Source organism: Pseudomonas sp. Root569 (assembly GCF_001427465.1).
Lineage (GTDB): Bacteria > Pseudomonadota > Gammaproteobacteria > Pseudomonadales > Pseudomonadaceae > Aquipseudomonas > Aquipseudomonas synxantha.
In genome coordinates, this window is the sequence record NZ_LMGQ01000023.1 from 57,672 (window position 1) to 449,926 (window position 392,255).

A 392,255-nucleotide genomic window follows, 5' to 3' on the forward strand; every position below is an offset into this window, starting at 1 on the left:
CGTGAATATGCCGCAGTGCTGACCACTTGCCAAAGCTGGCTGCTGACCACCCAGATCGAATGCGACGAAACCCTGTTCTCGCAAAAAATGTGGATGGCCCTGGACCGCACGCGATACATGCAGTCATCGAAAACCTTTGTGATGGTCGACCGCCCATTCTGGAAAGACAAAGATCCGCAGACCGGTCGCGACCTGATGAGCATGACCCTCACCGACCGCCTGACCCGCGGTACCTATCTGTTCGATAACGGTGACGACAAGCCGGGCGTGATCTGCCTGTCCTACTCGTGGATGAGCGATGCGCTGAAAATGCTGCCCCAGCCTATCGATAAGCGCGTCAAGCTGGCCCTCGACGCGCTGAATAAGATCTACCCGAAAGTCGATATCAAGGCGCGCATCATCGGCGACCCGATTACCGTATCCTGGGAAGCCGACCCGCATTTCCTCGGCGCGTTCAAAGGCGCCCTGCCCGGTCACTATCGCTACAACCAGCGCATGTATGCGCACTTCATGCAGAAGGACATGCCCGCCGAACAACGTGGGATCTTCATCGCCGGCGATGATGTTTCCTGGACCCCGGCCTGGGTGGAAGGCGCGGTGCAGACCTCGCTCAATGCGGTCTGGGGCATCATGACCCACTTCGGTGGCAGCACCCACCCAGAGAACCCGGGGCCAGGTGATGTGTTCGATGAAATCGGGCCAATCGCCCTCGCCGAGTAAGGAGTTGACCATGCGTGTCGCCCTGTACCAATGCCCGCCGCTGCCGCTGGATGTGGCCGCCAACCTCCAGCGTCTGCACCAGTTGGCCCATGAAGCGTGCGACGCCGATGTGCTGGTGCTGCCGGAGATGTTTCTCAGCGGCTATAACATCGGCACCGAAGCCGTTGGCGCGCTGGCTGAGGCTCAGGATGGACCGTCGGCACAGGCAATTGCCGAACTGGCGCAGAGTGCCGGGCTGGCGATTCTGTACGGCTACCCGGAGCGGGCCGAAGATGGCCAGGTCTACAACGCCGTGCAGTTGATCGACGCCCAGGGCAAGCGCTTGTGCAACTACCGCAAGACGCACTTGTTTGGCGACCTGGATCACTCGATGTTCAGTGCCGGTCCGGATGATTTCCCAGTGGTGGAATTGAACGGGTGGAAGGTAGGCATGCTGATCTGCTATGACCTTGAGTTTCCGGAAAACACCCGGCGCCTAGCCATGGCCGGTGCCGAACTGATCCTGGTGCCCACCGCCAACATGGTGCCGTTCGACTTTGTCGCCGACGTCACTGTGCGCGCACGAGCCTTCGAGAACCAATGTTTCGTTGCCTACGCCAATTACTGCGGGCATGAAGGCGATATTCAGTACTGCGGGCAAAGCAGCATTGCCGCGCCGGATGGCCAGCGACTCGCCCAGGCCGGCCTGGATGAAGCATTGATTGTCGGCACGCTGGATCGTCAATCGATCCTCGACGCCCGCGCCGCCAATCACTACCTGCACGACCGTCGCCCCGAACTCTACGGCGCACTGCACAAGCCCTGACCCGGTGGGTTTGCTAGCATAGGCACTTCCCATGCCTCGGAAGTGCCCATGCCTGCGCCGGTTCACCCTCACCCTATTCACCTGACCCTGGCCAATGGCCTGCGGGTTGCCCTGCGCCATGCACCGCGCCTGAAACGTTGCGCCGCGGTTTTACGGGTGGCTGCCGGCAGTCATGACGTGCCATTGGCCTGGCCGGGGCTGGCGCATTTTCTTGAGCACCTGCTGTTTCTGGGTACTGAGCGTTTTCCTGCGGGCGAGGGGCTGATGGCCTACGTGCAGCGCCACGGTGGGCACGTCAACGCCAGCACCCGTGAGCGCACCACCGATTTCTTCTTTGAACTGCCGGTGTCGACCTTTGCAGATGGGCTGGCACGCTTGGCGGACATGTTGACCCATCCACGCTTGGCACTTGATGATCAACGGCGCGAACGCGAAGTGCTGGACGCGGAGTTTATGGCCTGGTCCCAGGATGCCAAGGCTCAACTGCAAATGGCGTTGATGAAGGGACTGGCGGCGGATCATCCGCTGCGAGGTTTTCATGCCGGCAACCGCGACAGCCTGGCGGTAGAAAGCGACGCCTTCCAGCAAGCCCTGCGCGACTTCCACGGGCATTTCTATCAAAGTGGGCAGATGACCTTGAGCCTTGCCGGCCCACAATCGCTGGCAGACCTGCAAGCCTTGGCCCAGCAGTTCAGTGACGAACTGACCCCAGGCCCCCTGCATCCGCAAGCCGCTCCCCCCGCCTTGATGCAGGGCCCAGCACACAGCTATCAACACGTTGCCAATCAGCACCTGCACCAGATCATCACCTGTAACGCCCCACGCGAAGCGCTGGAGTTCCTCTGCACCTGGCTCAACGCTTCGGCACCAGGCGGGTTGCTCGCACTGCTGAAAGCACGACAATTGGCCACCGCGCTGCACGCGTCCGTGCTGTATCACTACGCGGGCCAAGCGGTGCTGGATATCCACTTCACCCTTCATACCAAGAGTGAATCGGCCACGCAGGTTGAAGCGTTGCTGTACGACTGGCTGAGTTTTTTCGCACGCAGCGATTGGACAGCCTTACGCGAAGAGTTCGCCTTGCTCAACGCTCGTCAACAACAGGTCCAAGGCGCCCTGGCATTGGCTCGCAACGATAGCGAAGACCTTTCGGAGCAAGGCGTCACAGTCCTCAAGGCCATGCTCGACGGGCTGCACCTGCCCGCCGCTGAGCACAACTGGCAGCTGCCACCGAACAACCCTCTGCTGCGTCCTCCGGCCAAGGAAGAACGCGCCGGCCTGATCCGTGGCCAAATCAGCGCCCACCGTGGCTTGCGTAGCTTTGCCCAGGATCGCTCAAGGGGTCGAAAGGAATTATCGGCGTTGATATTCAGCCAGGCGTTGGCGGATGACACCGACGAAGGCGCGTTGTACCTGCACTGGCGGTTTGACGCTGGCGTCCCCACCGGGCTCGAACCCGCGCTGCAGCCGTTGCGCGAACATGCTCGCCAGGCAGGCATTGAGTTGTCTTGTGAAACCATTGCCAATGATTGGCTGGTGAAAATGCACGGTCTTCACGAACCGATGCCAGCGGTGCTCGAAGAGCTGGCACGTTGCCTGAACAGGTGCGATGAACCTCTATCACCGCCCGAAGCAGCGCCGTCGATCGCCATTCGGGAGCTGCTCAAGGCGTTGCCTGCTTGCTGCGCCGAGGTGCAACCCAAGTCCTTGGAAGCACAAGCGTCGTGGTCTGGCGCACGCTGGCAGGGGCTGGGCTCTGGCCTGTCCACCGCAAGTCAAGCAGCGATCAAACTCGCAGCCGCCCACTTACCAGGGCAGCCGGCGAACATCCCGTTCACACCTCAGCCAATCGAAGGCCAACACCTCTGGCACGAGATCAACACCGACTCCAGCGAAGCCGCCTTATTGCTATTTTGCCCAACGCCGAGTCTATCCCTGGCCGATGAAGCCACATGGCGGTTACTCGGGCATGTGCTCCAGGCGCCGTTCTATCAGCGTTTGCGAGTCGAGCTGCAAATCGGCTACGCCGTGTTCAGTGGCATCCGACAAATCAATGGGCAAACCGGCCTGTTGTTTGGCGTGCAATCGCCCAGCATGTCCCTGGACGGGATTGTCGAGCAGCTGCAAACCTTCCTGGGGCAACTGCCGTCCTTGCTCGAACGCAGTCCAGACTTGGGCAACCAGGCCCTGGCGCAGCAGTTCACAGCCCAGGCGCTGCCCATCAGCCAAGCCGCCGACTTGCTTTGGCACGCGCACCGGGCGGGTCATTCGTCGGGATACCTGGATCAACTTCGTCAGCTGATTCAAAGCCGCACACGCGAGGACTTGCAACACGCAGCCCAACAACTCAATAACGCTGCAGGCGGCTGGCGCTGCGTGGCGAACGGGCCGCGCAACAACGATGGCTGGCAAGCGGCGCGGTGATCATTGCCAACCCTGCAACAGGCTTTTTCCACCCAGACAGCGCTAACTTGAAAAGAATTGCGTAATATTCCCTGGCAATATCTGAACATCTCCAATGGGAGGTGGACTATATGTATTACTTGGTAGTGAACGTCCCATCCCTTGATAGGAGTAAGAATATGACTTGGTCCAAACCTGCTTACACTGATCTGCGTATCGGTTTCGAAGTCACCATGTACTTCGCCAGCCGTTGATTGGCTGAGTAAGACAACGCCTCGGTTTGCCCGGGGCGTTTTTGTTTTGAGCTTTGCCTGATGGAGCGAACATGTTTGTCCAGATTCTAGGTTCCGCCGCCGGCGGTGGCTTCCCGCAGTGGAACTGCAACTGCGTGAACTGCGCAGGTTTTCGCGATGGCAGCCTGCGGGCCCATGCGCGCACCCAGTCGTCCATCGCGATCTCCGACGATGGCGTGAATTGGGTGCTGTGCAATGCGTCGCCGGACATCCGTGCGCAACTCCAGGGTTTTGCGCCCATGCAACCCGGCCGCGCCCTGCGCGACACCGGCATCAGCGCGATCATCCTGATGGACAGCCAGATCGACCACACCACCGGCCTGTTGAGCCTGCGCGAAGGCTGCCCACACCAAGTGTGGTGCACCGATATGGTTCATGAAGACCTGAGCACCGGTTTCCCGTTGTTCACCATGCTGACCCACTGGAACGGCGGCCTGGCCTGGAACCGCATCGAGCTGGACGCCAGCTTCACCATCCCGGCCTGCCCCAACCTGCGCTTTACCCCGCTGCCGTTGCGCAGCGCTGCACCGCCCTACTCGCCGCACCGCTTCGACCCACACCCAGGCGACAATATCGGCCTGATCGTCGAAGACCTGCGCACCGGTGGCAAGCTCTTCTACGCCCCGGGTTTGGGCAAGGTCGACGCGCCGCTGTTGGAAATCATGGCCAGCAGCGATTGCCTGCTGGTGGACGGCACAATGTGGGATGACGACGAAATGCAGCGCCGCGGCGTCGGCACCCGCACCGGCCGCGAGATGGGCCACCTGGCCCAGAACGGCCCCGGCGGCATGCTGGAAGTGCTGGAGCAGTTGCCCAAGCAGCGCAAGGTGCTTGTTCACATCAACAATACCAACCCGATCCTCGATGAAGACTCCCCCGAACGAGCCGAGCTGGTGCGGCGCAATGTCGAAGTGGCTTACGACGGCATGAGCATTGAATTGTAGGAGCGACCGAAATGACTGATACAGCGTTGACCACGGCTGAATTCGAAGCAGCCCTGCGGGCCAAGGGCGCCTTCTACCATATCCATCACCCCTATCATGTGGCGATGTACGAAGGCCGTGCCACCCGCGAACAGATCCAGGGCTGGGTTGCCAACCGCTTCTACTATCAGGTGAATATCCCGCTGAAGGACGCCGCGATCCTGGCCAACTGCCCGGACCGGGAGATCCGCCGCGAGTGGATCCAGCGCCTGCTCGACCACGACGGCGCCCCGGGTGAAGACGGCGGTATCGAAGCCTGGCTGCGCCTGGGCCAGGCCGTGGGCCTCGACCCGGACCAACTGCGCTCCCAGGAACTGGTGCTGCCCGGCGTACGCTTCGCAGTGGACGCCTACGTCAACTTCGCCCGCCGCGCCAGCTGGCAGGAAGCCGCCAGCAGTTCACTGACTGAGCTGTTTGCACCGCAGATCCACCAGTCACGCCTCGACAGCTGGCCGCAGCATTACCCGTGGATCGACCCGGCCGGCTACGAATACTTCCGCACCCGCCTGGGCCAGGCCCGTCGCGACGTGGAACACGGCCTGGCGATTACCCTGCAGCACTACACTACCCGTGAAGGCCAGGAGCGCATGCTGGAAATCCTGCAGTTCAAACTGGACATCCTGTGGAGCATGCTCGATGCCATGAGCATGGCCTACGAACTCAAACGCCCGCCCTATCACAGCGTGACCGAGCAGCGGGTCTGGCATAAAGGGATCACCCTATGAGCTTTGATCGCAGCAAGAAACCGACCTGGCGCCAGGGCTATCGCTACCAGTACGAACCCGCGCAGAAAGGCCATGTATTGCTCTACCCTGAAGGCATGATCAAGCTCAACGACAGCGCCGCATTGATCGGTGGCCTGATCGATGGCGAGCGCGACGTGGCAGCGATCATCGCCGAACTGGACAAGCAATTCCCCGGTGTGCCTGAGCTCGGTGAAGATATCGAGCAATTCATGGAGGTCGCCCGTGCAGAGCACTGGATTACCCTTGCCTGAAAAACCAGAGATCGGCTTACCGCTGTGGTTGCTGGCCGAGCTGACTTACCGCTGCCCATTGCAGTGCCCCTATTGCTCCAACCCGCTGGATTTTGCCGAGCAGGGCAAGGAGCTGAGCACCGAGCAATGGATCAAGGTGTTTCGCGAAGCCCGCGAGATGGGCGCCGCGCAGTTGGGTTTCTCCGGCGGTGAGCCGCTGGTGCGACAGGACTTGGCCGAGCTGATCGCTGAAGCTCGCAAGCTGGGCTTCTACACCAACTTGATCACCTCCGGCATCGGCTTGACCGAGCAAAAGATCAGCGACTTCAAGAAAGCTGGCCTGGACCACATCCAGATCAGCTTCCAGGCCAGCGACGAACAGGTGAACAACCTGCTGGCCGGTTCGAAAAAAGCCTTCGCGCAAAAGCTGGAAATGGCCCGCGCAGTGAAAGCACATGGCTACCCCATGGTGCTGAACTTCGTTACCCACCGGCACAATATCGACAAGATCGACCGCATCATCGAGCTGTGTATTGCGCTGGAGGCAGATTTTGTCGAGCTCGCCACTTGCCAGTTCTATGGCTGGGCGCAGCTCAATCGCGTGGGCTTGTTGCCGACCCGGGAACAACTGGTGCGCGCCGAACGCATCACCAACGAATATCGCGCCAAACTGGAAGCCGAAGGGCACCCGTGCAAGCTGATCTTCGTGACGCCGGACTATTACGAGGAACGCCCGAAAGCCTGCATGAACGGCTGGGGCAGCATCTTTCTGACCGTGACACCGGACGGCACTGCCCTACCCTGTCACGGTGCTCGACAGATGCCGGTGCAATTTCCCAATGTGCGCGACCACAGCATGCAGCACATCTGGTACGAATCGTTTGGCTTCAATCGCTTTCGTGGCTACGACTGGATGCCCGAGCCGTGCCGTTCATGCGATGAAAAGGAAAAGGACTTCGGCGGCTGCCGTTGCCAGGCGTTCATGCTTACCGGTGATGCCAGCAATGCCGACCCGGTGTGCAGCAAGTCCGAGCAGCACAGCATCATCCTTCAGGCGCGGGAAGAAGCCGAACACGCCACCCTGACCATCGAGCAACTGGCCTTTCGCAATGAGCGCAACTCACGGCTCATTGCAAAAGGCTGAGGGCCTCAACGCTTGGCGATGATGTACACCGCGTGAATGATGCCAGGGAAGTAACCGCACAGGGTCAGCAGGATATTCAGCCAGAAGGCGCCGCCGAAACCTACTTGCAGGAACACACCCAGTGGCGGCAGCAGAATGGCGATGATGATACGAATGATGTCCATGAGTCAGCTCCATAAAAATCGGCTCCTGTGAGCCGTGTAGCTAATCGACCTTGGGGGTTCGTGAGGGTTCAGTGGGATCTGGCACTGCGCCATCCTTTATTGAGCAGACAAAAAAACGCCCCCAACCAAAAGAATCAGGCTGGAGGCGCCGCGTATGCCGCGAGACGGTTCTGAAATACAGGGTTAAACGGCAATGCCCTTGCGACATTGCACTTGGGCAGTACGCACCCGTGAAAAGGCGCGGGCCAGGCGCTGGAGCATTTCGTCGATGTTGCCTTTGCTTATCGTCAGTGCCGGGGTGAAGCGCAAACAGTCGGGTTGCGGCGCGTTGAGGATCAGTCCCTCCTGCAAGGCGGCCTTTACCACCGCATCCGCAGAATCATCCGATAACGTCAGCCCCCACATCAGGCCATTTCCGCGCAATGGGCCGTGGTCGTAGCGATAGGCCAGGCGGGCGAGACCTTCGCCCAGGTAACAGCCCGACTCACGTACGTGCTCTAAAAAGCCGTGTCCCAGCACCGTATCGGTCACAGCCAACCCAGCCGCGGCCATCAGCGCATTACCATGGTGGGAGCCGCCCAATTCCCCCACATCAAAGCAACAGGCTTGGCCCCGCGCCAGCAACGCCGCCAATGGCATACCGCCGCCCAGGCCTTTGCCCAGGGCGATGATGTCGGCGCGTACACCGTACTGTTGTTCGGCGAGCAAGGTGCCGCAACGACCGATACCGGTTTGCACTTCGTCGAGGATCAGCAGGATCCCCAGTTCGCGACACAGCCGCTCGACGCCCTTGAGGTAGTGCTCGGTTGCAGGGATCACGCCGGCTTCGCTCTGGATCGGTTCCAGCAGGATAGCCACCGTCTGGGCATCCACCGCGGCATGCAGGGCGGGAAGATCGTTGAAAGGGACGTGGCTGAAGCCTGGCAGTTGTGGTTCGAAGCGGTTATCCGATAGACCTGCCGAAGCCGCCAGGGCAGCGAAGCTATGGCCATGGCAACCGTTGCTCGCGCTGATAATGCGATAGGCTCCCCCGCGATGCAGCTGCCCCCATTTGCGCGCCAGCTTGATCGCCGCCTCGCAGGCTTCCGCGCCGCTGTTGAGCAAGTAAGCCTGGTCGCTGCCGGTGTGCCGGCAAAGACGCTCGACGAGATTGAGTTGGACGCTATTGTGCAGGCCATTGCCGGGGTTGATCAGCGCATGGGTTTGCTCGCCCAGCGCCTTGATCAGCACCTGTGGGCTATGGCCGAGACTATTGGCAGCATTGCCTTGGCTGAAATCCAGGTAGGCACTCTCTTCGCTGTCCCACAGCCACGAGCCCTGGCCACGCACAAACACCTGAGGTGGGCGCGCCACGGTGGGCATCAGAGATTCAGTGGAACGGTTGTCGTGCGGTGGATCCAGGATCAGATCGTCAAGGCTCGGCACCGGCCGGCGTATGTTGAACAGGCTCACAAGTCAGCTCCGATGGCAACCAGACCTTGGTCGGAATAGCCTGGCCAATCCACATGGAGGTTTTTTGCCTTGCCTATGCAAACGCTATCAATACAAACGCTGTTCATTGTCCGATCCGGCCCTGTAAGCCCTGCGAATAGGCGCTAGACTAGGCGTCTGCGGGGCCAACGGCCATTTCGATTTTCCAGCTTTTTTGATAAGTAAATCTTATGGATTTCAAGCAACTGCGTTATTTCGTCGCGGTGTATGAAGAGGGCCACGTAGGCCGCGCCGCGGAGCGCCTGTCGATATCCCAGCCAGCCTTGTCGCAACAGATTCGCCAACTGGAGCAGAACCTCGACGTGAGTCTGTTCGAACGCAGCAGTAAGCGCCTGTTACCGACGCTGGCGGCGCATACCCTTTACAACCATGCACTGCCGCTCATTGATGGCATGCAGCAAGCCGTCGAGGCGCTGCGCAACTTCAAGGGCCAGGCCATGCGCACCCTGGCCATCGGCGTGCTGCAAACCGTGCACACCAGCCTGGTGCCGCAGATGCTCGAGCGCGTGCGTAAGGCCCAGCCCCATCTGGTGGTGCAGATCTACGAATTGACTGGGCTTGAGATCGAGCGCCGGTTGCTCAACGGTGCCCTCGACATTGGCATCAGCTACCTGCCGCCACGTCAGCCGGGCCTGCACGGCGTGTTGCTGTACGAAGATGAGTTGAAGGTGGTGATTCCCGAGGACCATCCGCTGCGCGAATTCAAGAAAGTCTCGTTGAAACAGGCAGCCGAGTTGCCGATGTTGCTGCTGGGGGAAGAGTTTCAAGTCAGGCAGATCTGGCAGGGCCAGTTGGCTAACCTGGGGCGGCGTCCGCAGGTGCAGGCCGAACTCAATACCATGGTGGGCATTCTCGACAGCCTGCCCCACACTCGGCTGGCGACGGTACTGCCGGGCCGCTCCCAGGACGAACACAACAGCAAGGCGCTGCTATGGAAACCCTTGAGTGAACCCAGGGTGGCGCTGAAAGTAGGCTTGGTGTGCCGCGATGTGCAGCGCCAGCAGGCGACGGTGGCGTTGCTGCGCACCTTGCTCGAAGACGTGATGAATGCCCCTCGGGCAAGCGCCTGACTTTTTCGCGGGCAAAAGAAAACCCCGCCGAAGCGGGGCTTTGCAGACTGTTTCCCTGACATCCATTTCACTCCGCCGTCCTGGCAGAATCCTACGTGTCCGTGTTGTTGCTTTGCGCTTCCTGCGCGACGTCCATGTGAAGTAGATTAGCCATGGATCCAATTTGGCGATAGAGGACGAATAGCAGTACGTCATGTAAGAGAATGCTTACACGGCCTCCCTGCCCTTAGAACAGGGCCTCATCCATCAGGAACAGCGATTCGCTACCGGCTTTTACCGACGCACTCAATGAGTGGATACGCGGCAACAAGCGGGCAAAGTAGAAACGTGCGGTACCCAGTTTGCTGGCGTAGAACGCTTCCTCTGTCTCCTTGCCCAACGCGGCCTTGGCCATGCGCGCCCACATGTAGGCGTAGGCCATGTAGCCGAACGCATGCAGGTACTCCACCGACGCCGCACCGATTTCATTCGGATTGTGCTTAGCGCGATCCAGCACCCACGCCGTCAATTCATCCAGGTTATCCACCGCAGCGCTGAGCGGCTTGGTGAACTCGGCCAACTCTGGACCCGACTCAGTGACGAATTGGCGGATCTCATCGGCGAACAGGGTGTAGAAAGCACCGCCGCTGCCAACGATCTTACGGCCCATCAAATCCAGAGCCTGAATGCCGTTGGTGCCTTCGTAGATCTGGGTGATGCGCACGTCACGCACCAACTGCTCCTGGCCCCACTCGCGGATGTAGCCATGGCCGCCGAATACTTGCTGTCCGAGCACGGTGGTTTCCAGGCCCAGGTCCGTAAGGAAGGCCTTGGCAACGGGGGTCAGCAACGCCACCAGATTATCCGCGCGCTCCCGAGCAGCTGCATCGTCACTGAACTTGGCGATGTCCAGCTGCGTCGCCACGTAGGTGGAGAACGCCCGGCCGCCTTCGTTCGCCGCCTTCATGGTCAGCAGCATGCGGCGCACATCCGGATGCACGATGATCGGATCTGCCACTTTGTCCTTGGCCTGTGCCCCCAGCGGGGAGCGGCTCTGCAGGCGATCACGGGCATATTCAATCGCGTTCTGATAAGAGCGCTCGCCGGAAGCCAAGCCCTGGATCCCCACCCCCAGGCGCTCATAGTTCATCATGGTGAACATCGCCGCCAGGCCACGGTTAGGCTCGCCCACCAGGTAACCCACGGCCTCGTCGAAATTCATCACGCAGGTCGCGGACGCCTGAATGCCCATCTTGTGTTCAATCGAACCGCAGGTCACCGGGTTACGCGCACCCAGGCTGCCGTCGGCATTGACCAGGAACTTCGGCACCAGGAACAGCGAGATGCCCTTGGGCCCGGCCGGTGCATCCGGCAGCTTGGCCAGCACCAGATGGATGATGTTTTCGGTCAGATCGTGTTCGCCACCGGTGATGAAGATCTTGGTGCCGCTGACTTTGTAGGAACCGTCTACCTGAGGCTCGGCCTTGGTGCGGATCATCCCCAGGTCAGTGCCGGCATGGGCTTCGGTCAAGCACATGGAACCGGCCCACTCACCGGAATACATCTTCGGCAGGTAGGCCGCCTTGAGCGCTTCACTGGCGTGAGTGTTGATCGATACACAGGCGCCGGAAGTCAGCATGGGGTACAGGCCGAATGCCAGGCTCGACGAGTTGATCATTTCTTCGACCTGCGCCGACACCGCCTTGGGCATGCCCATGCCGCCATAGGTCGGGTCGCCGCCCACGCCCACCCAACCGCCTTCGGCATAAGTGCTGTAGGCCTGGGGGAAGCCGTCCGGGGTACTGACTGCGCTGTCCTTCCACTGGCAGCCTTGCTCATCGCCGCCGCGGCTGAGGGGGGCGATGGATTTGGCGGTGACTTTGCCGGCTTCTTCGAGGATCGCCTCAACGGTTTCGGCATCAACGCTGTCTGCCAACGCCGGCAACTGGGCCCAAGTCTTGGCGACCTCAAAAACTTCGTTGAGGACGAAGCGCATATCACGCAACGGCGCTTTGTAATCAGCCATGGCAAACCTCGTGAGAACGTGAAAAGTGATTCGATAGGATCGGTTTTACAAGCTCCGAGTGTACCCGAACAACTTTTAAGACACATAGGGTCCACTTGTGACCGACAGGTATTTTTAAGTCACTCCAGCTGGAATGCCGACCCGGACAGACTCATCAGGCATTCACTGCCCGCTTCCACGGCGGCGCGGTGGGTGGTGGTACGCGGCAGCAGACGCTTGAAGTAGAAATCGCAGGTGGCCAGCTTGGCCTGGGTGAACGCGGCATCGTCCTGGGACTGGGCGGCAATCGCCATGCGCAACCACAGGTAAGCCAGGATGATATAGCCGCTGTACATCAGGTAATCCATTGCTGCCGCACCCACTTCGTCAGGATTCTTCATCGCCGCCATCCCGACTTTGGTTGTCAACTCACCCCACTCCTGATTGAGCTGATTGAGCTGCGTCACATGAGCCCTGAATTGCGGATGCTCGGCCTGCGCGCCACAGAACTTATGCACGATCTTGGTAAACCCGCGCAGCAATTTGCCTTGGCTACCCAGCACTTTGCGCCCCAGCAAATCGAGGGCCTGGATACCGTTGGTGCCTTCATAGATCGGCGCAATCCGCGCATCGCGCGCCAGTTGCTCCATGCCCCACTCACGAATATAGCCATGGCCGCCAAATACCTGCATGCCATGGTTGGTCACCTCCAGACCGGTTTCGGTCATGAAGGCCTTGCAGATCGGCGTAAGGAAGGCCAACAAGTCTTCGGCCTCCTGGCGTTGGCCGGCGTCGCTGCCCAGATGAGCAGTATCGAGCAGTTGCGCGGTGAAGTAGGTCAGTGCGCGGTTGCCCTCGTTAAAGGCTTTCATGGTCAGCAGCATGCGGCGTACATCGGCATGCACGATGATCGGGTCAGCAGCCTTCTCCGGGGCCTTGGCGCCGGTCAGCGAGCGCATTTGCAGGCGTTCACTGGCGTATTTGATCGCGCCCTGGAAGCTTGCTTCGCCATTGCACAGGCCCTGCATGCCGGTGCCCAGGCGGGCGTGGTTCATCATGGTGAACATGCAGTTGAGGCCCTTGTTCGCCTCGCCGATCAAAAAACCCTTGGCGCCATCGAAATTCAGCACGCACGTGGCCGAAGCCTTGATGCCCATCTTGTGTTCGATGGAGCCGCAGTGCACTGCGTTGCGCTCACCCGAGTCGGCATGGAACTTGGGCACGATAAACAGCGAAATCCCCTTGGTACCCGCAGGCGCGTCCGGCAACTTGGCCAACACCAGGTGGATGATATTGGCGCTCATGTCATGCTCACCGGCCGAGATGAAGATCTTGCTGCCGGTGATTGCATAACTGCCATCGGCCTGGGGCACGGCACGGGTCTTGATCAGGCCCAGGTCGGTGCCGCAGTGGGCTTCGGTCAAGCACATGGTGCCGGTCCATTCGCCAGCGGTGAGCTTGGTCAGGTAGGTGGCTTTCTGTTCGTCGGTACCGTGGGCCTGGATGGCCGACATTGCGCCATGGGTCAGGCCCGGGTACATGCCCCAAGAGGTATTGCTGGAACCGATCATCTCGCTCAGCACCAGGCCCAGGGAATGGGGCAAGCCCTGGCCACCGTAGGCCGGGTCCGCCGCCACGCCGTGCCAGCCGCCTGCCACGTATTGGGCGAAGGCTTCCTTGAAGCCCTTGGGTGTGGTCACCACGCCATTGTCGAAATGGCAGCCCTCTTCATCGCCACTGCGGTTGAGTGGCGCGAGCACGTTTTCGCAAAACTTCGCGCCCTCCTCAAGGATCGCACTTACCATGTCCGGGCTGGCGTCCGTTGCGCCCAGGGCCGCGTAATGGCCGTGGAAATCGAACACGTTGTCGATCAGAAAGCGCATGTCGCGCAAGGGAGCTTTGTACTCAGGCATGGCAATGTCTCCGGCAGCAGATGCTTTCAAGCTACTGCCGGCACCGCCTGTGGACAATCACTGTAGCGCTGCTGAATACAGCGCCATTACTCAACCGGCAGCGCTTTCCATACGTACCGCGCCACGTCGGGTTTGGCCGGCCGCGACCACACAGTTACGCCCCGCGCCCTTGGCGGCGTACAACGCCTGGTCGGCGGACTTGAGCACTTCCTCGGGGCTGCGCTGATCGGCCTGGCGCTCAGCCACACCGATGCTGACCGTCACCGACACACTGGATGCACCGCTGCCAGCACGCCGCTGGCGGCCTTGATGGTCGTCATGGGGGCGGTCCGCGTTGCGCAACTTGATAGCGTAGCCGGCGATGATCTCGCGGATCTCCTCCAGATGCGGCATGCATTCATCCAGGGTCTTGCCGGCAAACACCACGGCAAACTCTTCACCGCCATACCGGTAGGCTCGCCCGCCGCCGCTGACCTTGGACAACTTGCTCGCCACCAGGCGCAACACCTGGTCTCCCACGTCATGACCATGGGTGTCGTTGAAACGCTTGAAGTGATCCACGTCGCTCATCGCCAGCACATAGCTGCGCCCCAGCCGCTGCATGCGCTCGTTGAGAGCCCGTCGCCCGGGCAAGCCGGTCAGCTCGTCGCGAAATGCCATTTGATAGGCCTCGTGAGCCACACCGGCGGCGATCATCAGCATCACCTGGCTGCACATGATGTTAAGGGTGAACGGCAGGATGAAGGTTTGCGGCAACATCCAGAACATCCCCAGCAATCCCACCAGTTGCGCCGCGTGCAGCGGGCGCGGCTGGTACCAGTACTGTGCGGCCAGGGTGAGAAAGCCGATCAGGAACATGGGGTATGAGAGTTGGATCAGGCTCATCCAGGTGCCATGCAGCGCCGGCCAGCGAATCTCCGCCAGCCAGTTAAGTAGCGCCTGGGGGAAACTTTGCTCCAGAGCCAATGCCACGCTGCCTACCGCCAGTAACACCGCGGCGCGTGCGATGAAGTCACTGAACAAATGGGTCTTCTCCTGCCACAGCGCGTAAATGCTGAACAGCAACGGCAACAACAAGCAACACAGGTGAAACACCACCGCAGCGTCTTCGCGCACGCGGCCATTGTCGCGATAGAAATCGGTCTGAGTATCCAGCAGGTAATAGGCAACGTACACCGTGATCATCAGGAACAGTTCACGCTGGCGTCGATACACCGCACAGTAGGCACCGCCCAGCAGCAAGACCAGGGTGGGCAGCACGTTGAACAACGAGGTGAAGAAGACACTGAGGTCCTTGACGTACGCAGCCGAAAGCCCAGCCAGCAATAACAGCAGCGAGGGTAGGAAGTGGCTTAAACGTAGCGCAGACACGCGTGACAAGGGTAAAACTCCGACCCGCAAAAAATAATAGCACTGTGCCTCTATGCGATCAGTTAAGCACAACCGACCGACCATGTATCACATTGCCATCACTTTAACGGCAGGCGCTCCCAATCCCTGAGTGCTGTACGCGGTTTTTTTAACCGGCCATAAAAAACCGCCGACTCCCAAGGGAGGCGGCGGTTTTCAGAAGGCTGCCGGAAGGCTTAGTAAGCCAGGCCGAAGTCTTCTTCTTTCATGTCCATCAGGTTGCTGGCGCCCGACAGCATGGTTGCTACGTGGGTGCGGGTACGCGGCAGGATGCGCTGGAAGTAGAAGCGCGCGGTCTGCAACTTGGCAGTGTAGAACGCTTCTTCGGTGGTGCCGGCAGCCAGCTTCTCGGCAGCCAGGCGTGCCATGTCGGCCCAGAAGTAAGCCAGGCACGCATACCCGGAATACATCAGGTAGTCCACCGACGCGGCACCGACTTCTTCACGGTCTTTCATCGCAGCCATGCCGACCTTCATGGTCAACTCGCCCCATTCTTTGTTCAATGCCGCCAGCGGTGCAACGAACTCTTTGACAGCCTCGTTACCTTCGTTGGCCTGGCAGAACTTGTGCACGATCTTGGTGAAACCCTTGAGCGCTTCGCCCTGAGTCATGAGCACTTTACGGCCGAGCAAGTCCAGTGCCTGGATGCCGGTGGTGCCTTCGTACAGCATCGAAATGCGGCTGTCGCGAACGTTCTGCTCCATGCCCCACTCGGCGATGAAGCCGTGGCCGCCGTAGATCTGCACGCCGTGGTTGGCCGATTCAAAACCGACTTCGGTCATGAACGCCTTGGCGATCGGAGTCATGAAAGCCAGCAAGCCGTCGGCCTGTTTCTTGGCTTCGTCGTCGGTGCCGTACTTGACGATGTCTACTTGCTTGGCAGTGAAGTACACCATCGCACGGTTGCCTTCGGCGAAGGCTTTCATGGTCAGCAGCATGCGGCGCACGTCAGGGTGCACGATGATCGGGTCGGCGGCTTTGTCCGGTGCTTTCGGGCCAGTCAGGGAGCGCATCTGCAAGCGATCACGTGCATATTTCAAGCCGCCCTGGAAGCCGATCTCGGCGTGGGACAGGCCCTGCAGCGCAGTCCCCAGGCGAGCGGTGTTCATGAAGGTGAACATGCAGTTCAGGCCTTTGTTCGCCGGGCCGATCAGGAAACCGGTGGCCGCGTCGAAATTCATCACGCAGGTGGCGTTGCCGTGGATACCCATCTTGTGTTCCAGGGAGCCACAGGTCACCGCATTGCGCTCGCCCACCGAACCATCGGCGTTGGGCAGGAACTTGGGCACGATAAACAGCGAGATGCCCTTGGTGCCGGCCGGTGCATCCGGCAGGCGGGCCAGTACGATATGGACGATGTTGTCGGCCATGTCGTGTTCACCGGCCGAGATGAAGATCTTGGTACCGGAGACTTTGTAGGAACCGTCGGCCTGAGGCTCGGCCTTGGTGCGCAACATGCCAAGGTCGGTGCCGCAGTGCGGCTCGGTCAGGCACATGGTGCCGGTCCACTCGCCCGACACCAGCTTGGTCAGGTAAGCCTCTTGCTGCTCTGGGGTGCCGTGCTCGGAAATTGTGTTCATCGCACCATGGGACAGGCCCGGGTACATGCCCCACGACCAGTTTGCGGCCCCCACCATTTCGCTCACCGCCAGGCCCAGGGACTCCGGCAGGCCTTGGCCGCCGTGCTCCACATCGTGGGCCAGGCTTGGCCAGCCGCCTTCGACGAATTGCTTGTAGGCTTCTTTGAAGCCGGTAGGGGTTTTAACGCCTGACTCACTCCAGGTACACCCTTCGATGTCGCCCACGCGGTTCAACGGTGCCAGTACTTGCTCACAGAACTTGGCGCCTTCTTCGAGGATGGCGTCAACCATGTCCGGGGTAGCGTCCTGGCACGCCGGCAGGCTCTGATAGTGCGCTTCATAACCGAGCAGTTCGTCACGAACGAAGCGAATATCACGCAAGGGGGCCTTGTAGTCAGGCATAGCGATAAACCTCTGCTGATGTATCTGGGATGAACAACCGCGTGGATTTGTTATGGCGGTCAAACAGGTGTTTGAAACATACGTTTACGACCAAGGGTTGTCAAGCATCGGCCGGATGCCGTTTGTCTTGATGCAGGTCATCGCCAGGCACGGCAAGGCCCGCGGCAAGACGCCACGCTAAATTGAGTGCAGAGAGTGATCAGGGCTAGGCAAGAGAAAAAGGTGGGAGGGGGCTTGCTCCCGATAGCGGAATGTCAGTCAGTACTTTTGTAACTGACACAGCCCTATCGGGGGCAAGCCCCCTCCCACATTTTGAACTACGTACATGAAAGAGGATCAGGCGTAGGTGTCGATCAAGGTACCGAGCATTTCATTCGAAGCCTTCGCGACTTTCGCCCCCAGCTCCACTTGAAACTTGCCCTGGGCCATTTCCACCATATTGCTCGCCGAATTGGATGGCTGGGCGCGGTCGCTGGCTTGCAGACGATCACTTTGTGCACCCGATGGCTGGGTCGTCGCGGCGCTGGCAATCTTGCCGGCCGCCTGGTCGACACGGTTCTGCCCGGCCTGAATGCTGTTCAGGCCGGAATAAAACGCGCTGCTGCCAGAGATTTCCATGGCGTAAACCTGCCTTTAGAGAATCGTGAAGTTGGATTGAAGCAGACATCCTGTCAAAAGGCCCGTCAAAAACACTAATGGCACATTGCCTTAGTGATAGCCAAAATCAGTCAAGCAGGTCCAATTCAAGGTATTCGGCCACTGCAGCCGCCCCGGCGTGCTTGAGTTTCGGCACTCTTCCCAAGCAAGGCGCCGGCAAGCGCTCAGCCAGGGTGGCGAGGTTTTCTTCCAGACGAGAGGTCTTAGGGTCGATGATATTCGCCACCCAACCGGCCAGCGGCAAGCCGTCCCGTGCGATGGCTTCGGCGGTGAGCAATGCATGGCTGATACAACCCAGGCGCACCCCAACCACCAGGATCACTGGCAGCTTGAGCGCCATGGCCAGGTCCGACAGGTTGGCCTGGTCAGCCAAGGGGACGCGCCACCCGCCCGCGCCCTCGATCAAGGTGAAATCCGCCCCACGGGCCAGGACTTGGTGCATCGGCTTGAGCAACGATTGCACCGTCAACGCGACACCCGCCTCGCGTGCGGCCAGATGAGGCGCGATAGCCGGCTCGAATGCTACCGGGTTGACCTCGGCATAGCTCAGCGGCACTGAACATTCGGCCAACAGCGCCAAGGCATCGGTGTTGCGCAACCCTTGGGCAGTCTGTTGGCAGCCCGACGCCACCGGCTTTCCGGCTGCGGTACTTTTACCTGCCAGCCTGGCGGCATGCAGCAGTCCAGCCGCGATAGTGGTCTTGCCCACATCGGTGTCGGTGCCGGTGACGAAATAAGCGGCGCTCATGCAGGTTTCTCCAATACGGCATACACCACTTGGTAGGTGGCAGGCAGGCCATGGGCCTGGCGCAACTGCTCGTAAGCCTCGACCAGTGCCACCATTCGTGCGCGACCCGTCAACCCTCCCGGGCGGCCCGGGTTGAGGTTATGGGCGCCCAACGCCTTGAGCTCGTGGGTCAGGCTGCGCACATCCGGGTAATGCAGCACATGGGGCTGTCGCTCCAGGCTCATCACCCGCAAGCCACTGGTCGCACACAGTTGTTGATAAGCCTCGAAGGTGCGGAAGCGGTTGACGTGGACCAGGCCATCCGCCGCCCGCCAGCTTTCGCGCAGTTCATCCAGCGTGCCTGTGCACAGGCTCGCGAAGGCCAGCACACCGCCCGGTCGCAGTACGCGATGAGCTTCACTGAGTACTGCATCGAAATTTGCGCACCATTGCACCGCAAGGCTGGAAAAGAGCAATTCGATGCTGTCAGCCTTAAGCGGCAAGCGTTCCGCATCACCGGCAATAAAGTGCTGCGCACCGCCCAAAGGCCGCGCATGGTTGAGCATGCCTTCGGCGATATCCAGCGCGATGCCTTCGCTTGCAGGCAAACGCTCACCCAGTACCCGGCTGAAGTAGCCCGTGCCGCAGCCCATATCCAGCCAGCATTGTGGCGAAAGGTTGGGCGGCAAACGGCTGAGCAATTCATGCCCCACCGCCCGCTGCAACTCGGCCACGCTGTCGTAGCTGGCCGCTGCACGGGAAAACGAGGCCGCGACCTGACGCTTGTCCGGCAAGGCGCCCGGCAGGCAAGGATGGGATAAATCAGTCATCAACACACTCATGCAAAAAAGCCTGGATGGCCCCTGCTACACCGTGGGGGTCTTCCAGGAGAAACGCGTGACCGGCCTGTTCAATCAGGCCGACTTCTACATCGGGGAGCAATGCCAGCAGGGCACTGGCGGCTTCGGCAGGCACCAGCCCATCCAAGCCGGCAAACAAATGCAACTGCGGCCCGCGAAATGCCTGCAAGGCGGCTCGGGTATCCAGTTGGGCCAGCAATTCCAGGCCAGGCATCAAGACACTGGGGGGTGTATTCGGCGCACCGCTGACCAGCAGCCGCGACAGTCCGCGGGGGTCTGCGGCGCCCTTGGCGCACAGCAGGCCGAAGCGCTTGAGGGTGACCTGGGAGTCGGCATGGCAGCCCGCCAGGAATGCATCAAAGGTCTCGGCCGGCATCCCGTGGGGCCAGCTGTCATGGGCGACGAAACACGGATTGCTCGCCAGGGTCAGCAAACCGCAGCAACGCTCGCCGCGCCGCGCCGCCAGCTCTGAAGCGAGCATGCCGCCGAGGGACCAACCACCGAGCCAGACGTTGTCCGGCAGCGTCGCATCGAGCTCGTCGAGCCATTCACCCACATCACTGGAATCCAGCACCGGCAAAGGCTCGATCTGTACCCGCAGATGCTCATTCAGGCCGTGCAGTGCAGTGGCCAGCGGCTCCAGCGGTGACACACCAAGCCCCCAGCCGGGCAGCAATATCAGTCGATTACGCATGGTCGGGCTCCGAGGCGCCTAACAAGCGGAAACACTCTTCCAACCCGTTTAACAATAGCTGCACCTGCGCCTCGCTGTGGGCCGCCGTTAATGTCACCCGTAAACGGGCGGTACCGGCGGGCACCGTAGGCGGGCGGATCGCAGTTACCATCAGGCCACGCTCGCGCAGCATTTGCGACAGGCGCAACGCCCGGGCGCTGTCGCCAATCAGGATCGGCTGGATCGGCGTAAAGCTGTCCATCAACGCCAGGCCCATCTGCTCGGCGCCCTGGCGGAACTGGCGGATCAACCCGTTGAGGTGCTCGCGGCGCCAATGTTCATGGCGCAACAGCTCCAGGCTTTTCAGGGTGGCGCAGGCCAGTGCCGGGGGTTGGCTGGTGGTGTAGATATACGGGCGGGCAAACTGGATCAGGCTTTCGATCAACTCCTCGCTGCCGGCCACAAATGCCCCGGCGGTGCCGAAGGCTTTGCCCAAGGTGCCAACCAGCACCGGCACGTCCTCCTGGCTCAAGCCGAAATGCTCGACGATGCCACCGCCCTGGGCGCCCAACGGACCGAAGCCATGGGCGTCATCCACCATCAGCCAGGCACCTCTGGCCTTGGCTTCACGGGCCAGTGCGGGGAGGTTGGCCAGGTCGCCGTCCATGCTGAACACGCCATCAGTGACCACCAGCGTATTGCCGCTGGCCTTCTCCAGGCGCTTGGCCAGGCTGTCGGCGTCGTTATGCAGGTAGCGATTGAAACGCGCCCCGGACAGCAAGCCGGCATCCAGCAATGACGCGTGGTTGAGGCGATCTTGCAGCACCGTATCGCCCTGCCCCACCAATGCCGTGACCGCGCCGAGGTTGGCCATATAGCCAGTAGTGAACAGCAGTGCACGCGGGCGCCCGGTCAAATCAGCCAGGGCTTCTTCCAACTCATGGTGCGGCGTGGCGTGGCCCACCACCAGATGCGAAGCGCCACCGCCCACGCCCCAACGGGCCGCTCCGGCGCGCCAGGCCTCGATCACCTGCGGGTGATTGGCCAGGCCCAGGTAATCGTTATTGCAGAACGCCAACAATGGCTGGCCATCCACCACCACTTCTGGCCCTTGAGGGCTCTGCAGCAGCGGGCGTTGACGGTATAGATGTTCGGCACGGCGGGCAGCGAGGCGTGCGGCGAGATCAAAAGACATGCTGGCCTCGATTTGGCGGGTTCAACTGGATCAAATAATGTGGGAGCAAGCCCCCCACATTGGGATCCCATTTCAATCAGACGACAGCGTTGTAGAACTGCTCGCTGCTCTTTTGCTCCACCAGCGCCTGCTCGATCGCCGCCTGGTGCACTTCATCGGCGTGCTCTTCGCGAGCTTCAGGCAGGATGCCCAGGCGTGCAAACAGTTGCATGTCCTTGTCGGCCTGCGGGTTGGCGGTGGTCAGCAGTTTGTCGCCGTAGAAGATCGAGTTGGCGCCGGCAAAGAACGCCAGGGCCTGCATCTGCTCGTTCATGGCCTCGCGGCCGGCGGACAGGCGCACGTGGGATTTCGGCATGAGGATGCGTGCCACCGCCAGCATGCGGATGAAATCAAAGGGGTCGATGTCGTCGGCGTTCTCCAACGGCGTGCCGGCAACCTTCACCAGCATGTTGATCGGCACCGACTCCGGGTGCTCGGGCAGATTGGCCAACTGGATCAGCAGATTGGCGCGGTCGTCAAGGGACTCACCCATGCCGAGGATGCCGCCCGAGCAGATCTTCATCCCCGAATCACGCACATAGGCCAGGGTTTGCAGGCGCTCGCCGTAGGTGCGGGTGGTGATGATCGAGCCGTAGAACTCCGGCGAGGTATCGAGGTTGTGGTTGTAGTAATCCAGGCCGGCCTGGGCCAGGGCTTCTGTCTGGTCCTGGTCGAGGCGCCCGAGGGTCATGCAGGTTTCCAGGCCCATGGCCTTCACGCCTTTGACCATCTCCAACACGTAGGGCATGTCCTTGGCCGACGGGTGTTTCCACGCCGCGCCCATGCAGAAACGCGTCGAGCCGATGGCCTTGGCGCGGGCAGCCTCTTCGAGGACCTTCTGCACTTCCATCAGCTTTTCTTTTTCCAGGCCGGTGTTGTAGTGGCCCGACTGCGGACAATATTTGCAATCTTCCGGGCAGGCGCCGGTCTTGATCGACAGCAAGGTCGATACCTGCACGCGGTTGGCGTCGAAATGCGCGCGGTGCACGGTCTGCGCCTGGAACAACAGGTCATTGAATGGCTGCACGAACAGGGCTTTGACTTCGGCTAAGGACCAATCGTGACGCAGGGTGGCAGAGGTGCTGGCGCTCATGGGCGATTCCTTGATTATGCTTTGGCAAGCGCTGCGGGAAGGGCAATACCCACAGGCACGACACGGATGCCGGCATATTTAAGGAAGAATCATGCACTGTCAACCTGATCACAAACGCCAAGTTTACATCTGGTCAAAAAACATACAGCCCTGCCTGATTTGCGATGAAAGCACTCAGTCAGCCGAACATATATGCAACGTCTGCGAAACAGACTTACCTTGGCTAATGGAGCAGTGTGAACGCTGCGCCCTACCCTTGCCGATGGATGGCTTGATCTGCGGGCAGTGCCAGAGGCATTCACCCGCTTTCAATCAGGTCGTCGCGCCATGGACCTATAGCTTTCCCATCGACACCCTCATCAGCCGCTTCAAGCACCAGGGCCGTTGGCCGCTGGGGCACATGCTGGCACGCCTGCTGGGGCAACACCTGCAACACCGCTTCGACAACGCTGAACTCGACCGACCCGACGGCCTGCTGCCGGTGCCCATGGCCCGCAAACGCCTGCGCGAGCGCGGCTTTAACCAAGCGTTGATGGTGGCCCGCTGGCTCAGTAAAGCCCTCGAGATTCCCTATCATGAACATGCGTTATTACGCCCTTATGAAACCGTCGCGCAGCAAGACCTGGATGCCAAGGCCCGCAAACGCAACCTGCTCAACGCTTTTGCCCTGGCACCCGACGCCCACGTAGCAGGGCAACATCTGGCGTTGGTAGACGACGTACTCACCACGGGCGCCACGGCCCACAGCCTGGCGCGGCTGTTGATAGGTGCCGGCGCACGCCAAGTCGACGTCTATTGCCTGGCACGTACACCAAGGTCCAGCGTCTGACTTGACTCCCCTGCGCCAGGACGGCAACGTCCGCTCATCTCATCCAGACGTATGCCCATGTCCCTGCCCAACCCCCTCAACCAGCACATCATCCGTCGCCCCCAGCGCATTGCCTTGCTGGGGCATATCGCCGAGCAGGGTTCCATCACCCGTGCGGCCAAAAGCGCCGGGTTGAGTTACAAGGCTGCTTGGGACGCCATCGACGAACTGAACAACCTGGCGCAAAAACCGCTGGTTGAACGCAGCGTCGGCGGCAAGGGTGGCGGCGGCGCCAAGCTGACGCAAGAAGGTGAACGGGTGTTGCGCCTCTATCAGCGCCTGCAAGTGTTGCAGGCCGAAGTACTCGGCTCGGACGAAGCGGCCAGCGACTTCAACCTGCTGGGCCGCTTGATGCTGCGCACCAGTGCGCGCAACCAATTGCACGGCCAGGTCAGCGCCATCGACAGCCATGGGCGCAATGACATGATTGGCCTGCAGTTGGCCGGCGGCCTGCATCTGGACGCACAGATCACCCACGACAGCACCCAACGACTGGAACTGCAGATCGGCGTGGAGGTGGTCGCCCTGATCAAGGCCGGGTGGCTCGAGTTGCTGGCGATCGGGCAACCTGAAACACCTGGACACAATTGCATGGTCGGTGTGATCGAGACGATTCTCGACGCCGAAGATGGCCCCAGTGAGGTGCGTGTCGCCCTGCCTAACGGCCAGGTGCTATGCGCGCTGGCACCGCCCGCTGCACTCCAGGCCCTTGACGCTGCCGAGGGCCAACCGATCCGCGTGCAATTCGCCCCCAGCAATGTGTTGCTTGGCACGCCGGTATAGCGGGCCAAAGTCTTCGAACTGCAACAATTTGGTCACAAGCGCTGCTTAAGGTGTCTGCAAAAACCGCAGGGAGCCTGAGATGAGCCTATTAGAAGAAAACCAAGCCACCGACCTTGAACAGATGGTCGGCCTCACCCGTCGTCGCTTTATCGGCGCAGGCGCCCTGTGCGGCGCGGCGATGTTCCTGGGTGGCAACCTGTTGAGCCGCAGCGCCCTGGCTGTGAACGCCGCCTCTGCCAGCCCGTTGCTGGGCTTCACCAGCATCGCCGCCGCCACCAGCGACACCATCACCCTGCCCCCTGGCTACAGCGCTTCGGTGCTGATCAGTTGGGGCCAGCCATTGCGCAAGAACGCGCCGGCTTTCGACCCGTCCGGCAATGGTACGGCCAAGGCGCAGGAACAACAGTTCGGCGACCACAACGACGGCATGAGCCTGTTTCCCTTCCCGGGCGACAACAACCGCGCGCTGATGGCGATCAACAACGAGTACACCAACTACCGCTACCTCTTCGCCCACGGCGGTGCACCGCAGTCGGCTGAAGACGTACGCAAGGCCCTGGCCAGCGAAGGCGTGTCGGTCATCGAAGTGCGGCGCAAGGGCGACACCTGGCAGTTCGTTCAGGACTCTCGCTACAACCGGCGCATCCACGGCAATTCACCGATCCGCTTGAGCGGCCCCGCCGCCGGCCATGATTGGCTGAAAACCCGCGCCGACAAAAGCGGCAAAAAAGTCCTCGGCACGTTCCAGAACTGCGCCAACGGCAAGACCCCATGGGGCACCTACCTGACCTGCGAAGAAAACTTCACCGACTGTTTCGGCAGCAACAACCCGCAGCAGGCTTTCGACGCCGGGCAGAAGCGCTACGGTGTGGTAGCCGCCAGCAAAGACATCAACTGGCACCCGCACGACCCACGTTTCGACATGGCCAAGAACCCCAATGAACTCAATCGTCATGGCTGGGTGGTGGAAATCGACCCATTCGATCCGCAATCCACTCCGGTCAAGCGCACGGCGCTGGGTCGCTTCAAGCACGAAAACGCCGCCCTCGCCGAGACCCGCGACGGCCGCGCCGTGGTGTACATGGGCGACGATGAGCGCGGTGAGTTCATCTACAAATTCGTCAGCCGCGATCAGATCAACCACGACAATCCGAAAGCCAATAAAGACCTGCTCGACCACGGCACCTTGTACGTGGCCATCTTCGACGCGGGCGACGGCGATGCCGATCATCCCAAAGGCAAAGGTCAATGGGTTGAACTCACCCATGGCAAAAACGGCATCGACGCCAGCAGCGGTTTCGCCAACCAGGCCGAGGTGCTGATCCATGCGCGCCTGGCCGCCAGCGTAGTGAAAGCCACGCGCATGGACCGCCCGGAATGGATCGTGGTCAGCCCCACCGACGGCCAGGTCTATTGCACCCTGACCAACAACGCCAAACGCGGCGAAGACGGCCAGCCGGTGGGCGGGCCCAACCCACGGGAGAAGAACGTCTACGGCCAGATCCTGCGCTGGAAGGCCAACGCCGATAACCACGGTGCCACGGACTTCACCTGGGACTTGTTCGTGGTAGCCGGCAACCCGGGCGTGCACGCCGGTACGCCGAAGGGCGGTTCATCCAATATCAGCCCTCAGAACATGTTCAATAGCCCCGACGGCCTGGGTTTCGACAAAGCGGGGCGCCTGTGGATCCTGACCGATGGCGACTACAGCAACGCCGGCGACTTTGCCGGCATGGGCAATAACCAAATGCTGTGTGCCGACCCGAGCACCGGTGAAATCCGCCGTTTCATGGTTGGGCCGGTGGCGTGTGAGGTGACAGGAATCAGCTTTGCGCCGGATCAGAAAACCTTGTTTGTGGGGATTCAGCATCCGGGGGAAACCGGTGGTTCGACCTGGCCGGAGCATTTGCCCAATGGCAAGCCGCGTTCGTCGGTAGTGGCGATTCGGCGGGATGATGGTGGGGTTGTCGGCGCCTGACAGAGCCTCATCGTGGGCAAGCCCCCTCCCACAATTGCGAATTGCGAATACATTCAAGTGTGGGAGGGGGCTTGCCTCCGATTGCAATAGCACAGCCACCACCTATCCCAGCCCCGGTGCGTTACCATACCCGGCCCGACGCGGCGCCCTGCTGCGCGCAGGAGTTCGCATGGCCCACCCGTTTGAAACCCTCACCCCTGACCTGGTCCTCGACGCCGTTGAAAGCATCGGTTTCCTCAGCGACGCACGCGTATTGGCACTCAACAGCTACGAAAACCGCGTGTACCAAGTGGGTATCGAAGACGCCGAGCCGCTGATCGCCAAATTCTACCGGCCCCAGCGCTGGACCAACGAGGCGATCCTCGAAGAACACCGCTTTACCTTCGAACTGGCCGAATGCGAAGTACCGGTAGTAGCGCCGCTGATTCACAACGGCGAAAGCCTGTTCGAACACGCAGGTTTCCGCTTCACCCTGTTCCCGCGCCGTGGCGGCCGGGCGCCTGAGCCAGGCAATCTTGATCAGCTCTATCGCCTCGGGCAATTGCTGGGCCGTTTGCACGCAGTGGGTTCCACCCGCCCGTTCGAACACCGTGAAGCTCTGGGTGTGAAGAACTTCGGTCACGACTCCCTCAACACCTTGCTTGAAGGCAACTTCATTCCCAAGAGCCTGCTGCCGGCCTACGAGTCCGTGGCCCGTGACCTGCTCAAGCGCGTGGAAGAGGTGTACAAGACCACGCCGCACAAGAACATCCGCATGCACGGCGATTGCCACCCGGGCAACATGATGTGCCGCGACGAGATGTTCCATATCGTCGACCTCGACGACTGCCGCATGGGCCCGGCGGTGCAAGACCTGTGGATGATGCTCGCCGGCGACCGCCAGGAATGCCTGGGCCAGCTGTCGGAACTGATGGATGGCTACCAGGAATTCCACGACTTCGACCCGCGCGAGCTGGCCCTGATCGAACCTCTGCGCGCCCTGCGCCTGATGCACTACAGCGCCTGGCTGGCACGCCGCTGGGATGACCCGGCGTTCCCCCACAGCTTCCCGTGGTTCGGCAGCGAGCGGTATTGGGGCGACCAGGTGCTGGCGTTGCGTGAGCAGTTGTCGGCGCTCAACGAAGAACCGCTGAAACTCTTCTAACCGCTTTTGCTTTTAATGTGGGAGGGGGCTTGCTCCCTCCCACATAAAGCGAAGCGGGTCCCACTGCTGCACAAATATCCTTACAATCGCGCTTTGTTAGCTGCCTAAGCAAGGATTCTGCAATGCAAGCCGCCAACCCTCGCAAAGGGTACATCCTGGGCCTGAGCGCCTACGTCATCTGGGGCCTGTTCCCGCTTTACTTCAAAGCCATCGCCAGCGTCCCCGCTGCCGAGATCATCGTGCACCGCGTGTTGTGGTCGGCGCTGTTCGGCGGTTTGCTGCTGATGGTGTGGAAACATCCCGGCTGGTTCCGCGAGTTGCGCGACAACCCCAAGCGCCTGGCGATCCTGGCCCTCAGCGGTTCGTTGATTGCGGCTAACTGGCTGACCTACGTATGGTCGGTGAACAGCGGGCGTATGCTCGAGGCCAGCCTGGGTTACTACATCAACCCGCTGGTGAATGTACTGCTGGGCATGCTGATCCTTGGTGAACGCCTTCGGCGCCTGCAATGGATAGCGGTGGGCCTGGCAGCGGTGGGCGTGGCGCAGCAGGTCTGGCAGGTCGGCAGCTTGCCGTGGGTGTCGCTGGTGCTGGCGTTGACCTTCGGTTTCTATGGCCTGATTCGAAAGCAAGCGCCGGTCAAGGCACTGCCGGGGCTGGTGGTGGAGACCTGGATGCTGGTGCCAATTGCCGTGGCCTGGCTGCTGTTCAACCCGTCGGCCCACAGTGCGCAACTGGAATTCTGGAGTACCTCCGAAGCCTGGTGGCTGGTGGCCGCAGGCCCGGTCACGTTGATCCCACTGGTGTGCTTCAACGCCGCCGCTCGGCATTTGCCCTACACCGCACTGGGCTTTTTACAATACGTCGCGCCGACCCTGGTGCTGCTGGAAGCCGTATTGCTGTTCGGCGAACACTTGGCGCCGGCCACACTGATGGCATTCGCCTTTATCTGGGCCGGCCTGGTGGTGTACAGCCTGGATGCCTGGCTGAGCGTGCGCAAACGCTGATCAAATAACGTACAAATCTCTGCAAGCCACGGTTTTCGTGGCTTGCAGCGTTCCACCCCAAGGTTATCCACAACCTGATCCCCGCCATGTGTGCACAAGTCATTGAAACTGCTCGTTTTTTGCTCAACTGACGGAGAAGCAAGGCCGGCGTGGGCTGGCGCCGGGTCTCTACAGGTTATCCACAGGCCCATGCAAGATTTCCATGCATAACCCTGTGGGTCGTTACTCCTCTTGACGCAACTCCACCATCAAGTCATCGGCCAAGGTTTCCAGCGACGCTTGCAAGGACTCCAACGACAGGCTCGCTGGCACCTGCAACAACGCCTCGGCGTTAAACAGCGGATCACCGCTCATGGGTGCCGGGCGCACATCGGTACTCAGGCGTTCCAGATTGACGCCCTGCTGGCTCAACAGCGCGGTGATCTCGCGCACGATGCCCGAGCGGTCATTGCCCACCAGCGTCATCACAATCGACTTGGACATCGACGCTTGCCCGGTGCTGCCCTCGCCCACCAGCGCACGTATGCCATGCGTGGATAAATCCTCCAACGCGCCCACCAACGCTTGACGCTGCTCGGCCGGCACGCTGACCCGCAGGATCCCGGCAAACTGCCCCGCCATATGAGCCATGCGGCTTTCCAGCCAGTTACCGCCGTGGGCGGCAATGGTCTGGGCGATGCGTTCCACCAGTCCGGGTTTGTCGGCAGCGATAATTGTGAGTACAAGATGGTCCATGGCAACGCCCTCTGGAATTCAATCTACAAGGTGGACCCGGGAGCCCTCGAAAACAAATCGTGTACCATTTTTATATTTATCTGGAACAATCCAATAGTTTTTTGAGAACATCTGGTTCTCCGCTGTGACCGTACGACCAAAGTGGGTCGCTAAACGACGTATTTAGTCTAATTTTCACAACCGCAAGTCATCATGTAGTATGCGCAACCGTGCACTACATAATGAAAATCTGAAAAAGCGCATAAGCTCCGCAGAGTGAGGCAAGCAATGACTGAACACGTTCAAGTCGGTGGCCTGCAGGTCGCCAAAGTCCTGTTCGACTTCGTGAACAACGAAGCCATTCCCGGTACCGGCATCACTGCCGACCAGTTCTGGGCCGGTGCCGACAAGGTTATCCACGACCTGGCACCGAAGAACAAAGCCCTACTCGCCAAACGCGACGATTTCCAGGCGCGGATCGATACCTGGCACCAGACCCACGCGGGCCAGGCGCATGACCCGGTGGCCTACAAAGCCTTCCTGCAAGACATCGGATACCTGCTGCCAGAAGCCGCAGACTTCCAGGCCTCGACCCAAAACGTCGACGACGAAATCGCGCACATGGCCGGCCCCCAGCTGGTAGTGCCGGTGATGAATGCCCGCTTCGCCCTGAACGCTTCGAATGCGCGCTGGGGTTCGCTGTACGACGCCTTGTATGGCACCGACGCCATCAGCGAAGCCGATGGCGCAGAGAAGGGCAAGAGCTACAACAAAGTGCGTGGCGACAAGGTCATCGCCTTCGCCCGTGCGTTCCTCGACGAAGCCGCGCCGCTCAGCGCCGGCAGCCACGTTGACTCCACCGGCTACAAGATCGTCGATGGCAAGCTGATCGTCAGCCTCAAGGGCGGCAGTAACAGCGGCCTGCGCGACGATGCGCAATTGATCGGCTTCCAGGGCCCGGCGGCCGAGCCGATTGCGATCCTGCTCAAGCACAACGGCCTGCACTTCGAGATCCAGATCGACGCCAGCACCCCAGTCGGCCAGACCGACGCGGCCGGCGTCAAAGACGTGCTGATGGAAGCCGCGCTGACCACCATCATGGACTGCGAAGACTCCGTCGCCGCCGTGGATGCCGATGACAAGGTGGTGATCTACCGCAACTGGCTCGGCCTGATGAAGGGCGACCTGGCCGAAGAAGTCGCCAAGGGCGGCAAGACCTTCACCCGCACCATGAACCCTGATCGCGTGTACACCGGGGTGGATGGCCAGGACGTGACCCTGCACGGCCGTTCGCTGCTGTTCGTGCGCAACGTTGGCCACTTGATGACCATCGACGCGATCCTCGACAAAGACGGCCACGAAGTGCCGGAAGGCATTCTCGACGGCCTGCTCACCAGCCTGGCGGCGATCCACAGCCTCAATGGCAACAACACGCGCAAGAACAGCCGTACCGGCTCGGTGTACATCGTCAAGCCGAAGATGCACGGCCCGGAAGAAGCCGCGTTCACCAACGAGCTGTTCGGTCGCATCGAAGACGTGCTGAACCTGCCACGCAACACCCTCAAAGTCGGGATCATGGACGAGGAGCGCCGCACCACGGTCAACCTCAAGGCCTGCATCAAGGCGGCCAGCGAGCGCGTGGTGTTTATCAACACCGGCTTCCTCGACCGCACTGGCGATGAAATCCACACCTCCATGGAAGCCGGCGCGATGGTGCGCAAGGCAGCCATGAAGGCAGAGAAGTGGATCGGCGCCTATGAGAACTGGAACGTCGATATCGGCTTGAGCACTGGCCTGCAAGGTCGTGCACAGATCGGTAAAGGCATGTGGGCGATGCCAGACCTGATGGCCGCGATGCTCGAGCAGAAAATCGCCCACCCACTGGCCGGCGCCAACACCGCCTGGGTGCCGTCGCCAACCGCCGCGGCGCTGCATGCGCTGCACTATCACAAGGTCGATGTGTTCGCCCGTCAGGCCGAACTGGCCAAGCGCGAGCGCGCCTCGGTGGACGACATCCTCACCATTCCCCTGGCCAGCAACACCGATTGGTCTGACGACGAGATCCGCAACGAACTGGACAACAATGCCCAGGGCATCCTTGGTTATGTGGTCCGTTGGATCGACCAGGGCGTCGGCTGTTCGAAAGTGCCGGACATCAACGACATCGGCCTGATGGAAGACCGTGCCACCCTGCGTATCTCCAGCCAGCACATCGCCAACTGGTTGCGTCACGGCATTGTCAATGAAGCCCAGGTGATGGAAAGCCTCAAGCGCATGGCGCCGGTGGTGGACCGCCAGAATGCCGGGGACGCGTTGTACCGCCCACTGGCTCCGGATTTCGACAGCAACATCGCGTTCCAGGCGGCGGTGGAGTTGGTGATTGAAGGGACCAAGCAGCCTAATGGCTATACCGAGCCGGTGTTGCACCGCAGGCGTCGGGAGTTCAAGGCTAAAAACGGCCTGTAAATGAAAAAGCCCTGATCGAGAGATCGGGGCTTTTTAGTTGGGTTGAGGGTGACCGAACTGGCGCTATCGGGGGCAAGCCCCCTCCCACATTTTGAACTGCGCAGACTTTTAGACTGTGGGAGGAGGCTTGCTCCCGGTGACGCCATCACAGCATCACCAAAATCAGGAAGCCATCCCCAACTCCCGCTTGACCAACTTCGCCAACTTCACGCTATCAATCGGCTTGAGCAAGAAATCCACCACGCTCAAATGCATCGCATCGATCACATCCGGCGCCTCCGCGTCCCCTGACATGATGATGATCGGCAGCGCCGCACGCGTCGACTCACGCACCTGGCGAATCAACTCCAGGCCATTGCTGGGCTGCATGCGCAGGTCAGTGATCAGCAAACCGATGGAGCTGCTGGACTTCAACAAATCCCACGCCTTCTCACCACTGTCGGCGGTCATGCAGCGAATACCGTCCAGGCCCAGGATCTCCGCCAGCAGTTCACGCGCATCCTTGTCGTCGTCCACGATCAACACGCGTTGTGGCGGTAAATCAGGCTCCAGCATCACGGCGCTCAGCGCCTCGCGCTCGGCATCACTCAAAATATCGTGGTCGGTCATACGTTTCTCAGCGGTTCTAATCAATCTCCCAGCACTCGTCAGACATCTGCGGAGGGGCGAACAATGTGCACTTCGTCGGAAAGTTTGCCTAGTGGGCGTTCTACGGGGTTCGGACGATAGTCATGTAAGGTTTTTCCCTAGTTTTGCGCGGTTCTCATCAACCTAGACTTACGTCCAATGGGCACCTGCCGTGCAGGAGTCGACCATGCAGCACGATAACGACAAAAAACTGCGATCACTGTTATGAGTAAAGCTGATGCATTCGCACAGGCAGGAAAAACTGCCGTTTTGCAGAACATCCACGGCACCCTGCAATTCCTGCAACGCTTCCCGCCATTCAACCAGATGGAGCAGGCGCACCTGGCGTTTCTGGTGGAGCAGTGCCAACTGCGCTTCTACGGACCCGGCGACAGCATCCTCAAGCCCTCTAGTGGCCCGGTCGAGCACTTTTATATCGTCAAGCAGGGCCGCGTCGTCGGCGAACGACCGGACTGCGCCGATACCACCTTCGAAATCACCACCGGCGAGTGCTTCCCCCTCGCCGCGCTGCTGGGCGAACGTGCTACTCGCACTGAACATAAAGCCGCCGAAGACACCTTTTGCCTGCAACTGAACAAGCCCGCGTTTATCAAGCTGTTCGCCCTTTCCAGCGCGTTTCGAGATTTCGCCTTGCGTGGGGTCAGCAGCCTGCTCGACCAGGTCAACCAGCAGGTAAAACAAAAAGCCGTGGAAACCCTCGGCACCCAATACTCGCTGAACACTCGATTGGGCGAATTGGCCATGCGCCACCCGGTCACCTGCAGCCCGCACACGCCGCTGTGTGAAGCGGTGACCTTGATGCACGAACAGCAGGTCGGCAGCATTGTGATCGTCGACCCGCACAAGGCGCCCCTGGGCATTTTTACCCTGCGTGATCTGCGCCAGGTGGTGGCCGATGGCACCAGCGATTTCAGCCAGGGCATTGAAGCTCATATGACCCAGGGGCCGTTTTCCTTGAGCCCGGACCACAGCGCTTTCGACGCGGCCATCGCCATGACCGAACGGCATATCGCCCACGTGTGCCTGGTCAAAGACCAGCGCCTATGTGGCGTGGTATCCGAGCGTGACCTGTTCTCCTTGCAACGTGTGGACCTTGTGCACCTGGCCCGCACCATCCGCAACGCGCCCAGGGTGGAAAACCTGGTGGCGATTCGCGGTGAAATCGGCCAGTTGGTGGAGCGCATGCTCGCCCATGGCGCGTCGTCCACCCAGATCACTCACATCATTACGCTGCTCAACGACCATACCGTGTGCCGCGTGATCGAATTGACCCTCGCGGAAAAAGGCGACCCGGGTGTGCCGTTCAGTTGGTTGTGTTTCGGCAGCGAAGGTCGCCGCGAGCAAACGCTGTATACCGACCAGGACAACGGCATCCTGTTCGAGGCCAAGGACGCTGTCGAAGCTGCCGAAATCCGTGGCCGCTTGCTGCCCCTGGCGCAGCACATCAACCAGAGCCTGGCGCTGTGCGGCTTCAGCCTGTGCAAGGGCAATATCATGGCCGGCAACCCCGAGCTGTGTTTGTCGCGAGTGGAGTGGGCGCGGCGCTTCGGCGCGTTTATCCGTGAGGCAACACCGGAAAACCTGCTGGGCTCGAGCATCTATTTTGATTTGCGCGCGGTGTGGGGCGATGAGCGCGGCTGCGAGCAACTGCGCCAGGGCATTCTCGATCAGGTGGCGGATAACCGCTTGTTCCAGCGCATGTTGGCCGAAAACGCGCTGCGCCAGCGCCCGCCGGTAGGGCGTTTGCGCGAGTTCGTGCTGACGCGCAAAGGCGGCGAGAAGGCTACCCTGGATCTCAAGGTGCAGGGCCTTACCCCCTTCGTAGACGGTGCGCGCTTGCTGGCCCTGGCCAATGGCATCCATGCCAACAACACCCTGGAACGCCTGCGCCAGTTGGTGGCCAAGCAAGTGATCGAACCGCTGGATGGTGCCGCCTATGAAGAGGCCTATCACTTTATCCAGCAGACCCGTATGCAGCAGCACCAATTGCAGACCCGTGAAAACCTGCCCTATTCCAACCGCGTCGACCCCGACAGCCTCAACCATCTGGACCGGCGCATCCTGCGTGAAGCCCTGCGCCAGGCCCAGCGCCTGCAAAGCAGCCTGACCTTGCGGTATCAACTGTGAGCCTGTTCAGTTGGTGGCATAAGAAAAAACCTGGCCTGGATGCGACGCAGCAGCAGCGCCTGGCGCAATTGCCCAAGCCTCGCGCCTTGGGCGACGGCTCGTTGCGCAGCCAGCGCTGGGTGGTGGTGGACCTGGAGACCAGCGGCCTGAACCTTAACCGTGACCAGGTACTGTCCATCGGCGCCGTGGTCATCGAGGATGGTGCAGTGGATTTTTCCCAACTGTTTGAACGCACCCTGCAACGCACCGACACCAAACTCAGCCCCAGCGTGTTGATCCACGGGCTCGGCCCCAGCGCGATCGCTGCCGGCAGCGACCCGGCCGAAGCGCTGCTGGATTTCATGACGTTTGTTGGCGACAGCCCGCTACTGGCCTTCCACGCGCCCTTCGATCAACACATGCTGGGCCGGGCGCTCAAGGACAGCCTGGATTATCGACTGGCCCATCCCGTTCTGGATGTAGCCGACCTGGCTCCTCTGTTGTGCCCGGACGTCACGCTGCGCGAAGCCGGCCTGGACGACTGGCTCAACCACTTCAAGCTTCAGGCAGGCGAACGCCATCACGCCAGCGCCGACGCACTGGCTACAGCGGAGCTGATGCTGATCCTGTTCAGCCGTGCCCGGCAGCAGCAGATCGACACGCCCCATGCCCTGCAAGAGCGTTTGGCCCAATGGAAACGCCGTCAACAAGCGCCATCCTTTTAATGGCATCCCGACAGACGCCAATTGCACCCACCTCACGCCTCTGACACAATCGCGAATAATTCTCGTTAGTTAAAGCCCCTTATTTATTCGGTGATGCCGTGTCGTCGGTTCAGACCCCACACAGTGAGCTTGTTGGCGCGTTGTATCGCGACCATCGCGGCTGGCTGCTGGCCTGGCTGCGGCGCAATGTGGCATGTCCAAGCCGCGCCGAAGACCTGAGCCAGGACACCTTCATGCGCCTGCTGGGCCGGGATGAGCTGCGCGAACCCCGCGAACCCCGCGCGTTCCTGGTGGCGATTGCCAAGGGCTTGCTGTTCGACTACTTCCGCCGCGCCGCCCTGGAACAGGCCTACCTCACCGAATTGATGCTGATCCCGGAAAGCGAACACCCTTCGCCGCAAGAGCAGCACCTGATCCTCGAAGACCTCAAGGCCATCGACCGTCTGCTCGGCAGGCTGTCGAGCAAGGCTCGCGCCGCTTTCCTCTATAACCGCCTCGACGGCCTGGGCCATGCAGAAATCGCCCGGCGTCTCGGTGTGTCGGTGCCCCGCGTGCGCCAGTACATTGCCCAGGGCATTCGGCAGTGCTACATCGCGCTGTACGGCGAGCCGTCGTGACCGCCGTCAGTGCCAAACCGGTGTCAGCGCGGGTGCTGGATGCCGCGATTGCCTGGCAACTGTCCCTCGACTCGGGCGACGGCAGCGCGGTGGAACAGGAAGAATTCGCCAAATGGCTGGCCAGCGATGAAGAGCATGCCCGCGCCTGGCGCCAACTGGGCATGCTCGACCAACGTTTCAGCGTGGCCTCGGGCCCGGCGCGGGCGGCGTTGCTGCAATCGCGCCAAGGCATTCGCCAACGCGTGCGCAAGCTGGGCCGTGGCCTGGCGAGCATCGTGCTGGTGTGCGGCCTGGCGCTGTTTGCCGGCGAGCGGTACGTGCCGATCCACTATTGGCTGGCCGACCAGCGCACCGCCACCGGCGAGCAACGCACACTGAAACTGGCAGACGGCACGCAGATCAACCTCAACACCCATAGCGCCATTGATGTGCGCTTCGATGAAAAACGCCGGTTGATTGTGTTGCAGGAAGGCGAAATCCTCGTCGAAACCGGCCACGACGATGCACGGCCTTTCTATGTGCAAACCCGCGACGGCAGTCTGCGAGCGTTGGGCACGCGGTTTATCGTCAAGCGCGAAGACGAGGCCACGCGCCTGAGCGTATTGCAGTCTGCGGTGGCTGCCCAACCTGAGGCGCTGCATCAGGAACAGGTGTTCAAGGCCGGTCAGCAGGTGTTGATGCGCAGCGACGGCCTGGGGCCGACACTGGCTGTCACCCCGGCCTCCGATGCCTGGACCCGTGGCATGCTGGTGGTCGACAACGCCCGCCTGGGGGATGTGGTCAATGAACTGAGTCGCTACCGCGCCGGCTACCTGGGTGTGGATAACGACGTGGCCGAGCTGCGTATCACCGGCAGCTTCCCATTGCACGACACCACCCTGGCGTTGAACGCGCTGCTGCCGACCTTGCCCGTGCAGATCGAGCAGCACACGCCGTGGTGGGTGACCGTAGCTGCCAAGCCTTAGATTCTGTGGTGACCGGGCAATCGCCATCGGGAGCAAGCCCCCTCCCACATTGGACGGTATTCACATATCCAAAATGTGGGAGGGGCTTGCTCCCGATGAGGCCCTGAAACACACCGCCAAAAAAATAGTTTCACCCGGCCCTATCACTTTCCGCTTCTCGTTCGGCACCTAGGCAATTGAGAAATATTTCCATTCAGGAGCCGCCTTATGTCCCGCACGCTAGACACCCTGTTGCGCCCCAGCCTGTTAGCCCTGGCCATCGCCCTCGGCACCCCGCTGACCAGCACCGCACTGGCCGCTGCTGAACAAGCCTCCAGCACGCGTGCCTACAACCTGCCGGCCGCGCCATTGGCCGCCACCCTGAACCAGATCGCCAGCCAGGCCGGCCTGGCACTGACCCTCAGCCCGACACTCGCCGCCGGCAAGACCTCGGCCCCGGTCAAGGGCCAGTTCGATGCGCAGAGCGCGTTGCGTGAAGCGTTGCGCGGTACTGGCTTGCAGTTGGAACAAAGCAGTGCGGGCACTTACACCTTGGTGCCGGTTCCGGAAGGCGTCGTCGCCTTGCCGACTACCAATATCACCGGCCAGGGCAGCTATGAGAGCGCTTGGGGGCCGGTGGAAGGTTATGTCGCTACTCGCACAGCAGCGGGCACAAAGACTGATACCCCTATCGCCGAGCTGCCCCGTTCCGTCACGGTCATTACCCGCCAGCAAATGGAAGACCGCTCCGTTCTCAACCTCAACGACGCCCTTCGCTACACCGCAGGCGTACAGAGCAGTGGCTATGGCTCCGACTCGCGCAGTGACTGGTTGTTGGTACGCGGTTTTGTCCCGACCCAATTCCTCGATGGCCTGCCATTGCCCAAAGGTAACTACGCAACGCCAAAAATCGACACTTGGAATCTGGAACGCATCGCGGTGCTGCGAGGCCCGGCGTCGTCGGTCTACGGGCAAACGCCACCCGGCGGCCTGCTGGATATGGTCAGCCGCCGCCCCCAGGCCGAAAGCTCAAACGAAATTGAAGTGCAGGCCGGCAGCAATAACCACAAGCAGTTCAACTTCGATAGCACCGGCAAAATCGACGACGAAGGCCAGTTCCTCTACCGAATCAGCGGCGTGGTGCGCGACAGTAATACCGCGGTGGACCACATCCCCGATAAGCGATACAACGTTGCCCCCAGCCTCACGTGGAATATCAACGACGACACCAAGCTGACGTTACTCACCCAGTTCACCCGCGATGATACCGGTATCACCGGTCAGTTCCTGCCATTGCAGGGCACCAAATTGAGTTCGCCAGCCGGCAAGATTTCCCATCATAAGAACCTGGGCGATCCAGACTGGGAATTCTATGACCGCACTTACTACGCACTGGGCTATGCATTTGAAACGCGCCTGAACGACACTTGGCAGTTCCACCAAAACCTGCGCTATACCAAGAACGACTTGTCGTTCCAGGGCCTGACCGCCGGTGGTGCGTTCTTCCCCAATGGCCCGGAAACCGCAGTTGACGCTGACGGCAACGTGCGTCGTTCAGCCGGCAAGGTCGATGAGGACATCAGTCAGTTCGCGGTCGACAATAACTTGCAGGCCGACTTCAACACTGGCGCCGTGAACCACACACTGCTGCTAGGCCTGGACCATCAGCGCTCCACCAGCAATGCGCGCTGGGACTGGGGTTCGACCGGCGTGCCAACCATCAATTTCAACCGCCCGGTGTATGGACAGGACTTCTCCAATGTCCAGTACTTCACCATGTATGACTACACCCAGAAGACCCAACAGACCGGCCTATATGTCCAAGACCAGATGGCACTGAACAACTGGCGACTGACGCTTGGCGGACGGGAAGACTGGGTACACACCGGCACGACTTTCCATAACCTGAGCGACGTCACCAACACACAACGCGACAAGCATTTCAGCGCAAATGCCGCGCTGAGCTATGTGTTCGATAACGGCATCACACCGTACCTGTCCTATGCCGAATCGTTCCAAGCGGGTACCGGTACACAGGTGGCCAGCACCGGGGCTTTCAAGCCGACTGAAGGCAAACAGTACGAAGCAGGGATCAAGTACCAGCCACCGGGCACAAAGGCTTTGTTTACAGCGGCGGTATTTGACCTGACCCAAAAGAACTCCACGGTGACTGAGGGCAGCATCACGCGCCAGATCGGTGAAGTGCGCAATCGCGGTCTGGAATTGGAAGCCAGCGCCGACGTCACCGACAGCCTCAAACTGGTAGGCTCCTACACCTATAACGATAGCGAGATCACCAAGGGCGCGACCGGGGAAGAAGGCAATCGCATGAACCAGTTACCACGCAACCAGGCGACAGGATGGGCCGATTATACGTGGCGCAGTGGGTTACTGGACGGCTTCGGCGTAGGTGCAGGCGTGCGCTACGTTGGCGATACCTACGGCAACGCCGCCAACACCGAACTCGGCCATGTAGGTTCCTACACTGTCTACGACGCCTCGGTGCACTACGACCTAGGCCGTGTGAACAGCGCCATGAAGGGTGTCACAGTGGCCGTGGACGCTAAGAACATCTTCAACAAGGACTACCTGTCCACCTGCGACGGTTTCTATTGCTACTACGGTGACCAGCGCAACGTGGTTGCCAGCGTGAACTACAAATTCTAAGACGGTGAAAAACCGCTTATGAAGGGCCGCCTGAACTGCGGCCCTTTTGCCTTGGAGCCGTGATGAAAAGCAAAACCATCCGCCGCTGGTCCTTCATCCACACCTGGACCAGCCTGATCTGCACCGTATTCCTGCTGCTGCTCGCCCTCACTGGCCTGCCGCTGGTGTTCCACCATGAGATCGACCATCTGCTGGGCAACGAGCCTGAGCTGGCGCAGATGCCCGCCAATACACCGCAGCTCAACCTTGAGCAGTTGGTGACTAAAGCCCAGGCCCATCGCCCCGGCGAGGCTTTGCAATACCTGGCTTGGGATGAGGACGACAAGAACGGTGTGATCGCAATCATGGCCGCCACAGCGGGCACTGAGCCGAACGCATCCCATACTTTCATGCTCGACGCCCGCACCGGCGAGGCAATGGAAACACCATCGGCGAACGGCGGGCTGACCCTGTTCCTGCTGCGCCTGCATGTGGATATGTTCGCCGGCCTGCCGGGCAAGTTGCTGCTGGCATTCATGGGTATTCTGTTTGTGCTGGCGATTATTTCGGGCACGGTGTTGTACCTGCCGTTCATGCGCCGCTTGAAATTCACCACCGTGCGCCAGAACAAGTCCACCCGCCTGCGCTGGCTCGACCTGCACAACCTGATCGGCGTAGTCACCCTGACCTGGGCGCTGGTCGTGGGCGTGACAGGCGTGATCAGCGCCTGCGCCGACCTGCTCATCGCCGCCTGGCGCCAGGACAGCCTCAGCGCCCTGATCGAACCGTACAAAAACGCCGCGCCGCTGACCCATCGCGCACCAGCCACTGAGCTGCTGAGCATTGCTGCCAGGGCCGCGCCCGGAATGGAGCCCGACTTTATCGCCTTCCCCGGCACGCGTTTTTCCAGTGAACACCACTACGCCGTGTTCATGAAAGGCAGCACCCACCTAACTTCCCATCTGCTGACACCAGTGCTGATAGACGCCAGCACCCTGGCCGTTACCGCCATCGCCGAACGACCGTGGTACATGGACGCCATGGGCCTGTCCCAACCGTTGCACTTCGGTGATTACGGCGGCATGCCGATGAAGATCCTGTGGGCGGTCCTGGATGTGCTGACCATCGTCGTACTGGTGAGCGGGATTTACTTATGGATCGTGCGGCGCAAGGCGGCCAAGGTATGAAGCCGCGGCAGTCGAATTTCTGGAAGGTGTTTGGCATACCAATGGGGATTGGCCTGCTCAGCGCCGCGGGGTTGTTTGCGGCGCTGCTGGGGGATGGGATGTGGGATTCGTTGAGTTGGGTGGGGTTGGGCGTACCTGCTGCCATTGGCGCTTGGGCGTTGGGCAAGCGGCGCGGCTGAGGGCGCTATCGGGGGCAAGCCCCCTCCCACATTTGATTTGTGAACGCCGTCCACTGTGGGAGGGGGCTTGCTCCCGATTGCGGCGTGTCATTGGGCACATCTGTTTCTGAACCATCGCTATCGGGGGCAAGCCCCCTCCCACACTGAAAGGCGGCGTGATTGAGGAAGTTGACCATCCTGTTCTTCAGTTGCTGATCTTCGCGCAATCCGATCATTGCTACATCTCCACCTTGCGCTTGCCCACCCCATACCAATCCAGTTTGCGCGTCAGCACCATCACCGTACCCAGCAGGCCAAACAGCAACAGCGAGCCCATCAGCAGCGCGTAATCCTCGGCACTCAGCAGCCCGTACAGCAAGCCATACAATGCCGCTAGCCCCGCCGAGAACCCCAAGCCATGAGCAACGCTGCGCAGCACATGGCACACGTAGAAACCAATCAGCAATACGCAGGCACTGGCGGATATCAGGTACGCCAGGGCAAAGCCCACATGCTCGGACAACGACAACAGCAGCAGATAGAAGAACGCCAGCGCGACACCCACCAGCGCATACTGGACCGGGTGCACGGCCAGGCTCTTGAGCACTTCGAACAGGAAAAAGCCGGCAAAGGTCAGGGCGATAAACAGCAGCGCATACTTGATCGCGCGGTCGCTCTTGAGGTACTGGTCCACCGGGTCGATGAAGTTCACGCCAAAGCTGCGGTTGGTGAAGTCTTCACAGCCTTGCCCGTCCAGGCAGTTTTGCAGGGCCTGCTCAAGGTTGGTGGAGAAGAATGAAGTCTGCCAGTTGGCGCTGAAGCCCTGGTCGGTGACTGCCCGTTGAGCCGGCAGGAAGTTGCCGATAAAACTCGGGTGCGGCCAGTTGGACGCCAGCGAAACCTGGCTGGTCTTGCCCACCGGCACCACTTGCAGTTGTTCGGTGCCTTGCAGGCGCAGGTCGAAGGCGAACTCCAGTACCGCAGGTTGCTTGCCGTCCTGCTCCGGCAACGTCACATGCACGCCCTCGCCCAGCCAGTCCACTTGGGAGCCCGGCGAAAATTCCAGGTGCTGGTCACCCAGTTCCAGCTTCAGGGCGTTTTCAATCCCGCGAATATCGCTGATACCCACCGCCAGGAACGCCGGTTCAAAACGGTAATCGGCAAAGTTTTCGGTGATGCCCAACTGCGCAGGCAACTCGAAACGCCCGCTGATACGGTTGTCGGCGTGGAACAGCCGCGCCTGGTAAATGCCCCGTGCCCGCAGTTCGGTTTGCACCTTGCCGTCAAGTTCAAAGCGGTCCGGCAGGAAATACAAACGCCCGCGCTCTTCACGGGTTTCTTCATAGCGCTTGTTGAGCTTTTCATTGAGCTTCCATTCGCGCACGGTCTTGCGATACGGCACCACCATGACCGGCCCGGCCAGGCGCTGGGCGTAGCTGGAACTGCGGGCAATGTCCATCAAGACGCCGTCGCGCAGTTGCTGGCGGTCGCTGATGATGCCGTTGATCATCAGTAGTGGAATCAACAACAGCAGAATCAGCAGCGCAATCGCGCCAAGTTTGAAAAGCAGGCTGCGGTTCATGGGTCTCTCCCTGTTTGAATGGGAGAGAGTCTGGGGAATACGTGTGGGGGATTTATGTGGGTAATGTGGAGACTGTATGGAGATGCAGCACCGCTTGCACACCGCCAGGCACATTGCCGATCTGCAACGAGCCGCCGTGCAGCTTCATCACTTCTTCGACAAAGTTGAGGCCCAGCCCAGTGCTTTTGCGCCCACTGGCCGGGCGTGGCAGCGAGTAGAAGCGCTCGCTCAAACGCGGCAAGGCGTAGTCGGGAATGGCGTCGGCCTGATTGAACAGGCTGACTTGCACATCGTTATGCCGCACCTGCGCACTGAACCGCAGCGCACCACCGGGCGGGGTGAAATCCAGAGCGTTGTCCAGCAGATTGCCCAAGGCCTGGCGCAGCAGGAAGGGTTCGCCAAACACCTTCACGTCGGCGGCAATCGCCTGCTCGACGTGCAAGCCGGCGCCTTCGATCCGCGCACACTGGGCCTTGAGTACGTCCTCGACCAAGGCCGCCAGCGGGATGTTCGACTGTTCTTCCAGCCCCTGGCGTTGCTCCACCTGGGCCAGGTTGAGCAAGCGCTCGATCAACTGCTGCAGGCGTGCACTTTCGCTGTCGATGTTGCCGACAAAACGCTGCTGCTGTTCACGGCTCATATCGCCCTGCAACAGCTCCGCCGCGCCACGAATCGCCGCCAACGGGCTTTTCAGTTCATGGGTCAGGGTGTGCACGTACCGCTCGACGTAAGCCTTGCCCTCCAGCTGCGTGCGCATGTGCTCCACGGCGGTGGACAACTGCTTCAACTCGCCGCCTCGGTAATGGGGCAACTCGGCGCGCCGTCCTTCGCTGACCGCCTCGGCATAAGCCGTCAACCGCCGCAGCGCCACGCTCAACCACCATGACAACAAAGCCCCCAGCAGCAAGCCGAGCACCACCAGCCCGGCGCCGTACCACAGCAGGCGGCGTTCGGTGCGGTCGACATAGGGTTGCAATGAACTGTTGGGCTTGGCCACGGTGACCACGCCGATAATCTGGCCGTTATCGCGAATCGGCGCGCCCACGTGCATCACCGATGAGGCAGCGTCCTCCGCCGCACTGCGGGTGGAACGCGCACCGTATTCGCCGCGCAGAGTCAGGTACACGTCGTTCCATCTCGAATAGTCCTGGCCCACCGCTTCACCCGAGGAGTCGAGCAGCACCGTGCCCTTGGCATCGGTGACGTAGATGCGATGGTTGACCTGGTTTTTCGGCAGGCCCCAAATGGTCGCACCCGGCTGGCGACTGCCATAGGCCTTGAGCAGCGCCGGCCAATGACTCTGGCCGAGAGTGCCGTTCTTCACATCCTCGCGCAGGATTTCAGCCAGCAGGTTGGCGGTATCCACCAGGGTTTCTTCGGTGGACTGGCGCACGCCGGGGCGGATTTCCTTCATCACCGTATTGAGCACAAAGTAACCAGTCAGCCCGATAAACAGCGCATACACCAGGAAGATCCGCAGCCCCAGGCGCATCAGCCGTTGCTCGGGCTGTAGCTGTAGCCGAGGCCGCGGTGAGTCTGGATCGGCTCGGCGTCCGCCGCCACGCTGCGCAGTTTGCTGCGCAGGCTTTTGATGTGGCTGTCGATATTGCGTTCGTAACCCGCATCGGCCGGCACCCCCACCGCGTCCAGCAATTGTTCGCGGCTGAACACGCGCTCGGGTTGTTCCAGCAGGCTTTGCAGCAGGCGGAATTCATGGCGTGTGAGGCTCAAGGGGTGCCCGCGATAGTTGATCTGCATGCGCTCCAGGTCGACCTGGAACAGCGTCGGCGCCACGCCCGGGCCGACCCGCTTGAGGATCGCCCGGACCCGCGCCGCCACTTCCCGTGGGCTGAAGGGCTTGACCACATAATCGTCAGCACCGATTTCCAGCCCTACCACTCGATCGATCTCGGCATCGCGCGCGCTGAGGAACATCACCGGCACTTCGCTGAAGCGGCGCAATTGCTTGCAGGTTTCAAAGCCGGTTATGTCCGGCAGGCCGATGTCGAGGATGATCAGGTCGGCAGGGCTCTGGCGCTGATGCTCCAGCGCCGCCTGGCCGAGAGTCAGCCAGGTGGTGGTGAAGCCTTCGCCTTGCAGGGCAAAGATCAGCGTGTCGGCAATCGCCGCTTCGTCTTCGACAATCAGGATGTGCGGCATGGGTTCAATCAGCAGTCCGGTTTGTCGGCAGTGTAGCGACGTGCCGGGTTCACCGCCGCGCCAAATTCACGCAGGGCCTTGGCGCCGATCAGCAGCGGGTAATTGAAGCTGCTGCGGTCGGTGAGGTTGACCTCGACGGTGCGCTTGACGTTGCCCAGGCACATTTCCAGATCGACCACCGGGCGCTTGGCCACCGAGGGCTCGTCCTTGTCGTCGTCTTCGTCGGCACGGCTCTTGATCTTGCTGATACGCGACACCTTGTGCTCGTAGACCTTGTTGCCGGCGTCCTTGCCGCCAAGGCGGAAGCGCACCCAATCATCGCCGTCGCGGGTGAAGGTCTCGATGTCACGAGCCGACAGCGAAGCGGTCAACGCGCCGGTGTCCATCTTGGACTTGAAGGTTTCGCCGATCTCCGGCAACTGGATGTATTCGTAGCGACCGTAAAGGGTCGGTTCGGCGGCCATGACAGGCAGGGTGACAAGAGCGAGGGAGGCAAATAACAGTTTCACGAAGTGATTTCCTCGGAAAGAAGTAGGCGGATTCTAGACCGCAAAAGCGGCACTTAGTTAGTGACGGCCACCCTACACGGCACATTGTGAAACATTCGTCCGTTGATTTGCGATTTGGCCTCTAGACTCACCTTGCTTATCATGGCCCGCCCACAAGATCCCAAGAGTTATTTATGCGCCGCCTGCTCACCGGCTGTTTTGTCACACTGCTGCTGTTGCTTAACACCCTGGTGCTGTTCGGGCCGCTGATGGTGTTTGCCTTGCTCAAGCTGGTGGCCCCGGGTCGCTTTCGCGACTATATGTCCTGGGCGGTGATGTGGATCGCCGAGACCTGGGCCGAGATCGACAAGCTGATCTTTTCGCTGTGCATTCCGACCCAATGGGACATCCGCGGTGGCGATGACCTGCGCGGTGACACCTCCTACCTCGTCATCAGTAACCACCAGTCCTGGGTCGATATCCCGGCGCTGATCCAGGCACTGAACCGGCGCACGCCGTTCTTCAAGTTCTTCCTGAAAAAAGAGCTGATCTGGGTGCCCTTCCTCGGCCTGGCCTGGTGGGCGCTGGATTATCCGTTCATGAAGCGCTACACCAAGGCCTTCCTGGCCAAGCACCCGGAACTGGCGGGCCAGGACTTGAAGATCACCAAGCAGGCCTGCGAGCTGTTCAAGCGCCAGCCGGTGACGGTGGTCAATTACCTGGAAGGTACGCGCTTCAACGCGACCAAGCACAAGCAGCAGAATTCACCTTTTACGCGCCTGCTAAAACCCAAGGCGGGCGGCGTGGCGTTTGTACTGGCGGCGATGGGTGAACAGCTGGACGCGGTACTTGATGTGACCGTGGTCTATCCACAGCAAAAGATTCCGGGGTTCTGGGACTTGATCAGCGGAGCGGTGCCGAAGGTGATCATTGACATCCGCACTCGCGATCTGGACCCGGCGTTATGGCAGGGGGACTATGAGAATGATCCGGCGTTCCGCCAGACCGTCCAGAACTGGGTGAACCAGCTCTGGATGGAGAAAGATGCGCGCATCGACCAACTGCGCGCGGGGCGGGCCTAGCTGCCAGTACCCCAGGCTTGGGCGAGTTTGCTAAGCACTGAATTGCTGGCGCCCTGGCCGCCCAGGTATTGCAGGATCACCGGGGCAAACTGGCTGACCATCCCGCTATCCATGCCCAGCGCACTGAACGCGGTATTCAGGTCATTGGTGTTCTTCACGTCACCCAGCAAACCATCAAGGCCGCTGGTCTTGCTGCCACCCTTCTGGCCGAGCAGGCCGCTCAAGGCGCCAAGGCTGCCCAATGCGTTGTTGCCCGACAACTGATCGAGACCCGGCACGCTGTTGCCCAGTTGCGAATAGTCGTTGCCACTCAGTTTGTTCTTGGCCAGGCCCAGCATCGCGCCGGTACCACCGACAGCCTGTTCGGGGGTGATGTTGAGTTGCGAAGTCAGGGCGCTGAGCAAGCCGGCCGTCTCGGACGACGGTGCAGCGGCTGCGGCCTTGTTGTTACCGCCTTGCATGCCCGAGATGGCATTGGCCGCGTCGCCAAGGCTGAAGCCTGCGGCGAACACCGGGCCTGCTGCCAGGGTCATCACACAGGAAAGGGCGAAACCGCGTGAAATCTTCATCAAGACAACCTCTGAATGTGGGAGCAAAAGCAGGCGTTGGACTGGGTATCTCGTCGGTTGTTCCAAGGCCACCCTGGAACCCATCGAGGATAAGGGGGTCCATGCACTGACTACAAAATTTGTCAGGAAGAGACTTATGACTGCGATCCAACCCCAAGTGATTGAGCAAAAGCCTCCGTTCTGGAGCCGCCCGCGCCTGTTCATCGGCGCCTGTGTGGTAGTGGTTGCCGGCATCGGCGGCGCCCTTTACACCCAGGACAGCGTCAAGTCCGCCGCTACGCTGGTGACCACTACCCAGCAGCCAGCGGCACAGATCATGGCCCACAAGGATTACCTGGAAGTGCAGCCGATTGCCTCCACGGCGCCAGCACCGGACCAGAGCCTGGAGCTGTGGGCCATTCCTGAAGGTGGCACGCCGGTTTCGTTAGGGCTGCTGCCGGAAGACGGCAAGGGCATCATTGGCCTCAACCCGCGCCAGCAGGAATCGATCAGCAAGCCGGTGGAGTTGATGGTGAGCTCGGAGAGCAAGGGCGGCTCGGTGAGCAAACAGCCGACAGGCCCGACCATTTACCAGGGTGCGCTGGCCACACGCTGATCCCCCTCCCACATTTGATCTTCAGTGCAGCCTTAAGCGGCAGACGCAAAAAAGGGCGACCCACGGGTCGCCCTTTTTCATTTGCCCAACGCTTTACGCTGCACTGAACAACTTATGCGGATCAATCACAAACTTCTTCGGCACACCCGCATCGAACTCGCCATACCCACGTGGCGCATCGTCCAGGCTGATCACCTGTACGCCAACGATCTCGGCAATGTTGATCCGGTCCCACATGATCGCCTGCATCAGCTGGCGGTTGTACTTCATCACCGGCGTCTGCCCGGTGTGGAAGCTGTGGGATTTGGCCCAGCCCAGGCCAAAGCGAATGCTCAGGCTGCCCATTTTCGCGGCGGCATCCACCGCGCCTGGATCTTCAGTGACATACAGGCCGGGAATACCGATTTTGCCTGCCACACGTACCACGCCCATCAGTGAGTTGAGCACGGTGGCCGGAGCTTCGGCCTTGACGCCGTCGTGACCATGGCCGCGTGCCTCAAAGCCCACGCAGTCGACAGCGCAGTCCACTTCCGGCTCGCCCAGCAGTGCGGCGATTTGTTCGTGCAACGGTGTATCGGTGGACAGGTCGACAATCTCAAAGCCCTGGGCCTTGGCGTGTGCCAGGCGGATCGAGTTGACGTCGCCGATGATCACCACCGCCGCACCGAGCAGGCGAGCAGAGGCGGCAGCCGCCAGGCCGACCGGGCCGGCACCGGCAATGTAGACGGTGCTGCCTGGGCCAACGCCGGCAGTGACAGCGCCGTGATAACCGGTGGGCAGGATGTCGGAGAGGCAGGTCAGGTCGCGGATTTTCTCCATGGCCTTGTCGCGGTCGGGCAGTTTGAGCAGGTTGAAGTCGGCATACGGCACCAGCACGTATTCGGCCTGGCCGCCGGTCCAATCACCCATGTCCACATAACCGTAGGCACCACCGGCACGGGCCGGGTTGACGGTCAGGCATACGCCGGTGTGTTGTTCCTTGCAGGAGCGGCAGCGCCCGCACGCCACGTTGAACGGTACGGAAACCAGGTCACCGATTTTCAGGTTTTCGACGTCGCTGCCCTTCTCGATCACTTCGCCAGTGATCTCGTGACCGAGCACCAGGCCGGTCTGGGCAGTGGTGCGGCCGCGCACCATGTGCTGGTCGGAGCCACAGATGTTGGTGGAGACCACGCGCAGGATGACGCCGTGCTCGATCTTCCTGCCACGGGGGTCCTGCATTTTGGGATAGTCGATTTTCTGTACTTCGACCTTGCCGTTGCCGAGATACACGACACCACGATTACCAGACATGCTTTCACCTCGCTGTTGTTTTTGTGGAACTGCGTTGCCGCTTGGGTGGGCAGCGCGTTTAAGTGCTCGGGTACAGATGCTGTTTTTGCGTTGTTTGTGAGGGCCTCATCGGGGGCAAGCCCCCTCCCACATTGGGAATGCAATCTCCTGTGGGAGGGGGCTTGCCCCCGATGGCGCCAGTCAGAGCACCACCGTCCGATTGGCGTTCAAAAACACCCGTCGCTCAATGTGATACCCAACGGCCCGCGCCAAGGTCAGCCCTTCGATATCCCGCCCCTTGGCAATCAAGTCCTCGGGGTAGTGGCTATGGTCTACCACCTCCACACCCTGGGCGATGATCGGCCCCTCATCCAAATCGTTATTGATGTAATGCGCCGTCGCGCCCACCAGTTTCACACCCTTGTTGTACGCCTGGTGATAGGGCTTGGCGCCCTTGAAACCCGGCAGCAACGAGTGATGGATATTGATGGCCTTGCCATCCAGCTTGCGGCACAGTTCCGGCGACAGCACCTGCATGTAACGCGCAAGGATGACCAGCTCGGCGCCAGTGTCTTCCACCACCTGCCACACCTGACGCTCCTGGGACGGTTTGTCGTTGGGGTCGAGCGGGAAATGGTAGTAGGGAATCTGGTGCCAGTCGGCCAACGGCTTGAGATCGGGATGGTTGGAGACCACCGCAACCACGTCCATCGACAGCTGACCGATGCGCTGGCGATAGAGCAGGTCATTGAGGCAGTGATCGGCCTTGGAGACCATGATCACCACTTTCGGCCGGTAGTTCGGCGCGGTCAGCTCGAAAATCATGCCAAAGGCTTCACCGCGTGTTGCCAGGCCATCGCGAAACGCCTGCTCATCGAAACCGTCCGGCTGGCGGAATTCGACGCGAATAAAAAACCGGCCCGAGAGACGATCATCGAACGAATGGTGTTCAGTGACATAGCAGCCCTGCTCGAACAGATAGCGGGTGACCGCGTCCACCGTGCCGAGCACGCTGGGGCAGTCGGCGGTCAAAATCCATGTATCGGGTGCGCGGCTCATGGGTCACTCCTCAGGCTTGGACACTCAGGCCAAACTCGGCCGAGGCATCCTGCAACCACAACCACCAGTAATCAGAGAAGCTGCGAAGGATCACCAGCTCCCAGGTGTCTTCAGCGGTATGGCGGATCACCAGTTGCGACTTGGCGAACACTGTGCCCACTGCCTTGCCCACCGGGAAGTTGTTGGGGTGCACGTCGTAGCTGGTGGACTTCATCAGCACATCGCGCACATTAGGGCCGCTGAGTTCGAGAACCTGCTGGCCGCCGCTGACGTTGACGATCTGGATGTGCAAATCACCCAAGGCGGCACGCAGGTTCTGTTCGGCGGCGAATTCTTCACCGCTTGGCACGATCAGCAACCACTCATCCGGGCCGAGCCACTGCAGGCTGGTTTCGCCTTTGACGACCACGCTCAGTGGGCCGGGAAGCTCAATGCCGACGGCCTTGTGTACGCCAGCGGCGAAGGCGGCATCATGGCCATCACCGCGGATAGTCAGGTGGCCGAGGAGTTTCTTTTCGCGCACGGTCACGCCGGCGTTCTTGCGGCCCTTGCCGACCAGGCTGGCGAGGTCGGCATGGTGCAGCGACGACTCGGCCTTGGCACCGGTGGTGGGGCGTTGTTGGTAAACGTTGGCTGCTGTCATAAAGCACCTTTCCTGAATTCTGTTGTGAGGCTGATGGCCTCATCGGGAGCAAGCCCCCTCCCACATTTTGATTTGTGAATACCTTCAAATGTGGGAGGGGGCTTGCTCCCGATGGCCGCGACGCGGTCTATCAGATGTTCTGGCGATCTCCTTTCGGATCGAAGAACACCGAAGGCACAATTTCCGCCTCGATCACGCTGCCATCGGCCTGCGGTGAGAACACCCGCTCGCCGATGCGCTTCAAGCCGCCCTTCACCACTGCCATCGCAAACGAATAGCCGAGGGAGTTGTGCGCATAGCTTGAAGTGACATGACCGACCATCTTCATCGGGATCGTCTGCTTCGGATCGAACACCAGCTGCGCGCCTTCCGGCAGCCACACGTTCGGATCAATCGGCTTCAAGCCCACCAGTTGCTTGCGCTCTTCACGCACGCAGTCTTCGCGGTTCATGCCACGCCAGCCGATCCACGAGAACGGTTTGGTGCGGCCCACACACCAGCCCATGTTCAGGTCGTCCGGGGTCATCGAGCCGTCGGTGTCTTGCCCAACGATGATGAAGCCCTTCTCGGCGCGCAATACGTGCATGGTCTCGGTGCCGTACGGAGTCAGGTTGTACTTCTTGCCCGCCTCGACGATCTGTTCCAGCACGCCCATGGCGTAGTCGGCCTGCACGTTGACTTCGTACGACAGCTCACCGGTAAACGAGATGCGGAACACCCGCGCCGGTACGCCGCCGACCTGGCCTTCCTTCCAGGTCATGAACGGGAAACCGTCCTTGTCCAGGTCGATGTCGGTCACTTCACTCAGCAGCTTGCGGCTGTTGGGGCCGGACAGGGTCATGGTCGCCCAGTGGTCGGTGACCGAGGTGAAGTACACCTTGAGGTCCGGCCATTCGGTCTGTTGGTAAATTTCCAGCCACTGGAGAACGCGCGCCGCGCCGCCGGTGGTGGTGGTCATCAGGAAGTGGTTGTCGGCCAGGCAGGCGGTGACACCGTCGTCGAAGACCATGCCGTCTTCCTTGCACATCAGGCCATAACGCGCCTTGCCCACGTCGAGCTTGGTCCAGGCATTGCTGTAGATGCGGTTGAGGAACTCGCGGGCGTCCGGGCCCTGGATATCGATCTTGCCGAGGGTGGAGGCATCCAGCAGGCCGACGCTGTCACGCACCGCCAGGCATTCGCGCTTCACCGCGGCATGCAGGTCTTCACCGTTGCGCGGGAAATACCAGGGGCGCTTCCACTGGCCGACGTCTTCAAATTCGGCGCCATTCTTCACGTGCCAGGCGTGCAAGGCGGTGTAGCGTACCGGTTCGAAGATGTGCCCACAGTGACGCCCTGCTATCGCACCGAAGGTCACGGGCGTGTAGTTGGGACGGAACATGGTGGTGCCCATCTGCGGGATGGTCACGTTCAGCGAGCGCGCGGCAATCGCCAGGCCGTTGACGTTACCCAGCTTGCCCTGGTCGGTGCCGAAGCCGAGTGCGGTGTAGCGCTTGACGTGTTCCACCGACTCGAAACCTTCGCGGGTGGCCAGTTCGATGGCAGCAGCGGTGACGTCATTTTGCAGGTCGACAAATTGCTTTGGCGCCCGTGCGGTAGCTTTCTCGTGGGGCACCTGGAACAGCGCCAGGGTCGGTTCTTCCAGACGGCTCAAGGCCTTTGGCAGCGTACCTTCCACCGGCGCAAAACCGGCTTCGCTGGCGGCGCGCACGCCGCCTTCAAAACCATCGGCCAGGGAATCGCCAAGCCCATAGACGCCGTTGATGCCGCCGACGCATACGCGTTTCTGTGGTGCTTCACCCGGTACGAAACCGAGGATGTCTTCGCGCCAGGTCGGCTTGCCACCCAAGTGCGAGGCCAAGTGAACCACCGGGCTGTAGCCGCCGGAACTGGCCACCAGGTCGCAGTCCAGCCATTCGCCGGGGCTGGTGACTTTATGCGCTTTGACATCGATGGCGGCGACGCGCACACCGGTCACATGCTTGCTGCCACGGGCTTCGATCACGGCGCTGCCGGTGAGGATGCGAATGCCTTTGGCGCGGGCCTCCTCAACCAGGGCGCCGCGGGGGTTGTGGCGTGCATCGGCTACGGCGACGACTTGGAGACCGGCATCGAACCAGTCCAGTGCTACGCGGTAGGCGTGGTCGTTGTTGGTCGACAGCACCAGCTTTTTACCCGGTGCCACGCCGTAACGACGCACGTAGGTTGAAACCGCACCGGCGAGCATATTGCCCGGCACGTCGTTATTGCCGTACACCAATGGACGCTCGCACGCACCCGTCGCCAGTACCACGCGCTTGGCACGTACGCGGTGGATACGCTGGCGTACCACACCAATCGGCGCACGGTCGCCGAGATGATCGGTAAGGCGCTCGTGGATAGTCAGGAAGTTATGGTCGTGGTAACCGTTGACGGTGGCGCGGGGCAGCAGCACCACGTCCGGCAGGGCTTTGAGTTCAGCGATCACGCTGGCAACCCATTCGGTGGCCGGCTTGCCGTCGAGGCTTTCGCGGGAGTCGAGCAAAGACCCGCCGAACTCTTCCTGCTCATCGGCGATGATCACGCGCGCACCGCTGCGGGCGGCAGCCAGTGCAGCGGCGAGGCCAGCAGGGCCTGCGCCGACGATCAGCACGTCGCAGTGACGGTTGAAGTTGTCGTAGGTGTCCGGATCATTCTCGGTCGGCGAGCGGCCAAGACCGGCGGCTTTACGAATGTACTTCTCGTAGGTCATCCAGAACGATTGCGGGTACATGAAGGTTTTGTAGTAGAAACCCGGCGGCATCAGCTTGCCGCCGACCTTGCCGAGAATCCCCATCATGTCGTTGTTGACGCTCGGCCAGCCGTTGGTGCTGGTGGCGACCAAACCCTGGTACAGCGCCTGCTGGGTAGCACGCACGTTGGGAATCTGGGTAGCTTCGGTGGCGCCGATCTGCAGCACTGCGTTCGGCTCTTCGGCGCCGGCGGCGAAAATGCCCCGTGGGCGCGAGTACTTGAAGCTGCGACCGATGATGTCGACGCCGTTGGCCAGCAACGCGGCGGCCAGGGTATCGCCTTCAAAGCCTTTGTAAGTCTGGCCGTTGAAACTGAAAGTCAGGACTTTATTGCGGTCGATGCGGCCACCGTTGGACAGGCGATTGATCTGGCTCATACCTTCTCTCCAGAAGCCTTGGCGGTGAACTGGGGTTTTTCGCCAATCTTGTAGGTTTCAAGAATTTCGTAGGTGACGGTGTCGCGGGTAGCGTTGAAGTACTGGCGGCAACCGGCGGCATGGATCCACAGCTCGTGGTGCAGGCCGCGAGGGTTGTCGCGGAAGAACATGTAGTCGCCCCACTCTTCATCGGTGCAGGCATTCGGATCCAGTGGGCGCGGGATATGCGCTTGGCCGGACGCATGGAATTCCTCTTCGGAGCGCAGTTCGCCACAGTGAGGACAGAAGATATGCAACATAGGGAATTTCTCCTGTTAGTGGGCGACGGCCGCAGCGCCGTGTTCGTCGATCAGCGCACCGTTGTGGAAACGGTCGATGGAGAAAGGCGCAGCCAATGGGTGCATTTCACCTTTGGCCAGGCTGGCAGCAAAGACGTTGCCTGAACCCGGGGTGGCCTTGAAGCCACCGGTGCCCCAACCGCAGTTGAAGAACATGTTCGGTACCGGGGTCTTGGAGATGATCGGGCAGGCGTCCGGCGTGGTGTCGACGATACCGCCCCACTGGCGGTTCATGCGCACCCGCGACAGCACCGGGAACATCTCGACGATGGCCTGGATGGTGTGTTCGATTACCGGGTACGAGCCGCGCTGGCCGTAGCCGTTGTAGCCGTCGATACCGGCGCCGATCACCAGGTCGCCCTTGTCGGACTGGCTGATGTAGCCGTGCACGGCGTTGGACATGATCACGCTGTCGATAATCGGCTTGATCGGCTCCGACACCAGGGCTTGCAACGGGTGGGATTCGATCGGCAGGCGGAACCCGGCAAGCGAGGCCATGTGCCCGGAATTACCGGCGGTGACTACGCCGACGCGCTTGGCGCCGATAAAGCCCTTGTTGGTTTCCACACCGATGCACACGCCGTTTTCCTTGCGGAAGCCAATCACTTCAGTCTGCTGGATCAAGTCCACGCCCAAAGCATCGGCGGCACGGGCGAAGCCCCAGGCCACGGCATCGTGACGGGCCACACCGCCGCGCCGTTGCACGGTGGCGCCCAGGACGGGGTAGCGGGTGTTTTTCGAGCAGTCCAGGTACGGAATCTCGTCGGCCACTTGCTTGGCATTGAGCAATTCGCCGTCCACGCCGTTGAGGCGGTTGGCGCTGACGCGGCGTTCGGAATCACGGATGTCCTGCAGGGTGTGGCACAGGTTGTAGACGCCGCGCTGGGAGAACATCACGTTGTAGTTCAAGTCCTGAGACAAACCTTCCCAGAGCTTCATCGCGTGTTCATACAAATGCGCCGACTCGTCCCACAGGTAGTTGGACCGCACGATGGTGGTGTTGCGCGCCGTGTTACCACCGCCCAGCCAGCCCTTCTCGACCACGGCCACGTTGGTGATGCCGTGCTCCTTGGCCAGGTAGTAGGCGGTCGCCAGACCATGCCCGCCGCCGCCGACGATGACCACGTCGTAGACTTTTTTCGGCGTCGGCGTGCGCCACATTTTCTGCCAGTTTTCGTGATGGCTGAGGGAGTGCTTGAAGAGGCCGAAGCCTGAGTAGCGTTGCATAGTCATTACTCCAAAACCGCGCTCAGCGATAAACCGGGAAATCAGCGCACAGGGCAGACACGTGCTTGGCCACGTTGGCCTCCACATCGGCATCGCCGAGGTTGTCGAGGATGTCGCAGATCCAGCCAGCCAGTTCGATGCATTGCGGCACCTTGAAACCACGCGTGGTCACCGCCGGAGTGCCGATGCGCAGGCCCGAGGTCACGAACGGCGATTGCGGGTCGTTCGGCACTGCGTTCTTGTTGACGGTGATGTGGGCGCGACCGAGGGCGGCGTCCGCCTCTTTGCCGGTGAGGCCCTGGCGGATCAGGCTGACCAGGAACAGGTGGTTGTCGGTACCACCGGAGACCACGTCATACCCGCGCTTGATAAACACGCCGGCCATGGCCTGGGCATTGTCGATCACTTGTTGCTGGTAGGCCTTGAAGCCTGGCTCCTGGGCTTCCTTGAAGCACACTGCCTTGCCGGCGATCACATGCATCAGCGGGCCGCCCTGGGCACCGGGGAATACCGCGGCGTTGAGTTTCTTTTCGATCTCTTCGTTGGCCTTGGCCAGGATCAGGCCGCCACGCGGACCGCGCAGGGTCTTGTGAGTGGTGGTGGTGACCACATCGGCGTAGGGCAGCGGGTTCGGGTACAGGCCAGCGGCGACCAGACCAGCGACGTGGGCCATGTCGACAAACAGCAGAGCGCCAACTTTGTCGGCGATGGCGCGAAAGCGTGGGAAATCCAGGGTCTTGGAGTAGGCAGAAAAACCGGCCACCACCATCTTCGGCTTGTGCTCCACCGCCAGGCGCTCGACTTCGTCGTAGTCGATCAGGCCAGTGTCGGTGTTAATGCCGTACTGCACCGCGTTATACAGCTTGCCCGAGGACGACACCTTGGCGCCGTGGGTCAGGTGACCGCCGTGGGCCAGGCTCATCCCAAGGATGGTATCACCGGCGTTCAGCAGCGCCAGGTACACCGCACTGTTGGCCGAGGAGCCTGAGTGCGGCTGCACGTTGGCGTAATCGGCACCGAACAGCTGCTTGGCGCGTTCAATGGCCAGGGCCTCGACCTTGTCCACATGTTCGCAGCCGCCGTAGTAGCGCTTGCCCGGGTAGCCCTCGGCGTATTTGTTGGTCAGGCCGCTGCCCTGGGCTTGCATGACGCGCTTGCTGGTGTAGTTCTCCGACGCGATCAGCTCGATATGGTCTTCCTGACGCTGCTCTTCGGCATTCATCGCCGCCAACAGTGCGTCGTCATATCCCTGGATCTGGTCTTGTTTGCTGAACATCGCGTCTCTCCCAGCCTTTCGTATTGTTGAGGCCCGTGCAGGGCCCTTTGATGCGATGGTAGGGCTGGCGCAGACAGGCCAAATGCCTGCGCACGCCACGCAAAGGTGCGTTTACGACATTGACCAAACAACACCGAACAAATGTGGAACAGGGCTTGTGTGGGAGGGGGCTTGCTCCCTCCCACAGGGGTTAGGCGATGATCTGACGGACGAATAGCAGCAGGAGGAAGTGCAGCGGATAGAGGGTGTAGGCCCAGCGGCGCATTGCGGGCGGTGAGGCGCTACGGGCGTGTCGCAATAAAACCATCCCCGCCAATGGCGCAATCAGACAGATCGCCAACCCGGAAAGCGCCACAGGCGTGCCGCTATTGAGCAAAATCTGCCATTGATTCGCGGCGACGCAGACCAAACCCGGCAGCACGCTGAAATACCAGGGCCTGCGAAACACCAGCAACATCGCCAGCGGCAGCAACCCACCAAAGAAACCGAACATCAACTGAGTTGAAAATACTGCCGCCATTGTCACGGCGATCAGCGCCAATCCTCGATCAAGCAACGCCTTCTGCTGCCAACCTCGGACAACCAGCAGGCCCAGCGCCAGGGTCGGCAACACATTCAATGTATCGGCATCATCGATAAACATCCGATACGGCACTTCGCTGATCACGCTAAACAGTAGCAACCAACCCAGGTAGCGCCAATGACCGGTCACCGGCGCGTTCCGGAGCCGATCCACATTGGCTGCAATCGCCAGGCAAAACCACGGGAACGCCAGGCGCCCCGGCACATACAGGCCATCCAGGCTTAACCCGACGTAGCGCAGGTGGTCCAGCACCATGCTCAGCAACGCCAGCCACTTGAGCAAGTCCAATGCGCCATCACGGACACGTCCTACAGGAGCCGTTACAGTACTGTGCATAATTCCCCAGTGACTTTGCATTTACAGTGCGTGCGCCTCCTCGACAATCTTGGTTAAAGTGCGCACCAACATCGACCACAGGAATGGGCCATGACCGACAAGAGCCAACAATTCGCCAGCGACAACTATTCCGGCATCTGCCCGGAAGCCTGGGCCGCCATGGAACAAGCCAACCACGGCCATCAACGCGCCTACGGCGATGATGAATGGACCCACCGTGCCGCTGACGGTTTCCGCAATCTGTTCGAGACCGACTGCGAGGTATTCTTTGCCTTCAACGGTACGGCAGCCAACTCCCTGGCGCTCTCCTCGCTGTGCCAGAGCTACCATAGCGTGATTTGCTCGGAAACCGCCCACGTCGAAACCGACGAATGCGGCGCGCCAGAGTTCTTCTCCAACGGTTCCAAGCTGCTCACCGCCCGCACCGAAAACGGCAAGCTGACTCCAGAATCGATCCGCGAAATCGCGCTCAAGCGCCAGGACATCCACTACCCCAAGCCGCGCGTGGTCACCCTGACCCAGGCCACCGAAGTCGGCAGCGTCTACACCCCGGAAGAAATCCGCGCCATCAGCGCCACCTGCAAGGAACTGGGCCTGAACCTGCACATGGACGGCGCGCGGTTCTCCAACGCCTGTGCTTTCCTCGGTTGCTCACCGGCTGACCTGACCTGGAAAGCCGGCGTGGACGTGCTGTGCTTTGGCGGTACCAAGAACGGCATGGCGGTAGGTGAAGCGATCCTGTTCTTCAACCATAAGCTGGCCGAAGACTTCGACTACCGCTGCAAGCAGGCCGGCCAGTTGGCGTCGAAAATGCGCTTTCTGTCGGCCCCCTGGGTGGGCCTGCTGGAAAACGACGCCTGGCTCAAGCATGCACGCCATGCCAATCACTGTGCGCAACTGCTGAGCAGCCTGGTATCAGACATCCCCGGTGTGGAGCTGATGTTCCCGGTACAGGCCAACGGCGTGTTCCTGCAGCTCTCGGAACCGGCCATTGCGGCGTTGACGGCCAAGGGCTGGCGCTTCTACACCTTCATCGGCAAAGGTGGCGCGCGGTTCATGTGTGCGTGGGATACCGAGGAAGAACGTGTAAGGGAATTGGCTGCGGATATTCGGACAGTGATGGGGGCCTGAAGCTAACGAATACTGGCGGAGTGCCGAGACTGTTTTTTGATATTTCTGACAGGCACGAACTTGGATTTTATTGTCTAGCCTCTTGTTACCCGCAAGGAAAAGCCGCTGCAGAGGCCGCCTTGCGGGGACAACTGCCTGCCGAACAATCGGCCGGAAACGGAAATCCAGCAGAGAGCCAAACCATGGAATATCAAAGCAACAGCAACACTCTTCAGAGCGATGGCACTATCAGCACCACGGTGATTGATTGGGATGAGTTCAGGAAGTGCGCCAAAGTCGGGGATACCATCCGTGAACCCTCAAGGACGCTGAGGATCTACGACAAAGCCTATGAATTGACAGCATCAGGCCAACACTTCGTGGTTCATATCTACGCTCAATAATCATTGACCCTGATTGTTCCCACGCTCAGCGTGGGAACAATCAACTGCTTTAAAACTCGATGCGCACATCCCCCTTCGGCACACTGCAGCACGACAGGATATAGCCCTCGGCTTCGTCTTCCTCGGTAATGCCGCCGTTGTGCTCCATCTCCACCTCGCCGCCCAGCTTCATCACCTTGCATGTCCCGCAGATGCCCATGCCGCAGGCCTTGGGAATCAGCAGGCCGAGCTTGGCGGCCGCGGCGTGCACCGTTTCACCCGGTGCTACACGAATGCTCTTGCCGGAGGCAATGAACTCCACCTGGTGCAGATCCGCCAAGTCGATCTCCGGCGCATCCGCCGCTTGCTCGGCTTGCTCCACTGCATCGGCCCGCGCTTCTGGCGGCGTCGCGCCAAAGGACTCTTCGTGATAGCGCGCCATATCGAAACCAGCGGCTTCGAGCAGGCGCTTCACCGCGCTCATGTAGGGCGTCGGGCCGCAGCAGAACACTTCGCGCTCGAGGAAGTCCGGCACCATCAGTTCCAGCATCTTGTGGTTCAGGTAACCACGGTACCCGGCCCAAGGCTCTCCCAAACCATGCTTTTCGCAGATCAGGTGCAGACTGAAGTTGTCGATTCGCGACGCCATGTGCTCCAGCTCGCGGTGGTAGATGATGTCCTTGGGCGAGCGGGCGCTGTGAACAAAGGTCATGTCGACATTCGCGTTGGTGTCGTAGAACCAACGGGCCATGGACATGACTGGGGTGATACCGACGCCGCCGCTGAGGTACAGCACTTTCGGGCTGGGAAAGTCGATGGCATTGAACAGCCCCACCGGGCCGTGCACCGCCAGCTCCTGCCCTTCATGCAGCGTGTCGTGCAGCCAGTTGGAGACCTTGCCGCCCGGTACGCGCTTGATGGTTACCGAAAAGCTGTAGGGCACCGAGGGCGAACTGGAAATCGTATACGAGCGCATGATCGGCTGGCCTTCGATTTCCAGCTCCAGGGTGACGAATTGCCCGGGCTTGAAAAAGAACAGGATCGGCTGGTCAGCCATGAAGCAGAAGGTGCGCACGTCCCAGGTTTCCTGGATGACTTTGACGCAACGGACGATGTGTCGACCATTGGCCCAGGTCTGGGTGGTTACCGGATTCAGGAAATTGCTAGACATGTTGTTCTCCACCGCCGACGTCGGCCTTATGGTGGCGATTCTGCGTAACGCCGGGGCCACCCATTTACCTATCTGCGACATTCACATACTTACGGCGACCAGCCCCCAACTACCGGGGGTTGCGCGTCGGGATCAGATTGCGCCATGTCGCCCATGGATAAGGTTCGACGCAACGCCGGGCCCACACTCGCTCCCAACAAAGACGCTTTCTTTACGCCTTGCAACGCAACAACCGTAGCCACTTATCCCGGCCACACAGAATGGCCACGAGGACACATACGATGGACGTCACCGCAACCTTAAGCTTGGGCGATCCGCTGGAACCCGCACGCAAGGCCACCGCGCAAATGCTGCACGAGCGCGAGCGCACCTTTTCACTGCCGCAGCCGTTTTACTCTGATGAGCGGTTGTTTGATATCGACATGCAGGAGATCTTCCAGAAAGAGTGGTTGATCGCCGGCATGACCTGCGAAATCCCTACCAAGGGCAACTACCTGACCCTGCAAGTGGGCAAGAACCCGATCATCGTGATCCGTGGCGCCGAAGGCGTGGTGCATGCATTCCACAACGTGTGCCGCCATCGTGGCTCACGCTTGTGCACCAGCGACAAGGGCAAGGTCGCCAAGCTGGTCTGCCACTACCACCAGTGGACCTACGAGCTGGACGGTCGCCTGTTGTTCGCCGGCACCGAGATGGGCGCTGATTTCGACATGAAGCAGTACGGCCTCAAGCCGGTGAACGTGAAGACCGCCGGCGGCTACATCTTTATCAGCCTGGCCGAGAACCCGCCGGCCATCGATGACTTCCTGTCGACCCTGAATCACTACATGGAACCCTACGACATGGAAAACACCAAGGTGGCGATCCAGACCACCTTGTTCGAAAAGGCCAACTGGAAACTGGTGCTGGAAAACAACCGCGAGTGCTACCACTGCAACGCGTCGCACCCCGAACTGCTCAAAACCCTGCTGGAGTGGGACGACGTCACCGACCCTCGCGCCGACCAAGCTTTCAAGGACCATGTGGCCGCTTCCGCCGCCGCCTGGGATGCCGAGAAGATTCCTTACGCCCACGCCAGTTTCGGCCTGCGCAACCGTATCGTGCGCATGCCGTTGCTCAAGGGCACCGTGTCCATGACCCTCGACGGTAAACAGGGCTGCGCCAAGCTCATGGGCCGTATCAAGAACCCGGACCTGGGTTCGATGCGCATCCTGCACCTGCCCCACTCCTGGAACCACTGCATGGGCGATCACATCATTGTGTTCACCGTGTGGCCGATCAGCGCCCAGGAAACCATGGTCACTACCAAGTGGATCGTGCACAAGGATGCCGTGGAAGGCGTGGACTACGACGTGGAGCGCATGCGCCAGGTGTGGGACGCCACCAACGACCAGGACCGCCGCCTGGCGGAAGAGAACCAACGCGGCATCAACTCCACCGCTTACCAGCCTGGCCCATACTCCAAGACCTATGAGTTTGGCGTGGTGAATTTTGTGGATTGGTACAGCGAGCGCATGTTGAACAACCTGGGCGCCGCACCAGCGCCGTACCTCAAAGGTGTGGCAGCACACGAATAACTGACACCCTATGGATCAAAATGTTGGAGGGGGCTTTTTGTAGGAGCGAGCTTGCTCGCGAAAAACTCACAGGCATCGCGTTTATTCAGGAAGCACGCGTTATCGTTGACGTTTTTCGCGAGCAAGCTCGCTCCTACTGGTATTAGGGCTGGCCCCTTCCCACATTTGAAGCAGGCACTGCTTACTATTTGATCAGTTCTCCCGCAGGCCGCTAACACCCTGCCCTCCAGCCTTCGCCCAACAACTTATCCACAAAGTCACCCACCGCAATTGTGGGCAAGTGCGCGCGCATGCAAATTAAATCAAGAAAATCCGTGACTTATTCAAACTCCCGAGTGCTACGCCGATCTGATCATTTTTTAATCAACCTTCCAGAAGCTTTGATTTACGTGGCTTGCAGCGGTAAGCGAACACCTTATCCACAGATACACCAACAGACTTTGGGGGCAACTTCGTCAGGGCTGTGGAAAAGCGCTTCAACTCTACACAAGCCGGGCCATACAGCAGTCTAAGGCAAAAAAAATCCGAATTTGTTCAAAATTCAACCAGAACCCTGAAAGCCACGTTTTACAAGGGGTGTGGCTGATAGCGAACATCTTATCCACAGAAGCGCCAACAGACTTTGGGGGCAAGTTTCACATTCACCTGTACCGAAAGCATCTAAAAACCTCCGCAAAAACGCAGACTTAGGCTGGCTACTTTTCATACAGGCATCTGCGAGCCTTGCTTTACGTGGCCTGTGGACAACAACAAACACCTTATCCACAGCCACGCGCACAGGGATTGTGGGTAACTGGACGTTTATCCGACTTCGGCCCCCCAATCACTCGTTTTCCAAGGTCGACTAACCTCTTTTATGCAGTTATATCCAACGACCCGGAATTTGAAGCGACATCACGTGCCGCCAGCAACCTGACTTTCCGGGACGACGCAGTTAACGCTCCCATAGGAGAACGGCTGATCCATTGAGTGCCGTTGCATAACACACATTGGTCGTTCCAGCAGTTCGGAACTTGTCTATCTGAATTGAAGGTGAGCTAGTTCATGAAAAATCTACAGCGACATAGAGGGGATCTGATTAAGTGGGCGCTGGCAGTGGCATTTCTACTGCCCGCTCTGGGATGGACGCACGGCGCTGTTGACACCCCCATTGCACGGCAAGTGAAGTGCCAAAAAGATGGAGGTTATTGGAGTTCACAAGACGGCTCCTCCATAAAAGATAAAGGCTGCAGGGGCGCTGCACTGGTATTTGAGACACCTGACAAATGGGCGTATCAATTTCAACAATGGAACGAAGTTGCCCACTTGATCAAGGCACCGGGTTATAACGATCCCGAGACGGTCAAGCGGGAAGTTCCGGATGGCAAGCTGTGTTCGGCAGGTGACGATAAGAAAGACGGCCTGAACCGTGTTTCGGCGGATTGGTATCGGACAGATGTCATTCCTGAAAACGGAAAAATGGACGTTCGGATCATCGGTACCGCACCGCACGTCCCCAGCTTTGCCAAAGTGTTTCTCACAAAACCGGGCTTCGATCCGACCACCGCCCCCTTGACCTGGGATAAGTTGACACTGATACACACTGAGCAACTGACTGTCGCCAGGCAGGATTGGGGCAGCAGCCCACCGGCCATTTCCGGCGCCTCTGGGTATTTCCAGTTCGAAGTTCCCGTGCCTTCGGAACAATCGGGCAAAGCCACCTTGTTTGTGCAGTGGCAACGTATCGATCCGGCGGGGGAAGGGTTTTATAACTGTAGCGATATCAATATCGTCGGGGCCTCGATTCCGGAGGAGTGGTATGAACTGGGTCAGTTCATCGATCCCGTCATGGGCGATCTCAAAGCCGGAGACAAGGTCCATTTCCGAATTCTGGACAATTCGCCGCAAGCCAAGGAAGTGATTGATCTGACCCTGCCAATCACCGCAAGCAATCTGGATGCGAATATTTGGGGCAAGCAACTCAGTGACCGGATCAATCCCGCCGTTGCCAAAGTGGGAGAGAAAAACGGCGGCCGCATCGAGTTCAACCTGACTCGACCTGGTGCCAACGCTGTTTACACGCTGGAAAAAGGCTACAGCCAAGCGATGGCAATTGTTCGAGGAGAGGACCCTGGCCCTGTGGACCCGGCACCGCCAGTAGCGCGAATATCTGGCCCGGCAACACTCAAATCAGGGCAAGCCTTCACATTCTCCGGTGTCTCCTCATCGGGCAGCAACGGCCCCCTGGAGTATGAATGGGCTGTTCCGGGGATGAGACAACCGAAAAACGAACCGACCGTCAGCGGGAATGCCGAATCCGTGAGTCAGACGACTACCTTCACAGCACGCTTGAGCGTTACCGACCAGCAAAACGGCAAAACCGGTGAAGCGACATTCGACTTTACCGTCACGCCAGGAAGCGGTGGGGACTACCCGGCGTACGTTGAGGGCACCGACTATAAGGCAGGAGATATTGTGACCAACGAGGGCAAGAACTTTAAGTGCAAGCCTCACCCCTACACCGGCTGGTGTGCGGGGCCTGCCAGGGCATATGCCCCAGGCACTGGGTCGGATTGGACCCAAGCATGGGACCTGGTTCAATGAGCCGCCCGTGAAGCCGTTCAAATCAGCGCCCGGACAGCCAGCTGCCAAGCCCTGACTTAATGGCCTGAAGAGGACCCGATGTGGGAGCAAGCCCTCTCCCACATTTGGGATGTGCGCTGGTTTTAATTCAGCGCACCACACCCTCCTCCACCAACAACTTGAGAATCGCCTGAGCGCCCTCTTCAGCGCTCAGGCCCTTGAGCACCTGCCCGCCACCTCCGCTGGCCTTGGCCGTCGCTGCTTTCATACGGTCGGCGCCACTCTTGGCCTTGATCACCTTGAGCCGCTTGGGTCGCGGCTTAGCCGGAAGCAGCTGCGCTCCCGTGAATAACTCATCCTGTTCGATCTCGACTTCATGGGCTGCCAGCTCACCCCGCTGCGCCGGGCCATAGGCGCTTTGGCGAGCCTTGGGCGCCGCGTTATCCACAGTGGCGAGAAACGGCAGGCGCACCTTCAAGCGCCGCCGCTGGCCACGGGGCAACGCTTGCAGCACATGCGCCACGCCAGCCTCGATGGATTCCACCTGGGCCAACCCTACAATCAGCGGCCAGCCCAATTGTTCGGCCAACAGGAACGGCAGCATGCCCGAGCCTTCACCGGTTTCGGCCTGGCTGCCGGTGAGTACCACTTGGGCACTGGCATCGCGCAGATACTCAGTGAGTACCGGCAAGGCATCCGAGCCTGGCGGTTGCTCCAGTACCTGCAGTTGCGCCAGGCCCATGCCCAGGTAGCTGCGCAGGGTCGGTTCAGCGATGTTGCCGGCGTGCAGCACCTGCAACTTATCCCCAGCCATTTGCAGGCCCAGCTCGACGGCACGCGCATCCTGCTCCGCACGGCGTGGACGCCCGGAAGTGGGGTGGGCGCCGATGGATACCAGGCTGATTACATTGCTTGTCATGGTCATGTCCCTAAGCTGCATCGCGCTTGGCGCCGTTGCGGTAGGCCTCGACCGCATCGATCAAGGCTTGCAGTATCGCGGCGCTCTCGCCGATTACCGACAGGTCGGCACGCTTGATCATGTCGCACCCCGGGTCGAGGTTGATCGCCACCACCTTGTCACAGGCACCGATGCCTTGCAGGTGCTGGATGGCCCCGGAGATGCCCACGGCCACGTAGACCCTTGCAGTGACCCAGGTGCCGCTGGCACCGACTTGGCGATCACGCGCCATAAAGCCATCGTCCACCGCCACCCGTGAGGCGCCTTCGGTGGCGCCCAGGGCCGCGGCGGTCTGGTGGAACAGCGCCCAGTCCTTCACGCCGTTACCGCCGGAGAAAATGAACTCGGCCTCGGCCATGGGAATCGCTGCCGGGTCCACCGCCACCGCGCCGAGATCTTCGATGCGTGGCAGGCTGCGCGCCAGGCCTGTGGATAACTCTACGGGCAACACTTCATGGCGTGTATCACTGACCGGGTCGGCACATTCGGCAGCAGCCAGAATCAAGCGTGGCAGTGGTCGGGCCAAGTCTTCCTGACCTGCGCCGGCACGGCCGATGCAGGTCTGATCCTTGATTTGCCACACCCGCGTGGCCGGGCGCTCCCCGAGGCTGGCGGCAAAGCGCCGGCCCAATTCGCCACCGCCACTCCGACTGTCCGGCAGCAACCAGTGACGGGGGTTGAACTGGTTATCCACAGCACGCAGACCCTGCACACGTTGCTCGGGTGAATAACCGTCGAATTCATGGCCCTCCAGCACCAGCAGGCGGTCGACACCGGCGGTGGAAAACCCGGCCTCCTTATGTTCGCCGAACACTACCGCCAGCACTGCGCCGTCGCTGCCGGCCAATTGCCGCGCCAGACCGAGCAAGTCACGGTCGTGACTGCTCAGGCGGCCACCGACCATGTCCGGCACCACGTTGATGTAAAACGCAGGCGCTGGCACCTGATGCAGCGGCAATTGCACTTCCACTGCTGCCGTGCGCTTGGCTGCGCCGCCCTGCTGGGCGCCGCTGCGATCGATACGCTTGATGCCGTTGGGGCCGATAAAACCGACGCCATGCACATTCTTGCGGATGATCCCGTTAGGGCCCATCCAACTGTGTTGTACCGGCTGCATGGCCGCATGCAGCGGGTGCAGGCGGTTACGGGCGATCCATTCGGCCCGTGGGTCGCGGCGGATAATGTCGCTCATCAGTGCACCTCCGCAGGTTCACGTTTGATCGGGGTCTTGACCGGTGCCGGGTCCTCAAGCAAAGCGTCGGCCACCAGCTCAGCGATGTCTTTGATCAATGGCCGTGGTTCGACCACGCCCTCAAGCATCGCCGTACATTGCGGGCAACCTACAGCCACCAGCTCGGCGCCGGTTTCACGGATGTCATCCATGCGCATATCCGGGATACGTTGCTTGCCGGGAATATCGGTGATCGGCGCGCCGCCACCGCCACCGCAGCAGCGCGAACGGAAGCCCGAACGTTGCATTTCCTTGACCTCGATCCCGAGCGCCCGCAGCACTTGGCGCGGTGCCTCGTATTCGCCGTTGTAGCGGCCCAGGTAACATGGGTCGTGGTAGGTCACGCTGTTGCCTTTGTGCTGGCCCAGGTTCAGCGCACCATCGCCGATCAGCTCGGCCATGAAGGTGCTGTGGTGCTGCACGAGGTAATTGCCGTTGAACGCACCGTACTCGTTTTTCAGCACATGGAAACTGTGGGGGTCACAGGTGACGATGCGCTTGAAGCTGTACTTGGCCAGGGTCTGGATATTGCGCGTAGCCAACAGCTGGAACGTGGCTTCATCGCCCAGGCGCCGCGCAACGTCCCCGCTGTCGCGCTCCTCCAGGCCGAGTACCGCGAAGTCGACCTTGGCGGCTTTCAGCACTTTGACGAATGCGCGCAGGGTTCGTTGGTTGCGCATGTCGAAGGCACCGTCACCGACCCAGAACAGCACTTCGCAGCTGCCGTTATCGCTGAGCAGCGGCAGGTTCAAGTCCGCGGCCCAGTTCAGACGGCCGCCAGGTGCGAAGCCGCCTGGGTTATCGGTGGCGATCAGGTTTTCCAGGACTTCGGCGCCCTTGTTCGGCGTGGCGCCTTTTTCCAGGGTCAGGTGACGGCGCATGTCGACGATGGCATCCACGTGCTCGATCATCATCGGGCATTCTTCCACGCAGGCGCGGCAGGTGGTGCACGACCACAACGTCTCAGCGTCCACCAGGCCGTTGACGATCGGTTGATGAGGATTGCCGCCATGCTCGCCTATGGGTTTGCCCGGATACGGGCTGCCGGCGAACTTGGCATCGGTGCCACCGGCCAGGCCGACCACCATGTCCTGGATCAGCTTTTTCGGGTTCAGCGGCTGGCCGGCAGCAAAGGCCGGGCACGCCGCTTCGCATTTGCCGCACTGTACACAGGCGTCGAAACCAAGCAGTTGGTTCCAGGTGAAATCCTTGGGTTTTTCCACGCCCAGCGGTGCAGATTTATCGCTGAGGTCCAGGGGTTTCAACCCCGTGGAGCGGCCACCGCCAAAGCGCTCGGCGCGACGGTGCCAGGCCAGGTGCAGGGCACCGGCGAAGGCGTGCTTCATTGGCCCGCCCCAGGTCATGCCAAAAAACATCTCGGACACACCCCACAGCACGCCCACGCTCAATAGCGCAGCGAGCAGCCAACCGCCGAAGTCCGCTGGCAGGATTCCGGCCACCGGCAAGGTCACCAGAAAGAAGCTCACCGAGAAAGCCATCAGGCTTTTCGGCAGGCGCATCCACGGGCCCTTGGATAGGCGCGCCGGAGGATTGCGACGACGCAGGTAGACGAAGGTAGCGCCAACGAACATCAGTACCGAGGCCAGCAGCAGGGCATAGCCGAGGATACGGTTATGCAGGCCAAAGCCATGTACGAGAATGGCCAGCAGGGCCGACAGCACAAAGCCCAGCGCCGTGGCGACGTGGGTGTTGGCGATGTATTTGTCGCGGGCGACCACGTGGTGCAAGTCGACCATGTAGCGCTTGGGCATGGCCAGCAGGCCGCCGAGCAAGTCGACTTTGGATGCACGGCCACGACGCCACATGTTCATGCGGCGCAGGGCGCCAAGGACCGCAAGGCCCAGGGCAGCAAACAAGAGGATTGGCAGCAAGGTGTTCAACATGATGAAGCTCCCACAGACCACACAGGACTACTGTGAAACTGGCCTTGAATGTGGGAGGGGGCTTGCTCCCGATGGCTGAGTGTCAGTTGATACTGTTGTAGCTGACCCATCGCTATCGGGAGCAAGCCCCCTCCCACATTTGGACCCAGTCCCACATTGGTTCGGTGTCGGGTCAGAAATCCTTGCACAGGCGCAGGGCGTCATAGATCGCAGCGTGGGTATTACGCTGCGCCACACAGTCACCGATGCGGAACAGCAAGTACCCCTCGCCCGCCTCGCTCAGGCACGGTTGCGGCTTGATCGCGAACAGGGCTTCGACGTCGATCTGGCCCTTGTTGCGCGACCCTTCCTTGAGCCCGTAGTAGATGGCTTCGTCCGGACGTACGCCGTTTTCCACCACCACCTGGTCGACCACCCGTTCCTCTTTGGCGCCGGTGTATTCGTTCTCCAGCACAGCCACCAGCTTGTCGCCCTCGCGATAGACCTTTTCCAACATCATGTCGCCGGTCATGATCACTTCCTTGGGGTACATGCTGCGGTAGTAAGTCGGGAACGACGTACCGCCAACTGCCACGCCGGGTTTGATGTCATCGGTGACGATTTCCACCTGGCAACCTTTATCGGCCAGGAAGTCGGCCACCGACATGCCGGTGAATTCACAAATGGTGTCGTACACCAGCACGTTCTTGCCTGGCGCGACTTTGCCGTCGAGTACATCCCAACTGCTCACCACCAAACCTTCGGCGGCGCCCCAGTGTTCGTTCTGCTCGATGAACGGATGCCCGCCGACAGCCAGCACTACTACATCCGGACGCAGGTCCAGGATGGTCTCGGCATCCGCCGCCACGCCCAGGCGCAGGTCGACTTTCAAACGCGCCAGCTCCAGTTGGTACCAACGAGTGATACCGGCGATCTGGTCGCGTTGCGGGGCTTTCGAGGCAGTGGTGATCTGCCCGCCGATAAATTCCTTCTTCTCCAACAGGGTCACATCGTGGCCACGTTCGGCGGCGACCCGCGCAGCTTCCATCCCCGCCGGGCCGGCACCGACCACCACGACTTTGCGTTTGGGTCCGGTGGATTTTTCGATGATGTGCGGCACGCCCATGTATTCACGGGAGGTCGCGGCGTTCTGGATGCACAGCACATCCAGGCCCTGGTACTGGCGATCGATGCAATAGTTGGCGCCGACGCACTGCTTGATCTGGTCGATCTGGCCCATCTTGATCTTGGCGATCAGGTGCGGGTCGGCGATGTGCGCACGGGTCATACCGACCATGTCCACATAGCCGCCTTCCAGAATGCGCGTGGCCTGGTTTGGGTCCTTGATGTTCTGCGCGTGCAGCACCGGAACCTTGACCACTTCCTTGATACCGGCGGCCAGGTGCAGGAATGGCTCCGGTGGATAACTCATGTTGGGGATCACGTTGGCCAAGGTGTTGTGGGTGTCGCAACCCGAGCCCACTACGCCGATGAAATCGAGCATGCCGGTGTCGTCGTAATACTTGGCGATCTGCTTCATGTCCTCATGGGAAAGGCCGTCCGGATGGAACTCGTCACCGCACAGACGCATGCCCACGCAGAAGTCATCACCGACTTCTGCACGCACGGCTTTCAAGACTTCCAGGCCGAACTTCATGCGCCCTTCGAAGCTACCGCCCCATTCATCGGTACGCTTGTTGACCCGCGGGCTCCAGAATTGGTCGATCATGTGCTGGTGCACCGCAGACAATTCCACACCGTCCAGGCCACCGGCCTTGGCACGCCGCGCAGCCTGGGCGTAGTTGCCGATCACGCGCCAGATTTCTTCCGGTTCGATGGTCTTGCAGGTGGCACGGTGCACCGGCTCACGTACGCCGGATGGCGACATCAGGGTCGGCCAGTTGAAGCCGTCCCAACGCGAGCGACGGCCCATGTGGGTAATCTGGATCATGATCTTGGCGCCATGCTTGTGCATGGCGTCGGCCAGGTTCTGAAAGTGCGGGATGATGCGGTCGGTGGACAGGTTCACCGAGCTCCACCACTCCTGGGGGCTGTCGATGGCCACCACCGAGGAACCGCCGCAGATCGCCAGGCCGATACCGCCCTTGGCTTTTTCCTCGTAGTACTTCACATAGCGGTCGGTGGTCATGCCACCGTCGGTGGCATACACCTCGGCGTGGGCGGTACTGAGCACGCGGTTGCGGATGGTCAGTTTGCCGATCTGGATCGGCGCGAACATTGCTTCGAAAGCCATGGCAGGGTTCCTCGACTTACAACGGCTTGACGGTGAACAGCCCGTCGTCATGGCCCTCTTCGGAGCCTCCATAGACTTGTTCGGCCACAGTGCGGATGTTGCTGCCGCGCGCTTGCAGAATCTGGTCCATGGCGCCGGCAAACCAGCCGGTGAACATGTAGTCCACTTTGCGCCCGACCTTGCCGTACACATAGACAAACGCCGAGTGCTCCAGCTTGACGCTGGCGGTGCCTTTATCCAGGTCGATGTCCTGGATCTTGAACAATCCCCAGCCGCGCTGCGACAGGCGCTTCATGTAGTGCTCGAACACCGCGACACCTTCCAGGCCGTGGCATTCGGCTTCTTTTTCACACCAGTGCCAGGCGGATTTGTAGCCGGCCTTATAAAGGATTTCGGCATAGGCGTCGGCGCCCAGTACTTCTTCGATACCCATGTGGTTATTGACGAAGAAATGCCGCGGCACGTACAGCATTGGCAGGGCGTCGGAGGTCCAGACACCGGTTTCGCTGTCGACTTCAATAGGTAATTGCGGGGCGATCTTGGCCATGGAAACTTAACTCCAGAAAATTTGTTTTGATGCCCCCGCCGTCGGATGGCCGAGGGAAAAGAAGTGTCAGCGGTGGCTTATTCGCCCCAGACGTCCTTGAGCACGTTGACCCAGTTCTCGCCCATGATCTTGCGCACTACGCGCTCGCTGTGGCCGCGCTTGAGCAGGGTTTCGGTGAGATTGGGGAACTCGCCCACGGTGCGGATGCCCAGCGGGTTGATGATCTTGCCGAAGCTGGTCAGGCGGCGGGCGTAGCCCTTGTCATGGGTGAGCATTTCGAAGAAATCCTGGCCATGGCCCTGGGTGAAGTCGGTGCCGATGCCGATAGCGTCTTCGCCGACGATATTCATGGTGTATTCAATGGCTTCGGCGTAGTCGTCGATGGTCGAATCGATGCCCTTGGCCAGGAACGGCGCGAACATGGTCACACCAACGAAACCGCCATGATCAGCGATGAACTTGAGCTCTTCATCGGATTTGTTGCGCGGGTGCTCTTTAAGACCCGACGGCAGGCAGTGGGAGTAGCACACCGGTTTTTTCGATTCGAGGATCACCTCTTCTGAGGTTTTGGACCCGACGTGTGAGAGGTCGCACATGATGCCTACGCGGTTCATCTCGCCGACGATTTCGCGACCGAAACCCGACAAGCCGCCATCGCGCTCATAGCAGCCGGTGCCCACCAGGTTCTGGGTGTTGTAGCACATCTGCACCACCCCCACGCCGAGCTGCTTGAAGATCTCCACGTAGCCGAGCTGGTCTTCAAACGCATGGGCATTCTGGAAGCCGAAGATGATGCCGGTCTTGCCTTGTTCCTTGGCGCGGCGGATGTCGGCGGTGGTTTTTACCGGGATCACCAGGTCGCTGTTCTCACGGATCAGGGTCTGGCTGGCAACAATGTTATTAATCGTGGCCTGGAACCCTTCCCACACCGACACGGTGCAGTTGGCGGCGGTCAGGCCCCCCTTGCGCATGTCCTCGAACAGGTCGCGATTCCACTTGGCAATGATCAGCCCGTCGATAACGATGCTGTCGGCGTGCAATTCGGCTGGGCTCATCAGGCGTCCCCTTATTGGCGATTCATGCGCCGAATCGTGTGCCGGCGCTTTGGGGCCAGCATATGCCCAGGGATCGACGGAGCCGGGTGCAAAAACGACAGGGGAATTGCCGAAAGCGTCAATCCGCGACAAAGGCTATGTAGACATGCCTGCTGGGCGGCTGTTCTTTGTCTTACGCTTGAGCCAGAATTGCGCATCACCTGATATGAGACGGCGCAATGAAATCGATTTTCCTGGCTTTGGCACTCATCGCAACCACCGCCCACGCAGCCGAAGACACCGACAGCACACCGTGCGACGGCATCGAAAACGACAAACAGACCCTGGCCTGCGCCGCCTACAACAAAACCACTGCCGAGCAACTGCTCAAGGATAACTACCAGGGCCTGCTGGAACGCATGGGTTCGATCTATGGCAGCGACAAGACCAAGCTGGCCGACATTACCGCACGTCTGAAGGACGCCCAGCAGAAATGGGAAAAATTGCGTGACGCCGATTGCGCGGTAGATACCTTCCCGGCGGTGAACGGCAGCAAGGAATACGCGATTGCGCAGAATGATTGCCTGGCACGGATGAGTGATGAGCGGTCGGAGTTTTTGGAGTCGATTGGGCAGGAGTAAACGCTATTTGCGCGGCAAGGCCGCGCAAATAGCGTCGTTACATTCAAGCCATGAAGGGTGACTTGAACGGGCGCTTGCTCAGGGGTGGGGATGGCTCGTAGGCATAATCCAAACTATTGATTTCCATCACCTGCGAAATACTGCGCGTCCAAGGCACGATCACGTCGTGGTAATTATGCCCTGACGGCCCACCTTGCATTGGACAGTAGTGAGGTGCCAAGCTGGGCTTATCCAGCCTCATCTGCGCTTGCCAATCGGCCCAGATCTTGTCGACGAAGCAGTGATGCAGAAAAAACACCGGGTCTTCGGGTGAAGTCATCGCCAACATGTTGCCGCCAATCCACAGGTGGACTCGGTTGTGCAATTGCGAGCCAGGCGTGGTGACTTGGGGGTCGCCCCTCTGGGTAATCCACCCTTCGAGACGGTTTCTGAAACCCCGATTGAACGGGCTTGCCGTATAATTCGGCTCGTCATACAGCCCTTCGTTCATCGCCATTTTCAAGTCGGCGACCGTGGGCAGCGAATCGACCAGTTGCGAAAACTGTCGCTTCAGGCCCGGGCCCGGCAGACCGTCTTCCGGATACTCAGGAACGTCCCAATTCCCGGTTTCGTATGCAAATGGCCCATCCTGCACCCTGAACTGATCGGCAGGGTCACCATCACCGCCCATATGTTTCCATACCGGCGCATTCCAGGGATCTGCCGCGTCCAATGTCCAATCCCAGTAAGGAATCGTTACTTCGGAGCTGATACCCCTTAGCTCGGTTTCCAACTGCATCAACATCTCACGGTGCCAAGGCAAAAAGGCCGGGCCCAAGTGGGCGCCATTGCGATAGTCGGGGTCCTGGGGCTCATTGGGGTAAACCGTAGGCACCATGACCGCGTGGTGCCAATGCACGTACTTGTCATATTTGCCCTGCTTCCTGAGAGCCAACATCGCCTTGATAAAGTCGTCTAATTCATCCTCGTTCAATGTTCGAATTTCCTTGCGAATCCTCATGGTGCAACTCCTTTGTCGGAAAGATCTGGAGCCACGTAAGGCCCCGTCCCAAATCTAGGTGAGGCGCCAAACGGGATCTACTGTCAAACATGACAGTGCAGCCACTATTTCAGACAAACGGCCAACGCCTCTCCATCACGTCGACCCTGTTAAGATTCACGCTCTCTTTACCTGCTCAAGGCAACGTCCATGACCCTCTGCGGCATCGAAATCAAAGGCAGCGAAGCCATCATCGCCCTCGCCGCCCTGGACAACCAGGCGCTGACCCACGTCGCCCTGGCCACCAAGAAAATCGCCCTGGATGACGACGACGAGGCAGCTAACGTCAAAGCCTTCGCCACCCAGGTAAAGGCTTTCGTACTGGACAACGGCATCCAGCGCATCGCGATCAAGAAGCGCAGCAAGAAGGGTGAATTCGCCGGCGGCCCGACGACGTTCAAGATTGAAGGGGTGTTTCAATTGCTGGAAGGGGTTGAGGTAACGCTGCTGTCGCCGCAGACCATCAATGCGCAAAACAAGAAGCACACCTTTGACCTGCCGGCGACGCTCAACAAGTATCAGCACGAGGCGTATAAGACCGCGTGCTCATGCCTGATGAAGAAATAAACGCGATCAGCTTTTGACGCAGTGCTCCAGGCCGTACCCGCCGCCTTCGTATTCAGGACCGTAATAGTATTTAACGAAGGAGACTTTGCCTTCCGGGGTCGGTGTCACTTGTGCCACGCCCACCCCAAAGTCTTTCAAGGCCGGGTCGGTGTGGGCAAAGTAGATGCCCAGCGTATCCGAGGTGCCGGCGGCCATGCCTTCATAGCGGGACTTGTCCTCCAGGGTCAGGGTGAAGGTGTAGGCGGCGTACTTGCCAGTGCTTTGCTTGGCATCGAGCTTCATCTCGACCACGCCCTTGAAGTTGCCGATATGTTTATCCTGGCCGTTACATTCATAACGCCCGCTGTAATCGGCGCCGGTAAAAGGTGCGGGCGCCTGGGCAGCCCACAGCGGGGTGGAAACGAGGGCCATCACAGCAACGAGTTTTTTCAGCATGCCAACCTCTTGGGGTTACGTAGTGGCGCTCCTGACGTAGGCGCTTTGATTTTCAAAGCACTTGGCCAGAAGCAACATGGAGACCCTTGGACGTTAGCAGGCTCTTTCTATAGATCGTAGTTAACGGCAAAAAACAAGAAACTTCCGACAGCTTTTGTGACGACCCTTACAAGATACGTCTGACGCTGTCTTAGTGTGATGTACGACTTTTATGCCGTAGCCAATCACCGAACGACTTGTCCTCCAAGGCATAGCCCCCCCGGCTCGACTTCCACACCAGCTCCTTGTCGCGCAAGGCATCGATACACGCCTGGATGGTCTGGGTGCCCGGCACCACGTCACTGCCCATACCCTCTAGTTTCTTGCTGACCGCCGTAAGGGTGCTGTCAGTGAATGGCGCAAATGGCTCATTGGCGTGTGAACGCTCTACCATCACTTCCAACACGGCACGTTGCGGGACGGTCAGGGCGTTCCAGGCGCTTTCGAATTCGGTCCACACCCCGGCGCGTAGCAGTTCGGCGCGACTGTGCAACAGTTGGCCCAGGTTGCTCGCCTCCCCCAGTTCCAGCGCCACTTCACCAATGATGGTGCGCAGCATCTCGGGACGACGGCCTACCAACTCAAACGCTTCGTCGATATCCGCCGCTTTGAACTGGTTGGTCTTGGCCAGATGGGCGTTGAGGTGAGTCGTGTAAGCCTGGGTGAATTCCTTGCCCAGCAAGGGGAACGGCGTGATGCTGGAGCCGAAAAACGGTTGGCTTTTACCCAGCACCAAATGCGCGAGCTTGTCGCGATTAGAGCCGGTGAACACCAGGTGCAAGCCACTGCCCTCGCCTTCACGGCCCTGATTGAGCTGATCCCGCGCGGCCTTGAGCGCGAACATGGAGTTAAGGCCAGCCTCAGTGGTCAGCGCGTGTTGCGCCTCATCGATCACCAGCACCACGGTTTTTTCGGCGGCGCTGTGGAGTAATTCCAGCGCTTGCGTAAGCGTCGCCCCGGCCGGTAATTGCGGCGTGGTGAAATCCCAGGACAACGTGCGTAGAAAACTGAGTTTTTCGATACCGATATTTTTCGCCAGCTTGCGTACACCCTTTTCAAAGGGCACCAAGGCACCGGCGATAGCACTGGCGATCAGGTCTGCAGGATCTTTTTCCTTGTCGGCCCACAGGTCGACATACACAACCAACCAGCCACGGGCCTGGCATTGCGGGACGAGATCTTCACGCAGAAACGTACTTTTGCCCGTACGGCGCGGAGCCGCGAGAAACAGGCCAGAAGTGAAATCCTGAATACCGGCCCCCACCAGGCCATCGGCAATGCTGCTTGCCAAGGTGGGGCGGCGGAACACAAAGCCGCTGTGCTTGGACATGGTTTTATACTCAATTATGAAACGGACTATAAATTATAGCCGAGAGTATAATTAACTATAATTGCCCGTCAAACCGCCTCCCGTCGCCGATCCTCTCTCGGGCACTTGGCAAACCTGGCTCGATAGCTACGGGTGAAATACGACGGCGACTCAAACCCGCACGCAATGCTCACCTCCAGCACACTCATGCCGCTCTGGCGCAGCAGTTTCCGGGCTTTCTCCAGGCGCAGGCCGAGGTAGAAGTTGCTCGGCGTATCGTTCAGGTGCAGACGAAACAGCCGTTCCAGCTGGCGCCGGGTAACCTTGATCGCCTCGGCCAGGGCCAGGGTGCTCAGGGGCGGCTCAGTGTGTTGCTCCATCTCGCCAATCACCTGCACCAACTTCTTGTTGTTGATGCCATAGCGCGTGGCGATCTGCATGCGCTGGTGGTCTTTGCGTGGGCGGATGCGCCCCAGTACGAATTGCTCCGAGACCTGGATCGCCAACTCCGGGCCGTGTGCCTGGGCGATCAGGTCGAGCATCAGGTCGATGGACGCGGTACCACCGGCGCAGGTGATGCGGCGGCGGTCGATTTCGAAGAGTTCCTGGGTCACGCTCAGGTGTGGATAGGACTCCTTGAAGGCGTCGATGGCTTCCCAGTGCAAGGTCAGGCGGTGACCATCGAGCAGGCCGGCCTCGGCCAGCACGCAGGCACCGGTGTCGATGGCGCCGAGGGTCACGCCGTCATGATCGAGACGGCGTAGCCAGTGTTCCAGCATGGGAGTGGCGAACTGAAGAGGTTCGAAGCCGGCCACCACCAATAACGTCGCGCCTTTTTTCAGCGGCTCCAGCGCGGCGTCAGCGTTGACCGACATGCCATTGCTCGCCAGCACCGCGCCGCCATCGGCGCTCAATATATGCCAACGGTACAGCTCGCCGCGAAAGCGGTTGGCAACCCGCAACGGTTCCAGTGCGGAGATAAAGCCGATGGCCGAAAAACCCGGCATCAGCAGGAAGTAGAAATCCTGGGACATGGTGGCGCTCTCGTAGTACGGGCAGCGTGGTCACTGTGATACGCCAGTTCAACCGGCCATTCAAGAGCACAGGTCGCTGCAGTGCAAGAGTCGGTCGCCGCCGTGCGTTTTGTTGGCACTCAAGCTGCGTAACTTGATGCCACGGCGCACAAAGACGCCGGACCCCACAATAACGACCTGCCGAGGGATCCACCATGAACCGACTGATCAGCCGCTGTGCGCTTGCACTCAGCGCAAGCGCTATTTTGAGTACCCACGTCATGGCAGCGGACGCCGCTTCTTGCCAGAACGTGCGCATGGGCGTGGTGAACTGGACCGACGTAATCGCCACCAGCGCCATGACTCAAGTGCTGCTCGACGGCCTCGGCTACAAGACCAAGCAAACCAGCGCCTCCCAGCAAATCATCTTCGCCGGGATCCGCGACCAGCGCCTGGACCTGTTCCTCGGCTACTGGAACCCGCTGATGACCCAGACCATCACGCCGTTCGTCGATGCCAAGCAGGTCAAGGTCCTCGACAAGCCCAGCCTGGAAGACGCCCGCGCCACCCTGGCGGTGCCCACCTACCTGGCGGACAAGGGGCTGAAAACCTTTGCCGACATCGCCAGGTTCGAAAAAGAGCTGGGCGGCAAGATCTACGGCATCGAGCCAGGCTCAGGCGCCAACACCCAGATCAAGGCGATGATCGCCAAGAACCAGTTCGGCCTGGGCAAGTTCCAGTTGGTGGAGTCCAGCGAGGCCGGCATGCTCGCCGCCGTGGACCGCGCCGTGCGGCGCAAGGAAGCCGTGGTGTTCTTCGGTTGGGCGCCGCACCCGATGAACATCAACGTGGCGATGACCTACCTCAGCGGCAGCGAAGATGCCCTGGGCCCGAACGAAGGCAAGGCCACCGTCTGGACCGTAACCGCGCCGACCTATGCCCAGCAGTGCCCCAACGTGCACAGACTGCTGACCAACCTGACCTTCACCGCCGCCGACGAGAGCCGGATGATGCAGCCGCTGCTGGAACACAAGGACGCCATTGAATCCGCCCGGCAGTGGCTCAAGGATCACCCGCAGGACCAGACGCGCTGGCTGGAAGGCGTGACCACCTTCGACGGCAAGCCGGCTGCGACCAACCTGCAATTGACCAGCAAATAACCCATTTCTTCTCACCGCTTCGCAGCCCGTAACGGCTGCGAACGGCACCACCACGCCCGTAAGGAACCACCCCATGAACCACGACGTCATCATCACCTGCGCACTCACCGGTGCTGGCGACACGACCGCCAGAAGCCCCCACGTGCCGGTCACGCCCAAACAAATCGCCGCTGCTGCAGTAGAAGCCGCCAAGGCCGGCGCCACCGTGGTGCATTGCCATGTACGCGATCCGCAAACCGGCAAGTTCAGCCGCGACGTGGCGCTGTACCGCGAAGTGATGCAGCGCATCCGTGAGGCCGACATCGACATCATCGTCAACCTCACCGCCGGCATGGGTGGCGACCTGGAAATTGGTAGCGACGAGAACCCGATGGAATTCGGCCCCAACACCGACCTGGTCGGCCCGTTGACCCGCCTGGCCCATGTGGAGGAACTGCTGCCGGAGATCTGCACCCTGGACTGCGGCACGCTCAATTTCGGCGACGGCGACACCATTTACGTGTCCACCCCGGCGCAATTGCGGGCCGGTGCCAAGCGTATCCAGGCGCTGGGCGTAAAGGCCGAACTGGAAATCTTCGACACCGGCCACCTGTGGTTTGCCAAGCAGATGATCAAGGAAGGCCTGCTCGATAACCCGCTGTTCCAACTGTGCCTGGGCATCCCCTGGGGCGCGCCGGCCGACACCACCACCATGAAAGCCATGGTCGACAACCTGCCCGCCGACGCGGTGTGGGCCGGCTTCGGGATTGGCCGCATGCAGATGCCGATGGCCGCTCAAGCGGTGCTGCTGGGCGGCAACGTACGGGTCGGCCTGGAAGACAACCTGTGGCTGGACAAAGGCGTACTCGCCACCAATGGTCAACTGGTGGAACGCGCCAGCGAAATCCTCAGCAAGCTGGGGGCACAGGTCATGACCCCGGCCGAGGGCCGAATCAAGATGGGCCTGACCAAACGCGGTTAAAAAATGTGGGAGGGGGCTTACCCCTTCCACATTGAGCTGATTCCAAAACAGAACCTTGAATACTTCAGGAAATTCGCCAATGAGCTTTATTACTGAAATCAAAACCTTCGCTGCCCTGGGCAGCGGTGTAATCGGCAGCGGCTGGGTATCCCGCGCCCTGGCCCACGGCCTGGACGTAGTGGCCTGGGACCCGGCGCCCGGAGCCGAGATTGCCTTGCGCAAACGCGTCGCCAACGCCTGGGGAGCCCTTGAGCAACAAGGATTGGCGCCTGGTGCATCTCAAGACCGTCTGCGCTTTGTGAGCACCATCGAAGAATGCGTCAAAGACGCCGATTTCATCCAGGAAAGCGCTCCGGAACGCCTGGAGCTGAAGCTGCAGTTACACAGCCAGATCAGCGCGGCGGCCAAGCCTGATGCACTGATCGGTTCGAGCACGTCCGGGCTGTTGCCGAGTGAGTTCTACGAAGATTCCACACACCCGGAACGCTGCGTCGTCGGCCACCCGTTCAACCCGGTCTACCTGCTGCCACTGGTGGAAGTGGTCGGCGGCAAAAACACCGCCCCCGAAGCGATCCAGGCTGCAATCAAGGTGTATGAAGCCCTCGGCATGCGCCCGCTGCATGTGCGCAAGGAGGTGCCCGGGTTTATTGCTGACCGCCTGCTCGAAGCGCTGTGGCGCGAGGCGCTGCATCTGGTCAATGACGGCGTGGCGACCACCGGCGAAATCGATGACGCGATTCGCTTTGGTGCCGGCTTGCGCTGGTCGTTCATGGGCACCTTCCTCACCTACACCCTGGCGGGCGGCGATGCCGGCATGCGCCACTTCATGGCGCAGTTCGGGCCGGCGTTGCAGTTGCCGTGGACTTATCTACCAGCACCTGAACTGACCGACAAATTGATCGATGATGTGGTCGATGGCACCCGTGACCAATTGGGCAGCCACAGCATTTCGGCGCTGGAGCGCTATCGTGATGATTGCCTGCTGGCGGTGCTGGAGGCGGTGAGAACCACCAAGGCCAAGCACGGCATGACCTTCGCCGAATAACAGGACCCTAATAAATGCCCGCATTGACCACCTATACCACCCAAGTCCTTGCAGATTGGGTCGACTACAACGGCCACCTGCGCGACGCGTTCTACCTGCTGATTTTCAGCTACGCCACCGACGCGCTGATGGACACCCTGGGCCTGGACAGCGACAACCGGGACGCCAGCGGCCACTCGCTGTTCACCCTGGAGCTGCACCTGAACTACCTGCACGAAGTGAAACTCGACGCCGAGGTGGAGGTGCGCACCCAACTGATCGCCCACGACGCCAAGCGCCTGCACCTCTACCACAGCCTGTATCGAGTGGGCGAAGACCGCGAGCTGGCAGGTAACGAACAGATGTTGCTGCACGTTGACCTCGCCGGCCCGCAGGCGACGCCGTTCACTGCGGCCACGCTGGAAAAACTCGCCGCCATCAGCACCGAACAGGCCGAGCTGCCAAAACCTGCACTCCTCGGCCGCGTCATCGGTTTGCCGGTCAGGAATTGAGCAAAAAAAAGCCCCGGTCCAGCCGTGACTGGATCGGGGCAGAGTGCCTTGTGTGAGCCGTGCATCCCGAGGGTGACCAAACCGTCAAGCTGCGTGCCTGGGATTGAGTGTGCCGAATCCTTCTAAAGGTGAGTGACCCGAAAACGACCTGTTCATAGCCATCCGAGCCATTCGTTGATTCTGCCCTTGCCGACCGGCCGGGGCCCTACCAGAATCCAAGTCAGTTCCCGCTCCCTACACCAGGATGAACGTCATGATGCACGCGGATTTGATTGACCAGGATGACCTGCTGAGCCAACTACGCTCGCTGGGTTTTGAAGTGTCCAGCGGTACCACCGCCGAGCAGGCTTGCGAGTGTGCGGTGCGCGGTTTGAGCGAGGCGCGAGCCAAGGCGCTCAAGGGCATGGTTGAAAAGATGTACAGCGGCAGTGCGACGATTTTGCCGGCGGTAAGGCAGGCGATCGACAAGCAGTTGTTGCCGGCTTTGATGCAGTTCAAACAGAACTCAGGCGTCTGACAGATCGCTATCGGGGGCAAGCCCCCTCCCACCTTTGGAATGCATTCCCCTGTGGGAGGGGGCTTGCCCCCGATGCAGGCGACCCGGTTTAAAGCCTTACACTGGCAAACGTCGATTCATTCCTGGCCTGGCTCAACGCCGACATCGGCCCCGACAACGGTGATAGCACCAACGCCTGGGGAATCGGCATCATCGCCACCTGCTGGGTGGTATTGGAGCCGACGCGCTCATCCCGCGGCGGTATGCCGAAGTATTCGCGGTAGCACTTGGAGAAGTGCGGCGTGGAGACAAACCCGCACACCGACGCCACTTCGATGATCGACATCGGCGTTTGCTTGAGCAATTGCCGCGCGCGGATCAGGCGCAGCTTGAGGTAGTAGCGCGATGGCGAACAATGCAGGTATTTCTGGAACAGCCGCTCCAACTGTCGACGCGACACGGCGACATATACCGCCAGTTCATCCAGGTCGATCGGCTCTTCCAGGTTGGCTTCCATCAGCGCGACGATTTCCTGCAGCTTCGGCTGGTTGGTGCCGAGCATGTGCTTGAGTGGCACGCGCTGGTGATCCTGTTCGTTGCGGATGCGCTCGTACACAAACATCTCGGAGATAGCCGCCGACAATTCACGCCCGTGGTCGCGGCTGATCAGGTGCAGCATCATGTCCAGCGGCGCGGTGCCACCGGAGCTGGTGAAGCGGTTGCGGTCGAGAGTGAACAGGCGTGTGCTCATGGACACCCGCGGGAAGGCTTCCTGCATCGACGCCAGGCATTCCCAGTGCACACTGCAATCAAAACCGTCGAGCAAACCCGCGCAAGCCAGCGCCCAGCTGCCGGTACACACCGCGCCGAGACGTCGGGACTGGCGCGCCTGGCTTTGCAGCCACGACACATGTTCACGAGTGACGGTGCGTTGGATACCCACGCCGCCGCACACGATGACAATGTCCAGGGCCGGCGCTTTATGCATGGAGGCATCGGGGGTGATCTGCAGGCCATCGCTGGCCCATACCTGGTTGCCGTCGACGCTCAGGGTCGTCCAGCGATACAGCTCGCGCCCGGACAACTGGTTGGCCATGCGCAGCGGTTCCACTGCCGAAGCCAGGGAAATCAGCGTGAAATTGTCCAGCAGCAAAAAGCCGATGGATTGAGGCGCACGGTTCTGGGGTTGGGCCCCGGAGTTGAACGACGTCATCGCGGTATCTCCTCACACAAAGCGGGTGTTGGCCTCAGGCGAGGCTCTTGTTATGGCGGTCATCCTCAGGAAGGCGACGCTTTGAATTGATAGAGCAAATGCCATGCCTAAATTGGATGGCTATTCAATAACTCCTGAAAACGACCTGTTGACGCGTCTATATAAGCCCGCACCTGGAGTGCCCGGCAGGTCGCATAACGAGTGATGTTCAAGGGGTGTGAGCAGATCGGTAGCACTTGTGGGAAGGCGCTTTGCGAGCGTAGGAGAAGTCTGTCACCCAAAGCACATTGCTCCGGTGATCGTGTAGGAATAGTTCGGAAGCTACTTATCTATTTGCGACGCGCTAAAAGGTGGCGTTTTTGGCTCGGGTGTTCACTTTATGAGCAGTGTTGACCGGACCACCGCTATCGGGAGCAAGCCCCCTCCCACACTTGACCGAGTTCCAACATGAGAATGTGGTCAAAAATGTGGGAGGGGGCTTGCCCCCGATGCAGGCGACTCGGTCTCAGCACTCAACAGCACTCACCGCCAACCCACCCCGCGAAGTCTCTTTGTACTTGTCATGCATATCCGCGCCGGTATCGCGCATGGTGCGGATCACCCGGTCCAGCGAGATGAAGTGCTGGCCGTCGCCACGCAGGGCCATTTGCGCCGCGTTGATTGCCTTGACCGCCGCAATTGCATTGCGCTCGATGCACGGCACCTGCACCAGCCCACCCACCGGGTCGCAGGTCAGGCCGAGGTTGTGTTCCAGGCCAATTTCAGCAGCGTTGCACACCTGCTCCGGCGTGGCGCCAAGAATCTCGGCCAAGCCGGCCGCGGCCATGGCGCAGGCTGAACCGACCTCGCCCTGGCAGCCAACTTCAGCCCCGGAGATCGAGGCGTTCTTCTTGCACAGAATGCCCACCGCTGCGGCGCCGAGCATATAGTCGACCACGTTGGCTTCGGTGACTTCCTCACTGAATTTCATGAAGTAATGCAGCACCGCCGGAATGATCCCCGCCGCACCATTGGTCGGTGCCGTGACCATGCGCCCGCCGGCAGCGTTCTCTTCGTTGACCGCCAAGGCGAACAGGTTCACCCATTCCATGGCGCTCAAAGTCGAGCCGATCACATTGGGTTTGCCCAGTTCCTGCAAGCTGCGGTGCAACTTGGCCGCGCGGCGGCGCACGTTCAAGCCGCCGGGCAGGATGCCTTCGTGCTTGAGGCCCTGCTCCACGCAATCCTGCATGGCGCGCCAGAGCTTCATCAGGCCACTGCGGATTTCCTCTTCGGAGCGCCAGGTTTTTTCATTTGCCAGCATCAGCTCGGCGACGCGCAGGTTATGGGTCTTGCACAGCTGCAACAGCTCCACTGCGCTGGAGAAATCGTAGGGCAGCTCGGTGCGATCCATGTCCGCCACTCCGCTCTGGGCCTGGGCCTCATCCACCACAAACCCACCGCCGACCGAATAGTAGGTATCACGGTGCAGTTCGCCATCATCGCCCCATACCACCAGGGTCATGGCATTGGGATGAAACGGCAGGTTTTCGTCGAGCAGGCGCATGTCCCGCGCCCATACGAAAGGCACCGGCAGGCGACCGTCGAGCAGCAGAGTGTCGGTTTCGCGCAGGGTGTGGATGCGCACGCCGATCTGTGATGGGTCGATTGCGTCGGGCCACTCGCCCATCAGGCCCATGATGGTTGCGGTGTCGCTGCCATGGCCGATGCCGGTGGCCGACAGCGAGCCGTAGAGCTGAACTTCGACGCGCCGCACCTGTTCCAACACGTCACGTTCACGCAACGCCTGGACGAACAACGCCGCGGCGCGCATGGGGCCGACGGTGTGAGAACTCGAAGGCCCGATGCCGATCTTGAACAGGTCGAAAACACTGATAGCCATTGCGGTAGAACTCCTCGATAAGCACGGCCAGGCTTGAACGAGGTGCTACGCTCAGATCGCCCAGATGGCGGCATCATCAAGCTTTTGTCGCCGCTCACGGCGTCTCACACCGACGCATCCATGCTCACCAGCGTCGCTCGCGTGCGAACGCCTGTTTCGGCCGTTTTTTGCGGTGCAGAGGGGTAAAAACAGCGGTTTCACCTTCGGAAAAATCTGTAAGCGACGTCATCGGTACTGGATGCGACCCTCCCTGTACTGGATACGACGCCCCCTGTAGGCGTCAGATTTTCACTGGTACATGATCAGTTCCGACTCGTTTGCAAGGCACCGTGCCAGAGCTGTTGTCGCACGCTCCAACCGCAACACTTATAAAGCGCGGCAAATGCCGCCAGAAAAAACACAGGAGTCTAGCCTTATGAAAGCTTCACCCTCGTTGTTGTTGGCCGCCATGTTGAGTCTGCCAGCCCTGGCAAACGCTGCAGAACCGGAACAGTGCAAGACCGTCAACTTCTCCGATGTCGGCTGGACCGACATCACCGTCACTACCGCGACCACCAGCGAAATCCTCAAGGGCCTGGGCTACAAGCCGCGCACCACGATGATTTCGGTACCAGTGACCTACAAGTCCCTGGCCGACGGCAAGAACATGGACATCTTCCTCGGCAACTGGATGCCGACCATGGAAAACGACATCAAGCAGTACCGTGATGCCGGCACCGTGGAAACCGTACGCGCCAACCTGGAGAACGCCAAGTACACCCTGGCGGTGCCCGAGGCGCTTTACGACAAAGGCCTGAAAGACTTCGCCGATATTGCCAAGTTCAAGGACGAGCTGGGCGGCAAGATCTACGGGATCGAGCCGGGTAACGACGGCAACCGCACTATCCAGACCCTTATCGACAAAGACGCCTTCGGTCTCAAGACCGCAGGGTTCAAAGTAGTCGAGTCCAGCGAAGCCGGCATGCTCTCCCAGGTCGAACGCGCCTCCAAGCGCAACCAGGCCATCGTGTTCCTCGGCTGGGAACCGCACCCGATGAACACCCGCTTCAAGATGAAGTACCTGACCGGAGGGGACGACTCGTTCGGCCCCAACTACGGCCAGGCCACCATCTACACCAATACCCGCAAGGGCTACACCCAGGAATGCAGCAACGTCGGCCAGTTGCTGAAGAACCTGGTGTTCACCCTGAACATGGAAAGCACGCTGATGGGCAATGTGCTGGACGACAAAATGAAGCCCGACGCCGCCGCCAAGGCGTGGCTGAAAAAGAACCCCCAAGTGCTCGACACCTGGCTTGCAGGCGTCAACACCGTCGATGGCAAACCAGGGCTGGAGGCCGTCAAAGCCTACCTGGACAAGTAACCACTATCCCGGGCCGTTAAGCCGGTCCGGGATGTTTCCCCCCTTCGCATGTGGACATTCACTACCATGCTGACTGAACAGAAAATCCCACTAGGCCAGTACATCGCTGCCTTCGTCGAATGGTTGACCCAGAACGGTGCCAACTACTTCGATGCAATCGCATCGACACTGGAAACGATGATCCACGGCGTGACGTTTGCGCTGACCTGGTTCAATCCGCTGGCATTGATCGGTCTGATTGCGCTGCTGGCTCACTTTATCCAACGTAAATGGGGCCTGACGGTCTTCGTCATCGCCTCCTTCCTGCTGATCCTGAACCTTGGGTACTGGCAGGAAACCATGGAAACCCTCGCCCAGGTGCTGTTCGCCACCCTGGTCTGCGTGGTCATCGGTGTGCCGCTGGGCATTGTTGCCGCGCACAAGCCGATGTTCTACACCATGATGCGGCCGGTACTCGATCTGATGCAGACTGTACCGACCTTCGTCTACCTCATCCCTACCCTGACCCTCTTCGGGCTGGGTGTGGTGCCTGGGCTGATTTCCACGGTGGTGTTCGCGATTGCCGCGCCGATCCGCCTGACCTACCTGGGTATCCGCGATGTACCGCAAGAGCTGATGGACGCCGGCAAGGCCTTTGGCTGCTCGCGCCGCCAGCTGCTCTCGCGTATTGAACTGCCCCACGCCATGCCGAGCATCGCCGCCGGCATTACCCAATGCATCATGCTGTCGTTGTCGATGGTGGTGATTGCCGCACTGGTGGGTGCCGACGGCCTCGGCAAGCCGGTGGTCAATGCACTCAACACGGCCGATATCGCCCTGGGCTTTGAAGCGGGCCTGGCCATCGTGCTGCTCGCCATCATGCTCGACCGTATCTGCAAACAACCCGACGCTAAAGTAGGGGGTGATGCATGAGCATTATCCGATTCGACAAAGTCGATGTGATCTTCTCCAAAGACCCACGCGAGGCGCTCAAGCTGCTGGACCAGGGCATGAGCCGTAACGAAATCCTGAAAAAGACCGGGCAGATTGTCGGCGTCGAAAACGCCAGCCTGGATATCGAGAAAGGCGAGATCTGTGTGCTGATGGGCCTGTCGGGCTCCGGCAAGTCGAGCCTGCTGCGCTGCATCAACGGCCTCAACATCGTGAGCCGTGGCCAGCTGTTTGTGGAGCATGAAGGACGCCAGATCGACATCGCCTCCTGCACCCCGGCCGAGCTGAAAATGATGCGCACCAAGCGCATCGCCATGGTGTTCCAGAAGTTTGCCCTGATGCCCTGGCTGACGGTGCGCGAAAACATCAGCTTCGGCCTGGAAATGCAGGGTCGCCCGGAAAAAGAACGACGCACCCTGGTGGATGAAAAGCTCGAACTGGTGGGCTTGAGCCAATGGCGCAACAAGAAACCCGATGAGCTGTCCGGCGGCATGCAGCAGCGTGTCGGCCTGGCCCGCGCGTTGGCGATGGACGCCGATATCCTGCTGATGGACGAACCCTTCTCGGCCCTCGACCCACTGATTCGCCAGGGTCTGCAAGATGAACTGCTGGAACTGCAACGCAAGCTGAGCAAGACCATTGTGTTCGTCAGCCACGACCTCGATGAAGCGCTCAAGCTCGGCAGCCGGATCGCGATCATGAAAGACGGCAAGATCATCCAGTACAGCGTGCCGGAAGAAATCGTGCTGAACCCGGCGGACGACTATGTGCGCACCTTCGTCGCCCACACCAACCCGCTGAACGTACTGTGCGGGCGCAGCCTGATGCGCACGCTGGATAACTGCACGCGGGTCAATGGTTCGGTGTGCCTGGATCCGGGCGGCGATTCATGGCTGGACCTGGCTGAAGGCAACACCATCCAGGGCGCACGCCAGAACGGCGTGGTGATGAATTTGCAGAACTGGGCACCGGGGCAAGCGGTGGAAGATTTGGGTCGGGTACCGACGCTGGTGGATTCGAATATCGGCATGCGCGATGCGTTGCAGATACGGTATCAGACGGGGAACAAGCTGGTGCTGCATGACAACAACAAGGTGGTAGGGATCCTGGGCGACAGTGAGCTCTATCACGCCCTCCTGGGCAAAAACCTGGGCTGACAAACACTGCAAAACAACTGAAGAAACTGGGTCAATGTAGGAGGGGGCTTGCCCCCGATAGCGGTGTATCAGTAACAGATGTACTGACTGACACACTGCAATCGGGGGCAAGCCCCCTCCCACATTTGGACCCAGTGGTGTCAGCAAGGACACCACTGGCTTTCAACTATCAGCTATAGACCCGGCCAAGGAGCTGCCGATGGCTTTCGAACTGATCGAGCACATCCCGGGTAATCTGTTCCTGGGTGAAGCCCATCAGGTCATATTCCTGCGGCCCATTATGCAGGTACACCTCGGCACGGTAGTAACGGGTGCGTTCTTCTTCAGGCAGGTCAGCCGGCGCCGCCGAGTAACCATCCAGGCTCACCTCGTAGACAAACGGGTTGCCCTCTTGCATCTCGATACGCACGCCGATGCAGCGCTTGGATTTGCCCAGCAAGGTCTGCACCTCCAAGCCTTGCTCACGCAGCGCAACCGCCGCTTCTTCCAGCGCCGGCGTTACGTGCTTGTCCATAAAGCGCTGCACGGTGGCCTGGCTCGGTTGCAGGTCCAGGGCGGTCAAGCGCTCGCTGAAACCACGGCGGCCACGCTCAGCCAGTTGCGCCTGTTCCAGTTCTGTCGCCACATCCTGGCGCATGGCCTTGTGCAAACCGAACATAAACAGGATCAGCACCACCGAAAACGGCAGCCCCGCCAGCACGACCATGGTTTGCATGGCTTCGAAGTTACCGGCAAACAGCAGGCCGATGGTCACCAGGGTGATCACCACCGACCAGAAGATCCGCAACCAGTGCGGCGCATCTTCATCCACATTGCCGCCTTTGCAGGACAGGTTGGCCATCATCACCGCGCCGGAATCCGCCGGGGTCAGGAACAGTACAAAGCCTACGAAGATCGACACGCCGATGACGACTTTCGACGCTGGGTAATGCTCAAGCAGTTGGTAGATGGCCATGGACGGTTGCTCCAGCGCCGTCTTGCCCAACTCCACGGCACCATGGTTCAACACCAGGTCCAGCGCCGAGTTACCGAAGATCGACAGCCATGCCAGGGTAAAGCCCAGCGGGATCAGCAAGACGCCGGCCACCAGCTCACGCACGGTACGACCACGGGAAATACGTGCGATGAACATGCCCACGAATGGCGCCCAGGAAATCCACCAGGCCCAGTAGAACAGGGTCCACAGGCCCATCCAGCGTTCGGTCTTGGCACCGTCGCCTTCATACACATAGAGGTCGAAGGTTTTCAGGATGATGCCGTTGAGGTAATCGCCGGTGTTCTGCACCAAGCCGTTGAGCAGGTGCAGGGTCGGGCCGAACAGCAGCACGAAGATCAGCAAGCCGCTGAACAGCACGATGTTCAGGTTGGACAGACGGCGAATGCCGTTTTCCACACCCGACACAGCGGCGATGGTCGCCACGGTGCTCATCACGATGATCACGATCAACAGGTTGGTATTGCTGTGCTCCATGCCGAACAGGTTTTCCAGCCCCGAGGACACCTGCATCGAGCCGATCCCCAGGTTGGTCACCAGGCCCAGCAGGGTCACGAACATACCAAAACCGTCTACCGCGTGGCCCGCCGCGCCCTTCACCCAACGCTCACCCACCAGTGGGTACAGCGCCGAACGCAAGGCCAGCGGCTGATTGTGACGGTAGGCAAAGTACGCTACGGCCAGGCCGACCAGTGCATAGATCGCCCAGCCGTGCAGGCCCCAGTGCAGGAAGGTCAGTTGCAGCGCCTGGCGGGCCGCACCATTACTGGCCGCAGCGCCCTCGGGCGGGTTGAAGTAATGATCCAACGGCTCGGACGCACCGAAATACAACAGCGAAATACCGATGCCCGACGAGAACAACATGCCCGCCCAGGCGCCGTAACTGAAGTCCGGGGTGTCGTCTTTACTACCCAGTTTCAATTTTCCGTAGGACGAAAACGCCAGGCCGACCACAAACACCAGGTAGGCGGCGATGACCACCATGTAGTACCAGCCAAAGCTTTTGGAAAGCCAGGCCTGGGCGACGCCGAGCATGCGCCCGGCCTCCTGCGGGGCGATGATCAGGATGGCGGTCAATAACAGAATCAGCGCGGTGGAGGTGTAGAACACCCAACCGTTGACCCGGACCTTTTCCGGCGGGGTCTTTATAAGAGAGGCAGAACTCATGGCGCAGATGCTCCAGGCAGTGCGAGAGAGAAACACAAGGCAGCGGTTATCCCGGGACATCGATTTTTCGGCAGTCGACGGACGGGTGTTATAAAGACACCCCGAAAATTCTTGAGCCGCCGAGGCGGTGATCAGGCTCTGATATGGCCTGTTTCAAGGGTTTTGCAGGTGTCAGCGGTTGCGGCCAGCAGGTAGGAAACATCTGTAGGTAGCGACCATTTGTCGCAGATCTTATTCTTTGTTGATTGAACGTTCAATCAAAACAAAATAGACTGGCCCTCAAGCCGACGGACGTTCTTCGCCCATCGGCAGGCCTAAGGAGAGGTGCTACATGCCCAAGGTCGGTATGCAACCCATACGCCGCCAGCAGTTGATCGAAGCCACATTGACGGCCATCGATCAGGTCGGGATGGGAGATGCCAGCATTGCGCTGATTGCGCGTCTGGCCGGCGTCTCGAACGGCATCATCAGTCACTACTTTCAGGACAAGAACGGCCTGATCGCAGCGACCATGCGTTATCTGATGAATGCGCTGATCGAGAACGTCCAGGAACGCCGGCGCGCCTTGAAGGATGACAGCCCACGGGCCCACCTTCAGGTGATCATCGAAGGCAACTTCGACGCCAGCCAGGTCAACGGCCCGGCAATGAAAACCTGGCTGGCCTTCTGGGCCACCAGCATGCATCACCCGTCATTGCACAGGTTGCAGCGGATCAACGATCACCGCCTGTATTCCAACCTGTGCTGCCAGTTCCGCCGTGCGATGCCGTTGTCCGAGGCTCGCAGCGCAGCCCGCGGCCTGGCGGCGTTGATCGACGGTTTATGGTTGCGCGGCGCTCTGTCGGGAGACGCTTTCGACACGGAGCAGGCGCAACGGATCGCTTACGAATACATGGATTTCCAATTGGCCAAGCAGGTGAGTTAGAGCCCTTATAAACGCTCAACCCCTGAACGTCCGCCGCTCAGTGTTGCCACAACCCCATGGCCCACTGTTCGGCGGGTAACGCCAACCACTTATGCACTTGCGAGGACTTTATGGCCCGTTTCGACCTGCAAAAACTCTACATTGACGGCGGCTACAGCGACGCTGGCAGCGATGCCACCTTCGAAGCCATCAACCCGGCTAACGGTGAAGTTCTCGCCCAAGTGCAACGCGCCACGAAAGAAGACGTCGAGCGTGCCGTAGTCAGCGCTGAAAAAGGCCAGAAGGTCTGGGCTGCCATGACCGCCATGGAGCGTTCGCGCATCCTGCGTCGTGCTGTCGACATCCTGCGCGAGCGCAACGATGAGCTGGCCGCCCTGGAAACCCTGGACACCGGTAAAGCCTTCTCCGAAACCAAGTATGTCGACATCGTCACCGGCGCCGACGTGCTGGAATACTACGCCGGCCTGGTGCCCGCCATCGAAGGCGAGCAGATCCCGCTGCGCGATACCTCGTTCGTCTACACCCGCCGCGAGCCCCTGGGCGTGGTCGCCGGTATCGGCGCATGGAACTACCCGATCCAGATCGCCCTGTGGAAATCCGCCCCGGCCCTGGCCGCCGGTAACGCGATGATCTTCAAGCCAAGCGAAGTCACTTCGCTGACCACCCTGAAACTGGCCGAGATCTACACCGAAGCTGGCGTTCCAGCAGGCGTGTTCAACGTCTTGACCGGCAGCGGTCGTGAAGTCGGCACCTGGCTGACCGAGCACCCGCGCATCGAGAAAGTCTCGTTCACCGGCGGCACCGACACGGGCAAGAAGGTCATGGCCAGCGCTTCGAGCTCCTCGCTCAAGGAAGTGACCATGGAACTGGGCGGCAAGTCGCCGCTGATCGTGTTCGAAGATGCCGACCTGGATCGCGCCGCCGACATCGCGATGATGGCCAACTTCTACAGCTCCGGCCAGGTCTGCACCAACGGCACCCGTGTGTTCGTGCCTAAGCACCTGCAGGCTGCGTTTGAAGCCAAGATCCTTGAACGCGTTGCGCGCATCCGTGTGGGTGACCCGCAGGACGACAACACCAACTTCGGCCCGCTGGTCAGCTTCGCCCACATGGAAAGCGTGCTGGGCTATATCGCCAAAGGTAAGGAAGAAGGCGCCCGCCTGCTGTGCGGCGGCGATCGCCTGACCGACGGCGACTTCGCCAAGGGCGCCTTCGTGGCCCCGACCGTGTTCACCGACTGCACCGACGAGATGACCATCGTCCGTGAAGAAATCTTCGGCCCGGTGATGAGCATCCTCACCTATGAAACTGAAGAAGAAGTGATCCGCCGCGCCAACGACACCGACTTCGGCCTGGCTGCGGGCCTTGTGACCAAGGACCTGAACCGCGCCCACCGCGTGATTCATCAACTGGAAGCGGGTATCTGCTGGATCAACGCCTGGGGCGAGTCCGACGCCAAGATGCCGGTCGGTGGCTACAAGCAATCCGGTGTGGGCCGTGAGAACGGCATCAGCTCGCTGAACAACTTCACCCGCATCAAATCGGTACAGGTTGAGCTGGGCGACTACGCCTCGGTGTTCTAACACCCGAGCCTTGTATTGCCTATAAGGCCGCCATCGGGGGCAAGCCCCCTCCCACCTTTGACTGTGTGAACCCGATCAAATGTGGGAGGGGGCTCGCCCCCGATGAGGCCTGACCTGACTAGACTTCAAAGAGGGTGCATCCAATGTCCCAAGAATACGATTACATCATTGTGGGTGCCGGCTCCGCCGGTAACACCCTGGCGACCCGTCTGACCGAAGACGAAGGCGTCACCGTTTTGCTGCTGGAGGCCGGTGGCCCCGACTACCGCCTCGACTTCCGGACCCAGATGCCAGCTGCCCTGGCCTTCCCGCTGCAGGGCCGCCGCTACAACTGGGCCTACGAAACCGATCCAGAGCCACACATGGACGGTCGTCGGATGGAATGCGGCCGCGGCAAGGGCCTGGGTGGTTCGTCGCTGATCAACGGCATGTGCTACATCCGTGGCAACGCCATGGACTACGACAACTGGGCGAAGCTGCCGGGCCTGGAAGACTGGACCTACCTCGACTGCCTGCCGTATTTCCGCAAGGCCGAAACCCGTGACATCGGGCCCAACGATTACCACGGTGGCGAAGGCCCGGTCAGCGTGACCACGCCGAAAGCGGGCAACAACCCGCTGTTCCACGCCATGGTCGAAGCCGGCGTACAAGCCGGCTACCCGCGTACCGAAGACTTGAACGGTTACCAGCAAGAAGGCTTCGGCCCGATGGACCGTACCGTCACGCCGAACGGCCGTCGCGCCAGCACCGCACGCGGTTACCTGGACACGGCTAAAAAGCGTTCGACCCTGACCATCGTCACCCACGCCCTCACCGACAAAGTGTTGTTCGAAGGCAAGCGAGCCGTAGGCGTGCGCTACCTGATCGGTGCCGCCGAAGAGCGCGTCGAAGCTCGTGCGCGTAAAGAAGTGCTGGTGTGCAGCGGCGCAATCGCTTCGCCACAACTGCTGCAACGCTCCGGCGTCGGCCCGGCCAAACTGCTGGAAAGCCTCGACATCCCGGTGGTCCACGACCTGCCAGGCGTCGGCGAAAACCTGCAGGACCACCTTGAGCTGTACCTGCAATATGCGTGCACCCAGCCGGTGTCGCTGTACCCATCATTGCTCTGGTACAACCAGCCTGCGATTGGTGCCGAATGGCTGTTCAACGGCACCGGCATCGGCGCCAGCAACCAGTTCGAAGCCGGCGGCTTTATCCGTTCGCGTCCGGAATTCGAATGGCCGAACATCCAGTACCACTTCCTGCCGGTGGCGATTAACTACAACGGCAGCAACGGTGTGAAAGAGCACGGTTTCCAGGCACACATGGGCTCCATGCGTTCGCCAAGCCGTGGCCGCGTGCAACTGAAGTCGAAGAACCCACGGGACTACCCGAGCATCCTCTTCAACTACATGGCCACCGAGCAGGACTGGCAGGAGTTTCGCGATGGCATCCGCCTGACCCGTGAAATCATGCAGCAGCCGGCACTGGATCAATACCGTGGCCGCGAAATCAGCCCGGGTATTGAAGTGCAAACCGATGAGCAGCTCGACAAGTTCATCCGCGAGCACGCCGAAACCGCGTTCCACCCGTCCTGCTCGTGCAAGATGGGCACCGACGAGATGGCCGTAGTGGATGGCGAAGGCCGCGTGCATGGCATGCAGGGTCTGCGTGTAGTCGATGCGTCGATCATGCCGATCATCACCACTGGCAACCTGAACGCGCCGACGATCATGATCGCCGAGAAAATCGCCGACAAGATCCGTGGCCGCAAGCCGCTGCCGCGCAGCAGCGCCGACTACTACGTGGCAGGCGATGCGCCGGTGCGTGGCAAGCCGATGCGTGAAGTAGGCCCTACTGCGCAGTAACTGATACACCGCGGCGCCTGATATCGCAGGCAAGCCAGCTCCCACATTTGACTGTGTTCACAAATCAAAATGTGGGAGCGGGCTTGCCCGCGATGAGGCCCGACCCGACACCGCAAGCCCCCCGCCTACACTTTCCTTGATCAGCTCTGCGCCCCGGCCTACTCTGTTGGCCTGCCGCGCGCCGAGCCGCCCACAAGGAAGGTCCCATGTTCGAACACCACGCCCCCCTCAAACAGCACTTCAGTGCCCTGCGCACCCGTGCCGAATTCTTCTCCCTGCGCTACGTACGCGAATCCGGTCAGTACCTGTCGGTACGCAAGAACGTCGCCGAACCACCACATCTGAGCCACGATGAAGGCGCCATGCTTACCGTGCGTCTCAATGGTGTGGAAGCCTATGCCGCGACCTACGACATTTCCCTTGCCGGCCTGCAAGCGGCCCTTGAGCGCGCCGAACAGCAAGCCCGGCTGATCCAGCCCCACGCCCTGCTCGACCTGCACCAGCAGCCGGTTTCCAATGAAGTCGCCGACTACCTGTCTCCGGACCTTGATCAGCCCTTCCCGTCCCTGAGCGACTGCTACCAATTGCTCGGCGATGAATCTGCCGCCGTGCCCAAGGATGAACGCCTGGTGACTTGGGAAGTCAGCCTGGGCACCACCCATGTTGAGCAGATCTACCTCAACAGCGCCGGCGCGCAATTGCGCCAGGCTCAGCGCTTCGTCTTTCCTGGCCTGAGTGTCACCGCCTTCGACGGCAACGACAGTCAGACCCGAACCCTGGGCGGTACCAACTTCGGCCAGCAAGGCAGTGCCGGCGTGATCCAGCGTTTTGGCCTGGTTGGCGCTGCCAGCCAGGTGGCCGACGAAGCCCTGCAATTGCTGCTCGCACCGAACACGCCCCACGGCCCACGTGATCTGCTGTTGATGCCTGACCAGATGATCCTGCAGATCCACGAATCCATCGGCCACCCGCTGGAGCTGGACCGTATCCTCGGGGACGAGCGCAATTACGCCGGCACCAGCTTTGTGAAGGCCAGCGACTTCGGCCATCTGCAATACGGCTCACCTTTGCTCAACGTGACCTTCGACCCGGACATCCCCGAACAACTGGCCAGCTACAGCCACGACGACGACGGCAGCCGCGCCAGCAAGCAATTCCTGATCCGCGACGGCCTGCTGCTCAAGCCCTTGGGCGGTGCGCTGTCGCAATTTCGCGCCAACCTGCCAGGCGTCGCCAACAGCCGCGCCTGCAGCTGGAACCGCCCACCCATCGACCGCATGGCCAACCTGAATATCGAGGCCGGCGATAAAAGCCTCGCGCAACTGGTGGGCGGCATCGAACACGGCATCCTCATGTCGACCAACCGTTCGTGGTCCATCGACGATGCGCGCAACAAGTTCCAGTTCGGCTGCGAGTGGGGCCAGTTGATCGAAAACGGCGAACTCAAGGGCGTGGTGAAGAACCCCAACTACCGGGCGATTTCCGCACAATTCTGGCGCAAGCTCAGCGCCGTCGGCGATGCCAGCACTTTCAAGGTATTGGGCACGCCGAACTGTGGCAAAGGCGAGCCCAACCAGGTGATCCGCGTTGGCCATGCATCGCCGGCCTGCGTGTTCAGTAACGTCGACGTATTTGGGGGAGATGCCTGATGGATAACTTCAAGGCATTGGTGGACTGGCTCAAGCAAGCCATCACCGACAAGGAACAATTTCACCTCGGCTACGCGGATGAGTCGTCCGAATTCGTGCGCTTCAATCACGCCAAGGTACGCCAGGCCGGACAGGTGCAACAGGCCAGCCTCAACCTCAAGCTGATCGACGATGGTCGCCATGCGGACCTTGGCATCACCTTGTCCGGCGAGGCTGAACTGGACCGCCAGCGGCTCGCCGATGGCCTGGAACAACTACGCCAGACCCTGCCGCTGCTGCCCCAGGATCCGTACCTGCTGCTCAACCACAACGCCTGGCAAAGCCACAACGAACAATTGCGACCGCTGCCGGACATGGCGCAAGTGCTGCAAGACATCAGCCTGGCTGCCGAAGGCGTAGACCTGGTCGGCTTCTACGCAGCCGGGCCCATCAGCCGTGGGTTCGCCAGCTCCGAGGGTGCATTCGGCTGGCATCGGGCCAATAGCTTCAACTTCGATTTCAGCCTGTTCCACGCCAATGGTGAAGCGGTAAAAGCCAGCTACGCCGGGCACACCTGGAACAGCGCCGAATTCACCGCCCGCTTGCAGCAAGCGCGCGAGCAGCTGGCGTTTCTCGGTCGCCCGCTGCACAACCTGGCGCCCGGCCAGTACCGGGCCTACCTCGCCCCGGCAGCGCTGGAAGAAATCATCAGTATCATCACCTGGGGAGGGTTTTCCGCCCAGGCCATCGCCAGCAAGAGCAGTTCATTGCAGCGCCTGTATGCCGCTGAGCAGTCGCTGAGCCCGCTGGTGACAATCGATGAGCAGATCAGCGGCTCCCTGAGCCAGGCGTTTTCCACAGAGGGCTACCCGCGCGAGGACGTCACCCTGATCGGCGCCGGCAAGGCGCTAGGCCAACTGGTGAATTCGCGCAGCGCCGCCGAATACGGCTTGAGCGCCAACGGCGCGAGCAGCGATGAATCGCCCAGCGCCCTGCAGATGGCGCCAGGCAGCCTGGCCCAGGCCGATATCCTCAAGCAGTTGGGCACCGGCCTGTATATCAGCAACCTGTGGTACCTGAATTATTCCGACCTGCCGGCGGCACGCCTGACCGGCATGACGCGCTTCGCCACGTTCTGGGTGGAAGACGGCGAGATCAAGGCGCCGGTCAGCACCATGCGTTTTGATGACAGCGTCTTCCAGTTGCTCGGTTCGCAATTGGAAGCGCTGACCGCTGATCGGGAGCTGCTGCTGTCGGCCAGTACCTACAGCCAGCGCAATACGGCCTCCAGCCTTCTGCCTGGCGCCTTGGTAAAACGCCTGACGCTGACCTTGTAAGCACCGGCTCCCTATGGGAGCGGGCTTGCTCGCTCCCACATTGGACTGCATCTCTCCTGTGCGGCCTGTTGTCGCCTGCAAAAAACCTCGATATAACGGTTAGTGGCCACCCGCCACCCCACCCACGAGAGCACGACCTTGCCTGGGAAAGGGCAAGCTGGAGCGTTGACATGAACCATGGAAGTTTTGTCATTGAAAAGCTGGTCAAGCACTACAACGTTCATGTTGAGCAACTAGGAAACAATCCTGAAAAGAAAACCGTACTGATGGTCAACGGCGCGCTCTCCACCACCCGCTCCTTTGCCCGTACCAGCAAATGCCTTGCCGAGCATTTCAATGTGCTGCTGTTCGACCTGCCCTTCTCAGGCTATTCACGCGAACACAACACCGACCTCGACCTGGTCAACAAGGATGACGAAGTACAAATCCTGCGCGCCCTGGTGGAACGCTTCCAGGTCAACCATCTGGTGTCGGCCTCGTGGGGCGGCATCTCCACGCTGCTGACCTTGGCGCACAACCCGCCCTCCATCGAAAGCTCGGTGGTGATGGCCATGGCGCCCAACCTCAACCAGGCCATGCTCGAATACGTGGAGCGCGTGCGCGTGTTGATCGAGGCCGATGACAAGTCTGCGGTCGGTCACCTGCTCAACGAAACGGTCGGCAAATATCTGTCTCCCCGCCTCAAGCGCAACAATCACCGGCACCTGTCGAGCATGGCCACCACTGAGTACCGCCAGGCGCGCTTTCATATCCACCAGGTACTGGACTTGGGCGATGGCAACTACTTGCCCACACTCCAGCAGATTAAAACCCCAGTGCACTTTCTCAACGGCACACTGGATGAATACACTCCGGCCACGGACGCCCAATTGTTCAAACAGTATGTAGGCCGCAGCAGCTTCGCCGTCGCCGCACACACTGGCCATCTACTGGACCTGGAGTCCTGCGAGGCGGCATTGGCAGTGCACCGCGCGTTGTTGGATTTTCTAGTGGGCGAGCATGCAGCGTTATCGGACTTAGATGAACCACCAGTGGGAAAAAACTTAAGGGTTAGCGCATAATCGCCAACACATAGCCTGCTAATCAAAGGGTCTCCATGCCGAATCGCGCCCCTCTCGATGCCAAGACCGCCCGCTGGCTACCCTGGGTGGTAGCGATTGCCTTCTTCATGCAGTCGCTGGATGGGACGATCCTCAACACTGCGCTGCCGGCCATGGCCCGGGACCTGGCGGAAAACCCGTTGCGCATGCAGGGGGTGGTGATCGCCTACATGCTTACCGTCGCCTTGCTGATTCCTGCGTCGGGCTGGATCGCCGACCGCTTCGGCACCAAGAAAATCTTCTTTGGCGCGATCATGCTGTTCAGCATCGGCTCGCTGCTGTGTGCATTGTCCAGCAGCCTGACCATGCTGGTGGGCGCACGGGTGATCCAAGGCTTGGGCGGTGCGCTGATGCTGCCGGTAGGGCGCTTGGTAGTACTGCGGGCTTATCCGCGCTCCGAGCTGGTACGCATCATGGGCTTCATTACCATCCCCGGCCTGCTCGGCCCATTGCTGGGCCCGACCATGGGCGGCTGGATGGTGCAATACCTGACCTGGCACTGGATCTTCCTGATCAACCTGCCGGTGGGCATGATCGGTTGCTACGCCGTGTGGAAGTTCATCCCCGACCTGCGCGGCAGCGAACGCACGCGCTTCGACGGCCTGGGTTTCCTGCTGTTCGGCGCAGCCATGGTGTTGATCACCATCGCCATGGAGGGCCTGGGCGAACTGCACCTGCCGCACCTGCGGGTGATGTTGCTGCTGTTCGGTGGGCTGGCGTGCCTGGCGGCGTACTGGTTGCGCGCCGGGCATATCGATAGCCCGTTGTTCTCCCCGATACTGTTCAAGACCCGCACCTTTGCCGTGGGCATTCTCGGTAACCTGTTTGCGCGGCTGGGCAGCGGCGCATTGCCGTTCCTGGTGCCGCTGCTATTGCAGGTGGCGCTGGGCTATTCGCCGTCGGAAGCCGGGATGAGCATGCTGCCGCTGGCGGCGGCGGCGATGTTTGCCAAGTCCGTGGCCAGGCCGCTGATCGAGCGCCTCGGCTACCGCATCGTGCTGACCGGCAACACCTTGGCCCTGGGCCTCATGCTGGCGAGCATGGGCCTGGTCGGCGAGCACACGCCCTACCCGCTGCTGTTGGCCATGCTGGCGGTCCTGGGGGCGATCAACTCCCTGCAATTCACGGCAATGAACACCGTGACCTTGATCGACCTCGACGACGCCCAGGCCAGCAGTGGCAACAGCTTGCTGTCGGTGGTGGCGCAATTGTCCCTGAGCCTGGGCGTGGCCTGCGCCGGTGCATTGCTCGGCGGCTTTACCGCCGAGGCGGGCAACGACGGGGTGGAAAGCGTGCTCGGGGCCTTCCAGCTGACCTTCCTCACCGTGGGTATCATGGCGATGCTGGCGGCGGCGATCTTCCTGCAATTGTCGCCAAAAGACGGCAAACGAGTGGTCAGCCGCGAGCACGATATCGAGCACTGACGGGCTTCTCGTCTAGAACTTGCAGGGAAAATCCCACGGGGCTGGTACACTACGCGACATTTTGTTTTGCAGAGCCAGTCCCGTGACTACCATCGCCACCGCTTTTAATACTTTGCCCCTGTCCGCCGCCATGCTGGCTAACCTCGACTCGCTGGGGTATGTCGAGATGACGCAGATCCAGGCGCAAAGCTTGCCGGTGATCCTCAAGGGGCTGGACCTGATTGCCCAGGCCAAGACCGGCAGCGGCAAGACCGCCGCCTTCGGCATCGGCCTGTTGAACCCGATCAACCCACGCTACTTCGGTTGCCAGGCACTGGTGATGTGCCCGACCCGTGAGCTGGCCGACCAGGTCGCCAAGGAAATCCGTCGCCTGGCCCGTGCCGAAGACAATATCAAGGTGCTGACCCTGTGCGGCGGCGTGTCCCTCGGCCCGCAGATCGCTTCCCTGGAGCACGGTGCCCACGTGATCGTCGGCACCCCGGGCCGTATCCAGCAGCACCTGCGCAAAGGTTCGCTGGTACTGGATGGCTTGAACACCCTGATCCTCGACGAAGCCGACCGCATGCTCGACATGGGTTTCTACGACGCCATCGAAGACATCATCAGCAAGACCCCGCCACGCCGCCAGACCCTGTTGTTCTCGGCCACCTACCCGGTGAGCATCAAGCAACTGGCGTCCAAGTTCATGCGCGCGCCCCAGCAAGTGAAAGCCGAAGCGTTCCACTCCGATGACCAGATCGAGCAGCGCTTCTACGAGATCTCCCCGGAAGAACGCATGGATGCGGTGACCAAGGTCCTGGCGCACTTCCGCCCGGCTTCCTGCGTGGCGTTCTGCTTCACCAAGCAGCAAGTGCAGGAAACTGTCGACCACCTGACAGCCAAAGGCATTTCCGCCGTCGGCCTGCACGGCGACCTGGAACAACGCGACCGTGACCAGGTACTGGCGATGTTCGCCAACCGCAGCACCTCGGTGCTGGTGGCTACCGACGTGGCTGCCCGTGGCCTGGACATCGACTCGCTGGACATGGTGATCAACGTCGAACTGGCCCGCGACTCGGAAATTCACATCCACCGCGTCGGCCGCACCGGTCGTGCCGGAGAGACCGGTATCGCCATCAGCTTGGTGGCGCCGTCCGAAGCGCACCGCGCCCAGGCCATCGAGCAACTGCAGAAGTCGCCACTGAACTGGGACCAACTGGACAACCTCAAGCCGCAAAGCGGGGGCCCGCTGCTGCCGCAGATGAGCACCCTGTGCATCGCCGCCGGGCGCAAGGACAAGGTCCGCCCAGGCGACATTCTGGGTGCATTGACCGGTGAAGCCGGCATTCCGGGCGCCCAGGTCGGCAAGATCGCAATCTTTGATTTCCAGGCATTCGTGGCCGTGGAACGCGGGATCGCCAAGCAGGCGTTGCAGCGTTTGAATAATGGCAAGATCAAGGGCCGATCGTTGCGCGTGCGGATCTTGTAAATATCTCGCACACCAATGGAGATTCAAATGTGGGAGGGGGCTTGCTCCCGATAGCGGAGTCTCAGTCAATATAGATGTGACTGAACCACCGCCATCGGGAACAAGCCCCCTCCCACATTTGACTGTATTTCAATTCAGAATTTGTATGAGGACACCGTCTTGCGCTCGACCGAAGTTGTGATCATTGGCGCCGGCGCCGCAGGCTTGATGTGCGCACTGACCGCCGCCGGGCGCGGGCGCAAGGTGATGCTAATCGACCACGCCAACAAAGCCGGCAAGAAGATCCTGATGTCCGGTGGTGGCCGCTGCAATTTCACCAATATGTACACCGAGCCGGCCAACTTCCTTTCGCACAATGCACACTTCTGCAAGTCGGCCCTGGCGCGCTATACCCAGTGGGATTTTATCGCGCTGGTCGCCAAGCACGGCGTGCCCTACCACGAGAAGAAACTCGGCCAGCTGTTCTGCGACAACAAGTCCAGCGACATCCTCGGCATGTTGCTCGATGAGTGCATCCAGACCGGCGTGAGCCTGCACCTGGACACCTCCATCGAGGCAATCGCCAAACTCGAAAGCGGTTATCAGTTGCAGACGACTCTGGGCGAGTTGCGCTGCGAGTCGTTGGTCATTGCTACCGGCGGCTTGTCGATCCCGACACTGGGCGCCACCGGTTTCGGTTACCAAGTGGCCAGGCAATTCGGCCATGAACTGTTGCCGACCCGCGCCGGGCTGGTGCCGTTCACCATCACCGACCAGCTCAAGGAGTTGTGCAGCGAGTTGTCCGGCACCTCGGTGGATTGCCTGGTCAGCTGCAACGGCCAGAGCTTTCGCGAGAACATGCTGTTCACCCATCGCGGCCTGAGCGGGCCGGCGATTTTGCAGATCTCGTCTTACTGGGAATCCGGCGACACACTGGAGATCAACCTGTTGCCCGATCATGACGCCCATGACTGGCTGCAACAGCAACAGGCCGAGCATCCCAACAGCGAGCTAAAGACCCTGCTGGGGGAAATTTTCACCAAGAAGATGGCCAACCTGCTGGCCCAGAGCTGGTTCGAATCCAAACCGATGAAGCAGTACACCCATGCTGAAATTGCCGATATCGCGCAAAAGCTTGGGAGCTGGCAACTCGTACCGGCCGGTACCGAGGGCTATCGCACTGCCGAGGTAACCTTAGGTGGAGTGGATACGCGGGAAGTGTCGTCCAAGACCATGGAATCACTGAAAAGCCCTGGCCTGTACTTCATCGGCGAAGTGCTGGATGTGACCGGTCACTTGGGCGGGTTCAACTTCCAGTGGGCCTGGGCTTCGGGCTACGCAGCCGCGCAATATGCCTAACGCAACACAGTAAAATGTGGGAGGGGGCTTGCCCCCGATGGCGGTGTATCAGTCACCTGATGAGCTGGCTGACACAATGCTATCGGGGGCAAGTCGAATCGTCGCACCGCCCCTCCCACATTGGTTTTGTAGTGATCTTGAAAAATTTGCTGTTGGATGTGATCACCACCCTTGCCGTGGCGTCCTTGATAGCTCAATTTAGCGACACTGTCCCGGAAGACTCCAGACTTCATGTCATCGACCTCGTTCAAGCAGTCCATGCGGCGCCTGTGGGCGCTGGATAAATTCAGCTACAGCGTACGGGTGTTCATCGCCCTCACCGGCAGCATGGCGCTGTGTTGGTACCAGGATGAAATGACGCTGCTGATCCCGCTGTTCCTGGGGATTATCGCCAGCGCCCTGGCCGAGACCGATGACAGTTGGCAAGGCCGTCTCAACGCCCTGGCGGTGACGCTGGTGTGTTTCAGCATCGCTGCGCTGTCGGTGGAGTTGCTGTTCCCCTACCCGTGGATCTTTGCCCTGGCCCTGGCCCTGGCCAGTTTCTGCCTGACCATGCTCGGCGCGTTGGGTGAGCGCTATGGCGCGATTGCCTCGGCCACCTTGATCCTGTCGGTCTACACCATGATCGGCGTTGACCAGCGTGGCGGCGCCGTCACCGACTTCTGGCATGAACCGTTGCTGCTGGTGGCCGGCGCCGCCTGGTACGGGGTGCTGTCGGTGCTGTGGCAGGTACTGTTTTCCAACCAACCGGTGCAGCAAAGCCTGGCGCGATTGTTCCGTGAGCTGGGGCGTTACCTCAAGCTCAAGTCATCCTTATTCGAACCGATACGCCAGCTGGATGTGGAAGCACGCCGCCTCGAACTGGCCCAGCAAAATGGCCGGGTGGTCGCGGCATTGAATGCGGCCAAGGAAATCATCCTGCACCGCGTCGGCAACGGTCGGCCGGGCTCGAAGGTCAGCCGCTACCTGAAACTCTACTTCCTGGCCCAGGACATCCACGAGCGCGCCAGTTCCTCCCACTACCCCTACAACGCCCTCACCGAAGCCTTCTTCCACAGCGATGTGCTGTTCCGCTGCCAGCGCCTGCTGCGCCAGCAAGGCAAGGCGTGCCAGACCCTGGCCGAGTCGATCCAACTGCGCCAGCCATTCATCTATGACGACAGCTTCGCCGAAGCCCTGGGCGACCTCAACGCCTCCCTGGAACACCTGCGCATCCAGAGCAACCCGGCCTGGCGTGGCCTGTTGCGCTCGTTGCGCGCCTTGGCGGCCAACCTGTCCACCCTCGACCGCCTGCTGGGCGATGCCAGCAACCCCGACGCCCTGGCCGACGCCACCGACAGCAACCTGCTGGACCGCGCCCCGCGCAACCTCAAGGAAATGTGGACGCGCCTGCGCACCCAACTGACCCCCACCTCGCTGCTGTTTCGCCATGCCCTGCGCCTGTCCCTGGCGCTGACCATCGGCTACGGCACCCTACATGCGATCCACGCGTCCCAGGGTTACTGGATCATCCTCACCACCCTGTTTGTCTGCCAGCCCAGCTACGGTGCTACGCGGCGCAAGCTCGGCCAGCGCATCATCGGTACCGCCATCGGCCTCACCGTGGCCTGGGCGCTATTCGACCTGTTTCCCAACCCCGTGGTGCAATCAATGTTCGCCATCGCCGCGGGCCTGGTGTTCTTTATCAACCGCACCACGCGCTACACCCTGGCCACGGCGGCGATCACCCTGATGGTGCTGTTCTGCTTCAACCAGGTGGGCGATGGCTACGGGCTGTTCCTGCCGCGGCTGTTCGATACCTTGCTCGGCAGCCTGATCGCGGGGCTGGCGGTATTCCTGTTCCTGCCGGACTGGCAAGGCCGGCGCCTGAACAAAGTGCTGGCCAATACCCTGACCTGCAACAGCATCTACCTGCGCCAGATCATGCAGCAATACGCCGCCGGCAAACGCGACGACCTGGCCTACCGCCTGGCCCGCCGCAACGCCCACAACGCCGATGCCGCACTGTCCACCACCCTGGCGAATATGCTGATGGAGCCGGGACACTTCCGTAAGGAAGCCGATGTGGGCTTTCGCTTCCTGGTGCTGTCCCACACCCTGCTCAGCTATTTGTCAGGGCTGGGTGCGCACCGCGAAACCCAACTGCCGGCCGATGTGCGCGAGCATTTGATCGACGGCGCCGGGCACGCCCTGGCATTGAGCATCGATGAAATCGCCAGTGGGCTGGCGAATAAACAACCGATTGCGATTCAGAGTGATGCCGAAGAAGCGTTGGCGGCAGAGCTGGAGCAAATGCCCGATGAGATCGACGAAGGGCAACGGTTGGTGCAGACGCAGTTGGCGTTGATTTGCCGGCAGTTGGGGCCGTTGCGTACCTTGGCTGCGCATTTGATCAAAGATACCAGCGCGGCTTAGGCCGCTAACGGGAGCAAGAACGCTACATCCCATGCGCCTTCATCAACCGCGCATAACTGCCATCAGCCTTCATCCTGGCAATCTCCCGGTCAAAACCGGCGACGATCTGCGCATGCTCGGGGTTCTTCAGGCTGACCAGGATGTGCAGGCTGTTCTCGCTCAATGGCTTGCCCACAAACACCACGGCATCGCGCACCCGCGGCGACTCCCGCGCCAGGTAATAGCGCGCTACGTATTCATCCTCCAGCGTCAGTCGCACACGCTGCGCCGCCAGCATGCGCACGGCCATGGCGAAGTTGTGCACTGGCACTTTCTGCAACTGGGTGTCTTGATCGAATGCCGCCGAGTAGGCATAACCGCGCACCACGGCGATGGCCTCGTCGTGCAGTGCGTCCAGGCTGTGATATTCGATGGCATCGTCGCTACGCTTGAGAAAGCGCACACGGTTAAGCAAGTACTCGCCGGAAAACTGCCCCAGGTGCGTGCGGTCCTCGTTATACCAGGCGTTGATCAGCACGTCGTAGCGCCCATCCCCCACGCCCTTCAATGCGCGCGCCCAGGGCACCTGTTCAAAATCACTGGCGTACCCTGCGCGGGCCAGGGCCGTACGGACGATATCAGTAGCCAGGCCGCCATTGACCAAGGTGGCATCAGTAAACGGTGGCCAACCATCCGCCACCAGGCGCAAACGTTGTGCCAGCGCCGGTTGCGCCAGCAGCAGCACTGCGATCAAAGCAACGGCACGAGTCAATCGCGGCATGCTTAAAGTCCTTGGCGGGCAGGCGATGGCCTGATAACAGTAGCTCATCAATGAGCTTGCATTGCAGATTACACAAAGAAGCCCGCGGCGCATGCACAGAATGATGGCAAATTGACGCCATTCACAAAATGGCCGATTTTAGACAGCAGCGCCCGTCGCGCTTACTATCCCTGGCAGGTCTTTATAAGAGCGCACATCATGACGGTTGATTGGGTCTGCAAACATCACGACGACTTGGGCAAGGAACAGCTGTACGCCATCTTGCGCCTGCGCAGCGAGGTCTTCGTCGTCGAACAAAAATGCGTCTACCAGGACATAGATAGCCAGGACCTGGCAGGGGATACTCATCACCTCATGGCCTGGCAAAATGATGAGCTGGTGGCCTACCTGCGGTTACTCGACCCGGAGTCCCAGGGCGGCGATGTGGTGATTGGCCGCGTTATCGTAGCAAAGGTGGCACGGGGCAGCGGGCTGGGGCATCAAATGATGGAAGAGGCGCTCAAGCGCGTTGAGGATATCTGGCCGCAAACACCGGTTTACCTGTCGGCGCAGGCACATTTGCAGAGCTATTACGGACGGTATGGGTTTGTGGTGGCGGGCGAGGAATACCTGGAAGACGATATTCCACATATCGGTATGCGGCGGGCTTGAGGGCCTCATCGGGGGCAAGCCCCCCCTGCCTCAGGGATAACCCAGCACTTGCTTGATCGCCGCAAGATTGGCCTCGATCCACCGCCGATCAATCGCGCCCCACTCACGAATTCGATAATTCCCCGCGTGGTTGCGCGCTCCCTCTTGCTGCTCAAACTCGCAGACGATATCCAGGTCCGCCAATGCCGCAATCGTGTCCTGGGCCGTACGCCGGGGCATGCCGGTGGCTTCGGTAAGCGCCGGCACACTGCTGGCCGACTGGCTGTCGATCAGGTACGCCACGTAAAGGCGGCGGTAGAAGCTGCTTTTGGTCTTGCTCACATCCATGGTCAGTCGCCTTATGGTTAGGGCTTACCCTGCAAATCGCGCCAGGTGAGGTACACACGCAGGTCGAATTCCACCTGATGGTAGCCCGGCAGCATGTATTCGCAGAGTTTGTAGAACGCCTTGTTGTGGTCCGACTCCTTGAAGTGGGCCAGCTCATGCACCACGATCATGCGCAGAAACTGCGGCGCCGCCTCCTTGAACAGCGAAGCGATGCGAATCTCCTTCTTGGATTTGAGATTACCGCCCTGCACCCGCGAAATCGTAGTGTGCAAACCCAGGGCGCGATGAGTCAGGTCCAGCCGGTTGTCGAACAGCACTTTATCAATAGCGGGTGCGTTGCGCAGGTGCTCCTGCTTCAAGGCCAGGGCATAGGCGTACAGGGCCTTGTCGCTCTGCACGGCGTGGCGTTCGGGGTAACGCTGTTCCAGGTAGGCGCCCAACTGGTCTTTGGCAATCAGTTGGCGCACCTGCTCCTGGAGCGCAGCGGGATAGGCCTGGAGGTATTTCAACGCGGTCATGGGGTCTGCAACGCAATTCGGACGGGCGCCAGTGTAGCCAATTCAAGGCAAATGAGGGTACGACCAACCGGCAACGTCCTCGGCCATCAATGGCGCCGCCGCCCACGGCCCCTGGATATGCGTGCAACCATTGGCTCTGAGCCACTGGATTTGCTCAAGGGTCTGCACCCCCTCGGCAATCACCAGCACATCAAAATGCCCACACAACTGGATGATGCTGCGTGCCATCGCCGCATCCCGTGTCGAACCGGGCAGGCGCGCCACCAGTTGCGGGTCAAGCTTGAGCGTGTCGAACTGCAAGTCCCGCAAATGGGCCAATGAACAGTGACCTGAACCAAAGTCATCCAGGGCAATACGCACCCCAATCCGGCGCAGTAGTTGCAGCTGTTTGGTAGACTCCTCCAGGTTACTCATCAGGCAGTTCTCGCCGATTTCCACCTCCAGTTGCCGCCCCTGCAGCCCATATCGCTCCAGGATCTGCTGCAGTTGGCTGGCCAGGTTGGGCATATTGAACTGGCTGCTGCTCAGGCTCACGCTCAGCACCAGCTCAGGGTCGAAGACGCCCTGCCAGGCCTGGCGCTGGGCAGCGACTTGCTGGTAGATCCAGGCGCTCAACTGGCTGATCAACCGCGCCTCTTCCAGCAGCGGCAAGAACAAACCCGGCGGTACATCGCCGACGCTCGGATGCTGCCAGCGCAACAACGCCTCGACGCCGCGCAAACGTCCATCCACGATACAAACCTGCGGCTGGTACACCAGGGTGAAATCCTTGTTTTGAATGGCGGTGCGCACGCTGTCTTCAAGCATCAGCCGCGAACGGGCACGGCCGTTCATTTCCTGGTCGTAGTAACGATACTGCTGACGGCCGGCCCGCTTGGCTTCGTACATCGCAATGTCCGCCGCTCGCAACAGGCCGTTCAGGTCCGAGCCACAATCCGGGAACGTCGCAATCCCGATACTGACCCCGAGCATTACCTCCAAACCGTCGACCTGCTGGCACACAGACACCCGCTCGATGAGCTTTTCCGCGATCTTCGCCGCCTGTTCGGGAAATTCCAGCTCAAGCAACGCGGTGAACTCGTCCCCGCCCATGCGCCCGAGAATGTCGTAGGAGCGCAGACAGGCCTGCATCTGTTCCGACACCCAGCGCAGCACTCGGTCGCCAGCGTCGTGGCCCAGCGTATCGTTGACCCGCTTGAAGCCATCCAGGTCCAGGTACAACAACACCAGCGCCTGCTCGTTGCGTTCGTTGCGCAACAAGGTGTTCTCTACCGCCTGATGGAATCCACGACGATTGAGCAGCCCGGTCAACGGATCGGTCACGGCCTGGAATTCCAGTTGCTGATGAAGATGGCGCACTTCGGACATGTCCAGCACCGTTACGACCATAGCCTTCTGCTCGGCAGGCAATGGCGCACAGGACAATGCCACCGGCACCTGCTGGCCACGCCCGGTGCGCAAAATGGCGTCATGCTGGCGCCACGTCTCGCCCCTGCGATACGCCTCGTACATTGGGAAGCCCAACCAGGCGGGCACATGGGGTTTTTGCAGGAAACTCAGGAAACTTTCGCCCTGCAGCTCAGCCATCGTGGCGTTCAGCAAACGCGAGATAGCCGGGTTGGCGTACTCGATCACACTGCCTTCGCCCACCACCAGGATGCCCTCGGCAGCGTTATCCAGTATCGAGGCATTAAAGGCCCGGGCCAGCTCCAGGTCATGGCTCAGGCACTGCAAGGCACGGCGGTTGCGCTGATGCTCAAGCAACGCCTGCACCTTGGGCTTGAGGATATGCGGGTCAAACGGTTTGAACAGATAGTCGATCGCCCCGCTGGCATAGCCTTCAAGCACTGACGCGGGGGACTGGGCGGTGGCTGTCAGAAAGATAATCGGCGTCATGCGCGTACGTTGGCTGCCACGCATCAGGCGCGCCACCTCGAAGCCGTCCATACCGGGCATGCGTACGTCCAGCAGCACCAGGTCGACATCGTGGGCCAGCAGCAACTCCAAGGCTTCCAGGCCGGACGTGGCGGTAATCACCTGCCAGTCTTCACGTTGCAACAGCGCACGCATGCTGACGAGGTTTTCCGGGTAGTCATCGACCACCAGGAGAACCGAACTTGCATCGCCGGGTTGTGGAGCGCCATCCATGCTACGTCTCTTCCTTAGGGAGCTGCACCGGTCACTTCTGATACAAAGGCCGGATAAACACTGAGGGCTCACTCTAGCCCCGGTTCCAAAAAAGCAGAAGTGACGCCGATGCCCTCATTGCACCAAAGCCAAGGAAGCCGACTAACGGTAAGGCCCTGTAGCCCGCGATTCATGGGCAACATGGCTTTTTGGCATTCCTCTGACGCCAATAAATTGCCAGCTATTGTTTAACAATCGTACGAGCAGCGCCTATAAAGAACCGGTAAGGCCTGCGGGCCAACGCTTTCACCCTCTGTAAAAGGCCAACACCATGATCGACCTTTCCACCTGGAACCTGAGCATTCCGGTCGGCTCCCCGCCCACGACCATCGACACCCCGAGGCTACTGAGCGGCTTCAACGATCAATACTTCCAGGCCGAAGGCAGCGACGTGCAGTTCTGGACCCCCGTTACCGGCACCCGCTCCGAAAACGCCATCTACCCGCGCAGCGAACTGCGCGAAACCTACGCCGACGGCCGCCTGCGCAACTGGACCTACCCCGAGGCCGACAACTTTCTGCGCGCCACCCTGGCGGTCAACCAGGTGCCCTCCTCCGGCAAAATCGTGATCGGCCAGATCCACGCCTATGACAGCCAAAAGCCGCTGATCAAGCTGGAGTACCAGTTCAAGGAAAAAACCCAGACCGGCAACATCGTCGCCAAGGTGCGCATGCGCCCGGATGAAGCAGAAAGCCGGGTGATCATCGTCGCCTCCAATGTGCCCCTGGAAAAGAGCTTCACCTACGTGATCAACCTCAACAAAGCCGGGCTGCTCAGCGTGTTTGCCGCCGACAGCGAGTGGAATGAACGCATAGGCGCGGCCTGGGGCGACAAGCCGCTGTACTTCAAGGCGGGGGTGTATGTGCAGGACAACAGCGGGGACAGTAAGGAAGGCGCGAGGGTGACGTTTGCGAAGTTGGATATTGATCATGAGTAAGCGGATTGCCCTATTTCGAGTAGGTAATGTCCGATAAGCACAAGGATCATTCCCCGATAGATCCAGACGATTAAATCCCCTGTGGGAGGGGGCTTGCTCCCGATAGCGGTGTATCAGTTCCAATAGCTGTGACTGACCCACCGCAATCGGGAGCAAGCCCCCTCCCACACTTGCCGCGCTTGGCCTGAGAGTCCGGTGCTAGTCCTACAGCACCGTTGCGGCCAGTCAATTCGCCGCTTATAGTTCGCCCCGTCGCTGGCTGAACAGCGATAGGGTTTCGCAGCCCTACAGAGTTAAACCGCACCCGTCAAAACAGTCCCGGTATTCTTGCCGATGGCCGTCTTTGTTATGGCGGCTGTGCGTGGGAGACCTTCGGGTCTGCCGGGTCTTAACTCCTCGGTCTGCGAACCCGCGTACAGCTGCCACCTAATTTGTTTCGCAGCAAACGGTGGTCAATCTTCTTTCGAGTTAAGGATTCACCATGACCCAACAACTACCACCCCGCCGCTTCACCCCCTGCACCGAAACCGCCACAGACTACCCCGTGCTCCTGATCGACAGCGACGCCCCACTGCTCGACCTCCACGCCTGCCTGCGCGAACGCCTCAACGCGGCCCTTGAACATCTCAACCTGATGGCCTGTTCCAGCCTGCCGGACTTCGCTGAGCGCGACCTGAACAACATCGCCAACACTGCACGCATACTGGTTCAGGACGTGAGCGATGTGTTTCGAGTGATTGAGCATCGAGGGTTCGATACGCCCAGCGCCGTCTAATCAAACTACGGCAAAAAACCCGCATGTCTGCGGGTTTTTCATAGATCAGATTTAAATAATCCTCTCGCGGGCCCGTCCTTATCCCGCGATAGCTTCGCCTAGCTACTGAGAAGGCAATGTAAATTTCGCCGGACCTTTTGAATTCACCAGCTCAAAAGTACAGTTTGTGACATTGCCATTTTTACATTCCTTTTCCTCACTCCAAGCGTTGCCTTTAGCCACTGGAGGTAAGGTAAATCGCTTGGACAGCCTTAAATAGTCATCCTTGCCTTTGCCTCCGTAATTGCAGATCACATAGCTATAAGGCAACTTCGTTTCGCTGTCTGCGCCCTGCTTGATCGCCGCGCCTAAAAACTCAAATTCCGCAGCCATCGAGCTATCTTCAATGAGCTGCTCGCCATTCCATTCCTGCTCGCCATCTGAAAATTGAATGCTCACCGCCTTGATAGTTGAGACATCCGGGCACGTTAGGGGCGCGGCATAGGCATTCCCCGTCAGCGCCAATGCGCTGACCACAGTGATGCTTGGAAGGCACTTCAAAAGATGCGAATAGTTCATAGCGTATTCTTCCCTGGTTGATTTACTGCCCCAGTGTGCGGAAATTAACGGCGAACGATACTGTCAACTTTGACAGTTTTAAATTGAAATTCGAAATAAGCGATGGAATATTAATAACTTCAAAAAGGCGTAGCTTAGGAGAACCTGTCCCTTGGCTAAATAAGTCCGCTGCCCTTAATCAGTTCAAGCCATATAGCTAATAGCCAAACGTTATAGAAAACTGTCATCTGTGACAGGTCACGCCCCTCAGCAAATCTCTTAGTATTTCTCACGTCTCACTGAAGAGACAAAACACAAACTAAACTTTAATCGAATGAAAAGGAATGTCATCATGGGTCGACTCGTTGGAAACTACTATGGCGCTTACGGCGGCGCCAACATTTACCTACACGTTACCGAAAGTGACGACATCGGCGGTGCAGTGAAAGCCACTGCTGACGTGAGCGGACAGAGCGGCAAACTCACGGGCCATCAAACCATCGGAGCAACCACCACGACTATTATGTTGACAGGTATAATCGGAAAAAGCTCTGAAAGCTGGACCTTCAATACTTCAGACTTTATAACGTTAAATGGTGGACGTAACTTTACAGGCCCAGATGGAGTTTGGACATATCAGGGCTTCGGACTAGGCCGACAGTAACAATTGATTAAACAGTCGTTATTAGACTTTCCTCATGCACACGACATGATTCTTTCCAGGCAAACCAGCGTAATAAGTTAAAAGGCTATAGCTTTTTAACGAAACCAAAAAAAGAACCCACACACTGTGGGTTCTTTTATTAACGTCGAAGGCTCAGTTCACCTTAGCGTTCAACTCACCCTTCAAATAACGCTGGTACATCGCTTCCAACGAGATCGGCTTGATCTTCGAAGCATTGCCGGCAGTACCGAAAGCTTCGTAACGCGCGATACACACATCACGCATCGCCGTCACAGTCGCACCGAAGAACTTACGTGGGTCGAACTCGCTCGGGTTGGTGGCCATCAGGCGACGCATCGCACCCGTGGACGCCAGACGCAGGTCAGTATCGATGTTGACCTTGCGCACGCCGTACTTGATGCCTTCAACGATTTCTTCAACCGGTACGCCGTAGGTTTCTTTGATGTCGCCGCCGTACTGGTTGATGATCGCCAGCCACTCTTGCGGTACCGAGGAAGAACCGTGCATCACCAGGTGGGTGTTGGGGATGCGCTTGTGGATTTCCTTGATGCGGTCGATGGCCAGTACGTCGCCGGTGGGTGGCTTGGTGAACTTGTAGGCGCCGTGGCTGGTGCCGATGGCGATGGCCAGGGCGTCAACTTGGGTCTTCTTGACGAAGTCCGCGGCTTCTTCCGGGTCGGTCAGCATCTGGCTGTGATCCAGCACGCCCTCGGCGCCGATGCCGTCTTCTTCACCGGCCATGCCGGTTTCCAACGAACCCAGGCAACCCAGTTCGCCTTCAACCGATACGCCGCAGGCGTGGGCCATGGCGACGGTTTGCTGGGTGACGCGTACGTTGTATTCGTAGTCGGTTGGGGTCTTGCCGTCTTCGCCGAGGGAGCCGTCCATCATTACCGAGCTGAAGCCCAGCTGGATGGAGCGCTGGCACACGTCAGGGCTGGTGCCGTGGTCCTGGTGCATGCACACCGGGATGTGCGGGAATTCTTCGATGGCGGCGAGGATCAGGTGGCGCAGGAATGGGGCGCCGGCGTATTTGCGCGCACCGGCCGAAGCCTGGACGATCACTGGGGAGTCGGTCTTGTCAGCGGCTTCCATGATGGCGCGCATCTGCTCAAGGTTGTTGACGTTAAAGGCTGGGACGCCGTAGCCAAACTCGGCTGCGTGGTCCAGCATTTGACGCATGCTGATAAGTGCCATTGTGTTGTCTCTCCCGGTCGAGGGTCGTTAATCGTGCAAGCCTGCCGTAGCGGCGGCTGCTATTCAAGTTATTGCAGATCAAGGGGTTAAGCTTGAGCTGCTGAATCGTTATTGCAGTAACCGGCTCTCACTTTGGAACCGGATTTACTGTGGGAGGGGGCTTGCTCCCGATTGCAGTGTGTCAGCCAGCACATGGGTGTCCGGCAGACCGCTATCGGGGGCAAGCCCCCTCCCACATTTGGATCTCATTACAGTCAAAATTTCACTGAGCTTTGCAGCCGCGCCCGATCAAATCATCGGTGGCCACCCAGTAAACCAGGCCTTCCTCACCTTTGGTGTGAAACGCCAACTGGCCGTCGCTGTACAACACGCCCGAAGCGGCAATCTCTTGCTTGAGACGGTAAACCTGGTCCGAACCACCCAGGCGTACATCCACCTGGCTGCGGTCCTGATTGGCAAAGCGCCAATTGACCTCGGCCTTGCTGTCGCAGGTCCAGGTGGTCCACTTATCGGCAGGCTCTGCCTTGTTAAACATGTTCATGCTGCTGCAGCCAGCCAACAGGGCCACGGCTGCCAGGGCGAAAACGCCTTTCATTGCCAATCCTCGAACGGCGACCCCGGAAGGCCGCCTTTGCTGTCGGTTAGTGGATCAGACCCGTCATGGGCAACCCTGTTCCTGACCGTTGGGCGCGGAGTCGTATTTCTCCAGCCGTTCGTTGCCGATGCGCTTGTTGATCACCGGCATGGTCTCGGCTTGCCAGTCAGCCTGGTAACAGCTTTTTTTCAGCGGTGCCTTGGCGTTATCCGCCTCGGGCGCCGCACTTGGCGTGCTGCCGCAGCCGGCCAGCAGGCCCGCTGCGATTACCAGTGCCAACGACTTGATCATGGGAACACTCCTTTTCCTGATCACGCGAGCCTTAGCCCTTGGCTCGGGTTTCCAGCACTTCTACGGCTGGCAGTACTTTGCCCTCGACGAACTCGAGGAAGGCGCCGCCACCGGTAGAAATGTAGGAGATCTGATCAGCAACGCCATATTTATCAATGGCCGCCAGGGTGTCGCCACCGCCGGCAATGGAGAAAGCCGAGCTTTCAGCGATCGCCTTGGCCAGCACTTTGGTGCCGTTGCCGAACTGGTCGAACTCGAACACGCCCACCGGGCCATTCCACAGGATAGTCTGGGATGCCTTGAGCAGTTCGGCGAAGTTGGCCGCAGTTTGCGGGCCGATATCCAGGATCATGTCGTCAGCGGCCACGTCAGCGATGAGCTTGACGGTGGCTTCGGCGCTTTCAGCGAACTCTTTGGCAACGACCACGTCCACCGGCAATGGCACGCTGACTTTGGCGGCAATGGCGCGGGCGGTATCCAGCAGGTCCGGCTCGTACAGGGACTTGCCCACCGGATGGCCGGCTGCGGCCAGGAAGGTGTTGGCGATGCCGCCGCCGACGATCAACTGGTTGCAGATCTGGCTGAGGCTATTAAGTACATCCAGCTTGGTGGAAACCTTGGAGCCGGCGACGATGGCGGCCATCGGCTGGGCCGGAGCGCCCAGGGCCTTGCCCAATGCATCCAATTCAGCGGCCAGCAATGGGCCGGCAGCGGCAACCTTGGCGAACTTGGCCACACCGTGGGTCGAACCTTCGGCGCGGTGCGCAGTGCCGAAAGCGTCCATCACAAACACGTCGCACAGCGCCGCGTATTGCTGGGCCAGTTCGTCGCTGTTCTTTTTCTCGCCCTTGTTGAAGCGCACGTTTTCGAACAGCACGATGTCGCCAGGCTTAACGTCAACACCGCCCAGGTAGTCAGCCACCAACGGCACGTCACGGCCCAGGGCCTTGCTCAGGTATTCAGCTACCGGCTTGAGGCTGTTTTCGGCAGAAAACTCACCTTCGGTCGGGCGACCCAAGTGGGAGCAGACCATCACGGCCGCGCCTTTTTCCAGGGCCAGCTTGATGGTCGGCAGCGAGGCCAGGATTCGCGCATCGCTGGTGACAACACCGTCCTTGACTGGGACGTTGAGGTCTTCGCGGATCAGTACGCGTTTACCTTGCAGATCGAGGTCGGTCATCTTCAACACGGTCATGGGTCGCAGTTCCTGAATTACTGTTGAGGTTGTTTAGAGGCGATGTGCAGATAATGTTCCGCAACATCCAGCATTCGGTTGGCAAAACCCCATTCGTTGTCGAACCAGGCCAGGATATTCACCAACCTCGGGCCGGAAACGCGGGTCTGGCTGGCATCGACAATCGCCGAATGCGGGTCATGGTTGAAATCGCAACTGGCATGGGGCAACTCGGTGTAGGCCAGCAGGCCTTTGAGCGGGCCGCTGGTGGCGGCGTCGCGCAGGATCCGGTTGACCTCCGCCGCATCGGTGTCGCTGACGGTTTGCATGGTGATATCCAGGCAAGACACATTCACCGTCGGCACCCGTACGGCTTTGGCCTGGATTCGCCCGGCAAGTTCCGGCAACAGTCGCTCGATGCCGCGAGCTAAGCCTGTGGACACCGGAATCACTGACTGGAACGCCGAGCGCGTGCGGCGCAGGTCTTCGTGGTGATAGGCGTCAATCACCGGCTGGTCGTTCATCGCCGAGTGAATCGTGGTGATCGACACGTAATCCAGGCCGATCGCCTGATCCAGCAAGCGCAACAGCGGCACGCTGCAGTTGGTGGTGCACGAGGCGTTGGACACCAGCAGCTCATCGCCAGTCAGGCAATCCTGGTTGATGCCGTAGACGATGGTGGCGTCCACATCCGCCTCGCTGGCCATCGGCTGGGAAAACAGCACACGCGGCGCGCCGGCGTCGAGAAAACGCTGACCATCGGCACGGGTGTGATAGGCACCGGAGCATTCCAACACCAGGTCGACGCCCAGCGCCGCCCAGTCGATGCCCTCGGGGGTGGCACTGCGCAACACTTTCACGCAGTCGCCATTGATATGCAGACAATCGCCGTCGACCCGCACTTCGCCGGGAAAGCGGCCGTGGGTGGAGTCAAAGCGTGTCAGGTATTCGATGCTGGCCATGTCGGCCAGGTCGTTGATCGCGACAATTTCAAACCCGGCCGCCGCTCCTCGCTCGAACAGCGCACGCAAGACGCAACGACCAATGCGGCCGTAGCCGTTGAGTGCAACTTTGTAAGGACGCGGTTGAGGCATGGGGTTCTCGCATTGTGGGCGACACAAACCACTGCAGGAGCGAGCTTTCTCGCGAAGAACTTGAGAGCGCCGCGTTAAACCAGAAACACTGCGTTATCGTTAACGATCTTCGCGAGCAAGCTCGCTCCTACAGTAGAGGCGGTGACCAGTGGGCCACCGCGTTAGCGCCTTAGTCTTCCAGCAGCTCTTCAGCCTGACCCAGGATATTTTCCAGGGTAAAACCAAACTCTTCGAACAACGCTGGTGCCGGCGCCGACTCACCGTAGGTGGTCATGCCGATTACGCGGCCTTCCAGGCCCACGTACTTGTACCAGTAGTCGGCGTGGGCCGCTTCGATGGCGATACGCGCGCTGACCTGCAAAGGCAACACCGACTGCTTGTAGCCGGCGTCCTGGGCTTCGAACACGCTGGTGCACGGCATGGACACGACGCGTACGTTGCGGCCCTGGGCGGTCAGCTTGTCGTAGGCCTGGACGGTCAGGCCCACTTCGGAACCGGTGGAGATCAGGATCAGCTCCGGCTCGCCGATGCAGTCCTTGAGCACATAACCACCACGACTGATGTCGGCGATCTGCGCGTCGGTACGCACCTGGTGTTGCAGGTTCTGGCGCGAGAAGATCAGCGCCGATGGGCCGTCCTTGCGCTCGATGGCGTGCTTCCAGGCCACGGCGGATTCGACCGCGTCGGCCGGGCGCCAGCAATCCAGGTTCGGCGTGGTACGCAGGCTGGTCAGTTGCTCGACCGGCTGGTGCGTCGGGCCATCTTCGCCCAGGCCGATGGAGTCGTGGGTGTACACATGGATCACGCGCTTCTTCATCAGTGCGGCCATGCGCACGGCGTTACGGGCGTATTCCATGAACATCAGGAACGTCGCGCCGTATGGCACCAGGCCGCCGTGCAGGGACACGCCGTTCATGATGGCGCTCATGCCGAACTCGCGCACGCCGTAGTACATGTAGTTGCCGCTGGCATCTTCTGCCGAGACACCTTTGCAGCCTTTCCACAGGGTCAGGTTGGAACCGGCCAGGTCGGCCGAGCCGCCGAGAATCTCAGGCAGCAGCGGGCCAAACGCGTTCAGGGTGTTCTGGCTGGCTTTACGGCTGGCGATGGTCTCGCCCTTGGCCGCGACTTCGGCGATGTAGGCCGAGGCTTTTGCCGAGAAGTCGGCAGGCAGGTCACCGGCCAGACGGCGTACCAGTTCATTGGCAAGCTCAGGGAATTCGGCGGAGTAGGCCGCGAAACGTTGGTCCCATTCGGCTTCGGTGGCCAGGCCTTTTTCCTTGGCATCCCATTCGGCGTAGATGTCGGCCGGGATTTCAAACGGGCCGTGGTTCCACTTCAGCGCTTCGCGGGTCAGGGCGATTTCCGCGTCACCCAGAGGGGCGCCGTGGCAGTCTTCTTTACCTTGCTTGTTCGGCGAGCCGAAGCCGATGGTGGTTTTGCAGCAGATCAGGGTCGGCTGTGCACTCTTGCGCGCGGTGTCGATGGCGATCTTGATCTCTTCAGGATCGTGGCCATCAACATTGCGGATCACCTGCCAGTTGTAGGCCTCGAAACGCTTGGGGGTGTCGTCGGTAAACCAGCCTTCGACTTCGCCGTCGATGGAGATGCCGTTGTCATCGTAGAAGGCAATCAGCTTGCCCAGGCCGAGAGTGCCAGCCAGGGAAGCGACTTCATGGGAAATGCCTTCCATCATGCAGCCATCACCCAGGAACACGTAGGTGTGGTGGTCGACAATGTCGTGGCCAGGGCGGTTGAACTGCGCGCCCAGGACTTTTTCCGCCAGCGCAAAGCCTACGGCGTTGGCCAGGCCTTGGCCCAGGGGACCGGTGGTGGTCTCCACGCCTGGGGTATAGCCGAACTCCGGGTGGCCCGGGGTGCGGCTGTGCAGTTGGCGGAAGCTCTTGAGGTCGTCGATGGTGACGTCGTAGCCAGTCAGGTGCAGCAGCGAGTAGATCAGCATCGAGCCGTGGCCGTTGGACAGCACGAAGCGGTCACGGTCGGCAAACGAAGGGTTGCTCGGGTTGTGTTTCAGGTAGTCACGCCAAAGTACCTCGGCGATATCCGCCATGCCCATCGGGGCACCGGGATGGCCGCTGTTGGCTTTTTGCACGGCATCCATGCTGAGGGCACGAATGGCGTTGGCACGCTCACGACGGCTGGGCATCGCTGATCTCCTGGAGTTTGCTTAAAAGAAACGGAAAAAAGGACCGGCATTTTCCCTCAGCCACCGCCTGCGGGCAATGACAGATAGTCACTTGAAGGGCTTTTTCCCAAGGTTTCTACAGTTATCCCTTGCAGAACCCTGCCACAGGTTCGTCTAGGGGTTATAGCGGTGGCTTATAACCGCCACTTATCGATCAATATCAAAACTTTTTGATATTGACCTTGCGAGGATCCCAACCCGTCACTAGACTGCTGGCCTTATGAACCTACCCGTGCCCTCCCTGCGTCCTGACGATGGCGATGGCGATGAGCTTGCAGCCTTGTGCAAGGCCGCTGGCGATCCGTTGCGCTTGAACGTATTGCGTGCACTGGCCAACGATTCTTTCGGGGTATTGGAACTGGCACAGATCTTCGCCATCGGCCAGTCCGGCATGAGCCACCATTTGAAGGTGCTGGCCCAGGCCGACCTGGTAGCCACCCGCCGTGAAGGCAATGCGATTTTTTACCGACGCGCCCTGCCCCACACCGAACAACTGGGCGGCAAACTGCACGCGGCCTTGCTTGAGGAAGTGGACAACCTGGGGCTGCCAAGCGACGTGCAATCGCGGATCGGCCAGGTGCACGGGCAACGCGCCGCCGCCAGCCAGGACTTTTTTTCCCGGGTTGCCGACAAGTTTCGCGCCCAGCAGGACCTGATCGCCGGGCTGGCCCAGTACCGCGAAAGCGTGCTGGCGCTATTGGACAAGCTGAGCTTCAGTGATAAGGCCACGGCCCTGGAAGTCGGCCCTGGCGACGGCGGTTTCCTGCCGGAATTGGCGCGCCGCTTCGTGCAGGTCACGGCGCTGGACAACAGCCCGGCGATGCTGGATCTGGCGCGCCAGCTCTGTGAGCGCGAAGCCTTGGGCAATGTGCGCCTGCAGTTGGCCGACGCCCTGGGTGACACCGGCCTGCGGGCCGATTGCGTGGTGCTGAACATGGTCTTGCACCATTTCGCCGCACCGGCCGATGCCCTCAAGCAAATGGCCGGGTTGCTGCACCCCGGCGGTAGCCTGCTGGTAACGGATTTATGCAGCCACAACCAGAATTGGGCCAAGGAGGCCTGCGGTGATCTCTGGCTGGGTTTTGAACAGGACGATCTGGCCCGTTGGGCCACCGCTGCGGGACTCGTTCCCGGGGAAAGCCTCTATGTAGGTTTACGTAATGGTTTCCAGATTCAGGTCCGCCATTTTCAGCGGCCGGCTGGCGACACTCACCATCGGTAAATATCAGGAAAACATCGAGATGAGCGAATACTCCCTTTTCACCTCCGAGTCCGTGTCTGAAGGGCATCCGGACAAAATCGCCGACCAGATCTCTGACGCGGTGCTGGACGCTATCATCGCTGAAGACAAGTTCGCCCGCGTGGCGTGCGAGACGCTGGTGAAAACGGGCGTGGCGATCATCGCCGGTGAAGTCACCACTACGGCCTGGGTCGACCTCGAGCAGATCGTTCGTGATGTGATCACCGATATTGGCTACAACAGCTCCGACGTCGGCTTCGATGGCGCCACCTGCGGCGTGATGAACATCATCGGCAAGCAGTCGCCCGACATCAACCAGGGCGTTGACCGGGCCAAGCCTGAAGACCAGGGCGCCGGCGACCAGGGCCTGATGTTCGGCTACGCCAGCAACGAGACCGACGTGCTGATGCCGGCACCGATCACCTTCTCGCACCAGTTGGTGCAACGCCAGGCCGAGGCGCGTAAATCCGGGGTATTGCCATGGCTGCGCCCGGACGCCAAGTCCCAGGTGACCTGCCGCTACGAAGGCGGCAAGGTCGTGGGGATCGACGCCGTTGTGTTGTCGACCCAGCACAACCCGGACGTGTCCTATGCCGACCTGCGCGAAGGCGTGATGGAGCTGATCGTCAAGCACGTGTTGCCTGCCGAGTTGCTGACCAAGGACACCCAGTTCCACATCAACCCGACCGGACAGTTCATCATCGGCGGCCCGGTGGGCGACTGCGGCCTGACCGGTCGCAAGATCATCGTCGACAGCTACGGCGGCATGGCCCGTCACGGCGGTGGCGCGTTCTCCGGCAAGGATCCCTCCAAGGTTGACCGTTCCGCGGCTTACGCCGGTCGCTATGTGGCCAAGAACATCGTGGCTGCCGGCCTGGCCGAGCGCTGCGAAATCCAGGTGTCCTATGCCATTGGCGTGGCCCAGCCCACGTCGATCTCGCTGAATACGTTCGGCACCGGCAAGATCAGCGATGACAAGATCGTCAAGCTGGTGCGTGAGATCTTCGACCTGCGCCCCTACGCGATCACCACCATGCTTGACCTGCTGCACCCGATGTACCAGGAAACCGCAGCCTACGGCCACTTCGGTCGTACCCCGGCGCAGAAGACTGTTGGCGACGACACCTTCAGCACCTTCACCTGGGAAAAAACCGACCGCGCCAACGACCTGCGCACTGCCGCCGGCCTGTAAGCGTTCGCGCTGCACACAGAAACACCTGGTAAAAAGCCCCGAGCAGTCGGGGCTTTTTTGTGGGCACTTGGATGACTTAGGCTGGGCACCCTTCCTCGAGCAAGGATGCTCATGATGCATAGGTTCATGGCTTTTTTTCTCAGTGTTCTACCCGGCTGGGCGTGGGCAGAGGCCTGCCCCGATGACGCTCACGCGCAACTCGACACCTTGACCAGGCAGGTCAGCCAGTGGGACGACAGCTACCACCGCCTGGGTCAGTCCCCCATCAGTGACGAACTCTACGACCAGGCCCGCCAGCGCCTGGCGCACTGGCACGAATGCGCTCATCAGCCCCTCCCGAAGGCTGATAATCCGCTGACCAGTTCACGTGGCACATTACGCCATCCGGTCGCGCACACTGGCCTGGGCAAGCTGCTGGACGAGTCGGCAGTCAGTGACTGGCTCAGCACCCGTCACGATGTATGGGTCCAGCCCAAGGTAGACGGCGTCGCGGTGACGCTGGTGTATCGACAAGGTCGCTTGCACCAGCTCATCAGCCGGGGCGACGGCCTGCTGGGGCACGACTGGTCAGCCTCCGGGCGCAGGATCCCGGGCATCGTGCAACAGTTGCCAGACGCGGTGGATGTAGTGTTGCAAGGCGAACTTTACTGGCGCCTGAACCACCACGTGCAATCGATGAAGGGTGGGCTCAGTGCACGCAGCAAAGTGGCTGGCCTGATGAACCGTCGACAGTTGAGCGATGCCGAGGCAGCAGGGATCGGCTTATTCGTCTGGGCCTGGCCCGATGGTCCGAGCGATTTCAACGAACGCCTGGCCACCTTGGCGAACTGGGGCTTTACCGACAGCCAGCGTTACAGCCACCCTATCGAGAACATCAGCAAAGCTGCGCATTGGCGCACGCATTGGTACAACGCGCCACTGCCCTTCGCCAGCGATGGCGTGGTACTGCACCAGGCCGCGCGGGCGCCCGCCGAACGCTGGGAGGCCAGCGCCCCCTATTGGGCGGTGGCCTGGAAGTTTCCGGCAGTAAAGGCCCTGGCGCTGGTGCGCAACGTAGAGTTCCAGGTCGGGCGTACCGGGCGCATTACCCCCATCCTCGAGCTGGAACCCGTGCGCCTGGATGATCGGCAGATCAGCCGAGTCAGTGCCAGCTCACTGAAACGTTGGGAAACTCTGGATATCCGCCCTGGTGACCAGGTGTCCATCAGCCTGGCGGGCCAGGTGATTCCCCGGTTGGATGAGGTGGTCCTGCGTAACGCCACAAGGGTGGATGTCCAGGTTCCCGATACCCGGGCCTTTCACGCCCTGAGCTGCTGGCAACTGGAGCCGGGTTGCGAAGATCAATTGCTTGCCCGCCTGACCTGGCTGAGCGGCAAACAGGGTTTGGCCTTGCCGCATATGGGCCGTGAAACCTGGAACATATTGATCCAGGCGGGTCTAATCGCAGGCTTTCTCGATTGGTTAACCCTGGATGCGGCCCAGCTTGCTACCATTGAGGGCTTCGGTGACCGCACCCGTGCGCGGGTGCTCGACAATATTCAACGCGCCCGGCAACGCCCTTTTTCACAATGGCTCAAGGCCTTGGGCGTACCACCTGCGGCGCGCAACAACCTGGAAGGCGACTGGCAGACACTGGTCGCCAAAGACACCCAAGCCTGGCTGGCCTCGGACGGCATCGGCCCGGGACGTGCGGCGCAACTCAGCGCTTTTTTTCGCGACCCGCAGGTACAAGCCTTGGCTGAAACATTACGCGGGGCCGGGATAGATGGGTTTTGAACGCCGCCCGGCCACCTGATTGCGACCTTGGAGCTTTATATGAAATTTCTCGCCCCCCTTGCCTTGCTGACCCTCGCAAGTTTCACAGCCACGCCACTACTGGCCGCCGAAGACGCGCAGCCGCTTACCGGCTGCGCCGCCAAGCGCCAGGCTATCAGCGCCCAGATTGACCAGGCCAAGGCCCATGGCAACAGCGCCCAGCAAGCCGGCCTGGAAAAAGCCCTGGCCGAAGTCACCGCCCACTGCACCGATGCGTCCTTGCGTAAAGAGCGTGAAAACAAGGTGCTGGACGCCAAGCATGAAGTCAGCCGGCGTCAGGCCGACCTCGACAAGGCCATGAAAAAAGGCGACCCGGACAAGATCGACAAACGTAAGGACAAGCTGGCCGAGTCGCGCAAAGAGTTGCAGGACGCGGTGGAAGAACTCGACCAGTAAACCCGGTCAGTGGTCGCGGAACTGCTTATGACAGGCGCTGCAGGCATCTTCGACTTTTTGTACCGCAGGCTGGAGGTTGCTGGCCTTGTAGGGCTGCAGTTGGCTGGCGATCACCAATTCACCGGTGGCAGCCTCAAGGTCGCGGGCCAGTTGCTGGAATTGCGCCTGTTTTTGCCAGACATCGTCCTTGGCACTGGTGTGGTCTTCTTCGCGCACACTCGGGAAATGCTTCCATGGTTCATGGGACAAGGCATCCAGCTTGACCGCGCCCTCGGCGAACCTGGCACCGTCGAACGGAATACGTCCGCGCAGCATGCCGCCCAGGTCTTCGCCGGTCTTGAGCATCTGCTTGAAGATCGCCTTGCGCTGGCCCAGAGGGGAGTTGGGGTCGACACCGCCACAGGCGGACAAGGCCAGGCAGGCCAGCAGTACAACGGTCAGTTTTTTTAACATCATGATGGCTTCAAGGTCACGGAAAACGGCGGCCAGTATCCTCGCACCGCCCACAAAGACCAATAGCCCTATTAATAATAAGGGTTGCCCGCCTGCAGCGACGCACGGGCAATCGTTTCAGGAATTGCCTAGATGAATGTCACCTTGAAACCCTGGAGCCGCCGCCTGGCGTGGGCTCTGCCAATGATCGCGCTGCTGGCCGGCTGTGATGCAGGTAAAGACACCGACAAAGAAGTCGCCAAAGAAGAAGCCAAGCCTCACGCCGTCGCCACCTATGTGAGTGCGCCTTGGGAAGCCTTGCCGGTTGTCGCCGATAGCGACTTGCTGGCCGGGTTTGAATCCTGGCGCAGCGCCTGCCAGCGCCTCAAGGCCGACCCGGTGTGGGGCACGACCTGCGCAGCCGCGGCCAGCGTACCGGGCGATGCCGTGGCGGTCCGTGGCTTCCTCAAAGAGCACCTGGATGTATTCGGCCTGCGTTCGGCTGACAACACCCCACATGGCTTGATCACCGGCTATTACGAGCCGGTCTACCCTGGCAGCCTGACCAAAACCGCCAGCGCCCACGTGCCGGTATACGGTGTGCCGGATGACCTGATCATCGTCAACCTGGAAAGCATCTACCCGGAACTCAAGGGCAAGCGCCTACGCGGACGCCTGGAAGGCCGCGTCCTCAAGCCCTACGACGACGCCAGCACCCTCAACAGTCAAGGTTCGACCGCCAAGCCGATTGCCTGGCTGACTGACCCGATGGACCTGCAATTCCTGCAGATCCAGGGTTCGGGGCGCATTCAACTGGCGGGCGGGCGCCAACTGCGTGTCGGTTATGGCGACCAGAACGGCTACCCCTATCGCCCTATCGGCCGTTGGCTGGTAGAGCAAGGCGAGCTGAAAAAAGAAGAGGTGACCATGGGCGCCATCAGTGCCTGGGCCAAGGCACATCCGCAGCGTATTCCAGAGCTGCTGGCGAGCAACCCCAGCTACGTTTTCTTCAGCGCCCGCCCCGACAGCAACGAAGGCCCGCGCGGCTCACTGAACGTGCCATTGACCGCTGGCTATAGCGTGGCGGTGGATCGCAAGGTGATCCCACTGGGTAGCCTGCTGTGGCTGTCGACCACCAAACCCGACGGCTCACCGATCATCCGCCCCGTCGCAGCCCAGGACACCGGCGGCGCAATCACCGGCGAAGTGCGGGCAGACCTGTTCTGGGGCACGGGTGATGCGGCAGGCGAGCTGGCAGGGAATATGAAACAGCAGGGGCAGATCTGGATGCTGTGGCCAAAGGGTGCGCCACTCCCCCAGCTACCAGAGGCGCCAGCTGGTACCTGATAATGCTGAAGATCAAATGTGGGAGGGGGCTTGCCCCCTCCCGCAAGCTTTCTGCGTCAAGGGTTAGATCGAGACGAAGAAGAAACTCGCAATCAACACCATCCCCACAAACCACACCAGCGAACGCAAGATCGCCCAGTCCGCCAGGTAGCAGATGATGTACAGCAGGCGGCTGGTGATAAATAGCACCGCCAGCACGTTGATCGTCACCAGTTCTGCCGTACCGGCCAGGTGCGCGATGATCACCGCCGCGGCAAACGCCGGGGTCACTTCAAAGCTGTTGAGTTGCGCACTGTGGGCGCGCTTGGCAAAGCCTTCGAGGGTATCGAGGAAGGCCCGCGGGTCGTGGTTCTGCCGAGCCCCGAACTTGCCGCCGCTGAACTTGGCCACTCCCGTGCACAGGTACGGCAGAAAAATTGCAATCAACACACACCAGAAAGCCACTGTCATAACCCATTCCTTTTTAGTTTTATCCGATAGTCAAAGTTTTATCACCAGCATGCCGAACAATACCACCAGGCCCTGCTCAATTGATTCGTGATGTAACTGCACCTGTTTATACTAAACCCTGCTTCGGCGCACCTCGTGTGCCTACATTTCCCCGCTCCAAGGACCCCGGATGCTTGAACTTGTCGCCGCCTTCATTTGCCTTACCACCCTGCTCACCTATGTGAACTTCCGTTTCATCGGCCTGCCACCGACCATCGGCGTGATGGTCACCGCGCTGATCTTTTCGCTGATCCTGCAAGGCCTGAGCGTGCTCGGCTACCCGGGCCTGGAGGAACGCGTCCAGCAACTGATCGGCCAGATCGATTTCGGCGATCTGTTGATGAACTGGATGCTCTCGTTCCTGCTGTTCGCCGGCGCCTTGCACGTCAACTTGAACGACCTGCGCAGCTATCGCTGGCCCATCGGCTTGCTGGCAACCTTTGGCGTGCTGATCGCCACCGTCGTGATCGGCAGCCTGGCGTACTACATTTTCGCCTTGTTTGGCTGGCACGTAAGTTTCCTCTATTGCCTACTGTTCGGCGCACTGATTTCCCCCACTGACCCGATTGCGGTGCTTGGCGTACTGCGTACCGCCAATGCGTCGAAACCGTTGAAAACCACCATCGTCGGCGAGTCGCTGTTCAACGACGGCACCGCCGTGGTGGTGTTTACCGTGTTGCTGGGCATCGCGCAGTTGGGCGAGACGCCCACCGTGAGCGCCACTGCGATGTTGTTTGCCCACGAGGCCATTGGCGGCGTGGTCTTTGGCGGGCTGATCGGCTACCTCGTGTACCTGATGATCAAGAGCATCGAACAGCATCAGATCGAGGTCATGCTAACCCTCGCCCTGGTGATCGGCGGCTCGGCCATGGCTTCGGAACTGCACGTCTCGGCACCGATTGCGATGGTGGTCGCGGGGCTGATCATCGGCAACCTGGGTCGCAAGCTGGCCATGAACGATATGACCCGTCGTTACCTGGATGGCTTCTGGGAACTGCTTGACGACATGCTCAACGCCCTGTTGTTTGCGCTGATCGGCATGGAACTGCTGCTGTTGCCGTTCAATTGGCTGCATGTGTTCGCAGCCAGCCTGCTGGCGCTGGCGATCCTGCTCTCGCGCCTGTTGACCGTGGCCCCGGCAATCCTGCTGCTACGACGCTGGCGCACGGTGCCACGCGGCACTATCCGCATCCTCACCTGGGGTGGCTTGCGTGGCGGTGTCTCGGTGGCACTGGCCTTGGCCCTGCCGCTCGGCCCGGAGCGTGACTTGCTGCTCAGCATCACCTATATCGTGGTGCTGTCATCGATCCTGTTGCAGGGCTTGAGCATCGGCAAGCTGGTCAAGCACGTGACCCGGGATGAGCAACAGGTCACGTCCAGCCCTCACTGATCCTTGTCGATCTGCTGCGGATGCCTTGGGTCCGCAGCCGCTTTACCCGGCAGGCTGCTTTCACTGCGGATCTGCGCGTGACTGATCAGGGCGAAGATGAAGCTGCCCCCGATGATGTTGCCGGCCAGCGTCGGCCCGGCGAAGACCAGCCAGAAGTCCTTCCACGGCAGTTCGCCGGCAAACACCAGGTACGACACTTCCGCCGAGCCGACGACGATATGGGTGAAATCTCCCAACGCCATCAGGTAAGTGATCAGTACGATGATCCACATCTTCGCGCTTTCCATCGAAGGGATCATCCAGACCATAGTGGCGATCATCCAGCCGGACACGATGCCCTTGGCAAACATCTGCGCGGGATCGTTCTCCATGATCTTGCGCCCGATATCGAGGAAGGCCAGGTCGGTCTTGGTGTCAAAGATCGGCAGGTGCAACATCACGTAGGCCACCAGCAAAGTGCCGCACAGGTTGCCCACCAGTACCACTGACCATAACCGCAACAGGCGACCGGCATTGCCCAGGGTAGGCTTGCTCATCACCGGCAGCACTGCGGTCAGGGTGTTTTCGGTGAACAGTTGCTGGCGCGCCAGGATCACTGCGAGAAACCCCGCGCAATAGCCGAAGCTGGCGATCACCTTGAAGCCTTCGCCGTCCGGCAGCCGCGAATTGAGCAACCCCATCGCCATCAATGAAAGCCCCATGGTGAGCCCGGCCGCGAGTGCCGACCACCACAAGGCGGCGACACTGCGTTCCAGTTCCTGGTCGCCCTGGGTGCGGATGATTTCGTGCAAAACAGCCGCGCGCGGCGGCTGGTTCTTGTCGACGTCCTGTTGCTCTTCCTGCGACAGGTTGGGGGTCTTGCCGTCTGCTTGAGTGGCCATGATGTACCAGAGTCCGAGAGGTGCCTGAAACTACGACCTGCCGCAACGATGGCTGTTCAATGGCTCGGCAGCTAAACCGGAATAAGCCAGGCCTTTGCCTGTTCTACCGCAGGGGAACTGACCAGTGTGCTCCAGGGCTTATCGTGGGGTTGATAGTATTTGATGATGCCGTTGAGCACGCTGTTGAAGTCAGCCGGTGTGGTTGCGTCGCGCAGGTCTCGCGCCGCGCGCTGCAACAACTCAACATTGGCGGGCGGCTGGCCGGGAAGGTACAACGACGGGTAAATGACCTCCCTGGTAAAATTCTCGCCCTTCACTCCGACATCCCGTCTTTGCATTTCAGTAACGGCGCTGCTCAACACCTTGGACAGGCTCGAAGAATTGCTCGACGCCAGTTTGGCGCCCACCTGCAACAACTGCTGGAAATTACGATGACCCGGCGCATTCAAGCGCTTGCCCAGCCAATCGATATGCTCGGGCCTGCTGGCCAGGGCATCCAAGTTGCGTAGCGCCGAGGCCAACTTCGGCGTAATCACCAGCGATGTGCTGGTTTGATTAGCTTCGCTGATCGCAGCGTCCAGCGCTTGCAAAGCCTGTTGTGCCTGCTGGCGAAACCGAAGCGCATCTGCGCCGGCCGGATCCTTCTGCAGCTCATCCTGCACGCCGGCGAGCATTTGATCATCCATCGCCATCACAGCATCGTCCAGGGAGGCGAACTCATGACGTTCACGCACCAGCTCTCGCTTTTCCAGGTGCCCCGACACCGCCTGGTGAGCTTTGGCCTGCAAATGCAGTTTCTGCTCAGGGGTCATGGTGAAGTTGACAGTGCCATTAAGCAGGCCGCGAAAATCACCTTTTTCCGAATTCAGCGGCAAGGTTATCGATTGATCTTCGAACGCTTTGAGCCGGTCGTCCTGGTAGGCTTCTGCAGCGGTATGCGGTGCCCCCGTGAAGGTGTCGCCCAGAAAACTGAAAAAGCTGCCGCTGTTGGACGAATCAGCGGTTTTTTCAGACTCGAATTTTACGATCAGCGTTTCGTCCTTGCTTAGGGGACTCTCCGGGAAAGAACGTTCGATAACCCCGGAAGCCGGCGTATTGAGCAACAGTCCACCATCCTGAAAAGCCGTGATTTCAGCTTCGGCCTGGAACCCATGGCCTTGTTCGGATGGGCTGCTGAACAGACCCGGCAGTGCACCCGAAATATGCGCAGCACGGGCAATATCCATATCCGGCGTCAAGCTGGCATTGAACACCACCAATTGCGGGCGGCCATCGAACATGCCAGTACCCGTAATGTTGAGCTGCTTGATCGCCGGGATATGGCGACTCAACACCTCCAGATCGCGAAAGGTAGGCCCTGCTCCCGCACTGAGCCGGTTGGCGATTTCCGTGACTTCAGTCGGTCGTTTGGCCTCGGGTATGTCCGCGATATGGGCGAGTATTGATTGACGCGACTGATCGCGGATCAATTCCTCCAGTGGCTGTGCCTCGCTTTGCAGGCGCGGCAACATGGTCAGCAACAGTTGAGAAATATTACCCACCGGGCCAGGCAGCTTGCTGGCGAGTTTGCCAAGCTGGGAACTGACACCCTGCAACCAGGCCAGGACGGGGTTTTTGCTGTTGAGCAAGCTGGGCAGATCGAGGTTGTTCGACAACTCGGTGAATGCCTTGGCGTCCATGCCACTGGCGAGCACCGCTGCAGAGATAGCACCGGCAGATGAGCCGGAAACCACCTTGATGTCTTTCAGTTTGTCGGCCTCTTCAAGGGCCTGCACCATCCCCGGGAAGGCGATGCCCTTGGCACCACCACCACTGAGCACCAGATGTGCCGGGGGCGGCGGTGACAGTGCGACCTCCACACGCCCGCCGCCGTGGCGAAAAACGCTTACCTTGCTTTCGCCCACGCCTTTGACCAACGGCGTCTTCACCTCTTGATCGAGGTTTTGAGGTAATAGTGGCTGATTCTGTACAACGGAATTGGAGACATTCATACACGAGGCTCTCTCTACAGGGTGTAGGCCTGAGTGATGAGAGAGTCTCGGGAAGATCCATGCGGAAGAATCCGGTAACGCAAATCATGCCGTGCAGTTGTTACTCAGAGAGACCGTCGTCCTTGAACTGGTCCTTCACGTACTTGATTTCGGTACGGCCGTGAGGCGCTGGCAAGCCGTCTTCGCCCAGGTTGACGAAGACCAATTTTTCCACGGTCAGGATGCTTTTGCGGGTGATCTTGTTGCGCACCTCACAAGTCAGGGTGATCGAGGTGCGGCCAAACTCGGTAGCGGTGATGCCCAGCTCGATAATGTCGCCCTGGCGCGAGGCGCTGACAAAGTTGATTTCGGAGATGTACTTGGTCACCACGCGCTGGTTGCCGAGCTGGACAATCGCGTAGATGGCCGCCTCCTCATCGATCCAGCGCAGCAGGCTGCCGCCGAACAGGGTGCCGTTGGGGTTGAGGTCTTCGGGTTTTACCCATTTGCGGGTGTGGAAGTTCATGGTCACTCCAAAGCGTCTTGCGAAATGATGGGCAACATCATGGCAGAGCGCGGACCCAAGCTCTATGAACCATTGCCTATCACCCCCATGAGCGATCTTCATGCCGCCGACGGAAAGGCTTGGGAAGTGTGTCGTACACGGCTATAATCGCTCCCGCTTCAAAACGGTCATCTTCGATTGATACCGTTCTCCCGCCACCTGTCCGAGGGGCGCTGCAGCAGGTTCAACCTGTCAGGCTCGGATGGGGCGTTGTCCGGCCTGGTTGCCCTGGCCTGATACTAAACGCACAACGGCGCCCATTCGCACACTACGAATGGAGGCTCTTCATGAGCGCTGTCATCACGCCTGCAGATTTCACCGACTACAAAGTCGCCGATATGTCCCTCGCTGCCTGGGGCCGTCGCGAAACCTTTATCGCCGAATCCGAAATGCCTGCCCTGATGGGCCTGCGTCGCAAGTACGCCGCCGAGCAACCGCTCAAGGGCGCGAAGATCCTCGGCTGCATCCACATGACCATCCAGACCGCCGTACTGATCGAGACCCTGGTTGCCCTGGGCGCCGAAGTGCGTTGGTCGTCCTGCAACATCTTCTCGACTCAAGACCAGGCCGCTGCCGCTATCGCTGCCGCCGGTATCCCGGTATTTGCCTGGAAGGGCGAGACCGAAGAAGAGTACGAATGGTGCCTGGAGCAAACCATCCTCAAGGATGGCGCGCCATGGGATGCCAACATGATCCTCGACGACGGCGGTGACTTGACCGAGCTGTTGCACAAGAAGTACCCGCAGATCCTCGACCGCGTCCACGGCGTGACCGAAGAAACCACCACCGGCGTACACCGCCTGCTGGACATGCTGGCCAAGGGCGAGCTGAAAATCCCGGCCATCAACGTCAACGACTCGGTGACCAAGAGCAAGAACGACAACAAGTACGGTTGCCGTCACAGCCTGAACGATGCGATCAAGCGCGGCACCGACCACCTGCTGTCGGGCAAGCAAGCCCTGGTGATCGGCTACGGTGACGTGGGCAAGGGTTCGTCCCAGTCCCTGCGCCAGGAAGGCATGATCGTCAAGGTTTCCGAAGTCGACCCGATCTGCGCCATGCAAGCCTGCATGGATGGTTTCGAAGTGGTTTCACCGTTCATCGACGGTATCAACGACGGCACTGAAGCAAGCATCGACAAAGCCCTGCTGGGCAAGATCGACCTGATCGTCACCACCACCGGTAACGTGAACGTGTGCGATGCGAACATGCTCAAGGCCCTGAAAAAGCGCGCCGTAGTGTGCAACATCGGTCACTTCGACAACGAGATCGACACCGCCTTCATGCGCAAGAACTGGGCATGGGAAGAAGTGAAGCCGCAGGTTCACAAGGTTCACCGTACCGGTGCCGGTCAGTTCGACCCGCAGAACGATGACTACCTGATCCTGCTGGCCGAAGGCCGCCTGGTTAACCTGGGCAACGCCACTGGTCACCCAAGCCGCATCATGGACGGCTCGTTCGCCAACCAGGTACTGGCGCAGATCTTCCTATTCCAACAGAAATACGCCGACCTGTCGCCAGCCCAGAAAGCCGAGCGCCTGACCGTGGAAGTACTGCCGAAGAAACTCGACGAAGAAGTGGCCCTGGAAATGGTCCGCGGCTTCGGTGGCGTGGTGACTCAACTGACCAAGACCCAGGCCGACTACATCGGCGTGACGGTTGAAGGCCCGTTCAAGCCGCACGCTTACCGCTACTGATACACCTGCTGCCCACTCTCCCTTTGGGGGAGCGGGCTTTAATGTGGGAGGGGGCTTGCTCCCGATGGCGGTGGGCCAGTCAATATATTTATTAACTGACACTCCGCCATCGGGAGCAAGCCCCCTCCCACATCGACGGTGTACACACTCTGCAATTCTGGGTTTCAAAGGGTATGACCATGTCCCAAGACCGTCGCTACAGCTTCGAGTTCTTCCCGACCAAGACCGATGCTGGGCATGAAAAGCTGATGGCCACTGCCAAGGTGCTGGCCAGCTACAACCCCGACTTCTTCTCCTGCACCTACGGCGCCGGCGGTTCGACCCGCGACCGCACGATCAACACCGTGCTGCAGCTGGAAAGCCAAGTCAAAGTTCCCGCCGCTCCGCACTTGTCGTGCGTGGGCGACAGCAAGGACGACTTGCGCGGCCTGCTGACCCATTACCAGCAAGCCGGCATCCAGCGTATCGTCGCCCTGCGTGGCGACCTGCCTTCCGGTATGGGCATGGCCAGTGGCGAGCTGCGCTACGCCAACGAGCTGGTGAGCTTCATCCGCGAAGAAAGCGGCGATCACTTCCATATCGAAGTGGCCGCTTATCCGGAAATGCATCCCCAGGCGCGCAATTTCGAAGACGATTTGCAGAATTTCGTGCGCAAAGCCAATGCCGGCGCCAACAGTGCGATTACCCAGTACTTCTTCAACGCCGACAGTTATTTTTACTTCGTCGAGCGCGTGCAGGCGATGGGCGTGAATATTCCGATCGTGCCGGGCATCATGCCAATCACCAACTACAGCAAGCTGGCGCGCTTTTCCGACGCCTGCGGCGCCGAGATCCCACGCTGGGTGCGCAAACAACTGGAAGCTTATGGCGACGATGTCAAAAGCATCCAGGCGTTCGGCGAGCAGGTCATCACCGAGATGTGTGAGCAATTGTTGCAAGGTGGCGCGCCAGGGTTGCATTTCTATACCCTGAACCAGGCTGAACCCAGCCTTGCCATTTGGAACAACCTCAAGCTGCCACGCTAAGGCTTGTGCAGTTGTGCCAAGGCCCTCGTCCAGACGAGGGCCTTTGTCGTTTTACGTTACCCACGGAACCCCGTAGTCCATGAATACAGTGTCCTCGCCTTCCCGTCCGCAGCTGGTCTACCTGGTCTTCGGTGCCGAGACCTACCACCAGGAGGCGGTATTCAGCATCGCCAGCGCACTTGCGTTCCTGCAGGAGACTACGGACGCGAACAACATAGACATTCAGGTATTCAGCGACAACCCCGAGCCTTATCGCCTGCTGCCGGTGCGCGTGCGCCCTCTCGACGAGGCCACCCGCAAACGCTGGAGCGAGCCCCACGGCTATCACTTCCGCACCAAACACGTGGTGCTGCGCCAAGTGTTGCAAGAGTCACCGGTGGCGCTGCTGATCGACACCGACACCTTCTTCCACCATTCGCCAATGACGCTGTTCGAACGCGTCCAGCCCGGCACCCTGCTGTGCAATGCCTTCTACACCAAGTACGGCGATAATCACGAAAGCATCCTCTACACTGCTCTGCGCCAGCGCCTGCTGGATATGGGCGTGGCCGACGATGACATGATGACCCTCAATTCCGGCGTCATGGGCCTGACCCAGCAGGATGCGCACATCCTTGATCGCTCTATCGAATTGATGGATGAGCTGTTCCCCCATGCCCAGGGCGCGTACACCCTGGAAGAGTTCTGCCTGTCCATCGCCGCCTATCGCACCGTCAACGTGCGCGAGTGCCCGGACCTGATCCATCATTACTGGAGCCGCAAGCAGTTGTTCCGGGCCAAGGTCAAGGCGTGGATCGCCAAGCACGCCAGCGCCCCTACCAGTGCACAAGCCCTGGCCGACACGCGGCAGGTGTCCTCGCACCTGCCGCGCCCGCCACGCTTGCAGCGCTTGATGTACAAGCTCATCACCCTGTTGCTGCCCAAGCACCAGCAACAGTTCATCCGCGAAATTCTTTACGGTTGCTACGAACACGAAAACGAGTTCGACCAGGCCTGCGGTCCGGTGTGGTGGGATAAGGCCCGACAAAACCAGGAGGAACGCCAGAAGCGCCCGATCGATGCCCACCAGCTGGAACACTGGTTCGCCAACCCCGTGGTGCGCCTGATTCTGGGTGAGCGCCGCGCCGCGATCCACGAACACCTGCTGGACGCTCCGGCGAAATAGGACCGTCCGCCAATACGCGTGCCAGAGCTTCTCTTTCGCCCATGAGCGTCGTAACCTGAGGGCATGCCCGTCATTTTCAAGCTGTTGATCGCTGCGCTTTTTGCTTGCCTGAGCCTGGCCGCTAATGGCGAGAAATTGCGCATTGTCACCGAGCCCTGGGCCCCCTACGTCTACGACGACCACGGCCGCATGGCTGGCCTGGACTATGAAACTACCGTGATCGTGTTCCAGCGCCTGGGCGTCGAGGTGCAATGGCAGTTCCTGCCCTGGAAGCGCTGCCTGGCGATGCTCGATCAGGGCCACGCCGACGGCGCGCTGGATATTTTCCACAGCCACGACCGTGACGCCCTGCTGCTCTACCCCGGCGAGCCATTGTCGGACGTTGAATTCGTACTGTTCTACGCCAACGAACGCGCGCATCCTGCCGAAACCCTCGATGACCTGCGTGGCCTGACCGTCGGTGTTTCCCCCGGCTACCTCTATGGCGATGCATTCAGCGAGTCCAACGCCTTTGAGCGTGAGCCCGCACCCAGCCATGAAGCCAATTTCGGCAAGCTCATGCTCGGGCGCATCGATATGGTGGTTACTGACCGACGGGTGGGGCAACACGTGATCAAGGCACTGGGCCTTGAGGGCAAGGTCAGCCAGGCGTCGGTGTTGGTCAGCCGCCAGCCGCAATTTCTCGCGGTGCGGCGCGGCGCGGGCATGGACCTGCTGGTACAACGCTTTGCCGCCGAGCTCAAGCGCTTCAAGCAAGAGCCGGCCTATGCCGCCTTGAGCGCCAAATATGGTGGAATGCACCCACAAACGGCGCCTATATCAGCGTCAAGACGTGCCGTTGAGCAGCAGGAAAGCAGCGCGCCGTGATTGCTCTGTTATACTCCGGCCTTTCCGCCAGGCTTACGCCCGGCCGCTCGGGTCTTGAAAAAGGCACCCAACCCAGCTACTGCGCAGCTTTGCAGCCCGCGCGAGCCGGTGGCGTGCCCGCCAGACGCAGCAGGACCGGACGGGATTGCGCTCCCCTAAGCGCCATTCACGCCCGGCAAGATTATCCCTTTGGGCCAAGCCCTAACTAAAACAGGATTACTCATGTCCTTTGCTTCCCTCGGTCTCTCCGAGGCTTTAGTCCGCGCCATCGAGGCAGCGGGCTATACCGAGCCTACTCCGGTGCAACAGCGGGCTATTCCCGCCGTGTTGCAAGGTCGCGACCTGATGGTCGCGGCTCAGACAGGTACTGGTAAAACCGGCGGTTTCGCCCTCCCGATCCTGGAGCGGTTGTTTCCCAACGGTCACCCGGACAAATCCCAGCGTCATGGCCCGCGCCAACCGCGCGTACTGGTCCTGACCCCAACCCGCGAACTCGCCGCCCAAGTGCATGACAGCTTCAAGCTGTATGCCCGCGACTTGAAGTTCGTCAGCGCCTGCATCTTCGGCGGCGTCGGCATGAACCCCCAGGTTCAGGCCATGTCCCGTGGCGTCGACGTGCTGGTGGCCTGCCCCGGTCGTTTGCTCGACCTTTGCGGCCAAGGCAGCGTCGATTTGTCCCACGTGGAAATCCTCGTGCTGGACGAAGCCGACCGCATGCTCGACATGGGCTTTGTCCATGACGTGAAGAAGGTCCTCGCCCGCCTGCCAGCCAAACGTCAAAACCTGCTGTTCTCGGCGACGTTCTCCCAGGACATCACCGCCCTGGCCGGCAAGCTGCTGCATAACCCGGAACGCATCGAGGTCACGCCGCCGAACACCACGGTCGAGCGTATCGAGCAACGCGTATTCCGCCTGGCCGCCAGCCACAAGCGCTCGCTGTTGGCACACCTGATCACCCACGGCGCGTGGGAACAGGTGCTGGTCTTCACCCGCACCAAGCACGGCGCCAACCGCCTGGCCGAGTACCTGGACAAACACGGGCTCACTGCCGTAGCCATCCACGGTAACAAGAGCCAGAACGCACGCACCAAGGCCCTGGCAGATTTCAAGGCCGGCTCAGTACGTATCCTGGTCGCCACCGATATCGCCGCCCGCGGCCTGGATATCGACCAGTTGCCACACGTGGTCAACTTCGAGTTGCCCAACGTCGATGAAGACTATGTGCACCGTATCGGCCGTACTGGCCGCGCCGGTCGTTCGGGCGAGGCTATTTCCCTGGTCGCGCCGGACGAAGAAAAACTGCTTAAAAGCATCGAGCGCATGACCAAGCAGAAAATCGCCGACGGCGACCTGATGGGCTTCGATGCCAGCGCCGTGGAGGCCGAGAAACCTGAAGCCCGCGAGCGTCCAGATGTGCGTAACCCGCGCAACCCACGCGGTCCGAAGGGCGATGGCCCGAACGGCGGCGGTGGTGGCGGTGGTCGTCGCGACAAAGGCAAGGACAAGGGCAAGGAAAAGTCCGCCACCAGCAGCCGAGGTGAACGCCCGGCCCGTGAGCAAAAGCCACGTGAAGGCACCCCGGCCCGCGAACAGCGCCAGCCGAGCCAGCCGCCACGCGCCGCCGCTGACCGTGCCCCGGACGAGTTCCTCGACGACGATGTGGATAACTTTGGTAACCGCGTCGACTACGTGCCCCAGGCCAAGCCGGCCCAGGGCCGTGGCCGTCGTCCAGGTGCCCCGGCACAAGGCGCCGGTGCGGGTGCTCCCCGTGGCGGCCAGCCTCAGGGCGGTCGCCAGAACGGCCCGCGCAACAGCAGCGGCGGCAGCACCGGTACTCCGCCTGCCAAGCGCAGCGGCCCGCGTAATGGTGCACCGCGTGACGGCCAGGCGCGTCGCGAAGATTCGCGCAGCAACAACCGCCGCCCGGCCCGTGACGACCAGCCACGCCTGTCCGAGCCAGCGGTGCAAAACCCGCGTGGTGGCCCGGCGCCGAAGATCATCCATAAGGAGTCGAAAGCTGATCGCTTCCCGACACCCGAGCAGTTGGACCAACTGCCCGGCCGTCCTCGTGGTGAAAAACCGGCACTGCTGACTCGCAACCGCGAGGCATAAAAAAAACCCGTATCGCGAGATACGGGTTTTTTTTGCCTATAGGAACGTGCTTGCTCGCGAAGGTCGTCAACGATAAAGCTGGCAGCCTGAAAAAACGCGGTATCTCTACGTTTTTCGCGAGCAAGCTCGCTCCTACATACGGAGCATTACTTCGCTTTCACACCTTCAAAGGTGATGTACAGCTGAACCACGTCGGACTGTGGACCTACGTCCATGCCCTTCGGAACGAACTCTTTACGGCTGATCGAGGTGGTGCCTTCAAAGCCGGCACGGTAGCCGCCCCATGGATCCTTGCCTTCGCCCAGGAACGTAGCCTTGACCACGATAGGCTTGGTTACGCCATGGAAGGTCAGGTCGCCCGTTACATCAGCAGTCTGCTTGCCATCCGCGTTCTTGCCGGTTGGCTTGACACTGGTGGAGACGAACTTGGCGTCAGGGAATTTGCCCGAATCCAGGAAGTCTGCGCTGTTGACATGCTTGTCGCGCTCGGCGTGGTTAGAGAACACGCTGGCGGTGCGGACATTCATTTCAATCTTGGCATCTTCTGGCTTGGCAGCGTCGAAGCTGAACTTGCCGTCCAGGTCCTTGAAGGTACCGGTGATGTAGCTGTAGCCCAGGTGGCTGATCTTGAAATCGACGAAGGCGTGCTGGCCTTCCTTGTCGATCACGTAGTCAGCGGCCATCGCCGAACCAGCGGACAACAGAGCAGAACCGATTGCCAGAGCAGCGAGTGTTTTTTTCAACATGCTTTCTATTCCTTGTGAGTCGAGGTTGAACATCAGGCTTTGCGCCCCAGCATTCGTGTCAGGGTCGCATCACGATCGATAAAGTGGTGTTTCAACGCAGCCACGCCATGCAAGCCGGCGAAGACCACCAACACCCAGGCCAGGTACAGGTGCACCCAACCGGCGGTATCTGCCTGGTCCGGTAGACCGGAAACCACGGCAGGAATTTCAAACAGACCAAACACCGGAATACCGACGCCGTCGGCGGTGGAAATCAGGTAACCGGCAATCATCACGGCAAACAGCCCCAGATACAGGAACGCATGGCCAAATGCAGCACCGATCCGCGTCATACGGCTATAGCTGGCCAGCGGCGGTGGCGGCGGGCTGACCAGACGCCAGACGATACGCACCAGCATGATGGCAAACAGCGTGATGCCAATGCTCTTGTGCAAGTCAGGTGCATCTTTGCGCCAGGCGCTGTAGTAGTCGAGGCCGACCATCCACAGGCCCAATGCGAATAAACCAAACACCACCAAGGCGACGCCCCAGTGTAGAACCATGCTGACCCAGCCGTACCGGGCGGGAGAATTGCGTAGCTGCATGTACTTAATCCCGTAAGAACTGTGCCCAAGACTAGCGTTTTACCTATCGAATTAAAGCGGAAAATTTCGCTTTGAAATATCGAGAAATACGATGAAGAGGCTAGGTATCATAAATTAACAAGGGATTAAGACTATTCCCAAGAAACGCGACAGACCGTCCTGCATTTACCGCCAATTGCCCCACAATGGCTTGTGACAGGCGCCACCATTGCATAGGCTTGCGCGATTGTTTCGCCTGCGCCGGCCGCAGGACCGCTTCGAGGAGATCACCGATGGGCTTGAATAACCAGTGGATGCAACGCGACCTCGCGGTGCTGTGGCATCCCTGCACCCAGATGAAAGACCACCAGCAACTGCCGCTGATCCCGATCAAGCGCGGTGAAGGCGTATGGCTGGAAGATTTCGAAGGCAAGCGCTACCTCGATGCCGTCAGTTCCTGGTGGGTCAATGTGTTTGGCCACGCCAACCCGCGCATCAACCAGCGCATCAAGGACCAGGTCGATCAGCTGGAGCACGTGATCCTCGCCGGTTTCAGCCACCAGCCGGTGATCGAGCTGTCCGAGCGCCTGGTGCAGATGACACCTGAGGGCCTGACGCGCTGCTTCTATGCTGATAACGGCTCATCCTGCATCGAAGTCGCCTTGAAGATGAGCTTTCACTACTGGCTCAACCGTGGCCTGCCGAACAAGAAGCGCTTCGTCACCCTGACCAACAGCTACCATGGCGAAACCATCGCCGCGATGTCGGTGGGCGACGTGCCGCTGTTTACCGAAACCTACAAGGCGCTGCTGCTCGACACCATCAAGGTGCCGAGCCCGGACTGCTACCTGCGCCCCGACGGCATGAGCTGGGAAGAACATTCGCGCAACATGTTCCTGGCCATGGAACAGACCCTGGCCGACCACCACGAGACCGTCGCCGCCGTGATCGTCGAGCCGTTGATTCAGGGTGCAGGCGGCATGCGCATGTATCACCCGGTGTATCTCAAGCTGTTGCGCGAAGCCTGCGACCGCTACGGCGTGCACCTGATCCACGACGAAATCGCCGTGGGCTTCGGTCGCACAGGCAGCATGTTCGCCTGTGAACAGGCCGGCATCCGCCCTGACTTCCTTTGCCTGTCCAAGGCCCTCACTGGCGGTTACCTGCCATTGGCCGCCGTGGTCACCACCGACGATGTCTACGAAGCGTTCTACGACGACTACCCTACCCTGCGCGCCTTCCTGCACTCCCACAGCTACACCGGCAACCCGCTGGCGTGCGCGGCGGCCTTGGCGACGCTGGATATCTTTGAAGAAGACAACGTCATCGAAAACAACAAGGCCCTGGCCCAGCGCATGGCGACCGCCACCGCGCACCTGGTCGACCATCCCCATGTCGCGGAAGTCCGCCAGACCGGCATGGTGCTGGCCATCGAGATGGTGCAGGACAAAGCCACCAAGACTGCCTACCCATGGCAGGAACGCCGTGGCCTGAAGGTTTTCGAGCATGCCCTGGAACGCGGCGCGCTGTTGCGGCCGTTGGGCAGCGTGGTGTACTTCCTGCCGCCCTATGTGATTACACCTGAGCAGATCGACTTCCTGGCCGAGGTGGCCAGCGAGGGGATTGATATCGCCACTAACAGCAAAGTCAGTGTGGCAGTGCCGAAAGATTTTCACCCAGGCTTCCGTGATCCGGGTTGATTGCCTACATACACCTTTTCAGAGAACAGAAATGAGACTGTCCCGCTTTTTCACCGACGCCCCGCTGAGCCTCGGCGACCATGAACTGCCCGAAGCCCAGGCGCATTACATCAGCCGTGTGTTGCGCATGGGTGAAGGCGATGCCGTGCAATTGTTCGACGGTTCTGGCCAGGAGTTCCGGGGCACCTTGCTGGAAGTCGGTAAAAAGCGCGTCACCGTACAACTGACGGAGTGCTTTGCCGGCCAGGCCGAATCACCGCTGCACGTCCACCTCGGCCAGGGCCTATCCCGGGGCGAGCGTATGGATTGGGCGATCCAGAAAGCCACTGAACTGGGCGTCAACGCGATCACGCCGATCTTCACCGAGCGCTGCGAAGTGCGCCTCAAGGACGAGCGCGCCGACAAGCGTCTGCTGCACTGGCGCCAAGTGGCAATCAGCGCCTGCGAGCAATGTGGGCGTTCGACGGTGCCGGTGATTCATGCGCCGGTGCTGTTGGCAGACTGGCTCAAGCAGGTCGAGGCCGACCTGAAGCTGGTGCTGCACCCGGTGGCCGAGCCGATGATCAGCCATGCCAAGCCATCGCGGCTGGCTTTCCTGATCGGGCCGGAAGGTGGCTTGACGGATGGAGAAGTCGAAACCGCCCAGGGCGCGGGCTTCCATGCCGCGCGATTGGGGCCGCGAGTATTACGTACCGAAACCGCGCCGGTGGTGGCGCTGGGCGTTGCGCAGCAACTCTGGGGCGACTTCTAAAGGTGGATGAGGTGATCACTCCACCGGGTCGCTGACCGGGCTGGCAATGATCGCCTTCAACTCACTGGTCATCGGAAACTCCAGGTTCAAGCCATTCGGTGGAATCGGCTGCTCGAACCAGCGCTGGTAAATCCCGTTGATCGCCCCCGAGTGGTAAAGGTCGCCCAGGGCCTGGTTAACCACCGCGAGAAACTGTGGGTCATCCTTGCGCACCATGCAGCTGTAGATCTCCCGCGATTGCTCCTTGCCCACGACCACCCAATGGTGTGGGTCCCTGGCCTTGGCGCGTTCGCCGTAGAGCAGCGCATCGTCCATATAGAACGCCACCGCACGGCCGGTCTCCAGCATCTTGAACGCTTCGCCGTGGTCCTTGGCGCTGATCACGAACATATTGCTCTGATGCTCGGCGTTGTAGCGTTTGAGGAAGCGTTCGTTGGTGGTGCCGGCGGTGGTCACCACGTTCTTGCCCTTGAGGTCGGAGAGTCCGTGGATGCCGCTGGTCCTGGCCGTCAGTAACTGCCCCTTCACATAGATAAACCCATAGGAAAATGCCACCTGCTTCTGCCGTTCGGCGGTCACTCCGGTGGAGCCACACTCCAGGTCAACGGTGCCGTTCTGTACCAATGGGATCCGGGTCTGGGACGTCACCAGGCGATAATTCACACGCAAGTTTTTCAGGCCGGCCTGTTCCCGGACGCGCTCGACGATCCTGTGGGTGAGGTCCACCGAATACCCCATCGGCTTGCCGCTCTGATCGCCTATATACGAGAACGGCACTGACGCATCACGATAGCCAACGGAAATTTGCTGGCTGGCAGTGATTTTCTTCAAGGTTGCGCTGGATTCGCTCGCTGACGCCAGGGGTAGTCCCAGCGTCAGCGAAGCGAAAATGCAGACCTTGAAAATGCAACGGTTTACCGCTGTTTTTTGCATAGGGTAGTCTCGCTGGCTATAGCTATAGGTCGAGCCGGCAGCCGGCCTATCCAGGCATCGCTATTCATCTCTTTACACTCCAACAACCAAAGGTCAGGCCGCCTTGGGAAGAAACACATGTGCGTCAATCGAAGTCGACCGCTCTGCAATCATTTCGGCCAGCAACTGGCCGCTGGCACACGCGAGCGTGAAGCCAAGAGCGCCATGCCCAAGGTTGAGCCATAGATTGCGATAGGAACTGGCGCCAATCAGTGGCAGGCCGGTGGGCGTCGCTGGCCGCATCCCTGCCCATTCAACCGCAGCGTCATAGTTGCCGCCCATCGGAAACGTCTGGCGGGCCAAGCGTTTTATCACCGCCAGGCGCTTGGGCTCCGGGGCGCTGTTGAAACCCACCATGTCGACCATGGCGGCGACACGTAACTGATCGCCGATCCGGGCATAAACAGCCCTGCGGTCGTAATCGGTCACATTGACCTTCGGGGCATTGTGCTGCTCGCCGATGGGCACGCTGAGGCTGTAGCCCTTGAGGGGGTAAAGCGGTAGACGCATACCTGGCAGACCCAGGCTTGAACTGTTGTGACCGGCTGCCAGGATCAGGTTCTCCACAGGGATGACTTCGTCCTCAAGCTCTACGGCTACAGCCGTATTAAACGCCTCATGGACACGCAATACTTTGCGCCCGTAGACAATGCGGCAGCGTCCCGATGCCTCCAAATGCCCGCCAAGCTGCTGGCAAAATGCATGGCAATCGGCAACCTCTTCATTGGGGTTGTAAATACCGCCGACAAAGGTCCCCTCCATCAGGGACGGTTCAAGCTTGCGGCAGTCTTCGGCCGATAGCACTTGTTGCTGGAGGGGGTCAGTCAATCTGCGCCGCCCCTGCGCGAAGCTGTCATCGGAACGGAAGGTCAGCAGTTTTCCATTGCGCTTCCAGTTGAACCCTTCCAGATGGTCCTCTACTCGCCAGCGGTTCAGGACGTCCTGGCTCATCGCTGCCAGGCGAAGCAAATGTGCGGAGTTTGTACGGTTGACCGAGGAGCGGCAGGCGCCGAGGAAAGAGGCGAGCCAGCGCCATTGTGAAAGGTCCAGCCGGGGCCTGAGCTTCAGGGGAGACTCCGAGCGCAGCAGAAAGCCAAGCGCCTTGAGTGGTACACCAGCATCAGCAAGGGGGGTGACATAGCGGTAGGACAGTTGGCCACCATTCGCAAAACTGGTGACATTACCCAGTTTTTTTTGCGCTTCGACCAAGGTGACTTCCATGCCTGCACGCACACATGCATAGGCACTCGCCAACCCGATGACACCGCCGCCGATGATACATACTCGCCTTGCCATATTGACACCTCACATGGATTGAAACGAATTCCAGAGTAGGTTCAAGTGACAAAAGTTGAACAATGAATAAAGGTAAGCCACCTATAAGTTAAGGTTATGAAAACCCATGCGTCTGCGACATATCGAAATCTTCCAGGCCATCCGCCAGACCGGCTCCGTCAGCGCCGCCGCGCAGTTGCTGCACGTCTCGCAACCAGCGGTGACCAAGGTGCTGCAGCACGCCGAATTGCAGCTCGGCTTTCCGTTGTTTCTAAGGGTGCGTGGCAAGTTACAGCCCACACCGGAAGCCCTGGCCTTGGAAAGCGAAGTAGAGAAAGTCACAACGAGTCTGCAAGGAGTGCAACGGCTGGCCAAGAGCTTGCGCCATACGTCTGAACAAAGCGTGCGCATCGGCGCCATCCCGGCGCTGGCACAGTCGCTGCTGCCACCGTCAATCCTTGAGTGGAAGCGCAGCTACCCGGACATGGTCTGTGAGCTGTCCAGCGACCATAGCCGCGAGCTGGTGCAGCAGTTGTTGATGCGCGAAATCGACCTGGCACTGACCCTCAATTTCTCCGGCCACCCGGGGCTCACCAGCCAGATACTGGCAAACGGGGCGCTGGTAGCGTTGGCCTCCAAGGCTTACTGGCCTGAGGCTGAATCAAGCAAGCCATTGCCTTTGGCCGAACTGGCGAACACGTCGCTGATTGGTCTTTCCAGCGCTGATCCGTTGGCGGCAAAGCTCGACAGTTACCTGGAAAATATTGACCCACCGCCACAAATAAGCATTTCCGTACAAACCTATTCCCTGGCCCGGGCCATGGTTGAATCCGGTGCGGGAATAACGGTGATTGATCCCTTCACGGCCCTCGGTGCGTCCACGACGACGATGTGCATCCGCACGCTTGTCCCGCAGTTGCCGATCACCCTGTACGCCCTGACCCGCGCCAACGAACCGCCTCCGCATATGTTGGCCGACCTGTTGCATATCTTCGGCAACCGGGCACGTGAGTTGCTCGAGCGCCTTCAGAATGCCCCCTTCATTCAGAGCACGTAATGCATGATCGCCACGAAATGCAGCAGGCTGCCGCCGATGACAAACAGATGCCAGATCCCATGGGAATGGCGCAGGCGATCCTCCAGGGCAAAAAAGATAATACCGACGGTATACAACACCCCGCCCGACGCCAACCAGATGAATCCCGCCGTACCCAGCGCCGCCATCAGCGGCTTGACTGCCACGAGTACGATCCAGCCCATCACGGCATAAATCACAATGGACAGAATCCGCGCCTCCGAGCGCGGCTTGATCTCTTGCAGGATGCCGATCACCGCCAGCCCCCACACGATGCCGAACAGCGTCCAGCCCCATGGCCCGCGCAGGGTCACCAGGCAAAACGGCGTATAGCTGCCGGCGATCAACAGGTAGATGGAAAAATGATCGACCTTCTGCATGATCGCTTTTCGCCGCCCCTGCACGCTGTGGTACACCGTCGACGCGCTGTACAGCACCATCAGGGTAAAGCCGTAGATCGCCACGCTGACGATCTTCCAGGGGCTGCCGTCCAGGCTCGCCACCACCAACATCCACACGGCGCCAATACATGCAGCGACTGCACCGAGCAAATGGCTCCAGGCGTTGAATCGTTCCCCGTGGTACATCTATCACCGACCTCCCCATAACCTTCAAGAACAGGCTGGCAAGCGTCCAGCCTTGCGCATAAGAGTGCAAGCGGCTTGTGACGTTCCGAGGACGGCGCACGCGTTTGCGGGCACAATTGTAGGTAATCGAACAAGAGCCCACGGCCATGCTGATCGACGAAGAGTTCACCCTCAAGAAGCTGGAAATCTTCCTGGCGTTCATGCGCACCGGCAACCTGGCCCGCGCCGCCGCCGAGTTGCAAACCAGCAACGTCAGCGTTCATCGCGCCATCCACTCCTTGGAAAATGCCCTGCGCTGCCCGCTGTTCAAACACGAAGGTCGCAACCTCACCCCGCTGGAAAGCGCCTATGTGCTTGAAGAACGCGCACAAAAACTGGTGGCCGATGTGGTCGACAGCGTACGCCTGACCCGCGAAGCCGCCGGCTTCTCCGCTGAGCGTTTCAAGCTCGGCTCGCTGTATTCGCTGACGGTAAAAACCGTACCGCAACTGATCATGGGCCTGAAGATCCGCCGCAGCGAACTCAACATCGACCTGATCCTCGGCTCCAATTTCGACCTGCTCTACAAACTCAAGAACATGGAAGTCGACGCGATCCTCATCTCCCTCGACGAACACGCCAACGACCCCGACTGTGAGCAGATCGCCCTGTTCAGCGATGACATCTTCCTCGCCACCCCGGCCGATTCGCCTCTGGATCGCAATCTGGAAATCGACCTGGCCGACGTGCGCGACGCCACCTTCATCACCCTCACCCAGGGTTTTGCCACGCACCAGGACGGCAATCGGGTGTTCAAGCAGGCGGGGTTCGAGCCGAAGGTGGCGATGCAGGTGAACGACATCTTCACTCTGCTGAGCATGGTCAGTTCAGGGGTGGGTTATGCCCTGCTGCCGGGGCGGATTGCAGCAGTGTATGAAAACCGCGTGAAGCTGATACCGCTGCAACCCCGGTATCGGTTGCAGCAGCATATCGGCGTGGTGTTCCTGAAGGCCAAGGAGCGCGACCCGAACCTGCTGGCGCTGCTGGCGGAGTGTCGGATGTATGCTAATCGCCAGGCTTGAGAATGCCATCGGGGGCTTGCCCCCGATTGCGCCCGACCAAACACCACAGTCCGCAAACCTAACCAACCAACCCACGCACAATGAAGTACAGCAGCGAAGGGCCAAGCAAACACCCAAGCCCGGTATGGAACGTCGCCGTCAGCGCGCCATACGGTACCAGCCGCCGATCCGTCGCCGCCAGGCCCGCCGTCACGCCACTCACGGTGCCGGCCAACCCACCAAACACCATCGCCGAACGCGGGTTATCCAGGCCCATCCAGCGCGCCGCCACTGGCGTGCCAACCATCACCAGTATCGCCTTGATCAACCCCGTTGCGATCGACAGCGCCATCACATCCGAGGTCGCGCCAATCGCCGCGCCGGTCACCGGGCCGACGATGTAGGTTACAGCGCCAGCTCCGATAGTGGTCATGCTGATCGCATCGCGATAACCAAAGGCCCAGGCCATGCTCGCGCCAACAATAAACGGCAGGATCGTGCCCAGCAGCAGTGCAATCACGCCGATCATCCCGGCCTTGCGCGCCTCGGTGGCTTGCACTTCGAACGCCGTAGCGACGATGGCGAAGTCACGCAACATCGCACCGCCCATCAGGCCGATCCCGGAAAACAGCGCAAGGTCCGCCAGGCCCTTTTGCCCACCCGTGAGAGTGCCGCCGACCCAAGCCACGACCAGGCCGATAACAATGGCAATCGCCGAGCCATGAATGCGCCCGAACGTCAGGCGCTTGGACAGCACCACGGAAATCCACATCACCACGCCAACGAACGCAAAAGCGGTAATCAGGCCGTTATGTTCCAAGCCTTTTTCAATGAGGTCCCACATATCAGCGACCTCCCGCGACGAGAATCAGCGGCTCTTCGGGCGGCAAGGGCTCGCCCTTGTGGGTGCGGCTGATCAAGGCGATGGTGCAACCACACACCACGACCGAACCAATGGCCGCGAGCACTGCAACCGGGCCGCCATGCAGCGCCGTTACTACGTTTTGCTGCGCCGCCATCGCCACCACCACCGGGATGTACATGGCGCCCCAGAAGCCCACGCCCATCTCGCAGTCCTTAGTCATGCCACCGCGCTTTTGCATCCACAACCGCGCGCAGATCAGCAGGATCATCGCGATCCCCACGCCGCCTACGTTGGATTTGACGCCCAGCAACACGCCAAGCATGTCGCCCATGATCACGCCTGCAAGCGTGCAGATCGCCAGCAATGCCACACCGTAGATAATCATTATCGTTGTCCTCAAAGTGCTCGTTCGAAATTGTTGTTTTTGTGCTTCGAAAGCCTTGGGTGCTGCTTTATCGGTGGCGGCGTTCCTCCTCTTGCAGCAGGGCCTGCAAGGTATCCAGGCGTGCGCCTTCGCAGGCGATCACCGTGCCTTGGTCGAAGACCCGCCGTGACAGGCCGGTGAGCACCGCGCCCGGAGGCAATTCGATCTGCAGGCGCACGCCGCGCTCATAGGCGCTTTGCACGGTGCCGCGCCAGTCGACGACGCGGCACATATTGAAAGCCAGGTCATCGCGCAGTTGCTCGGGGTTGTGGATTGGTCGTGCGCGGGTGCTGCTCAGGTAGGTGATGCGCGGCGCCTTGAGCGGCACGAAGGCTTGGGCCAGGACCTGGGCCGGCTGTTCCAGCAACGCGCAATGGGACGGCACGCTGACGGCCAGGCGCTTGGCGATGCCGCTGCCTTTGATGCGTTCGGCGACGAGCTTCATGGCTTCATCACTGCCGGCGATGACGGTCTGGTTATCGGCGTTGATATTGGCCAGGTACACCGGGGTCAGTGGGCTGTGGATATCCGCCAGCAGCGCCTCGACGCGGGATAATTCAGGGCCAATCAGGGCGGTCATGCCATAGCCCTGTGGATAAGCCTGCTGCATCAGCTCGCCCCGCAAGCTCACCAGCTTTACCGCGTCAGCGAAGTTCAGGGCACCGGCGATGACGGCGGCTGGGTAGGCGCCGATGGACAGGCCCGCCACGTAATCAGGCGTATGTTGCAACTGACGGGCATGGGCGACGCCGACGATCAGCAGGCACAGTTGCACCGCACGCGTGCTCGCCAAGGTTTGCGCCGAATCGAGCTGACGCACATCTTCACCCAAGGCATCACTGGCTTCTTCCAGAACCTCGGCCGATAGCGCCTGGAGCATACCCGCCCGCTGAGCGCCCTGCCCCGGAAACACCAGGAGGCTGCTCATGCCACAGCCTGCCAAGGGTCGAGCACAAGGTGTGCGCCGCTGCTGGTTTTGAGCAGCACACGACGAGATACGCCGGCCCATTCGCGCAAGGCGACAGCGCCAAACGGGGTTTGCAGTTGCAGGTCCACGGCGCACGGCGCGGTGTCGAGTTTCGCCAGTAACGCCCGCGCCTCAAAGCGATCAAGCGGTTCGGGGGTGCGCAAAATCAAATCCAGGTCACTCATGACATGCAACGCTTCGACGCCGCTCGCCAATTCAAATCCGGCGCTACCGCTGACGCCCCAGTGATACTGCGCCAACACTGGCCGCAGTTGATCGAGCGCCCGCAGCGCCGGTAAATCCCGTGGCGAGATCACCTGGCGCAAGTCTTCGGGCACCACGCACCGTTGCACCCCTGCAATGGGCATCACCGCCGCAAACCGCTGCTCACGCAAACGCCCACGCACACCAACCGCCACTTGGCCCGGATCGGTGACGGCGCGCCGCACCACTACTGGATGGCCGGCGCTCAGCGCGTCCCGCGCCCAGGCCGGAGCGTCAGCGGGCAGATGCGCGGGGGTCATGCCCCAGAGCAAGTCATGGGCGTTCACCATTGTTCCCGCAGCAGTTGGCGTACATGGCTTGACGCGGCGCGATTAGTCGCACCGAGACGTCCTTTTAAATCAGGCTGCGCGACATCTTTGATCGCCTGCACCAGGCAATCGCTGACCCGCACCACATCGTCCGTTGTCGGCTGTTCAATCTGGCTCACCGACAAGGTCTCCCAGAGCAGACCCAGGCTGGCATAGCTGTCGATGTCATAGGCCATCGGCGGCACGCTGGCGGCCAGGGCTTCCAATTCTTCGACGCTGCGCAGGGTCACCCGTGCGGCCGAAGCCTTGCCCATGGCGTGCACCATCACGCCGGGATCACGCAGGGCAATCAAGCGATTGGCCTGGTAACCGTGGGCCAGAAACGCACCGGACATGGCCTTGCCCACCAGCAGTGCAATCACCGGGTGGCCGGCCAGGCGTGCGCGAGCGTAGCTGTCGGCGGCGGCGGCCAGGGCCTGGTGAATGCCGAGCGCCTCTTCACGACGGCCGTAGGCTTGGCTGGGCACATCGACAACGGCGATCAGCGGGCGTTTGTCACCCCTCTCGATGGCTTCATCGACGGCCTTGGCTAGCCCCCAACCTTCCAGCAACCCGACTTCGCCATTGCGCGCACGCGGGAAGCGGTTATTCGGGTCGGTGACCACCGCGATAAAGCGCACCGCCTGTTCACCCAAGACGCCGTCTGCGACTTTCAATGAGTCCGGCAAGCCCTCTACGAGTGTCGCGCCGACGCTCAATGCGTTGAACCATTGCAGCCCTCTCATGAACCTTCTCCCTGATACAGAGCGCGAACCGTTGCGGGTTCGATTTGCGCGGTTGCGTCGAGTTCGGCCAGCCGCGCCAGGTAGAAATCAGCGCGCCGGCTGCGGGGTTGTTCGGGCGCCCCGTGTTGCAACAGCGCACTCACGGTCTGCTGGATCTGCGCCACATCGTCCGCCACGTAACGGTCGGCTAAGCCACTGTTAAAACGTTGTTCGCCGCCCGTAAGGCTCCAGATGAAAGGCCGGTCGCGGGAGTCGTATTCTTCCAGGCCGGCCTCCTGCTCGATCACTTGCGGGCCATTCAAACCCAGGCGCGCTTCGCGGGTGACCACCAGGTAACTGCACAGTCCGGCCGCGATGGACATACCACCAAAACAACCGACACTGCCCGCCACCACACCGACCACCGGCTGGTACTGGCGCAGGTCGACAATCGCAGCATGGATATCAGCAATCGCGGCCAGCCCCAGATTGGCTTCCTGCAAGCGCACCCCACCGGTCTCCAGCAGCAGCACGGCACGGGTCGGTATGGCGTTGCGGTTGTCTTCGGCGGCCAGTTCCAGTGCCCCCGCGATTTTTGCGCCACCGACTTCACCGAGGCTGCCGCCTTGGAAATTGCCCTCGATAGCGGCGACCACTACCGGCAAACCGCCGATGCTGCCCTTGGCAATCACCACACCGTCATCGGCCTGGGGCACCACGCCCTGGCGGCTGAGCCACGGCGACATGACCCGTTGGAACGGGTCGATCAGTTCACGATAAGTGCCAGCATCCAACAGCGCCTTGGCGCGCTGCCGCGCACCGAGTTCGACGAAGCTGTGTTTGTTGAGCAAATCAGTCATGGCCGACCTCCTCGAAACCTTGCTCCAGGCGCAAACGCACCACGCCGGGGGTGGCGCCGAAATCGTGGATATCGATGTTCAAGGCAGGTGGCGTCTGCTCCTGGAAGATGCGTTCGAACAGGTGCTGCCAACGTTGCTCGGCGCCGTTGACCGAGGTCTGCACTTGGATGGTCAGCGTGCCGGGAGTGCCCGGCTCCAGCAGCACTTCGAGGTCGCCCGAACCGACGCAACCCACCAGCGCGCGGCCTTTTGGCGGCTGGCCCGCGGGGAATTCAAAGGATAAGGTTTCCATCACAACGCTCCGTCGAGGCGGTCGATAAACAGGCAGGCGGCGAGCAAGTCGGCAGCGCCGCCAGGGGAGGCATTCAGGGCCAGGAGTTGCTGGTCCAGTGCGTGCAGTTGGCGACGGCCCGCGAGGGTTGCGCTACCGCCAGCGTCGAGCACGGCCTGGGCGCCTTGCTGCATGGCTTGGAGGCCTTCAGTGCCGGCGCGGTAGAGCACGCAGGTGTCGGCCAGCTCGGTCATGATCGCGAGCAATGCATCCAGGCGGGCATTTTGCTCACCGGCGTTTTGCCCGCGGCTTTTATGCAGTTGCGGCAGGCCGCGTTGCATCACAGCGGGGAAGCCCAGTTGCGCTTCTTCACGGGCACCGCGTGCGCCGTAGCGCTGGGCGACCTGTGCGCCGTGGCTCAGCGGTTGCGGCGCGAAGCGGTCTTCGAGCAGAGCTAGTTTGGCCGCGGTCAGGGTTACGGCGCGTGGTTGCAGGGCCGCTGCTGCGGTGAGCAAACCAAGAGCCCAGATTGCGCCGCGATGGGTATTTACGCCGTTGGTAGTGATGAGCATCGCTTGCTCGCCTTCGCGGCCAAGACGGCCGAGTGCTTCACGCAAGGGCACACCGACTTCACCGAATACAAGGGCAGCCTCGGCCATTTCCTTGAACATCGGCCACAGCGACAGCGCTGAGGCGTGCATCAGGCCCAGGTGCAAATCACTGTGGGCGCCGTTGCCGCGCCGGTCTACCAAGGCGGGTTTGGGCGACAAATCCGCTTCATCAATCAGCGCGTCGACGGCCATATCCGCCAGGCGATCAGCCAGGCTCAGTTCATGCTGTTTGAGAGCGTGCATTTACCAGCTCCTGAATTTGGCAGGCGGGTTGTACAAGCCGCCGGACCATTCCACCAGGTCGGCTACGCTCTTGGCAGCCAGCAACTCGCGGGTGGCGTCGGTGCGGCGGATACCCAGGTCTTCGGGCAAGGCAATCAAGCCTTCGCGGCGCATACGGACGGTGTCCTTGGGGTTATGCCGCATACCGATGGCCGTCACCCCGGCGACGGCAGCGATCATTGCCTGGCGTTCTTCCAGGGAGCGCGCCTTGTAGAGGTAAGCGATGCCCTCTTCGGTGAGCAAGTGGGTAACGTCGTCGCCGTAGATCATGATCGGCGCCAGGGGCATGCCACTTTTGCGGGCCACTTCTACTGCGTCGAGGGTGTCGACAAAGGTCGGTTTGCCGCCTTCCTGGAAGGTCTCGACCATTTGCACCACGAGTTTTTTGCCGCGCTCAAGCAGCGCTTCCGGCGCATCGTCATGGCGCATATCCAGCCAGGCCGGTGTGCCGTGCCGACGACCACGTGGGTCGTGGCCCATGTTCGGCGCACCACCGAAACCGGCAAGGCGGCCACGGGTCACGGTGCTGGAATGCCCGTCGCCATCCACCTGCAGGGTGGCGCCGATAAACAGGTCCACCGCGTACTGGCCGGCCAGTTGGCAGAACATGCGATTGGAGCGCATCGAGCCATCGCGACCGGTGAAGAACACATCCGGGCGAGCGGCGATGTAGTTTTCCATGCCCAGCTCGGTGCCGAAGCAATGCACGCTCTCGACCCAACCGCTTTCAATCGCCGGGATCAGCGTGGGGTGCGGGTTGAGTGTCCAGTTACGGCAGATCTTGCCCTTGAGCCCCAGGGATTCGCCGTAGGTGGGCAGGATCAATTCGATGGCGGCAGTGTTGAAGCCGATGCCATGGTTGAGGGACTGCACATTGTGTTTTTCATAGATGCCACGGATCGCCATCATCGCCATCAACACATGCACCGGCTTGATATGGCGCGGGTCGCGGGTGAACAGCGGTTCGATGTAGAACGGCTTGTCGGCCACCACCACGAAATCCACCCAGCTTGCGGGGATGTCCACACGGGGCAAATCGGTGACATCGTCCACCAACTGGTTGACCTGCACAATGACAATGCCATCGCTGAACGCGGCGGGTTCGATCAGCGCCGGGGTGTCTTCGGTGCTGGCGCCGGTGTAGATATTGCCGGCGCGGTCGGCCATGAAACCGGCGGAAAGCACCACGTTGGGGATCAGGTCCACCACCAGACGCGCATAGAGTTCGATGTAGGTATGGATCGCGCCGATTTCCAGCAGGCCATCTTCCAGCAGCTGGCTGATGCGCAAGGATTGAGTGCCGGCGAAGGAAAAGTCGAGCTTGCGGGCGATGCCCTTTTCAAACAGGTCCAGGTGCTCGGCGCGCCCGACACTGGGCATGATCATGTGCAAATCGTGGAGCTTGGCCGGGTTGGCCTTGGCCAGGGAGCGCGAGAGGAAGTCGGCCTGCTTCTGGTTGTTGCCTTCCAGTACCACGCGGTCGCCGGGGAGGATCAGCGCTTCAAGCGCCTCGACGATCTTGTCACTGGGCAGCACCGCCCCGTCTGCAATTTTTTTGACCAGCCCGAGCCGCCGCTGCTTCTCGTCGCGCCGCCGCGTCCAGCGCGAGTCGGGGGTGATGGTTGTTGTCATGGTCGCTCCACGGGGTTTGCTGTCGTGGGGCTGTACCTTAGGAGTGAATTTGGGGGCTATCAATCAAGCTCAGCGGCAGACTGTTACGCCTGGAGTAATGAAGATCAAAATGAGGGAGGGGCTTGCTCCCGATTCCGCTGGGTCAGCTATTAAATTTTGGCTGATACACCGCTATCGGCGGCAAGTCGAATCGTCGCACCGCCCCTCCCACATTTGCTCAGTAGCGCCTGTCAGATAGCAGTCCCTGTGTGGGACCGAACTAACCGCGCTATCTCTGATCAAGGCCAGCCAACAAATCTTCCACTTTGACCAGCAATACCGTCGCGCTATCGATCAACTGGCTTAGCAGGGCCTCATCCTCATCCATATACCCTTCGTATTCCGCCAGGTTGCGACGCTCATGACACAACGCCAACAACCGCACCTGCACCTTGCTCGCGTCGAGGGTGTGAACCAGACATTGAAAGACCAGATAGCGTTTGTCAGAACGATAGCCTTGCAAGCGCAAAGCCGTGAGGGCGATAGCATGGGCGGCGTTGTAAGCCAGATCGAAACGGCTGGCGAATGATAGCTGTGGGGTTGCGGCGTCCTTCAATCGATCACGAGCTGAACGCATCAGCCCGTCACACTCCCTGCGATCCGGCGGCTCAGCCTTCAAGCCACCACTACGTTGCAGATTCTCCAGGTTTGCCTTGCTGTCCATCCGTGGATTCCAGAGGGTTGCCCCCTAACAGATTGATCTTGTCCTGCTGCACTACCCGCTGCACGAAACTGTTCCCGGCATTCCATTTACCGATCCAGTCTTCAGGGGTGTACAGCGTCGGGTTGATGGTGCGACCCAGTTGCTCTTCCAGCGGCATGAGTTGCTCCATGACTTCACTGTAGTTGAGGCTTTGACCGATCAGCATCAGATCTATGTCACTGGATGAGTGCGCCTCACCCTTGGCGATGGAACCGTAGATAAACGCCCAGGTGATCTGCTCGGCAAACGGTGCCAGTGCATTGCGCAATGGCTCGTCCAGGCTCAGCGTCTTGCGCACGATAGCCAACAGTTCCGAGTAAATCGGGCACTGAGGGTTGGCTTGGTAGTGAGTCTGGTTGCCTTGGCGCGTCATGTTCAAGATGCCCGCCAACTGCAAACGCTCCAACTCTCGGGTGAGGCTACCCTTACCCACCTGGGCCCACCGGGCAATTTCATTGGTGAAAAAGCTTTGGTCGGGCTTGCCGAAAAGCAGGCCCAGCACTTTTTGCTGGGTGACCGTGAAGAGCGCAGTACTGAGCGGCAAGGTGTGCATGGCAGCGGCCAATGAGTCCCAAAAAGGGAACGATAGGTCCCTTTTTGGGAACGATCAAGTTTTAAGCCGCTGAGGAGGGGGATATCTGTTCCAGTGCTTGATCCACCAATAGCTGTCCTATCTCTGCCATTTGCTGAATCCCGAGCATGACGGCGCGCTGGGAAGTGTCCAAGTCGAAAGCCAGGTTGCAGGTGAGTGCGTTGAGGGAGGACAGGGTTTCGCTGGCGTTGACCAGCAGGGTTTCGGTGTTTTGGTGGGGGTTTACGGTGAAGAGGGGTGGATTGGGGGTAGGTTTGATCATGATGAAACTCCTAAACAGTCAGTAAGGAGCGCCACCGTTCGCTTGCACGCGAATGAGGGTGGCGACCGTGCGCAGGTGTGCAAGACCGGGCCTGTTTAGGACACCCAGCAGGTCCGAAGACCTCCTGCGCGCAGCCGCCATAAAGCAGCGAGCACAAAAAACGCCCGTTGGATGGCTGGGCGTTCATACGCCTAAACAGTTTCGTCGGACTTGCACGTCCGTGTCACCGTTTTTTGCGATGACGGGACGAAGACTAGGCGTGCGGACCTCTCACCACAAGTTCATGCACGGCTCAAAATCTTGCAGGAAAAATCCGAAGCCTTTTATGTCGAAGTGCGTGCAGGAAGTTTCATACAGCGTTTTGGGGTTGTTGCTTGGAACTGGTCCTTCTAGCCTTCGCGGTTGAATGCCCATAGTCGAAGGACGTACCAACATGCCGATGCACAACCCACCTCACCCAGGTGAAATCTTGCTCGAAGATGTGATCCCTGCCCTGGGTATCACCATTACCGAAATGGCGCGACGTCTTGGCTTCGCCCGCGAGACTTTTTCAAGGATCCTGCATGGCCACGCCCCGGTCAGCCCGGACCGTGCCGTCCGGTTAGAGCGGGCCGGTGTAAGTACTGCACAGCTGTGGTTGTCGATGCAAAGTGCCTACGACCTGTGGCAGGCCGAGCATCGGGAGCAGCCGGTAATTGAACGCTTGGCGCGGATTGATTGAGGAATGGAAAAAGTGGGAGGCGCAAGTCGAATCGTCGCACCGCCCCTCCCACATTTGCTCAGTAGCGCCTGTTAGATAGCAGTCCACGAGAAGTTCATGCACGGCCCAAATCTGCCCCAATCAATCTTCGCCACTCCCCACCTCTCGCTCTTCAAATGCCGATCGCACGGCTTCCACAACACGCTCTGCACGGCCCGTATCGTCCAACTGCGGATAGGCTTTCTTCAGTTTCCCTGATACCTGCCAGCCATTTTCCTTGAGCGAGCGAATGATGCGGTTCGCGTCGTGATCCGGCATTTCCAGCACTTCCTTGAGCCGCTCCTGGGCAAGCTGGAAAATGATGAGTACCCGCGCTTCATCAGCCATCTCGGTACGGACGGTATGCGCCACGACCTGCGCCGTGTACAGCACGTGCTCGGTCAGATCGGGATAGCGCCATGCAAAGTGCGCGTCGTCGTAGTCATCGAAGACCAGGTTGCTTGAGGTGCCGTCTTCGTAGACGGCGCCTTTTCCAAAACGATAGGACGCTGCATAGCGTTGCATAAATGGCCGCGAAAACACTTCCAACGTACGGTCATAACGCGCCCGAAAATCAATCGAACGGGTGATGGTGGCCGATACAGGCAGGATCACGCCCTCCGGCACCGCCTTATCACGAATCAAGATATCGTTGATCAAGAAACGATGAATCCGACCATTACCATCGCGCATCGGATGGATATACACAAAGGCAAAGGCAATTGCCGCCGCCCGGGCCAACGGCTCGGCGCCGCGTGTGGCTAGTTCGAATGCCTTTAGGCCACCGAGCAAGTGTGGCAGCCCCTCAAAGGCCGGCGCGATGTAGTGCACGATATCCTCGCGCATCGTCGCCTGCCCCACGAAGACCGGTGAGCGTCGCAAGCCCAGCCCGAACGCGTCGTGCCCCAAAATTCCGGCTTGCAACGTGTGCAGGCTGTCGTTGCTCAACGGATCCTCGATACGGCCGCAATACTTGGCAATCACGTGGGCAAACCGCTGAATCCTGTCGGCTTTGTCTGACTCTTGCTCGATCAGAAAGCTGGCCCGCGACTCCTTGAGCGTCAACCAGCTGGCCGTGCGCATCAGGATGTCAGTGCCAAAGGTTTGGTTCAGCTCGCGAAGGGCTTCGCCCAGGTCAAATTGCAGCACTTCTTGAACCGATTCGGTACGGCGGACCAAGGGGCAGAACGCTGGCACACCGGGAAGATTATTGTTTATCCGCCAGCGTCGTACCCGCAGAAGCTCAACACGCGTCAGGTAATGCTGCGCTGATACGGCGTCGACATAACCGCCATTGGTGACATCCGGCACATCAAGGTGCTGTCCCGTCAGCCACTCGTACAAGAATCCAGCGCGGCGAGCATATTGACCAAAGGGCGCTTGCCGGCACCAGTCTTCGATTGGTTTCGGGCCAACTGTGGCAAACAGACGGGCAAAAAACTCAAGGTGAATCTCTTCGTACTTGAGCCCAAATTCGAAATGCCCCGCGAAATCGTCCGACGGTTGGTAGCTGGCGGGATACTTGCGCTCGACATGTCCATCGCTCTCGCGGCTCATCCGTGTCTTACCGATTACCGATTCGACGCGTAGGGGTTGTGCAAGTGCGATACCGTATTGCTCGGCGAGTGCCTTGAAACCTACTTGCATCATCAAATCCCCTAACGAGCCATTAAAAATACTAACTATGGGGGGATAGTAGGCGAAAACAATAATCTCGCGCTCATGAAAATGCTAACGCTCACTTTAATTGATAACAAATCAGCTTTTCTCGTCTAAAACGATAATTTCAGCTGCAACGGCTCGACACGCGTGTTTACGCCAACCCGGACTCGACCAACAGCGCCTCCAACCCCATCAAATCCGGCACCTTCGCCACCTGTTCCCCCACTTGCACCGCCGCCAGTTCCAACGGGCACAACGGCACATCCACGTAGCTCAACTCGCTGTCGAGTTTGTACGAGCGGGGAATGCCCTGGATCACCAGCGCAATAAACTTCAAGGTCGGCCGCCCGCCCAGTGCGTTCAACACCACGATCCGCGAACGTTCGCCGGTCACGCTGGCTTCACCGCACACGGCTTCAAAGCTGATCAAGGGGATTTGCCGATCACGCCAGGTCACTTGCCGCAGGTACCACGGCGGTGCATCGCTGGCCGGTTCGCCGCGCTGGAAGTCGATCAGCTCGGCGATGGCGACGTTGGGCAGTACCAGGTGGCGGTCGGCCAGGGGCAGCAGCAGGCCGGTGAGTTGGCTGGCGCGGTAGTCAAGCATGGGACTTGCTCCAGTAGGCGATGCTTTCCAGCAGCACCGACTCCTGGTACGGCTTGCCGAGGTAGTCGTTGACGCCGATGGCCATGGCGCGGTCGCGGTGTTTCTGGCCGGTGCGCGAGGTGATCATGATGATCGGCAGGCGCATCAGGCGGGGGTCGTTGCGCACCTGGATGGCCACTTCGAAGCCGTCCATGCGCGGCATTTCGATGTCGAGCAGCATCAGGTCCGGGGTGTGTTCTTCGAGCACGGCGATGGCGTCGATGCCGTCCTTGGCGGTGAGCACGTTCATGCCGTTGCGCTCCAGCAGGCGGCTGGTGACTTTGCGCACGGTGACCGAGTCGTCCACCACCAGCACCAGCAGCGGGCGCTTTTTCAGCGGGTCGTTGAGGATCAGCGGGGCGTCGACCGACTGGGCCGGCAAGGCCGGTTGGCGAGCACGGATATGCGCAAGCAGGTCGATGATCAAGACCACGCGGCCATCGCCGAGAATGGTCGCCCCGGACAAGCCCTGCACCCCGGCAAACTGCGGGCCCAGCCCCTTGACCACGATCTCCCGAGTTCCGGCCATGGCGTCCACATGCACCGCCACGCGCCGTTCATTGCAGTGCACCAGCAGCACCGGCACCGGCTGATACTGGCCCAGCAGTTTCGGGCGGCTGACGGTGTGCAGCAGGTCGCCCAGGTAGAACAACTCGTAGCGCTGGCCGGCATATTCATAGTGCGGCGGGTCTTGCTGGTAGTGCCCCGCCAGCTCGTGGGGCAGCACGCGCACCAAACCTTCGATGGTGTTGAGGGGAATCGCGTATTGGTCGTCTGCGCATTGCACCATCAGCGCCCGATTGACCGACACCGTAAACGGTAAGCGAATGCGAAAATGCACGCCCGCCCCCGGCGTCGAATCGATCACCATCGAACCGCCGAGTTGGCGCACTTCTTCATGCACCACGTCCATGCCGACGCCGCGGCCGGAAATCTGCGTGATTTTTTCCGCGGTGGAGAAGCCCGGTTGCAGGATGAATTGCAGCACGTCGCGATCGCTGATCTCTTGATCAGGGCCAAGCAGGCCGCGCTTGATCGCCTTGCGCCGCACGGCTTCAAGGGGCACGCCGGCACCGTCGTCGCGCATGTCGAAGACGATATCGCCGCCTTCGTGGGTCAGGTCCAGGGTGATGCGGCCTTTCTCCGGCTTGCCCGCCTGCAACCGTACCTCGCGGGATTCCAAGCCGTGGTCCACAGCGTTGCGCAGCATATGTTCCAGCGGCGCCGCCATGCGTTCGAGTACGTTACGGTCCATCTCGCCTTCGGCGTTGCCGACGATGAACTCCACGTCCTTGCCCAGCTCCTGCGCCACTTGGCGCACGATACGCTTGAGGCGCGGCAGCATGCGTTCGAAAGGCACCATGCGCGTGCGCATCAGGCCCTCCTGCAACTCGGTGTTGATGCGCGCTTGTTGCTGCAACAGGTCGTGGGCGTCCTGGTTGCGGCGCTCGAGGGTGTCCTTGAGATCGAGCAGGTCGGAGGCCGATTCAGACAGCGCACGGGCCAACTGCTGCAGTTGCGAATGGCGGTCCATTTCCAGCGGGTCGAACTCTTCGTAGCCCAGGCGTTCGGCTTCGGCCTGCTGGCGGCTGAGGAGGCGGCCCTGGGTTTCGCTGTCGAGTCGGCGCAATTGGTCGCGCATGCGCTCGATGGTAGTTTGCACCTCATTCAAGGCGATGCGCGCATCGTTGACTTGCTGTTCGATGCGACCACGGAAGATCGAGGTTTCCCCAGCCAGGTTGACCAGGTCGTCGAGCAGGTCGGCAGAGATTTTCACCATGTCGGCAGCAGGATCTATCACTGCCTCACCCTTGCCCGCCGGCAACGCCACCGGCATGACTGGCTCATCACTGGGGTGCACCAGACTCTTGATGCGTTCGATCAGCTTGTCCACCGAGCCGACGGGCAATCCATCCGCTACGGCGTCGATCATCTGCGCCAGGCGGTCATGGCAACCTTGCAGCAGCGCAAACAGCTCAGGGGTCGGCGCGAGCAAGCCGGCGGACAGGCCTTCGTAGAGAAATTCGAGCTCATGGGCCAAATCGCCAATCGGCCCGATCTCGACCATACGTGCGCCGCCCTTGAGGGTATGCAGGTCACGCAGCAGGGTTTCGACTTCCTGGCGATTGCCCGGCTCGGCCTGCCAGCGCAGCAGCGCGCTACCTGAACTGTCGAGGATATCGGCGGCTTCTTCGAGGAAGATATCCAGCAGCTCAGGGTCGGCACCCGAGGCCGGCTCCGCCGCAACCGGAGTTGTTGGTGTGCTGCTCTGGCGCAGCTCCCGCAGTTTGGCGACCAGCTCGGCGCCATCGCTCAAGGGCTGCTGGTGTTGCAGCTCTTCGAGTTGCAAGGCCAACCGTTCGTGGCTGGCCATCAATACCAGGGACAGCTCGGTGGAGTAACTGTAGCGGCGGTCCACCAGGCCCTCATACAGGCACTCCAGCTCATGGGCCAGGTCGCCTACCGGGTCGATTTCGGCCATGCGCGCACCGCCCTTGAGGGTGTGCAGGTCGCGTTGCAACGAGGACAACGGCGTCCCATTGTCGGGCTCCAGCAGCCAGCGCTTGAGGGACTGCCCGGCGCTGTCGAGGATATCCACGGCTTCTTCAAGGAAGATGTCGACAATCTCGTCGTCCATCGCCGTCTGCTGGCCCAGCTGCGCAGTGGCGGCGCCCAGCTCGGAAATACTCAGCGCACGGCTGCCGTCGCTTTTGACCAGGCCGGTAGCCGAGGGGTCCAGCGCGTCATCCAGTAACTCGCGCAGGGCCTGCACCCGTGCCGGCACCGGGCTGATTTCCTGGCCGGCGGCCAACTGGTCGAGCATGTTGATCAAGGCTTCATGGGCCTGCTCGGCTTCCAGGAAAAACCGCTCGCTGACCGCCAGGCTGCTTTCTTCCACGGCGCCATACAGGTCGAGCAAGGCTTCGCACAGCGCATCGATGGGGTGCAGGTCGGCGATGTGCGCGCCCTCCCCCAAGGTCGTCAGTTCATCCAGCAGTGCGGTGAGCTCCTGGCGCTCGCCGGGGTGTTGCTGCCAGCGACGCAGCAGGCTTTCAGCATCGAGCAGGATGTCCATGCCCTGGGCCAGGAAATTGGTGATCAGCTGCGGGTCGCGCTTGATGCGCAGGCCAGTGCCTGGGCCGTCGAGCAGTGCTGCAAGCTGCTGGTCCAGCAGGCTTTGGGTACGGTTGATCAGGTCTGCCGCCCCTTTGATCGGTGCCAGGGGATCGCTGCCCAGGTCGCGCAGCCCGCGCTGAAAAAGCCCTTGGGCCTCGAGCAGCAACTCCACTTCATCCAGGTCCAGCGGCAGGCGGTGGGCCTTGTATTCGCGGGTCAGGTGATCGAGCGGCCGCGCCAGTTCGGCGATGGGTAGCACCCCGGCCATGTAGGCACTGCCCTTGAGGGTGTGCAGGGCGCGTTGCAGTTCATCACTGACCTGCAGCGGCACATGCTCTGCAGCCTGTTGCAGGAAGTGGTCGAGGCTGTCCAGATGGCTCTGGGCTTCGTTGCGGAAGATCTCCAGCAGCATCGGGTCATGGGGTTCGGCAATCGACACGGGTGCGCTGCTGGCCAAGGCGTGGGCACGGGCGGCCAGGGCGTCGACTTCGTCGCGCTGACGCTGGGCATCGGTAGCAAAATCGGCGATCAATTCCGGCAGCAGGGCCACCGCTTCATCCAGCACCTGCTGCACCTCAGGGCCGAGGGTGACGCTGCGCTCCAGTACACGATTGAGCAGGTTTTCCACAGCCCAGGCCAACTCGGCCAGCACCAGGGCGCGCACCATGCGGCCGCTGCCTTTGAGGGTGTGGAAGGCCCGGCGCATTTCACCCTGGGCGAGTTTGTCCGTGGTGTTGGGCAGGTTGCGATGCAGCACCTCAAGGACTTCCTCGGTTTCCTCAAGGAAGACTTCGCGCAACTCATCGTCAATCGGCGCTTCATCAGCCGGCGGCGGTAACAGGCTGCCCGGACGCCGCAAGGCTGGAGGATTGAGGCGTGAGGTGGGGCTGGCCAACGCATCGAATTGGGACTGGCTCGGTGCGGTCTCGGTAGACAATGCGCCGTCGGGCGCGGCCAGGGCCTGGCGCCAGGGTTTTTCTGTTGGCAGGTAACCCAGTGCGCTCAAGCCCTGAGTCGCCAGTTCCAGCACTTTTTCGCCGGCCGCGTCAGGATCTTGGAGCATGCGTTCGAGGTAATACTCCAGGCTGCTGATCACCTCGGCGAAATGCGCCAGTTGCGCCTCGCAAGGCGCAGCGTCACTGACCATCAACTGCTCATCGACGTAGTCGGTGCAACCGCGCATCAGGCTCGCCGCCCGCGGCAAGGGAATCATCGACAGGGCGCCGCGCACTTGGCTCAACAGCTGCGGCAGAGATTCCAGGCGCTGGCGGTCCCAGTGGGCCTCGATGCAGTCGATCACCAGTTCCTTGGCCTGCTTCAAGCACTGGCAGGACTCACGAATCACCAATTGATGAATCTGAGTCAGGTCGGTGGTGGGCAGCCGATTCTCTTCGCGGCTTTCCGGCTCGACGGTGCCGATCATCCCGGCCAACGTCGCTTCGACGTAGAGCAAGGCGCCGGCCACATCCATCAATACCGCATCACTGGGTTCGCGCTGGCCCTGGACCAGGCTCAACACCACGGCGAGTTGGTCAATGATCACTTTGCGCGGCTGACCGAACCCCAGTACGGCAAGGGTATCGGCGATCTGCCGCAGCGGCGCCAGCAGCGCGTCGAGGTCGTTGGTGTGTTGTCGGTCACTGCGTACGAACAGGTCGAGGCGCTCCTTGACCCGCACCAGTTCCTCGCACAAGGCGCCAAGCACCGAGCCCATGGCATTGCGATCCGGCCCGGCCAACCGCGCACGCTCGGCATCCACCACGGCACTGTCGGGCAAGGCTTCGTCCAGGCCATAGCGTTCTTTCAGGCTTTGCATGCGCGGCGTCGGACGGGTGACTTTGGCGACGTAGAACAACAGGCTCTTGAGCAACTCATCCGGCGCCGGCTGGTTGATACCGCCGATGCCCTGGGCCAGCAGGCGCTTGAGTTGTTTGTCACTGGCCTTGAGCAGGCTGCGCAGCGCCGGGCTGTTGGCGATCACGCCAGTGAGCATGCCTTCGACCAACGCCGAGGCGACCTGCCACAACGGCAACAACGGCGCGCCCTGGCACAGCGCTTCAAGGCGCGCGAACACCCGTGCCATATCTTCCAGGTTGCTCGGGCCGTGGTCTTCGCGCAGCAACCCGGCGAGGGCTTGTTGCAGCAGTTGGTGCCACTGGTGCAATTGCTCATGCAAATCCGGTGTTGTACGCGAGGCCAGTGTTTCGTCAGGCAGCGGCGTGATCGACAGCAGTTGCGGGCTGAACAGGCTGGTTTCCGACAACAGGCTTTCACCCCGGGCGCTGCGCAGGTCGTTGAGCAACGGCAGCACCACCAGTGGCAAATCGCGGCGGGCGCTGTGCACGCGGTCGAGGTACAGCGGCAATTGGCCGAGGGCTTGTTGCAGCAGGCGGATGCTTTCATCGCGCTGGCCGACACGACCGGCCTGGAGGGCCAGGGCCAGCGCCTCGATCTCTTCGGCCAGCAACGCCGCGCCATAGAACTCGACCATTTGCAGCGCGCCATGTACCTGGTGAACACCGGCCAGGCACTCGTCGATGGCGTCGCCGGTTTCAACGTACAGGTCCAGCGCCGAACGGGCCTGCTTCAGGGTTTCGGCAATGTCGCCCTTGACCCATTCGAGGGCCACGTAGTCGTGCCGATCAACCATAACTGCTCCGCTTTGAATTCGTGGGTTGCTGGTGTTCTTGAAACCAATGGAGATCAAATGTGGGAGGGGGCTTACCCCCGATAGCGGTGTATCAGCCAGCAGGTGTATTTACTGACCCGCCGCAATCGGGGGCAAGCCCCCTCCCACATATGGAGCGCATTTCAATCATCAGTCTGCTTGGGCGGTGGGAGCGTGAAACCCGACACCGACCTGCGCAACTGACTGGCCATCTTCGCCAGGTTACCAATGCTTTCGGCGGTGGCGGTGGAACCCGAAGACGTCTGGGTGGTGATCTGCTGGATCACATTCATGGTCAGGGAGATCTGCCCCGCCGACGAAGTCTGCTGCTGCGCCGCGTTGGAGATGCTCTGGATCAGCGCCGCCAGGGTTTTCGACACGCCTTCGATCTCTTCCAGCGCCACCCCCGCGTCCTGGGCCAGACGGGCGCCACGCACCACTTCGGTGGTGGTCTGCTCCATGGAAATCACCGCTTCGTTGGTGTCGGCCTGGATCGCCCGCACCAGGGTTTCGATCTGCCGCGTGGCCGCCGACGAGCGCTCGGCCAACCGTTGCACTTCATCGGCCACCACAGCAAAACCGCGTCCGGCGTCCCCGGCCATGCTCGCCTGGATCGCCGCGTTAAGGGCGAGGATATTGGTCTGGTCGGCGATGTCGTCGATCAGGCTGACGATGTCACCGATTTCCTGGGAGGACTCGCCCAGGCGCTTGATGCGCTTGGCGGTGTCCTGGATCTGTTCGCGAATGTTGTCCATGCCGTGGATGGTGTTGTGCACCACCTCGTTGCCTTTGTTGGCGATTTCCACCGAACGCTCTGCCACCGCCGAGGATTCGGCGGCGTTGGCCGATACCTGGTCGATGGACTGGGCCATCTGCTCAATCGCCGTCGAAGCCTCGGCAATCTGCTGGGCCTGGTGCTCCGACGCCTGGGCCAGGTGCATGGCGGTGGCCTGGGTGTCCTGCACCGCCCCGGCGACTTGCCCGGCGGTGAGGTTGATGGTGGCGACCAGGTCGCGCAGCTGGTCTACGGAGTAGTTGATGGAGTCAGCGATGGTGCCGGTGAAATCTTCGGTGACCGAGGCCGTGACGGTGAGGTCGCCGTCGGCCAGGTCTTCGATTTCATCCAGCAGGCGCATGATCGCGTTCTGGTTGCGCTCGTTCTTCTCGGCGGTTTCATGCAATTGGCGGTTGGTCTCGCGCACCATGACCAGGCCGATCAGGATGATCGAGGCCAGCGCCAGCAGGCCCAGTACGTAACCACCGATGGTGTCGAAACTGCGCCCACTGGCAAGGTTTTCAAAACCGGTGGCCAGGTGCGAGGCTTCATCGAGCAGGGTTTGCGACAGATTGAAAATATGGCTCGCCGATGCCCGCACCTGGAACAGCTGCGGCGAAGTCTCGAGGATTTCATCCACGGAGCCGGAGACGAACTCGAACAGCTCGGCGATTTCCGTCAGTCGCGCACGGGCGTCCTGGTCTTCGACCTGGGTGATGCGCAGCCCCGGGTTGCCGTTGAGCATACCGTTGAGCACCACGCCGAAACGGTTGGCGTCACGACCAAAGGCATCGGCGGCCTGCACCGCGGTTTCGTCCCCTGCGAGCACAGTGTTGACCGCCCCCAGGATACGTTCGGCCAGCAGTGATTGGCGCTGCGCCAAAGCCACCTGACTGGCCGGGGCGCCGCGTTGCAGGAGGATATCGACGACTTTTTCCGACTCCATCTGCAATTGCGGGACGGTTTCGGCCAGGGTCGCGGCCACTTGATGCAGGGACAGTACGGTCTGCTCGCTGGCAAGGATCGCGTCGGTGTTTTTCAGCAACGCCTCCCAATCGGTCTGCACCGCACGCATTTCGGCGCGTACCGCACTGGGCGCAGCCGGCAAGCCGGTTTGCGGGTCGCCTTTTTTCAGATAGCCCCAGCGCTGGGCAAAATCATTGCGCGCATCGCCCAGCAGTTTGAACGCGGCGGCCTTGCCGGCGGCCGCTTCGGTAGCGTTCTTGGCGATGCGCTGGGACAGCACGCGCAGCTCACCGGCATGGCCGATGTACTGTTTATCGTAGGTGGACTGGGTGTTGAGGTACGCGAAGTTGGCGAACAACAGCATGATGAACACGATCAAGGCGATAAACAGCACGATGATCTGTGAACGGCTGCGCGAAGCGGCCTGGGGTTTGGGCGTGGTAGCGGTACTCATGCGGCGACATCCATGAAGCCTGGGGCCTGGGCCAGGGCGAAGGGACTAATGACTTGCCACTGCGTGTCGCCGTCGAAGTGGCCCTGGATAAACGGCGCACCAGAGGCGGTGCTGGCCATCCAGGCATCCAATGGGAAATGCTGCATACCCGCCACCTCGTCTACCAGCAGCCCGACAAACAGGTCGTTGAACTCCACCACCAATACGCGCCGTTGCTTGCGCGCCTTGGACAACTCAAGACCAAGGAAACCACCCAGGTCCATTACCGGCAACAAGCGCCCGCGCAGGTTGGCCACGCCCTTGACCCAGGGCTTGACCCCGGGTATCAGGGTGCAACGCGGCTCATGCAACACTTCGGCGACTTCGCCCATGGGCGCCACGTACCCGTTTGCCCCTACACGAAAAGCAATCCCGCTCCAGCGTTGCAGGCGGCTTTCCTGGGACGGCAGGTCGGCGGCCAGCAGGCGGCAGCGGCGGTCGATGTCCAGCAGCAGTTCGAAGGCGGTTTGCGACTCGGTCATGATCGCGAGCCTTAGCCGGCCAGTACCTTGTTCAGGGTGGCGATCAGGGTTTCTTCGTCCACCGGTTTGGTCAGGTAGTCCTTGGCGCCCTGGCGTGCGCCCCAGATCTTGTCGGTTTCCTGGTCCTTGGTGGTGATGATGATGATCGGGATGCCGTTGGTTTCCGGCTCCTTGGACAATTGGCGCGTGGCCTGGAAGCCGTTGAGACCCGGCATCACGATGTCCATCAGCACCGCGTCGGGTTTTTCCTGGCGGGCCAGGGCCACGCCGTCTGCGCCGTTTTCGGCTTTCAGGACCTGGTGGCCGTGCTTTTCCAGCATGCCGGTAAGTTTGTACATTTCGGTCGGCGAATCGTCGACGATCAGAACACGTGCCATGGTTTTCCCCACTACATTGGTCGGCGCCGGCCCTTGTGGGGTGGCGTCAGTGTGCTTGTTCTACTGCGGCGAAGGCAGGCACATAGGCCTTTATCACGCCCAGCAGTTCTTCCTTGCTGAAAGGTTTGGTCAAAAACTGATCGACACCCACGATGCGCCCCTTGGCCTTGTCGAACAGGCCATCCTTGGAGGACAGCATGATCACCGGGATCGCTTTGAATGCCGGGTTGTTCTTCACCAGGGCGCAGGTCTGGTAGCCATCCAGGCGCGGCATCATGATGTCGACAAAGATAATGTGCGGGTGATGATCCACAATCCGCGCCAGGGCATCAAAACCGTCGATGGCCGTGATGACCTCGCACCCCATGTTCTTCAACAGGGTCTCGGCGGTGCGGCGGATCGTTTTCGAATCGTCGATCACCATCACCCTCAAGGCGTTGGAATGCTGTTCCATATCTGCTCTACCATCGCCACAGCGAATCGGTTTTCGGTGTGTACTGCCTGATGTTGCACAGGATGAGCGCCGCAAGCCTTGGAATTCAAGGGCCGCTGCGCCGTGGCAGTCTTTTTAGCACAGTCTCGGGGAGCAATCTATCGAGGCACCCGCCCAGTGGTTTTTCCTTGACCCACAACAGCCGCAGCGCCACTCTGACGCCACTTTTATGCGCCCTAATTTGCTAGAGGAAATCCCCCATGAGCGTTCGCGTCGGCATTGTCATGGACCCTATCGCCAGCATCTCCTATAAAAAGGACAGTTCGCTGGCCATGCTCCTGGCCGCCCAGGCCCGCGGCTGGACGTTGTTCTATATGGAACAGCGCGACCTGTACCAGGGTGACGGCCAGGCCCGCGCGCGCATGCGGCCGTTGCAGGTGTTCGCCAACCCTGAGAAGTGGTTCGAGCTTTCAGACGAAATCGACAGCCCCCTGAGCGATCTGGATGTGATCCTGATGCGCAAGGACCCGCCGTTCGACATGGAATTCGTATATTCCACCTACCTGCTGGAGCAGGCCGAACGCGCCGGCGTGTTGATCGTCAACAAGCCGCAGAGCCTGCGCGACTGCAATGAAAAGCTGTTCGCCACGCTGTTCCCACAGTGCACGCCACCGACCGTGGTCAGCCGCCGCGCCGACGTACTACGTGAATTCGCCGCCAAGCATGGCGATGTGATTCTCAAACCACTGGACGGCATGGGCGGCACCTCGATCTTCCGCCACCGCGCCGGCGACCCGAACCTGTCGGTGATCCTCGAGACCCTGACTGTGCTGGGCACCCAGCAGATCATGGGCCAGGCCTACCTGCCGGCGATCAAGGACGGCGACAAGCGCATCCTGATGATCGACGGCGAGCCGGTGGATTACTGCCTGGCGCGTATCCCGGCAGCAGGCGAGACCCGTGGCAACCTGGCTGCCGGTGGTCGCGGTGAAGCGCGACCGTTGTCGGACAAGGACCGCTGGATCGCCGCCCAAGTCGGCCCGACCCTGCGGGAAAAAGGTCTGCTGTTTGTCGGACTCGACGTAATTGGAGAGCACCTGACTGAAATCAACGTCACCAGCCCTACCTGTATTCGCGAGATCGACAATGCATTTGGCACGAACATCGGCGAAATGCTGATGGCCGCCATTGAGCGCAAGCTACAAGCCAAGTGACATAGAACAGCCGGACACACACCAACATTGCGTTATCATGCGCCACCTGTGAAACGCGCGATGTTGGTTTTCTTGTCATGACACTCCCGTCCGATCTGCCCCCAGAACTCACCCACAGAGGCGTGCGCCCGGCTGATCGGCTCGGATTTACCCTGTTTCTCGCCGCCTTGATTCACCTCGCCTTGCTGCTGGGCGTGGGCTTCACCATGGTCGAGCCCAAGCAGATCACCAAGACCCTGGAAATCACCCTCGCCACGTTCAAGAGCGAAAAGAAGCCCGAAAAAGCCGATTTTCTCGCCCAGGACAACCAGCAAGGCAGCGGCACCCTCGACAAGAAAGCGGTGCCCAAGACCACCGAAGTCGCGCCCTTCCACGACAACAAAGTCAATAAGGTCACCCCACCGCCGGCGCCCAAGCCCGAGGTCAAGCAGGCTGCGCCCAAGGCCGCCGTAACGACCGTCGCACCCAAGCCGCAAAAAGCCCCGACCCAGCGCGAAAAGACCAAGACCGAACCCAAGCCCGAACCGGTGAAACCCGCGCCAACCTTCGACAGTTCGACGCTGTCCGACGAAATTTCCAGCCTGGAAGCCGAACTGGCCCATGAACAACAGCTGTACGCCAAGCGTCCGCGCATCTATCGCCTGAACGCCGCCTCGACCATGCGCGACAAAGGCGCCTGGTATAAGGACGAGTGGCGCAAGAAGGTCGAGCGCATCGGTAACCTCAACTATCCGGAAGAAGCCCGGCGCCAACAGATCTATGGCAATTTGCGCTTGCTGGTGTCGATCAACCGTGACGGTTCGCTCTATGAGGTGCAGGTACTGGAATCCTCCGGCCAACCGTTGCTGGACCAGGCCGCCCAGCGCATCGTGCGCCTGGCCGCGCCCTTTGCGCCGTTCAGCGGCGACCTGAACGACGTGGATCGCCTGGAAATCATCCGCACCTGGAAATTTGCCAAGGGCGACCGACTATCCAGTAACTGATGCGCCCCGCCTACTGTAGGAGCGAGCTTGCTCGCGAAAAACCCCAGGACGACACGTTCATTCAGGCAGCACGCATAATCGTTGACGAGCTTCGCGAGCAAGCTCGCTCCTACACTTGTCAGTTCGCCCCTCCAACGCCACACTAGCGGACATGAAAAACGTCAGCCCGACCTACCTCAAGCACCAATTCCTGATCGCCATGCCCCATATGGCCGACCCGAACTTTGCGCAGACCTTGACCTACATTGTCGAGCACACGGCCAATGGTGCCATGGGGCTGGTGGTCAATCGCCCGCAGGAGCTGAACCTGGCCGATATCCTTGAACAATTGCGCCCGGAGATCGACCCGCCGGCCCGTTGCCAGGGCGTGCCGATCTACATCGGCGGGCCGGTGCAGACTGATCGCGGCTTTGTGCTGCACCCCACCGGGCCGAAGTTCCAGGCCACGGTCGACCTTGAAGGCGTGTCACTGTCCACTTCCCAGGATGTGCTGTTCGCCATCGCCGATGGCGTTGGCCCTGAGCAAAGCGTGATTACCCTAGGCTACGCCGGTTGGGAAGCCGGGCAACTGGAGGCCGAACTGGCCAGCAATGCCTGGCTGACCTGCCCGTTCGACGCCGACATCCTGTTCAACACCGCCAGCGAACTGCGCCTGGAAGCGGCCGCCGCCAAGCTGCGGGTCAACCTCAACCTGTTGACCAGCCAGGCGGGACACGCCTGATGGCCTTGCGTCTGATCCTCGGTTTTGACTACGGCACCAAGCAGATCGGCGTAGCGGTCGGCCAGGTCATCACCGGCCAGGCCCGTGAACTGTGCACCCTCAAGGCCCAGAACGGCGTGCCGGACTGGAACCAGGTTGAAGCCCTCATTAAAGAGTGGAAGCCAGATGCGGTGGTGGTCGGCCTACCCTTGAACATGGACGGCACCCCCAGCGACATGTGCCTGCGCGCCGAGAAGTTCGCCCGCCGCCTCAATGGCCGCTACAACCTGCCCTTCTATACCCACGACGAGCGCCTGACCACCTTTGAAGCCAAAGGCGAGCGCCGCGACCGTGGCGGGCAGAAGGGCAGCTACCGCGACAACCCCGTGGACGCCATCGCCGCCGCTTTGCTGTTGCAGGGTTGGCTGGATGAAAACACCGCTTTATTTGAATCCTGACCCGCCGCGATCCTGTGGGAGCGGGCTTGCCCGCGAAGAACGTTAACGATACCGCGTGAAGGCTGGATGAACGCGGTGCCCATGAGTTTTTCGCGAGCAAGCTCGCCCCTACACACTTAATAAGGAGCCCCCCGTGAGCCTGCCCAACCCCGCCGAACTGATCAGCCAGATGGCAATACGCCTCAAGGCGCACCTGGAACACCGCGCCATCAGCGAACCGCGTTTTATCGGCATTCGTACTGGTGGTGTGTGGGTGGCCCAGGCGCTGCTGGAAGAGCTGGGCAGCGACTCGCCCCTGGGCACCCTGGATGTGTCCTTCTACCGTGATGACTTCAGCCAGAATGGCCTGCACCCGCAAGTGCGCCCTTCGGCCCTGCCGTTCGAGATTGAAGGCCAGCACTTGGTATTGATCGACGATGTACTGATGAGCGGCCGCACCATCCGCGCCGCCCTGAACGAGCTATTCGACTACGGCCGCCCGGCCAGCGTGACCCTGGTGTGCCTGCTGGACCTGGACGCCGGCGAATTGCCGATCAGCCCGGACGTGGTCGGCGCTACCCTGTCGCTTTCCGCACAGCAGCGGGTAAAATTGTCCGGTCCCACGCCGCTCGAACTCGAACTGCAAGACCTTGCCCTTTAAACCGCCTTGTACAGAGTCCCCGCGATGACGCCTCTAGATGCCAAGCGCCCGCTGCAGCTCAATGCTCAGGGCCAGTTGCAACATTTCTTGTCCCTTGACGGTTTGCCCCGCGAACTGCTCACCGAAATCCTCGATACCGCTGACTCGTTCCTCGAGGTCGGTGGCCGGGCGGTGAAGAAGGTCCCGCTGCTGCGCGGCAAAACCATCTGCAACGTGTTCTTCGAGAACTCTACCCGTACCCGCACCACCTTTGAACTGGCGGCCCAGCGGCTGTCGGCCGACGTGATCACGCTGAACGTGTCGACCTCGTCGGCGAGCAAGGGCGAGACCCTGCTCGACACCCTGCGCAACCTGGAAGCCATGGCCGCCGACATGTTCGTGGTACGCCATGGTGACTCCGGCGCCGCACACTTCATTGCCGAGCACGTGTGCCCGAACGTCGCGATCATCAACGGCGGCGACGGCCGCCACGCCCACCCGACCCAGGGCATGCTCGACATGCTCACCATCCGTCGGCACAAGGGCAGCTTTGAAAACCTCTCGGTGGCCATCGTCGGCGACATCCTGCATTCGCGGGTGGCGCGCTCGAACATGCTGGCCCTGAAGGCCCTGGGTTGCCCGGATATCCGCGTGATCGCACCCAAGACCCTGTTGCCCATCGGTATCGAGCAATACGGCGTGACGGTCTACTCCGACATGACCACAGGCCTCAAGGATGTGGACGTGGTGATCATGCTGCGCCTGCAACGCGAGCGCATGGCTGGTGGCCTGTTGCCGAGCGAAGGCGAGTTCTACCGTCTGTTCGGCCTGACCACTGCACGCCTGGCGGGCGCCAAGCCGGACGCCATCGTGATGCACCCGGGGCCGATCAACCGCGGTGTGGAAATCGAGTCGGCGGTGGCCGACGGCCCGCAGTCGGTGATCTTGAACCAAGTGACCTACGGTATCGCCGTGCGCATGGCCGTGCTGTCCATGGCCATGAGCGGGCAAACCGCGCAACGTCAATTCGAGCAGGAGCAGGCCCAGTGAAGCTCAGCATTCTCGGTGCCCGAGTCATCGATCCAGCCAGTGGCCTGGATCAAGTTACCGATCTACATCTGGATGCCGGCAAGATCATCGCCATCGGCGCAGCGCCCGCTGGCTTCGGCGCCGTCGAGAGCATCGACGCCAAAGGCCTGGTGGCCGCGCCAGGGCTGGTGGACCTGAACGTCGCCCTGCGCGAGCCGGGCTACAGCCGCAAAGGCAATATCAACAGCGAAACCCAGGCCGCGGCGGCCGGTGGCGTGACCAGCCTGTGCTGCCCGCCCAATACCAAGCCGGTGCTGGATACTTCGGCGGTGACCGAACTGATCCTCGACCGCGCCCGCGAAGCCGGCAATTGCAAGGTGTTCCCTATCGGCGCCCTGAGTAAAGGCCTGGATGGTGAACAACTGGCCGAACTGATCGCCCTGCGCGATGCCGGATGCGTGGCTTTCGGCAATGGCCTGGACAATTTCCGCAGCACGCGCACCCTGTGCCGCGCTCTGGAATACGCGGCCACTTTCGACTTGACGGTGATATTCCACTCCCAAGACCGCGACCTGGCCGAAGGCGGCCTGGCCCATGAAGGCGCTGTCGCCAGCTTCCTCGGCTTGCCGGGCATTCCGGAGACCGCCGAAACCGTGGCCCTGGCCCGTGACCTGCTGCTGGTGGAGCAAAGCGGTGTGCGTGCGCATTTCAGCCAGCTGACCAGCGCCCGGGGCGCGGCCCTGATTGCCCAGGCCCAGGCCCGAGGTTTGCCGGTGACGGCAGATGTCGCCTTGTACCAGCTGATCCTGACGGATGAAGCGCTGATCGACTTTTCCAGCCTGTATCACGTGCAGCCGCCCTTGCGCACCAAGGCCGACCGTGATGGTTTGCGGGCGGCGGTGAAGTCGGGCGTGATATCGGCGATCTCCAGCCATCACCAGCCCCATGAGCGCGACGCCAAGCTGGCACCGTTTGGCGCGACCGAGCCGGGCATCAGCAGCGTGGAGTTGTTGCTGCCGTTGGCGATGACGTTGGTGGAGGACGGCTTGCTCGACCTGCCAACACTGCTGGCACGCTTGAGCGCCGGCCCGGCTCAGGCCCTGCGCCTGCCGGCGGGCAAGCTTGAAGTCGGTTCGCCAGCGGACCTGGTGCTGTTTGACCTGGGCAGCTCGACGGTGGCAGGGGAGCATTGGTTGTCCAAGGGTGAAAACTGCCCGTTCATTGGCCACAGCCTGCCGGCGACGGTGCGGTACACCTTGATGGATGGGCGGATCAGCTACCAGGCCTGATGCTGGCAAAACTGTAGGAGCGAGCTTGCTCGCGAAAAACGTATAGGCGACGAGGGCAGCCTGTCAGCACTGCGTCATCGTTGACGTTCTTCGCGAGCAAGCTCGCTCCTACAGGTTATTCAGCGGCCGTTATTGCGCTCGGCATTGCGGATCGAAATCTGCGTATTCAACGTCCAGAAGTCATACAGCACCCCCAGCAGGAACAAACCGCCGGTCAGCAGGTAGATCAGGCCGGTGATCCATTTGCCTTGGTACATACGGTGCACACCGAACACACCCAGGAATGCCAACAGAATCCACGCGACGTTGTATTCGATCGGCCCGGCGGTAAAACGCAGGTCGGCTTCACGGTCCATGGCCGGGATCAGAAACAAGTCGATCAGCCAGCCAATACCCAGCAGGCCGAAGGTGAAAAACCAGATCGTACCGGTCACGGGTTTGCCGTAGTAAAAGCGATGCGCCCCGGTAAAACCGAAAATCCACAGCAGGTAACCGATCACCTTGCTGTGGGTGTCTTGCTGCTGAGCAACCTGTTGATAGGTGTTCATGAAGTACCTCTTTTGCTTCGATAGATAAATTTTTTCATTTTCTTTGTGACTTTTTTACGAGCGCCCGACGTACGGCAAATGGTATCTTCCTGCCCTCAAAGCCTTATGCCACCTGACTTGTGTAGGACAATTGCGGCAATTCGTCGCGTTTTTCCTGAATTTGACCCCAAGGTTCAGTCGACAAACGGCCTGAGGACGACACAAAAAGCTGTTATAAAGTTGCGCGCAAACCCATAAGAGCCACGCCTAATGCGACCATTTTTCAAGACATGGCTGACCATCTGCCTATTAATGCCACTGGCCGCCCACGCCACCAATCGTGAGCAACGACTTCCGAACGTCAATGGTTTCACTCCTAAAGTCCACAGCACAACCAGTACGGCCAAATCGGCAAAGCTGACCGTCAACCGCCCAACTCAACTGAGCAAGGCCCACGGTAAAGCAACTCCCGGCCTGATGGCGGTGAACACCAAGCAAAGCAGCAACGTGCTCAGCCGCGCCGTCAACGTGCTCGGTACTCCTTATCGTTGGGGCGGCAGCAGCCCAAGTAAAGGGTTCGACTGCAGCGGCTTGGTGAAATATGCCTTTAACGATGTAAAAGCGGTGGATTTGCCACGCACTTCCAACGCCATGGCGGCCGGTCACGGCTTGAAGGTTGATCGCAAAGACCTTAAGCCAGGCGATCTGTTGTTCTTCAAGTTGAAGAGCCGCCAGGTCAACCACGTTGCCATCTACCTGGGCAACGACCGCTTTATCCACGCGCCACGCCGTGGCAAGTCGGTAAGCATCGACACGCTGAAAAAGCCGTTCTGGGACAAGAACTACGTGATTGCCAAGCGGGTGCTGCCGAAAGAGCAGAACAGCAACCTGCGGATCGTGCAGCGCTGATATTCAGCTGGAATACAGTAAACAATGCGGGAGGGGGCAAGCCTCCTCCCACATGTGGTTTCATTGTTTGAAAAATTTCATATGTCTGCAGGCACCCTCGCCTTCTCTCGCGCATCGTCTCGACTGACCACGCCTCGCGCAACCAACGCCTTCAAACTCATATCCAGCGTCTTCATCCCCAACGCCCCACCGGTCTGAATCGCCGAGACCACCTGCGCCACCTTGTCCTCGCGGATCAGGTTCCGGATCGCCGGCGTGCCCAGCATGAGTTCATGAGCCGCCACGCGCCCGCCGCCGACCTTCTTCACCAGCACTTGGGACACCACCGCCTGCAACGACTCCGACAGCATTGAGCGAACCATGACCTTTTCCCCGGCAGGGAAGACGTCTATCAGCCTGTCCACGGTCTTTGCTGCCGATGAAGTGTGGAGGGTGCCAAATACCAGGTGCCCGGTCTCAGCGGCCGTCAGCGCCAGGCGAATGGTTTCCAGGTCGCGTAGCTCACCCACCAGTATCACATCCGGGTCTTCCCGCAGGGCCGAGCGCAGGGCGACCGAAAAGCTGTGGGTATCGCGGTGCACTTGGCGCTGGGTGATCAGGGACTTTTTCGGCCTGTGGATAAATTCAATAGGATCTTCCAGGGTGAGGATATGCTGGCGTCGATGCTGGTTAAGGTGGTCGATCATCGCGGCCAAGGTGGTGGACTTACCCGAGCCGGTGGGCCCAGTGACCAATACCAGGCCGCGTGGAAGCTGGGCGATACGCTGGAAAACCTCGCCCAGCCCCAGGTCTTCCAGGCTCTGGACCTCGGTCGGGATAGTGCGAAATACCGCACCCACGCCGCGGTCCTGGCGGAACACGTTGGCTCGAAAACGCGCCACCCCGGGCAACTCGAAGGCAAAATCCGTTTCAAGAGATGTTTCGAAATCCTTTTGTTGGTGTTTATTCAGCAACGGGCACACCAGGTCGACCATTTGCGATGCCTCAAGCACCGGCCAATCCATGGGCCAGACCTCGCCATCGATGCGCAGCATCGGCACCAGGCCGGCCGACAGATGCAGGTCGGAGGCGCCTCGGCTTACGCTGGCCGTCAGCAATTGCGTGATATCCATAGGGCTTTCCATTTCCAGTAGAATGCCGCGGACTCCATATCCACGGGTGCAACTTGAATGTCGACGATAGCAGACAACATCGGCCTGGTTAGCCAGCGCATCCGCGCCGCAGCCGAGGCCGCGCAACGTGACGCAAGCAGCATCCACCTGCTGGCCGTGAGCAAGACCAAACCTGCCCAGGCGGTGCGCGAAGCCTATGCCGGTGGCATGCACGACTTTGGCGAGAACTACCTGCAGGAGGCCCTGGGCAAACAGGCCGAATTGACCGACCTGCCCTTGAGTTGGCACTTCATCGGCCCCATTCAATCGAACAAGACTCGCGCCATCGCCGAGAACTTCGCCTGGGTGCATTCCGTGGACCGCCTGAAAATCGCACAACGCCTGTCCGAACAACGCCCGGCCGACCTGCCGCCGCTGAATATCTGCATCCAGGTCAATGTTAGCGGTGAAGCCAGCAAGTCCGGCTGCACGCCTGCCGACCTGCCGGCCCTGGCCAATGCCATCAGCGCGTTACCGCGCCTGAAGCTGCGTGGCCTGATGGCGATCCCCGAGCCAACTGAAGACAGGGCCGCGCAGGATGCAGCGTTCGCCAGGGTGCGCGACCTGCAAGCCAGCCTGGACCTGGCGCTCGACACACTTTCCATGGGCATGAGCCATGACCTTGAGTCGGCCATCGCCCAAGGCGCCACTTGGGTGCGCATCGGTACCGCCCTGTTTGGCGCCCGCGATTACGGCCAGGCGTGAAATGGCTGACTTCCCTCGAAAATAAGGACCTGTCATGAGCAACACGCGTATTGCCTTTATCGGCGCCGGTAACATGGCGGCCAGCCTGATCGGCGGCCTGCGGGCCAAGGGCCTGGACGCCGAGCAGATCCGCGCCAGCGACCCGGGCGCCGAAACCCGCGAGCGCGTCAGCGCCGAGCACGGTATCGAAACGTTTGCCGACAACGCCGAGGCCATCCATGGCGTCGACGTGATCGTACTGGCGGTCAAGCCCCAGGCCATGAAGGCCGTGTGCGAGAGCCTGCGCCCGAGCCTGCAACCTCATCAGCTGGTAGTGTCCATTGCCGCCGGTATCACCTGCGCCAGTATGAACAGCTGGCTCGGTGCCCAGCCCATCGTGCGCTGCATGCCTAACACCCCGGCGCTGCTGCGCCAAGGCGTCAGCGGCTTGTATGCCACCCACGAAGTCACAGCGCAGCAACGCGACCAGGCCGAGGAGCTGCTGTCTGCCGTGGGCATCGCCGTGTGGCTGGAGCAGGAGCAGCAGCTGGATGCGGTTACCGCTGTTTCCGGCAGCGGCCCGGCCTACTTCTTCCTGTTGATCGAGGCCATGACCGCAGCCGGCGTCAAGCTGGGCCTGCCCCATGATGTCGCCGAGCGACTGGCCGAACAAACAGCCCTGGGCGCCGCGAAAATGGCCGTCGGCAGCGATGTGGATGCCGCCGAGCTGCGCCGTCGTGTAACGTCTCCGGGCGGCACTACGCAAGCCGCCATCGAATCGTTTCAAGCCGGGGGCTTTGAGGCCCTGGTGGAAACAGCACTGGGTGCCGCGGCACATCGTTCAGCCGAGATGGCTGAGCAACTGGGCAAATAGTCGTCCCTTACCAAGGTAATCAAACATGCTCGGAATCAATGACGCTGCCATTTTTATCATCCAGACCCTGGGCAGCCTGTACCTGCTGATCGTGCTGATGCGCTTTATCCTGCAACTGGTGCGGGCCAACTTCTACAACCCCCTGTGCCAGTTCGTGGTCAAGGCCACGCAGCCACTGCTCAAGCCGCTGCGCCGGGTGATCCCGAGCCTGTTCGGCCTGGACATGTCCTCGCTGGTGCTGGCGTTGCTGCTGCAAATCCTGCTGTTCGTGGTGATCCTGATGCTCAACGGCTACCAGGCGTTCACCGTGCTGTTGTTGCCATGGGGGCTGATCGGTATTTTCTCGCTGTTCCTGAAGATCATCTTCTGGTCGATGATCATCAGCGTGATCCTTTCGTGGGTCGCACCGGGCAGCCGTAGCCCGGGCGCCGAATTGGTGGCCCAGATCACCGAACCGGTGCTGGCGCCGTTCCGTCGCCTGATCCCGAACCTGGGTGGCCTGGATATCTCGCCGATCTTCGCGTTTATCGTGATTCAGTTGATTCAGAGCTGGGTGATTCCACGCCTGGCGTACTTTGCGTACATGCCCAAAGAGCTGTTCGGCCTGATCTGAAATATGCAAAAAATTGTGGGAGGGGGCTTGCCCCCTCCCACATTTGTATCTTTGTATTGAATTGAATCCGTGCAGGCCTTTGCTTGCCGCTGGGGGCCCCGCTCTTTAGACTTACGCCTCATTTAAACGAGAGCAGGGTCGATGCCAGCTGCCTTCCCCCCCGATTCCGTTGGACTGGTCGTGCCCCAAGTGGCGCACTTCAGCGAACCGCTGGCCCTGGCCTGCGGCCGTTCGTTGCCCGCCTACGACCTGATCTATGAAACCTACGGCGAACTGAACGCCACGGCGAGCAACGCCGTGCTGATCTGCCACGCCTTGTCCGGCCATCATCACGCTGCCGGCTTCCACTCTGTGGACGAGCGCAAACCCGGCTGGTGGGACAGCTGCATCGGCCCCGGCAAACCCATCGACACTAACAAGTTCTTCGTGGTCAGCCTCAACAACCTCGGCGGTTGCAACGGTTCCACCGGCCCCAGCAGCCTCAACCCGGAAACCGGCAAGCCGTTCGGCGCGGACTTCCCGGTGCTGACCGTGGAAGACTGGGTGCACAGCCAGGCACGCCTGGCCGACCTGCTGGGCATCGGCCAGTGGGCCGCAGTAATTGGCGGCAGCCTGGGCGGCATGCAGGCGCTGCAATGGACCATCAGCTACCCGGACCGCGTCCGCCATTGCCTGGCCATCGCCTCAGCGCCCAAGCTGTCGGCGCAGAACATCGCCTTCAACGAAGTGGCGCGCCAGGCCATCCTCACCGACCCCGAGTTCCACGGCGGTTCGTTCCAGGAAGCCGGCGTGATCCCCAAGCGTGGCCTGATGCTGGCGCGGATGGTGGGGCATATCACCTACCTTTCCGACGATTCCATGGGCGAAAAATTCGGCCGTGGCCTCAAGAGCGAGAAGCTCAACTACGACTTCCACAGCGTCGAGTTCCAGGTAGAAAGCTACCTGCGTTATCAGGGCGAAGAGTTTTCCGGGCGTTTCGACGCCAACACCTACCTGCTGATGACCAAGGCCTTGGACTATTTCGACCCGGCCGCCAACCACGGCGACGACCTGGCGAAAACCTTCGAGAACGTCACGGCCAAGTTCTGTGTGATGTCATTCACCACTGACTGGCGTTTCTCGCCGGCCCGCTCCCGTGAGCTGGTGGACGCCCTGATGGCCGCCAAGAAAGACGTTTGCTACCTGGAAATCGATGCTCCACAAGGCCACGATGCCTTCCTGATCCCGATCCCGCGTTACCTGCAGGCGTTTCGCAACTACATGAACCGAATCACGCTTATATGAATTGCTTACGCTTTGGGAGAACGCCATGAGAGCCGACCTGGAAATCATCCAAGACTGGATCCCCGCCGGCAGCCGCGTGCTCGACCTGGGCTGCGGCGATGGCGAACTGCTGAGCTGGCTGCGCGACAACAAGCAAGTCACCGGCTACGGCCTGGAAAACGACCCGGACAACATCGCCCAGTGCGTGGCCAAGGGCATCAACGTGATCGAGCAGGACCTGGACAAGGGCCTGGGCAACTTTGCCAGCAACAGCTTCGACATCGTGGTGATGACCCAGGCCCTGCAAGCGGTGCACTATCCGGACCGCATCCTTGACGAAATGCTGCGCGTCGGCCGCCAATGCATCATCACCTTCCCCAATTTCGGTCACTGGCGCTGCCGCTGGTACCTGGCCACCAAGGGCCGCATGCCGGTCTCGGATTTCCTCCCGTATACCTGGTACAACACGCCGAACATCCACTTCTGCACCTTCGAAGACTTCGAAGCCCTGTGTGGCGAGCGTGAAGCCAAGGTGATCAACCGCCTTGCCGTCGATCAACAGCACCGCCACGGCTGGGCGAGTAAGCTATGGCCCAATCTGTTGGGCGAAATCGGTATTTACCGGGTCAGCAGCCCTGGCCTGTCCGACCACAAAGTTGCCGTCTAATCATCTTCAAGAGGAACGTTCATGAGTCGTTTGGCTATTTTTCTATTGACCGCATGCCTGGGCGCCAGCGCCATGGCCGCCGACGCTATCGACGCTAATCGCAAGAAGGATTTTGGCGATATCACCGTCCACTACAACACCTTCACCTCCAGCTTCCTGCCACCCGAGACCGCTCAGAAAGTCGGCGTGGTGCGCAGCAAGGAGAAGGGGCTGATCAATGTGACTGTGATCAAGGGCGTGGCCCCGGTCGCGGCGCAGGTGACCGGCACCATCAAGGATCTGGGTGGCAAGAGCGAGATCCTGACGTTCAAGCAAATCGAAGAAAAAGGCGGGATCAGCTATCTCGCGCCCTATTCGGTGACCCAGCGCGAATACAAGACGTTTACCATCAACGTTGAAACCGGCGGCAAAGCCCATGGTTTCCAATTCAATCAAGAACTGTTTCCGGCCGACCGATGAATCTCTCCCAACTGGTATTGGCCAGCCATAACGCTGGCAAACTCAAAGAACTGCAGGCCATGCTCGGCGAATCAGTGCAACTACGCTCGATTGGCGAGTTCAGCCAGATCGAGCCGGAAGAGACCGGCCTGTCGTTCGTTGAAAACGCCATCCTCAAGGCACGCAATGCCGCGCGCATCTCCGGCCTGCCGGCGTTGGCGGACGACTCGGGCCTGGCAGTGGACTTTCTCGGCGGCGCCCCCGGCATCTATTCGGCCCGTTATGCCGATGGCAAGGGCGATGCGGCCAACAATGCCAAACTGCTCGACGCCCTCAAGGACGTGCCGGATGCCGAACGCGGCGCACAGTTCGTCTGCGTTCTGGCCCTGGTGCGGCACGCCGATGACCCTTTGCCGATCCTGTGCGAAGGCTTGTGGCAGGGGCGCATCCTGCACGCCGCCAGCGGCGAACATGGCTTTGGCTACGACCCATTGTTCTGGGTGCCGGAGCGCAATGTTTCCAGCGCCGAACTGAGCCCGGCCGACAAGAACCAGATCAGCCACCGCGCCCGCGCCATGGCCTTGCTGCGCCAGCGCCTGGGCTTGAAATGACCCAGAACACCTCTGCGCAGCCGCTGATCCATGGTGGCGCGCAAACACCACGGGCGGCCCTGCCCCACCTGCCGCCCTTGGCGCTGTACATCCACATCCCTTGGTGCGTGCGCAAATGCCCGTATTGCGACTTCAACTCCCACACCGCCAGCAAGGTGCTGCCGGAAGAAGAGTATGTAGATGCATTGCTGGCGGATCTGGATCAAGACCTGCACGCCGCTTATGGCCGGGAACTGAGCTCGATTTTCTTCGGTGGCGGCACCCCTAGCCTGTTCAGCGCCGCCGCGTTGGGGCGCTTGCTCAGGGGTGTGCAAGCGCGCATCCCGTTTGCCACGGATATCGAGATCACCCTGGAAGCCAATCCCGGGACCTTCGAGCAAGAGAAGTTCGTGGCCTACCGCAAGTTGGGGATCAATCGCCTGTCCATCGGCATCCAGAGTTTCCAGCAGGAAAAACTTGAGGCCCTGGGTCGCATCCACAATGGCGATGAAGCCGTGCGCGCTGCCGGTATGGCCCGCCAGGCAGGGTTCGATAACTTCAACCTGGACTTGATGCATGGCCTGCCCAACCAGTCCCTGGACGACGCCCTCGGCGACCTGCGCCAGGCCATTGCGCTTAATCCGACGCACCTGTCTTGGTACCAACTGACCCTGGAACCCAACACCGTCTTCTGGAACCAGCCGCCCGCGCTGCCGGAAGACGACACATTGTGGGATATTCAGGAAGCCGGCCAGGCCCTGCTCGCCGAGCACGGTTACGCGCAATACGAGGTGTCGGCCTACGCCCAACCGGGGCGGCCGGCGCGACATAACCTGAATTACTGGAGCTTTGGCGACTTTATCGGCATTGGCGCTGGCGCCCACGGCAAGCTCAGCCACCCGGACGGGCGCATCGTGCGCACCTGGAAAACCCGTGCGCCCAAGGACTACCTCAATCCGGCCAAAAGCTTCCAGGCCGGGGCGAAAGAACTGACCAACGACGAGCTGCCGTTCGAGTTCCTGATGAACGCTTTGCGCCTGACCGAGGGCGTCGATGCCAGGCTCTACGCCGAACGCACCGGGCTCGAGCTGGCCAGCCTCGACGAAGGCCGCCGCGAGGCAGAACAAAGTGGCTTGATGCAGGTCGAACCGTCACGCCTGGCGGCAACCGACCGCGGGCAACTCTTTCTCAATGACCTGTTGCAGAAGTTTTTGAGCTGATAGCTCTTTTAAGGAAATCGAATGGATCTGGTACTCGACCTGCTCGCCACCGTATCCCGCTGGAGCCGTAGCAACCTGTCGGAAATCTCCCTGGCACTCGTGGGCTGCTTGCTGGTGCTGTTCGGCGCCGATATCAAGGGCTGGGTCGAAGCGCGCCTGGGCAGCATCGCTGGCGCCTTGCGCGTGCCCTTGATGGCCCTGCTGTGCATGATCGGCAGCGGTGCGGCGTTGATCTACGCAACGCCGTGGATTGTGCGGGGGTTGAGCCAGTTCAATAATTACAGCCTGGCGCCGGTGTTGGTGGTGGTGCTGGTGTTGATTGGGGTGGTGGCAGACCGCCGCTGATCTCGAACCCAACACAAAACAAAATGTGGGAGGGGGCTTGCTCCCGATTGCGGTGTATCAGCCAAAGATTTGGTGGCTGACACCCTGCTATCGGGAGCAAGCCCCCTCCCACATTTGATTGCATTTCAAGCTGATGACTGTTTAAGCCAACTTCTCAAACTTCAAATCCCACACCCCATGCCCCAACCGCTCACCACGGCGCTCAAACTTGGTGATCGGCCGCTCGGCCGGGCGCGGCACGCACTTGCCATCTTCCGCCAGGTTGCGGTAGCCAGGGGCGACGTTCATCACCTCCAGCATGTATTCCGCGTACGGTTCCCAGTCGGTGGCCATGTGCAGGATACCGCCCACTTTCAGCTTGCTGCGCACCAACTCCGCAAAGGACGCCTGGACGATACGACGCTTGTGGTGACGGGCTTTGTGCCATGGATCGGGGAAGAACAGCATCAGGCGGTCGAGGCTGTTGTCGGCGATGCAGCGGTTGAGCACTTCAATCGCATCGCAGTCGTAGACTCGCAGGTTGGTCAGGCCCTGGGTGAGCACGCCGTTAAGTAACGCACCAACGCCTGGACGGTGCACTTCCACACCGATGAAATCCTGCTCCGGTGCGGCCGCGGCCATTTCCAGCAGGGAGTGGCCCATGCCGAAGCCGATTTCCAGGGAACGTGGGGCCGAACGGCCAAAGACCTGGTCGTAATCAACCGGCGCATCGGCCAGAGGCAACACGAACAGCGGCGTACCTTGTTCCAGGCCCTTCTGCTGGCCTTCGGTCATGCGACCGGCGCGCATCACAAAACTCTTGATGCGGCGGTGCTTGGACTCGTCGCCTGCTTCCACGGTGTTCGGCGTTTCGTTTGATTCAGTCATCAATAGCTCTTACTTGATCAGACCATCCAGCGGCGAAGAGGCGCTGGCATAGAGTTTTTTCGGCATGCGCCCGGCGAGGTAGGCCAGGCGGCCCGCGACGATCGCGTGTTTCATGGCTTCGGCCATCATGATCGGTTGCTGGGCGTGGGCGATGGCCGAGTTCATCAGCACCGCATCGCAGCCCAGTTCCATGGCGATGGTTGCATCGGAGGCTGTGCCCACGCCCGCATCCACCAGCACCGGGATCTTGGCTTCTTCAAGGATGATCTGCAGGTTGTACGGGTTGCAGATGCCCAGGCCGGAACCGATCAACCCAGCCAGCGGCATAACGGCGATACAGCCGATTTCGGCCAGTTGGCGGGCAATGATCGGGTCATCGCTGGTGTAGACCATCACGTCGAAGCCTTCCTTGACCAGGGTTTCAGCGGCCTTGAGGGTTTCGATCACGTTGGGGAACAGGGTTTTCTGGTCGGCCAGCACTTCCAGCTTCACCAGGTTGTGGCCGTCGAGCAGCTCACGAGCCAGGCGACAGGTGCGCACGGCTTCGATGGCGTCATAGCAGCCAGCGGTGTTCGGCAAGAAGGTGTAGCGATCCGGCGACAGCACTTCGAGCAGGTTCGGTTCGCCTTCGATCTGGCCAAGGTTGGTGCGGCGCACGGCGAAGGTGACGATCTCGGCACCCGAGGCTTCGATGGCCAGACGGGTTTCTTCCATGTCGCGGTACTTGCCGGTGCCGACCAGCAGGCGGGACTGGTAGGTACGACCGGCCAGGACGAAAGGCTTGTCGCTACGAACGATGCTCATGGGAAATCCTCTGTTTGGATGAGGTTCTGCAGAATGCGGGTTGACGCACTTGGGCGCCGGGCGGCTAGCCGCCGCCGATGGCGTGGACCACTTCGACCTGGTCACCTTCGACGAGCGCGGTCTCGGCGTGCTGGCTACGCGGAACGATATCCAGGTTGAGCTCCACTGCGACGCGTCGCCCGGTCAGGTCCAGGCGGGTCAGCAGGGCCGCGACGGTTTCGCCATCGGGCAGTTCAAAGGATTCGCCGTTCAACTGAATGCGCATGCCACGGGCCGCCATCGTTTTTAGGGGCCAGTATTCTAGCTCGATTGGAACCTAAAGGTCAGCTCCAAGCGTCAAGCGGTCAGCTGCAAGCGCCAGGCCGCAAGGCCGAGGAAGAACCAGCCGAGCAGGAATGCCAGCCCGCCGAAGGGCGTGATGATCCCCAGTTTGCTGATGCCGGTCAGGGTCAGCGCATACAGGCTGCCGGAAAACAGCAGAATACCGACGGTAAACGAGATGCCCGCCCAGCTGACCAACCGCCCAGGAATATGTGCCGCCAGTAAGGCCACGCCGAACAGCGCCAGGGCGTGCACCAACTGGTAGGTCACACCGGTGTGAAAGATCGCCAGGTACTCGGCGCTCAGGCGGTTTTTCAGGCCGTGGGCGGCAAACGCCCCCAGGGCGACACCGGTAAAGCTGAAAAAGGCAGCCAGCATCAGAAAGCTACGCAGCATGGGGAACTCCAGTCAGACTCATCGGGCAGGGTCTGTATAATGGCCCGCTCAACGGGTTCGGCCAAGCCATCTCTATGCTGCGTGTCCTCTTCAAACGCTTTCTCAACGTCGTGAAATGGTTTGCCATCGGCAGTGTGTTGCTGGTGCTGCTGTTCAGGGTTGTCCCGCCACCGTTCACTGCATTGATGGTGGAGCGCAAGGTCGAATCCTGGATCGACGGTGAGCCCATTGACCTGCAACGCACCTGGGTGCCGTGGGATGAGATTTCCAACGACCTGAAAGTGGCAGTGATGGCCGGTGAAGACCAGCGCTTCCCGCAACATTGGGGTTTTGATTTCGGTGCGATCCAGGCGGCGATCCAGCACAACGAGCGCGGCGGTTCGATACGCGGCGCCAGCACGTTGAGTCAGCAGGTGTCGAAGAACCTGTTCCTGTGGGCCGGTCGCAGTTATCTGCGCAAGGGCCTGGAGGCGTGGTTTACCGGGTTGATCGAGGTGCTGTGGCCCAAGGAGCGGATTCTTGAGGTGTACCTCAACAGCGTGGAGTGGGATGAAGGTGTGTTTGGTGCAGAGGCGGCGGCGCGGCACCATTTTGGCGTGAGTGCCAAAGGCCTTTCACGGCAACAGGCCAGTTACCTGGCGGCTGTATTGCCTAATCCGCGGGTGTGGAGTGCCAGCCACCCGACAGCTTACGTGGCGCGACGGGCGGCGTGGATTCGTCAGCAGATGAGTCAGTTGGGTGGGGATGGCTACCTGACTGAGCTGAACAACTCTCGAAAAGCCCCCTGGTCCAACTGACACAATACAAAATAACTGTGGGAGGGGGCTTGCTCCCGATAGCAGAGTGTCAGTCAACATCAAAGTGACTGATCTATCGCTATCGGGAGCAAGCCCCCTCCCACATTTTCAAACCAGCATTGCCAGCAGGATTAAGCAGCGATCGACAGCTTCAACTTGTTCATCGCGCTTTTCTCAAGCTGACGAATCCGCTCGGCCGACACGTTGTACTTCTGCGCCAGGTCGTGCAGCGTGGCTTTCTCTTCTGCCAGCCAGCGTTGGTAGAGGATGTCGCGGCTGCGGTCGTCCAGTACTTCCAGCGCTTCGTGCAGGTTGTGGTTGGAGTTGTCGCTCCAGTCGGCGTCTTCCAATTGACGCGCCGGGTCGTACCGGTGGTCTTCCAGGTAGTTGGCCGGCGATTGGAAGGCGCTGTCGTCATCCGCTTCGGCGGCTGGGTCGAAGGCCATGTCATGGCCGGTCAGGCGGCTTTCCATCTCGCGCACTTCACGAGGCTCCACACCGAGGCTTTCGGCCACGCGGTGGACTTCCTCATTGTTCAGCCATGCCAGGCGTTTCTTCTGGCTACGCAGGTTGAAGAACAGCTTGCGCTGGGCCTTGGTGGTCGCCACTTTCACGATGCGCCAGTTGCGCAGGATGAACTCGTGGATTTCCGCCTTGATCCAGTGCACGGCAAACGACACCAGGCGCACACCCATTTCAGGGTTGAAGCGCTTTACAGCCTTCATCAGACCGACGTTGCCTTCCTGGATCAGGTCAGCCTGGGCCAGGCCGTAGCCGCTATAGCTACGGGCGATATGTACGACAAAACGCAGGTGGGCGAGCACCATCTGCCGAGCCGCCCCCAAATCCTGCTCATAGTAGAGACTCTCGGCCAGTTCACGCTCCTGCTCGGGCGTCAGCAATGGAATGCTGTTGACCGTGTGCACATAGGCCTCCAGGTTCGCACCCGGGACCAAGGCATAAGCAGGTTGCAAAGAAGTGGTCATACGAAAAAACCTCCGACTCACATAACTCGTGCAGTTCAGCACTGCGAAAATTGACCGGGAACCGTAGGACAAGTTCCCTAAACCACTGATACGGTCAATACAAACGAAACCACATTACCCTGGCATTAACTACTTCGGCGCCAGCTCACGTAAATGCCGTGCTACCGCAATCCAGGCACCGATATACCCCAACAGGACCGCGCCAAGCAAGAGACTCAGACCATCGGCAACCGGCACCCCGGTCAAGGCAAAATCACTGCCATACAAACCGGCCAGCCCAACCACCGCGTCGTTCAGCCAATCAAGGCCAAACGCCAGCACGCCCCAGGACAAAACCCCGGCACCCAAGCCATAAAGCGCGCCCATGTATAGAAAAGGACGACGCACATAGCTGTCCGTGCCGCCGACCAGTTTAATCACTTCTATCTCGGTGCGACGGTTTTCAATATGAAGACGAATGGTATTACCTATCACCAAAAGTAATGCAGACACCAACAACACCGTCAAACCGAACACAAAGCGGTCGCCCAGCTTGAGGATCGCGGCCAGACGCTCTACCCAGACTAGATCAAGTTGCGCCTGTTGCACCTTCGGCATCTCTGCGAGTTTTTGTCGCAGGGCCTCCAGGGCCGGCTTATCGACTTCGTTCGGCGTCACCAGCACCACGCCAGGCAATGGGTTCTGCGGCAGCTCCTTGAGCGCCTCGCCCAGGCCGGATTGCTGTTGGAACTCTTCAAGGGCCTGGTCGCGGCTGATGTACTCGGCCTCGGCAACGCCCGGGATGTTCTTGATGTCGTCGCGCAGCGCTTCGCCGTCCTTGCTGCTGGCGTCCAGGTTCAGATACAGCGAAATCTGCGCCGCACGCTGCCAGGAGCCACCCAGGCGCTCGACATTATTAAGCAGCAGCGACAAGCCCATCGGCAGGCTCAACGCCACGGCCATCACCAGGCAGGTGAAGAAGCTGCCTATCGGCTGCTTGCCCAGGCGGCGCAGGCTGTCGACCAGGCTGGCCCGATGGCTTTCGATCCAGGCATGCAGCAAGGTGCCGAAGTCAGGACCGTCGTCTTCGTCGCGCTTTTTCTTCGGTGGTTGCGGGTCGGCCGGTTTCGGCGCCACGCGTTCGGACACTTTAGGACTGCGAGTGGCACTCATACGCCGGCCTCCCCATCACCAATCAGGCGACCGCGTTGCAGGGTCAGCATGCGATGACGCATGCGGGCGATCAGGGCCAGGTCGTGGCTGGCGATCAGTACGCTGGTGCCCAGGCGGTTGATGTCTTCGAACACGCCCATAATCTCGGCCGCCAGGCGCGGGTCGAGGTTACCGGTAGGTTCGTCCGCCAGCAACAAGGCCGGACGGTGGACGATGGCGCGAGCAATACCGACGCGTTGTTGCTGGCCGGTGGACAGGTCACCAGGGAAGAGATCGGTCTTGTCCGACAAGGCTACGCGTTCCAGGGCCGAGTCCACGCGCTTGACGATCTCGGCCTTGGACAACCCGAGGATCTGCAACGGCAAGGCCACATTGTTGAAGACCGTGCGGTCGAACAGCAACTGGTGGTTCTGGAACACCACGCCGATCTGACGGCGTAGGAACGGAATCTGTGCATTGCTGATGGTCGCCAGGTCCTGGCCTGCCAGCAGCAACTTACCGGTGGTCGGGCGTTCCATGGCCAGCAACAGACGCAACAGCGTACTTTTGCCCGCACCCGAATGCCCGGTAACAAACAGGAATTCGCCGCGCCGCACCCGAAAGCTCAGCTCATGCAAGCCCACATGCCCGTTGGCATAGCGTTTACCGACCTGTTCGAATCGAATCATGAACGCTCCCGCTCGGCAAACAGCGCCTGTACAAAGGGTTCGGCTTCAAAAGTGCGTAAGTCATCGATGCCTTCACCGACACCGATATAACGAATCGGCAACCCGAACTGTTTAGCCAGGGCGAAAATCACACCGCCCTTGGCCGTGCCGTCAAGCTTAGTCAATGCCAGGCCGGTCAGTTGCACCGTCTGGTTGAATTGCTTGGCCTGGCTGATGGCGTTCTGGCCAGTGCCGGCGTCGAGCACCAGCAAGACTTCGTGCGGCGCGTCGGCATCGAGCTTGCTGATGACACGGCGGACTTTTTTCAGCTCTTCCATCAGGTTGTCTTTGGTGTGCAGGCGCCCGGCGGTATCGGCGATCAACACGTCGATATTACGAGCCTTGGCCGCTTGCACGGCATCGAAGATCACCGAAGCGGAATCGGCACCGGTGTGCTGGGCGATCACCGGAATCTTGTTGCGCTCACCCCACACCTGCAATTGCTCGACCGCGGCGGCACGGAAGGTGTCACCGGCGGCGAGCATGACTTTCTTGCCCTCACCCTGCAGCTTCTTGGCCAGCTTGCCGATGGTGGTGGTCTTGCCGGCGCCGTTAACGCCGACCACCAGGATCACGAACGGCTTGTTCGGCGTGATCACCAGCGGCGCCTCCACCGGCTTGAGCATCGCCGCCAGTTCGGCCTGCAAGGATTTGTACAGGGCATCGGCGTCGGTCAACTGCTTGCGTGCGACCTTCTGGGTCAGGCTCTGGATGATCACGGCGGTGGCTTCGACGCCCACGTCGGCAGTGAGCAGGCGGGTCTCGATGTCTTCCAGCAGCTCATCATCAATGACCTTCTTGCCCAGGAACAGGCTGGCCATGCCTTCACCAATGCTGGCGCTGGTCTTGCTCAAGCCCTGCTTGAGACGGGCGAAGAACCCGGTCTTGCTGGTTTCGGCAGGGACGGTTGGCTCTTCGATCACAGCGGGAGCGGCAATCTGCACGGGCGCAGGCTCGACCGGTGCTTCGACAACCACCGGCTGCGGCTCTATAACCACCGGGATCGGCGGAGCCACATGCTCGGCCTGCACATCTTCAACCAGTGCTACAGGCTCTTCGGCCACCGGCAATTGCGGCCACGGTTTGTGCTCGGGTTCAGGCTCGGGCTCTGCCTCGACCACGGGCTGCAATACCGGCTCGGCCATCGGCAACACCACCGGCGCCGGGGTATCGGCAACCGGTTCGGCTTCTACTAAAGGCTCAGGAACGGGCTCGGGTTGAACCTGCGGCTGTTCGACGACGGTTTCCTGCGGCTTTTTGCGCAGCCATCCGAACAGGCCTTTTTTCTCGCCAGCCGCAGCTGGGCTCTTCTTGTCGTCGTTGGAACCAAACATGGAGGACGGCTATCTCAAAGTAGCGATGCGCCAGGGCGCCTCGGTAAATAAATTCGATGCAGAACAGACTGCTTTAACGCCCGCTTGTTCATGCGCAACATTTTGTAAGGCGTAAATAAAGGCCTTGGCAAATCGTTTCAATATAGGACTGAAGCGATAAAATCGGCGAAAAGTTGAAGATCGTCGGGGAAAAACACCCTCAATTCCAACATTCCTACGACTGGATCCAGGACTAGATGACAACCGCAGTGGCCGTCTCTAAATCGGATCAGTATCCTAGCACCTCCTCGCCCGCCGACGCTAAGACCAAGCGGGCAGCCCAACAGGTTTAAAAACGAATGAATGCTCTAGCCCGCCGCGCCGCAGGCCTGCTGCTCAGCACAGTTTGTCTGCCCCTCTCAGCCTTGGCTGCCGACCCACAACCCACCCATGAATTCACCCTGGATAACGGCCTTAAAGTGGTCGTGCGCGAAGATCATCGTGCGCCCGTGGTGGTTTCCCAGGTCTGGTACAAGGTTGGCTCAAGCTACGAAACCCCGGGCCAGACCGGTTTGTCCCACGCCCTGGAACACATGATGTTCAAGGGCAGCGCCAAGGTTGGCCCAGGCGAAGCCTCGCTGATCCTGCGTGACCTGGGCGCCGAAGAAAACGCGTTCACCAGCGATGACTACACCGCCTATTACCAGGTGCTGGCCCGCGACCGCCTGGGCGTGGCCTTCGAACTGGAAGCCGACCGCATGGCCAGCCTGCGCCTGCCTGCCGACGAGTTCAGCCGCGAAATCGAGGTCATCAAGGAAGAACGCCGCCTGCGCACCGACGATAACCCGATGTCCAAGGCCTACGAGCGTTTCAAGGCCATGGCCTTCCCCGCCAGCGGCTACCACACGCCGACCATCGGCTGGATGGCTGACCTGGACCGCATGAAGGTCGAGGAGCTGCGCCACTGGTACCAATCCTGGTATGTGCCGAACAACGCCACCCTGGTGGTGGTCGGCGACGTGACCCCGGACGAGGTGAAAAACCTGGCCCAGCGTTACTTCGGCCCGATCCCCAAGCGTGACGTGCCACCGGCGAAGATCCCAATGGAGCTGCCCGAGCCTGGCGAGCGCCTGCTAACCCTGCACGTGCAGACCCAACTGCCGAGCGTATTCCTGGGCTTCAACGTCCCTGGCCTTGCCACTGCCGAAGACAAGCGCTCGGTACAAGCCCTGCGCCTGATCTCGGCCCTGCTGGACGGCGGCTACAGCGCACGTATCTCCGAACAACTGGAGCGTGGCGAGGAGCTGGTGTCTGCCGCTTCCACCAACTACGACGCCTATACCCGTGGCGATACGCTGTTCATGCTGTCGGCCACACCCAACCAGCAGAAGAAAAAGACCGTAGCCCAAGCCGAAGCCGGCCTGTGGCGCCTGCTTGATGAGTTGAAAGCCAAGCCGCCGACTGCCGAAGAACTGGAACGGATCCGTGCCCAGGTGATTGCCGGCCTGGTGTACCAGCGTGACTCCATTACCAGCCAGGCCACGGCCATCGGCTCCCTGGAAACCGTCGGCCTTTCCTGGAAACTGATGGACAGCGAGTTGGCCGATCTGCAAAGCGTCACGCCGGAAGATATCCAGAAAGCTGCCCGCACCTATTTCACCCGCGAACGTCTGAGCGTCGCCCGTGTTTTGCCTGAGGAGAGCGCTCATGAATAATCGTAAAAGCAGCCGCCTGATCCTGCCCGGCCTGATCGCTGTCACCCTGGTCGCGGCCAGTGCCGTGTATTTCCTGCGCCCGAGCGAGTCGGTCGCCAGCCAGGCCCTGGACAAGGCCCAATCGGCCAGCACCCTGCAATCCCTGGCAGAACTGGACGGCAAGGCACCGACCAACCGCAAGCTCGATGTGCAGACCTGGACCACAGCCGAAGGCGCCAAGGTGCTGTTCGTCGAAGCCCATGAACTGCCGATGTTCGATATGCGCATCCTGTTCGCTGCCGGCAGCAGCCAGGATGGCGATACGCCGGGCCTGGCACTGATGACCAATGCCATGCTCAACGAAGGCGTGCCGGGCAAGAATGTCAGCCAGATCGCCAGTGGTTTTGAGGGCCTGGGTGCCGACTTCGGCAATGGTGCCTACCGCGACATGGCGCTGGTCTCCCTGCGCAGCCTGAGCGACAGCGATAAGCGCGAAGCAGCCCTGACACTGTTTGACCAAGTGATCGGCCAGCCGACGTTCCCGGCGGACTCCCTGGCACGGATCAAGAATCAGATCCTGGCCGGTTTCGAGTACCAGAAGCAGAACCCCGGCAAGCTGGCGAGCATTGAGCTGTTCAAGCGCCTGTACGGCGACCACCCTTATGCGCACCCAAGCGAAGGCACCTCCGAGAGCGTGCCGAAGATCACCTTGGCGCAGTTGCAGGCGTTTCACGCCAAAGCCTATGCGGCCGGTAATGCGGTGATTGCGGTGGTGGGCGATCTGACCCGCGCCGAAGCCGAGGCCATGACGGCCAAGGTCTCTGCGTCGCTGCCCAAAGGCCCGGCCATGGCCAAGATTGCCCAGCCGACCGAGCCAAAACCCGGCCTGAGCCGCATCGAGTTCCCATCCAAGCAAACCCACTTGCTGTTCGCGCAACTGGGGATCGACCGCGCTGATCCGGACTACGCCGCTTTATCCCTGGGCAACCAGATCCTCGGCGGCGGCGGCTTCGGCACCCGCTTGATGAGTGAAGTGCGTGAGAAGCGCGGCCTGACCTACGGTGTGTACTCCGGTTTCTCACCGATGCAGGTGCGTGGCCCGTTCATGATCAACCTGCAGACCCGCGCCGAAATGAGCGGTGGCACCCTGCGCCTGGTTGAAGACGTGCTGGCTGAGTATCTCAAGACCGGCCCGACGCAAAAAGAACTGGATGACGCCAAGCGCGAACTGGCTGGCAGCTTCCCGCTGTCCACCGCGAGCAATGCCGATATCGTCGGGCAGTTGGGCGCCATGGGTTTCTACAACCTGCCGCTGAACTATCTGGAAGATTTCATGAAACAATCCCAGGCCCTGACCGTAGAGCAGGTCAAGGCAGCCATGAACAAACACTTGAGCGCCGACAAGATGGTCATCGTGACCGCCGGCCCGACGATTGCGCAAAAGCCACTACCGCCCCCCACTGATAAACCTGCCGAGCAGCCGCTCGGGGTTCCGGAGCATTAATGGCCAGTTCATCTCGCCCGAAAAAACCTGTCCACAACGTACATAACGGTGTGGGCCAACTGCGCATCATTGGCGGTGAATGGGGCAGCCGCAAGCTGAGCTTCCCCGACGTCGTCGGCCTGCGCCCGACGCCGGACCGCGTGCGTGAAACCCTGTTCAACTGGCTCGCGCCGTATATCGGCGGGGCCAAGGTGCTTGATCCGTTCGCCGGCAGTGGCGCGTTATTCCTGGAGGCGCTGTCCCGTGGTGCCGCCCAGGGCCAGGCGCTGGATGCCAGTAATGTGGCAGTGTCCAGCCTCAAGGAGCACCTGGGCACGCTGCGCTGCACTACCGGCCAGGTGCAGACGGCTGACGCGCTGCGCTATCTGGAAACCCAGGCGGCCACGGAATATGACGTGGTGTTTCTCGACCCGCCGTTCAACCAGAACCTGCTGCCGACCGTGTGCGCATTGCTGGAAGAACGTCAGTGGTTGGCACCGGATGCCTGGGTCTACACTGAAAGCGAGACCGCGCCGTCCACACTCGGCCTGCCGGGCAGCTGGCGCCTGCACCGGGAGCAGAAATCCGGGCGGGTGTATTACGCACTGTGGCACCGGTTGGTCGAAAACGCCGCTTAACCTGTGGCGAGGGAGCTTGCCACGGCGAGCTCACTGGCTACCGAGAGTTTCATGACCCCCTCTTCCGACTTGTTCAAACCCGCCTTCGGCCTCGGCAACCCCCACCTGCAAACATTGTGGGGGCCGCTGTGGCGCCCGACGACCCACATCGAGCGCCAGCGCGAACGCCTGTGGCTGGAAGACGGCGACTTCCTCGACCTCGACTGGCACGGCCCCCACGATGCACAGGTACCATTGGTGCTGGTGTTGCATGGCCTCACCGGTTCGTCCAACTCACCTTACGTGGCCGGCCTGCAAAAAGCCCTTGCCGCCCAAGGCTGGGCCAGCGTCGCATTGAACTGGCGGGGCTGCTCCGGCGAGCCGAACCTGCTTGCCCGCAGCTATCACTCCGGCGCCAGCGACGACTTGGCGGCGGCGATTGCCCATCTGCGCACCAAGCGGCCTCTGGCTCCCTTATATGCCGTAGGGTATTCACTGGGCGGCAATGTGTTGCTCAAGCACCTGGGGGAAACCGGCATGGCTTCGCAGCTGCAAGGCGCGGCGGCGGTGTCGGTGCCGTTTCGCCTGGACCAGTGTGCTGACCGCATCGGCTTGGGGTTTTCGCGGATCTATCAGAAACATTTCATGCGCGAGATGCTGGCGTATATCCGCGTCAAACAGCGCCAGTTTTTGCAGGATGGCAGTGAGGAAGGGCTCAAAACCCTGAACGCATTGGGCTCCCTGGAAAAGATGCGAACGTTCTGGGACTTCGACGGGCGGGTGACGGCGCCGCTGCATGGTTTTATGAGTGCTGAGGATTACTATCGCCGCGCTTCCAGTCGCTACTACCTGGGCGATATCCGCACGCCAACGCTGATCATCCAGGCGGCCGATGATCCGTTTGTGTTTGCTCATAGCCTGCCCGAGGCGAGTGAACTCTCGGAGTGCACCGAGTTTGAATTGCTGGCAAAGGGTGGGCACGTGGGGTTCGTGGAGGGCTCGCTGAAACGCCCAGGCTATTACCTGGAACGCCGCATCCCCCAATGGCTACTGGCACAACATGGATAAAAATGTGGGAGGGGGCTTGCTCCCGATTGCAGTGGGTCAGCTAAACATAAGCTGACTGTTACACCGCTATCGGGAGCAAGCCCCCTCCCACATTTTGATTGGGTTTACAGGGCCAATTGCTCAGTCGCCTGTTGCAATTTCCCGCGCCGGATCCGTAATCCACTCACTCCACGACCCCGCATACAACTTGCCCAACGGATATCCTGCCAACGCCAGCGCAAACAGGTTATGGCACGCCGTCACCCCCGAACCGCAGTACGCCACCAACTCCTCCGGCGGACGCCCCTTTAACTGCGCAGCAAAGCGCTGCTTGAGCTGCTCGGCCGGCAGAAAGCGCCCGTCACTGCCCAGGTTTTCAGTGAATGCTGCGCACTGCGCGCCTGGGATGTGCCCGGCAATCGGATCAATGGGCTCAACCTCTCCACGAAAGCGCGGCTGGGCGCGGGCATCGATCAGGGTCAAGCCAGGTCGGCCCAGGCGTTTGTGCAAGTGTTCGGCATCCAGCACCAACCGGTGATCCGGCGCTCCGGCAAAGGTGCCCGGTTCGATCACTGGTGCATCCAGGCTCAAGGGGAAACCAGCGACATGCCAGGCCTTGAGGCCACCGTCGAGAATAAACACGCCCTCCCGCTTGCCCAGCCAGGCCAGCAGCCACCAGGCACGGGCGGCATAGGCGCCTGGGCCATCGTCATATAGCACCACATCGGTGTCGGCACTGATGCCCCAGGCCCGTAGCTGCTTGGCGAACGTGTCTGCTGCTGGCAAAGGATGACGACCCGTCACGCCCTTGGTTACCGGGCCGCTGAGGTGGCGCTCCAGGTCGGCGTATTGAGCCCCCTCGATATGCCCTTCGGCGTAACTGCACAGCCCGTAGTCCGGGTCTTCCAGGGCAAAGCGGCAATCCAGGATCACCAGCCCGGCTGACTTCTGGCGCTCGGCCAATTGTTGGGGGCTGATCAGTTGGGCAAGCGGCATGATGGACTCCTGTGAATACAAAGGGGGAAAGGTCCTACTTCACTTCTTCCAGTGCCTGGTTCAACGGCACGTAAAACTCTTTGAACAAGGCGTCCACCGCCTCTTTGGCCTGGGGCGTGACAAAACCCGCCTCCAGTACCAGCACCTGATACACCCCGCGCTTGATCGCCTCGGCGCTCAGGTGGGTGGATTTCTCATTGGTGGTGCACAGGAATCGCACCCACGAGGTCAGGATTATCCAGGCGTTCAGGGTCAGGGCTTCGGTTTGCACCGGGTCCATATTGAGAATGCCTGCGTCGACAAACCCCTGGTAGATGGCACCACCCTGGATCAGGCAACGCTGGGAAAACCGCCGGTAGCCGGTGGCCAGTTCCGGGTCGCTTTCGAGTAAATGTTCAAGGTCGCGGTGCAGGAAACGGTAACGCCACATGCCCGCCAGCACGGCCTGCAGATAAAAGCGCTTGTCTTCCACCACCATCGTGCGCCCCTGGGGCGGGCGCAGGAAACTGTCCACCAACGCTTCATATTCGCGAAACAGCACGGCGATGATCGCCTGCTTGTTGGGGAAGTGGTAGTACAGGTTACCCGGGGAAATTTCCATGTGGGCGGCAATGTGGTTGGTGCTGACACTGCGCTCGCCCTGCTGGTTAAAAAGCTCCAGGCTGGTTTGCACAATGCGCTCGCTGGTCTTTACTCGTGGTGCCATGGGGGATCAGCTTCTATACACGGGATGGGCCATCTTACGGCCTATGCCGGCCAGGATAAATCCGGATGTTACTGCAATGTTATTTGACAATTTAGAGCAATGACTCTAAAAATCCAGGCAGACCAATAACAACCGGGACCGCGCCATGTCTGCCAACGTTGCCTACCTGCAAGATTCCCAGGCGCTGGATCACCTCCAGGACCTGTTTGACGCCCAACGTCGCGCCTACGCCGCCAACCCGATGCCACCGGCGGCGCAACGCCAGCAATGGCTCAAGGCCTTGCGGGACATGCTCAGCGATGAACGCCAAGCGCTGATCACGGCGATCAGCCAGGACTTCAGCCATCGCAGCGCGGACGAAACCCTGTTCGCCGAACTGATGCCCAGCCTGCACGGCATTCACTATGCCAGCAAACACCTCAAGGGCTGGATGAAACCCTCCCGCCGCGCTGTAGGCATTGCCTTCCAGCCCGCCTCGGCCAAGGTTATTTACCAACCCTTGGGCGTGGTCGGCGTCATCGTGCCGTGGAACTACCCGTTGTACCTGGCCATCGGTCCGCTGGTCGGGGCGTTGGCAGCCGGCAACCGGGTGATGCTCAAGCTCAGCGAATCCACGCCCGCCACCGGCGAACTGCTCAAGACGCTGCTCGCCAGGATCTTCCCCGAGGACCTGGTTTGCGTGGTACTGGGCGAAGCCGAAGTGGGCATGGCGTTTTCCAAATTGCGCTTCGATCACTTGCTGTTCACCGGCGCCACCAGCATTGGCAAGCACGTGATGCGCGCAGCCGCCGAACACCTCACGCCGGTCACCCTGGAGCTGGGCGGCAAGTCGCCGGCCATTGTCTCGGCCGATGTACCGCTCAAAGACGCCGCCGAGCGTATCGCCTTCGGCAAAGCCTTGAACGCCGGGCAAACCTGCGTGGCGCCGGACTATGTGTTGGTTCCGGAAGACCGCGTGGAGGGGTTTGTCGAGGCTTACTCCAAGGCCATTCGCGGGTTCTATCCGACCCTGGCTGACAACCCGGACTACACCGCCATCATCAACGAGCGACAACTGGCCCGGCTCAATGCCTACGCCAAGGACGCCACCGACAAGGGCGCCACCCTGATCCCGCTGTACGAGCAAGGCCAGGCGCGACGGATGGCCCACAGCCTGCTATTGAATGTCAGCGACGACATGACCGTGATGCAGGACGAAATCTTCGGCCCGCTTTTGCCCATCGTGCCTTATCGCGGCCTTGACCAAGCCTTTGCCTACATCAACCAGCGTCCGCGCCCACTGGCCCTGTATTACTTCGGCTACAACAAGGGCGAGCAGGAGCGCGTGCTCCACGAAACCCACTCCGGTGGCGTATGCCTGAATGACACCTTGCTGCACGTCGCCCAGGATGACATGCCGTTCGGTGGCATCGGCCCGTCGGGCATGGGCCATTACCACGGCCATGAGGGTTTCCTGACGTTCAGCAAGGCCAAGGGCGTGCTGGTCAAACAACGCCTCAACGCAGCGAAGCTGATCTACCCGCCCTATGGCAAATCGATCCAGAAACTGATCCAGAAGCTGTTTATCCGCTGATAACCGCCACCTTCGGGACGATAAAAATAATGAACCCCAGCCTGACTGACTCACCCGCGCTGTCGCGGCGCGGTGTCTTGAAAATCGGCCTGTGCGCCAGCGCGTTTCTCGCCACTGCCGGGCTTGGCGCCAGCCTCAGCGGCTGTTCCAGCAGTACACCTGCCAGTGGCTTTGCCATGCTGCGCGCCAGTGACTTGCCGTTCTTGCGTGCGGTGATCCCGGTGCTGCTGGAAGGCGCGGCCAGCGCCGAGGCGGTGGTCGCTGGCATTGACGACACTCTGAAAAAGCTCGACTACAGCCTGCAGCACTTGTCGCCAGAAATGTTCAAGCTCACCCAGCAGTTATTTGACGTGCTGAGCATGGGTATCACCCGCGGCCCGTTGACCGGTATCTGGGGCAGTTGGGAAAACGCCAGTAGCGAGCAAATCCGCAACTTCCTGCACCGTTGGGAGAACAGCTACCTGAACCTGCTGCGCATGGGCCAGGGCTCGTTGCTCAAGCTGGTAATCATGGCCTGGTACTTCCGGCCCGCGTCCTGGGTCCATTGCGGCTACCCCGGCCCGCCGAAGATCTGATTCGCATCCCTCACAATAAAAACCAGAGACGAACCTGATGCCCGTACCCGATCTGTTCCGCGACGGCCTGGCCCGAGGCTGGAAAACCCACAACGGCGCCGCCCTCGACAACGACCTGACCCTGGAAGCCGATGTAGCCATTATCGGCAGCGGTGCCGGAGGCGGCACCACCGCCGAAATCCTCAGCGCCGCCGGCTACAAAGTGTTGTTGATCGAAGAAGGCCCGCTCAAGACCAGCAGTGACTTCAAGCTGCTGGAGGACGAAGCCTATGCCAGCCTTTACCAGGAAGGCATCGGGCGTATGAGCAAGGACGGCGCCATTACTATCCTGCAAGGCCGGGCGGTGGGTGGCACCACCTTGATCAACTGGACCTCCAGTTTTCGCACACCCGACGCCACCCTCGCCCACTGGGCCAGCGAATACGCGGTGAAAGGCCACAGCAGCGCCGAGATGGCACCCTGGTTCGAAAAAATGGAGCAGCGCCTGGGCATCGCGCCGTGGGCGTTGCCACCGAATGCCAACAACGATGTGATCCGCAAAGGCTGCGAAAAACTCGGCTACAGCTGGCATGTGATCCCACGCAATGTGCGCGGCTGCTTCAACCTGGGTTATTGCGGCATGGGCTGCCCGGTCAATGCCAAGCAGTCGATGCTGGTGACGACTATCCCCTCCACCCTGGAAAACGGCGGCGAGCTGCTGTATCTGGCCCGCGCCGAGCAGCTCAAATACAGTGGCGACACTATCAGCAGCCTGGAGTGCGTGGCCATGGACGAACGCTGCGTGGCCCCCACCGGACGCAAGATCAGCGTGAAGGCCAGGCACTACGTGCTGTCGGGCGGAGGCATCAACAGCCCGGCCCTGCTGATGCGCTCGGACGCACCCGACCCGCATTCGCGGCTGGGCAAGCGCACTTTCCTGCATCTGGTCAATTTCTCCGCCGGGTTGTTCGACGAAGTGATCAACCCGTTCTACGGTGCACCGCAGTCGATCTATTCCGACCATTTCCAATGGCAGGACGGCACCACCGGTAAAATGTCCTACAAGCTTGAAGCACCGCCTTTGCATCCAGGGTTGGCCAGCACCCTGTTCGGCGGCTATGGCACGCAGAACGCACTGGACATGAATCGACTGCCCCACACCCACGCCATGCTCGCACTGCTGCGCGACGGTTTTCACCCCGACAGCCTGGGCGGCACTGTGGGTCTGCGGGGTGACGGCACGCCGGTGCTCGACTATCAGGTCTCGCCCTACGCCTGGGATGGCCTGCGCCGGGCCTTCCACAGCATGGCCGAGATCCAGTTCGCCGCAGGAGCCAAATCGGTCAAGCCCCTGCATCACGATGCAAGGTTCGTGAACACCTTGGCCGAAGCACGCAACGTGATTGACGGCTTGAGCCTGGAACTACACCGCACAACTCTGGGCAGCGCCCATGTGATGGGCGGTTGTGCCATGGGCGAAGATCCGAAAAACGCCGTGGCCGACAGCCTTGGCCGACATCATCAGTTGCGCAACCTGTCGATTCACGATGGCTCGTTGTTCCCCACCAGCATTGGCGCCAACCCACAATTGTCGGTGTACGGATTGACCGCGCAACTGGCGACAGCGTTGGCCGAACGTCTGAAAACGGCATGAAAAAGCCTGGGATTGACGACCTCTATCTACATAAGTCGACTTGGCCGACCGGGATGGCTGCGATACCATCCGGTTCCCCAACGGACTCCGCCAGGACGACGCGATGAACCGAGTGTTGTACCCAGGTACCTTCGACCCGATTACCAAAGGCCATGGCGATCTGGTCGAACGCGCCTCTCGCCTGTTCGACCATGTGATCATCGCGGTCGCGGCCAGCCCCAAGAAAAACCCGCTGTTTCCCCTGGAACAGCGCGTGGAGCTGGCGCGCGAGGTCACCAAGCACCTGCCTAATGTGGAAGTAGTGGGCTTTTCGACGCTGCTGGCGCATTTCGCCAAGGAGCAGAACGCCAATGTGTTCCTGCGTGGCCTGCGCGCGGTGTCGGACTTCGAATACGAATTCCAGCTGGCCAACATGAACCGCCAGCTGGCGCCGGATGTGGAAAGTCTGTTCCTCACGCCGTCGGAACGTTATTCATTCATTTCCTCGACGTTAGTCCGTGAAATCGCGGCTTTGGGCGGAGATATCACCAAGTTCGTCCATCCTGCGGTGGCAGATGCACTGACCCTGCGCTTCAAGAAGTAAGACCGCTCAAGCGGCGCCTGCTCGCACTGCGGGCGCCAATGCGGCACAATTGCGCGCATTAGTTTTCAGATGCCTTGGCCGCGTGCCCTGGCAGGAGTTTCCATGTCCCTGATCATCACCGACGATTGCATCAACTGCGACGTCTGCGAACCCGAGTGCCCGAACGCTGCGATCTCCCAAGGCGAAGAGATCTATGTGATCGACCCTAACCTGTGCACCCAGTGCGTTGGCCATTACGACGAACCTCAGTGCCAGCAGGTTTGCCCGGTGGATTGCATTCCGCTGGATGAGGCACACCCTGAGACTGAAGAGCAGTTGATGGAGAAGTACCGCAAGATTACCGGTAAGGCTTAAGTTTTTTAGTGCCTGTGACGGCCTCATCGGGGCGGTGCGACGGTTCGACTTGCCCCCGATGACAATCTCAGCCATCACAAAGCTATCAGCTCTGGCACTTGGGGCAAAACACACTCGCCCGCTGCCCCAGCACCACATTGCGCAACTCGGTCCCACAGACCTTGCACGCCTCGCCGCCACGGCCATAAACGAACAGTTCCTGCTGGAAATACCCCGGCTGCCCATCGCCGCCGATAAAGTCCCGCAGCGTAGTACCGCCCCGCTCGATAGCAGCGGCCAGCACCCGCTTGATCTCAATCGCCAGCTTCAAATAGCGCCCGCGTGAAATGCCACCGGCGGCACGCCGCGGGTCAATACCCGCCGCAAACAGTGCTTCCGTCGCATAGATATTGCCCACCCCCACCACTACCGCGTTATCCATGATGAACGGCTTCACCGCCATCGATTTGCCGCGCGACAGCTGGAACAAACGTTCGCCGTCAAACAGCTCGGTCAACGGCTCCGGCCCCAGGCGAATCAGCAGTTCGTGGTTGTGCGGGTCCTGGCTCCAGAGCATTGCACCGAAACGTCGAGGATCGGTGTAGCGCAAGGCCAGGCCGGATTCGAGTTCGATGTCGACATGCTCATGCTTGAGCGCAGGCATGCCGACCTCCACCAGGCGCAGGTTGCCCGACATGCCCAAGTGACTGATCAAGGTGCCCACTTCGGCATTGATCAACAGGTACTTGGCCCGCCGTTCCACCAGCACGATGCGCTGCCCGGACAGGCGCACATCCAGGTCTTCCGGGATCGGCCAGCGCAGGCGCCGCTCACGCACCACCACGCGGCTGACACGCTGGCCTTCCAGGTGCGGGGCGATCCCGCGCCGGGTGGTTTCGACTTCTGGTAACTCGGGCATGTGTACCTCTTGAATAACGGGTCAGTGCGCGCCCAGTTCGCGGATCGACAACTTCAGGCTCTCGAAGTCGTAGTCCGACAGGCCCACGTAATCCAGCACCAGATGGCCAATCGCGTTCCACTCATGGTCCACGGCCTGGTTACCCAGCACGCGACAGGACGAACAGATATGCTCGGCCATCTTCAAAATCGCCAGCAGGTTCTTGAGTTGCGGATTGCGCGACGTCTCATCGCTGAAAATCGCCAGGGCGTTGTGGTGATTGGCGATGGCATCGGTCACATGTTCCGGCAGGCGCCAGGACTTGGCGGTGTAGTAGCCGACCACCGCATGGTTGGTGTTGAACGCGTTGTTCTCGGTGTCGACCACGCGGCGCTCGGGGCCGGCGCTGGCATAAGCCTGCTCCAGCACTGCCATGTAGTTGGGGAAACGCTTGAGCATCAGCGGCACGCCGCAATCGTGGAACAGGCCCAATGCATACGCTTCATCGACGGCCTGGGAACCGGTGCGCTTGGCCAGGGTGAGGCAGGTCATGGCCACATCCTGGGCGGTGTCCCAGAAGCGGTTGAGGGTGACGATGGTGTCGTCGCTCATCTCGCCCTTGATCGACAAGGCATTGATCAGGTTGATGACCGACCGGCTGCCCAGCAGGTTAACTGCACGCTGGATCGAGGCGATCTTGTTGCTCAAGCCGTAATACGACGAGTTGACGATCTTGAGCAACGCGCCAGACAAGCCCGGGTCCTGGGCGATCAACCGTGCGATCACTTCCAGGTCCGGGTCGGGCATGTACTGCTCCATCTGCAAATCCACCATGATCTGCGGTTGGGGCGGCACGCTGATGCCTTGCAGGACCTGTTGGATCTGCTCGGCGGAAAGCTCTTGGGACATAAGTACACACTCTGGGCTAGACGCGAATTCTAACCCTTATGAAGACGTGACCGACACCCACAACCCAAACTGAAACCCTCCCACATGTCCGGTGCCGCCGCCAAATAATGCGCAACACGCTATACTCCCGCTCTTTTTTCCGGAGCGACGTCATGTCCCTGCCAAGCCTGCGTCTCAAAGCCAACGCTGATCGTCGTTTGCGCAACGGCCACCTGTGGGTCTACAGCAACGAAATCGACGTGGCCGCCACACCTCTTCACGGCTTCCAGGCAGGCGACCAGGCGATCCTGGAAGCGGCCGGCGGCAAGACCCTGGGCATCGTGGCCATGAGCCCCAACAACCTGATCTGCGCCCGCCTGCTGTCGCGCGACATCAAGTTGCCGCTGGACAAGTCACTGCTGGTGCACCGCCTCAACGTCGCGCTGTCCCTGCGTGATCGCCTGTTCGACAAGCCGTTCTACCGTCTGGTCTACGGTGATTCCGACCTGCTGCCGGGCCTGGTGGTCGACCGTTTCGGCGACATCCTGGTGGTACAGATCGCCTCGGCGACCATGGAAACCCATAAAGAAGACGTGATCGCCGCGCTGACCCAAGTGCTCAAGCCGAGCGGCATCCTGTTCAAGAACGATTCCGCCGCACGTGACGCCGAGGGCCTCAACCGCTACGTCGAAACCGTTTTCGGCCTGGTGCCGGAGTGGGTGGCGCTGGAAGAGAACGGCGTGAAATTCGAAGCCCCGGTGATCCAGGGCCAAAAGACCGGCTGGTTCTACGACCACCGCATGAACCGCGCCCGCCTGGCCCCGTACGCCAAAGGCAAGCGCGTGCTCGACCTGTACAGTTACATCGGCGGCTGGGGCGTGCAGGCCGCCGCCTTTGGCGCCAGTGAAGTGTTCTGCGTCGATGCGTCGGCCTTCGCCCTCGACGGCGTCGAGCGCAACGCCGCGCTGAACGGTGTTGCCGAGAAGATGACCTGCATCGAAGGCGACGTATTCGAAGCCCTGAAAGAACTGAAAGCCAGCGAAGAACGCTTCGACGTGATCGTCGCCGACCCGCCAGCCTTCATCAAGCGCAAGAAAGACATGAAAAACGGCGAAGGCGCCTACCGCCGCCTTAACGAGCAAGCCATGCGCCTGCTCAGCAAGGACGGCATCCTCGTCAGCGCCTCGTGTTCCATGCACCTGCCGGAAGATGATCTGCAGAACATCCTGCTGACCAGCGCCCGCCACCTGGATCGCAATATCCAGATGCTCGAACGCGGCGGCCAGGGCCCGGATCATCCGGTGCACCCGGCGATTGTCGAAACGCGCTACATCAAGAGCATTACGTGCCGGTTGTTGCCCAATAGTTAAAAAATGTGGGAGGGGGCTTGCCCCCGATTGCTGTGGGTCAGCTAAAGACAAACTGACTGTTCCACCGCTATCGGGAGCAAGCCCCCTCCCACATTTGTTATGTGTTTCTCCCAATAGTTTTGATTGAATTCCATTTTTCGCAGACTAGTATCGGTTTCTGGTTTTACTCCGGAAAACAAAAACAATGTCTGGGCCCACTCTCTCCCGCTTTATCCTTATCACCTGCATTTCCCTGATCAGCTTTTTCCCGATCAATATCCTGCTCCCTTCATTTCCCGCGCTGTCCAACCAGTTCCACACGCCCAGCGCAGACATCGCGCTGTCCATCAGCCTGTTCACCCTAATGTTTTCGATCTCACAACTGGTCGCAGGCCCGCTGTCGGATAAATGGGGGCGCAAGGAAGTGCTGCTTGGCTGCATCACGCTGTCAATCATTGGCGCAATAGGCTGCGCGATGGCGTCGGACTACCTGACCTTCCTACTGTTTCGCACGGTCCAGGCCATGGGCTGCGGCTTCTTCGTATTGGGCCATGCACTGGTGGAAGACCTGTTCGACGAACAGGACCGAGCCCGCGTGCGCCTCTATTACATGACCTTGAGCGGCTCGTTTGTCGCACTGTCGCCGCTGATCGGTTCCTGGCTGCAAACTACGTTCGACTGGCAAGGCAGCTTCTATGGTTTTGCGTTGATGGCGCTGGGCATGTTGATCCATGCGTTCTGTATCCTGCCGTCGAAGTCCTCCGGCCCACACCGCGAGCCGGTATCCATCATCGGTACACTCAAGGCTGTGGCGCGCAATCGCGACTTCCTGCGCTACTGGTGGATCGCCGCGCTGGTGTTCGCCTGCTACTTCGCCTTGATCAGCGTGACACCGTTGATTTTCATGGACTCGCTGAAACTCACCGAGTACCAGTACGCGCTGGTGCTGATGGTGTACGGCCTGGCCTATCTGCTCGGCGGTGTGGTGGCCTCCTATCTGCAAAAATACATATCGCTGTCCAGGCAGATCAATATCGGCCTCGGGTTGTTACTCGTCGCCGGTGTATCGCTGGCGCTGATCGTCAGCCTTGAGGTGATCACCACCGCAACCCTGCTGATCCCGATGCTGGTCAGCGCGCTGGCCGTCACCCTGGTGCGCCCGGCCGCCATTTCTGCGGCGATGTTGCTGTTCTCAAGCAGCGCGGGCACGGCGGCATCAGCAGGTAACAGCATCATGTTCCTGACGGCCGCCGTCAGCAGTGCCGCTCTGGCGCAAACCGGAACCCATTTGCTGATGACCATTGCCGTCAGCTTCATTGCTTTCAGCCTGTGGGGTTGGCTGACGAATGCCAGGATCAATCGCTGACGCACCTACAGGAAGTCGGTGTAGAATCGGCCCTATTCATCGCCAGTCATCCCCCGGCGGGTTTATGAGCTCGAGGCCCAAGCACGCGGCGATCCCGCGACGCGAGTGGCAACTTCCGGACACACGGCCATTTTTCGGGTGTTCCAGTCGTCAATTAGAAGCTCACTCCCCTTTAGTACTTGATTAGCCGCCCGGAGTGCTCCAATGCCTGATTACCGCTCGAAAACATCCACCCACGGCCGCAACATGGCCGGCGCGCGCGCACTGTGGCGTGCCACGGGGATGAAAGATGACGACTTCAAGAAGCCGATCATCGCGATTGCCAACTCCTTCACCCAGTTTGTACCCGGCCACGTCCACCTCAAGGACCTGGGCCAGTTGGTCGCCCGTGAAATCGAACGCGCTGGCGGTGTAGCGAAAGAATTCAACACCATCGCCGTGGATGACGGCATCGCCATGGGCCATGACGGCATGCTGTACTCGCTGCCGAGCCGCGAGATCATCGCCGACTCCGTGGAGTACATGGTCAACGCCCACTGCGCCGACGCCATCGTATGCATTTCCAATTGCGACAAGATCACCCCTGGCATGCTGATGGCTGCCTTGCGCCTGAACATCCCGGTAATCTTCGTCTCCGGCGGGCCGATGGAAGCAGGCAAGACCAAACTCGCCTCCCACGGCCTCGACCTGGTCGACGCCATGGTGATCGCCGCCGATTCCAGCGCTTCTGACGAGAAGGTCGCGGAATACGAGCGCAGCGCCTGCCCGACTTGTGGTTCGTGCTCCGGCATGTTCACCGCCAACTCGATGAACTGCCTGGTCGAAGCCCTGGGCCTGGCCTTGCCAGGCAACGGTTCCACGCTGGCCACCCACAGCGACCGCGAGCAGCTGTTCCTGCAGGCCGGCCGCACCATCGTCGAGCTGTGCAAGCGTTACTACGGCGAGAACGATGAGTCGGTGTTGCCGCGCAATATCGCCAACTTCAAGGCGTTCGAAAACGCCATGACCCTGGACATCGCCATGGGCGGTTCCACCAACACCATCCTGCATTTGCTGGCCGCCGCTCAGGAAGCCGAGATCGATTTCGACCTGCGCGACATCGACCGCCTGTCCCGTCACGTGCCGCAACTGTGCAAGGTCGCGCCAAACATCCAGAAGTACCATATGGAAGACGTGCACCGCGCCGGCGGGATCTTCTCGATCCTCGGCTCCCTGGCCCGCGGCGGCCTGCTGCACACCGACCTGCCGACCGTGCACAGCAAGTCCATCGCCGAAGGCATCGCCAAATGGGACATCACCCAGACCGACGACGAAGCCGTGCACACCTTCTTCAAGGCCGGCCCCGCGGGCATCCCGACCCAGACCGCGTTCAGCCAGTCGACCCGCTGGGACAGCCTGGACACCGACCGTGAAAACGGCTGCATCCGCAGTGTCGAGCACGCCTACTCGCAAGAGGGCGGCTTGGCCGTGCTGTACGGCAACATCGCCCTCGATGGCTGCGTGGTGAAAACCGCGGGTGTGGATGAGTCCATCCATGTCTTCGAAGGCCGCGCCAAGATCTACGAAAGCCAGGACAGCTCGGTTCGCGGCATCCTCGCTGACGAGGTCAAGGAAGGCGACATCGTGATCATCCGCTACGAAGGCCCGAAAGGCGGCCCGGGTATGCAGGAGATGCTCTACCCCACCTCGTACCTGAAATCCAAGGGCCTGGGCAAAGCCTGTGCGCTGCTGACCGACGGGCGCTTCTCCGGCGGCACCTCGGGCCTGTCCATCGGCCACGCTTCGCCGGAAGCCGCTGCCGGGGGCGCGATTGGCCTGGTGCAGGATGGTGACAAGGTGCTGATCGACATTCCGAACCGCTCGATCAACCTGTTGATCAGCGATGAAGAACTGGCTGCACGCCGGGTTGAGCAGGACAAGAAAGGCTGGAAGCCGGTGGAGAAGCGTCCGCGTAAAGTCACCACTGCGTTGAAGGCCTACGCCCTGCTGGCCACCAGCGCCGACAAGGGTGCTGTGCGTAACAAAGCGATGCTCGACGGTCTGTAAGACTCGCGCAAAAAAATGCCCCGCCAAGTGCGGGGCATTTTTTTGCCTGGAGATAACCCCAAGCACAATGATGATCAAAATGTGGGAGGGGGCTTAAGCTAATGCCAGTGTAGGAGCGAGCTTGCTCGCGAAAAACTCAAAGGCACCGCGTTTATTCAGGAAACACGCGTTATCGTTGACGTTTTTCGCGAGCAAGCTCGCTCCTACAGAAGTGATGCGTCAGGCTTTAGAACTGTGGGGTGTAGGTCATGCTGAACATCACATTACGCGGGTCGCCATAGTAGTTGCTGCCCCACGTCGCGTTATACGCAGGGATGTAGTACTTCTTGTCGAACATATTGTTCAAGTTCGCCGCCACGGTGAATTCCTGGTTGATCTTATAGGCCAACCGCGAATCCCACAGTGCATTGCCGGGTACGCTGAAGTTGCGGTCGTAGGCTTCGGTGCTGCTTTGTGCGGTTACGCCGGCTCCGACACTGAACTGCTGCCAATCGCCCGGCAACTGGTAGTCACCCCAGACCTTGAGCAGGTGCTTGGGCGTCCAGGTGCTGAAGATCTTGCCTTCGTAAGTGTCGTCTTTGAGGAATTTGGTGGTGTTGTAGGTGTAGCTGGAGACCAGTTGCAAACCCGGCAGCACTTCGCCGCTCAAAGTGGCTTCGAAGCCTTGGCTGCGAACCTTGCCCGAGGCGAGCGAGCAGTACCAGCCGCCGCAGACTTTGCCGCCTTGCAGGTCTTGAGCCGCACGGTTTTCCTGGTCATAACGGAAGATGGCGAACGAAGTATTCAGACGACCGTCCGCCAGTTCACCCTTCAGGCCCAGTTCGTAGTTCTGGCCTTCGATGGGCTTGAGCACGGTCAAAGAAGTGGTCAGGTTGGTCTGCGGTTCGAACGCGTCCGCGTAGCTGGCGTAGGCCGACCATTGGTCATTGAGGGCGTAGACCAGGCCAGCATACGGGGTAACGTGACCATTGCTCTGCGTGGTGCTGCGGGTTGGGTCGCCATACACACCCCGGGAACCGCTCTCGTCGGTGTAGCCATAGTCATACCAACTGGTACGTGCACCGACAATCAAGGTCAGTGGGTCCACAACCTTAACGCGCCAAGTGCCATAAACCCCTTTCTGGCGAATGTCATACCAACTTTTCGTAGCATTGCCCGCCTGGAACAGCTGGTTTTTATCGCGCTGTGGACGGTTGTGATCAATGTTGAAAATGTCCGCGCCGGCCGTCGCTGCTCGCGCCCACTGGTCGTTGGTGGTGAGTTTGGAATAGTTGGCGCCCAGTACCATCTCCTGTTGCAAGCCCAAACCTTCAAACTTGCCGTTCACATACACATCTACGCCGCGGCTCTTGGTATTGAAGTCGGTGACCCAATCCACATAACGCACATTGCCGGCGGTGCCGGGGTTGGGAATCTCATCCCAGGTCGCCTGGTAGGTCGCGTCGTTGTGTTCATCCATGGCCACAAGGGCGGCTTTCACCTTCCAGTCATCGTTGAAGCGATGCTCGATATCGGCGAACACCTGGGTCTGGTTATTGACGTTGCGGTTCCAGCTGGCGCCGACAAAAGTCGAGCGCGGCAGGCCGATATCGCTGCCATTGGCGTAACGGGGCAGTGACATGAAGTTGGGGCGCGAGTGGCCTTTTTGGTTGCTGACCCCCACACCGACGGTGGTGTCTGGCGTGAAGTCGTAGTCCACGGCGGCATACACCGTCTGATTCCAGCCACCGGCATAGTCAACGAACGAGTCCGTCGTGTCGTAATCCGCCACAAACCGGCCGCGCAGAGTGCCTTCGTCATTAAGCGGGCCACCAGCATCGACCTGGGTGCCGTAGTGGTCCCAGGAGCCGGCTTTTGCGGTGATCGTCACGGTCGGGTCCTGCTGGCCACGCTTGCGCACCAGGTTCATGGTGCCGCCCGGGCTGTTGGCGCCCTGCAACAAGGCGGCCGGGCCGCGCAGGGTTTCTACACGGTCATAGATCGCCATGTTTTCAGTGAGGTAGCTGCCCAACGCATAGGTGTTACGCGGGATGCCCACGCCATCGTATTGCAGGGTGCCGATTTCGAAACCACGAGAGAAGATGAACATACCCGGCCCGGGGGATTTGGTCGCCGTCAGACCTGGGGTACGCTTGACCACCTCGGAAAGCTTGGTGGTGTTCTGGTCATCCATCTGTTTACGGGTCATGACGCTGACCGATTGCGGGATGTCCTTGAGCTTCTGCTCGCCCTTGCCCAGGGTCACCGCACCGGTGGTGTAGGAGCCACTGCCTTCGGTCGTGGCGCCCAGTCGTTCAGCGCTGATGGTAGTGGCGCCGACTTCGATAGCGCCGCCGGTGGCTACGCGCTTCTCCAGGGTCACGGTGTCGGCGTTGATAAACGCCGCACTCAAGCCCGTACCGCCAAGCAATTGCGCCAAGGCTTCGCGCTGGCCGAGATGGCCACTCACACCGGGCGACACCACCCCTTGGGTCAACTCACCGGACACCAGCACCTGCACGCGCGTCACCGCTGAAAATGCCGCCAGCGCGCCATCGAGGCCTTGCCCGGGAATATCGAAACGGTAAGCCTGGGCCTGGGTGACCTCGGCAGCTTGCAGGGATAGCGACGCAGTGCCGGTCAAGCAAATGACCAGCGCGAGCAAGGGCGATGCGGCGAAACGGTGTGCCATGGATGGAGCTCCCCGGTGCAAAAAGTCTGTGATCGGCGCGGCACTACTTGAGAGTGCTTACTATTTACGCCTCAGTGATCAAGGACGAATGCTCACCGGGAAACCCTGAAAGTATTTTCAAAAAGTTGCGACTACGACGCCTTGCCCTCGCGCAGCACCAGCAAATACGGGGTGTAATGCTCGGCACGCAGGTTGAGGGTGTATTCCAGCGCCTTGATCACCGCGTCGGGTTTATCGATTTCAAACACGCCGGAGACCACGCGATTGCGCAATGCGTCGCCCAGTATCAGGGTCTTGCCCGGCCAATAACGGTTCAGCTCGCTGACCACGTCCGACAGCGGTTGCTGGCGAAACACCAGTTGCCGCTGGCGCCAGGCAAACCCGCTTGCCGCGTCGAAGCCATGGACTTCAGCCAGGCGTTGGTCCTGGTACTCCACCGCCCTTCCCGGCTCCAGATACACCGGTGCGCCACTGCCGGAACTGACCTGCACCTTGCCCTGCGCCACCTGCACGAGGGTTTGCGCATCGCGTCGCGCCACACTGAACCGGGTGCCGACCACCTTCACCCAGCCGTCGCCGGACTGCACTACAAACGGTCGCGCCGGATCCTTGGCCACCTCGAAGAAACCTTCGCCACGCAACAAGCGCACCTGGCGCTCGCCCGCATTCATACGCACCTGTATGGCACTGTCGGTATTGAGCTGCAGGCGGGAGCCATCGGCCAGTTCGATGCTGCGTGACTCGCCGGTGCCGGTGGCATAGTCCGCACGCATACGGTCAAGCCAAGGTGTGTTTTGCACAGTCAGGCCTACCGCCAGCAGCAAGGCCGCAGCGCAGGCCCAGCGCCGTGCGGGCTTGCGCCAGGCGGCCTGTTCGGCGCGGCGAACCACCCGCGCCGGTTCATGCAAACCACCGAGCATCGCCTGCACTTCCTGCCAGGCGGCATCCTGGGCATCGCCCTGCTCCAGCCAGAGGGCAAAAGCCTGCAGTTCGCCAGGTGTGACATCCTCGGCCTGCAGGCGGAAATACCAGGCGGATGCTTCGTCGAACAGTTCGTCGGCTGTGGGGGTAGCGGTCATGACCGACGTCCTTGTTCATCGCAGGCAAGCCGCTTCTTGATAAAGCCACGGCATTCAATCAAGGCGCGACGCAATTGGTATTCCACACTGCGCGGGCTGATCGACAGGCGTTCGCCGATCTCGCGATAGGAGAGTTCGTCGACATGATAGAGCAGGAAGATCTGTCGAGTCGCTTCAGGCAACGCCAAAATCGCGTCCTGCATCAACTGTTGCTGTTGATAGGCAGCCAATTGCTCATCGATACCCGGGTTGCTGCACGGCAATTCTTCGCTGGGCTCGCCGGCATCCAGGCGTTCGCGGCGAATGGCCTGGCGCTGGTGATCGCGCACCAGGTTGCTGGCGATGGTGAAGAGGAACGCCGGGAGATTGTCGATTTTATCGCCACAGTCCATGCGAGCCAGGCGCAGGAACGACTCTTGGGTCAGATCGGCAGCCACTTGGGCACTGCCGGTGCGGCGAGTGACGAAGGCTTCGAGGGCTTTCTTCTGCTCCGCGAACAGGCGCGCGATCTGCGAATTCCAGGAGAGCACGGCACTACCTTGAGAAGAACATGGGGTTCAGGAGGTGTGCACGCTAGCAGAGGATGAGATTGGTTCGCAATTGATATCTATTTTTGCATAGATACTGCTGTGTACTTGAGGCTGCCTTCGCGAGCAAGCCCGCTCCCACATTTGACCGTATTCTCAGGTTGAAACTCGGTCGAATGTGGGAGGGGGCTTGCCCCCGATGGCAGGCGACGCAGTCCTACTGAATCTCCTCCGGCTTGACGATCACCCAGTTCTTGTCCGCCGTCACTGGCAGTCCTTCTTTGGCTTGCGCCGCCGCGTGCTTGGCGATCATGCCGTTAAGCTGGGTCATATATTTGTCCTTGCGGTTGATCCATAAATGGATGCCTCCCTTGGCCACGTCCACATCGTGGAACAGCATATAGCCATCGCTGGTCGGGGTATCCCCGCCAACGATCACCGGCTTTTTCCATTCGTCGATGTAGGTGAGGATCGCCGCGTGCTTGCCGGCCATCCAGGTTGCCGGGGTCCACAGGTAGGGGGTCAGTTCCAGGCCGAGGTTGGCGTTCTGGTCATACTTGCCGGCGGCGATCTGCTTGCGTGCGGTGGTCAGCTCGCCGGTCTTGCGATCCTTGAGCAGGGTGCTCACGCCGATGACATTCTCGGGCTTGACGTTGTAGCCGTACTTCGGATCGGCGGCGACCATGCGCACCAGCTCCTCGGAAGCGGCGGTCATCACGTACACCTCGATGCCGTTTTCCATCAGTTTGTTGTATAGCTCGGCCTGGCCAGTGAAGACTTTCGGCGGCTGCACTTCGGACTGCTTCACCGCGTCGCCTTCGAAGTAACTGACCGGCACCGGCTTGCCGGATGCCATCAGCTCATCGACCTGGACCTTGAGCTCCTTGAGGGTGAAGCCGGAAAACACCTGGGCAACCCACGGATAGCAGACCATGTCATCGACTTCACAAAGACGATAGTAGTAACTGAACAGGCTTTCCTTATGTTCGGCGGTGTCCTTGAACGGCATCAGCTTGAGCGAAGGATCGAGGCTGTCGCGGGTGATCAGGCCTTTGTTTTCCATGTACGGCAGCAGCGACTCTTCAAGATCGTAGCGGTAGCTGGTGTTGTCCATGTCGAACACCGCGTAGTTACCCTTGTTGGCGTTGGCGGCGATCATTTCGTTCAACTGCTTGGCAGCCGGCACCGGCCAGTGTTTCAACTCGGTGGCGGCGAACGCCTGGCTGGCGAGCCCGAGGAGGAAAGCGGCGGATACCAGTAGTTTCGGCGCAAGCTTCATAGGCGTTGTCTCCCTGAGTGAAAGACATCGACGCTAACAAATCCGTATGACAGTTATCGCCCGGGCGCGACCGCTTGCGTCTTGATCACGCCAAGGCCATATGCATGCGCGCCAGCGCCTTATTCCAAAAACGACAGTCACCATTCCATATCGGTATTAAATCATTATATTTCAAGCTGTTAGGCTTCCCGGTTCGCAATCGCAGGCTCACGCGATTGGCTGCCCTCTCAACGGAGCTTCAATGAATCTGCCCCTGATTCTCAATTTATTGGTGTTCGCGGCCCTTTTGCTGGGCCTGGCACAAACCCGTCGGACTAACTGGAGCCTGGCCAAGAAGGTTCTGTTTGCCCTGGTTCTTGGCGTGCTGTTCGGTGCGGCCTTGCACACGATCTACGGCGACGGCAACCCGGTGCTCAAAGCCTCCATCGGCTGGTTTGACCTGGTCGGCAACGGCTATGTGCAACTGCTGCAAATGATCGTGATCCCACTGGTGTTCGCCTCGATCCTCAGTGCCGTGGCGCGTCTGCATAACGCTTCGTCCCTGGGTAAGATCAGCTTCCTGACCATCGGCACGCTGCTGTTCACTACCGCCATCGCGGCGTTGATCGGCATCGGTCTGACCAATCTGTTCGGTCTCACTGCCGAAGGTTTGGTGGCCGGCACTCAGGAAATGGCGCGCCTGCAAGTGATCCAGAGTGATTACGCCGGCAAGGTTGCCGACCTGAATATCCCACAATTGCTGCTGTCATTCGTGCCGGCCAACCCGTTCGCCGACCTGGCCCGGGCCAAGCCGACGTCGATCATCAGCGTAGTGATTTTCGCCGCCTTCCTGGGGGTGGCCGCACTGCAACTGCTCAAGGATGACGTGGAGAAAGGCCAGAAGGTTGTCAACGCCATCGACACTCTGCAAGCCTGGGTGATGCGCCTGGTGCGCCTGGTGATGAAGCTGACCCCGTACGGTGTATTGGCGCTGATGACCAAGGTGGTCGCCGGTTCCAACTTGCAAGACATCATCAAGCTCGGCAGTTTCGTGGTGGTGTCGTACCTGGCCTTGGGGCTGATGTTCGTGGTGCACGGCCTGCTGCTGTCGTTGGCCGGGATCAACCCGCTGCGCTTCTTCCGCAAGGTCTGGCCGGTGCTGACCTTTGCCTTTACCAGCCGCTCCAGCGCAGCGAGCATTCCGCTGAGCATCGAGGCACAAACCCGTCGCCTGGGTATCCCGCAATCCATCGCCGGTTTCGCCGCCTCGTTTGGCGCGACCATCGGCCAGAACGGTTGCGCCGGTCTTTACCCGGCGATGTTGGCGGTGATGGTCGCGCCGACCGTGGGCATCAACCCCCTGGACCCGCTGTGGATCGCGACCCTGGTAGCGATTGTGACCTTGAGTTCGGCGGGCGTCGCCGGTGTGGGCGGTGGTGCGACCTTTGCCGCGCTGATCGTACTGCCGGCCATGGGCTTGCCGGTGTCACTGGTGGCGCTGCTGATTTCCGTAGAGCCGCTGATCGACATGGGCCGCACGGCGTTGAACGTCAATGGTTCGATGACGGCGGGTGCTATTACCAGCCAGATCATGGCGCAGACGGATAAAGCGCTGTTAAATGCCGATGAGCATGCCGAGTTAGCGCAGGCCTGATAGACCGCTATCGGGGGCAAGCCCCCTCCCACATTGGACGCATTTCAAATGTGGGAGGGGGCTTGCCCCCGATGCTTTTAGGCTTTTTCCCAGACTTCGAAGTTGTAAGCCGGCTTATCGCCTTCAGCTGGATTCTCCAGATTCGACACCAGCTTCCACTGGTTCGCATCAAACTCTGGAAACCACGCATCCCCTTCCGGGCTCAACGCCACCCGCGTCAGATACAGGCGATCGGCCTGTTCCAGCCCCTGCGCGTAAAGCTGCGCGCCGCCGATCAGCATCAGCTCGTCCGCGCCCTGCGCCTTGGCCCATTCCTCAGCCCGTTCTACCGCCGCTTCCAGTGACGGAAAAACTTGCGCACCTTCAAGCGCCAGATCGGTCTGACGACTGACCACCAGGTTCAAGCGCCCCGGCAGCGGCCGGCCCAGGGAGTCCCAGGTCTTGCGCCCCATGATGATCGGCTTGCCGAGCGTGGTGGCCTTGAAATATTTGAAATCCCCCGGCAAATGCCAGGGCATGCTGTTGTCGACGCCGATCACGCGGTTTTCACCGAGGGCTGCGATCAGGCTTAAAGGGAGAGTTTTTTTCATGGCGACGAGAATACCAGAGGCGCGAGCCAGCGGTTATGCTCCAACCTCACTGAAACAACAGGATGGCGCGTGACTGCACTGAACCCCCTGCACACACTCTGGCTGACAGAAACCGTGCGCCTGCGTGAAGAACACGCTGGCCCCCTGGAAGATTTGGAAGCCAACCGCCTGGCTCGCACAGCCGGGGGCGACCTGCCGACGCGGATTACCCTGCGTGCCTTGCACCTGGCCGAACGCGATGGCCTGACCGGCGCCCTCACGCGCTGGCTGCAAGGCGCACGCCTGGCGCTGGTGTTGCTGGCAGTGGTGGCCGTGATCAGCGGCGCCGGCTTGGCGTTTGCCGCACTGGGTAACGGTTTGACCTCAGTAAACGTGTTCTGGGCCTTGGGCAGCCTGCTCGGTTTGAACCTGATCTTGCTGATCAGCTGGGCCCTGGGCCTGCTGTTTGCCGGCGAGCACAGCGCCAGCCTCGGGCGACTATGGTTGTGGCTCAGCGAAAAGCTCGCCCGCGATGCCAAGAGCGCGCAATTGGCACCGGCGTTGTTGCTGTTGCTGCAACGGCAAAAACTCAATCGCTGGGCGGTGGGTGTGCTGGTCAACGGCCTGTGGCTGCTGGCATTGCTCAGCGCCCTGGTGATTTTGTTGATCCTGTTGGCCACACGGCGCTACGGCTTTGTATGGGAAACCACCATTCTCGGTGCCGACACCTTTGTCGCCGTAACCCAAGCCCTCGGCACCCTGCCCGCGCTGCTGGGCTTCAACGTGCCGAGCGTCGACATGATTCGCGCCAGCGGCGATTCCGCGCTGAATATCGAAAGCGCCCGCCAAGCCTGGGCCGCCTGGCTGGTGGGCGTGTTACTGGTCTACGGCCTGCTGCCCCGGCTGATCCTCGCGCTGCTCTGCCTGTGGCGCTGGAAGGTCGGGCGTGCCGCATTGCGCCTGGACCTCAACCTGCCCGGCTACAGCCAGTTGCGCGAACGCCTGATGCCCAGCAGCGAACGCCTGGGGGTCAACGATGTGGCGCCCGAGCAACTGCACCACGTCAGCGGTGGCGTCAGCGATCTGGACAGCGACGGCGCTTTGCTGGTCGCCATCGAGCTGGACGATCAACACCCTTGGCCACCCAAGCTCCCGGCCAGCGTAAAGAACGCAGGCATTCTCGACAGCCGCGAATCGCGTAACAAACTGCTGGAGCAACTCAGCCGGTTCCCGCCCGCGCGCCTGGCCATCGCCTGCGACCCGCGCCGCTCGCCCGACCGAGGCAGCCTGGCGTTGATCGCCGAACTGGCACGCAGCGCCACCGCTACCCGCGTATGGCTGCTGCAAGCGCCGCCGGGACAGGCCCTGGACGCCGAGCGCCTGGGTGATTGGCACTCCGCGCTGCAACAGCTTGATCTTAAGTTTGCCGATTGCGCGCCGCTGAACTGGCTGGAGACCGGTCATGACTAAACCGCTGAAACTCGCCGTGGTCGGCCACACCAACGTCGGCAAGACCTCGCTGCTGCGCACCCTCACCCGTGACGTGGGCTTCGGTGAAGTCTCCCATCGGCCCAGCACCACGCGGCATGTCGAAGGCGCACGCTTGTCGGTAGATGGTGAAGCCTTGCTGGAACTGTACGACACGCCCGGACTGGAAGACGCCATCGCCCTGCTCGACTACCTGGAGCGCTTGGATCGCCCGGGCGAACGCCTGGACGGCCCGGCCCGCCTTGCGCGCTTCCTGGAAGGCAGCGAAGCCCGCCAGCGTTTCGAACAGGAAGCCAAGGTGTTGCGCCAACTGCTGGCCTCGGACGCCGGCCTGTATGTAATCGACGCCCGCGAACCGGTGCTGGCCAAGTACCGTGACGAGCTGCAGGTGCTGGCCAGTTGCGGCAAGCCGTTGCTGCCGGTGCTCAACTTCGTCAGCAGCAGCGAGCATCGCGAGCCGGACTGGCGCGAAGCCCTGGCCCGCCTCGGCCTGCATGCGCTGGTGCGTTTCGACAGCGTGGCGCCGCCGGAAGACGGCGAGCGCCGCCTGTATGAAAGCCTGGCCCTGCTGCTGGAAACCTCACGGCCGCAGTTGCAGCGCCTGATCCTCGATCAAGAAGCTCAGCGCCAGGCCCGCCAGCAAAGCGCTGCGCGGTTGATCGCCGAGCTGCTGATCGACTGCGCCGCCTGCCGTCGCAGCGTGGTGACCGAAGATGAACAGCAAGCCATCGGTGATCTGCGCAAAGCCGTGCGCCAACGCGAACAGAAGTGCGTCGAAGCCTTGCTCAAATTGTTCGGCTTCCGCCCCCAGGATGCCGCCGCCAGTGACCTGCCGCTGCTCGATGGACGCTGGGGCGATGACTTGTTCAACCCGGAGACCCTCAAACACCTTGGTGTGCGGGTCGGTGGTGGAATTGCCGCCGGCGCTGCGGCTGGCGCGGGCGTGGACCTCTTAGTCGGCGGCCTGACGCTTGGCGCCGCAGCCCTGGCCGGCGCTATCGCCGGGGGCGCCCTGCAAACCGCACGCAGCTACGGCAGTCGCCTGCTCGGCAAAATCAAGGGCCAACGCGAGCTGACCGTCGACGACAGCGTGCTGCGCCTGCTCGCCCTGCGTCAGCGCCAGTTGCTCAAGGCCCTCAACCTGCGCGGCCATGCAGCGGTGCACAGCATCAAGGTCGACACGCCCCAGGACAAAACCTGGCGTGAGGGCAAGCTGCCCGACGCCTTGGGCAAGGCCCGTGCCTACCCGCAATGGTCGAGCCTCAACCCCCACGCCAAGCTGAGCCAGGCTGAGCGCCAGGAGCAGATCCTGGCCCTGGCGCAGCAACTCACTGCGAATTGACCACTAGTGCCAGTTGAACTTGAGGAACAGTTGGCTCAAGGCGTGAATGGTTTGATGGTCCAAGGTATCGAACAGCTCGAAAGAAGCATCCTGACCGGAAGGCTCCAAACTGCCATTGCCGTCCTGATCACAGGCAGTGGTGCTATACATCAGCTTGTCCCTGCCCCCGGTGCTGCTGCGCTGGTAAAAGTCGGATCGAACTTCCACTGCCTGGCCGTTTTTATCGTAACGACTCACATACAAGTCAATTGAGCGCCCCGCAGTCTCACCGGCATTGAACCAACTCAGTTTCAACGCTTGGTTGGCGAACGCTTGTAGCAGCCGACGGTCATGGAGCGACGATGCCCCGCTGAAATCAACATCCCCGGTTTTCTGATAGTCCACCGCGCCATCGGCAGTGGCATCGAACGCCAAGGCTTCATGCACCAACTCATCGGGCAGCCCCGGGTCTCTTTGAAAAAAGTACAGCTTCGCCGTGTCTGCCAGTTCGTTGTCACTGCGATCTTGCACGATCACCTTCAAGTAACGCATTGGTATTGCCTCAGTAAAGAACCAGGCGCCAACATAGTTTCGCCTCAGGTTCATGCCTAGGTAACACCGGCGCCACGACCAGTCAGAAACCACGACGCTCGTGTATTCGCGCTTCACTCTTCCAGGCGAGGCTTCTCATACCACTTGAAGGCGAGAAAGCTATTGCACAGATGACGAACCAGTTCCTGATCACTCTGGTTGACCACGCCATTTCGGTCGACATCGATACGGGAAAAGGCCTCCACCACACCATTGCCGTCGACATCGTAACCGGCAGCCTGATAAATCAGCGAGGGTTTGCGCAGAGGGCTACGTCGATTCAGGAAGTTCAGCTGCACACGATTGGGCGGGCCCTGGGGGTAGTCGTATAACCCCACCATTACGAGAGTGCGCTGCCAACTCTCGCCCGGGTTAAACCAATTCAACTTCAGAAAGGTATTGGCAAATGCCTTGAGCAATAAGCTATCGACGGTATCGCAGGTACCGTCTTGGTTGATATCACCGGCGAACTTGAAGTCTACCTTTCTATCGGCATCGATATCCACGGCGACGGTCTCATGGATCAACTCGTCGATGCCTTCGGAACAGCGTTGATAGAAATGCAGAATGACCGTATCGGCCTGCCCGTTGCCGCTGCGATCCTGGGCGGTAACTTTTAAATAGCGCATGGAATGTCTCACATAAAGAACAGCTCCATACGCTAGTTCATACCTGCTTTACCCACTAGAGTGTGGCGTCCGCCATGGCCGTAGGAAACAGCAACTTGGCGACGCATCAATCAATGCGCCGGAACATCAACGACCTTGACGTCGAAAGCTTCGGGCGCATGCCAATTGAACTTCAAGTAAAGTTCAGCCAGTTGCTGGACCAGATGCTTGTCCACCTCATCGATAACACCATCCCGATTGATATCGGAATGAATGTTCCACTCAAGCTCACCGTTGTTATCAAAATCATAGGCGGCACTCCATGACACCTGCGTATCCGGGCTTAGGAACCCTGGCCCTTTATGCAAATGCAGGCGCACGGTGTCGGGTGTGCCGTCTTTATAAAAGTCTTCGGAAAAAATCTTCATATAGCGCTTTGTACCAGCCCCGCGATTAACCCAATTGATTTTCAGATAGATATTGGCAAACCTGTCCAGCAGCACCCTGTCCAAGCTGTTTTCCTGACCGTTATTTGTAACGTCGCCCCGGCTGTAGTCCACTTTCCCATCTGAGGTGAAATCATAGGCAACGACCTCATTGACCAAGCGGTTCTGATCGCATTGCGTACGTTGGTAGAATTGGAGTCGCACCGTATTTGCCCGGCCATCCCCAGTCTGATCCTGTGCAATAACCTTTAAATAACGCACTTTTTTACTCCTTGTGTGCATACCACTTGAACTCGAGAAAGAACTTGCATAACACTCTGATCAACGCCTTATCCAGCTCATCCACTTTGCCACTTCGATTGACATCGGTGTTGGTAAACGAGTCCATCACGGCATCCCCATCACCGTCATAAGCGCTGGCTTTATAAACAAGGGTTTCCTGCTCTCCCGAGCGCTCAATAAAATTCAATTCAATCGCATTGGGCTTGCCGTTGGCACTGTAGTGTTTCACATGCATGGTTAAACAATGTGAATGACCAGCGCAAAAATCAAACCAACCGAGCAACATGAATACATTCACGAACGAATTGAAAATACGTTGATCAAGGAAGTCTTCCTTGCCATCTCCGTTAATATCCCCACTGAGATGCAAATCATAAAGACCATGTTCATATTCCCCCTCGCGATCCAAGTTGAAGGCAATCTCTTCGTGCATCAACTGATCAGCACCGCAATTATCCCTCTGATAAAACCTGGCAACAATTTTATCTGTGTGGTCGCGCCCTCCACGCCCCTGAGCAAAAACTTTCAAATAACGCATCAATTAAATCCTATGATGAATGATTGATTACGCTATCAGTCTCTTCAAACTTCAAACTAGTCGACATGGCAGCTTCGGCCGCGAGAGGCAACTTCAGGCTACGTAGGAAGAACCCGCCAACAGCACGATAGTCGGCCATGCCATGTTGCTCGTACAGCCAAATACCTAGGCAATCGCCGGCTCCGGTTTCATCGCGCCTCTCCCCACACCGTGCTGATATTTCGCTCGGCCAGCGCCGGGCCCACACTCATGCCCACGCCGGTGTGCATCAATGCGGCGCTGACACCGGGTGCCGCCTGCACAAACGAAAACCGCCCCGGCCCGCGAGCACCGTAGACACCTTGCCAGCGCTCGACCACCTGGATCTTGCCCCCAAGGGTCTGCTCGGCCAGCTCGATCATCCAGTCGTCCACCTGTTCGGCGTTGAAGGGTGACGGATCGCTGTCGTAGTGGTGGGAGTCACCGATGATCAATTCGCCATGGGGTGTGGGGCTAATCAGCAAGTGGATACCGTGCTCATGCAGGTGCGGCGTTTCGCGCAGGATCTGCGCCTGCACCGCGCAGGCTTCCGGCAGGTCGGCGAAGGCGCCATAGTGCACGCAGCTCAGGCCGGTGAGCAGGGCGTGTTGCAGCTCCAGGTTAAACATCGGTCGGGCGCGCAGCATTTGCAGGCGACAGGTTTGCGGGTTGAGCTGGGCGATGGATTCGGCCAACAGGGTCTGATAGTCATGGCCGGAGCAGACAATGATCTGCTCGCCGCGAAAGCTGCCTGCGGTGCTGTGCAACTGGCCGGGCTCAACGTCGCGCACCAGGGTGGAGAAATGAAACTCCACGTTTAGCGCCTGGCTGAGGTACTGGACCAGCGCCGGGATCGCTTCACGGGAATACAGTTGCTGGTCGTCCTTGCCGTGCAGCGCAGCGCGATGATGGCGGAACTGGCCGGCGTAGAGACCCTTCATCGCAGCGCCTTGCAGCAGCTCCACGTTATAGCCGTGCTCCCGGGCACGCCCGGCGCAAAAGGCTTCGAGCAACTGTTCTTCGGCCTCGGTGCGGGCGAACAGGTAGGAGCCATTGCGCTTGAGTGCAAGGCCCGCTGTTTGTGCCCATTGGCCCCAGATTTCGCGGCTTTCCCGCGCCAGGTCGAGCATCGGCCCCGGTGGCTGGCCGGTGACCAGCGCTTGGCCGAAGTTGCGTACCGAGGCGCCCAGAGGCGTGGCGCTGCGCTCGAACACCTTGACCTTGAGGCCGCGTTTGGCGGCGGCATAGGCGTGTGAGAGGCCAAGGATGCCGGCGCCGACAATCAGTAAATCTGCCATGGAATATGCAGCCCTCTGTAGGAGCGAGCTTGCTCGCGAAAATCGCCAACGATGACGCAATGCGTCTGATGACCCGCGTCGTCTGTCCGTTTTTCGCGAGCAAGCTCGCTCCTACAGGTTGAAGTAAAAGTTATTGTTTTTCCGACTTGCCGTCATAGCGCTTGCGCCATTCGGCCAAAATGCTGTCACGGTTCTTCGACGCCCAGGCAAAATCGTTCTTGATCAGGCGCTGCTCGTAATCGGCCGGCAACTCGGTCTGCGGCTTGGCGATACCTGGTTGGGCAAGGATGGCGAAGTTGGCCTTGTACAGCTCCATCGCCGCTGGGCTGGCGGAGAAGTCAGCGAGTTTTTTCGCGGCGTCGCCGTGGGCGCTGCCTTTGATCACAGCGGTAGCTTCAATCTCCCAGCCCAGGCCCTCTTTCGGCAGGATGATGTCCAACGGGGCACCCTGGCGTTTGAGTTGAATCGCCGGGTACTCGAAGGAAATCCCAATCGGGAACTCACCGGACGCCGCCAGCTTGCATGGCTTGGAGCCGGAGTGAACGTACTGGCCGATGTTCTGGTGCAGGTCGTCCATGTATTGCCAGCCTTGCTTCTCGCCGAAGGTCTGCAACCAGGCGCTGACGTCCAGGAAGCCGGTGCCGGAGGACGCCGGGTTAGGCATCACGATTTTGCCCTTGTACTCAGGCTTGGTCAGGTCCTGCCAGCTCACCGGTTTGGCCAGGCCCTGCTTTTGGGCTTCGATGGTGTTGAAGCAGATGGTCGCGGCCCACACATCCATGCCGACCCAGGATGGCGGGTTGGCAGCGTCGCGGTAGTTTTTGCCGATTTTGTCCAGATCTTTGGGCGCGTAGTTGTCGAGCATGCCTTGCTGGTCGAGGATCGCCAGGCTGGAGGCAGCCAGGCCCCATACCACGTCAGCCTGCGGGCGGTCTTTCTCGGCCAGAAGCTTAGCGGTGATGATGCCGGTGGAGTCGCGTACCCACTTGATCTCGATGTCGGGGTTGGCCTGCTCGAAGGCTTTTTTGTAGGTCTTCAATTGCTCGGCTTCGAGGGCCGTGTACACGGTCAGCTCGGTCTTGGCCAAAGCATTCAGGCTGAATGCCGTGAGGACCGCAGCGACCAGCGCCAGGGGCTTGAACATGGAGCACCTCCTTCAGTTTGTTATTGGCCAGGCGCGGTCTGGCGCCAGGCTTGAGAGCGACGCAGCGCGCCACGTGAAGCCCACGCCAGCAGCAGCGAGACGCCGGCCGAAGTGAACAGGATCAAGGTCGACATGGCCGCGGCGCCGCCCACATTGCCGGCGTCGTCCATGTTCAACACGGCGACGGCGGCGAGGATGGTGTCGGGGCTGTAGAGGAAAATGGCGGCGGACACGGTGGTCATCGCCGACACAAACAGGTAGCGCAGGATATCCAGCAGCGCCGGCAGGCAAATCGGCACCGTGACACGCAGGTAGTGACGATACAGCGGCGCCTTGAGGGACAACGCCGCGGCTTCGAACTCGGCGTCCAACTGGCGCAGGGCGGTGGTGGCGGTCATCTGCGCAGTGGTCAGGTAATGCGCAATGGTGCACACCACCAGCAATGCCATGCTGCCGTAGAACACATGCAGCGGGTTGCCGTTGAGGTTGAAAAAGAACACGTAGCCCAGGCCCAGCACCAGACCTGGTACGGCCATCGGCACGAAGCTGAGCATGCGCAGCGCCAGGTTCAGGCCCTTCTGGCCCTTGGTCTTTTCCATCAGGTAGGCGCCAGTGAAGATCAGTACGCTGCCGATCAACGCCGTGCACAGCGCCATGGTCAGGCTGTTGCGATAGGCCAGCCAGCCGCCGCCGGCGGTGTCTTCGAACTGGTAGTGGTTGAGCGATAGCGACAGGTTGTACGGCCAGAACTTCACCAGCGACGAATACACCGCCATGCCGAACACCAACAGCAACAGCGCACAAATCAGCAGCACGATGGCCAGGTAGCAGCCATCGCGCAGCCGCGACGGCGCAGGCAGGAACACCTGGGCGCGACCACTCATGGCCTCGCCATGCCGACGGCGCAACCAGGCATCCACGCCGAAGCTGAACAGTGCCGGCAGCAGCAACACCATGCCGATCAACGCGCCGCGCCCGAACTGTTGCTGACCGACCACCGCCTTGTAGGCTTCCAGCGCCAGCACCTGGTAATCACCGCCCACCACCACCGGCACACCGAAGTCGGTGATGGTCAGGGTAAACACCAGGCAGAACGCGGCGAACACCGCCTGGCGCGTGGCTGGCCAGGTAATGCTGCGAAATGCCCGGGCCGGGCTGGCGCCCATGCTCGAAGCGGCGTCGAACAAACGCGCGTCTGCCAGGGACAAGGCCGACAGCAGGATCATCAATGCATGGGGAAAGGTGTAGATCACTTCGCCGAGCACAATGCCCCAGAAGCCGTAGATATTCTCCGAGAGCAAGCCACGCAACAGGCCCTGGTTGCCGAACAGGTAGACCAGCGCAATACCCGGCAGCATCGATGGCGCCATCAACGGCAGCAACGACAAGCCACGCCAGACAGATTTGCAGGGAATCAAAGTGCGTTGCAGGGCGTAGGCAAACAGATAGGCCAGCGGTACGACGATGGCTGCCACGCTGAGGGACACTTTCAGGCTATTGCCCAGCAACCAGTGGAAGTTGGCGCTGGTCAGCAGTTCGCCCGCGGCCACCAGACCACCGCCCTGCCCGGATTCGCTGCTGAAGCCGCGCCAGAAGATAGCCAATAGTGGCAGCAACACCGCCACCACCAAAAGGCCCAGCCAGAGCCATTTGCCGCCGACCACGAAGATACGGTCGCCCCACTCGGCGCGGGACACCTGACGCGCTACCGGCAGTGTCATGACAGCAGCCATCTCAGGAAAACACCTGCAGGCTGCGCGGCGGCAAGGCCACCCAGATATCCTGGGCGCCCAGGCGCGGCATGGCTTCGGGCGCCAGCTCGGCCAGCAACGGATGGCCCGGCAACTGCTCCAGTTCAAAGCTCATGCGGCAGCGGTTGCCGAGGAAAGTGATCTCGCGGACCTTGGCCGGGAACAGGTTTTCCTCATGCACCGGCGGGTTGACGCTGATGGCTTCCGGGCGGCAGAACAGACGGCCGGACTTGGCCACGCCCGCATCGTCGGCCAGGCGCATCTTCATGCCGCCAACCTGGGCATGGCTGGCGCTGTTGCGGCTGAACGGCAGCCAATTGCCCTGCCCCACAAACTCGGCCACGAACGGCGTGGCCGGACGGTCGTAGATTTCCTGCGGCGTGGCGTACTGCTCGACCTTGCCGTTGTTCATCACGGCAATGCGGTCGGCCATCAACATGGCTTCATCCTGGTTGTGGGTCACCATCAAGGTGGTGATGCCCAGGCGCCGTTGCAGTTGGCGCAGCTCAGTGCACAGATGCTCGCGCACACGGGCATCGAGGGCTGACATCGGTTCATCCAGCAGCAATAGCGACGGGGCCGGCGCCAGTGCACGGGCCAGGGCCACCCGCTGTTGTTGGCCGCCGGAGAGTTGACCGGGGTATTTCTTTTCGCTGCCGAGCAGGCCGACCAGCTCGAGCATCTGCCCGACGCGCTTGCGTACTTCATCACGGCCGCTGCCGGTGAGGCCATAGCCGATGTTCGCTTCCACGCTGAGATTGGGGAACAGCGCATAGGACTGAAACAGGATGCCGTAATCCCGCGCCTGGGGTGGCAGCAGGGAAACGTCACGCTCGCCCAGGTAAAGCTCGCCGCTGTCCTGGCGTTCCAGGCCGGCGATGCAGCGCAGCAGCGTGGTCTTGCCGCAGCCGGAGGGGCCTAGCAGGCACACCAGCTCGCCGGCGGCGACGTCCAGGGACACGTTGTCCAACGCGGTGAAGGCGCCAAAGCGTTTCTGGATCCCGCGCACCTTCATGGGCGTGCCGGGTTGGGTCAGGGCTGTGTTCATTAGGGGCACCTCATCAACTGATGAAGGCCATGCTAGGTGGGCAATGCGTAGCTGGTGTGGCAGAAAGGCAAAAGGAGGTGATAGTGGTATTGGTGGATTTGTGTAGGACTCATGGAGATGAGTTGCCTGTCCTACCGCTATCGGGAGCAAGCCCCCTCCCACAGTTGACCGGGTTCCAACATGAGAATGCGGTCAAAATGTGGGAGGGGGCTTGCTCCCGATTGGCCCTCAAGCCAGCCACAGAACTTAAATTGGCGACATTTCCTGAGCCAGGCCAAGGAATGCCGCAGGCAACCGCGCACCTTTGCGCTCCTTGAGGCAATACAGATACTCCGGAATCTGCGGCGCATTCTCGATGGTCAGCACCCGCAACTGCGGGTCATGGGGCACTTCCTGGCGGGCAATGATGCTGATGCCGATATTGCGCAGCACCGCCTCACGGATCGACTCACGGCTGCCAATCTCCAGCAAAGGCCCATAACCCACGCCGGAGCCCTGCAACATCTCTTCGGTCAGCCGACGGGTGGTGGAGCCTGCCTCGCGCATCAGCAGCGTATGCCCAGCCAGCGCGCTCAACGGCACATGATCGAGCTTGGCCAGCGGGTGATTGCGATGCACCGCCAGCACCAGCGGGTCAGTGCCCAGCACGCGGCGGATCAGGCGCGGGTCTTCCAGCAATTGCGAAGACGCGGCGACATCGACGCGGTAATCATCCAACGCTTCAAGCACTTGCTGGGAGTTGCCGATTTCTACCGACACGTCCACTTGGGGCAGGCGCTCGCGGAAGGCTTTGACCAGATCGAGGATGTAATACGGCGCCGTCGCGGCAATCCGCAGCGCGCCCTGGACCTGGCCGTTGTTGCGCAGGAAAAACTCGATATCCGCTTCCTGCTGCAACAGCGTCTTGACCATTGGCAGCAGCCGCGCACCTTCGTCACTGACGGTGAGGCGACGGCCCCCGCGATAGAACAGCTCAACGCCATACTGGCTTTCCAGGTTGCGAATCTGGGTAGTTACCGTGGGCTGGCTCAGGCCGAGTTTTTTCGCCGCCTGGGTGATGCTGCCCAGGCGGGCGACCATGAAAAACGCCTTTAACTCAGCACTCAGCACACCACCCTCTCATCCTCTATTTGCGCAACAGGCGCAGGCCGTTGAATACCACCAGCAGGCTTACGCCCATATCGGCGAAGACCGCCATCCACATGGTCGCCATGCCCATGAATGTGACCGCCAGGAAGATCGCCTTGATAACCAGCGCAAGGGCGATGTTCTGCTTGAGGATACTCGACGTTTGCCGCGACAATCGAATGAAAGCCGGAATCTTGCGCAAATCGTCGTCCATCAGCGCTACGTCAGCGGTCTCGATGGCTGTGTCAGTGCCTGCCGCGGCCATGGCAAAGCCGATCTCGGCGCGCGCCAGGGCCGGGGCGTCGTTGATACCATCGCCGACCATGCCCACCCGATGGCCTTGACCGTAAAGGGTTTCGATAGCTTGCAGCTTGTCGGTGGGCAGCAAGTCGCCCTGGGCCTGGTCGATGCCGACCTGACTGGCAATCGCCTGAGCGGTGTGAGTGTTGTCCCCGGTGAGCATCAGGGTCTTGATGCCCAGGTCGTGTAATTGCTCAATAGCTTCGCGGCTGCTGTCCTTGACGGTGTCGGCCACGGCAAACAGCGCCAGCGGGCCGGATTTGTCCAGCAGCAGCACCACGGACTTGCCTTGTTTTTCCAGGGCGAAGAGCTTTTCTTCCAGCGCCGGGGAGCACAGGCCGAGGTCTTCCACCAGACGGTGGTTACCCAGGTGATAGGTCTGGCCGTTGATATCTCCGCGCACGCCGCGCCCGGCCAGGGCCTCGAAGTTATCCACAGCATGAATCGTCAGGTTTTTATCCACCGCCGCATTGGCTATCGCCAGGGACACCGGGTGGTCGGAACGCCCGGCCAAGCTGGCGGCCAGGGCCGGGGCGCTGCCTTCGAGATTGGGGAACAGCGGCAGGTAATCGGTTTGCACCGGTTTGCCGTGGGTGATGGTGCCGGTCTTGTCGAGGGCCAGGTAGTCGAGCTTGTAACCCCCCTCCAGGTACACACCGCCCTTGATCAGGATGCCTTTACGCGCCGCTGCGGCCAGGCCACTGACGATGGTCACCGGGGTGGAAATCACTAAGGCGCAGGGGCAAGCCACCACCAGCAGCACCAGGGCGCGATAAATCCAGTCGAACCACACGCCAGCCATGAACAACGGCGGAATCACCGCCACGCCCAGGGCAAACAGGAAGACTGCCGGGGTGTAGACCTTCGAGAAACTATCAACAAACCGCTGGGTTGGCGCCCGTGCGCCTTGGGCCTGCTCCACGGCGTGGATGATCCGCGCCAGGGTCGAGTTGTTGGCCGCCGCAGTGACTTTGTATTCCAGGGACCCGGCCTGGTTGATGGTGCCGGCGAAGACTTTATCGCCGATGGTCTTTTCAATCGGCAGGCTTTCCCCGGTGATCGGTGCCTGATCGATGGTGGATTGACCGGCAGTGACCTCACCGTCCAAGCCGATACGCTCGCCGGGCTTTACCCGAACGATCGCACCAAGCTCAATACTTTTAACCTCTTGTTCCATCCACGAGCCGTCGGCCTGTTTTACCGTGGCCTGTTCCGGCGTCATTTGCATCAGGCCGCTGATGGCATTGCGCGCCCGGTCCAGGGACTTGGCCTCGATCAACTCGGCCACGGTGAACAGGAACATCACCATCGCCGCTTCCGGCCACTGGCCAATCAAAATGGCGCCGGTCACCGCGATGCTCATCAGCGCGTTGATGTTCAGGTTGAGGTTTTTCAGGGCAATCCAGCCCTTTTTGTAGGTGGTGAGGCCGCCGCTGAGGATCGACACCAGCGCTACCAGCGCGATCACCCAGGTCGGTGCCACGCCGGTAAAATGCAGCACTTCCGCGCCCAGGGCACCCACGCCAGATACCGCCAATGGCCACCAATGTTTCTTGGCGGGCGGTGCGGCGGCAGGGCTGCCTTCTTCGATAGGGTCGGCCTGCATGCCGATGGACTTGATCGCATCAATGATCGGCGCTGTGCTCGGCAGGTCATGGGTGACGCCGAGGATGCGGTTGATCAGGTTGAATTCCAGCTGCTGCACACCGGCGAGCTTGCCCAGTTTGTTCTGGATCAGCGTCTGCTCGGTGGGGCAGTCCATGGCTTCGATGCGGAAGGTGCTCAGCCGCGAGCCGGCGGTGGGCGCTTCGCTCAGGGTCACCACGGCAGGCCCGGCAGCGCCGGAACAGCATGAGCCCGCGTGGCCGTGGTTATCCACAGGCGTCAGCTTTGCGGGGCCATGATCATGGTTGTGATCGTGGTCGTGCTTATGGTCATGAGCATGGTCGTGATCGTGCTTGTGCGGGGTGTGAATGGAGTGGCTCATCAGGTTGCGTCCGTAAAGGTGCCTGTTGCCAAGTAAAGACCCTGTAGCCACTATAGGGTCAAGCACCCATGTGGAGATTGCTGCGATGAAGATCGGCGAACTGGCCAAACTTACCGACTGCCCGGTGGAAACCATCCGTTATTACGAGAAGGAAAACCTGCTGCCACCGCCTGCGCGCACCGATGGCAACTACCGGGTCTATACCCAGGCACACACCGAGCGGCTGACCTTTATCCGCAATTGCCGCAGCCTCGACATGACCCTCGAGGAAATCCGCAGCCTGCTGGGGCTGCGCGACAGCCCCCAGGACCAGTGCGAAAGCGTGAATGCGCTGATCGACGAGCATATCCACCACGTGAAAGCGCGGATCGATGGGTTGCTGGCCTTGCAGGAGCAATTGCTGGACCTGCGCCAACGTTGCGGCGGTGGGGAACAGTGCGGGATTTTGCAGCGATTGGAAGTCAGCGGAGGGATTGCGGCCAGCGAGGCCGAGCCTTCGCACGTGGGCAGAAGCCACGGCCATTGAACCTAAGTGAACACGATTAAAATGTGGGAGGGGGCTTGCTCCCGATAGCAGTGGATCAGTCATAACCTCTGTAACTGATACACCGCCATCGGGAGCAAGCCCCCTCCCACAGTTCTGACCGAGGCAGGCTTTAAATAGCCACGTCTGCCTTGATGCTTGGGTCCGCGTCATAGCCCACGATCTCAAAGTCTTCGAACTTGTAGTCGTAGATCGAGGCAGGTTTACGCTTGATCACCAGTTCCGGCAGTTTTTTCGGCGTGCGTGCCAACTGGGTGCGGATCTGTTCCATGTGGTTGCTGTAGGCGTGGGTGTCGCCGGTGGTGACGATGATCTCGTGGGGGATCAGGTCGCACTGCTGGGCCAGCATGTGGGTCAGCAACGCCAGCGCGGCGGTGTTGTACGGCAGGCCCAGGAACACGTCGGAGCTGCGGATATACAGCTGCATCGACAGATGACCGTCATGCACGAACGCCTGGTACAGCAGGTGGCACGGCGGCAGGGCTTGCTTGCCGTTGCGCGCGTTTTCCTGGGGGCTCTTGGTTTCGTCCGGCAGGTATTCGACGTTCCAGCCGTGGAACAGGATGCGGCGGCTGTTGGGGTTGGTCTTGAGCGTGTGCACCATGTAGTCGATCTGGTTGATCGTGCCGCCATCCTTGGTCGGCCACGCGGTCCACTGCTCGCCATACACCGGGCCCAAATCACCGTCTTCGGTGGCCCACTCGTCCCAGATTTTCACACCGTTTTCGTTGAGCCACTTGATGTTGGTGTTGCCGCTCAACATCCAGATCAGTTCATTGGCGATGCTTTTGAAGTGCAGCTTCTTGGTGGTCAGCAGCGGGAAGCCGTCGGCCAGGTTATGCCGATACTGACGGGCAAACACGGCCCTGGTGCCGGTGCCGGTGCGGTCGCCCTTGGTCAGACCATTGGTCACGACGTCGTGCAGCAGTTCGAGATATTGCTTCATGTGGTTACCCGTAGCGTTGAAGCCGCGGCCCTTCAAGCAAGGGCCACGGCATTCGAATTTAAAGCGCGGCGTTCTTCAGCGGCTGCGGGCGATTGTACGCCCACCAGAGCATGCCCAGGCCCGCGAGGATCATCGGCAGGCTGAGAACCTGGCCCATGGTCAGCCAGCCCCACGCCAGGTAGCCCAGCTGCGCGTCCGGCACCCTTACAAATTCGACGATAAAGCGGAAGATCCCATAGAACAGCGCGAACATGCCCGACACAGCCATGGTCGGGCGTGGCTTGCGCGAGAAAATGTAAAGGATAAGGAACAGTGCAACACCTTCCAACGCGAACTGGTAGAGCTGCGACGGGTGGCGCGGCAGTTGCGCCGGGTCGCTGAACGGCGGGAACACCATGGCCCACGGCACATCGGTCGGCTTGCCCCACAACTCGGCGTTGATGAAGTTACCGATGCGCCCGGCACCCAGGCCGATCGGCACGAATGGCGCGACGAAGTCCATCAGTTGGAAGAACGACTTGCCGTTGCGCCTGCCGAACCACCAGGCGGCGATCATCACGCCGATAAACCCGCCGTGGAAGGCCATGCCACCTTTCCACACTTCGAAGATCAGCGTCGGATTGGCGATATAGGCCGACAAGTCGTAGAACAGCACATACCCCAGGCGTCCGCCGACGATCACCCCCATCGACATCCAGAACACCATGTCGGAGAGCTTCTCCTTGGTCCAGGTCGGGTCGAACCGGTTCAGGCGCCGGGAAGCCAGCAGCCAGGCACCGCCGATGCCGATCAGGTACATCAGCCCGTACCAGTGGATTTTCAGCGGACCGATGGCCAGGGCCACCGGGTCGATCTGCGGGTAAGGCAGCATTGCGACTCCTCGTTAAAACATTTAGTCATGACGCACCGGACCATGCCGAGGTGCGATTAAGCCTGCGTTACAGCGCCGATATCAAATTAAGAAGTTCACATACACACCAAACAGCCCGGCATGTTAACGGATGGAAGGCGCGCGGCCCAACTTCGTTGCGATGGAACGCCTGCGCGTCTGTGGGTAGAGTGGCAAAAACACAAAAGGGGTCGCCCGATGTGCCTGATTGTTTTCGCCTGGCGGCCGGGCCATGCCCGACCGCTGATCGTTGCGGCCAACCGCGATGAGTTCTACGCCCGCCCCAGCCTGCCGCTGGCCCAGTGGTCGGATGCGCCACAGGTCTATGCCGGCCGAGATCAGGAGGCCGGCGGTACCTGGCTGGGCGTCAGCGCCGAAGGGCGTTTTGCCGCCCTGACCAATATCCGCGACCCGCACCAACCACCAGCACGCAAGTCCCGGGGGGAACTGGTTGCGCGGTTTCTCAGTGGTTCGCTGCCGATTGAAGACTATTTAGCCGACGTTAACGGACGCTCGATTGAATATGCCGGGTTTAACCTACTGGTGGGCACGCGGGATGAGCTGTGGCATTACAACGCCAATGATACCGAGCCGACGCGGTTGAAGGCTGGGGTGTACGGGTTATCCAATGCTGGGCTGGATACACCATGGCCGAAGCTGGTGAAGGCCAAGGCAGCGTTCAGTGCGGTGCTGGAGAACCCCGAGCCTGAGGTACTGCTGGGGGTTCTGAGCGACCCGCAGACTGCCCCGTTTGCTGAACTGCCGGACACCGGCGTAGGCCTGGCGACCGAAAGCCTGCTGTCGAGTGTGTTTATCGCCAGCCCCAGTTACGGGACACGGGCGAGCACGGCGCTGATTGTGAATGCCGATGGGACGCGGCGGATGGTGGAGCGTAGCTTTGGACCCCACGGCGGGCGACTAGGTGAGGTCGAACTCAATTTTTAACCACACCCCAAAACCAATGTGGGAGGGGGCTTGCTCCCGATAGCGGTGGGTCAGTACCAGATATTCTGGCTGACACCCTGCAATCGGGAGCAAGCCCCCTCCCACATTTTGTTCAGTGCCAGCCTTTAGAGGGTTTTCGCCGAAGCCGGGTTGATCATCCGGGTCAGCCCAAGGTTTTTCAGCGCCAACTGCAGCGAGCTGTGGATAACTTGCGGGTTGTCGATGGTCATCAACTCGGCCAGCAAATCCTTGGCCATGCCCAATTCAACTTGGCGCAGCATCCACTTCACCTTCGGCAGGTTGGTGGCGTTCATCGACAGGCTGTCAAATCCCATTGCCATCAACAACACCGCGGCTGCCGGGTCGCCGGCCATCTCGCCGCAGATGCTCACCGGCTTGCCCTCGGCATGGGCGTCGCGCACCACGTGTTGCAGGGCTTGCAGCACCGCCGGGTGCAGGTAGTCGTAGAGGTCGGCCACCCGTGGGTTGTTACGGTCTACGGCCAGCAGGTACTGGGTCAGGTCGTTGGACCCCACCGAGAGGAAGTCCACCTGCCGCGCCAGTTCCTTGGCCTGGTACACCGCCGCGGGGATCTCGATCATCACGCCAATCGGCGGCATCGGCACGTCGGCACCTTCATCGCGCACTTCGCCCCAGGCCCGGTGGATCAGGTGCAGGGCTTCTTCCAGCTCATGGGTGCCGGAGATCATCGGCAGCAGGATGCGCAGGTTGTTCAACCCCTCGCTGGCCTTGAGCATGGCGCGGGTCTGGACGAGGAAGATTTCAGGATGGTCGAGGGTAACGCGAATGCCACGCCAGCCAAGGAAGGGGTTGTCTTCCTTGATCGGGAAATACGACAGTGACTTGTCGCCGCCAATGTCCAGGCTGCGCATCGTCACCGGTAGCGGGTGGAAGGCCTGAAGTTGCTCGCGATAAATCGCCAGCTGCTCCTTCTCACTCGGGAAACGCTGGTTGATCATGAACGGCACTTCGGTGCGGTACAGCCCCACCCCTTCGGCGCCACGTTGCTGGGCGCGTGCTACATCGGCCAGCAGGCCGGTGTTGACCAGCAGCGGTACCCGGTGGCCGTCGAGGGTGACGCACGGCAGCTCGCGCAACGAGTCGAGGCCCTGTGCCAGTTGCTTCTCTTCTTCCACCACTTCGGCGTATTGCTTGCGCAGCACGTCGCTGGGGTTGGTAAACACCTCACCGCGATGCCCGTCGACGATCATGTCGATGCCGTCGACCTTGGAATACGGCAGGTCCACCAGGCCCATCACCGTCGGGATGCCCATGGCCCGGGCCAGGATCGCGACGTGGGAGTTACCCGAGCCCAGTACCGAGACCAGGCCCACCAGCTTGCCCTCAGGCACTTCACCGAGCTGGGTGGCCGTCAATTCTTCACTGACCAGGATGGTGTTGTCGGGGAAGACCATGTTGGTGCTGCGGTCTTCCTGCAGGTACGCCAGCAGGCGGCGGCCGAGGTCGCGCACATCAGAGGCCCGCTCGCGCAGGTAGGCGTCGTCCATCATTTCGAAGCGGTTGACGTGATCGGTGACCACCTGGCGCAACGCGCCCTGGGCCCACTGGCCGGTCTTGATCACGGTCTTGACTTCGTTACCCAGGGACGCGTCGTCGAGCATCATCTGGTACACGTCGAACAGCGCACGCTCTTCGGGGCGCAGCTGGGTGGCCAGCTTGTTCGACAGGTTGCGCATGTCGGCGCGCACGCCTTCGAGGGCGGTCTTGAACAGTTTGATTTCAGCGTCGATGTCATCGACGCTCTTGTCCGGCACCACGTCCAGGTCGGCCGGCGGCAGCATGACCACCGCCTTGCCCACCGCAGCCCCAGGCGAGCCCGGTACGCCGACGAACTTGGCTTCCTGGATGCCCTTGCCCTGGCGCCCCAGGCCGCGAATCGAACCGGTGGCCTCGGCGTGAGCGATAACCCCGGCGAGTTGCGCGCTCATGGTCACGAGGAAGGCTTCTTCACCTTCGTCGAACTGGCGGCGTTCTTTTTGCTGAATGACCAACACGCCGACTACGCGGCGGTGGTGGATGATCGGCGCGCCGAGGAACGAGGCGTAGCGCTCTTCGCCGGTTTCGGCAAAGTAGCGATAACGCGGGTGGTCGGCCGCATGTTCGAGGTTCAGGGGTTCTTCACGCGTCCCCACCAGGCCCACCAGACCTTCATTGGGCGCCATGCTGACCTTGCCGATGGAGCGCTTGTTCAAGCCCTCCGTGGCCATCAGCACAAAACGGTTGGTCTCTGGGTCCAGCAGGTAAACCGAGCAGACCTGGCTGCCCATGGCTTCCTTGACGCGCAACACAATAATCCCCAACGCCGCCTTGAGATCCTTGGCGGAGTTAACTTCCTGGACGATCTTGCGCAGCGTATTGAGCATGGCTCGGGGTCGAACTCCGTCGTCAGTCGCGCGCTAAAAGGCGCGGGGCAAGCTCTTTGAGAGCGCGACGATAAACCTCGCGCTTGAATGTCACCACCTGGCCCAACGGGTACCAATAACTGACCCAGCGCCAGCCATCGAACTCCGGTTTACCGGTCAAATCCATCCGCACCCGCTGCTCATTGGAGATCAGGCGCAGAAGAAACCATTTCTGCTTCTGGCCGATGCACAGCGGTTGGCTGTGGGTACGCACCAGGCGTTGCGGCAAACGATAACGCAACCAGCCACGGGTACAGGCCAGAATCTGCACATCTTCACGCTCAAGGCCGACTTCTTCGTTCAACTCACGGTACAAGGCGTCTTCAGGGGTTTCGTCGGGGTTGATTCCACCTTGAGGAAACTGCCAGGCATCTTGGTTGATTCGGCGAGCCCATAGCACCTGTCCGGCATCATTCGTAAGAATAATCCCGACATTAGGACGGAAACCATCGGGGTCGATCACGGCAACAACCTCGCAAACGCATGTCGCCGCATTGTTCCACAAAGGTTGTTCCAGCGGCAACGAGGCTTCTTACCTTATGTGCACTCTTGTGAAAAGACCGTATTCTGGACGCCTTTTTACAGACTTTTCAGCGAGTAATTGCAATGCGCCTGGCTTTATTCGACTTGGACAACACGCTCCTGGGTGGTGACAGCGATCACGCCTGGGGTGATTACCTGTGTGAGCGCGGGTTTCTCGACCCCATCGCCTACAAGGCCCGCAACGATGCGTTCTACCAGGATTACCTGGCCGGCACGCTGGATAATGCCGCCTACCTGAACTTTTGCCTGGAAATCCTCGGCCGCACCGAAATGGCCCAGTTGGACGAGTGGCACAACGACTATATGCGCGACTGCATCGAGCCGATCATGCTGCCCAAGGCGGTGGAACTGCTGGCCAAACACCGCGCCGCGGGCGACAAGCTGGTAATCATCACCGCCACCAACCGTTTCGTCACTGCGCCAATTGCCGCACGGCTGGGCGTCGAGACCCTGATCGCCACAGAATGCGAAATGCTGGACGGCCGCTATACCGGGCGCAGCACCGATGTGCCGTGCTTTCGCGAAGGCAAGGTGACGCGCCTGAACCGTTGGCTGGAGGAGACCGGGTATAGCCTGGAAGACAGCTATTTCTATAGCGACTCGATGAATGACTTACCGTTGCTGGAGCAGGTGACGCATCCGGTGGCGGTGGATCCGGATCCCAATCTTCACGCTGAGGCTGAACGGCGCGGTTGGCCGGTGATTACGCTGCGTAGCTGATGGCCCTATCGGGGGCAAGCCCCCTCCCACACTTGACCGAGTTCGAACATGAGAATGTGGTCGAAAATGTGGGAGGGGGATTGCCCCCGATGCAGTCGACGCGATCTGAAGCCCTAAACCGGCTTGGCGCCCATGAGCCCGGCAATCGCCACAAACCCCACCAGACTGACCACCGCCAGCACCAGGGTGAAATTCAGGCTACCGCCCTCGCCTTTGCGCAGGCGATTAAGCCGCGCCACCAGCCAGAACCAGGCCAGCGCCGCCACGGTGTAGAGGATGCTGGAACCCAGGATCCAGGTTTGCCCCAATGGCCAGCCGAGCAGGTGTACCAGCCACCAGCCGGTGAACGGCATGCTGACCAGGCAAATGCCCATCAGCAACCAGACAAACGCCCACGGGCGTTGCACAGTTACAGCAGGGCCTGCGCTGCGCTTACGCCAGGCCAGTACGGCCAGGCCAAGGCCACTGAGCAGCAGCAACACGGTGGCGGTGATGTGGATAACCTTGAGGGTGGTCAGCGTTTCCATGGTCTCGATTCCTTTAAAGGCCGCTCAGTCAGCGTAGTCGCTCAACCGAGGAACAACTGGTAGGCCGGGTTTTCGCTCTCATCCCAGTACGGGTAACCGATTTCAGCCAGGGCCGCCGGCACCAGGTGACGCTCATCCGCCGGCACTTGCAGCCCGGCAACCACACGGCCGTCGGCCGCGCCGTGGTTGCGGTAATGGAACATCGAGATGTTCCAGCGCCCGCCCAACTTGTTGAGAAAGTTGAACAATGCCCCCGGCCGCTCCGGAAATTCGAAGCGAAACACCAACTCGTCGCTGACTTTGGCCGCGTGCCCGCCGACCATATGGCGAATGTGCAGCTTGGCCAGTTCGTTCTCGGTCAGGTCCAGCACCGGGAAGCCCTGGCTGGTCAGGCTGGCGATCAGCGCACTGCGTGGATCGTTTTCCGGGTGGGTCTGCACGCCGACGAAGATGTGCGCCTCGCTGCCGGTGTGGTAACGGTAGTTGAATTCGGTGATCTGGCGCTTGCCCACAGCCTCGCAGAACGCCTTGAAGCTGCCCGGCTGCTCGGGGATGGTCACGGCGATAATCGCTTCGCGGCCTTCACCCAGTTCGGCGCGCTCGGCCACGTGGCGCAGGCGGTCGAAGTTGACGTTGGCGCCAGAATCGATGGCAACAAAGGTCTGGCCGCTGACGCCTCGGGTCTCGACGTACTTTTTGATTCCGGCCACGCCCAACGCGCCTGCCGGCTCAGTGATAGAGCGAGTGTCGTCGTAGATATCCTTGATCGCCGCGCAGATTTCATCGGTGCTGACAGTGATCACTTCATCGACATAGTCCTTGCAGATGTCGAAGGTGTGCTGGCCGATCTGCGCCACCGCCACGCCATCGGCGAAGATCCCGACGGTGGGCAACACCACGCGCTCGCCCGCGGCCATGGCGGCTTGCAGGCAGTTGGAGTCGTCCGGCTCGACGCCAATGATCTTGATCTCCGGGCGCAGGTATTTCACGTACGCGGCGATGCCGGCGATCAGCCCGCCGCCGCCCACCGGTACGAAAATCGCGTCCAGGGGCCCAGGGTGCTGGCGCAGGATTTCCATCGCCACGGTGCCCTGCCCGGCAATAGTGTGCGGATCATCGTAGGGGTGAATGTAGACGTAGCCCTTTTCATCGACCAGCTTGAGCGAGTAGGCCAGCGCTTCCGGGAAGGAATCGCCGTGCAACACTACTTTACCGCCACGGGAGCGCACGCCTTCGACCTTGATCTCCGGGGTAGTCTTGGGCATCACGATGGTGGCCTTGACCCCCAACACCTTGGCCGCCAGGGCCAGGCCCTGGGCATGGTTGCCCGCCGAAGCCGTGACCACGCCGCGGGCACGTTCCTCGCTGCTCAACTGGGTCAGCTTGTTATAAGCGCCGCGAATCTTGAACGAGAACACCGGCTGCAAGTCTTCGCGCTTGAGCCAAATCTTGTTGCCCAGCCGCTCGGAGAGCTGGCGGGCAGTCTGCAAGGGGGTTTCCACGGCAACGTCATAAACGCGCGAGGTGAGGATCTTTTTGACGTAGTGTTCAAGCATCGGCAGGCATCTACTTCACGGGTTGGGCAGGGCCAGGGAGTCTAACCCGGCTTTTGGCCGGGCGACCACACGAATCCCGAGGTTTTGTTGGGTTATACTCGCCGCCCTCGATAATTCCCCGCCCGTTCCGGAGCCCGCATGACCCAGGATCAACTCAAACAGGCAGTGGCCCAGGCCGCTGTCGATTTAATCCTTCCTAAGCTCGACGACAAGAGCATCGTCGGTGTCGGCACCGGTTCCACCGCCAACTGCTTTATCGACGCACTGGCCCAACACAAGGGCGCGTTCGACGGCGCAGTCGCCAGCTCCGAAGCCACCGCTGCACGTCTTAAAGGCCATGGCATTCCGGTGTACGAGCTCAACACCGTGAGCGACCTGGAGTTCTACGTCGACGGCGCCGATGAAAGCGACGAACACCTGAACCTGATCAAGGGCGGCGGCGCAGCCCTGACCCGCGAAAAGATCGTCGCAGCCGTAGCCAAGACCTTCATCTGCATCGCCGATGCCAGCAAGCTGGTGCCGGTGCTCGGCGCCTTCCCGTTGCCGGTGGAAGTCATCCCCATGGCCCGCAGCCACGTGGCCCGCGAGCTGGTGAAGTTGGGCGGCGACCCGGTGTACCGCGAAGGTGTGTTGACCGACAACGGCAACATCATCATCGATGTGTTCAATATGCAGATCACCAACCCCGTTGAGCTGGAGACGCAGATCAACGCCATCGTGGGCGTGGTCACCAACGGCCTGTTCGCAGCGCGCCCGGCCGATGTGTTGCTGCTGGGCACCCCGGAAGGCGTGAAAACCCTCAAGGCTTAACAACTGCGGGAGGGGGCTTGCTCCCGATGGCTGTGTGTCAGGCAACTAATCTGTAGCTGACACTCCGCTATCGGGAGCAAGCCCCCTCCCACATTTGAGAGCCCTCGCTGTAACAAAAACGCTACCTTTCGCAGCACTCCCCTCCAAAACCGTGCGCTCGGTCACGGCATGCCAAGTCCCGCCTGGTATCCAATCCGTTACAAATTACACCCACGCGACCCACGCGTTTAACAATGCGCCAATTTGCAGCCGCCCACGGAATGAGGCGCGCATTGTGCAAAGGGTCTGGGCTTTGAACATTCCCATCACCTCAAGGAAGACCTTGTGATAAAGCCCCTAGCCCTCGCCATCAGCGTTGCCGGTGCCCTGCTGTCCGCGCAAGCCCAAGCCTACGATTACGGCCAGCACGCCAACACCACCCTGGAAAAACTGATCAATGACTACCCCGGTCGTTATCGCGGTACGGCCAATTTTGCCGGCGCTGCGGATTGGATGCAGAGCCAGATGGGCACGGCCTATTCCATCAGCCGCCAGGACTTCACTTGGAACAACAGCAGCCGCGCTTCACAAAACGTAGTGGCCTACGCCGCCGGCACCAAGCCGCAGTACGTGGTGATTGGCGCGCATTTCGACACCTATTTTGGTCGCCCAGCCCTGCAAGGCCTTGACGACAATGGCTCCGGTGCCAGCGTGTTGACCGAGGTAGCCAAGAACCTCGGCGGCCTGCAACTGGAAAACGGCCTGCAAATAGTCGGCTTCGGCGCCGAAGAAGAGGGCTTACGGGGCTCCCGCGCCTTTGTCGACTCGCTCAGCGCCAGCCAGCGCGCCAATATGCTCGCGATGATCAACCTCGACAGCTTGATCACCGGCGACATGATGTACGCCCACGCCGGCCAGAACAGCACCGCCAACCCGGCCTTGGCGTCTTTGCGCGAGCACACGCTCCAGATCGCCAAGGAGTTGAACATCCCGCTGTTCACCAACCCCGGCCTGGATCCGCAATACCCCCAGGGTACCGGCTGTTGCAGCGATGGCGAGGCCTTTGAACCGCTGAACATCCCGATCCTTTATGTCGAGGCCACCAACTGGGAACTGGGTGACCTGGACGGCTACACCCAGACCGATAACCCGAAAATCCCCGGTGGCTCGACCTGGCACGACCCGAACGAAGACAACAAGGCCGTGCTCACCGATGCCTTCGGTCAGGCGCGCATCGAGCAGCGCCTGCGCGACTATTCACGCCTGCTCAGCCGCCTGGTGCTGGAGTTGACCAACGCCGACCTGATGGCCTCAACGGCGTCCGGTGGCGCGGTCGCACGCAATATGCAAGACAACCTGCAGCGCCAGCATCAGGCCATGGTGCGCTTGCATGATCGCCGCTGGCTGACCCTGCAGGCTGCCAGCCGGGAGGTGGGCAGCTTTGATGGCGAAATCGGCGTGGATGGCGAATACAACCCGGACAGTGGCTTCGACAGCGCCCCCAACCCCGAAGCCCGGCGCCTGGGCTTGCATGCCCTCGGCGACTACCAACTGACCTCGAGCCTGAATATCGGCGCCAGTCTGAGCTACCTCAATGGCCGCGACAAACTCGAGCATCGCGGCAAACTGGACAGTGACACCTGGCAGGCAGCCGTCTATGCGCTGCTCAACGATGGCGGACCAAGCTGGCTGGCCGGTGACCTGAGCGTCGGCCGCACGCGCTTCGAATCCAAGCGCAACCTGGTGATCCAGGCCAGTGGCGGGCCGATCCTGCTCGATCAGCAACTGAGCGGCGAGACCGACGCTCTGGCATTGGGCGCACGGGTCCTTGGCGGCTATGACTTTGATTTCGGTGCCTTAAAGAGCGGGCCGTTCGCCGGCCTGGACTACAGCCATTACCGCATCGACAAATTCCACGAAAAACAGAACCTGCGCACGGCCCTGGAGTACGAAGAACAGTCTTTCGACTCCCTGGAAGCCAGCCTCGGCTGGCGCGTGCGTGGCGCGGTCGCCCTGCCCTACAGCCTGAGCCTGCTACCTTATGGCGACATCGCCTGGGTCAAGGAGTTGGCCGACGGTCGCCTCGACGACCTGCAACTGAGCGCTCGCGCCGATGGCCAGGCGCGCACCGCCAGGCTCGGTTCAGTGGACAAGAGCTTCGGCCGGGCGCAGATCGGCAGCCAATTGGCGATCACCCCGGAATTGGGCGTGTATGCCGAGGTCAATAGCCGACTGGGGCATGCCGAAGGCAGCCAGACCGGCTATTCACTGGGCGTGCAATGGATGTTCTGATCAGGGTTTCTTGAACACGTAGAACAGGTTCGGCTCGCTGACCATGTACAAGGTGCCATCGTCGTCCATGGCGATCCCTTCGGCCTGGGGCACGCGCTTGCTCAGGCCATGGCGCCCTTTAAGCAGCGACAGACTGCTTAACGGGCGACCGTCGATATCCAGCTCCAACACCAGGAACGACTCATCCGACAGCGCCAGCAGATGCCCGCTGCGCTCGTCGTATTGCAGGCTCGACAGGTCGCGTACAAACAACCCGGCATCGCGCTTGGGGTTGTTGATCACGTGCACCGAGTAGGTTTTTTCCGGCTTGAAATGGGGAAATCCGTGGACCTCGTAGATCAGCATCGGGTCACGCTCCTTGGCCACGAACAGGCGCTTGCCTACCGAGTCGTAGGCCAATCCTTCAAAACCCTTGTTGCCGCCAATATGTACGCCGAGGGTCATTTGCTCGGCGTCGGCGGCATCGAGAAATTGCGTGTCATCGTCCACGTGCACCTTGATCAGCCGCTGCTGGCGCTCATCGCTGATGACATAGATGTTGTCGCTGATAAATTCCACCGCCTCGGCATCGCCAAAGCCCACCAGGGGAATGCGCCGCAGGATCTTGCCGTCCAGGGACAGCTCCACCAGCTCGGCGTTTTTATTGGTGACGGTAAACAGGCTTTTGCGCACCGGGTCGTAGGTGAGGGCCGAGACGTCGTCGTCGAGCCCTTCGATCACCTGGCCTTCGACGATGACGCGATAGTCCGCCAGGCCAATCGCGCGCTCATCGGCGGGCTGGCGCCACACCTGCCAATTGAACCAGGCACGCTCGAACAGGCGGAACTGCTGCGCAACCACCCCGGCGGCAACCAGGGCAAGCAACAGCAGGATGAAGAAAGCAGGTTTGGGACGGGCAAGTCGACGCATTGGGCAAGCTCAGAAGAAAAACTGGCGAATAGATATCAAGGTCGCCTGAATTTAAACTTAAACGCACCGAACTGTCTGGCGAATGCCGTTTATAAAGAAAAGTCTGACGTTATTCGTCAGTTATTTCTGCTTTTCAAAACGATAGAACAGGTTTGGCTCACTGACCATGTACAGGTTGCCGCTCTCGTCCATGGTCACCCCTTCGGCGCGGGGGATGGTGTCTTTCAGGCCATTGAAGCCACCGAGCAAGGTCATGAAGCTGACTTGCTCGCCTTTCTCGTCCAGTTCCAGCAACAAATGGGAGTCGGCTGACAGTGCCAATAAGTGCCCGGTACGGGAATCGATTTCCAGCGCCGAGAGGTTGCGCATGTCCAGTTCGCTACTGGCCAGCTTGGCCTTGCTGCCAGCCAGCCGCTGGCTGCCATCGCTTTTCCAGGTGAACAGCGCCGGCGGGCGCTCTTCGCCCAGTATGAGTTGCTGGTTGCGCTTGTCCCAGGTAATGGCTTCAAAGGCTTTGTTCTGGTCTGCAGACGGGCCAAGGTCATAACTGGGGAAGTCAGCCTTGTTCAACGCGGTGGTAGCGGCGTCGACCCTGACAATGGTCAGGCTGTGCTGACGCTCATCGACCACCGCCATCAGGCCGCTTTCCATCACCGTCAGGCCTTCCGGATTGTTCCAGCCGTTGAGCGGCATCTTGCGCAACACATCGCCTTGCAGGCTCAGCTCGACCAGGAACGGGTTCTTGCCCATGACGGAAAACAAGGTTTTGGTCTGGGGGTTGTAGGACAGGTCCGAAGCCTCATCCTTCTCCATACCGGGCAGCAACTTGGCATCGATGACCGCGTGATAATCCGGGAGCCATACACTCTCCTGGCGTTCGGCCGGGCTCTCAAAGCGCTCCAGCACCCACAACACACCGCGATCGTCCCAATGCATGGCCCAGGCAACCCCATACAGAATCGCACCGGCCAAAAACACCCAGGAATACCAACGCATGGACAAGCGGGAGCGAAGCGAGGGTTTTGAAGTGGGCAGAGGCACGGCCATTGAGCGCTTTTCCGGAAAGTCAGCTGTAGGGGATAGCACAGGATTCAAAGGCCCGCGCGCAAGTGGCTGGAATTATCCGGATGGTGTGTGAAAAAAATGCAAAAGCCCATACTTGGGATATACACAAAACCAATGTGGGAGGGGCGGTGCGACGATTCGACTTGCTCCCGATAGCAGTGTGTCAGTCAGAATATCTGCTACTGATACACCGCAATCGGGAGCAAGTCGAATCGTCGCACCGCCCCTCCCACATTCTTCACCGCATTTCTTCAGGCAGTCAGCGAACGACGCTTTCGAAACGGTTCACACCCGCCAGCTCCAATACCAGTTCATCGCCCACATTCAGCGGCCCGACGCCAGCCGGGGTGCCGGTCAGGATTACGTCACCCGCCTGCAGGGAGAAGCACCCAGCCATATGCTGGATCATCGGCACAATCGGGTTGAGCATCTGCGCGCTGTTACCGTCCTGGCGCACTTCACCGTTGATGCTCAGGCGAATGCCGATATCGGTCAGATCCTCAAAGGTACTGCTGACCACGAAGGGTGCAATCACCGCCGCGCCATCGAAGGACTTGGCGATTTCCCATGGCAAGCCCTTGGCTTTGAGCTCGGCCTGCTTGTCGCGCAAGGTCAGGTCCAGGGCCGGGGCAAAGCCGGAGATGGCGTCGAGCACTTCTTCACGGCTGGGTCTGGTCGACAATGGCTTGCCGATCAACACGGCGATTTCCGCTTCGTAATGCACCGAACCGCGCTCGGTTGGAATGCTGAAACCGCCTTCCAGCGGTACCACGCAACTGCCCGGCTTGATGAACAGCAGGGGCTCGGTCGGCACCGGGTTGTCCAGTTCCTTGGCGTGTTCGGCGTAGTTACGCCCAATGCAGACCACTTTACCCACGGGGAAGTGGATATTGGTGCCGTCGACATACTTGTGCTGGTAGCTCATGGAACGACTCCTCAAGGTGCGGTTAAACAGCGAAGATCTTGCCGGGGTTCATGATCCCGTTCGGGTCGAACACGGCTTTCACCGCCTTCATGTACTCGATTTCAACCGGCGAGCGGCTGTAGGTCAGGTAATCGCGCTTGGTCATGCCCACCCCGTGCTCGGCGGAGATCGAGCCGTTGTACTTCTCGACGGTTTCGAACACCCACTTGTTCACAGTGGCGCACTTGGCGAAGAACTCATCCTTGCTCAGGTTTTCCGGCTTGAGGATGTTCAGGTGCAGGTTGCCGTCGCCGATATGGCCAAACCAGACGATTTCGAAGTCCGGGTAGTGTTCACCGACAATCGCGTCAATCTCACTCAGGAACGCCGGCACTTTGGAGACGGTCACCGAGATGTCGTTCTTGTACGGCGTCCAGTGGGAAATGGTCTCGGAGATGTACTCGCGCAGCTTCCACAGGTTGTGCAGTTGGGTTTCGCTCTGGCTCATCACGCCGTCCAGTACCCAGCCCTGCTCGACGCAATGCTCAAAGGTTTCCAGGGCGTGGTTGGCGACTTCTTCGGTGGTGGCTTCGAATTCCAGCAGCGCGTAGAACGGGCACTCGGTTTCGAACGGCGCCGGCACATCGCCACGGCCGAGGACTTTGGCCAGGGCCTTGTCGGAAAAGAACTCGAAGGCCGTCAGGTCCAGCTTGCTCTGGAACGCGTGCAGCACCGGCATGATCGAGTCGAAGTCGGTGGTGCCGAGTACCATGGCTGTGAGGTTTTTCGGGGCACGGTCCAGGCGCATGGTGGCTTCGACCACAAACCCCAGGGTGCCCTCAGCGCCGATAAACAGCTGCCGCATGTCGTAGCCGGTGGCGTTCTTGATCAGGTCGCGGTTCAGCTCCAGCACATCGCCCTTGCCGGTGACCACCTTCATGCCAGCCACCCAATTGCGGGTCATGCCGTAGCGAATCACCTTGATCCCGCCGGCATTGGTGCCGATATTGCCGCCAATCTGGCTGGAACCGGACGAGGCGAAGTCCACCGGGTAGTACAGGCCGTTTTCTTCGGCGACGTTCTGCAGTTGCTTGGTGACCACCCCCGGTTGGCACACCGCAGTGCGGTCGGTGAGGTTCACATTGAGGATCTGATTCATGTAGTCGAACGACACCACCACTTCGCCATTGGCCGCCACCGCCGCTGCCGACAGGCCGGTACGCCCGCCGGACGGCACCAGCGCTACCTTGTGCGTATTGGCCCAACGCACGATGGCCTGCACCTGCTCGGTGGTCTTGGGGAACACGATGGCGCTGGGCGCGGGTGCGAAGTGCTTGGTCCAATCCTTGCCGTAAGCCTCCAGGGAGTCTGCATCGGTCAGCACTTTGCCGGGCTCAACCAGGGTCTTTAGCTCATCAATCAGGGCAGGATGGGTCATCGACAGAACTCTCGAACAATTCATGGTCATCCTGAGAACGCTTCACGTCGCAGGAATAGGTGTTTAGCGGGGTGCGTATGCTAGCATACCGCCCCCGCAGGACAGACCCAAAGGGCGTTTCTGCGGTGACGGCTTTCCTGCCGTCCGGGTCAGCTTGCGCTGCTCGACTCCCTGCCAATTTTCTCCGGGATACAGGTTTACGCAGATGAGCAAGACTTCTCTCGATAAGAGCAAGATCAAGTTCCTTCTTCTGGAAGGCGTCCACCCATCGGCTGTCGACGTTCTGAAAGCCGCCGGGTACACCAGCATTGAGTACATCACCAGTTCTCTGCCGGAAGCCCAGCTCAAGGAAAAGATCGCCGACGCGCACTTTATCGGCATTCGCTCCCGCACTCAGCTGACCGAAGAGATCTTCGACCACGCCAAGAAACTCGTGGCTGTCGGCTGTTTCTGCATCGGCACCAACCAGGTCGACCTCAACGCAGCGCGCGAGCGCGGCATCGCGGTGTTCAACGCGCCGTACTCCAACACCCGTTCCGTGGCGGAGCTGGTGTTGGCCGAGGCTATCCTGCTGCTGCGCGGTATCCCCGAGAAGAACGCCTCCTGCCACCGTGGCGGCTGGATCAAGAGCGCGGCCAACTCCTTCGAGATCCGCGGCAAGAAGCTGGGTATCGTCGGTTACGGCTCGATCGGTACGCAACTGTCGGTCCTGGCCGAAGGCTTGGGGATGCAGGTGTTCTTCTACGACACCCTGACCAAGCTGCCACTGGGCAATGCCACCCAGGTGTCGAGCCTGACCGAGCTGTTGGGCATGTCCGACATCGTCACCCTGCACGTCCCGGAAACCGCTGAAACCCAGTGGATGATCGGCGAGAAGGAAATCCGCGCGATCAAGAAAGGCGGCATCCTGATCAACGCTGCACGTGGCACCGTGGTCGAGCTGGACGCCCTGGCCGAGGCGATCAAGGACAAGCACCTGATCGGCGCCGCCATCGACGTGTTCCCGGTGGAGCCGCGCTCCAACGACGACATCTTCGAAAGCCCGCTGCGTGGGCTGGACAACGTCATCCTGACTCCGCACATCGGTGGTTCCACCGCTGAAGCCCAAGCCAACATCGGCCTGGAAGTCTCGGAAAAACTGGTCAAGTACAGCGACAACGGTACCTCGGTATCGTCGGTCAACTTCCCGGAAGTGGCCCTGCCGGCTCACCCGGGCAAGCACCGCCTGCTGCACATCCACCAGAACATTCCGGGCGTGATGATGGAGATCAACAAGGTCTTTGCGGAAAACGGCATCAACATCTCCGGTCAGTTCCTGCAGACCAACGAGAAGGTTGGCTACGTGGTCATCGACGTCGACGCCGAGTACTCGGACCTGGCGCAAGAGAAGCTGCAGCACATCAACGGCACTATCCGTAGCCGCGTGTTGTTCTAAGGTTTCAACTGCACCACGACAAAGGGAGCCCCATGGGGCTCCCTTTTTTTTCATCTGAACAAATCTTACTTAACGTTAACCGTGATCACTTTAGAGGCTACAGTCGGGTTGAACTGCATGTGCAGTTTGTCGCCGGCCACCAGCTGCAAGGTGTGCTTGCCTGGGGTGAGGGTCACTTCAGTCTCGGTCTGGGCCTTGCCGTAATGGATCACAGTGTCGGTGGCCGGGATCGGCAGTTTCGCATCCGGCAGTTCTTTCTGGTCGATCAGCAGATGGTGGTGGCCGGTGCCTGGCGCCTGGTCGGTGGCCGGGGCCAGTTTCAGGCCTTCCATGCCAAATTTCACGGTGAAGGTTTTATCGACGGTGGCGCCATCCTTCGGCGAGACGATAAACACCTTGGCACCTTCCGGTGGAGCGCTGCGCGGAATACCGTCGGCGGCTGTGGCCAACATCGAAGCACCCAGCAACAGGCTGGCCAGGGTGGCGCGGGATAAAAGGGCTTTCATTCGCTTCTCCAGTTTTTCGGTGAAATCTGTGGGGTTATGACAACTTCGCGACAAATTGCTGTCCAAGGCACTCGACACCATAGCAAAGCGATGCTGAACGGCGTCTCGCCCGTACGAATTCTTTAGGAGTGACCATGCGCTTTTCGCCTGGCCTGTTACTTTTGCTTCCCCTGCTGAGCCCGTTGGCTCACGCCGAACTGATCGACGACGTCAATGATCGCGGTGAACTGCGCATCGCCCTGGAAGCCAATACCGCGCCCTACAACTTCAAGGACGGCGACAAACTCACCGGCTTTGAGGTCGAGCTGGGCGAGCAGCTGGCCAAGGAAATGGACGTACGCCCTTCTTTTATCACCACCGACGACAGCAACCTGTTGCCAGGTGTGGAAACCGGCAAGTACGACGTGGCAATTAACCATATCGCTATGACTGCCGAACTCAAGGATCGGTTCGATTACAGCACGGCTTATCGCGAGAAGCCGGACCTTGTGATCCCATTCCAGAAAGGTAACCCAGCGTTCAAGAGCAGCCTGGACATGGCCCTGGAGCGGGTGAAGGCGGATGGCAGATTGAAGGCGATGGCGCAGAAGTGGTTCGACAGCGACACACCGGCAGCCAAGGCACAGTAGATCAAATGTGGGAGGGGGCTTGCTCCCGATAGCAGCGGGTCAGTTGATAAATGTGTAGCTGACACTCCGCTATCGGGAGCAAGCCCCCTCCCACATTTTGTTCAAGGCGAGACTTTAGAATCCTTTGCCGGCTTAAAACGGCTCGTTGCCCCGTCGGCGAAACCAACCGGTCAAGGACAGCCGCTCTCGGGTGGCAGGCAGTACCTCGTGGGGCACCTCGCCCGACAAAAACACCACCAGGCAACCCCCGGTCGGCACCACGTCGTATTCAACGCCGCCCTTGAGGTACATGCGCAACTGGCCGCCGTGTTCGGGTAACCAGGCGTCGTTCAAGTAGACCACCGCCGAGACCATGCGCCGGTCATCATCGCGAAAACGGTCCACATGCTTAAGGTAAAAGGCCCCGGGCGGGTACATCGCGAAGTGGCTTTCGAAATCTTCCAGGCCCAGGAACAGGCTGCGGTTCATCGCCAGGCGCAGGCTGTCCATCACCGCCATATAGGTATCGCAGACCGCCGCGTCACCTTCCTCCAGCCACTGGATATGGTCACCGCGAATGCCCTCGCGAATCTCCTGAGCCGGCCCGCGCCCCACCGCTGCCGGTGCCAGTTCACCTTCAGCCGCACGTTTATGGCACTCAGCAGCGAGTTCCAGGGTCAGAGCCTGGTGCAGGAAGCCATTCTGCTGCGACCAGCCTTTTTCGGCCAGGTCGTCGACGATGCGTTGCAGCAGCGGGTGATCGAGGGGTATTTGCATGGCGCGCATAGTATCCATACGCCTGTGAATCCGACAGAGCCGCTGAGCGTCTGAATACACTTTAGTCAGGTGACTGATAGGACTTCTCGACAAATCCTACGCCCGACACGGACAATAGTGGCCGACTGACAGGAGTCCATATGCGTCGTTTGTTATTTTCCGTGTTGATGCTCTGCGTTTTGCCCGCCTGGGCAGACGGCTATGACCAGTTATACAAGGTCGCCGGCTGGGCCGAACAACGTGCGCATTTCAATGACGCCCTCAGTGCCGCCCAGCAACGCTATCGCAATAGTCTGCCGCCAGCGGTGTACCAGGCGCTGGTGGACAACAGCAATAAGCGCTTTGCCGCCCAGGCCATGGACCAGCGTGCCGAGGAGCAACTGCGCAAGCACCTGCCAGACCCGAAACCGGCCCTGGCATTTTTCCAATCGCCCCTGGGGCGCAAGATTGTCGCTGCCGAATTGCTGGCTACCCGCCGCGACCAGTTGGCGAAGAACGCCCAGGGCCTGCCGAAAATCCAGGCCGAAGCCACCCGCAGCCTGATCATCGGCCACCTGGCCCAGGCGCTGCCTGCTCGTGAAGCCGGCGCGGAAGTCAGCCTGGCGATTGCCGGCGTGGCGGCCGACAGCTTGAGCCAGATGATCCCCGGCCTGCTTGGCGGCGGTCAGGCCCAAGGCATGTTGAATGGACAGCGTGAACGGCTGATGGCGCAGATTGATAAGGATCTGAACAATACGCTGCTGTATGTCTACCGGGATTTGTCCGACCTGGAGCTGGAGGAGTTCGCCACGTTTGCCGAGTCGCCCCAGGGTAAGGCGTATTACCAGGCCGCCCTGGCAGCCATTCGCGCAGGGCTGGCAGTCGGCCAAAGCACCTCAAGCCTGGCGCAGTAACAAAATGTGGGAGGGGGCTTGCTCCCGATAGCAGTGTGTCAGTCAACTTATGTGTAGCTGACCCAGCGCTATCGGGAGCAAGCCCCCTCCCACATTTGGACCGTATCAGTTCAGATGGTCCGTCAAATACCGGAAGTATTCTTCGCGAATCTCTGGAATCTCATTGGCCAGGTGATGCCGGCCGCGCTTTAGCATCAACACCTCAGGTTGATCGAACTTACTGCGCAGCACGCGCAAGTTGTGCTGCCAGTCCACCGTCATATCCTCCTCACCCTGCACGATCACCGGCCGCCGTGGGCTGCGTGGCGCGGCTTCGATGCGCTTGATCCAGCGCGCCAGCGCCCCCACCCAGGCGGTGGGTAATTGGCGGGGCTGGAGCGGGTCTGCTTCAAGGAACGGCTTGAATTCAGGATCGTTGGAGTTATCGCTGAAACGCCGGGCGATGCCTTTGACAAACGGGCGCAGCAGGTAATAGCTGACCTGGGACCAACCCCAGGCCCGCGGCCGTACCAGTGGCGATAACAAAAAGGTCTTGCCCTGGGCCGGGCTGTCGGCACCGTGGTTGAGCAGGTGATCCACGACAATGGCGCCCCCGGTGCTCTGCCCGAACAGGTGCCATGGTTGCGGCAATTGCAGCGCCTTGGCCTCGGCGAATAGCCCCTGCACCACCCGCTGGTACACCGCAAACTCATCGATGCTGGCGCGCGGGCCGCTGGACAAACCGTGGCCCGGCAGGTCGCAGGCAATCACCACGAAGCCTTGGTCCAATGCCCAGTCCACCACGTGGCGGTACAGTCCCATGTGATCGTAGAAGCCGTGGAACATGAACATCGTCGCCACCGGCGCAGGCGGCCACCACACCTGGGCCACCACTTCGAACCCGTCCACCTCGAAACGCCCCAGGCGACTCACGGCCGGCACCTTGCGGGCGGCCAGGTCGAGCCCATAGAAACGTTGGTAGACCCGCGCTTCGGCGCTGAGCGGTTGCGCGTCCACCAACGGCCGCAAGCTTTCGCGCAGATGATCAGGGTCAAAGGTGACGGGCATAAAGGCTTCCAGACTGGCGGTGAAGATGAATATCGAGCTGCGATATTCATCTGTCAGGACAAGCATGGCAAGCTACGCGACCTGCGAGGATACCTCTGAATGCGACCGCCCTACCGTAATGCCCTGTTCGCCAGTCTGATCCTGGTTATCTGCGCCGGCGTGCTGTGGGCCGCATATGACTGGTTCCAGGGCCGCTACCTGCGCGCCTTCAGCGAGCACACGGCGGTGTTCTCCGGCGATGCGCTGCAACTGCCTGCCGCCCTCAGTGGCCCTGGCCCGATTCGCCTGGTGCACTTCTGGGACCCGGCCTGCCCGTGCAATGTTGGTAACCAGCAACACCTGGGCGAGCTGATCGAGCAGTACGCGCCCCAAGGAGTGGAGTTCTATGCCCTGCAAAAACCCGGCAGCCACGGCCAGCTGCCCGACAACCTGCGCCACATGAAAGTCATCGACGCCCTGCCCGGCGCCGACCGAATACCCGCCAGCCCAGCAGTGGGCATTTGGGACCGCACAGGCAAGCTGGCCTATTTCGGCCCCTACAGCGAGGGGCTGACCTGCAACGCCAGCAACAGTTTTATCGAGCCGATTCTCAAGGCCCTTGGAACCGGACGCGAAGTGAATGCCACTCACACCCTCGCGGTAGGCTGCTATTGTTCGTGGCCTAAGGATCTGTAGCCCGTCCATTTTGGTAAGGAATGTTCATGAAGCGCGTCTTGCAGGTTTTCGCGGTGCTGATTGTGCTGGTCGCCCTGGGCGCCGGTTGGTACCTCTACAGCAAGCAACCCACGCGCCAGGGCACGGTAACCCTGGCCCACCTGCAAGGCTCGGTCACGGTGCGCTACGACGATCGTGGCGTGCCGCATATCCGCGCCGAGAACGAAACCGATCTGTACCGCGCCCTGGGCTATGTGCATGCCCAGGACCGCCTGTTCCAGATGGAGATCATGCGGCGCCTGGCCCGGGGCGAGCTGGCCGAAGTGCTGGGGCCGAAGCTGCTCGAGACCGATAAGCTGTTCCGCAGCCTGCGTATTCGCGAACGCGCCTCGAGCTACGCCGAGCACATGGCCCCTGACTCAGCCTCCTCGAAAGCCCTGCAGGCCTATCTGGACGGGATCAACCAATATCAGGCCAGCCATCCCAGCCCCATTGAGTTCGACGTGCTGGGCATCCCCAAGCGCCCGTTCACCGCCGAAGACAGCATCAGCGTTGCCGGGTACATGGCCTACAGCTTTGCCGCGGCCTTTCGTACCGAGCCGGTGCTGACCTACGTGCGCGACCGCTTGGGCAGCGACTACTTGAAAGTCTTCGACCTCGACTGGCAACCCAAAGGCGCCCTCAACCTGGCGAACGACGACTGGAACACCCTCGGCGCTATCGCCGCCCTGAGCGAACAGGCCCTGGCTGACAACGGCCTGCCACAATTCGAGGGCAGCAATGCCTGGGCCGTCAGCGGCAGCCACACCCGTAGCGGCAAACCACTGCTGGCGGGTGACCCCCATATCCGCTTCTCGGTGCCATCGGTGTGGTACGAGGCGCAACTGTCAGCGCCCGGTTTTGAGTTGTATGGCTATCACAACGCGCTGGTGCCAGTGGCGTTCCTGGGGCACAACATGGATTTTGGCTGGAGCCTGACCATGTTCCAGAACGACGACCTCGACCTGGTCGCCGAGAAGGTCAACCCGGACAACCCCAATCAGGTCTGGTATCACGACCAATGGGTCGACATGACCAGCAGCGAGCAGCAGATCCAGGTCAAGGGCCAGGTGCCGGTGACCCTCATCCTGCGCCGCTCGCCCCACGGTCCGATCATCAATGACGTGCTCGGCGAGAACGCCGGCAGCACGCCGATTGCCATGTGGTGGGCGTTCCTCGACAGCGAGAACCCGATCCTGGAAGGCTTCTACCAGCTCAACCGTGCCGATACCCTGGTCAAGGCACGTGCTGCTGCGGCCAAGGTCTCGGCGCCAGGCCTCAACATCATATGGGCCAATGCCAAGGGTGATATCGGCTGGTGGGCGGCGGCGCAGTTGCCGATGCGCCCGGCAGGGGTCAACCCGGCGTTCATCCTCGATGGCAGTACCGCCCAGGCCGACAAGCTGGGCTTCTACCCCTTCAGTGCCAACCCCCAGGAAGAAAACCCGTCGCGTGGCTATGTGGTGTCGGCCAACGCGCAGCCGGCCTCCCCTACAGGCATGGAAATTCCCGGCTATTACAACCTGGCCGACCGTGGCCAGCAGTTGAACGCACAGTTGAGCGATAAGAGCGTGAAGTGGGATGTGACCAACAGCCAGGCGCTGCAACTGGGCACCACTACCGCCTATGGCCCGCGGCTGCTGGCGCCACTGTTGCCGGTGCTGCGGGAAGTGGTCAAGGACCCGGCGCAGTTAAAGCTGGTGGAACAACTGGCCAACTGGAAAGGCGATTACCCGCTGGACTCCACCAGCGCAACGCTGTTCAACCAGTTGCTGTTCAACCTCGCCGACGCAACCTTCCACCCGAAACTGGGCGACACGTTGTTCAAGACCCTGATCAGCACCCGTGTGATCGACGCCGCATTGCCACGCCTGGCCGCCTCGGCGGATTCACCCTGGTGGAATGGCAAGCGTACCGACACCGTCAAACTCGCCTGGGACAATAGCCTCGCGCACCTCAAGAGCACCTTCGGCGATGACCCGGCGCAGTGGCAATGGGGCAAGGCGCACACCCTGACCCACGGCCACCCGCTGGGCATGCAAAAGCCATTGGATAAGCTCTTCAACGTCGGCCCGTTCCCGGCACCCGGCAGCCACGAAGTGCCGAACAACCAGACCGCCCCGATCGGCCCGGCACCGTGGCCGGTGACTTATGGGCCGTCAACGCGACGCCTGATCGACTTCGCCGACCCGACCCATGCCCTGACCATCAACCCCGTGGGGCAAAGCGGCGTGCCGTTTGATACGCACTATGGCGATCAGGCGCAAAGCTATATCGAGGGCGGGTATGAGCAGGCGCATTTCAGTGAAGAGGAAGTCACGGCCAATACCCGCGGAACCCTCAAGCTGCTGCCTGCCAGATAGACATGATCGCTACACCGGTGCCGCAAAGTTAAGCCTGAACTGTTGCGGCGTAACGCCCAGCCGGCGGTTGAACACACTGCGCATGTGCTGGGCGTCGCGAAACCCGCATTGATAGGCCACGGTCTTGAGCGGCGCGTGGCTGCTTTCAAGCATCACCCGCGCCGCATCCACCCGCGCACGCTCGACAAATTCGGCTGGCGTGATCCGCGCTTCTCGGGCGAACACCCGGGAGAAATTGCGCGCACTCATATTGGCGGCCCTGGCCAAGTCGGCGATGGTCAAATCGCCGGTCAGGTTGGCCAGCACGTACAACTGCACCAGCGCCACCGCCGAGGTGGTTTCGGCATGGGGCGTGAGGAACGGGCTGAACTGCGACTGCCCGCCCGAACGCTGGGTAAACACCACCAAGCGCTTGGCCACGCTCAACGCGACTTCCGGACCGTGGTCCTGGGCCAGCAGGTACAGTGACAAGTCGATACCCGCCGTGACCCCGGCCGAGGTGTAGAGGTTGCCGTCCTGCACGTAGAGACGGTCGGCTTCGACCCGGGCCGAGGGGCACACACGCGCCAGGTCCGCGGCATCGCCCCAATGGGTGGTGACGGTTTTACCCTCCAGCAGGCCGGCGCGGGCCAGCATGAAGGCACCGTTGCAGATCGAGCCGAAGCGTTGTGCCCTTGCGGTGGCAGCACGCAGCCAGTCATCAAACTGGGGACCGAAGTTTTCGAAGGGCAGTTGCGGGCCGCCGGCGACCAGCAGCAGATCGTAGGGTTGCAGGGCTTCGCTGTAGTGTTTGTGGGCCTGCAAGGACAGGCCGTTGGAGGCGGCCATAGAACCGTGACCGAAGCCGATGACCTCCAGTTGGTAGTGATCTTCGGGAGCCAGGAAGCGGTTGGCCTCGCAGAACACGTCCATCGGCCCGGTCACATCCAGTGACTGGACGCCGGGGAAAATCAGGATGGCGACGGTTTTGTGCATGGGAAACCTTTATCTCTGGGCTGACGCAAAACCCTGTGGAAGCTGGCTTGCCTGCGATGCAGACACCTCGGTTCATCAGGTATACCGAGGTGATGCTATCGCAGGCAAGCCAGCTCCCACATTTGACCGAGTACACCCTTGGCACGATGTGTATCCACATTGGCCGAGAACGCTCCCTCGTCGCGATAGCTGCGTCACGCACGCGCGACCAGACTAGGTGCTTTCCAGAGGAGAACCACCATGAGCACCACCATCGCCGGCATCCAGATCCCCGACAGCACCTTGGCCAAGGCCACCACCGAATATATCCGCGACGTCGAGTCCGACCTGCTCTACCACCACTCGCGCCGGGTATTTCTGTTCGGCGCCTTGAGCGGTGAGCGCAAGCAACTGGCCTACAACCCGGAGTTGCTGTACGTAGGCGCGATGTTCCACGACCTCGGCCTGGTGGAAGGCCATCGCAGTGACAACGAGCGCTTCGAAGTGGACGGCGCCAATGCCGCCGCCGCGTTCCTCAAGCCCTATGGGCTGAGCGATGACGACATCGAACAAGTGTGGCTGTCGATCGCCCTGCACACCACGCCTGGCGTGCCTAAGCACTTGCGCCCCACCGTGGCGCTGGTGACCGCCGGTGTTGAGATGGACGTGCTGGGCATGGACTACGCCGCGTTCAGCAGCGTGCAGCGCGAAGCGGTGGTGCATGCGCATCCAAGGGGTGAAGGGTTCAAGGAGTGCATCATCTGCGCGTTTGCCGACGGCTTGCGCCATCGCCCGCAGACCACGTTTGGCAACGTGAAGACCGATGTGCTGGTGGATCAGGAGCCTGGGTTCAAGCCGATGAATTTTGTTGAGGTGATTCGTAAGTCGCCATGGGCAGCATAACCAAATTGGAATGCCATCAATGTGGGAGGGGGCTTGCTCCCGATTGCTGAGTGTCAGTCACTGCATCTGTTACTGACCCACTGCTATCGGGGGCAAGCCCCCTCCCACATTTTGAGCCCAGTTCCGGCAGTCAGACCGGCGCTGGCGCGCGGCGCTTGTCCGGTTGTTGCCAGCCATCCGCTGCGGCTTCTTCGATGGCTTGCTGGATGGCTTTCTTGCGATGCTCTTCGGCCCGGCGGCTGAAGAACCACACCAGGAAGGTCACCAGCGACACCGCCAACAGAATCAGGCTCGCCACGGCGTTGATCTCAGGCTTGACCCCCAGGCGCACCGCCGAGAACACTTCCATCGGCAAGGTGGTCGAGCCCGGGCCCGACACGAAGCTGGCCAGTACCAGGTCATCCAGGGACAGCGCAAAGGACATCATGCCGCCCGCCGCCAGCGACGGCGCGATCATCGGGATGGTGATCAGGAAGAACACCTTCCACGGCCGTGCGCCCAGGTCCATAGCCGCCTCTTCGATCGACAGGTCCAGCTCACGCAGGCGCGCCGACACGACCACTGCTACATACGCCGCACAGAACGTCGTGTGCGCGATCCAGATGGTGACGATGCCACGCTCCTGGGGCCAGCCGATCATCTGCGCCATGGCCACGAACAGCAGCAACAGCGACAGGCCGGTGATCACTTCCGGCATCACCAGCGGTGCCGTCACCAGGCCGCCGAACAGCGTGCGGCCCTTGAACTGGCTGATGCGCGTCAGCACAAAGGCCGCCAAGGTGCCCAGCGCCACTGCGGCCACCGCCGTGTAGCAGGCGATTTCCAGGGAGCGTGCCACCGAGCCCATCAACTGGGTGTTGTCCAGCAGGCCCACGTACCACTTGATCGACCAACCGCCCCACACCGTCACCAGCTTGGATTCGTTGAACGAATAGATCACCAGGATCAACATCGGCAGGTAGATAAACAACAAGCCTGCGACCAGCATGAAGCTGGAGAAACGAAAGCGCTTCATATCTTGCCCTCCAGCTCTTTGGCCTGGCTGCGGTTGAACAGGATGATCGGCACGATCAGGATCGCCAGCATCACCACGGCCAAGGCAGAAGCCACCGGCCAGTCACGGTTGTTGAAGAATTCCTGCCACAACACTTTACCGATCATCAGGGTTTCCGGGCCGCCGAGCAGTTCAGGAATCACGAACTCGCCCACCACCGGGATGAACACCAGCATGCAGCCGGCGATGATGCCGTTCTTGGACAGCGGCACGGTGATTTTCCAGAAGCTGTTGAAGGTGCTCGAACCGAGGTCGGAGGCGGCTTCCAGCAGGCTTTGGTCGTGTTTGACCAGGTTGGCGTACAGCGGCAGGATCATGAACGGCAGGTACGAGTAGACCACGCCGATATACACCGCGATATTGGTGTTGAGGATCTGCAACGGTTCGCTGATCAGCCCCATGGACATCAGGAAGCCATTGAGCAAGCCGTTGTTGCTGAGGATGCCCATCCACGCATACACGCGGATCAGGATCGCGGTCCAGGTCGGCATCATGATCAGCAGCACCAGCACGGTTTGCATCTCTTTGCGTGCGGTAGCGATGGCGTAGGCCATCGGGTAGCCGATCAGCAGGCACAGCAGCGTGCTGAAAAACGCCATCTTCAGCGAGCCCAGGTACGCGGCGATGTAGAGCTCGTCGCCGGCCAAGAGGCTGTAGTTGGCCAGGTTCAGCACCACTTGCAGCTTTTGCTCAACGTAGGTGTAGATCTCGGTGTAGGGCGGGATCGCCACGTCGGCTTCAGCAAAGCTGATTTTCAATACGATGAAAAACGGCAGTGCGAAAAACAGAAACAGCCACAGGAAGGGAATCCCGATGACCACCTGCTTGCCATTGGGGATTATGCGATCCAAGCGCCGCTTGAATTTCTTCATGTTCATGAGCGAAGTACCACGCCGCTGTCGTCTTCCCACCACACGTAAACCTGATCACCCCAGGTTGGGCGCTGGCCACGGCGTTCGGCGTTGGCGACGAAGGACTGCACCAGCTTGCCGCTCGGCAGCTCCACGTAGAACACCGAGTGCCCGCCCAGGTAGGCGATGTCGTGCACCTTGCCGCTGGACCAGTTGTGCTCGCAGGTCGGCATTTGGGTAGTGACCAGCAGTTTTTCCGGGCGGATGGCGTAGGTCACCGATTTGTCTTCCACCGCGGTGGCGATGCCGTAGCCCACGTAGATATCGCGGTCCAGATCAGCGCACTTGAGCACTGCGTGGCCTTCGGCGTCGTCCACCACCTGGGTGTCGAAGATGTTGACGTTGCCGATGAACTCGCACACCAGGCGGCTGGTGGGGGTTTCGTAGATATCGATGGGGCTGCCGATCTGGGCGATCCAGCCCAGGTGCATGATCGCGATACGCTCGGCCATGGTCATGGCCTCTTCCTGGTCGTGGGTCACCATCACGCAGGTCACGCCGACGCGCTCGATGATTTCCACCAGCTCCAGTTGCATCTGCGAACGCAGCTTCTTGTCCAATGCGCCCATGGGCTCATCGAGCAGCAGCAGTTTCGGGCGCTTGGCCAGGGAGCGGGCCAGGGCCACACGCTGGCGCTGGCCACCGGACAACTGGTGCGGCTTGCGCTTGGCGTACTGGCTCATCTGCACCAGCTTGAGCATCTCGGCCACGCGGGCGTCGACTTCGGCCTTGGGGATCTTGTCCTGCTGCAGGCCGAACGCGATGTTCTGCGCCACGGTCATGTGCGGGAACAAGGCGTAGGACTGAAACATCATATTGATCGGCCGCTCGTAGGGCGGCATGTCGGTGATGTCCACCCCGTCGAGGTAGATGCGGCCTTCGGTGGGGCGCTCGAAACCTGCGAGCATGCGCAGCAAGGTGGATTTGCCCGAACCCGAACCGCCGAGCAAGGCGAAGATCTCGCCTTTCTTGATTTCCAGGGACACATCGTCCACGGCAATCGTCTCGTCGAACTTCTTCGTGACCCGGTCGATTTTGACCAGCACCTTTTTCGGTGTCTGGTCGCCCTCGAGGGCTTTCTTATAGGCGCCGGAGGCAACTGCCATTTACGAAACTCCCAAAAAAAACGGTGCGGTTCGCCTTAGGCGGGCGAACCCAGGATAGTTTGAGCCTTACTTGCCCGTCTTGACCTTGGTCCAGCTACGGGTCATTAAACGCTGCACTTTCGGGGGTAGCTCGAAGTTGACGAAAGTCCGCTCGAGAACCGCCTGCGGTGGGTAAACCGCTGCGTCAGTGCGTATCGATTGCTCCATCAGCTTGTCCGCCCCTGGGTTAGGGTTGGCATAACCGACCTGATCACTGACCTGAGCGATCACCTCAGGCTGCAGCAAATAGTTGATGAAGGCGTGGGCTTCCTTGACGTTGCTGGCATCCTTGGGGATCGCCAGCACGTCAAACCACAGGTTGCCGCCTTCTTTCGGGATCGCGTAGGCGATATTCACGCCTTTGCCTGCCTCAGCCGCACGGGCCTTGGCCTGGAACACATCGCCGGAGAAGCCGGCCGCCACGCAGATATTGCCGTTGGCCAAGTCCGAGATGTATTTGGAGGAGTGGAAGTAGGTCACGTAGGGCCGCACTTTCAGCAGTTTTTCCTCGGCTTTCTTGTAGTCGGCCGGGTTGGTGCTGTTAGGGTCCAGGCCCATGTAGTTGAGCACCGCAGGCAGCATTTCGTCTGCCGAATCCATGAAGGACACGCCGCAGGTGGCGAGCTTCTTCATGTTTTCCGGCTCGAACAACACCGCCCAGGAGTCGATATGGTCGACGCCCAGCACTTCCTTCACTTTATCGACGTTGTAACCGATGCCATTGGTACCCCACAGGTACGGCACTGCGTACTGGTTACCCGGGTCGTTCTTTTCCAGACGCTTGAGCAGTACCGGGTCGAGGTTGGCGTAGTTCGTCAGCAGTGACTTGTCGAGCTTCTGGAACGCCCCGGCCTTGATCTGCTTGCCGAGAAAATGGTTGGACGGCACCACCACATCGTAGCCGGTACGCCCGGCGAGCAACTTGCCTTCCAGGGTTTCGTTGGAGTCAAACACGTCATACACGGGCTTGATGCCACTGACCTTTTCGAAGTTGGCCAGGGTGTCGGGGCCGATGTAGTCCGACCAGTTATAAATATGCACCGTCGGTGCGGCCTGCACGCTGGCAGCCAGCGTGATACCTGCACCCACCAGCATGGCTTTGCGAAATAAAGAAATTGGCAAGTGGAGGTCCTCTTAAATAGTTGGGCCTTAGAGTTGTTGCCCGGCAACAAAACCGGCGCGCAACTTACCCTCGATAAACCGATCCGGCAAAACTTTCTTTGATCTAATTTGTGGGAGGGGGGAAATTGCCCCCTCCCACAACTAACAGGACTTACTTGCCCGACTTGATCTTGGTCCAGCTGCGTGTCATTTCCCGCTGGGTTGCAGCCGGCAGGTCAGCAATCGCGTAGAGCTTGGCCTGCACGTCCGCCGACGGGTAGATGCCCGGGTCGCTGGTGATGTCTTTGTCCACCAATGCGGTGGCCTTCTCGTTACCGTTCGGGAAGCGCACGCTGTTGGTGATCGACGCCATGACTTCGGGCTTGAGCAGGTAGTTCATGAAGGTGTAAGCCGCTTCGACGTTTTCGGCATCCTTGGGGATGGCAACCATGTCGAAGAAGCTGCCAGCGCCTTCTTTCGGAATGTCGTACGCCACTTTCACTTTGCCACCGGCTTCAGCCGCACGGGACTTGGCCTGCTGAATGTCACCCGAGTAACCCACGGCTACGCAGATATTGCCGTTGGCAAGGTCGGAGATGTACTTGGACGAGTGGAAATAGCCGATCGAAGGACGGATCTTCAAGAACAGGTCTTCGGCCTGCTTGAGATCGGCTTTCTTCTGGCTGTCGGTCGGCAGGCCCAGGTAATGCAGCGCAATCGGCAGCATTTCGGTTGGCGAGTCGAGGAAGCTCACGCCGCAGCTTTTCAGCTTGGCGATATTTTCCGGCTTCATCAGCACATCCAATGAATCGATCTTGTCTACGCCCAGCGCAGCCTTGACCTTCTCCGGGTTGTAGCCAATGCCGATCGAGCCCCACATGTACGGGAACGCGTGCTTGTTGTCCGGGTCGCTGACCGACACGGCCTTAAGCAGGGATTTGTTCAGGTTGCTGTAGTTAGGCAGCTTGGACGTGTCCAGTTCCTGGTACACACCGGCCTTGATCTGCTTGGCCAGGAAGTTGTTGGACGGCACGACAATGTCGTAGCCGGACTTGCCTGCCAGCAACTTGGCCTCCAGGGTCTCGTTGCTGTCGAAAACGTCATACACCACCTTGATGCCCGATTCTTTTTCAAAGTTGGCAATGGTGTCCGGTGCAATATAGTCGGACCAGTTATAGACGTGCAGCACTTTACTGTCTGCCTGGGCCGCGCCCGCCATTGCGCCCATCAGCGACAAGGCGAGGAGGGTCTTGCCAGCGTTTTTCAAACCTAATGCCTTCATTGGGTGATGCTCCGATTTTTTCTTTTTTGGGCCACAAGCTTTATATGTTTTACGGCCCAGCCAAAGGGCAACAAAACAGGGCGACAGTCTGGCAAGTTCCGAGGCCGGCTTTCAACCAAAGCCTCACATATAACTGCCCGGTGCGCAGCGCCCGAACGCCGCTGCGCACTGAGCCTAGCACTTAGCCCTGCAATGCCGCCAAGGTCAGGTCCAGGCACTGGCGAGCCTTGCTGACCAGCTCGTCAATTTCAGCCTTGCTGATCACCAATGGCGGCGAAATGATCATGGTGTCGCCCACGGCACGCATGATCAGGCCATTCTCGAAGCAGAAGGTTCGGCAGATCATGCCGACGCCCTTGCCTTCATAACGCTTGCGCGTGGCCTTGTCCTGGACCAGCTCAATCGCACCGAGCATGCCCACGCCGCGCACTTCGCCCACCAGTGGGTGATCTGCCAGTTCCCGCAGACGTTTCTGCAAATACGGTGCCGTTTCATCCTGAACACGGTTAACGATTTTTTCGTCGCGCATGATGCGGATGTTTTCCAGGGCCACCGCCGCCGCTACCGGGTGACCGGAATAGGTGAATCCGTGGTTGAAATCGCCGCCCTCATTCAGCACCTCGACCACTTCATCACGCACGATCAGGCCACCCATGGGGATGTAGCCCGAGGTCAGGCCCTTGGCGATGGTCATCATGTGTGGCTTGAGGTCGTAGAAATCGCTACCAAACCACTCACCGGTACGGCCAAAACCGCAGATCACTTCGTCGGCAACAAACAGGATGTCGTACTTGGCGAGGATTTCCTTGATGCGCGGCCAGTAGGTGGCTGGCGGCACGATCACGCCACCGGCGCCCTGGATCGGCTCGGCAATAAAGGCACCGACGTTGTCCACGCCCAGTTCCAGGATCTTCTCTTCCAACTGGTTGGCCGCCCACACACCGAACTCATCGGGGCTCATGTCGCCGCCTTCGCCAAACCAATATGGCTGGGCGATATGGGTGATGCCCGGAATCGGCAAGTCGCCCTGTTCATGCATATAGGTCATGCCGCCCAGGCTGGCGCCAGCCACGGTGGAGCCGTGGTAGCCATTCTTGCGGGCAATGATGGTTTTCTTGTTCGGCTGGCCCTTGATCGCCCAATAGTGGCGGACCATGCGCAACATGGTGTCGTTGCCTTCGGAGCCGGAGCCGGTGAAGAACACATGGTTCATGCCAGCCGGTGCGATGTCGGAAATCGCCTTGGCCAGTTCCAGCACCGGCGGGTGTGCGGTCTGGAAGAACAGGTTGTAGTACGGCAGCTCTTTCATCTGCTTGGCGGCGGCATCGGCCAGTTCATCGCGACCGTAACCGATCGCCACGCACCATAGGCCGGCCATGCCGTCGAGGATCTTGTTGCCTTCGCTGTCCCACAGGTAAACGCCGTGGGCTTTGGTGATGATCCGTGGGCCTTTCTCTTTCAATTGCTTGAAGTCGCTGAACGGCGCCAAGTGGTGATCATTGCTCAAGGCTTGCCATTCACGGGTTTGCGGGTTGTTGCTGGACATACCAATCTCCTAGACTTTTCAGGTGAAGGCGCGCCAATTCCTACGACGCGCCCGGCGCATCAGACGGCGAAGAGCAGGAATTCCCGCTCCCACGAACTGATCACACGCTTGAAGTTTTCATGCTCGGCCCGCTTGACCGCGACGTAGCCTGTGATGAATTTTTGCCCCAGGTATTTCTCGATGGTCTTGCTGTTTTCCATACGCTCCAGGGCGTCTTCGATGGTCAACGGCAGGCGCAGGTTGCGGCGTTCGTAACCACGGCCGACTACTGGAGCGCTCGGGTTGTGGCCTTCGACCATGCCGATGTAGCCGCACAACAGGCTGGCGGCAATCGCCAGGTAAGGGTTGGCATCGGCGCCCGGCAGGCGGTTCTCCACGCGGCGGTTCTGCGGGCCGGCATCCGGTACGCGCAGGCCGACGGTGCGGTTTTCTTCGCCCCACTCCACGTTTACCGGCGCCGAGGTATCGGGCAGGAAGCGGCGGAAGGAGTTCACGTTGGGGGCAAACAACGGCAGCAACTCGGGGATGAATTTCTGCAGGCCGCCAATGTGGTTGAGGAACAACTGGCTCATGGTCCCGTCTTCATTGGAGAAAACGTTCTTGCCGGTAGCGATGTCGATGATGCTCTGGTGCAGGTGCATCGCGCTGCCGGGCTCGCCGGTCATCGGCTTGGCCATGAAGGTAGCGGCCACATCGTGCTTGAGCGCGGCTTCACGCATGGTGCGCTTGAACACCAGGATCTGGTCGGCCAGGGACAAGGCATCGCCATGACGGAAGTTGATTTCCATCTGCGCCGTGCCGTCCTCGTGGATCAGGGTGTCGAGGTCCAGCTCCTGCAGTTCGCACCAGTCGTAGACGTCTTCGAACAATGGGTCGAATTCGTTGGCGGCTTCTATAGAGAAGGACTGGCGACCGGTTTCCGGGCGGCCGGAACGGCCAATCGGCGGCTGCAGTGGGAAGTCCGGGTCTTCGCAGCGCTTGGTCAGGTAGAACTCCATCTCCGGCGCCACGATGGGCTGCCAGCCACGATCGGAGTAGAGCTTGAGGACTTTCTTGAGTACGTTGCGCGGCGACAGCTCGATCGGGTTGCCTTGCTTGTCGTAGGTGTCGTGGATCACCTGGGCGGTCGGCTCGATAGCCCACGGCACCAGGAACACCGCGTTCTGGTCGGGGCGGCAGATCATGTCGATATCGGCCGGGTCGAGCAATTCGTAATAGATGTCGTCTTCGACATAGTCGCCGGTCACGGTCTGCAACAGAACGCTCTCGGGCAGGCGCATGCCTTTTTCCGCGATGAACTTGTTGGTCGGCGAGATCTTGCCCCGGGTGATGCCGGTGAGGTCGCCAATCATGCATTCGACTTCTGTGATCTTGTGGTCTTTCAACCAATCGGTGAGCTGGTCGAGGTTGTTACTCATAAATGCCTCTGGGCTGGGTTTCCTGGCATCCATTAAAAGGCCAGGCGTTGGTTGACGCAGCATCCGCGTCGTTTTTACATTCAGGGTAGGAGCTTACCTGCCATTTGCTGCAGCGTTGCATTCCTCACGCCAAACTTGTGCAGAATCATGAGCAACCCCGCAGGCGCAAGCCATTGAGAGGCAAACTCGAGGGCAGTGAAGAAGCAAAGAAGAGGTCGGCCCGGGCGTCAAGAATATTGACCGGGGCGCAGGGGTTCACGCAGGACACATGAACGGGTGAAAAAGCCCGACTGGAGCAGGCCAAGACGCCAAGTGGCGGCAGGAAAAACATGAAGCACCCCGGTATTATTGCTGTTATGGGTTTGAATCGAGCTTAGCCTTGTTCATTTTTTTACACAACACCCCCGTAAAAAATCCTACACGCCCCGCTCAAGCCTGCTAGTCCCAAGCACGTTAAACCCGGAAAACCGCCCCAAAACCCCGCAAAAAAGCCCTCACGGCGCTTTTTTAGGGCAAAAAAGCCCTCGCTTGACTTCGGCATGCCGTTCGGGTTGACTGAAACCAGAAAAGATCAATGATTGATATTTTTAACAACAAAGGTGTTGCATCATGTCGGTACCCCCGCGTGCCGTTCAGCTTAACGAAGCGAACGCGTTCCTTAAGGATCATCCTGAGGTTCTGTACGTAGACCTTCTAATTGCGGATATGAATGGTGTGGTGCGCGGTAAGCGCATCGAACGCACCAGCCTCCACAAGGTTTACGAGAAGGGCATTAACCTGCCTGCCTCTTTATTTGCCCTGGATATCAACGGCTCGACGGTGGAAAGCACCGGCCTGGGCCTGGACATCGGTGATGCTGACCGAATCTGTTATCCAATCCCCGATACCCTGTGCAATGAGCCCTGGCAAAAACGCCCTACCGCGCAATTGCTGATGACCATGCACGAACTTGAAGGTGAACCTTTCTTCGCCGATCCGCGCGAAGTGCTCCGCCAAGTTGTAAGCAAGTTTGACGACCTCGGCCTGACCATCTGCGCCGCCTTCGAGCTTGAGTTCTACCTGATCGACCAGGAGAACGTGAACGGCCGCCCACAACCGCCCCGCTCGCCTATTTCCGGCAAACGCCCGCACTCGACACAGGTCTACCTGATCGACGACCTCGACGAATACGTCGACTGCCTTCAGGACATCCTGGAAGGTGCGAAGGAGCAAGGCATTCCGGCCGACGCCATCGTCAAGGAAAGCGCTCCAGCGCAGTTCGAAGTGAACCTGCATCACGTCGCCGACCCGATCAAGGCCTGCGACTACGCGGTACTGCTCAAGCGCCTGATCAAGAACATCGCCTACGACCATGAGATGGACACCACCTTCATGGCCAAGCCTTACCCAGGCCAGGCAGGCAACGGTCTACACGTGCATATCTCCATTCTGGACAAGGACGGCAAGAACATCTTTGCCAGCGAGGATCCCGAGCAGAACGCCGCATTGCGTCACGCAATCGGCGGTGTGCTGGAGACCCTACCCGCCCAAATGGCGTTCCTGTGCCCCAACGTCAACTCCTACCGTCGTTTCGGCGCACAGTTCTACGTGCCCAATTCGCCGTGCTGGGGCCTGGATAACCGCACCGTGGCGATTCGCGTACCCACTGGCTCGTCCGATGCCGTACGTATCGAACACCGTGTGGCCGGCGCCGATGCCAACCCTTACCTGCTGATGGCTTCGGTCCTGGCGGGCGTGCACCACGGCCTGACCAACAAGATCGAGCCAGGCGCACCGGTGGAAGGCAACAGCTACGAGCAGAACGAGCAAAGCCTGCCGAACAACCTGCGCGATGCCCTGCGTGAGTTGGACGACAGCGAGGTGATGGCCAAGTACATCGATCCCAAGTACATCGATATCTTCGTCGCCTGTAAGGAAAGTGAGCTGGAAGAGTTTGAACACTCCATCTCCGACCTTGAGTACAACTGGTACCTGCATACCGTGTAAGTGGTTGCGGCATTGAAGAAGCGCCACAGGCTTAGGGTCTGTGGCGCTTTTTTATGGGCTTATTCCGGGAGACCGAATTGGCCTCATCGGGAGCAAGTCGAATCGTCGCACCGCCCCTCCCACATTTAGATCTGCGAATACATTCAAAATGTGGGAGGGGGATTGCTCCCGATGGCGGTCTGGAAGACAACACACCTCCCTGCTCATACAATGCCCGCTGCCTTGTAGGAGACTTCCATGCCCACCCGCCCCGCCACGCCTCGCAAACCCCGCGCCCGCAGCCAGGCGCGGATCGACGCGATCCTCGACGCCGCCCGCACCTTGCTGGCCACCGAAGGCGTGGCGAGTTTGTCGATCTACAGCGTGGCCGACCGGGCGCAGATTCCACCGTCGTCGGTGTATCACTTCTTCGCCAGTGTGCCGGCGTTGCTGGAGGCGTTGACCGCCCAGGTACACGCCGCCTTCCGCGCCGCCATCCAGGCGCCCATCGAACATGACTCACTCAAGCACTGGCGCGACCTGTCCTGCATCGTTGAACAGCGCATGCTCAACGTTTACGACCAGGACGCGGCTGCACGTCAGTTGATCCTGGCACAGCACGGGTTGACTGAGGTGACCCAGGCCGATCGTCAGCATGATCTGGAGTTGGGGGCCTTGATGCTGGAGGTGTTCAACCGCCACTTCGAAGTGCCGAGCTTGCCCAAGGATGTGGATGTATTTGCCCTGGCATTGGAGCTGAGCGACCGCGTGTATGCGCGTTCAGTGCATCAGCATGGGCTGATTACGCCGCGTATGGCGCAAGAAGGGATGCGCGTGTTTGATGCCTATGTGGGGCTTTATTTGCCGGCGTATCTGCCCAAGCGGTGAGCCTTGTGTTGGCTGGGCCGGCCCTGTCGGGGGCAAGCCCCCTCCCACATTTTGACCTTATTGTTCCTGAATAAACGCGGTCCAGTGTGGGAGGGGGCTTGCTCCCGATAGCGGTCTCAAGCAATCACAACTTGGCAATCGACACCTCAGTGGATTTCACAAAGGCAATCACTTCACTGCCAATCACCAGCTCCAGCTCTTTGACCGAACGCGTAGTGATCACCGAAGTAACGATGCCGGACGCAGTCTGTACGTCGATTTCCGACAGCACGTCACCGACCACGATTTCCTTGATGGTGCCTTTGAACTGGTTACGCACGTTGATGGCTTTAATAGTCATGATGTTTTTCCTGTGTGGGTTATTGAGCCCAACGCAATTGCGTCGGCAGCGGTGAAACAGGTTCGGGTTCCGGCGGTGAGCCGGGCAGCGACAGCACGCGGTTGAGCACCTCGGCCTCCAACGCGGCCAGGCGGTGTGAACCACGGGCCCGTGGGCGCGGCAGGTCGACGTTCAGGTCGAGGCCGATTTCGCCGTCTTCAATCAGAATCACACGGTCGGCAATCGCCACGGCTTCGCTGACATCGTGGGTCACCAGCAACACAGTGAAACCGTGCTTGCGCCAGAGGTTCTCGATCAGTTGCTGCATCTCGATGCGGGTCAGGGCGTCCAGCGCCCCCAGCGGCTCGTCAAGCAGCAGCAGGCGCGGCTGGTGGATCAACGCACGGGCCAATGCCACGCGCTGCTTCTGGCCACCGGACAAGGCAGCCGGCCATTCATTGGCGCGCTCGGCCAGGCCCACCGCTTCGAGGGCCTCCAGCGCCCTGGGGCGCCAGTTGCCCGTAAGGCCAAGGCCGACGTTGTCGATGATCTTTTTCCACGGCAGCAAACGCGCTTCCTGGAACATCAATCGTGTGTCTTCAATCGCCTCGTGCAGCGGCGCGGAGCCGGCCAGCAGCTCGCCGCCACTGGCCTTGTCCAGCCCCGCCAGCAGGCGCAACAAGGTACTCTTGCCGCAGCCGCTGCGACCGACCACGGCCACGAATTGACCGGCCGGAATATGCAGGTCGATGTCCTTGAGCACTTCGCGAGTGCCGAAGGATTTGCGTAATTTGCGCACCGCCAGGGGGATGCCCTTGAGCAGGCGCGGGGGTTGTTGAGCTGTCATGCCGCACCTCCTTTGACTTGATACGCCGGGTGCCAGCGCAGCCATACCCGTTCCAGGCCACGCGCCGCCAGGTCGGCGAGTTTGCCGAGGATGGCGTACATGACGATGGCCAGCACCACCACGTCGGTTTGCAGGAATTCACGGGCATTCATCGCCAGGTAGCCGATACCGGAGCTGGCCGAAATGGTTTCCGCCACGATCAGCGTCAGCCACATAAAGCCCAGGGCAAAACGCACGCCAACCAGGATCGACGGCAGCGCGCCCGGCAGGATCACTTGCCAGAACAAGCTGACCCCGGACAAGCCGTAGCTGCGCGACATTTCCACCAGCGCCGGGTCGACGTTGCGGATGCCGTGGTAGGTGTTCAGGTAGATCGGGAACAATGTGCCCAGGGCCACCAGGAAAATCTTCGCGGTTTCGTCAATGCCGAACCACAGGATCACCAGCGGGATCAGCGCCAGGTGCGGCACGTTACGAATCATCTGCACAGAGCTGTCCAGCAAGCGCTCGCCCCACTTCGACAACCCGGTGATAAAGCCCAGGGCCAAACCAATGCTGCCGCCGATCACAAAGCCCAGGCCAGCACGCCAGCCACTGATGGCCAGGTGCGTCCAGATTTCGCCACTGACCACCAGGTTGACCCCGGCTTCGATCACCGCACTGGGCGCCGGCAAAATGCGCGTCGACAACCACCCCGCCGACACTGACAACTGCCACACCGCCAACAACAAGATCGGCAGCACCCAGGGCGCCACGCGATGGCTGAATTTTTCAAAGTCCATGGCGGCGCCTCAACTCTGTGACGCAGCTTTGGGAAGGATATCGTTGGCGACCATCTCGCCGAAGGGGCTGACGTAGCCAGCGCTTTTCGGCAACTCGGGACGTTCGATATCCAAATGCGGGAACAACAGCTCGGCGACCCGATAAGACTCTTCCAGGTGCGGATAACCGGAGAAGATAAAGGTATCGATGCCCAGGTCCGCGTATTCCTTGACCCGCGCCGCAACCGTTGGGCCATCGCCGACCAGCGCAGTCCCGGCACCGCCCCGCACCAGGCCGACGCCGGCCCACAGGTTGGGGCTGACTTCCAGGTTGTCACGGCTGCCGCCATGCAAGGCCGCCATGCGTTGCTGGCCGACCGAGTCGAAGCGCGCCAGGGATGCCTGGGCCCGGGCGATGGTGTCGTCGTCCAGATGGGAGATGAGTTTGTCGGCGGCTTTCCAGGCCTCTTCGTTGGTTTCGCGCACAATCACATGCAGGCGAATGCCGAAGCGCAGGGTACGTCCGAGTTTTTCGGCCTTGGCGCGAACCTGGGCGATTTTTTCCGCGACCGCCGCCGGGGGCTCGCCCCAGGTCAGGACCATTTCCACCTGTTCGGCTGCCAGGTCCTGAGCGGCTTCGGAAGAACCACCGAAGTACAGCGGCGGGCGCGGTTGCTGGACCGGCGGGTAAAGCAGCTTGGCGCCTTTTACGCTGATGTGCTCGCCGTCGTAGTCCACGGTTTCGCCTTCCAGCACTCGGCGCCAGATGCGGGTGAATTCCACCGAGGCCTGGTAGCGCTCTTCGTGGCTGAGGAACAAGCCGTCGCCGGCCAGCTCTTCGGGGTCACCACCGGTGACCAGGTTGAACAACGCACGGCCTCCGGACAGACGGTCGAGAGTCGCGGCCTGACGTGCAGCCACCGTCGGGGAAATGATCCCGGGGCGCAGCGCGACGAGGAATTTCAAGCGCTGGGTCACTGGAATCAGCGAGGCCGCCACCAGCCACGAGTCTTCACAGGAGCGACCGGTGGGGATCAACACCCCACCGAAACCCAAGCGGTCAGCGGCCTGGGCCACTTGCTGCAGGTAACCGTGGTCGACGGCGCGAGCGCCTTCGGCGGTGCCAAGGTAATGGCCGTCGCCATGGGTAGGCAGGAACCAGAAAATATTGAGGCTCATGGAGTTGTCTCCTGAAGAAGTCGAATTACGGCGCTTTGGCAACCGCGGCGGGTGGCGTCCAGATCACGTCCTTGATACTCAAGGGCTTGGGGATCAATTTGAGTTGGTAGAAGGTGTCGGCGATTTTTTGCTGTGCGGCGACTACTTCGGGCGTCAGGAACAGCGCGCCGTAACCCTGGCGTTTCACCGAGGTCAGGGTGATGTCGGCCGGCAGGCCCAGCAGTGGCGCGACTTGTTCGGTGACCTGCCCAGGGTTGGCCTTGGACCACTCGCCCACTGCGCGCACTTCTTCCACCAATGCCTTGATCACTTCAGGGTGTTGCTCGGCATAGGGTTTGGTGGCCAGGTAGAACTGATGGTTGTCGGCGATGCCGGTGCCGTCACGCAGGGTGCGGGCCTGCAGTTGATTTTCGGCGGCAGCCTGGTAGGGATCCCAGATCACCCAGGCGTCTACGCTGCCGCGCTCGAATGCGGCACGGGCATCGGCGGGCGGCAGGAAGACCGTCTTCACGTCGGTGTAGTTGAGGCCGGCATCTGCCAGGGCACGCACCAGCAGGTAGTGCACGTTGGAGCCTTTGTTGAGCACGACCTTTTTGCCTTTGAGCTCGGCCACCGATTTGATCGGCGAGTCCTTGGGCACCAAGATGGCTTCGCTGGTGGGCGCTGGCGGTTCGTAGGCGACATAGAGCAGATCAGCGCCGGCAGCCTGGGCAAAGACCGGCGGGGTTTCGCCAGTGACGCCGAAATCAATGGAACCGACGTTCAGGCCTTCCAGCAACTGCGGGCCACCGGGGAACTCGGTCCACTGCACCTGCACGCCCTGGGCGGCGAGGCGTTTTTCCAGGGAGCCCTTGGCCTTGAGCAGCACCAGGGTGCCGTACTTCTGATAACCGATCCGCAGCGTCTCAGCGGCTTGGGCTTGAACAATGGCGCCGAAGGACACAGCCGCAGCAAACAGTGCGACCAGACCACGACGCAAGATGACAGTGCGCATGGCGCTCTCTCCACAGTTGCGATTAGGGTTTTGGCTGCACCTGCTTGGCCGTTGACGGCTGAGTAAGGTGAGTATTTCTCGATATTGAGTGAGGCTCAGATGCTCCAGCGAGCGCTCAACAAACGTTCATTCAATACATCGGGGTCCAGTGGTTTCGGGCGTCGGGCCATGGCGCTGTAGAGCTGCTCCAGGGCCTCGTGCAGACGCTGCTCGAGCACTGGCACCAGTTGCGCCTGGACGCTGCCTTCGCCATAGGCGATCTGGCTGTCCTCGGCAAAAATACCGTGGAGCAATTCCTGGGCTTTGAGGGCCGACAACACCGGCTTCAAGGCGTAGTCCACCGCCAGCATGTGGGCGATGCTGCCCCCGGTGGCTATCGGCAACACCACCTTATGCGCCAGGGCGCGTTCAGGCAGCAGGTCCAACACGGTTTTCAGCGCGCCGGAGAACGACGCCTTGTACACCGGCGTGGCGATCACCAGGCCGTCGGCATTGGCCACCTGTTGCAGCAGGTCGATGACCTTGGGGCTGTCGAAGCGAGCATGCAGTAAGTCCTCTGCCGGGAAGTCCCGTATCTGGTAACTCACCACCTCCACGCCCTGGCGTTGCAGCCATTGACGGGTTTTATCCAGCAGCACCCCGGAGCGGGAACGCTGGCTGGGACTACCTCCAAGTGTTACGACCAGCATGTAGGGAATTCCTTAAGCAAGTGTCAGCGGTTCGCGGTGTGGCGATGGCGCCAAGATGGAACAGACCTTAGCAGCAGATTTATATATCTATAAATCTTATTTATTCATTTGTTTATTCCATAAAAACATATGCGTTTTATTATTCGCCAGGCGAAAAAAAAGGCCGTTAAAACGGCCTGAAAACCCCTGCTATGTAAGTACCAGTTGTAGGAGCGAGCTTGCTCGCGAAAAACTCATAGGCGCCGCGCTCATCTAGAACTACGCGTTACCGTTAACGTTTTTCGCGAGCAAGCTCGCTCCTACAGAGGGCTTGTGCGTAACGCCTTAACGGTTGGGTTGTGGGGTGAGGCGCAGGTACGGCTTCACGGCGCGGTAGCCCTTCGGAAAGCGTTTCTTGATCTCTTCCTCATCCTTGAGCGACGGCACGATCACCACTTCATCGCCATCCTGCCAGTTGGCCGGGGTGGCGACCTTGTGGTTGTCGGTCAGTTGCAGTGAGTCGATCACCCGCAGGATTTCATGGAAGTTACGCCCGGTGCTGGCCGGATAGGTGATGGTCAGGCGGATCTTCTTGTTCGGGTCGATCACGAACAAGGAGCGCACAGTGAGCGTGTCACTGGCGTTCGGATGGATCAGGTCGTAGAGGTCCGAGACCTTGCGATCGGCATCGGCCAGGATCGGGAAGTTGACGATGGTGTCCTGGGTTTCGTTGATGTCTTCGATCCACTTGTGGTGCGAGTCCACCGGGTCTACCGACAGGGCGATGGCCTTGACGCCACGTTTGGCAAATTCGTCCTTGAGCTTGGCAGTGAAGCCCAACTCGGTCGTGCACACCGGGGTGAAGTCCGCCGGATGGGAAAACAGCACACCCCAGCTGTCTCCGAGCCATTCGTGGAAACGAATCTTGCCGGCGCTGGAATCCTGTTCGAAGTCGGGGGCGATGTCGCCCAGTCTTAGGCTCATGGTGTGGCTCCTGATGGATGCTTATGGAGCCCACTGTGCATGGATCTGGGATTTTTTAAAAAGAATAAATATCGATTTATCTAGACGATAAAGGAATATTAAAAATGTGTTCATTGGACTTGGGTACAGGCGAGGATCAACATTGTTTTCAAGGTTCGAGAAGGCCTTGAGACGCTGTAAAAGAGGGTTCAGGAAGGGCTTGCGGGGGTTGAGCCCGACTTGGACAAGCAAGACACCTTGCCCGGCATTGCGCCGGGCAAGGTTTTACAGGCTTACAACAGCGGGATCGAGTAGCTGACGATCAGGCGGTTTTCGTCCTGGTTACGTGCGTTGGCGATATCGCTGCGCCACATAGCGTTTTTCCACGCCACGCCAACGTTCTTCAGCGGACCTTCCGGTACGACGTAGGCAACAGTGATGTCACGTTCCCACTCGGACTGGCCGGTGAACTCGGCACGGTTGCTGGCAACGGTGTCGATATGGTCGCCCTTGAGGTACACGACGCCGGCGGTCAGGCCAGGTACGCCGACCTTGGCGAAGTCGTAGGAGTAGCGAGCTTGCCAGGTGCGCTCGCCAGCACGGGCGAATTTCTGGATCTGCATGTCGGTAGTGATGTAGGCCGACGAGCCGTCACCCTGGTTCAACCAAGGGAAGTCGCTGCTGCCGTTGCTGACCTGGTAACCGCCACCGAAGGTGTGACCGGCAACCGAGTACAGGAACAGACCGCTGTACAGGTTGTTATCCACCTTGCCACGACCGTTGTTGACGCCACCGTAGTTACCTGTGGAAAAGTAGGCAGACTGGTTGCCATTGTTACCGTCGTCGGAGCTGTTGAAGTAACGCAGGTCGGACTTCAGCACGCCAGGGCCGATAGCCCAGTTGTGGGTCAGGCCCAGGAAGTGTTGCTTATAGAAATCTTCCAGGTTGCCGTAGTAGTACTGGGCGGTCAGGTCCTTGGTGATCTTGTAGTCACCACCGGCGTAGTAGAACTTGTTGCTCGAACGCCAGTTCGCACCACGGCTGTTGGCGCCGGAGATGGACAGGCTTTCGTTGTTGCTGGAGTTACGGCCCTTGGCTTTTTCGATCTGGCCGGCGACCAGGGTCAGGTCCTTGATGTCGCTGGAGGTGATCTGGCCACCCTGGAAGGTCTGCGGCAGCATACGACCATCGTTGGTGACGATGACCGGCAGCTTAGGCTGCAAGGTACCCAGCTTCAGTTCGGTCTGGGAGATCTTGGCTTTGGCAGTCAGACCCAGGCTCGAGTAGTTATCAACGGCTTCGCCATTGGACTTGCTCGGGAAGATGGTGCCGCCGTAGGAGCTGGCAGTTGCGCCGTTGGTACCGCCGCCGGAGTCCAGGCGAACACCCAGCAGGCCGATAGCGTCAAGACCGAAGCCAACGGTGCCTTGGGTATAACCGGAGATAAAGCGCAGATCGAAGCCTTGGCCCCATTCTTCGTTCTTGCTCGGGTTGGCGGTGCCTTCACGGTTATCGGTGTTGATGTAGAAGTTACGCAGGCCCAGTGTGGCCTTGCTGTCTTCGATAAAGCCGGCAGCGCCTGCTTGCTGGGCAACTGCGCCCAGGGCTACAGCCAGTGCCAAGGTGGACTTATTCATGTACCGCTCCTCTCATTTCTAATTTTTGTATTTCTTTGGTCCTGGGTCTGACGCCCTGGATCCACAGATGCGCGATTAGCGCCAGATAGTGACTGCCAAGTCAATCGTAACCTTGTGTGTCTACTACCTTGGTCTAATCGCAGTTGATTTGGTCCCTGCAGGGTAATGAGTTTTTCATACACCCAAAAAGAATTATTTCATTCTTTTTCATACGATCCAGGAATAAGGCTTTCCATGCAGCAGACGGGTCAGGATAGACTCTCGGCTCCATAAGCTAATTCCTAAAGGGTATTTACCAGTGCTTTTTTAGATCGATTAGTGTGACCGTACGGTTGCACACGTCACTCACGATCAAAAAGGCGACGCCATCATGGCCAAACGCACATCCTCCCGTCAATTTGTTACAGTTTTTGTATCGCTAATACTTTCTTTTAGTGTCAGTGCCGCCGATTTAACCGTCGGTTATCAAACCGGCATCGACCCCAGCAAAGTCCCCCAGGCCGACGGCCTTTATGAAAAAAACATTGGCGAGAAAATCGCCTGGCGCCGGTTCAACAGCGGGCCGGAGGTGGTCACGGCCATTGCCTCGGGTGATGTACAAATCGGCAACCTCGGCTCCAGCCCCCTCGCCGCAGCCGCTTCGCGCAATCTACCCATCGTCGCGTTTATCGTATCGGCACAGATCAACACTTCTGAAGCCTTGGTAGTGCGTAATGGAAGTGGCATCGACAAACCCGAAGACCTGATCGGCAAAACCATCGCCACACCATTCGTCTCAACCTCCCACTACAGCCTGCTCGGCGCCCTGAGGCATTGGGGGCTGGACACTAAGCAAGTCAAAGTGGTGAACCTGCAACCGGCCGAGATCGCCGCCGCCTGGAAGCGCGGCGATATCGACGGCGCATTCGTGTGGTCACCGGCCCTGGGCGAAATCCGCAAGACCGGCAAGACCCTGACCGATGCGGCGCAGGTGGGCCAATGGGGCGCACCGACGTTTGAAGTGTGGGTCGCGCGCAAGGATTTCGCCGAAAAACATCCTGAGGTAGTGGCCAAGTTTGCCAAGGTCACCCTCGATTCATTCGCCGACTATGCCGCCCATAAAGAAAGCTGGACGGTGGATTCGGAACCGGTGCAGAAGATCGCCAAATTGACAGGCTCCAACGCCGTGGATATTCCAGAGTTGCTGGCGGGCACGACGTTTCCCGATGCGCAGGCACAACAGACCGACGCCCTGCTCAAGGGCGGCACGGCGAAGGCGATTGGGGAGACGGCGAAGTTCTTGAAGGAGCAAGGCAAGGTGGAGACAGTGTTGCCGGATTATTCGGCCTATGTGACCGACAAGTTCATCACAGAATAAACGCGGTCCAATGTGGGAGGGGCGGTGCGACGATTCGACTTGCTCCCGATTGCGGTCTGTCAGTGACTTATCTGTTAACTGACCCACAGCTATCGGGAGCAAGTCGAATCGTCGCACCGCCCCTCCCACATTTACAACGCTTTCTCGAAGATCTTGGAGTTGCGCTGATAGTTGTAAAGAGAAGCCCGCGCCGACGGCAGGCGGTCCACGCTGCTCGGCACGAACCCGCGCTCTCGGAACCAGTGGGCCGTACGAGTAGTGAGCACGAACAACGTCTTCAACCCCTGGGCCCGGGCCCGGGTCTCAATGCGCTCCAGCAATTCATCGCCGCGCCCACCGTGGCGATATTCAGGGTTAACTGCCAGGCAAGCCAACTCCCCCGCATCTGAATCCGCAATCTGGTAGAGCGCTGCGCAGGCGATGATCATGCCTTCGCGCTCGACCACGCTGAACTGTTCGATCTCACGCTCCAGCACTTCCCGCGAGCGGCGCACCAGGATGCCCTGCTCCTCCAACGGGCTGATCAGGTCGAGCAAGCCGCCGACGTCTTCAATCGCCGCTTCGCGTACCAGCTCGAATTGTTCCTGGGCCACCAGCGTACCGCCGCCGTCCCGGGTGAACAGTTCGGTAAGCAAGGCGCCGTCTTCGGCATAGCTGACGATATGGCTGCGCCCCACTCCACCCCGGCAGGCTTGCGCAGCGGCATCAAGCAGCTCGGCTTGATAGTTGCTGCCCAGGCGTTGCAGGTGCGCTGGCACTTGCTGTGGGCGCAGCTCACGCACCAGGCGACCGTTTTCATCGATCAGGCCCAGGTCGGCACCAAACAACAGCAGCTTGTCGGCGCCCAAATCGATGGCGGCGCGGGTGGCGACGTCTTCGCAGGCCAGGTTGAAGATCTCACCGGTGGGCGAATAACCTAATGGCGACAGCAGCACGATGGAACGCTCGTCCAGCAGGCGATTGATGCCCTTGCGGTCGACCCGACGTACTTCGCCAGTGTGATGGTAGTCGACGCCCTCAAGCACACCAATCGGCCGCGCGGTCACCAGGTTGCCGCTGGCCACCCGCAGGCGCGAGCCCTGCATCGGCGACGAGGCCATATCCATGGACAAGCGCGCTTCAATGGCGATACGCAAATGGCCTACTGCATCGATCACGCACTCCAGCGTCGACGCATCGGTGATGCGCAAGCCTTCGTGGTAAGCCGGGGTCAGGCCGCGGGCCTGCAGGCGGGTTTCAATCTGTGGGCGCGAACCGTGCACCAACACCAGCCGCACACCCAGGCTGTGGAGCAGCACCAGGTCGTGGACGATATTGCCGAAGTTGGGGTGGTCCACACCATCGCCAGGCAGCATGACCACAAAGGTGCAGTCGCGATGGGCGTTGATGTAGGGCGAAGCGTGGCGAAGCCAATTGACGTATTCGGGCATGGAACCTGGGCCTGTAATAAAAAGCAGCCGAAAAATGGATGAGTCGCAAAAACGCACAGCGGGCTGATGGTTATCGTCGGAACAGGCTTGGCGACACGCTCGCTCTCCTTATGTACGAATGGGCAAAGGTTAATTTATGCAGGTTTCAGGCAGTAATGTTCGACCAGTTCCCGCAATAGACGCACTGTAGGCGTCAAGCGTGACATTTCGAGGTACTCGCCCGGCTGGTGGGCACAGGCGATGTCGCCGGGGCCAAGCACCAGGGTTTCACAACCAAGGCGCTGAAGATAAGGCGCTTCGGTGCCGAACGCTACTGCTTCGGCACGATGACCGGTCAAACGTTCCGCCACCCGCACCAACTCGGCGTCCTCAGGCTGCTCGAAAGGCGGCACTTCGGGAAACAACGGCGCGTAATCGATCTTGACCTTGTGGCGCTCGGCCAGGGGTTCGAGCTTCTGCCGGATCGCCGCACGCAGCACCTCGGGGTCCATGCCCGGCAAAGGGCGCAGGTCGAATTCGAGGGAACACTGGCCGCAAATGCGGTTGGGATTGTCGCCGCCGTGGATGCAGCCGAAGTTCATGGTCGGTTGCGGCACGCTGAATTGCGCATTGCGGTACTCGCGCTGCCAGGCCAGGCGCAGGCCGCGCAATTCGCCAACGGCATCGTGCATCGCTTCGAGGGCGCTGTGGCCCAGGCTTGGGTCCGACGAGTGGCCGCTGCGGCCGAGGATGTCGATGCGTTCCATCATCACGCCCTTGTGCAGGCGGATCGGCTTGAGGCCCGTCGGCTCGCCAATCACCGCCGCCCGCCCCAGAGGCCGCCCCGCCTCGGCCAGGGCGCGTGCACCGGACATGGAGCTTTCCTCGTCACAGGTGGCGAGGATCAGCAGCGGCTGCTTGAACGGCTGGTCCAGCAACGGCAACACCGCTTCAATGGCCAGGGCAAAAAAACCCTTCATGTCGCAACTGCCCAGCCCTACCCAACGGCCATCGACTTCCGTCAGCTTGAGCGGATCGGTCTTCCACAGCGCCTCATCATAAGGAACCGTATCGCTATGGCCCGCCAGCACTAAGCCACCGGGGCCACTGCCGAAACTGGCGAGCAGGTTGAATTTGCCAGGGCTGACTTGCTGGATGTCGATAGCAAAGCCCAAGTCGCCCAGCCACGCGGCGAGCAGATCGATCACCGGGCGGTTGGTCTGGTCGAGCGACGCTTGGGTGCAGCTCACCGACGGCGCGGCGATCAAGGCGGCGAACTGCTCTTTCATGGACGGTAACGGCATGCGCGGTCTCCCAACTTCCCGGATGAACCTCACTATAGAGGCATCTGCACGACACAATAAACCGTTGCGCCACGTTGCCTGGCTCAGTCCTGTACACTGCACGACCTTGGCAGCCACATTTTTCCCCGGCTGCGCTCCCGATCCTGGATTTTCCGGCCATGCAGAAAGAAACCGAAATCAAGCTCCGCGTCAGCCGCGAAACCCTCGCCGCGCTGCGTGAGCACCCGCTACTGAAAAAACGCAACAAAAGTGGCTGGGAACGCCGTGAGTTGATGAACCAGTACTTCGACACCCCCGAGCGCGACCTGGCCCAGGCCAAGGTTGCCCTGCGCCTGCGCAAGGACGGTGACGACATCATCCAGACCCTCAAGACCCGTGGCCAAAGCGTCGCCGGCTTGTCGGAACGCAACGAGTACAACTGGGACCTGCCCAAAGCCAAGCTCGACGTGAAGAAACTCGACGGCGAATGCTGGCCCGAGCAACTCGCTGAGCTGGACAAAAAGACCCTCAAGCCGATCTTCACCACCGACTTCGTCCGCGAACGCGCCGAAATCGCCTGGGGCCGCGGCAAGGCCAAGGTGGTGATCGAAGCCGCCCTGGACCTGGGCCATGTGGTGGTCGGCAAGCAGAAGGAAGAAATTTGCGAGCTGGAACTGGAACTGCGCGAAGGCGAACCCGCTGCCCTGCTGGAACTGGCCGCCGAACTGGCCGCGACCCTGGCGCTGATGCCCTGTGACATCAGCAAGGCCGAGCGTGGCTATCGCCTGTACGATGCCAGCAGCTACTCCCTGAGCCTGCCTGCGCCGCAGATCCACGCCGAAATGCCGCTGGACGATGCTTTCGCCGCAATCATGTGGCACCTGCTGGGCAGCAGCCAGCGCCTGGCCGAGCAATACCGTTTCAACGGCCACTGGCGCCTGCTGCAGGACTGGGTCGAAAACCTCGGCGAACTGCGCGCCCTGATCGGCAGCCTCGGCCAGGCCGCTCCGCGTCAGTCCACCAGCGAGCTGCGCAGCGCCCTGGATGCACTGCTGGAAGACTGGCGCCCGCTGGTTCAGGCCGGTGATGACGATGAAGACATTCGCAAAGCCGCGCCGGAGCAGTTCGTCGAAGAACTGACCGACGTGCGCTGGGGCCTGTTCTCACTGAACACCTCGCGCTGGCTGCTGGCCCGCACCTGGACCGCCGAGCGTAACGTGCGCGGTAACCGCCAGGGCGCTGCGCAAATCACCAACTGGCTGCCACGCCTGCTGGCCGATGACGCCGTCGCCCTGCAACTGCCACGCTACCAGCAACAGCCGGAAGACCTGGCCGAGCAACTGCCGCGCATCGAACGCATCCAGGCCTGGCTGCACCATGCGCGTCATGTGGTGGACATTCCAGAACTGGACCGCTTGTACGGCGAGCTGAACAAGCTCGCGCACCTGGCTAACCAGCCGATTACCGATGAGTCGCTGGATGCGCGTATGCATCAGGCGATTGCGGTGTATCAGAATCGGGCCTGGAAGACCCTCCTGCGTCTGTAACGCTATCTACCCTGTAGGAGCGAGCTTGCTCGCGAAGATCGTTAACGATAACGCGCAAAGCCTGGCACCCACGTTGCTCTTGAGTTTTTCGCGAGCAAGCTCGCTCCTACATTAAGGCCCCTCCCTGTCAGCGCAATACTGGCAGGCTGGTAGTGGACTTGATCTCCGACAAAGCCACAATCGAATTGACCTCCTGGATCCCCGGCACCATCGACAACTTGTCAAAGAAAAACCGTTCGTACGCCTCGATGTCCGACGCGACGATACGCAGCAGAAAATCCACCGCTCCCATCAGCACATAACACTCCAGAACCTCCGGAAACCCACGGATCGCCTCGGTGAACTCGGTGAAGTTGGAGCGGCCGTGGGCATTGAGTTTGACCTCGGCGAAAATCTGCGTGTTAAGCCCGATTTTCTTGCGGTCCAGCAAGGTGACCTGGCCGCGGATCACCCCCTCTTCCTTGAGCCGCTGAATGCGCCGCCAACAGGGAGACTGCGACAGGCCGACCTGCTCGGCGATCTGAGCGCTGGAGAGCGAGGCATCCTCTTGCAGCAGGGCCAGGATGCGGCGGTCATAGACGTCCAACTCGCTGTGCATTGAAATACCTGCAAATAAGCTTATTTTGAATTGTTCGATTTGATTAATCGCAAAAGAAGCTCATCTTAGATAAGAATTCTCCCGAGGCGAATGTAAAAATTTCTCCAGTCGAATCTGGAGAGTCAGCATGCATGCCGTTGAAACCAACCACCCTGCCACCCGTGTCGATGCCTGGGCCGTCAACAGCGCCCATTGCCAGGCGCACTATCACATCGTCGCAGAAGCAGAACCGGACGTGCTGTGCCGGGTGCTGAACTATTTCGCGCTGCAGTTCCTGACCCCTGCCCAGGTCAGTGTGAGCCGGGCAGCCGACCTGCTGAACATCGATATCGTGATGGACGGCCTGAGCTGGCACCGCGCCCAAGTGATCGGTGAAAAGATTCGAAACCTGATCAGCGTATGCGACCTCAAGCTTTGGTCGGCTGATGTCGAGCGGCCTCAAGCGCTGGCGGCAAGTGCTGGGTAATTGCCTGCAAAACACCCAGGGAGGAGGAATTCCAGAGGCTGGCTAGCCTTGGATTTACATCCCAAGCCTCCCAGGAAAAACCTGCATGTCCGTCGCCTCCCACGATCACCCCTTGGAACTGCATCAATTATTGCCGGCATTGATCGATCAAGGGCTGATCACAGCGCAGGCGGCGCAAAACGTTTCGGCAGTGCCCTGCAGCCTGCATCCCCTGGAACGCATCGCGGCCGAAGGCCCTTGCCTGGAGAGCCTGACCCAATGGCTGGCTGGGCATGTGGGCCAGCCTTACCTGCGCATCGACCCGTTGCAGATCGACGTAGCAACGGTGGTGCCCCTGATGTCCCATGCCTTCGCCCAACGCCACGGCATTCTTGCAGTGGCCGTGGATGCTCAGAGCGTCACGGTCGCCAGCGCACAGCCCCATGTCAGCGCCTGGGAAGCCGGGCTCGCCCAGGTGCTCAAGCGTTCGATCAAGCGCGTAGTTGCCAACCCCCGGGATATCCAGCGCTGTATCAACGAGTTTTACCGCCTGGCCAAGTCGGTCAGTGGCGCCGATCAAAAGATGGCGACGCCTGGCAACGTCGAATTGCTTAGCCTCGGCGCCAGCGACAAGGAGCCGGATGCCAATGACGCACATATCATCAACATCGTCGACTGGCTGTTGCAGTACGCCTTTGCCCAACGGGCCAGCGATATCCACATCGAGCCCTGCCGCGATCAGGGCCGGGTGCGCTTTCGCATCGATGGGCTGTTGCACGACGTCTATCAATTTCCGCCCCAGGTCACCAAGGCGGTGGTCAGCCGTTTGAAAAGCCTCGGGCGAATGAATGTGGCCGAGAAACGCAAGCCCCAGGATGGACGCGTCAAGACCAGGAACCCGGCGGGCGTCGAGGTGGAGCTGCGCCTGTCGACCCTGCCGACGGCGTTTGGCGAAAAGCTGGTGATGCGGATTTTTGACCCCCAGGTATTGCTCAAGGACTTCGACCAGTTGGGCTTGTCGAACGCTGACCAGCAGCGCTGGCACGCCATGACCCGGCAAGCCAATGGCATCATCCTGGTCACGGGCCCGACCGGCTCGGGCAAGACCAGCACCCTCTACACCACCCTCAAGCAACTGGCGACCCGGGAAGTCAACCTGTGCACCGTGGAGGACCCGATTGAAATGGTCGAGCCGGCCTTCAACCAGATGCAGGTGCAGCACAACATCGACCTGACCTTCGCCAGCGGCATCCGCGCCCTGCTGCGCCAGGACCCGGACATCATCATGATCGGCGAAATCCGCGACCAGGAAACCGCAGAGATGGCGATCCAGGCAGCGTTGACCGGACATTTGGTGCTCTCGACCCTGCATACCAACGACGCGCCCAGCGCCATCAGCCGACTACAGGAACTGGGCGTTGCTCATTATTTGATCAAGGCTACGCTGATAGGCGTTATGGCGCAGCGCCTGGTGCGGGTGTTGTGCACCCACTGCAAGCGCCCGGCAGCGCTGGAAGATGTTGGCGGCTTCGAGGCGGTTGGCTGTGCGGAATGTCGTGACAGCGGTTATCGGGGCCGAGCCGGGCTCTACGAAATCATGCTCATGGACCCGGCGCTCAAGAGTTTGGTCACTCCCGGCGCGGACATACAGGCACTGCGCTGCGGGGCATTGGCGCAGGGCATGAGCAGCCTGCGCATGGCCGGCATCGATAAAGTGAAGGCCGGCCTGACCACGATGACGGAGGTATTACGGGTCACGCCTGGGGATTCAGAAACAAATCCTTTGTTTGTTGGGCCGTGAAACCGTCTTTATCCGTGACCAGACCGTTACAATCGGCCTAATGTCGTTCACTGACACCTTCAGATAGGGAATCGTTATGCAGATCGGAACCGTACTGCTTCTTTTCGTGGGATTGGCCATCGCCATCCTGTTCATGGGTTTCAAAGTGGTGCCCCAAGGCTACCAGTGGACCGTCGAACGTTTCGGTCGCTACACCAACACCCTCAAGCCCGGCCTGAACATCATCATCCCGGTCATGGACCGCATCGGTCGCAAGATCAACGTGATGGAGAGCGTGCTGGATATCCCGCCCCAGGAAGTCATCACGGCCGACAACGCCACCGTGCAGATCGATGCCGTGTGCTTCTTCCAAGTAGTCAACACCGCCCAGGCCGCCTACGAGGTCAACAACCTCGAACATGCCATCCGCAACCTGCTGCAAACCAATATCCGTACCGTACTTGGCTCCATGGAGCTGGATGCCATGCTGAGCCAGCGCGACGGTATCAACGAAAAACTGCTGCGTACTGTGGATGAAGCCACCGCGCCGTGGGGCATCAAGATCACCCGTATCGAGATCAAGGACATCAGCCCACCCGCCGACCTGATGGCCGCCATGTCCGGCCAGATGAAAGCCGAGCGAATCAAGCGTGCACAGATCCTTGAAGCCGAGGGCCTGCGTGCGTCGGCAATCCTGACCGCCGAAGGCAAGAAGCAGGCGCAGATCCTCGAAGCCGAAGGTAGCCGTCAGGCCGCGTTCCTGGAGTCCGAAGCGCGTGAGCGTCAGGCCGAAGCCGAAGCTCGGGCGACACAAGTGGTGTCCGAAGCCATCGCATCGGGCAATGTGCAGGCGGTCAACTACTTCGTCGCGCAAAAATACATCGATGCCTTGGGCAAGCTGGCATCGGCCAACAACAGCAAGGTCATCCTGATGCCGCTGGAAGCCAGCCAAGTGATTGGCGCCGTGGGCGGTATCGGCGAAATCGTCAAGGCGACTTTCGGCAACCAGAAAGGCTGAGGCCAACACCATGTGGGACTTTTTGCTGCATTTGTCGTTCTGGGATTGGTTGGCGCTGGGCACCGTGCTGTTGATTCTCGAGGTGTTCGGTGCCGGAGGCTACCTGCTGTGGATGGGTATCGCCGCGGCTGCTGTGGGGGTGATCAAGTTCCTGGTTCCGCCGCTCGGGCTGGAGTGGCAACTGCTGCTGTTCGCCATGCTGTCGATCCTGACGGCCGTGTATTGGTGGAAGCGCCAACGCAGCAGCGCCAAGGTCAGCGATCAACCGGGGTTGAACGAGCGTGGCTCCGAATTGATCGGGCGCACCTTCATGGTGCATCAGGCGATTGTGGATGGCCGGGGCAAGATTAAAGTCGGCGATGGCGTGTGGATGGTCACCGGTGCCGATGCCCCAGCAGGCGCTCAAGTACGCGTGGTTGGCCAGGATGGGGTGATTTTAAAGGTTGAAACTGTTTAGTCAGTGATGGAACTGGATCGGCTTAACTACAATCAAAACGTACAGATAACCCACCGGAGTCACCCATCATGCGTCTTAAATATGCTGTCGCCACCCTCGCTGTGCTTTCCCTTCCTGTCGGCTCAGCCATGGCCGATAGCTTCTGGCGTAATGTCATCTCGTCGGGCGCCACCACCGGCTCGACTTACCTGACCTTCAAGGACCACAAGCTGGTCGTTGCCGCCCAGGATGATGCAGGCAGCTTCGTTGCCAGCGACGGCGGCATTCGCGGCCCGTACCTGGAAGCGGCCATGCAGAAAGTCCGCGCCGATAACCCTGGCCTCAAGGCCACTGACATGGAGCTGGCCAACGCCATCCTCGCGAAGAATGCCGTAGCCGAGTAACCATGCCCGATAAAAAATGCCGCTTTTACAAGCGGCATTTTTTTGCCTGCACGCTGACGAATCGTTCACGAGCGACAGGCTATATTCAGTCTCGCCGTGCAACCATGCGTTACTGACTCGCCTATTAGTACCTGTCGCCTACCTGAAACGGATGCCCTCTTCGACATGAGCCAACTGCCCTTCCTGCCGTTTTCCAAACCTACCATTGATGAAGCCACCATCTCGGCGGTGGGCGATGTCCTGCGTTCTGGCTGGATCACCAGCGGGCCGAAGGTGCAGGCGTTCGAAACGCAATTGTCGGATTACTTTGGCGGGCGCCCGGTGCGCACCTTCAACTCGGGCACCTGCACTATGGAGATCGCCTTGCGCATCGCCGGCATCGGCCCTGGGGATGAAGTCATCACGACACCGATTTCCTGGGTGGCCACTGCCAACGTCATCCTCGAAGTCGGCGCTACTCCAGTGTTCGCCGATATCGACCCGATCACCCGCAACATTGACCTGGCCCAGGTTGAGGCGGCAATCACACCACGTACCAAAGCGATCATCCCGGTCTACCTGGCGGGCTTGCCCCTGGACATGCCGATGCTTTACGCGCTGGCCAATAAGTACAACCTGCGTATCGTCGAAGACGCCGCGCAAGCCTTGGGCTCCAGCTGGGACGGGGAACGCATCGGTGCAACCGGCGACTTCGTGTCGTTCAGCTTTCAGGCGAACAAGAACATCACCTCATCCGAGGGTGGCTGCCTGGTGTTGAACAACGCCGAGGAGGCCCGCCTGGCAGAGAAGTATCGCCTGCAGGGCGTGACCCGCAGCGGTTTCGACGGCTTGGATGTGGATGTGTTGGGCGGCAAGTTCAATATGACCGACATTGCCGCAGCCATTGGCCTGGGGCAGTTTGCGCATATCGAGAAGATCACCGCCCACCGCCAGAACCTGGCGCGCCATTACTTCAAGTGCTTTGGCAGTGATTTTGAGGAAAAGTACGGCGCGCAACTACCGCCGCTGGACTTCGAAAACAGCAACTGGCACCTGTTCCAACTGGTGCTGCCGGAGCGTCACGATGGCCTGCAGGCACGTGCGACGTTCATGGAGCAGATGCAGGCCCAGGGCGTCGGCATTGGCTATCACTACCCGCCCATTCACCTGCTGAGCCTGTATCGGGCGCAGGGTTTCAAGGAAGGCATGTTCCCGGTGGCAGAGCGTGTCGGGCGTTTGATCGTGTCGTTGCCGATGTTTACGGCGATGACGGAGGCGGATGTGGAGCGGGCTGTGGCGGCGGTTAAAGCAGTGTTGAAAGCCGGCTGAGCACTTATTAAATGTGGGAGGGGGCTTGCTCCCGATTGCGGTGTGTCAGCTACAAGTGAGCTGACTGGCACACTGCTATCGGGGGCAAGCCCCCTCCCACATGGGTCTTGCTTTTACTCGCCGATAGCGGCTGCGTAGCCGGCAGCGCCAAGCAGCTTGTCCAGCTCGGCCGGGTTGCTTGGCTTGAGCTTGAAGATCCAGGCGTTGTAAGGGTCAGAGTTCAGCAGCTCAGGGCTGCCACTCAGGTCTTCGTTGACAGCAATGACTTCGCCGGCAATCGGCGAGTAGATATCCGAAGCCGCCTTGACCGACTCAACCACACCCGCCTGATCTTCAGCCGCAAACACCTTGCCCACTTCAGTCAGCTCAACAAACACCACATCACCCAAGGCTTCCTGTGCATGGTCGGAGATCCCGACGGTCACGGTGCCGTCGGCTTCCAGGCGGGCCCATTCGTGACTTTCGGCAAAACGCAGGTCGGCAGGGATATTGCTCATAGTCTGTGTCCTCAAGAAGAAATGTCAGCGGCCTTCGGCCTGCCGGAAAATAGTTAGATCAAGGTTTTGCCATGGCGCACGAAGGTCGGCTTGACCACTCGCACCGGGTACCATTTGCCGCGGATTTCCACTTCGGCCCGGTCGGCAGTCGCCGTCGGTACACGCGCCAGGGCAATGGATTTGCTTAGCGTAGGCGAGAAACTACCACTGGTGATCTCTCCTTCGCCAACATTGGCGATACGAACCACCTGATGAGCCCGTAAAACCCCGCGCTCCTCGAGCACCAGCCCCACCAGTTTGAACTGCACACCGGCGGCTTTTTCTGCTTCCAGGGCGGCGCGGCCAATGAAGTTGCGCCCAACAGGCTCCCAGGCGATGCTCCAGGCCATGTTGGCCGCCAGGGGCGAAACAGCCTGATGAATGTCCTGGCCGTACAGGTTCATGCCGGCCTCCAGGCGCAAGGTATCGCGGGCGCCGAGGCCGATAGGGGAAATGCCGGCACCCACCAGATCGTTGAAAAACCCCGGGGCCTGGTCGGCGGGCAGGACAATTTCCAGGCCATCTTCACCGGTATAGCCGGTGCGGGCAATGAACCAGTCACCGTCGGCCTGGCCTTCGAACGGCTTGAGCTGATGAATCAGGGTGCCACGGGACTGGGTCACCAGTTCAGCGATTTTCTGCCGGGCGTGGGGCCCCTGGATGGCGAGCATGGCCAACTCGGGCCGCTCATGCAGTTGCGCTTGATAACTGCCCAATTGCCCTTGCATCCAGGCCATGTCCTGATCGCGGGTGGCGGCGTTGACCACCAGTCGGTAACCGCTTTCGGTGCGGTAGACGATCATGTCGTCCACTACCCCGCCCTGCTCGTTGAGCATGGCGCTGTACAACGCACGGCCACAGCCGTGCAATCGATCGACATCATTGGCCAGCAAGTGCTGGAGCCATTCCTTGGCCTGAAGGCCGCTGACATCGATTACGGTCATATGAGATACATCGAAAACCCCGCAGTCGCGTCGCACCTGATGGTGCTCTTCAACTTGCGAGCCGTAATGCAAAGGCATATCCCAACCGCCAAAATCGACCATTTTCGCGCCGAGGGCGAGATGCAGGTCATACAGAGGCGTACGCTGTCCCATGGGTTTCTCCTTCCGGGCTTGGCGAAGGTGCGCAGAGCTGCCACCTGCGCCGAACACCCTGAATTACAAGGCCCACAGGCACATACAGCAGGTCGACCCGAAAGACGGAGCGCACCGAATGCCGCGCATTGTAGCCTCAAGCTGTAGGACTGGCACCTAACCGATTTGTCGGGCAGAGCGGCGAATCAGCCCGATGACCGGCAACAACCCGACCAGCACCAGGGTCAGCGCCGGCAAAGAGGCCCGCGCCCATTCGCCTTCACTGGTCATTTCAAAGATCCGCACCGCCAGGGTGTCCCAGCCGAACGGGCGCATCAGCAGGGTTGCAGGCATTTCCTTGAGCACGTCGACGAACACCAGCAGCGCCGCGCTCAAGGTGCCCGGCAACAACAACGGCAGATACACTTTGCAAAACAGTCGTGGGCCGCTCACTCCAAGGCTGCGTGCAGCTTCGGGCAGCGACGGACGGATTCGCGCCAGGCTGTTTTCCAGCGGCCCGTAGGCTACGGCCAGGAATCGCACCAGGTACGCCAACACCAGTGCAGACAGGCTGCCCAACAGCAAGGGCTTGCCCGCACCTCCCAGCCAGCCGGACAGCGGCACCACCAGCTCACGGTCCAGATAGCTGAACGCCAGCATGATCGACACCGCCAGCACCGAGCCCGGCAAGGCATAGCCGACATTGGCCAGGCTGATGCCGGAGCGAATCGCCCGGGTCGGCGCCAGGCGGTTGGCAAAGGCCAGTACCAACGCCACGCTGACGGTGATCAGCGCCGCGATACCGCCCAGGTAGAGGGTGTGGACGATCAGGCCGGTATAGCGCTCATCCAGGTCGAAGCGCCCGCGCTGCCAGAACCAGGCCACCAGTTGCAGCATCGGGATCACAAATGCGCAGGCGAAGACCAGGCCGCACCAGGCGCTGGCCGCAGCCGCCTTGAGCCCGCGCAGGTGGTACAACGCCTTGCCTCGTGGTCGCTCATTGCTCGGTCGGCTCGCCCCACGCGCGCGCCGTTCGCCATACAGCACCAGCATCACCACCAGCAGCAACAGGCTGGCCAGCTGCGCGGCACTGGAAAGGCTGAAAAAACCATACCAGGTCTTGTAGATGGCGGTGGTGAAGGTGTCGAAGTTGAATACCGAGACGGCGCCGAAATCCGCCAGGGTCTCCATCAAGGCCAAGGCCACGCCAGCACCAATCGCCGGGCGCGCCATCGGCAAGGCCACGCGCCAGAACGCTTGCCAGGGCGACTGCCCCAGCACCCGCGCCGCTTCCATCAAGCCCTTGCCCTGGGCCAGGAACGCCGTGCGCGCCAGCAGGTAGACGTAAGGGTAGAACACCAGCACCAGCACGATGATCACGCCACTGGTGGAGCGCACTCGCGGCAAACGCAGCCCGGCACCGAACCATTCGCGCAGCAAAGTCTGCACGGGCCCTGCGAAATCCAGCAGGCCGACGAACACAAAGGCCAGCACATAAGCCGGGATCGCAAAGGGCAGCATCAGCGCCCAATCGAGCCAGCGTCGCCCGGGGAATTCGCAGAGGCTGGTCAACCAGGCCAGGCTGACACCCAACAGTGTCACACCAAGACCGACGCCGAGTACCAGGGTCAAGGTGTTGCCCAGCAATCGAGGCATCTGAGTATCCCAGAGATGGGACCAGATCTGGTGGTCGATGCTTTGCCAGGACAGCAGCAGCACGCTCAGCGGCAGCAGCACCAGGGCGGCGACGGAAAAGACCGGCAGGTACCAACGGCGTTGGGCGGGGTGGGCCAAGGAAAAGCTCTCTATGAACAGACTATTCAAAGACAAACACAAAACAATGTGGGAGGGGGCTTGCTCCCGATAGCGGAGTGCCAGTCACTGATGATTAGACTGACACTCCGCCATCGGGAGCAAGCCCCCTCCCACATTTAGATCTGTGGCAATTTACACATTCAGTTCCAGCCGGCGCGATCCATCAGGCGAATGGCCTCGGCCTGACGCTTGCCCGCCACTTCCACCGGCAAGGTATCGGCCACGAACTTGCCCCAGCTCGCCACTTCCGCCGATGGCGGCACCGCCGGGTTGGCGGGGAACTCCTGGTTCACGTCGGCAAAGATTTTCTGCGCCTCAGGCGTAGTCATCCACTCCACCAGTGCCTTGGCCGCTTCCGGGTGCGGCGCGTGCCTGGTCAGGCCGATGCCCGAAAGGTTCACATGCACGCCACGGTCGCCCTGGTTCGGCCAGAACAGTTTCACTGCCAGGTCCGGCTTCTGCTTGTGCAGGCGACCGTAGTAGTAGGTGTTGACGATACCCACGTCGCACTGCCCGGCGTTTATGGCTTCCAGCACGGCAATGTCATCGGAGAACACGTCGGTGGACAGGTTGTTGACCCAGCCCTTGACGATCTCTTCGGTCCTGGCCGCGCCATGGGTTTCGATCAAGGTCGCGGTCAGCGACTGGTTATAGACCTTTTTCGCCGTACGCAGGCACAGGCGGCCTTCCCACTGCTTGTCGGCCAGGGCTTCGTAGGTGGTCAGTTCGCCCGGTTTTACCCGGTCGGTGGAATAGGCGATCGTGCGTGCACGCAAGCTCAAGCCGGTCCAGGCGTGGGCCGATGAGCGATATTGCAGCGGGATATTCTTGTCGATCACAGCGGAAGTGAACGGTTGCAGGATGCCCATTTGCTCGGCCTGCCAGAGGTTGCCGGCGTCGACGGTGAGCAGCAGATCGGCAGTAGCGTTCTCGCCTTCGGCCTTGATGCGCTGCATCAGTGGCGCTTCCTTGTCGGTGATGAACTTGACCTGCACGCCGGTCTTCTTGGTGTAGGCATCGAAAACCGGCTTGATCAGTTCGTCGATACGCGAGGAGTAGACCACCACTTCGTCGGCCGCCTGCACGGTAGTGCTGCCGATCAGGATGAGTGCCAGGGCAGTCAGGAGGCGCTTGGGTGCCAACATGGGTGCGGTCTCTCTCATTTGCAAATTGAGGGCAAATGATAAGGACTCACATTTGGTAACGCTCGGCGGAGGCGTTACCAGATGTTGCACAGCCCGAATATGCGCGAGGATTGAGTGCCTCATCGGGGGCAAGCCCCCTCCCAAAGGGGACTGTATTTCAATTCAGGGTTTAGCGAGTTCTGGTAGATCGCCAGTCAAACCTAGCGCCTGGCGCACAAACACTGCCTTGGCTTCGGGCATCTGGTCGACGATTTTCAAGCCGGTATTACGCAACCAGCGCAACGGCAGTTGATCAGCCTGGAACAGGCGTTCAAAGCCTTCCATCGCCGCCATCAACGCCAGGTTGTGCGGCATGCGCCGCCGCTCGTAACGGCTCAGCACCTTCACGTCCGCCAGGCGCTCGCCGCGCTCGGTGGCCGCCAGCAATACTTCGGCCAGCACCGCCGCGTCGAGGAAGCCCAGGTTCACGCCCTGCCCTGCCAACGGGTGGATCACATGGGCCGCGTCGCCGATCAACGCCAGGCCCTCGGCCACATAGCGTTTGGCATGGCGCTGGCGCAACGGCACGCAAACTCGTGGGTCGGCGCTGATCACAGTGCCCAGGCGCCCTTCGAAGGCACGCTCGAGTTCCCGGCAGAAGCGTTCATCATCCAGAGCCATCAGGCGCTCGGATTCAGCCGGCGTGGTCGACCAGACAATCGAGCACCAGTCTTCCTGCCCATCCCGTACCAGCGGCAGGAACGCCAGCGGGCCGGTATCGGTAAAGCGTTGCCAGGCCGTGCGCTGGTGCGGCTGGCTGCTGCGCACGCTGGTGACGATCGCGTTATGCAGGTAATCCCACTCGCGGGTCGGGGTGCCGGTCAGGCGGCGTACTGCGGAGTTGGCGCCATCGGCGGCCACCACCAGCGGCGCACGCAATTTGCGCCCGTCAGCCAGGGTCAGCAGCCAGTCATCGCCGGAGCGGCGCATCTGCTCAAGGCGCGCATGGGCCAGCAGGCCGAGGTCGCAGTCGTGCAGGCGCTCCAGCAAGGCATCCTGCACTACGCGGTTTTCGACGATATGCCCGAGCACCTCGGCATGCACGCTGGCCGCCGAGAAGTGGATCTGCCCGGTGCCGCTGCCATCCCACACCTGCATCTCGCCGTAAGGGCTGGCGCGACGCTCGACGATGCCGTCCCACACGCCCAGGCGTTCGAGGATGCGCTGGCTGGCAGCCGACAACGCGCTCACCCGCGGTTCAAACGCCGCATCTGGCTCGAACGGTTTGACACTTAAGGGGCTGCCGTCGAGCAGCAGCACCTGCAAGCCACTGCCCTGCAACGCCAGCGCCAGCGCGCTTCCGACCATTCCGGCCCCGACAATCAGCACATCTGCGTGCATGTCCATGCTTTAAGCCTTGTCTCGTGTGCGGCACAGGCCGCCGATAAAGTAGTGGGCCGGTTCAGACATCGGCGCGCGTGCCCAGGCCCATGGCCTGGCGGGCGAACCAGCGTTTGGCCGGCGGCAACAGGTCCAGGCCCAGCAGGCCCAGGTTGCGACCCAGCGCCATCAACGGCTGGCCGCTGCCAAACAGGCGCGTGACCTGGTCGGAGAAACCCACGGTGAGTTGCTGGTCCAGACGCTGGCGCTCGCGATAGCCTTGCAGGGTCGCCAGGTCGCCCGGCACGGCCGGCCCGGCCAGCAACGCCTCGGCCAAGGCATTGGCATCGCGCAGGGACAGGTTGAAGCCCTGCCCGGCAATCGGGTGCAGGCTGTGCGCCGCATTGCCAAGCACCGCCAGGTGCGAGCGCACTTGCTCTTCGGCTTCCACCAGGGTCAGCGGGTACAGGTGACGGGCACCCACCTGCTTGAGGGTGCCCAGGCGATACCCGAACACACCCTGCAATTCGCTCAGGAAGCTTCGCTCGTCAAGGCTGGCCAGGCGCTGGGCGTCCATGCCGATGCGGGTCCAGACCAGCGCGCAACGGTTGTCCGGCAGCGGCAGCAAGGCCATCGGCCCTTCATCGGTAAAGCGCTCGAACGCTTCGCCATTGTGGGCTTCGCTCGGAGTGATGTTGGCGATCAGTGCGCTCTGGTTGTAGGGCCGAGTCTTCACGCCAATGCCCAGTTGCTCACGCAAACCGGAGCGGCCGCCATCGGCCAGTACCGCCAGGTCGCACTCCAGCACGGTTTCATCGTTGAGGGTCAGGCGATAGCCATCGGGCAGTGGTTCCATGCGTGTGACTTCCGCCGGGCAGCGCCAGCTCACCACGTCCTTGTCCAGGCCTTGCCACAGGCATTGGCCGAGCCAGGCGTTTTCCACTACATAGCCCAGGGCCGGCACGCCCTCTTCCATGGCGGACAAACGTGCCGTGGAGAAACGCCCACGGTCCGACACATGGATTTGCTTGATCGGCTCGGCACGCTGGGAGATGGCCTGCCACAAGCCCAGGCGCTGGTAAATCTGGCGGGCGCCAAACGACAGCGCCGAAGAGCGCGCATCGTAGCTCGGCTGGTAGCTGTCACCCGGCGCAAAGGGCTCGATCAACACGATCTTCCAACCCCGCGTCTTGGCCCCGGCCTGCAACGCCAGGGCGAGGCTGGCGCCCACCAGGCCGCCGCCGATGATTGCCAGGTTGACCCGGCTCATCGGGCAGCCGCCATGAGCGCTTCGATCTCGGCAACGGTTTTGGGCACGCCGCCAGTCAGGATTTCACAGCCTTGCTTGGTCACTATCACGTCGTCCTCGATGCGTACGCCAATGCCACGCCATTTCTTTGCCACGTTCTGGTTATCCGGGGAAATATAGATGCCCGGCTCCACGGTCAAGGCCATGCCGACTTCCAGCACCCGCCATTCACCGCCGACCTTGTACTCGCCCACATCATGCACATCCATGCCCAGCCAGTGGCCGGCGCGGTGCATGTAGAAAGCGCGGTAGGCCTCGCTGGCGATCAGCTCGTCAACGTCACCTTGCAGCAGCCCCAGCTTCACCAGCCCGGCGGTGATGACCTGCACGGTCGCCTCGTGGGCCTGGTTCCAATGTTTGTTCGGCGCGATCTGCTTGAAGGCGGCTTCCTGGGAGGCCAGCACAATCTCGTAGATCGCCTTTTGCTCAGGCGAAAACTTGCCGTTGACCGGCCAGGTGCGGGTGATGTCGCTGGCGTAGCAGTCGATCTCACAACCGGCGTCGATCAGCACCAGGTCGCCGTCCTTGAGCAGCGCGTCATTCTGCTGGTAATGCAGGATGCAACTGTTGCGCCCGGCGGCGACGATGGAGCCATAGGCCGGCATTTTCGCGCCGCCCTTGCGGAATTCGTAATCCAGCTCGGCTTCCAGGCTGAACTCATGCAGCCCGGCACGGCTGGCCTGCATTGCCCTCACGTGGGCAGCACAGGAAATTCGCGCCGCCTCGCGCATCACCTTCACTTCTGCCGCCGATTTATACAGGCGCATATCGTGGAGCAGATGATCCAGGGCAACGAATTCGTTCGGTGGCTGGGCGCCCAGGTGCGCCTTGGAACGGATCACGTTGATCCACTCCATCACATGCCGGTCGAATTCGGCGTTGCTGCCCATGGCCGAATATACCCGGTCGCGGCCTTCGATCAGGCCGGGCAGGATGTCGTCGATATCGGTGATAGGGAATGCGTCGTCGGCGCCAAAGTCACGGATCGCGCCTTCAGTGCCGGCGCGCAGGCCATCCCATAGCTCGCGTTCAGCGTTGCGCTCACGGCAGAACAACACGTATTCGCCGTGCTGGCGACCGGGCATCAGCACGATCACCGCCTCGGGCTCCGGAAAGCCGCTCAGGTACTGGAAGTCGCTGTCCTGGCGGTACACGTGCTCGACATCGCGGTTGCGGATGGCCACGGCGGCAGCCGGCAGGATCGCGATGCTGTTGGGTTCCATCTGCGCCATGAGCGCCTTGCGGCGACGGGTGTATTCCGCTTTGGGGATATGAATCATGGGCAGATGGGCTTCCTTTCTTAGTGCAACGACGGCTTGGCCGCGACCGGTTCAGCGGACTTTCGGGTCTCGGTGAACAGCAGCAACGGCGCGACGCGCAGGTATTCCATGACTTCCATGTAGTCGCCTTCGCCGTCTTCGGATTCTTCCAGGGCATCTTGCACCTGGGAGATGGCTGCCAGGTCCTGCAGCACTTCCTTGGCGTCGGTGCTCAGCTCCAGGCCGCCGGCGTTAACGCCGAAACCGTGGAGGAAACCCTGGCACCACTGGCCCAGGGCGGCAGCGCGCTCGGTGAGCGGCGCGTCATCGGTCGGCAGCAGCAGGACCACGGTGACGTCGTCACCGGTCAGCTCGCCCTTGACCATCTCTTGCAGGCCAATCAACGCGTTGCGCACGTTTTCGTTGGGTTCGGTTTCCAGCAGCTCGGCTACATCAGCCAGCCAGTTGTCGGCATCAAAGCCCACACCGGTGCAACTGCGGCCCAACAGCACGCCGTGCAGTTCGGCAGGCGAGCATGGGTGACCGCTGGTGCTCAGCAGTTTGGAAAAAGCGTCGTACGGGGAATTCTGAATGGGCATGGTGAGCTAGGCGCCAGACGGCGCAATGTCTAGAATGGAGCGCTGTATCCTAGCACCGGCAGACGCACCAAGACTATCGAGGGCGTCAGATCGTTTATCCTGCAGTTGCCATTCATCAGACAAATCCAGTGGAACCCAATGGAAGACACCGACCTGCAAGCGCTGATGGCCAGACTCGAACTGCTAATTGATCGGGTCGAGCAACTAAAGAGTCAAAACGGACTCCTATTAGCTCAGGAAAAGACCTGGCGCGAGGAACGCGCTCACCTCATTGAAAAAAACGAAATCGCCCGGCGTAAGGTCGAATCGATGATTTCGCGCCTGAAGGCCTTGGAGCAAGACTCATGAGTTCAAGCAATAGCGTAACCGTGCAGATCCTCGACAAAGAATATTCGATCATCTGCCCCCAGGAAGAACGCAGCAACCTGGTGAGTGCTGCCCGCTATCTGGACGGCAAGATGCGTGAAATCCGCAGCAGCGGCAAAGTCATCGGCGCCGACCGCATCGCCGTGATGGCCGCGCTGAATATTACCCACGACCTGTTGCATAAGCAGGAACGCCCTGACGTACAGGCCAGCGGCTCGACCCGCGAGCAGGTACGTGACCTGCTGGAGCGCGTGGATCTGGTGCTTTCTACCGATTCAGACACACCCAAGGGCTGATTGCCGAGTCTGTTTAAGGTATACTCGCGTCACTCCCTGGCGTGTTTGCCAGTCGGCGATGTCCCTGAGCCGATTCGCACTACCCTGGAAGTTGCACGTTGGGCTGGTGTGCATGTCCGCTAGACGGAAAGCCTTAAAGCCTACTGCTTCTTCCACCTTGAACTTTCGGGTTCAAGGGCTAAGTCGACAGCGGCTCTGTCGGGGAGCCTGAATTTCCAAACTCAATGCCAGTCCCAGGACTGGCATTGTTTTATGAGCCGAAAAACCATGACCGAACCTGCGCCGCTTTCCCGTCCGCAACTTCGACGCATGTTGCGCAAAGCCCGCCGGGCACTCACGCCGAGCGAGCAGCGCCAGGCCGCCCTTGGGGTGTATCGGCAACTGGCACAGCACCCGCTGTTACGCCGGGCCAAACATATTTCCTTATATCTACCGACGGACGGTGAAATCGATCCGCGCTTGCTGCTGCGTGCAGCCCAGCGCCGGGGCAAGGCCACCTATCTGCCGGTACTGAGCGCCTGGCCGCGCACCAAGATGGTGTTCCAGCGCGTGCGGCCTGGGGAAAAGTTGTTGCCCAACCGCTTTGGCATTCTTGAGCCACGGGTCAATGCCCATCGCCAACGCCAGGTGTGGGCGCTGGATTTGGTGCTGTTGCCGCTGGTGGGCTTCGATGATGTGGGCGGGCGCCTGGGCATGGGCGGCGGGTTCTACGACCGCAGCCTGGCCTATCTGGCCCGCCGCCATAGCTGGCGCAAGCCGACGCTGCTGGGGCTGGCCCACGAATGCCAGAAAGTCGGGCGACTGGCGCAGGCAAGCTGGGATGTGCCGTTGGCGGGGACGGTGACCGATAAGCAGTGGTATGTCGCAGAAACGCCGCTGGAAACAGCGGCGCCTTAGTTAATGCTTCGAGTTAACGCTTGAACGGTTGTGGCTGCTGCTGAGCCAGTTCAACCGGTGCATCGGTCTTGTTCGACCACAGGCTCTGGGCATAACCGGTGGTCACGACGCCCAGACCAAACAAAATAACCAAAATCCATAGTAAATCCGGTTTACGTTGCATCGATTGCCCCCCTTCAGGCATCTCGTACACGATGACAACAACGTTCCAAAGTAGTCCGTTGCAGCTGCGTCAAGCCTAAAAGCGCGCATTCTGCGGCAACGTGAACCAACACGCAAACCTTGACGCCAACCGACTGTCGGTTTGTGATGGAATTGCCCGACAACTTGCCCAATGCCTTTTTCAGGAGCCCAAAAATGGCCTACTGGCTGATGAAATCCGAGCCCGACGAACTCTCCATCACCGGCCTGGAAACGCTCGGCCAAGCGCGCTGGGATGGGGTGCGTAACTATCAGGCGCGCAACTTTCTGCGGGCGATGGCCGTGGGCGATGAATTTTTCTTCTATCACTCCAGTTGCCCGCAGCCCGGTATTGCCGGCATCGGCAAAATCATCGAGGCCGCCTACCCGGACCCTACTGCCCTGGAACCCGACAGCCCTTATTTCGACGCCAAGGCCAGCGCAGAGAAAAACCCGTGGAGCGCAATCACCGTGGCCCACGTCAAAACCTTCCCCAAGGTGCTGAGCCTGGGCGATTTGAAGCAGCAAACCGCCCTTGCCGAAATGCCGCTGGTGCAGAAAGGCAGCCGGCTTTCGGTCATGGCGGTCACGCCTGAACAGTGGGCGGCCATCCTTCATCTGCTTTAACTGACCGATATCAAGACCCTCACGGGGTAAACCCGTCACACTGGGACGCTAACGCCGCAGGATGCAGCCATGTCTACGAACCACCGCACCTCCCGTCTTTTCGCCTCCGCCCTGATCGTCCTGTTGCTGGGGGCCGGGGCCTTTGGTTACTGGCGCTCGACCCAGGACCGCCTGCCCGAAGGCTTGAGCATGGGTAACGGGCGGCTGGAGTCCACCGAAGTGCAGATCGCCGCCAAGATCCCCGGGCGCCTGGCCGAAGTACGCGTGGATGAAGGCGACAAAGTGCTCAAGGGCCAGCTGCTGGCGCGTATGGACACCCGCACCCTGGAAGCCCAGCGCGCCCAAGCCGAAGCCGAGGTGTTGCGCGCCAAGGAAAACTTCGCCGCCGCCGAAGCCAACGTGCAGTTGCGCCAAAGCGAGCAATTGCTGGCCAGCCAGGAACTCAAGCGTACCCAGGAGCTGTACCGGCGCGGCTTCGCCAGCAGCCAATTGATCGACCAGCAACAAGCACGCCAGAACACCGGCAATGCGGCGGTGATCGCGGCCCAAGCCCAAGTCAACGCAGTGAAGGCCGCCATCGGTGCGGCCCAGGCCCAGGTCGCCCAGCTCACCAGCGAAATCGATGACAGCAGCCTGCGTGCGCCCATCGACGGCATCATCCAGTTGCGCCTGGCCGAGCCAGGTGAAGTGCTCGGCGCGGGTGGGCGCGTGTTGCTGCTGATTGACCCCAATGACCAGTACATGAACCTCTACCTGCCCGCCTCCGTCACCGGTCGTCTGACCGTCGGCAGTGAAGCACGCATCCTGCTCGATGCCCTGCCGCAGCAGGCGTTGCCGGCCAAAATCAGTTTTGTCGCGGACAAATCCCAGTTCACCCCCAAGGAAGTGGAAACCCGCGATGAGCGGCAGAAACTGGTGTTCCGCGTCAAATTGCACCTGACTCAACCCAGCGCCGTGCCGCAAGCCAAGCCGGGCATGCCCGGCGCGGGTTATGTGCGCACAGCCCATATCGACTGGCCGGCCAACCTGCAATGAGCGGCCTGGCGCTGCACGCCACGGGGATCAACCACCGCTACGGCAAGCAACAGGCACTGCTCGACATCGCCTTCAGCCTGCCGGCTGGCACCCGCTGCGGGTTGATCGGCCCGGACGGCGCCGGCAAGTCGAGCCTGCTGGGGTTGATCGCCGGGGTTAAGAAGCTGCAGGTGGGCCAGTTGCAGGTGCTCGGCGGTTCTATCCAAGACCGTCGCCATCGCAACAGCCTGTACCCGCGCATCGCCTTTATGCCCCAGGGTCTGGGCGGTAACCTGTACCCCGAGTTGTCCATCAGCGAGAACATCCGTTTCTTCGCCACCTTGTTCGGCCTGTCGAAAGCCGATTGCGACCAGCGCATGCACAACCTGCTGCTCGCCACCGACCTCGCACGTTTTGCCGAGCGCCCGGCAGGCAAGCTCTCCGGCGGTATGAAGCAGAAGCTCGGCCTGTGCTGCGCGCTGATCCATGATCCGGACCTGTTGATCCTCGACGAGCCCACCACCGGCGTCGACCCGCTGTCACGCCGACGCTTCTGGGAACTGGTAGACAGCGTACGCAGTGAGCGCCCGCAACTGACACTGCTGGTGGCCACCGCCTACATGGAAGAGGCCGAGCAATTCGAGCATTGCCTGATGCTCGACCGTGGCAGGTTGATCGCCGATGGACTGAGCCGCGAACTGGCGACGATAACGCCCAGCGGCAAGCTCGATGAGGCCTTCACCCACTTCCAGGGCGACAGTGCCCACGACAACCAGCCACTGGTAATTCCACCGCGCACAGGCGGCAACGCCGATATCGCCATTCAAGCCCACGACCTGACCCTGCGCTTTGGCGATTTCACCGCGGTGAACAAGGTCAGCTTTGCCATTGGCCGCGGCGAGATCTTCGGCTTCCTCGGTTCCAACGGTTGCGGCAAGACCACCACCATGAAAGTGCTGACCGGGCTGATGCCGGCCACCGAGGGCAGTGCAATCCTGCTGGGCAAACCGGTAGACGCCAAGGACCTGGCGACCCGCAAGCGCGTGGGCTTTATGTCGCAAAGCTTCTCGCTGTATGGCGAGCTGAGCGTGCGCCAGAACCTGGTGCTGCATGCGCAACTGTTCGACCTGCCCAAGGCCGACAGCGGCCCGCGCATTGCTGAATTGATCCAACGCTTCGACCTCGGTGAAATCGCCGACCAGCCCTCCGGCGAGTTACCCCTTGGCCTGCGCCAGCGCTTGTCCTTGGCGGTTGCGGTGCTGCATCGCCCGGAAGTGCTGATCCTCGATGAGCCCACCTCGGGCGTCGACCCGGCAGCGCGGGATGATTTCTGGCGGTTGCTGATCGAGTTGTCGCGGGAACAAGGTGTGACCATCTTCCTGTCCACTCACTTTATGAATGAAGCCCAGCGCTGCGACCGCATCTCCTTGATGCATGCCGGCAAAGTGCTGGCCTGCGACACACCCGAGGCGTTGCAACAGCAGTTCCACGGCGACACCCTGGAAGCGGCTTTCGTCACCTGCCTGGAACAGGCCCAAGGAGAACCCGAACCCGCAGCCCCCCGGGCAACCGTCAACGACACCCACGCGCCACCGGTGAGCAAACGCGGTTTCAGCCTGGCACGGTGGTTGGCCGTGGCCAGTCGCGAAGGCAAGGAGTTGCTGCGCGACAGGGTACGCATGGCTTTTGCCTTGCTCGGGGCGATGTTCATGATGGTGATCTTCGGCTACGGCATTTCCCTGGATGTGGAAAACCTCGCCTTCGCCGTCTACGACCAGGACCAGACTCCACAAAGCCGCGCCTACCTGGAAGCATTTCGCAGTTCACGTTATTTCGCCGAGCAAGCCCCCATCCGCGACGCCAATGAATTGCACCGGCGCCTGCAACGCTCGGAAATCAAACTGGCCCTGGAAATCCCACCGGGTTTTGGCCGCGACCTGTACGCCGGGCGCCAACCGACCGTGGCTGCATGGATCGATGGCGGCATGCCGTTTCGCGCCGAAACCAGCCGCAACTACGTCGAAGCGGTACACCAAGGCAATCTCCAGCAGTTGGCCGAATTGAGCAGCCTGCCCCGCAGCACACAAGCCGCGGTCAAGCTGGAAACACGCTTTCGCTACAACCAGGACGTCGTCAGCGTAAACGCTATCGGCCCAGGCGTGATGGCGCTGATCCTGGCATTTATCCCGGCGATGCTCACCGCCCTGGGCATCGTGCGCGAAAAAGAGCTGGGTTCGATCACCAATTTCTACGCCACGCCGCTGACACGCCTGGAGTTCCTGCTGGGCAAACAGGCGCCCTACCTCGCCGTCAGCCTGGTCAACCTGGCGCTGCTGGTGGCGATGAACCGCTGGTTGTTCGGTGTACCGTTCAAAGGCAGCGGCTTGACCCTGGCTTTCGGTGGCCTGTTGTACGTGCTGGCGACCACGAGCATGGGCCTGTTGATCTCGGCATTCACCCGCACCCAGATCGCAGCGATCCTCGGCACCATGATCATCACCAGCCTGCCGACTATCCAGTTTTCCGGGCTGATCGTGCCGCGCTCCTCCCTGGAAGGCGCAGCGGCACTGATGGGCATGCTGTTCCCCGCCGGGCACTTCCTGGATATTGCGGTGGGCACCTTCACCAAGGCTCTGGACCTGCGCCAGTTGTGGCCGCAGTGCCTGGCGTTGTTCGGGTTTTTCGTCGGTTTCACCGGGCTGAGCCTGGTGATGCTCAAGAAGCAGGAGGCCTGATGCACAAACTCGCCCATATCCTGCGCCTGGGGCTCAAGGAACTCACCAGCCTGCGCCACGACAGCGTGTTGCTGCTGTTTCTGTTCTACGCCTTCACCGTGGCGATCTATATGCCCGCTGCCGGCTCGGTGATTGGCGTGCACAACGCCAGCGTGGCCTTTGTCGATGAAGATCACAGTGCGCTCTCGCGACAAATGGCCGAGGCCCTGCAGCCGCCAGAATTCCAAGCGCCGGCGCCACTGGCCTACGACCAGCTGGACAAGGTCATGGACAGCGGTCAGTACACCTTCGTCGTCAATGTACCGGCGAATTTCCAGGCCGATCTGTTGGCGGGGCGCCAGCCGGGCGTGCAGGTGAACGTCGATGCCACGGCAATGAGCCAGGCCTTCATGGGCGCCGGTTACATCGGGCGGATTTTCCAACGCGAACTGCTGACCTACAGCGGCCAGGCCGACGCTGCCGGCAAAGCCCCGGCCCTGCTGACCACCCGGGCGCTGTTCAATACCAACCTCGAAGGTGGCTGGTTCCTGGCGGTGATCCAGATCGTCAACAACATCACCATCCTCGCCATCGTGCTGACCGGCACCGCCCTGCTGCGCGAACGCGAGCACGGCACCCTCGATCACCTGCTGGTGCTGCCCCTGACCGCGCTGGAGATCATGCTGGCAAAAATCTGGAGCAACATGCTGGTGGTGGTGTTGTGTACGTGGCTGTCCCTGGAACTGGTGGTCAAAGGCTTGCTCGGCGTGCCGTTGGCCGGCTCCATGAGCCTGTTCCTGTTGGTGACGGCGTTGTATCTGTTTGCGAGCACCGCGCTGGGGATCTTCCTCGCTACCCTCGCCCGCTCGACACCGCAGTTCGGCCTGCTGGCGATCCCGGTGATCATCCCGATGCTGTTGCTCTCTGGCGGCAGTACGCCGCTGGACAGCATGCCCGAGTGGCTGCAGTGGGTGATGCAGGGTTCGCCGTCGACGCACTTTGTGAGTTTGAGTGCGGCGATTTTATTCAGGGATGCTGGGGTGAGCGTGGTGTGGCCGGATTTGCTGGCGCTGGCGGGGATTGGCTTGGTGTTTTTTGCGGTGGCGTTGGCGCGGTTCAGGAAGAGTCTGGCGTCTTGAGGCGCCTGACCGACAGCTATCGCGGACAAGCCCACTCCCACAGGGGATTTCATTTCAATGTGGGAGTGGGCTTGCGAGAAAGTCGCGCAGCGACTTACTGGATGATCAGGTTGTTGAAGAGCAGGTCTTCGACCACCGGCTTGCCGGTCTCATCGTTCATCACTTGCTGGGTTTGTTTCAGGGCTTCCTGGCGCAGTTTTTCCTTGCCTTCAACGGTGCTCATGGCCTCGCTGGTCTGCTGGGTGAATAGCGCCACCAACTGATTGCGAATCAGTGGATCGTTGGCTTTGACCGCCGCGGCGGCTTCGGTGCCGGTTACGCGCAGGGCGATGTCGGCTTTGTACACCTTGAGCTTCGCCGTGCCATCCAGGCCATAGTTGCCTACGAATGGCGGCGTCAGGCTGATATAGCTGACCTTCGGCGCCTCGCCTTCCTTGGCCTCTTCGGCCTGGACAGCCATCGGCAATGTCAGGGCCAGCATCAACAGGATCCACGCTTTCACAGTTCATTCCTCGAATTCGGTTGCCCGGTAGCATAACGCTAGCAAGGCTGAGCACAAGCTTATGGCGGCTTATCAGGCCCGGGCATGCTCGTTGACCCGCGGGCGTACCCTCCTACACTTATCGGCCACGACGCCAAAAGGAATAGTCCGATGAAAGCTGTGCTGTGCAAAGCCTTCGGCCCCGCCGAAACCCTGGTGCTGGAAGAAATCGCCAGCCCTGCGATCAAGAAGAACGAGATCCTGCTGGACGTACACGCAGCCGGGGTGAATTTCCCGGACACCCTGATCATCGAGGGCAAGTACCAGTTCAAGCCGCCCTTTCCGTTCTCACCCGGTGGCGAAGCGGCGGGTGTGGTCAGTGAAGTGGGTGAGAAAGTCAGCCATCTGAAAGTCGGTGACCGCGTAATGGCGTTGACCGGCTGGGGCAGCTTTGCCGAGCAGGTCGCGGTGCCCGGCTATAACGTGCTGCCGATCCCGCCAAGCATGGACTTCAACACCGCTGCCGCCTTCAGCATGACCTACGGCACCTCGATGCACGCGCTCAAACAGCGCGCCAACCTGCAACCCGGCGAAACCCTGCTGGTGCTCGGCGCTTCCGGGGGCGTGGGCCTGGCCGCCGTGGAAATCGGCAAGGCCATGGGCGCCCGGGTGATCGCGGCCGCCAGCAGCGCCGACAAACTCGCGGTGGCCAAGGCGGCCGGCGCCGATGAGCTGATCAACTACAGCGAAGCCAGCCTCAAGGACGAGGTCAAGCGCCTGACCGACGGCAATGGCGCCGATGTGATCTACGACCCAGTGGGCGGAGATCTGTTTGACCAGGCCATCCGCGCCATCGCCTGGAACGGCCGCCTGCTGGTGGTGGGGTTTGCCAGCGGGCGCATTCCTGAACTGCCGGTGAACCTGGCATTGCTCAAGGGCGCGGCGGTAGTGGGGGTGTTCTGGGGCTCGTTTGCCCAGCGCCAGCCGCAGGATAACGCGGCGAATTTTCAGCAGTTGTTCACGTGGTATGCCGAGGGCAAGTTGAGGCCATTGGTGTCGCAGGTGTATCCGCTGGAGCAGGCGGCCCAGGCGATTGATGACCTGGGGCAACGCAAGGCGGTTGGCAAGGTTGTCGTACAAACCCGCTGACAGATTTGAAATGCGGTCCATGTGGGAGGGGCTTGCCCCCGATAGGAGTCGGTCAGTGAGTCCATGAGTGACTGAACCACCGCTATCGGGAGCAAGCCCCCTCCCACATTTTGATCCCCAGTGCTCAAGAGAACTGATCACGACCCATACTTATCTATTAGCGACATGTTCGTAAAAGAACATGCGATTGCTCCCCTTTCCTGTGTTTGCAGATAAGAGGCGATGCTATTTTCGGTAACGAAACTGTAACATTCGCATCCGCAGTCAAAACAAGAAATTTGGAGCTCTTGAATGTTTGCTTTCTTTCGTCCTGCCGCACACCAGGCGCCCCTGCCTGAAGAAAAAATAGACAGTACCTACCGACGCCTGCGCTGGCAGATCTTTGCCGGTATTTTCTTCGGTTACGCCGGCTATTACCTGCTGCGCAAAAACTTCTCCCTGGCCATGCCCTACCTGATCGACGAGGGTTATACCCGCGGTGAACTGGGCCTGGCGATGTCGGCGATTGCGATTGCCTACGGCTTGTCCAAGTTTCTCATGGGCCTGGTCTCCGACCGCTCCAACCCACGCTACTTCCTGCCCTTCGGCCTGCTGGTTTCAGCGGGTGTGATGTTCATTTTCGGTTTCGCGCCTTGGGCAACGTCCAGCGTAACCATGATGTTCATCCTGCTGTTCATCAACGGCTGGGCCCAAGGCATGGGCTGGCCGCCAAGTGGGCGGACCATGGTGCACTGGTGGTCGCAGAAAGAACGCGGCGGCGTGGTGTCGGTATGGAACGTGGCGCACAACGTCGGCGGTGGCCTGATCGGCCCGCTGTTCCTGCTGGGCATGGCGTGGTTCAACGACTGGCATGCGGCGTTCTATGTGCCGGCCACGGTGGCCCTGGCGGTGGCGGCGTTTGCCTTCATCACCATGCGCGACACTCCGCAATCGGTGGGCCTGCCACCGATCGAGCAGTACAAGAACGATTACCCGGAAGGCTACGACGCCAGCCACGAAGACGAATTCAGCGCCAAGGAAATCTTCGTCAAGTACGTGCTGCGCAACAAAATGCTGTGGTACATCGCCTTCGCCAACGTGTTCGTCTACCTGTTGCGCTACGGCGTATTGGACTGGGCGCCGACCTACTTGAAAGAAGCCAAGCACTTCACGGTCGATAAGTCGTCCTGGGCGTATTTCTTCTATGAGTGGGCCGGTATCCCAGGCACGTTGTTGTGCGGCTGGATGTCGGACAAGATCTTCCGTGGCAACCGCGGCCTGACCGGTATCGTGTTCATGGCTCTGGTAACTGTGGCGACCCTGGTTTACTGGCTCAACCCGCCGGGCAACCCGATGATCGACATGATCGCGCTGTTCTCCATCGGCTTCCTGATCTACGGCCCGGTAATGCTGATCGGCCTGCAGGCGCTGGAACTGGCACCGAAGAAAGCCGCCGGCACCGCAGCGGGCTTCACCGGTTTGTTCGGTTACCTGGGTGGTTCGGTGGCAGCCAGTGCGGCCATGGGCTACACGGTTGACCATTTCGGCTGGGACGGTGGGTTCGTGTTACTGGTCGGTGCCTGCGTACTGGCGATCGCGTTCTTGATTCCTACGCTGTGGCACACCAACAGCGTCAGCTCGGCGCGTTAAGCACCCGGGCAATCCTTGGCACAACGCTTGAGCCGCGCCTCCAGGTTCTTATCTGGCATGGCGTGGCTACGCAGGGCGTTCACGGTCTGCTCGACATAATCGCGAGTGGTGCCGTAACGCCCGCAAGCGCTTTGCAGCACGTGATTAAGCACAATATCGGGCAAGTTGCCGGCGTAGCTGGGCAAGTGCCGCTCCAACACAAACCCCAACGCCTGCACGGTACTGCCATCTTCCAACCGGCAACTGAGCCAGTGTGGCCGATAAGAAGGGTAAGGCATCTCGCGCTGCCACAAGGCGTACAGCGAGGCCTCCAACTGGTCTTCCGGCAAGCGGTAGGCAAACCCGCTGCAGGACCCGCCGCGATCCAGCCCGAACACCAACCCCGGCAACTCCGGCGTGCCCCGGTGCTCGTGGGACCACAGGTACAAGCCGCGGTGATAACCATGAACCCGTGCGCGCACCCGTTCGGTCGACGAACATTCAGGGCGCCAGATCAGCGAACCATAGGCAAACAGCCACACTGGCCCACCCTTGTGCCGGGCCATAGTGGCCTGCATCGAGCTCATTAATTGTTCGTGAGTGAGTTGCGGCCCAAGATCGAGCCGCGGAGGGTAAGCCAACTGCAAAAGATCGGTTTCAATGGCGGTCATGGCGAAAAGCGGTGCGCCTCCTGTGTGTTACCAGTTGTAAGCGACTTTACCGTAATAAAACGCGCCGCTGTAACCGTACGGCGAAAAAGTGCTATAGGCCAGATTGCCGCCACTGCTGGCGTAGGCATTGACCTTCTCTGGGTATTTGTCGGTAACGTTGTCGCCCCCCAGGGTAAAGGTCCAGCTCTTGAGCTTGTAGTCGGCTGACAGGTCCAGCACCCAGGCGGCCTTGAAAGTCTGGTCGTTGATCTTGTCCGCCTGATAGCTGGTGAACTCGCCATAGCGCACCAGGTTGCTGTGCAGCGCCCACTGGCCAAAGGTGAAGTCGTTGCCCAGGCTCAGTTTGTGCTGGGGCGTGGTGTCGCCGAGCAAACCGATACGCTCACGACGATCAACCCGTACCAGGTTGGCCCCCAGGCTGTCGAGAATCGCCGGGTTGGCTTTCACGTCGGTTACTTTGGTGTGGTTGTAGTTATAGCCCAGGGTGCTGTTCCAACGGATGCCGTTATCAAACTGGTAGCGATAGTTGGCCACCAGATCGACCCCATCGGTGCTGGTGTCCGTGGCGTTGGTGAAGTACCGGGCGGTGGTGTAGTTGATATTGCCGACGCCATTGGCTTGCAGGTAGGCAACCGTCGCCGGGTTGAGATTGAGGTTGGAGGACAGGCTGATACGGTCGCGAATATCGATGCGGTACACGTCGAGCGTGACGGTCAGGTCATCGGCCGGCTCCAGCACCAGGCCGAGGCTGTAGTTGCGCGACTTCTCGGCCTTGAGGTCCTCGGCACCCAGCAGGCGGGCCACCTGGCTGTTGGCCGGGAAGGTACCAGCCTCCTGGATGGTGCTGCCGATCAGCTGCGACGAGGTGTAGGCAAAGTTCTGCTGGGCCAGGGACGGCGCACGGAAACCGTTGGAGATGCTGCCGCGCAAGGCCACCTGCGGGGTGAAGTCGTAGCGGGCTGACAGCGAGCCGCTGACGTTTGAACCGAAGTCACTGTAATCCTCATGGCGCACAGCGGCCGAAACACTGAGTTTTTCGGTGAAATTGGTTTCCAGGTCCAGGTATTGCGCCCAGTTGTGCCGGGTACTGGTACCGGCATCCGCGTCGCGGAAACCACCCAGGCCCGAGCTGCCGGTCTGGTAATAGGAGGCAGGCTCGCCCGCTTCGATTTCGTAGCCCTGATGCAGGTATTCACCGCCGAACGCCACGGAGACCGGGTATGGCAGCAAGCCCACGTCGAATTCACGGGACAGGTCCAGACTGACTTGTTTCTGGTCGTTGCTCAGGGTGCCGTTGTTGAACTTGCGCGGCGTCGCCAGGCCCAGGGAGGTGTTGATGGTTTCGGTGCCCAGCTCGTACTGATTCTTGCCGTAGTTGGCCGACAAGTCGTAATGCCAGTCGTAGGCCAGCAGGCCGCGCAGGCCCACCACCAGTGAAGTGTCTTCCAGGTTGCCCTTGATCAGCGGCAGGTAGCCGTCGGGGTTCAGTGCAGGGATGTTATTGGAAGCGTTGCTGGCCCGGTAGAACGCCGCTGTTTCACCGCGGCGCTTGCTGTAGCCACCAAAGGTGTAGAACTCGGCTGCATCGCTGAAGGAATATTCCGAATTGAACTGGAACTTGCCTTCATTGGTGGCCGGCTCGCCTTGACGGAACACACGCTGGCCGTAGGTGGTGGAGCCAATGCTACCTGGGCGGTAATCGTTGCCGGCGCGGTTGGTGTAATCGTTGTCGGCGCCTTCGGCCGACAGGTTGATAAAGCCGCTGTCGCCCAACGCCAGGCCAGTATTACCGCTGACATTACGCTGAATGCCGTCGCCTTTCTTGTACTCGCCGAACTTGGTGGAAATCGAGCCGCCATGGTCGGCGTGCTTGAGGATCACATTGATCACCCCGGCAATCGCATCAGAGCCGTAACGTGCGGAAGCACCATCGCGCAGCACTTCGATATGGTCCACCGCCGACAGCGGGATCGCGTTCAAGTCCGCCGGGGCCGAACCGCGCCCAACGGCACCGCCCAGGTTGACGAAGGCACTGGTATGGCGGCGCTTGCCGTTGACCAGCACCAACACCTGGTCCGGCGACAAGCCGCGCAACTGCGCCGGGCGCACCAGTTCGGCGCCATCCACCAGGCTTGGCCGTGGGAAGTTGATCGACGGAATCAAGCGCGCCAATACGGCGCCCAGTTCGTCGGAGCCGGTGCTGCGTAGCGTCTCACCGGAGATCACATCGATTGGCGACAGCGAAGCACTGGCCGTGCGCTCTTGGGCGCGGGTGCCGGTCACGATCACCGTGTCGAGCCTGGGCGCATCGGCGGCGGCTGTTTCGTCTGCCTGTACTGGATTGAACCCCACAACGGTCAGCAAATTGGCCGACAAAATCGCCGTGTATAGCGTGTGTTTCCTGTAGCTCCCCATACCGCTCCCCTTTGAATCAAGAATAGAACTGCAACACTCTGAGTTCGTATGATCGATCCGGCTGGCGGCGGTGGCGGTCAGTGATTGGTTACTGTTGATGAAGTCGGTAGCCCGTTGCCATATAGCTTAAAGACATTTATCAGCCAGAATAAATACCTTAAAAGAATAAGCAAAAGCATAAGCGCACCCGCCCACTCGTCAGGATCTAAACCGGTAATTTCGGTAATTTCAGCCCCGGTTCAGCCTGGGTACGCGCCAAGCAGTCAAAATAGCGCACACATCACGACCCACTTAGCCGCTCATCACATCGACTATCGAGGTCGCTCCATGAAGAAATTCCGCCTGCCTGGCCTGCTGTTCCTGGCCCAGGCCACCACCGCACTGGCTACCGAAACCCCACCTGCCGATGACAAGGGCTTCTGGTATGCCCAGACCAGTGTCTACACCCGGCACTTTGCGCCAGACCCGGAGCACAACAACAAGCAGGATTTGATCGGCCTGGAACGCAACGAGGCGTCGGGCCTGGTGTATGGCGGGGTGACCTTTCGCAACTCGTTCCGCCAGCGCTCTTACTACGCCTATGCGGGCAAGCGCTATGACATGGCCGACTACCCGGTGTATGCGAAATTGACCGGCGGGCTGCTCCAGGGCTATCGCGGCGAGTATCGCGACAAGATTCCGTTGAACCGATTCGGCGTAGCGCCGGTGATCATTCCGTCGGTGGGTACCCACTATGGGCCGGTGGCGGCGGAGCTGGTGCTGCTGGGGTTCAATGCAGCGATGGTGACGACCGGCGTACGGTTCTGACACTGACACGGCACGTGTCTACTGTGGGAGCTGGCTTGCCTGCGATAGCGGTGTTGGCTGACAGACCGCTACGCAGGCAAGCCAGCTCCCACATGGATTCAGCTTGAGTCTTTAGGGCCGTGGAGCGTAGGCGAACACATCGGCGCGCATACGGTGCGCATCCATTCCGGCGTTGACCAGTGCGTCCAGGGTGCCGTAGATCATCGCTGGCGAACCGCTGGCATAGACATGCACGCTATTGAGGTCGGCAATGTCCTCGCACACCGCTTCATGCAGCAAACCACAGCGGCCTTCCCAGCCACACAGGTCGCTGACCACCTTGTGCAGGAACAGGTTGGGCAATTGCTGCCATTGCTCCCAATGCTCGATCTGGTAAAAATCTTCCGGGCGACGCACGCCCCAGTACAGGTGCACCGGGTGCTTGAAGCCGGACGCCCGGCAGTGCTCGATCAGGCTGTGCATCTGCGCCATGCCGGTGCCGGCGGCCATCAGCACCAGCGGCCCGTCCGGCAACTCGGCCAGGTGGGTGTCGCCGAACGGCAGTTCGACGCGGGCCATCTGGTTGCACTGCAATTGTTCAATGAGGTTGCGTGCGCTGTCCTCGCGGGCCAGCACATGCAGCTCCAGCTCACGTCCGGCATGGGGCGCCGATGCCAGGGAAAACGCCGATTTCTCGCCATTCGCCCGCTCGATCATCAGGTATTGCCCGGCGTGGTAACGCACTGCCTTGCCCGCCGGGGCACGCAGGCGTACACGCCACACATCGCCGCCGACGTCTAAGCACTCAATCAATTGGCACGACAATTTGCGCAACGGCAACTCCCCCGGCGCCAGTACCCCATCCCACAACACAACGCAGTCCTCCAAGGGTTCGGCAATACAGGTGAAGAATTCACCATGATCACGCACCTCGCCGGCTTGGCGTACCCGCCCTTCCACCAGCAACGCCGCACACACATGGCATACACCATTGCGGCAGGCTTGGGGGCACTCATAGCCCAGGCGACGTGCGCCGTCGAGGATTCGCTCGCCAGGGTCCAGCTCCAGCACAGCGCCGGAAGGTTGCAGGGTTACACGCATCAATCTATTCCCAATTCTTTCCAGATCGCATCGACACGCGCCGTGACGGCTTCATCCTTGACGATCACCCGGCCCCACTCGCGAGTGGTCTCACCCGGCCACTTGTGGGTGGCATCCAGGCCCATTTTCGAGCCCAGCCCCGAGACCGGCGAGGCGAAGTCGAGGTAGTCGATCGGCGTGTTATCGATCATCACCGTGTCGCGCTTGGGGTCCATGCGCGTGGTGATGGCCCAGATCACGTCGTTCCAGTCACGGGCATTGATGTCGTCGTCAGTGACGATAACGAACTTGGTGTACATGAACTGTCGCAAAAACGACCACACACCCAACATGACCCGCTTGGCATGTCCCGGGTACGACTTCTTCATGGTCACGATCGCCATGCGGTACGAGCAACCTTCCGGCGGCAGGTAGAAGTCGGTGATTTCGGGGAATTGCTTTTGCAGGATCGGCACGAACACTTCGTTGAGCGCCACGCCGAGGATGGCCGGCTCATCCGGCGGACGGCCCGTGTAGGTACTGTGGTAGATCGGCTTGACCCTATGGGTGATGCGCTCGACGGTAAACACCGGGAAGCTATCGACTTCGTTGTAGTAGCCGGTGTGATCGCCGTAAGGGCCTTCATCGGCCATCTCGCCCGGGTGAATCACGCCCTCGAGGATGATTTCGGCGGTGGCCGGCACTTGCAGGTCGTTACCGCGACACTTGACCAATTCGGTGCGGTTACCGCGCAGCAAACCGGCGAAGGCGTATTCGGACAGGCTGTCGGGCACAGGCGTCACGGCGCCGAGGATGGTGGCCGGATCGGCGCCCAAAGCCACTGAAACCGGAAATGGCTGGCCGGGATGCTTCTCGCACCACTCCCGGAAGTCGAGAGCGCCGCCACGGTGGCTCAGCCAGCGCATGATCACCTTGTTACGGCCGATGACTTGCTGACGGTAGATGCCGAGGTTCTGGCGGTCCTTGTTCGGGCCCTTGGTGACGGTCAGGCCCCACGTAATCAGCGGCCCAACGTCGCCCGGCCAGCAGGTCTGCACCGGGAGCATGGCCAGGTCTACATCATCGCCCTCGATGACCACTTCCTGGCATACCGCGTCCTTGACCACCTTGGGGGCCATGGCAATGATCTTGCGAAAGATCGGCAGCTTCGACCAGGCGTCCTTCAAGCCCTTGGGCGGCTCGGGCTCCTTGAGAAAGGCCAGCAACTTGCCGATCTCACGCAGTTCGCTGACCGACTCGGCGCCCATGCCAAAGGCCACACGCTCGGGGGTGCCGAACAGGTTGCCCAGTACCGGAATGTCAAAGCCAGTCGGTTTTTCGAACAACAGCGCCGGGCCCTTGCTGCGCAAGGTGCGGTCGCAAATCTCAGTCATTTCCAGCACCGGAGAAATCGGCATCTGGATACGTTTCAACTCTCCGCGCTGCTCAAGTTGCTGCACGAAATCCCGAAGATCCTTGAATTTCATTAACCATGCCACCCGTAAAATAGGCGTACATCCTACCTGCTCTGAGGGCGGCTGGCAGCTTAATTGGCCGTCAGCCCTCGTGATTGCAAGGAACTGAACAATGGTTCCAGGAAGGCTTCGATGTGCCGGGCACCAACGTCTGACAGATGGTTATCGTCGGTATACAACGCTCGACCATTGAGTTCGACCCGGCACAAACCATCGCTGCCGCACAGCAGGGGCGCAGGGTCCAGCACCTTGACACCGCTGTCGCCCGCCGCCAGTTCGTCAAACAACTGCGTGATAAAAGCCTGGCGCTTCACATGCTCGGCTACGGCGAGCCCTTCACCGTCCACTGACCGGTTCATCATCGCCAGGCGGCTCAGACGATAAGGCACGATGATCTCCTGCAGCGGCACTTCCTTGACCAGCCAGACCTTATGGCCGGCAGCACGCAAGCCCTGGATGCGTTCACGAAGGCCTTGGGCGAAGCGTTGCTCGGCGACGGCACGCACATACTGGCCAGTGCCGGGGTCCTTAAGCGCATGCTCCTTGTCACCCGACATTTGCCCATAGACGTACAGGCTCCAACGGGCCGCCAGCACCACATCGCTGAACACCTGCTCGGCCATGGCCTTCTCGACGCGATGGTTGAAGTGCGCGCATCGAGCAATATTCTCCAGGCCATCCAGCGGGATACAGCCGGCAAAACTGGCCTCTACCAGACTGATATTGTGGCGATCAGCCCCCTCTTTGAGCGCGGGTATCAGCGCAGTGGCGTGACTGTCACCCCATACCAGCGCTGAAACAGATTGGCTTTTCGGACCGAAATGGCAGAACAGCCGATCATCGGGGGTGTCTTTGTCAGCCATGCACGCCAGCAGGTCCGGGCTCCACTTCTTGGCCTGGGCAAAACGCAATGCCTGTTCGGACAAACGCGAAGGCACGCCGTCAGCTTCGCGTATCGCCAAGCCGGTAAAGCCAAGCCCCAGAATGCCGACCAAGGCTGACGCCAGAATCGCCTTGCGTCCGGCCAGCAAGCGTTTTTCCCGGAACGGCGTTTCCACGAAGCGCCAGGACAGATAACCCAGCACCAGCGAAAGCAGCATCAGCCCAGCCAGTTCCAAGGCGCTCAAGCCATCCACTGCGGCATAGTTGGCATACACGAATACCGGCCAGTGCCACAGGTACCAGGAATAGGAAATCAGCCCGATACCCACCATTACCCGCGTACTTAACAACCGCCCTACCCAGGTGTGCTGCTGGCCGTTGGCCCAGATCAAGCCGACGACCCCCAGCACAGGCAATAGAGCGGTTGCGCCGGGAAACGGCGTTTTCGCGTCATAACCCAGTACAGCGATCAGAATCAGTGCCATGGAGGCCAGGCTGACCCCTTGCGCCAAAGCGGGCGAAGCGCGCCACTCATGCTTGGGCAACACTGCCAGCATCGCGCCGGCCAGCAATTCCCAGGCCCGCAGATGCAACAGGAAGAAAGCTTTTTGCGGCTCATGCTCAACCGCCCAGACGCTCATGCCGAAAGACCCGAGCAGCACCGCGAACAGCGCCAGGCGCCAGTGTTTCAGGCGGCTCGACAGCAATGCCAGCAACAGCGGGAAGAAGATATAGAACTGCTCCTCCACCGCCAGCGACCAGGTATGCAGCAAAGGCTTGATGTCTGAAGACACATCGAAATAGCCATGCTGGCGCGAGAACAGCAAGTTGGAGGTAAAGGTCACCTGATAGTGCGCCGACCGGCCCAACTCCTCGTAGTCCTTAGGCGCCAACAGAAACCAACCCGCTACCAGTGTCGCGGCGATCATCACAAACAGCGCGGGCAAGATACGCCGGGCGCGGCGAGCCCAGAAGTCGATAAAACTGAAGCGGCCAGCCTGGCGCTCACGCCAGATAATTGACGTAATTAAAAAGCCGGAAATGACGAAAAACACATCAACGCCAACAAAACCGCCAGTAATGCCAGGAACGCCAAAATGAAATAACACGACTGCGAGGACAGCGATGGCACGCAGGCCGTCGATGTCTCTGCGGTAAGCAAGAGTGGTCATAAGGATGTGATCAGTCTGTGACGAAAGGAGTTAGCGTAGTCACGCGTCAATTTTTGTTACTTAACGGATACTTATGCCACAAATGCCGCAAAATCTCGACGCATAAAAAAAGGCGCCCCTGAGGGGCGCCATTTTTTTGGACCTGAAACGCCTTATTATTTGCGCTTCATCGACAGGAAGAACTCGTCGTTGGTCTTGGTGGTTTTCAGCTTATCGATCAGGAACTCGATGGCAGCCACTTCGTCCATCGGGTGCAGCAGCTTGCGCAGGATCCACATACGCTGCAGTTCGTCGTCTGCGGTCAGCAACTCTTCACGGCGGGTGCCGGAACGGTTGATGTTGATCGCAGGGAACACACGCTTTTCAGCGATGCGACGGTCCAGAGGCAGCTCCATGTTACCGGTACCCTTGAACTCTTCGTAGATCACTTCGTCCATCTTCGAACCGGTCTCGACCAGTGCGGTGGCGATGATGGTCAGCGAGCCGCCTTCCTCGATGTTGCGCGCAGCACCGAAGAAACGCTTGGGCTTCTCCAGGGCGTGGGCATCGACACCACCGGTCAGCACCTTGCCGGAGCTTGGGATCACGGTGTTGTAGGCACGCGCCAGACGAGTGATGGAGTCGAGCAGGATCACCACGTCTTTCTTGTGTTCGACCAGGCGCTTGGCCTTCTCGATCACCATCTCGGCAACCTGCACGTGGCGGGTTGGCGGCTCATCGAACGTCGAGGCAACCACTTCACCGCGCACGGTGCGCTGCATTTCGGTCACTTCTTCCGGACGCTCATCGATCAACAGCACGATCAGGTGAACTTCAGGGTTATTACGTGCGATGTTCGCTGCGATGTTCTGCAGCATGATGGTCTTGCCGGCTTTCGGCGGTGCGACGATCAGGCCACGCTGGCCCTTGCCGATCGGGGCGCACAGGTCGATCACTCGACCGGTGAGGTCTTCGGTGGAACCGTTGCCGGCTTCCATCTTCATGCGCACGGTCGGGAACAGCGGGGTCAGGTTCTCGAAGAGAATCTTGTTTTTCGCGTTCTCGGGGCGATCAAAGTTAATCGTGTCGACCTTGAGCAGGGCGAAATAACGCTCGCCTTCCTTCGGAGGACGGATCTTGCCAACGATGGTGTCACCGGTGCGCAAGTTGAAGCGACGGATCTGGCTCGGCGAGACGTAGATGTCGTCTGGGCCGGCGAGATAGGAGGCGTCTGCGGAGCGGAGGAAGCCGAAGCCGTCCTGGAGAATCTCCAGCACGCCATCACCGGAGATTTCCTCGCCGCTTTTCGCGTGCTTCTTGAGCAGGGAGAAAATCACGTCCTGCTTGCGCGAACGGGCCATATTTTCTATGCCCATTTCTTCGGCCAGCTGGAGCAGGTCGGTAATCGGCTTTTGCTTGAGTTCAGTCAGATTCATATAGGAATGACGTAATCATTTTATGGAGGGGGGAAATTAAGCTTTTGGCTTAATGAGGCCGCGCCGCAGAGAAGGCGACAGGATCGCGTACTAATCGAAAAGGAATGCGTCGGCGACGGCTTGCAGGGGGCAGTGGAGAAACCAGTGCGGGGCCGAATGTACCACCTGAATTTCTGAGCGTCTAGCCCTGTTTCACGAAAAAGCCCCGCGATTTGCGGGGCTTTTTCGACAACGCTTAAATGTTCGCGTCGAGGAAAGCTTGCAGCTGGGACTTCGACAGTGCGCCCACTTTAGTGGCTTCGACGTTACCGTTCTTGAACAGCATCAGCGTAGGAATGCCGCGCACGCCATGCTTGGCTGGGGTTTCCTGGTTGTCGTCGATGTTCAGCTTGGCGATGGTCAACTTGCCTTCGTAGGTGGTTGCAATGTCGTCCAGGACCGGAGCGATCATTTTGCAAGGGCCACACCATTCAGCCCAGTAGTCAACCAGCACCGGGCCTTGAGCCTTGAGTACTTCGGCCTCAAAGGTCGCGTCGGTGACGTGCTTGATAAGATCGTTGCTCATGGATGTCTCCGGAATGTAAGCAAAAAAAACGTTGCTCATCATAGCTGCCCTTCCCCCGTTCAGGAAGCCGCGTCTGATTGAGTCTTGCTATGGCGCTGCATGAGTGTGGGTATAACCCATTTACGACGTGACGGGCGTCACGAATGCTATGCCGGTGCGCAACGCCGCATTGCGTACGTGCTCCTGCATGGCTTTCTGTGATGTCGCACTGGCGCGTCGGGCCAGGGCCCGCAGGATCTTGCGGTGCTCCTGCCAGGTCTCCATGGCTCGTTCCGGTCGGATGAACGGTAGTTTCTGGCTCTCCAGGAACACCTCGGCGCTGGCACTGAGAATGCTCACCATCGCCTGGTTGCCGCTGGCCAGCAGGATGCGCTGGTGAAACTCGAAGTCCAGACGGGCGGCCGCTTCGAAGTCTCCAGCCTTGAGCACGTTGCGCATCGCCGCAACATTGTCTTCCAGGCTATCCAGCTCATCAATGGTCAGTGTCACCGCCGCCAACCCCGCCGCGAACCCCTCCAATGCGTAGCGCAACTGGAAGATATCCAGTGGCGTGGCCTGCGCCGCAAAGGGCCAGGCGAACCCCGGCGCGTCTTGCAGGCCTTGCACGAACACGCCTTTACCCGGCTGCACGCTGACCACGCCCAAGGCACTCAGGGACGACAATGCCTCGCGCAACGACGCCCGGCTCACCCCTAATTGCACCGCCAGGTCACGCTGGGAAGGTAACGCATCGCCCGGCCCGAAGCCCTGCTCCTTGATCAGCTTGCGGATGGCTTGCAGGGCCGCCTCCGGTACGGCTTGGGCGATGGAATTCATAAAAAACCAGGTTTCCAGGTCACTGTGCTGCTAGTTGTAAAGCTATTTACAACCGGCTGCAAGCCACGCCCCAAAGGGGCTCGCATAGTTTTGTCGACGCCCGAAAAGGGTGCGAAACAGGCGACAACTGTTCAGACCAGTAAGACCGCCGCCGCCCAGTAAATCCAAGCGTTGCAGGCCATTACAAGAGGAATGGCATGGGCTGTGCACTGAGCAAATCCAGAAAATTCCTTCGCCTTTCTCGGAGAGTTGTCATGACCAAGCGCTACAGCGCCCTGCTCACTGCCCTGTTTGCCAGCCTGATGCTGAGCCAGGCTCCCGTCCAGGCTAATGGTCTGGATGACATCGTCGCCCGTGGCACCCTCAAGGTCGCCGTGCCCCAGGACTTCCCGCCATTTGGTTCGGTCGGCCCCGACATGCAACCACGGGGGCTGGACGTCGACACCGCCAAGCTGCTGGCCGACCAGCTCAAGGTCAAGCTGGAGCTGACCCCGGTCAACAGCACGAACCGTATTCCGTTCCTCACCACCGGCAAGGTCGACCTGGTGATCTCCAGCCTGGGCAAAAACCCCGAGCGTGAAAAGGTCATCGACTTCTCCAAGGCCTACGCCCCGTTTTACCTGGCCGTGTTCGGGCCGCCCGAGGCCGCCATTGGCAGCACCGATGACCTCAAGGGCAAAACGATCAGTGTGACCCGCGGCGCCATCGAGGATATCGAGCTGACCGCAGTGGCCCCCAAGGAAGCCACGATCAAGCGCTTCGAGGACAACAACTCGACCATCGCCGCCTACCTGGCCGGCCAGGTCGACCTGATCGCCAGCGGCAATGTCGTCATGGTCGCCATCAGCGAACGCAATCCCAAACGCGTACCTGCGCTGAAGATCAAGCTCAAGGATTCACCGGTGTACGTGGGTGTGAACAAGAACGAGCCGGCGTTGCTGGAGAAGGTCAACCAGATCCTGGTCACGGCCAAGGCTGACGGCAGCCTGGAAAAGAATGCACTGCAGTGGCTGAAAGAACCGCTGCCTGCCGATCTTTGAAGCGGAGCTGATCGATGGCCTATCAATTCGACTTTGTGCCAGTGCTGGCCAATACCGACCTGCTGCTGCGCGGCGCACTGTTCACCCTGGAGCTGACGGCCATCGGCGCGATCCTCGGGGTTGCCCTGGGCACCGTCGGCGCCGTGGCACGGGCGTGGAAGATCCAGCCGTTTGCGTGGATCTTTGGTGTGTATGTTGAATTGATCCGCAACACACCCTTCCTGGTGCAGCTGTTCTTCATCTTTTTCGGCCTGCCGTCCCTGGGGTTGAAAATCACTGAGTGGCAAGCCGCGGTACTGGCAATGGTGATCAACCTCGGCGCCTACTCCACCGAGATCATCCGCGCCGGGATACAGGCCATCCCACGCGGGCAACTGGAAGCGGCTGCAGCGTTGGCGATGACGCGCTTCGAAGCGTTCCGCCACGTGGTGTTGCTGCCGGCGCTGGGCAAGGTGTGGCCGGCCCTGAGTAGCCAGATCATCATCGTGATGCTGGGTTCGGCGGTGTGTTCGCAGATCGCGACTGAAGAATTGAGCTTTGCCGCCAACTTTATCCAGTCGCGTAATTTCCGTGCATTTGAAACCTATGCCCTGACCACCCTCGTTTACCTGTGCATGGCGCTGATGATTCGCCAGTTGCTCAACTGGATAGGCCGGCGGTTTGTGATGAGGAACAGCCGATGAGTGAGTTCACCTTGTGGGACATCGTGCGCAACCTGTTCACCGGTCTGCAATGGACGCTGCTCTTGTCATTGGTGGCGTTCGTGGGCGGCGGCCTGATCGGCCTGCTGGTGATGACGATGCGCATCAGCCGTAAAGCGTTCCTGCGCAATAGTGCCCGCACCTATATCGAACTGTTCCAGGGCACGCCATTGTTGATGCAGTTGTTCTTGGTGTTCTTCGGTGTTGCTCTGCTCGGCGTGGATATATCGCCCTGGCTGGCAGCGGCAATCGCCTTGACCCTGTTTACCAGTGCTTACCTGGCCGAAATCTGGCGCGGCTGCGTGGACTCCATCGCCCATGGCCAATGGGAGGCCTCCGCCAGCCTGGCCCTGAACCCACTCGAGCAACTTCGCTATGTGATCCTGCCGCAAGCGCTGCGCATTGCCGTCGCGCCCACGGTGGGCTTTTCGGTGCAGGTGGTCAAAGGCACCGCCGTGACCTCGATCATCGGCTTCACCGAACTGACCAAGACCGGCGGCATGCTCGCCAATGCCACCTTCGAGCCCTTCATGGTCTACGGCCTGGTGGCCCTCGGTTATTTCCTGCTCTGCTACCCCCTGTCCCTCAGTGCGCGCTACCTGGAAAGGAAACTGCATGCCTCTGCTTAGAATTTCTGCCCTGCATAAATATTACGGCGATCACCATGTGCTCAAGGGCATTGACCTGACGGTGGATGAAGGCCAGGTGGTAGCGATCATCGGCCGCAGCGGCTCGGGCAAGTCCACCTTGCTGCGCACTCTCAATGGCCTGGAGTCGATCAATGACGGCGTGATCGAAGTGGACGGCGAATACCTGGATGCCGCCCGCGCCGACCTGCGCAGCCTGCGGCAGAAAGTCGGCATGGTGTTCCAGCAGTTCAACCTGTTCCCGCACCTGAGCGTCGGCGAAAACGTGATGCTGGCGCCGCAGGTGGTGCAGAAAGTGCCCAAGGCCAAGGCGGCCCAACTGGCAAGGCAGATGCTCGAGCGGGTCGGGCTGGGCGAGAAGTTCGATGCCTTCCCCGATCGCTTGTCCGGTGGCCAGCAGCAACGGGTGGCCATTGCCCGGGCATTGGCGATGTCACCCAAGGTGCTCTTGTGCGATGAGATTACGTCGGCCCTGGACCCGGAGCTGGTCAATGAAGTGCTCAGTGTGGTGCGCCAACTGGCCCAGGACGGCATGACCCTGATCATGGTCACCCACGAAATGCGCTTTGCCCGGGAAGTCGGTGACAAACTGGTGTTCATGCATCAGGGCAAAGTGCATGAAACCGGCGACCCGAAAATGTTGTTTGCCAACCCAGGAACCGCCGAGCTTGCCAATTTCATTGGCTCGGTGGAACAACCGAGCTGACCAGCTCAAAGCTGCCCTGCCCCTCCAAGTGGATTTCACTGCGGACCGCCAAGGCATCGGAGGGCAGTTCGGCATGGATATCCACCAGGGCCGTGAGTCGCCGACCGACCACCGACCGGCCGCCTGCGTGCGCTACCACCGCCTGGCCGGGCAGCAACTGGCCGCTGGCTGGTGCGCCAGGCACATGGGCAACCGCCCAATCGACGGAGCGGCCATCCACCTGGGCATTTTTGAGGCTCAACCGGTAACGCCCCTCGCGGCCAAACCGAAAACCCTGCCCATCGGCGGCAACGCCAACAAAACGCAGGGCCATGGCCGCTGGCTCAATGCAGAGTACATTCACGCTGATCGAGCGGACCGTCAGCGCCACTGTGGTGCTTTCAGCCTCTGCATGCCTGCGTATCGGGCCATAATCGATGCGCGGCTGACTCAGCGATAGGCGACAGTTTTCAGCCAACGCATCAGACGGCGCCAGCAACGTGCAACATAGCGCCAAGGGCAGGCTTGCAGCCTTAACCACCTTGGCAAACCGCCGATGCGGCTTCATAGAATTTGTCATTGTCTGGCTTGGTCTCGGGGTCAATGTTCAACAAGCAAGTGGAAGAGTCCGGCAATGAAACCCGCAGGGTTTGCGACTCAGTGACGTCGTTGAGGAAAATCATGCCCTCGCCCACCACGCTGGTGATGAAACGATTGCCTTTGCCGAATACCGAGGCGCCCTGAGGTAATGGCCGGCCGTGCTGATCGTTCGCGGTGACCAGCATTCGACGCACTTTCACTACGTCGAAATCCACGGAGTTGAACGAGCCTCGACCCGCGGCAAGTACCTGGGTGCCGTTTTTCAGGTCCACCCGCTTGGGCAACGATTGGGTCTGCACCTCGACTCGGCTGTTGGTGTAGGCCGGCAGGCCCGCGATCACGGCTTGCCCGCTGAAGTCGGTCCAGACCGGGCCCTGTGGTGTCTGGACTTTCGCGGAACCGATATCGCCGACCGAAACGACGCCGAACGTGTCCTGTACGGTATAAGGCGAGAAGGTCAGGCCACCTTCGTGAGCCACTGCACCGCCCTGCAACTGCCCCGTGTAGCTGGTGCCCAGGGGGTCGCGACTGACGCCCAGGCCCACCCGGGTATAACGTGGCAGCAGGTCAACCTGAGCACGCACCGATTGCTCCCGGGCCCGGATGTCGCGCTCGACGCCGACTTCGTAATTCACATACTCGTTGACCCTTTCGCTCAGCGCAGTCCCCGCGGTGAACTGGTCTCCACGGCGACTGGTGAAGCTGCTTACACGACGATCCCCGCCCAGCGGCACACTGACCTGTAACCGCAAGGACAGGTCGTTATCCAGAGAACTGTCAGGCCCACTGCCGGCAAATGAAGCGTCACGGCGGGCCCGTTTGCCACCCACTTGCGAATCCGCGATGAATGCAACATCGACGCGGCCAAACGTCTTGTTCCATGAGGCGAACACATGTTCGGTGGTTTGCCCGCCAAATTGAGCACTGCGCGTGTAGTTCAGAGAAAATATGCCCAGGATGGCGTCGTTCCAGCTCATGCCCGCCGTGTATTGGTGTTTGAAGTACGAGTCCAGCTCATCGGTTCTGAGCGAATGCCCCACTTCAGTGACTTCGCGGTAACCGCGCGTTTGGGTGGTTGCACTTAAGTTGACATCGATATTGGCGACCACCGGGCTGCTCACGGACAGGCTGCTACGTGAACCGGACACAGCCTTGTGGCTGTCTCGGGACAGGTTATGTCGTGCGTTAACCGAAACCCGCTGGAAAAACACACTGCTCAGGCTGCCACCCACCGCCCAATAATCATCGGCACTCAACAAACCAAAACCCGCAGACGAATCGCGCCCCAGCCCCCAGGTGCCGCTGCCCATGGCGATCAACGGTGACGGGCCCTCTTCACCTGCCGTTCTGCGCAGTTCGCCAAGCGAGAAATAATAGCCAGGCGCCGCCGGGGCAGCCCCCGCGAACGACGCCGCCGGCACAACAAAACTGCGCTTGGCGCCCCGCACGTCAATCACACTGACGTCAAGATCACTGGTGCCATTGAGCAGGGGCAATCCGGTCAACCGGAACGGTCCTTCGGGCACCAGGGTACTGTGGATCAACACGCCGGACTGGCGCACCTCAACCCGGGACTGGCTTTGGGCCAAACCCTCGACCACCGCATTGTTGTTGCCTGCGGGTATCCGGGACTGCCCATCGGGAAAAAACTGCAAGCCGGAGAGCTGGATGCCACCAAACAGCGGGTTATTACTGGACAGTTGGCCCGCCTGGAAAGTCGAATGCAACGCGGCGATGTCCCGCTGCGCATAAGCATGCAGATGTTCAGTGCGCGTCTTGCCGTTGTCAGACACATAGAACTGGCGGCTGCGGACGATCCAGTCTTCCAGGTTGAAACCCGCTTCGGTATAGGCCGACACGAACCGTGTGGGCCCGCTGCGCGAGTGGCTGTCATACCCCAGCACGTCATAGTTGAACAAGGCCGCCGCCCCACCCCTGGAAAAACTTCCGGCCTCCCACTGCGGCTCACGCAGGGCCTGGGTGGGCACCACGAGCACCACTTCGTCAGTACCGGGCCGCAGGCGCACCATCGTCGTCGGGAACTGCCCGAGGAAATCATGACAAGTCTGGTCCGGCGTGACGCCTTCCAGAAGAACGCCCCGGGGCTTGACCAGTCCAGCCTTCTCCAGCAGCCCAGGGGTGAAACACAGCCCCCCCTGTGCGTCGAACCGGGCATCGACCAGTCCAAGGGGGTTTCCATTGACGCGCAACCCCACCACCTTGACGCCTTCGCGGAAGCGCGCCGCACTGCGAAAGTAGTCGGAAACCTTGGGGTCTATGCCGTGGGTGGTGAGCGCTGCAAGATCGAATCCCTCGCCGATCTCCAGCGCAGCCACGAGACCAGGCAAGCTCCATAGCGCCGCAAACCCGACGAGCAATGTGGGTTTGCAAGGCCGCGAAGGGGCGGCGACACGGTTATTCAGAGGCATCATCATGGGTCGATCAACCCTCATCGGTGTTGATCGGAGCCCGGTAGCTATCGACCGAAAACCCATAGACCGTTGCTGGCTGAATCTGAACTTGCGCGGTGCCGTCCAAGGCTGCGTCAACCTTCGCCACCAGCACCTCGCCCGGCAAGATGTAGGTACGCGGCAACATGGCCGAGGTATTTCCTGGCAGCAGTTGTACGTCCGGCGCCAGGCGCACGACATAGGCGCTGTCGTTATGGACGGTCAGTTGTTGCCCCGCCCGCTTCCACTTCAGCAACTCCCAAGGCGTGTGGTGCCGCGCCAGCCCCTGCGGATGCAGGATCAGCGGCAAATTCTGACGCAGGGTAATGCCGATGGTCGCACCACCCGCGGCCCGAGCCTGGGGGATGCCCTCGAAGGAGATACGCTTGAGCCGTTGGGTCTTGAGCGGCTCCTTCAAGGTGCTGATAAAGCGCACCAGCTGCGTCTCCCCTGCCTCCACTCGAGTGATAGGCGGTGTGACAATCAGTAGCGGCTCCAGGTCCTCAGGCACGTTTTCAACAACAGAATGAAGCAGCGCCGGTGCCTCGTCAGTATTCTTGATATTGATGGTGGCTTCACCGTCTTCTTCATATAGCACCACCACCGTTGTTTCCGGCAACATACCGTCCGCCGTGGCAACAGCGCTGAAACAAACACTCCACAGCAGCGCAAAACTTATTAAAAAAACACGCACTCGGCATTCTCCGCAACTCATGAAGTTGACGATCTGTTATCAACCGCCCACAGAAAAACAGCCAATAAGAAATAGTGGTTTCTTGATCGGCTGTTTTCAGTTGTTTAGATGTAACTCAATACCAGCGTGGCGCGACCATCAATGGAAACGTCGCGGCTCAGATCCAAGTCCTGAGCCCTGTTGATTACCGCCTTCACTGCAAGTGTGCCGGTCAGTTGGCTGATAGAGGCCGGTGTGATAGTCACGCTGTTACGCCAAGAATACTGGCTTGGCGACTGGGCAACTTTGCCATCACTGTTCTGCCAGGCCCCCAGGCCTGTACGCATGATCGGATGCAGCACCGTTGCGGAAGACCGCAGGTCCCTGAGGGTCACAGAATAACCACCGGTTCGCCGGCCTCCCACCATGCCCAAGCCAAAGTTTTGCGCTTCGCTAAAGCCTGCCCCCAGGATACCTGTCACCTTGCTGCCCGCTTGCAGGTCAGTAAGGGTGAGCCCGAACCTGGCCGGTGTGGCGCCGCAATTGATGACAAGAGAAGTGGTCCTCTCCTCGCGCGGGTTGAACGACGTGCGGGACAACTCGCCGGAGCGAATCGTACCGTAGTCGATGATGCCACTGCCTGCCAGACTGAGATTGCATGCAGCGGGGGTAATGGTGCCCCTGACGACCAACTGGGCACTGGTGGTTGCCTGGGCACTCAGGGTCGCAGCCAGGCACGCAATACCTAAGGTCAATCCAATAATTTTTTTCATGTTTGTCCTGTCACTTGAAGTTCTCAGGCGCTCTTTATTTTCGGTCTTGGCGACTCCGTCGCCCAACGCCTTATCTTCCGTAATACAAAACTATAAATAAATAACACCTAGGCAGAATTGCCGAGTGACAGTCTGGCGCCTTGGCGCTTAGCAATTGAATCAGACAACACGTCATTTATTGTGGTATCGGGTTAAATCAAGCAATAACCTTTATCCATTAGCAGAGTAGTCCCAAGCAAGGTATCGGACAAAGAACTATTCCAACCCCTGTAAGCAAAGTCATGGGTATCTTGGCAACCGCATATGATTAAATACTCTTACCCCCCGAAGCACCTCTTCAACGGCCACATACAAATTTCTCCTACATTTATAATGAAACACCCTTACAGACAGCATTCATAAAATTACCGAAGCACAACGCGTTGGCGTCAGCGGTCGATCGTGGCACGATGGCGAGGTTATCGACCGAGATCCCCAAACCATGCCGCAATCCCAAGCCAAGAACCTGTCCTTGATCGCCGCCATCGACCTGGGCTCCAACAGCTTTCACATGGTCGTGGCCAAGGCCCAGAACGGCGAGATCCGCATCCTCGAGCGGCTCGGCGAGAAAGTGCAACTGGCCGCAGGGATCGACGACGAGCGCAAGCTCAATGAAGAATCCATGCAGCGCGGGCTCGATTGCCTCAAGCGCTTTGCGCAACTGATCAACGGCATGCCTACTGGCGCCGTGCGCATCGTCGGCACCAACGCCTTGCGCGAAGCTCGCAACCGCAACGAGTTCATCCATCGTGCCGAGGACATCCTCGGGCATCCGGTGGAAGTCATCTCGGGCCGTGAAGAAGCCCGCCTGATCTACCTCGGCGTGTCCCATACCCTGGCCGATACTCCCGGCAAACGCCTGGTGGCGGACATCGGCGGCGGCAGCACCGAGTTCATCATCGGCCAGCGTTTTGAACCGCTGCTGCGTGAAAGCCTGCAGATGGGCTGCGTGAGTTTTACCCAACGGTATTTCAAGGACGGCAAGATCACGCCGGCGCGCTATGCCCAGGCCTACACCGCGGCACGGCTGGAGATCATGAGTATCGAACACGCCCTGCACCGCCTGACCTGGGATGAAGCCATCGGCTCGTCCGGGACCATCCGCGCCATTGGCCTGGCCTTGAAAGCCGGCGGCCATGGCACTGGCGAGGTAAACGCCGAAGGTTTGGCGTGGCTCAAGCGCAAACTGTTCAAGCTTGGGGATGCGGAAAAAATCGACTTCGACGGCATCAAGCCCGACCGACGCGCCATTTTCCCCGCGGGCCTGGCGATTCTCGAGGCTATCTTCGACGCCCTCGAACTGCAACGCATGGACCACTGTGACGGCGCCCTGCGCGAGGGTGTGCTCTATGACCTGCTGGGCCGTCATCACCACGAAGACGTGCGCGAGCGCACCCTCAGCTCGCTGATGGAGCGTTACCACGTCGACCTGGAACAAGCTGCTCGTGTGGAGCGCAAAGCCTTGCACGCTTTCGACCAGGTCGCCGAGGATTGGGACCTTGAAGACGGTGTCTGGCGGGAGCTGCTCGGCTGGGCCGCCAAGGTGCATGAAGTGGGCCTGGACATCGCCCACTACCACTACCACAAGCATGGCGCCTACCTGATCGAGCATTCGGACCTGGCCGGTTTCTCCCGGGAGGACCAGCAGATGCTCGCGCTGCTGGTGCGCGGCCATCGTCGCAATATTCCCAAGGATAAGTTTGCCGAGTTCGGCAAAGACGGCATCAAGCTGATCCGCCTGTGCGCGCTGTTGCGATTTGCGATCCTGTTCCACCACATTCGCGGTACCCAGGAAATGCCCCAGGTGAAACTGCATGCCGTTGGCGACAGCCTTGACGTGGTGTTCCCCAAGGGCTGGCTGGATGAAAACCAGTTGACCCAGGCGGACTTCGCCCAGGAAGCGGAATGGCTGACGCGGGTGGGGTTCAGCCTGAACCTGCGCTAAAAAGCACACCGATAGATAAATGTGGGAGGGGGCTTGCTCCCGATGGCGGTGGCCCTGCCGACTAATGTGTCGACTGATTCACCGCTATCGGGAGCAAGCCCCCTCCCACATTTTTTAGACCTCGCTGGTGCTGGGGTTTAGTTCACCGCAAGAATCGGGCTACCCAGCTTCTCCAGCAACGTCGCCTGCGCGCTGCGCGGGTTCTGGTTGCCGGTCGGCGTGTTACGCACGTAGCGACCGTCCGACTGCAGGCTCCAGCTGTGGGTGTTGTCGGTGAGGTAGCTTTCCAGCTCCTTCTTGACCCGCATGATCAGCTTCTTGCCTTCCACCGGGAAACAGGTCTCCACCCGCTTGTCGAGGTTGCGCTCCATCCAGTCGGCACTGGAGAGGAACATCTGCTCTTCGCCGCCGTTGAGGAAGTAGAACACTCGTGTGTGCTCCAGGAAGCGACCGATGATCGAGCGCACGTGGATATTATGCGACACGCCGACAATACCCGGACGCAGGCAGCACATACCCCGCACCACCAGGTCGATGCGCACGCCGGACTGGCTGGCTTTGTACAGCGCACGGATGATCTTCGGATCGGTCAGCGAGTTGAATTTGGCAATGATGTGCGCCGGTTTGCCGTCGAGGGCGAACTGGGTCTCGCGGGCAATCATGTCGAGCATGCCCTTCTTGAGGGTGAACGGTGCATGCAGCAGCTTCTTCATGCGCAAGGTCTTGCCCATGCCGATCAACTGGCTGAACAACTTGCCGACGTCTTCGCACAGCGCGTCGTCGGACGTCAGCAGGCTGTAGTCGGTGTAGAGCTTGGCGTTGCCGGCATGGTAGTTGCCGGTACCCAAGTGGGCGTAGCGCACGATCTCACCGGCTTCACGACGCAGGATCAGCATCATCTTGGCGTGGGTCTTGAAGCCAACCACACCGTAGATCACCACCGCACCGGCCGCTTGCAGGCGGCTGGCCAGTTGCAGGTTGGACTCTTCGTCAAAGCGCGCACGCAGCTCGATCACTGCGGTGACTTCCTTGCCGTTGCGCGCAGCATCCACCAGCGCATCGACGATTTCCGAGTTGGCGCCACTGCGGTACAGGGTCTGGCGCACGGCCAGGACATGCGGGTCCTTGGCGGCCTGACGCAGCAGGTCGACCACCGGGGTGAAGGATTCGAATGGGTGCAGCAGCAGGATGTCCTGCTTGCTTATCACGCTGAAAATGTTTTCGCTGTTTTGCAGCAGTTTCGGGATCTGCGGGGTGAACGGCTTGTATTGCAGCTCCGGGTGGCTGTCCAGGCCGGTGATGCTGAACAGGCGAGTCAGGTTCACCGGACCGTTGACTTGGTACAGCTCGGACTCGGCCAGGTTGAACTGCTTGAGCAGGTAGTCCGACAGATGTTTCGGGCAGGTATCGGCGACTTCCAGGCGTACAGCGTCGCCGTAGCGCCGCGAGAACAGCTCGCCGCGCAGGGCACGGGCCAAGTCTTCGACATCTTCGGAGTCCAGCGCCAGGTCGGCGTTGCGGGTCAGGCGGAACTGATAGCAGCCCTTGACCTTCATGCCCTGGAACAGGTCATCGGCATGGGCATGGATCATTGACGACAGGAATACATAGTTGTCGCCAGCGCCGCCTACCTCCTCGGGTACCTTGATGATCCGTGGCAACAGGCGCGGTGCCGGGATGATTGCCAGGCCAGAGTCGCGACCAAACGCATCGATACCTTCCAGCTCAACGATAAAGTTGAGGCTCTTGTTCACCAGCAACGGGAACGGGTGCGTAGGGTCGAGGCCGATGGGGGTGATGATCGGGGAAATCTCGTCACGGAAGTAGCGCCGCACCCAGGTCTTGATCTTGGCGGTCCAGTGGCGACGACGAATGAAGCGGACCTGATGCTTTTCAAGCTCCGGGAGCAGGATGTCGTTGAGGATTGCGTATTGGCGATCCACATGGCCGTGCACCAGCTCGCTGATGCGAGCCAGGGCTTGGTGCGGTTGCAGGCCGTCGGCACCGGCTTGTTCGCGGGCGAAGGTAATCTGCTTCTTGAGCCCGGCGACACGGATCTCGAAGAACTCATCCAGGTTGCTGGAGAAGATCAGCAAGAATTTCAGTCGCTCCAGCAACGGGTAGGACTCATCCAGCGCCTGCTCCAGCACGCGGATGTTGAATTGCAGCTGTGACAGCTCGCGGTGGATGTACAGGCTGCTGTCATCCAGGTTGGTGACCACGGCCACCGGCGCCGGCGCAGGTGCTTCAACGACCACCGCAGGCGCGGCCGGCTCCAGTTCCGGCGGGGTCTCGGCGACTTGTTCAACCACCGGGTGAGCGTCTTTTACAGCCACTTCTGAGAGTCCTTCGGTATTCATCGAGTGTTCCTGTGAGGGCTATTGTTGCTCTCTAAGCAATTGGGCGGCGCGGGCGGCGAAGTAGGTCAGGATGCCATCGGCGCCGGCACGTTTAAAGGCAGTCAGGGATTCGAGGATCACCCCTTCACTCAACCAACCATTCTGGATTGCGGCCATATGCATGGCGTATTCACCGCTGACCTGGTAGACAAAGGTCGGCACCTTGAATTCCTCTTTGACCCGATAAAGGATGTCCAAATAAGGCATCCCGGGCTTGACCATCACCATGTCGGCGCCTTCGGCCAGGTCCGCCGCAACTTCGTGCAGGGCTTCGTGGCTGTTGGCAGGGTCCATCTGGTACGAGGCCTTGTTGGCCTTGCCCAGGTTCAGGGCCGAGCCCACCGCATCGCGGAACGGGCCGTAGTAGGCGCTGGCGTACTTGGCCGAGTAAGCCATGATCCGCACATTGACATGGCCGGCCAGTTCAAGCGCTTCACGAATTGCCTGGATGCGACCGTCCATCATGTCCGACGGCGCAACCACCTGGGCGCCCGCTGCGGCATGGGATAACGCCTGCCTGACCAGCGCATCGACGGTAATGTCGTTCTGAACGTAACCGTCTTCGTCAAGAATGCCATCTTGGCCGTGGGTGGTGAACGGGTCCAGGGCCACGTCGGTAATCACGCCCAACTCCGGGAAGCGCTCGCGCAGGGCGCGGGTGGCACGCTGGGCGATCCCTTGTGGGTTCCAGGCTTCTGCGGCGTCCAGGGACTTGAGCTCCGACGGCGTCACCGGAAACAGTGCCAGCGCCGGGATCCCCAGTTCGACCCAATTGGCCGCCTCGATCAGCAACTGATCAATGGTCAAACGCTCCACACCTGGCATCGATGCCACCGCTTCCCGACGATTTTCACCATCGAGCACAAATACCGGCAGGATCAGATCATTCGTCGTCAGTACATTTTCACGTACCAGGCGACGAGAAAAATCATCACGGCGATTGCGACGCAGGCGGGTAGCGGGGAACAGGCGATTGGCAGGGGTAAAGCTCACGACAGACTCCTGAGCCCGCGTTTACGGGCGAGCGTTGCAGTTATAAGCGGCCATTATGACGAAGGAATGACAGTTGTGCTTATCGATGCGACCTGTAGTCGCATTCGTCATTTATGTAGGAATTGTTCACTTCGTGACACATCTCGATACTTTCATGAATCTTCGTGAAGGCGTAGGCTGCGCGTTCATTTCGCCAGCACCCCAGACCATGCTTCAACAATTTCTGCATGACTTCGGTTACTTTGCCCTCTTCCTCGGCACGTTCTTCGAAGGCGAGACCATCCTCGTGCTCGCAGGCTTCCTGGCGTTCCGTGGCTACATGGATATCAACCTGGTGGTGGTCGTTGCCTTCTTTGGCAGCTACGCCGGCGACCAGCTCTGGTACTACATGGGGCGCAAGCATGGCCGCAAGCTGCTGGCACGCAAGCCGCGCTGGCAATTGATGGGCGACAAGGCGCTGGAACATATCCGCAAGCACCCGGATATCTGGGTACTGAGCTTCCGCTTCGTCTATGGCTTGCGCACAGTGATGCCCGTGGCAATTGGCCTGTCCGGCTATCCGCCACTGCGCTATTTGATCCTTAACGGTATCGGTGCGGCGATTTGGGCTGCTGCGCTGGGGGCTGCGGCTTATCACTTCGGCGCAGTGCTGGAAGGCATGCTCGGCAGCGTCAAGAAATATGAGCTGTGGGTGCTGGGCGCGCTGCTGGTGCTGGGCCTTGTCCTGTGGCTGCGCCGCCGCTTCAAGAATGCCCGTATCGCCCGGGAGGCGTGTGCCGAGGCCAAGGCCCGGCTGGCTGCCGAGCCAGCCCCGGTGGAAACACCTAAGACACCAGTCGAGTAAGCCGGCTTCTGCAACAGTAGAGGCCGATCACGCTCAGCAGACTGTAGCTCGCCAGCGCCAGCCAGGCCAGGTTGCTGGCGGGCCACAGACCGACCAACGGTGCCAGCCATACCAACGGCGCATTCAGCGCCAGCCGCGCCAGCTCGACCTTCAACGCCCACGGGCGATTCTCCAGCGCCACCCCCAAGGTAAACAGGCCCAGCGCCATGGTTCCCCAGCCCAGGACCAGTGCCGCCGAGGGCATCGCCTCGCCGAAATTCATTAGATAGCTGCCAAATCCCACATACGCTGCAAATTGCAAAGCGATGTACACCTGTTGCCGCGCATCCAGCGGCACCTCGAATTTGCGGAACTGGCTCAGGTCCGGCTTGGCCATCGGGTACTTGGCCTTGACGTCCGCCGGACGCCAGCCGGTGCGCATGAACCAGATGCGCAACTTGTCCCACCAGCTTTCAGTACGTCGGGCGTCATGCCATAACTGCGCATAAAACTGCAGGTTGGCCCACAGCGGGTTCCAACTGGCCAGGGGCGTGGTCACACCGAAAATGACCGGCTCGTTGTCGTCTTCCTCCTGGAACGTGCCGAACAGTCGGTCCCAAATAATGAACACCCCGCCGTAGTTGCGATCCATGTAGAGAGCGTTCTGTGCATGGTGGGCCCGATGATTGGACGGTGTGACGAAGAACCACTCGAACCAGCCAAGCTTGGGAACGTGACGGGTATGGACCCAGAACTGATAGAGCAGGTTGAGCGACGCCACGCTGATAAACACCACCAGCGGCACACCGACCACAGCCAGGGGCAGGTAGAAGATCCAGCTCAGCAGGAAACCGGTGCTGGTCTGGCGCAAGGCAGTGGTGAGGTTGTAGTCCTCGCTCTGGTGGTGCACCGAATGCGCGGCCCAGAGGATATTGCGCTCATGACCCATGCGATGCAGCCAGTAGTAGCACACGTCATAGAACACGAAGGCAAACACCCAGGTCCAGGCACTCTGGGTCGACCACTCGAACAGCGCCAGGTGCTTAAGGGCGAATGCGTAGATCAGCAGACCCACACCCTTGGTCAACAACCCGGTGGTGGTGGACAGTACGCCGGTGCTGAGGCTGTTGATGGCATCTGCCACTCGATAGTTGCGCGCGCCGCGCCAACGGTCGGCCAGCAGTTCAACCACGATCAGGGCGATGAAAAACGGTACCGCGTAAGGCACGAAGTCCATGGGTTAGTCCGGTGTATTTTTTGTTACATCAAGATTAGGTGCACCGCCATGAGATCCCATTGGCAACAGCTTACAAATTAGTAGACATTTAACGCCATGAATCAGGAGAAATGCCCATGAGCAAAAAGATTGCAGTGATCCTTTCCGGCTGTGGCGTGTACGACGGCGCAGAAATCCATGAAAGCGTGATCACCCTGCTGCGCCTGGACCAGCGCGGCGCTCAAGTCGAATGTTTTGCGCCGAATATCGCCCAGTTGCACGTGATCAATCACCTTACCGGTGAGGAAATGCCTGAAACACGCAATGTACTGGTGGAGTCGGCGCGCATCGCCCGCGGTGCAGTGAAGGACATTCGCGAAGCCAACGCCGCAGACTTTGATGCGCTGATCGTGCCTGGCGGCTTCGGCGCGGCGAAGAACCTGTCTGACTTCGCCGTGGAAGGCGCTGCCTGCAGCGTCAACCCGCAAGTACTGGAGCTGGCCGAAGCCTTCGCCGAAGCGGGCAAACCCGTGGGGTTGATCTGCATTTCGCCTGCGTTGGCCGCGAAGATCTACGGCCCGGGCGTGACCTGCACCATCGGCAACGATGCCGACACAGCGGCAGCCCTGGACAAGATGGGCGCCACCCACCACGAATGCACGGTGGAGGACATCGTCGAAGACAAGGCGCGCAAGTTGGTGAGCACACCGGCGTATATGCTCGGCAAAAACATCAGCGAGGTCGCATCAGGCATCAACAAGCTGGTGGACCGGGTGTTGGAACTGACCCACGAAAATGACTAACGCCCTCTTTCTGTAGGAGCGAGTCTGCTCGCGAAGAACGTCAACAATAACGCGGGCAAGCTGGATGAACGCAGCGCTCTCAGGTTCATCGCGAGCAAGCTCGCTCCTACAGAGGCCTCATCAAACGGGTCAGGATTCGGTCCAGCGCATTAGCAAACGCTTGCTTGTCTTTTTCCCCATGGGGCGGTGGCCCGCCGCCCATCTGGCCCTGCTCACGCAGGTCGGTGAACAGGTTACGCACCGCCAGGCGTTCACTCATGTTCGCCGGGCTGAACTCCTTGCCCCGTGGGTCAAGGGCTGTGACGCCCTTCTTCACCAGCCGGTCGGCCAAGGGCACATCGCTGCAGATCACCAGTTCACCGGGCACAGCATGCTCAACCAGATAGTCATCAGCCGCATCCGGCCCGCTGGGCACAACGATGAGCTTCACACAGGAAAAGCTCGGCTTGATCTGGCTTTGCCCAGCCACCAGCACCACCTCGAACTGGCGCTTGAGGGCAAACTTCACTACCTGGTCCTTGGCCGCCCGAGGGCAGGCGTCGGCGTCGATCCATACTCGCATGCTACGCCGCCGCCCGGCGCTTCTCGGTCAGCCGGCTACGGCCATACAGCACCACAATCGCCAGGATCGCCACGGCCTGCGCACCCAACGAATACGCATCGGCATGGATGCCCAGCCAGTCGAAGTCAAAGAACGCCACCGGCCGCGTACCGAAGATGCCCGCCTCCTGCAAGGCCTTGACACCGTGCCCGGCGAACACCACCGACAGCGCGCACAGCAGCGCCGCGTTGATACCGAAGAACAGCGCCAACGGCAGCTTCGCCGAACCGCGCAGGATCACCCAGGCCAGGCCCACCAGCAGCACCAGCGCCGTGGCCCCACCCGCCAATACCGCGTTATGCCCGGCCGGGCCGGCTTGCAGCCACAGGGTTTCGTAGAACAGGATCACCTCGAACAGCTCGCGGTACACCGAGAAGAACGCCAGTACCGCAAAACCGAAACGCCCACCGCCGCCCACCAGGCTGCTCTTGATGTAGTCCTGCCAGGCCGCCGCGTGACGCCGATCGTGCATCCATACGCCGAGCCACAACACCATCACGCTGGCAAACAACGCCGTGCAGCCTTCGAGCAGTTCGCGCTGGGCACCGCTGACGTCAATCACATACGCCGCCAAGGCCCAGGTGGCCAAGCCGGCCAACAGCGCCAGGCCCCAGCCGACGTTGACGCTACGTACCGCCGATTGCTGGCCGGTATTGCGCAGGAAGGCCAGGATCGCCGCCAGCACCAGGATCGCTTCCAGACCTTCGCGCAGCAGGATCAACAAGCCGGAAATGTAGCTCAACGACCAGCTCAAGCCATCGCCGCCCAGCAAGCCGGCGGACTCGGTAAGCTTGCCCTTGGCCGCGTCCAGGCGTTGCTGCACCTGCTCGGTAGGCAAACCGTCCTGCAATGATTGCCGATAGGCCATCAGGGCCTTCTCGGTGTCTTTGCGCACATTGGCATCGACGTTATCCAGGGAGCTTTCCACCAGTTCGAAACCTTCGAGGTAAGCGGCGACCGACAGGTCGTAGGCCTGCTCGTGGTCACCGTTGCGGAAGGCTGCAAGGCTCTTGTCCAAGGTGGTGGCGGTGTAGTCGAGCAACTGCGCGGGGCCACGCTGGACTTGCGGCGGCTGCGCACGCTGGGCGCGGAAAGCCGCGGCGGCGGCCGGACCATTGGCGGCGAGCACTTCATTGGGGGTCTGGCGCGCCAGGTCGGCCAAGTTGAACGCCTGCGCGCTTTTGGCGGCAGCCGGGTCGGCGGTGAAACCGGAGATGTAGGTAGCCAGGTCCCAGCGCTGACGGTCGTCCAGTTGATCAGCGAACGATGGCATATCGGTGCCTTCGACACCCAGGCCGAGGGTGTTGTAGATCGCGTACAGGCTCAAGCGATCCAGGCGTGCAGCATCGCGCAGGTTCGCGGGTGGCGGCGTAAGGCCCACGCCCGCCGGGCCATCACCGGCACCGGCCCTACCGTGGCAGACCGAACAGTGCTGAGCGTACAGCGGCGCGCCGCGTGTAGGGTCGGGCGTGATGGCCGGGGCCTGGCTGACTTCATAGGCCACCGCCAGCTTGGCACCCAACTGACGGGCCTGACGAGCCACACCCGCACCGTCCTGGCGGGCATTGACCGCCGCCAGCAGTTCATCGACGCCGGTTACCAGCTCGGCGCGCTCAGGCTTATCCGGCAGATCGGCCACCAGACCCTGCAACACCCCAAGAAACTCCACCTGCTCGCGGTATTCCGAGTCGTCCACCACCTTGCCCGCCTCTACCGTCGGAGGGTAGTCGGCGCCAATGTAGTCCAGCAAATGCAGGGCTTGTGGCGCGCCTTCGGCGGTTGCGGCCAAGAGATTGAAGCTGCACGACATCAGCGCCGGCAACAGCAGCCACGCAAGAAAGCGGAAAGGGGCAGTCATGAATGAATCTCAAGTGGAAATACGAAGTAACACTATTGTTGAGCTTTAATGGATTCGACTCAAGGTGTTATTTCATATCGCCACAAAACCAATGTGGGAGGGGGCTTGCTCCCAATGACGGAGTTTCAGTCAACAGACTCATCGACTGATTCACCGCTATCGGGGCAAGCCCCCTCCCACCTTTTTGTGCCGGCTTGTTCAGTTACGTTGTGGCGCGGTGCAAGCTTGCGAGGAAACCGGCGGCACCGACAAACAAACCGGCAAAGGTGCGGTTTACGCGTTTCTGCTGCTTGGGCGTGCGCAGCAGCCGCAGAACTTTAGAGGCCAACCCCGTATAGCCCGCCATCACGATCATATCGACACTGATCATGGTCGCACCGAGGATCAGGTATTGAATCAGCAACGGAGCCTGCGGGTTCACGAACTGCGGCAGCACCGCCAGCATGAACACCAGGGCCTTGGGGTTGCTGGCGTTGACCAGGAACCCCCGGAACATCATCGCCATCGGCTTGCCGATCGGGCGTACGGCGGCGTCATCGGTCATGTCCATGGGCAAGGCGCGCCATTGCTTAATGGCCAGGTACACCAAGTAGGCCACCCCAAACCATTTGATTGCATAGAACGCGGTAGACGACGCCGCCAGAATGGCGCCCAAGCCGCCCGCCACCACGGCAATCTGCATCGCCAGGCCAAGCTGCAGGCCGATGGCGTTCCAGTAGCCACGCACAAAACCGTATTGCAGACCGCTGGACATCGAGGCGATGGCTCCGGCGCCAGGGGAAAGAGAAATGATCCAACTGGCCAGGAAGAAAGCCAGCCACGTGTCGAGAGCCATTGCGCACCTCAGAAGGGAGTTAGCGGTTGTGCCTTAAGCTAACTCCACCGACCAAAGCCTGGCTATAAATTTCTGTAGGAGCGAGCTTGCTCGCGAAAAACTCACAAGCGATACGGGCCGGCTGGATGCACTGCGTTACCGTTGACGATTTTTGCGAGCAAGCTCGCTCCTACAAGATATTCGTACCTGTTCCCGGCCAACGTCGCACCGAACGCTGGAAGAACAAACTGTTGGGCACCTGCACCATCGCGCTGCTGGTGCCGGCTTCCTCGACTTCGATCAACGTGGTGTAGAGCAGATTGATCGCCACCACCCGGCCCTTCACGCCAGGTTTGTCGACGGTGTCCACCAGTTCGACGATGTCACCGAGACGGAACGGCCCGACCGTAAAGATCAGGATCGCGCACAACAGGTTGGACAGCACCGACCACATGGCGAAGAACGCCACTGCCGCCACCGCGACAAACCCCGACAGCGCCGTCCATAAGACAGTGGCGGACACACCCAGGCGGCCCAGCACAAAGATCAGCGCACTGCCCATGATCAGCCAGCGCAGGCCGCCACGCAGGGGCATCAGTAACTGCGGCGGCAGCGGGTAGCGCTCACCCAGGCGGGTCAGGCCCTTGGCGACAAAGCGCTGGGCCAGGTAGCCGGCCAACAGGATCAGCAGGATTTGCACGCCGATCCATACGGGCTCGACCCATTGCGCCGGCAACGGCAGTTGCAACGCTTCCATCAGGACAGCGCCTCCAGCTCCGCTTGCAGGGTTTCGAGCAACTCGAGGGCCTCCATCCAGGTTTCCTCCAACTGCCCTTCGCGCACCTTGAGCTTGGCCTGTTCGGCCAGCAGGTCGCGCAGTTCATCCTTGCGCACGGCCTCGTACACGGCGCTGTCGCCCAGGCTGGCTTCGATCCTGGCCAGGCGCTCGTGCACCTTGCCCAGCTCGGCTTCCAGCTTGTCGGCTTCACGCTTGTGCGGGGCCAACTGCTGGCGCAATGCGGCGGCAGCCTGGCGCTGGGCTTTCTTGTCGGTCTTGTCTGGATTGACCGGCGTGTTACTGGCCGGCGCATTACGCAGGCGGTAGTCGGTCAGCCAGCGCGCATAGTCGTCCAGGTCGCCGTCGAACTCTTCGACCTTACCGTCAGCCACCAGCAGGAAGTTATCGGTGGTGCTCTTGAGCAAATGGCGATCGTGAGAGACCACCAATACCGCACCGCTGAATTCCTGCAGGGCCATGGTCAGCGCCAGGCGCATTTCCAGGTCCAGGTGATTGGTCGGTTCGTCAAGCAGCAGCAGGTTCGGGCGGTCCCAGGCGATCAGGGCCAGAGCCAGCCGGGCTTTTTCGCCTCCGGAGAAATTCAGCACTGGCTCATCGATGCGCGCACCACGGAAGTCAAAACCACCGAGGAAATCACGCAAGGTCTGCTCGCGTTCGGTCGGCGCCAGGCGTTGCAGGTGCAACAGCGGGCTGGCCTTGGAATCGAGCGAGTCCAGTTGGTGCTGGGCAAAGTAACCCACCACCGTGTTCTCGCCACGGGTCAGGCGACCAGACAGAGGCTCAAGCTCGCCCGAGAGGTTCTTGATCAGCGTCGACTTGCCCGCGCCGTTGGGGCCCAGCAAACCGATACGAGCGCCTGGCGTGAGCTGCAGCTTGACCTTCTCCAGGATGGTTTTGTCGCCATAACCCAGGCGCGCATCAGAGAGGTCCAACAATGGGCTGGAGATCTTCACCGATTCGCGGAATACAAAATCGAACGGCGAATCGACATGGGCCGCCGACAGCTCTTCCATGCGCTCCAGGGCCTTGATCCGGCTCTGGGCCTGGCGGGCCTTGGTGGCTTGGGCCTTGAACCGGGCGATGTAGCTTTCCATGTGCGCACGTTGCGCCTGTTGCTTCTCATAGGCCTGTTGCTGCTGGGCCAGGCGCTCGGCGCGGGCGCGCTCGAACGCGGTATAGCCGCCACGATAAAGGGTGATCTTCTTCTGTTCGACGTGGGCGATGTTATCGACCACGGCATCGAGGAAATCCCGGTCGTGGGAAATCAGTAGCAACGTACCCTGATAGTTCTTGAGGAAGTCTTCCAGCCACAGGATCGCATCAAGGTCCAAGTGGTTGGTCGGTTCGTCGAGCAGCAGCAGGTCCGAAGGGCACATCAGCGCTTGGGCCAGATTGAGGCGCATGCGCCAGCCACCGGAGAAGTCGGCGACCGGACGGTCCATCTGCTCGTTGGTAAAACCCAGGCCGGCAAGCATCTTGCGGGCACGGGCGTCGGCGGTATAGCCGTCGGCACTGTCCAGCTCAGCGTGCAGGCGGGCCTGGGCGGCACCGTCCTGGGCTTTTTCGGCTTCGGCGAGGTCGTGTTGCACCTGGCGCAGGCGCAGGTCGCCATCGAGCACGTAGTCGATCGCGATGCGGTCCAGGGTGTCGATCTCCTGGCGCATATGGGCGATGCGCCAGTCGGCCGGCAGCAGGCAGTCCCCGGAGTCCGGGGTCAGCTCACCCAGCAACAAGGCGAACAACGTGGATTTGCCGGCGCCGTTGGCACCGATCAGGCCGGCTTTGTGACCGGCGTGCAGGGTCAGCTCGGCGTCTTCAAGAAGACGTTGCGGGCCACGCTGTAATGTTAGGCTTTGAAGTCGGATCATAATGGCGGCGGAGTCTACCAGCTTCGTTGGCCGCTGGCTTGGGTGTGAATATGTGCGCTGACCTGTGGAGCTTTGCCCTCTCGACCTACGCTCGCCCGGGTGTAGAGGCTGCTTGCCTGCGCTTGCAGGAACAAGGAGCGGATGTGTGCCTGTTGCTGTGTGGTGCGTGGCTGGAACAACGAGGGGTGGCGTATACGTTCGAACGCGTGCAGGCATTGCAGCTGCTAGCTCGCCCCTGGCGGACACAGGTGGTCGAACCGTTGCGACAAGTGCGTGTGCAATGGCGAACCATGGCGCAGCAGGATACGCAACTGGCATCGCTACGGGAGCGGGTCAAGACCCTGGAGGTGGAAGCCGAGAGAGCACTGCTGATGCGCTTGGAAACGCTGGCGCAGGCATGGCCTATCAATGAGGGAGTAGGCCAGTACGGATGGCTTGAAGGCTTGGCGACCGAAGCCGCCAACCTTGACCACGACGCGCTGCAGCGGCTGCGCGTCGTGGTCGCCAACACTTAGGAAGCGTTGGTTTGGGTAGTGCTTGGCGCTATCGATGCAGGGGTGCTGCTGGTCGATGCGGTTGGAGCGGGTGAGGCGGTTGCATTGGCAGCAGGTGCTGCTGGAGTGGCTGGCTTGGCGGGTGCTGGTTTTGCAGCAGCGGGTTTGGCGGCTGGTTTCGCGGCAGCAGGTTTGGCAGTTGGCTTGGCGGCTGGTTTCGCAGCAGCAGGTTTGGCAGCTGCCTTGGCGGCTGGTTTCGCAGCAGCGGTTTTGGCAGCTGGCTTGGCGGCCGGTTTCGCAGCAGCAGTTTTGGCAGCTGGCTTGGCGGCTGGTTTCGCAGCAGCAGGTTTCGCAGCTGGCTTGGCGGCTGGTTTCGCAGCAGCGGTTTTAGCAGCTGGCTTGGCGGCTGGTTTCGCAGCAGCAGTTTTGGCAGCTGGCTTGGCGGCTGGTTTCGCAGCAGCGGTTCTGACAGCTGGCTTGGCGGCCGGTTTCGCAGCAGCGGTTCTGGCAGCTGGCTTGGCGGCCGGTTTCGCAGCAGCGGTTTTGGCAGCTGGTTTGGCGGCTGGTTTCGCAGCAGCGGTTTTGGCAGCTGGCTTGGCGGCCGGTTTCGCAGCAGCGGTTTTGGCAGCTGGCTTGGCGGCTGGTTTCGCAGCAGCGGTTTTGGCAGCTGGCTTGGCGGCTGGTTTCGCAGCAGCGGTTTTGGTAGCTGGCTTGACAGCCGGTTTCGCAGCAGCAGTTTTCGCAACCGGCTTGGCTGCAACTTTTGCAGGGGTACGAGCGCCCAGTGCTTTCCCTACGGCTTCCTTCACACGACCAATGCCCTGGGCCAGCTTCAGGCTTTCCTGAGCGTCTTTCTTGAGTTGGGAAATGTAGCTGCGGGTCTCAGCTTGACGATCCTTGAGGGCATCCAGCAGGTCCTCAAGTTCTTTAACGGCGTCCTTGGCTTTGGCTTGCGCCTTGGACTTGCCGGCTGTAGCGGCGTCTTGCAATTTGGTGCGGGACTTGTGCAGTTTTTCTTGGGCTTTACCGCGTTGTTTTTCCAGTTTGGCGAGCAGTTTTTCTGCATCGGCCAACGCCTGGGAACATGCGCTTTCGAGATGTTCGAGCAGGCTGCCCGAAAGTTGTTGGAGCAAGTGCAACGGGGTATTTACAGGCTTCTGTTTGGCCGACATGGTTTACCTCCTGGCTGACGTGGGTGCGGCTCATACTAGCCCTCTGCTCTTACCGCCGCTAGGGCATGTTGACAGTATCGTTTGCCTTGCGTTGCACCGTACGAAAATTCTTATCGATATAACGAAAAACCGCGCCACTTTTTACTCACTCACACTGGCATAATCCGTCGCACTTTCGCCGGGAGACTGCCCATGTCGCGTTACCTTTTTCTAGTGCTTGGCTTGGCGACCTGCTTAGCCGATGCGAGCGAGCAACTGCCGTCAAAAACCACCGCCTCGGATCCGCACGATCTTGCCTATAGTCTCGGCGCAAGCCTCGGCGAACGGTTACGCCAGGAAGTCCCTGACCTACAGATCCAGGCACTGGTGGACGGCCTCAGGCAAGCCTACCAAGGCAAGCCGCTTGCGCTGGACAACGCACGTATCGAACAGATACTCGCCCAGCACGAAGCACAGAGCGCCGCCGACGCCCAAATCCCTCAAAGCGAAAAAGCACTTGCCGCCGAACAACGATTCCTGACGCAGGAGAAAGCCGTCACTGGCGTGCGCGAATTGGCAGACGGGATCCTGCTCACCGAGCTGGCGCCTGGCACAGGTAATAAACCGCTGGCCAGCGATGAGGTGCAGGTGAAATACGTGGGGCGACTACCCGACGGAACTGTCTTCGACAAAAGTACGCAGCCGCAATGGTTTCGCCTGGACAGCGTAATCAGCGGTTGGAGCAGTGCGTTGCAACAGATGCCGGTGGGTGCGAAATGGCGCCTGGTAATTCCTTCATCCCAGGCCTATGGCGCAGATGGGGCGGGTGAGTTGATTCCACCCTTTACTCCGCTGGTGTTTGAGATTGAACTGCTCGGCACTCGCCACTGACCCATAAAAAACGGTGCGACATGCGCACCGTTTTTTATATCGTCGCCAAGGTTCAGACCTGGGTGGCCGGCTCTTCCTTGTGAGCGTTGTGCAGCACTTCGATCAGGCAATCCTCCAACTCGAAACGCTCATGCAGCAGCGCACCCAATTCTTTGAATTTTTCCGCTACACATTTCCCTGCATCACACAGGTCGGTGAACGCCAGCAGTTTCTCCGTGATCACATCGATGCGCGGGTAAATAGTCTCTGCCAGGTCGAGGCCACGCTGGTCGTCGAAGGCTTGCGCCTCTTTGGTCAGTTGCTCGTAGACGCCGAAATGGCCTGCCGATACATAATCCACCAGTGCTCCACAGAAATCCTGCAATCGCTCGCGATTCTCACCCAATGCTTCGGGCTTGGCACCGAGAGCATCAAAGGCCCGAACCAGTTCGTGGCGTGCCTTCAACCAGCTGTCGATCAGCTTGTGCACCCCACCCCAGCGTTCCTGAGCATTCTGACAACTTTCCAGCATGATGATCTCTCTTCCCTATAGGGGGGTGCTGCTGCTATGTACCTGCGCAACACTTCGAGGATAAAGCAGCAGCCGGACAAGGCCGCGTCTGACAAACGGTTTGGATAACGCGTGCGGGCCAGATTATGCCCGCACGACTGTGGCTTCAAGGTACGCAGGAGAGAAAGTTCATACAAGTGTTTAATCCACTCCTACAAACTGCGTTCGGTTTTCATGGCCTTGCAGGGCGCAAATGCCTACAAAATAACAACCTTGAAAATTGCATGGTGCCCAGGATCAGCATGGTTACGAAGAACAACAGGCTCCACTCGGGAAGGCTCAGTTCAAATAGCGTCCAGGTGATTTCGACGCAATCGACAGTGCCGTTGAACACTGCACGTATGGCCTGCCAGAACGACAGGCTCTCAATCATGGATTGCAGGTTGGGCCAGCAATCCCGGACCTGGCCTGGCGGCATACTCTGCAGTAGCACTTGGCGCCCCGCGGTAATGGCGCCAAGCAGCGCACATCCCATGCTCGCCAGCCCATACAGGCAAACGCCCAAGCGCCCAGGGTTATAAAGAGCAGCGACCAGGTTGATCAACGTAAACGTGGCAAGCAACAGGCGTTGTACCTGGCATAAAAAACAAGGCTGTAGCAGCGCGCCATATTCCAGATAAAAGGACGCGCCCAACGTCAGCGCACCTGCCATGAACGCCAGGAAAAACAAAGAGCGTAAAGGGGCCAAAGACATTGTTTATCCGCACTGCAAGAGATAGGACGCTACGGTAGAGTAAAGGCCCGACCCCTTTCAATACGCCCTAGAGCAGACTATTCCGCGAAAACGTAAGGACATCCCGCCAGAGCCCGGAGGAAATCCAATTACAACAAGTAGGAATTAGTAACAACACCGCTTAAGCCAAGTGTTTACGGGGGCTTGGCGGACAGGGTGTCAGATAGGTCGGAGCCAATCTGTTCACCCTTTCCTACTTCAAACTCGCACAGGGACTGGCAGCGGCGAGGACAGCAGACGATTGTCCAGCAACCCCAGGCCTTCCTGGAACAATTGGTTGCTGCGCTCGGTGTCGCCCAACTGGGCCAGCAGGCGGGCCAGTTCGGCGCAGGCTTCAGGATTGCGCTGCACTTGCAGGCTGCTTTCCAGATAGTCCCGTGCCTTGCCCCACAGACTGTTTTGCAGGCAGAGGCGGCCCAGCGTCAACAGCAAACTGGCATCGCCAGGGTGATCCTTGAGCCAGCCTTCGGCAAACTTCAATTGACGTGCAGGATCACTGCCGCGCAGCAGGCCATACAGCCGGATCAAGTGGCTGTCATAGCCACGCTTGAGCGCGCCACGTAGCACCTCCTCGGCTTTGGCATCCGCGCCAAGTCGACGCAGCTGGTCGGCATACGCCAGCACCAGCTGTGGCTGCTGGCGCTGGGCCGAAGTCAATTGCTCCCATGCCCGTTCGAGGGACTGCAAGCCCGCTTCACCTTGCTCTTCACGCTGGGCAGCCAGGCTGAGGTTCTCGCCCCAGGCGCGACGCTCCAGCTCGGCCAGCTCGCCCGCAGGCAGCACTTTGTCCTTGCGCAGTTCAGGCAACAGGCGAATCACCGACGACCAGTCGCCACGCTGCTGATGCAGGCGTTGCAACTGTCGTAGCACCTGCGCGTTATGCGGATGACGCTCGTGCATCGCCTGCAGGGTAACCAGGGCGCCGTCGGTATCGCCTCGGTCCATCTGCAATTGCGCATGGCTCAGCGCAACCGCCAGTTCGGCCTGGGGCTGGCGCTCCAGGGCGCGCTCGAGCAAGCCATCGGACTCCTCATAACGGCCCTGCTCATTGGCCGCACGGGCGGCACCGATGTAATACAACAACGGCTGGCGCTCTGCTTCCGCGGCGCGGTGCAAATGGCGTTCGGCGCTGGCCCAGCGGCCCTCGGCAAGGTCCATCTGGCCTTGCTCGATAGCAATCTGCACACGGCGGCTGCGGTTGCGCCGCGACCAGGGATTGACCACGCCACTGGATGTGGTGACCAGGCTCAACAACACGCGCACCAGGTAGATCGCCAGGCCGATGGCAAATACCGCCACCAAGGTAGCCCACAGGCTCGATTCGTAATGCAGCAAATGGGGATAGGTAATCAGCACGTAGCCGGTGTGTTTCGAAATGCCCACGCCCAGCGCCAGTGCGACCGCAATCGCCAGCACCAGGATCACATAGAAACGCTTCATCAGCTCTACTCCTGGGTCGCCGGTTGGCCAGCCGAGGCCTTGGCATCATCGGCAGACTGATGACGACGTTCGAGGTACGCCTGCACTGCGGCCAGGCTCGCCGCCAGGTCTGGGGTCACCACCGAAACGGCCTTGGGCTCGAGTTCAGCGATACGCGCCAGCATCGCCTTACTCTGCGGGTTGTCCTGGTTGAAGTTGTCTTGCAACACGCTACGCGCTTCACCCAGCGAGCGGCTGTACACCGCCGACTCGCCATTCAGTGCGGCCCATTGTGCTTGCTCCAGCGCCAGGCTCAGGGCCAGTCGCACTTGGTTCAAGCCTTGGCCCGCCAACAATGGGCGGATGTTGTCATCCGGGTTGAAGTCGATGCGGAAGTAACGGGAAATCTGCTCCCACCACTGGCTCAACCAGTTCTCCGTATCGCTGGTAGGACGCCCTTGGGAGGAAGGCTCCGTGAGTTGATACTCCGGCGCAATCGCCGCCAACTGCACGACCTGGTCACGCAAGGCCGCCAGCTGCAGGTAGAGGCCGGTACGATCCGGTTGCTCAGTGCTACGCAGCGCGGCCAGGCTCTTGGCCAGTTGCTCGCGCGCGGCGAAAGCGCCTGGGTCGCTCTGCTCGCGAAGAATTTCGTCGGCGCCCTGGACCAGCGACTGAGCGCTATTGATGTCTTGTAAGGCGGACAAGCGCAAGCTGGCCAGACGGATCAGGTGCTCGGCTTCGGCCAGCCGCCAGTCCTTGCGGCTGGCGCCCAACACGGTTTCCAGACGCTGGTTCAGGCGCTGCTGATCACCCTGCAGTTGGGCGACCAGGCGGCGACGCTCTTCCAGTTCATCCGCGCCCGGCAACTGCGCCAGGCGGGCGGCCAATTGTTGCTGGCTTTGCTTGAGGCTCTGGGATTGGTCATCCAGGGTTTGCATCTGGCCCAGCTGATGCTGGCTGCTGGCTTGCAGCGCGCGGACCTGCCAGATCCCCCAGCCGCCGGCGGCTACGCCCACAGCGCCCAGAAGCAAGGCGACGATTGCCAGGCCATTGCCACGGCGTGGCGTACTGACCGGTGTCTCGACCGGCGCATCGAGCGCGGGCTGAGCTTCATCTTTAGGCAAGGCTGTTTCGCTCACGTATCCGTCCTTTGCGTATCAGAGAGTGGGAACGGGATAGCTCCCTAACGCCACTAACAAAGCCGCGGCACTCGCGCCACGACAATCCACAACTTTTTCTGCACCAGCGGCCCGCGCCATTTCATAGACGCGCGGACTGGGCACGAACAATGGCAGCTGTGCCACCTCTGGCCAATCGGGGCCGGCCATGGCCTGCAAGTGTAAAAAACCCTGCCCACTGCTGACCACCAGGCCGTTCAAGCGTTCCAACTGGATGCGCTGCATCAGTGCGCCCGCCTCGTAAGCCGGGAGAAAACGCCGATACAATTCCAGGTAGTCGACACTAGCACCTTGCTCGCGCAAACGCTCTGCCAGCAGCTCCCGCCCGCCTTCGCCGCGCAGGATCAGCACCCTTGCACCCGGCCGGGCAGTAGCCTCGCGCAATGCAGGCAATTGAAGCAAGGCCTCGCTGTCATCGCCAGTGGCTGGATAGTGAACATCGAGGCCATGATCGGCCAGTATCTGCGCCGTCGCCGCCCCAACGCTGAACCAGGGCATTGGCGCCGGAGTACTCTTCAATCGTTGCAAGGCCAGGCGCGCGGCCGGTTTGCTCACCACGATGACCGCGCAATAGCGCTGCAGCGCGCCGAACAACGCTTGTTGCTCGGGCGTGACCGGCAACGCTTCGGTTTCCAGCAAGGGTAGGCTGCTGCTGTAGATACCAGCCTCGGACAGCAAGGCCCCCAGGGCCTTCGAGTCCTCGGCAGGCCGCGTCAGCAGCACGCGCCAGTCGGTCACTGCGGGCCGGCCTCGCCATAGACTTTCTGCAGGATGGCGCCAGCGCCTTTGCCCAGCAACTCCTCGGCGACCTGGATGCCCAGGGCCGTGGCATCACGTTGCGGGCCGCGCACTTCGGCGGTCAGCAGCGTACCGCCGTCCGGGTCGCCGACCAGGCCACGCAGCCACAGGTTTTCACCTTCGAGCACCGCATAGCAGGCGATTGGCACTTGGCAGCCACCATTGAGATGCTTGTTCAGGGCACGCTCGGCGGTGACACGCACTTCGGTATCCGCGTGATCAAGGGGCTTGAGCAGTGCGTGGATTTCGCCGTCGGCGGTGCGGCATTCAATGCCGACCGCGCCCTGCCCGCCCGCGGGCAGGCTGTCTTCGATGCTGATGGCTGACGTGATGCGCTCTTCGAAGCCCAGGCGGATCAAGCCGGCAGCGGCAAGGATGATTGCGTCATATTCGCCGGCGTCGAGCTTGGCCAGGCGAGTGTTGACGTTGCCGCGCAGGAAACGGATCTGCAAATCGGGGCGCCGGCTCAGCAACTGAGCCTGGCGACGTAGGCTGGAGGTGCCGACGATACTGCCCAGCGGCAATTCATCCAGGGATGCGTAGGTGTTGGAAACAAAGGCGTCACGCGGGTCTTCGCGCTCGCAGATGCAAAAAAGGCCCAGGCCTTCAGGGAAGTCCATGGGCACATCTTTCATCGAATGCACGGCGATGTCGGCTTCGTTCTCCAGCAGCGCGGTTTCCAGCTCCTTGACGAACAAGCCTTTGCCGCCGATTTTCGACAGTGGCGAGTCGAGCAGCTTGTCGCCACGACTGACCATGGGCACCAGGGATACCTTGAGGCCCGGATGGGCCTGCTCAAGGCGTGCTTTGACGTATTCGGCCTGCCACAAGGCCAGGGCGCTTTTACGGGTGGCGATGCGGATTTCGCGAGAGGACATGGATCAATCCGAACTGAATAGTTACAGCGGATAATAACAGCTCAGGCAAATACGCTTTGATTTGAATCAGCAAGTGCGGGGCCTCCCTGGCCACATCGCACCGGGATAAGGAATGCAGACCGCGCCGCAGCCCTTGGGCTAAAGCTGCTGCATCATCTTGCGCACGCCGGCGACGTGGCGTCGGCTGACAATCAGTGCATCGCCGTTGAGTCCCTTCAGGAATAGCTGAAAGTGCCCCAGGGGCGTACGTTGCAGGCGCTCGATACGTTCACGGGCTACCAGCGCGTTGCGATGGATGCGCACGAAGCGGTCGCCAAACTCGTCCTCGAGAGCCTTGAGCGGCTCATCGAGTAATACCTCGCCCGACTCATGACGCAGGGTCACGTACTTGTGATCGGCAATAAAGTAGACGACCTGGCTAAGGGGTATCAGCTCGATGCCCTTGCGGGTGCGCGCACTGATGTGGCTGCGTGGCCCGTTACCACTTTGGGCGGCCGGCTGGGTCAAGGCAGCGAGCTGGGCGCGATTGGGTCGCTCGGCTTTCTTCAAAGCCTTGAGCAAGGCTTCGGCGCTGACCGGCTTGACGAGAAAACTGACAGTGCTGTCTTCGAGCGTCTGAGCAGAAAACTCATCCTGGGCCGCACACAACACCACGGCCGGTGGCGATTCGCGCTCGCTCAGGCGAGCGGCCACTTGCAGGCCATCGAGGCCCGGCATACGGATATCGAGCAGCACCAGGTCCGGCTTGAGGCTGTCGATCAGGGTCAACGCCTCCTCACCGTTGGCGGCACTCGGTTCAAGGATTGTATAACCCTCGAGTTCACTGACCAGACGGCTCAGTCGCTCGCGGGCTTGGGGTTCGTCATCAACGATCAGGACATTCATATTGCGCTGGATTCCTGCGTGAGTCTCGCACAAGGATAGCGTAGACAGGTGCGGTGACTTACGTCACAGCGATCCACGCTAAGACTAGCGCGAGCGGCAAAAAGTGCCCTGAGAGCGGCACCCAAATTTACCCGGACCTGTTCAATAGCGCCCAGGACCTGCTGCCGTCGGGCATCGTCGTAGGGTTCACTGATACACAATCCGAATACCCCCCTGTTTAATGGATAGTCTGGTTATGACCGCATCAGTCGACTTTGGTGCATTCACACACTATCAGTGCAACTGTAGACGCTCACCGAGACGATATTGCTCAATCGTCAAATATCGTTTCAATAAGTACCTGCCTCCAGTCTCGTCCCGGATGCGGCCGGCGGCAAGGCACTTAGCCATCTACGCCGCAAATAAAATTGCCAGGCACCCGCAACACCGCCACCAAGGGCAACCCTGTTATTATCGCCGGCACACCTCCATGCCTCTTTCAAACAGATCACGAGCGAATCCATGAGCACCGACAAGACCAACCAGTCCTGGGGCGGCCGCTTCAGTGAACCCGTCGACGCCTTCGTCGCCCGCTTCACCGCCTCCGTCACCTTTGACCAACGCCTGTATCGCCACGACATCATGGGTTCCATCGCCCACGCCACGATGCTGGCCAAGGTCGGCGTGCTGACCGATGCCGAGCGTGACAGCATCATTGACGGCCTGACCACCATCCGCGGTGAGATCGAGGCCGGTACGTTCGACTGGCGCGTCGACCTGGAAGATGTGCACATGAACATAGAGGCGCGCCTGACCGACCGCATCGGCGTGACCGGCAAGAAACTGCACACCGGCCGCAGCCGTAACGATCAGGTAGCCACCGATATCCGCTTGTGGCTGCGCGATGAAATCGACCTGATCCTGGCCGAAATCACCCGCCTGCAAAAAGGTTTGCTGGAGCAGGCCGAGCGTGAATCGGACACCATCATGCCCGGCTTCACCCACTTGCAGACCGCACAGCCGGTGACCTTCGGCCATCATCTACTGGCCTGGTTCGAAATGCTCAGCCGCGACTACGAGCGCCTGGTGGATTGCCGCAAGCGCGCCAACCGCATGCCATTGGGCAGCGCCGCGCTGGCGGGTACCACCTACCCGATCGACCGCGAGTACACCGCACAACTGCTGGGCTTTGACGCCGTGGGCGGCAACTCCCTGGATGGCGTGTCGGACCGTGACTTCGCCATCGAATTCTGCGCCGCCGCCAGCATTGCGATGATGCACCTGTCGCGCTTCTCGGAAGAGCTGGTGCTATGGACCAGCGCGCAGTTCCAGTTCATTGACCTGCCGGACCGCTTTTGCACCGGCAGCTCGATCATGCCGCAAAAGAAAAACCCCGATGTGCCCGAGTTGGTGCGTGGCAAGAGCGGCCGGGTATTCGGCGCACTGATGGGCCTGTTGACCCTGATGAAAGGCCAACCGCTGGCCTACAACAAGGACAACCAGGAAGACAAGGAGCCGCTGTTCGACGCCGCCGACACGCTGCGCGACTCGCTGCGTGCCTTTGCCGACATGATCCCGGCGATCAAGCCCAAGCACGCGATGATGCGTGAAGCGGCCCTGCGCGGGTTTTCCACCGCGACCGACCTGGCTGACTACCTGGTACGCCGTGGCCTGCCGTTCCGTGACTGTCACGAAATCGTCGGCCACGCGGTTAAATATGGCGTAGACACCGGCAAGGACCTGGCGGAAATGAGCCTGGAAGAACTGCGCCAGTTCAGCGACCAGATCGAGCAGGATGTGTTTGCCGTGCTGACCCTGGAAGGTTCGGTGAATGCCCGCGACCATGTGGGCGGTACTGCACCGGCACAGGTCAAAGCTGCTGTAGTACGCGGCAAAGAATTGCTCGCCAGCCGCTAAAACTGTGGGAGGGGGCTTGCTCCCGATGGCGGTGGGTCAGCTAAGGTTTTCTTACCTGATACACCGCCATCGGGAGCAAGCCCCCTCCCACACTTGATTATTTTTTGGCCGCAATCATCGCCATGAATGACGGCAGCGCCGCCTGCCTGTCCGCCTCCACCTTTTGCGCGTTGGGCATTTCATTCAGGCGCGCGAGCAGCGTCTTCGCCTGCGGTAACTCAGCCAGCAGATCCAGGCCAAACAGCTTCTCGCCCACACCACAGGCCAGATTCAAGCTGTACATGAAATACAGATCGGCAATGGTAAAACTTTCACCTGTCACATAAGGTGCGAACTTGCCATGCCGCCCCAAAGAAGCGATGCCCAGCAACAACTCGGCCTTGGATTTTTCCTTGATCGCCTCCGGCACCGGCATGCCGAAAAATGCCTCGGCGAAACACGCTCGCGCAGGCAGCTCGATGTAGAGCTCGATTTCTCGACACAACGCCAGCACCTGAGCCCGTTGAAAAGGCTCGGCCGGGAGCAGCGCAGGGCCCTCCTGGGTCTGCTCGATGTATTCGAGGATCACGCTGGTTTCGTTGATAAACCCCTGCTTCACGCCCAGCACCGGCACCTTGCCGCGGGGGCTTATCGCCAGTGCTTCGGGAGTTTGCCCGGCATAAAAAGGTACCTCTTCGAAAGGCAGCCCTTTCTCCAGCAACGCCAGTTTCACCATGTTGTAGTAGTTGCTGACCGAAAATCCGTAAAGCTTGAGCATCGCAAAGCCTCCAGGCCGGGTGCGGGGTTGGCTGCAAGAGTTATAGATGCCCGAAGCAGGGCTGACCAGCAGCATCACCTACCTGAATGGCGGTAGACTGACGTCCTTTCCTTAAGGAGCCTGCCATGAGCGAGCCGACCGATATTGATAACGACGAAGAAGAGTTCACCGAAAGCACGCTGACCCAGGCCATCGAAAACCAGATCGAAAGCGACAACCCGCCTGCCGCCAAGGCCACCTTCAATAAACTGACCTTGGTAGGTTACGAGCGCGAAGACATTTTGAACCTCATGGCCCATGTGCTGGCGGTTGAGATAGACAAGATGCTCGAAGAAGACCGTGCTTTCGATACCGAATGGTATGAAACGGCGTTGCGAGCGCTCCCTGAACTACCGCCTGAAAACAACTGAAACCAGCCTTGACGTGGCCGGGAAGCCCGCTTCCTCGCCACAAATCTGCGCCATATCAACACCTACGACTTTCTCACTGGACAGCCCGCCAAAGTGCGTTCACCTTATGGCGTGCTAGCCTCTAATAAATTTAGAAAGTCTGGAGTCCTTATGTCGTATACACCCGAGTTGGTTGCCGAACTGGAAATCCTTGCACTCTTCAATCTGGGCAGTTCCCAGGAAGGTCTGAAAGTCCACCAGACTGCCGCTCCTACCGCCATTGCCGCTGCCAAGCGCCTGTTCGAGAAAAAACTGATCGACCAGCCGGATGGCGGTTATCTGACCAGCCTGGGTCGCGACGCCGCCGAACAAGCGCAAACCCTGCTGACTATCCTGACCACCAGCTCGACCAAAGAAGCCGCCTGATAACTGATACCGCCCGTGGAGTCCGCCCTCGCGGATTCCAAGGGTGTTGCTGTGCAACGGCGAAAATTCTGACACCAAAATCATTTCCCCTCTAAACCTCCTACGCTTCTGGCTGTAAACTCCTACACGGCCGCCCATGTCGGGCCCTGCGAGCCGCCGAGTTCGACATGACCCGCACCCATGAAATCCGCCCCGACCTGGACGAAGGCATCGACCGCAAGGTGCTGACCCAGTTGCGCGCGCGCTTCATGGCACTCAATGAAGAGCGCATGGCCCGTGCCGTCGAGGGGCTGACCCCGCGCCAGCAAAGCGTGCTGACCCTCCTCCCGCTATTTTTCCACGTCAATCACCCGTTGTTACCTGGCTACGTCTCCAGCACCACCCCGGCCGGGCTGTCGAATTTCGAACCTGACGATCAAGCCCTGACCGAAGCCCAGCGCCTGACCCGCTCATTCTCTTATAAGCCCCGCCACGGCAACCCGCCCCGACCGATCCACGGCCTATTTCTGATGGGCAGCCTCGGCACGCTGGCCCAGGCCGATCAAAGCGATATGGATGTGTGGGTGTGCCATGCGCCCGATCTGAACGACAACGAACTGGCCGAGCTGCGCAAGAAGTGCCAATTGCTGGAGGTCTGGGCCCTGGGCATGGGCGCCGAAGCGCATTTCTTTTTGATCGAGCCGACGCGCTTCGTATTGGGTGAGCGCGACACGCAACTGAGTTCCGACGATTGCGGCACCACCCAGCACTACCTGCTGCTGGACGAGTTCTACCGCACCGCCATATGGCTGGCCGGGCGCACGCCGATCTGGTGGCTGGTGCCGGTGTATGAAGAAAGCCGCTACGCCGAATTTACCCACACACTGATGTCCAAGCGTTTCATCCGCGCCGACGAGACCCTAGACCTTGGCCACCTGGCCCACATCCCGCCGGGCGAGTTCATGGGTGCCGGGCTGTGGCAATTGTTCAAAGGCATCGAATCCCCCTACAAGTCGGTGCTCAAGCTGTTGCTGACCGAGGTCTACGCCAGCGAACACCCAAACGTGCAATGCCTGAGCCTGCGTTTTAAACAGGCGGTGTTCGCCAACCAGGTCGATCTGGATGAGCTGGACCCTTACATCATGGTCTACCGCCGCATCGAGGAGTACCTCAAGGCTCGCAACGAGCCAGAGCGCCTGGAACTGGTGCGACGCAGCCTGTACCTGAAGGTCAACCGCAGGCTCAGCGTCGGCCAGCGCACTACCGGTTGGCAACGGCTGCTGCTCGAGCGCCTCGCTCTTGAGTGGGGTTGGGACCAACGCCAACTGGCCCTGCTGGACAGCCGCAGCCAGTGGAAAGTGCGCCAGGTCGCTTCCGAACGCCGTGCCCTGGTCAATGAGCTGAACTACAGTTACCGCTTCCTCACCCAGTTCGCCCGTACCGAACAGACCGTCAGCCTGATAAACAAGCGTGACCTCAATGTGCTGGGCCGGCGCCTATATGCAGCGTTTGAGCGCAAGGCCGGCAAGGTTGAGTTCATCAACCCCGGTATTGCTCCCGACCTGGCCGAAGATACCCTGACACTGGTGCAGTCGCCCAACCGCAAGGAAACTGGCCAGTACCATTGGGGCTTGTATAACGGCAACCTCACGGCCTTGGAATGGGAGCACTTCGCGCCGATCAAACGCAGCCGCGACCTGCTGGAAATGCTTACCTGGTGCCACCGCAACGGGGTAATCGACAGCAGTACCCGCCTGGCGCTGCACCCAGGCACCAGCGACATGACCGAGTTCGAGCTGTTCAACCTGCTGGGCAGCCTGCAGCAGACCATCGCCCTGCCCCTGGCCAGCGTCGATGAAGTCCGCCTGTTGCGTCCGGCAGTGCCGGAAGAAGTGTTGTTGCTGATCAACGTCGGCGTTGATCCGCTCAAACATCATCGTGAGCTGAATATCCTGATGACCACCGAGCGCACCGACTCCCTGAGCTATGCCGGTGTACGCGACAACCTGGTGCTGACCCTGGACCAGGTCACGCTCAATAGCTGGAACGAGGTGATGGTCAGCCGCTACGACGGCCCCCACGCGCTGCTCGACTGCCTGCGCGACTACCTCAACCAACTGCCGTCGGACCATCTGCCACGGCTGCGGGTGCGCTGCTTCTGTCACAACCGTGCGCAGTTCATTGCCCAGCGTGTGGAGGAGGTATTCGACACTGCGCAGAACCTGCTGCTCAGCCAGGGCAATCACCGCTACCTGCTTCAGGTGCAGCAGCACTATCACGTGATGGAACTGACACCGGGCCAGGCCACTCATGTGCCGCTGCCCACACAGGACGCGCTGATTGCCTACCTCAGTGAGGAACTGGCCAGCTACAGCCCGTGGCACCTGGACGCCATGGCCCTGGAAGACCACGACCTGGCGCTGCTGCTACCCATGGGCCAAGCCGATTGTGTGCAGGTGTTCTATCGGGTCAACGAAGGCTTCGCCGAGCTGTACGTGCTCGACGAATTCAATGCCCTCTGGCAGCAGCGCCTGCCATTCCACGATGAACAGAGTCTGCTGGCGCCACTGCAGCGCTTCCTGCAATCGACCCTTTACCGCCGGGAGGCGTTATCGTCCCTGGACGCGCAGCCACCCCTGGGTGAGATTCATACCCTGTACTACCAGCTAATGCCCTCAGGCAACTCCCGCGCGCGCCGCGTCGAGCCAAGGCCAGCCCCGCAAAATCCTGCCGACAAGCCGTTTTATGACGTGCAGGCGATTATCGGCAAGGGCGCGCCGGGCCAGGTGGGGATTACGTTGTACTGCAATCAGCGGGAATTTTCCGAGCTGGAATTCGGCGACCAACTGTTTGCCGTGGTAGCCCGGGAGATCGTCGCGCAACGCCAGGAAACCGAACGATACCGCTGCTATATCACCGATCTGGATTTGTCGGGCCTGCTGGGGGACGTGCAGAGCCCGAGCAATCTGTACCTGCGCTACAAGGCAGAATTGGAACAGTCACTCAATGCGGCGCTGGATCAGGTCTAGAGCGTGAAGGCGCCGCCATCTTTGGGCTGGCCTTCGACGTTGAGCAGTTCAAGCTTGAGTGTCTTGCCGCCCGGCGCAGGCCAGTCGATATGCTGGCCCACTTGCAAGCCCAGCAAGGCACTGCCCACCGGCGCGAGGATCGAGATCTTGCCTTCGTCGGCATTCGCGTCCTTGGGGTAGACCAGGGTCAGGTGGTAGTCCTTGCCACTGCCTTGCTCACGGCAGTGCACACTGGAGTTCATGGTCACGACAGTTGCAGGCACTTCATCGTGGCCAACCACTTCTTCGGCGCGGTCGAGTTCGTGTTGAAGGGCTTCGACGCCCGGCGAGTCCTCGCCTTCACGGTCGATCAGTTGCTCAAGACGCTGCACGTCGAGACGGGTAAGAATGATGGAAGGTGCGGTCATGATTCAGGCAGACTCCTTTTTTCTGCACAAAAAAAGCAAAACCCCGCCAGGAAAAGGCGGGGTTCTCACGGACCTCGGTGAGTTGAGGTGTATCCGGACACTACCACAGCGACACAAATAAACAAGACAACGTCAGGCGCGTGCCTTGCGTTGTTCGGCTTCGGCGCAGATCACCCGGCGCCGCGCATCGTCGGCAGAGCGCCATTCGCGGATATCTTCCACATGGCGGAAGCAGCCGAGGCAGACCTTCTGTTCGTCCAGGCGACACAAACTGATACAAGGTGACGGCACCGCCGGGCTGACATTACTGAACAGCGGCTTGGGCGGGCGTACAGGTGCAGGCTGGGTCACGGTCAGATCTCGTCCTGCCCCAACTCATCAAAGTCCAGCTCGACGCCGGTATATTCCTGGATCAGGCGGGTGAGCATCTCGCCCAACAATTCTTCGCTCTTGTCGCACTGCCATTTGCCGCTTTCTTCGTCGTAGTCGAAGTGAACGCCACCGGAGCGCGCCGCCAGCCACAGCTGACGCAGTGGTTCCTGGCGACTGAAGATCAGTTGCTGGCCGCTCTCGAACTTGACGGTCAGCACACCGGCCGAGCTTTCCAGATCCACATCCAGGCCGCTGTCGTCGAAAATATCTTCCAGCTTCTCCTGGGTGGTATCCACCAGGTCGTGAAAACGGGCTTCGGTCAAACTCATCGTGGCAACCTCAAAAGTGTCTGGTTTTGCTCAAGCGCCGCACGATACGGACGCGCTTCGCCGATTGCAAAGGATACCGATTTCATTACAGACGGCAGTACGAAATATGCTCTAACAGCGTAACCCGCTTCCCAGTCATCTCGGCAAACCCCCGCCGGACGGGTATTGCGGCGCATAGGCAAGCTGGCGGGTGGTCGGTATACTCGGGCGCAATTAATGCATATTCAAGGATTTCGCCATGAAGCGCCTGATCTCTTCCCTTGCTGCGCTCGTCGCGGTCGCCTGTCTCGTCAGTGCCTGTGGTCAAAAAGGCCCGCTGTACCTTCCCGATGACAGCAAAGACCCGAATGAACAGGCGCAATCGTCGCAAAAGCCGTCAAAAGCGCATAAGCACGACACCTACTAAGGGACACTTATGGACGCTTTTAACTACCGGGACGGCGAGCTGTTCGCGGAAGGCGTGGCGTTGTCCGCGATTGCCCAGCAGTTTGGCACCCCGACCTATGTGTACTCCCGTGCGCATATCGAAGCCCAATACCGCTCGTTCACCGACGCGCTCTACGGCGTACCGCACCTGGTGTGCTACGCGGTCAAGGCCAACTCCAACCTGGGCGTGCTGAATGTCCTGGCGCGCCTGGGCGCCGGTTTCGACATCGTGTCCCGTGGCGAGCTGGAACGCGTACTGGCCGCCGGCGGCCAGGCTGACAAGATCGTGTTCTCCGGGGTCGGCAAGAGCCGCGATGACATGCGCCGCGCCCTGGAAGTCGGCGTACATTGCTTCAATGTCGAATCCACCGACGAACTGGAGCGCCTGCAGGTCGTTGCCGCCGAAATGGGCGTTCTCGCGCCGATCTCCCTGCGCGTCAACCCGGATGTCGACGCCGGCACCCACCCTTACATTTCCACCGGTCTCAAAGAGAACAAGTTCGGCATCGCCATCGCCGACGCCGAAGACGTGTACATCCGCGCCGCGCAACTGCCGAACCTGGAAGTGCTGGGCGTCGACTGCCATATCGGTTCGCAACTGACCACCCTGCCACCCTTCCTGGATGCGCTCGACCGCCTGCTGGCGCTGATCGACCGCCTGGGCGAGTGCGGCATCTACCTGCACCACATCGACCTGGGTGGTGGCGTGGGCGTGCGTTATCGCGATGAAGAACCACCGGCGATCGCCGACTATATCCAGGCCGTGCGCGAACGCATTGAAGGCCGCGACCTGACCCTGATGTTCGAGCCGGGCCGTTATATCGTCGCCAACGCTGGTGTACTGCTGACCCAGGTCGAGTACCTCAAGCACACCGAACACAAGGATTTCGCCATCGTCGATGCGGCGATGAACGACCTGATCCGCCCGGCGCTGTACCAGGCCTGGATGAATGTCACCGCCGTGACGCCTCGCGCAAGCGTTGCCCGCGCCTATGACATCGTCGGCCCGATCTGCGAGACCGGCGACTTCCTGGCCAAGGATCGTCAGTTGGCCCTGGAAGAAGGTGACCTGCTGGCCGTGCATTCGGCCGGTGCCTACGGGTTTGTCATGAGTTCCAACTACAACACCCGCGGGCGTACCGCCGAGGTGCTGGTGGACGGTGATCAAGCATTTGAAGTGCGTCGCCGCGAGACGGTAGCCCAGTTGTATGCTGGCGAAAGCCTGCTGCCGGAGTAAGCCATGCTGCTGCGTTTTACCAAGATGCACGGGCTGGGCAATGACTTCATGGTCCTCGACCTGGTCAGCCAGCACGCGCACATCCTGCCCAAGCACGCCAAACAGTGGGGCGATCGCCACACCGGTATCGGCTTCGACCAGTTGCTGCTGGTTGAAGCGCCGAGCAACCCGGAGGTGGATTTCCGCTACCGGATCTTCAACTCCGACGGTTCCGAAGTGGAACAGTGCGGCAATGGTGCGCGCTGCTTTGCGCGCTTTGTGCTCGACAAGCGCCTGACCGCCAAGCGCCAGATTCGTGTCGAGACCAAAGGCGGTGTGATCGAACTGGATATCCGCAGTGACGGCCAGATCAGCGTCAACATGGGCGCGCCACGCCTGGTGCCGGCGGATATTCCGTTCCAGGCCACCGAGCAGGCCCTCAGTTACCCGCTGGATGTGGATGGCAAGACCGTGGATATCGCTGCCGTGTCCATGGGTAACCCCCATGCAGTACTGCGGGTCACCGACATCAATAACGCCCCGGTACACGAACTGGGACCGAAGATCGAACATCACCCGCGCTTTCCGGCACGGGTCAATGTGGGCTTCCTGCAGGTGATCGACCGTACCCGTGCGCAATTGCGCGTATGGGAACGTGGCGCCGGCGAAACCCAGGCTTGCGGCACCGGCGCTTGCGCCGCTGCCGTGGCCGCGATCAGCCAGGGGTGGATGGATTCGCCGCTGCTGATCGACCTGCCCGGCGGACGCTTGTCCATCGAGTGGGCAGGCCCAGGCCACCCGGTAATGATGACCGGGCCGGCCTCGCGTGTATACGAAGGACAGGTCCGTCTATGAGTGAGCCAAGCCAATGACCGATAAGCCTCAAGTACCCGCACACGCTACCCCGAGTGAAAGCCTGGAGGCCGCTGCTGTCGCGGCGTACCTTGAGGCTAATCCGGACTTCTTCGTAGAGCATGAAGAGTTGCTGCCGGCCCTGCGTATCCCCCACCAGCGCGGTGACACCGTGTCGCTGGTGGAGCGGCAGATGAAGATCCTGCGCGAGCGCAATATCGAAATGCGCCATCGGCTCTCCCATCTGATGGACGTGGCCCGCGACAATGACCGCTTATTCGACAAGACCCGCCGCTTGATCCTGACCCTGATGGACGCCGCCAGCCTGGAAGAAACGGTGATCGCCGTGGAAGACAGCCTGCGCGAGGATTTCCAGGTGCCTTTTGTAAGCCTGATCCTGTTCAGCGATAACCCAATGCCGGTAGGGCGCTGGGTCACAGGTGGCGAGGCGCAGACGGCCATCGGTGGCCTGCTTTCCGAAGGCAAGACCGTCAGCGGCACCTTGCGCGAACATGAACTGGACTTCCTGTTCGGGGCCGAACAGCGCAAGCAGATCGGCTCTACCGCAGTCATTGCCCTCAGCCATCAGGGCTTACACGGCGTACTGGCCATTGCCAGCCGCGACCCCGCACACTACAAGAGCTCGGTGGGCACTTTGTTCCTGACCTACATCGCAGAAGTGCTGGGCCGTGTCCTGCCACGCCACACCACCACCCTGCGCGCGGTGCGCTGACCATGGAGCGGCAACTGGACGCCTACTGCGCTCATCTGCGCAACGAGCGCCAGGTGTCGCCCCACACCCTCGAAGCCTATCGTCGGGACTTGAACAAGGTCCTGGCCTATTGCGAAAAACAGCACATCAGCAGCTGGAAGGCCCTGGATATCCAGGCCCTGCGCAGTCTGATCGCACGGCTGCACCAGCAAGGCCAGTCCTCGCGCAGTTTGTCTCGCTTGCTGTCGGCGGTGCGTGGCCTCTACCACTACCTCAATCGCGAAGGCTTGTGCGACCACGACCCGGCCAATGGCCTGTCCCCGCCCAAAGGCGAACGACGCCTGCCCAAGACCCTGGATACCGACCGCGCCCTGCAGTTGCTCGATGGCGCCGTGGAAGATGACTTCCTGGCCCATCGCGACCAGGCGATCCTTGAGCTGTTCTATTCCTCGGGCCTGCGCCTGTCGGAGCTGACCGGCCTTAACCTCGATCAACTGGACCTCGCAGATGGCCTGGTGCAAGTCCTCGGCAAAGGCAGCAAAACCCGCGTGCTGCCAGTCGGCAGGAAGGCCCGGGAAGCTCTCGAGCTATGGCTGCCGCTGCGCCTGTTGACCAATCCTGAGGACGATGCGGTGTTTGTCAGCCAGCAGGGCCGACGCCTGGGACCACGGGCGATTCAGCTGCGGGTCAAGGCCGCCGGTGCGCGGGAACTCGGACAGAACCTGCATCCACATATGCTGCGCCACTCCTTCGCCAGCCATCTGCTGGAGTCCTCCCAGGATCTGCGCGCCGTGCAGGAACTGCTCGGCCACGCCGATATCAAGACCACGCAGATCTACACCCATCTCGACTTCCAGCACCTGGCAACGGTGTATGACAGCGCCCATCCACGGGCCAAACGCATCAAGGGCAGCGACTTATGAGCATCAAGCTGATCACCTTCGACCTGGACGACACCCTCTGGGACAACGTACCTGTCATCATCAGCGCCGAAGCGTCGATGCGCGAATGGCTGGCGGTCAACGCCTCCAAGGTCGGGGACTTGCCCCTGGAGCATTTCGCCAGCCTGCGCCAGCAAGTACTGCAGCGCCATCCTGAACTCAAACACCGCATCAGTCTGTTGCGACATCGTGTTTTGGTGCATGCGTTCGAGGAAGCCGGTTATCCCCAACCAGAAGCTGCGCAGATGGCGGATGTCTGCTTTGAAGCGTTTATCCATGCACGCCACCAGCTCACCGTTTTCCCGGAGGCCGAGCCGATGCTCAAAGCGCTGCGCCAGCACTTTTTGCTGGGAGTGATCACCAATGGCAACGCGGACGTGCAGCGCGTGGGCTTGGCGGACTACTTTCACTTTGCCTTGCGCGCCGAAGATATCGGCATCGCCAAGCCCGATGCTCGCTTGTTTGAAGAGGCGTTGCAGCGGGGCGGCGTGGATGCCAGTGCGGCAGTGCATGTGGGCGATCACCCTGGAGATGACATCGCCGGCGCACAGCAGGCGGGGCTGCGGGCGGTGTGGTTTAACCCGACGGGCAAAGTGTGGGAAGCATCAAAGCGTCCGGATGCAGAGATTCGTAGCCTGACGGAGTTGCCGCAGTTGCTGCAGAGCTGGCAGTAACACCGCAGATCAAAATGTGGGAGGGGGCTTGCTCCCGATAGCAGTGGTTCAGCCAGCACATGTGGCAACTGATACACCGCGATCGGTAGCAAGCCCCCTCCCACATTTAGAACACCACAAGGCTCGGATAAATCATAAGGCGTGAAAAAGCCCGCAGCGACGGCGGGCTTTTTCGGCAAGCAGGAGGCAGACTCAGATGGGTCGGCTGCCGTACTTGTTGTCCGGCTTCTTCGGTGGATCAGCCACCACGTTGGGCTCGACTTCGACCACTTTGCCGCCTTTAGCGAGGAATTCTTCCATCGCACGGGCCAGGGCATCGCGCTCTTTGTTCTTGGCTTCAACGCTCGGCAGCTCGTCTACCGAGACCGCAGCCTTGGCTTTGCCTTTGGCTTTGGGGCTCGCCTCATCGACACTGCTCTCATCGACATCGTCAGCAACGTCTTCCGCTGCTACTTCAAGACCTTCTTCGGTTTCGTCTTCATCACCTACTTCGAGGTCGTCTTGTTCCAGATCATCGTCGCTCATGTTCTACCTCATGACTTGCGAAAAGCAGATTAGTTATAGCCCAGCTTCACCCTCTGTCGAGGTCGCCGGAAAAAAATCAACATCCACCGGATAACCAGTGGCTTATGCCTCTTCACCCTGCAAGGTGGCGAGGACTTTACGAGCACCGCCATGATCACGGTGCTCGCCCAGATAAACACCTTGCCAGGTCCCTATCGCCAAGCGGCCGGCCTTGACCGGCAAACTCAGCTGGCAGCCCAGCAGACTGGCCTTGAAGTGCGCCGGCAGATCATCCGGACCTTCGTCGTTGTGTTCAAACCCTGCGCCACCTTGTGGCACCAGCAGGTTGAAAAACCGCTCGAAGTCACGGCGAACCGCCGGGTCGGCATTCTCGTTAACAGTCAACGAGGCCGAGGTGTGCTGCAGCCACAGATGCAACAGGCCCAAACGACACGCCTTTAATTCAGGCAAGCCGGCAAGCAACTCGTCCGTTACCAGATGAAAGCCCCGGGGCTTGGCCCGCAGGGTAATCAGGGTCTGTCGCCACATACAGTTCTCCGCCCATCGGCGCGCATTCTAGCGTGCTCTGTGAAAAAACAAAGCGCCGAATACGCCTTCATAGCTGTAAGACATTTGCACCCTTGAAAGTGCCGTGTGGATACCATCACAAAGTCGACAAAAACCCACGTACCTTTAGCCACAGACAAACGCCAGGCAAAAAAATGCCCGGCAAGCCGGGCATCTTTTTTCATTTGCTTACAAGTTGTAGCCGCGCTCGTTGTGTTGCGCCAGGTCGAGGCCAACCGCCTCTTCCTCTTCGGTGACCCGCAGGCCCATGACCATGTCCAGTACCTTGAGGATGACGAAGGTCACGATCGCCGTGTAGATAACGGTGAAGCCGACGCCTTTGCACTGGATCCAGACCTGGGCAGCAATGTCGGTCACGGTGCCGAAACCGCCCAGGGCGGGGGCTGCAAACACACCCGTGAGGATCGCACCGACGATACCGCCGATGCCGTGCACGCCGAAGGCATCCAGGGAGTCGTCATAGCCGAGCTTGCGCTTGAGGCTGGTGGCGCAGAAGAAGCACACCACACCGGCGACCAGGCCGATCACCAAGGCGCCCATCGGCCCCACAGTGCCAGCGGCTGGTGTGACAGCGACCAGGCCGGCCACCACGCCCGAGGCGATCCCCAGTGCGCTTGGTTTACCGTGGGTGATCCACTCGGCAAACATCCAGCCCAGCGCCGCAGCGGCGGTGGCGATCTGGGTCACCAGCATCGCCATGCCCGCAGTGCCGTTGGCCGCCGCAGCGGAACCGGCGTTGAAGCCGAACCAACCGATCCAGAGCATGGCGGCGCCCACCAGGGTATAGCCCAGGTTGTGCGGGGCCATTGGCGTGGTCGGGAAGCCTTTGCGCTTGCCGAGCACGATGCACGCCACCAGGCCAGCCACACCGGCGTTGATATGCACGACGGTGCCGCCGGCGAAGTCCAGCACGCCCCAGTCCCACATCAGGCCACCGTTGCCGCTCCAGACCATATGCGCGATCGGCGCATAGACCAGGGTGAACCAGATCGCCATGAAGATCAGCATCGCGGAGAACTTCATACGCTCGGCGAAAGCACCGACGATCAGCGCCGGGGTGATGATGGCGAAGGTCATCTGGAAGGTAATGAACACCGCTTCCGGAAACAGCGCCGCAGGCCCGGTAATGCTGGCCGGGGTGACACCCGCCAGGAACGCCTTGCCCATGCCGCCGAAGAAGGAATTGAAATTGACCACGCCCTGTTCCATACCGGTGGTATCGAACGCGATGCTATAGCCGTAGACGACCCACAGGATGCTGATCAGGCCAGTGATGGCAAAGCACTGCATCATCACCGACAGAATATTCTTGGAGCGGACCATGCCGCCGTAGAACAGCGCCAGCCCAGGGATGGTCATGAACAGCACCAGTGCCGTGGCGGTCAGCATCCAGGCCGTGTCGCCGGAGTTGAGGACTGGAGCAGCCACTTCATCTGCCGCCATGGCCAGGCCTGGCATTACGATGGACAGCAGGGCTCCGAGCCCTGCGAATTTACGCAGAGTCATATTGTTTTCTCCTGGGGCGTTGGGGTTTGGCGGCTTAGATTGCGTCGGTATCGGTTTCGCCGGTACGGATGCGAATAGCCTGTTCCAGATTGACCACGAAGATCTTGCCGTCACCGATCTTGCCGGTGTTGGCCGCCTTGGTTATCGCCTCGATAACCCGGTCAAGATCCTTGTCGTCAATGGCGACATCGATCTTCACCTTCGGCAGGAAATCGACCACGTATTCCGCGCCGCGATACAGCTCGGTATGACCCTTCTGCCGACCGAAGCCCTTGACCTCAGTAACGGTAATGCCCTGCACGCCGATCTCGGACAGTGACTCGCGTACATCGTCCAACTTGAACGGCTTGATGATGGCAGTGACTAGCTTCATGAAAACTCTCTCCCGAATTGGTGGACTTGCCCCAGGAAAACAAACCCGTCTCAAGTCTAAGCGCAGCGCCTGGCTTTGTAACGCATCGTCGCCTCGGCATATGCCGTCACGACGCCAGCGAACCACTGGTGACGAAACCTTTACCCCCTGATCCCTCGGCGCACTGCATTCGTCACAGCGACTGCGTCAGTGCATGGGTCATGATCGTCTAAGCAGAAACCTTGCCAGCTCCGTAAAAACCACTGAAAACAGTCCTTTGCCCACTTGTGCCCACCCTCGGGGCGTTTGAGCGGCGGCAATGCGCATCAAAACAGTGCGCGACTGCCCGCCCCACTGCGCGAAAAGCGTGCGCAGCGGGGACGTGAAAAGACTATAGACGCTGCGTGATACACTGCCGGCCAACTGTTTTCCGGAATATTTCCCATGCTCGCGCCCAAAGACTTCCTCGACGCCCTGAGCGGCCACGCCTCTCGCCTGTTCAGCGGCGACACCCCGCTGCCCCGCAATGAAATCGAAAGCCAGTTCAAGGCATTGCTGCAAAGTGGTTTCAGCAAGCTCGACCTGGTCAGCCGCGAAGAATTCGATAGCCAGATGGTGGTGCTCGCCCGCACGCGTGCGCGACTGGAGAGCCTCGAGGCCAAAGTGGCGGAACTGGAAGCGCGGCTGACACCAACATCGACTGAATAAACGCAATCCATGTGGGAGGGGGCTTGCCCCCGATAGCAGTGTGTCAGTCACCATTAATATTGGCTGATGCATCGCCATCGGGGGCAAGCCCCTTCCCACATTTGTTTTGCATCGCACTATGGATACGTTCTGTAAAACCTCCCCCGCCTCGCTCTCCCACACCTCGTCTACCCTTGAAGAACCCGCAGGAAGCGGCCCTCCCTTTCAAGGAACGAGCATGTCCCTCGCCATCGTCCACAGTCGCGCCCAGGTCGGCGTCGAAGCCCCTGCCGTCACCGTCGAGGTGCATATGGCCAATGGCCTGCCATCACTGACACTGGTGGGTTTGCCGGAGACGGCGGTGAAAGAGAGCAAAGACCGCGTGCGCAGTGCCATCCTGAATTCGGCGCTGCAATACCCAGCACGTCGCATCACCCTCAACCTCGCGCCCGCCGACCTGCCCAAGGACGGCGGGCGTTTTGATTTGGCGATTGCCCTGGGGATCCTCGCGGCCAGCGTGCAGGTGCCGGCGTTGATGCTCGATGAGGTGGAGTGCCTGGGAGAGCTGGCGCTATCCGGCGAGGTGCGGCCGGTGAAAGGCGTGCTGCCGGCAGCACTGGCAGCGCGCAAGGCTGGGCGCACCGTGATAGTGCCCCGAGCCAATGCCGAGGAAGCCTGCCTGGCGTCTGGATTGAAAGTGATTGCCGTGGATCATTTGCTGCAGGTGGTGGCGCACCTGAATGGACACGTGCCGATTGAACCGTACACATCCGACGGCCTGCTGTATTTGAACAAACCCTACCCGGACCTGAGTGAGGTACAGGGCCAATTGGCGGCCAAGCGTGCGCTGCTGATCGCCGCGGCCGGTGCGCATAACCTGTTGTTCAGTGGCCCCCCGGGCACCGGTAAGACCCTGCTCGCCAGCCGGCTACCGGGTTTGCTGCCGCCGCTAAGCGAGCAGGAAGCCCTGGAAGTGGCAGCGATCCAATCCGTGGTCAGCCTCCAGCCCCTGAGCCATTGGCCTAACCGCCCGTTCCGGCAACCGCACCATTCGGCATCCGGGCCGGCGCTGGTGGGTGGCGGCTCGAAGCCACAACCGGGGGAAATCACCCTGGCCCACCACGGGGTGCTGTTCCTGGATGAACTGCCGGAGTTTGATCGTAAGGTGCTTGAAGTGCTGCGCGAGCCATTGGAGTCTGGGCATATCGTGATCTCTCGAGCCCGTGACCGGGTGAGTTTCCCGGCACGCTTTCAACTGGTCGCGGCGATGAACCCCTGCCCTTGCGGCTACATGGGTGAGCCCAGTGGGCGTTGCCGGTGCACGCCGGAGCAGATCCAGCGCTATCGCAACAAGCTCTCCGGGCCGTTGCTGGACCGCATTGACTTGCACCTGACGGTGGCCCGGGAGACCACTGCGCTGAACCCCTCCCAACAGATCGGCGAAACCACCGCTCAGGCATCCGCCCAGGTAGCGCAAGCCCGCGAGCGTCAGCAACAACGCCAGGGCTGTGCCAATGCGTTTCTCGACCTGCCGCGGCTGCGCGAACACTGCCAGCTGGCAAAAGCCGATGAAACCTGGCTGGAGGCCGCCTGTGAACGCCTGACGCTATCCCTGCGCGCCGCACACCGGCTGCTCAAGGTAGCGCGCACGCTAGCGGATCTTGAGCAAGTAGACGGCATCGCCCGCCATCATTTGGCGGAAGCCTTGCAATACCGACCGGCCGCGATTGGCTGACAGCGGTCAGGAGAACCCCAGCAGCAGCCTCGCCACCTCCAGCACTTCATCTAATGCCGCTTCTGCCGACTCGGTGGAAGGCTTGAGCATCAGGTCATCGGCATAGCCCATCGCCAGGGCAAAAATCTGCCGTGCAGCGCGTTGGGGCGACTCGCAGTGAAACGCGCCGGCGGCAACGCCGCGTTCGATCACCTCGGCAAGCATGCCTTGCCATTGGGCGTTGATCGCCAGGTAAGCCTGGGCCATTTGCGCGTCGTGCATGGCCTCGTCCCAGGCGTCGAGCCATAGCGCCCAACCGGCATCGGCAGTGCTGGGCAGGCAGTCGTGCAAGAACCCCGCGAGCGCCTCCAGCGGTGGCGCATCGGCCAAGGGCTCCCGCACTTCGTGCAATTGCTCATTGGCAAAGCGCACAAAGGCTTCGCGGCGCAGTTCATTCCAGTCGCTGAAGTAGTGATAAACGTGACTGCGCGACAGCCCGGCATGTTCGGCCAGGTCACGGGTGGATACATCGGCAAAACCCTTGCTGCGAAACAGCTCCAGGGCGGCGGCGATGATCTGGTCTTTACGGTCGATACGCGACATTGAGCAATTCCTTCGAGCGTGAACAGATAAGCGGCGCTTGCTTTTTGAGCGATCGCTCAAGGATACTTGAGCAGTCGCTCAATAATAGCGTCTATCACTCCTTTGGTGCACCCCATGACATCCGTCACCCCACACATTCTGATCGAAGAAAGCAAGAAAATCGGTCAACAGTCTGCCAGCCAGACACTAAAGGCTATTGCCAAAGCCTATCCCGGCAAGCTGTCTTGCACCTTGTCGCTGGTGGCGCTTGAGAACGCACTGTTGTTGGCTTACCCGCTGTTTGCCGGGTTCGCGGTGGATTCGATTATCCGCGGCGATGCCACCAGTGCGTTGCTCTATGCCGCCGTGGTCATGGCGTTCTGGGCCGTAGGGGCGGCACGACGGGCACTGGACACGCGCACGTTCACGCGCATTTACGCCGACCTCGCGGTGCCGGTCATTCTCAACCAGCGCCTACAGAACCACAGCACCTCGAAATCGGCGGCACGGGTGGTGCTTGCAAGGGAGTTCGTCGACTTCTTTGAAAAACACGTGCCAATCATTGCCACGGCGTTAGTGTCGATTGTGGGCGCGGCGGTAATGTTGATCGTGATTGAGCCATGGGTAGGCATGGCGTGCCTGGCCGCGCTGCTGCTGTGCATGACCTTGTTGCCACGCTTTGCCCAACGTAATCAGACGCTGCACGAGCGCCTGAATAATCGTCTGGAAAAAGAGATCGGCCTAGTCGAAAAGGTCGGCGCGCCAACCCTGCGACGCCACTACCAGGTGCTGTCACGCCTGCGTATCTGGCTGTCAGACCGCGAGGCCGCGGCGTTCCTGTTTATCGGTGCGATCGCAGCCTTGCTGTTCGTGGTTGCGATCAGCCAGTTGGCCATGACCCCAGCGGTCAAGGCTGGCCACATCTACGCGGTCATGACCTATCTGTGGACCTTCGTCACCAGCCTGGACGAAGCGCCAGGCATGGTGGACCAACTGGCGCGGCTCAAGGACATTGGCAAGCGCGTGGATCCAGGGCTTGGAGAGCCCTGAGCCTCAACGAAACCGGTCGACCTCCTGACGCAAGCTTGCCGCCAAGGTCTCCAGCTCCTTGGCGGTAACCGCCAGGTTCGACACCACTTCGCGCTGCTCGCTGTTGGCCAGTGCAATGCTCTGCAAGTTGCTGCTGAGCAAGGTGGCGGTACTGCTCTGCTCCTGGGTCGCGGTGGTGATCGCAGCGAACTGCTGGCCGGCCGAGCGGCTTTGCTCGTCGATACGCGCCAGGGCCGAGGCCACGGCGGCGTTACGCGACAGGCCCTCCTGCATCAGCACATTGCCGTGTTCCATGGTGCTGATGGCATTGCCGGTTTCCTGCTGGATGCTCTGGATCATCGTGGAAATTTCATCGGTAGCCTGACGGGTGCGCGACGCCAGGTTGCGCACCTCGTCGGCGACCACGGCGAAACCGCGACCCTGCTCACCGGCGCGGGCGGCTTCGATGGCAGCGTTGAGCGCCAGCAGATTGGTCTGTTCGGCGATGGCCGTGATTACACCAACGATCCCGCCGATTTCCTGGGAGCGCTGGCCCAGGGTGTTGATCACCGCAGCGGTGCTGTTCAGGGCAGTGGCGATATGCTCCAGGGACGATGACGCCTCCTGCATCGAATCGCGGCCAATGCGGGTCTGCTGGGCATTCTCTTGCGCCAGGCGCTCGGTATTGCCCATGTTGTCGGCGATGTTCAACGAAGTGGCGCTGAATTCTTCCACCGCGCCGGCCATGCTGGTGATTTCGCCGGACTGCTGTTCCATGCCTTCATAGGCACCACCGGACAAACCTGACAGCGCCTGGGCGCGGCTGTTGACCTGTTCGGCTGCGTTGCGGATATGCGAAACCATGGTCGACAGCGCGTCACCCATCTGGTTGAAGCTGCGCGCCAACTGGCCGATCTCGTCATGGCTGGACACGTTGAGGCGTGCACTCAAGTCGCCCGCGCCCAGAGCTTCTGCCTGGCGTACCAGGTCGCTCAATGGCGCCAGCTTGCTGCGCAACAGCCACACCGTGGCACCCACTGCCAGCAACATCGCCAGCACACTGCCGATTACCAGGCGGATACCGACTTCCCAAGTCACGGCGCGAATCTCAGCCTTGGGCATGCTCGCTACCACTGCCCATGGGCCGCCGTCGAACGGCACCGAGACGCTGTAGAAGTCCTCGTGCTTGTCGCTCCAGAAGCGGCCAGCTCCAGGTTTCTTCGCCAGGTCGAGCATCACCGCAATGGCCTCATCCGGCGCCTGCACGCCAGCTGGCGCCACCAGCCAATGCTTCTGTTCATCCAGCAGCGCGAGGGAGCCCGTCTGGCCGATACGGAAGCGCTTGAGATTTTCAAACTGGGCGTTCTGGGCGTCGGTGTAATCGAAACCGATGAACAACACGGCGATGACCTTGCCGCTGCTGTCACGCACCGGGCTGTATTGGGTCATGTAGGAACGGTCGAACAAAACCGCACGACCGATATAGGTCTGCCCCTCGGCAACGCGCTGGTAAGCTGCGCCCTGACGGTCAAGCACGGTGCCAATGGCGCGGTTGCCATCCTGCTTGGTCAGCGAGGTGCTGACGCGGATAAAGTCGTCGCCGCTGCGCACGAACACCGTGGCCACGCCGCCAGACATCTGCTTGAACTCATCCACCTCTTCGAAATTGTTGTTCAGCACCTCGTCGCCCAGGTAAAGGCTCGGGGTCTGCACACCAGCCACCGCCACCGGTTGGTCAGCACGCACACTCAAGCCGGCGACGAAGCGCTTTTCAAACAGCCCGCTCAAACGCTGGGTACTTTCGCGCAAGGTGCTGTGGAAGGTATTGAGTTGGTCGGCGAGCAAACGCGCCTCGCTGGCCAGGTGTTCCTCACGGGTGTCGAGGTTGGCGGAGTCGAGGGAGCGCAGGGCGAAGACGGTACTGCCGCTGATAACGATAGCCAGAATCACGGCAAGTGCGAGACCTAACTGGGAGGCAATCCGGGCACGAGGTTGAGACATGGGAGCTCCTGGCCGAGGCCAGGATCATCCTGATCTCTTAGCGCTGCTCGGCAAATTATTCTAGTGGGAAACGTTGGTGCACGATGGTTCCAACACCCCTTCTTCGGCGGCATTTGCCAATACTTGAGAGAATTACAGGGGTATCGCGCAAACGATTGCACGACCACTTAAGTCCACTCAATCTAGGCGCTCGACGCGAGGCAATTCCATCGCCTTGACTTCGCTTTGAAGAAACTCCGCCAAGCGCCGCAAACGCTCGCCGCCTGGACGGGTTTTCGGCCACACCAGGTAGTAGTTTTCCCTACTGGCGACCGCCGTGGGCCAGGGCAGGCTCAGCCGACCTTGCGCCACATCCTCAGCCACCATCAGCAGATCGCCCATGGAAACGCCATAGCCTCGCGCCGCAGCGATCATGCCCAGTTCTAAGGTATCGAATACCTGCCCGCCCTTGAGGGATACCTGGGACGACAACCCCATGCGTTCCAGCCAGTTGCGCCAGTCGCGACGGTCGGGGGTGGGGTGCAGCAATTCCGCACTCGCCAGGCGCGCGGCGTCCCAAGGACCATCGTCCAGCAGGTTCGGCGCGCCGACGGGGATCAGCAACTCCGGGAACAAGTAACAGGCGTCCCAGTCCGCCGGAAAATGCCCGTAGCTCAACAACACCGCACAGTCGAAAGGCTCCTGGTTGAAGTCCACTTCGTCCACGTTCATCCATGCACTGGTCAGTTGCACCTCATTGCCTGGCTGCAAGGCGCGGAAGCGACTCAACCGCGCCAGCAGCCAGCGCATGGTCAATGTGGACGGCGCTTTCATGCGCAGGATGTCATCTTCGGCATTCAGGGTATGACAGGCGCGCTCCAGCGCGGCGAACCCTTCGCGCACCCCGGGCAACAACAGGCGTGCGGCTTCGGTGAGCTGCAGGTTGCGGCCGCTGCGCTGGAACAGGCGGCAAGCGAAATGCTCTTCGAGGGTGCGGATATGGCGGCTGATCGCACTCTGGGTAATGGACAACTCCTGCGCCGCACGGGTGAAGGAGTTGTGTCGCGAAGCGGCTTCAAATGCACGCAGGGCATACAGCGGAGGAAGACGACGAGACATTGGGAAAGCTCCGACGGCGCAATATCGGCACCCTACCAGAATCAATCCAGCATGAGTTTTAATCATGCGAACGATCGCATTTATCCTTTTGTGCAGTGGACGCAAAGCGCCGAGAATCAACCCTCTCCCAACACTCTGAATATTCGAGCGTGATGATCATGCAACATCCGGCACGTACCGAGCTCTGGGCCATTCTGCGGCTGTCGGGGCCGTTGATTGCTTCACAGCTGGCGCACATGCTGATGGTGTTGACCGACACCCTGATGATGGCGCGCCTGAGCCCCGAAGCCCTGGCCGGTGGTGGCCTGGGCGCGGCGAGCTATTCGTTCGTGGCGATCTTCTGCATCGGCGTGATTGCCGCCGTGGGCACCCTGGTCGCCATTCGCCATGGCGCGGGCGATATCGACGGCGCCACCCGCCTGACCCAGGCCGGGCTGTGGCTGGCATGGTTGATGGCTCTGGCGGCGGCATTGCTGCTGTGGAACTTGAAACCGGTGCTGCTGATGTTCGGCCAGACCGAAACCAACGTGCACGCGGCCGGGCAATTCCTGACGATCCTGCCCTTCGCCCTACCCGGCTACCTGAGCTTCATGGCACTGCGCGGCTTCACCAGCGCCATCGGCAAAGCCACGCCGGTAATGGTGATCAGCCTGTGCGGTACAGTAGTCAATTACCTGCTCAACCACGCGTTGATCGAAGGCATGTTCGGCCTGCCGAAGCTGGGCCTGATGGGTATTGGCCTGGTGACCGCCATCGTTGCCAATTGCATGGCGCTGGCCCTGATGTGGTACATCCGCAGCAACCGCGCCTACGCGGCCTACCCGCTGAGCACCGGCCTGCTGCGCCTGAATACCCAATACCTGCGCGAGCTGTGGCGCCTGGGCCTGCCGATTGGCGGCACCTATGCGGTGGAGGTCGGGCTGTTCGCCTTTGCGGCGCTGTGCATGGGCACCATGGGCAGTACGCAGTTGGCGTCGCATCAGATCGCCCTGCAGATTGTCTCGGTAGCGTTCATGGTGCCGGCGGGAATGTCCTACGCAGTGACCATGCGTATCGGCCAGCATTACGGCGCCGGCCAGTTGCTGCAGGCACGCATGGCCGGCCGGGTCGGCATCGGCTTTGGCGCCATGGTGATGTTGGGGTTTGCCGTTGTGCTGTGGCTGTTTTCCGACCCACTGATCGGGTTGTTCCTCGATCATGACGACCCGGCGTTCCATGACGTCATCGTCCTGGCCGTCAGCCTGTTGGCCGTCGCCGCCTGGTTTGAGTTGTTCGACGGGGTGCAGACCATCGCCATGGGCTGCATCCGTGGCTTGAAAGACGCCAAGACCACCTTCCTGGTGGGGCTGGGCTGTTACTGGCTGATTGGCGCACCTTCGGCCTGGCTGATGGCGTTCACTTTAGGCTGGGGACCAACCGGCGTGTGGTGGGGCTTGGCGCTGGGGCTGGCGTGTGCGGCGGTGAGCCTGACGTGGGCATTTGAGGCGAAGATGAAGCGGATGATTCGGCAGGAGCTGCAAGCTCATGGTGGGAGGGGGCTTGCCCCCGATGGCGGTGTATGAGCCAACACATTCAGCAACTGACACTCCAGCATGGGGGTCTTCCACAGAATGTTTAGCCCGGCAACGCCTGCTGGCTTTGCCCAAACATCAGGTATTCGACCAATTCCGGCAATGGCAACGGCTTGCTGATCAGGTAACCCTGGGCCTGGTCGCACCCGAACAAGCGCAACAATGCCAACTGCTCCGGCGTCTCTACACCTTCAGCCACCACTTCCAGGTTGAGGTTGTGGGCCAGGTTGATCATCGCGTGCACCAACTTGCGGTTTTCCTCGCGTTCTTCCATGCCACCGACAAAACTCTTGTCGATCTTCAACAAGGCGATCGGCAGGCTGTTGAGGTGCACAAACGACGAAAAGCCGGTGCCGAAGTCATCCAGGGAGAACCGCACACCGAGTCGGCCAAGGGCGTCCATGGTCTGCTTGACCAAGTCGCTGCGGCGCATCACGGCAGTTTCGGTCAGCTCGAACTCCAGCCATTGCGCTTCCACACCGCGCTCGGCAATCAGGCGACTGAGCGTTGACAGTAATTGGCTGTCCTGGAACTGGCGGAACGACAGATTGACCGCCATGTGCAGCGGCGGCAGACCGCGTTCGCGCAGGTCTTGCATGTCGCGCAAGGCCCGGGAAATCACCCAGTAGCCCAATGGCACGATCAGGCCGCTCTGCTCGGCCAGCGGCACGAACTCGCTGGGCGGCAACAAGCCGCGCTCACCGTGGCGCCAACGCACCAAGGCCTCGAGACCGACGATATGGCCGTCGTCCAGATCCAGGCGCGGCTGGTAGTGCAGTTCCAACTCATCGCGGCGCAGGGCCCGGCGCAGTTCACTTTCCAGGTCGGCCAGGCTGCGAGCATTGCGGTTGATGCGTTCGTTGAAGATATGAAAGGTGCAGCCCTGGGTGCTTTTGGCCTGCTGCATGGCGATATGGGCGTGCCACATCAGCGGGTCGGCGCCGGCTCGGGCGCGGGCATGGGCCACGCCCAGGCTACAGCCGATCAACAGGCTTTCACCGTCCACCCAGTACGGCTCGGCCATCACTTCGGTGATGCGCTCGGCCATCCACTCGGCACGCTGCGGCGCCCGGCGGGTATCGATCAGCAAGGCAAACTCATCGCTGCCCAGGCGGGCCAGTTGGTCGCCGGCCTCGAGCTGGCTCTTGAGCCGCGACACCACTTGCAGGATCAGGCGGTCACCAGCCTGATGGCCGAGGGCGTCGTTGGCATGACGGAAGTTGTCCAGGTCCAGGTGGCCGAGGGCCAGGCCGCGGCCTTCGTTTTCCACCAGCCGCGCCGCCAGCAGGGTCTGGAAACCCTGGCGATTGGCGATACCGGTGAGCGGGTCCTGCTCGGCCAGGCGCTGCAAGGTGTTCTCCAGCACGCCGCGCTCGCGCACATGGCGCAAGCAGCGGCGCAGTGTGTCGGCGTCCAACGCATCCAGGATCAACCAGTCGCTGACACCCAGCGGCGCAACCAATGGTTCCTGCTCCAGCAGCAATACACACGGCAAGCTGCAGCGGCCGGGGCCGGGTTGCAGGCTCGGTGTGGTCAATAGCACAGCACCTTGGTCGTCATCGAACAGACGACTCACCGAGTCCCAGTTGGGCGCACTGATCAGCACAGCCCCCTCGCCCATCGGCGCCAGGCACTCGCGCAACAACGCTGCCCACGCAGGCTCTTCGGCCAGCAGCAGCAAACGCAAGGGTTCGACAGGCGTAGACACGCTAACTCCCTAGACTCGGCAAAATTTCGTTGGCGGTGGCATTATGACGTGCGGCCTGGCAATGATAAATGCATGACAAATGCATGGCAGATGATAGGTGTTATCAAACACGCAGACTGTGAAAAATAGTCTGAGTATTCCCCACATCCTGCGGCAAAGTAGCAAAACCGGCAAATTTAGATCGAGTGGTACGTCACACCGTCGTTCTATGGCAGCAGAATCTTTCCAGCCTGTTAAAATGCCCGCCCTTTTGAACAACGACTCCTTAAATTCCGTATGTCCCGACTCAATCCCCGGCAGCAAGAAGCCGTGAACTACGTCGGCGGCCCTCTATTGGTGCTCGCCGGCGCCGGCTCCGGCAAGACCAGCGTGATCACCCGCAAGATCGCGCACCTGATCCAGAACTGCGGCATCCGTGCCCAGTACATCGTCGCCATGACCTTTACCAACAAGGCGGCGCGGGAAATGAAAGAGCGGGTCGGCACCTTGCTCAAAGGCGGTGAAGGCCGTGGCCTCACGGTGTGCACCTTCCACAACCTGGGCCTGAACATCATCCGCAAGGAGCATGTGCGGCTGGGCTACAAGCCGGGCTTCTCGATCTTCGACGAGACCGACGTCAAGGCCCTGATGACCGACATCATGCAGAAGGAATACGCGGGCGACGACGGCGTCGACGAGATCAAGAACATGATCGGCGCCTGGAAAAACGACCTGATCCTGCCCGCCGAGGCCCTGGAAGCCGCACGCAACCCCAAGGAACAGACCGCTGCCATCGTCTACACCCACTACCAGCGCACGCTCAAGGCGTTCAACGCGGTGGACTTCGACGACCTGATCCTGCTGCCGGTCAAGCTGTTCCAGGAACACAAGGACATCCTGGAGAAGTGGCAGAACAAGGTGCGCTACCTGCTGGTGGACGAATACCAGGACACCAACGCCAGCCAGTACCTGCTGGTGAAATTGCTGATCGGCACGCGCAACCAGTTCACCGTAGTGGGCGACGACGACCAGTCGATCTACGCCTGGCGCGGCGCCCGCCCGGAAAACCTGATGCTGCTCAAGGTCGACTATCCGTCCTTGAAAGTGGTGATGCTGGAGCAGAACTACCGCTCCACCAGTCGCATCCTGCGCTGCGCCAACGTGCTGATCTCCAACAACCCCCACGAGTTTGAAAAACAACTGTGGAGCGAGATGGGTCATGGCGATGAGATCCGCGTGATCCGCTGCCGCAACGAGGATGCCGAAGCCGAGCGTGTGGCCGTGGAAATCCTCAGCCTGCACCTGCGTACCGACCGGCCCTACAGCGATTTCGCGATCCTGTACCGCGGCAACTACCAGGCCAAGCTGATCGAGCTGAAACTGCAACACCACCAGGTGCCGTATCGCCTGTCGGGCGGCAACAGCTTTTTCGGGCGCCAGGAAGTGAAAGACCTGATGGCCTACTTCCGGCTGATCGTAAACCCGGACGACGACAACGCCTTCCTGCGCGTGATCAACGTGCCGCGTCGGGAAATCGGCTCCACCACCCTGGAAAAGCTCGGCAACTACGCCACCGAACGCAAGATCTCCATGTATGCCGCCACCGACGAAATCGGCCTGGGCGAGCATCTGGATACGCGCTTCACTGACCGCCTGTCGCGCTTCAAGCGCTTCATGGACAAGGTCCGCGAGCAATGCGCCGGCGAAGACCCGATCAGTGCCCTGCGCAGCATGGTCATGGACATCGACTATGAGAACTGGCTGCGCACCAACAGCTCCAGCGACAAAGCCGCGGATTACCGCATGGGCAACGTCTGGTTCCTGATCGAAGCGCTGAAGAACACCCTGGAAAAAGACGAAGACGGCGAAATGACCGTCGAGGACGCCATCGGCAAGCTGGTGCTGCGCGACATGCTCGAGCGCCAGCAGGAAGAGGAAGACGGCGCCGAAGGTGTGCAGATGATGACCTTGCATGCCTCCAAGGGCCTGGAATTCCCTTACGTGTTCATCATGGGCATGGAAGAGGAAATCCTCCCGCACCGCTCCAGCATCGAAGCCGACACCATCGAGGAAGAACGGCGCCTGGCCTACGTGGGCATTACCCGCGCGCGTCAGACCCTGGCCTTCACCTTCGCTGCCAAGCGCAAGCAATACGGCGAAATCATCGATTGTGCCCCTAGCCGTTTCCTTGACGAGCTGCCACCGGACGACCTCGCCTGGGAAGGCAACGACGACACCCCCACCGAGGTGAAGGCCGTGCGCGGCAACACCGCCTTGGCGGATATACGCGCGATGTTAAAGCGCTAGAATCGACTACTTTTTAATCTACTTTCGGCGCCTGTTGCGCCATCAGAGGAAGTTTCCGTGGAAGCACTGCACAAGAAAATTCGCGAAGAAGGCATCGTGCTTTCCGATCAGGTACTCAAGGTCGATGCCTTTCTGAACCACCAAATCGACCCGGCGCTGATGAAACTGATCGGCGACGAATTCGCCGCGCTGTTCAAGGACTCGGGCATCACCAAGATCGTCACCATCGAGGCCTCGGGCATCGCCCCGGCGATCATGACCGGGCTGAACCTGGGCGTGCCGGTGATCTTCGCTCGCAAGCAGCAGTCGCTGACCCTGACGGAAAACCTGCTGTCGGCTACGGTGTATTCCTTCACCAAGAAAACCGAGAGCACCGTGGCGATCTCCCCGCGCCACTTGACCAGCAGTGACCGCGTGCTGGTGATCGATGACTTCCTGGCCAACGGCAAGGCGTCCCAGGCGCTGATCTCGATCATCAAGCAGGCCGGCGCAACCGTGGCAGGCCTGGGGATCGTGATCGAGAAGTCGTTCCAAGGTGGGCGTGCGGAGCTCGATGCGCAGGGTTATCGGGTTGAATCGCTGGCGCGGGTGAAGTCCTTGAGCGGTGGTGTGGTCACCTTCATCGAGTAATTTGCTCCACAGCAAATACCAAGTGAACACAGTTTAAAATGTGGGAGGGGGCTTGCTCCCGATTGCGGTGTATCAGTCACCAGATGTGTTGGCTGACCCACTGCTATCGGGAGCAAGCCCCCTCCCACATTTACCCTCTATTGCCTGTTAATGCGCGGTGGCCTGGAGGCCGGCGAGTAACAGGCGCTGATACAGATCCTCCTTGAACCCCTCGGGATTATCCAAGCGCATCCGCTTCAAATGCTCGGGAAATGCCTCCGGCTCCGGCGCGTCGAGTGCCGCCTTGCCCAACTCCAGAATCTCCGTCAGCTTGAATTTGCTCTTGAGCCAGTTCAACGCCCGCAACAAATCCCGCTCTTCACCTGTGAAATCACTGCCCAGCGGGTATTCAGGGAAGAGTCGTCGATGCCTGGCTTGAATCGCTTGCAGCCGTTCCGGCGTGTTGTCGCCAAAGCGCGGATCCAGCTGGAAATCCTTGGGCAGCTTGCCGGCCTTTTGCGCCTGGTCGATCAACTCGCCCTGGAACCGTGAGTCGGTGACATTCAACAGCGCTTCGATCACCTTGGCATCCGTCTGACCCCGCAAATCGGCAATGCCGTACTCGGTAATGACGATATCCCGCAGATGCCGGGGAATGGTGCAGTGCCCGTACTCCCAGACGATATTGGAACTGACCTCCCCCGCCGCCTCGCGCCAACTGCGCAGGATCAGGATCGAACGCGCACCTTCCAGCGCATGCCCCTGGGCCACAAAGTTGTATTGCCCGCCCACACCGCTGAGCACGCGGCCGTCTTCCAATTGGTCAGCCACTCCGGCACCGAGCAGTGTCACCATGATCGCGCTGTTGATGAACCGCGCATCCAGGCGTTGCAAACGCTTGAGTTCTTCCTGGCCGTACAGCTCGTTGATATAGCTGATGCCCGTCATGTTGAATTCGAGGCGCTTGGCGTGGGTCATTTCCTGCAGGCGCTGGTAAAAGCTGCGTGGCCCCAGGAAGAAACCGCCATGGATCGACACGCCATCGGGCTGGGCCGCATCATCCAGCAAGCCGGCATTAGCCTGCGCCTGGGTCGCCACATCCGGGTACACCTTGCGCCGGATAATCCCGGCATCCGCCAGCACCAGCAGGCCGTTGACGAACATCTCGCTGCAACCGTAAAGGCCCCGGGCAAAAGGCTCGACACCGCCTTCACGGCTGATCAACGGCGCCCACTGATACACATCCATGTCCGTCAGCAACAACCGGTAGGCTTCGTTATCGGCCTGGCGCGCCAGCAAGGCAGCGGTCAGCGCATCGCCCATGGAACCGATGCCGATCTGCAAGGTGCCGCCGTCACGCACCAGGGTGCTGGCATGCAGGCCGATAAAATGGTCCTGGAAACCCACCGGCATGTTCGGGGTAGAAAACAGCGTGGTGCTGTCTTTTTCATCGAGCAGGTAGTCGAAGGCGTCCATGCCCAGTTCCGCATCCCCAGGCATGTAGGGCAGATCGCTGTGGACTTGGCCGACAACGAGGATGGTTTCCCCGGCTTCGCGGCGCTTGGCGATCATCGGCAGCAGGTCGAGGGTGATATCCGGGTTGCAGCTCAGGCTCAGGCGGTCGGGATGCTCGGCGCTGCTGGCAACCAGTTGCGCCACCAGGTTCAGGCCGGCGGCGTTGATGTCGCGGGCGGCATGGCTGTAGTTGCTGCTGACGTAATCCTGCTGTGCCGACGTGCTGTGGAGCAGGCTGCCGGGCTGCATGAAAAACTGCTGGACCTGGATATTCTTCGGCAGGCTGTCTTTATGCAGGTCGGCGAGAAAATCCAACTCAGGATAGTCACCAAACACCCGCTCGATGAAAGGTTCGAGGAAGCGCTTCTGCAAACCATCGCCCAAGGTTGGCCGACCCAGACTCAAGGCGGTGTAGATCGTCAGTGCCCGCTCCGGCAACTTGGCGATGCGCCGGTATAGCGCATTGGCAAACAGGTTGGGCTTGCCCAGGCCCAGCGGCATACCCATGTGGATATGCGCCGGCAACCGCGCCAGTACGTCGTCAACTGCTTGCTCGATTGAACACAACTGCACCATCCGACTGCTCCCGAACATTACATGAATTGGAGTTGGACCGAGCTTGCCGGGTCTTTGCTGCAATGAACAGCTTCGAAACATAAATCGCGGGCACAAAAAAGCCGCTCGTAAGCGGCATTTTTGGCGAAGATCGTCTGATTACAGACCGGACATCTTCTTGATGGCGCCTTTGAGGTCTTCATCCGAGCAATCAGCGCAGGTGCCTTTTGGTGGCATGGCGTTAATACCGGTGATGGCCTTGGCCAGGATGCCGTCGAGGCCGCCCTGATGATCGGCGCGCTCTTTCCAGGCAGCGGTGTCGCCAACTTTCGGCGCACCCAAGAGGCCAGTGCCGTGGCACGCGTTACAGTGCTTGGCGATAATCTCGTCCGGCGTCTTCGCACCGCCGCCACCCGCTGCCACGGCCACTTCCATGCCCTTGCACTCCTGGCCCTGGACGCACACTTGGCCTACGGGCTCCAGGCGCTTGGCAATATCATCATTGGTCGCAGCCTGGGCGCTGACAGCCCATAGGGCCAGTACGGTTGCTGGTGCAGCCAGCATTTTCATAATTAGGTTCACGCGTTCACCCTCAATGGTGGCTATTCACGCCTGCGGCCACGGTTTCGCAGGCGGCGAAAGTATAACGGTTAGCCCGCCTGGCCGAAACAACCCTATTAAATAAAGGGAGATTCAACCTCGCGGAATACTGCACGGGCGTCTCTACAACGTTGGCAGGACGCCTCTTCTGTTAAAAGTTCGCGGGCGTGGCTGCGCTGATTAGTCGCGCCGGCACGTCGAACGGGTTGCGAAAACGATGCGGCTTGGTGCTTTCAAAGTAGTAGCTATCGCCAGCTTCGAGCACAAAAGTTTCAAGACCGACCACCAGTTCCAGACGACCCTCCAGCAGGATCCCGGTTTCTTCACCTTCGTGGGTGAGCATTTCTTCACCTGTGTCGGCGCCCGGTGGGTAGATTTCATTGAGAAATGCGATAGCCCGGCTCGGGTGCGCCCGGCCCACCAGCTTCATGGTGACGGCACCGTCGGAGATGTCGATCAGCTCATTGGCTTTATAGACGATCTGCGTCGGTATTTCCTGGAGGATCTCCTCGGAAAAGAACTCGACCATGGACATAGGGATACCGCCCAGCACCTTGCGCAAGGAGCTGATCGAGGGGCTGACGCTGTTTTTCTCGATCATCGAAATGGTGCTGTTGGTGACGCCCGCACGCTTGGCGAGCTCACGCTGGGAAAGACCTTTGAGTTTACGGATGGATTGCAGTCGTTCGCCGACGTCCAATGCAGGAGCCTCCTAGGATTCAGGCTTTGTTGTAATTGAGCGTTATCATGGCGACAGCGTTCAGTATTTACAACACTTGGGCCTAAATCCCGGACAGCTTGGTTCGTAGCCGGCGGCTAAGCCCCGGAATAGAGGCGTGGCACTCGGCGCAGGTTGCAGAAGATCTGGTAGGGAATGGTCTCAGCGGCTACGGCGACGTCACTGGCGAGGATAGTCTTGCCCCACAGCTCCACAGTGGAACCGAGGCCCGCCTGGGGTATGTCGGTGAGGTCGACACACAGCATGTCCATGGACACACGCCCCAACAGTTGGCTGCGCTGGCCCGCCACCAGCACTGGCGTGCCGGTTGGCGCATGGCGCGGGTAGCCATCGGCATAGCCCATGGCAACCACACCAATACGCATCGGCTTGGGCGTGACGAACTTGGCGCCATAGCCCACGGGCTCACCGGCGGGTAGCTCGCGTACGCAGATAACTTTGGACTCCAGGGTCATCACTGGCTGCAAACGGGCAGCGAGCGCTTGGTCTTCACCAAATGGTGTTGCACCGTAGAGCATGATGCCCGGCCGCACCCAGTCACTGGTCATCGTCGGCCAGCCCAGCACCGACGGCGAATTGCGCAGGCTGACTTCGGCCGCCAGGCCTTTTCGCGCCGCTTCGAATACCGCCACCTGTTCGTCACTGCGCACGCAATCGAGTTCATCGGCGCGGGCGAAGTGGCTCATCAACACGATCTTGGCGACCTTGCCGCTGGCCAGAAGGCGCTGATAGGCCTCGTGGTAATCCTTGGGATGCAGGCCGACACGGTGCATGCCCGAGTCCAGCTTGAGCCACACCGTCAACGGCTTGCTCAGGCGGGCCTGTTCAATGGCATCCAACTGCCATAGCGAATGCACCACGCACCACAAGTCATGCTCGATGATCAGCGGCAGCTCGTCGGCCTCGAAAAAACCTTCCAGCAGCAGCACCGGCGCACGAATGCCGGCAGCACGCAATTCCAGGGCTTCCTCGATGCACGCCACGGCAAACCCGTCGGCCTCGGCTTCCAGCGCCTGGGCCACACGCACGGCACCATGGCCGTAGGCGTCCGCCTTGATCACGGCGAGGGCCTTGGCCCCCGTGACTTCACGGGCCAGTTGATAGTTATGGCGCAGGGCTTGGAGGTCGATCAGGGCACGGGCTGGACGCATGGCGGCAGGCTTCTAGGCAGCAAGGTGAAGAAAAAACCGGTGCCGACCAACAGCGTCGGCGCCGGGAGAGGGATCGTTATTAAGGCAGCGCAGCCACGACGGACAGCTCGACCAGGATTTGCGGCTCGCAGAGCTTGGCTTCAACCGTGGCGCGAGCCGGGGCGACGCCCTTGGGCAGCCACTTGTCCCATACCGCGTTCATGCCGGCGAAGTCAGCTTCGATGTCTTTCAAATAGATCGTTACCGACAGCAACTTGCTCTTGTCAGTGCCGGCCAGGTCCAGCAGACGCTCGATATTGGCCAGGGTTTCACGGGTCTGCTGTTCAATCCCGGCGCTCATGTCGTCGCCGACTTGACCTGCCAGATACACGGTACCGCTGTGGACAACGATCTGGCTCATGCGCTCATTGGTGAGCTGGCGCTGGATTGACATGTTTCGCGGACTCCTGGTGGTTACCATAACGGGAAATATCGAGACCTGCGGCGCTGATCTGCGGGGTTTTCCTGGCCATCAGGTCGGCCAGCAAGCGACCAGAGCCACAGGCCATGGTCCAACCGAGCGTGCCGTGGCCGGTATTCAGGAACAGGTTCTTGAATGGGGTGGCACCGACAATCGGCGTGCCGTCGGGCGTGGTCGGGCGCAAGCCAGTCCAGAAACTGGCTTGGGCCAAATCGCCGCCCTGAGGATAAAGGTCGTTGACGATCATCTCCAGGGTTTCACGTCGGCGTGGGTTCAGCGACAGGTCAAAACCGGCTATTTCAGCCATGCCACCAACACGAATGCGGTTGTCGAAACGGGTAATCGCGACTTTGTAGGTCTCGTCGAGAATAGTCGAGGTCGGCGCCATGGCCGGGTTGGTGATCGGTACGGTCAGCGAGTAGCCCTTGAGCGGGTACACCGGTGCCTTGATCCCCAGTGGCTTGAGCAGCTTCGGCGAATAACTGCCAAGGGCCAGGACGTAGCGGTCGGCGGTTTCCAGCTTGCCGTCTATCCACACGCCGTTGATGCGATCACCTGCATAATCGAGGCGCTGGATGTCCTGTTCAAAGCGGAACTCCACACCCAACTGCTTGCACATATCAGCCAGGCGCGTGGTGAACATCTGGCAGTCGCCAGTCTGGTCATTCGGCAAACGCAGGGCACCGGCGAGGATATCCGTGACGCTGGCCAGGGCTGGCTCAACCCGGGCAATGCCGGCGCGATCAAGCAGTTCGAACGGCACGCCGGACTCCTGCAGCACCGCGATGTCTTTGGCGGCACCGTCGAGCTGGGCCTGGGTGCGGAACAACTGGGTCGTACCGAGGCTACGGCCTTCGTAGGCAATGCCGGTCTCGGCGCGCAACTCGTCAAGGCAGTCACGGCTGTACTCGGACAGGCGCACCATGCGCTCCTTGTTCACCGCATAGCGGCTGGCCGTGCAGTTGCGCAGCATCTGCGCCATCCACAGGTATTGATCGATATCGGCGGTGGCCTTGATCGCCAGCGGCGCGTGGCGTTGCAGCAGCCACTTGATGGCCTTGAGCGGCACGCCCGGCGCAGCCCATGGCGAGGCGTAGCCAGGGGACACCTGGCCGGCGTTGGCGAAACTGGTTTCCATGGCAGCGGCAGGCTGACGGTCGACCACAACGACGTCAAAGCCGGCCCGCGCCAAATAGTAGGCACTGGTCACCCCAATGACACCGCTACCCAAGACCAGAACGCGCATTTTTATATCCTCATCACGGGCTTAGCCGCTGACGTGTGTTATTCGAGCAATGATGGGCGCAGTATAAAAAGCAATCACCAGTGCATTTCACTATATAAATGCCTATATTTGGCGACAATTCTCGGCAAAAACCCTTTTCACAGAGGCGTATCCCCTATGCGTACCAACACCCAGACCAAGCGGGAGCTGGACAAGATTGACCGCAATATCCTGCGCATCCTGCAAACCGATGGGCGTATCTCGTTCACGGAGTTGGGAGAGAAGGTCGGGCTGTCCACCACTCCTTGTACCGAGCGGGTGCGACGCCTGGAGCGCGAAGGGATCATCATGGGCTACAACGCGCGGCTCAATCCCCAGCATTTGAAGGGAAGTTTGCTGGTATTTGTCGAGATCAGCCTCGATTACAAGTCGGGCGATACCTTCGAAGAGTTTCGCCGCGCCGTACTGAAACTGCCCCATGTGCTGGAGTGCCACTTGGTGTCAGGGGACTTCGACTACTTGGTGAAGGCGCGGATTTCCGAGATGGCCTCGTATCGCAAATTGCTCGGCGATATCCTGCTCAAGTTGCCCCATGTGCGCGAATCCAAGAGCTATATCGTGATGGAAGAGGTGAAAGAGAGCCTTAACCTGCCGATTCCGGACTGACTCACCAGCACAACTCATCCAAATGTGGGAGCAAGCCCCCACATTGGCCGAGAACATCCGCTAGACCAATACCTGCCGGGTGCTCGCCATGTACTCATGGATCTGTTTTTCCACCCTTGGATGAATCAGCTCCACCGGTCCCCGTCCATTGGGGCATGGCAGGGTCTTGGTGGTGCCAAACAACCTGCAGATCAAGGGCCGCTCGTCATACACCGTGCAACCGTTGGGCCCCAGGTGCACGCAGTTCAACTCGTCCATGGCCGCCTCCTGCTCTGCGGCGGTCTTGCGCGGCAGGCGCGACATTTCCTCAGGCGACGTCGTCACCGGCCCACAGCAGTCATGGCAACCTGGGACGCACTCGAACGAAGGAATCTGTCGACGCAGCGCGCTGACTTTCTGCCTGTTGCAACTCATCGAAACACACACCGAACCGCGAATAAGCGTGGATTCTGACGCAAAACGCCCTGCGCAGACAGCCTCGTCCGACCGCTGTATCCTGCGTCAAATTTTCCAAACAGGGATGCTCCCCATGACCGCCAGCGCCCGGCACACCGCTTCCTACTATGCCGCCAGCAGCCTGCCACAACCGGATTACCCGACATTGACCGGCGATGTGCGTGCCGATGTGTGCGTGATCGGCGGTGGTTTCTCCGGGCTCAATGCCGCCCTGGAACTGGCCCAGCGCGGCTTCAGCGTGGTGTTGCTGGAAGCGCGCAAGATCGGCTGGGGCGCCAGCGGGCGCAATGGCGGCCAGTTGATTCGCGGCGTTGGCCACGGACTGGATCAGTTCGCCAATGTGATTGGCAGCGACGGCGTGCGCCAGATGAAACTGATGGGTCTGGAAGCCGTGGAGATCGTGCGCGAGCGCGTGGAGCGTTTCCAGATTCCCTGTGACCTGACTTGGGGCTACTGCGATCTGGCCAACAAACCCCGTGACCTGCAGGCCCTGGCCGAAGACGCCGAAGAGCTGCGCAGCCTGGGCTATCGCCACGAGGTGCGCCTGCTGCAAGCCAGCGAGATGGGCAGTGTGATCGGCTCCGACCGCTATGTCGGCGGCATGATCGACATGGGCTCCGGCCACCTGCACCCGCTGAACCTCGCACTGGGTGAAGCTGGCGTCGCACAGCAGTTGGGCGTGAAGCTGTATGAACAATCAGAAGTGACCCGCATCGACTACGGCCCCGAGGTCAAGGTGCACACCGCCCAAGGCAGTGTGCGCGCCCAGACCCTGGTATTGGCCTGCAACGCCTACCTGAACGGGCTCAACCCGCAACTAAGCGGCAAGGTGCTGCCCGCCGGCAGCTATATCATCGCCACCGAACCCTTGAGCCAGGCGCAAGCCGCCAACCTGTTGCCGCAGAACATGGCCATGTGCGACCAACGCGTGACGGTGGACTACTTCCGTCTGTCCGCCGACCGCCGCCTGTTGTTCGGCGGCGCCTGCCACTATTCCGGTCGTGACCCGAAGGACATCGGCGCCTATATGCAGCCGAAGATGTTGCAGGTGTTCCCACAATTGGCCGAGGTGAAGATCGACTACCAATGGGGCGGCATGATCGGCATCGGTGCCAATCGGCTGCCACAGATTGGTCGCCTGGCCGATAACCCCAACGTGTATTACGCCCAGGCTTACGCCGGTCATGGCCTCAACGCCACCCACCTGGCGGGCAAGCTGTTGGCCGAGGCTATCAGCGGCGAGCAACAGGGGCGCTTCGACCTGTTCGCCCAGGTGCCACACATCACCTTCCCCGGCGGCAAGCACCTGCGCTCGCCGCTGCTGGCCCTGGGGATGCTCTGGCACCGCCTCAAGGAACTGGTTTGATCAATCGCGCCAGAAGGGTTTCAAACCTTCATGGCGCGCCTGTTCAGCGCTAAGCCCTACGTCGCGCAGTTGCTCACTGGTCAGGTCCAGCAGGGCTTTGCGTGTATGACGACGGCGCCAGAACATCCCCCAGCGACTCTCGGTCGGCGCGATCATCGCCCGCGCTTGCACCGCTTCCAGCTCCTGGCTGCGTAACGCCAACCGCACATCGCTCATACCGTTCATTTTGCTGTCCCTCATTGGTGTGTTGCCTTGAGTGGACAGCATGCGCGAGCGGTCAAAACCATTACAGATTCAACCTATTTTTATTAAACCAATACAGACACTGCCTATGGGTGGCTGAATCCTGTATTTTCACCCTATCTGTACTGGTCCCTCGGGAGCGACCATCATGACCCTCTACGTCAACCTTGCCGAATTGCTTGGCACCCGCATTGAGCAGGGTTTCTACCGTCCGGGGGATCGACTGCCTTCGGTGCGAGCCTTGAGTGTTGAACATGGGGTCAGCCTGAGCACCGTACAGCAAGCCTACCGGTTGCTCGAAGACAATGGCCTGGCGACGCCTAGACCCAAGTCTGGTTACTTTGTGCCAGCCAGCCGCGAGCTGCCGGCGCTGCCCGAGGTCGGTCGCCCGGCTCAGCGGCCGGTGGAAATATCCCAATGGGACTTGGTGCTGGAGCTGATTCGCGCGGTGCCACGCAAGGGAGTCATACAGCTGGGCCGTGGCATGCCGGATGTACTGTCGCCCACCCTGAAGCCGCTGCTACGCAGCCTGGCCCGCGTAAGCCGGCGCCAGGATCTGCCGGGGTTGTATTACGACAACATCCTCGGCTGTATGGAGCTGCGTGAGCAAATTGCCCGGCTGTCATTGGACTCGGGCTGCCAGCTGAACGCCGAGGACATCGTGATCACGACCGGTTGTCACGAAGCGCTGTCCGCCAGTATCCATGCGATTTGTGAGCCTGGGGATATCGTCGCGGTAGATTCGCCCAGCTTCCATGGCGCTATGCAAACTCTCAAGGGCCTGGGCATGAAAGCCCTGGAGATCCCCACCGACCCGCTCACCGGCATCAGCCTCGAGGCCCTTGAGCTGGCGCTGGAGCAGTGGCCAATCAAAATCATCCAGCTCACCCCGAACTGCAACAACCCGTTGGGCTACATCATGCCGGAGGCGCGTAAACGCGCACTGCTGACCCTGGCCCAACGCTTCGACGTGGCCATCATTGAAGACGATGTGTATGGCGAACTGGCCTACAGCTACCCGCGCCCGCGCACGATCAAATCCTTCGACGAAGATGGCCGCGTGCTGCTGTGCAGTTCGTTCTCGAAAACCCTGGCGCCAGGCCTGCGCATTGGCTGGGTCGCCCCGGGGCGCTACCTGGAACGGGTGCTGCATATGAAATACATCAGCACCGGCTCCACCGCCACCCAGCCGCAGATCGCGATTGCCGAATTTCTCAAGGGCGGCTATTTCGAGCCGCATTTGCGCAGGATGCGCACGCAATACCAGCGCAATCGCGACTTGATGCTCGACTGGGTCAGCCGCTACTTCCCCGCCGGCACCCGCGCCAGTCGGCCTCAGGGCAGCTTCATGCTTTGGGTTGAACTGCCGGAGGGCTTCGACACCTTGAAGCTCAACCGTGTGCTGGTGGAACAAGGTGTACAAATAGCCGTAGGCAGTATCTTTTCAGCCTCCGGCAAGTACCGTAATTGCCTGCGCATGAACTACGCTGCCAAGCCAACGCCACAGATTGAAGAGGCCGTGCGCAAGGTCGGCGCCGCCGCAAGCAAACTGCTGGCAGAAACGGCGGACTGACCTTTACCGCTCAATTGCCGTCATATACCGACAAACGCCATGATCTGGAAGCAGCTCCCTTGATGATTCGACGGCTTTTACCGTTTTTCCTGTTGGGAGCCCTGGCCCTGGGTGGCTGCGCGACGGTCAGCGTACCGCGCATTCCCAGCGATGCCCTGGCGGCGACGCAGTCGTCATTCGGCCGCTCGATCCAGGCCCAGGCAGCGCCGTACCAGGGGCGTTCGGGCTTCCGCCTGCTGCCCAACAGCAGCGAGGCCTTCATGGCCCGCGCCGAGTTGATCCGCAACGCCCAGACCAGCCTCGACCTGCAGTACTACATCGTGCACGACGGCATCAGCACGCGCATGCTCGTGGACGAACTGCTCAAGGCGGCTGACCGCGGGGTGCGCGTGCGTATCCTGCTGGATGACACCACGAGCGGCGGCCTCGACCAGGTCATAGCCACCCTCGCCGCCCACCCCCAGATCCAGATTCGCCTGTTCAACCCCCTGCACCTGGGCCGCAGCACCGGCATCACGCGTACCCTGGCGCGTGCGTTCGACCTGTCGCTGCAACATCGGCGCATGCATAACAAACTGTGGCTGGCGGACAACAGCGTGGCGATCGTTGGCGGACGCAACCTGGGCGATGAGTACTTCGACGCCGAGCCTAACCTGAATTTCACCGATATCGATATGCTCAGCGTCGGGCCGGTGGCCGAGCAGTTAGGCCACAGTTTCGACCAGTACTGGAACAGCGCCCTGAGCAAGCCGATCGACGAGTTCGTCTCCAACAAGCCCTCCAGGCTCGACCTCGCTACTGCCCGCGTGCGCCTGGAAGCCTCACTGGCCGAGTCGCGACAGCAGAACCATGCCTTATATAACCGCTTGCGTACCTACCAGACCCAGCCACGCATGGACATCTGGCGTCGCGAGCTGATCTGGGCCTGGAACCAGGCGCTGTGGGACGCACCGAGCAAAGTACTGGCCAAGGCTGACCCTGATCCGCGCCTATTGCTCACCACCCAACTGGCACCGGAGCTGGAAGGGGTCAGCCAGGAGCTGATCATGATTTCGGCGTATTTCGTTCCGGGGCCTTCCGGGCTGGTGTACCTGACGGGACGCGCCGATGCGGGTGTCTCGGTAAGACTGCTGACCAACTCCCTTGAAGCCACCGACGTACCGGCCGTGCACGGCGGCTACGCGCCCTATCGCAAGGCATTGCTGGAGCATGGGGTGAAACTCTACGAGCTGCGTCGGCAACCGGGCGATCCAAGCGCCGGCAGCGGCCCACACTTGTTTCGTCGAGGCAGCTTCCAGGGCTCGGACTCCAGTCTGCACAGCAAGGCGATGATCTTCGATCGAGAGAAGTCGTTTATCGGCTCGTTCAATTTCGACCCACGTTCAGTTCTGTGGAACACCGAAGTCGGCGTGATGGTAGACAGCCCCGAGCTGGCGGAACACGTGCGCAACCTGGCGCTGCAAGGCATGGCCCCGGCGTTGAGCTACGAGGCGAAACTGCAGGATGGCCAGATAGTATGGGTGACCGAGGACAACGGCCAGATGCATACCCTGACCCGTGAACCGGGCAGTTGGTGGCGCAGGTTCAATGCCTGGTTCGCCACTTCCATTGGCCTGGAACGCATGCTCTAAGACCAACGAAGCCCCCTCCCACAAGTTCAGGCCGGTTGCGCTGCTCCAAACGCCCCCTGGCGCAGCAACAACACCACCAGCCCCAACGCCCCTACGGCCATCAGCAACGGCAGCGCATGCCCGCTGATCCACTGGCTGCCCGCACCGGCCACCAGCGGCCCAACCAGGCAGCCAATGCCCCACAGCTGCGCCACATGAGCATTGGCACGCACCAGCGCATCGTCGCGGTAACGTTCGCCAATCAAAATCAGCGACAAGGTAAACAACCCGCCGGCACTGGCGCCGAACAGCACCCACACCGGCCAGATCAGCAGTGTGTGCATCAACAGCGGCACCGCCAGGCTCGACGCCAGCAACAGCAGGGCACAGCCCAGGAACAGCGTGCGCCGTGGCAGGTAGTCGGCCAGCGCGCCGATGGGCAATTGCAACAGCGCATCACCCACCACCACCGTGCTGACCATCGCCAAGGCGATTTCGGCAGTGAAGCCCTGTTGCAGGCAGTACACCGGCAACAGCGTCAGAATCATCGCTTCAAACGCAGCGAATAATGCCACCGCCCAGGCAATCGCCGGCAGGCTCAGGCAGAACCGCCACAGCTCGCTGAACGTGACACTGAACGCATCCGCCGTCGGTGCCCCGGAACGCCCCAGCAACAGCAGCGGCGCCACCACCAACAGGCCCACGCCCACCCAGAAACCGTAGTCATGGTCGGTACCCATCAGGCCCAGCAACAATGGCCCTGACAGCTGGCTCAAGGCATAGGTACAGCCATACAGCGCCACCAGGCGGCCACGCCACTGCTCCACCACCAACTGGTTGATCCAGCTTTCGCCGAGGATAAATACGATGGTCAGGATCACCCCGATCATCAATCGCAGCACCAGCCACACCGGGTAGCTGGGCAGGATCGCCAGCAGGCCGATGGACACCGCCCCGGCCCACAGGCACAGGCGCATCAGGTTGGCGGTGCCAAGCCAGGACGCCATTCGGCTAGAGATCTTGGCCCCGAGCAATACGCCGAATGCCGGCATCGCCGCCATCACGCCAATCGCGAAACTGCCGTAGCCCCAGCCTTCAAGGCGCAGGGATACCAATGGCATACTGACGCCCAAAGCCAGACCAACGCTGAGTACCGAGGCCAGGACGGCGAAGTAAGTCGCCCAACGCATTGCCACGCTCCTGTGGAGATTTAAAGGTTCACACAAAACAGTGTGGGAGGGGGCTTGCTCCCGATAGCTTGGTATCAGCCACCGCATGTGGTGACTGGCCTACCGCTATCGGGAGCAAGCCCCCTCCCACATTTGCCTGCGGCGTTTCCTGCAGGTTTAGAGCTTGATCCAGGTCGCCTTAAGCTCCGTGTACTTGTCGAAGGCATGCAGCGACTTGTCGCGGCCATTACCCGACTGCTTGAACCCGCCAAACGGCGCGGTCATGTCGCCGCCGTCGTACTGGTTGACCCACACGCTACCGGCACGCAGGGCCTTGGCCGTCAGGTGCGCCTTGGAGATATCCGCCGTCCACACCGCCGCGGCCAGGCCGTATTGGGTGTCGTTGGCGATGGCGATGGCTTCTTCGGCGCTGTCAAACGTAATCACCGACAGCACTGGGCCAAAGATCTCTTCCTGGGCAATCTTCATGGCATTGGTCACGCCGTCGAAAATCGTCGGCTCAACGTAGGTGCCGCCGGACTCCTCCAGAGTGCGCTTGCCGCCTGCGACCAGCTTGGCGCCATCGGCGTGACCGGCCTCGATGTAGGAGAGCACGGTGTTCATCTGCTGCGTATCCACCAGCGCACCGACGTTGGTGGCCGGGTCCAGCGGGTTGCCCGGTTTCCAGCCCTTGAGCGCCTCGATTACCAGCGGCAGGAAGGTGTCCTTGATCGAACGCTCCACCAGCAGGCGCGAGCCGGCGGTGCAGACTTCGCCCTGGTTGAAGGCGATGGCGCCAGCGGCAGACTCAGCGGCCGCTTGCAGGTCCGGCGCATCGGCAAACACGATGTTCGGGCTCTTGCCGCCAGCTTCCAGCCACACACGCTTCATGTTCGACTCGCCGGAGCGGATCAACAGTTGCTTGGCGATCTTGGTAGAACCGGTGAACACCAGGGTATCGACGTCCATATGCACCGCCAGCGCATTGCCCACGGTGTGACCATAGCCAGGCAATACGTTGAACACGCCTTTTGGTATGCCGGCTTCAACGGCCAGGGCGGCAATACGGATGGCCGTCAGCGGGGACTTTTCAGACGGCTTGAGGATCACCGAGTTACCGGTGGACAACGCCGGGCCGAGTTTCCAGCAGGCCATCATCAACGGGAAGTTCCACGGCACGATGGCACCTACCACGCCGACTGGCTCGCGGGTCACCAGGCCCAGTTGGTCGTGCGGGGTGGCTGCGACTTCATCGTAGATCTTGTCGATGGCCTCGCCGCTCCAGCTCAGGGCATTCGCCGCGCCCGGAACGTCGATGTTCAGGGAATCGCTGATGGGCTTGCCCATGTCCAGGGTTTCAAGCAACGCCAGCTCTTCGGCATTGGCCTTGAGCAGCGCGGCGAAACGGATCATCACTGACTTGCGCTTGGCCGGCGCCAGGCGCGACCAGACACCGGAGTTGAAGGTGGCACGGGCATTTTCCACGGCACGCTGGGCATCGCTGGCGTCACAGCTGGCAACGGTGGCCAGCAAGCGGCCATCCACCGGGCTGATGCACTCGAAGGTGTCGCCGGAAACGGCGGCGGTGTATTCGCCATTGATATAGGCACGGCCTTCGATCTTCAGATCCTTGGCGCGTTGTTCCCAGTCGGCACGGGTCAGGGTGGTCATGCGAGTGTCCTCCTCTTATTGAATACAAGGGGCCTGGGGTTCATCCCGGCACCTTCACGAATTCTTGCCCGGCCAGCCTGCTGTTCGGCTCAAGGCAGCTGCCACCCTAAACCAGCGGCTGGGGATGTTTCAATATATTTGACAGAACGGCGGCAAACGCCCTTGCGATGTTCATTTTAATAAACATAGACTTTGGGCTCTCCAACCCCAGGCCAGACGGGACACGCACATGAGCATCCAGGATATCGTCGATTTCAGCCAAGCCAACACGGCCCCCGACCGCTACCGCCCCGCCGCCGAAAAAGTTCTCAAGGGCGATCCGGAGCAGACGCTCTATAACCACTACAACAGTCCGTGCGGGCAGATGAATGCCGGGGTGTGGGAAGGCGAAGTCGGGCAATGGAAGGTCAACTACACCGAACATGAGTACTGCGAGATTGTGCAGGGGGTTTCGGTGCTGCGCGACGCCGAGGGCAACGCCAAGACCTTGCGTGCTGGCGACCGCTTTGTGATTCCCGCTGGTTTCAGCGGAACCTGGGAAGTACTGGAGCCGTGCCGCAAGATCTATGTGGTATTCGAACAAAAAGCCTGATCAGCACATCACATGTCTAGTCCTGAAATAGGTTTACACCTGTTTCAGTCTCAAACCGCCCGATGCACCGCATCGGGCGTTTTGTATTTCAGGGACAGGTGTGGCCGTTCCC

Annotated in this window: 365 protein-coding genes, 1 other RNA gene, 1 pseudogene and 1 riboswitch (1 of these 368 only partly in view); of the genes and pseudogenes, 164 read left to right on the forward strand and 203 right to left on the reverse strand. The window is 60.5% G+C overall.

Translation table 11 applies throughout. From position 1 onward, the window contains the following. The 8 genes from ASD70_RS15830 to pqqE form a co-directional block, all read left to right on the forward strand. A protein-coding gene (locus ASD70_RS15830; RefSeq protein WP_043049753.1) for a flavin monoamine oxidase family protein crosses the window boundary here: on the forward strand, positions 1-720 show its 3' end. 963 nt of this gene lie to the left of the window's left edge; 720 of the gene's 1,683 nt are visible here — the last part of the coding sequence; its start codon lies off the left edge, out of view; it ends in the stop codon at positions 718-720. Positions 721-730: 10 nt separating this feature from the next. Continuing rightward, a complete protein-coding gene (locus ASD70_RS15835; RefSeq protein ID WP_046069805.1) occupies positions 731-1,525 on the forward strand; it encodes a carbon-nitrogen hydrolase family protein in 795 nt (264 codons plus the stop codon). Between the two features lie 48 nt (positions 1,526-1,573). Next, a complete protein-coding gene (gene pqqF, locus ASD70_RS15840; RefSeq protein WP_082561441.1) occupies positions 1,574-3,949 on the forward strand; it encodes a pyrroloquinoline quinone biosynthesis protein PqqF in 2,376 nt (791 codons plus the stop codon). Between the two features lie 158 nt (positions 3,950-4,107). Next, complete coding sequence (pqqA, locus tag ASD70_RS28420) at positions 4,108-4,182, forward strand: pyrroloquinoline quinone precursor peptide PqqA (RefSeq protein WP_003194766.1); 75 nt, start codon at positions 4,108-4,110, stop codon at positions 4,180-4,182. A gap of 71 nt (positions 4,183-4,253) precedes the next feature. Then, positions 4,254-5,165 (forward strand): pyrroloquinoline quinone biosynthesis protein PqqB, encoded by a 912-nt coding sequence (gene pqqB, locus ASD70_RS15845; RefSeq protein ID WP_056846893.1) that lies wholly within the window; start codon positions 4,254-4,256, stop codon positions 5,163-5,165. Positions 5,166-5,176: 11 nt separating this feature from the next. Next, complete coding sequence (gene pqqC / locus ASD70_RS15850) at positions 5,177-5,929, forward strand: pyrroloquinoline-quinone synthase PqqC (protein ID WP_046069807.1); 753 nt, start codon at positions 5,177-5,179, stop codon at positions 5,927-5,929. After that, positions 5,926-6,201 (forward strand): pyrroloquinoline quinone biosynthesis peptide chaperone PqqD, encoded by a 276-nt coding sequence (pqqD, locus tag ASD70_RS15855; protein WP_046069808.1) that lies wholly within the window; start codon positions 5,926-5,928, stop codon positions 6,199-6,201. Before pqqC ends, pqqD begins: the two co-directional genes overlap by 4 nt. Then, positions 6,194-7,324 carry a pyrroloquinoline quinone biosynthesis protein PqqE gene (gene pqqE / locus ASD70_RS15860; protein ID WP_046069809.1) on the forward strand — a complete coding sequence of 377 codons (1,131 nt, stop codon included), beginning with the start codon at positions 6,194-6,196 and terminating at the stop codon, positions 7,322-7,324. Before pqqD ends, pqqE begins: the two co-directional genes overlap by 8 nt. 5 nt (positions 7,325-7,329) lie before the next feature. Here the strand turns inward: pqqE and ASD70_RS28425 are convergent, their stop codons facing one another. Both ASD70_RS28425 and ASD70_RS15865 read right to left on the reverse strand, forming a co-directional pair. Continuing rightward, positions 7,330-7,488: a YqaE/Pmp3 family membrane protein gene (locus ASD70_RS28425; protein ID WP_003194776.1), complete on the reverse strand. Its 159-nt coding sequence runs from the start codon at positions 7,486-7,488 to the stop codon at positions 7,330-7,332. A 183-nt stretch (positions 7,489-7,671) separates the two neighbouring features. After that, positions 7,672-8,940, reverse strand: a complete 1,269-nt coding sequence (locus ASD70_RS15865) for an aspartate aminotransferase family protein (RefSeq protein WP_056846894.1) — start codon at positions 8,938-8,940, stop codon at positions 7,672-7,674. A 209-nt stretch (positions 8,941-9,149) separates the two neighbouring features. On the opposite strand from ASD70_RS15865, the gene ASD70_RS15870 reads away from it, so the two are divergent. Further along, positions 9,150-10,049: a LysR family transcriptional regulator gene (locus tag ASD70_RS15870; RefSeq protein ID WP_046069811.1), complete on the forward strand. Its 900-nt coding sequence runs from the start codon at positions 9,150-9,152 to the stop codon at positions 10,047-10,049. Positions 10,050-10,275: 226 nt separating this feature from the next. Here ASD70_RS15870 and ASD70_RS15875 read toward each other — a convergent pair whose 3' ends face one another. The 4 genes from ASD70_RS15875 to ASD70_RS15890 form a co-directional block, all read right to left on the reverse strand. Then, positions 10,276-12,054 (reverse strand): acyl-CoA dehydrogenase C-terminal domain-containing protein, encoded by a 1,779-nt coding sequence (locus tag ASD70_RS15875; RefSeq protein WP_056846895.1) that lies wholly within the window; start codon positions 12,052-12,054, stop codon positions 10,276-10,278. A gap of 119 nt (positions 12,055-12,173) precedes the next feature. Then, positions 12,174-13,946 carry an acyl-CoA dehydrogenase C-terminal domain-containing protein gene (locus ASD70_RS15880; protein ID WP_046069813.1) on the reverse strand — a complete coding sequence of 591 codons (1,773 nt, stop codon included), beginning with the start codon at positions 13,944-13,946 and terminating at the stop codon, positions 12,174-12,176. 90 nt (positions 13,947-14,036) lie between these two features. Then, on the reverse strand, positions 14,037-15,326 hold the full coding sequence (locus ASD70_RS15885) for a GGDEF domain-containing protein (RefSeq protein ID WP_056846896.1): 1,290 nt from the start codon (positions 15,324-15,326) through the stop codon (positions 14,037-14,039). A gap of 206 nt (positions 15,327-15,532) precedes the next feature. Next, positions 15,533-17,338 carry a phenylacyl-CoA dehydrogenase gene (locus tag ASD70_RS15890; protein WP_043049735.1) on the reverse strand — a complete coding sequence of 602 codons (1,806 nt, stop codon included), beginning with the start codon at positions 17,336-17,338 and terminating at the stop codon, positions 15,533-15,535. 52 nt (positions 17,339-17,390) lie between these two features. Here ASD70_RS15890 and ASD70_RS29735 point away from each other — a divergent pair, with 52 nt between their 5' ends. Then, positions 17,391-17,519, forward strand: a complete 129-nt coding sequence (locus tag ASD70_RS29735) for a hypothetical protein (protein ID WP_267896698.1) — start codon at positions 17,391-17,393, stop codon at positions 17,517-17,519. A 155-nt stretch (positions 17,520-17,674) separates the two neighbouring features. On the opposite strand, the gene ASD70_RS15895 is transcribed toward ASD70_RS29735, so the two are convergent. From ASD70_RS15895 to bioB, 6 genes are all read right to left on the reverse strand, one after another. After that, positions 17,675-17,956 carry a hypothetical protein gene (locus tag ASD70_RS15895; RefSeq protein WP_046069815.1) on the reverse strand — a complete coding sequence of 94 codons (282 nt, stop codon included), beginning with the start codon at positions 17,954-17,956 and terminating at the stop codon, positions 17,675-17,677. A 106-nt stretch (positions 17,957-18,062) separates the two neighbouring features. Next, a complete protein-coding gene (gene bioD / locus ASD70_RS15900) occupies positions 18,063-18,743 on the reverse strand; it encodes a dethiobiotin synthase (RefSeq protein WP_056846897.1) in 681 nt (226 codons plus the stop codon). Further along, positions 18,740-19,552 (reverse strand): malonyl-ACP O-methyltransferase BioC, encoded by an 813-nt coding sequence (gene bioC / locus ASD70_RS15905; protein ID WP_056846898.1) that lies wholly within the window; start codon positions 19,550-19,552, stop codon positions 18,740-18,742. The genes bioD and bioC overlap by 4 nt, the downstream gene beginning before the upstream one ends. Further along, on the reverse strand, positions 19,545-20,276 hold the full coding sequence (locus ASD70_RS15910; protein WP_056846899.1) for an alpha/beta fold hydrolase: 732 nt from the start codon (positions 20,274-20,276) through the stop codon (positions 19,545-19,547). Before ASD70_RS15910 ends, bioC begins: the two co-directional genes overlap by 8 nt. Then, on the reverse strand, positions 20,269-21,450 hold the full coding sequence (gene bioF / locus ASD70_RS15915) for an 8-amino-7-oxononanoate synthase (RefSeq protein WP_046069819.1): 1,182 nt from the start codon (positions 21,448-21,450) through the stop codon (positions 20,269-20,271). Before bioF ends, ASD70_RS15910 begins: the two co-directional genes overlap by 8 nt. 76 nt (positions 21,451-21,526) lie before the next feature. Next, the gene (gene bioB, locus ASD70_RS15920; protein ID WP_043049742.1) at positions 21,527-22,582 is read right to left on the reverse strand and encodes a biotin synthase BioB; all 1,056 of its coding nucleotides are present in this window, start codon (positions 22,580-22,582) and stop codon (positions 21,527-21,529) included. 91 nt (positions 22,583-22,673) lie between these two features. On the opposite strand from bioB, the gene ASD70_RS15925 reads away from it, so the two are divergent. The 5 genes from ASD70_RS15925 (at position 22,674) to rarD (ending at position 28,362) form a co-directional block, all read left to right on the forward strand. Beyond that, entirely contained in the window at positions 22,674-23,411 is a 738-nt protein-coding gene (locus ASD70_RS15925) for a ComF family protein (RefSeq protein WP_056846900.1), read from the forward strand. 57 nt (positions 23,412-23,468) lie between these two features. Then, a complete protein-coding gene (locus tag ASD70_RS15930; protein WP_056847036.1) occupies positions 23,469-24,233 on the forward strand; it encodes a TOBE domain-containing protein in 765 nt (254 codons plus the stop codon). A gap of 79 nt (positions 24,234-24,312) precedes the next feature. Next, positions 24,313-26,211: a PhoX family protein gene (locus ASD70_RS15935; RefSeq protein WP_056846901.1), complete on the forward strand. Its 1,899-nt coding sequence runs from the start codon at positions 24,313-24,315 to the stop codon at positions 26,209-26,211. Positions 26,212-26,380: 169 nt separating this feature from the next. Beyond that, entirely contained in the window at positions 26,381-27,355 is a 975-nt protein-coding gene (locus ASD70_RS15940) for a serine/threonine protein kinase (RefSeq protein WP_046069822.1), read from the forward strand. A 122-nt stretch (positions 27,356-27,477) separates the two neighbouring features. Then, positions 27,478-28,362 (forward strand): EamA family transporter RarD, encoded by an 885-nt coding sequence (rarD, locus tag ASD70_RS15945; protein WP_046069823.1) that lies wholly within the window; start codon positions 27,478-27,480, stop codon positions 28,360-28,362. 222 nt (positions 28,363-28,584) lie between these two features. Here the strand turns inward: rarD and ASD70_RS15950 are convergent, their stop codons facing one another. Beyond that, positions 28,585-29,097 carry a glycine cleavage system protein R gene (locus tag ASD70_RS15950; RefSeq protein WP_046069824.1) on the reverse strand — a complete coding sequence of 171 codons (513 nt, stop codon included), beginning with the start codon at positions 29,095-29,097 and terminating at the stop codon, positions 28,585-28,587. Positions 29,098-29,364: 267 nt separating this feature from the next. On the opposite strand from ASD70_RS15950, the gene ASD70_RS15955 reads away from it, so the two are divergent. Then, the gene (locus ASD70_RS15955) at positions 29,365-31,542 is read left to right on the forward strand and encodes a malate synthase G (protein WP_056846902.1); all 2,178 of its coding nucleotides are present in this window, start codon (positions 29,365-29,367) and stop codon (positions 31,540-31,542) included. Between the two features lie 162 nt (positions 31,543-31,704). On the opposite strand, the gene ASD70_RS15960 is transcribed toward ASD70_RS15955, so the two are convergent. Beyond that, positions 31,705-32,151, reverse strand: a complete 447-nt coding sequence (locus tag ASD70_RS15960; RefSeq protein WP_046069826.1) for a response regulator — start codon at positions 32,149-32,151, stop codon at positions 31,705-31,707. A gap of 243 nt (positions 32,152-32,394) precedes the next feature. Between ASD70_RS15960 and ASD70_RS15965 the strand changes: the two genes are divergently transcribed. The 7 genes from ASD70_RS15965 (at position 32,395) to ASD70_RS15995 (ending at position 40,594) form a co-directional block, all read left to right on the forward strand. Beyond that, entirely contained in the window at positions 32,395-34,317 is a 1,923-nt protein-coding gene (locus ASD70_RS15965; RefSeq protein ID WP_056846903.1) for a putative nucleotidyltransferase substrate binding domain-containing protein, read from the forward strand. After that, positions 34,314-35,021, forward strand: a complete 708-nt coding sequence (locus tag ASD70_RS15970) for a 3'-5' exonuclease (RefSeq protein WP_056846904.1) — start codon at positions 34,314-34,316, stop codon at positions 35,019-35,021. Before ASD70_RS15965 ends, ASD70_RS15970 begins: the two co-directional genes overlap by 4 nt. Before the next feature lie 98 nt (positions 35,022-35,119). Continuing rightward, positions 35,120-35,638 (forward strand): RNA polymerase sigma factor, encoded by a 519-nt coding sequence (locus ASD70_RS15975; protein WP_056846905.1) that lies wholly within the window; start codon positions 35,120-35,122, stop codon positions 35,636-35,638. After that, positions 35,635-36,603 (forward strand): FecR domain-containing protein, encoded by a 969-nt coding sequence (locus ASD70_RS15980; protein WP_056846906.1) that lies wholly within the window; start codon positions 35,635-35,637, stop codon positions 36,601-36,603. Before ASD70_RS15975 ends, ASD70_RS15980 begins: the two co-directional genes overlap by 4 nt. Positions 36,604-36,810: 207 nt before the next feature. Beyond that, positions 36,811-39,249 (forward strand): TonB-dependent siderophore receptor, encoded by a 2,439-nt coding sequence (locus ASD70_RS15985; protein ID WP_056846907.1) that lies wholly within the window; start codon positions 36,811-36,813, stop codon positions 39,247-39,249. Between the two features lie 62 nt (positions 39,250-39,311). Then, entirely contained in the window at positions 39,312-40,415 is a 1,104-nt protein-coding gene (locus ASD70_RS15990) for a PepSY-associated TM helix domain-containing protein (RefSeq protein WP_056846908.1), read from the forward strand. Continuing rightward, positions 40,412-40,594: a hypothetical protein gene (locus tag ASD70_RS15995; RefSeq protein ID WP_056846909.1), complete on the forward strand. Its 183-nt coding sequence runs from the start codon at positions 40,412-40,414 to the stop codon at positions 40,592-40,594. Before ASD70_RS15990 ends, ASD70_RS15995 begins: the two co-directional genes overlap by 4 nt. A 217-nt stretch (positions 40,595-40,811) precedes the next feature. On the opposite strand, the gene creD is transcribed toward ASD70_RS15995, so the two are convergent. The 4 genes from creD to rloA2 are packed head-to-tail and all read right to left on the reverse strand — an operon-like array spanning position 40,812 to position 44,824. Then, the gene (gene creD, locus ASD70_RS16005; protein WP_056846911.1) at positions 40,812-42,155 is read right to left on the reverse strand and encodes a cell envelope integrity protein CreD; all 1,344 of its coding nucleotides are present in this window, start codon (positions 42,153-42,155) and stop codon (positions 40,812-40,814) included. A gap of 52 nt (positions 42,156-42,207) precedes the next feature. Further along, entirely contained in the window at positions 42,208-43,647 is a 1,440-nt protein-coding gene (creC, locus tag ASD70_RS16010) for a two-component system sensor histidine kinase CreC (protein ID WP_056846912.1), read from the reverse strand. Next, positions 43,647-44,315 (reverse strand): two-component system response regulator CreB, encoded by a 669-nt coding sequence (gene creB, locus ASD70_RS16015; protein WP_046069836.1) that lies wholly within the window; start codon positions 44,313-44,315, stop codon positions 43,647-43,649. Before creB ends, creC begins: the two co-directional genes overlap by 1 nt. Before the next feature lie 8 nt (positions 44,316-44,323). Then, positions 44,324-44,824, reverse strand: a complete 501-nt coding sequence (gene rloA2, locus ASD70_RS16020) for a retropepsin-like aspartic peptidase RloA2 (protein WP_056846913.1) — start codon at positions 44,822-44,824, stop codon at positions 44,324-44,326. A 173-nt stretch (positions 44,825-44,997) separates the two neighbouring features. Between rloA2 and ASD70_RS16025 the strand changes: the two genes are divergently transcribed. After that, on the forward strand, positions 44,998-45,885 hold the full coding sequence (locus tag ASD70_RS16025; protein WP_046069838.1) for an acyltransferase: 888 nt from the start codon (positions 44,998-45,000) through the stop codon (positions 45,883-45,885). Here ASD70_RS16025 and ASD70_RS16030 read toward each other — a convergent pair. Further along, the gene (locus tag ASD70_RS16030; protein WP_046069839.1) at positions 45,882-46,454 is read right to left on the reverse strand and encodes a DUF2780 domain-containing protein; all 573 of its coding nucleotides are present in this window, start codon (positions 46,452-46,454) and stop codon (positions 45,882-45,884) included. The two genes, ASD70_RS16025 and ASD70_RS16030, sit on opposite strands and share 4 nt — an antisense overlap. 136 nt (positions 46,455-46,590) lie before the next feature. Here ASD70_RS16030 and ASD70_RS16035 point away from each other — a divergent pair, with 136 nt between their 5' ends. After that, on the forward strand, positions 46,591-47,049 hold the full coding sequence (locus ASD70_RS16035; protein ID WP_046069840.1) for an anti-sigma factor domain-containing protein: 459 nt from the start codon (positions 46,591-46,593) through the stop codon (positions 47,047-47,049). 93 nt (positions 47,050-47,142) lie between these two features. Here the strand turns inward: ASD70_RS16035 and fdhA are convergent, their stop codons facing one another. The 8 genes from fdhA to ASD70_RS16075 all read right to left on the reverse strand — a co-directional run bounded on the left by fdhA (position 47,143) and on the right by ASD70_RS16075 (position 56,931). Beyond that, on the reverse strand, positions 47,143-48,342 hold the full coding sequence (gene fdhA / locus ASD70_RS16040; protein ID WP_005792122.1) for a formaldehyde dehydrogenase, glutathione-independent: 1,200 nt from the start codon (positions 48,340-48,342) through the stop codon (positions 47,143-47,145). A gap of 180 nt (positions 48,343-48,522) precedes the next feature. Next, positions 48,523-49,380, reverse strand: a complete 858-nt coding sequence (gene purU / locus ASD70_RS16045; RefSeq protein WP_005792124.1) for a formyltetrahydrofolate deformylase — start codon at positions 49,378-49,380, stop codon at positions 48,523-48,525. Between the two features lie 10 nt (positions 49,381-49,390). Next, positions 49,391-50,023 (reverse strand): sarcosine oxidase subunit gamma, encoded by a 633-nt coding sequence (locus ASD70_RS16050; protein ID WP_056846914.1) that lies wholly within the window; start codon positions 50,021-50,023, stop codon positions 49,391-49,393. A gap of 130 nt (positions 50,024-50,153) precedes the next feature. Beyond that, the gene (locus ASD70_RS16055; RefSeq protein WP_056846915.1) at positions 50,154-53,171 is read right to left on the reverse strand and encodes a sarcosine oxidase subunit alpha; all 3,018 of its coding nucleotides are present in this window, start codon (positions 53,169-53,171) and stop codon (positions 50,154-50,156) included. Then, positions 53,168-53,470, reverse strand: coding sequence for a sarcosine oxidase subunit delta (locus ASD70_RS16060; protein ID WP_027605979.1), 303 nt, complete (start codon positions 53,468-53,470; stop codon positions 53,168-53,170). The genes ASD70_RS16055 and ASD70_RS16060 overlap by 4 nt, the downstream gene beginning before the upstream one ends. Positions 53,471-53,485: 15 nt before the next feature. Next, a complete protein-coding gene (locus ASD70_RS16065) occupies positions 53,486-54,736 on the reverse strand; it encodes a sarcosine oxidase subunit beta (RefSeq protein ID WP_010207084.1) in 1,251 nt (416 codons plus the stop codon). A gap of 22 nt (positions 54,737-54,758) precedes the next feature. Further along, positions 54,759-56,012 carry a serine hydroxymethyltransferase gene (gene glyA / locus ASD70_RS16070; protein ID WP_046069843.1) on the reverse strand — a complete coding sequence of 418 codons (1,254 nt, stop codon included), beginning with the start codon at positions 56,010-56,012 and terminating at the stop codon, positions 54,759-54,761. Positions 56,013-56,202: 190 nt separating this feature from the next. Then, the gene (locus ASD70_RS16075) at positions 56,203-56,931 is read right to left on the reverse strand and encodes a TraX family protein (RefSeq protein WP_056846916.1); all 729 of its coding nucleotides are present in this window, start codon (positions 56,929-56,931) and stop codon (positions 56,203-56,205) included. A gap of 90 nt (positions 56,932-57,021) precedes the next feature. On the opposite strand from ASD70_RS16075, the gene ASD70_RS16080 reads away from it, so the two are divergent. Both ASD70_RS16080 and ASD70_RS29830 read left to right on the forward strand, forming a co-directional pair. Then, positions 57,022-58,062 (forward strand): threonine aldolase family protein, encoded by a 1,041-nt coding sequence (locus ASD70_RS16080; protein ID WP_046069845.1) that lies wholly within the window; start codon positions 57,022-57,024, stop codon positions 58,060-58,062. Between the two features lie 182 nt (positions 58,063-58,244). Next, positions 58,245-58,445 (forward strand): hypothetical protein, encoded by a 201-nt coding sequence (locus ASD70_RS29830; RefSeq protein ID WP_056846917.1) that lies wholly within the window; start codon positions 58,245-58,247, stop codon positions 58,443-58,445. Between the two features lie 49 nt (positions 58,446-58,494). On the opposite strand, the gene gbcB is transcribed toward ASD70_RS29830, so the two are convergent. Then, positions 58,495-59,595: a glycine-betaine demethylase subunit GbcB gene (gene gbcB / locus ASD70_RS16090; RefSeq protein ID WP_043046144.1), complete on the reverse strand. Its 1,101-nt coding sequence runs from the start codon at positions 59,593-59,595 to the stop codon at positions 58,495-58,497. Positions 59,596-59,876: 281 nt separating this feature from the next. On the opposite strand from gbcB, the gene gbcA reads away from it, so the two are divergent. Both gbcA and ASD70_RS16100 read left to right on the forward strand, forming a co-directional pair. Further along, positions 59,877-61,172 carry a glycine-betaine demethylase subunit GbcA gene (gene gbcA, locus ASD70_RS16095; protein WP_046069850.1) on the forward strand — a complete coding sequence of 432 codons (1,296 nt, stop codon included), beginning with the start codon at positions 59,877-59,879 and terminating at the stop codon, positions 61,170-61,172. 1,044 nt (positions 61,173-62,216) lie between these two features. Beyond that, positions 62,217-63,755, forward strand: a complete 1,539-nt coding sequence (locus ASD70_RS16100; RefSeq protein ID WP_056846918.1) for a lytic polysaccharide monooxygenase — start codon at positions 62,217-62,219, stop codon at positions 63,753-63,755. Between the two features lie 127 nt (positions 63,756-63,882). Here the strand turns inward: ASD70_RS16100 and etfB are convergent, their stop codons facing one another. From etfB to ASD70_RS16130, 6 genes are all read right to left on the reverse strand, one after another. Beyond that, on the reverse strand, positions 63,883-64,653 hold the full coding sequence (etfB, locus tag ASD70_RS16105; RefSeq protein WP_056846919.1) for an electron transfer flavoprotein subunit beta: 771 nt from the start codon (positions 64,651-64,653) through the stop codon (positions 63,883-63,885). A 10-nt stretch (positions 64,654-64,663) separates the two neighbouring features. Continuing rightward, complete coding sequence (gene etfA, locus ASD70_RS16110; protein WP_046069852.1) at positions 64,664-65,884, reverse strand: electron transfer flavoprotein subunit alpha; 1,221 nt, start codon at positions 65,882-65,884, stop codon at positions 64,664-64,666. Then, positions 65,884-67,827 (reverse strand): dimethylglycine demethylation protein DgcB, encoded by a 1,944-nt coding sequence (dgcB, locus tag ASD70_RS16115; protein ID WP_046069853.1) that lies wholly within the window; start codon positions 67,825-67,827, stop codon positions 65,884-65,886. The genes etfA and dgcB overlap by 1 nt, the downstream gene beginning before the upstream one ends. Before the next feature lie 172 nt (positions 67,828-67,999). Beyond that, positions 68,000-70,060, reverse strand: a complete 2,061-nt coding sequence (gene dgcA / locus ASD70_RS16120; RefSeq protein ID WP_046069854.1) for a dimethylglycine demethylation protein DgcA — start codon at positions 70,058-70,060, stop codon at positions 68,000-68,002. Positions 70,061-70,076: 16 nt separating this feature from the next. Beyond that, the gene (locus ASD70_RS16125) at positions 70,077-70,607 is read right to left on the reverse strand and encodes a DUF5943 domain-containing protein (protein WP_003194877.1); all 531 of its coding nucleotides are present in this window, start codon (positions 70,605-70,607) and stop codon (positions 70,077-70,079) included. Between the two features lie 77 nt (positions 70,608-70,684). Then, positions 70,685-71,662 carry a dipeptidase gene (locus ASD70_RS16130; RefSeq protein ID WP_014720245.1) on the reverse strand — a complete coding sequence of 326 codons (978 nt, stop codon included), beginning with the start codon at positions 71,660-71,662 and terminating at the stop codon, positions 70,685-70,687. 218 nt (positions 71,663-71,880) lie between these two features. On the opposite strand from ASD70_RS16130, the gene ASD70_RS16135 reads away from it, so the two are divergent. Continuing rightward, complete coding sequence (locus ASD70_RS16135; protein WP_043046153.1) at positions 71,881-72,282, forward strand: lysozyme inhibitor LprI family protein; 402 nt, start codon at positions 71,881-71,883, stop codon at positions 72,280-72,282. Positions 72,283-72,325: 43 nt separating this feature from the next. On the opposite strand, the gene ASD70_RS16140 is transcribed toward ASD70_RS16135, so the two are convergent. After that, the gene (locus tag ASD70_RS16140) at positions 72,326-73,282 is read right to left on the reverse strand and encodes a tyrosinase family protein (RefSeq protein WP_056846920.1); all 957 of its coding nucleotides are present in this window, start codon (positions 73,280-73,282) and stop codon (positions 72,326-72,328) included. A 189-nt stretch (positions 73,283-73,471) separates the two neighbouring features. Between ASD70_RS16140 and ASD70_RS16145 the strand changes: the two genes are divergently transcribed. Next, a complete protein-coding gene (locus tag ASD70_RS16145) occupies positions 73,472-73,888 on the forward strand; it encodes a DUF3010 family protein (RefSeq protein ID WP_056846921.1) in 417 nt (138 codons plus the stop codon). A 6-nt stretch (positions 73,889-73,894) separates the two neighbouring features. Here the strand turns inward: ASD70_RS16145 and ASD70_RS16150 are convergent, their stop codons facing one another. The 3 genes from ASD70_RS16150 to ASD70_RS16160 all read right to left on the reverse strand — a co-directional run bounded on the left by ASD70_RS16150 (position 73,895) and on the right by ASD70_RS16160 (position 76,705). After that, entirely contained in the window at positions 73,895-74,323 is a 429-nt protein-coding gene (locus ASD70_RS16150) for a hypothetical protein (RefSeq protein WP_056846922.1), read from the reverse strand. A 190-nt stretch (positions 74,324-74,513) separates the two neighbouring features. Beyond that, a complete protein-coding gene (locus ASD70_RS16155; RefSeq protein ID WP_056846923.1) occupies positions 74,514-75,692 on the reverse strand; it encodes an AAA family ATPase in 1,179 nt (392 codons plus the stop codon). Between the two features lie 68 nt (positions 75,693-75,760). Further along, complete coding sequence (locus ASD70_RS16160; protein ID WP_056846924.1) at positions 75,761-76,705, reverse strand: GlxA family transcriptional regulator; 945 nt, start codon at positions 76,703-76,705, stop codon at positions 75,761-75,763. Between the two features lie 194 nt (positions 76,706-76,899). Between ASD70_RS16160 and ASD70_RS16165 the strand changes: the two genes are divergently transcribed. The 5 genes from ASD70_RS16165 to ASD70_RS16185 all read left to right on the forward strand — a co-directional run bounded on the left by ASD70_RS16165 (position 76,900) and on the right by ASD70_RS16185 (position 80,858). After that, positions 76,900-77,844 (forward strand): choline ABC transporter substrate-binding protein, encoded by a 945-nt coding sequence (locus tag ASD70_RS16165; RefSeq protein WP_056846925.1) that lies wholly within the window; start codon positions 76,900-76,902, stop codon positions 77,842-77,844. 73 nt (positions 77,845-77,917) lie between these two features. Continuing rightward, entirely contained in the window at positions 77,918-78,805 is an 888-nt protein-coding gene (locus tag ASD70_RS16170) for a 3-keto-5-aminohexanoate cleavage protein (RefSeq protein WP_056846926.1), read from the forward strand. Between the two features lie 79 nt (positions 78,806-78,884). Continuing rightward, positions 78,885-79,850, forward strand: a complete 966-nt coding sequence (locus tag ASD70_RS16175) for an L-carnitine dehydrogenase (protein ID WP_056846927.1) — start codon at positions 78,885-78,887, stop codon at positions 79,848-79,850. A 14-nt stretch (positions 79,851-79,864) separates the two neighbouring features. Next, positions 79,865-80,341 carry a thioesterase family protein gene (locus ASD70_RS16180; protein ID WP_046069864.1) on the forward strand — a complete coding sequence of 159 codons (477 nt, stop codon included), beginning with the start codon at positions 79,865-79,867 and terminating at the stop codon, positions 80,339-80,341. A gap of 253 nt (positions 80,342-80,594) precedes the next feature. After that, complete coding sequence (locus ASD70_RS16185) at positions 80,595-80,858, forward strand: hypothetical protein (protein WP_046069865.1); 264 nt, start codon at positions 80,595-80,597, stop codon at positions 80,856-80,858. Between the two features lie 88 nt (positions 80,859-80,946). Here the strand turns inward: ASD70_RS16185 and ASD70_RS16190 are convergent, their stop codons facing one another. Both ASD70_RS16190 and ASD70_RS16195 read right to left on the reverse strand, forming a co-directional pair. Beyond that, complete coding sequence (locus ASD70_RS16190; protein WP_043046168.1) at positions 80,947-82,050, reverse strand: GlxA family transcriptional regulator; 1,104 nt, start codon at positions 82,048-82,050, stop codon at positions 80,947-80,949. 505 nt (positions 82,051-82,555) lie between these two features. Further along, complete coding sequence (locus tag ASD70_RS16195; protein ID WP_056846928.1) at positions 82,556-83,932, reverse strand: L-serine ammonia-lyase; 1,377 nt, start codon at positions 83,930-83,932, stop codon at positions 82,556-82,558. 415 nt (positions 83,933-84,347) lie between these two features. Here ASD70_RS16195 and ASD70_RS16200 point away from each other — a divergent pair, with 415 nt between their 5' ends. The 3 genes from ASD70_RS16200 to choV all read left to right on the forward strand — a co-directional run bounded on the left by ASD70_RS16200 (position 84,348) and on the right by choV (position 87,382). Then, entirely contained in the window at positions 84,348-85,295 is a 948-nt protein-coding gene (locus ASD70_RS16200; RefSeq protein WP_046069867.1) for a choline ABC transporter substrate-binding protein, read from the forward strand. A 66-nt stretch (positions 85,296-85,361) separates the two neighbouring features. After that, positions 85,362-86,207 (forward strand): choline ABC transporter permease subunit, encoded by an 846-nt coding sequence (gene choW, locus ASD70_RS16205; RefSeq protein ID WP_046069868.1) that lies wholly within the window; start codon positions 85,362-85,364, stop codon positions 86,205-86,207. Continuing rightward, positions 86,204-87,382 carry a choline ABC transporter ATP-binding protein gene (choV, locus tag ASD70_RS16210; protein WP_056846929.1) on the forward strand — a complete coding sequence of 393 codons (1,179 nt, stop codon included), beginning with the start codon at positions 86,204-86,206 and terminating at the stop codon, positions 87,380-87,382. The genes choW and choV overlap by 4 nt, the downstream gene beginning before the upstream one ends. 169 nt (positions 87,383-87,551) lie before the next feature. On the opposite strand, the gene ASD70_RS16215 is transcribed toward choV, so the two are convergent. After that, positions 87,552-89,486 carry a BCCT family transporter gene (locus tag ASD70_RS16215; RefSeq protein WP_233518734.1) on the reverse strand — a complete coding sequence of 645 codons (1,935 nt, stop codon included), beginning with the start codon at positions 89,484-89,486 and terminating at the stop codon, positions 87,552-87,554. A 388-nt stretch (positions 89,487-89,874) separates the two neighbouring features. On the opposite strand from ASD70_RS16215, the gene betI reads away from it, so the two are divergent. The 10 genes from betI (at position 89,875) to yccS (ending at position 104,608) form a co-directional block, all read left to right on the forward strand. Further along, positions 89,875-90,468, forward strand: coding sequence for a transcriptional regulator BetI (betI, locus tag ASD70_RS16220; RefSeq protein ID WP_043046178.1), 594 nt, complete (start codon positions 89,875-89,877; stop codon positions 90,466-90,468). A 110-nt stretch (positions 90,469-90,578) separates the two neighbouring features. Next, a complete protein-coding gene (gene betB, locus ASD70_RS16225; protein WP_043046181.1) occupies positions 90,579-92,051 on the forward strand; it encodes a betaine-aldehyde dehydrogenase in 1,473 nt (490 codons plus the stop codon). 143 nt (positions 92,052-92,194) lie between these two features. Further along, the gene (betA, locus tag ASD70_RS16230) at positions 92,195-93,898 is read left to right on the forward strand and encodes a choline dehydrogenase (RefSeq protein ID WP_056846930.1); all 1,704 of its coding nucleotides are present in this window, start codon (positions 92,195-92,197) and stop codon (positions 93,896-93,898) included. 206 nt (positions 93,899-94,104) lie between these two features. After that, positions 94,105-95,547 carry a TldD/PmbA family protein gene (locus ASD70_RS16235; protein ID WP_056846931.1) on the forward strand — a complete coding sequence of 481 codons (1,443 nt, stop codon included), beginning with the start codon at positions 94,105-94,107 and terminating at the stop codon, positions 95,545-95,547. Next, complete coding sequence (locus ASD70_RS16240) at positions 95,547-96,863, forward strand: TldD/PmbA family protein (protein ID WP_056846932.1); 1,317 nt, start codon at positions 95,547-95,549, stop codon at positions 96,861-96,863. The genes ASD70_RS16235 and ASD70_RS16240 overlap by 1 nt, the downstream gene beginning before the upstream one ends. Before the next feature lie 170 nt (positions 96,864-97,033). Next, the gene (locus tag ASD70_RS16245; RefSeq protein WP_046069873.1) at positions 97,034-97,924 is read left to right on the forward strand and encodes an alpha/beta fold hydrolase; all 891 of its coding nucleotides are present in this window, start codon (positions 97,034-97,036) and stop codon (positions 97,922-97,924) included. 35 nt (positions 97,925-97,959) lie between these two features. Next, on the forward strand, positions 97,960-99,387 hold the full coding sequence (gene mdtD, locus ASD70_RS16250; protein ID WP_056846933.1) for a multidrug transporter subunit MdtD: 1,428 nt from the start codon (positions 97,960-97,962) through the stop codon (positions 99,385-99,387). Between the two features lie 130 nt (positions 99,388-99,517). Further along, on the forward strand, positions 99,518-100,855 hold the full coding sequence (gene dbpA / locus ASD70_RS16255; RefSeq protein WP_235577295.1) for an ATP-dependent RNA helicase DbpA: 1,338 nt from the start codon (positions 99,518-99,520) through the stop codon (positions 100,853-100,855). Between the two features lie 159 nt (positions 100,856-101,014). Further along, a complete protein-coding gene (locus tag ASD70_RS16260) occupies positions 101,015-102,193 on the forward strand; it encodes an NAD(P)/FAD-dependent oxidoreductase (protein WP_056846935.1) in 1,179 nt (392 codons plus the stop codon). A 231-nt stretch (positions 102,194-102,424) separates the two neighbouring features. Then, positions 102,425-104,608 carry a YccS family putative transporter gene (gene yccS / locus ASD70_RS16265; protein WP_056846936.1) on the forward strand — a complete coding sequence of 728 codons (2,184 nt, stop codon included), beginning with the start codon at positions 102,425-102,427 and terminating at the stop codon, positions 104,606-104,608. 22 nt (positions 104,609-104,630) lie between these two features. Here the strand turns inward: yccS and ASD70_RS16270 are convergent, their stop codons facing one another. Further along, complete coding sequence (locus ASD70_RS16270; protein WP_046069877.1) at positions 104,631-105,368, reverse strand: substrate-binding periplasmic protein; 738 nt, start codon at positions 105,366-105,368, stop codon at positions 104,631-104,633. A gap of 198 nt (positions 105,369-105,566) precedes the next feature. On the opposite strand from ASD70_RS16270, the gene ASD70_RS16275 reads away from it, so the two are divergent. Next, complete coding sequence (locus ASD70_RS16275) at positions 105,567-106,019, forward strand: GNAT family N-acetyltransferase (RefSeq protein WP_056846937.1); 453 nt, start codon at positions 105,567-105,569, stop codon at positions 106,017-106,019. A 30-nt stretch (positions 106,020-106,049) separates the two neighbouring features. Here the strand turns inward: ASD70_RS16275 and ASD70_RS16280 are convergent, their stop codons facing one another. Genes ASD70_RS16280 through ASD70_RS16290 form a run of 3 tightly spaced genes read right to left on the reverse strand, consistent with a single transcriptional unit; the run spans position 106,050 to position 109,012 of the window. After that, positions 106,050-106,346, reverse strand: a complete 297-nt coding sequence (locus tag ASD70_RS16280; RefSeq protein ID WP_056846938.1) for a winged helix-turn-helix domain-containing protein — start codon at positions 106,344-106,346, stop codon at positions 106,050-106,052. 17 nt (positions 106,347-106,363) lie between these two features. Then, the gene (locus tag ASD70_RS16285; RefSeq protein ID WP_056846939.1) at positions 106,364-106,864 is read right to left on the reverse strand and encodes a M48 metallopeptidase family protein; all 501 of its coding nucleotides are present in this window, start codon (positions 106,862-106,864) and stop codon (positions 106,364-106,366) included. A 42-nt stretch (positions 106,865-106,906) separates the two neighbouring features. Beyond that, the gene (locus tag ASD70_RS16290) at positions 106,907-109,012 is read right to left on the reverse strand and encodes a putative bifunctional diguanylate cyclase/phosphodiesterase (RefSeq protein ID WP_056846940.1); all 2,106 of its coding nucleotides are present in this window, start codon (positions 109,010-109,012) and stop codon (positions 106,907-106,909) included. A 310-nt stretch (positions 109,013-109,322) separates the two neighbouring features. Here ASD70_RS16290 and ASD70_RS16295 point away from each other — a divergent pair, with 310 nt between their 5' ends. Then, positions 109,323-109,988 (forward strand): polysaccharide lyase family 7 protein, encoded by a 666-nt coding sequence (locus ASD70_RS16295; RefSeq protein WP_056846941.1) that lies wholly within the window; start codon positions 109,323-109,325, stop codon positions 109,986-109,988. A gap of 481 nt (positions 109,989-110,469) precedes the next feature. Continuing rightward, positions 110,470-110,763: a hypothetical protein gene (locus ASD70_RS16300; protein ID WP_046069883.1), complete on the forward strand. Its 294-nt coding sequence runs from the start codon at positions 110,470-110,472 to the stop codon at positions 110,761-110,763. Between the two features lie 102 nt (positions 110,764-110,865). Here ASD70_RS16300 and ASD70_RS16305 read toward each other — a convergent pair whose 3' ends face one another. Next, positions 110,866-111,321, reverse strand: a complete 456-nt coding sequence (locus ASD70_RS16305; RefSeq protein ID WP_056846942.1) for a DUF3757 domain-containing protein — start codon at positions 111,319-111,321, stop codon at positions 110,866-110,868. A gap of 331 nt (positions 111,322-111,652) precedes the next feature. On the opposite strand from ASD70_RS16305, the gene ASD70_RS16310 reads away from it, so the two are divergent. After that, positions 111,653-111,964 carry a hypothetical protein gene (locus ASD70_RS16310; protein ID WP_056846943.1) on the forward strand — a complete coding sequence of 104 codons (312 nt, stop codon included), beginning with the start codon at positions 111,653-111,655 and terminating at the stop codon, positions 111,962-111,964. Between the two features lie 153 nt (positions 111,965-112,117). Here ASD70_RS16310 and fba read toward each other — a convergent pair whose 3' ends face one another. The 6 genes from fba to tkt all read right to left on the reverse strand — a co-directional run bounded on the left by fba (position 112,118) and on the right by tkt (position 118,503). Next, positions 112,118-113,182 carry a class II fructose-bisphosphate aldolase gene (gene fba, locus ASD70_RS16315; RefSeq protein WP_003177554.1) on the reverse strand — a complete coding sequence of 355 codons (1,065 nt, stop codon included), beginning with the start codon at positions 113,180-113,182 and terminating at the stop codon, positions 112,118-112,120. A gap of 262 nt (positions 113,183-113,444) precedes the next feature. After that, positions 113,445-113,777 (reverse strand): MliC family protein, encoded by a 333-nt coding sequence (locus tag ASD70_RS16320; RefSeq protein WP_056846944.1) that lies wholly within the window; start codon positions 113,775-113,777, stop codon positions 113,445-113,447. 63 nt (positions 113,778-113,840) lie between these two features. Continuing rightward, complete coding sequence (locus ASD70_RS16325) at positions 113,841-114,068, reverse strand: hypothetical protein (RefSeq protein ID WP_046069886.1); 228 nt, start codon at positions 114,066-114,068, stop codon at positions 113,841-113,843. 31 nt (positions 114,069-114,099) lie between these two features. Further along, positions 114,100-115,263: a phosphoglycerate kinase gene (locus tag ASD70_RS16330; protein ID WP_043046203.1), complete on the reverse strand. Its 1,164-nt coding sequence runs from the start codon at positions 115,261-115,263 to the stop codon at positions 114,100-114,102. 17 nt (positions 115,264-115,280) lie between these two features. Continuing rightward, the gene (gene epd, locus ASD70_RS16335) at positions 115,281-116,336 is read right to left on the reverse strand and encodes an erythrose-4-phosphate dehydrogenase (protein WP_046069887.1); all 1,056 of its coding nucleotides are present in this window, start codon (positions 116,334-116,336) and stop codon (positions 115,281-115,283) included. A gap of 169 nt (positions 116,337-116,505) precedes the next feature. Next, positions 116,506-118,503, reverse strand: coding sequence for a transketolase (gene tkt / locus ASD70_RS16340; RefSeq protein WP_005792201.1), 1,998 nt, complete (start codon positions 118,501-118,503; stop codon positions 116,506-116,508). Between the two features lie 259 nt (positions 118,504-118,762). Here tkt and ASD70_RS16345 point away from each other — a divergent pair, with 259 nt between their 5' ends. The 4 genes from ASD70_RS16345 to ASD70_RS16360 all read left to right on the forward strand — a co-directional run bounded on the left by ASD70_RS16345 (position 118,763) and on the right by ASD70_RS16360 (position 123,185). Beyond that, on the forward strand, positions 118,763-119,764 hold the full coding sequence (locus tag ASD70_RS16345; protein WP_056846945.1) for an ArsR/SmtB family transcription factor: 1,002 nt from the start codon (positions 118,763-118,765) through the stop codon (positions 119,762-119,764). A 19-nt stretch (positions 119,765-119,783) separates the two neighbouring features. Beyond that, a complete protein-coding gene (gene metK, locus ASD70_RS16350) occupies positions 119,784-120,974 on the forward strand; it encodes a methionine adenosyltransferase (RefSeq protein WP_003194964.1) in 1,191 nt (396 codons plus the stop codon). Between the two features lie 111 nt (positions 120,975-121,085). Further along, on the forward strand, positions 121,086-122,750 hold the full coding sequence (ligB, locus tag ASD70_RS16355; protein WP_056846946.1) for an NAD-dependent DNA ligase LigB: 1,665 nt from the start codon (positions 121,086-121,088) through the stop codon (positions 122,748-122,750). A gap of 39 nt (positions 122,751-122,789) precedes the next feature. Then, on the forward strand, positions 122,790-123,185 hold the full coding sequence (locus ASD70_RS16360) for a DUF1090 domain-containing protein (protein WP_056846947.1): 396 nt from the start codon (positions 122,790-122,792) through the stop codon (positions 123,183-123,185). A gap of 6 nt (positions 123,186-123,191) precedes the next feature. Here the strand turns inward: ASD70_RS16360 and ASD70_RS16365 are convergent, their stop codons facing one another. After that, complete coding sequence (locus ASD70_RS16365) at positions 123,192-123,641, reverse strand: c-type cytochrome (protein ID WP_046069891.1); 450 nt, start codon at positions 123,639-123,641, stop codon at positions 123,192-123,194. A gap of 129 nt (positions 123,642-123,770) precedes the next feature. Between ASD70_RS16365 and mltA the strand changes: the two genes are divergently transcribed. Further along, the gene (mltA, locus tag ASD70_RS16370) at positions 123,771-124,964 is read left to right on the forward strand and encodes a murein transglycosylase A (protein WP_056846948.1); all 1,194 of its coding nucleotides are present in this window, start codon (positions 123,771-123,773) and stop codon (positions 124,962-124,964) included. Between the two features lie 63 nt (positions 124,965-125,027). Here the strand turns inward: mltA and ASD70_RS16375 are convergent, their stop codons facing one another. Continuing rightward, a complete protein-coding gene (locus tag ASD70_RS16375; protein ID WP_046069893.1) occupies positions 125,028-125,414 on the reverse strand; it encodes an MAPEG family protein in 387 nt (128 codons plus the stop codon). A 169-nt stretch (positions 125,415-125,583) separates the two neighbouring features. Here ASD70_RS16375 and ASD70_RS16380 point away from each other — a divergent pair, with 169 nt between their 5' ends. Next, positions 125,584-126,843: a cation:proton antiporter gene (locus tag ASD70_RS16380; protein WP_046069894.1), complete on the forward strand. Its 1,260-nt coding sequence runs from the start codon at positions 125,584-125,586 to the stop codon at positions 126,841-126,843. Here the strand turns inward: ASD70_RS16380 and ASD70_RS16385 are convergent. The 3 genes from ASD70_RS16385 to ASD70_RS16395 form a co-directional block, all read right to left on the reverse strand. Beyond that, positions 126,837-127,724, reverse strand: coding sequence for a formate/nitrite transporter family protein (locus ASD70_RS16385; protein ID WP_046069895.1), 888 nt, complete (start codon positions 127,722-127,724; stop codon positions 126,837-126,839). The genes ASD70_RS16380 and ASD70_RS16385 overlap by 7 nt on opposite strands. Positions 127,725-127,795: 71 nt before the next feature. Next, positions 127,796-129,715: a patatin-like phospholipase family protein gene (locus tag ASD70_RS16390; RefSeq protein ID WP_056846949.1), complete on the reverse strand. Its 1,920-nt coding sequence runs from the start codon at positions 129,713-129,715 to the stop codon at positions 127,796-127,798. A 100-nt stretch (positions 129,716-129,815) separates the two neighbouring features. Next, positions 129,816-130,220, reverse strand: coding sequence for an acyl-CoA thioesterase (locus ASD70_RS16395; protein WP_046069897.1), 405 nt, complete (start codon positions 130,218-130,220; stop codon positions 129,816-129,818). Positions 130,221-130,418: 198 nt separating this feature from the next. Then, a riboswitch (S-adenosyl-L-homocysteine riboswitch) is annotated at positions 130,419-130,525 on the forward strand. A 21-nt stretch (positions 130,526-130,546) separates the two neighbouring features. On the opposite strand from ASD70_RS16395, the gene ahcY reads away from it, so the two are divergent. The 5 genes from ahcY (at position 130,547) to ASD70_RS16420 (ending at position 137,125) form a co-directional block, all read left to right on the forward strand. Continuing rightward, positions 130,547-131,956, forward strand: coding sequence for an adenosylhomocysteinase (ahcY, locus tag ASD70_RS16400; RefSeq protein WP_043046226.1), 1,410 nt, complete (start codon positions 130,547-130,549; stop codon positions 131,954-131,956). A gap of 179 nt (positions 131,957-132,135) precedes the next feature. Further along, a complete protein-coding gene (metF, locus tag ASD70_RS16405) occupies positions 132,136-132,981 on the forward strand; it encodes a methylenetetrahydrofolate reductase [NAD(P)H] (RefSeq protein ID WP_046069898.1) in 846 nt (281 codons plus the stop codon). A gap of 79 nt (positions 132,982-133,060) precedes the next feature. Further along, positions 133,061-134,146 carry a hypothetical protein gene (locus ASD70_RS16410; RefSeq protein WP_046069899.1) on the forward strand — a complete coding sequence of 362 codons (1,086 nt, stop codon included), beginning with the start codon at positions 133,061-133,063 and terminating at the stop codon, positions 134,144-134,146. A 63-nt stretch (positions 134,147-134,209) separates the two neighbouring features. Then, complete coding sequence (locus tag ASD70_RS16415) at positions 134,210-135,013, forward strand: substrate-binding periplasmic protein (RefSeq protein WP_046069900.1); 804 nt, start codon at positions 134,210-134,212, stop codon at positions 135,011-135,013. 222 nt (positions 135,014-135,235) lie between these two features. Then, on the forward strand, positions 135,236-137,125 hold the full coding sequence (locus ASD70_RS16420; protein ID WP_046069901.1) for a DEAD/DEAH box helicase: 1,890 nt from the start codon (positions 135,236-135,238) through the stop codon (positions 137,123-137,125). Between the two features lie 146 nt (positions 137,126-137,271). Here the strand turns inward: ASD70_RS16420 and ASD70_RS16425 are convergent, their stop codons facing one another. Beyond that, the gene (locus ASD70_RS16425) at positions 137,272-137,871 is read right to left on the reverse strand and encodes a YceI family protein (RefSeq protein ID WP_043046234.1); all 600 of its coding nucleotides are present in this window, start codon (positions 137,869-137,871) and stop codon (positions 137,272-137,274) included. A 32-nt stretch (positions 137,872-137,903) separates the two neighbouring features. Then, a complete protein-coding gene (locus tag ASD70_RS16430; RefSeq protein ID WP_032878972.1) occupies positions 137,904-138,455 on the reverse strand; it encodes a cytochrome b in 552 nt (183 codons plus the stop codon). 272 nt (positions 138,456-138,727) lie between these two features. Between ASD70_RS16430 and ASD70_RS16435 the strand changes: the two genes are divergently transcribed. Together ASD70_RS16435 and ASD70_RS16440 are read left to right on the forward strand one after the other, a co-directional pair. Next, complete coding sequence (locus tag ASD70_RS16435; RefSeq protein ID WP_046069902.1) at positions 138,728-140,134, forward strand: adenosylmethionine--8-amino-7-oxononanoate transaminase; 1,407 nt, start codon at positions 138,728-138,730, stop codon at positions 140,132-140,134. A 31-nt stretch (positions 140,135-140,165) separates the two neighbouring features. Further along, complete coding sequence (locus tag ASD70_RS16440) at positions 140,166-140,885, forward strand: 16S rRNA (uracil(1498)-N(3))-methyltransferase (RefSeq protein ID WP_056846950.1); 720 nt, start codon at positions 140,166-140,168, stop codon at positions 140,883-140,885. A 15-nt stretch (positions 140,886-140,900) separates the two neighbouring features. Here ASD70_RS16440 and ASD70_RS16445 read toward each other — a convergent pair whose 3' ends face one another. Together ASD70_RS16445 and ASD70_RS16450 are read right to left on the reverse strand one after the other, a co-directional pair. Next, on the reverse strand, positions 140,901-141,818 hold the full coding sequence (locus ASD70_RS16445; RefSeq protein WP_046069904.1) for a transporter substrate-binding domain-containing protein: 918 nt from the start codon (positions 141,816-141,818) through the stop codon (positions 140,901-140,903). Positions 141,819-141,911: 93 nt separating this feature from the next. After that, on the reverse strand, positions 141,912-143,153 hold the full coding sequence (locus tag ASD70_RS16450; protein WP_056846951.1) for a D-amino acid dehydrogenase: 1,242 nt from the start codon (positions 143,151-143,153) through the stop codon (positions 141,912-141,914). Positions 143,154-143,259: 106 nt separating this feature from the next. Here ASD70_RS16450 and ASD70_RS16455 point away from each other — a divergent pair, with 106 nt between their 5' ends. Beyond that, positions 143,260-144,189, forward strand: coding sequence for a LysR family transcriptional regulator (locus ASD70_RS16455; protein ID WP_056846952.1), 930 nt, complete (start codon positions 143,260-143,262; stop codon positions 144,187-144,189). On the opposite strand, the gene trhA is transcribed toward ASD70_RS16455, so the two are convergent. Continuing rightward, positions 144,177-144,794: a PAQR family membrane homeostasis protein TrhA gene (gene trhA, locus ASD70_RS16460; protein WP_046069907.1), complete on the reverse strand. Its 618-nt coding sequence runs from the start codon at positions 144,792-144,794 to the stop codon at positions 144,177-144,179. The two genes, ASD70_RS16455 and trhA, sit on opposite strands and share 13 nt — an antisense overlap. Positions 144,795-144,940: 146 nt before the next feature. Here trhA and ASD70_RS16465 point away from each other — a divergent pair, with 146 nt between their 5' ends. After that, positions 144,941-145,855 carry a LysR family transcriptional regulator gene (locus tag ASD70_RS16465; RefSeq protein ID WP_046069908.1) on the forward strand — a complete coding sequence of 305 codons (915 nt, stop codon included), beginning with the start codon at positions 144,941-144,943 and terminating at the stop codon, positions 145,853-145,855. A gap of 58 nt (positions 145,856-145,913) precedes the next feature. Here the strand turns inward: ASD70_RS16465 and madM are convergent, their stop codons facing one another. The 12 genes from madM to ASD70_RS16525 all read right to left on the reverse strand — a co-directional run bounded on the left by madM (position 145,914) and on the right by ASD70_RS16525 (position 154,639). Next, the gene (gene madM, locus ASD70_RS16470) at positions 145,914-146,678 is read right to left on the reverse strand and encodes a malonate transporter subunit MadM (RefSeq protein ID WP_056846953.1); all 765 of its coding nucleotides are present in this window, start codon (positions 146,676-146,678) and stop codon (positions 145,914-145,916) included. 1 nt (position 146,679) lies between these two features. Beyond that, positions 146,680-147,084, reverse strand: coding sequence for a malonate transporter subunit MadL (gene madL, locus ASD70_RS16475; protein WP_046069910.1), 405 nt, complete (start codon positions 147,082-147,084; stop codon positions 146,680-146,682). A 67-nt stretch (positions 147,085-147,151) separates the two neighbouring features. Beyond that, positions 147,152-148,051 (reverse strand): malonate decarboxylase subunit epsilon, encoded by a 900-nt coding sequence (mdcH, locus tag ASD70_RS16480; protein WP_056846954.1) that lies wholly within the window; start codon positions 148,049-148,051, stop codon positions 147,152-147,154. Continuing rightward, positions 148,048-148,644, reverse strand: a complete 597-nt coding sequence (locus ASD70_RS16485; RefSeq protein ID WP_056846955.1) for a malonate decarboxylase holo-ACP synthase — start codon at positions 148,642-148,644, stop codon at positions 148,048-148,050. The genes mdcH and ASD70_RS16485 overlap by 4 nt, the downstream gene beginning before the upstream one ends. Continuing rightward, a complete protein-coding gene (gene mdcE, locus ASD70_RS16490) occupies positions 148,638-149,408 on the reverse strand; it encodes a biotin-independent malonate decarboxylase subunit gamma (RefSeq protein WP_056846956.1) in 771 nt (256 codons plus the stop codon). Before mdcE ends, ASD70_RS16485 begins: the two co-directional genes overlap by 7 nt. Next, positions 149,405-150,247 (reverse strand): biotin-independent malonate decarboxylase subunit beta, encoded by an 843-nt coding sequence (locus tag ASD70_RS16495; protein ID WP_046069914.1) that lies wholly within the window; start codon positions 150,245-150,247, stop codon positions 149,405-149,407. Before ASD70_RS16495 ends, mdcE begins: the two co-directional genes overlap by 4 nt. Next, positions 150,240-150,539 (reverse strand): malonate decarboxylase subunit delta, encoded by a 300-nt coding sequence (locus ASD70_RS16500; protein ID WP_025857695.1) that lies wholly within the window; start codon positions 150,537-150,539, stop codon positions 150,240-150,242. Before ASD70_RS16500 ends, ASD70_RS16495 begins: the two co-directional genes overlap by 8 nt. Continuing rightward, a complete protein-coding gene (locus ASD70_RS16505) occupies positions 150,539-151,372 on the reverse strand; it encodes a triphosphoribosyl-dephospho-CoA synthase (RefSeq protein ID WP_056846957.1) in 834 nt (277 codons plus the stop codon). Before ASD70_RS16505 ends, ASD70_RS16500 begins: the two co-directional genes overlap by 1 nt. Next, positions 151,373-153,043, reverse strand: a complete 1,671-nt coding sequence (gene mdcA / locus ASD70_RS16510) for a malonate decarboxylase subunit alpha (protein WP_046069916.1) — start codon at positions 153,041-153,043, stop codon at positions 151,373-151,375. A gap of 268 nt (positions 153,044-153,311) precedes the next feature. Further along, positions 153,312-153,746: a hypothetical protein gene (locus ASD70_RS16515; protein WP_056846958.1), complete on the reverse strand. Its 435-nt coding sequence runs from the start codon at positions 153,744-153,746 to the stop codon at positions 153,312-153,314. After that, positions 153,709-154,338, reverse strand: coding sequence for a nucleotidyltransferase domain-containing protein (locus tag ASD70_RS16520; protein WP_046069918.1), 630 nt, complete (start codon positions 154,336-154,338; stop codon positions 153,709-153,711). The genes ASD70_RS16515 and ASD70_RS16520 overlap by 38 nt, the downstream gene beginning before the upstream one ends. Positions 154,339-154,399: 61 nt before the next feature. Next, positions 154,400-154,639, reverse strand: a complete 240-nt coding sequence (locus tag ASD70_RS16525) for a DUF6124 family protein (RefSeq protein WP_046069919.1) — start codon at positions 154,637-154,639, stop codon at positions 154,400-154,402. A 433-nt stretch (positions 154,640-155,072) separates the two neighbouring features. Between ASD70_RS16525 and ASD70_RS16530 the strand changes: the two genes are divergently transcribed. Continuing rightward, complete coding sequence (locus tag ASD70_RS16530; RefSeq protein ID WP_056846959.1) at positions 155,073-155,360, forward strand: HigA family addiction module antitoxin; 288 nt, start codon at positions 155,073-155,075, stop codon at positions 155,358-155,360. A 120-nt stretch (positions 155,361-155,480) separates the two neighbouring features. On the opposite strand, the gene ASD70_RS16535 is transcribed toward ASD70_RS16530, so the two are convergent. From ASD70_RS16535 to pilG, 7 genes are all read right to left on the reverse strand, one after another. Continuing rightward, positions 155,481-157,025, reverse strand: coding sequence for a Fic family protein (locus ASD70_RS16535; RefSeq protein WP_056847037.1), 1,545 nt, complete (start codon positions 157,023-157,025; stop codon positions 155,481-155,483). A 166-nt stretch (positions 157,026-157,191) separates the two neighbouring features. Then, entirely contained in the window at positions 157,192-157,647 is a 456-nt protein-coding gene (locus tag ASD70_RS16540; protein ID WP_046069921.1) for a chemotaxis protein CheW, read from the reverse strand. Further along, entirely contained in the window at positions 157,640-163,453 is a 5,814-nt protein-coding gene (locus tag ASD70_RS16545) for an Hpt domain-containing protein (protein ID WP_056846960.1), read from the reverse strand. Before ASD70_RS16545 ends, ASD70_RS16540 begins: the two co-directional genes overlap by 8 nt. 161 nt (positions 163,454-163,614) lie before the next feature. Further along, positions 163,615-165,666, reverse strand: a complete 2,052-nt coding sequence (locus tag ASD70_RS16550) for a methyl-accepting chemotaxis protein (RefSeq protein ID WP_046069923.1) — start codon at positions 165,664-165,666, stop codon at positions 163,615-163,617. Beyond that, positions 165,663-166,187, reverse strand: a complete 525-nt coding sequence (locus ASD70_RS16555; protein ID WP_056846961.1) for a chemotaxis protein CheW — start codon at positions 166,185-166,187, stop codon at positions 165,663-165,665. The genes ASD70_RS16550 and ASD70_RS16555 overlap by 4 nt, the downstream gene beginning before the upstream one ends. Before the next feature lie 11 nt (positions 166,188-166,198). Then, complete coding sequence (pilH, locus tag ASD70_RS16560; protein WP_014720320.1) at positions 166,199-166,564, reverse strand: twitching motility response regulator PilH; 366 nt, start codon at positions 166,562-166,564, stop codon at positions 166,199-166,201. A 46-nt stretch (positions 166,565-166,610) separates the two neighbouring features. Then, positions 166,611-167,018, reverse strand: coding sequence for a twitching motility response regulator PilG (gene pilG / locus ASD70_RS16565; RefSeq protein WP_046069925.1), 408 nt, complete (start codon positions 167,016-167,018; stop codon positions 166,611-166,613). 239 nt (positions 167,019-167,257) lie between these two features. Here pilG and gshB point away from each other — a divergent pair, with 239 nt between their 5' ends. The 7 genes from gshB (at position 167,258) to ASD70_RS16600 (ending at position 173,289) form a co-directional block, all read left to right on the forward strand. Then, the gene (gene gshB, locus ASD70_RS16570) at positions 167,258-168,211 is read left to right on the forward strand and encodes a glutathione synthase (protein WP_046069926.1); all 954 of its coding nucleotides are present in this window, start codon (positions 167,258-167,260) and stop codon (positions 168,209-168,211) included. A 77-nt stretch (positions 168,212-168,288) separates the two neighbouring features. Then, positions 168,289-169,194: an energy transducer TonB gene (locus ASD70_RS16575; protein ID WP_046069927.1), complete on the forward strand. Its 906-nt coding sequence runs from the start codon at positions 168,289-168,291 to the stop codon at positions 169,192-169,194. A 151-nt stretch (positions 169,195-169,345) separates the two neighbouring features. Further along, positions 169,346-169,915, forward strand: a complete 570-nt coding sequence (locus ASD70_RS16580; RefSeq protein WP_046069928.1) for a YqgE/AlgH family protein — start codon at positions 169,346-169,348, stop codon at positions 169,913-169,915. Beyond that, a complete protein-coding gene (gene ruvX, locus ASD70_RS16585) occupies positions 169,915-170,352 on the forward strand; it encodes a Holliday junction resolvase RuvX (protein ID WP_003195067.1) in 438 nt (145 codons plus the stop codon). Before ASD70_RS16580 ends, ruvX begins: the two co-directional genes overlap by 1 nt. A 133-nt stretch (positions 170,353-170,485) precedes the next feature. Then, positions 170,486-170,992, forward strand: a complete 507-nt coding sequence (gene pyrR, locus ASD70_RS16590) for a bifunctional pyr operon transcriptional regulator/uracil phosphoribosyltransferase PyrR (protein WP_046069929.1) — start codon at positions 170,486-170,488, stop codon at positions 170,990-170,992. A gap of 24 nt (positions 170,993-171,016) precedes the next feature. Further along, positions 171,017-172,021, forward strand: coding sequence for an aspartate carbamoyltransferase catalytic subunit (locus ASD70_RS16595; protein ID WP_046069930.1), 1,005 nt, complete (start codon positions 171,017-171,019; stop codon positions 172,019-172,021). Beyond that, positions 172,018-173,289 carry a dihydroorotase gene (locus ASD70_RS16600; protein ID WP_046069931.1) on the forward strand — a complete coding sequence of 424 codons (1,272 nt, stop codon included), beginning with the start codon at positions 172,018-172,020 and terminating at the stop codon, positions 173,287-173,289. Before ASD70_RS16595 ends, ASD70_RS16600 begins: the two co-directional genes overlap by 4 nt. A gap of 119 nt (positions 173,290-173,408) precedes the next feature. Here the strand turns inward: ASD70_RS16600 and ASD70_RS16605 are convergent, their stop codons facing one another. Next, positions 173,409-173,837 carry a TM2 domain-containing protein gene (locus ASD70_RS16605; protein WP_056846962.1) on the reverse strand — a complete coding sequence of 143 codons (429 nt, stop codon included), beginning with the start codon at positions 173,835-173,837 and terminating at the stop codon, positions 173,409-173,411. 249 nt (positions 173,838-174,086) lie between these two features. On the opposite strand from ASD70_RS16605, the gene ASD70_RS16610 reads away from it, so the two are divergent. After that, on the forward strand, positions 174,087-174,725 hold the full coding sequence (locus ASD70_RS16610; RefSeq protein WP_046069933.1) for a C40 family peptidase: 639 nt from the start codon (positions 174,087-174,089) through the stop codon (positions 174,723-174,725). Between the two features lie 77 nt (positions 174,726-174,802). Here the strand turns inward: ASD70_RS16610 and ASD70_RS16615 are convergent, their stop codons facing one another. Further along, positions 174,803-175,837: a type IV pilus twitching motility protein PilT gene (locus ASD70_RS16615; protein WP_056846963.1), complete on the reverse strand. Its 1,035-nt coding sequence runs from the start codon at positions 175,835-175,837 to the stop codon at positions 174,803-174,805. Positions 175,838-175,894: 57 nt separating this feature from the next. On the opposite strand from ASD70_RS16615, the gene ASD70_RS16620 reads away from it, so the two are divergent. The 9 genes from ASD70_RS16620 (at position 175,895) to ASD70_RS16660 (ending at position 182,570) form a co-directional block, all read left to right on the forward strand. Continuing rightward, positions 175,895-176,581 (forward strand): YggS family pyridoxal phosphate-dependent enzyme, encoded by a 687-nt coding sequence (locus ASD70_RS16620; protein WP_046069935.1) that lies wholly within the window; start codon positions 175,895-175,897, stop codon positions 176,579-176,581. Between the two features lie 34 nt (positions 176,582-176,615). After that, positions 176,616-177,434 (forward strand): pyrroline-5-carboxylate reductase, encoded by an 819-nt coding sequence (gene proC / locus ASD70_RS16625; protein ID WP_056846964.1) that lies wholly within the window; start codon positions 176,616-176,618, stop codon positions 177,432-177,434. Positions 177,435-177,459: 25 nt separating this feature from the next. Next, on the forward strand, positions 177,460-178,047 hold the full coding sequence (locus ASD70_RS16630; RefSeq protein WP_046069937.1) for a YggT family protein: 588 nt from the start codon (positions 177,460-177,462) through the stop codon (positions 178,045-178,047). 141 nt (positions 178,048-178,188) lie between these two features. Beyond that, a complete protein-coding gene (metX, locus tag ASD70_RS16635) occupies positions 178,189-179,331 on the forward strand; it encodes a homoserine O-succinyltransferase MetX (protein WP_046069938.1) in 1,143 nt (380 codons plus the stop codon). A 25-nt stretch (positions 179,332-179,356) separates the two neighbouring features. Then, positions 179,357-179,977 (forward strand): methionine biosynthesis protein MetW, encoded by a 621-nt coding sequence (gene metW, locus ASD70_RS16640; protein WP_046069939.1) that lies wholly within the window; start codon positions 179,357-179,359, stop codon positions 179,975-179,977. Between the two features lie 21 nt (positions 179,978-179,998). Beyond that, positions 179,999-180,436: a DUF4426 domain-containing protein gene (locus ASD70_RS16645; RefSeq protein WP_046069940.1), complete on the forward strand. Its 438-nt coding sequence runs from the start codon at positions 179,999-180,001 to the stop codon at positions 180,434-180,436. Then, positions 180,433-181,026 carry an RdgB/HAM1 family non-canonical purine NTP pyrophosphatase gene (rdgB, locus tag ASD70_RS16650; RefSeq protein ID WP_046069941.1) on the forward strand — a complete coding sequence of 198 codons (594 nt, stop codon included), beginning with the start codon at positions 180,433-180,435 and terminating at the stop codon, positions 181,024-181,026. The genes ASD70_RS16645 and rdgB overlap by 4 nt, the downstream gene beginning before the upstream one ends. Then, a complete protein-coding gene (hemW, locus tag ASD70_RS16655) occupies positions 181,023-182,225 on the forward strand; it encodes a radical SAM family heme chaperone HemW (protein WP_046069942.1) in 1,203 nt (400 codons plus the stop codon). The genes rdgB and hemW overlap by 4 nt, the downstream gene beginning before the upstream one ends. Before the next feature lie 21 nt (positions 182,226-182,246). Beyond that, entirely contained in the window at positions 182,247-182,570 is a 324-nt protein-coding gene (locus ASD70_RS16660; RefSeq protein ID WP_003176691.1) for a DUF3392 domain-containing protein, read from the forward strand. 141 nt (positions 182,571-182,711) lie between these two features. On the opposite strand, the gene trmB is transcribed toward ASD70_RS16660, so the two are convergent. From trmB to ASD70_RS16680, 4 genes are all read right to left on the reverse strand, one after another. Continuing rightward, positions 182,712-183,437, reverse strand: coding sequence for a tRNA (guanosine(46)-N7)-methyltransferase TrmB (trmB, locus tag ASD70_RS16665; protein WP_032878921.1), 726 nt, complete (start codon positions 183,435-183,437; stop codon positions 182,712-182,714). 9 nt (positions 183,438-183,446) lie between these two features. Next, complete coding sequence (locus tag ASD70_RS16670) at positions 183,447-184,241, reverse strand: thiazole synthase (RefSeq protein ID WP_032884143.1); 795 nt, start codon at positions 184,239-184,241, stop codon at positions 183,447-183,449. Positions 184,242-184,305: 64 nt separating this feature from the next. After that, positions 184,306-184,506 (reverse strand): sulfur carrier protein ThiS, encoded by a 201-nt coding sequence (thiS, locus tag ASD70_RS16675; protein WP_046072595.1) that lies wholly within the window; start codon positions 184,504-184,506, stop codon positions 184,306-184,308. A gap of 71 nt (positions 184,507-184,577) precedes the next feature. After that, entirely contained in the window at positions 184,578-184,958 is a 381-nt protein-coding gene (locus ASD70_RS16680) for a DUF423 domain-containing protein (RefSeq protein ID WP_056846965.1), read from the reverse strand. 74 nt (positions 184,959-185,032) lie between these two features. Between ASD70_RS16680 and mtgA the strand changes: the two genes are divergently transcribed. Further along, a complete protein-coding gene (gene mtgA, locus ASD70_RS16685) occupies positions 185,033-185,755 on the forward strand; it encodes a monofunctional biosynthetic peptidoglycan transglycosylase (RefSeq protein ID WP_046069944.1) in 723 nt (240 codons plus the stop codon). A gap of 131 nt (positions 185,756-185,886) precedes the next feature. Here the strand turns inward: mtgA and rpoH are convergent, their stop codons facing one another. The 4 genes from rpoH to ftsY all read right to left on the reverse strand — a co-directional run bounded on the left by rpoH (position 185,887) and on the right by ftsY (position 189,934). Beyond that, on the reverse strand, positions 185,887-186,741 hold the full coding sequence (gene rpoH, locus ASD70_RS16690) for an RNA polymerase sigma factor RpoH (protein WP_003176698.1): 855 nt from the start codon (positions 186,739-186,741) through the stop codon (positions 185,887-185,889). Between the two features lie 129 nt (positions 186,742-186,870). Then, positions 186,871-187,893: a permease-like cell division protein FtsX gene (ftsX, locus tag ASD70_RS16695; protein WP_056846966.1), complete on the reverse strand. Its 1,023-nt coding sequence runs from the start codon at positions 187,891-187,893 to the stop codon at positions 186,871-186,873. After that, the gene (gene ftsE, locus ASD70_RS16700) at positions 187,890-188,561 is read right to left on the reverse strand and encodes a cell division ATP-binding protein FtsE (RefSeq protein ID WP_003195112.1); all 672 of its coding nucleotides are present in this window, start codon (positions 188,559-188,561) and stop codon (positions 187,890-187,892) included. Before ftsE ends, ftsX begins: the two co-directional genes overlap by 4 nt. Then, positions 188,558-189,934: a signal recognition particle-docking protein FtsY gene (gene ftsY / locus ASD70_RS16705; RefSeq protein ID WP_056846967.1), complete on the reverse strand. Its 1,377-nt coding sequence runs from the start codon at positions 189,932-189,934 to the stop codon at positions 188,558-188,560. The genes ftsE and ftsY overlap by 4 nt, the downstream gene beginning before the upstream one ends. 338 nt (positions 189,935-190,272) lie before the next feature. On the opposite strand from ftsY, the gene ASD70_RS16710 reads away from it, so the two are divergent. The 4 genes from ASD70_RS16710 to ASD70_RS16725 are packed head-to-tail and all read left to right on the forward strand — an operon-like array spanning position 190,273 to position 194,775. Continuing rightward, complete coding sequence (locus ASD70_RS16710) at positions 190,273-191,628, forward strand: M16 family metallopeptidase (RefSeq protein WP_056846968.1); 1,356 nt, start codon at positions 190,273-190,275, stop codon at positions 191,626-191,628. Further along, a complete protein-coding gene (locus tag ASD70_RS16715) occupies positions 191,621-193,111 on the forward strand; it encodes a M16 family metallopeptidase (RefSeq protein ID WP_056846969.1) in 1,491 nt (496 codons plus the stop codon). Before ASD70_RS16710 ends, ASD70_RS16715 begins: the two co-directional genes overlap by 8 nt. Next, positions 193,111-193,728: a 16S rRNA (guanine(966)-N(2))-methyltransferase RsmD gene (gene rsmD / locus ASD70_RS16720; protein ID WP_056846970.1), complete on the forward strand. Its 618-nt coding sequence runs from the start codon at positions 193,111-193,113 to the stop codon at positions 193,726-193,728. The genes ASD70_RS16715 and rsmD overlap by 1 nt, the downstream gene beginning before the upstream one ends. Before the next feature lie 51 nt (positions 193,729-193,779). Continuing rightward, positions 193,780-194,775, forward strand: coding sequence for a hydrolase (locus tag ASD70_RS16725; protein ID WP_056846971.1), 996 nt, complete (start codon positions 193,780-193,782; stop codon positions 194,773-194,775). A 120-nt stretch (positions 194,776-194,895) separates the two neighbouring features. Here the strand turns inward: ASD70_RS16725 and ASD70_RS16730 are convergent, their stop codons facing one another. Then, the gene (locus ASD70_RS16730) at positions 194,896-195,750 is read right to left on the reverse strand and encodes a sulfurtransferase (RefSeq protein ID WP_056846972.1); all 855 of its coding nucleotides are present in this window, start codon (positions 195,748-195,750) and stop codon (positions 194,896-194,898) included. A gap of 34 nt (positions 195,751-195,784) precedes the next feature. Continuing rightward, on the reverse strand, positions 195,785-196,456 hold the full coding sequence (locus ASD70_RS16735; RefSeq protein ID WP_005792294.1) for a TetR/AcrR family transcriptional regulator: 672 nt from the start codon (positions 196,454-196,456) through the stop codon (positions 195,785-195,787). Positions 196,457-196,601: 145 nt separating this feature from the next. Between ASD70_RS16735 and ASD70_RS16740 the strand changes: the two genes are divergently transcribed. From ASD70_RS16740 to ASD70_RS16760, 5 genes are all read left to right on the forward strand, one after another. Continuing rightward, complete coding sequence (locus ASD70_RS16740) at positions 196,602-198,029, forward strand: coniferyl aldehyde dehydrogenase (protein WP_046069952.1); 1,428 nt, start codon at positions 196,602-196,604, stop codon at positions 198,027-198,029. Positions 198,030-198,058: 29 nt separating this feature from the next. Next, positions 198,059-198,604, forward strand: a complete 546-nt coding sequence (locus ASD70_RS16745; RefSeq protein WP_056846973.1) for a hypothetical protein — start codon at positions 198,059-198,061, stop codon at positions 198,602-198,604. Positions 198,605-198,641: 37 nt separating this feature from the next. Continuing rightward, positions 198,642-200,237 (forward strand): GMC family oxidoreductase, encoded by a 1,596-nt coding sequence (locus ASD70_RS16750; protein WP_046069954.1) that lies wholly within the window; start codon positions 198,642-198,644, stop codon positions 200,235-200,237. A gap of 103 nt (positions 200,238-200,340) precedes the next feature. Beyond that, on the forward strand, positions 200,341-200,820 hold the full coding sequence (coaD, locus tag ASD70_RS16755; protein ID WP_003176711.1) for a pantetheine-phosphate adenylyltransferase: 480 nt from the start codon (positions 200,341-200,343) through the stop codon (positions 200,818-200,820). 102 nt (positions 200,821-200,922) lie between these two features. Then, a complete protein-coding gene (locus ASD70_RS16760) occupies positions 200,923-201,174 on the forward strand; it encodes a YfhL family 4Fe-4S dicluster ferredoxin (RefSeq protein ID WP_003195146.1) in 252 nt (83 codons plus the stop codon). A gap of 85 nt (positions 201,175-201,259) precedes the next feature. Here ASD70_RS16760 and mutM read toward each other — a convergent pair whose 3' ends face one another. Both mutM and ASD70_RS16770 read right to left on the reverse strand, forming a co-directional pair. After that, on the reverse strand, positions 201,260-202,072 hold the full coding sequence (gene mutM / locus ASD70_RS16765) for a bifunctional DNA-formamidopyrimidine glycosylase/DNA-(apurinic or apyrimidinic site) lyase (RefSeq protein ID WP_056846974.1): 813 nt from the start codon (positions 202,070-202,072) through the stop codon (positions 201,260-201,262). A 21-nt stretch (positions 202,073-202,093) separates the two neighbouring features. After that, entirely contained in the window at positions 202,094-202,906 is an 813-nt protein-coding gene (locus ASD70_RS16770; protein WP_173664498.1) for an HDOD domain-containing protein, read from the reverse strand. A 206-nt stretch (positions 202,907-203,112) separates the two neighbouring features. On the opposite strand from ASD70_RS16770, the gene ASD70_RS16775 reads away from it, so the two are divergent. The 3 genes from ASD70_RS16775 to ilvD all read left to right on the forward strand — a co-directional run bounded on the left by ASD70_RS16775 (position 203,113) and on the right by ilvD (position 207,700). Next, positions 203,113-204,309, forward strand: a complete 1,197-nt coding sequence (locus ASD70_RS16775; protein WP_046069957.1) for a class I SAM-dependent rRNA methyltransferase — start codon at positions 203,113-203,115, stop codon at positions 204,307-204,309. A gap of 184 nt (positions 204,310-204,493) precedes the next feature. Further along, on the forward strand, positions 204,494-205,654 hold the full coding sequence (locus ASD70_RS16780; RefSeq protein WP_056846975.1) for an MFS transporter: 1,161 nt from the start codon (positions 204,494-204,496) through the stop codon (positions 205,652-205,654). A 204-nt stretch (positions 205,655-205,858) separates the two neighbouring features. Then, entirely contained in the window at positions 205,859-207,700 is a 1,842-nt protein-coding gene (gene ilvD, locus ASD70_RS16785; RefSeq protein WP_046069958.1) for a dihydroxy-acid dehydratase, read from the forward strand. A gap of 226 nt (positions 207,701-207,926) precedes the next feature. On the opposite strand, the gene ASD70_RS16790 is transcribed toward ilvD, so the two are convergent. The 4 genes from ASD70_RS16790 to ASD70_RS16805 all read right to left on the reverse strand — a co-directional run bounded on the left by ASD70_RS16790 (position 207,927) and on the right by ASD70_RS16805 (position 213,256). Next, complete coding sequence (locus ASD70_RS16790) at positions 207,927-210,371, reverse strand: TonB-dependent siderophore receptor (protein ID WP_056846976.1); 2,445 nt, start codon at positions 210,369-210,371, stop codon at positions 207,927-207,929. A 131-nt stretch (positions 210,372-210,502) separates the two neighbouring features. Next, the gene (locus ASD70_RS16795) at positions 210,503-211,450 is read right to left on the reverse strand and encodes a FecR family protein (protein ID WP_046069960.1); all 948 of its coding nucleotides are present in this window, start codon (positions 211,448-211,450) and stop codon (positions 210,503-210,505) included. Then, positions 211,447-211,980, reverse strand: a complete 534-nt coding sequence (locus tag ASD70_RS16800) for an RNA polymerase sigma factor (RefSeq protein WP_005792307.1) — start codon at positions 211,978-211,980, stop codon at positions 211,447-211,449. The genes ASD70_RS16795 and ASD70_RS16800 overlap by 4 nt, the downstream gene beginning before the upstream one ends. A 214-nt stretch (positions 211,981-212,194) precedes the next feature. Beyond that, complete coding sequence (locus ASD70_RS16805; RefSeq protein ID WP_046069961.1) at positions 212,195-213,256, reverse strand: hypothetical protein; 1,062 nt, start codon at positions 213,254-213,256, stop codon at positions 212,195-212,197. A gap of 241 nt (positions 213,257-213,497) precedes the next feature. On the opposite strand from ASD70_RS16805, the gene ASD70_RS16810 reads away from it, so the two are divergent. Then, a complete protein-coding gene (locus ASD70_RS16810) occupies positions 213,498-214,889 on the forward strand; it encodes an L-cystine transporter (RefSeq protein ID WP_056846977.1) in 1,392 nt (463 codons plus the stop codon). A gap of 77 nt (positions 214,890-214,966) precedes the next feature. On the opposite strand, the gene ASD70_RS16815 is transcribed toward ASD70_RS16810, so the two are convergent. Next, positions 214,967-215,479, reverse strand: coding sequence for a dihydrofolate reductase (locus tag ASD70_RS16815; RefSeq protein WP_056846978.1), 513 nt, complete (start codon positions 215,477-215,479; stop codon positions 214,967-214,969). Positions 215,480-215,548: 69 nt separating this feature from the next. Here ASD70_RS16815 and ASD70_RS16820 point away from each other — a divergent pair, with 69 nt between their 5' ends. Together ASD70_RS16820 and ASD70_RS16825 are read left to right on the forward strand one after the other, a co-directional pair. Continuing rightward, positions 215,549-216,928, forward strand: a complete 1,380-nt coding sequence (locus ASD70_RS16820) for a DUF2868 domain-containing protein (protein ID WP_056846979.1) — start codon at positions 215,549-215,551, stop codon at positions 216,926-216,928. Beyond that, positions 216,921-218,288: a DUF3482 domain-containing protein gene (locus tag ASD70_RS16825; protein WP_056846980.1), complete on the forward strand. Its 1,368-nt coding sequence runs from the start codon at positions 216,921-216,923 to the stop codon at positions 218,286-218,288. Before ASD70_RS16820 ends, ASD70_RS16825 begins: the two co-directional genes overlap by 8 nt. A gap of 3 nt (positions 218,289-218,291) precedes the next feature. Here the strand turns inward: ASD70_RS16825 and ASD70_RS16830 are convergent, their stop codons facing one another. The 10 genes from ASD70_RS16830 to ASD70_RS16875 all read right to left on the reverse strand — a co-directional run bounded on the left by ASD70_RS16830 (position 218,292) and on the right by ASD70_RS16875 (position 229,406). Beyond that, on the reverse strand, positions 218,292-218,819 hold the full coding sequence (locus ASD70_RS16830; protein WP_056846981.1) for a hypothetical protein: 528 nt from the start codon (positions 218,817-218,819) through the stop codon (positions 218,292-218,294). 113 nt (positions 218,820-218,932) lie between these two features. Further along, on the reverse strand, positions 218,933-219,487 hold the full coding sequence (locus tag ASD70_RS16835) for a hypothetical protein (protein ID WP_056846982.1): 555 nt from the start codon (positions 219,485-219,487) through the stop codon (positions 218,933-218,935). A 110-nt stretch (positions 219,488-219,597) separates the two neighbouring features. Beyond that, complete coding sequence (locus ASD70_RS16840; protein WP_056846983.1) at positions 219,598-220,173, reverse strand: hypothetical protein; 576 nt, start codon at positions 220,171-220,173, stop codon at positions 219,598-219,600. Positions 220,174-220,177: 4 nt separating this feature from the next. After that, positions 220,178-220,732 (reverse strand): hypothetical protein, encoded by a 555-nt coding sequence (locus ASD70_RS28925; RefSeq protein WP_046069969.1) that lies wholly within the window; start codon positions 220,730-220,732, stop codon positions 220,178-220,180. A gap of 188 nt (positions 220,733-220,920) precedes the next feature. Continuing rightward, positions 220,921-222,048 carry a TIGR03364 family FAD-dependent oxidoreductase gene (locus ASD70_RS16850; RefSeq protein WP_056846984.1) on the reverse strand — a complete coding sequence of 376 codons (1,128 nt, stop codon included), beginning with the start codon at positions 222,046-222,048 and terminating at the stop codon, positions 220,921-220,923. A gap of 130 nt (positions 222,049-222,178) precedes the next feature. Beyond that, positions 222,179-223,192, reverse strand: coding sequence for a putative 2-aminoethylphosphonate ABC transporter substrate-binding protein (locus ASD70_RS16855; RefSeq protein ID WP_056846985.1), 1,014 nt, complete (start codon positions 223,190-223,192; stop codon positions 222,179-222,181). A gap of 20 nt (positions 223,193-223,212) precedes the next feature. Continuing rightward, positions 223,213-224,925, reverse strand: a complete 1,713-nt coding sequence (locus tag ASD70_RS16860; protein ID WP_046069972.1) for a putative 2-aminoethylphosphonate ABC transporter permease subunit — start codon at positions 224,923-224,925, stop codon at positions 223,213-223,215. A 1-nt stretch (position 224,926) separates the two neighbouring features. Then, positions 224,927-225,991 (reverse strand): putative 2-aminoethylphosphonate ABC transporter ATP-binding protein, encoded by a 1,065-nt coding sequence (locus tag ASD70_RS16865; RefSeq protein WP_056846986.1) that lies wholly within the window; start codon positions 225,989-225,991, stop codon positions 224,927-224,929. A 246-nt stretch (positions 225,992-226,237) separates the two neighbouring features. After that, the gene (locus tag ASD70_RS16870; protein ID WP_046069974.1) at positions 226,238-227,101 is read right to left on the reverse strand and encodes a LysR family transcriptional regulator; all 864 of its coding nucleotides are present in this window, start codon (positions 227,099-227,101) and stop codon (positions 226,238-226,240) included. Positions 227,102-227,117: 16 nt separating this feature from the next. Continuing rightward, positions 227,118-229,406 (reverse strand): heavy metal translocating P-type ATPase, encoded by a 2,289-nt coding sequence (locus ASD70_RS16875; RefSeq protein ID WP_056846987.1) that lies wholly within the window; start codon positions 229,404-229,406, stop codon positions 227,118-227,120. Positions 229,407-229,491: 85 nt separating this feature from the next. On the opposite strand from ASD70_RS16875, the gene cadR reads away from it, so the two are divergent. Next, entirely contained in the window at positions 229,492-229,932 is a 441-nt protein-coding gene (cadR, locus tag ASD70_RS16880; RefSeq protein ID WP_046069976.1) for a Cd(II)/Pb(II)-responsive transcriptional regulator, read from the forward strand. 130 nt (positions 229,933-230,062) lie between these two features. Here the strand turns inward: cadR and ASD70_RS16885 are convergent, their stop codons facing one another. Together ASD70_RS16885 and lgt are read right to left on the reverse strand one after the other, a co-directional pair. After that, positions 230,063-230,896, reverse strand: a complete 834-nt coding sequence (locus ASD70_RS16885) for a thymidylate synthase (protein ID WP_046069977.1) — start codon at positions 230,894-230,896, stop codon at positions 230,063-230,065. Between the two features lie 58 nt (positions 230,897-230,954). Continuing rightward, a complete protein-coding gene (gene lgt, locus ASD70_RS16890) occupies positions 230,955-231,767 on the reverse strand; it encodes a prolipoprotein diacylglyceryl transferase (RefSeq protein ID WP_043047005.1) in 813 nt (270 codons plus the stop codon). A 216-nt stretch (positions 231,768-231,983) separates the two neighbouring features. Here lgt and ASD70_RS16895 point away from each other — a divergent pair, with 216 nt between their 5' ends. Further along, the gene (locus ASD70_RS16895) at positions 231,984-232,730 is read left to right on the forward strand and encodes an NRDE family protein (RefSeq protein ID WP_056846988.1); all 747 of its coding nucleotides are present in this window, start codon (positions 231,984-231,986) and stop codon (positions 232,728-232,730) included. Between the two features lie 125 nt (positions 232,731-232,855). Here the strand turns inward: ASD70_RS16895 and ptsP are convergent, their stop codons facing one another. Together ptsP and ASD70_RS16905 are read right to left on the reverse strand one after the other, a co-directional pair. Next, positions 232,856-235,135, reverse strand: a complete 2,280-nt coding sequence (gene ptsP / locus ASD70_RS16900) for a phosphoenolpyruvate--protein phosphotransferase (protein WP_046069979.1) — start codon at positions 235,133-235,135, stop codon at positions 232,856-232,858. A gap of 22 nt (positions 235,136-235,157) precedes the next feature. Further along, positions 235,158-235,637, reverse strand: coding sequence for an RNA pyrophosphohydrolase (locus ASD70_RS16905; RefSeq protein WP_003176750.1), 480 nt, complete (start codon positions 235,635-235,637; stop codon positions 235,158-235,160). Between the two features lie 143 nt (positions 235,638-235,780). Here ASD70_RS16905 and ASD70_RS16910 point away from each other — a divergent pair, with 143 nt between their 5' ends. After that, a complete protein-coding gene (locus tag ASD70_RS16910) occupies positions 235,781-236,437 on the forward strand; it encodes an HAD family hydrolase (RefSeq protein WP_046069980.1) in 657 nt (218 codons plus the stop codon). Between the two features lie 113 nt (positions 236,438-236,550). Here ASD70_RS16910 and ASD70_RS16915 read toward each other — a convergent pair whose 3' ends face one another. Continuing rightward, entirely contained in the window at positions 236,551-236,964 is a 414-nt protein-coding gene (locus ASD70_RS16915; protein ID WP_043047001.1) for a DUF2269 family protein, read from the reverse strand. Positions 236,965-237,005: 41 nt separating this feature from the next. Continuing rightward, a complete protein-coding gene (gene ilvA / locus ASD70_RS16920; RefSeq protein ID WP_046069981.1) occupies positions 237,006-238,520 on the reverse strand; it encodes a threonine ammonia-lyase, biosynthetic in 1,515 nt (504 codons plus the stop codon). 138 nt (positions 238,521-238,658) lie between these two features. On the opposite strand from ilvA, the gene rpiA reads away from it, so the two are divergent. Further along, positions 238,659-239,330: a ribose-5-phosphate isomerase RpiA gene (gene rpiA / locus ASD70_RS16925; protein WP_032878877.1), complete on the forward strand. Its 672-nt coding sequence runs from the start codon at positions 238,659-238,661 to the stop codon at positions 239,328-239,330. Positions 239,331-239,654: 324 nt separating this feature from the next. Further along, complete coding sequence (locus ASD70_RS16930) at positions 239,655-241,601, forward strand: autotransporter domain-containing protein (protein WP_056846989.1); 1,947 nt, start codon at positions 239,655-239,657, stop codon at positions 241,599-241,601. Here the strand turns inward: ASD70_RS16930 and ASD70_RS16935 are convergent, their stop codons facing one another. From ASD70_RS16935 to ASD70_RS16950, 4 genes are all read right to left on the reverse strand, one after another. Beyond that, positions 241,602-242,510 (reverse strand): SdiA-regulated domain-containing protein, encoded by a 909-nt coding sequence (locus ASD70_RS16935; protein WP_043046998.1) that lies wholly within the window; start codon positions 242,508-242,510, stop codon positions 241,602-241,604. It lies immediately after the preceding gene. 120 nt (positions 242,511-242,630) lie between these two features. After that, a complete protein-coding gene (locus tag ASD70_RS16940) occupies positions 242,631-243,557 on the reverse strand; it encodes an SdiA-regulated domain-containing protein (protein WP_056846990.1) in 927 nt (308 codons plus the stop codon). A gap of 277 nt (positions 243,558-243,834) precedes the next feature. After that, on the reverse strand, positions 243,835-244,500 hold the full coding sequence (locus tag ASD70_RS16945; protein ID WP_046069984.1) for a fumarylacetoacetate hydrolase family protein: 666 nt from the start codon (positions 244,498-244,500) through the stop codon (positions 243,835-243,837). A gap of 22 nt (positions 244,501-244,522) precedes the next feature. Continuing rightward, complete coding sequence (locus tag ASD70_RS16950; protein ID WP_043046995.1) at positions 244,523-245,917, reverse strand: FAD-binding oxidoreductase; 1,395 nt, start codon at positions 245,915-245,917, stop codon at positions 244,523-244,525. A gap of 205 nt (positions 245,918-246,122) precedes the next feature. Between ASD70_RS16950 and serA the strand changes: the two genes are divergently transcribed. Further along, positions 246,123-247,352 (forward strand): phosphoglycerate dehydrogenase, encoded by a 1,230-nt coding sequence (serA, locus tag ASD70_RS16955; protein ID WP_034116292.1) that lies wholly within the window; start codon positions 246,123-246,125, stop codon positions 247,350-247,352. 65 nt (positions 247,353-247,417) lie between these two features. Here the strand turns inward: serA and ASD70_RS16960 are convergent, their stop codons facing one another. After that, positions 247,418-247,858 (reverse strand): DUF4399 domain-containing protein, encoded by a 441-nt coding sequence (locus tag ASD70_RS16960; protein ID WP_046069985.1) that lies wholly within the window; start codon positions 247,856-247,858, stop codon positions 247,418-247,420. Between the two features lie 134 nt (positions 247,859-247,992). Between ASD70_RS16960 and ASD70_RS16965 the strand changes: the two genes are divergently transcribed. Then, positions 247,993-248,487 (forward strand): transporter substrate-binding domain-containing protein, encoded by a 495-nt coding sequence (locus tag ASD70_RS16965; RefSeq protein ID WP_056846991.1) that lies wholly within the window; start codon positions 247,993-247,995, stop codon positions 248,485-248,487. 132 nt (positions 248,488-248,619) lie between these two features. Here ASD70_RS16965 and ASD70_RS16970 read toward each other — a convergent pair whose 3' ends face one another. Further along, complete coding sequence (locus ASD70_RS16970) at positions 248,620-249,252, reverse strand: 2OG-Fe(II) oxygenase (RefSeq protein ID WP_046069987.1); 633 nt, start codon at positions 249,250-249,252, stop codon at positions 248,620-248,622. 131 nt (positions 249,253-249,383) lie between these two features. Between ASD70_RS16970 and ASD70_RS16975 the strand changes: the two genes are divergently transcribed. Beyond that, positions 249,384-250,136 (forward strand): DUF2059 domain-containing protein, encoded by a 753-nt coding sequence (locus tag ASD70_RS16975; protein ID WP_056846992.1) that lies wholly within the window; start codon positions 249,384-249,386, stop codon positions 250,134-250,136. A gap of 105 nt (positions 250,137-250,241) precedes the next feature. Here ASD70_RS16975 and ASD70_RS16980 read toward each other — a convergent pair whose 3' ends face one another. Then, the gene (locus tag ASD70_RS16980; protein WP_056847038.1) at positions 250,242-251,183 is read right to left on the reverse strand and encodes an alpha/beta hydrolase; all 942 of its coding nucleotides are present in this window, start codon (positions 251,181-251,183) and stop codon (positions 250,242-250,244) included. A 99-nt stretch (positions 251,184-251,282) separates the two neighbouring features. Here ASD70_RS16980 and ASD70_RS16985 point away from each other — a divergent pair, with 99 nt between their 5' ends. After that, a complete protein-coding gene (locus ASD70_RS16985) occupies positions 251,283-251,858 on the forward strand; it encodes a DUF6436 domain-containing protein (RefSeq protein WP_046069989.1) in 576 nt (191 codons plus the stop codon). A 26-nt stretch (positions 251,859-251,884) separates the two neighbouring features. Continuing rightward, positions 251,885-254,239 (forward strand): penicillin acylase family protein, encoded by a 2,355-nt coding sequence (locus ASD70_RS16990; RefSeq protein ID WP_056846993.1) that lies wholly within the window; start codon positions 251,885-251,887, stop codon positions 254,237-254,239. A 9-nt stretch (positions 254,240-254,248) separates the two neighbouring features. Here ASD70_RS16990 and ASD70_RS16995 read toward each other — a convergent pair whose 3' ends face one another. Continuing rightward, positions 254,249-255,214 (reverse strand): GlxA family transcriptional regulator, encoded by a 966-nt coding sequence (locus ASD70_RS16995; RefSeq protein ID WP_046069991.1) that lies wholly within the window; start codon positions 255,212-255,214, stop codon positions 254,249-254,251. 240 nt (positions 255,215-255,454) lie between these two features. Here ASD70_RS16995 and ASD70_RS17000 point away from each other — a divergent pair, with 240 nt between their 5' ends. Beyond that, entirely contained in the window at positions 255,455-256,096 is a 642-nt protein-coding gene (locus tag ASD70_RS17000; protein ID WP_046069992.1) for an HD domain-containing protein, read from the forward strand. Positions 256,097-256,226: 130 nt separating this feature from the next. Here ASD70_RS17000 and ASD70_RS17005 read toward each other — a convergent pair whose 3' ends face one another. From ASD70_RS17005 to ASD70_RS17035, 7 genes are all read right to left on the reverse strand, one after another. Then, positions 256,227-257,111, reverse strand: coding sequence for an ABC transporter permease subunit (locus tag ASD70_RS17005; RefSeq protein WP_003195236.1), 885 nt, complete (start codon positions 257,109-257,111; stop codon positions 256,227-256,229). Beyond that, on the reverse strand, positions 257,108-258,028 hold the full coding sequence (locus tag ASD70_RS17010; protein WP_005792353.1) for an ABC transporter permease subunit: 921 nt from the start codon (positions 258,026-258,028) through the stop codon (positions 257,108-257,110). The genes ASD70_RS17005 and ASD70_RS17010 overlap by 4 nt, the downstream gene beginning before the upstream one ends. Next, positions 258,025-259,167, reverse strand: coding sequence for an ABC transporter ATP-binding protein (locus ASD70_RS17015; protein WP_046069993.1), 1,143 nt, complete (start codon positions 259,165-259,167; stop codon positions 258,025-258,027). The genes ASD70_RS17010 and ASD70_RS17015 overlap by 4 nt, the downstream gene beginning before the upstream one ends. A gap of 66 nt (positions 259,168-259,233) precedes the next feature. Then, positions 259,234-260,328, reverse strand: a complete 1,095-nt coding sequence (locus ASD70_RS17020) for a polyamine ABC transporter substrate-binding protein (RefSeq protein ID WP_046069994.1) — start codon at positions 260,326-260,328, stop codon at positions 259,234-259,236. 151 nt (positions 260,329-260,479) lie between these two features. After that, positions 260,480-261,574 carry a polyamine ABC transporter substrate-binding protein gene (locus ASD70_RS17025; RefSeq protein ID WP_056847039.1) on the reverse strand — a complete coding sequence of 365 codons (1,095 nt, stop codon included), beginning with the start codon at positions 261,572-261,574 and terminating at the stop codon, positions 260,480-260,482. A gap of 196 nt (positions 261,575-261,770) precedes the next feature. Continuing rightward, positions 261,771-263,135, reverse strand: a complete 1,365-nt coding sequence (locus ASD70_RS17030; RefSeq protein WP_056846994.1) for an aspartate aminotransferase family protein — start codon at positions 263,133-263,135, stop codon at positions 261,771-261,773. 59 nt (positions 263,136-263,194) lie between these two features. Next, the gene (locus ASD70_RS17035) at positions 263,195-264,553 is read right to left on the reverse strand and encodes a glutamine synthetase family protein (protein ID WP_003195249.1); all 1,359 of its coding nucleotides are present in this window, start codon (positions 264,551-264,553) and stop codon (positions 263,195-263,197) included. Positions 264,554-265,162: 609 nt separating this feature from the next. Between ASD70_RS17035 and ASD70_RS17040 the strand changes: the two genes are divergently transcribed. Both ASD70_RS17040 and ASD70_RS17045 read left to right on the forward strand, forming a co-directional pair. Further along, positions 265,163-266,539, forward strand: coding sequence for a glutamine synthetase family protein (locus tag ASD70_RS17040; RefSeq protein ID WP_003213894.1), 1,377 nt, complete (start codon positions 265,163-265,165; stop codon positions 266,537-266,539). 237 nt (positions 266,540-266,776) lie between these two features. Next, complete coding sequence (locus ASD70_RS17045; RefSeq protein ID WP_056846995.1) at positions 266,777-267,406, forward strand: TetR/AcrR family transcriptional regulator; 630 nt, start codon at positions 266,777-266,779, stop codon at positions 267,404-267,406. Between the two features lie 124 nt (positions 267,407-267,530). Here ASD70_RS17045 and ASD70_RS17050 read toward each other — a convergent pair whose 3' ends face one another. The 8 genes from ASD70_RS17050 to ASD70_RS17085 all read right to left on the reverse strand — a co-directional run bounded on the left by ASD70_RS17050 (position 267,531) and on the right by ASD70_RS17085 (position 274,774). Continuing rightward, a complete protein-coding gene (locus ASD70_RS17050; RefSeq protein ID WP_003176783.1) occupies positions 267,531-267,746 on the reverse strand; it encodes a TOBE domain-containing protein in 216 nt (71 codons plus the stop codon). 19 nt (positions 267,747-267,765) lie between these two features. Then, positions 267,766-268,572, reverse strand: a complete 807-nt coding sequence (gene ssuB / locus ASD70_RS17055; protein WP_046069997.1) for an aliphatic sulfonates ABC transporter ATP-binding protein — start codon at positions 268,570-268,572, stop codon at positions 267,766-267,768. Then, a complete protein-coding gene (gene ssuC, locus ASD70_RS17060; protein WP_056846996.1) occupies positions 268,569-269,354 on the reverse strand; it encodes an aliphatic sulfonate ABC transporter permease SsuC in 786 nt (261 codons plus the stop codon). Before ssuC ends, ssuB begins: the two co-directional genes overlap by 4 nt. A gap of 9 nt (positions 269,355-269,363) precedes the next feature. Then, the gene (gene ssuD / locus ASD70_RS17065; RefSeq protein ID WP_005792361.1) at positions 269,364-270,512 is read right to left on the reverse strand and encodes an FMNH2-dependent alkanesulfonate monooxygenase; all 1,149 of its coding nucleotides are present in this window, start codon (positions 270,510-270,512) and stop codon (positions 269,364-269,366) included. A 25-nt stretch (positions 270,513-270,537) separates the two neighbouring features. Next, positions 270,538-271,506, reverse strand: coding sequence for a sulfonate ABC transporter substrate-binding protein (locus ASD70_RS17070; protein WP_056846997.1), 969 nt, complete (start codon positions 271,504-271,506; stop codon positions 270,538-270,540). A 95-nt stretch (positions 271,507-271,601) separates the two neighbouring features. Beyond that, the gene (gene ssuE / locus ASD70_RS17075; protein ID WP_043046976.1) at positions 271,602-272,195 is read right to left on the reverse strand and encodes an NADPH-dependent FMN reductase; all 594 of its coding nucleotides are present in this window, start codon (positions 272,193-272,195) and stop codon (positions 271,602-271,604) included. Positions 272,196-272,519: 324 nt separating this feature from the next. Beyond that, positions 272,520-273,158 carry a peroxiredoxin gene (locus ASD70_RS17080; protein ID WP_046069999.1) on the reverse strand — a complete coding sequence of 213 codons (639 nt, stop codon included), beginning with the start codon at positions 273,156-273,158 and terminating at the stop codon, positions 272,520-272,522. Positions 273,159-273,430: 272 nt separating this feature from the next. Beyond that, positions 273,431-274,774, reverse strand: a complete 1,344-nt coding sequence (locus ASD70_RS17085; RefSeq protein ID WP_046070000.1) for an OprD family porin — start codon at positions 274,772-274,774, stop codon at positions 273,431-273,433. Between the two features lie 370 nt (positions 274,775-275,144). Here ASD70_RS17085 and tauA point away from each other — a divergent pair, with 370 nt between their 5' ends. Further along, positions 275,145-276,131, forward strand: coding sequence for a taurine ABC transporter substrate-binding protein (gene tauA / locus ASD70_RS17090; protein WP_056846998.1), 987 nt, complete (start codon positions 275,145-275,147; stop codon positions 276,129-276,131). A 131-nt stretch (positions 276,132-276,262) separates the two neighbouring features. Here tauA and argA read toward each other — a convergent pair whose 3' ends face one another. Both argA and argE read right to left on the reverse strand, forming a co-directional pair. Continuing rightward, positions 276,263-277,561: an amino-acid N-acetyltransferase gene (gene argA / locus ASD70_RS17095; RefSeq protein ID WP_043046973.1), complete on the reverse strand. Its 1,299-nt coding sequence runs from the start codon at positions 277,559-277,561 to the stop codon at positions 276,263-276,265. Positions 277,562-277,695: 134 nt separating this feature from the next. Beyond that, positions 277,696-278,844 (reverse strand): acetylornithine deacetylase, encoded by a 1,149-nt coding sequence (gene argE, locus ASD70_RS17100; protein ID WP_046070002.1) that lies wholly within the window; start codon positions 278,842-278,844, stop codon positions 277,696-277,698. Between the two features lie 158 nt (positions 278,845-279,002). Between argE and ASD70_RS17105 the strand changes: the two genes are divergently transcribed. Then, the gene (locus ASD70_RS17105; protein ID WP_043046971.1) at positions 279,003-280,370 is read left to right on the forward strand and encodes a CYTH domain-containing protein; all 1,368 of its coding nucleotides are present in this window, start codon (positions 279,003-279,005) and stop codon (positions 280,368-280,370) included. A gap of 127 nt (positions 280,371-280,497) precedes the next feature. Here the strand turns inward: ASD70_RS17105 and ASD70_RS17110 are convergent, their stop codons facing one another. Next, entirely contained in the window at positions 280,498-280,968 is a 471-nt protein-coding gene (locus ASD70_RS17110; RefSeq protein WP_043046970.1) for an Lrp/AsnC family transcriptional regulator, read from the reverse strand. Between the two features lie 127 nt (positions 280,969-281,095). Here ASD70_RS17110 and ASD70_RS17115 point away from each other — a divergent pair, with 127 nt between their 5' ends. From ASD70_RS17115 to ASD70_RS17140, 6 genes are all read left to right on the forward strand, one after another. Then, entirely contained in the window at positions 281,096-281,434 is a 339-nt protein-coding gene (locus ASD70_RS17115; RefSeq protein WP_046070004.1) for a hypothetical protein, read from the forward strand. 85 nt (positions 281,435-281,519) lie between these two features. Continuing rightward, positions 281,520-283,214 carry a GspE/PulE family protein gene (locus tag ASD70_RS17120; protein WP_056846999.1) on the forward strand — a complete coding sequence of 565 codons (1,695 nt, stop codon included), beginning with the start codon at positions 281,520-281,522 and terminating at the stop codon, positions 283,212-283,214. A gap of 76 nt (positions 283,215-283,290) precedes the next feature. Beyond that, the gene (locus ASD70_RS17125) at positions 283,291-284,211 is read left to right on the forward strand and encodes an SPFH domain-containing protein (protein ID WP_003195285.1); all 921 of its coding nucleotides are present in this window, start codon (positions 283,291-283,293) and stop codon (positions 284,209-284,211) included. A 10-nt stretch (positions 284,212-284,221) separates the two neighbouring features. Further along, positions 284,222-284,668 (forward strand): NfeD family protein, encoded by a 447-nt coding sequence (locus ASD70_RS17130; RefSeq protein ID WP_046070006.1) that lies wholly within the window; start codon positions 284,222-284,224, stop codon positions 284,666-284,668. 68 nt (positions 284,669-284,736) lie between these two features. Further along, a complete protein-coding gene (locus ASD70_RS17135; protein ID WP_034116324.1) occupies positions 284,737-285,051 on the forward strand; it encodes a DUF2388 domain-containing protein in 315 nt (104 codons plus the stop codon). Positions 285,052-285,216: 165 nt separating this feature from the next. After that, on the forward strand, positions 285,217-286,359 hold the full coding sequence (locus ASD70_RS17140; RefSeq protein WP_056847000.1) for a DegT/DnrJ/EryC1/StrS family aminotransferase: 1,143 nt from the start codon (positions 285,217-285,219) through the stop codon (positions 286,357-286,359). Between the two features lie 113 nt (positions 286,360-286,472). On the opposite strand, the gene gcvH is transcribed toward ASD70_RS17140, so the two are convergent. The 8 genes from gcvH to ASD70_RS17180 all read right to left on the reverse strand — a co-directional run bounded on the left by gcvH (position 286,473) and on the right by ASD70_RS17180 (position 295,457). Next, positions 286,473-286,856, reverse strand: coding sequence for a glycine cleavage system protein GcvH (gcvH, locus tag ASD70_RS17145; protein WP_056847001.1), 384 nt, complete (start codon positions 286,854-286,856; stop codon positions 286,473-286,475). A gap of 53 nt (positions 286,857-286,909) precedes the next feature. Continuing rightward, positions 286,910-287,992, reverse strand: coding sequence for a glycine cleavage system aminomethyltransferase GcvT (gene gcvT / locus ASD70_RS17150; protein ID WP_046070009.1), 1,083 nt, complete (start codon positions 287,990-287,992; stop codon positions 286,910-286,912). A 156-nt stretch (positions 287,993-288,148) separates the two neighbouring features. After that, positions 288,149-289,765, reverse strand: a complete 1,617-nt coding sequence (locus ASD70_RS17155) for an ABC transporter permease (protein WP_056847002.1) — start codon at positions 289,763-289,765, stop codon at positions 288,149-288,151. Positions 289,766-289,926: 161 nt separating this feature from the next. Next, positions 289,927-290,931 carry an extracellular solute-binding protein gene (locus ASD70_RS17160; protein WP_056847003.1) on the reverse strand — a complete coding sequence of 335 codons (1,005 nt, stop codon included), beginning with the start codon at positions 290,929-290,931 and terminating at the stop codon, positions 289,927-289,929. Between the two features lie 162 nt (positions 290,932-291,093). Beyond that, positions 291,094-292,311 (reverse strand): 2-octaprenyl-3-methyl-6-methoxy-1,4-benzoquinol hydroxylase, encoded by a 1,218-nt coding sequence (locus tag ASD70_RS17165; RefSeq protein WP_177342323.1) that lies wholly within the window; start codon positions 292,309-292,311, stop codon positions 291,094-291,096. Between the two features lie 61 nt (positions 292,312-292,372). Continuing rightward, a complete protein-coding gene (gene ubiH / locus ASD70_RS17170; RefSeq protein ID WP_046070013.1) occupies positions 292,373-293,560 on the reverse strand; it encodes a 2-octaprenyl-6-methoxyphenyl hydroxylase in 1,188 nt (395 codons plus the stop codon). Continuing rightward, positions 293,557-294,879 (reverse strand): Xaa-Pro aminopeptidase, encoded by a 1,323-nt coding sequence (gene pepP / locus ASD70_RS17175; protein ID WP_046070014.1) that lies wholly within the window; start codon positions 294,877-294,879, stop codon positions 293,557-293,559. Before pepP ends, ubiH begins: the two co-directional genes overlap by 4 nt. A 20-nt stretch (positions 294,880-294,899) precedes the next feature. Then, on the reverse strand, positions 294,900-295,457 hold the full coding sequence (locus ASD70_RS17180; protein ID WP_043046957.1) for a YecA/YgfB family protein: 558 nt from the start codon (positions 295,455-295,457) through the stop codon (positions 294,900-294,902). Positions 295,458-295,595: 138 nt separating this feature from the next. On the opposite strand from ASD70_RS17180, the gene ASD70_RS17185 reads away from it, so the two are divergent. The 4 genes from ASD70_RS17185 (at position 295,596) to ASD70_RS17195 (ending at position 297,016) form a co-directional block, all read left to right on the forward strand. Continuing rightward, a complete protein-coding gene (locus ASD70_RS17185) occupies positions 295,596-295,805 on the forward strand; it encodes a TIGR02449 family protein (RefSeq protein WP_003177365.1) in 210 nt (69 codons plus the stop codon). Next, positions 295,802-296,119, forward strand: coding sequence for a cell division protein ZapA (locus tag ASD70_RS17190; RefSeq protein ID WP_034116333.1), 318 nt, complete (start codon positions 295,802-295,804; stop codon positions 296,117-296,119). Before ASD70_RS17185 ends, ASD70_RS17190 begins: the two co-directional genes overlap by 4 nt. Before the next feature lie 30 nt (positions 296,120-296,149). Further along, positions 296,150-296,328, forward strand: a non-coding RNA gene (gene ssrS, locus ASD70_RS28460) — 6S RNA. A 58-nt stretch (positions 296,329-296,386) separates the two neighbouring features. Then, positions 296,387-297,016: a 5-formyltetrahydrofolate cyclo-ligase gene (locus ASD70_RS17195; RefSeq protein ID WP_056847005.1), complete on the forward strand. Its 630-nt coding sequence runs from the start codon at positions 296,387-296,389 to the stop codon at positions 297,014-297,016. 13 nt (positions 297,017-297,029) lie between these two features. Here ASD70_RS17195 and ASD70_RS29140 read toward each other — a convergent pair whose 3' ends face one another. Next, positions 297,030-297,179: a hypothetical protein gene (locus ASD70_RS29140; protein WP_010207387.1), complete on the reverse strand. Its 150-nt coding sequence runs from the start codon at positions 297,177-297,179 to the stop codon at positions 297,030-297,032. 194 nt (positions 297,180-297,373) lie between these two features. On the opposite strand from ASD70_RS29140, the gene ASD70_RS17200 reads away from it, so the two are divergent. From ASD70_RS17200 to ASD70_RS17215, 4 genes are all read left to right on the forward strand, one after another. Further along, positions 297,374-297,823, forward strand: coding sequence for an EVE domain-containing protein (locus ASD70_RS17200; protein WP_046070016.1), 450 nt, complete (start codon positions 297,374-297,376; stop codon positions 297,821-297,823). A gap of 69 nt (positions 297,824-297,892) precedes the next feature. Continuing rightward, on the forward strand, positions 297,893-298,858 hold the full coding sequence (locus tag ASD70_RS17205) for an HlyD family secretion protein (RefSeq protein ID WP_056847006.1): 966 nt from the start codon (positions 297,893-297,895) through the stop codon (positions 298,856-298,858). After that, complete coding sequence (gene rbbA, locus ASD70_RS17210; RefSeq protein WP_046070018.1) at positions 298,855-301,572, forward strand: ribosome-associated ATPase/putative transporter RbbA; 2,718 nt, start codon at positions 298,855-298,857, stop codon at positions 301,570-301,572. Before ASD70_RS17205 ends, rbbA begins: the two co-directional genes overlap by 4 nt. Beyond that, positions 301,572-302,690 (forward strand): ABC transporter permease, encoded by a 1,119-nt coding sequence (locus ASD70_RS17215; protein WP_046070019.1) that lies wholly within the window; start codon positions 301,572-301,574, stop codon positions 302,688-302,690. Before rbbA ends, ASD70_RS17215 begins: the two co-directional genes overlap by 1 nt. A gap of 94 nt (positions 302,691-302,784) precedes the next feature. Here ASD70_RS17215 and ASD70_RS17220 read toward each other — a convergent pair whose 3' ends face one another. Next, a complete protein-coding gene (locus tag ASD70_RS17220; protein ID WP_046070020.1) occupies positions 302,785-303,192 on the reverse strand; it encodes a flagellar basal body-associated protein FliL in 408 nt (135 codons plus the stop codon). A 150-nt stretch (positions 303,193-303,342) separates the two neighbouring features. On the opposite strand from ASD70_RS17220, the gene ASD70_RS17225 reads away from it, so the two are divergent. Beyond that, the gene (locus tag ASD70_RS17225; protein WP_056847007.1) at positions 303,343-304,320 is read left to right on the forward strand and encodes an NADPH:quinone oxidoreductase family protein; all 978 of its coding nucleotides are present in this window, start codon (positions 303,343-303,345) and stop codon (positions 304,318-304,320) included. A 291-nt stretch (positions 304,321-304,611) separates the two neighbouring features. Beyond that, a complete protein-coding gene (gene glpT / locus ASD70_RS17230; protein WP_043046949.1) occupies positions 304,612-305,949 on the forward strand; it encodes a glycerol-3-phosphate transporter in 1,338 nt (445 codons plus the stop codon). Here glpT and ASD70_RS17235 read toward each other — a convergent pair. Both ASD70_RS17235 and ASD70_RS17240 read right to left on the reverse strand, forming a co-directional pair. Next, complete coding sequence (locus ASD70_RS17235; protein WP_046070022.1) at positions 305,946-306,599, reverse strand: gamma-glutamylcyclotransferase; 654 nt, start codon at positions 306,597-306,599, stop codon at positions 305,946-305,948. The two genes, glpT and ASD70_RS17235, sit on opposite strands and share 4 nt — an antisense overlap. Positions 306,600-306,626: 27 nt before the next feature. Further along, the gene (locus ASD70_RS17240; RefSeq protein WP_056847008.1) at positions 306,627-309,014 is read right to left on the reverse strand and encodes a TonB-dependent receptor plug domain-containing protein; all 2,388 of its coding nucleotides are present in this window, start codon (positions 309,012-309,014) and stop codon (positions 306,627-306,629) included. Between the two features lie 327 nt (positions 309,015-309,341). Here ASD70_RS17240 and ASD70_RS17245 point away from each other — a divergent pair, with 327 nt between their 5' ends. Further along, positions 309,342-309,821 (forward strand): sn-glycerol-3-phosphate transporter, encoded by a 480-nt coding sequence (locus ASD70_RS17245; RefSeq protein WP_046070024.1) that lies wholly within the window; start codon positions 309,342-309,344, stop codon positions 309,819-309,821. Positions 309,822-309,932: 111 nt separating this feature from the next. On the opposite strand, the gene ASD70_RS17250 is transcribed toward ASD70_RS17245, so the two are convergent. The 6 genes from ASD70_RS17250 to ASD70_RS17275 all read right to left on the reverse strand — a co-directional run bounded on the left by ASD70_RS17250 (position 309,933) and on the right by ASD70_RS17275 (position 317,205). Continuing rightward, positions 309,933-310,901: a CDP-6-deoxy-delta-3,4-glucoseen reductase gene (locus tag ASD70_RS17250; protein ID WP_046070025.1), complete on the reverse strand. Its 969-nt coding sequence runs from the start codon at positions 310,899-310,901 to the stop codon at positions 309,933-309,935. Continuing rightward, positions 310,901-312,367, reverse strand: a complete 1,467-nt coding sequence (ubiD, locus tag ASD70_RS17255; RefSeq protein WP_043046945.1) for a 4-hydroxy-3-polyprenylbenzoate decarboxylase — start codon at positions 312,365-312,367, stop codon at positions 310,901-310,903. Before ubiD ends, ASD70_RS17250 begins: the two co-directional genes overlap by 1 nt. A 59-nt stretch (positions 312,368-312,426) precedes the next feature. Further along, positions 312,427-314,409, reverse strand: coding sequence for an acyltransferase family protein (locus tag ASD70_RS17260; RefSeq protein ID WP_046070026.1), 1,983 nt, complete (start codon positions 314,407-314,409; stop codon positions 312,427-312,429). A 155-nt stretch (positions 314,410-314,564) separates the two neighbouring features. Beyond that, positions 314,565-315,824, reverse strand: coding sequence for a transcription termination factor Rho (gene rho, locus ASD70_RS17265; RefSeq protein WP_003176825.1), 1,260 nt, complete (start codon positions 315,822-315,824; stop codon positions 314,565-314,567). Between the two features lie 235 nt (positions 315,825-316,059). Further along, positions 316,060-316,389, reverse strand: a complete 330-nt coding sequence (gene trxA, locus ASD70_RS17270) for a thioredoxin TrxA (RefSeq protein ID WP_003213989.1) — start codon at positions 316,387-316,389, stop codon at positions 316,060-316,062. A gap of 120 nt (positions 316,390-316,509) precedes the next feature. After that, a complete protein-coding gene (locus ASD70_RS17275; protein ID WP_056847009.1) occupies positions 316,510-317,205 on the reverse strand; it encodes a FadR/GntR family transcriptional regulator in 696 nt (231 codons plus the stop codon). 254 nt (positions 317,206-317,459) lie between these two features. Between ASD70_RS17275 and ASD70_RS17280 the strand changes: the two genes are divergently transcribed. The 4 genes from ASD70_RS17280 to ASD70_RS17295 are packed head-to-tail and all read left to right on the forward strand — an operon-like array spanning position 317,460 to position 320,299. Then, entirely contained in the window at positions 317,460-318,245 is a 786-nt protein-coding gene (locus tag ASD70_RS17280) for a transporter substrate-binding domain-containing protein (protein WP_056847010.1), read from the forward strand. A gap of 14 nt (positions 318,246-318,259) precedes the next feature. Continuing rightward, a complete protein-coding gene (locus tag ASD70_RS17285; RefSeq protein WP_046070029.1) occupies positions 318,260-318,928 on the forward strand; it encodes an amino acid ABC transporter permease in 669 nt (222 codons plus the stop codon). Beyond that, positions 318,925-319,575: an amino acid ABC transporter permease gene (locus ASD70_RS17290; RefSeq protein WP_046070030.1), complete on the forward strand. Its 651-nt coding sequence runs from the start codon at positions 318,925-318,927 to the stop codon at positions 319,573-319,575. The genes ASD70_RS17285 and ASD70_RS17290 overlap by 4 nt, the downstream gene beginning before the upstream one ends. Further along, a complete protein-coding gene (locus tag ASD70_RS17295; protein ID WP_046070031.1) occupies positions 319,562-320,299 on the forward strand; it encodes an amino acid ABC transporter ATP-binding protein in 738 nt (245 codons plus the stop codon). The genes ASD70_RS17290 and ASD70_RS17295 overlap by 14 nt, the downstream gene beginning before the upstream one ends. Here the strand turns inward: ASD70_RS17295 and ASD70_RS17300 are convergent. The 4 genes from ASD70_RS17300 to ASD70_RS17315 form a co-directional block, all read right to left on the reverse strand. Next, positions 320,271-320,846 (reverse strand): hypothetical protein, encoded by a 576-nt coding sequence (locus ASD70_RS17300; RefSeq protein ID WP_233518727.1) that lies wholly within the window; start codon positions 320,844-320,846, stop codon positions 320,271-320,273. The genes ASD70_RS17295 and ASD70_RS17300 overlap by 29 nt on opposite strands. After that, the gene (locus ASD70_RS17305; RefSeq protein ID WP_056847040.1) at positions 320,812-323,310 is read right to left on the reverse strand and encodes a fimbria/pilus outer membrane usher protein; all 2,499 of its coding nucleotides are present in this window, start codon (positions 323,308-323,310) and stop codon (positions 320,812-320,814) included. Before ASD70_RS17305 ends, ASD70_RS17300 begins: the two co-directional genes overlap by 35 nt. Before the next feature lie 10 nt (positions 323,311-323,320). Next, the gene (locus ASD70_RS17310; RefSeq protein ID WP_082363173.1) at positions 323,321-324,043 is read right to left on the reverse strand and encodes a fimbria/pilus chaperone family protein; all 723 of its coding nucleotides are present in this window, start codon (positions 324,041-324,043) and stop codon (positions 323,321-323,323) included. A gap of 83 nt (positions 324,044-324,126) precedes the next feature. Beyond that, positions 324,127-324,774, reverse strand: coding sequence for a DUF1120 domain-containing protein (locus ASD70_RS17315; protein ID WP_056847012.1), 648 nt, complete (start codon positions 324,772-324,774; stop codon positions 324,127-324,129). A gap of 481 nt (positions 324,775-325,255) precedes the next feature. On the opposite strand from ASD70_RS17315, the gene ppx reads away from it, so the two are divergent. Next, positions 325,256-326,758 carry an exopolyphosphatase gene (ppx, locus tag ASD70_RS17320; RefSeq protein ID WP_046070035.1) on the forward strand — a complete coding sequence of 501 codons (1,503 nt, stop codon included), beginning with the start codon at positions 325,256-325,258 and terminating at the stop codon, positions 326,756-326,758. A 137-nt stretch (positions 326,759-326,895) separates the two neighbouring features. On the opposite strand, the gene ppk1 is transcribed toward ppx, so the two are convergent. Both ppk1 and hemB read right to left on the reverse strand, forming a co-directional pair. After that, complete coding sequence (gene ppk1, locus ASD70_RS17325) at positions 326,896-329,118, reverse strand: polyphosphate kinase 1 (protein ID WP_046070036.1); 2,223 nt, start codon at positions 329,116-329,118, stop codon at positions 326,896-326,898. A gap of 18 nt (positions 329,119-329,136) precedes the next feature. After that, entirely contained in the window at positions 329,137-330,150 is a 1,014-nt protein-coding gene (hemB, locus tag ASD70_RS17330) for a porphobilinogen synthase (protein WP_046070037.1), read from the reverse strand. A 208-nt stretch (positions 330,151-330,358) separates the two neighbouring features. Here hemB and ASD70_RS17335 point away from each other — a divergent pair, with 208 nt between their 5' ends. Next, positions 330,359-330,994 (forward strand): DedA family protein, encoded by a 636-nt coding sequence (locus tag ASD70_RS17335; RefSeq protein WP_056847041.1) that lies wholly within the window; start codon positions 330,359-330,361, stop codon positions 330,992-330,994. Here ASD70_RS17335 and ASD70_RS17340 read toward each other — a convergent pair. Then, complete coding sequence (locus ASD70_RS17340) at positions 330,975-332,210, reverse strand: sterol desaturase family protein (protein ID WP_056847013.1); 1,236 nt, start codon at positions 332,208-332,210, stop codon at positions 330,975-330,977. The genes ASD70_RS17335 and ASD70_RS17340 overlap by 20 nt on opposite strands. Before the next feature lie 116 nt (positions 332,211-332,326). Here ASD70_RS17340 and elbB point away from each other — a divergent pair, with 116 nt between their 5' ends. After that, positions 332,327-332,992, forward strand: coding sequence for an isoprenoid biosynthesis glyoxalase ElbB (gene elbB / locus ASD70_RS17345; protein WP_046070039.1), 666 nt, complete (start codon positions 332,327-332,329; stop codon positions 332,990-332,992). Between the two features lie 106 nt (positions 332,993-333,098). Here the strand turns inward: elbB and ASD70_RS17350 are convergent, their stop codons facing one another. The 5 genes from ASD70_RS17350 to ASD70_RS17370 all read right to left on the reverse strand — a co-directional run bounded on the left by ASD70_RS17350 (position 333,099) and on the right by ASD70_RS17370 (position 338,932). Then, positions 333,099-333,554, reverse strand: coding sequence for a YaiI/YqxD family protein (locus tag ASD70_RS17350; RefSeq protein WP_046070040.1), 456 nt, complete (start codon positions 333,552-333,554; stop codon positions 333,099-333,101). Position 333,555: 1 nt separating this feature from the next. Next, a complete protein-coding gene (locus ASD70_RS17355; RefSeq protein WP_056847014.1) occupies positions 333,556-335,451 on the reverse strand; it encodes an FTR1 family protein in 1,896 nt (631 codons plus the stop codon). A 202-nt stretch (positions 335,452-335,653) separates the two neighbouring features. Continuing rightward, a complete protein-coding gene (locus ASD70_RS17360; protein WP_046070042.1) occupies positions 335,654-336,286 on the reverse strand; it encodes a LysE family transporter in 633 nt (210 codons plus the stop codon). Positions 336,287-336,455: 169 nt separating this feature from the next. Then, positions 336,456-337,022, reverse strand: coding sequence for a mechanosensitive ion channel family protein (locus ASD70_RS17365; protein ID WP_046070043.1), 567 nt, complete (start codon positions 337,020-337,022; stop codon positions 336,456-336,458). Next, the gene (locus tag ASD70_RS17370; RefSeq protein WP_046070044.1) at positions 337,022-338,932 is read right to left on the reverse strand and encodes an ATP-binding cassette domain-containing protein; all 1,911 of its coding nucleotides are present in this window, start codon (positions 338,930-338,932) and stop codon (positions 337,022-337,024) included. The genes ASD70_RS17365 and ASD70_RS17370 overlap by 1 nt, the downstream gene beginning before the upstream one ends. 50 nt (positions 338,933-338,982) lie before the next feature. Here ASD70_RS17370 and ASD70_RS17375 point away from each other — a divergent pair, with 50 nt between their 5' ends. After that, positions 338,983-339,447, forward strand: a complete 465-nt coding sequence (locus tag ASD70_RS17375) for a TIGR02444 family protein (RefSeq protein ID WP_056847015.1) — start codon at positions 338,983-338,985, stop codon at positions 339,445-339,447. Here the strand turns inward: ASD70_RS17375 and ASD70_RS17380 are convergent. Further along, on the reverse strand, positions 339,444-340,598 hold the full coding sequence (locus ASD70_RS17380; protein WP_056847016.1) for an AlgP family protein: 1,155 nt from the start codon (positions 340,596-340,598) through the stop codon (positions 339,444-339,446). The two genes, ASD70_RS17375 and ASD70_RS17380, sit on opposite strands and share 4 nt — an antisense overlap. A gap of 192 nt (positions 340,599-340,790) precedes the next feature. Here ASD70_RS17380 and ASD70_RS17385 point away from each other — a divergent pair, with 192 nt between their 5' ends. Continuing rightward, positions 340,791-341,468, forward strand: coding sequence for an FKBP-type peptidyl-prolyl cis-trans isomerase (locus ASD70_RS17385; protein WP_046070047.1), 678 nt, complete (start codon positions 340,791-340,793; stop codon positions 341,466-341,468). 52 nt (positions 341,469-341,520) lie between these two features. Here the strand turns inward: ASD70_RS17385 and ASD70_RS17390 are convergent, their stop codons facing one another. The 7 genes from ASD70_RS17390 to ASD70_RS17420 all read right to left on the reverse strand — a co-directional run bounded on the left by ASD70_RS17390 (position 341,521) and on the right by ASD70_RS17420 (position 347,912). Further along, on the reverse strand, positions 341,521-341,979 hold the full coding sequence (locus tag ASD70_RS17390) for an Rsd/AlgQ family anti-sigma factor (protein WP_046070048.1): 459 nt from the start codon (positions 341,977-341,979) through the stop codon (positions 341,521-341,523). Between the two features lie 211 nt (positions 341,980-342,190). Then, complete coding sequence (locus tag ASD70_RS17395) at positions 342,191-342,712, reverse strand: disulfide bond formation protein B (protein ID WP_046070049.1); 522 nt, start codon at positions 342,710-342,712, stop codon at positions 342,191-342,193. 237 nt (positions 342,713-342,949) lie between these two features. Next, a complete protein-coding gene (locus ASD70_RS17400) occupies positions 342,950-344,191 on the reverse strand; it encodes a heme biosynthesis protein HemY (protein WP_046070050.1) in 1,242 nt (413 codons plus the stop codon). Positions 344,192-344,196: 5 nt separating this feature from the next. Continuing rightward, a complete protein-coding gene (locus ASD70_RS29530) occupies positions 344,197-345,312 on the reverse strand; it encodes a uroporphyrinogen-III C-methyltransferase (RefSeq protein WP_056847017.1) in 1,116 nt (371 codons plus the stop codon). 18 nt (positions 345,313-345,330) lie between these two features. Beyond that, a complete protein-coding gene (locus ASD70_RS29535) occupies positions 345,331-346,089 on the reverse strand; it encodes a uroporphyrinogen-III synthase (protein ID WP_056847018.1) in 759 nt (252 codons plus the stop codon). Beyond that, positions 346,086-347,027, reverse strand: a complete 942-nt coding sequence (gene hemC, locus ASD70_RS17415; protein WP_046070053.1) for a hydroxymethylbilane synthase — start codon at positions 347,025-347,027, stop codon at positions 346,086-346,088. Before hemC ends, ASD70_RS29535 begins: the two co-directional genes overlap by 4 nt. Positions 347,028-347,165: 138 nt before the next feature. Further along, complete coding sequence (locus tag ASD70_RS17420; protein ID WP_046070054.1) at positions 347,166-347,912, reverse strand: LytR/AlgR family response regulator transcription factor; 747 nt, start codon at positions 347,910-347,912, stop codon at positions 347,166-347,168. Between the two features lie 501 nt (positions 347,913-348,413). Between ASD70_RS17420 and argH the strand changes: the two genes are divergently transcribed. Next, positions 348,414-349,808 (forward strand): argininosuccinate lyase, encoded by a 1,395-nt coding sequence (argH, locus tag ASD70_RS17425; RefSeq protein WP_046070055.1) that lies wholly within the window; start codon positions 348,414-348,416, stop codon positions 349,806-349,808. A gap of 97 nt (positions 349,809-349,905) precedes the next feature. On the opposite strand, the gene ASD70_RS17430 is transcribed toward argH, so the two are convergent. Beyond that, positions 349,906-350,565 carry a glutathione S-transferase family protein gene (locus ASD70_RS17430; RefSeq protein ID WP_056847019.1) on the reverse strand — a complete coding sequence of 220 codons (660 nt, stop codon included), beginning with the start codon at positions 350,563-350,565 and terminating at the stop codon, positions 349,906-349,908. Positions 350,566-350,690: 125 nt separating this feature from the next. Here ASD70_RS17430 and ASD70_RS17435 point away from each other — a divergent pair, with 125 nt between their 5' ends. The 3 genes from ASD70_RS17435 to ASD70_RS17445 all read left to right on the forward strand — a co-directional run bounded on the left by ASD70_RS17435 (position 350,691) and on the right by ASD70_RS17445 (position 354,388). Further along, positions 350,691-350,975, forward strand: a complete 285-nt coding sequence (locus ASD70_RS17435; RefSeq protein WP_043046913.1) for a hypothetical protein — start codon at positions 350,691-350,693, stop codon at positions 350,973-350,975. 150 nt (positions 350,976-351,125) lie between these two features. Further along, on the forward strand, positions 351,126-351,380 hold the full coding sequence (locus ASD70_RS17440; RefSeq protein WP_056847020.1) for a TIGR02647 family protein: 255 nt from the start codon (positions 351,126-351,128) through the stop codon (positions 351,378-351,380). A 167-nt stretch (positions 351,381-351,547) separates the two neighbouring features. Next, the gene (locus ASD70_RS17445) at positions 351,548-354,388 is read left to right on the forward strand and encodes a class I adenylate cyclase (RefSeq protein ID WP_056847021.1); all 2,841 of its coding nucleotides are present in this window, start codon (positions 351,548-351,550) and stop codon (positions 354,386-354,388) included. On the opposite strand, the gene rnk is transcribed toward ASD70_RS17445, so the two are convergent. The 3 genes from rnk to cyaY form a co-directional block, all read right to left on the reverse strand. Next, complete coding sequence (rnk, locus tag ASD70_RS17450) at positions 354,385-354,795, reverse strand: nucleoside diphosphate kinase regulator (RefSeq protein WP_046070058.1); 411 nt, start codon at positions 354,793-354,795, stop codon at positions 354,385-354,387. The genes ASD70_RS17445 and rnk overlap by 4 nt on opposite strands. 132 nt (positions 354,796-354,927) lie before the next feature. Beyond that, complete coding sequence (locus tag ASD70_RS17455) at positions 354,928-355,146, reverse strand: DUF1289 domain-containing protein (protein WP_046070059.1); 219 nt, start codon at positions 355,144-355,146, stop codon at positions 354,928-354,930. Positions 355,147-355,148: 2 nt separating this feature from the next. Further along, positions 355,149-355,496 carry an iron donor protein CyaY gene (gene cyaY, locus ASD70_RS17460; protein ID WP_056847022.1) on the reverse strand — a complete coding sequence of 116 codons (348 nt, stop codon included), beginning with the start codon at positions 355,494-355,496 and terminating at the stop codon, positions 355,149-355,151. A 238-nt stretch (positions 355,497-355,734) separates the two neighbouring features. Here cyaY and lptM point away from each other — a divergent pair, with 238 nt between their 5' ends. Genes lptM through ASD70_RS17485 form a run of 6 tightly spaced genes read left to right on the forward strand, consistent with a single transcriptional unit; the run spans position 355,735 to position 360,317 of the window. After that, positions 355,735-355,902: an LPS translocon maturation chaperone LptM gene (gene lptM, locus ASD70_RS28475; protein WP_003195417.1), complete on the forward strand. Its 168-nt coding sequence runs from the start codon at positions 355,735-355,737 to the stop codon at positions 355,900-355,902. Between the two features lie 9 nt (positions 355,903-355,911). Further along, positions 355,912-357,159: a diaminopimelate decarboxylase gene (gene lysA / locus ASD70_RS17465; protein WP_046070061.1), complete on the forward strand. Its 1,248-nt coding sequence runs from the start codon at positions 355,912-355,914 to the stop codon at positions 357,157-357,159. Positions 357,160-357,162: 3 nt separating this feature from the next. Further along, positions 357,163-357,993, forward strand: a complete 831-nt coding sequence (dapF, locus tag ASD70_RS17470) for a diaminopimelate epimerase (protein WP_043046906.1) — start codon at positions 357,163-357,165, stop codon at positions 357,991-357,993. A gap of 13 nt (positions 357,994-358,006) precedes the next feature. After that, positions 358,007-358,723 (forward strand): DUF484 family protein, encoded by a 717-nt coding sequence (locus tag ASD70_RS17475; protein ID WP_043046905.1) that lies wholly within the window; start codon positions 358,007-358,009, stop codon positions 358,721-358,723. Positions 358,724-358,725: 2 nt separating this feature from the next. Continuing rightward, positions 358,726-359,625 carry a tyrosine recombinase XerC gene (gene xerC / locus ASD70_RS17480; RefSeq protein WP_056847023.1) on the forward strand — a complete coding sequence of 300 codons (900 nt, stop codon included), beginning with the start codon at positions 358,726-358,728 and terminating at the stop codon, positions 359,623-359,625. After that, positions 359,622-360,317, forward strand: coding sequence for an HAD family hydrolase (locus ASD70_RS17485; RefSeq protein ID WP_043046903.1), 696 nt, complete (start codon positions 359,622-359,624; stop codon positions 360,315-360,317). Before xerC ends, ASD70_RS17485 begins: the two co-directional genes overlap by 4 nt. A 192-nt stretch (positions 360,318-360,509) precedes the next feature. Here ASD70_RS17485 and sutA read toward each other — a convergent pair whose 3' ends face one another. The 4 genes from sutA to glnK form a co-directional block, all read right to left on the reverse strand. Beyond that, positions 360,510-360,842 carry a transcriptional regulator SutA gene (gene sutA, locus ASD70_RS17490; RefSeq protein ID WP_043046902.1) on the reverse strand — a complete coding sequence of 111 codons (333 nt, stop codon included), beginning with the start codon at positions 360,840-360,842 and terminating at the stop codon, positions 360,510-360,512. Positions 360,843-360,944: 102 nt separating this feature from the next. Continuing rightward, positions 360,945-361,370 carry a secondary thiamine-phosphate synthase enzyme YjbQ gene (locus tag ASD70_RS17495; RefSeq protein ID WP_056847024.1) on the reverse strand — a complete coding sequence of 142 codons (426 nt, stop codon included), beginning with the start codon at positions 361,368-361,370 and terminating at the stop codon, positions 360,945-360,947. Positions 361,371-361,577: 207 nt separating this feature from the next. Further along, complete coding sequence (locus tag ASD70_RS17500) at positions 361,578-362,915, reverse strand: ammonium transporter (protein ID WP_043046900.1); 1,338 nt, start codon at positions 362,913-362,915, stop codon at positions 361,578-361,580. Between the two features lie 34 nt (positions 362,916-362,949). Continuing rightward, positions 362,950-363,288 (reverse strand): P-II family nitrogen regulator, encoded by a 339-nt coding sequence (glnK, locus tag ASD70_RS17505; protein WP_002555808.1) that lies wholly within the window; start codon positions 363,286-363,288, stop codon positions 362,950-362,952. A 423-nt stretch (positions 363,289-363,711) separates the two neighbouring features. Between glnK and ASD70_RS17510 the strand changes: the two genes are divergently transcribed. After that, positions 363,712-363,975: an accessory factor UbiK family protein gene (locus ASD70_RS17510; protein WP_046070065.1), complete on the forward strand. Its 264-nt coding sequence runs from the start codon at positions 363,712-363,714 to the stop codon at positions 363,973-363,975. A 217-nt stretch (positions 363,976-364,192) separates the two neighbouring features. Beyond that, entirely contained in the window at positions 364,193-365,689 is a 1,497-nt protein-coding gene (locus ASD70_RS17515; RefSeq protein WP_056847025.1) for a YifB family Mg chelatase-like AAA ATPase, read from the forward strand. A 6-nt stretch (positions 365,690-365,695) separates the two neighbouring features. Here the strand turns inward: ASD70_RS17515 and ASD70_RS17520 are convergent, their stop codons facing one another. Then, positions 365,696-366,271 (reverse strand): TetR/AcrR family transcriptional regulator, encoded by a 576-nt coding sequence (locus tag ASD70_RS17520; RefSeq protein ID WP_046070068.1) that lies wholly within the window; start codon positions 366,269-366,271, stop codon positions 365,696-365,698. A 114-nt stretch (positions 366,272-366,385) separates the two neighbouring features. Between ASD70_RS17520 and ASD70_RS17525 the strand changes: the two genes are divergently transcribed. After that, a complete protein-coding gene (locus tag ASD70_RS17525; RefSeq protein ID WP_056847026.1) occupies positions 366,386-367,300 on the forward strand; it encodes an ABC transporter six-transmembrane domain-containing protein in 915 nt (304 codons plus the stop codon). Between the two features lie 3 nt (positions 367,301-367,303). On the opposite strand, the gene ASD70_RS29990 is transcribed toward ASD70_RS17525, so the two are convergent. The 3 genes and pseudogenes from ASD70_RS29990 to ASD70_RS17535 all read right to left on the reverse strand — a co-directional run bounded on the left by ASD70_RS29990 (position 367,304) and on the right by ASD70_RS17535 (position 370,378). Then, the gene (locus tag ASD70_RS29990; RefSeq protein WP_442439602.1) at positions 367,304-368,164 is read right to left on the reverse strand and encodes a methyl-accepting chemotaxis protein; all 861 of its coding nucleotides are present in this window, start codon (positions 368,162-368,164) and stop codon (positions 367,304-367,306) included. 42 nt (positions 368,165-368,206) lie between these two features. Continuing rightward, positions 368,207-369,280, reverse strand: a pseudogene (locus ASD70_RS29995) (Cache 3/Cache 2 fusion domain-containing protein); the annotation flags it as partial. 177 nt (positions 369,281-369,457) lie between these two features. Then, entirely contained in the window at positions 369,458-370,378 is a 921-nt protein-coding gene (locus ASD70_RS17535) for a LysR substrate-binding domain-containing protein (RefSeq protein ID WP_046070071.1), read from the reverse strand. 152 nt (positions 370,379-370,530) lie between these two features. Here ASD70_RS17535 and ASD70_RS17540 point away from each other — a divergent pair, with 152 nt between their 5' ends. Then, positions 370,531-371,940, forward strand: coding sequence for a NorM family multidrug efflux MATE transporter (locus tag ASD70_RS17540; RefSeq protein WP_046070072.1), 1,410 nt, complete (start codon positions 370,531-370,533; stop codon positions 371,938-371,940). Positions 371,941-371,992: 52 nt separating this feature from the next. Here ASD70_RS17540 and ASD70_RS17545 read toward each other — a convergent pair whose 3' ends face one another. Then, positions 371,993-373,657, reverse strand: a complete 1,665-nt coding sequence (locus tag ASD70_RS17545) for a putative bifunctional diguanylate cyclase/phosphodiesterase (RefSeq protein WP_046070073.1) — start codon at positions 373,655-373,657, stop codon at positions 371,993-371,995. A 276-nt stretch (positions 373,658-373,933) separates the two neighbouring features. Here ASD70_RS17545 and rep point away from each other — a divergent pair, with 276 nt between their 5' ends. Then, the gene (rep, locus tag ASD70_RS17550) at positions 373,934-375,943 is read left to right on the forward strand and encodes a DNA helicase Rep (RefSeq protein ID WP_046070074.1); all 2,010 of its coding nucleotides are present in this window, start codon (positions 373,934-373,936) and stop codon (positions 375,941-375,943) included. Positions 375,944-376,000: 57 nt separating this feature from the next. Beyond that, positions 376,001-376,573, forward strand: coding sequence for a xanthine phosphoribosyltransferase (locus tag ASD70_RS17555; RefSeq protein ID WP_043046890.1), 573 nt, complete (start codon positions 376,001-376,003; stop codon positions 376,571-376,573). A gap of 147 nt (positions 376,574-376,720) precedes the next feature. Here ASD70_RS17555 and ASD70_RS17560 read toward each other — a convergent pair whose 3' ends face one another. The 6 genes from ASD70_RS17560 to dadA all read right to left on the reverse strand — a co-directional run bounded on the left by ASD70_RS17560 (position 376,721) and on the right by dadA (position 382,818). Beyond that, entirely contained in the window at positions 376,721-378,643 is a 1,923-nt protein-coding gene (locus ASD70_RS17560) for an acetyl-CoA hydrolase/transferase C-terminal domain-containing protein (protein ID WP_056847028.1), read from the reverse strand. 138 nt (positions 378,644-378,781) lie between these two features. Beyond that, positions 378,782-379,192 carry a c-type cytochrome gene (locus ASD70_RS17565; RefSeq protein WP_032878737.1) on the reverse strand — a complete coding sequence of 137 codons (411 nt, stop codon included), beginning with the start codon at positions 379,190-379,192 and terminating at the stop codon, positions 378,782-378,784. A gap of 181 nt (positions 379,193-379,373) precedes the next feature. After that, a complete protein-coding gene (locus tag ASD70_RS17570; protein ID WP_005792468.1) occupies positions 379,374-379,922 on the reverse strand; it encodes a cupin domain-containing protein in 549 nt (182 codons plus the stop codon). A gap of 116 nt (positions 379,923-380,038) precedes the next feature. Continuing rightward, on the reverse strand, positions 380,039-381,112 hold the full coding sequence (alr, locus tag ASD70_RS17575; protein ID WP_046070076.1) for an alanine racemase: 1,074 nt from the start codon (positions 381,110-381,112) through the stop codon (positions 380,039-380,041). A gap of 79 nt (positions 381,113-381,191) precedes the next feature. Next, positions 381,192-381,545, reverse strand: a complete 354-nt coding sequence (locus tag ASD70_RS17580) for a RidA family protein (RefSeq protein WP_046070077.1) — start codon at positions 381,543-381,545, stop codon at positions 381,192-381,194. Continuing rightward, on the reverse strand, positions 381,517-382,818 hold the full coding sequence (gene dadA / locus ASD70_RS17585) for a D-amino acid dehydrogenase (protein WP_043046885.1): 1,302 nt from the start codon (positions 382,816-382,818) through the stop codon (positions 381,517-381,519). The genes ASD70_RS17580 and dadA overlap by 29 nt, the downstream gene beginning before the upstream one ends. Before the next feature lie 156 nt (positions 382,819-382,974). Here dadA and ASD70_RS17590 point away from each other — a divergent pair, with 156 nt between their 5' ends. Further along, positions 382,975-383,463 carry an Lrp/AsnC ligand binding domain-containing protein gene (locus tag ASD70_RS17590; RefSeq protein WP_003176896.1) on the forward strand — a complete coding sequence of 163 codons (489 nt, stop codon included), beginning with the start codon at positions 382,975-382,977 and terminating at the stop codon, positions 383,461-383,463. Between the two features lie 60 nt (positions 383,464-383,523). Here the strand turns inward: ASD70_RS17590 and ASD70_RS17595 are convergent, their stop codons facing one another. After that, positions 383,524-383,877, reverse strand: coding sequence for a YkgJ family cysteine cluster protein (locus ASD70_RS17595; RefSeq protein ID WP_056847029.1), 354 nt, complete (start codon positions 383,875-383,877; stop codon positions 383,524-383,526). A gap of 115 nt (positions 383,878-383,992) precedes the next feature. Between ASD70_RS17595 and ASD70_RS17600 the strand changes: the two genes are divergently transcribed. After that, entirely contained in the window at positions 383,993-385,285 is a 1,293-nt protein-coding gene (locus ASD70_RS17600) for an NAD(P)/FAD-dependent oxidoreductase (RefSeq protein WP_056847030.1), read from the forward strand. Here the strand turns inward: ASD70_RS17600 and ASD70_RS17605 are convergent, their stop codons facing one another. Beyond that, a complete protein-coding gene (locus ASD70_RS17605) occupies positions 385,286-385,510 on the reverse strand; it encodes a DUF1127 domain-containing protein (protein WP_056847031.1) in 225 nt (74 codons plus the stop codon). A gap of 166 nt (positions 385,511-385,676) precedes the next feature. Here ASD70_RS17605 and ASD70_RS17610 point away from each other — a divergent pair, with 166 nt between their 5' ends. Both ASD70_RS17610 and ASD70_RS17615 read left to right on the forward strand, forming a co-directional pair. Then, complete coding sequence (locus ASD70_RS17610; RefSeq protein WP_056847032.1) at positions 385,677-387,101, forward strand: aminotransferase-like domain-containing protein; 1,425 nt, start codon at positions 385,677-385,679, stop codon at positions 387,099-387,101. A gap of 62 nt (positions 387,102-387,163) precedes the next feature. Continuing rightward, positions 387,164-388,732: a phospholipase D family protein gene (locus ASD70_RS17615; protein ID WP_056847033.1), complete on the forward strand. Its 1,569-nt coding sequence runs from the start codon at positions 387,164-387,166 to the stop codon at positions 388,730-388,732. Between the two features lie 26 nt (positions 388,733-388,758). On the opposite strand, the gene ASD70_RS17620 is transcribed toward ASD70_RS17615, so the two are convergent. Both ASD70_RS17620 and ASD70_RS17625 read right to left on the reverse strand, forming a co-directional pair. Beyond that, positions 388,759-389,901, reverse strand: a complete 1,143-nt coding sequence (locus ASD70_RS17620; RefSeq protein WP_056847034.1) for an MFS transporter — start codon at positions 389,899-389,901, stop codon at positions 388,759-388,761. A gap of 156 nt (positions 389,902-390,057) precedes the next feature. Continuing rightward, positions 390,058-391,551: an aldehyde dehydrogenase gene (locus ASD70_RS17625; protein WP_046070084.1), complete on the reverse strand. Its 1,494-nt coding sequence runs from the start codon at positions 391,549-391,551 to the stop codon at positions 390,058-390,060. 229 nt (positions 391,552-391,780) lie between these two features. Here ASD70_RS17625 and ASD70_RS17630 point away from each other — a divergent pair, with 229 nt between their 5' ends. Next, positions 391,781-392,143, forward strand: coding sequence for a cupin domain-containing protein (locus tag ASD70_RS17630; protein WP_046070085.1), 363 nt, complete (start codon positions 391,781-391,783; stop codon positions 392,141-392,143). Positions 392,144-392,255 lie beyond the last annotated feature (112 nt).

Coding starts and splice junctions, on each gene's coding strand:
- ASD70_RS15995 (WP_056846909.1), top strand. CDS start 40,412: ATGAAGCCGCGGCAGTCGAATTTCTGGAAGGTGTTTGGCATACCAATG.
- ASD70_RS16310 (WP_056846943.1), top strand. CDS start 111,653: ATGGGTCGACTCGTTGGAAACTACTATGGCGCTTACGGCGGCGCCAAC.
- ASD70_RS17040 (WP_003213894.1), top strand. CDS start 265,163: ATGTCGGTACCCCCGCGTGCCGTTCAGCTTAACGAAGCGAACGCGTTC.
- ASD70_RS17125 (WP_003195285.1), top strand. CDS start 283,291: ATGCAGATCGGAACCGTACTGCTTCTTTTCGTGGGATTGGCCATCGCC.
- ASD70_RS17600 (WP_056847030.1), top strand. CDS start 383,993: ATGACCGCCAGCGCCCGGCACACCGCTTCCTACTATGCCGCCAGCAGC.
- ASD70_RS16605 (WP_056846962.1), bottom strand. CDS start 173,837: ATGAACACCTATCAACAGGTTGCTCAGCAGCAAGACACCCACAGCAAG.
- ASD70_RS16080 (WP_046069845.1), top strand. CDS start 57,022: ATGACCGACAAGAGCCAACAATTCGCCAGCGACAACTATTCCGGCATC.
- ASD70_RS16750 (WP_046069954.1), top strand. CDS start 198,642: ATGCCCGTACCCGATCTGTTCCGCGACGGCCTGGCCCGAGGCTGGAAA.
- bioB (WP_043049742.1), bottom strand. CDS start 22,582: ATGAGCGCCAGCACCTCTGCCACCCTGCGTCACGATTGGTCCTTAGCC.
- ASD70_RS29735 (WP_267896698.1), top strand. CDS start 17,391: ATGGCGGTCAAACAGGTGTTTGAAACATACGTTTACGACCAAGGGTTG.
- mdcE (WP_056846956.1), bottom strand. CDS start 149,408: ATGAGAGGGCTGCAATGGTTCAACGCATTGAGCGTCGGCGCGACACTC.
- ASD70_RS16525 (WP_046069919.1), bottom strand. CDS start 154,639: ATGATCAAACCTACCCCCAATCCACCCCTCTTCACCGTAAACCCCCAC.
- ASD70_RS16835 (WP_056846982.1), bottom strand. CDS start 219,487: ATGCGCTATTTAAAAGTTACCGCCCAGGATCGCAGCGGCAACGGGCAG.
- ASD70_RS17315 (WP_056847012.1), bottom strand. CDS start 324,774: ATGAAAAAAATTATTGGATTGACCTTAGGTATTGCGTGCCTGGCTGCG.
- ASD70_RS16150 (WP_056846922.1), bottom strand. CDS start 74,323: ATGCTGAAAAAACTCGTTGCTGTGATGGCCCTCGTTTCCACCCCGCTG.
- pepP (WP_046070014.1), bottom strand. CDS start 294,879: ATGATTCATATCCCCAAAGCGGAATACACCCGTCGCCGCAAGGCGCTC.
- ASD70_RS16975 (WP_056846992.1), top strand. CDS start 249,384: ATGCGTCGTTTGTTATTTTCCGTGTTGATGCTCTGCGTTTTGCCCGCC.
- ahcY (WP_043046226.1), top strand. CDS start 130,547: ATGAGCGCTGTCATCACGCCTGCAGATTTCACCGACTACAAAGTCGCC.
- yccS (WP_056846936.1), top strand. CDS start 102,425: ATGTCATCGACCTCGTTCAAGCAGTCCATGCGGCGCCTGTGGGCGCTG.
- ASD70_RS16345 (WP_056846945.1), top strand. CDS start 118,763: ATGAACCTACCCGTGCCCTCCCTGCGTCCTGACGATGGCGATGGCGAT.
- ASD70_RS16060 (WP_027605979.1), bottom strand. CDS start 53,470: ATGTTGCATATCTTCTGTCCTCACTGTGGCGAACTGCGCTCCGAAGAG.
- argH (WP_046070055.1), top strand. CDS start 348,414: ATGAGCACCGACAAGACCAACCAGTCCTGGGGCGGCCGCTTCAGTGAA.
- ASD70_RS16410 (WP_046069899.1), top strand. CDS start 133,061: ATGAATACAGTGTCCTCGCCTTCCCGTCCGCAGCTGGTCTACCTGGTC.
- gbcA (WP_046069850.1), top strand. CDS start 59,877: ATGGACGTCACCGCAACCTTAAGCTTGGGCGATCCGCTGGAACCCGCA.
- mdcH (WP_056846954.1), bottom strand. CDS start 148,051: ATGAGCAGCCTCCTGGTGTTTCCGGGGCAGGGCGCTCAGCGGGCGGGT.
- ASD70_RS17290 (WP_046070030.1), top strand. CDS start 318,925: ATGAGTGAGTTCACCTTGTGGGACATCGTGCGCAACCTGTTCACCGGT.
- ASD70_RS17120 (WP_056846999.1), top strand. CDS start 281,520: ATGTCCGTCGCCTCCCACGATCACCCCTTGGAACTGCATCAATTATTG.
- rsmD (WP_056846970.1), top strand. CDS start 193,111: ATGGCCAGTTCATCTCGCCCGAAAAAACCTGTCCACAACGTACATAAC.
- betI (WP_043046178.1), top strand. CDS start 89,875: ATGCCCAAGGTCGGTATGCAACCCATACGCCGCCAGCAGTTGATCGAA.
- ASD70_RS16715 (WP_056846969.1), top strand. CDS start 191,621: ATGAATAATCGTAAAAGCAGCCGCCTGATCCTGCCCGGCCTGATCGCT.
- epd (WP_046069887.1), bottom strand. CDS start 116,336: ATGCCTCAACCGCGTCCTTACAAAGTTGCACTCAACGGCTACGGCCGC.
- thiS (WP_046072595.1), bottom strand. CDS start 184,506: ATGCGCATTCAGTTGAACGGCGAATCCTTTGAACTGCCCGATGGCGAA.
- ASD70_RS17080 (WP_046069999.1), bottom strand. CDS start 273,158: ATGAGCCTAAGACTGGGCGACATCGCCCCCGACTTCGAACAGGATTCC.
- pqqB (WP_056846893.1), top strand. CDS start 4,254: ATGTTTGTCCAGATTCTAGGTTCCGCCGCCGGCGGTGGCTTCCCGCAG.
- dadA (WP_043046885.1), bottom strand. CDS start 382,818: ATGCGCGTTCTGGTCTTGGGTAGCGGTGTCATTGGGGTGACCAGTGCC.
- ASD70_RS17105 (WP_043046971.1), top strand. CDS start 279,003: ATGCAGAAAGAAACCGAAATCAAGCTCCGCGTCAGCCGCGAAACCCTC.
- ASD70_RS16135 (WP_043046153.1), top strand. CDS start 71,881: ATGAAATCGATTTTCCTGGCTTTGGCACTCATCGCAACCACCGCCCAC.
- ASD70_RS16610 (WP_046069933.1), top strand. CDS start 174,087: ATGCGACCATTTTTCAAGACATGGCTGACCATCTGCCTATTAATGCCA.
- ASD70_RS16305 (WP_056846942.1), bottom strand. CDS start 111,321: ATGAACTATTCGCATCTTTTGAAGTGCCTTCCAAGCATCACTGTGGTC.
- ASD70_RS16730 (WP_056846972.1), bottom strand. CDS start 195,750: ATGCCGCTTGCCCAACTGATCAGCCCCCAACAATTGGCCGAGCGCCAG.
- ASD70_RS16155 (WP_056846923.1), bottom strand. CDS start 75,692: ATGTCCAAGCACAGCGGCTTTGTGTTCCGCCGCCCCACCTTGGCAAGC.
- ftsY (WP_056846967.1), bottom strand. CDS start 189,934: ATGTTTGGTTCCAACGACGACAAGAAGAGCCCAGCTGCGGCTGGCGAG.
- ASD70_RS17140 (WP_056847000.1), top strand. CDS start 285,217: ATGAGCCAACTGCCCTTCCTGCCGTTTTCCAAACCTACCATTGATGAA.
- ASD70_RS16710 (WP_056846968.1), top strand. CDS start 190,273: ATGAATGCTCTAGCCCGCCGCGCCGCAGGCCTGCTGCTCAGCACAGTT.
- ASD70_RS16275 (WP_056846937.1), top strand. CDS start 105,567: ATGACGGTTGATTGGGTCTGCAAACATCACGACGACTTGGGCAAGGAA.
- pilG (WP_046069925.1), bottom strand. CDS start 167,018: ATGGAACAGCATTCCAACGCCTTGAGGGTGATGGTGATCGACGATTCG.
- gbcB (WP_043046144.1), bottom strand. CDS start 59,595: ATGTCTAGCAATTTCCTGAATCCGGTAACCACCCAGACCTGGGCCAAT.
- ligB (WP_056846946.1), top strand. CDS start 121,086: ATGATGCATAGGTTCATGGCTTTTTTTCTCAGTGTTCTACCCGGCTGG.
- ASD70_RS15960 (WP_046069826.1), bottom strand. CDS start 32,151: ATGACCGACCACGATATTTTGAGTGATGCCGAGCGCGAGGCGCTGAGC.
- ASD70_RS17500 (WP_043046900.1), bottom strand. CDS start 362,915: ATGACTCTGCGTAAATTCGCAGGGCTCGGAGCCCTGCTGTCCATCGTA.
- ASD70_RS17185 (WP_003177365.1), top strand. CDS start 295,596: ATGGAAGACACCGACCTGCAAGCGCTGATGGCCAGACTCGAACTGCTA.
- ASD70_RS17430 (WP_056847019.1), bottom strand. CDS start 350,565: ATGCTCAAGCTTTACGGATTTTCGGTCAGCAACTACTACAACATGGTG.
- ASD70_RS16390 (WP_056846949.1), bottom strand. CDS start 129,715: ATGAATGTCTCCAATTCCGTTGTACAGAATCAGCCACTATTACCTCAA.
- pqqD (WP_046069808.1), top strand. CDS start 5,926: ATGAGCTTTGATCGCAGCAAGAAACCGACCTGGCGCCAGGGCTATCGC.
- cadR (WP_046069976.1), top strand. CDS start 229,492: ATGAAGATCGGCGAACTGGCCAAACTTACCGACTGCCCGGTGGAAACC.
- ASD70_RS16550 (WP_046069923.1), bottom strand. CDS start 165,666: ATGAGTACCGCTACCACGCCCAAACCCCAGGCCGCTTCGCGCAGCCGT.
- ASD70_RS17215 (WP_046070019.1), top strand. CDS start 301,572: ATGCACAAACTCGCCCATATCCTGCGCCTGGGGCTCAAGGAACTCACC.
- ASD70_RS16855 (WP_056846985.1), bottom strand. CDS start 223,192: ATGTTCAAGCCCCTGGCGCTGGTCGCTGCGGTCCTCACGGCATTCAGC.
- ASD70_RS17380 (WP_056847016.1), bottom strand. CDS start 340,598: ATGTCGGCCAAACAGAAGCCTGTAAATACCCCGTTGCACTTGCTCCAA.
- ASD70_RS16575 (WP_046069927.1), top strand. CDS start 168,289: ATGACACTCCCGTCCGATCTGCCCCCAGAACTCACCCACAGAGGCGTG.
- ASD70_RS28925 (WP_046069969.1), bottom strand. CDS start 220,732: ATGCGTTATTTGAAAGTTTTTGCTCAGGGGCGTGGAGGGCGCGACCAC.
- ASD70_RS16810 (WP_056846977.1), top strand. CDS start 213,498: ATGAATCTGCCCCTGATTCTCAATTTATTGGTGTTCGCGGCCCTTTTG.
- tkt (WP_005792201.1), bottom strand. CDS start 118,503: ATGCCCAGCCGTCGTGAGCGTGCCAACGCCATTCGTGCCCTCAGCATG.
- etfA (WP_046069852.1), bottom strand. CDS start 65,884: ATGAGCGACATTATCCGCCGCGACCCACGGGCCGAATGGATCGCCCGT.
- rdgB (WP_046069941.1), top strand. CDS start 180,433: ATGAATCTCTCCCAACTGGTATTGGCCAGCCATAACGCTGGCAAACTC.
- ASD70_RS16125 (WP_003194877.1), bottom strand. CDS start 70,607: ATGGCCAAGATCGCCCCGCAATTACCTATTGAAGTCGACAGCGAAACC.
- ASD70_RS16555 (WP_056846961.1), bottom strand. CDS start 166,187: ATGACCGAGTCGCAAACCGCCTTCGAACTGCTGCTGGACATCGACCGC.
- ASD70_RS17165 (WP_177342323.1), bottom strand. CDS start 292,311: ATGCACGCAGATGTGCTGATTGTCGGGGCCGGAATGGTCGGAAGCGCG.
- ssuB (WP_046069997.1), bottom strand. CDS start 268,572: ATGACAGCTCAACAACCCCCGCGCCTGCTCAAGGGCATCCCCCTGGCG.
- coaD (WP_003176711.1), top strand. CDS start 200,341: ATGAACCGAGTGTTGTACCCAGGTACCTTCGACCCGATTACCAAAGGC.
- ASD70_RS16145 (WP_056846921.1), top strand. CDS start 73,472: ATGACCCTCTGCGGCATCGAAATCAAAGGCAGCGAAGCCATCATCGCC.
- ASD70_RS17285 (WP_046070029.1), top strand. CDS start 318,260: ATGGCCTATCAATTCGACTTTGTGCCAGTGCTGGCCAATACCGACCTG.
- xerC (WP_056847023.1), top strand. CDS start 358,726: ATGGAGCGGCAACTGGACGCCTACTGCGCTCATCTGCGCAACGAGCGC.
- ASD70_RS16245 (WP_046069873.1), top strand. CDS start 97,034: ATGAACCATGGAAGTTTTGTCATTGAAAAGCTGGTCAAGCACTACAAC.
- ASD70_RS17515 (WP_056847025.1), top strand. CDS start 364,193: ATGTCCCTCGCCATCGTCCACAGTCGCGCCCAGGTCGGCGTCGAAGCC.
- ASD70_RS17245 (WP_046070024.1), top strand. CDS start 309,342: ATGAAGAAATTCCGCCTGCCTGGCCTGCTGTTCCTGGCCCAGGCCACC.
- creC (WP_056846912.1), bottom strand. CDS start 43,647: ATGCGCCTGGGGCTGCGGATCTTCCTGGTGTATGCGCTGTTTATCGGG.
- ASD70_RS17200 (WP_046070016.1), top strand. CDS start 297,374: ATGGCCTACTGGCTGATGAAATCCGAGCCCGACGAACTCTCCATCACC.
- ASD70_RS17615 (WP_056847033.1), top strand. CDS start 387,164: ATGATTCGACGGCTTTTACCGTTTTTCCTGTTGGGAGCCCTGGCCCTG.
- ASD70_RS16420 (WP_046069901.1), top strand. CDS start 135,236: ATGTCCTTTGCTTCCCTCGGTCTCTCCGAGGCTTTAGTCCGCGCCATC.
- ASD70_RS17520 (WP_046070068.1), bottom strand. CDS start 366,271: ATGTCGCGTATCGACCGTAAAGACCAGATCATCGCCGCCGCCCTGGAG.
- ASD70_RS17365 (WP_046070043.1), bottom strand. CDS start 337,022: ATGGAAGCGTTGCAACTGCCGTTGCCGGCGCAATGGGTCGAGCCCGTA.
- ASD70_RS17360 (WP_046070042.1), bottom strand. CDS start 336,286: ATGGCTCTCGACACGTGGCTGGCTTTCTTCCTGGCCAGTTGGATCATT.
- ASD70_RS15935 (WP_056846901.1), top strand. CDS start 24,313: ATGAGCCTATTAGAAGAAAACCAAGCCACCGACCTTGAACAGATGGTC.
- ASD70_RS16980 (WP_056847038.1), bottom strand. CDS start 251,183: ATGCCCGTCACCTTTGACCCTGATCATCTGCGCGAAAGCTTGCGGCCG.
- ASD70_RS16580 (WP_046069928.1), top strand. CDS start 169,346: ATGAAAAACGTCAGCCCGACCTACCTCAAGCACCAATTCCTGATCGCC.
- ASD70_RS16270 (WP_046069877.1), bottom strand. CDS start 105,368: ATGCCGCGATTGACTCGTGCCGTTGCTTTGATCGCAGTGCTGCTGCTG.
- ASD70_RS17565 (WP_032878737.1), bottom strand. CDS start 379,192: ATGAAAATGCTGGCTGCACCAGCAACCGTACTGGCCCTATGGGCTGTC.
- ASD70_RS17015 (WP_046069993.1), bottom strand. CDS start 259,167: ATGGCAGTTGCCTCCGGCGCCTATAAGAAAGCCCTCGAGGGCGACCAG.
- ASD70_RS15940 (WP_046069822.1), top strand. CDS start 26,381: ATGGCCCACCCGTTTGAAACCCTCACCCCTGACCTGGTCCTCGACGCC.
- ASD70_RS17525 (WP_056847026.1), top strand. CDS start 366,386: ATGACATCCGTCACCCCACACATTCTGATCGAAGAAAGCAAGAAAATC.
- ASD70_RS16535 (WP_056847037.1), bottom strand. CDS start 157,025: ATGCAAGTAGGTTTCAAGGCACTCGCCGAGCAATACGGTATCGCACTT.
- ASD70_RS16945 (WP_046069984.1), bottom strand. CDS start 244,500: ATGAGCTACCAGCACAAGTATGTCGACGGCACCAATATCCACTTCCCC.
- proC (WP_056846964.1), top strand. CDS start 176,616: ATGAGCAACACGCGTATTGCCTTTATCGGCGCCGGTAACATGGCGGCC.
- ASD70_RS16745 (WP_056846973.1), top strand. CDS start 198,059: ATGAACCCCAGCCTGACTGACTCACCCGCGCTGTCGCGGCGCGGTGTC.
- trmB (WP_032878921.1), bottom strand. CDS start 183,437: ATGACTGAATCAAACGAAACGCCGAACACCGTGGAAGCAGGCGACGAG.
- ASD70_RS17000 (WP_046069992.1), top strand. CDS start 255,455: ATGAGCACCACCATCGCCGGCATCCAGATCCCCGACAGCACCTTGGCC.
- ASD70_RS16860 (WP_046069972.1), bottom strand. CDS start 224,925: ATGGCTGCTGTCATGACACTGCCGGTAGCGCGTCAGGTGTCCCGCGCC.
- fba (WP_003177554.1), bottom strand. CDS start 113,182: ATGGCACTTATCAGCATGCGTCAAATGCTGGACCACGCAGCCGAGTTT.
- ASD70_RS17005 (WP_003195236.1), bottom strand. CDS start 257,111: ATGAAGCGCTTTCGTTTCTCCAGCTTCATGCTGGTCGCAGGCTTGTTG.
- ASD70_RS16815 (WP_056846978.1), bottom strand. CDS start 215,479: ATGAAAAAAACTCTCCCTTTAAGCCTGATCGCAGCCCTCGGTGAAAAC.
- ASD70_RS16740 (WP_046069952.1), top strand. CDS start 196,602: ATGTCTGCCAACGTTGCCTACCTGCAAGATTCCCAGGCGCTGGATCAC.
- ASD70_RS16960 (WP_046069985.1), bottom strand. CDS start 247,858: ATGAAAGCCCTTTTATCCCGCGCCACCCTGGCCAGCCTGTTGCTGGGT.
- betB (WP_043046181.1), top strand. CDS start 90,579: ATGGCCCGTTTCGACCTGCAAAAACTCTACATTGACGGCGGCTACAGC.
- ASD70_RS16385 (WP_046069895.1), bottom strand. CDS start 127,724: ATGGCCACTCAAGCAGACGGCAAGACCCCCAACCTGTCGCAGGAAGAG.
- glnK (WP_002555808.1), bottom strand. CDS start 363,288: ATGAAGCTAGTCACTGCCATCATCAAGCCGTTCAAGTTGGACGATGTA.
- pqqF (WP_082561441.1), top strand. CDS start 1,574: ATGCCTGCGCCGGTTCACCCTCACCCTATTCACCTGACCCTGGCCAAT.
- ASD70_RS17235 (WP_046070022.1), bottom strand. CDS start 306,599: ATGACCGCCATTGAAACCGATCTTTTGCAGTTGGCTTACCCTCCGCGG.
- ASD70_RS15950 (WP_046069824.1), bottom strand. CDS start 29,097: ATGGACCATCTTGTACTCACAATTATCGCTGCCGACAAACCCGGACTG.
- ASD70_RS15875 (WP_056846895.1), bottom strand. CDS start 12,054: ATGGCTGATTACAAAGCGCCGTTGCGTGATATGCGCTTCGTCCTCAAC.
- dbpA (WP_235577295.1), top strand. CDS start 99,518: ATGCTGGCTAACCTCGACTCGCTGGGGTATGTCGAGATGACGCAGATC.
- ASD70_RS16285 (WP_056846939.1), bottom strand. CDS start 106,864: ATGACCGCGTTGAAATACCTCCAGGCCTATCCCGCTGCGCTCCAGGAG.
- alr (WP_046070076.1), bottom strand. CDS start 381,112: ATGCGTCCAGCCCGTGCCCTGATCGACCTCCAAGCCCTGCGCCATAAC.
- hemC (WP_046070053.1), bottom strand. CDS start 347,027: ATGTCCTCTCGCGAAATCCGCATCGCCACCCGTAAAAGCGCCCTGGCC.
- ASD70_RS16280 (WP_056846938.1), bottom strand. CDS start 106,346: ATGGATGTGAGCAAGACCAAAAGCAGCTTCTACCGCCGCCTTTACGTG.
- metK (WP_003194964.1), top strand. CDS start 119,784: ATGAGCGAATACTCCCTTTTCACCTCCGAGTCCGTGTCTGAAGGGCAT.
- ASD70_RS29140 (WP_010207387.1), bottom strand. CDS start 297,179: ATGCAACGTAAACCGGATTTACTATGGATTTTGGTTATTTTGTTTGGT.
- ASD70_RS17535 (WP_046070071.1), bottom strand. CDS start 370,378: ATGTCTCGTCGTCTTCCTCCGCTGTATGCCCTGCGTGCATTTGAAGCC.
- ASD70_RS16950 (WP_043046995.1), bottom strand. CDS start 245,917: ATGACCCATCCTGCCCTGATTGATGAGCTAAAGACCCTGGTTGAGCCC.
- ASD70_RS17110 (WP_043046970.1), bottom strand. CDS start 280,968: ATGCACAGCGAGTTGGACGTCTATGACCGCCGCATCCTGGCCCTGCTG.
- ASD70_RS17395 (WP_046070049.1), bottom strand. CDS start 342,712: ATGTCTTTGGCCCCTTTACGCTCTTTGTTTTTCCTGGCGTTCATGGCA.
- ASD70_RS16505 (WP_056846957.1), bottom strand. CDS start 151,372: ATGCACGCTCTCAAACAGCATGAACTGAGCCTGGCTGATCGCCTGGCG.
- ASD70_RS17030 (WP_056846994.1), bottom strand. CDS start 263,135: ATGTCCAGCAACAACCCGCAAACCCGTGAATGGCAAGCCTTGAGCAAT.
- ASD70_RS16445 (WP_046069904.1), bottom strand. CDS start 141,818: ATGCAAAAAACAGCGGTAAACCGTTGCATTTTCAAGGTCTGCATTTTC.
- ASD70_RS16670 (WP_032884143.1), bottom strand. CDS start 184,241: ATGAGCATCGTTCGTAGCGACAAGCCTTTCGTCCTGGCCGGTCGTACC.
- cyaY (WP_056847022.1), bottom strand. CDS start 355,496: ATGAGTTTGACCGAAGCCCGTTTTCACGACCTGGTGGATACCACCCAG.
- ASD70_RS15930 (WP_056847036.1), top strand. CDS start 23,469: ATGTCCCTGCCCAACCCCCTCAACCAGCACATCATCCGTCGCCCCCAG.
- ASD70_RS17610 (WP_056847032.1), top strand. CDS start 385,677: ATGACCCTCTACGTCAACCTTGCCGAATTGCTTGGCACCCGCATTGAG.
- ASD70_RS16915 (WP_043047001.1), bottom strand. CDS start 236,964: ATGGAAACGCTGACCACCCTCAAGGTTATCCACATCACCGCCACCGTG.
- etfB (WP_056846919.1), bottom strand. CDS start 64,653: ATGACAAGCAATGTAATCAGCCTGGTATCCATCGGCGCCCACCCCACT.
- ASD70_RS17130 (WP_046070006.1), top strand. CDS start 284,222: ATGTGGGACTTTTTGCTGCATTTGTCGTTCTGGGATTGGTTGGCGCTG.
- ASD70_RS17275 (WP_056847009.1), bottom strand. CDS start 317,205: ATGAATTCCATCGCCCAAGCCGTACCGGAGGCGGCCCTGCAAGCCATC.
- ASD70_RS16050 (WP_056846914.1), bottom strand. CDS start 50,023: ATGACAGCAGCCAACGTTTACCAACAACGCCCCACCACCGGTGCCAAG.
- dapF (WP_043046906.1), top strand. CDS start 357,163: ATGCTGCTGCGTTTTACCAAGATGCACGGGCTGGGCAATGACTTCATG.
- ASD70_RS16300 (WP_046069883.1), top strand. CDS start 110,470: ATGACCCAACAACTACCACCCCGCCGCTTCACCCCCTGCACCGAAACC.
- ASD70_RS16440 (WP_056846950.1), top strand. CDS start 140,166: ATGAGACTGTCCCGCTTTTTCACCGACGCCCCGCTGAGCCTCGGCGAC.
- ASD70_RS16375 (WP_046069893.1), bottom strand. CDS start 125,414: ATGACAGTGGCTTTCTGGTGTGTGTTGATTGCAATTTTTCTGCCGTAC.
- ASD70_RS16965 (WP_056846991.1), top strand. CDS start 247,993: ATGCGCTTTTCGCCTGGCCTGTTACTTTTGCTTCCCCTGCTGAGCCCG.
- creD (WP_056846911.1), bottom strand. CDS start 42,155: ATGAACCGCAGCCTGCTTTTCAAACTTGGCGCGATTGCGCTGCTGATT.
- ASD70_RS16615 (WP_056846963.1), bottom strand. CDS start 175,837: ATGGATATCACGCAATTGCTGACGGCCAGCGTAAGCCGAGGCGCCTCC.
- ASD70_RS17385 (WP_046070047.1), top strand. CDS start 340,791: ATGTCGCGTTACCTTTTTCTAGTGCTTGGCTTGGCGACCTGCTTAGCC.
- ASD70_RS16160 (WP_056846924.1), bottom strand. CDS start 76,705: ATGTCCCAGGATTTCTACTTCCTGCTGATGCCGGGTTTTTCGGCCATC.
- ASD70_RS16680 (WP_056846965.1), bottom strand. CDS start 184,958: ATGCTGCGTAGCTTTCTGATGCTGGCTGCCTTTTTCAGCTTTACCGGT.
- ASD70_RS17595 (WP_056847029.1), bottom strand. CDS start 383,877: ATGAGTTGCAACAGGCAGAAAGTCAGCGCGCTGCGTCGACAGATTCCT.
- ptsP (WP_046069979.1), bottom strand. CDS start 235,135: ATGCTCAATACGCTGCGCAAGATCGTCCAGGAAGTTAACTCCGCCAAG.
- ASD70_RS17355 (WP_056847014.1), bottom strand. CDS start 335,451: ATGACTGCCCCTTTCCGCTTTCTTGCGTGGCTGCTGTTGCCGGCGCTG.
- ASD70_RS16425 (WP_043046234.1), bottom strand. CDS start 137,871: ATGTTGAAAAAAACACTCGCTGCTCTGGCAATCGGTTCTGCTCTGTTG.
- ssuD (WP_005792361.1), bottom strand. CDS start 270,512: ATGAGCCTCAATATTTTCTGGTTCCTGCCTACCCATGGCGACGGCCAT.
- ASD70_RS17305 (WP_056847040.1), bottom strand. CDS start 323,310: ATGATGCCTCTGAATAACCGTGTCGCCGCCCCTTCGCGGCCTTGCAAA.
- ASD70_RS16595 (WP_046069930.1), top strand. CDS start 171,017: ATGACGCCTCTAGATGCCAAGCGCCCGCTGCAGCTCAATGCTCAGGGC.
- ASD70_RS16240 (WP_056846932.1), top strand. CDS start 95,547: ATGGATAACTTCAAGGCATTGGTGGACTGGCTCAAGCAAGCCATCACC.
- ASD70_RS16885 (WP_046069977.1), bottom strand. CDS start 230,896: ATGAAGCAATATCTCGAACTGCTGCACGACGTCGTGACCAATGGTCTG.
- ASD70_RS16830 (WP_056846981.1), bottom strand. CDS start 218,819: ATGCGTTACTTGAAGGTGATCGTGCAAGATCGCAGTGACAACGAACTG.
- ppk1 (WP_046070036.1), bottom strand. CDS start 329,118: ATGAATACCGAAGGACTCTCAGAAGTGGCTGTAAAAGACGCTCACCCG.
- lgt (WP_043047005.1), bottom strand. CDS start 231,767: ATGCTGCCTTACCCGCAGATCGACCCGGTGGCCCTGGCCATCGGTCCG.
- ASD70_RS17340 (WP_056847013.1), bottom strand. CDS start 332,210: ATGGACTTCGTGCCTTACGCGGTACCGTTTTTCATCGCCCTGATCGTG.
- ASD70_RS16865 (WP_056846986.1), bottom strand. CDS start 225,991: ATGAACACAGCCCTGACCCAACCCGGCACGCCCATGAAGGTGCGCGGG.
- choV (WP_056846929.1), top strand. CDS start 86,204: ATGAGCATTATCCGATTCGACAAAGTCGATGTGATCTTCTCCAAAGAC.
- ssuE (WP_043046976.1), bottom strand. CDS start 272,195: ATGCTGGTCGTAACACTTGGAGGTAGTCCCAGCCAGCGTTCCCGCTCC.
- ASD70_RS16100 (WP_056846918.1), top strand. CDS start 62,217: ATGAAAAATCTACAGCGACATAGAGGGGATCTGATTAAGTGGGCGCTG.
- ASD70_RS15895 (WP_046069815.1), bottom strand. CDS start 17,956: ATGGAAATCTCTGGCAGCAGCGCGTTTTATTCCGGCCTGAACAGCATT.
- ASD70_RS16450 (WP_056846951.1), bottom strand. CDS start 143,153: ATGGCAAGGCGAGTATGTATCATCGGCGGCGGTGTCATCGGGTTGGCG.
- ASD70_RS16940 (WP_056846990.1), bottom strand. CDS start 243,557: ATGGCCGTGCCTCTGCCCACTTCAAAACCCTCGCTTCGCTCCCGCTTG.
- ASD70_RS16985 (WP_046069989.1), top strand. CDS start 251,283: ATGCGACCGCCCTACCGTAATGCCCTGTTCGCCAGTCTGATCCTGGTT.
- ASD70_RS17580 (WP_046070077.1), bottom strand. CDS start 381,545: ATGTCAATCCAGCGCCAGCTCACCAATGAGCGCATGAGCCAGATCGTT.
- ASD70_RS15910 (WP_056846899.1), bottom strand. CDS start 20,276: ATGCGTAATCGACTGATATTGCTGCCCGGCTGGGGGCTTGGTGTGTCA.
- ASD70_RS16530 (WP_056846959.1), top strand. CDS start 155,073: ATGCCGATGCACAACCCACCTCACCCAGGTGAAATCTTGCTCGAAGAT.
- ASD70_RS16185 (WP_046069865.1), top strand. CDS start 80,595: ATGATGCACGCGGATTTGATTGACCAGGATGACCTGCTGAGCCAACTA.
- ASD70_RS17435 (WP_043046913.1), top strand. CDS start 350,691: ATGAGCGAGCCGACCGATATTGATAACGACGAAGAAGAGTTCACCGAA.
- ASD70_RS16630 (WP_046069937.1), top strand. CDS start 177,460: ATGCTCGGAATCAATGACGCTGCCATTTTTATCATCCAGACCCTGGGC.
- mdcA (WP_046069916.1), bottom strand. CDS start 153,043: ATGACAACAACCATCACCCCCGACTCGCGCTGGACGCGGCGGCGCGAC.
- ASD70_RS16325 (WP_046069886.1), bottom strand. CDS start 114,068: ATGATCAAGTCGTTGGCACTGGTAATCGCAGCGGGCCTGCTGGCCGGC.
- ASD70_RS16970 (WP_046069987.1), bottom strand. CDS start 249,252: ATGCGCGCCATGCAAATACCCCTCGATCACCCGCTGCTGCAACGCATC.
- bioF (WP_046069819.1), bottom strand. CDS start 21,450: ATGTCTTTTGATCTCGCCGCACGCCTCGCTGCCCGCCGTGCCGAACAT.
- ASD70_RS16660 (WP_003176691.1), top strand. CDS start 182,247: ATGGATCTGGTACTCGACCTGCTCGCCACCGTATCCCGCTGGAGCCGT.
- ASD70_RS17390 (WP_046070048.1), bottom strand. CDS start 341,979: ATGCTGGAAAGTTGTCAGAATGCTCAGGAACGCTGGGGTGGGGTGCAC.
- ASD70_RS16895 (WP_056846988.1), top strand. CDS start 231,984: ATGTGCCTGATTGTTTTCGCCTGGCGGCCGGGCCATGCCCGACCGCTG.
- ilvA (WP_046069981.1), bottom strand. CDS start 238,520: ATGCTTGAACACTACGTCAAAAAGATCCTCACCTCGCGCGTTTATGAC.
- ASD70_RS17400 (WP_046070050.1), bottom strand. CDS start 344,191: ATGAAGCGTTTCTATGTGATCCTGGTGCTGGCGATTGCGGTCGCACTG.
- ASD70_RS15965 (WP_056846903.1), top strand. CDS start 32,395: ATGAGTAAAGCTGATGCATTCGCACAGGCAGGAAAAACTGCCGTTTTG.
- dgcB (WP_046069853.1), bottom strand. CDS start 67,827: ATGTTGAACACCTTGCTGCCAATCCTCTTGTTTGCTGCCCTGGGCCTT.
- ASD70_RS17190 (WP_034116333.1), top strand. CDS start 295,802: ATGAGTTCAAGCAATAGCGTAACCGTGCAGATCCTCGACAAAGAATAT.
- ASD70_RS17050 (WP_003176783.1), bottom strand. CDS start 267,746: ATGACTATTAAAGCCATCAACGTGCGTAACCAGTTCAAAGGCACCATC.
- ASD70_RS16875 (WP_056846987.1), bottom strand. CDS start 229,406: ATGAGCCACTCCATTCACACCCCGCACAAGCACGATCACGACCATGCT.
- ASD70_RS17485 (WP_043046903.1), top strand. CDS start 359,622: ATGAGCATCAAGCTGATCACCTTCGACCTGGACGACACCCTCTGGGAC.
- ASD70_RS16430 (WP_032878972.1), bottom strand. CDS start 138,455: ATGCAGCTACGCAATTCTCCCGCCCGGTACGGCTGGGTCAGCATGGTT.
- ASD70_RS17310 (WP_082363173.1), bottom strand. CDS start 324,043: ATGAGTTGCGGAGAATGCCGAGTGCGTGTTTTTTTAATAAGTTTTGCG.
- ASD70_RS17070 (WP_056846997.1), bottom strand. CDS start 271,506: ATGCGCACTGTCATCTTGCGTCGTGGTCTGGTCGCACTGTTTGCTGCG.
- ASD70_RS16545 (WP_056846960.1), bottom strand. CDS start 163,453: ATGGTTGATCGGCACGACTACGTGGCCCTCGAATGGGTCAAGGGCGAC.
- bioC (WP_056846898.1), bottom strand. CDS start 19,552: ATGACTGATTTATCCCATCCTTGCCTGCCGGGCGCCTTGCCGGACAAG.
- ASD70_RS17420 (WP_046070054.1), bottom strand. CDS start 347,912: ATGAATGTCCTGATCGTTGATGACGAACCCCAAGCCCGCGAGCGACTG.
- ASD70_RS17560 (WP_056847028.1), bottom strand. CDS start 378,643: ATGGTGCAGTTGTGTTCAATCGAGCAAGCAGTTGACGACGTACTGGCG.
- ASD70_RS17045 (WP_056846995.1), top strand. CDS start 266,777: ATGCCCACCCGCCCCGCCACGCCTCGCAAACCCCGCGCCCGCAGCCAG.
- ASD70_RS16180 (WP_046069864.1), top strand. CDS start 79,865: ATGCCCGCATTGACCACCTATACCACCCAAGTCCTTGCAGATTGGGTC.
- ASD70_RS16065 (WP_010207084.1), bottom strand. CDS start 54,736: ATGCAACGCTACTCAGGCTTCGGCCTCTTCAAGCACTCCCTCAGCCAT.
- fdhA (WP_005792122.1), bottom strand. CDS start 48,342: ATGTCTGGTAATCGTGGTGTCGTGTATCTCGGCAACGGCAAGGTCGAA.
- ASD70_RS16910 (WP_046069980.1), top strand. CDS start 235,781: ATGCGCCTGGCTTTATTCGACTTGGACAACACGCTCCTGGGTGGTGAC.
- ftsX (WP_056846966.1), bottom strand. CDS start 187,893: ATGAGTGCCACTCGCAGTCCTAAAGTGTCCGAACGCGTGGCGCCGAAA.
- metF (WP_046069898.1), top strand. CDS start 132,136: ATGTCCCAAGACCGTCGCTACAGCTTCGAGTTCTTCCCGACCAAGACC.
- ASD70_RS16330 (WP_043046203.1), bottom strand. CDS start 115,263: ATGACCGTGTTGAAGATGACCGACCTCGATCTGCAAGGTAAACGCGTA.
- ASD70_RS16165 (WP_056846925.1), top strand. CDS start 76,900: ATGAACCGACTGATCAGCCGCTGTGCGCTTGCACTCAGCGCAAGCGCT.
- ASD70_RS16995 (WP_046069991.1), bottom strand. CDS start 255,214: ATGCACAAAACCGTCGCCATCCTGATTTTCCCCGGCGTCCAGTCACTG.
- argE (WP_046070002.1), bottom strand. CDS start 278,844: ATGCCGTTACCGTCCATGAAAGAGCAGTTCGCCGCCTTGATCGCCGCG.
- ASD70_RS17495 (WP_056847024.1), bottom strand. CDS start 361,370: ATGTGGCGACAGACCCTGATTACCCTGCGGGCCAAGCCCCGGGGCTTT.
- ASD70_RS16825 (WP_056846980.1), top strand. CDS start 216,921: ATGACTAAACCGCTGAAACTCGCCGTGGTCGGCCACACCAACGTCGGC.
- ASD70_RS16780 (WP_056846975.1), top strand. CDS start 204,494: ATGTCTGGGCCCACTCTCTCCCGCTTTATCCTTATCACCTGCATTTCC.
- ASD70_RS17010 (WP_005792353.1), bottom strand. CDS start 258,028: ATGAACATGAAGAAATTCAAGCGGCGCTTGGATCGCATAATCCCCAAT.
- ASD70_RS16295 (WP_056846941.1), top strand. CDS start 109,323: ATGATCGACCTTTCCACCTGGAACCTGAGCATTCCGGTCGGCTCCCCG.
- ASD70_RS17370 (WP_046070044.1), bottom strand. CDS start 338,932: ATGATCCGACTTCAAAGCCTAACATTACAGCGTGGCCCGCAACGTCTT.
- ASD70_RS17630 (WP_046070085.1), top strand. CDS start 391,781: ATGAGCATCCAGGATATCGTCGATTTCAGCCAAGCCAACACGGCCCCC.
- ASD70_RS15990 (WP_056846908.1), top strand. CDS start 39,312: ATGAAAAGCAAAACCATCCGCCGCTGGTCCTTCATCCACACCTGGACC.
- ASD70_RS16190 (WP_043046168.1), bottom strand. CDS start 82,050: ATGACGTCGTTCAACTCCGGGGCCCAACCCCAGAACCGTGCGCCTCAA.
- ASD70_RS16495 (WP_046069914.1), bottom strand. CDS start 150,247: ATGACTGATTTGCTCAACAAACACAGCTTCGTCGAACTCGGTGCGCGG.
- glpT (WP_043046949.1), top strand. CDS start 304,612: ATGTTTGCTTTCTTTCGTCCTGCCGCACACCAGGCGCCCCTGCCTGAA.
- ASD70_RS16620 (WP_046069935.1), top strand. CDS start 175,895: ATGTCGACGATAGCAGACAACATCGGCCTGGTTAGCCAGCGCATCCGC.
- rho (WP_003176825.1), bottom strand. CDS start 315,824: ATGAATCTGACTGAACTCAAGCAAAAGCCGATTACCGACCTGCTCCAG.
- mtgA (WP_046069944.1), top strand. CDS start 185,033: ATGCTGCGTGTCCTCTTCAAACGCTTTCTCAACGTCGTGAAATGGTTT.
- ASD70_RS28425 (WP_003194776.1), bottom strand. CDS start 7,488: ATGGACATCATTCGTATCATCATCGCCATTCTGCTGCCGCCACTGGGT.
- ASD70_RS16760 (WP_003195146.1), top strand. CDS start 200,923: ATGTCCCTGATCATCACCGACGATTGCATCAACTGCGACGTCTGCGAA.
- ASD70_RS17240 (WP_056847008.1), bottom strand. CDS start 309,014: ATGGGGAGCTACAGGAAACACACGCTATACACGGCGATTTTGTCGGCC.
- tauA (WP_056846998.1), top strand. CDS start 275,145: ATGGCCAAACGCACATCCTCCCGTCAATTTGTTACAGTTTTTGTATCG.
- ASD70_RS16725 (WP_056846971.1), top strand. CDS start 193,780: ATGACCCCCTCTTCCGACTTGTTCAAACCCGCCTTCGGCCTCGGCAAC.
- ASD70_RS16415 (WP_046069900.1), top strand. CDS start 134,210: ATGCCCGTCATTTTCAAGCTGTTGATCGCTGCGCTTTTTGCTTGCCTG.
- gcvH (WP_056847001.1), bottom strand. CDS start 286,856: ATGAGCAATATCCCTGCCGACCTGCGTTTTGCCGAAAGTCACGAATGG.
- ASD70_RS17625 (WP_046070084.1), bottom strand. CDS start 391,551: ATGACCACCCTGACCCGTGCCGACTGGGAACAACGCGCCAAGGATCTG.
- ASD70_RS16075 (WP_056846916.1), bottom strand. CDS start 56,931: ATGCACAGTACTGTAACGGCTCCTGTAGGACGTGTCCGTGATGGCGCA.
- hemW (WP_046069942.1), top strand. CDS start 181,023: ATGACCCAGAACACCTCTGCGCAGCCGCTGATCCATGGTGGCGCGCAA.
- ASD70_RS17620 (WP_056847034.1), bottom strand. CDS start 389,901: ATGCGTTGGGCGACTTACTTCGCCGTCCTGGCCTCGGTACTCAGCGTT.
- ubiD (WP_043046945.1), bottom strand. CDS start 312,367: ATGAAATTCAAGGATCTTCGGGATTTCGTGCAGCAACTTGAGCAGCGC.
- ASD70_RS16055 (WP_056846915.1), bottom strand. CDS start 53,171: ATGAGCCAGATCAATCGCCTGTCCAACGGTGGCCGCATCGACCGCAAT.
- creB (WP_046069836.1), bottom strand. CDS start 44,315: ATGCCGCACATCCTGATTGTCGAAGACGAAGCGGCGATTGCCGACACG.
- ASD70_RS16035 (WP_046069840.1), top strand. CDS start 46,591: ATGACTGCGATCCAACCCCAAGTGATTGAGCAAAAGCCTCCGTTCTGG.
- ASD70_RS16540 (WP_046069921.1), bottom strand. CDS start 157,647: ATGCTTGACTACCGCGCCAGCCAACTCACCGGCCTGCTGCTGCCCCTG.
- ASD70_RS15870 (WP_046069811.1), top strand. CDS start 9,150: ATGGATTTCAAGCAACTGCGTTATTTCGTCGCGGTGTATGAAGAGGGC.
- ASD70_RS17160 (WP_056847003.1), bottom strand. CDS start 290,931: ATGTTGGCACCCAAGCGCCTCCTGACTGCCCTGGCACTCATCCTGATC.
- elbB (WP_046070039.1), top strand. CDS start 332,327: ATGAGCAAAAAGATTGCAGTGATCCTTTCCGGCTGTGGCGTGTACGAC.
- glyA (WP_046069843.1), bottom strand. CDS start 56,012: ATGTTCAGCAAACAAGACCAGATCCAGGGATATGACGACGCACTGTTG.
- rpoH (WP_003176698.1), bottom strand. CDS start 186,741: ATGACCACTTCTTTGCAACCTGCTTATGCCTTGGTCCCGGGTGCGAAC.
- ASD70_RS16025 (WP_046069838.1), top strand. CDS start 44,998: ATGCGCCGCCTGCTCACCGGCTGTTTTGTCACACTGCTGCTGTTGCTT.
- ssuC (WP_056846996.1), bottom strand. CDS start 269,354: ATGGACTTTGAAAAATTCAGCCATCGCGTGGCGCCCTGGGTGCTGCCG.
- pqqC (WP_046069807.1), top strand. CDS start 5,177: ATGACTGATACAGCGTTGACCACGGCTGAATTCGAAGCAGCCCTGCGG.
- metX (WP_046069938.1), top strand. CDS start 178,189: ATGCCAGCTGCCTTCCCCCCCGATTCCGTTGGACTGGTCGTGCCCCAA.
- ASD70_RS16990 (WP_056846993.1), top strand. CDS start 251,885: ATGAAGCGCGTCTTGCAGGTTTTCGCGGTGCTGATTGTGCTGGTCGCC.
- ASD70_RS16775 (WP_046069957.1), top strand. CDS start 203,113: ATGTCCCTGCCAAGCCTGCGTCTCAAAGCCAACGCTGATCGTCGTTTG.
- ASD70_RS16465 (WP_046069908.1), top strand. CDS start 144,941: ATGCTGATCGACGAAGAGTTCACCCTCAAGAAGCTGGAAATCTTCCTG.
- ASD70_RS16140 (WP_056846920.1), bottom strand. CDS start 73,282: ATGAGGATTCGCAAGGAAATTCGAACATTGAACGAGGATGAATTAGAC.
- ASD70_RS17195 (WP_056847005.1), top strand. CDS start 296,387: ATGACCGAACCTGCGCCGCTTTCCCGTCCGCAACTTCGACGCATGTTG.
- ASD70_RS16290 (WP_056846940.1), bottom strand. CDS start 109,012: ATGGATGGCGCTCCACAACCCGGCGATGCAAGTTCGGTTCTCCTGGTG.
- ASD70_RS17335 (WP_056847041.1), top strand. CDS start 330,359: ATGCTTCAACAATTTCTGCATGACTTCGGTTACTTTGCCCTCTTCCTC.
- ASD70_RS17205 (WP_056847006.1), top strand. CDS start 297,893: ATGTCTACGAACCACCGCACCTCCCGTCTTTTCGCCTCCGCCCTGATC.
- purU (WP_005792124.1), bottom strand. CDS start 49,380: ATGAGCCGCGCACCCGATACATGGATTTTGACCGCCGACTGCCCCAGC.
- metW (WP_046069939.1), top strand. CDS start 179,357: ATGAGAGCCGACCTGGAAATCATCCAAGACTGGATCCCCGCCGGCAGC.
- ASD70_RS16500 (WP_025857695.1), bottom strand. CDS start 150,539: ATGGAAACCTTATCCTTTGAATTCCCCGCGGGCCAGCCGCCAAAAGGC.
- ASD70_RS16795 (WP_046069960.1), bottom strand. CDS start 211,450: ATGACCGCTACCCCCACAGCCGACGAACTGTTCGACGAAGCATCCGCC.
- ilvD (WP_046069958.1), top strand. CDS start 205,859: ATGCCTGATTACCGCTCGAAAACATCCACCCACGGCCGCAACATGGCC.
- ASD70_RS17295 (WP_046070031.1), top strand. CDS start 319,562: ATGCCTCTGCTTAGAATTTCTGCCCTGCATAAATATTACGGCGATCAC.
- ASD70_RS16130 (WP_014720245.1), bottom strand. CDS start 71,662: ATGAGCCCAGCCGAATTGCACGCCGACAGCATCGTTATCGACGGGCTG.
- mltA (WP_056846948.1), top strand. CDS start 123,771: ATGAATGTCACCTTGAAACCCTGGAGCCGCCGCCTGGCGTGGGCTCTG.
- ASD70_RS15955 (WP_056846902.1), top strand. CDS start 29,365: ATGACTGAACACGTTCAAGTCGGTGGCCTGCAGGTCGCCAAAGTCCTG.
- ASD70_RS17280 (WP_056847010.1), top strand. CDS start 317,460: ATGACCAAGCGCTACAGCGCCCTGCTCACTGCCCTGTTTGCCAGCCTG.
- ppx (WP_046070035.1), top strand. CDS start 325,256: ATGCCGCAATCCCAAGCCAAGAACCTGTCCTTGATCGCCGCCATCGAC.
- ASD70_RS17035 (WP_003195249.1), bottom strand. CDS start 264,553: ATGAGTAACAACCTCGACCAGCTCACCGATTGGTTGAAAGACCACAAG.
- ASD70_RS16380 (WP_046069894.1), top strand. CDS start 125,584: ATGCTTGAACTTGTCGCCGCCTTCATTTGCCTTACCACCCTGCTCACC.
- rep (WP_046070074.1), top strand. CDS start 373,934: ATGTCCCGACTCAATCCCCGGCAGCAAGAAGCCGTGAACTACGTCGGC.
- choW (WP_046069868.1), top strand. CDS start 85,362: ATGCTGACTGAACAGAAAATCCCACTAGGCCAGTACATCGCTGCCTTC.
- ASD70_RS17300 (WP_233518727.1), bottom strand. CDS start 320,846: ATGAAGCCGCATCGGCGGTTTGCCAAGGTGGTTAAGGCTGCAAGCCTG.
- ASD70_RS17445 (WP_056847021.1), top strand. CDS start 351,548: ATGACCCGCACCCATGAAATCCGCCCCGACCTGGACGAAGGCATCGAC.
- gshB (WP_046069926.1), top strand. CDS start 167,258: ATGAGCGTTCGCGTCGGCATTGTCATGGACCCTATCGCCAGCATCTCC.
- madL (WP_046069910.1), bottom strand. CDS start 147,084: ATGATTATCTACGGTGTGGCATTGCTGGCGATCTGCACGCTTGCAGGC.
- pilH (WP_014720320.1), bottom strand. CDS start 166,564: ATGGCACGTGTTCTGATCGTCGACGATTCGCCGACCGAAATGTACAAA.
- ASD70_RS16435 (WP_046069902.1), top strand. CDS start 138,728: ATGGGCTTGAATAACCAGTGGATGCAACGCGACCTCGCGGTGCTGTGG.
- rpiA (WP_032878877.1), top strand. CDS start 238,659: ATGACCCAGGATCAACTCAAACAGGCAGTGGCCCAGGCCGCTGTCGAT.
- ASD70_RS29990 (WP_442439602.1), bottom strand. CDS start 368,164: ATGGGTGACGCGCTGTCGACCATGGTTTCGCATATCCGCAACGCAGCC.
- ASD70_RS17510 (WP_046070065.1), top strand. CDS start 363,712: ATGCTCGCGCCCAAAGACTTCCTCGACGCCCTGAGCGGCCACGCCTCT.
- ASD70_RS16790 (WP_056846976.1), bottom strand. CDS start 210,371: ATGGCACACCGTTTCGCCGCATCGCCCTTGCTCGCGCTGGTCATTTGC.
- ASD70_RS16320 (WP_056846944.1), bottom strand. CDS start 113,777: ATGAAAGGCGTTTTCGCCCTGGCAGCCGTGGCCCTGTTGGCTGGCTGC.
- gcvT (WP_046070009.1), bottom strand. CDS start 287,992: ATGGGACAGCGTACGCCTCTGTATGACCTGCATCTCGCCCTCGGCGCG.
- ASD70_RS17260 (WP_046070026.1), bottom strand. CDS start 314,409: ATGACCACTCTTGCTTACCGCAGAGACATCGACGGCCTGCGTGCCATC.
- trxA (WP_003213989.1), bottom strand. CDS start 316,389: ATGAGCAACGATCTTATCAAGCACGTCACCGACGCGACCTTTGAGGCC.
- ASD70_RS16805 (WP_046069961.1), bottom strand. CDS start 213,256: ATGAAGCTTGCGCCGAAACTACTGGTATCCGCCGCTTTCCTCCTCGGG.
- ASD70_RS16175 (WP_056846927.1), top strand. CDS start 78,885: ATGAGCTTTATTACTGAAATCAAAACCTTCGCTGCCCTGGGCAGCGGT.
- ASD70_RS29830 (WP_056846917.1), top strand. CDS start 58,245: ATGGAATATCAAAGCAACAGCAACACTCTTCAGAGCGATGGCACTATC.
- ASD70_RS16485 (WP_056846955.1), bottom strand. CDS start 148,644: ATGGTGAACGCCCATGACTTGCTCTGGGGCATGACCCCCGCGCATCTG.
- ASD70_RS15985 (WP_056846907.1), top strand. CDS start 36,811: ATGTCCCGCACGCTAGACACCCTGTTGCGCCCCAGCCTGTTAGCCCTG.
- ASD70_RS16360 (WP_056846947.1), top strand. CDS start 122,790: ATGAAATTTCTCGCCCCCCTTGCCTTGCTGACCCTCGCAAGTTTCACA.
- rarD (WP_046069823.1), top strand. CDS start 27,478: ATGCAAGCCGCCAACCCTCGCAAAGGGTACATCCTGGGCCTGAGCGCC.
- ASD70_RS16395 (WP_046069897.1), bottom strand. CDS start 130,220: ATGAACTTCCACACCCGCAAATGGGTAAAACCCGAAGACCTCAACCCC.
- ASD70_RS15925 (WP_056846900.1), top strand. CDS start 22,674: ATGCACTGTCAACCTGATCACAAACGCCAAGTTTACATCTGGTCAAAA.
- rbbA (WP_046070018.1), top strand. CDS start 298,855: ATGAGCGGCCTGGCGCTGCACGCCACGGGGATCAACCACCGCTACGGC.
- ASD70_RS17350 (WP_046070040.1), bottom strand. CDS start 333,554: ATGCGAGTATGGATCGACGCCGACGCCTGCCCTCGGGCGGCCAAGGAC.
- ASD70_RS17225 (WP_056847007.1), top strand. CDS start 303,343: ATGAAAGCTGTGCTGTGCAAAGCCTTCGGCCCCGCCGAAACCCTGGTG.
- trhA (WP_046069907.1), bottom strand. CDS start 144,794: ATGTACCACGGGGAACGATTCAACGCCTGGAGCCATTTGCTCGGTGCA.
- ftsE (WP_003195112.1), bottom strand. CDS start 188,561: ATGATTCGATTCGAACAGGTCGGTAAACGCTATGCCAACGGGCATGTG.
- ASD70_RS16365 (WP_046069891.1), bottom strand. CDS start 123,641: ATGATGTTAAAAAAACTGACCGTTGTACTGCTGGCCTGCCTGGCCTTG.
- ASD70_RS16170 (WP_056846926.1), top strand. CDS start 77,918: ATGAACCACGACGTCATCATCACCTGCGCACTCACCGGTGCTGGCGAC.
- ASD70_RS17250 (WP_046070025.1), bottom strand. CDS start 310,901: ATGCGTGTAACCCTGCAACCTTCCGGCGCTGTGCTGGAGCTGGACCCT.
- ASD70_RS17605 (WP_056847031.1), bottom strand. CDS start 385,510: ATGAACGGTATGAGCGATGTGCGGTTGGCGTTACGCAGCCAGGAGCTG.
- mdtD (WP_056846933.1), top strand. CDS start 97,960: ATGCCGAATCGCGCCCCTCTCGATGCCAAGACCGCCCGCTGGCTACCC.
- ASD70_RS16200 (WP_046069867.1), top strand. CDS start 84,348: ATGAAAGCTTCACCCTCGTTGTTGTTGGCCGCCATGTTGAGTCTGCCA.
- madM (WP_056846953.1), bottom strand. CDS start 146,678: ATGTGGGACCTCATTGAAAAAGGCTTGGAACATAACGGCCTGATTACC.
- argA (WP_043046973.1), bottom strand. CDS start 277,561: ATGCCCGAATACGTCAATTGGCTTCGCCACGCTTCGCCCTACATCAAC.
- ASD70_RS16235 (WP_056846931.1), top strand. CDS start 94,105: ATGTTCGAACACCACGCCCCCCTCAAACAGCACTTCAGTGCCCTGCGC.
- ASD70_RS16735 (WP_005792294.1), bottom strand. CDS start 196,456: ATGGCACCACGAGTAAAGACCAGCGAGCGCATTGTGCAAACCAGCCTG.
- ASD70_RS17440 (WP_056847020.1), top strand. CDS start 351,126: ATGTCGTATACACCCGAGTTGGTTGCCGAACTGGAAATCCTTGCACTC.
- serA (WP_034116292.1), top strand. CDS start 246,123: ATGAGCAAGACTTCTCTCGATAAGAGCAAGATCAAGTTCCTTCTTCTG.
- ASD70_RS15890 (WP_043049735.1), bottom strand. CDS start 17,338: ATGCCTGACTACAAGGCCCCCTTGCGTGATATTCGCTTCGTTCGTGAC.
- ASD70_RS17115 (WP_046070004.1), top strand. CDS start 281,096: ATGCATGCCGTTGAAACCAACCACCCTGCCACCCGTGTCGATGCCTGG.
- ASD70_RS15835 (WP_046069805.1), top strand. CDS start 731: ATGCGTGTCGCCCTGTACCAATGCCCGCCGCTGCCGCTGGATGTGGCC.
- ASD70_RS16645 (WP_046069940.1), top strand. CDS start 179,999: ATGAGTCGTTTGGCTATTTTTCTATTGACCGCATGCCTGGGCGCCAGC.
- bioD (WP_056846897.1), bottom strand. CDS start 18,743: ATGAGCGCCGCTTATTTCGTCACCGGCACCGACACCGATGTGGGCAAG.
- ubiH (WP_046070013.1), bottom strand. CDS start 293,560: ATGAGCCGGGTCAACCTGGCAATCATCGGCGGCGGCCTGGTGGGCGCC.
- ASD70_RS16850 (WP_056846984.1), bottom strand. CDS start 222,048: ATGGCAGATTTACTGATTGTCGGCGCCGGCATCCTTGGCCTCTCACAC.
- ASD70_RS17180 (WP_043046957.1), bottom strand. CDS start 295,457: ATGCCCATTCAGAATTCCCCGTACGACGCTTTTTCCAAACTGCTGAGC.
- ASD70_RS16030 (WP_046069839.1), bottom strand. CDS start 46,454: ATGAAGATTTCACGCGGTTTCGCCCTTTCCTGTGTGATGACCCTGGCA.
- ASD70_RS16515 (WP_056846958.1), bottom strand. CDS start 153,746: ATGGACAGCAAGGCAAACCTGGAGAATCTGCAACGTAGTGGTGGCTTG.
- dgcA (WP_046069854.1), bottom strand. CDS start 70,060: ATGGCTTTCGAAGCAATGTTCGCGCCGATCCAGATCGGCAAACTGACC.
- ASD70_RS17475 (WP_043046905.1), top strand. CDS start 358,007: ATGACCGATAAGCCTCAAGTACCCGCACACGCTACCCCGAGTGAAAGC.
- ruvX (WP_003195067.1), top strand. CDS start 169,915: ATGGCCTTGCGTCTGATCCTCGGTTTTGACTACGGCACCAAGCAGATC.
- ASD70_RS17540 (WP_046070072.1), top strand. CDS start 370,531: ATGATCATGCAACATCCGGCACGTACCGAGCTCTGGGCCATTCTGCGG.
- mutM (WP_056846974.1), bottom strand. CDS start 202,072: ATGCCCGAGTTACCAGAAGTCGAAACCACCCGGCGCGGGATCGCCCCG.
- ASD70_RS15880 (WP_046069813.1), bottom strand. CDS start 13,946: ATGCCTGAGTACAAAGCTCCCTTGCGCGACATGCGCTTTCTGATCGAC.
- sutA (WP_043046902.1), bottom strand. CDS start 360,842: ATGAGCGACGATGATCTGGAACAAGACGACCTCGAAGTAGGTGATGAA.
- ASD70_RS16195 (WP_056846928.1), bottom strand. CDS start 83,932: ATGGCTATCAGTGTTTTCGACCTGTTCAAGATCGGCATCGGGCCTTCG.
- betA (WP_056846930.1), top strand. CDS start 92,195: ATGTCCCAAGAATACGATTACATCATTGTGGGTGCCGGCTCCGCCGGT.
- ASD70_RS16520 (WP_046069918.1), bottom strand. CDS start 154,338: ATGCACACCTTGCCGCTCAGTACTGCGCTCTTCACGGTCACCCAGCAA.
- ASD70_RS16935 (WP_043046998.1), bottom strand. CDS start 242,510: ATGCGTCGACTTGCCCGTCCCAAACCTGCTTTCTTCATCCTGCTGTTG.
- ASD70_RS17590 (WP_003176896.1), top strand. CDS start 382,975: ATGCGTACCAACACCCAGACCAAGCGGGAGCTGGACAAGATTGACCGC.
- lysA (WP_046070061.1), top strand. CDS start 355,912: ATGGACGCTTTTAACTACCGGGACGGCGAGCTGTTCGCGGAAGGCGTG.
- ASD70_RS17135 (WP_034116324.1), top strand. CDS start 284,737: ATGCGTCTTAAATATGCTGTCGCCACCCTCGCTGTGCTTTCCCTTCCT.
- lptM (WP_003195417.1), top strand. CDS start 355,735: ATGAAGCGCCTGATCTCTTCCCTTGCTGCGCTCGTCGCGGTCGCCTGT.
- ASD70_RS17375 (WP_056847015.1), top strand. CDS start 338,983: ATGTGCGCTGACCTGTGGAGCTTTGCCCTCTCGACCTACGCTCGCCCG.
- ASD70_RS17085 (WP_046070000.1), bottom strand. CDS start 274,774: ATGAATAAGTCCACCTTGGCACTGGCTGTAGCCCTGGGCGCAGTTGCC.
- ASD70_RS16455 (WP_056846952.1), top strand. CDS start 143,260: ATGCGTCTGCGACATATCGAAATCTTCCAGGCCATCCGCCAGACCGGC.
- rnk (WP_046070058.1), bottom strand. CDS start 354,795: ATGACCGCACCTTCCATCATTCTTACCCGTCTCGACGTGCAGCGTCTT.